The organism is Gardnerella sp. KA01001 (genome assembly GCF_049244025.1).
Lineage (GTDB): Bacteria > Actinomycetota > Actinomycetes > Actinomycetales > Bifidobacteriaceae > Bifidobacterium > Bifidobacterium swidsinskii.
This window is the reverse complement of the sequence record NZ_CP058366.1, coordinates 1,038,083-1,499,455: the sequence shown is the minus strand read 5'-3', so window position 1 is coordinate 1,499,455 and position 461,373 is coordinate 1,038,083. Positions and strand designations below refer to the sequence as shown.

The window sequence follows — 461,373 nt, the reverse complement described above, 5'->3', positions numbered from 1 at the left end:
TGTTAATAATAAAGGCATCAAGAAACAGTTAGAAGTTGATTTCATAGCTAATCTTGGAAGTAAAAGATATTATATTCAATCTGCCTATAGTCTTCCTTCAATCGAAAAGATACATCAAGAAAAAGCGTCCTTGTTATATATTGATGATTCATTTAAGAAAAATAATTATCGTAAAAGATAGAATAAAACCTTTTTTGGATGAGCATGGAATACTTACTATTAGTTTATTCGACTTCCTATTGGATAGGAATAGTTTAGATTTGTAGTGAATAGCTTAACGTATTAGTTATGCTTATATTCCCACACATATTCCCGAGCACGAGCTTTTGAAAACTATTAACTTTTATTCATTTCATATTTGTCTCTCAATCCACGTGGAGACTGTTGTATTGATGTCAAGAGCTGATTAACTGGGCAAATTTTGTCTTTGTGTAGCAGGGGTTTACAGGGTCTATCGTTAAAAGGTTTAATGAGTGGCGGCTGTAAGCTGGCTCGGCGTGCTTTTTGAGTGCAGTTTGGCTGTTTGAGGGAAGATATCAATGCTCTAGGGTCGAGTGCACAGGATGGTAACGGTAAAAAGTACACACGACTTGCTCACAGGCTACAGCGTCAAAGATAGGCAATTTCTTATAATGTAAAATATCTAGTAATATATACAAATATAATGAAATATATCCAAATACAACCAAATACATTGACCTTTTATAAAAAGCAGATATAATGGTAGTTGGGTCTGTAGTGATGAAAATTTAGAGGTGGTATAACACAGATGAAAAATGAAGAAGGCTATATCAGCATTGATGAAGCGGCAGAATACTTGGGGATAAAAACTGTCACTCTGAGAACCTGGATAAGAAAAAAACCAGATATGCCAGTATATAAAATAGGAAAACTTTGGAAATTTAAACGCTCGGAATTAGATAAATGGATTGCCAGTGGAGAAAGTGCAGAGTAGCTGTTAAGTTAGGAGAGTGATTCATATTGTCTAAAATAGAACTTTACAACGATGACTGTATTGTTGCTATGGATAATCTTAGGGCAAAATCAATAGATTTAATTGTTACAGATCCGCCATATAATCTTGGTAGTTTTATGAAAACTAGAGATACTAATCTAAAAAAGATGAGAGACAATTTTTTTGCTGCCGCAGGTTGGGATGACATGGGTTTTGAGGAATGGAAGAAATCCATGGAGTCTTTTTTTGAACTATCTTCTAGAGTCATGAAAAAGGGTGGCTCTATGATTGTGTTTATGGCTATTATAAAAGTTGAAACGATTATAAAGTTAGCTGAGGAATATGGATTTTACTATAAGACAACAGGGATTTGGCATAAAACTAACCCTATGCCCAGAAATATGAATTTACATTTTGTAAATTCTACAGAAGCATGGGTGTATTTCACTTATAAAACAAAGACTGGAACATTTAACAATGGTGGAGCTATGTTTCATGATTTTATAGAAACATCCGTCACTCCGAATAGCGAAAGAAAATATGGAAAACATCCAACGCAAAAGCCAGAAAGTTTGATGCAGCACTTTGTAGAAATACTTTCCAACCCTGGTGATAATATTCTAGATCCATTTATGGGCTCTGGAACAACGGGAGTTGTTTCAAAACGAGCTGGTCGCAATTTTATAGGTATAGAATTAAACTCAGAATACTACAACATTGCTAAATCTAGGATAGAGGGCAAATAAATGCAACCAACGGTAATAGATTTATTTTCAGGCGTAGGAGGATTATCGTTAGGCTTTGAAGAAGAAGGATTCAGTGTTCTTTTAGCTAATGAGTATGATGAATCCATTGCAAACGCTTATATGAAAAATCATAAAACAACAAAAATGGTCGTTGGTGATATTACCTCTCTTGATTTGGATGCTGTTTTTGGAACATATAAAAATAAGATTGACGTCATTATAGGAGGGCCACCTTGCCAAGGCTTTTCGCAAAAAGGTCAGCGGAAAACAATCTACGATAAAAGAAATTTTTTATTTGAATATTATGTAAAGGTAGTTGAGCTTGTAAAACCTAAGTATTTTGTAATGGAGAATGTCCCAAACCTGCTTACTGCTGAAAAAGGTTATTTTTTTAATGAAATTGAGACGCTATTTAATGCTATGGGGTACTTTTTGCAGCATGGAGTACTTAATGCCGCGGATTTTGGAGTACCACAAAATAGAAAAAGAGCAGTTATTATTGGCAAAATGAATGGGGTTGCTCCGTCTTTACCATCCTCGCTGAATGAGAAAGTAACTATATGGGACGCAATTAGCGACTTGGCATTTTTAGAATCAGGAGAAGGTGATGAGGTGCAAGAATACAGATATGCGCCTCAAAGCGAGTATGAAAAAAAATTACGTGGACATGCTAACCTTTTGTATAATCATAAGGCAACAAAACACTCTCCACTTTCATTAAAAAGATTGAGAATGATTCCTCCTAATGCCGGTAAAGAAGTTTTACCAAAAGAGCATCTAACTAAATCCATATATAGTGGTACGTGGACCAGGATGAAAAAAGATGATATATCCGTCACGATAACAACAAGATTTGATACACCTTCTTCAGGCAAATTTACTCATCCTTTTTTAAATCGGGCAATAACAGTAAGAGAAGCGGCCAGGATACAGTCATTCCCAGATGAATTCATATTCATTGGTAGTAAGAGTTCTCAAATGAGACAAGTTGGTAATGCTGTTCCGCCACTATTGGCATCAGCAATCGCTAGAGTAATTAAAAATGATATTATGGAGGGAAACATTGATGAATAGACCAGATAATATGTCCGCTTATAGTGCATTGGATTTAAAGCTTGGTATTAAATCTTCGCTCCCACATGTTAAGAGTGCTGTCGCGCTAATACTTTTGTTTTGGGAGTGCTCTATTAAGTCTGCTGAGCTTCAGTATTCCGTGCAAAGTGAAGACAAAATAGTAATTAATCCAAATTTGAAAACTGCTATTAAAAATAAACTAGCACAAATTTGTAAACAAGATGGTATTAACATTGATACAGTAATAGATGCTATAAATAATAATTCACTATTTAAGTCTCAAATGGAATCGCTAATAGTAGCCTTTGAGCTAATTTGGAAGTTAGCAAAAATCAGCTTTATTGATGAAGATAAAACTACTAGTGCAGAAAGGACAGGTGGAATAAGGTATCCCAAAAAATTAATCTATACGGTTAATGCTGACATTATCGATACTCTAATTGACAATGATTGGGATGCTTATGTACGTATTTTGATTTTGTGGATTGGTGTTGATATTAATTATGATAAGCAGATAGAGACTCGATTGAGTCGCTTGTTAACTGCAATATCTGAAGGCGCAATCTTTAAATTAGTTGATGGTACTAATGATGTTATTTTTAATCAAAACGACGTGTATAAGAAACTAATGCAAACTAAAAATAATGTAGACTTAAATGGAGATGAAGAAGCTAAAGGTTCTTTAAGAATACTTAAATCTCTGCTTTCGGATGGACTGAACCCATACCTTGAGTGCCGTAATGGAGATGTTCAGATATTAAAAGGTCAGTTTAATAATCTAGAGGAATATCAAAAAAGAGTAGAAACCTTTCTGCAGCTATCAACCACAAAATAATAGACTCCGAGGATGTAAATATAGATAAAGAGACCGATAGACAAGATTCGCTTGAAAATAATCGCGTTGTAAGTGGGCGTAATATTCTTCTATATGGTGTTCCGGGTTCTGGTAAGAGTTGGACTATTGAGCATGAATATTGCAAACCTGGAAGTGTTGTAGAAAGACTTGTATTTCATCCTGACTACACTTATTCAGATTTCATTGGACAGATTCTTCCAGCAGTTTCAGATGATGGACAGGTAAGTTATAAGTTTACTCCTGGACCTTTTACGAATATCCTTCGTGAATCATATAACAATCCGAGCAAGGAGTACATCCTTATTATTGAGGAAATTAATCGTGGTAACGCTCCTGCTATCTTCGGAGAAGTGTTCCAGTTGCTTGACCGTAAAGTAGAAATTCGTGATATTGATGACAACGGATATCCCATCGGTACAAGTGAGTACGGTATTACAAATATGAATATTGCTGAGGAGATGTACGGCAAGGATAGAAAAACAGAAAAGGTTCGTATTCCTTCAAACCTTTCCATCATAGGTACGATGAACACATCAGATCAAAATGTTTTCACGTTAGATACAGCTTTTCAGCGCAGATGGGATATGCGTCTTATCGAGAACGATTTTGCCAGTGTTGACAGTTCGCTTGCTGATGCAGAAATCCTTGACACTGGAATAACATGGAAAAATTTCTGTGTTGAAATCAATAAGATTGTTGTTGAGAATAGTGCAAGGATGACTTCTGCGGAGGATAAGAGGCTTGGAGCATACTTTGTTCATGTTCATGACCTTAAATACGATGACACTATGGGAGCTCTGAAAGAATGCGATGCTCTTCGTATGAAAGAAACCAGTGGTTCCCTTACAGATGATGAGAAGTCCAGAATTGCAGTGATTCGTGATGCAATGCGACAAAATAGGAAGTTCCCTGAAAAGGTAATAAAATATCTTTGGGATGATGCATTTAAATTCAACCGTGAAATTATCTTTGATGTTGATAAATATCAAAGTCTTGAACAAGTAATACATGCTTTTATGTATGCCAATGGTACTGAGCGCTTTAAGGTGTTTAAAGATAATGTCAGGGATGCATTTGCTAATGTAGAAGAAGATTAAGGTGGTGATTTATATGGATTTAGACTCAGCATCAAAGTCAATCAAGGAATTTGATATTAAAAAACACTGCCATGTTAACACAAATGAAGATGGTGATCGTTTTGTTGGTATCAAAGCTGATTCTGATAATGCTATGGTCTATTTTCCAATCGGATATGAGTTGCCAAAAACCGATGCTGAAATTAGAACAGACATAAAGCATTTAATACAAGTGTTATCTGAATTTACAACAAAAGATGACAGATTATTGGCAATTAATAAGTTTACAGCACCACAATTAGTAGGCTTCCCTATCAATGCGTATAAAAATGTTATAGAATATTATTTTTCAATTGGTGGCGCCTATTATGTTGAGAAAGAGCAAGTATATACTACTGCTTCAACTGGTAAGCAGGATTGGGCAAGAACTGCACGAAAGCAAATGCCTCTTGTTCAAAGCAGAAATGGTGTGAGTTCTTTTGTGTTTACACAGTTTGAAGTTCGATCTTCAACTCCAAATGACACGAAAGAAATAACGCAGATCAATAGATTCTGTGTGTATGAAGCGTTTAAGAGACTTGGATGGCTGTATGTTCCCTATATGCCAGAGGAATCAGGGTCACATCCGGATATTAAGACGTCAATAAGAATTGTCCAAAACAAGCTTGCTACTACAAATGACGATAGGAAGAAATCCTTATTTCGTAGCATGAATGACATGCTTGAGTATATGTATGAGAAGACTTCAGATAAGCAATTCTACTTTGGTACAGATGACTTTGATCATGTGTGGGAAAAATTAATTGATCGAGCATTTGGAGAGAAGGACAAAAATAAATATTTTCCTCGTTCAAGATGGTTGCTTGATTGCGGCAAATACAAAGAAAAGAAGCCTTTGATTCCGGATACAATCATGATATATAACGATAAATATTACGTTCTTGACGCTAAGTACTATAAATACGGTTTGACTGGGATTCCTGACCATCTGCCTAACGGTTCGTCAATCAATAAGCAAATTACATATGGCGAATATTTGGAAAAGAATAAGAATGTAGATGCGAAATCTCTATTTAATGCTTTCATCATGCCGTACAATATGGCAAAGAACTATTTTAGTCTGACGTCTTTTGTTGGAAACATTGGTGAGGCAATTGGCGACTGGAGATGCAACAAAAAATACTATGAACGAATCCAAGGAATTGTGATTGATACAAGGTACCTAATGTACCATTATTCAGGTAAGCCGATAAAGGAAAAGGCTGCACTTGCGGAATCTATAGAGTCTGTTCGGTGGAGGAAGGAAATAAAATTTACAAAGGAATCATCTCTTCCTAAAACAGTATCTTATGCGCGTAAGCCTACTGATTCTATGGTTGCCGAAGACCGTGGCACGTACGATATAGATTAAATATAAAAAATACTATTGCAGAATCTCTGTTTGTAGTACTACAGACAGAGACTTTATTTTATGATATGTACTCCTTTCACTAGCAGTCCAGAAAAGGGGTACATATCATTGCCCAATATTCATAGCCTTTGCTTCCTTTTACCTTTCTTCAGTATAATCTTCTCCGATTGTTCTAGATCTTGTAAATCTCGGCTTATCTTTCGGTTTAAAAGCAATGTGTTTGCTATACTTAATTTCATAGCCAAGATTAGCCATTTTCTTTAAAAAATCATCCCAATCCTTAAACTGTTTTACCATTCTGTCAATATCAAATTGCAGCCTGCTTTTCCAAGAAGTACCACGCTTTGTCTGTTTATTCTCATACCAAGATTTACCGTTAGTCTTATATTTCTTCTTGTAACTTTCGTAAAACTCATCAATGACAGGTAGGTTGTTTTCTTTGCATAGCTTGTCGCTTTGATACCTGATTTGATGACAGCTTTTCTTATTAGACTGGTGGCATCTACCCGTTATCATATTTACATTGTTGAAGATGATGTGATTGTGGATATGCCCTTATCTACGTAAGTAGATAAGACAAATTCGTACTCGTCTTTAAGTATATTCTTATACAGCTTTATACCAATCTGGTGAGCCATTTCAGGACTTGTTTCTCTCGGTAAAAATGATTGAATGAGATGTCTTGCAAAAAGGGTTTCTTTTGCTCTCGCGTCTTTCGTGTCCTTAAAAACTGAGTGTGGGCAGTTGATTCGTGGCATTTATGAGTGCGTAGTAAAAGTTGCTTGTTGAATATTATGAAGGCAAAGATTTGCAGGTAATTGCTTCGTTTATGAGGGAATATTGTTGGCGACATTAAATGCGCATGATGGTGTTGTCTGCTTTTGCGGTTGTTGCCGCTGCTACTTCTGTGTATGAAAAGTATAGTTTTACTGCTACCTTGTCTTGTGTTGTTTCCAGAACACTAGAAGCGTCACCACAGCACCGGTCAAAATTGTAACGACGGTATTAATCTGTGTTCCAGGACTCCAAGCATAGCTAATAAAGTGCAAATTAGACACATATGGCTACTATCTCCTTACGATCTTAGGTAAAACCATTCATAATTAAGCGGTCAAAACGTGCAAAAAAGACTACTTAAAACCTACGCAAGACATGTGGGCACACAAAGTTCGCTAGAAACGATTCGGCAAGATATACAGTATTACAAGAATAGTACAGTTTGATGTGCGCGAGATTTTTAACAGCTAATCTGATACACTAATGATAGTAATTATGCGAAAAAGGTTGACAAGCCATGAAAAGACTGACAAAATCCTTGACAGACAGACAGACAGACAGACAGACAGACAGACAGACAGACAGACAGACAGACAGACAGACAGACAGACAGTGTAGTTCTGTCTCTTTTCACGTAGAATTTTTTAATTGGCAGAAATATATACCTGATGGATGGGTATGTGTTCCTGCCTATTTTTATGCGATTTTTCAAAACAATAAAAAGAACATTATTAGATTAATAAGGAGGAAAATATGAGAACATTAGTAAAAAAGACAATGGGTCTATTGATGGCAACATTAGTAGCGTTTGGTGTTATGGCTGGAACTACACAGGCCTTTGCGGCTGAGAACAATGTTCCCAGTGAATATGTAAAAGGTGGAAAATTAATTACTGGCACCATTGATCTTTCTAAGACTGTTAATAATGTCGGTAAAGATGTTATTAAAGACGGCAAACTTTACTATGAAGGCGTTGCATCTGGGGTGGTTGAGGCAAGCGATTTGTTTGAAGGTGCATACAATAAGTATATAGCGGATATTAAAGGTCACACTGATGGCGGGAATGAATGGGATCATTTAGTAATGTTTGATAAAGGCCAAAATTTCCCTACTGCAAAATATACTGTTACTTTTTCTAAAAACTTTAAGTTTAACTTAGATGAAATTACCTGTTCAGCAAATACAGCCATGATTAGTGGCGTAGAGAAATCTTACAATGAAGATACCAATTCGGTGACCTTTACTTTTAAACTTGGAAACTGGAACGATTACAAAGAATTCTTCGAATTATACGAAAAAGAAAAAGGAACCACAGGTCATCCTATTTCAGTTAGTATCCCATATTCTGTAGAAATTAAAGATAGTAGCGTAAAGAACTTGGGCGATATAAAAGCTGAAGGTAAATGCGAGCTTTATAAGAAGTTTGTGTTCTGGGAAATCAAAATTGTCGATATTACTGCTAAAGAAATAGGTTTTACTGTAAGTCGCTAATCGGAGCATTATATGAAAAAATTTTTAAGTACAATTTTGGCTATTTTGTTTCTTACGGCATTCTCATCGGGAGTAGCGCATGCTGAAGTGCCTGAAGATTTTAACTCCATGAAATCAGGAAATACTTGGATAGAACTTGAAGAAGCGAATACAGCTATTTTTGGTGATTCAACAATTGTGGCCGTCCCTAAAGGTGTATTGAAGCCTGAAGATACAGCAATTGGCAAAAAATATAAAAATGAGATTAAAGATACTCCTGTCTATTTTAGCTATTCGACAGGTATTTATTCAGATGATGGAAAACCTGCACTTTCCCCATTTCTGAAAATGCTTAAGGAATACAAGCCTGAGAATCCGACAGTTTATGATCATGCTGTTCCGATGACAGACAATCCAATGTTTTACGGAGACCTTTCCTATAATAATGAAACGATATCAAAAGATGTGAAGATTTCTGCCGGGGATAGTCTATCAAGTTTGAAATTAACGCTCTCAAACATGAACTGGCTATCTCAGCCGATTTTCTCGGAACTTTCAGCTCATGATATGTATATACATGAAAAGAACGACGGAACGTTAAGGTTCTTAACAGACTCTCAACTTGTGTATACGATTAAATTCCCTAAAGGATTTGACATATCTAAAGCAACAACCACATCTGATGCATCTCCTGATTTACTAACTCTCTCTACTTCTGTAAGCGGTGACGTTAAAACCGGTATGACACTTATCGTTACACTGAGAAGAAATGGAGCTGGAGAAAAACTCCTAACAGAAGAACAATTTAAGAATGAGCTGGATTCTCTCAACACAATCTCTGTATCTATGAAGGATATAGCTATTACCAAAGATGCTGTTGAGGGTAAGAATGTTGTTACTGGCTCCATTGGCGGATTTCTTGAGTATATGAACATTGGGTATGACAATGCCAATAAAAAAATAAATGCCTATACTTGGACATATGTTCACTATTTTGCAGCCCCTCAAGAAGCTAGCGGTAAAGATAGCAATTTAGCTGCTAACGACAGTCAGTATAAAATCCAATATACATTTAATGTTGTTAAGCCTGCTCAAAGCACTGTTACTTTCAAGGATGGCGATAAGACGCATGCAACAGTAAAGGTAGAAACTGGTAAGGCTATTGATACTGATGCGTTGACTAATGAGTCTATGCCGAAGAAGCCAACGAAGGCTGGTTATACCTTCAAGGAGTGGAATACGAAGGAAGACGGTAAGGGTGAGACGTTTACGGGAGCAAGCATAGTTAATGGCGATATGACTGTGTATGCTATTTACACGAAAGATCCTGTACCAAATCCGGATCCAACTCCGAATCCTCCGGCACCGACGCCAACTCCGTCACCGAATCCAGAGCCTAACCCAACTCCAAATCAACCTGCGTCGGAACTGAAGCTGCAGCCGCAGACACCAGCTCCTCAGCCGCAGCCTGAAAAGCATATTGGCATGATTCCTAAGACAGGCGAATCGGCATCGTTTGCAGGCTTGCTCGCAGTGCTTGGTTTCTCAATTGCTGGACTTGCACTTCTTCTTAAGAAGAAAATGATGAAAAAACAATAAGTAGGCACTGCTTGTTTTAAGTAACCGGCATTGTTTATTAGAAGATGGCTCTAGCGATATGTTAGAGCCATCTTTTTGTATGTTATCTTTTGAGTGTTATTTGAGATAAGCTTTCTTATTTTCAATAATAAATAGTATGATGCTCCAAACTAAGGGTTAAGAGCTCAATGTCAAAATTTCAGGATTCCTATAAATAGTTTCAGAGTACAAGAGTAAGATTTCATTGTGTCAACACGTAATGAAACTAGAAGCGTGTTTTGGTAAAAAGATATTTTTTAACCATAATAAATATAAAAGTTGGATTTCTAGCACAGATGAGTTTTCAGAGAAACGCTCAACAAATTGGATGACATATGTAGATGAACGTCGAATGGAAATAACGTGCGGAGAAGCTCCTTATTTAGTTAGTCGTTATAATGCAACAACTGGCAAAATAATTCCACTTAAGCAACGTATTGGACTTTTAGATCGTAAGCTTAGAGTAGTTAAAGAGAATAGTGATAATGAGACAGATTGTCTCAAATGGTCTAAACGTGCATTTTTTGAATCTATTTATGGTTTTTAATATCAAGGATATAGTCTTCTTCTGGCAAGAGAAAACCTTCTTGCAACTTAACTGGGATAGTACAGAAGAATTACGTCAAGCAATTGATTCTTATAATAACCACAGAGTTAAAAGGGGGCTTAAAAGACAATCGTGCTATTACTGCATAAAATACTTAAGTAATTATCATAAGCCCCTTTTTTGGCCTATAGACCTTCTTTTTTAGTGGATTATATTTAGTCTAATCTTGTTAATCTTTAAAAATTTGTATTAGTTGCAACAGTATATTTTACTTTTTCTCAATGATCGTTTTCTTTTTAACACACCCATTTAGTATAAAATTTTTCATTCATACAATAATTTACTATAAGTCTTTCTTAAAATAATTAATAAAATTTATTATTTGTTACTGTTTTGTATTCATGACTTACAACTGTATTGTATTTTTTTGTAAGAAGTAATAGCATCTCCTATTAAAGTTCTTAAATGAACTTAGAAGGAAATTAAATGAGTTATTATTTTTTATTGAAAGGTGAATATTATGGGACGTACTAGAACTGAACATAGCACTCCACATCTTACTAGTATGAGTGATTTCTTTGTTGGTGAAATACCAGACGATGATGAAAATTGAAATAAACATGCTGGCGGTTTTGTTATTTTGTAATAAAATTGCCAGCATTATTTTGTGAAAAGATATGTTATGGTTAATTTTGTTTCACCTGAACGAGAATTTACATTGATGGATTCTTTGTCATCAATTATTGAGGTATTTGCCTTAAAGAAGTGGCAATGGAGTGTTGAAGTATCGCAATGGAGTGTTGAAGTATCAGCATTAGACACTACTTGTATTTTGGATTCGTGTGTTTATTTAGATGAGGCTGATTGTGCAGATATTGTTTTAGAATCCGCTAGAGGTAAAGGTCTTGGGCTTGAATCTCTAACTAGCGGTTTATATGAATTATTGGAACATATAGTATATTCGAATCAGTCTGTTTTGTATTCTTGTTCATCATCTCTTCGAATAAAAGGAGATGCGATTCTTAATCTTTCTAATTCAGCAAGCAAAAATACTGATTATACTTTTTATAGTATGAGTGATAATGCTATTGCTTCGTTACCACCAGAATACTGCGGTGGAAAGTCTACTGGTGAGTTTTCTTCTATTGATGAAAATTTAATTCGTTGCTACTATACAAATAATGGATGGGCCGCAGGCACTTCTATCCAAGAAGCGACTTTGCATGCGCTTAATGAACTTATTGAACGAGATGCAACATCTAATATTCTTCTTTCTAATATATTTGATGATGTATGCGTAGAGTTTTTAATTCCTAATTGTGAATTATTGAAAGAAATAAAACAGGCTATTGAGAGCGCAACTGGTAACAAGGTGTATATTGTATCGATTCCAGCTTTGTCTGGCTCAGTGGTGCTATCTATATGTTATAAGACAGATAGAGAAGAAATTCCTACTTTTGGATGTGGCGCATCGCAATTTTTAGGATACGCAACATATCGTTCGCTTCTTGAGTTATGGCAAGAGTTATGTGCAGATAAAGATTATTCTAATCCTGAAGAACGTGATAGATCCAAAAGACTAAACCATCTTGTACATTCATATCCAAATATTAAGAAAGCTCTATTCTTAGAAAAAATTAGACAGGATAGTAGGAAATTTTCACAAAAATTAGTGTCATATGATATATGTGACACTTTATCTATTCCTAACATAGGAATTCAGATAAATAATATAGTAAACGATCTTCATAAGTACGGAATAGATATATGGAAACGTGACGCATTCCACTATGAGCGTAAATCGATGAAATGCAATCCTAGTGTTGTGCAAATTGTCGCACCAGGATTGGAACGTTTTCATGTTATTCGTCATGGTTTTCCTGCTGAACTTATAGGTCGTCTAAGAAAACGTAAATCAATAATGTTGATTCGTCAACACAATTAATGTAATTTATAAGGGGCTTATTATGAAGGCTATTGGTAAGCGGAATAATATTTTTATTCGTATGAGATCTATTAGTCCAGCATTGCGATGGGCTTTGGTTGGCTTCTGTTTTTCTATGCTCGGCAATCAGGCGTATGAAGGCTCGGTTTTGCCTTCGATTATTATTGTTGGCTTGCCGGCTTGGGTGATTGGTTTTCGTAAGACTTTTATGACGGTTGCCGATTTTCTTTCGCCATGCTCTGGTTGGATTGTTGATAAGCTTGGCGGTTTTCGCGCTCTTGCTATGACTGAAGGCGTAGAAGGCGTGCTCAGTTTGCTGCCGCTTCTTATGCTTGGCTCTCCAGCTTGGAAGTGGTCGCTTGTAGCTCTTTCTTGCGCATTGTTGATTACCGGGCAAGTGATTGATATCGCTAGCGAAGTTTTCGAGGTTGATGCTGCCGGCGGCGATGACGGCATGATTGTAAACTACAGCGGCATTGTAAGCGTTTTGGCGAGTGTTACAGGAACCTTGCTCGGCTCTCCATTAGGATCGTGGATTGCGAGCTGGTCGATTCCTGCGGTTTTGATTTTCTCGTCCGTGACTTCTTTTGCGGCTTGTGCTACGCGATTTATTATGAAACAAGACATTGCGCAAGCGTCTTGCGCAGAAGAGGAAGCGTTGCAAGATGTAGAGAATGAATCGCAAGCGATTAGTGAAGAAGGAGAAGTATCGCAAGTATCGCAAGTATCGCAAGAAAATGACGTTGCCAATAAATCTGCAGCTAAGCAATCTGCGAATCCGTTACTCAAGAGTAAAATCATGCTTCTTTTGGGTTCTCTTTTGGTTGCTTTTATTCCTGCATGCTCTGTTTCTTATATTCTTCTCGGTCTTGGTAAGCAATATGGTTCTAACTCTTTGACGATATTGTATATTTTTACTGGTGTAGGAAGCGTGCTCGCATCCGTTTTATATGCGCATTCTTCTCAAAAACTCGGTTTAAGAAAAGTTGCGATTTTAGGTATTGCTGTGAGCTTGCTTGCTTATTGCTTTATGTTTATTAATCTTTTGCCAATGATGTGCTTTGCATTCTTCCTTCAAGCGATTGGTGGAATGTTACTAGTAGAGCCGATTATTGTTGCGCGTCAGATTCTGTTTAAAGGTAGTGCGCTCGCTAAGTTTTCTGGTTGGGCGCGCCTTGCGTTTGCGATTGGTGCTACTACTGGTTCTTGGATTGGATTTGCATTCTCATCTACGTGCCAATGGCAGCTTTTGCCTATACTCGCGCTGATTTTTACTGCCGGTTTGATTGTTGTTTTGCCGCAGTTGCCAAATACCAGCTATGCGGCGCTCGCATGATTATTTGTAATATTTAATATTGAATATAGTTGTTACCTTAATCGCATGGTAGTTTTTGCCTATATTACTTGAATTATTACGCGGGGGGGGGTATCCTTTGCTCTATTAACAAGCTCTTTTACAAGATGTGAGTTTACGTCTGCAGAGCGAGTTGAAGAGAAAATATATAAGTGAGGACTGTTAATGGTTAAGAAAACACAAGCTGCTAAAAATGCTTTACATGTGTCTAAGAATTACGCGTATTTGAAGCCGAGTACACTTCGTTCAATGGCGAAAGAGATAAGTGGAACTCGTTTAGAAGCATGTAAGTCGTATGCGGTTTCACGTTTACCGAAAATTGCTGTGACTGCAACATTGGCAAGCTTGCTTGCTTGTGGTGCTGGTTTGCCAACTCATCAAGCTTGGGCTAATGGTTTTAATCTTCCTGATGGTAGCTATAGGTATGCGAATCGCGATTCTTCTACAAAGGCGCAGAGGTATGTGGATATTAAACTAGTGCCATGCGATGAAAAACAAAACGATAATAAGGAAACAGCAGACAGAAAAACTTACGGACAATATTATAAGGTTGAGTACCAGTTTAATTCTCAGGGTGAATGGTGGGGTGGTCGACCATTCTGGTGGGCGAGTGTGCCTAAGGGTGTTGACATTGTAGATAATAAAATTACTTTGTACAAAGATGAACAGTTGACTGGTGATTCGTCTTCTCAACAAACAGGTGCAACATATACAAAGGAGTCTTGGAATCAGTCTGCCAGCCGTTTCTGGTTTGATAATAATAAAGAGCAAGGCACTGAATTTAAGAATAACTGGGAAAGAATGACCGGTGAAGCCGGTGGTTATGACGAATCTGGTAATACTCTCGGTACTTCTAGGGAATATAAGGACGCTACTAGTGCCTTGATTATTAACTGGGAGAGTAGAGGCAATAGAAAGTCTAAGATTAGCTTCGTTATTAAACTGAATGATAAAACGAAGCCTTTGAAATTTGCTGCAGGTGTGTACCAGGTGATGGGCAACTGGCATTACACTGCTGGTAAGGTTGCGCTTGCGCCGACGTTGCCAAAATACTCACAAGAATTGGAACTTACTTATCCTACAGATAAAGTAGAAGTTGATTCTTCGACATATGGAAATAATCTTTCAGAAGATGAGAAAAAGGCTGTTCTTACAAAGCTGTGGAATGCTAATAAGAGTAATACCGATGTGCTGAAAAAGCTTAAAGGTATGGAACAGACTCAAACTGAAGAGGCTTTCAAAAAGGCTGTAAAAGTCAATAACGATGGTAGCGCAACGGTAACATACAAGGATAACTCTACGGATACTATTTCTAAGGAGAATCTGACTAAGCGTTATATTCCTTTTGCTGATAAGGTGAAAATTAACTATCCTACCAATTTAACTCCTGTTAAAAATATTTCTCAATTAAGCAAGGAAGAGAAACAAGCTGTAAAGAATGCTATTTTAGCAGCTAATACTGGTAAGCATATTAAAGATTTGACTGTTGATGCTAGTGGCAATGCGACTATTACTTTCACTGATAAGATTGGCGCTCCTTCAACTAAAAAGCTTGAAGGCAAGTATCTTGTAAAGAAGCAGCGTTCACTTGCGGATAAGTTTACGCCGTACTATCCAGTGCCAATGGCAGTTGGAAATCCACAAGGGTTGACTGTGAATGAGCAGACGGAACTTGTGAAGAAAGTTTATGAAGCAAATAAAAATAAATCTGACTTCATAGATGCAATTGGTAAGCCTAACAATCTAGAAGAAGCTAAGAAATCTATTACAGTAGATAATAAAGGCAACGTAACTATCACTTATAAAGATAATACTGCTGATTTTCCATCTACTGATAAGCTCGATGGCAACAAGCTGGTGTATCAAGCGAAGAAGCTTAATGAGACCACTTACATTACGCTTCCAGCTCGTACAGCTGTAAAAGATGCTAAGGCAATTCAAACCAATGAACAGTCAACTATTAGGCAAGCCATCTTAACAGCCAATAGTGGTCTTCAAAGCAAACTAAAAGGCAGTAATGAAAATACGGCGATTACGTTTGATGATGCTAAGCATACTATGTCTGTTAAGTTTAATGATGATTCAACTTCTACCTTCGACTATTCTGAGTTGGTATACACCAAGGGGAATCCAGAAAAGCCAAAAACTGAAACAAAAAATAGTAATGGGTACAAGTACAACATTACTAAGATTGCTGTTGCTGATAAAAACAAATTAACTCAAGATGATTGGCATAAGTTTGTTAGGAAGTTTATTCAAGATAACTGGAAAGCAAAAGCTGGAAAATCTGAGATAAACGATCAATATATAAATAGTACGAATGGTCTTCTCAATCAACTTCATGCGCCTGACTCCAATACGGGTGGTGGTATGACGTTGTATAAATTCTTTAGCGATTGGGATGTAACGTCTGGATCTACATTAAAACTCGGTGATAATAGAAGTAATAAAGGTATTGTTTCTTTATATCAACATGATGATGAGGTTGAGATAAAAGCATTACAGGGTTGGAATCCGAATACGGTTATTACTCTTACTAAGGACGACTGCTTTGTATCTAATGCTGCCGCTCCTCAGCCTAAAGAACTTAAGAAGGAAGCTGAGAATCTTATTGACAAGATTCTTAAGAAAAATGGCTTGAATGATCAAGAGATTAAGAAGTTCAAGGAAGATCATCAAGGTGAAATCAACAATATTACTAAGCCAGAAGATGTAGACAAGATTATTAAGTCTGCTAATGAGCATGGTCAAGATGAGAAGAAAAAGAAAGATGCTCAGAAGCAGATTAATGATGCTAAGAATGATCTTGGTTTGACTCCTGAGCAAAAGACTGAACTTGATAAGAAGATTGGTACTGAGACTGATCCTGAAAAGATCCGTGAGAAGATAAACGAGTTCCAAAAGGATCAGGATCAAAAGAAGCAAAAGGAAGCTGATCAAAAGCAGCAACAAGCTGATCAGCAGGCTGAGCAGGAGAAGCAACAGCAGCAGCAGAAAGATGATGCGAAGGTTGATGGCGAGGTAACGAAGCAGAATCAACAGGAGCAGCAAGACACAGGCAAGGCTGAAGAAGCTAAGAAGAAAGCTGAACTTGAGAAGCAAAAGCAGGCTGCTATTAATGAAATTAACGGGAATGATAAACTCAAGCCTGAGGAGAAAGAGCAGTTTATTAATAGCATTCAGACTGCAACTGATGAGAATGCTATAAATGCTATAAAGAAACAGGCCGCGGAAAAGGCTACTCAGAATCAAAATGCTGCTGATAACAGTAATAACGATGGTCTTAATGATGCTAAGACTGATGCTAAAAACAAGATTAGCAAGTTGAAGAATCTCAGCGAACAAGATAAGAAGAAGTATCAAGACGAAGTAGGTACTGCAGATAGTCTTGATAAAGTTGCAGAGATTCTCAACAAAGCTGAGTTTGAGGATGCTAAAGCTGCAGCTAAGAAGAAGATTGCTGATCTGAAGAAGCATGGTGATCTTACTGATCAAGAAGCTACGAACTTCAATGCAAAGTTGGATGATAAAAATACCGATTCTATACAAGACATTGATTCTATTCTTCAGGAAGCTGAGCTTGCAAAGACTAGAAAAGATGCGAATACTGCAATAGATAATCTTCAGAATCTTAATAATGCACAGAAGAAGGCTCTTAAGGAAGAAGTTGCAAATCCTGAAACTGACCCTAAGAGTGATTTAGATACTGTTGATAAGGTGAAAACTGCTATCAATAATGTTGTTACTAAGGCTAAAGATCTTGACGGCAAGATGAAGTCACTCAAGAATCTTGTGACTCTTATTAATGACCAGAAGTCTACTCTTACAGCAAAGCCTGATTATAAAGATAATAAGAAGACTTCTTTTGAGAGTGCATTAAAGGCTGCGGAAGATCTTGTTAAGACTGATTCTGCTGAGAACAAGACTACTGATGAAGTTGAAAAGATTAGTAAAGCTCTTGAAAAAGCTGTTAAGGATCTCGGTGGTAATACTATTGACAAGTCAAAGCTTCAGGATGAAATTGAGACAGCTTATGAATTGCAAGGCAAGAATAAGCAGGGTCAGGATGATTCTTCTAAGAAGAAGGATCCAAAGTATGAGAATGCTTCTACAGAAAAGAAGAATGATTTTGATACTGCTCTGTCTGAGGCAAAGAAAGTTTATGACAAAACAGATGCTTCACAGCAGTCTATTAGTGATGCTGAATCTAAGTTAAGCAAAGCGATTGATGCTCTTGATGGTCATGATAAGACTGAGTTAAGCAAAGCTATTAAGAAAGCGAATTCAAAGAAATCTGAAATTGCTTACAAGAATGCTTCGAAAGATAAGCAGTCTGCTTTTGATAGAGCCTTAAACAATGCTGAGACAATTGAAAAGAAGGCTGGCGCATCAGATACTGAGATTAGTGATGCAAAAGACAAGTTGGATAATGCGATTAATGGTCTTGATGGCAAAGTTAAGACTGATGAGCTTCAGACAGCGGTTGATAATGCTAAGAAGTTGACCGGTGTTACTACTCCTAAGTCTCAGGACGCATATAAGTATGAGAATGCTTCTGAAGCAAAGAAGTCTGCGTTTGATAAGGCTTTGCAACAGGCTGAGTCTGCTATTACTGAAGCTAAGAATGCTAAGTCTACTAAGACTCCTGAGCAGAAGCAGCAAGCTGTTAATACTGCGTTGACTGCGCTTACTAAGGCTGTTAATGAACTTGACGGTAACGACAAGTCTCAATTGGTAGCAAAGCTCGCAGAAGCAAAAGGTAAGAAGAATGATGCTTCTTATAAGAATGCTTCTGCTGCTAAGCAAGCTGCTCTTGACAATGCTATAACCTCTGCAGAAAGCATTGTAAAGAAAGCTGGTGCAACAGAGAAAGAAATTTCTGATGCTACTTCTGCGCTTAATAATGCTGTTACTGGTTTGGATGGTCACGATACCTCTGCTTTGCAGGCGGCTGTGACTGCTGCTGAGTCGAAGAAGAAGACTGTTGCTTACATGAATGCTTCTGATACTAAGAAGACTGCGTTTGATAATGCTGTGGCTGCTGCTCAAGCTATTCTTGATTCGCCTAAGGGCAAGACTGAGCAAGAAATCAGCGATGCTAAGACTCAGCTTGAAACTGCTTCTAACGCTCTTGATGGAACTGTAGATACGTCTAAGTTGCAGGTTGAAGTTAACAAAGCTGATTCTTTGAAGAAGTCCGTACAGTATACGAATGCTGTTCAGGATAAGAAATCTGCGTATGATACTGCTCTTACGGCTGCTGAGTCTGCTCTTGCTGATGCGAAGAATGCTCAATCAGCGAATACTCCTGAGCAGAAGCAGATTGCTGTCAATGGTGCGCTGCTTCAACTTCAAACCGCAGCTGCTGCACTAAATGGTGTTGATATTGCTGATTTGCAAGCTGAGATTGCTCTTGAGAATAGTGTGAAAGAATCTGTAAAGTACGTGTATGATACTGCTGAAAAGCAGCAAGCATATAATAAGGCTTTGCAAGATGCGAAGGAGCTTATATCTAAGCTAGCTGATCCTGCTGGTCAGGGTGTGGAAGTTGCTACTAAGTCTCAAGCAGATCGTCAAGCTCTTGTTAATACTGCGTTAAAGAGTCTTAAGAATGCTAAAGATGCTTTGAATGGTGTTAATAAGACGGTATTGCAAGCTGAAGTTGATGATGATTCTCACTTTAGCAAGTCGTTTGCCTACTTGCTTGGTGAAGCTCCTGATTTGGATGTGTATAAGAAGGCATTGGCTGAAGCTAAACGTGTGCTTGCTGATCCGAATGCTACCCAGGCTCAGGTTGATGCTGCGGTTAAGAATCTTTCTGCTGCTCGTAAGGCTTTGGCTGCTGCTAAGGCTCATGCGGCTGATGTTCGTGCTTCTGTGCGCGCTCAGGTGTTGAAGAGTGGTAGTGTTGCTCAGCTTAGTAAGACTGGTAGTGACGTGTCTGTGTTTGGCTTGTTTGCTGCAACTCTTAGTGCTGCTGGTGCTGCGCTTTTCTCGGCTAAGCGTCGTGGTACTTCTCGTCATAGTAATAAGTAGAATATTTGCTAGCTGGTCTGGTTATTGCAGATCAGCTAGTTTTAGAGCTGCTTAATGTTTGCTTAATTGTATTCAGTAAGTTTGCTGAGTATTGGGTTAATTAGCATAATGAAGTTAATGTAAAATGTGCCTCACTTTGCGTCTTTTTTACTCCGCGAAGTGAGGCATTTTGCTATTTTAGTTTGCGATTACACTGGAAGTTATTGTTGCTTACTATATTTTAAGAGTTATCTTGCTTACAAAGCACTTATTGAAGTGTTTAGTCACTGAGTTGCTAAGTTATTGAAATATCGAAACATTAAAGCTTAACGATTTGCATATATATGCATCCTTATGTATAATCTTTAAAAAATAAAATCTTGCAAGTGCTAATACACGTAAAAGAGTATAAAACATTCTGCACAAATTACTATACAGGAGACTCTCATGCACAAGATTGTTCAAAAATGGAATAACATTGACCTTATTTTACGCATTGTAATTGGTCTTTTTCTCGGTGCTGCGCTTGGTATTTTTGTGCCAGCTCACGTCTATGTGCTAGATCTTATGGGAAAACTTTTCGTCAGTGCGCTTAAATCTGTTGCGCCAATTTTGGTATTTTGCCTAGTTATTGGTGCGCTTGCGCAAGCAAAAAGTGTTGGCAATATGAAATTGGTAATAGGGCTGTACGCGCTATCTACGTTTACTGCAAGCCTTGTAGCTGTATGTGCGGCTATGATTTTCCCTGTTGATTTTACTTTTGCTCATGTTGCAGCAGCGTCTTCGCCTTCTCCTCAAGGAATTGGTGAGGTGCTTAATTCACTTGTGCTAAATATTGTTGTTAATCCTGTAGACGCTCTCGTTAAAGGTAACTTTATTGGTATCCTCTTCTGGGCGATTGCTTTCGGCATTGCTCTGCGATTAGCCGAGCCTTCTACAAAAGCATTTTTCGATAACGTTTCATCTGCTATTGGAAAAATTGTCCACTGGATTATTAACGCAGCACCTTTTGGCATTATGGGTCTTGTTTATACAACAGTTGCAAGTAACGGTCTTCGTATTTTTAGCGAGTATGGTTTCGTTATTGCTTTGTTAGTAGGCACTATGGCTGTTACTGCTTTGATTATTAATCCTATTTTGGTTTTCGTACTTACGCGTAAGAATCCGTATCCTCTTGTTTTTAGAACTTTGCGCGATTCGGGTGTTACAGCGTTCTTCATGCGTTCTTCTGCTGCGAACATTCCTGTAAATATGAATTTGTGCGAAAAGCTTGGATTTAACAAAGATAATTACTCTGTTTCAATACCGCTTGGTTCAACTATTAATATGAGCGGAGCTGCTATAACTATTTCTATCATGTCTTTGTGCGCTGCTCACACGCTTGGTATTCGCGTTGATATTCCAACGGCTGTGATTCTTTCTGTGCTTTCTGCAGTTTCTGCTGCAGGCGCATCTGGTGTGGCTGGTGGTTCGCTTTTGCTTATACCTCTCGCATGCTCGTCATTTGGCATTTCAAACGATATCGCTATGCAAGTAGTTGCTATTGGTCTTATTATTGGCGTTATTCAGGATTCTTGCGAAACTGCACTTAACTCTTCCACGGATGTTCTCTTTACTGCGGTTGGCGAATATCGTATGTGGCAGCGTGCAGGTATTCAGTTTAAGATGGGCAAGGATCACGAGACTGTGCAACTTAAAAAGTAGCTGTTCTAGCTGTTGCTAGTTTTTGCTAAGTATTCTTGCTAGTGCGCGTTCTTACGTTTTTACGTTTTATGAGCGCGCACATTTATTATATTTGGATGTTTATTGTAAATGAATCTAACAGATGTTCAAATAAAATAGTAGAAGTGGAATCAGTATTTTTAGCGCGCATTAGACTTTAGGGAAGTGGTAGGTTGTGTTTGCAGGAATGCTGCGGTTGATCCACGCGTTTGCTGCGATTATACTTCCGCTTCCTATTGTGGTTTCTCCGCCAAGAATAGTAGCATTTGCGTAAATTACTACGTTGTTTCCAATATTCGGGTGTCGCTTTCCGCCTTTTATAGGATTTCCGTCCTCGTCTAGCGCAAAACTTTTCGCACCAAGCGTTACTCCTTGGTAAAGCTTAACATGCTCGCCGATTACAGTTGTTTCGCCGATTACAATGCCAGTTCCGTGATCAATGCAAAAATATGCACCAATTTTTGCTCCTGGATGAATGTCAATTCCGGTTTTTCTGTGAGCATATTCGCTCATAAGTCTAGGAATTAGTGGCACGTTAAGCTCATAGAGTGCGTGAGCTGTGCGGTGAATAAGCATTGCGTAAAAACCAGGGTATGCGAGCGTGACTTCTACTTTGCTTGTGCAAGCAGGATCGCCTTCGTATATTGCTTGAATATCTGTTAAAAGTAACTTTTTAATTGCAGGAAGTTTATGTATAAATTGATTGCAAGTTTCTTGAATTTTAATTGAGTTGCTTGTATAGGATTGAAGTTCGTGGAATATAATGCGTTCTATAGTGTCTAACGCGTTTGAAGTAACGGTATTCAAAGTAGCATTGAGTTGCGCAGTATCGTTACTTACATTGCGTGCATGCAACTCAGGCAAAAGTAACACCTGAGTTGCATGTATGAGCGCAATAATATTGTGATAGTTAGGTATGAATGTAGCTTGCCTTATGTCAGAATCATGAATTGAATTGAGTTTGTTTATAAGGTCAAGATGCTCATTCATACATTAATCTCCAGTATTTTTTTGTTTTCTTTATTTTCTCGTTTTAATTACTAATTAATATTTGCACATATTATTTAATCAAAACTTGCGTGTTTATAGTAGTGCTACTAAATACAGTTAGTTTTCAAATAATGCAGTAGACAAGTATCTATCTCCTGAATCTGGAAGTATTGCAACTATGGTTTTTCCCGCATTTTCTTCTCTTTTTGCTTCTTGGATTGCTGTCCAAACCGCAGCTCCGGAAGAAATGCCTACGAGAACGCCTTCTTTTTTGCTTATAAGCTTGCCGCTTTCAATTGCGTTTTCATTTGTTACATGAACAATACGATCGTAAATGTTTTGGTTGAGCACATCTGGCACGAATCCTGCACCGATTCCTTGAATCTTGTGCGCTCCTGGCTTGCCGCCTGCGAGCACAGGGGAGTCGGCTGGTTCTACTGCAATTACTTCAAGCTGCGGATTTTGCTCTTTTAAATATGTTCCTGTACCAGTAATTGTGCCGCCTGTTCCAACGCCAGCGATAAGCATATCCACGTTTTCGTCAGTGTCTTGCCAAATTTCTGGGCCGGTTGTGTTGTAGTGCGCGTGCACATTTGCTTGATTGGTAAACTGTCCTGGAGTCCACGCGTTTGGCGTGTTTTCAACGATTTCCTTCGCTTTGGCAATTGCGCCTTTCATTCCTTCTGCAGCAGGTGTGAGCACGAGTTCTGCCCCGTATGCTTTCATAAGTTTTCGGCGTTCAATAGACATGCTTTCTGGCATCACAATAATGCTTTTGTATCCTTTTGTTTGTGCAATCATTGCAAGACCAATGCCAGTGTTTCCAGAAGTTGGCTCAACAATTACTGAGCCTGGCTTAATTGTGCCTGTGGTTTCTGCTTCTTCAATCATCTGCTTTGCGATGCGGTCTTTTACGGAACCTGCTGGGTTGAAGTATTCGAGTTTTACGAGGATTTTTGCTGCTAGATTGTACTCTTTTTCAATGTGAGTAAGCTCCAGAAGTGGAGTGTGACCTACGAGTTCTTGCACGGACTTGTAGATGTTAGACATAATATTTCCCCTTACTTGTTTGTCTTGTTTAATTTAATTTGTTTAATTTTGTTTATTTTTAATTTTTAAAAAATAATTTTTTATTAATAAAGAGACTGTTGTTTATTAGTTGTTTCTAAAAATGCCATTTATCTGTTTAATATCTAATCCGTATTAAATTGTTATCTTTTCAACGTTTTATATTCGAATTTTGGCATAAAAAAAGAAACAGCGCGCTGTTTCTTAAATCGTAATTTGCTGTGTTCTAACGTAAATGCTTTTTAACACAGGCTAGATGTTATGCACAGTTAGTGCTTGAAAACATCATTTCGATTAAGAAATGCGCAACAGCATACGTTACAACAACAATTTGTCATCATATTTGTATGATACATGTGCACTCCTTTACTCGTCGAAATGGTGATAAGTGGAAACTATAGCGAATGGATTTGCGTTTGTCAAACTTAATTTAAGTTCGCTAATCTTAATTTGTGCTTTATGATCCTATTTTATGTTTGCCAAACTTAATTTTAAGAAATTATATGTTACTTTCATGTATCTTCGTTATTGCTGCTTTTGAGAGTTGGTTGTTTAGCAGATTTGATAGTTTATTTGTGAGTTATCTCATACTGGAATTTGCTAAGTTTGTTTGTTATAATTGGCATGTTAATTCGGTGACGGAAGTTGACAAACTGAGATCATGAAAAATATAATCCTCGACAGACAGACAGACAGACAGACAGACAGACAGACAGACAGACAGACAGACAGACAGACAGACAGACAGACAGACAGACAGACAGACAGACAGACAGACAGCGTGATGCTGTCTTTTTCGTAACATAATTTTTATCGTCTCACCACTTTATACATTGTTTATTTTGTATTGAAATAGGTTAGTGGTTCTGCATATTTACACGTATTTTTGGTTTTGCGTTTTCACTATATCAATTTTCAAAATTAATAAAAATTATTATTACGATAATCATTAGTTTGGTTGGAAATAAAAATGAATAATAAAATAATAAAAAAAGTTATTAATTTGGTAGTTGCTTTTGTAGCTACGATTGGACTTTTTGCTGGAACAGTGACTGCACAGGCTGCTGATAAGGGAACTGCAGAAGTCAAGAAATATCCGCTTTCACTCGATATGGATATCGCTTTGGACCCTGGGTATGGCCACACGCATCCAGGTGGTAAAGGACAGATTGACAAAAACATTGAAAGCATGTGGGAAAATCTTCCGATAACCGTCGAGGATGAAAACGGAAAGAAAATTGATGTTAAGAAGAATCTGCAATCTAACTTTCAGCGGTTTGTTGGCGATTTTGCGATAGGAGAAAAATTAACAATAACGATTGATACTGATAAAATTCCCGTGGGTTATCATCTTTCTCATGATACGGATCGCACATATATTCCAGCAAAAGGCTACTCTAAATTCACCGTTACGTATAAACTCGACGATGGTAAGCCCATACCTCTGCGAATTTCGTTTGGAAAATTGAACGTGAAATTCGATCTTAAGGGCGGAAATATTGAAGGTAAGACGGATCCAATCGTCAATACTGTAAAAACGGATAATACGGTTGATTTCCCAGCTGACCCTGCAAAAAAGAATTTGGTGTTTGGCGGATGGTATACCGAGCTTCCTGATATTGAATATTATCGGGATCATAACATGGCAGGCAAACGCTACTACTGGAATAAGAAGTCACTATTTTCGGATACCAGTTGTGACGTGCCGCAGTGGAATGATGAGAAATTAGATCCTCGGGGCGACTATCAATTTTTACTTCGCGCACAGTGGAATGCTCGCGCAACTTTTAACGCAAATGGAGGAGTGTTCAATAATAAAAATGAGAACACGAAGGACGAAGTAACAACTATAGCTGGTAAAAAAATTACAATTGCCCAAGCTCCTACGCGCGAAGATTATCAGTTCTTAAACTGGGTAGATGCTGCTGGTAAAACTTACAAGCCTGGTGAAGAATATACTTTGAATGCTAATACTGTGTTTACTGCCAAGTGGAAGCAGATTCGAAGCACGGTTACTTTCAAGAACGGCGATAAGACTCAAACGGTAAAGGTGGAAACTGGTAAGGCTATTGATACGGATGCGTTAAAAGATCAGTCAATGCCTAAGAATCCAACTAAAGATGGCTACACGTTTAAAGAGTGGAATACTAAGGCGGATGGTAAAGGTAAAGCATTTACTGGAACAACGCTTGTAAATAGTGATTTGACTGTGTATGCCATTTTTACGAAGAATCTGAAACCAGCACCTACTCCAGATCCAATTTTGCCTGCACCTTTTGAGCCTGAATCAGGGATGGAGAATCCATTGTCAGTTCCTGAATCTCAAACTCCGGAAACTAAACAAGAGCTATCTTCTGCGCCTAAGTCGGAGCATGAACATAATACAGCGCATGAATATGTGAAATCTCCTGTTGTTGAACATAATACGGAAAAGCATGTTCCAGCTATGCCTAAGACTGGTGAGTCAGCTTCGGTTGTTGCGTTGATTTCTGCTTTAGGTTTTGCTATTGCTGGTTTCGCTGTCGTGCGATTGAGGAGAGTGTTTGAAGCAAAATCCGTAAGATAACTAGCGTTTACTTGCGTAAGTTGAAGTTTTACGCGCTTTTATAAGGCTTCGTAAAGTCTTATAAAGTAAATGAGGCGGCCTTGACTAGTTGATAGTTAAGGCCGTTTTGTTTACTGACGCTTGTTTTTGTTTACTTATATGGCTGATAAGTAAACAAATTCGGGGAAGTGCTCTTGTTTTTTTACTTGTGTACCCTCTAAGTAAACAAATTCGGTGAGAAGCTCGCTAGTTAGATCTCTTACGAAACTCACGTTGGAAGTTCACAGTACTTCCAATCCAAGTGAGTTTTTGTATTGAAGGGAATTGAAATCCCAATGGTTTCAATCTCGGTCAAAGCGCTATAGTAGTACACGAATGCACGGGTTGTCTTTGGTGCATTAAAGTCCTATGTTAAAAGAAGAGATAGGCGACTTGATATACTGAGCGATTACGCTAGAAAATTTAGGGTTTCAACGTTGATTGCACAGTATTCGGAGGTGTTATTGTCAATGAATTTAGCAGATGTTCAAATAAAAGAGTATGAAAAGTATAATAGCAAAGATATTTTAAGGTTGTATGATTCCGTTGGTTGGTCTGCGTACACAGATGATTTAGTTGCTTTGGAAAATGGTTTTAACAATTCGCTCAAGGTTTTAGCTGCATATAAAAGTGATGAGCTAGTTGGCATTGTTAGAGCTGTTGGCGACGGATATACGGTTGTTCTTATTCAGGATATCCTTGTTTTGCCTGAGTATCAAAGGCAGGGGATAGGGTCTGCTTTGTTAAAGGCGATTGTGGATTGTTATCCTAATGTTCGTCAAATTCAATTGACTACGGATTGTACTGAAAAAACTATTGCTTTTTATAAGTCAGCTGGCTTTATTGAGTTAGCAGAAATCGATTGCTGCGGTTTTATAAAAGACAGGACATGATGCAGAAAATATGATTCTCTAGTGGCCATTAAGTGCGAATTTGCAGCAATTGACCATTTTGTGATCTTTGCGTATTAATGTGTGTATTTGTATATAGGATTGAATGGCTTGTAGGATGGAGTTGATTATATGACAGAATATAATTTACCAATTTTAGAGTATGATTCCGATAAAAGTGCAGTTTTAATGCCAAAACACGATAATATTTCTGTTCAGCTTCCATCTAAAGCGGTTTTTGCTTTCTTAGGCGATGAAATTGATCAGTATGCTTTAAGTAGGAAAGCTACGATTGTAGCAAATTTTGAATCTGCAACTAAAAAATATCCGATATATGTTTTGGAAGAAAAAGTAGGAGATACAGTAAGAGAAAATACAAACAGCGCAGTAGAAGAAGAAACGCAAAAAATCTGCTTAGTACAGGCCCCGGTTGGCGCTCCGGCCGCTGTTCAGATCTTAGATTGGTTGATTTCTTACGGTGTTAGTGAAGTTGTTAGTGCTGGTTCTTGCGGATCGCTAGTTGATTATGCGGAAAACGTTTTTCTGGTTCCGTATAAAGCTTTAAGGGATGAGGGGACTTCTTATCATTATTTGCCTCCAAGTCGTTATGTTGATGTTTCAGAGCGTTCGAGGCATGCTATTTTGCAAACTTTGCAGGCGCATAATTTGCCTTATCATGAAGTTAAGACGTGGACTACGGATGGATTTTTCCGTGAAACTAAGACGAAAGTTGCTAACCGTAAGCAGGAGGGATGCGCGGTTGTTGAAATGGAGTGTTCTGCTTTAGCAGCTTGTGCGCAAATGCGCGAGATTGTTTGGGGTGAGATTCTTTATACTGCAGATACTTTGCATGATGTTGAAAATTATGATGAGCGCAATTGGGGTGGGGATTCTAAAGCGTATGCTCTTGAGCTTTGTATTGAAGCAGTGTTGCGCATTTGACACGTTTACGCTGATATCACGTATAAAACCATCGTTCTAATTTGATTTTTTTTTAACTCTATGCTTATTATTTCTAACAAGCATTACATGTAAGTGTGTTTAACCATTTATAGGTGTTGTCAAGTAGATAAGCATGAACAATCAGGATAAGTATGATAGTGTAGCTTTCAACGTTTTGTAGCGGGCGAATCGGCAAAACAGAAGCGAAAATGCTAGCTACGAAAATGCTATTAGATAGAAAACAGTAGAAATATCAAAAATAGCTATAAAGGAAGTGAGAGGTAGCGAGAATGAACAAAACTGACAATACAGCAAATCAGCAATCGCCCACGAATCAGCAATCATCCAAACTGCATCCCGACGTAAAAAATTACGTAAAACTATTTTTCAAAGAAAACAAGCTTGTAGCTTTTCTTTCGATGATAGTTTTTATTTCCTTGTCTATGATTTACACTGCTATTTCTTGGATTTTGCAAATTATTTTCGACTATATGGCAGGTAAAGGATCCTACTCTTTAACTACTATTTTGCTGCTTGTCGTTTCCTTTATGCTGGCAATCTCCCTGATTTTCGCGTTGAAGCGCAGTTCGTACCCTCGCTTTCTTGAAAAAGCAATGAATCAGTATAAAGAGTCTGTTATCAAGAAGCTTTTACAGAAGAGTTATAGTGATTTTTCGCTCGCGAATTCCGGCACGTATCTTTCTGTACTTACTAATGATTGCGAGCGTATTCAAGAAAAGTATTTGAAGAAGATTTTTGACTTTGTTCAAGACGTTCTTATGCTGGTAAGTTCGCTAGCTCTTATGATTTACTATAGTCCACTGCTCACTGTTATTGCTCTTATTATTTCCGTGCTTCCTATGGTGTGCTCGATCCTTACAGCTAGCGGAATTGCCGCTCGAGAGGAGCAGGTTTCTAAGTCGAATGAGTCTTACACAGCTTTGACGAAGGATGTTTTGAACGGCGTTTCGGTTATTAAGAGTTTTAAGGCGGAGCAGGAGGTTATTAACCGTTATCAGAATCAGTCGATGGAGCTTGAGCATACTAAGAATCTTCGCGAAAAAACGATGACTACTGTTTCTGCTCTTGGAACGATTTCAAGCCTTGCAACTCAGCTTGGCGTGATGCTTGTTGGTGCTTGGATGGTTAACGCTCATGTTGGTGTTATTACTGCTGGAATGGTGTTAGCTTTCACTAATTTGATGAATGGTGTACTTCAGCCTATTGCAAGTCTTCCGCAAATGCTCGGCGAGATGAAGGGCGCTAAGAAGCTGATTAGCAAGATGGCCGATTATATGAGTAACGTTAAGGAAGATTCTGGCGAGATCATTGACGATTCTGTTAAAAACGTTGTTTTGCGCAATGTTTCGTACGCTTATGATGCGGATCATAAAGTCTTGAAAAATGTAAATCTAACTTTGCAAACTGGAAAATCTTACGCGATAGTAGGACCTTCTGGTGCTGGTAAGAGTAGTTTGATTAATCTGCTTATGGGCTACTACAAGGATTATGAAGGTAGTGTGAAGCTGGATAATCACGAGCTTAGCAATGTGAGCAAGAGTTCGCTTTACGATAAGACGACTCTTATGCAGCAGTCTGTGTTTATGTTTGATGCTTCGATTTTAGATAATATTACGCTTTTTAAGCCATTCCCAGATGTGGAAGTGGATCGTGTGATTCACTTGGCTGGTTTGGATGATTTGATTGCTGCTAAAGGCAAGGATTATCAGTGCGGCGAGAACGGTAGTCATCTTTCTGGCGGCGAAAAGCAGCGTATTGCTATTGCGCGAAGCCTGCTTAAAAGGTCCGAGATTCTGCTGGTTGATGAGGCTACGAGCGCGTTAGATAACGAGACAAGTGCGAACGTAACGCAGTCTATTTTGAATTTGCAAGGAATTCTTCGACTCGTGGTAACTCACCGCTTGGATGCCAATTCGCTTAAGCAATATGATGAGATTCTTGTGATGAAAAGCGGCGAGCTTATTGAGCGCGGAAGCTTTGAGGAGCTTATGAATCAAAAGGCTTACTTCTACTCGCTTTACACTGTGTCTATGTGAGGATGTTGATCTGGCTTGGGCTTGGCTTTCGCTTGGTTTGCGCTGAGCAATTTTAAGCTCAGTAGAGACACTGGTGCAGATTGCGTACTGCGCGATGTCTCTGTTTTGCGCTAGTGGCCATTAGGTGCAAAATTGCGTTGTTTGGCTACTTTGTGATTTGGTTAAATGTGGTTTGGCTATTTGCACTTTACGATTTGCTTGCGCATTCGATACGTTTATGCTGATATAATATATTAAATCAGCGTAAACGTGTCATTAAGTAGGTGGGCAAATGTTAAAAGATCAATTGCGCAATTACATAGAGAAAAAGCAAGTTTTAAGCATTGATAGTGTCATCAAAGAACTTGGAATTAGCCCGTCTAGTGTTTATCGATTTATTAAAGATGAGAGCTTAGAGCGTGTATCAAAAGGCGTTTATGTTAACAGCAGTTTGTGGAATGATGAAATGAATTTATTGTCAAAGCGCACATCTGTTGCTGTTTTTTCACATGAGTCCGCACTTCTTTTACATAATTTGACTGATAGAGAGCCTTCTTCTTTAACAGTGACTGTTCCGTCAACTTATAATGCAAGTAGTCTAATTAAGACTGGTGTTAGAGTGTTTTATATAAGACCAGATTTTTTAGGAATTGGTAAGACGAATCTTATGTCGCTTGAAGGTAATCTTGTGCCTTCTTATGATTTAGAGCGCACAATTTGCGATATTTTGCGTTCTCGTTCTCAAATAGATGCACAGGTGGTATTTGGTGCGTTAAAAGCTTATGTTAAAAGAAAGGATAAGCGACTTGATATACTAAGCGATTACGCTAAAAAATTTAGGATTTCAAAGTTGATTTCACAATATTTGGGGGTGTTGTTATGAGAATGAAGGATGCTAATCAGCTTAAAGCAAAAATAAAGAATGTTGCACTCCAAAAGGGTGTAGATCCTCGCGTGCTAATGCGCGTATATATGATGGAGCGTTTTTTAGATCGTGTTTCCCGCTCGCGGTATAAAGACAATTTTGTTCTAAAAGGTGGAATGCTGATTTCTTATCTTGTTGGCGTAAATCTTCGTACAACAATGGATATTGATACAACTATGCAAAATATTTCTCTTAGTGAAGATGATGTGCGTATTTTTATATCAGATGTAATATCTATCAATATCGATGATGGTGTTAAATTTACGCTACAAACGCTTGATTCTATTATGCAAGAATCTGACTATCCAGGGGTTCGAGCTAGCCTAATTGCAGATTTTGATGGTACAAAAACTCCTGTCAAAATCGATATTTCAACTGGGCATGCTATTACTCCATCTGCTATGGAAGCAGAATTGCCTTTAATGTTCTCAAAATCTATCTCTTTATTGACTTATCCAATTGCAACGATTTTAGCAGAAAAGTTGCAAACAATTCTTGTGAGGGAAGAATTTAACACGAGAATGCGAGATTTTTATGATTTGCATGCTCTTAGAGTGTCTCAAGGAGATAATGTCTTTAAGAAAGAAGAGATTGCTAAAGCTTTTTACGCTACTTCTCAAACGAGAGACACCCTTTATTTACTGAGTAACGTGAATGAAATTTTCGATAGGATTAAAGATAGTGAAGTGATGAGAATAAAGTGGAAGGATTACCAAAGGAAAGCACCTTGGGCTAAAAGTCTTTCTTGGGAAGAAATAATGCAAGATATGAATTTCTTTTTGATGTTATTTCATAATGAGGTTGTAGCTTAAGTTATTTTATTATTTGAATGGCTTTTCTAAATCGTCGGGAATCTTGTCTTAGTGGTCAATCGTTATAAATTTGCAGCGATTGGCTACTTTGCGATTGGCTACTTTGCGATTGGTTGATTGGTATTTAAAAATAAACGCCAGGGAGTTTATTCAACTCGACTGGCGTTTATTAGTCATTTGTGTTATTCGCTAGTTGCGTTTTTACTTGCTGTGTTTGCCAAAATAATCTGCTAAATAAACTGTGATATTACAATGCCGGCAGCCATAAGCGGAATATTGAAAATAAGGAATGTTGGAACGCAAGTATCCCAAATATGACTGTGCTGACCGTCTGCGTTTAAGCCGGAAGTAGGTCCAAGTGTGGTATCGGAAGCAGGGGAGCCTGCGTCTCCAAGAGCTGCAGCAGAAGACATAAGAAGAATCGTTGCAGGAGTGCTGAAACCAATGCTCTGGCACAGTGGCACGAACAAAACCGCAAGAATAGGAACCGTGCCAAACGAAGTACCAATGCCCATAGTCACAAGCAAACCAATAAGCGTAATAACAAATGCAGCAACAAGTTTGTTTTGTCCCATAGAAGCTACACCAAAGTTTACAAGCTCCTCAACTCCGCCTGTCGCTTGGATCACGTTAGCATATCCGCCCGCAATGAGCATCACAAACGCAATAAGACCCATGAGTTTTACGCCGCCAGTAAGCTGATTGTCAATGTCATTCCACTTTATTGCTCCAAAAATAATCATAGTTGCAAGACCTGCAATAGACGAAAGCGAAAGATCCTTACTAATAACTTGCACTACTACAACAACAATAATTGCGAGAATAGTCACATAATGGCGTAAATTAAGAGGTTCGACAACGGCGTCGGCGGCACGAGTGTCAGTTTCTGTAGTTTTGTATTCGCGAGGTTTTCTGTAAAGCACAAACACTGCAAAAAGTAGTGATGCAAACATTGCAAGACCTAAATACCAGTTCACAGCACTAACGTCTGCAACACTAACCTTCATGCCATTTTTAGAAAGATTCGTAGCAATAACAGTTTGGAAAATAAGACCAAAGCCAAATGGAATGGCAATATACGGAACTTCAAGACCAAAAGCAGTGCAGCATGCTGCAGCTCGACGGTCAAGCTTCATCTTATTCATAACTCTCAAAATAGGCGGAATAAGAATAGGAATATAAGCAATATGAACCGGCACAATATTTTGAGACATGCACGCAATTAGAGTTAGTACTGCAAGTAGAGCGTACTTTTTCATGCCAATAATTTTGCTAATTTTTTTAGAAATAATTTGAGCTAAGCCTGTTGCAGTAATTGCTTCCGCAAAAGTTCCAAGCAAAATGTAGGCGAGCGCAGTTTGTGAGTTGGTGGAGAAACCGTCGCAAAGCAAAGCCATAATTGTGTGATTTCCGTCACCAAAAAGAGGAAGATGACCGGCAATGCCACCTGCAATGCAAGCTACTATCATTGATAGCAAAACATTAAGTTTTGCAAGACTAAGTGCGCATAGCACTACAACCGACACAATAACCGGATTAAATATAATATTTAAAATTTGCAAACTTAGCATGCCGTTCACCCCTTTAAATGCTTGAATTTAATATATTGTTTGAAGCAATACGTTTTATTTCGTATTGCTTACGTCTGTATTTTTTGCATACGTATTCTTACATATGTATTTCTTACATTTAGTAATTAAAGACAATATAGCATGGAAGTGTTTACAACTTGTTTCTTGAGTGAATATAAAATATAAACAATTAAATAAAAAAATTAGTGTAACTCAACAATTGTTTGCACAAAAGAGTATTCTAAATGATTAGTGGTGAAGAATTGATAAATCACCAAATGTTCGGTTTTACACCGTTTTATTGCAGTATTGCAACGTGAGTTTACCGCTGAAAAGTGGCGATAAAGCAATGCGAAAATTAAAAATTGTTTTGCTAATTGTGAAGATCTAAAAATAAGCAGTAAACAATAAACAACAAACTGAAAAACTAAAAAACTGAAAATAAGTTATTTAGAGTATTTAGAGTAAGGAGGAATGCCTGGCGCTCTAAGCGAAATTTAGATACTGCGTTGTGTCTAAGCAATAAGCGTCAAACATACAAATTATGCAAGAGGAACAAACGTTTTTAGAAGCTAAAGAATTAGGGTTAAAAAGATTTAGAAGATCGCCATTTTGGGATGTGTCGCTAAAAGTTGCACCTCATCAAATCGTTGCAATTTCAGGCGAACATGGTTCTGGAAAATCAGCTTTGCTGCTTGCATTATCTGGTTATATGAAATTCACTAATGGAATTCTTACTATTGCGGACGTAACTCTTCCTAATGATTTCCAAGAATCTCGACAATACGTTGGTTTGGGATTATTTAGCGGAATTAACGAATTTTATAAAACGCAAACAATAGAAGAAGTTCTTATGAGCGAGTTGAAACTAGCAGCGCGCTCGCCTCTATTTTTGAAGCAATACAAAAATGATGTTAAAAACCGTGAAGCTTTACAGCAGTACGCTTACAACGTGTTAGCTCAATGGAAAGTATTTTCTCCTCACGAAACAGCAATAGGAGAGTTGACTCCGTGCGAGCGCATGCGTTTGGCAATTGCGCTTGCTTTGTTAAAAAAGCCGTGGCTGCTATTTGTTGATGGAATTGAAACGGAGCTTACTAGCGAGCAAAGCGAATGCCTATTTTCCGATATTCGCGCGTATGTTAGTAAAAATTACTGCTCTTGCCTTGTTGGAGTTTTGCAAAGTGAGTTAGAAAAGCAAGCTGATCAAGTCTTAAGACTAAGCCCAAATCATGGGGAATCAGAAAATTCTCATATTGATTCACAGCTTGGTACAAGTGAAGCAAATGGTGGTGAAAACAATGCGCGTTAATACTCTTGCTCTTGCATTTCGAGAGCTTAACAATACGTTGAAAGGAAAAGCTCGAAAGCTTGTTATTGGAACCGTAGCTTTGATTCCACTTTTATACGGATCGCTTTATTTGTGGGCATTTACTAATCCTTATAAGACTTTGAATACTGTGCCTGTAGCTGTTGTTGTTGAAGACAATGGTGCTGTGATTAACGGCAAAATGCGTAACATTGGAAACGAAATCAAAACTCGCTTAAAGAATCAAAAAGATGGTAGTGAGGGATTCCAATGGAATTTTGTAAATAGTTCTGAAGCGAATAAGGGTCTTAAAAATGGCAACTATTTTATGGTAGCAACCATTCCAGCTTCCTTCAGTAAGTGCATTGCTTCTGCGCAATATGAAACTCCTACTAAAGCAAAACTTCACGTAAAGTACGATCAGGCAAGTAATATGCTGGCATCTCAGATTGGCAAAACTGCTTTCCATACTATGCGTAGCGAAATCAGCGAGGCGATTGCTCAAGAGTATTGGGAGAACATGTTTGCGAAAGTTAATTCTGCTTCTGATTCTCTTGGTGATGCAGTAAATGGTGCTGGTGCTTTGCATGAAGGCTCAAAATCTTTGCAAAATGGAGTAAATAAGCTTGCGGATGGATCTAATCAACTTTCACAATCTTTGCGAAAACTTCAAGGCGGATTAAGTGAGCTTCAAAAAGGAGCGAATACTCTTTCTAAAGCAAATACTCGAAGTAAAGCAGGGGCGCAATATCTTGCTCAAAAAACGCAAGATTTAGCAAACGGAGCTCAACAATTAAGCAAAGGAACTCAAAAACTATCGGCAGCAACAAGCGAATTTTACGATGGTGCGCAAAAGCTTGCAGCTTCAAGCAGCGAATTAGAAGAACGTGTTAAGGCTGGAAATGTTGAAACAAAAGCACAAATTATGGGTCTTCTTATGAAAGCGCAAGATCCTAGGGTCACTAAGGAAGACGTGCTCGCTAGCTTGCAAGGTTTAGCTGGAGGATTAAGTGAGAATTCTGATCTTCTAGAAACAAATCTTTCTGCTTTAAGCGCTGGAGCAGACAAGCTTTCTGCTGGAAGTTTGCAAATAAAGGGCGGAGCTGACGCAATATCTCAAGGTGTTGAAGCTGTTAATACTGGCTCAAATAAGCTTGCTGCTGGAGCGAATAGTCTTGCTGAAGGTTTGGCTCAAGTAAGTAACGGTAGCGAGAAACTAAATAATGGTGTGAATGCAGCTGCACAAGGTTCAGCGAAAATAGTGAACGGTTCTGATCAGCTTAATTCCGGAGCTAAGAAGCTATCGGATAATACTCCAAAGCTGGTTGAAGGCGCAAAAAAGTTGCATGACGGGCTTAAGAATTCTCAAAAGTCTGGAAAAATCAACAATATCGTGCAAAAAAGTAAGATGATGAGCGCGCCGGTTTCCTTGGAAGAACACGAGTATTCTCACGTTGAAAATTACGGAACAGGTTTCGCTCCTTACTTTATTTCCATCGGACTTTGGGTCGGTGCTCTTATGGCAACCTTTGTTTTGAGAGTTATGGATAGGCGAGCGATACTAAATGGCATGAATCCGCTTAAGAGTGCGCTTATTAGCTTAACGCCGTTTGTGATTATGGGCGTTGTACAAGCTGTAATTCTTATGGGCGTAGTGCACGTTGTGTTAAAGTTGCAAATTGACAACGTTCTTGCGTTCTATGGTCTTGGAATTATTGCATCCATAATGTTTATGGCAATAATGCAAATGATTATGGTGATTTTCCACATACCAGGGCGAATAGTTGCAATTGTGCTGCTTATGTTGCAAATCACAAGCTCTGCAGGAACATTCCCAGTTCAAATGACGCCGGCATTCTTTAGAGCTGTTCACCCATACTTGCCAATGACGTACTCGATTATGGGGTTGCGTCAAGCAATGGCTGGAAAGAACAGTGGCGAAATAGTTTTCGGCATTGAAATGCTTGTGCTTTTCGGCGTGATTGCGATTGCTATAACAAGCATCGTTGCGCGCATGAAGCGTACTGTAACGATGTTTGATTTGCATCCTGTGATAACGCTTGAGGCGTAAGCGTCGCTTATCTAATACTAACCTGCGTAAGAGTGAATAGCTTTTGCGCAGGCTTTTTATATTTAAGTAACCTAAATTTATGCAGTTTCCAAACATTACAACGTAGTATTAGAATATTTAACTTGCTTGCTTACAATTAGTTAAAGTTTGAGAAGGGGTAGTTATGCCTAATGGAATTGCGGTGAAGCTAAAAAAATTTATTGCATTAGCACTTTCGCTGTTTCTTTTTATGCCATTATGTTCAGGATGCTCAAATCAAAATGGCGCAAATATAGAAGCTGTTAATAGTGCAAAAAAAGTTAATGTTATTAATGCAAAAGTAGCAGCTTTATATAAAAAAGTTTTAGCAAACGCTGATAAATATAACCTTAATGAAGCTGATTCAGAAATTGATACTAGCAAAAGTAAGTATTCTTACGCGTTAGTCAATATGAGCGATAGGGATATTCCGGAGCTTATTCTTCGGAAAAATTATAAATATGTGTCACGTTCGAAGGTTTTTGCTGCAAATAAAGATTACAGTGACGTTGTTTCTTCAAATGATTTAATTTGCGATGGCGTTGGAGACATTGGCGGTTTTAGGGCTTCGTTATCGCAATACGCAGACAGCAATTCATTAAGCTATGTTGAGTGGTCTTCTGGAACAGGGGATACTGAGGCTTACAAGGTTACTATGAATATTGCTGATAGTAATCCTCTTAAAAAAGAAAAATACTGGTCTGGAATAATCACTGATCTTCCTAAACAGAATACAAAAAATATTAATTTTGTCAGTACAGATGACACTACGCTTCTCGATAATTTGGCAAAAACTGAAGATAATACTTATAAGAAAACCGTAAGCAATAAAGGCGGCGACTCTAATTCAGAAGATAAGGATTCTAAGAAGTCTGGCGAGAATGCAAGTAAGAAAGCTGATTCTAAGAAATCCGCTAGTGGCGAATCTTTAGACAGCAAGATTAAAGCTGAAAAAGCAAGCGGAAGGCAAGTAGTTTCCGGAACTGTGAAGGTTTTGTCGTACAACCAGGTTCTTGAAGCGCAAAATATTCAAGATCCTAATCCGGGATCTTCAGATCCTAATCAAACTTTCATGATTCTTATTCTGGATAATAAAACCAGCGTTACTTTGCCTCACAGCGGCGATATGGGCAATCCACCTCATCCTAGCGATGCGACCATGATGGCGTTTGATGATGGTAGTCAAGCTAAACAAATCATGGAAAAGTATGTGAATAAGAAAGTTTATGTAAGTTTTATTGTAAATGATGGATTCTTCCCTTCGGACACTGGATTGCCTTTAGGTGAGCCTCATTTGTGCAATCTAAAAGTTATTGAATAGCTATTGTTCAATTAGAAATAGTTGAAGTAGCTGTGGTAGTTGCACTGGTTGCAATGTTGCTACAAATAAAATAAAGACCCCACATTTATTTGTGGGGTCTTTTGTTATTTTGCTTTTGTTATTTTGTGAAAAACTATTAGAACGTAATTAAAATCAACAAATTCTAGAAAATAAGTTTGCTAAAAATCTGATTTTAGAAAGTAGACGCGTAGACTTCGGCAATTGCAGCTTCGTCCATATGCATATAGGAGTTCTTCAAAAGTCGCTGCTGTTCTTTAACAACGCTTGAAGCCCAGCTTTGAATCATATCCTCGCTCATGCCATACTCGTGAAGCCTATGCTTAGGAAGAATCGTGTTAAGCACTTCGTCGAGCTTGTCTAGTACGTCCGCTTTTTGGCATTCAAGAATATTTGCCATAAAGTCGAAAAGTTTAGAAAGCTCAGTGTTTTCAGCGCTAGTGCTGTTTTTAGTGTCGTGCTTAGCATAATATCTCAAAACGCTGGTAAGAAGAGCTGCATTCGTTTCGCCGTGAGCCACGTGGAAAGTTCCACCAAGCGGATAAGCCATCGCGTGAACGCAACCGCAGCCAGCGTTACCAAACGCAATACCAGCGTAAAGACTTGCCGAAACCAAGTCGCTTACAACTTGGCTTTTTGCGCTGCTGCCTTCTTTAACAACTCGCATATAACTTTGCAAAATAAGCCCGCAAGCCTTGTAACTAAACATTTTTGTAAGCTCGGTTGCAATAGGAGAAAGTGCGGACTCAATCGAATGCGTAAGAGCGTCAATAGAGCTGGTTGCAAAAACGTAATCAGGCAGGCTCTTTAACAATTCTGGAATAAGAACAGCGTCCGTAGCATAGCAAGCATCGTTCGCCAAACCCTTCTTGGTATTGCGCCTAGTAAGCGAGAACACCGCAACGTTCGTAACTTCGGAGCCAGTGCCGCAAGTAGTTGGAACAAGAATAAGATCCGCGCCTTTTTGTGCAGGAATCTTGCCGTCAACCAAGTCTTCAAGCGGGCTTGTTTGCTTCAACGCACAAACCTTCGAAATATCCAAAACAGTGCCGCCGCCAATGCCAATCACGCGCTTTGGAGTTGTGTGAATGTCACTAACGATTGCATCAACCATTGCGTCGCTCGGCTCACCCTTGCCGTATTTCTCTTGGAAAATCACGTCGCAATCAAGATTCAAATCGCCAAAATAAGGCTCCCAAATGTACTGGTTTGTAATAACCAAATCGCCCTTGCTGAGCTTGAATTCTTGCGCGAAGTCGCGTGCGTTCTCGAACTTATGAATAGTTGGTTTAATAGAAAGCTGCTTCATCCTAGACTCCTTTGTTTTAATCTGCATGTCTTATGCTAATAGTGCGCGTTTTGTGCGCTCTTTTGTGCGCGGATGATTAAAAAACCAAGCAACTGCTCCATTATAGAACAGATTGCTTGGTTTAATAAATGCGATTTAAGCTAATCAGAAAAAGTGATTCAGCCTAAGCTAATCAGCAAAGTCTAATCATCCCTTCAACAAAGCCGTGTAAGCAGCCATCGTAATGTAGTTGTACGGCTGGTTGAAGTGAGGCATGAAGAAGATGTCGCACAAAGCAAGCTCTTTAATCGTGACCTTCTTTTGAATAGCCAGCGAGAACAGGTGAATTGCGGCAGACATATCGTAGTTAGAAGCCAACTGGCATCCAACAATAACCTTCGTATCCTTCTTGTAAACGATGCGAATCTTCACCTTTGGATTCTCAACTTCCATAAACGCAGGCTTTTGAGTATCCTCAAAATCAACGTAATCAACGTCCATGCCCTCTTTTTGAGCGGCAGTCAAGCTCAAGCCAGTGCAAACAAGCTTGTAATCGTAAATCATCATTGCGCTAGAGCCTTGCACACCCTCGGTTTCTACAGGAGTTCCGCAAACGTTGTGACCTGCAATCAAGCCGCTTCGAACGGCGTTAGTAGCGAGCGCAATGTAGTTCACGCGGTCTCGAGCGTTGTCGTAGATTGTAGCGCAGTCGCCGATTGCGTACACGTCTGGATCGGAAGTTTGCTGCTTCTTGTCAACAAGGAAAGCGCCGTTAGCATACTGCTTTAAGTGGTCTTTGCCGAGCGCAACGTTTGGGTGGAAGCCAATAGCGCAAATCACCATGTCGGCTTCGTAAGTGCCTTTGCTTGTTTTAACAGCCTTGACTTCAGTGTCTCCAACAATTTCTTCAACAGTTTGACCAAGTTCAAACTTAATGCCTTTATTCTCCATAATTTGCTTCAAATTATTGGAAAACTCTGGGTCAAAGTAGCCGTTAAGAATATGGTCTTCCATGTCAATAAGAGTTACGTTTTTGTTCAAACGTTCAAATGCTTCCGCAAGTTCCACACCAATGTAGCCGCCGCCAAGAACCACAACATTACGGAAATCACGCTCTTGGAGCTTAGCAATAACAGTTTGAGCATTCTGGAAAAGCTTTACCATTTGCACGTTTTCCAAGTCGATGCCTTTAATACGCGGCTTGTTTGGAAGGCTGCCGGTGGCAAGAACCAGCTTGTCGTAAGAATCGTGAATAACAGTGCCGTCTTTAAGCTCGACTGTTACTTCTTTCTTTGCGTAATCAATGTCTAAAACTTTACTTTCAAGATTTACCTTAGCGCCTTTTTTAACAAAATCTTCTGGCTTCTGGTAGAACAGTCCGTCGCTGCTTTGAATTTGCTTGCCAATCCACAAAGCCATGCCGCAGCCAAGGAAGGAAATATTGCTATTCTGATCGTAAATGGTAAGCTCGTTTCCTGGGTAGCTCAAAATTGTGTTAGCGCAGGCAGTGCCGGCATGATTTGCGCCAATCTGAATGATCTTCGTCATCGGTAATCTCTTTTCGTCGTTGAATTCTGTTGAAATTATTGTATGTGCTTCAACTGCTTTGTTTAATTCACACTACTGCGCGAATGCACATCCAATGCACAATACTATTACACGAATGCGAGTCTTACCAATTTTGATTTTGTGCGTGTTGTGGGGGGAGTTGTGTGGTTATTTCACAATCTGACTATCACTAATCTTTTCGCGAACATGAATTACGTAGTAGAATCCTGAAGTTTGTATACAGTTTATATACAGTGACATTCACATATGTACAGTTTTTTTGTGATGCGTTTTAATGTTTTAATAAAGTGATATTCGTGTGAAGGGGTATTGTGATGCGTATTTTGATTACTGGTTTTACGCCATTTGATAATGAGTCTATAAATCCGTCGTGGGAGATTGCGCAATCAGTGCATGCGCCTGAGGGTGTGGAACTTGTTCGTTTACATATCCCTACGGAATTTAACAAGGGTGCGCAAGAAGTTATTGAAAAAATAGAGGAAGTTCACCCTAATGCCGTGCTTTCGTTAGGACAATTTGGTGGTTCTGCTTGTTTTAACGTTGAGTATGTTGGCATTAACTGTAGAGCTGCGCGTATACCAGATAATAGTGGATATAAACCTTGGTATGAGCCTGTTGTGCAGGATGGTGATGTGGCTTATAAAGCGACTTTGCCAGTTGTAAATATAGTTGAGGCTTTGAATAAGGCGAAATTGCCGGCGTCTGTGTCTTTTTCTGCGGGCGCGTACGTGTGCAATGATGTGCTTTACAGTGTTTGTTATTATTGCCATACTAGGAAATTGCCGATTAAGAGCGGTTTTATTCACGTTCCGTATTTGCCTGAGCAAGTTCTTGATAAGCCGAGTACGAGTTCCATGAGTTTAGCTGATATGCTTCGAGGTATTGAAGTTGCATTGCAAGTAATTGCGGATGATTGCTAATAATTACGAGTAATTACTAATGAATAGTGTGAAATTTTGGGGAATAGCTCGAATTGTATTTTCTATGCTCGCTCAAGCACGCGTTCAATAGCGTTATTTTGCGAAAGAAGATACACGCAATACTGGTTCATGCTTATTCCTTCGGCTTGAGATTGCTCAGCCAATTGCCTGTGTAATTCTTTAGGTAGACGCAGTTTGAATTGACCAGAATAGTCATTCAGCTCATGGTAAGACGGCTCTTTTATGTTGATTTTGCTTTCAAGAGCTGCTTCAAACCAAGCATGCTTAGCGTCCTGCGCATTTGCTGCTGCTTCCTGTTCGGAGTCTCCTGAACTTATGCATCCTGGCAAATCAGGGTAGTAGGACACAAATCCACCTTCATCCGGATCTTTTACAATTTCCAGCTTGTATGGGAGTGACATGTAGTAGCTGAGTCTTTTATTTGTTAGTGTTTTGGACTTATTTTTGTGAGAGATATTTTTGCTAGATTTATTTGTTTTAGTCATATTTGATTTTATATTCTGATGATTTTTTGAAAGTTTTATAAGAGTATAAGTGGTGTTACATGTGGTGTCAATGGTTGAGTTATTTTTGCTATACTTTAATTCTCTATACTCTAATTTTAATTAGTGGAATCTTAGTTTATAAGTCAAAGAGTCTATATATCTGAATTTAAGTGGAAGTCAATTGGTGAATTATATCAATGATTTACAAATATTTATGCTTCAGAGCTCTAGAAGAATTAAAAAATTAATTAACAAAAGTGTAGAAGATTATCATCTTATGCTAGATGAGCTTACAGAGAATAAACTATTTAAACAACATATGAGCAAATGAACAGGTGAAGCAACTAAGACATTTAATTGGGAAGTTTATAAGTTTATTCATCTAAATGCAGTAGTGAATTTTAAAGTATTTGGAACTAAAATCGTGCAACAGAAGAAATTAGTTTTATAAATTTAATTTGTTTATCAACCTATAGAAGAAGAATCTTTTTATTTGATAATACAACATAGATAAAATATAAAATCATAGATTATTTATAATACTATAAAAGTAAAAGAAAAATTCGTTGATATAAGAACAGTGTATTGAGTAATAGTGCGAAAATAAATTAAAATGAGATAATCTAATTCTAAAAGTGTAAGATGTGAATTAGATATGCTTGGCAAGATGAATAAACAAATGAATTTTATTAGAGGATAGTATATATGATAGGTTACTATTATTGTTCTTTAAGCACATTTTTGAATATTATTAAGAATAAATCTATTTATCTTTCAGATCCACTAAAAATGAATGATAATTTAGAAATAAAATGGTATATTGATAAACTAAATGATGAAAGAAACAATTCAAATGACGGATTTAAAGCATCAGGATCGCTTTACCATGGGATGACAAATCGTTCGTGTCTAGATTTTACATGCGAAGAATTAATGCAAATACTAGAATCTAAAGGACAGAACAGCGTATATATTTGCTGTTTTTCTGAAGAATCAGATATGTTAAGTCAGTGGAAAGGATATGCCGATGATGGAAAAGGAGTTTCAATAGGATTTAATTTAGAAAAATTGACAAAATTCGATAATTTATTGTTTAAAAAAGTAATTTATACGGATAGTGTGGTTCATGATGATATAGAAAGTGATGTTGAATGTGTAGCAGACACAATAAATACGGTGATTAGTGAGCAAAATATTACAAAGAGAGAAGAAAAAATAGAGGTGTTTTTACATGAATTAATTCCTGAACTTGTGAAATATAAAAATCCTGCTTTTGCTGAAGAAAAAGAAATACGCCTTATTTATTGTGACGATTTGAAATTTGAAAAGATAGTTAACAATCATGATGCTTTTACTGAAAGATTGTCTTTAAAATCATTAGAACATGATTTTAGAATTATTGGGAATGATAACATTACTGAGTTTGTTAAACTAAACTTTACTCCAGATATTATAGAAAAAATATGTATTGGTCCAAAATGTTTATTGAATAAGAGTGATGTTAGAAATATTACTAAGAAATTATTGGGAATAGAAATTAGCACTATAGAATCAAAATGTAGCTACAGATAACAAAATGGGAGGATTTAGTTTGTAGAGCCTGCGTATGCGTTGAACTGCATCTCTGAATTTGAACTAAAAGTACCAATTTGGGAGGTGTAGTTTCATTATGATTAAATACAGCAAGGAGACTCAGCAAAAGTAGCAGAACTACTTGAAAAGGGGTAGGATAATCGGTCGATAATGTTGAAACTTGCCAAACCACCACTTATGTTGAAGGTGTGGTATAAAAGTCTTATGTTTTCTAAACGCGCTATTACCATTTTTGCGGCTGCTGTCGTAACTGCTTTAACGTTGGGTACGTTGAGTGCTTGCGAGCCGCAGGGTAAAGCCGTTGGTAGCACTGGTCGCGCTGGAGACATAATTCACGACGGCATAGATATTAATGACATCCATTTGCTGGTCATTGGTTCAAAATTAGCTGCGCTTGATGACGAAGTTATGAAGCATTGTAAAACGTCAAAATTGAGTGCTTCTTATGTGCCGCTATCAAATGTTGTTAATCCTAACGAAGCTGCTCAGCAAGCTATTCGCGCTGCAAGCGAGCAACCTGTTTCATTAATACTTATAGACGCGCTCGACGTAACAGGCGTTGACGACCTGCATAATGATAATAATCAACCTAATATAAAAGAGAATAACAAGCTTAATAACAGCACTCGCAATAAACAAAACGAAAGCAAAGCATGGATTTCTGCGCTGCAATACGTGCGTTACGCTGGAGTGCCAGTTGCGTTAATAAATCCTGTAAAAGCACCAAAAGACGCAACTTTATACGCAGCTACTTTGTATTTTGATAGCGATGGAAGTGGAATTGGAAAAAATATTCATGAATCTTATTTATCAAAAAATAGCGAATCTTTAAACAATAAAAGCAAGAAATCAAAATTTGAGCGTTCGTCTTTGCTAAGCATCGTTCGAGCAATAATCGACAATACACCGCATAGTAGGGAAGTGATTATAAATGACAAATAACGAACAAAACGCAATGGCATCTACAGAAATCAGCAAAAATAACGCTATTGCGGTGCTTCCTAAAGTAGAAGTTTCTGGTTTGAGCACAGAAGAAGTTGCGCAGGCAGTCTCTTGCGGAGATGTGAATATTACTTCTAAGCAGACTTCTCGCTCTTTAATGGATATTGTGCGCGCGAACGTGTTTACATTGTTTAACGCGATTATTTTCACAGCAATGGTTGTTGTGCTTGCCACTGGTTCGTGGAAGGATGCTGTTTTTGGTGTGGTAATTCTGGTAAATACTGGAATTGGCATTGTGACTGAATTAAAAGCAAAGCGCACTTTGGATAGGCTTTCTATACTTGTGGCGTCTTACGCAATGGTGCGTAGAGGTGGAAAAAATATTGAGATTCCGCACAAAGATATTGTGCTTGGGGATGTTTTGTGGCTTAGAGCTGGCGAGCAGGTTCCAGCGGATGTAGAAGTGTTGGAATCGTGGGGTTTGGAAATGGATGAGTCCATGCTCACGGGCGAGTCTGCTACAGTTCGAAAAGCAAAAGGTGATAACGTTTATTCCGGATCTACTGCAGTTTCTGGAATGGCTTTAACGCGTGTTACTGCCGTAGGAGAGCACAGTTATGCGGCAAAATTGGCGGCGCAAGCGAAAGTTTATACCAAAACAATTTCCGACTTAAGCCGTGGAATTAACACGATTTTGAAGTATATGACGATGGTTGTGGTGCCTTTGTGTGTGCTGCTTGTGTGGTCGCAAATGCACAAGGTTGGCGGATTTGTTGAAGCTTGGCAGACTGGTGCTTGGAGGGGAGCTGTTGTTTCTGCTGTTGCAGGCGTTGTTGGCATGATTCCAGAAGGATTGGTTCTTCTTACTTCGCTTAATTTTGCGGTGGCTGCTATGCGGCTTGCTCGTAAGCAAACGTTAGTTCAGGAGTTGGAATCTGTAGAAACTTTAGCGCGCGTAGACTGCTTGAATCTGGACAAAACTGGCACTATAACCGACGGTGGTATTGCATTCGTTGGCGTGGAAAATCTAGATAATAGTGGTGCCGAAATATCTTTGCAGACCAACTTGCAAACCAATCAAGCTTTATTCGACTTATCAAATGAAGAAAATCCGAACGCAACAGGTGTTGCGATTATGGAAGGGCTTGGCTCTAAAGGAGTTGCAGCTAGCCAGCATGTATCTAACCGTCTTCCATTCTCTTCTGCTAGAAAGTGGAGTGCTGTGCAATATGTACAAAGCAGTGGAGAGCGTGCAACTTGGTATATGGGTGCTCCGGAAGTGTTGCTCAGCGCGATTGATTATGCAAATACTAATGAACTTTTAGCGAAAGTTAATTCTTATGCGGAGCTTGGTGAGCGCGTGCTGCTGCTTGCAAAAGTAAGTAGCGATAGTAGCAGCGTAAGTAGCGTAACAGAAACAGATAAAACTTTTGGTGATTCTCCAACTATTTGCGTAAATGCTCATCCTATTGCTTTAGTTCGCTGCTCTGAGCGTATTCGTGATGATGCTCGCAAAACGCTTAAATGGTTCCGTGAGCAGGGTGTGCGTTGCCGCGTAATTTCGGGAGATAACCCTACAACAGTTGCGGCTGTTGCTGCAAAAGTTGGCTTAACAGGAGATCGCAAGCCTGCTGCAATGGACGCTAGAAAATTGCCAGAAGATATTAACGAATTGGCTAAAGTGCTTGAAAATGTGGATGTGCTTGGGCGCGTGCTTCCTCATCAAAAGAAAGCGATTGTTCAGGCGCTTCACACTCAAGGTCATGTTGTTGCTATGACTGGTGATGGCGTGAACGATACTTTGGCTCTTAAAGAAGCTGATTTGGGCGTTGCTATGGGCAATGCTGCTCCTGCTGCAAAAGCTGTAGCTCAAGTGGTTCTTGTTGATTCACGATTCTCGCATTTGCCGGATGTTGTGGCTCGCGGTAGGCAAGTGATGGCAAATATGGAACGTGTGGCTGGCTTATTCCTTGTAAAAACTGTTTATTCTGCGCTTATTTCTGCAGGAGTTGTGCTTCTAGCGTTGCACTTCCCGTATTTGCCTCGTCACATTACTTATATTGGTTCTTTAACTATTGGTATTCCAGCATTTTTGCTCGCTTTAGCACCTAATACTCGTCGATACATTCCAGGTTTCTTGAAGCGAGTTGTTCGTTTTGCTGTTCCTAGCGGATTTGCTATAGCTGCTTCTGTGCTCGCTACTGCTGTTATAGCTCCGCGAGTTTTGGGATTAAATCTTGACGATGTTGTTGCAAATAATTTGATAGCATCTCGTTTTATTGTCTCAAACGTGCAAGCTTTGGTAACTACTCGCAGTATTTGTTCCGTAATCGTATTTGTTCTCGGCATACTCGTGCTTGCAAGCGTTGCCAAGCCGTTGCGCTCGTGGAGAGGAATTATGGTTGCGCTATTTGCTGCAGCTGGAGTTGCTGGAGCTTTTATACCGTTTACTGCAAAATTCTTCGAAATTCACGTGCCGACTGCAGGAAGCGCGTTTACTGTAATGCTTATAGCTGTTGTTTTAGCTGTAATCTTATGGTTTGTGTGCGTGAGTTTAGCAAACTTGTTATCTAAACAAAGTAAGAAGTGAACAATCTAACATATTTCTCATGTAATTAGTGTGTCGACGTGAGCTTAATGATGCTTACAATAGATACGTGTTTAGTATTTTAGAGATGTTTTCAGTAGGCGTTGGTCCTAGTTCATCACATACAGTAGGTCCTATGCGAGCTGCGTGTTCGTTTGTTTCATCGCTTAAAAAAAGTGGTAGTCTTGCAAACGTTGCGCACGTAAGTGTGACTCTTTACGGATCACTGTCTTTAACAGGTCTTGGTCATGGCACTGATCGCGCTTGCGTTGCAGGTCTTGAAGGAAATCTTCCAGATAATGTAGACACTGATCATATGCTTACTATTCGTCAGGAATGCAAAAAAACTGGCACTTTAACGCTCGCAGGTGAACATACTATTGCTTTTGATTACGATAAGGACGTAATTTTTGAAAAATGGATGCGAATGGTTGTTCATCCTAATGGAATGCGTTTTGTTGCAACTGATTCTGACGGAAATAAAATCGATGAGCAAGTTTGGTATTCAATTGGCGGCGGATTTATTCGTCAAGGGTGTGCAGATGATGCAATGGTTGGCTTGCATGAGCGTGTTACTGAGCAAGATGAAAATAATGCCAATAAGAATGGTGTAAGCGAGAATAATAGCGAAAGTAATAGCGAAAGTAATAACGGAAATAGTAGTGATAATGCTGCAAGCTCCTCAAATCAAACAAAAGATTCCACTGTACCTTATCCTTTTACTTCATGCGACGAGCTTATAAATATTTGCCGAGAAAAGTATATGTCAATAAGCGATGTTGTGTGGCAAAACGAGCTTGCATTGCATGAAGGTGATGCTGACTACGTGCGCAACTATTTGCTGCATGTTTGGAAAGTTATGAGTAAATGTGTAGAAAACGGATGCAACTCAAAGCAACCGATTTTGCCAGGAGGTCTTGATGTGCCTCGCAGAGCTCCTCACATGTATGAGCGTTTGGCTGCAAATTCAGACATGCTTCGTAACAATCGTCGTCGTTCGGATGCTGCTTTAGAAAGTTCAGACTCTGCGTGGGTTAATCTTTTTGCGCTCGCTGTTAGTGAAGAGAATGCTGGTGGTGGGCGTATTGTTACTGCTCCAACGAATGGTTCTGCAGGAATTATTCCTGCAGTATTGCAGTATTATTGGCGATTTGTTGATTCTGCTAATGAAGATGGAGTTGTGCGATTCTTGCTTGCTGCAGGTGCTGTTGGTTACTTATTTAAACGAAATGCTTCAATTTCTGGAGCTGAAGTTGGTTGTCAAGGAGAGGTTGGTTCTGCTTGTTCGATGGCTGCTGCAGGATTGTGCGAAGTGTTGGGAGGGACCCCGGAACAGGTTGAAAATGCTGCAGAAATCGGTATAGAACACCATTTGGGATTAACTTGCGATCCTGTAGGCGGTTTGGTACAAATTCCTTGTATTGAGCGCAATGCTATGGCTGCAAATACAGCAATTAATGCTGTTCGAATGGCAATGCTTGGAGATGGCTCGCACATGGTAAGCCTTGACAAAGCGATTAAGACTATGAAAGAAACTGGTCATGACATGATGTCTAAATATCGCGAAACCTCAAAAGGTGGGCTAGCTGTAAACGTTGTTGAGTGCTAATTTGCTAATATTTTTGCATTAATTCGTTGATGTTTTGAGATTAATTTTTGCTAAGTTATACACAATGCGTATATTTCATGTACATACGTAACGTTTCAGTGCTAATCTAGGACAGGTTAATCTAGGAAGTGTTAGTCTAAACTGCATTTATTCGAATGTGCATTTACTTAAATGTACTATTTAAAATGCGCTGCTTTAGTAATGCAGGATGGTTAAAAGCTGTCTGTGTAGATGTTATACTGTTCAGATTATACTGTTTGGAGTTTGTAAAGGAGGAAATATGGCACAAGATATGCCAGAAGTGATTGCAGAATTTGGCACTACGCCAACGGTGACGTTCCCTGAATCTGAACCGCCAGCAGGCCTTAAAGTTGTTGAATTAGTTGAAGGTAATGGTCCTGTAGTTCGTGCAGGTGACACTGTAACTGTGAATTATCATGGTGTGGTTTGGGGTAGCGACAAGCCATTTGATTCAAGCTTTGCTCGTCATACTCCAGCTAGTTTTGGTATTGGTGTCGGTCAAGTGATTCAGGGCTGGGATCGTACTGTTCCAGGTCATAATGTTGGATCTCGTTTGTTGATTTCTATTCCTCCAGAGTATGGTTATGGCTCTCGTGGCATACCGCAAGCCGGTATTGGCGGCGGAGACACGTTGGTATTTGTTGTTGATATTATTTCAACTCGTTGATAGAAGAGCGTGAATTTTATTTACGAACGCATAGTTTTTATTTTTAGAGATTGTTGTATAAGGAGGTAGCAATGGCTGAAGAAAAAACTATTTTACTTACGCAGGAAGCGTATGACAAACTAAAAGAAGAGTTAGCACATCGTGAAGGTGAGTATCGAGAAGAAATCACTGAGCGTATTGCTGCAGCTCGTGCTGAAGGTGATTTGTCTGAAAATGGTGGTTATCAGGCTGCTCGTGAAGAGCAAGGAAAGAATGAAGGTCGCATTAATGAGCTTATTGTAAAGCTTCGTAATGCGAAGATTCTTGAAGCACCGAAGGATGGCACTGTTGGCAATGGTTCTTTGGTTACTCTTGAGCTTGCAGGTCGAGAAATGACTTATGTTCTTGGTTCTCGCGATATTGCTGTAGCTACGGATTATGACGTTATTAGCCCGGAATCTCCAATTGGGGCAGCTATTATGGGTGCTCATGCTGGTGATACTGTTAGCTATGCAGCTCCAAATGGACGTGAAATTTCAGTGACAATTAAGGATTCGCATCCACTTGCGTAAGTTGCGTAAGTTACATGATTTTCATAATCTGCATAAGTTGATTTTATAAATATTATTCTCCCCACTTAGTCCATATTTTGAAATAAGTGGGGAGAATATTTTTTGAGGGGTTGGTGGGTAAGTTCTATTATATTTTTCGCAAAACTGTAACAACTTTTCCCATAATAGTTGCGTGTGATCCGTCAATAGGAGAGTAAGCCGGATTATGTGGAATAAGCCATACGTGACCGTGGTCATTTCTGAAAGTTTTAACAGTTGCTTCGTTATCTAACAGTGCTGCAACAATGTCTCCATTTACAGCCTCATGCTGCTCTCTAACTACTACATAATCGCCATCGCAAATAGCGGCGTCAATCATCGAATCGCCGTGTACTTCAAGCATAAAAAGATTTCCTGTACCTGTAAGACGTTCTGGCAATCGCATTACATCTTCAATATGCTGTTCTGCTGTTATTGGAGCTCCTGCTGCGATTCTTCCCACTAGAGGAACATCTCTAGAATTTATAACAGAATCAGATTCGTATGCGCTAATATTGGCAACTCTTGAAGAATTTTTATTAATTTTGTTATTTGAATTCTTTTCAACAATTGAATTATCAAGAATTTCAATAGCGCGACCTTTATTTGCATTAATTCGCAAAATCCCTTTATCTTCAAGTGTTCGCAATTGATGTTTCACAGAAGATGGGCTTCTAAGTCCAACTGCTTCTCCGATTTCGCGGAAAGAAGGAGGGAATCCATGAATTTTTATATTGTTTTGGATGGCATTGATAATATTGCGTTGGCGGTCAGTAAGTGACATTGCGCTAATATCGCTAGCATTAATGCCATTGTTATCGTTATTTGTGCCATCGTTATTCATGGTGCTCCTTTCGCTTTTACTATTTTAACGCACTTTCTTAAAAAAATCAAACATCTGTTCGACACGCCGTTGCAACTATCGAACAAATGTGTCATTATTAATACATCTGTTCGATAGAACAAATGTTCAGTCGATTAAGGAAGGAGAAAGGATAATTATGAGTACGTCATTAATTAGAAGTGGCAGGGAAGTTAGAGTAGGTATGCAAGAAAATACTTATTTGATTCGTAAACGCTGCGTTTCTAATAAGCATGCGCGCAAAACTAGAGTTTTTCGTGTAACTGTACTTTTGATGACAGCAATAACATTCTGTACATTGTTTATGCCAAAGACTGCTGTTTCTGCAATACCTGAAAGAGTTGTTACATATACAGTTCGTCCTGGAGATACGTTATGGAATTATGCTGCTACTATTACTCCTAAAAACGGTGATATATCAGATAATGTAGAGCGTTTAATGGCTTTAAATCATCTTTCTTCTGAAGATTTGGTTATCGGACAGTCTATTAATGTTCCATTAAATGATGCTCAATAGTTGATTGAGTGCAAATAGTATGAAAATGGGGGAAATATGAGAAGGGAAAATATTACTATATTTGAAATTGAAACTGATGAGCTAAGTTTTACTGAAAATGATGATGTAATATTCAGTGTGTTTTATGGAGTATTTCGGATTATGGACAATAAAATCGTATAATATTCGGAAATATTTGAATAAAGTGAATAATATTATGTAGTTTTTCGCTATTTTTTAGTATGCTGAATATATGCATTGTCCTTTTTGTAAGAATTCTGATACGAAAGTTATAGATACTCGTATCAGTGAAGATGGTTACTCTATTCGCCGTAGACGTGAATGCCAAGTTTGTGGTAATCGATTTACTACGGTGGAAACAACTCAGTTGCTTGTAATGAAGCGTTCAGGCTCTATTGAACCTTTTGATCGGGCAAAAGTTGTTGCCGGTGTTAGCAAAGCATGTCAAGGACGTCCCATTAATGCTGAAGCGTTAAAGACAATTGGTATGCGAGTAGAAGCTGATTTGCGAGCACGAGGTTTAGCGCAAGTTACATCTGAAGAAGTTGGCAAAGCTATTCTTAAGCCATTGCGTGAATTAGATGAAGTTGCATATCTTCGTTTTGCAAGTGTGTACCAAAACTTCGCAGGTCTTGAAGATTTTGAACATGCCATTGAAGATTTAAAGCGCAGTAAAACAGAAAAATAATAATTTTATCGATTATTGTTACAGAATATCTATTCCCTGCGCTTTTGCATTATTTTGAGTTCTATTTCTCAAAATTTGCGTCATCTGCAGTGCGTATTATATGCAATTTTTGAGTTGGTCTAGTCATTGCAACATATAGATTGGCTGCAGCAGTTAGTCTAGATGCTGCTTCCTGCTCAATTTGAGAAGGTTGCAACACTATGACAGCGTCATATTCAAGACCTTTTACTTCCTCAGCTGTGCAAACGCTGCATTGGCAATCATCGGCATTTTGTTTGTTTAACTGATTCCATAATTTTTCAGGTAATGCATGTTCTAATGCTTGATTTACAACCTTTTTAGCATGGCTAACCATACTGTTAGGAGTAATGATTGCAATACGACCACTACCATCATCAGAGACAAATTTTTCGAATAGTTTTGTACAAGATTCTGCAAGTGCAGTATCGAGTTCATCTTGTGATTCAACCGTTTGTGATACGAGTGAATCAGGTACTGAGCGAACTGCATGAATAGTAGAAATGTATAATCCTGAATCTGTTGCAACTTTGCTTGCTGCTTCAGAAACTTCACTAGGATTTCGATAATTAATTGTTAACTCGTAAAGATCCCAATTTGGTTCTCCAAATAGAGAATTCATATTCTTCTGCCATCTGTGAGTTCCTCCGAGCGCAGAAGTTTGTGCAACATCGCCAACAATAGTAAAGGAGTGTGAAGGACAACGACGAATAAGCATTCTCCAATCCATTGCTGTAAGCTCTTGAGCTTCATCGACAACTACGTGACCATATGTCCACTCGCGGTCAGAAGCTGCTTTACGGGCAAGCATTCCTGCATCGTCGCCTTGCAGATTATCAAGAAGCATATCGGCAGTTACTATGCCATTTCCAATACCAGCTTGTGCTAAAGTGTCAGCTGCAAATTGTTGTTCTTCAAGTTTTTTTGCTTGTGCTGCAGATCTTTGAGCGTCAAGTTTTGGATCAGGACCGAGCAATTCCATAGCTTCATCAAGTAATGGAATATCAGAACGAGTAAGCGGGCTGCCCTTTGGTCTAGTAAGTGAGTTAATGTCTTCGTCGCTTAACCAAGGTGCGTATGTGCGTAATTTGTCAGGTTTAGCAAAAAGTTGGTCAATGAGCCATTCTCCAGTCATAGGTAACCATGCAAGATTTAAAGTAATGCGCAGTTTATCGTCAAGACGAAGTTGAGAAGTTATATCGTTTAATTCAGCTTGATCTGGAACATAATCAAGTTTTTCCAAATAACGATTTTTCAATATGCTGAGCACGGTTTTTATAAAAGTATTTCGTGCCTGGTTATGCGGCTGGTGAGTCCGTTGAGCATCTGATTGAGCTATCTCAATATCTTCTTTTAGAAGAGGAATACTAAATCCTCCAACATGAATTGTTGGAAGATTTTTAGGAACGCGAATACGAGCGGCAATTGCATTCGCAATAACTGTTCGCATACGATACATTCCTTTTAATTTTGCTGCGTATGGAGAATCTTCATCTGTAGCACAAATTCCAGGAATTAAGTCGGAAATAGTTCTACTTACTACACCTGTTTCACCAAGAGAAGGGAGTACTTGATCAATATAACGCAAGAATGCCGAACTTGGACCAACAATAAGAACTCCTGAACGCTCAAGTTTGCGCCTGTGAGTGTATAACAAATAGGCTGCTCTGTGCAAAGCAACAGCTGTTTTTCCTGTGCCAGGACCTCCCTGTACAACAATAGTGTGATCAAGAGGAGCGCGAATAATTCGATCTTGTTCTGCTTGAATAGTGGCAACAATATCAGTCATTTTGCCGGTTCTGCGAGAACCTAAAGATGCGAGCAGTGCTCCTTCACCAGTAAGAGTACCTTGTTGTGAAGCTTTTCCTATTTCATCAGAATGTATGTCAAGTACTTCATCTTCAACACCAATAACGTCTCTGAAACGGAGTGTAATATGACGACGCATAACAATATCGCCATGATGCGAAGGGGTTGCCTCATAAAAAGGTCGTGCAGCTTCAGCGCGCCAATCTGTAAGAATAGGATCATGGTTTTCGCTAAGCAAACCAATGCGACCAATGTATCGCCTAATGCCTTCTGTGTTATCAAGTCTTCCAAAAACAAGACGATCTTCAACAGCTCGTAATTGTGTAAGACGATCTTCGTACATGGTTGCGAATGAGTCGCGCTCTGTGCGCTGTGTTGGTGAACCGTGCGAACCTGACGCGCGCACAGCGTCTAAGCGCGCGCGAATAGTATTACGCAAATCATCTAGACGGCTATAAGCTCGGTCAACAGCTTGTTGTTCTTCGCTAAGTTGTGAGGAATAGGTAGACATACGCTTCCATTCTTCGTAAAATCTGCAGCCAAATCAAAGCCAATTTTTAGGCATTTAAGTGTATCTCGAGGCATAAACCACTGATTTATTTCGTGTTGTAATCTAAATTAAAACAAGCTAAAAGCTTAGCGAATAATTGCGTTTTATTTTGCCGCAAAAATATAATCTAAACATATGTTTATAAGGGTTGATTTTGAATTATAGAGAGATAGAATTCTTGAGTTGTGAAGCATAAAACGATGAGGTTGACGCCTACTAGTTTGTTGCAACTTAGAAATAAACAGAATGGCTTACTGCATCACTGTTGATGTAGCGAGTTTGTAATCAGAAAGGTAGTTCACATGAAGAAGCTTATTCTTGATTTGGATACTGGTGTTGATGATACCTTAGCAATTTCTTATGCTCTTGGTAGCCCTGAGGTTGAGCTGATCGGTATTACTGGTACGTATGGCAACGTTTTAATGGAACAGGGCGTTCGTAATGCTCTTGCTATAACAGATTTATTTGGACATCCAGAAGTTAAAGTGTATCGTGGTTTGCCGCATGCGAGCAAGAAAGATTCGTTTGAAGTTCTGTCTATTTCTGCATTCATTCACGGTGACAATGGTATTGGCGATGTTGTTATTCCAGATTCAAAGCGTGAAGCTGAGTCTGAGCCAGCTGTTGATTTCATAATTGATTCAGTTAAGACTTATGGCAAGGATCTTATTTATGTTCCAACTGGTCCTATGACAAATATTGCTGCTGCATTGCATAAGGCTCCAGAAATCAAAGATGAAATTGGTAAGATTGTTCTTATGGGCGGTGCTCTTACAATTCATGGAAATGTAACTCCTTGGATGGAAGCAAATATTTCCCAAGATCCAGATGCAGCAGACGTCCTATTCCGTTCTGGCGCCCCTGTAACAATGGTCGGTTTGGATGTGACTTTGCAAACCTTGCTTACCTATAAGGAAACGCAACAGTGGCGTGACCTTGGTACAAAGGCTGGCAAGTTCCTTGCAGATATGACCGATTTTTACATTAAGGCATATGAAACAACGGCTCCACACCTTGGTGGCTGCGGTTTGCATGATCCGTTGGCTGTTGCAGTTGCTGTTGACCCAACGCTTGTTACAACTCTACCAATCAACATGCAGGTAGATGTTGAAGGCCCAACTCGTGGACGCACAATTGGTGATGTTACGCGCTTGAATGACCCTGTTAAAACAATGCAAGTTGCTGTTGGTGTTGATGTTCCACGATTCTTGAACGAGTTTATGACGCGCATTTCTGGCTTGGCAAAAATCGCTGGATGAGTGTGGATTTTACGAGTTTTAGCTCCGCTTTTTGTTGTTCGACACGCCGTAAATCGCAACATTTTCCGCAATATACGACGTGCCTTATTTACCAATGTAGAAACTAAAAATATTAATTGATTGGATTATTATGACTGAGATTGCAAAATTTAGCGCGGTAGACCCATACGAGGATCCAAAAACCCGCGACAAAGTGGCGATTTACTCGCTAATTTTACTTCTTATAACCTTTATTCTTGGAACATTGTGTTTGCAAGGATTTAATCTGGTATTCGATCAGATTGGTAAAGCTGTTGGTGCTCCTAATCAAGCTTCTCTTATTACGAGTTTGCCAATTATTGTTTTAGGCATTGTGTGCTTTATTTACGGTTCTTTGGGTGACTTTGTGTCGCTTCGTAGACTCATAACAATCGGACTTGTAACACTGTTTGTTGGATCCTTGTTCGGTTTTATTGCAAACTTCTTCTTCACTCCAAACTTGTGGACTGTTATTATTGCGCGTATTTTACAAACCGCTGGCGAGCAGGTAGCAGGTTCTTCCTTCCTTGTTATTGCAACTAAGTATTTGCGCAACGATCTTAAGGTAATTTTCTTTGGACTCTTTACTGCAGCTTATCAGCTTTCTGCTTCTATTGGCGTTTTTGCTGCTGGTGCTCTTAGCTCTATTGCTTGGCAGTATTTGTTCTTGATTCCTGCAATTACTATTCTGTTCTTGCCAGTTCTTGTTAAGTGCTTGCCTACAAAGAACGGTATTGGTGGGAAGATAGATAAGCTTGGCTTTACAGTGTTTGGTATTGCTGTTGCATTGCTGACTTTGTTCTTCTCGTACAAGGCATGGGGATTGTTGCTTGGATCCATCGTGCTGTTTGTTGTGTTTGCTGGCTATATTATGAAGGCAAAGAACCCGTTTGTAACTCCTGCATTCTTTAAGAATAAGCGTTGGCTTTCGGGCATTGTCTTAATATTCATCTTCTACTTTACTAACTATTGCATGCCTCCAATTTACAATGTGATTGGCGGTGCTTTGTATCATATGAGCACTGAGGCAGTTTCTTCCTACCTTGTATGGGCATTCGTTGTAGCAGCAGTGTTTGGAACATGCTCTGGGACAATTATCGGTTTTATTGGACGTAAAGCTGGCATTATTATAGCTGCTGTTCTTATGATTCTTGGATGGGTTGGAGCTGCTGTATTCATCAATTGCGGATTCCTTGTTCTAACTTTGTGCGCATGCGTTTACTACGCTGGTTGCGGACTTATGTATTCGCCAATCGTTTCAACGGTTCTTAGCGCATTGCCTGTTGAAGAATCGGGTCGTGGATGCGGTATGAATGATTTAGTTATGAATGTTACAGCATCAATCGGTATTTCCATTTTCAGCGGTTTCTTTGGCGGAAACTTGCTAAAAGGATTCTCTTTTGCTGGAATCCAAGGCTTAGGTGCAGGTTATTCTAACTTGCTTATGATGGGCGCTATTGTAGCCTTTATTGGCTTAGTAGTTTACATTGCTCGTAGTCTTATGGTTAAAGAGTAATTATTATTTACTCAATATGTTAGTGGCCACTAGCTTGCAGTCGTGTTGGGCTGATTGGTTAGTGGCCATTTTTGTATTACTTTGCTTGCACGCTATCAAATCTTTTTCATACGCTGAATACTAATCTTTTGATATTGTATTGGTGAAGCTTATTTCTAATGATTATTTAAATTAATTACCGTTATAGCCAAAATCCTCACTTTTTAATACTTCTTTCCACCATGATTCTCTGCCTAAAACAAAATCATCATCAACTTTCGCATTAAAAATTAAATCTGTAATAAGTGAGTCTTTGTTGTTTTTGTTAAATATAGAAGCAGTTAATTTGTAATCTTTAACCAATTGTGCCAAAAATTAGGCATTTAAGTATACCTCGAAGCTTATACACCGAGATTGTATTCCTATATTGATCTAACGAATATTATTTGCGAGGATCTCCGAACCATGCAGAATAAATCAATGAAAAATTGCGATTTCCATATGCTGAGCACGAATTTCCTTCGCCGTATCCAGCTTTTAACGATTCTATATTTGGCTGATAAGGAGTATAGATATAAAGTAATGCAGTAGCCTTATTTTCGATATAAACATTGCTAGATCCGCATGATTTATTTGGCGAATATTGAATTGTGTTAATCGTGTTAGGGTGGTAGTTATATTGATCGTTATGAAGAAGATAATATCTATATCTTCTTGCGGAACCAATTACTTGTTTAAAGAATCCTGCAAAACGTGGGTTGCAATGAGAATCATCTGGACAATCTAATCCCATAGCTGATTTGTATTGGAAATCGCTAGGATCAGTGTCTGTTACAAGATGTTGTTCTTTTTGCAGCATGGTAAGTAATACTCGTTGACTGATATGACATGCTTTTGCTGATTTGTATATTATGTCTGCAGAAGATTCTTTGCTTACACTTTGATACTTTGAGCATAGTGAATCGGCAGGAATAGTGTGAGTATTAAAGTACGCATTTTTTAAGCAATTTTTACCAGTGCATTTTGCTCCTTTTTTGCGTATAAAATTGCGTACTTCGTCTTTACTCATTGCGTTATCGTCAAAAAATTGAGAATCAGAAATAATATTGCCTGGATTAAAATCGAAGCGTGACACAAGTTGTTCTTGTTTGTTGCGAAGATTAGAAACAGTCTGTTCCCAACGTATCCACTGAACAACAGGAATGATAATAGCAATGCCTATGACAGCAATAATAATGTTTCGTAAAATTTTATTGGAGTAAAACTTATGCTTTAATGAACTGTTGTTTTTATTGTGATGAGCACCACTATTATGTCCACTATTTAGGTTGACATGAATAGAATCATGTTTCTTTCTTCTCTGCACCATGTTTCCTCCTACTTAGCTTGTTACATTATAAGTGATATGCGAATCATTTTATTATTGTGATTATTTTTTAAAATTGTTCCTAACTTTTATTGTTGATTGTAACTATCAAACTGTAGAATTATCCGATTGAGTAGCTACGCGCGAAGAATTTGTTGCGATTAACTTTAGATTGTTAGAGCAGATTGATTTATTTGCAGTAGTTTTCTGCATAAATATTTGGAATTATTAGGCTGTTGTAGGGGAGTAAGACGGTGATGATTGGGACTAAACGATTTGATTGTTCTTCTGTGGATCCTTATGATGACCCAGAAAAGCGCGATAAGGTTGCTGTTCGTGCGTTAATACTACTGCTTATTACATTTGTTATTAGCACCTTGTGCTTGCAAGGTTTCAATCTTGTTTATAAACAAGTTGGTATAGATGTGAAAGCTGTTGATCAAGCGCCTCTTATAACTGGTTTACCTGGCATTATTTTAGGAATTGTATGCTTTATTTACGGTTCTTTAGGCGACTTTGTGTCATTAAAAAAGCTAGTAACTATTGGATTAACATCTTTGTTTATAGGCTCAGTTTTTGGATTTGTAGCTAATTCTTGTTTTGAGCCAAATTTGTGGACAGTTATTGCTGCTCGTATTATGCAAACAACTGGTGAACAAGTAGCAGGTTCATCATTCTTAGTAATTGCAACAAAATATTTGCGAAATGATTTGAAAGTTATCTTCTTCGGATTATTTACAGCATCGTACCAGCTTTCTGCATGTATTGGAGTGTTTTCAGCGGGATTGTTAAGCTCTATTGCTTGGCAATATTTATTCTTAATTCCAGCATTAACTATTCTAATATTGCCGGCATTATTGCATTATTTACCAACAAAAAACGGCAATGGTAAAAAAATTGATGTTGTTGGTTTTACAGTCTTTGGATTTGCTGTTGCATCTCTTACATTGTTCATTTCATACAGAAACTTGTTGATGCTTATTTCAGCAATTATATTGTTTATAATTTTTGGTATTTACATTAGTAAAGCTAAAGAGCCGTTTGTTACACCAGCTTTCTTTAAAAATATTCGTTGGCTTTCTGGCATAATTTTGATGGGCATAATATACTTCACAAATTATTGCATAAGCCCACTGTTCAATAGAGTTGGAAAAACTTTGTATAACATGACTACTTCACAAGTAGCTTCTTATTTAGTTTGGGCTTTTATTGTTGCTGCAATATTCGGTTCATGCTCAGGCTTAATAATTAGTCGTATAGGAAGAAAAACAGGTTTATTATTAGCAATATTGTTTATACTTTGCGGATGGATTGGTATTGCAGTATTAATAAATTCTGGATTCTTAGCCATAGCTTTATGTGCATGCGTTTATTATGCAGGTTGTGGAATGGTGTATTCTCCACTGGCCTCAACAATTCTTTCGTCTCTTCCAGTTGAAGAATCTGGAAGAGGGTGCGGAATGAATGATTTAGCTATTAGTGTTTCTGCGTCTGTTGGTGTAGTAATTTTTGACGGAATATTAGATAAAAACATGCTGAGTGGAAATTCTATAACGGGTGCTTCTGGTATTTCGTCTGGATTTGCAAACATATCTCTTATGTGTGCTGCTGTTGCATTATTAGGAATTATCGTATTTACATTCAGAAACTTTATTACTAAAGAAAGCAATGCAATTGAAGTAAACGAAGATCAAGAATAAGACCAAAATAATAGTAAAAGCAAAAGCAATAGAATTATAATTGGCAATAGCTTAGCAACTGTGCAAATAAAGTTTGTTTGCAACGTTATGAGCAATATTGTTTACAACATTGCAAGCGCTAAGAAAAAATATATGCATATATGCGAAACAGCTTTCACCTTCCGTTAATCATCTTTCGCATGCGTTGTATGCTAATCGGATATGCAGTTCCCAATTCTTGCGCCCAAAGAGATACATAGAATTCTTCGCACATCCAACGTAATTTCTCAGCGATTATTTGTGACTCGTCATGTGCTGGTCCTGATGGGATTTTCTGAGCGTCTTCTTGAGCTTTTACTACAAGCTTATGTGCTTCATCTGCCTGCCAAGCCCAACGTACGTCACGGTTTTTGTCTGCCTTAGCTTTAGTAAGACGAATCACGTCTGCATGCAAGTAGCGTTCAATACGAGGCAGAGAATCAGATGGAGTTTTGGCAATAAACCCTTCGTATACAAGACTTGCAGTGTGTTCGCGGATTGATTGCAACACTGAAAGCAAAGGCAAATCTGCTTTGCCAGAAACAGCTTTACTAACTTCCGCATCACGCTTTAATATAGCAATCACATCGTGAGCTACATCGTATACCGTATCCTCGTATATTTCGGAAATGTTGGCAACAGTTTCGCGTAATAAATTGTCGTCAGTAATATTATCTGTGTTCGCAATTAGTCGTTTTACTGCAGCCATTTGCAAGTCTTCTGCTAAAGCGTTAGAAGTTGAATAAGGTGCAGATGCGAGCATTAAAGATTCAGCGCCAAGCCAGCGAGAAGTAATACGCTTATTGTCTAAATGCAACATGTTTAGCGCACCCTGCCATACCATTTGCGCGCGCGAAAGATTTGTAGCGCCTGATTTGTGCAATAAATCAGCTCTTTCTACAACGTTTCCAGCTTGAGCTGCTTTACTTGCTTTACGATTTACAACCGCTCGCGCAGATTCTTGAGCTTCTTTTGCAAAGCGTTGTTGCAATGCAATTAATGACTTATCTGTTCCAAGAATTGTAGGTTTTACGCGATTAGAGTACTTGTTACGACCTGCAGGTTTATTGCGACTTTCGTTAGCTTTTCTCTCTTCAACACTAAACGTCATGCGCAAGTATGGTGAGAGTCTGCTTATTTGCTCGTCGTCGAAAACTTCAGGATGTATTTGCGCTCCAATTACACAAATTGCAGCTTTAGTGAAAACTTCTCTAAAATCTTGCCATTCGCTTTTTATATTGCTTTCTGTTTCTCCAGTCCCAGGAAGCTCGTCGTAATGTTCGTCAATCCAAGAGCGAATTTTTTGAGCAGTATCAGGAGCTGGAACAAACTGTACTCGTAGAGCTTTAGGCAAAGATTTAATCATGCCAATAATAAGCTCATCTAATAAACCTGGAACATTCCAAGTAAATTCTTCAGGAGTTAAGCGCGAAAGTACGTAAAGCGGCACATGTACAGTTACGCCGTCCAAAGGATTAGCTGGATCATACACATAACTTAAACGCAACCTTATAATCTGACCATCTGTACCAACTGTATCCCAATGGTCAGGATAGTCAGCTAAATCAGTACTTTGCGTAGTTTGTAAACGTTCAACTTCATCGGGATTAAAGTCTAACTTGTGTGGATTTTCTTCGCGGTTATCTTTCCACCATTTTGCAAGAGCTGCAATAGTAGTTGCTTCTTGAGGAATGCGAGTGTCGTAAAAAGTAAATAAATCTTCGTCGTTTACAGTTTCGCTTATTTGACGAGTGCGATTTGCTTGATTATCTGCATCTTCAAGCACATTGTGATTATTTAAAATAAACTCATCGTGTGCAAAACGCTGTTGCACATCTGCTTCAACTAAGCCTTGACGAATCATAATCATTCGAGCTTCGTAAGGATTAACTCTAGTCCATTGAACTGTGCGATCTTGAACAATAGGCAATCCGTATAGTAATACTTTAGATTTTGCTACAGCAGCACCTTTAGAAGCACTCCAATGAGCGTCAGAATACGTGATTCTAGTAAGATTTTTAGCAAGAGGCTCAGCCCACGCAGGATCGACTTGTGCGCAATATCTTGCCCAAAGTCTAGATGTTTCAACTAATTGCGTACACATAACCCATGAAGGAGTTGTTTTCGAAATAGATGAAGCTGGGAATATTGCGAATCTTCCTCCGCGTGCGCCTTGATAGTCGTTTTTAGCCATTTTTTGAGCGCGTTTCATAGCTCGAATTTTTGCTGATCCATGCAAATTAGCAAAATCTGAAGCTTTTGGTTCACGCACTACTTGCATTCCCAACATAGAAAGCAATCCTGCAAGCATCGACGAGTGTATTCCTTGCGAATCCCAAGAGCAGCACAAGCTGTGAGCAGCCTGTTGATTATTAGGAAGCTGACGAATTTCCAAAGATACTCTTTTAGATGGAATAGGCTCGCCAACTTTATAATGCAACTCTTTACACAAGTCTTGAAGTTGATTAACTAAATCTTTCCACTGTTTTAAACGCAAAAAGTGGAAGAATTCCGCTTTACAAAGTTTGCGAAGAGCATTATTGCTCATATTTCCGTCTGCTTGGAAAATATAATCCCAAATATTTAAAGCAGTTAAGAAATCGCTTGTTTCATCCGCATAACGATTATGAAGTCTATCCGCTTCTTCACGCTGTTCTTCAGGACGCTCGCGAGGATCTTGCAAACTCAAAAACGCAACAATTACCAGCACAGCTGCAAGAGTATTCGGAGTTGTTTTACGCGCCGCTTCAATAATCATGCGTCCTAAACGAATGTCAATCGGCAATTTAGAAAGCTCGCGGCCAATATGAGTTAAAGTGATGAAACCTGATTTTCTACTTATTGCGCCAAGCTCGTTAAGCTCATTAAAGCCATCGCTTACAGCTTTTATGTCTGGCGGATCAATAAAACCAAAATTAGTAATATCTTCGCCAGTTTTAGCAACACCAACCGAAAGCATATGCAAAACTACTGCACCAAGAGAAGTGCGCAAAATTTCAGGATCGGTAAAACGAGGGCGAGTTTCGTAATCTTCGCGCGAGTAAAGTCTAATAGCAATTCCGTCCGCGATTCGTCCGCATCGCCCAGAACGCTGATTTGCGCTCGCTTGAGAAATTGGCTCTATAGGAAGTCTTTGCACTTTTGCAGACTTAGAATATCTGCTAATTCTCGCAAAACCAGGATCGACAACGTATCGAATACCAGGCACAGTAAGAGAAGTTTCAGCAACATTCGTAGCAATAACAATGCGTTGATGAGAGTGATGTTCAAATACTCGATGCTGATCTTTTGCAGAAAGACGCGCAAAAAGCGGCACTATTTCAATAGCATCAGCTCGCTTCATATCACTTGCTCGAGTGCCAAAATATGAGCGTAATCCTGCTTCAAACTCTCGAATATCGCGCTCGCCAGAAGCGAAAACCATAATGTCGCGCGCGCCTTGCTCGTGGTTTGAATGAATAACTAATTGAGCGCATGCGCGAGTTACTGCAGATGTCATATCTTCATCTGTAATATCGTCTCGATTGCTTTCGTTAGATTGGCTTTCTGCGACAGTTTCCTCATCCATTGTTATGTCTGCAAAGCCGGGGACGTGTTGCATAAGTGAAGGCGCGGAGCCAAGCGGCTCATAAAGCACTCTCACAGGGTACGTGCGTCCAGAAACTTCAATAACAGGAACTTTTATGTGTAAAGCTTGCTCAAAATGTTCACGGAATTTTGCAGAATCTATTGTTGCTGAAGTAATAATCAGCTTCAAATCGCGTCTTTGCGGAAGTAAAGTCGTTAAATATCCTAGCAAAAAGTCAATGTTAAGACTGCGTTCGTGAGCTTCGTCAATAATAATCGTGTCGTATTTAGTAAGAAGAGGATCTCGCTGAATTTGCGCAAGTAAAATACCGTCAGTAACAATTCGAAGCTTTGTTTTAGGTGAACTTTCGTCGGTAAATCGCACTTGATAGCCGATTTCTTCGCCTAGTTTTACTTCCATTTCGTTTGCGATTCGCTCAGCAACAGTGCGTGCAGCTAAACGGCGAGGCTGAGTGTGCACGATTTGCTTACCTCTTCCGCCTCTTCCAAGCTCAAGCACCATTTTTGGGATTTGCGTAGTTTTACCGGAGCCAGTCTGTCCGGAAACAATCACGACTTGTGAAGACTTAATTGCTTCTATTATTTCGTCGTGTGCTGCGCAAATAGGAAGCTCAGCAGGGTAGTCGAATTTCATAGTGTATATTTCTTTTCGTAGATTTTTGCTTTTTAGTACTTCTTTAGTATTAGTACGTTTTATTATTTCGTTTTTATTACTTCTATAATTCGGTATCCTTTAGAACTTGCATATTTTTCAACGCTGTAGTTTTCGCCAAGATTTTCAGCAAGCCAAGGAATAAGTGAGTCTGAGCCAAGATTTTTTTGTACAACTAAGTAAGCTGCTCCTCCTACTTTTAAACGCGGAATCCAAGTCATCAAAATGTCGTGCAATATTTCTTTTCCAACGCGAATTGGGGGATTGGACCATATGAGATCAAAATTATTAAATTCCAAAGTATTATTTTCTTTTAAAGCGTCATCTACTAAAGAAGTGCGAATATGCTTTAAGCCAGCGTTTTTTGCGTTTAGTTCAGTAAGCTCTAGCGCTCGCTCATTTACATCTACAGCTACAATTTCAGCTTCTGGAGATTCTAAGCCCATTGCAATGCTTATAGGACCCCATCCGCATCCAATATCAAGGAATTTGCCATTTTCTGGTGGTTTTGGAGCATGTTTTAGTAGCACAGACGTGCCTAGATCAAGCTTAGAAGCACTAAATACTCCGTTTGAGACTTGTACAACAGTTTCATGATTTCTCAAAGTTACATGTAACGTTCTTCGCTCATCGCAAGATGATGGTGTTGCAGAAAAGTATTGTTCGCCACTGATTTTTTGCGTTTTTTCTGATTTTGGTGATTTGGTTTTATCGTATTGTTTAAATTGTTGATGACTGTCCATAATCTCGCTCAAAAATACCGTATTTCGCCTATAAATTTAGATTTATTAATATACTTTTTTCTATTGTATCTTTATTTACATATCATACATATATGTTGTGTTCATATATTGTCGTCTCAAGTTACCATAATAAGACAAACGTTGTAAAACGCTATTTACAATGAAATAGAGGAGGGACAGTTGGCGGATAGTAATGTGGCATCCGGGCGAGATGATGTGCTTAATTCAAACGATTTTTCCTCCCTCGAAAATGATTCTAATAATATGAATGAGCATAATCTCACCAATAATGCAGTGCTTTATGCTCATTCGGATGTGCTTCTAGACACTACTTCTGACAGTGAAAAGCATGATGAAGTTTGGCAGGAGCGTGAATCTCGTAATGCTTTAAAGCGAGTAGCTGGTCTTGGCGAATTACAAGATGTTACCGAAGTTGAGTATAGAAAGCTTCGTCTTGAGCGCGTTGTGCTGGTAGGAGTGTGGTCTAGCGCAAAAGGAACTCTTGCTCAAGCTGAAGAATCGTTGCGTGAGCTTGCAGCGTTGGCACAGACTGCTGGTGCTGTTGTTTGCGATGGCATGTTGCAACAAAGATATAGGCCGGATGCTGCAACTTATGTTGGTTCAGGTAAAGCGCGTGAGCTTGCAGCAGTAGTTGCTCAGCATGATGCGGATACGATTATTGTTGATGATGATTTACCTCCTAGCCAGCGTAGAGCTTTAGAAGATGCAACCAAAGTTAAGGTTGTCGATCGCACTGCTGTTATTTTGGATATTTTTGCTCAGCACGCTACAAGCCGTGAAGGTAAAGCTCAAGTTGAGCTTGCTCAATTGCAATATATGCTACCTAGGTTAAGAGGCTGGGGTGCTGCTCTTTCTAGGCAGGCTGGTGGTAGAGCTGCAGGAGATGCTGGTATTGGTTCTAGAGGTCCTGGCGAAACTAAAATCGAAATGGATCGTCGAGCTATTCGCAATCGTATTTCTAAACTTCGTCACGATATTGCGAATATGGCACCTGCGCGCGATGTAAAACGTGGTTCTCGTAGACGACAAGATATTCCAACTGTAGCTGTTGTTGGATATACGAATGCTGGCAAGTCGTCTATTATAAATCGCCTTACTGGTTCACAAGAATTAGTAGAAAATGCACTGTTTGCAACTCTTGATACTGCAGTACGTCGTTCTCAAACTCAAGATGGTAGAAGCTATACTTTGGTAGATACTGTTGGTTTTGTTCGCAGACTTCCAACTCAACTAGTTGAAGCATTTAAATCCACTTTGGAAGAAGTTGGACAAGCAGATGTTATTTTGCATGTAGTTGACGGTTCGCATCCAGATCCTATTTCGCAAATTAATGCAGTAAACGAAGTTCTCGCTAATATTTCTGGTGTAGAAGATATACCTCAAATTATGGCATTGAATAAATCAGACATGATGAGTGATGCTGCGAGAGAACGTTTTTCTTCTCTTTATCCTGATACCGTTATTGTTTCTGCATTTAGTGGCGAAAATTTGCAAATATTGCGCAATCGTTTAGAAGAATTGTTACCGTCTCCTCGTGTTCGTGTAGATGTAACTTTGCCGTACGAGTTTGGTGGATTATTATCAAAAGTTCGTGAAAATGGTGTAGTTGAAAAAGCAGAATATGTAGATTCGGGGGTTGAACTTATTGCTTGGGTTGGACCATCGTTAGCTGCAAAACTTATGAAAGTAGCGTTGTAATAATAAATTCCGGTGGTGCGATTAGAGTAAAGGTGTTCATACCAAAAGCTCTTAATGTGAGAGCAGCCCTTAGTAATGCATAAATCGTGGTATTTTGTGTGCTTATAAGGGTGTGATAGGTTGTTGAAAAGAGGTTTTTGCTCATGGTGAGTTCGCAGGTTAAGCCAACTAAGCTTGCAATTATTGGTGCCGGCGCGGTCGGATCTACTCTCGCTTTCGCTGCTGCTCAGCGTGGTGTTGCGCGTGAGATTGTGCTTGAAGATATTGCTAAGGAACGTGTTGAAGCTGAAGTTTTGGATATGCAGCATGGTTCTAGCTTCTATCCTGCAGTTTCTATTGCCGGTTCTGACGATGTGGAAATTTGCCGTGATGCTGACATGGTCGTGATTACTGCTGGTGCTCGCCAGAAGCCAGGTCAGACTCGTTTGGAGCTTGCAGGTGCCACTATCAACATCATGAAGTCAATCATTCCGAACGTTGTGAAGGTTGCTCCTAACGCAATTTACATGTTGATTACTAATCCTGTTGATGTTGTTACGCACGTTTCTATGAAGCTTTCTGGTCTTCCAGCAAACCAAATGTTTGGTTCTGGTACCAACCTTGATTCCGCTCGTCTTCGTTTCTTGATTGCTCAACACACTGGCGTTAATGTTAAGAACGTTCACGCATACATTGCTGGCGAACACGGTGACTCTGAAGTTCCACTGTGGGCTTCTGCAACCATTGGTGGTGTTCCAATGTGCGATTGGAACGCTCTTCCAGGTCATGAGCCACTTGATGCTGCTAAGCGCGAAGAAATCCATCAGGAAGTTGTTAACGCTGCTTACAAGATTATCAACGGTAAGGGTGCAACAAACTATGCTATTGCTATGTCTGGTGTAGATATTGTTGAGGCTGTTCTTCGCGATACTAACCGCATTCTTCCAGTGTCTTCTTTGCTCGATGACTTCCACGGCATTTCTGATGTGTGCATGTCTGTGCCAACATTGCTTAATCGCAATGGTGTAAACTCTCGTCTAAACACTCCAGTTTCTGATCGTGAGTTGGCTGCTTTGAAGCGTTCTGCTGAAACTTTGCGCGAAACTGCTGCTAAGTTTGGTTTCTAGTTTTAAAGAGTAATTTATAAATTATTAAACCGCTTCTTCTTTTAATTGAGGAGGAGCGGCTTTTCTTATTTAAAACAACAACATACCTCACAGAATTTTCTGTGAGTTCGATATATTATTACATTATGGCTGATTTTTCTAACATTCTTGCTACTCGTCCTGATTTTAATGACAGTGATCGTGAGTGGCTTCACCATTTGGTGGTCGATTGGCAGGTTATTGCAGATTTGAGTTTCGCAGATTTGCTGCTGATTATTCAAAATGGTGACGGTGATTATGTTGTTGCTGAACAATGTCGTCCTTCAACAGCTATTACTTTGCGTACTGATGATTTGTTAGGTAAAAAATTAGATGATTCTTTAGTACCTGAGCTTAATGAGGCGATGAAATCTGAGACAAGTTTCCACTCTTCGACCTTACGTTCTATTGGTAGAGCTACTGTATGCTACGTTTATGCTCCAGTTCGTCATAGGGGTAAAACTCTTGGATTGGTTATGCGCGAAACTAATTTGGCAACGCGTGAATCTAATGGTCGTTATGAAACTGAAAGTATTAATGCTGGTAAGACTTTATTTGACATGATTCCTCGTGAACAATTCCCATATCGTGAATCTGTATTAAATCAACGACATAATGCTCGAGTATCCGATGGTTTTATTGTGCTAGAAGACGATGGAATAGTTCGTTATGCTTCCCCTAATGCCATTAGTTGTTTCCGCAGACTTGGCGGATTAAACACTATGCAAGGTGAATATTTAAGCGAATTTGGCACTAGGTTGTTGCATACGAACGATAATGTTCCCGAAAGTTTACCTCTTGTATTAACTGGAAAAGCTGATGTAGATTGTGAACTTGAAGCGAACCATTCTATAGTTTCCATGCGCTCCTTGCCTCTGTGGGGTCCAAATAATCGTGTTGGAGCTGTAGTGTTATGCCGTGATGTTACTGAAGTTTTGCGGCGCGAACAAGAATTGCGTACTAAGAATGCCACTATTTCTGAAATACATCATCGCGTAAAAAACAATTTACAGGCTGTTTCTGCTCTTTTGCGTTTGCAAGCTCGTAAAACAAAATCTATTGAAGTTAGAAAAGAACTTGAGGAAGCTCAACGTCGTGTGCAAACTATAGCACTAGTTCATGAAGGCTTGAGTCAAACTGCTGACGAAATTGTTGATTTTGACAAAGTTATTTCGAGTTTGTTGAAGATGTCAATTGAGTTGGCATCTCAGAATCAAAATATCGATATTGATTTTGTTGGAAAATTTGGCAGATTAGCAGCTCAGGATGCTACACCATTATCTCTTGTTTTAACTGAGCTAGTGACGAATGCAGTTGAACATGGTTTTGAAGGTCGTGAAAAAGGTCATATTCGTATTGCAGTTGGTAGGGGCGGAGACAATCTTAATATTGTCGTTGAAGATGATGGAGATGGTATAGATAGCGAGTCTTCTCATGGAATGGCTAAACCATCTGGCTCTGGCCTTGGAACGCAGATTATAAACACATTTGTCACTAACGATTTTGGTGGTACAGTTCGTTGGTCTCCTCGAAGAGAGGGCGGAACTAGGGTAGTGTTAGACATTAAATTGCGCGTATCTGGTATTGAGTAGCTTTAGTAAAAATTGTTTTCCAACGTGCATTAAATGTTATACATTTAGTGTAAAAAGTACAGGAACAATTAAAATTGCTAATAAAGATGCAAAATACCTTGAAAAAACTTTCTTTTCATGATTTCCTTACATTCAGGGGAACTTCTAAAGCTCACCGTTGTAGGTAAGAAATGAGGATAATAATTCATGAGCAACTCGTTTGATTGGCGCACAACAGCAGCATGTAGTGACAAAGATCCTGAACTGTTCTTTCCTCTTGGAAGTGCTGGTACAGCAGTTCAACAGCTTGAAGAAGCAAAAGCAGTATGTCGCTCATGTGATGTTGCAACAGAGTGTTTAAAATGCGCATTAGAAACTAACCAAGATTACGGTGTGTGGGGAGGATTAAGCGAGGATGAGCGTAGAACTCTAAAGCGTCGAGCAATGCGCGCACGTAAAAATCAAGATGCGTCACTATAGATAATTTTATTCTAGGTGCACTATTTGAGTTAAACTTGCTGATCCTGGAGTGATTAAAACGCATCGTCCTGGAAGTTGATAGTCTTCAATATCAAAACTTTTAGATAAAGCAGAAGGTATTCCAAGCATTGTATCTGTGCCCACATCTCCTGTTGGAAATATTATCCTTACTGGTGCTTGCTCAGGTAAACGTAAGTAGCGAGAAGTGCTAGTGCTCATAATAACTGGGCATTGTTTACTATTTAATCTTTTTTGAAAAGCAATAGCAGTTTGTTTAGTATTTAGCGGATCAAGCAATTCATCTGCATCGTCAATAATGATTGGCGTATTTTCGTTGTAAATGTTATTAATGTTTTGTTCATATAGTGATTTTCCTGAATATATTGGCAGGTTTAAAGTTTTAGAAATTATTTTTAATATTGTTGTTTTGCCTTGTTTCCTACTACCAATAACAGCTATATTTCCAAGGTGAATTGGTAATAGAGCAGGATATAAGTGTATGGTATCGTCTTGCAACCCAATAATAATATGCTTCGTATAAAATTCTTGAGTACGTAAACTTTGAGATATTTTTTGCTCCGAATTTTTGTATTTGTAATTATTTGAATACTCTGCAAGTTGTTTTGCTGAAAGAATCGACGGCAATGGTTTGCTAAATAATTCTGGAGAATGATCATGATGGCAGAATCTACCAGCTAACTGTATTGCTCGTACTAAATGTGCAGGATTGCTGCTTTGAGCACATCGCAAAGCTTCTACTCCTTCTCCAATATTGTAATATGCGGCTCCTGGCGTATTTGGGCTTATTCTAGCTGCATGCGCTGTTCCTAATAATTCTTGCGATTGTATTCCGTCTCTAACTCTCAAGCAAATATTAATAGAAATATTAGCTTTCATATCTGCGCTTACTTGTGCGAGTGGATTTTGAGTTCCAGCAATAATATGCATTCCCAAAGATCTGCCTACTGATGCAATTCGTATAAGACGAGGCATGTAGTTGGGAAGTTGATCTTTTAGAGCATGAAATTCGTCAATAACAATAAGCAATGAAGGTTCAGCTGGGGTTACTTGTGCAATATTATTACATCCATGATGAGCTACTAGTCTTTCTCGTCTATTTAGTTCTAGTTCGAGACCTTTTAGAGCGCGTATTGCGTGTTTAAGATTTAAATCTCCCACATTTCCCATAGCATGTGGGAGTTTAGATAGTATGTCAAAAGTTGCTCCTCCTTTAAAATCCATAAAAACAAACCGTAGCTGCTGCGGACCGTATTGAAAAGCCAAAGCTAAACACCAAGTCGTAAGAAGTACTGATTTACCAGAACCAGTTGTTCCAGCAACTAAAGCATGTGGCCCATTGTTAATTAAATCTAAATAGCAGTAGCCATTATTACTTATTCCAAGTGGAGCTATAAGGTGTTTAGTTTTTGAATTAGGCAAGTAGTTATAAATATTTGTATTTAGATTTTCCTTCATACTATTGGATTTGTTTTTTATGTCGTATGTTCCTGCATTTTTTAACCATGTTTGCAATACTTCTTTCCAGTGATGTTGCGTATTAGAAATTGCATTTCTTCTCATAAGTAATGTTTCTAAACTTACTGGTGTAATAGTATCTGGCAAACTTTCTACAGTTTGTTGATTATAAGTTACGTTATTTGACGATTGCGTAGTGTTTAATAATTGAATTTGCTGATTTTGTTGAACATTTTGAACAGAATTTTTCTCAGATATGTATTGAAAAATTTGTGGAATAAGACTTGCTATGTACATCATAATGCTTGGAATAATCATGGTTAGCATCATCCAATTATCTTGCATCCATGCCATTATAGCCAATGCTACGTGAGCGAATATGGGAACTATACTCGCTGTCATCTGTACATGCATAAGTACTTTAGTTGTAGACATTCCTGTATTAGATTTGTTACTCATAAATGTATGAGACAATATTTTTGATTTTTGTGCAATACTTATGCAAGATTGTGGTTAAAAGATACGAGTTTAGTGCTTTCTAAGTTGTGGTATCTAATTAAAGTGTTGTTTACACAACAATACTTCGAAATTATTGTTGCTCTGCAAGAGTTCCAACTGATCCAGGTTTATGAGTTCCTGATGCAAGTTGGTTGAATAAATCTAAGTTTTTAGCATCATCGAGAAGCACGGATGAACCAACTCCTGGAACTTGATAATCAGGATTCGTCCAATATATTGTTCCAGATATGCCTGACGGCCCAGTTGCTTCTTTGAATGCTTGAGCCATTTCCCATAATGTTCCTGGATTGGTTTTCTCGTCAAAAATAACTGAAGCAAGTCCCGTTTCAGCAAGTTTTTTTACTTTTCCAAAATTCAATAAGGTATTGTGATCTAATGCTTTTTTCATAATAGATGCAATAACCATTCGTTGACGTGCAGCTCGTCCAAAATCAGATTCTGGATCTGCGTATCGCATTCGCGAAAATGCCAACGCTGTATTCCCATCAACGTGATGGCATCCAGAAGTCCAATTTAACCCGCTAAACTTATCACTTACTGTACGGTTGTAGCATAAATCAATGCCATCTATAGCGTTAACAACATTAGTAAGACCGCCAAAACGTATTTCTGCAACATGGTCAATGCGATGACCTGTAATTTTTTCTATTGCTGCTGTTAATGCTTTATCTCCAGCTGCTTGCGCAACGCTATTAATTTTTACTTGTTCGCCATTTAAAGAAACAAGAGAATCTCGAGGAATAGAAATTAGAGAGCTGTGACCATTGCTCGGCTTTGTCAATACAAGAATAGTATCTGTTCTAAATCCTGTTATCTCTTTAGCTTCTTCGCCTTCTCGTTGATCAGAACCAAGAATAAGCCATGCTTTGCCTTGAGTGCTAGGAGTACTAGTAAGCCAAGTAGTGCGGTTAATTCTTGAGTCAACCCAGTTCCATGAATATACCCCAAAACCAGTTACACCTATTGCCAGAACAACAAAAAATGCAATAAATGCATGTAAAATTCTGTGCGGTTTGTGCGGTAGTATTTTTGCTGTACTTCCAACTGCTTTATTTATAGTTGTTGGAATACGCATTTGTGAAATAGAACTTGTGCGCGGTGCTGGTCTTGGTTGCAATTGCGATGTGTAAGAAACAGGTCTAGAAGAACATTGTTCTGGACTTTTTAAGATTCTTGTTCTTTGAGTTGTAGGCGCAAAAGACGGCGCTTGTGATGGAAGCGCATTAGACTCTATTTTGCCTCTTTTTACGCGTTTTGGAGTGAAACTAGGAGGCACGTTCGAGTTAGATGAATCGTTATTATGAGAAGGAGTGAAGATAGGTGGGTTTATATTATCTTCAGAAGGGTCCTCATACAATCTCGAATTCATTCATCCTCCAAAATAAGCATGTATCTTCAATGACTATGAATACATAATATATAAATTTTATGTTCGTACATTATATATTCATAGATTACATCTTGCTTAAGTGTTTATTTTTTTCTAGGCACAGCGCAAAGTACATTGTTTGCATACTTGTCTGCAAAGCCAACGTATTGTCCTGTTTGTGGATTGTGAATAGTTCCATTTTCAGGATTTACAATTCCTCCAGTATTTGGATCAATAAGTTGTCCTTGAGAATTTTTTATTAATCCTGTTTTTGGATCAACACGTCCCATCTTCTTTGGATCTGTAGTTTTATTAAGCTTGTCGTTTTCGTTTATATTGCTATCGTCATCCGTATCTTCATTGTCTTGATTATTCGTATTCTTAGACGAATTATTTGCATTCTTTTTGTTAGTGCCGTTAGTTTTATGATTTAGCGATAGCGGTTTATTTTCACGCATCAAATCCCAAATATTGTTTGCTTCATCAGACCACACAACACGATTTGGATCATAAGGATCTGGAATAACAGGAGTAGTACGAGCATAAATATGTGAAGAATCTAATTTACGCATGCTTAATGCCAAACCGACCAAAGTGGTAGGATTTGCCAAGCCTTCACTTATATTCAATGCTCCCAACGATGCTTTTGCAAGCTGGTAAAGCTCACTTGTCTGAGTAAATAAGTTTTTAGACAGTGCTTGATGTAAAAGCTGTTTAATCAAGTATTGCTGTCTTGTTGTTCGCATTATGTCAGAGCCATCGCTTGCTGTATCGTGACGCATTCTAGCGTATTGAGTAGCAAGTCGACCATTAAGATGCTGCATTCCTTGTTTGAAATTCACGCCCGTATAGGCATCGCGAGTTGCTGTTGGGATGCACACAGATACTCCACCAACTGCATCAATCATATTGCTTAATCCACTGAAATCAGCGACTATAAAATGATGAATATTTAAACCAGTAAGTGAATTAACAGCTTTTAACGAGCATGATGCTGCTGAAGCTAAATCTCCACCTTGCGCATATCCTAAGGCGAAAATTGAATTAAACATCACATGTTTTCTTGCAGGAATATGTCCTTTTGTAGTGTCGCATGCTGGTGCGTTTACCATAGAATCTCGTGGAATAGAAACGATATTCATGTATGATCTATCTGCGCTAATTTGAACTACCATAGTAGTATCTGACTGATGATCACCAGTTTCGCCGTCATGTGTAAAGCTCTGATTATTCCCATCTCGAGAATCTTGACCTAAAACAAGAAAAGTTACTGGTTTGCCTGCGTTAATATCAAGTGTTTGATTAGCTTCTGGATCTTTAGATATAACGTTTATGACTCTGTTACTTACAGCAGAAGAAAAATCTAACCACACTGCAGCTATGATTGTTGAAAAGAATGTAAGTACTGAAATAACAAACATGCACAGTATCTTGCGCGTGCGGTTAATCATTCTATAACCAAGACTATGATGAGGAGTTGAGTTCCAATCTTCGCCTGGTTGGTACCGCATGTCTTCAGGATACCGTGAAGTTGTCATCGTACCTTCTTTCTCAATAATGAGTAACCTTTTAGGTTGTGGCAATATCATTTCTTTTGTCATCAAATAAATCAATATTCAATGGACACATATAGCGTGTAATTATAGCATGCTGCAGTGAGATTTATGACATCTGGTTGTGTTGAATATTATTTGATATTTTAAAGAAAATTTTAATAAGTTTACGCAAATATTCTAATTAAATTTATATGAAGCATACTGGTTAATATGAGCAAAAATAATTAATAAAATATGTATAAATTTATTTAGAATTACGACTTGTGTTTTGGCGGATACATACCCCCTGCGTAAACTGGTAAGTATGGATTCGATAACCGCTCATAATCTTACATTTGAAGACGAAGTTTTACAGGTGCTGTCATCTGCGAAAGATGCGCATCCTCATGATGTGGATTCGTCCATTATGGCAATGATGTGTGTGGAGCGAGATACTCGTTTTTATGCTGATACGTTACATGCAGTACTAAGTCAATCAATTCTTCCTGGAACTTTAGTAATAGTCGATTGTGCTAGTCGAGTAAAGCAGACTATGCAAACGAATTTACAAATAAAAATTAATTCATCTAAGCTTGCGGGAGCAATTAATACTAGGAAATCATTATTGCAGAATGCTAATAATATCGATTCCAATAATGCAATTGATAGCGATTCAAAATATAGACCAAATACTAATCGCGTAAATAATACTCGCGTAAACAATAGTGAAAATAAATCTGTACACATAATTATTATTCCCATTTCTTATGCTCATTCTTTTGGAGATGCAATAGAAAAATCTTTGCGCAAGATTTTGCCTTGTGCAGGAGTTTCTGCATTATGGCTTTTGCATGATGATTCTCGTCCTGCAGACTTCCATTGCTTAGAATATTTGCGTGAAACTTGGCGCAATACTCCGACTGCATCAGTATTGGGAGCTAAACAAGTTGATTGGCAAGGAAATATCTTGCACAACGTTGGAATGTATGCTTGGCGTCACGGTGTTCATACTCTTACTGTTGACGGCGAGCCAGATCAAGAACAGTATGATGGGCGTGGAGATGTGTATGCAGTATCGCTAGCAGGTGCTTTAGTCACATTAACTGCATGGCAGACTTTACGCGGTACGCAACAATGGATGACAACTTTTGGCGAATCAAGAGATTTTTGTCGTAGAGTATGTCTATCTGGAGGTCGTGTTGTTGTAGTTCCTTCAGCTCGTATCGCACACAGGCGTGCAAGGTTAGAAGGTATCCGTACTCGTAACGGTGATGCTAGAAATCATAATAATTCAGGATCTAAGTATGGTGTAGCAGCTTCTCTCGTAGCTAAGCAGCGTTACAAATACACTGATATTAGTATTTTTTTGTGGCCTCTTATATGGATTCTTAGTTTGCCTGCTTGTTTCGTTGGCGCTTTGCATTCGCTGTTTGCTAAACATCCTTATATAGCGTGGATTCGTCTGCTTTTGCCATGGCTTGCTATTATGCAATTACCTAGAGCAGTTTTTGCTCGCAGAAGGGTTGCAAGGAATACTCGTGTTCCATTAAAACGACTTGTTCCTCTTATCGCAGATCGTCATCAAGTTGCACGTTGGCGTGATCGTAGTTCTGCTTTCCAAGCTCAACAGCATTTCGTGCTGTTGAGTCCTCTAGCGAAGCGGCATTTGCATATTCGAGTGTTGCGTAGGTGGAGTGCTGTTATTCTTGCGTCTCTTCTTCTTTTTGCAGTCATATTGAATTTATATGGCTCTCCATGGCGTGAAATTTTAAGTGGCGCTTCTTGGAATGCACAGCAATGGTTACCAACGGGTGCAGATTTCAATCAACTATGGAATTCTGCTATTGGTGCATGGGTTCCTGATGATGGTTTTGGACCTGCAATTCCTCCAGCACCATGGCTAAGTATTTGGGCAATCGCATCAATTGTGGTTGGTGCTAACCCGTTATTGGCTGTCACATTAATGTTCTTCTTAGCTGCTCCAGCTATGTGTTTAAGTTTTTGGGCTCTTGCTGGCGTATTTACGCGCTCGGATACTGTGCGTGTATGCGCTGGTATTTGCTGGACTATGATTGCTATTGCTTTTGGTTTGTTTGCACGCGGTGATTTGCCAATGTTAATGACTATGGCATTTTTGCCTGCAGCATTTGCTTTTGCGTTCCATGCTGTTGGAATGTACGTAACAGAAGATCCTGTGCGTCCTGTTAAATCCACTCAATGTGCAGCATGCGCAGCATTATGCTTTATGGTTCCAGTAGCTGCAGAACCGCAGCTTGTTTTGCCTCTTATTGTTATTTTTATTGCGTCGTTTATTATGGTGCGCTCTCATCGTATTATGTTCGCGCTTATGCCTATACCATCGATAATTGTTTTGCTTCCTACAATAGGAAGTGCTATTAGATATGGCGAATCTGGAATGTGGCGTCAATTGTTCTCTAGTATGGCTTTGCCATTGAGAAGTGTGCAAGGTGCTCCACGCGTAAGCGATTACGCTGATGTTTTGTTGCACGCTTTTAATATGGCTTCTCCTAATGTTGAAATTAATATGCCATTGATGAGCTTAAGAACAATAATAATGGTAATTTTTGCAATTCTAGCTGTTGTTATGGCTGTTACGTCATTAACTTTGCCTTTTGCTTTGCGAGTTTCTCGAATGATGTGGGTTGTGATTATTTCCGGAATGCTGTTATCTCTTATTGCCGCTCGTGTTGTAGTTGCATCCGATATTTCAGGACCTGTTGCTGCAAGCGTTTTGCCTGGAGTCGCATTATCTACTGTCGGCATTTTATCTTGTATGTGCATGGTTGCCGGTCAAGCTGTTCGACGCTTTGAGCCACTACGTACTTCGAAGGAATCTGAGTCTCAAATTTTTGATAACTATAAAACTCGTGCAAGTAGACGTGCTGCAATGCGTCGTTCTGCGGCACAATTGTTGCAGCGCATAATTCGCATAGCACGCGCTGTTCTTGCAAGTAGCATGTTGACTATGGCGGTTCTTTTGGGTCTTTTTGCTGTATTGAGCGGACCTGCTACATCTATTTGCGCAAATAATAATGAGCTCCCTATGGTTGTTTCTGATTATTTGCGAAAAGACGATACTCGGCGAATACTTGCTTTAAGAGCTCAAAGTAGCCATGATTTGTCAATCTCTATTATGCGAACATCTAAGGGAGATGCAATAGACGAATCTCCAGCACTTCGTGTTAGACAAGTAATGTTTGGTGATTCATCAAGCAATAAAGCAATATATCGTGCCTCAGCACAATTGTTATCTCATGCAGATAATGGCGCAATTTCAACGTTAAAGCAACTTGGAATTGGCGGTATTTATATTGTTAATAGTTCAGAAAATAAGCAGGTTTCCCATAAAACTTCTATGTCAATACAACAATTGTTACATCCTTCTGTGCAAACAGTGAGTAATGTTAACAAAGAAGCTACTGAACAATTAATTGCACACGTTAACGCTTCTGACGGTACACAATTGGTTGTTTCATCACCGCAAGGAACTTATTGCAGATTTGATGGTGTGCCTGATTCTAAGTCGTTGTCTTCTACATCTCCGTATTATCGATCTAGGCCTCTTGCGTGGAGAGTTCCTTGGATTATTGTTTCTTCTATGGTATTACTGCTGTACTGTATTGTTGCCGTGCCTCGATTTGGCAGACATGCAATGATAGAACGTTCAGATGACAGGCATGAGGAGGAATTAGATGAACTGGCATAAAAATCCTCATGAGGGCTCTAAGCATGGTGAAGTAAATGCGGATGTAGATATTAATCGCAAGAACAAAATAGTCAGTATTGTCTCACTTGCTATTTTTAGTGCAATAATACTTATTGCTTCTGCATGTGTTGTTGCATTATGCTTACCAATGTCTCACTTTGTAGACAATCCTAATACTCCATCTAGTGGCGTTATAAGTAGTGTTGGTTCTACTCGTTTGCAAACTATTTGTCCTATTCGATTGTCTCTTCCAGATTTGACTCAATATGGTGATAGCGAATATAACGAATCAGAAGGCGATTTACAATCTTCTGCTCGTTATGGTGCTTTTGGAGATGTGTATAGTTCTAGCTTGCGTAACATACGAGATAACAATGATCAATCTATTACGTTGAATTCAAAATCAACTGATGATGATACGTCAGCTTTTATTGCTAACAATAATGTAAATCATGACGCTCAAGTTCTAGAAGGACATTTGTCACGAGTTGGATCTGGCACTGGAATATCTGCTTCCATGGTTTCATGGGCTACTAAAGGTGACGTAAAAGGTTTATCTGCAACTACCTGTTCAATGCCGTCTATGAAACAGACATTCCTAGTTCCAGAATCTGCTGATGGAATTTCTATTCGTTTAGAAGCGTTTAATGCTGCTTCAAAATCCACTGTTGTTCGTGTTAGAGCTTGGTCTGCTGAGCATGGCAGCAATCAGTTAAATCTTTCTACAGGAAGTGCTTCTACTGTTCCTGCTCGTTCTCATGCATATTTTGATCTTGCTGCTGCCTCTCCTAAGACTTCTGGATTATACGTGCAAGTTGAAAGCGAGCAGACACCTATAGCATCATTTGTAAAAGTCGTTCATATGAGTGGCTTATCTGTAAAAGGTGTAGATATTGTTCATGAATTAAGCACTCAATCTAATACAAATATTCTTTCAGGTATTAGTGAAGGCGATCAATCTAAGTTATATGTATGGCCAAATAAAGATGGTAATGTAACGCTTTCATGGATGAATGATACAGGTTCTAAAGAAGTAAAGAATTTGACGTTAAAAGCACACCATTTGCAAGTTGTCGATCTTGGAAAAGTTCCGGAGCATGCTAATGCTTTGAGCGTAAGTGGAGATGTTCCTACTCAAGTAATGATGTCCATTACTAAAGATGGCAAAGATAATCAATCAGATGTAGCTTTTATTACACCATCTAACGTACAAGGTAGTGGCGCAATTGTATCGCCTGTTTCTGCTAATGAAACAGCTCTATACCTTTCTTCTTCAAGTGATAAAGATACTGCTGTGCGTTTGCAAGGATTTGATTTAAATGGTGTATTAGCTGCTACAAAAAACGTAACGATTCCTGCGAATGCATCTTTAAGAATTCCTGTTTCAGAAATTTCGCACGATGCAGTTATGTTTATTGCGAAATCGCATAGCAAAGTTGCTTTGTCTGCCCGTATTCATAAAGATGAAATCGATAAGGCTGGTATAGCAGGTATTTCTTGGCTTTCTGCGCAATCTTTGGAACCGCAAGAAATGAAGGTATACGTTAAAACTGACAATCATATTGTGCAATAATACGAATAAAAATATTGCTATAAGCGACTATAAATTAATTAAAATACTTAATAATTTTAATTAATTTAAAAATTGTTTACAAACCCCAATCTGGATCAATTTCTTCTGGTCTGCGACCGTATAGTTCTGCTAAGCATTGCACAAGCTCATCTCTGATAGCATATTGAAGTTCACTTCTGCTGCTTACATGAGTGCATAGCGGAAGCCTATACAATACAATTCTAGATTGCATACCACGGCTAGCTGGAAAAGCTTGCGAAAGTATTCTGCGGTTTTGCTCCCATAACAGTGGTTGCGAAGGCGGCACATCTTCTACCGCGAATTGAACGTCTTTAGTTAATGCTTGCCAAGCACTGTTAAGGCGTCTAATTTGAGCTGCTACCATGGCATCAAACATTCCGCTAGCAGTTCTATATTGTGGAAGTCGAGTACCAAATATTGGTGCCCTAAGACCTCTACCATGCCTATTTCTATAGTGACGTTCTTCCCAAATTAGACCTGTCATGCTTCCACTTTACGAGAAGGCTAGGGCAATAATATGTAAATAATTAATATGCGGTGTGTGAAATACGCTCACACTATAGAATACTGTATATATGGTTTTAAAAGTCAGGAGGATTTGTAATGCTCAAACCAATAGTGCATGATTGGAATGAGTTTAATCTTGACTTGAGCATTGCTAAATCGTCTCTTATTGCTTTTGATTTAGATAACACACTGGCATGTTCTAAAAAACCTATGCTTAAATCGATGGCTGAATCATTAAGTAAGCTGATTGATATAATTCCTGTTGCTGTAATAACAGGTGGCTGCTTAGAGTTAGTTAAGAAGCAAATTTTAAATATGCTAACTATTGGCACTAATCTTAAAAATATTCACATAATGCCCACTAATGGAACTAGTTATTATCGTGTGAATAATGACATGTCATTGCAATCTGTTTATGAACATACTATCGATTTTAAGCAAGCGCAATGCGTTATTGATGCAATACACAAGTGTGCAAAAAATATAGGCGTTTGGAAAGAACCCGGCGATCCAATGCTGTGGGGAGAACAGATAGAGAACCGCGGTAGTCAAATTACTTTTTCGGCACTAGGACAACTAGCTCCTATTGAATATAAAAAAACTTGGGATCCTAGCGGTTGTTTGAAAGCTCAACTTGCACAAAGCATTTCTCAAGCTTTACCTAATTTTGCTGTACGTGCTGGAGGAGATACTAGCATCGATATATACAGGCGCGGTGACGATAAAGCTCAAGCTTTGCGAATGCTGTCTCAATATTGTGATGTTAATATTGAAAAAATTACTTTTATTGGCGATCGTATGTATCCTGGAGGAAACGATTATCCTACTGCCTTTACAGGAGCTTTAATTATTAAAGTAAGTAATCCTTCGGATACTTTAGAGCTTTGTAATAAGGTACTTAATATTTTAGAAATATAGAATTTTATTAATTTTTCATTTTAAGATACCTTTTATCCACAATAACATTTTTTATTTGCATAGCCAATAAGCTATCGCATATGCTGTCATTATGATTGGGAGACGCAAGGTTATAAACCACCAAAACAAAAAGAAGTATAGAAGCGTGACATCTCATGGGGGATTAGCATGTCACGCATCTATACCTTGTGGTGTATGTGAAAACAAGGATGTTGATTTTATAAATTGGCGTTTTGCTAGTTGGAAGAATGTAGCGATTGCTTTATTTAATTTATTTTTGCCTCGCGCATGTGCAGGCTGTGATACTCCAGATTATATATTGTGTGAAAACTGCAAAAAAGCGTTGCAATGCTGGAAACGTGCACCATTTGCCAGAACAGTATGTGGATATCGCTACGCGTGTGGTTCGTATTCTACGGTTGTTCGCCGCTCAATATTATTGTGGAAGGATCATTTCGATATTGCATGTGACAAAATATTTGGTGAACTTATTGGCGATTTAGTAGTAGAAGTTATATCTAAATTTTTGCGCTCGCATTCTTGTTATATAAGTGAAAAACCTATATTTGTTATACCAGTCCCGTCGTCTAAGCATTCATCAAGGCATCGTGGACGTAAGCATATGTTGCCTGTTGCAAATTGTGTTGCTAAACGATTGTGTAATAGTGGCATTAGAGCATACGTTTTAGATATTGTAAGTATGGATGCTAGAATTACTGCGAAATCAGTGCAAACTTCCGGTTTTCGCGGAAGGTCTAACAGAATTTCTAAGGCGTTTAGCATCGATTTTAAAGAATTGAGAAAGCAAAAGTTTGAAAATCAACGCGAGTACAAAGCTATTGTATTGGATGATATTGTAACTACTGGCTCAACTATGAATAGCTGCGTTTCAACTTTACAGAGTAGTGGAATTACTGTTTTGGCATGCTTTTCTTTAGCATGTGTATGCAATAAGGATGATTGTACAGCAGATTACGAATGTTAGTTTGCTATTGTATTGCTATAGTTTAGCGGAAGCGCAATTTCAAAGTTCGGACCGCGTTTATCGTCTACTACTTTTACAGTTCCATGGTGCAATTGTGCAGCCCAACGAGCAATTGATAATCCTAATCCTGTTCCTCCTGATTCTGTGCCAATTCGCTGATTTCCTTTAACAAATCTTCTGAAAATATCGGCGCGATCTTCTTGAGGAATTTGTTCTCCGAAATTCACAACATTGCATATTACAGAGTTTTGGCTGTGATTAATATGAGCACTTATAAGAACACGAGTTCCATCGTCTGAATGTTTTAGAGCGTTAGAAATAATATTAGTAAAAAGTTGCGAAAGGCGAGCTTGATCTCCTGTTAATTCAATCTCATCATTAATTTGAACTTCAATATTATGATTATGACCTGAATCAGCTATTTCTAGTGGTTCGATAATTTCGTCAATAAAGTCTGTGAAATTAAATGAAGTTATATTAAGGCTTTCCGCGCCTGCTTCAACTCTAGATAAATCAAGAAGGAAAGTAATAAGATCAGCAAGTCTATGAGTTTGGTTTAATATAGCTTCCATATTAGATGGAGTAGGATCAACAACTCCGTCTGCAAGATTTTCAAGCATCGCTTGTAAAGCAGAAACAGGAGTGCGCAGTTCGTGACTTACGTTTGCTATAAGCTCTCTACGCATTTGATCTGCATGTTCAAGTTCTTCTGCCATTTCATTAAATGCAAGAGTTAATTTACCTACTTCGTCACGACGATTTTCTACAGCAACTCGCACAGAATAGTCGCCGTCAGCCATAGCTTCTGCAGCATTTTTCATTTGACGAAGTGGTGCTGTAAGTCCTCTAGAAAAAATGTATGTAATTCCCAGAGCAACAATAAGTGTTAATGGCATTGCAATCCAGCCATTTAGACCAGTTTTAAGTAAAAACCATGCCATTACGAAAGCAATTGCTGTTGCAAAAACAATAATTGCCGAAAGTTCAATTTTTAGAGATGAAAAAAATCCGACAGGTCGATTTGGATAATTATGCTTTACAGAAGAATTCGTAAATCGCATTTTTGACTTATTTTTAAGTTGAGCATTTGAGTTTTTATTTAATAAATTACGTTGTTTAGTATTTTTATATTGCTCAGAATTAGCATTATCTATTTTATTTTCTAATACCATTTACGAATTTTCCGAAGCTAAAGTGTTGTAATTATTTACTATTTATGAAAGTAATAATTATTTATGAAACTTGTGATTGCAGAACTTTGTCGTAATCACTAATAGGTGGCTCGAATGCGTATCCTATTCCGTGTACAGTACGAATCCATTCCGATCCAATTTTATGTCTCAAAGACTTAATGTGTGAATCTACTGTGCGAGTTCCAGAAGCATCCGGCCAATCCCACACCTCTTCAAGTAACTTTTCACGCTTAAATACAGTATGAGGATGACGAGCTAGAGTAGCGAGCAAGTCAAACTCAGTTGGTGTAAAATGTACCTCTTTGTCGTTTAAAGTTACAAGTCTTTGACGAGGTCTAATAATAAGTGACCCAAAATTAATTGTGCGTTCATGTTCCATTGTCTTTGCTATTTGCGATGCGCGTTCTACGCGTCTCAGCAATGCTGCGCAACGAGCAATTAACTCACGTGGCGAAAATGGTTTAGTCATGTAATCATCTGCGCCTGCGCTTAAGCCAACAATTTTATCGGCTTCTGCGTCGCGTGCTGTTAACATGAGGATAGGAACAGGCATTTTGGAGATAATTCGTCGAGTTGCTTCAATCCCATCCATAATAGGAAGCATAATATCCATAATTATGAGATCAGGTTTTAGTTGTTCGGCAGCTCTAACAGCAGACGCTCCATCTGTAGCGACTCTTGCTCTCCAGCCTTGTGCAGTAATGCGTTGTGCAATTGCTGTAGCAAGATCTGGCTCATCCTCAACAACGAGAATTGTACGAGCATTTACGCTAGCTGATGGAGCGTTTAGCATATTTTAAAAAGACCTTTCAGTGTTGTACTGGCTTCAAGAATACCGCACCTAACGCTGGAACAGTGATTCTTGCAGAGTATGGTCGAGAATGATACTCTGCAGCAGTAGCAGTGAATGTGCCGTTGTGAATATTAGATCCGCAATACTTTGCATCATCAGTTGTGAGTATCTCTTCCCACTGTCCGCCTTTTGGTAACGCAACCTGATAGTCTTGCCAAGCTTGACCTGAGAAGTTTACTACTACAACGATTTCTTCTCCGTCGTCGCCAATACGCATGTAGCTTAAAGTATTGTGATCGGAATCGTCGCTTGTAAGCCACTGGAAACCATCAGGAGTAAAGTCTTGACTCCAGAATGCGCGAGAGCTCTTATACAGAGTATTCAAATCTGCAACAAGCTTTTGCACACCTTGATGGAACGGCCATTGCAGCTCATTCCAGTTAAGAGAAGTATTGAAGTTCCATTCGCTGGACTGTCCAATTTCTCCACCCATGAACAGAAGGTTCTTGCCTGGATGAGACCACTGGTATGCAAGCAATGCGCGTAATCCTGCGAACTGTTGCCATTCGTCTCCTGGCATCTTTCCAAGTAACGAACCCTTACCGTACACAACTTCATCGTGGCTTAATGGCAACACATAATGCTCAGAGTATGCATAAACCATTGAGAATGTAATTTCGTTATGATGCCAACGACGATTAATTGGCTCCTCTTTAAGGTATTGCAAAGTGTCGTGCATCCAGCCCATATTCCACTTCAAGCCGAATCCTAAGCCGCCCATATCGGTTGGTGCAGTTACGCCTTGATAAGCAGTGGATTCCTCAGCAATCATCATGATGCCAGGATTATTCTTGTATGCAGTTGCGTTTGCTTCCTTAATGAAGTCAATTGCTTCAAGATTTTCGCGTCCGCCGTAGATATTTGGTCTCCACTGTCCTGCTTCACGGCTGTAATCCAAGTAAAGCATTGAGGATACTGCATCAACGCGCAACGCGTCAACATGGTATTCATCAAGCCAGAAGCAAGCATTAGCAACCAAGAAGTTACGAACTTCATGACGACCAAAGTTGAAGATGTAAGTACCCCAATCAGGATGCTCGCCTCGCATAGGATCAGGATCTTCATATAATGCTGTGCCATCAAAACGACCGAGTGCAAAGTCATCCTTAGGGAAGTGAGCTGGAACCCAATCCATAATGACACCAATGCCTGCTTTGTGGAGTTTATCTACCAAGTACTTAAAGTCATCAGGGGAGCCAAGGCGAGAATCTACTGCATAATAACCCGTTACTTGATATCCCCAAGATCCAGAGAATGGATATTGTGTCAACGGCATAAACTCGACGTGAGTAAAGCCTTCTCTTTGCACATAATCAACTAAATGATCAGCAAGTTCGCGATAATTACCCAAATCGCGATTCCAGCTGTTAGCTTGTACTTCGTAAATGCTTATTGGACCATTGTGGGCATCTGTTTTTGCGCGCTCATCCATCCAATCAGTATCGTGCCACTTAAACTCAGAATCAACAACAACAGATCCTGTGTTTGGTGGAACTTCATGAGAGCGCTCCATTGGATCGGCTTTCATAATCCAATTGCCAGATTGTGTAAGAATTTCGTACTTATATACTTCTCCTGCTGTAACTCCTGGAATAAAAAGTTCCCAAATGCCAGAAGAGCCGAGTGAGCGCATAGCGTGGCGACGACCATTCCAGTAATTAAAGTTACCAACTACGCGTACTGCACGAGCATTTGGTGCCCACACTGAGAAAGCAGTACCAGTAACTTTCTTTACCATCTTTCCAGTTTCAGGAGATATAAGTCCCCATGAATCTGTTATCGTTTTGACGTGTGCGCCTAATGCTTCCCAAAGACGCTCATGACGACCTTCTCCAAATAAGTACATGTCAAGTTCGCCAACTTGAGGCAAATAACGGTAAGGATCATCATCTGTGGACTCAGAACCGTCTATTTCCACAGTGTAAACGCGATAACTAGGAACAGACCAAGACTTTGTTTTTGTATGCTTTACTGCAGGAATAACAGCTGTAAAGATGCCGTTATATTCGTGTTTAGCTTCGTATTCACCGTTCTTAGTAAGAATAACAACTTTCTTTGCCATAGGGCGCAATACGCGGACGGTTACAGTGTCGGCACCTTTGCCAGTTCCAAGGTGACCTCCAAGAACCTCATGTGGATTGTAATATTCTGCATTGCTCACCGCAGCTAATACATCCTGTCGGACTGGAACTGCGACTGCATCTTCATTGATGTTAGTAACTGTACTCATGCTGACTATCATACATGCTTTATTGCTGTAAGTCGCGTGTGTTTCGCGCTATTGTGAAAAAAATATGAAAATTTTTTCAAGTCGTGACCTTATGGGAAACTGTTATGAGTTTTTCTGTGCATACGGAGGGTTCTGTGGAATATCAAGTCGGCGATATGGTCGTCTATCCTCGTCATGGTGCGGCTCGTGTTGAAGAAATTAGTGAGCGCACCGTAAAAGGTGTAACTCGTCAATATTTACGATTGGTAGTGTTATCATCTGATGGTTTAGAAATTAACGTACCTGTCGATAATGTTAAAAAAGTTGGCGTGCGAGACATTGTTGGAGCGCAAGAAGTTGCAAAAGTTTTTGAGATTTTGCGTACTCCAATAGTTGAAAAAGAGATGAATTGGTCTAGACGCTACAAGCTTAATGTAGAGAAGATTGCTACTGGCGATGTTAACAATATTGCTGAAGTAGTTCGTGATTTATCTCAGCGAGATGTTGATGAACATGGTTTATCTGCAGGAGAAAAGCGAATGCTTGCTCGCGCTCGCAGTATTTTAATTTCCGAAATTGCTTTGTCTGAAAAGATTGATGAGATTGAGGCGGAGCGACTTTTAGATGTGAATCTTGGATACAAGGAGCCTCAAGAAGGCGATGAAAATCACCATACTGTAGCTCCAGAAGAGCCTGCATCGCGAACTTTAGCGCTGTTAGAAGAGCGTAGCAAGAAATCTAAGAAAAAATGATTTGCGATATGCAAAATAAATAAATAAATATTAATTGTTCATATTATTTTAAGCCCTTCTAAATGTCGGTATATCGGCGAGTTAGAAGGGCTTTTGCTTATATATTTGCTTACGTATTTATTGTATGTTTTGCTTTTGTTCTTGCTTAAAACAGATAATAAAAAATCCTTGCATTTGTAAAATGCAAGGATTTTTATGTTTATAGATTCACCTAAATTTACTTACCTGGATCTTGCTGACCTTGGTTAGAATTTTTAGGATTAGTATTCTTTGCTACATGTGGCTTCTCAGTGATTGGCTTTTTTTGAGACTCTTTATCATCAATGTCTTTACGCATATCCTTTGTCGCTTTTACAGCATTATGTAGGTCGTCACAAATCTTCATAATCCATTTATCAAGCTGATCTGCGTATTTTGGCATAAGTTCGCTTACTCGTACTGTAGACGTGTAGCTGCGTCCTGCGATTCCGCTTAGCAAGTTCAGAACATCGTTTCCTTGCTGGCTATCGCTAATCAACACATCAATTTTGCGACCTTCAATAAGCTTCTGAAACTCCTCAACGCTTGAATGTTCTGGTTCATTATTGTTATTTACTGCGTCAACATATTCTTTAGGTGAGCTATCTTTCAAATTGGCATCAGACATTAGCCAGAAAAGAATAGGAGATGTAGAAGCATACTTTGCGTTACCATTTTCTTTAGAGAAATCACTTAAGTAGGTGGTTAATTTCTTTTCCTTTTCCTGCCATTGTGCTAGTCGCTTAGAAAAAGCTTGCTTTTTTGATGGCAAAACTTTGGAGAAGGTGTCAGCCATGGCAGATGCCATAGCATCCCTAGCATCGTGAGAAAACCAAAGATATGGATTGTCTCCGTTAAGTGCTCCTACAGTACCTGCTGCACTAAGCACTTCAGCTTTAGCTGGGTGTACTTTGTTTGCCCAATCATCGTAGCCTGCACCATTTGTAACTAATACTTGTGCATTCTGCATATTTTTTAAATCTTTTGAGCTAGGTTTAAACGACGATATGTCTGTATCTGAGCCAGTCATAATTGATTCAACTTTGACGTCAGAGCCACCGATCTCTTGAGCTAAGCTACCCCAGGTGTCAACAGTGGATACAACAGAAATATTTGTTGCAGCTTTTGGTTTTTCTTTTGGTTTTTCCTCAGTTTTTCCACAAGCTGCAAATCCAAGTATTACTGCAGAAGCAATAAGGCATGTTATGGCAGTTTTTCCAAACTTCTTTACTGCACAAAGAACGGTACGCATCACTGTGACTCCTCCCGTGATAATGGTGCGTCGGCGCACGTAAAATTGTTAGTCGACCCATATCTTCTATACTTCACGATAGCCTATCCTTACGAATTGTGCGAGTTGGGAGGAATTTTTTATGACTATTGTGTTAGATGGTAAGGCTTTAGCTAGTAAAATTAAAAAAGATTTGGCAGCGCGCGTTGCTATTTTACATAAAAAAGGCATTAATCCAGGTTTGGGTACGTTGCTTGTAGGTAGTGATCCTGGTTCGTTGAAATATGTTGCTGGTAAGCATCGTGATTGCGAAGAAGTGGGGATTAATTCTATTCGTTGCGATTTACCAGAAGATGCTACTGAAGATGAGATTCTTGCTGCTTTACAGAAATTAAATAATGACCCTCTTTGTACTGGATTTATTGTGCAACTGCCATTGCCAAAAGGTATTGATGCTCAAAAAGTTATTTCTTCTATTGATCCTGCAAAAGATTGTGATGGAATGCATCCATATAATTTGGGTGAACTTGTTACGCATATTTCCGGTAATATTACAACACCTTTGCCGTGCACGCCGCGTGGAATTTTAGCTTTGCTTGATGAGTACGGTATTGAACTTTCTGGTAAGGAAGTTTGTGTGCTTGGTCGTGGCATTACGGTTGGGCGTACTATTGGTCTTCTGTTAACACGCAGGGGAGTAGATGCAACTGTTACGTTGTGCCATACGCATACTCGGAATGTTCAGGAGATTATGCGCCGTTCTGATGTAATAATTGCAGCAATGGGTTGTGCTGGTTTTGTTAAGCCTGAAGATATTAAACCTGGCGTTGTTCTTGTTGATGTTGGTGTATCTCGTGTTTTTGATGAAGAGGCTGGCAGATACCGTGTAAAAGGTGATGTTGATTCAGCTTGTCGAGAAATTGCTGGAGCGTATTCTCCGAATCCTGGTGGAGTAGGTCCGATGACTCGAGCTATGTTGCTGGCGAATGTTGTAGATATGGCTGAGCGAGCAGCTAATTGCAAATAAAATGCGACACGCCCGAAGTAAAACGTAAATTTTGGCTATACCTGTATATAAAATCGACAAAGCGTGTGCATAGTATGCACACGTAACGTAAATACATAATTAAATATCGAGTAATATCCACCCCAAGAAGAAACCACTAATAACTAATGGCAGAGAATAATAACGAAGTCGCCAAGGTTGCGATTAATGATATTGGCACCGAAGAAGACTTCATCAAGGCAGTCGATTCAACCATCAAGAATTTTGATGATGGTGATTTAGTTGAAGGTACAGTCGTAAAGATTGATCACGACGAAGTATTGCTGGACATCGGCTACAAAACTGAAGGTGTAATTCCTTCCCGTGAACTTTCCATCAAAAAAGACGTTGATCCAGATGATGTTGTCGAGGTTGGCGACACCATTGAAGCCCTTGTTGTAACTAAGGAAGACAAGGAAGGACGTCTTATTCTCTCCAAGAAGCGTGCACAGTATGAGCGTGCTTGGGGTGACATCGAGAAGATTAAGGATGCAGACGGCATCGTTGAAGGTACCGTTATTGAAGCTGTTAAGGGCGGCTTGATTGTTGATATCGGTCTTCGCGGCTTCTTGCCAGCTTCCTTGGTTGAGATGCGTCGCGTGCGCGATCTTTCTCCATACATTGGCCAGAAGATTAAGGCTAAGATTCTCGAGCTCGATAAGAACCGCAACAATGTTGTGCTTTCTCGTCGCCAGTTCCTTGAGGAAACCCAGTCCGAAGTTCGCGAAACCTTCCTCTCGCAGCTTAAGAAGGGTCAGATTCGCGAAGGCGTTGTGTCTTCTATCGTAAACTTCGGTGCGTTTGTTGATCTCGGCGGAGTTGACGGTCTCATTCACGTTTCTGAGCTTTCCTGGAAGCACATTGATCATCCATCTGAGGTTGTTAAGGTTGGCGATAAGGTTACCGTTGAAGTTCTCGACGTTGATCTCGATCGCGAACGTATTTCCCTTTCCCTTAAGGCAACTCAGGAAGATCCATGGCAGCGCTTCGCTCGCACTCATGTTCCTGGACAGGTAGTTAAGGGCAAGGTCACAAAGATTGTTCAGTTCGGTGTGTTCATCTCCGTTGAAGATGGCATTGAGGGCTTGGTTCACATTTCTGAGCTTGCAAACCGTCACGTAGAGAACCCAGAAACTGTTGTTAAGGGTGGCGAAGAAGTATTCGTGAAGGTTATCGACGTTGATCTCGATCGTCGTCGCATCTCCCTCTCCTTGAAGCAAGCTACTGAAGCTGTAGATCCAAATTCTGAAGATTTTGATCCAGCTCTCTACGGTATGCCAGCTGAATATGATGCTGAAGGCAACTACAAGTACCCAGAAGGCTTCGATCCAAACACTAACGAATGGATGGTCGGTTACGAGCAGCAGCGCGAAGAGTGGGAAGCTCAGTATGCTGCAGCACACCAGCTTTGGGAAGAGCACAAGGCATTCGCTGCTAAGGAACTTGCGGCTGCAGCTGAATCTGCTGCTGCTGACGGTCAGAGCGAAGAAGCTGAAAAGAAGCCAGCTAAGGAAGAAAAGAAGGAAGAAGTTGCTTCCAACTATTCTTCTGAAGCAACTAGTGAAGGTGCTTTAGCTGATTCCGATCAGCTCGCAGCTTTGCGTGAACAGCTTTTGAACGAAAAGAAGTAGTTTCTACTTTCTACTAGAAGCTTGTAAATAAAACAGTAAGATGCCCTCGGTGATTAATCATCGGGGGCATCTTGCGTATTGTTGTTCATAATGTTTTACGAGTATCTTGAGTATATTTGACAAGTATTTTATAACTCAAGTTTTGTAATTAAATATAGGTACAATCAATTTTCTTTTAATAATCGTGATTATATGATGTAAAACGTCAATCGTATTTACTAATCGTATTTACTAAAAGGATGGTTAAAATATGAACACTTTGGAAAACAACCAGCAAAATGCTCAGTTTCCTTCGTACGATGGAAATAGTGAGGAGAACACTAAAGCAACTTTAGTAAGCTCGCGCAAGAAAATTGTTGCAGGTTTGCTAGCGATTTTCTTAGGCACATTAGGTATTCACAATTTTTATCTTGGTTTTAAAGGAAAGGCGATTGCACAGCTGCTTATTTCTGTTCTTTCCTTTGGGTTCCTGTTGATTATTACTGGAATATGGGCATTGGTTGAGGGCATTTTGATTCTTTGCTCAAAGCCTGGAAGTAAGTGGCACAAAGATGCTGATGGTGCTGAGTTAAAGGATTAAAAATAAATATTTAGTATTAAGATTTATAAGTAATTTTACAAATAAAAGATGCGTTTTAGAATTCAATTTCCAAAACGCATCTTTTTAAAAATAATAAATTATAGTGATTGAGTAAATATAAGCGGAAGTATTTAGAAGAATAATTTTATGAAGAATATTGAAATTAAAAAATTAGATTATTCAGAAGCCGAAAACAATATGAATATAATTTTAGACTTATATCTAAAAGCATTCCCTAAAGAACTGGATCGTATAGATAATGTTCGTGAACGCATATTAGATAGTTTGAAATATAACAGTAGTGCTCTTCTACTTGTTGCTACGATGAATAATCGCATTATCGGTGTTTTATATGGCATAGAATTATTACAAGATAATTGGTATGCGAATCAAATTAAACCATTTTTATCAGAAAATTATGATTGGTTCAATCAAAGCTTAGAATTAAATGAGTTATTTGTAGATCCTGAGTTTCAGCATATAGGCGTTGGCAGTGCGCTTATGAAGAAAGTCGAAGATCTTAAATTATATAAGACAATAATTTTATCTACAGAAAAAGATAACAATGCTATTGCTTTAGATTTTTATAATAAGCTTGGATACAGTTTATTAACTGATAATTGGGAATCTTATTACGGGTCTATTTATTGCGTGCTATATAAGAAGTTTTAGTGAATCAATGAAAACTTACGCTACTGTGCGAAATGTATCGTTTATAATCAAAATATGACAATGATGCGGATTGCGGTAACGGGCGGAATCGCAGCTGGAAAATCTACAGTAGTAAATCATTTGCGTTCGCTTGGCGCGTTTGCTATAGATTACGATGTTTTAGCGCGTGAATGAGGCTTCTACCGAAGGTGCTTTAGCTGATTCCAATCAGCTCGCAGCTTTGCGTGAACAGCTTTTGAACGAAAAGAAGTAGTTTCTACTAAAAGCTTATAAATAAGATGCCCTCGGTGAGTAATCATCGGGGCATCTTTTAATATCTTTAGTAATAACGCTTTGATTTATTAATTTTTTATTATACAGTTTTTAAGAAAATAAATTTCTTACGAGAGAAAGTGTGATTATTGTGAGTGATTTAGATAATCAAACTGGAGATTACTCCGGCTCTGACGGACAGACTCAGTACGGACAACCACAGTACAATGATCAGTCCCAGCAGTATAACCAGGCTCAGCCACAATATAACAACCAATCCCAGTATGGTGCTCAGCATCAGTACAATGCTCAGCCACAGTATGGTCAGACTCAGTATGATCAGAATTCATATGCTCAGCCGCAATACAATGCTCAGCCGCAATATGGTCAGTACTCTCAGTCTACTCCTCAGTACAATCAAGCATCTTCATACTCTAACTATGGGTCTAATTATTCATCAAACACATACAGAAGCTCTCGTAACAAGATTGCTGCAGGTCTGTTAGCCATTTTTTTGGGTGCTTTGGGTGTGCACAATTTCTATCTTGGTTTTAAAGGCAAGGCTGTTGCTCAGCTGCTTATTTCTATTCTTTCTTTCGGCTTGCTGGCTTTTGTTTCTGGAATTTGGGCATTTATTGAAGGAATTTGCATTCTTTGCTCTCAGCCTGGTTCTAAGTGGCATAAGGATGCCGATGGAGCTGAACTTCAAGATTAATTTTACAATTATTATTTAGCGTATAATGCCCTGGTAATTATTTGCCGGGGCGTTATTTATAATTTATATATGACAATGATGCGGATTGCTGTAACGGGCGGAATTGCAGCTGGAAAATCTACTGTAGTAAACCATTTGCGTTCGCTTGGCGCTTTTGTTATAGATTACGATGTTTTATCGCGCGAGGTTGTGAAGCCAGGAGGTTACGTATTTCAGCAAATCGTAAGCATTTTTGGGGAGAATGTCGTTTTGAATGATGGCTCTTTAAATCGCGAGTTTATTGCAAAGCATGTTTTTGGGTACTCCGATGAGAGTTGTGCAAATCGTAAGAAGCTTGAGTTGCTTATTCATCCTGCTATTTATGATTGTGCAAAGCTCTTAGAAAGTAAGTATGAAAGCGAGTATATTAGTAAAATTTCTAAGGAAAATCGCAACGTGTTGGACAGTATAAATTCAGTTATTGTGCACGATATTCCGCTCCTTGCGCAAGTAATCGACAGCATTCCATTTAGTTTTGACCATATTATTACTGTTGAAGCGCCTCAAGAAATTCGCGTTAAACGAATGATAAGCGAGCGAAATATGACTGAGGATCAGGCTTTGGCGCGCATAAATAGTCAGCTTCCTAGTAAAATGCGAAAAAATATCGCAGATTTTGTAGTTGATTCCACTAAACCAATGGAATCGATGCTTAACAGTGTTGACAATACGCTAAAATCATGGTTGTGTGACGCAAACAATAAAAGTGCTGAAATGACGAAACTGGGGAAGTAAAAAACTGGGGAAGTAAATACATGTCGAATAAAATTCAGCGCACGAACAAGCCTTTTGTAGTAAAAGCACCATACAAGCCTTCAGGAGATCAACCGCAAGCAATCGACGAGCTGGCTAATCGCATTGAAAACGGCGAAAACGACGTTGTTTTAATGGGTGCTACAGGAACTGGTAAAACTGCTACAACCGCTTGGCTTATTGAGCGTTTGCAACGACCGACGCTTATTATTGAGCCAAATAAAACTTTGGCAGCTCAGCTTTGCGCAGAGTTTCGTGAGCTTATGCCAGATAATGCTGTGAGCTATTTTGTGTCTTATTACGATTACTATCAGCCAGAAGCGTACATTCCGCAAACAGACACGTATATTGAAAAAGATTCGAATATTAACGACGATGTTGAGCGGCTTCGTCATGCTGCTACAGCGAATTTGCTTACTAGACGCGATTGCGTTGTTGTGGCTACTGTTTCTTGCATTTACGGCCTTGGTACTCCAGAGGAGTATGCCGAGCGAATGCTTATGCTAAGCGTTGGTGATCAGCTTGAGCGAGACGATTTATTACGCCAATTTGTGAGCATGCAATACAAGCGCAACGATATTGCCTTTACGCGCGGAACTTTTAGAGTGCGCGGTGACACGGTTGAGATTATTCCAGTGTACGAAGAATTAGCTGTGCGAATTGAGTTCTTTGGCGACGAAATTGACAGAATTACCATGTTGCATCCGCTTACGGGGGAAGTAATTCGCCAGGAGAGTAGCGTTCATATTTTCCCAGCATCTCACTACATTGCAGGACCGGAGCGCATGGAGCGCGCGTTAGAGGCGATTGAAAAAGAGCGCGACGAGAGAGTAGCTCAGCTTAAAAAGCAGAACAAATTGCTGGAAGCTCAGCGTTTGGAAATGCGAACTACGTACGATTTGGAGATGCTTCGCCAAGTTGGTGTATGCCCAGGAGTGGAGAATTATTCTAGGCATTTTGACGGACGCGATGCAGGCACGCCTCCGCATACTCTGCTTGACTTTTTCCCGGATGACTTTTTGCTAGTTTTAGACGAGTCGCATGTAACAGTGCCGCAAATTGGAGCTATGTATGAAGGCGATGCTTCGCGCAAAAGAACGCTTGTAGAACATGGCTTTAGACTGCCATCGGCAATGGATAATCGACCGTTAAAGTGGAAAGAATTTTTGGAGCACGTTGGTCAAACTGTGTATCTTTCTGCAACGCCTGGAGATTACGAGCTTGGGCTTTCAGATGGTGTAGTTGAGCAAATTATTCGCCCTACCGGCTTGCTTGACCCTAAGATTGAGGTTCGCCCTGTAGAAGGTCAGGTTGACGATTTGCTTGCGGAAATCAAGGAGCGAGTAGCAAAAGATGAGCGCGTGCTTGTTACTACGCTTACAAAGAAAATAGCGGAAGACTTAACTGATTACTTCCTTGAGCTTGGTATTAAAGTTGAGTACTTGCATTCAGATGTTGATACTTTGCGCAGAGTGGAGCTTTTGCGTGAGCTTCGCGAAGGCAAAATTGATGTGATTGTTGGCATCAATTTGCTTCGTGAGGGTTTGGATTTGCCGGAAGTCTCGCTTGTTGCGATTTTGGATGCAGATAAGGAAGGTTTCTTAAGATCCTACCGTTCGCTTATTCAAACGATTGGCCGTGCTGCTCGTAACGTTTCTGGAACTGTTCTTATGTATGCGGATACTGTTACTGATGCTATGAGCAAGGCGATTAGCGAGACAGAGCGCCGTCGCGAAAAGCAAATCGCGTATAACAAGGCTCATGGAATTGATCCTAAGCCTTTGCGAAAGAAGATTAGCGATGTGAACGATATGCTCGCTAAAGAGGATGTTGATACGCAAACTTTGCTAGCAGGCGGTTACAGGAATGCTAATAAGGCTGGGAACTCGCATTATGGCGTGCCAAAAGAGCCGAATCTTGGGCAGCAAAGCAAAGAAAAGCGTATGGCGAATGTTTCTGAGCTTCCGCAAGACGATATTATGTCGCTGATTAAAAATTTGAGTGAGCAGATGCATGTTGCTGCAGAGCAGTTGCAATTCGAGCTTGCAGCGCGTTTGCGCGACGAGATACGCGATCTAAAGAAAGAGTTGCGCCAAATAAGCGATGCTCAAAGTTAGAAAATAACTATTATTCTCAATTATTATTCAACTATTGTTCAAGCATTATCTGAGCGTTATTCAAGTATTATCTGCGATTTTATGTTATTTTCTGTGAGCGTTCACAAAACGCCGAATAAATACAATAAGCGGTCACAATACGTTGATACACTGGAAAGCGGAATTGGGCGTTTTATGGTTTCTATCATTAAATCGCTCATAAAAAATAAACAGAAATAGAAAATAGGTAGGCATTATGCGTAAAGCCAAAATCGTTGATACTATTGGTCCAGCTACCGAATCCTTGGAAGGTATTACCAAGCTTGTTGAAGCCGGTATGGATGTTGCTCGTTTGAACCGTTCTCACGGCACTCCTGAAGATCATTTGCGCGTTTACAACAACGTTCGTGCAGCTTCCAAGTCCACTGGCCGCAATGTTGCTGCTCTTGTTGATTTGCAAGGTCCAAAGATTCGCTGCGGTTGGTTCAAGAAGAACGCTGAAGGCGAAGATAAGGTTTATTTGGAAGAAGGTCAGGAGTTCATCATCACTACTGATGATGTTGAAGGTGACGAGCACCGCACTTCTACAACTTTTAAGGGCTTGCCAGGAGATTGCCACGCAGGCGACCCAATCCTTATCGATGACGGTAAGGTTCGTCTTGAGGTAACCAAGGTAGAAGGCAACGACGTTCACACTAAGGTTATTGTTGCTGGTCCAGTTTCCAGCCACAAGGGCATTAACCTCCCAGGTGTTGCAGTTTCTCTTCCAGCTTTGACTGAAAAGGATGAGGCTGATCTTCGTTGGGCTATTCGCACCGGCGCTGACATTATTGCTATGTCCTTCGTGCGTTTCGCTACCGATATTGATCGCGCTCACGAAATCATGGACGAAGAAGGTCGTCGTATTCCAATCGTCGCCAAGATTGAAAAGCCACAGGCTGTTGAAAACTTGGAAGAGATTGTTAAGACCTTCGATGGCATTATGGTTGCTCGTGGTGATATGGCTGTTGAAATGCCTCTCGAAGAGGTTCCACTGGTCACCAAGCGTTGCATCGAGCTTTCTCGTCGCTATGCAAAGCCAGTTATCGTTGCTACTGAAGTTCTTGGCACAATGGTTAACTCTCCAGTTCCAACTCGTGCAGAAGCTTCTGACTGCGCTAACGCTGTTCTCGACGGTGCTGACGCAACAATGACTTCTAACGAAACTGCTGTTGGTAAGTACCCAGATGTTACCGTAAAGACCATGTCCCGTATTTCTCAGTACGCAACTGAGCACGGCTATGATCGCATTCCTGCTGTTGAGCTTGATATGTCTAGCACCGGTGCTGTTTCTTCTGCAGCTGTTGATTTGGCAGATAAGCTTAATGCTAAGGCTATTGTTGCTTACACTCAGACTGGTCGCACAGTTCATCGTATTTCTCGTGAACGTCCAACCGCTCCAATCTTTGGCTTGACTAACAATGAGCACACTTATCGTTGGTTGGCTTTGAGCTGGGGCACTGAAGGCTTCTTGATTGATGAAGATTACCATGACATGAATCGTCACGATTTGATGATCTTCACCGACAAGGTTCTTCGCGAAGCCGGTAAGGTTTCCGATGGTGATCAGATTGTTATCTTGAGCACTGCTCAGGGTGAACGCCAGGCTGGTCGTACTGACTCCATCTACGTTCACACCGTTGGTGCTTGCGACTAATTATTTGATTCTGCGTTCTTGTACTAATACGCTAGTTCTTCTAGTTTAAGTGCATTTGCGCAGTAGTATAGTTTGCATAATGCGCGCTAGCTGTTTTGCAGTTTGCGCGCATTATGTTATGTATGATCAATATTGTTGATTTGCGACACGCGCAAAATGCTTTAACTATTTGCATGTGGCTTAAAGTGTGCTATAGTCGACAAGTCGCAAAAAAATGCGGAAAATTAAAAATGCCCCTGTATCCCAATTGGTAGAGGAAACAGCCTCAAAATCTGTGCAGTGTGAGTTCGAGTCTCACCGGGGGCACGTGCACGACGTCGCTTAGCTTGCTAGGCGACGTTTTTATTTTGTATTTTAATGTTTTGTACATAAACAATGAGCGTATAATGATAAAAGTATTCTGCACAATGAAAAGTGCTGTACGTATGTGAAAGGAACAACGATGATCCACAGTGCACAATTGCAAGTAAGTGAGCGTAAAAAAAGTAATTATGCTTGCGAATTAATCGATAATTACAAGCGCAATGTAATGTGCTCTTTTACTGCAATTGCTGCTGTAGCAACAGTATTAATGTGTATTTTTGCTATTGTCCCAAACTCTTCGGCATTTGCTTCAACTAAATCAACAGACGGTCTTCCGCCAAAAGGTGTGATTGTTACTGCTTTTCAGCAAAATTGGAAAAGTATTGCAAAAGAGTGTAAGCAAACTTATGGTCCTGAGGGTGTGAGTTATGTACAGGTTTCGCCGCCGCAGGATCATATTAAAGGTACAGCGTGGTGGACTTCTTACCAGCCAGTTAGTTACAATCTAAATTCAAAGCTTGGCACTGAAGACGAGTTTAAAAATATGATTACTACTTGCAAGGCTGCTGGTGTTGGAATTGTTGTTGATGCTGTAATTAATCACACAACCGGCGATGGTAATAAAGATACTGTAGGTGTTGGCGGTAGTAAGTATGATGCGGCAAATCAAAGCTATCCGGATGCTGGTTACACAAAAGATGATTTTCACCAAATAGATAAAGATATTTACACATATAAAAATGCGCAAGTCGTTTGGAATTATCGTTTAGTTGGTTTGCTTGATTTGGATACTTCTAAGCCGCATGTGCAAAAAATTCTTGGTAACTATTTTGCAAAATTGCTAAAAATGGGTGTTGCAGGCTTTAGAGTTGATGCCGCAAAACATATGTGTCCTGAGGATGTGAAAGGCATAAAAGAAGCTGCTGCTAAAGCTGCTGGAACGAAGCCTGAAAACATATGGTGGATGCAAGAAACAATTGGTTTCCCTGAACAAGATCCTAAAATTCAGCCGGATCAATATGTTGGTACAGGCGAAGTAGATGAGTTTGAATACTCGTATCGCTTGCGTAATTATTTCTATGGTTCAATTGAGAATTTGTCTCATATTACAGATCAGCTTATTCCTAATAAGAAAGCCGCTATTTTTGTGACTAACTGGGATACTGAGCGTGACAATTCGACTCGAGTTCTCACTTATAAGGATGGAGCAAAGTACGAGTTAGCTAATGCTTTTATGCTTGCTTATCCTTATGGAACACCAAATATTTATTCTGGATATAAGTTCACGCAGCGCGATGATGGTGCTCCTGGTGCAACTGATACGCACATTCCAGATGTAAAGTGCGGCAAGAATTCAAAGTGGCAATGCGCTCAGCGTTGGACTTCGATTCGTGGAATGATTGGATTCTATAATGCTGTTAAGGGCACGAAAGTGACTCAATGGCAAGATGACAACGATAATAACATTGCTTTTAGTCGCGAAAACAAGGGATTCTTGGCGATTAACAATACTGACAAGCCTAAAAATGTGAGTTATAAAACTGATTTGCCTGATGGTGAGTATTGCAACGTATATGCTTCACGTAAATGCTTTAGCACAGTTACTGTAAATGGTGGGAAAGTAGAGACAACTATTCCAGCTTATTCTGCTATTGCTTTGCATGTTAAGGCTGTAGAGCATTTTGGAAGTACTTCTGTGCTGACTACAGTGTTGATGATTGTAGTTGTTTTCGTTGTTCTGTTGATTGAATTAGTGCTGATTCTGTGCAAGAACAAGGCTGATTCTAATAAAAAGTTAGGTTCTGGTAAAAATTAGATTCTAACAAAAGTTAGATCCTAGTAAAAATTAGATTCTAACAAGTAAGCTGATTTTAATAAATAAGCTGAAAGCAGATACTGATTGTAAATAAATTGGTATTGTAGTGTTTGAATGATACAATTTTCTCCGCTGATTATACACATTATGGGCGATGGTTAGCATCATGGTTGTGCTAGCCATCGCTTGTGTATTAAAGCTATTAATGCATCCAAGGAAGAAGCGCGTTAATACCAATGGAGGAAAGGATACTGATGAGTCATCGTCGACACTTTGCATCGAAGATGGTTGCTGTTGTTGCGTCTGTTGCAATGCTTGTAACTGGTTTTGCTGTTACAATTAGCGCAAACGCTGCGACTAGCGGGGAGTCTGCCAATAGCAAAGAAACTTCTACTAATGTAACTCTTAAAGGTAAGGGAGTTATTGTTACTGCATTCCAGCAGAATTGGAAAAGTATTGCTAAGGAATGTGAGCAAACTTATGGTCCTGAAGGTGTGAAGTATGTGCAGGTGTCTCCGCCGCAGGATCATATTAAAGGTACAGCGTGGTGGACTTCTTACCAGCCTGTGAGCTACAAATTAAATTCTAAACTTGGCACTGAATCTGAGTTTAAGAATATGATTACTACTTGCAGGGCAAAGGGCGTTGGGATTATTGCTGATGCTGTGATTAATCACATGGCTGGCGTTGATAATAAGGATACTGTTGGCGTTGGTGGTAGTAAGTATGATGCTGCTTCGCAGACTTTTGAAGACGCTGGATACACTAAGGATGATTTCCATAAGAGCACTGAAAATATTAAAGATTACACGAATGCTGAAGAAGTTTGGACTCACAGACTTGTTGGTTTGCTTGATTTGGATACTTCTAAGCCGCATGTTCAGCAAGTTTTAGGTAAGTATTTTGCAGATTTGTTGAAGCTTGGTGTTGCTGGTTTCCGTGTTGATGCTGTAAAGCATATTTCGCCAGAAGATATGAGGGGCATTAAAGCTTCTGCTATAAGGCAATACAACGAAAGTGTTGAAGATAGCAAAAAGATTCGTGACATCTGGTGGATGCAGGAAACTATTGGCAATCCTTCAGAAGCTCAACAAATTCAGCCAGCTGCGCATTTGAATGAAGGCGAAGTTAACGAGTTTGGCTACTCTTACCAGCTTATGCAAAGTTTCAAAGGCTCGCTGATGAAGGCAAGTAAGCCTTTGAACAAAGTTCAAGACGGAATGGTTAAGAGCGATAAAGCTGCTATTTTCGTTACGAATTGGGATACAGAGCGCGGTAACAGCGTGCTTACGTATAAGGACGGTCGTCGTTACGCTTTAGCAAACGCTTTCATGCTCGCGTGGCCATACGGCACTCCAAACGTGTATTCCGGATACAAGTTCGATAAGAATGATGATGGTGCTCCTGGTGCAACTGAAACGTCTGTTCCGGAAGTAACTTGTGGTGCTAATTCAAAGTGGCAGTGCACTCAGCGTTGGACTTCGATTCGTGGAATGATTGGATTCTACAATGCTGTTCAAGGTGCGAAAGTCACAAATTGGCAGGATGATGGCGATAACAACATTGCTTTTAGCCGCGAAAAGAAGGGCTTCTTAGCGATCAACAATTCTCTTGACGAAAAAGAAGTTTCTTATAAGACTGATTTGCCTGATGGTGAGTACTGCAATGTGTATGCTGCAGGAGACTGCTCTAAGACTGTTAAAGTTGAAAAAGGTGAAGTTAGAACCAAGATTGGCGCTCGCGAAGCAGTAGCTTTACATGTTAATGCCACAAAGGCTAATCCTCCGGCAGGCTCTGCCGCAGACGCATCTGATCCTCAATATGGTGAAGAAAAGCCTGATGCAGGTATGCCAGAAGATCCTACAACGACCATTTACTTTAAGCCAGATGAAAAGTTTAACGGTAAAAAAGTATATGTTCACTACGGTATAGGCTCAAGCTGGACTCAAGCTCCTGGCGATGAGATGCAAAAGGCTTGCGATAGTTGGTATAAGGAGACAATTAGAACCAATGGCAAAGTTTATGAAGCAGTGTTTAACGATGGCAAAGGTTACTGGTATCACGAAGGAGATAATAATAACTTTAAGATTCCAGCTCACACTGATTCGTATGTAGCTCAAGATCACAAGGGTAGCGTTGGAGTAAATCCTTGCCCAGTAGCATATAATCCAAAGACTACTGTTCGTATCCACTACAAGCCAAAAGCTGGTGATACTCGCGATATTGGCGTTTATTTGTGGGGCAAAGACAAGGATGGTAAAGATTTACCTGGAGCTTGGCATAAATTTAATGGCACTGATAAATTCGGAAAAGTTTTTGAAACTACGGTTGATGGTTCTTTTGAAAACAAGTCACTTTCCTTTATTACTACTACAAAAGATTGGAATAAAGACGGTGGCGATCGTGCTATTGAAAACTGCGCAAGTGGTCTTGCTGAAGCTTGGGTAACAGGCGGATCGGATACTACGCAGTTTGCTGCTCCAGACAACCTTAAGAAGAAGCCAAAAGAGCTAAAGGTAACAGTTCATTATCGCAGGAATGCTGGCGATTATGAAGGCTGGAACATGTGGACTTGGAATGACGGAACCGGTGGTACTGCTCGTTACTTCACTTCGCATGACGATTATGGCAAAGTTGCAACCTTTACTGCTAAGAATGATGCTGGTATTGACAGTGTTGGCTTCAAAGTTAGAAAATCTACGCCAATTAACGCTTGGGATCAACAAGATCCTAGCAATCGCAGTATTCCAAACAATGCGATTAAGCTAGATGCAAATAATCCAAACAAGGGTAGTGCTGAAGTCTGGTTAATGCAAGATGACATGACAGTGTACTTAAACGCTACTATGCCACAACTTACAGCTCACGTGATGTCTGCTGATATTGCTGGCTTAAAGAAGTTAGTTGTAAAAGTGTCTGGTGACGTGTCTTCTGTAAAAGATTCTGACGTAACACTTTTGGATACTAGTGAAAATCCTAGCAAGAAAGTTGAAATTGCTTCTGCTAAAGCTAATGGTTCAGAGATTACTATCGAAACCAAGAATGACCTTAATATTAAGCATAAGTATGAGTTGAGTATTAAAGGATTAGCTACAGGTATTAAGCTTTCTGCTTCCTCAAAAACTGGTGCTAGCGTAATTCGTACCGATGAGTTCGATAAGAAATACGCGTACAATGGTGATGATTTAGGTGCTGTGTATTCTGCTTCTTCAACTACTTTCAAGCTTTGGGCTCCAACAGCAACTGAAGTAAAGCTGATTACTTATAAGTCGACTGCTGAAAAAGCTGAAAAAGACAAAGAAACAGCTATGAAAGCAGAAGATCGTGGCGTATGGTCTGTAAAGCTTGAAGGTGACAAAGCTAATACAGCTTACGCATATGAAGTTCATTTTGCTGATGGCACAGTGAATGTTTCTGCTGATCCTTATGCGAAAGCTGCAGTAGTAAACGGTGAGCGTTCTGTTGTATTAGCAGATAAAGACGCAGGCAGTGCTGGAAATCGTATGCCAAAGTTTACGAATCCAAGTGACGCAACAATTGCAGAAATGGATGTTCGTGACTTTTCGATCAATCCAAACTCTGGTATTAGCGATGCTCATCGTGGCAAGTATCTTGGCGTAGTAGAAGAAGGCACTAAGACTAAAGATAAGCAGAATGTTTCTGGCTTTGATTATTTGAAGTCGCTTGGTGTCACTCACGTACAAATCATGCCAATGTATGATTTTGGTTCTGTGAATGAAACTGGTGACTTGAGCTATGGAAAGCAAGGCGCTCAAAACTGGGGTTATGATCCGCAAAACTACAATGTTCCTGAAGGATCTTACTCTACAAATCCTGCCAATCCAACAACGCGAGTTCAGGAAGCTAAGCAAATGATTGCTGGCCTTCATAAGGCTGGTTTGCGCGTGATTATGGATGTTGTTTACAACCATGTTTACAACGCACAAAATCATTCGTTTAACAAGACAGTTCCTGGATACTACTTCCGCTATAAGGATGGTGCTCTGAATGGTAATTCTGGATGCGGTAACGATACTGCGTCTGAACGTCAAATGATGCGCAAGTATATTTTGGATTCTGTGAAGTATTGGGCTACGCATTACAACCTCGACGGCTTCCGATTTGATTTGATGGGCTTAATTGACCTGAAGACTATGCAAGAAGTGCGTGCTGAGCTTAATAAGATTGATCCTTCAATTATTGTGCTTGGTGAAGGCTGGGATATGAATGAACTGCTTCCTAAGAGCGAGTCTACTATTCAACCAAATGCTTATAAGATTCCAGGAGTAGCGTTCTTTAACGATTCATTCCGCGATTCTGTAAAAGGTTCTGTGTTTGCTGCTAAGGGTACTGGTTTTGTCAATGGCAATACAGATAAAGGTGTTAAGGCTTTGCTTGAGCATAATTTGCTTGGTTGCCAATTTGGCACGAGTAGTACTGTTAAGTGCTGGAATGGTAATGCTGAAACGCACTTTGCTGATGCAGGTCAAATTGTTCAGTATGTTGAAGCTCACGATAACTTGTCGTTGTACGATAAGCTAAAGGTCTCTGCTCCTAACGACACTGAAGACGTACGATTGAAGAGAGTAAAGCTTGCAAATTCAATGATTTTGCTTTCGCGCGGCATGCCGTTTATTCAGCTTGGTCAGGAATTCTTGCGAACTAAGAATGGTAACGATAATAGTTACAATGCTGGCGATAAAGACAATGCTCTTGATTGGAATCGTGCTGCTGACAAGTCTGATTCCGTGAACTATTTCAAGGGATTGTTGAAGCTACGCAAGAGCATTAAATCTCTTCGTGATTTTGATTATGCAACAATTAACAAGAACATGAAGATGATTGATGGCACTCCTGATGGTGTAATTGCTTACACACTTAACGATGCAGATAAGCAATATGTTGTAGTGTTCAATGCTAATAATGCTGAAACTCAAGTAAAGATTCCAGCAGGAAAGTATTCTGCACTTGTTGCTAATGGCAAAGTGAATGATACTGCTCAAGACGCAACTGTTGCTGATGATGGCACATACAAGATTGCTCCTGTTTCTACAGCAGTATTGCTTAGTAAAGATAAGGAATCTAAGCCAATTCCTCCGGATGCAAAGCCTGGTGATGAGCCTGGCAAACAGCCTGAGAATCCGTCTGAGCCTGGTGAAAAGCCTGGTGAAAAGCCAAAGCCTGGTGAGGATCCTAGTAAGAAGCCTGAGAAGCCAAAACCTGATCAGCCTGGCACAAAGCCAGCTCCAGCTCCAAAACCTGGTGAGCATCAGCAAGTTCCTGCTCCTGCTCCGAAGCCGACTCCGTCTGAGTCCAGTGAACAATCAAAGCCGTCTAAGCCTTCTGTTCCGTCGGAAAAGCCAGTTCCGTCGGAAAAAACAGAAAAGCCGGCTCCAGCTGATTCTGCTAAACCAGCTCCAGCTAAGCCAGCAGAATCTACTCCTGTACCTGTTGCTCCGAAAACAGTTCAGCAGCTTAATCCAGAATTAAAGGGAACTCTTAGCGTTGGTAACAATAACGTTGCAACTGCAGGTGTTGTTAACAGTGTGAGAATTAATGTTGTAAACAAAGAGTTCACCGAGCGTTTGCAGCGTGATGGAGTAGTTTATGCTTACGCGTATATCTATTCATCTCCACGCTTGCTTAAGGGTGCTGATGGTTCAAAGTTTGTGACTGTTCGCATGGTTAATGGCAAGCCTCAATTTGATGCTCAGTTCCCAGCTGGATATACCGGAAAGCATACGGTTGTTTTGGTTGACGAAAAAGGTAATCAAGTTGCTTGGACTGAAATAACAGTAGTAAATAATGCTGTTAAGAAGAATGTTCATGCGTTAAGTTCAACAGGCAGTAGTGTAGCGCAAATCGCATTTATTATTGCAATATTGTTGCCTGTTGCAGGTGCTTTCTTGATTAAAGTAAGGCGTTCTAAGCATCTGTCTTGCAATTATTAAAATCCAAAGTGCTTTTCGCATAATTTTGTGTTTTGTGATTAAGTACTGAGGTTTTAATAAAAAATGAGGGTAGTAGCAATTGCTAAGCTATTACCCTCATTTTTTATTTTTGCTTGCGTGTTGCGCTTATTTTTAGAAATTTTTTGCTTTGAATAATTTCGGGCGTTTTTTAAAATTATAGTAGCTGTTTTCCTTATGTAAGAATGGTTTATAGGAGATTTTTAAAAAGTAATGTTTTGCTTATATTTTTGAAAATATGATTATATTTTACGAATCAATATTTGCATTTGTACTTTTGCAGTGTTAGCATCATTTCCAACACAAATAAATATCGAATACTTCGGTTGAGGTTTGTGTGTGAGCCACAGTCAGCTAATGAGCTTAAGGAGGCAGTTATCATGCGTAACATGAACATGAATGCTGAATCTCACAATGCTCTTAACGCTGCTCGTATGTGGTGGTGGCAGTCTTCTCTTTGGTGTGAGTTTACTCTGAAGTTTTAGAAGCTGCGTATAAAAGCTTATAAAAGACCTCCGGGGTAAGCCCGGAGGTCTTTTTGTATATAAGCTTAAATTTTAAAAAATAACCAAATCACAAATCACAAATAACAACAAAATATTCGATAGCTTTGTATTCAAATAATATGAAGCTTAAACAAGGAGAGAAATCATGGCTCAAGAAATTAACGAAACCGTTAAGGAAGCTTACAACAATGGTGCAAACGCAACTACAGATGCTGCAGCTGCAATGATGCAAAATGTGAAAGTTAAGAATCACGCATTAGATATTACTTCACTGGTGTTAGTTGCAGTGCTTTTTGCTGCAGGATGCATTCTTGACTTTACTGTTGCAAAGTCTCTTTCTATTGGAAATATTCAGCCTGAGTTCGTTATTGCTTCATTCTGCTTGTCGATTTTGCTTGTTAGACCGAAGATTTACCAGGGTGCTATTATTGGTGCTTTGGCTGCAACGTTAATTCAATTTAATACTTCGATTCCGTTCCTTGAGTATGCTTGTGATATTCCAGCTGCAATCATTATGACTGCAATATTAATTGGTTATATTCGCGTGTTCCCAAAGGATGCAGCTCGTAAAGTAAGCGTATTCCCATTTATTGCTACTTTCATTACTACAGTAATTTCCGGTTGCATTTTTGCTCTTATTGCAGCTTTCTTTATTCTTCACTCTCCAAATATGGTAATGGTTATGTTGCCAATTATTTTGGGAACTGCAGTATTTAATGCAGTTGTTGTTGAAGTGCTTTACGCTCCAATTCGACTTGTTTTGCACAAGTAAAACAACATTGAAGAATAAGTAAATAAATTAACTTGAATAAACGCAAACAAATATAAACAAACATAAATGAATGTAAGTAAGCATAAATAAATATCAAAAGTCGATAATTAAAATTTGATTATCGCATTATGAAGGAGAAGATTATGAATCAGGAAATTAGCGAACATGCAGATAGCATGATTAATGCTGTAAGCATTAAAAAGCATGCTTTAGATATTACGTCTTTAGTGTTGGTTGCAGTTCTTTTTGCAGCAGGATGTATTCTTGACTTTACTGCTGCAAAAGCACTTTCAATTGGAAACATTAAACCAAACTTTTTAATCGCATCATTCTGTCTTGCAATCTTGCTTGTTCGTCCAAATGTTATTCAGGGCGCGATTATTGGTGCTTTGGCTGCAACTTTGATGCAATTTAACGCATCTATTCCTGGTCTTAATTATGTTTGCGATATTCCGGCAGCGATTGTTATGACTTTGATGATTATGGCTTATGTTCGCGTTTTCCCTAAGGATGCTGCTAGAAAGTTCAGTATTTTCCCACTTATAGCAACTTTTATAACTACAGTTGTTTCTGGTTTAATATTTGCTTCTACTGCATCTTTCTTTGTTCTTCATTCTCCTAAGACGATTTTTGTTATGCTTCCAATCATTTTTGGAACTGCTGTGTTTAATGCTGTTGTTGTTGAAGTGCTTTACGCTCCAATTCGACTCGTTCTGCATAAGTAAGTGTTTGAATTTGTTTTGGATGATTTATTTTAGATGATATGTATTTTGGATAATATGTATTTTGGATAATATGTATTTGATGATTTTGTTGAATAGTTTGTGCTGGATAATATGCAGCAAGTCATATAATCATCAAAGAATATAATCACAGAATAAATATAATCGTAAGATATCATTAGTAATTGTAATTGTTAGGTTTCTAAGAGTTAGGAATTATTGTGCCTTTGCTTGAGTTAAAAGATGTGTCTTTTAAGTATGTGAATCGGAATAAAGATGATTCTTTAGACTCTTCAAAGGCACAAGATTCCACTTTTGCACTAAAAGATGTAAGTCTTAGCGTAGAATCTGGCGAATTTGTGGGAATTATTGGTCCTTCTGGCTCTGGAAAAACAACTCTTGCTTCGCTTTTTTCTGGCGCGATTCCGCATCATTATTCTGGCGAACTTTTAGGAAGCGTTAAGATTGCGGGTCAAGACACTAACAATCTTGCTTTAACTAACATTGCTTGCTTGGTTGGATCTGTTATTCAAGATATTGATGCGCAAATGGTTGCCGCAAATGTTGAAGATGAGATTCTTTTTGGTTTAGAAAATTTTGGCGTTGCGCATAGCGAAATACCAAGTCGAATAGATGAAGCTTTGCAAATTGTTGGCATTAGTGATTTGCGTAACCGTGATTTAGACACTTTGTCTGGAGGTCAAAAGCAGAAGGTTGCAATTGCTGCTATTCTTGCGCTAAAGCCTAAAGTTATGGTGTTAGATGAGCCGACGTGCGCTTTAGATCCTGTTTCTTCTAAAATGATTTTTTCGATTCTTAAAGATTTGAATAAGAATTTTGGAATAACGGTTGTTGTAATTGAGCAAAAAGTTGCGCTTTTAAGTGAGTATTGCAAGCGTTTAGTTGTGCTTTCTAATGGCATTTTGTCGCTTGATTTGCCTTTGCCACAAGCGTTGAAAAACATGGATTTGCTTTATTCTATTGGAATAAATTATCCGCGTACTACGCATTTGGTTAATGATTTACAGTGTGAGAATATTTGCTCTAAAAGCGATTTGCCTGTGTCTGTAGAAGATACAGTAAATACTATTGTTAATACGATTAATAGTGAAAAATCTTTGACTTCACATGTTGATTCACATAGTGAATTTGATAATCGTGAATGCGATTCAAATAAATCAGTGCTTGCTTGCGGCTTTTCACACGAATCGCAAGTCTCTACACAATCTTACGCACAAAATAAATCGAAAAACGATTCACCATGTCTTTCGCTTAAAAACGTCAGTTTTTTGTATCAAAGTGGCGTTAGTGCGCTAAAAAACGTGTCTTTTGAAGCTTACGCTGGAGAGCTCGTAACTCTTGTTGGTAGAAATGGTGCTGGCAAAACAACTATTACCAAAATTATTAATGGTTTATTAAAACCAACAGAAGGCAACGTAACAATTGATGGCGTTGACACTAAGTCTCTTCGTATTAGTCAAATAGCAAAATATGTATCTACCTTATTCCAAAATCCTGACCGACAATTATGCAAAGAAACGGTACTCGAAGAAGTTACTTTAAGCTGTATTTTGATTGGTCAGAATGAGGACGAAGCTAAAGCTCACGCAATGGAAATTATTGATGAGTTGGAGCTGGATCCTGAAGCTAGCCCGTTTATGCTCTCTCGTGGTCAGCGTCAAATGGTTGCTTTAGCTGCAACAGTTGTAACAAATCCTAAGATTCTTCTTCTTGACGAGCCAACTTGCGGCCTTGATTACAAGGAATGCATGAGAATTATGCAAGTTGTAGAGCGTTTAAGAAAAAACGGTTGCTGCGTGATTATGGTTTGTCACGATATGGAAGTTGTGCTTGATTATGCAACTCGACTTATAACAATTAATGATGGAAGGCTTATTATTGATGGTTCAGCGTACGATGTGTTTGAAAAACCGGAAGTGTGCTCTGCTGCAGCATTGTATCCACCATTATTGTGTTCCGTTTCTCAAGGCTTGGTTGCGCATGGATTTAATAAGTGCAATGGCTTGTATGTGCGCGAAGAATTAGTAGAAGCGTTGCGCGGCGAAAAAATCACAAAACAGACTGTACAGAATCAGCAGAATTAACAGAAGCAATAGCAAATAAAAGTAGCAAATAAAAGTAGAAGTAAAGGCGTCTGATATTTATGAAAACGAGATTATTAACTTACCAACCAGGTAACACTTTTCTTCATCGCACTAATCCTATTGCAAAACTAATTCTTGCTACGAGTGTTGTAATAAGCGTGTTTATTGCTAAACAGTATTCCGCGCTTATTGCGCTTGCAGCTATTATTTTTATTGGCATGGCTTTTACTCGTGTTGTTAAAACATTATCTGGTCTTATTAAAGCTATGCTAATAATTTCTTGCGTAATGTTTTTGCTGCAGACTGTTATTGCTCAAAGTGGCAACTATATTTTCTTGTGGTTCACATTGCACGGCATTGATATTGGTGCAAAAGCTGCTTTGAGATTGTTCTGCTTTGCTTTTCCTCTTGTTACCGTACTAACAGTAACTAAATTAAACGATCTTGCAAATGCTGTAGTGCAATATTTGCATGTGCCATACTGCTACGCTTTTACTATTACAACGGCAGTGCGTTTCGTGCCAATTTTTGCTTACGAAATGTCTCAAATCACAGAAGCTCAAATGGCTCGTGGTGTTGAGTATGATACTAAAAATCCGTTTAAAAAATTAAAACTCATGATGCCTCTTATTGTGCCTCTTTTGGTTTCTTCAGTGCGTAAAGCAGATAGTTCTGCGTTAGCAGCGGAAGAGCGCGGTTTTTATTTGCGTACACGCAAGTCTTCGTATTACAAATACCCATTCGGATGGCGTGGATTCTTGGCTTTAGTTATTTCTGCACTTATTATTGCTTTACCAATATGCACTTCAATCTTTTTGCCAAATTTAGTATAAAATATTTGTGTAAATCATAAATAAATAAATAAATCATAAATAATTTATGAGGCTTTTGATGAAAAGTGTAAAAATTTGGCTTAAGGGTGCAAGAATTTACACGCTTCCAATAGGCTTAGTTCCTGTTGTTATGGCGTTTGCGGTTTCATTTAGAATGATACGATTTTCGTATTTTGAAGAACCAGTTATGCATCTAGAGCAATGTTTTATACAATTTTTCTTGTGCTGCATGGTTGCTGCGTTTATACAAATCGCCGTCAATTATGCCAATGATTATTGTGATGGATTAAATGGCTTGGATGAGAATCGTAGTTTGCGTGCTTTAAGTAGCAATAATTCAAAACCTTTGTGCGATGTATCTTGGCGCCTTGCAAATGCTGGAATTTCCGCGAAATCTGTGCTTAAAGCCGTAATAATTTCTGCTTTTATTTCTTGTATTTTTGGTTTGATTATTGTTTTGCGAACTGGAATATATTGGTTTATTTTACTTGGAATTGCGTGCTTAGCTGCAGCATGGTTTTATGCAGGAGGTAAACATCCTTACGGTTATAAAGGTTGGGGAGAAGTAAGTGCGTTTGTATTTTTCGGTCCTGTTCCTTTTATTGGTTCGTTATGCGCAATTACATACGGAATTGGTATTCCAGAAACTAGCATATTTATCAATAACAGGCAAAGGATTTTGGCGTGTGTGCTAATATCTTGCATTCCTGGTGCTTATTCGGCTTGCTTAATGATGGTAAACAATCTTCGAGATATTAAAAGCGATAAAGAGCATGGAAAAATAACTGCTATGGTTAGAATTGGTGAGCGCAATGGTAGGCGTTTATGTGCTGCTATGAGCATTGTTTCTGCTGTTCTTTTGATTGCATATTCTATTTTGATTATTGTGTTACCTTCTGCAGTGCCGTCAATATGGCGATTTTATAGTGTTGAAGTTTTCCTCAGTTTTAGTGCGATTGTATGCAATGCTTCATGGCATTTATTTTTTGCTGCTTTTCAGTGGCTTTTATTGTTAGTCATTGTGATTAAAGCCTATAGGTTTACTAAATGTGTGCTTATAGGTGATTATAAGAATGCTTTTCCTATGTGCGTTGCTCAGGCAATACTTGGTGCGCTGGCTGTATTATTATCTGCGATTATATAAAATAAGCAAAATAGTGCTAACTGTATGTGTTTGTTCGCGCGTCTTGCAATTCTTATGATATTATTAATTGACACGAACATGGTGCGCGTGCGGTATTTTAATGACTTGCAAATTGTGTTATGATGCGCAATTTTCGCTAGTGTTTGTGAGTGTGCCGTTGCGTGAACGCCATGTTAAAGATGCATGGCGATGTTTCCTTGTGAATGTGTGGCAATGAAGTGAGGTTTTGAATATGCCAGGTATGGATGAAAATGAAGGGATAGAGCCGGCAATGCCTGAGGTACTTACTGATGATGAGCTGCGCAAAGCTGCAGATGATGAAGCTGTTCAGCGAGAAGCTAAAGAAAAGAAAGCCAATCATATTCGTACTGTAGTAGTTGCAGAAGATGAATCAGTTAATCGCATGGATTTAGTTGCAATGCTTGAAGATAACGGATATCAAGTTATAGGTCAGGCTGCTAACGGTCAAGAAGCTATTGAGTTGACTCGTGAAAATCATCCAGATGTTGTGTGTATGGATGTTAAGATGCCTGTTATGGATGGCATTACTGCCGCTGCAACAATCTGTGATGAGAATATTGCTCCTGTAGTAATGCTCACTGCTTTTTCACAGTCAGATTTAGTAAAACAAGCAACTGGTGCTGGAGCGATGGCGTACGTTACTAAGCCATATGAAGAATCTAAACTTCTTCCTGCTTTGGAAGTTGCTATGGGTCGCTTTAGCGAGATCAACGATTTATTAGATAGTGTTGAGCGTGCAGAAAACAAGTTACACGATGCTGAAGATCAGTTGAAGAAAACAGAAGAAAAGTTGAAGAAAGCTGAAGATACTTTAGAAGAACGTAAGCTTGTAGATCGTGCTAAGGGTCTTCTTATGGATAAGGCTGGATTCTCTGAACAGGGTGCTTTCCGCTGGATTCAAAAAACTTCTATGGATCAGCGTATCCCTAAGAAGCGTCTTGCAATGGCTATTATTGCAAAGTATAGCGATGATAAAGTAGAATCTTCATCTGAAAATTAGTAGGGTTATATTTATTCATTTTTATATAAGTGCATAGTTATTTATTAGTAATTACGGAACGCAGGTGAGTAGTCAACAGTGAATACCGACATCGTTGAAGAACATTCTTCGGAACTTAAGAATGAGAAAGGAACGTTGTTGGTTGTTGATGGCCATTCTCTTGCGTTCCGTGCTTTTTTTGCAATATCTGCGGATAATTTTTCTACTCGCTCTGGGCAAGCAACAAATTCCATTTGGGGATTTATTACTATGCTTTCACAGGTTGTAAAAAAAGAGAAGCCTGACCGCTTAGCTATTGCTTTTGACGTTAAAGGTGGAACTTTTAGAAATACTATGCTGCCTCAATATAAAGGTACTCGTGATGCTGCTCCACAGGAGCTTCTTTCGCAGCTTCCTATCATTCAACAGATGCTTAAAGCTCTTGGTGTCACTTATATTGAGAAACCCGGTTATGAAGGTGATGATGTTATTGGCACTCTTGCAGTAATGGGTTCGAATGCCGGTTATAGAACTTTAGTACTTTCTGGCGATCGTGATGCATTCCAACTGATAGATGACAATATTACTGTTTTATATCCAGGACAGCATTTTAAAGACTTAAAAGAAATGGATAAGAATGCTGTTTATGAAAAATATCATGTTACGCCTAAGCAATATCCTGATTTAGCAGCGTTAAGAGGAGAAACTGCAGATAATATTCCAGGAGTTCCAGGTGTTGGAGATGGGTACGCTGCTAAATGGATTAATCAATTCGGCAGCCTAGAAAATATTATTGAACATTCGAATGAGATTAGCGGTAAAAAGGGAGAAGCTTTAAGAGAAAATATTGATCAAGTTCGTTTAAACCGTAAAGTTAATGCTTTAGTTTGCGATTTGGATTTAGGCGTAACTGTAGATGATTTGTGCTTTGGTGATGTTGATGCTGCAAAATTAGGAATCTTGCTGTCTCAACTTGAATTTGGCGAATTAAAAAAGAGAAAGATTCTCAAAACTTTTAGCAACGGTATGCAACAATCTATCGAAAATAATATGCGTATAATGTTTTCGTCTACGTATGAAGGTGACGCTAATGACGATAAGCTAGCTCAAAGTGCTCAATCAAATATTGACGCAGAAAATTTTCAAGAAATGCTAGCAGGCATTGACTTACATCATGTTAAAACTGTAGAGGACTTTATTGATTGGGAGAATTCAGTTTCTTCTTTGCTTTATACAAAAATAAAGAAAGATTCAAAAAATACTGAAGATACTTTCGATCAAGTAAGTTCTGAGGAAGAGAATTTTGAAGAATTAAATTCCGAAAAAATTATAAATAATTCTCGTAAATGTGCTGAACCTATACTGAAAAATCAAGAAGTAGTGATATACGCTCATGAGTGCAATAAGAATTCAAAACATCATTTTGAGTTGATTGCAGATTGTTTAATAATTCTTATTGCTAATAAAGCTGCAATATTATATACGACTGATTTGCAATCGTCAGATCAAGCTTTGCTTGAGATGTTGCGAAAGTTCTTGCAAAAAAATTCCTCAATAACAGTATTGCATGACTATAAAAAGCATTTGGGATTGCTAAAATCGCTAAAATTATTCGATTCGAATAATTCATTTGGCACTCCACTTCTTGATACTCGATTGGCATCATATTTATTGGAGCCAGATTTTCGAGCTGAGACTTTAGAAAATATGGCTGAGCATTATTTAGATATTCAGTCAGTTGAAGATAATTTGGGTGAAAATGAAGCTAAGCAAGGTGAGCTTGATCTTCTTATTGACAATGAAGTGTCATCTAGTGAAGAAGAAACTAATGAAAAGCAAACTCAAGCACGTGAAGCAAAATTCTTGAAAACTGCGCTTCTTATTCGTCTTTTGGCTCTTCATTTTGCTTCAACACTTGACGATAGGAAACAAACTGGTTTGATGACTGATTTGGAAATGCCTATTTCGCGAGTTTTGCGTGGCATGGAAGACGTCGGTGCTGCAGTCGATATGCAACGTTTAAGTGGTATGCTTAAGCAATTTTCTGCAGATGCTGAGTTTGCGCAAAATATGGCTTGGAAAGTTGCAGGTAGTTCTGTTAATTTACAAAGCCCTAAGCAGTTGCAGCAAATACTTTTTGAGCATTTTGGTCTTAAACCTACTCGTCGCACAAAGAATGGCTCGTACACGACTAATGCCGAAGCTTTGCAAGCTATGTACGTTAAACTCGATCCCGAAGAGCCTGCAAGTCAATTCTTGGGTGCTTTACTTAAACATCGCGAAACTAATAAATTGAAGCAGATTGTGCAAAGTTTAATTGATGCGGCTCATTATGACGATAGGCGCATCCATACAACTTTTGAGCAGACTATTGCAGCAACTGGTCGTTTAAGTTCTGCTGATCCTAATCTTCAAAATATTCCTAATAGGAATGCTGCTGGTCGTGAAATTCGTGCTGCTTTTATTCCAGGAGAAGAATTTGAATATTTAATGAGTTGTGATTATTCACAAGTTGAGCTTCGTATTATGGCTCATGCATCTCATGATAAAACTCTTATTGAAGCATTCCGTTCCGGCGTAGATTTTCATAAATATGTTGCTAGCTTAGTTTATAAGATTCCTGTTGAACAAGTAACGCCGGATCAACGTTCTCATGTAAAAGCTATGAGCTATGGATTGGCATATGGATTGAGTACTTATGGGCTGGCAAAACAGCTTTCTATTAGTCCGGCTGAAGCTGAAATGTTAAAAAATAAGTATTTTGATACTTTTGGCAATGTTCATGACTATTTGGAATCTCTTGTGTCGAAGGCAAAAGAACTTGGGTACACAGAAACTATGTTTGGTCGACGTAGGTATTTCCCGCAACTTTCTTCCAATAATCGTGCATCTCGTGAAGCTGCTGAGCGCGGAGCTCTTAATGCTCCAATACAAGGTACTGCTGCAGATATTATGAAACTTGCTATGCTTCGTGTTGATTTGGGATTGCGTGAAGCAAAAGTGCGCAGCCGCGTAATATTGCAAATACATGATGAATTGATTCTGGAAATTTCACATGGTGAGCAAGCGCAGGTAGAAAATATTGTGCGTAAAGCTATGGAAAATGCTGTGCATTTAGACGTTCCTCTTAGTGTTTCTACTGGAGTTGGTGTAGATTGGCAACTAGCAGCGCATTAGCACTGCTTAAAGGTAGAAGAAATGATTAGATTAAGCAAAGTAATTGAAGCTATAGAAACATTGTACCCATTAAGCTTTGCTGAAGAGTGGGATGAGCCTGGTCTTATTGTTGGAGACTTGAATTCCCAAATTCAGCGAATCGTATGTGTTAGTGATTCTACGATTAGCGCAGTTGATCGAGCGTTATCAATGGGTGCAAACCTATTAGTGACTCATCATCCGCTATTTTTCAAAGCTGTGCATGGAGTTTCAAACGAAACTGTTCGTGGCGAAATTGTGCAGCGCTTAATTAGTAATAATTGTGCGCTATGGGTTGGTCACACTAATGCGGATGTCGCGTGGCGCGGAGTTGCTCATGCTGCGGCAGAGTATTTTGGTCTTCATAATTTGCGTCCAATTGTTGTTTCTAAACAGATTGATTCTGCTGGACGTAACATTGGCTTAGGCAGAATTGGTGTTTTGGATGTGCCAATATCATTGCGTGATTTTGCGCAAAATGTTTTTAACGTTCTTCCTCATACAAAAGTTGGTGTTCAAGTTGCTGGAAATCTTGATGCGAAAGTTAGTACAGTAGCTGTTTTGCCTGGTTCTGGGGAAAGCTTGTTAGATGAAGTTCGCAGGGAAAAAGTTGACGTATATGTTACAAGCGATTTGCGTCATCATCCTGCACTTGATGCAATTGAGCGAGCTAAATATGAATCGAAACTGCGTCTTTCTTCTGGTGAAGATTACATTCAACACACATATCCTATGATTATTAACACTTCTCATAGTGCTATTGAATCATTGTGGTTTACTTATGCGATTAATGATATTGCTGATTGCATAGAAGAAATGTATGGAGAGCGTCCAGAAGTTGCTTGGTTAGGTGAAGCTTGCGATCCATGGAATTACGTTATTAATTGAGGCTTTCATTTAAATTCAATCTTTTTTTAAATAACGTCAACATGACGTGAAAACTACTCGAATATATGAGATACTTATATTATGCATATACGACCAGGTTCCATGTATCCGCTTGGCGCAAACTATGATGGCGCTGGCGTGAATTTTGCGCTGTTTTCCGAAGTTGCAAAGCGCGTTGAATTATGTTTATTTGATGAGCATGATAACGAAACACGTATTGATATGACTGAGCAGAACTCATACGTGTGGCATAACTATGTTTCAGGCATACAGCCTGGTCAGCGTTATGGTTATCGTGTTCACGGACCTTATGATCCTTCTCATGGTTTATGGTGTAATCCTCATAAGTTGTTGCTTGACCCATATGCCAAGGCGATTGAAGGAAATATAGACGGTGATGAGAGTCTTTTCTCGTATTGGTTTGATAATCCAGATGATATTTCAGCAATGAATACTTTGGATTCTGCAGACCATACGATGAAGGCTGCAGTTATTAACCCGTATTTTGATTGGGGTAATGATCAGCATCCTATGATTCCGTATCATGATTCTGTTATTTACGAAGCTCATGTTCGTGGAATGACTAATCTTGATAAACGTGTTCCTCCAGATATTAGAGGCACTTATGCTGGACTTGCACATCCAAGCGTTATTTCTTATTTAAGGAAGCTTGGTGTTACTGCAATAGAATTGATGCCTATTCATCAGTTTGTAAATGATTCTTTCTTGCAAAATAAAGGATTAAGTAACTACTGGGGATACAATACTATTGGTTTCTTCGCTCCTCAAAATTCTTACTCCAGTTCTGGTCAGCGCGGAGAGCAGGTTAACGAATTTAAATCAATGGTTAAGGCATATCATGCTGCAGGTATGGAAGTTATTCTAGACGTGGTTTACAATCACACTGCTGAAGGCAATGACCGTGGCCCTACTTTGAGTTTCCGTGGTATTGATAATCGCGCATATTATCGCCTTGTAGATAATGACCAGCGTCACTATTTTGATACTACCGGTACTGGTAATTCCTTACTTATGCGTTCTCCGAAAGCATTGCGATTGATCACAGATAGTTTGCGTTATTGGGTAACTGAAATGCATGTTGATGGCTTCCGTTTCGATTTAGCAGCAACTCTTGCGCGTCAGTTCCAAGAAGTAGATAAACTTTCTGCATTCTTTGACATTATTGAGCAGGATCCTATTATTTCAAGTGTAAAACTTATCGCTGAGCCTTGGGATATTGGTGTTGGTGGATATCAAGTTGGTGGATTCCCTCCAAGTTGGTCCGAATGGAATGGAAGATATCGCGATTGTGTCCGCGACTTTTGGCGTTCACAACCATCTACATTACCTGAATTTGCCAGTAGACTTATGGGTAGCTCAGATTTATATGAGCAAAATGGACGAAAGCCTGTAGCTTCCGTGAACTTTATTACAGCTCACGATGGCTTCACTATGAACGATTTAGTTAGCTATAACGAAAAGCATAATGAAGCTAATAAGGAAGGCAATTGCGATGGTGCGAACGACAATCGTTCGTGGAATTGCGGTGTTGAAGGACCTACTAATATTCACGATGTTAATGAATTGCGTGAACGTCAAATACGTAATTTGTTCTCAACTCTTTTGATGAGCCAGGGCATTCCTATGATATGCGCTGGTGATGAAGTCATGCGTACGCAGAAGGGCAATAACAATGCTTATTGTCAAGATAACGCTATTTCGTGGATAAGTTGGGATTATAACGAAACTCAACGAGATATGTTCGATTTCGTTTCCAAGCTTATTCACTTGCGATTAAAGCACCCTGTGTTGCATCGTCGTCGTTTCTTTACGGGTCGTTCTGCTGGAGATGATGTAAGCGATATTCCACAAGTTGAATGGCTTGATCATAACGGTACTGTTATGGATATGGAGGACTGGTCAAATACTCATGCTTTATCTGTGATGATTTATTTGAATGGTTCGGATATTCCAGAAACTGACTGGTATGGAACGAGAATGGTTGATAATGACTTTATTCTTATTTTTAATGCGCATTATGAACCTATTACTTTTACTTTGCCAGATAAACGTTATGGTGAGAAGTGGAAGTTGATTGTGGACACATATAATCCAAAGGGTCCAGAATTGTTATATGAGGCAGGATTTAATATTGTTGCACAATCTCGTAGTTTCTTGCTTCTTATGAGTGAGCATAAACCAGAACATTAAATATTATGTTTTATTTGTAAAGAATTTCGTGACTTGTAAAAAACTAAAAGCAGCGCAGAAATTTAAGTTTCTACGCTGCTTTTGTTAGTTTAATTATCTTTTGTTCTTATTCTATTTGTGCTTTTGAGCTTCTATTTAATACTAAAGCTTGATTTATTTTTGATTGAAGACGATCGCTTTGCATAGCCGCAACTTGTCGTGAAAATACAATAATCCATCCAAGAAATAGCAGACACGATAATGCTTCAACATTTGTAAGAGTATTATTTCCATGTATCCACTGATTTCCTGCCCACGCAGTAAGAATAACCGCTAAATCGGAAGCAATATAGAATGTGCGAGAAAGCTTAGGCGCAAGCCATGGAAGACATACAAGCATTGTGCAAATTAATCCTGTTACTCCTCGAGCACACAAATCATGTAAGAAAGGATGTGGTGTGTATCTAAAAGTTCCTATTCCAATAAACGATATTCCTCCAAGAATCAGCAAAGCTGCCATAACAGTTGTGCGCATCTTGAAGTATTTAATTAGTTTTTGGCTATTGTGTTGCAGCATTTCATGCTGCGTTGCAACGAATTCAGTAATAGCAAAGTAGCTCGTTATAATAATGCAAATTCCTGACAAAACAAGTGTTGCATTAAACATACTAGCTGCAAATGTTGTGCGGTCTCCAAGTTGAGAGAAATTATTGTTATACCAGTACGGATCATCTGTCGTAAGACCTGCAGTTGCAGCTCCAGAAATAACGAATAATGGCAGGAGAGAAGCCACTGTTTTAGCTTCGAGAAGCTCAGCTTGAATAAGAGTTGCGTATCCAACAATTCCAGATAATGCTGAGCATAATACTGGTAAATAACTGTTCATTGCTGCTCTGCCAATAATACTATTAATAATAGATAGCAAAGCAAAAGACATAAGAAACATTGTCGCGCCGTAAATCGTAGAAAGTGCTGTTATTTCAAACGCATGCTTAGCTACTCGAATTAAGTGATGGCTGATAACTTTTTTATTTGTACGCAAGTATCCAACAATAAAAGCGCCTACGCTGCACAAAGACACAATAGTTGAAGCTGTAAGGAATAGTCGCTGACTAATTTGCCAAAACGCTGGCATTGTTACTATATACATTCTCATAATAATCATTCCACAAGCTGCGCAAACTATGAATGATATTAAGCCCATTGCCTCTGTTCGCTGGAAGCGTCCCATACTTAGCCCCTTTTTCTTCAAACTAATTCTATTGTATCGTTTGGTAGCTAGTAATGAGTTTTGCTAGTTGAATTTTGTAATGAAGAAAAAATTTTCATAATACGTGTGTCGTAATTTGCATTTGTCTGCAAAGTGCGCTATTGTAATTGATTGTGCTTGGAACTGGTAATCAGTTCAAAAGTCTCGGGGTGTAGCGCAGTTTGGTAGCGCGCCTGCTTTGGGAGCAGGATGTCGCAGGTTCGAATCCTGTCACCCCGACTTTTTATATCTAATGAAATATGCGTATTTTTGCTTTTTTATTCTTATTTAGCAGTACATGTTAATCGATAGTATTCATAGTATGAGTGATATTAACGATATTGCAGATTGCACTACTCCTTGGAAAGCACCGTATGCTAATCATCAATTAAAAGCTTATATTGAGGTTCCTGGCAGTAAATCTTTGTCGAATCGTTATTTAATTTTGGCAGCTTTGGGCACAAAATCAGTAGTTTTACAAGGATTGTTGCGCTCGCGCGACACGGAGCTTATGATTAACGCTTTATCTACATTTGGCGTTAGATGTGAGTCATTAAATGAAGATGGAACTAAGCTTCGTGTAATTCCTCCAGAAGACGGAGTTTTTAGGGTTTCAGATAATGCTGAAGTGTATTGCGGTTTAGCTGGAACTGTAATGCGTTTCGTTGCAGCTTTAGCTTTATTTGCAAATAAAGCTGTGCGATTTGATGGCGATAAGCAAGCTTATGCTCGTCCTATGAAGCCAGTTCTTGACGGTTTAGAGCAGCTTGGTGCTCGCGTAAAATATCACGAAGAAGAGGGTTTTTTACCTTTTACTATTACGCCACCTTCAGTCGAATTTAAAATAAATAATTTTTCTGAAAAAATCGTGCAAATTGATTCTTCTTCATCATCACAATTTATTTCTGCGCTGCTTCTGATTGGTTCACGTATTCCTGGTGGATTAGAGCTTAAACATATTGGTGACACATTGCCAAGTATGCCACATATTCGCATGACTATGGACGATATTTGCAAAGCGGGTGGGATTGTAAATATGACTAGCAACGCAATGTGGCATGTTAAAGAGAGCAAAATAAATCTAGCTAACGTTGTTACTATAGAGCCTGATCTTTCTAATGCTGCGCCATTTTTAGGAGCATCATTGATTGCTGGAGGAAGTGTCAGTATACCTAATTGGCCGTTTTCTTCAACTCAACCTGGAGGATTGCTTCCTGGAATATTAGAGACAATGTGCGCAAAAGTTAGTTTTGAAAAAACAAGCGATGACGCTGGAATAATGCATGTGGAAAGCGATGGTGCGATTAAAGCAATTCCGTATCTTGATTTGAGCGCAGCAGGGGAGATTGCTCCTAGTATTGCAGCTATTCTTGCTTTTGCGGACGGTCCAAGTGAACTTCATGGTATCGCGCATTTGAGAGGGCATGAAACGAATCGTTTGCAAGCGTTAGTTAATGAATTGAATCGAGTTGGGATTGGCGCTAAAGAGCTCGAAGATGGCATTCGTATTGAGCCAAGTAATCATATGCATGGGGAAGTAATGGAAACTTATGCGGATCACAGAATGGCAACTTTTGCTGCAATGCTTGGATTGCGCATAGAAAATATAAGAATCAAAAATATTTCTACTACTCGCAAAACGATTCCTGATTTTCCAGGCATGTGGCATAAAATGCTTGAATAACAAATAATCCCGAGCCTTTTTGACCCGGGATTATTTATATCTATTTATTTGTTTGTTCTACGCAGTTAAGCGCAAACAATTTAGTGCTTGAACTTGTTGCCGTAGCTATCTTCGCCAGCTTCAGCAATAGCTGCAGCCTTGCGTGCAATAGCCAACTCTTCGTTCGTTGGAATTACAGCAATAATCACAGAGCTGTCTGGAGTGGAAATAACGCGTGGCTCCTTAGAACGAACCAAGTTCTTTTCCTTATCGAGCTTAACGCCGAATGGCTCAAGCTTTTCGCATACGCGAGCGCGCACGATTTCGTCGTTTTCGCCGACACCAGCTGTGAAGGTAATGACGTCAACGCCGCCCATTTGAGCAGTGTAGTTGCCAATGTATCCAACAATGCGGTGCACGTATACGCCGAGAGCGAGCTTAGCGTTTTCATCGCCTTCTGCGATGAGCTTGTGAATATCACGCAAATCGCCGTGACCAGTCATGCCCATCATGCCGGAACGCTTGTTGAAGAGAGTGTCAAGTTCATCCACGTTCATGTGAGCGTTGCGAATAAGGTGGAAGACTACAGCTGGATCAATATCGCCGGTACGGCCACCCATCATTAAGCCTTCGAGTGGGGTTAAGCCCATAGAGGTTTCAACTGGCTTGCCAGAAATCTGTGCAGAAGCAGAAGCACCGTTACCAATGTGCAAAACAATCTGCTTCAAACCTTCTGCAGGCTTTCCAATAACGCTTGGAACTACAGAGCCAATGTATTCGTGAGAAGTGCCGTGCGCGCCGTAGCGACGAATATGATAGCGGTCTGCGATTTCCTTATTCAAAGCATAAGTTGCTGCAACCTGTGGCAAATCGTGGAAGAACGAGGAATCGAATACCATAATTTGTGGAACATCTGGCAAAAGTTCAGTCATGACTTCAGCGCCAACAGCTTCTGGGCCGTTGTGAAGTGGAGCCAAAACTGCCAAATCCTTAACCTTATTGATTGTCTTTTCATTGACTAATGCAGGCTTAGGGAAGGTCAAGCCACCCTGAACAACGCGGTGTCCAACTGCCACAATGCCAGACTCTGAAAGCTTTGGACCATATTCTTCGAAGAAACCGAGTACACGTTTTAAGCCCTGCTCGTGGTCGTGAACTGGCTCGTCGAACTCATGCTTTTCGCCATTGAATACGTGCTTGTAGTGGCCGTCAACTGGCTCGCCAATCTTCTCAACGATGCCGGAAGCGATACCTTCACCGCTTTCCAAGTCAACGAGCTGATACTTAATCGAACTGGAACCAGAATTGATAACAAGAACGGTTTTTGCCATTGGGGCATCCTCCATAAAGTATTGATAAGGCTTGTAAATTGCCACGCTCTAGTTTACCGTTAAGTTCCTACAAACTTAAAGATATTGAGTGCAATGCAATACCTAAAAATCATGTATGCACTGTGGTGCTGTTTTAGGAGCTTTATTATGTTTATTCCGATTGTGCTTCTAAAGCGGTTAAAGCAACAGTATTAATAATATCTTGTACTAAAGCTCCTCTAGATAAGTCGTTTACAGGCTTATTTAGACCTTGTAAAATAGGGCCAACTGCCAGTGCTCCGCTAGAGCGTTGCACGGCTTTATAAGCGATATTTCCTGCGCACAAATCAGGGAATACGAATACATTCACATGACCAGCAATACTATTATTTTTTGCTTTTGCTGCAGCAACTGTAGGAGACCATGCTGCATCAAACTGTATAGATCCAACAATTGCTAAATCAGGTGCTTTTTCTTTCGCAATGCGTGTTGCTTCTTCTACAGTATCAACATCTGGTCCTTTGCCGGAACCAAGCGTTGAGTAGGATAGCATTCCAACTTTAGGGTTGAGTCCGAAAGTCTCAGCAGTGTGTGCAGACTGAATAGCAATATCAGCAAGCTGTTCTGCACTAGGATTTGGGTTGATTGCACAATCTGCAAATACAGATACGTGATCTTTGAAGCACATAAGGAATGCTCCAGAAACCAGCTTAGAACCAGGCTTAGTTTTGATAACTTGAAGAGCAGGACGTACAGTGTTAGCGGTTGAATTAACTGAACCAGAAACAAGACCGTCTGCTTGACCTAGTACTACTAGCATGGTGCCGAAGTAGCTTGCATCTGTTAGTTGTTCACGTGCCTGTTTTTCTGTCATTCCTTTCTTTGCTCTTAATTCGCAAAGTTTTGTAATCATATGGCTTAGCATTGCCTCATCGTGCATAGATTGGAAACTAGCTTTGCAAAGAGAATTGAGGTTTAGTTCTTCTGCTCGAGCAAGAATAGATTCGCGTTCTCCAATGATAATTAGATTTACAATATCACGTTCTAGCAAGTAGTTTGCTGCTTTAAGAATACGATCTTCTTCTCCTTCTGGAAGAACTATAGTTTTCTTATTTTCTTTTGCTTTTCCTAATAAACTGTATTGGAAAGCATAAGGTGTAGTTGGAACTTTAAATGGTTGGTGGAGAGCATTAAGAACATCATTTTCTCGAACGCAATTTACGAATGTTTCTAATGAAGAATTTTTAGTTTCTTCATCTATTGGTGGCAAAACCCATAATGGAGTTTGGCTTACTCGGGATGCTTCGTCGTTTGAGTTTGCATAATTCCTAGAGCTATAGTCACGCATTAACTCAGCTCCAAGTTCTGGATCGCAGTTTGTAACAAATACTCCTAAAACTTGTGTGCATGATTTAAGAACGCAAGCATTTGCAGAATCTATAGTTTGTAAAATTTGTTGTGAGTTTCTGCCTTGAGCTGAAACTGTGAGAAAAACAGGTGATGCCAAGTCAGCTGCAACAGTTGCGTCGAAAGAAAATAGTTCTGGATCATATGCTGGGTTTGCGTCACTAGAAACAATAATAGAAGCTTGAGCAGAGGTGGATTGCAATAATTCGTTATAGCGCGCAACAATATCTCCGCGCACTGTGTCTTTATTTGTTCTGACTATTTCTGGAGTTGTTGCAATAACTTGTTCTAATTTCGTTGAAGTATTTGCGATACCCAAAAGTTGCTTAGTAAAAGTGTCGTTTGGTTGAGCGCATGGACGAAAAACAGTAGTGCTGTAGTTATTAGACAGAATATGTGTTATTCCGAATGCAACAGCATTTCTGCCGTACATATCTTCGTTGCCGATAATTGTTACATTAATATGCGACACGATGCGTTCTCCTTTGATACTTCGTGTTACTGCTAGGTTTATATTGTTAATGTAAGTTTTGTATTTTGCAATATAAACAAACTTTTTCTATTGTACGGCTTATCTATGTTGTACACGCACAAAATAGTAATTATAAATGTAATTTATTTTGCATATAACTAGTTTTATTGCATTGTTTGTTTTAATACACAAAACGGGAGCCAATCTTTCGATTGACTCCCGAAATGTTTTAGCTAACCAGTTTTAACTTTATCAGCTTAAAACTACTCGTTATCGCCTGCGGTTGCAGCGGTAGCGGTGACAGCGCCTGGCTTGTCGGTCTTAACGCCTGGCCATACCCAATCGGTGTAGTCTGGGTGATCAAGACCCTTGTCGACTGCATACTGGAAGGCTTCGAGGCGGAAGTCCTCGAGCTTCTTGATTTCGTCGGCATACTTAGCGGCGTCAACCATGCGCAATGCTTCAGCGGTAAGCTCGTAACGATCCATGTCGTTCACACGAACCATATCGTATGGTGTTGTGGTGGAGCCCTGCTCCTTGTAGCCATGAACGTTGAAGTTATCGTGGTTTGGACGATCATAAATCAAGCCGCGAACGTCATGTGCATAGGAGTGATAAGCGAAGAGGACTGGCTTGTCAGCAGTGAAGAGCTCAGTGAACTCTTCGTCAGTCAAAGCTTCGTTGTTTTCCTTAGCGGACTGCAACTTGAGCAAGTCAACAACGTTAACAACCTTGAACTTAACGCCAAGCTTGTTCAACTTGTCGGCAGCTGCCATCAATTCCTGCTGTGGAACATCGCCAACACCAGCGAGAACAACCTGAACTTCGTCATTGTTCTTAGCGTTGGAAGCCCACTTCCACTCAGCAGCACCCTTCTCGAGCTCTTCGCGAGCTTCGTCGAGAGTCAACCAAGTAGCAGCTGGCTGCTTACCAGCGAAGATAGCATTAATCATGTTGGTGGACTTGTAAGCCTTTTCAGCAACAGCAAGCAACATGTTGGAATCTACTGGGAAGTAAATGCCGATTACGTGATCGTTGTTGAAGGTCTTGTTCAAGAGCACGGAGGTTACGCCTGGATCCTGGTGCGAGAAGCCGTTGTGATCCTGACGCCATACGTGAGAGGACACCAACAAGTTCACAGAGGAGATTGGCTTACGCCATGGGATCTCACGAACGGTAGCCTCAAGCCACTTTGCGTGCTGGTTCAACATGGAGTCGATAACGTGTACGAAGGACTCGTAGGAGCTCCAGATGCCGTGACGACCGGTGAGCAAGTAACCTTCGAGGAAGCCTTCCATCTGATGCTCGGAAAGCTGCTCGGTGACCTGACCGGTAACAGCCATGTGCTCATCGACTAAGCCGGAGAGATAGCCAGCATCCCACTGCTTGTTGGTTACTTCGTAAGCAGCCTGCAAACGGTTGGAAGCAGTCTCATCTGGTCCGAAGATACGGAAGGAATCTGGGTTGTTCTTGATGATGTCACGAGTGTAAACACCAAGACGACGGGTAGCTTCGAGCTGACCCCAGCCGTGACCGAATTCCTTAACTTCCTTGACTTCGTAATCTTCAAGCTTTGGAAGCTTCAAGTCTTCACGAATACGACCACCATTGGCGTTTGGATTTTCGCCAATACGGAGTTCGCCCTTTGGCATGAAGGAAAGAACGTCTTCCTTAACAGCACCCTTTTCATCGAAGAGCTCTTCAGGCTTGTAGGACTTCATCCAGTTCTTCAAAACCTCGAAGTGAGCTTCGGTATCGCGAGCAGATGCCAGTGGCACCTGGTGTGCACGCCAAGAACCTTCGGTCTTCTTGCCATCGATGAACTTCGGGCAGGTCCAACCCTTTGGAGTGCGGAAGATAATCATTGGGTAGTAAGGACGAGTTACATCGTTAGTTTGAGCCTCAGCCTTAATATCGCAAATTTCATCGAAGATAGTTTCGAACATGTCAGCGAAGCGACGGTGGATGGACATATGATCCTCATCGTCGAAGCCAGCAACGAACTCGTATGGTTCGTAACCCATGCCATGGAAGAACTCATGAAGCTCTTCATCGGAAATACGGGAAAGAATTGTTGGGTTAGCGATCTTATAGCCATTCAAGTGCAGGATTGGAAGCACGATACCATCGGTACGTGGGTTCACAAGTTTGTTGGACTGCCAACCGGTAGCCAAAGGACCGGTCTCAGCTTCACCATCGCCAACGATTGCTGGAACGAACAAGCTTGGGTTGTTCATAACAGCGCCGTAAGCGTGGGAGAGTGCATAACCAAGCTCGCCACCTTCGTGGATGGAGCCTGGGGTTTCAGGAGCGAAGTGAGAAGGAATACCGCCTGGGTAAGAGAACTGGCGGAAGAACTTCTGCAAACCAGCTTCGTCCTTTGTAATCTTTGGATAGTACTCAGTGTAAGTACCGTCGAGGTAGGACTGAGCAGTACCAGCTGGGCCGCCGTGGCCTGGACCCATGATAATCACGGTATTCTGCTGGTGGTCAGCAATGAAACGGTTGATGTGGCCAATAAGGAAGTTAAGACCTGGAGTGGTGCCCCAGTGGCCCACCAGACGATGCTTAACATCTTCGCGAGTGAACGGCTCCTTCATTAGAGGGTTGCTGCGAAGATAAATTTGGCCAATTGCAAGATAGTTGGCAACGCGCCAGTACTTGTCTACGCCTTCGATAGCTGCCTCGGAAACTGGAGCGTTGAGCTTCTTCCAAGGTGTGCCAATAACAGGACTCGTCATGTGTACTCCTGTACTCAAGCACTTTTCAGTGCAATTTGATCATTACCATTTGGTTATAGAGACTGGAAAACAAATGTATTACAGCTCTTTTTCCATCCGTTTCAGTATAGTGCCAGCGTCTGACTTTTGTTCGTTTGGTTACTTCTTCGTGCATTTGTGTTGAAAAAATGTGTGATTATGTGCGTAAAAAATGAGCCATTTGTATAGATTATGTTATATTTAATGTTCATTTTATACTTTATAGTTAAGCGTTTCGCACAAAAATCTGTCAACGTTATTTTGCAGTGTTAGACTGTACGTGTAACTTTTGTGTTTAATTTTCGGCGTTTTGTAATTACGTAACGTCGCAAAGTTTCACTATTATAAGTTGAATCGTATTAGAACTTATATATAAGGAGAATCATGGCAAAAGGACCAGTGCTTGTCGTTGATTTTGGCGCTCAATACGCTCAGCTTATTGCTCGTCGAGTGCGCGAAGCAAATGTGTATTCAGAACTTGTTCCTCACTCTATGCCAGTTGACGAAATGCTTGCTAAGGATCCTCAAGCTATTATTCTTTCAGGTGGTCCTGCTTCTGTTTATGAACCAGGTGCTCCTGACATTGATCCAAAGATTTTTGAAGCAGGTGTACCGGTTCTTGGTATTTGCTATGGCTTCCAGGTAATGGCTCATGAGCTTGGTGGCGATGTCGATAAAGCTGCACTTGGTGAGTATGGCAAGACTGCTGCAACTATTGATGATTCTGAAGGTTTACTTTCCGGATCTCCATCTGCGCAGAATACTTGGATGAGTCACGGTGTTGCTGTTAAGCGTGCTCCAGAAGGTTTTACGGTCTTGGCTCACACAGAAGGTGCTCCAGTTGCAGCAATGCAAGACGAAAGTCGCAAACTTTACGGTGTGCAATGGCATCCAGAAGTTAAACACACTCCATTGGGTCAGGAACTTATATCTACATTCTTACATAAGTGTGCAGGATTAGATAATAATTGGAATCCTTCTAACATTATTGAAGATCAGGTTGCTAAGATTCGCGCAGAAGTTGGGAATGCACAAGTTATTTGTGGTCTTTCTGGTGGCGTAGATTCTGCTGTTGCTGCAGCATTGGTGCATAAAGCAATTGGCAATCAGCTTACTTGCGTTTTTGTTGACCACGGTTTGCTTCGTAAAGGCGAAGTTGAGCAGGTTAAGCATGATTTTGTTGAAGCAACAGGCATTAAACTTATTGCAGTTGATGCAGAAGATGACTTTTTGAACGCACTTAAAGGCGTGAGTGAGCCGGAGCGCAAGCGCAAGATTATTGGCGAAAAGTTTATACGCACTTTTGAAAAAGCTCAGCGTCAAGTTATTGAAGAAGCTGGTAAAACTGGAGCTGAAGTTAAGTTCCTTGTGCAAGGCACACTTTACCCGGATGTAGTTGAGTCCGGTGGTGGTGATGGTGCTGCAAATATCAAATCTCATCACAATGTTGGAGGTTTGCCAAAAGATTTGAAGTTTAAGCTTATTGAACCTTTGCGTACTTTGTTTAAGGATGAAGTTCGTGCTATTGGAACTGAGCTTGGACTTCCAGATGAAATTGTTTGGCGTCAGCCATTCCCGGGTCCTGGTTTAGGTATTCGTATTGTGGGTGAGATTACACGCGAACGCTTAGCTGTTCTTCGTGAAGCAGATGCTATTGCGCGCGAAGAGCTCTCTAAAGCTGGATTGGATCGCGATATTTGGCAATGCCCAGTTGTTTTGCTTGCTGATGTTCATTCTGTTGGTGTTCAGGGTGATGAGCGCACATATGGTTCTCCAATTGTTTTGCGTCCTGTGAGCTCTGAGGATGCCATGACAGCTGATTGGTCTCGTGTGCCTTACGATGTATTGGCAAATATTTCTACTCGAATCACGAATGAATGTCGTCAAATTAATCGTGTAGTGCTTGATGTAACTTCTAAGCCGCCTGCCACGATTGAGTGGGAGTGACCGTCAAAGTAAATATGTAATCTGTAACGATTATTTAAGTCTTCTTAAATTAAGATTATATAAATTAATTTGTTTATAACTGAAATAGATTGTCAATGACTTTCAAAAGTAGCATGCTTAATTTTAGAAGTTTTATTTTATGAGTCGCGTTTACTATTACCAGTGTGTTTTTAAAATGACGTGGATATGTGTGCCCCTTTCCTATAAATGTTTAGAAAAGGGGCACATGTAGTATCAGAGTGAGTTGCAGAAAGTATATCTGTTAATGATTTTGTATTGTAACTTTTTCATTTCTTATTTGATGTATCATGATTATAATTAGTTCTGTATTGGTAAAGATCTTGGATAATACGTATCAATTAATAGATATTTATCTATAATCTATAGATTGAATTATTGTTTATATTTGTTGTTTAAATATTATGATTCTTTGTTTGCTGTTTTGCAAAAGTAATATGAAAAGTTTTTTATACTCTTATAAATGGGAGTTTTCAATAAAAGTTGTCTTTTGTCTGGTCCTCATCGAATTTTTTCGCCTATAATCCGAGTTGTGTGCACGGCTCATTAATAGTTGGTGTTTTACTCTAGAGGTTTTTATTTTGCAAAGACATAGGCTATGACAAACTTAGCTATTCCTGTATTGTTTGAAGAGGATCCCTAACGTTGTTGAGTGGTGAAGTTATTTGTAGATATGTTTTAAAAGCTATCATTTTAGTATGAGGAATGTTTATGATGCTGTGTATTCAATAGCTTAGGTGAGTTGCATGTATCAAAAACTAACATGAAGATATATATCTTATGCATAGAACTACATGTACCCTATAGTGGACAAAATATGCATGTTGATGGATAGGCACTTTTATATTTGTGATTATTAAATTGTCCTAAGTAACTAGGAATAGGTGAAGTTCTTCCTAATCTCTATTAACTACATTATTTTATTTGGATACCTCAAAGGAGACGAACATGAAAGATGTACTTGTTGAGATTACAGATGCTGAATTAGATGAAATTCTCGGTGCTGGAGATGGAGTCATGCATACATTGACTCATGAATGCCATATGAACACTTGGCAATTCTTGTTAACCTGCTGTTAAGACCATAAAGAAGTTAGGAAGGATTTCACCTAAAATGGTTACTGATGAAACCAATGAGCTATATCAGTTTAATGGTGTATTCGAAAAAGTTAGAAGTGCTGATATTCGTCTTATAGATACTTCTAATCTGGAGCTGGAGCATGTGCTTGGGCCAACGATAGTACTGTTCCTAGCGAACTATAAAGCCAAGAATGGGAAACCGTCTTTTGCTGATTTCATCAGTCGTTTAGAGCATGATGATACTTTCTTTTCAGAATTCATGCATTTAGCAAGGCATAGGCTAGAAAATGTAGCAAAACTAGAATTAAAAAAGAAAGAATATAAAAAATGGGTTACAGGTTGTTTGCATAGTGATGTTCATCAGATAAACAAGGTTTTCAATTATTCTTTCAATAAGAATAATAAAATATTAACTAAAGTTTGCGGTGATTTACATGAAACACCTCCTTCTTTCCTAGTAGAATCAAAAGACTTTAAGTTGTATTTGAAGCGTGGCTCAAATGGTAATTTACAAGTATTGGAAGTTCTATGGAGCTTAATATCTGAAGATGAGAAAATATTGGATTTGGTTTGGCCAAAAAGTTTAAATTTGGGGGATCATTCTTGGTATGAATCTATTGATCGCAAACCATTATCATCAAAAGAACAGGCTTCAAGATACTACCGGAGATTTGGACAAATTATGTGTTTGGCTTATGCGTTGCGTATGAGCGATTTGCATTATGAAAATATTATTGCTCATGGAGAATATCCTGTAATTATTGATTATGAGACACTAGGTGCGTTAAATATAAATGAAAGTTATCGCAAGAATGATGTTAGTTTTAATTATAAACTATTGAAGCGGATAAATAACAGTGTTCTTATGACAGGAATGCTTCCACTAGCTGCAAATCAATCTGAGCGTGATGATGTTGGTGCTATATCTTCAAAGAGAATACTTAGATCTGTTAAGGAACTGGTTGATATAGGAACTTTAGATATGAGGTTTGAGAGAAAAGATAGAATAGTCTCTACTAACACTGCCTCTCCCTTCTTAAGTAAATATGATGGTGAAGAAAATTTGGCATGGGAAGATTATTACGATGATATATTAGATGGTTTTCATTATACGTATACAGCTATTCTTAAAGTGCGTAAGGAGTTGATTGCTAAGTTAGAAAGTGTTGCTACATCTATAGAAAGTAGAATTTTATTACGTAATACCCGAGAATATGCTGCTGTTATAGAGGCGTTGAAATCATATCGTTTTCAAGAACGTAAGGAATATATTTGGAAGATTTTTTGCGAAAAGAAGTATGGTATTTTATCTTCAAATTTAGTTGACTACGAGCGTTCGGTTCTAGAAGTTGGACTTATTCCGTCTTTTTACTGTAGAGCAAATTCAAAAGATCTTTATGGTGGGAATAAACAGCTACTATGTGAGCTTTCTTTGACTCCTATGACTTTAATGAAACAACAACTTGAAAGGCTGAATACAAAAGATCTTAAATTTCAAGTTGATGTGATTGAGTTTTCTCTTAAAGGTGTAGCTACAGTGCAAAACACGCAATGGATAACCTATTGTGAGACTTGCAAAAAAAATAGTTTAATTGCGCTAAAGTCACAAACACAGATAGCTTCCGATTTATCTTTTAGTATTGAAGAATTCTTTACAAAGTATGCTGTAATTGATAAACATAATTCGAAGAATAGATATTGGTTTGGAGCCAATGTTGATGATCGGGACAATCTAGTTATTGATGTTGTTTCCAGTAATTTATATTCTGGAAGAGACGGTATTGAGACTGTTCTTAAAAATAGTCTTCCCGATGATAAGAATGGTCAATTTACATCTAGTTCAGTTTATTTGAGTTATATGTCTCGTTTGATTGTTGGTGAAGATCGTAATCGATTTTTATCGTGCAATATTAATGAAATCTTGAATTGTGTTCGAAAAGATAGTGTTCATGATGTTCTTGGAGGGAACGCGGGTTTTATTTTTTCTTTGGCTGATATGCACACTGATTATACGCATGTTCTTATTCAAGAAGCTGCATACAGTTTAAAGAAAAAAATGATCTGTGAAGAAGGGATTTTGCGATGGCCTATCGGAAATGAAGTAAGAAAAGCTAATGCCAGCTTTGCGCATGGTAATGCTGGCATAGGATTGTCGCTTCTTAAGGCTGGAATAGTTCTCCATAACGAAGAATACGTCGATCTTGGATTAAAAGCTATAAAGACAGATGATTCATTTATAAATGCAAGTGGTTTATGGGTGGATACGCGTCATATTCCATCAATTCCAACTGCTAACTGGTGTAATGGAACAACTGGTATGGTTCTTAGCCGATATTTATTATTGGAATTGGATAAAACAGTAGGATTTCTAGATTATTTTGAACGTCAAAAAGCTCGTGAAGAAATTCATTTAGGGATTCAACATATTCTTTCTAGCTTTTATTCATTAACAAGTTTTTCTATGTGCCATGGCATTTCAGGTAACCTTAAGTTGCTAATATTTCTTGATAAGCAAGGTCTTTTATCTGTAAATCAAAGTGTTGAATTGAGTCGTCAGATTAAACTATTCCTACGTTATATTGTTGATTTTGGATGTGGGTTCGGTAATAATCGTTTTCAATCTTTAGGACTTATGACAGGACTAGCAGGGATTAAATTGTTCCTCGATGAACTCTCTAATGACAAAGCAACTTTGTTTCCTCTTATTCCAGTAAGGAGTGATGCAAATGAAAATGATTAAACAACAGTCAGAAAAAGATTGTTTACTCGCATGTTTTGCCATGGTTTTGTCTGTTTATGGGATTAGCAGAGATCCATATTCGATTAATCCTGAACACTACCTATTTGAGTCTGATGGATTACGAGCATCTAGTTTGCGATCTTTATGTGAAAAATATGGTCTACTGTTAAAAGCATATCGTATTAATTCTTTAGAGTTGTTGGAATATGCCAAGCAAAGTGATTCAATCTTGATTTTACATTTGATCAACAATCATTATGTTGTGCTATCAAAAGTAAAAAAAGAGTTTTTAGTTATAAACGATCCAGCATACGGTATAAGACGTATTCGTATTGATGAACTTAGTAGAATTTTTTCAGGAACAGTGTTGTCGATTTCTAAAGATTCTTCATCAAAAGTGAAAATCGATAAAAAAGATCCTGTGAAAAAAACTAATGTTTTTTCTTTATTTTCAAAAACTGGTTTTTTGTGGATGCTGCTTTCTTTTATTTGTATTCAAGGTGTTTCATTATTATACGCTGCGTTATTGCGTTGTATAGTTGAGAAAAACAATAGTTTTAACTATTTGTTTATAGCAGTAGGGTGTATAGGGCTAATTACTGTATTGAATTATTTTGTGCAGGTAAAAGCATTAGAAAAAGGGGCTAGAGATTTTGATAGGGCTTATTCAAATCGTCTAATCAAATCAATGACACAACAGCCATTATCTTATTTCGAACGTTCCAGCATAGGTGCTTTAATCGAGAAGTTAGCTTTACGCACTACGGTGCGTGATACGCTACAAAAGGCAATCATTCCTCAACTGTTTTCAGCTATATCTTCTACTGTCCTTCTTGGATTCATAGCCTATTTTACCCCTATTATTTCAGTCGTTCTACTTTTAGGGTTAGCTTTTTTTGCAACCATTAACTATTTCATTGTTAATAGACAAAAAGAATTGACGTTTGATTTTATTCAATCTCAGCAAAACTTATCAACTAGAATTCAACATGATATTGAAGATATTGCTGTTCTTATTTCTACTCGTAAAACCAATTATATTGCAGATAAATGGATTCAATTAAATGATTCACTAACGTCTAGTTATCTATCGCTAACAAAACTAGTTACGTTAGCTCAGTCGTTCTCTTCTTTTTTCACATATGCTTCAAATATTTTTCTGGCCGTTTATCTAGCATTTTGTTTCAAAATGGGCAGTGTTAACCTGGGTGAAATGCTAATGATACAATCATGTGCAGCACTATCTGTATCAGGATTAAAAGATGTGCTTAACTCGTTTACTGGATATGTAACTGTACGACAAAATCTAGATAGGAATAATGACCTTACTGCTACGCAACCTAAACAATTATTTGTCGAAGATTCTTCTAGCTCTGAATTAGTTGCTACAAATTTGAGTGTAACTTTACCAGGAAATAAACATTTAGATTATGGGACTATTCATTTCACTCCTGGAGAGAAGGTATTTCTAATAGGCAGATCTGGTATTGGAAAAACAACCTTTATTAAGACTCTGCTTGGTTTAATACCTCATCAAGGTCTGTTGTATCAGCCGAGTAGTTTTAACGATAAAGTTGGAGTTTCGTTAGCTGATACACCTTTAGGCGGATCCACCATCCGAGAATTTCTTGTGGGTGAATATGATAAAAAAGATGCTAACTTACTTTGGTCGGCACTGGAAATAGTTTCTTTAGATCAACGTATAAAAGAATTTCCTTTAAAATTGGATTCCTTATTGTTGGAAAATGCTTCTAATTTGTCAAGTGGAGAAAAAAAGAGATTAGCTATTGCTCGCGCTCTTGTTTCGGCTCAAAACGGATGGGTTTTTTTGGATGAGCCTTATATTGGGTTAAATCAAGAACTTATAAAAACTATTCATTCGAATCTTAAAAACAACAAACAATTATCAATTATGTTAGTTACGCACAACTTGCGAATGTTGAAACCGCAAGACAAAGTTATATTTTTCAGTGATATTGCATCACCAGAAATTGGTACACATTCGCAGCTATTGAATAGTAGCGAAATGTATCGAAATTATTACAAATCACAAATGAATGGAGATATTAATGTCTAAGTACGCAATTGAAACTTGTAGACTATCAAAAGTCTATGGTGATCAGGCTGTAGTGCGGGATTTGTCTATTCATGTTCCACGTGGAAGCATCTATGGTTTTCTTGGACCAAATGGTGCTGGCAAATCAACAACTATGAAGATGTTGCTTGGTCTTGTTAAACCTTCAAGTGGTCAGATTGTAGAGTTTCGGAATTCTGCAAGTAATGGTAGCTCTAAGAAAGTGTTGCCGGGGTTATTGGTAGGATCGTTGATAGAAGGTCCGGCATTTTATCCTAATTTAAGTGCCTTAGAGAACGTTGATTTGGTTTGCGATTATCTTGGCATTGTTCGTGCTCAAGGTCGAGAAGCACTCGACATGGTTGGGCTTTCAGGTATAACTGGTAAAAAACCAGTGAAAGCGTTTTCTTTAGGAATGAAGCAGCGTCTAGGTATAGCGCTAGCTTTGGCAGCGAATCCACCTGTGTTGATTTTAGATGAGCCAACAAATGGTTTAGATCCTGCTGGTGTAGTAGAAATGCGTCAGCTAATTGTTAATTGGGCGCATAACCGTGGTACGACGGTGATGATTTCATCTCATATACTTTCTGAAATTGAACAGATGGCTGATTATGTGGGGATTATCTCAGCAGGAACTTTACGCTTTGAGGGGCGTATGCAGGATATTTGTTCTGCAGGGTACTTGCAACTACAAGTTTCTGATATGCAATCTGCAGTAGTTCTATTATCTAATTGTGGTATTGATTATAAAGTGGAAGAGGCTAGTAGATCCCTAATATTGCCAATTATATCTAATGAAGTAGTAGCAAATTTGGTTGCACATCTTGTGAATCAAAATGTGAAAGTATATAGGGTACAAATGGTTCGTCAATCTTTGGAAGAAGCATTCTTAGAACTAACAGATCCAATTTACACATCAAAGGTGGTCGCAAAATGAAGCAGTTTATTTTAACGCTAAAAAGTTTGCGTCATCGACAGATTTTGCTGATTACATTATTATTCATTGCTGTTGTTGGCTTATGGTTGGGTGCAGCGCTTGCTAAACGTGCTCGTGGCCCCAAAGAGATTCACCTTTATTTGCTAGCATTGAATGAGGTGATGATGTTAGCTATCTACGTGTTACCGATTATTGCTGCAATTGTCGCCTCTAGGGTGGTAACCACATCGCGTGATGGTGGTATGGATACTAAACTGCGTTCTATGGGAATTTCTGCTAGTCGCCAGTTTGGTGCAAATCTTGTTGTAACTATAATGATTACTACGCTAGTTGCTGTTTTCATTTTGGCATTAGCACTCGTATCATCGTTAATATATGGATTTAATAGACCAAACAACATTACAATAATATCATTATCTGCTTTACTTGCACTGGTAGGAGATGCGATTGCTGTAAGTGCTATACATACATGGGCTGCTACACAATTTTCACAACAAGGTGTGACTCTTGGAATGGCTGTGGTTGCTGCTATAGGTACATCTGCACTTCCATTTGCTGGTTTAAATTATTTATCTTGGATTTTGCCTTGGGGTATTGTTAGTGCTGCGAATCCGGTACTTGGTTCAACTGGTGGCGTGGTTACTATTAGCTCCGAAGCACTACTGTTTGGCGTAGTAGCAGTGATTGTTGGGATTTTCTGGTCTAGTGTGTGCATGTTTTTGATTAAAATTAGAAAGGTGGAACAATGATAAAAAAAACATTTGCTTGGGAATGTAGGAAAAATAACATTACTTGGTATTGGATTGCTTTATTGTGTACGTCTTTTCTTGGATTGCTTATGGGAATTAGTCAATATGAGTCATATGAAGCAGAGTTCAAGGCTCAAGGAGTTACCTATTTAGCAGTATGGGGTCAGTCTGCGTTGTTGCCAACGACATTATTCTTTCCTATATTGCTTGGTGCACTGCAAGCGCAGAAAATGTCTAATGAGCATAATGGCCGTAATATTGCTCGTTTAAAGGCTATTGGAGTTGTTAATAAGTATATTACAACATTGACGCTTCATTCCTTTGTTATTTCTATGTTTTCTGTATTGCTGTTTGGCACTTTACAACTTGTTGCTGGCATATTTCTTCATTTTCATATTTCTGATGTATTTTCTCTAGTTCCTCGTTTATTTGCGATTGCATTAGCGATGACAGCTTGGCAACTGATTGTAGTGGGTATTGGGGTTCGCCTTTCAGGATTTTCTTCAATTGTTACAGTTGTGTTGGTTTCATCACTCATAGGATTTGGAATGGCTATTGTTGCACCCGCATTATCTGTTGTTTATCCACCGGCTCTTCTTGCGTATGCAAGTGCTGTACGTTGTATAGGTGATTTTTATGCGGTAGGTTCGATTGTTATCTCTGTTATGATGAATCTAATGTGGATAATTTTGGGAATGATATTCATAAAGGTTCAATTCAAACGAGCAAGGCTATGAGCACTTATATGCGTGAGAAAGCTTTATTTCATCACGATTATAACGCTAGACGAATATCCTCAAGTAGTTACCGGCTTGGGTTCTTTGACCAAATATATGCAGCTTGGATAAATAACTCTGAGCCGGTATGGATTATTGGAATACTTTCGACTATCTATCAAATAATAATTGGATTACGTAGTGATGCTGATCCGATTATAGTGTGGATGACGGTTGTGCTAACTTCTATTGCAGTATTTGGTAGGCGCCGATATTGGCATATTTCTGTTGCTTTATCTCTTATGGCCGCTAGTATATCTGCCTATTGTGGAGATGTAAATATTGGATTGCTTACCATGTATATTCTGGCTTCTTCAGGTATATGTTTGCTTGATATGCGAAAAATGTTAATAGGTATATTAGCCTTAGGTGCTGGAGTTGTCTTATCAACTCTTTATGGATATGTAGTCTTCGGCAGGAAATTAATTATTCCTGCCATTTCTGTTTTTGTATTTACATCTCTAACTGCTGCTCTAATACGAATGAGAGCAAATCAGGTCAGAGAGAAACAACAAGAACAAGCCATATTATCTGAACTACATGAGAGTGAATCCCAAGCACGAGTTAATGAGAAAGCTACGAGAATGGCAACTGTGCTACACGATTCTGTTGGACATTGTCTTACCGCAATTATTAGCCTAACTGAGGGTCTGCAAGTAGATGATGATTTAGATGTGAAACAGCATGAAATAGTGAAACTTATCAACGAATATGCTAGAAGTGGCTTACGGCAAACGAGAACTCTAGTTAACTCGATATCTGGTGGAGAACAAGATAGTAATAAGGAACATTCTATTACCGATATTGAAGAACTGGTTGCAGGAATCAATAAACTTGGAATACGTGCACAGCTAGAAATAACACCAGTAGTTCCAGAAGTGGGGGTTCAAATTCAATGGGCATACAGGATTATTCGCGAATCTATAACGAATACTTTGAAACATGCTACACATGCTACAGAAATTAGTGTTCAAATCACCATAACGTTGAAAGGAGAACTCGAAGTTGTTGTAATTGATAATGGCAAACAGATGGGTATTCATGAACAGACTCCGTCTACTGGTTATGGTCTTGCTCATATCGCTGCTGATTTAGTCAGTATTGGAGGCTCTATTACTGCAGGGGTCTATGCTAGAGGTGGCTGGAGAGTGCATGCAATTATACCAAAGGAAAATATCTATGATTGATCGCAAAAAAATCCGAGTTATTATTGTCGATGATCAGAAAGCTATCCGTTATGGATTTTCAATGATAATTAACAAATCTGCTACATGTACTGTCATAGGATCTTGTGAAAACGGGCTAGTTGCATTAGATATGCTTGAAAGGTTATCTGCATCGGGTGAGCAGTTGCCGGAAATAATAATTATGGATATTAGGATGCCTGTTATGAATGGGATCATTGCGACAAAACATATTAAAACTAAATACAGAAATATTAAGATTCTTGCACTTACTACTTATGATTATGACGACTATGCATTTAAAATGCTAAGTTCTGGAGCTTCCGGTTTCCTACTAAAGGATGTGCGCGGACCGCAACTTATATCTGCTATTGAAGCTATTAATGCAGGAGATGCTGTGCTAACTCCAAGAATAACAGGAAAGATATTAGCTCGTCATGTTTCTCAAATCAGTGCAAGTCAAGATGTGCAAATAGCTAGAGCTAAATTTGATGCTCTAACAGAACATGAAATTGAAATAGTAAGCCTTGTGTCATGTGGTCTCAATAATGCAGAAATTGCTGAGAAGCTTTTTATTGAACCTGATTCAGCCAAAAAAGCTGTCTCTCGTATTCTTGCAAAACTGGGGATGCGTGATCGCGTGCAACTAGCTATAGAATGGATAAAAACTTCTAATTGAGTAAAAATAAAAGTCATACTCTAATTAGACATATGTAAGACAATTCACATTTACGAAATAAATCGAAAAATTTAATAGTTTTGCACTCAAAAACGATAAAAACAATTATGTGGTATGAACTGTGCTAAAAATTAAAAATATTTTACTCAGCAGTTTTATATGTATTGTATATTTGAAAAAGTGGGAGTGACAGTTTTTGATGAGAATTATTGACCGAAATATAAACATATGTTTATACAGTAAAACATATGTTTATTTTCATTAAAAACTGTAATAATTACTGATTTTATAAAGCACTTCGTGAAAATGGAGTGCTTTTTTCTGTATATTGGTGTGTCGAATTTTCTAAAAACAGGTAAAAATTTCGAATTTTATTGATATTTAATAAATATTTTAGTTATAAATAGTGTTATTTTAATTGTTTATAATGTTTAAACGATATAATGAATTTGACATGAAACAACAGTATGAGCTGTAACAGTAGTTGTTGGCTGGGTATAAAAACTACTGCTCGTAGTAGCTCTTACTACTTTGCTTCATTGCGGAACCGTGAATTTTGTATGTGTAGTTTTACTGTGCTACGAAACTAATCGTGTATTTCGAATAGTTTCGCCTACGGTATCGTTTGCGAAGTTTGTAAGATATTTTTGCCGCCAATAATTGCGTAAGCCGCTCAAACTATATCGATTAATATGGTAAGGAGAGTTACGTGGACGGAATTCTGTCAGTACTGCTCGATATTTTCAGACAGCCATCTGTTATAGTTGCGCTTATTTCTTTTATTGGGCTTGCAGTGCAAAGAAAGAAATTCTCGGATATTTTGCAAGGATCAATCCGTACTCTTGTTGGTTTTCTTGTTTTAGCAGCTGGTTCTGGAGTTATTACTGAAGCGTTGAACCCCTTTGGCAAAATGTTTCAATACGCATTTCATGTGCAAGGCGTAGTGCCGAATAATGAAGCAATTATTGGAACTGTTTTATTGAAGTATGGCTCTGAATCTGCGCTTATTTTCTTCTTTGGAATGATTGTTAATATTATTCTTTCTATTACTTCTCGTTTTAAATTTATCTATTTAACGGGTCACGTAGCTTTCTATATGGCAAGTATGCTTGCAGTTATATTTAATGTTGCAGGATTTAGCATGTGGGAAGTTCTTTTATGGGGTTCAATTGCTCAAGGATTGTTTACGACAATTTCTCCAGCACTGGTGCAGCCGTTTATGAAGAAAGCTTCAGGCAAAGATGATGTTGCTTTAGGACATCCTGCTGGTACTGGTGTTGCTTTAGGTGCGTTAATTGCAAAGCTTACTGCTTCAAAAAAGCGTCCTTCTAAGTCAACTGAGGATATTAAATTCCCAGCAGCATTGGGATTCTTGCGTGATACAACAGTTCTTATCACGCTTTCTATGGCTGTTATTTATATAGTAGTGGCACTTTTTGCTGGATCTTCGTATGTCGAAACACATTTATCTAATGGTCAAAACTTCATTGTTTTCGTTATGTTGAAGGCTGCAACTTTTGCTGCAGGTGTTTATATTATTCTTGCAGGCGTGCAGATTGTTCTTGACGAAATTGTTCCAGCTTTTAAGGGAATATCGGAAAAGCTTGTTAAAAATGCGCGTCCTGCTTTAGATGCACCAATGACTTTTGGCTTTGCTCCTAATGCTGTTCTTATTGGTTTCTTAGCTAGTTTCTTTGGCGGTTTGCTTGGAATGACGCTTATGGCGATTTTGGGAACGACAATTATTATTCCTGGAATTGTTGCGCATTTCATGGCTGGTGGTGCTGCAGGAGTATTCGGTAATGGTCAAGGTGGAATACGTGGTTGCTTGACTGCATCATTTATTAATGGTCTTTTTATTACTTTCCTTCCGTTGTTCCTTTTGCCAGTGCTTGGCGATTTGGGAAGCGCAAATTCTACATATTCTGATGCGGATTATGGTGTATTTGGTGTAATACTTGGTCACGCAAATATTGTCGGTGGTCGTACTGTTTTAATTTCTGTAATACTTATTGCACTAATATTGTTCTATTCTGTTTCGATATTGATGAATAAACGCGATTCTAATAATTTTGAAAAGGTTGAAGAAATAAAATAAGTAAAGAAAATAAAAATACAATTAAATAATTGTATATACATATAAAAATTAAAAATTTTTTTACTCATTTTCTTATTTATTTGTACATTTTATTGTATGACTGGTAGGATAACAGAGTTATTAGTTTTGCATGAGCCGTTGTTACTATGCTGTGTTTTACACAAACTAGTATCAACGGCTTTTTCATATTAGCGTTTAGCTAGGGGAGAGTGATAATGGTCGAAGGTGTGCCTAAATACATTGCTGTGCGAGATAATCTACGCGCTCGCATTGATTCTATGGAAGCGAACGAACAATTACCTCCTGAAATTGAATTGTGCAAACAATACAATGTGAGCCGTATTACTTTGAGGCATGCAGTCGATAACCTTATTACTGAAGGATTACTTGTTCGTGAGCAGGGTAGAGGAACATTTCGAGCTTCTTCAATTATTCCTAGTTATAGTCAAGAAGTAATTTCTGATCGTGCGCAAGGATTTTACGAGCAGACTTATTCTAATGATGCAAAAATTAGAATAAAAGTTATTGAAAACGATGTTATTCATGATGAAGATGCTGCTGCTCGTTTAGGCCTTGATCCAGTAGATGAATTGATATGTTTGAAACGCTTGCGTTATGTTGACGATGTTTTATCGCGTTATAGTGTGCTCTATTTGCCTGCTTCTCGTTTTCCTAAAATTTTGACGAATGAAGTGTCTGTGCATATAGAAAATCTATGTGACAGGCTTGCAGCAGTACTTAACCTTGAAGTTGGAACTCCTGCAATTACAGCTTATTCTACTGTAAAAGATAAGTTTGGTACGATTATTGCTTTTGGTGCATCTGTTTATGCGCCAAATTCTGGTGAGATTCGTTTCCACCTGCATTCAAATGCTGCTTAATTAAACTTTAGGGCTAACTAAGAATGTCTTAGCTAGCCCATTTTTGTGTTAAAAAACAATAAAACCTTGCTGGTTTTCCAGCAAGGTTTTTTCGTGTCCGGAGCGGGAGTTGAACCCGCACGCCTGTAACAAATAGGCACTAGCACCTCAAGCTAGCGCGTCTACCATTCCGCCACCCGGACAGGTGTTTTAGACAACAGATAAGACTATAACATCTTTTTTTCTTCTTCGCTTCGGCGTGTTGAAAAAATTACGAATTTTCAAAATATTTATATATGAAAATAGTAATAATAGTTTTAAATTATGCTATTTTCAGTATAAAAATCTCCTTTACTATCTTGTTTAAAATCAATAATATTCACTGACTTTTTTGCCAAGTTTCCATCAAAGTCAATGAACGAGTGTTGTGGCAATGAAGAAATATCATGTTTTGGATAGTCTCTTCTAAAGAAAGCACCTCTAGATTCATGTCTAGCAAGTGAAGATTGCAATGCTGCTTTTGCAAGTAGTGACATGTTCTTTATTTCCCATATTGCAGTAATTTCTTGGTTAAAAACTAAATTATTGCTATGGATGTGTAATGATTGAATTTTAGGATCTATAAATTCTTGTATGTCATTGAGTGCTTTTTTAATTGATTGTTCGTCACATGATATTGCAACAGCGTTTTCCATGATTTTTCCTAAATCTGCAAATAATTTATAAGGATTATCTTCTTCTATTTGTGAAGACTCGTCGTTATAGCTGTTGTTTGTAAAATCTGTAGCTTGCTTCGCACTTGTTTCCATAAGCTGATTAAGTTCATTATTTCTTTGTTTATATAAGACTTGTAGTGCAGTATTATTTGAGAAAGTTTTATTGGTTTCGTTGGTTTCGTTGGTTTTGTTACTGTTAGTTTCGTCATCCTTGTTTAAGTTTTTCAATTCTTTTGCTATTGTTGCTCCCGCGCGATTTCCAAAAAGGCATGCGTCAAGCAAGGAGTTTCCTCCTAATCGATTAGCTCCGTGCACTCCTACGCATGAGCATTCTCCGGCAGCGTATAAACCATAAACAATAGTTTGGTTGTTATTTTGCCATCTATATACTTTTCCATCCAAAGTTATCGGTATTCCGCCCATTGTGTAGTGAGCTGTAGGACGAATTGGGACTAAATCGCAAGTTGGGTCAAGATGAGCATATTTTTCAATAGTTTCTGTGACTTGTGGCAAGTATTCTAACATATTTTCTCGGCTGATATGTGTCATATCTAGCCAAACGCAATCGTTATGTGAATTGCTTTGTTGCGTAGTTGTTGAATCGTTTACACCTCTGCCTTCGCGAATTTCTTGGGCAATTGCACGAGAAACAACATCTCTTGGAGCTAAATCTGCATGTGCTTCATCGTATTTTTTCATAAAAGCTTCGCCATTTGAGTTCCTAAGCACGCCGCCTTCAGCTCTTGCTGCTTCTGAAAGCAGAATACCAGTATGAGCTAGTCCAGTAGGGTGGAATTGAATGAACTCGCAGTCTTCAAGTTGTAATCCTGCTTTTAAAGCTAAAGCCATGCCATCGCCTGTTAAATCCCACGAATTAGATGTTGTTGCAAATAATCTTCCCGATCCGCCTGTAGCTAAAAGTAGGAATCTAGACTTTATTGCTCGCAAGTCTCCTGCAGATAAATCAAATGCAACAATTCCTTCAACGCTCATAGTTTGATCGTTTATAGCAACATCTGTTACGTAACAATCTTCAGCAAATACAATATTCTCGGAAACACATTGTTGCCATAAGCTATGTAAAATTTGGTGACCAATACGATCTGCAGCAAAAGCTGCACGTTCAATTGGATTCTTTCCAAAATTAGCAGTATGTCCACCAAAACGGCGTTGGTTAATATATCCATTTTGTGTTCGAGAAAATGCTACGCCATCATGTTCAAGCTGAATAACTGTTTTTGGTGCTTCTTTTGCAAGTAGCTTTGCTGCATCTTGATCGCTTAGCCAATCTCCGCCATGAACTGTGTCATAATAATGCCATTGCCATTTGTCGTGCTCTACATTCCCAAGGCTTGCTGCTATACCTCCTTCAGCAGAACCCGTGTGTGAACGCAATGCTGGCACTTTAGAAATCACTAAAATTGATGGTGTTTTTCCTTCTTTTTTCATGCATGCGTATTCTTCGGATTTAATTAATCCTAGTGCTGCAGATAATCCTGCAGCTCCAGCGCCAACAATAATAACATCGTAGTATTCGCTTGATTGCATACTTTTATTTTCTCACATATCTTGTATTGAGCGCGTTATTTTACGCTACTTTTTGCTGTGATAATGTTAAATTTTCTTTATTTTGTACAATAATTCCTTCCAATTCTAGCAATGCAATTTTTCCAGAAATTTCAGCAATAGATGGTATGTAATCTAATTGTTTTTCTTTGTAAGAAGTTTTTATTATTTCGTATATTCTGTCAACATTTGCAAGTTCGTGTTTGCGTTTGCACGTTGTAATTGCGTCGATAATTAGTTTTTGTGTATTGTCATAATTTTTATAGTCTATACTTAATTTTTCTGGTTTAGGTTGAGAATAAGCAAAGTAGTGATGAGATTGAGGAAACAGAATATCTATATCTTGAGTTGAACACAATATTATAGCTTGTGAATCGTGTATTAGCTTGTTGCATCCCGCATTATTAGGCTGATTGATATCTCCTGGTATAGCGTATAGTTCGCGATTTAAATCCGTTGCCCATGTTGCAGTATTTAGCGCTCCGGATTGTAATCTTGCTTGAGCAACTATAATTTTTGATGCTAGAGCTGCAATAATTCTATTTCGCAATAAAAATCTGTGGCCTACTGGTGTTGTATCTGGGCATAGTTCGCTAATACACACTCCGCCTTTTGCAATAATTTGTTCAAAAAGCTGATAATTGCATCTGGGGCCCATATGATTTAATCCTCCTGCAAATACAGCAATGGTTTTTCCTGTAGGCTTATTTTCATCTATATCTTGTGCATCTAATGCGCCCCAATGTGCTGCTGCATCAATTCCGTACGCTCCACCAGAAATAACAGTATGACCTTTCGAAGCGCAATCATAAGCAAATTGATATGCGAGTTCTCTTCCGTAGTCTGTGCAAGAGCGTGAACCAACAATAGCAAGTGGATTATGACATTGTGTTAATGTTTGTGGATTCCCTACGCCCCACAAGCATAAAGGTGGTGAGAAATGACTCTGAAAAGCCAAATCTTGTAATTGTTTCGGCCAATATTTGCTGTGTGGTGCAATAATCCATTGCTTTCCGCCACAAGTGAACCATTGACATAGTGATTCACTATTCCATGTCGGCAAATGCAATAATCGAACGCACCATGTTGAAATAGAATTGTGTAGCACTTCTAAAGATTTAGGCGCATTATTGTTGTGATAACCCCACGCTGTTAAGCCCTTCTTGAAATAATTTTCTAAGAGAGCAAGCTCTTTATGTTTTTTTATGAAACTTAACATTGTAGATACTAATTCTTGATTTTTGTTACGTTTTCTTGAGGTAAAAGTTTTAGAATTGGCATCGTTTTCTTGATCTGCTACTTCACTAATAATTGGAAGTTGCATTTGTTGAGCTGAGTCTGTTGATTGTTGTTTCGTATAATTTTTCACAATTGTTTTTAATAGTGAAACAATTTCTTTAGCGCTTTTAGATCCCAATAGTAGTGTGTACATAATTGCATCCACTCCTTCAAGGCAGAATGTAAGTATTGCACGAGATATTGTTTCTTCGTCTGGTGAAGAAAAATCGCTAGATGCACTAATGGTTTCTTTAGTGTTATCCGTGTTGTTTATGCTCTTAGTGTTCATATTCGTGTCCTTAAACTGATAGCTTGTGCCATGTCTGTCATGTCTGGTGAAGTGTGTCCAGAAAGATCAGCAAGTGTCCACGCGAGTCGCAATGCTCTATCTGCTCCGCGCAAACTCAATTGATGCTTTTCTAATGCACGGTTAATAAGTCCTACAGCTTGCTGTGAAGTGTATTTTCTAAGCCACGTTCCAGATGCTTGTGCGTTGCAATCCCAACCTTGTTTTATAAAACGATCGCGAGCAATTTTACGAGCTTCTATTACGTTACCTCGCATTGTTTTGCTATTCAGATACGTGTTTTTAACTGAGTTTTGTGCATTGTCTTGATGATGGTTTGAAATAATAATTCGTTCTACTGGAGGTACATCCATTTGAATATCAATACGGTCAAGAATTGGACCTGAAAGGCGTGAAAAATATCGTGCTCTTTCGCGCTCTTTGCAAGTGCATCTTTCTCCATTTCCGTATGCGTAGCCGCAAGGACAAGGATTTGCAGCAATAACAAGCTGGAATTTAGCTGGATAAAGAGTTGTACCTTTTGAACGAGAAATAGCAATATGCCCTGATTCCAATGGTTCTCTTAGGGTTTGCAATACTCTAGGAGAAAACTCTGGAGCCTCATCCATAAACAGCACTCCGCAATGTGCTCTAGTAATAATCCCAGGTTTTGCAACTCCTGTTCCTCCTCCAATAAGAGAAGCTGCTGAAGCAGTATGGTGAGGTGCTTCAAATGGTGGAATATTGCTAATTCCGTAGTAGGGAAGTGTGCCACAAAGTGAACGAATTGAAGCAACCTCAAGCTGTTCTTGTTCGTTAAGTGGACACATAATGCTTGGTATTCGTGAAGCTAGCATGGTTTTTCCAGATCCTGGAGGTCCAATCATCATCACGTGATGTCCTCCAGCTGCAGCAACTTGTAGAGCCCATTTTGTATGTTCTTGCCCTATTACTTCAGACATATCTCCAATTTCATATTTTGGTTCAATTTGTAGTGGGGAAGTGCTTTCTTCGTGAATTGACGGATTATAATCTTCTTCTCCATTGTTATAATTTCCATTTCGCTCAAGAACTTGCATATGTTTATACGCAGGGTCTTCTTCAATAAGCTTTAGTGATTCCTCGCTCAAACTGCCATGCAATTGCGTCACTAAATCTAAAATATGGTGTATTCCAATAGATTCAATTCCATCTACAAGTTGTGCTTCGGCAAGATTTTCTTGTGGAATAATCATTCGTTTAAAATGCATCTTTTTTGCGTAAAGTGCAATAGGAAGAATGCCTTGAGTAGGTAATACTGTCCCGTCAAGATTTAGTTCTCCTAGAATAACTGTATTTTCTAATTCTGTAAGTGGAATATACTTTTCTGCGCTTAGTATGCTTGCTGCGATAGCTAAATCGTATGATGCTCCGCTTTTTGGCATTGAAGCAGGTGATAAGTTTACTGTTATCCTTCCTTCAGGCCATTTGCAATGCAACGCAAAATGAGCTGATTTAACGCGCTCTCTTGCTTCGCTTAATGAAGTGTCAGGTAAGCCGATAATAGAAAAGTTTGGCATATTTCCAGATATAAAAGCTTGCAGCTGAATAGTAAAAGCTTTAAGACCAATAAGTCCTATTGATGTTGCGTTTCCAATATGCATTAGAATGCTCCTTGAACATGCTTGAATTGGATTGATGAATTATCTTCAATTTCTTCCAAGGATTGCAATTCATATGCAGAATCTGGATAAGTGTATTTGTTAATAACGAGAATTGATACAGCATCAAATCGAATACGGTAATGAGGTATGTCGCTTCCGCATTCTTCCAGCCATTTCATACCAGTTGTACGTAATTTGCTACATTTTTCTTGAGTAATTGCTTCAAGTGGAGTGCCACAACGTACGCTTCTTCGAGTTTTTACTTCTACGAATACCAATTTTTGTTCTGGAGTAATCATTACCAAATCTAGCTCTCCATTGCGGCAATGCCAGTTTCTGTCAATAACGTGCCACCCTTTTTGCATAAGTCGCAAAGCGGCGTATGTTTCTCCCAGTTTTCCCAACTCTTTACTTTCAAGAGAATCATCTTGAAGCTCGTTGGACACTTGTTCAAGTTTTTCTTGCAAAAATACTTGAGCAGTTTCAGCGTTGTCAATCTCGTCAAGCGAGATAATTTCATCGTCAATAATGTGTTTTTGTGTAATCATGCTGCTATTTTCTGTGCTTATTGAGCAGTAATCCAGATTTTTTAAGCATTGTGGATAAAAGCTGTATACGGCGTGTTGTATTAGAAATTCAGTATATTTTCTGTATTTTTCTAAAACAAATTTCGCTATTTTTTGCAAACTGTTAATTCGTTATAGCTAATTTTGATAACCGCAGGTATGTACGAATGAACCATAGTGGCATATTGTCGTTATCACTTAAATAAATATGTAAACAGAAAACGGAAAAGTAAGCGGATGCGCAAAGTAAACTGAAGCAAACTAATCTACTGTTTAAAAAGTCGCAAAACTGGAGGGGTATTATGAGCGATATTGAAGAAACGCAAGGAAAGTATCATTTTGAGACCTTGCAATTGCATGTAGGTCAAGAGCAGGCGGATCCGGCAACTGATTCTCGTGCAGTTCCTATTTATCAAACAACAAGCTACGTATTCCATGATTTTGACCATGCTGCAGCTCGTTTTGATTTGCGTGACGCTGGAAACATTTATGGTCGTTTAACGAATTCTACTCAAGATGTTTTTGAGCGCAGAATTGCAGCTCTTGAAGGTGGTACTGCAGCTTTGGCTGTTGCTTCTGGCGCGGCCGCTGTCGACTATGCTATTCGTAACATTACGCAGCAGGGCGATCACATCGTGTCTTCAAAGAATGTGTATGGTGGAACTTATAACCTTCTTCGTCACACTCTTCCTCGAGATGGTGTAACAACTACTTTTGTCGATCCTAAGAATCCTCAAAACTTCGAGGATGCTATTCAACCAAATACAAAGCTTGTATACTTTGAAACTTTCGGTAATCCTAACGCAGATTTGCCTGATTTTGAGACTATTTCCGAGATTGCTCATCGCCACAATCTTCCTGTTTTTGTTGACAATACTTTCGCAACTCCATATCTTTTCCGTCCGCTTGAGCATGGTGCAGATATTGTAGTCGAATCTGCTACGAAATTTATTGGCGGTCATGGTACAACTCTTGGTGGCATTATTGTTGAAGGCGGCAATTTTGATTGGGCTAAAGTCCCTGGAAAATTCCCAACTCTTACAGAAGCTGACCCAAGTTACCACGGTTTGAACTTCTATGAAGCTTTAGGACCTGTGGCTTTTGTGACGCGTATTCGTGCGATTATTTTGCGCGATACTGGTGCTTGCATTAGCCCATTTGCAGCATTCTTGCTTTTGCAAGGCACGGAAACCTTGAGCTTGCGTGTTGAGCGTCACGTTGAGAATGCGTTGAAGGTTGTTCAATATTTGCAAACTGTGCCAGAGGTTGAATCTGTAAGTCATCCTTCTATTGAAGGTCGTTCTGATCACGAGCTTTATAAGCGTTACTTCCCGAATGGTGGAGGCTCTATTTTCACGTTTGATATTAAAGGTGGAAGGGATGCAGCTCGCGTATTTATTGACAATTTACAGCTTTTCTCATTGCTTGCAAATGTTGCGGACGTAAAATCATTGGTTATTCATCCTGCATCTACTACGCACTCTCAGGAAACTCCTGAAGAATTGGAAGATCAGGGCATTTATGAGGGAACTATTCGCTTGTCTATTGGAACTGAGCATATTGACGATATTCTTGCCGATTTGCAGCGCGGATTTGACGCTGTTCGTAAAGCAGGTCTTGCTTAAATAGAAAAGAGAAAGTAAAAGTAAAAAATTATTAATTAAAAATATTCCTGAAGATCCATTACCATTTTATTCGGAGCGCATATTGTATTTGTATGCGCTCCGATTTTTTATACATTCTGTAAATTTGTGCATCATACTTTAGGATGAGACGCTAATTTTTTCTCAATAATTTCCGCCTTACGCACGATGGTAATCAGCTGTATTTTTCCGTAAATTTAAGTATTAGCAGTAGATAATTATGCGATTACTACTTTTTAAGAAAAGGAGCAGTTATGAACAGTCCGTACGAAACAAGCTCATACGAGCAAGAAAATGCTTTAGATTTTAGAGCAGATTTTAACCAAAACTTGATTGGTGAAACAGCAGTTGCAGCTTTGCATGTTGTTAAAGATTTTGGCAAGGGTGCAGGCATTGTTCACGCTTTGCGAGATGTAAGCGTAAGTTTTGAACGCGGCAAGTTTACGGCGATTATGGGTCCTTCTGGTTCCGGAAAGTCAACTTTAATGCACTCTTTGGCTGGTCTTGACAGCGTTAATTCTGGAAAAGTTTTGGTAGATGGCCTAGATATTACAGGCATGAGCGATAAGCAGCTTACGCTTATGCGACGCGAAATGGTCGGATTTATTTTCCAAAGTTTTAATCTTCTTCCAATGTTTAGCGCTGAGCAAAATATTCTCATGCCTCTTACTTTGGCGGGCAAAAAGCCAGATAAGCAATGGTTTAATACTTTGGTTTTAACTCTTGGATTGCAAAATCGATTACATCACAGACCTGCTGAGCTTTCAGGCGGTCAGCGTCAACGTGTTGCAATTGCTCGAGCTTTAATCTCTAAGCCTTCCGTAGTTTTTGCAGACGAGCCTACCGGAAATCTTGACTCTGCTTCCAGCTCAGAAGTTTTGCATTTCTTGAAGAAGTCCGTAACGGAGCTTGGTCAAACTGTGATTATGGTTACTCACGACGCTGTTGCAGCCTCTTACGCGGATCGAGCAATCGTGTTTGCAGATGGCCAAATCGTTGAAGATGTGCAAAATCCTACTGCGGAAGGCATGAGCAAGATGCTTATGGAACGCAGCGAGGCTGGTATTAGTAATCAGTCTGCTCAATTGCAATAAAAGGTGGTGAAGTTAGAATGTGGAAAATCGCGCTAAAACTTATGCGTAAAAGCGTGCGCATGCTAATCGCCTCTGGAATTGCAATTCTTATAGGCAGCATGTTTATGAGCGCTACTTTGCTTTTTGTAAACAGTGTTGACGACTTGATGGTTCGCAATGCAACGGAAGAATTCCATAGCGCAAATTATGCAATCTCATCTAAAAGCTCTAACAGTTCTCCGAATAGTGGAATTCATTATAAAGACCTTCATTTAGACGAAATATCGAAGATGCCTGGTGTCAACGGTATTCGTAGTGACGATGCGACTGCGCTTGTAGGAGTAGAAAAAGGTGATAAATCAGTTACAAGTATTGCTTGGTCTAGTGGTTTGTATGGAAATCTTCCTGTGTATAAATCAACAGAAGGTAGAGATCCGCAAAAAATAGGCGAAATTACGCTTATTAAAAGTATTGCTAAATCCATACATGCAAATATTGGCGATACTATAACCTTGGTTAAAGTAGATGAAGCTGGCGGAAATAAAGAAAAATCATACGATGTTCGTGTGGTTGGTCTTGTTGACGATGGAGAACATTCTCAAATACCAATTTCAAATCGCGGCACGTATCTTGGTGGCATAACGAATGATTTTTGTGCAAAACTCAACAATCTTAAAAATTTTGACAATCAAGTTGTGCAAAGCAAAGTGTACATGAGTATTGATGAATCTAAAATAAACGATTTATCTCCTAAGATTAACGCTTTGCTTCCAGAGCAATTTTCTCTTATGTCTAGGCACGAAGTTGGTGTAAGAGCTGTTCGAAGTGTGTCAAACGGCACAAATTTTGTGACTATGTTCTTGCTATCGTTTGGTGTTCTAGCGTTGCTTATTTCTTCGCTTGTTATAGCAAACACATTCCAAGTTTTGGTTGCTCAACGCAGACGCACTCTTGCGCTTTTGCGCGTAATCGGTGCACAATCGCATCAGCTTTATACAGCAGTTTTGCTTGAAGCTGCAATACTTGGAGTTATTTCTGCGGCTATTGGCGTGCTTTGCGCAATAGGATTTATGGGCGCAATTAGTAACTTGAATATTAATTCTGGACCATTATCTAAAATTCCTTTGATTGTTTCACTTCCGGCGATTGTGTGGCCAATAGTAATTGGCGCGATTGTAACAGTTCTTGCATCTATGGGTGCTGCGCAATCTGCTACAAAAGTAACGCCTATGGAAGCGTTGCGACCAATGGATTTGATGAAAGATAAGCGTGCAAGCATTATTCGCGCTGTTTTTGGCGTTCTATTTATTGTTGTAGGTATTTTATTTACGGCTTTAAGTTCTACTTCTTTAGCAAGCATGATTGCTCAGCAGTCACCTAATGCTGGTGCTGACTCTTGGAGGACTTTGATTGGAGCAGTTTTTGGATGCGCGCTTGTGTTTATTGGAATTATTATTACAGCAACATTCTGGATGCCGTTTGCTATGAAGGCAACTGGCGCAGTTATGGCACTTTGTGGGCCTGCTTCTAAAGTTGCTAACGCAAACGTGCAACGAAACCCTAGAAGAGTTGCAGCAACTGGAACAGCTTTGCTTATTGGCGTAACTCTTGTTTCAACAGTAGTAACTGGCGCAATGTGCGGTAAAGCAACTCTTAAAGGTGTTGTTGATGACCGTTACAGTGTTGACATTATTATTCAAGGCAAGAATGTTGATGAATCTTTAGCTGCCGACATTTCAAAGATTAGTGGAATAAAGCATACTGAGTTGCTTCCTGCAGTTCCTATGACTTTTAAGAACGCTAAGGGCAAAACTGAGTACGCTATGGCAGCTGGAGTTGATAATGTAAATCAACTTAGAAATGTAATGCACACTGACCTTGATGGCGTTAATATAAACAAAGATTCTGTGCTTTTGCCTAAGTTTAATGATGAAGGTGGAGAGCCTTTTGATCTTAAAAAAGGAAGTCTTAATCTGCAGGCTTATGTAGAAAAGTACAGTTCTGGTGAAACAGACAGTGATAATATTACGCCATTTACTGGCATGAATACAGACTCTAGTAATAACGATAAGAGCATTACTGTAAAGCAAGTTCAGTTTAAGAAGTATCGAAATGTTGGTGTGTATTCAAATAATACTGCTTTTGTGAGCAAATCCTACTTCAATAACTACCTTAAGCCTACAACGCATATTTTGCTCATTTCGGTAGACTCTAGCAAAGCTAATCTTGTAGATATTGCTAAAAACATTCGAAATGTTACATCTAGTTATGCGGAGGTTGTGTCTACTGGAAGCGTGTTTGAGCGAGCAAAGTGGGAGAGTACTATCGACGCAATGATGATGGCGCTTGTTGGCTTAATAGCAGTAGCTGTTGTGATTGCTTTAATAGGCGTTGCAAACACATTAAGCTTGTCTGTTATTGAGCGAACCAAAGAATCTGCAACTTTGCGCGCAATCGGCATGACAAGGGGACAGGTTAGAAGGTCTCTTGCATTGGAAGCAACGTTGATTTCCTTAACAAGCACTGTTTCAGGCTTGATTGTTGGAACAGCATTTGGTTGGATTGGATCCTACATGGTATTTAGCACAATTGGCAAAGTTCCGTTTGTAGTTGATTGGACTATTTACGCGGTTCTTGCTCTCATCGCTTTGCTTGCAGCTCTTCTTTCCAGCGTGCTTCCAGCTCGTAGAGCAGTGAAGTCTTCGCCAGTAGTTGCGCTCGCGGAGGACTAAATTTCGTAAGAACATATGTGAAAAGATAGTCTGTAGAAGTTAAGTTGCAGAAAAAATAGAGATAGTGCCGGTATGTAAATTTTACTTATCGGCATTATCTTTTTCTTAGGCTTTTTCGACACTCTGAAAAAATTTGTAATATTGTTATTATTTTTTTATTAAAACGTGCGTATAATTATGCGACTAGCATAATATTATGTAAAAAAAAGAGCATTTTTTATTAGTAATATTCAAAAATAATACGATTATTATTCATCATGACAAGTTTTATCGGAAATATTCCGAATAAATGGCATTGAAAATGTATTTATTTCTTTGTTATGCTCAAAATGACTGCTGACATAAGTTAGACATGAAGGCCGCTACGAGCAAGGAGTAACAAATATGGTAACGGTCAAGAAAAAATCTGCCGCAGCAATCGCAGGATTTGTTTTGTTCCTGCAAGGTCCAATGCCAGCATGGGCGCAAGAAGCTGCTGAGGTTGTACAAAATACGCAAGCTCAAACAGAGGTGACTGCAAAAGCATCTACTGAAAATAAATTATTGCAAGTTGAGCATAACATTGAAGAATTAAAGTCTAAAATTGATGAGCAAACTAAAAATCTTGAAGATGTAGTAAATAAGTTAAATAAGACTATAGAGAATATTAATACTTTTACAAAAGGTATTGCTAAAAAAGAAAAAGAACTTGATGGAATAAATAAAGTTATTGGAACTGATTTAGCTCAAGCACAAGCTGTTCTAAAAGATCTTAAGAAGAAAAAGCAGCTAAAAGAAGTAGAACTTAAAAGTCTTGAGATTCAGAAAGAACAGTCTAAAGATAATTATGAAAAATCAAAAAATGAATTAGATTCTCTTATTTCTCTTGAGAGTGAAGAATCTTCTAAGAAAGATTCATACGAGAAAATATATAAAAACTATGAGAATAAGATGCAGAATCTTAATTCAGACATTAAAGTTCTTTCTGAAGAAATAGAAAAGGATAGAGCTGCTCTGCTAAAACTTAGTGCTAAAGTAGATGAAGATGCGAAAGCATTGGAAGATGCAGAGCATCAAGATAATGCAGATTTTGATAAATTGCGTTCTAATCTTGAAAATGCTGACAAAGAGTTTAATTCTTTAAATCAGGAAATTGGTGTAAAGAAACTTAAGCTTAGCGATATGAATTCTTCTTTAACTCAGCTTGAGCCTAAGTTTAATGAAGCTGTAAAGTCGTTCGAAGAACAATCTAAGCAGCTTGAAAGTATTAAGCAAGATTTAGACATTGCAAAACAAGATACAGAAGATAAGCTTAAAGATTTGAATGATAAGACTAGTTCTATTGAAAACATTAAAGAAGAGCTTTCTACAATAGAAGTAGATATCAACAGTTATGAGCTTTCTAATAATGAATCTGAAAGAAATAAAAAGATTGAAGGTTTGCGAACAAATATTGCTGTACTTAAAGATCTTCTAAAAAATTTCCAAGTTCAAAAAGTAGACAATGAAAAAGCAAAGAAGAATTTAGAAGATGCTTTGAATGATCTTAAGAATCAGCATAGTCTTGCATTAGCTGAACTTGACGCTTTGAAAGCTTCTCAATCGGAAAAGAAGAAGAGCTCTGAAAGTGACTCTACTTCACCTGTTCCTAAAAGAAATAATTCTGATTCTCAAACACAATCTAATGATTCTGAAAGAAGAATTGCTCCTAATAATCCGCAATCTTCTGTAAATTCAAAAGATAATGCTGATTCTTCTATGCATCCTAAAGTTTCTACTCCTTCTGATGTAGAAACTTCGGGAGCGCCTTCTGTAAAGCATTCTGGAACTTCTTCTAAAACTCCTTCTGAAGCGCCTTCAAGTGCGACTAAAGAAACCTCTTCTTCTAGTGAAAGCTATGTTCCTCCGGTAACTGCTGTTGAAGAACAGAAACAGAATGAGAATATTTCTCAGGAGCAGCCTGCAGCTCAGTCTTCTAATCCTGTTCGTACTGTTGCAGTAAAGGATATTGTTTCTGAAGATGCTGCAGATAAGCAGTCAAAGCCTGTTGAAAGCAAGACTGTTGAATCTGCAAAGCCTTCTGCAAAGACTTCTGAATCTAATGTGGCTAAAGAAAACGCTAAAACTGCAGAAAGTACTGAAACTGCCGAAAATGATGATGTTCAGGATCGTCCTGCTAACGAAACTGACGAAAAGATTTCGGATACTGAAAGCGAAAAGCCACAAGCTCAAGCTAGTGCTACAGCCGAGAACAAGTCTTCTGGCAATATGCTTAGCACTATAATGCTGGGTGTTTTGGGTGTGCTAACCATTTCTGGAGCTGCTGCTGCCGGCGTTACTGTTATGCGTCACCGTCGCCTTCCGAGAGCATAAATTAAAAAACTACTCGGTACGTTGATAATCTAAATTTGCGGCTATTTGTGTCTATGCATAAATAGCCGCAGATTTATATGCTTACGGCTTAACTAAGCCATTTTCATAAGCGAAAACTACAGCCTGCACGCGGTCTCGAGCACCGATTTTTCCTAAAATATGCGCAACATGAGTTTTAACTGTTGGCAAACTAATAAATAGTTTGTCAGCAATTTCCTGATTTGAAAGTCCGTGAGCAATTTCAACAAGAACTTCGCGTTCTCTATCAGTAAGTTCTGTAATAGCTGAATTTGTGTACGCGCAGCTTTGTGTTGCTTGCGCAGCCGGATTTGCTTGTACATCGTAACTTTCTTGTGCAGCGTAATTCGCAGTGTAATTCGCAGCACTGTTTTCTGTAGTATTTGTTGCTACTTTGCCTTGCTGAATCATATTTTCAATCAAACGCTTCGTAGCAGTCGGAGCAATAATTGCGTTTCCTTGATACACTGTTCGTATTGAATTAAGCAAAGTTTCAGGTTCAGTATCTTTCAAAAGGAACCCGGAAGCACCAGCATGAATTGCAGCCATAACATATTCGTCTAAATCAAAAGTTGTTAGAATAATAATTTTAGTATTTTCGTTAGTTTTTTGCTGCAGAATTTTGCGAGTTGCTTCCAATCCGTCCATTACAGGCATGCGAACGTCCATAAGAATAATGTCTGGATTCTGGCTTTTAGAAAGCTCTACAATTTGTGATCCGTTAGAAGCCTGATATACAACGTGCATATCTTGCTGCGAATTTATTACCATCGCAAATCCTGCTCGCACAAGCTCCTGATCGTCTGCTATTGCAACGCGAATTACTTCATTGTTTTCCATATTTTCCATAGTATCAACTTACTCTTGCTTATTTAATGCACTGTGTTGAATTTGCTCATCGAGCGAAGGAGCAGGGCGAACTGCAATTTCAGTTACATTCGCAGCATTATTCGTTGAATTAACGCTGGAGCCGGTTTCTCGTAAGATTCCAAGCAGCTTTCGCATGTATTTAAGTGCTGAACGACCTTCGTCGCTAATATTTTTGAAAGATTCTCTAATTGCTTCACTTTGTTCAAGTGCTTGCTCTGGTTTTACGCAGTTTTGATTTTCTATATTATTTCTTGCTTCTTCGTATTCGTTGAGCATATCGATACCGCTATTTGCGGCATCAATTACTTTGTGTAGTGTAACGGCAACTTTTTGCTGAATATTTGCGCTAAGTCGTTGCCTTTCTGCGTTTGCTGCAAGAATTGCTAGCTGTTTTTGTTCTTTCTCAAGTTCCGTTCTGCGCGATTTTAGAAGCAGTAAATTATTGTCATCATTTCTTCGGGAATAAGCAAACGCAATAACTGTAAAACAAATTATTGCAACTATGAAACCAAAAACTAATCCAACGGACGCCATTTGCATAATGTCATAAAAATTGGTTGTGACAATATTCGATGTAAAGAATCGTATTGGAGTTTCATTTTGTGGAATATTTCTTGTAACAATACCAATTTTTACTGCGAAAATAGCAGATTCGGCAAGCACTACTGCGCTAACCCATTGCCATGCGCGTTTTTTGCCGTAGAGAACCGCAGCGTAAATAATATTTGGTATGAAAAAATTAGCGAATAAAATGTTAGGCAGGAATATAAGCTGTATTGCAGAAAATACTGCTGCAACAATTGCGCACGTAGTTGGAGATTTTCTACGTAACATGAATGGAATCATGGTTGTAAGAGTAAATACTCTATAAAGTATTTGTGATGAAAGCGAGCTTGAATATTGTGAAGTCATTCCAGTTCCAACAGTAAAATCGTAAGTTGGTATAAAAAGCATCATAACAACCCAAGGTGATGCATAAATAATGTCTCCAATAAGCCAATGTTGTTCAAACCATTGAGATACTTTCTCAATCCTATTTTGTGAAGCATTTGTTTCTGGTAAAACTTTTGGCAAAACTTTTGATGAGGTTGGAACATTTACATCTGCTGGTTTCACATTTGCCGGTTCTGCTTGCGCCGCCGATTCATTATTAACTTTTAGATTTTTATGAGTAACGTTAGGAATACTATTTAATACAGAAGCAGTAGTGTTTGATTGGTCTGTGCTGTAAGAATATGGAATAAAAGCAACAATACTAAACGTTCCATCATTGAGTTTCCCATAATCAAGCGTTCCGTGAAGATTTTCAAGTCGCTCTTTCATACCAATTAAGCCATAACCGTTTTTATGTTGCGCATTGCTATTTTGCGTTTGGTTAGCTTCGGTTTTGTGTATTTCATTCGTGATTTTTAGTGTTAAGCCTTGGTTCTTCCACTGTTCGTGAATGTTTATTTTAATGCCATCTCCTGCATGCTTTCGAATATTAGTAAGAGACTCCTGAACAACGCGGTATGCAACGGTTTGTGCGTCCGCGTTAAGCCTATTTTGAGAATTTATGCCATCAACAGTGTGCCAAAAAATATTTTTAGGAGATGCAATTTTTGCTTGCTCAATAAGCGAAGGTATGTGATTGAAATCCAACTGACCCGATGGAGCGTCTGTTAAAGCTTCTAGAAGTCGGCGCATGTCATGAACGGCGCGCTCGGCTTCGTTTTTAATAATATACATTGTTTTTTTAGCAAGAGAAATATCTTTGGTTGCTGCATAACGACCACCATCTGCTTGAACAATAATAATAGAAAGCGTGTGGGCAACAATATCGTGCATATCTCTTGCAATTCTTGCGCGCTCTGCAGTAACAGCAATGTGTTGAGCTTTTCGGCGGTACGCGCGAATAGCATTATTGTGATCTTGCAAAAGTTGAATAGTATGCACGTGAGTGCGCTGCCAGTAGCCAATAATAACCGTAATAGTAGTAATAATAATCGCAAAAATTATTGAAGGAATTGCAAAATTAAGTATATTTGAAACGCAATTTTTTATGTTACTACTATTTATATTTTGTACACTACAAGTATAACTAGCTTTTGAATGATTGTTGCCATATATTGGCCCCATTACGATATTCCACGATATTATTGCGCAAGATAATACTGTTGTTACGTAAGCTGCAATAACAAAAGCTTTTGAATGTTCTGGATTTCCGCGCGCAATAGCATTAACAAGTAGCACGAAACCAAAGAAATCAGCGAAAAGTTGAGTAGAGCCAAATGCTACTTGCACAATGCAAATAACAATAAAAATAGTAGCCGATTGTTCAGGCCATAGTTTTCGGACTGAAAGTAGTAATGCAACAACAATATTGATAAGCGTTACTGTAATAAGCGAACCTTGAGTCAAAAAGCCATCAACGTTGCTTATAACGTAGCGATCGCTTGAAAGCATAAAAAGAATAAACGGAATAATACCCCATAATATGTCGTTTAATGAGAGCTCTTTTCGTAAGCGCTGTATAACACTTTGAAACATATTAGGTACTTTCATAATTACTAGGCTAGTGCATAGTACTTTATAGAACAATCAAACTTGAGTATGATTTATAAATAGAGTGTGTAATTGATAGTTGCAATGTAGCACGAAAATAAAGAAAGGGATGGCAAGATGGCATTGCTTACAAGCTATTATGTTCCGGGATTGCATATTGAAGAACGAGCGATTGATGTGCCGCTTGATTGGGAGGGTAACACTCCGGGTGGTGCTATCAAAGGTGAGACTATTCGCTTATTCTGCAGAGTAGTTTGCGCTCCTGAGCATGTGCATGACGATTTGCCGCTGCTTGTGTTCTTGCAAGGAGGCCCAGGCGGGCAGTGCCCACGTCCGCTTTCACCTTCTAGCGATGGTTGGATTCAAGAGGCTATTAAGCATTTTCGCGTAGTTTTGCCGGATCAGCGCGGTGTTGGACGTTCCTCAAGGGTAGATGCTTCAACCATGAAGCGTATGTTGGATGACGGCGTTAGTGTTGAGCGTCAAGCATGGTATTTGAAGCGTTTCTTAGCTGATTCAATTATTCGCGATTTTGAGCATTTGCGACTTACTGAGTTTGATGCGAAGCCGTGGGTGTCTTTGGGACAAAGCTACGGCGGTTTCCTTACGCTTACATATTTGTCACTGTTCCCGCAAGGATTAATTGCAAGCTTCACAACCGGCGGTATTCCTCATGTTCCGGCGAATGCGCGTGAAGTTTACGAACACACGTTCCCGCGTATGGCTCGCAAAACAGAGCAATTCTATGAGCGTTATCCGCAGGATGTGGCTCGCGCCGCTGCTATTGCAGACCGTATTGCTCAAGGAGACGTTATGCTTCCAAATGGCGAAAAACTTACGGTTGAACGATTCCAAATGTTGGGCTCTTCCTTTGGTATGAAACCAAGTTTTGAGCGAGTGCACTGGCTTCTTGATTCCGCTTTTTCTGACGGTGACGGTTCGCTTAAAGCTTTCAAACACGCTGGCGGTTCTGTTGCTGGTAGTTTAAGCGACGAGTTTGTTTACGGTGTAATGGATGCTACTGCTTCGAGCCCGCTGTACTGGCCGTTGCAAGAGTTTATTTATGCTGATGGCGAATTAGAGCATCCAATTTTGTGGGCTGCCCAGCAGGTTAGGGAAACAATGCCAGAGTTTTCTGGTTCTGCTCGTCCTCTTCTTTTCACTGGCGAAGCAATGTTTCCTTGGATGTATGATCAAGAGCTTGCTTTGCAACCATTCCTTCCAGCTGTTGACTGCTTGATGAAAGATAAGCAGTTTGGCAAAATTTACGATCAAGATCAACTTGCTAATAACGAAGTTCCATTGCAATCTGCAGTTTACTTTGATGACATGTACGTAGATTCTGGTCTTCAGCTTGACACTCTTTCTCATATTGCCAACTCTCACTATTGGACGACGAACGAGTTTGAGCATGATGGTTTACATGGAGATATTGTTTTCCGTCATTTGTTTGATGAGGCGTTGAATCGCGGCGATTTAGAGGGAATTTACAAGAGATAAGCCGTATACAAAGGTAATAATTTTAATATGCGCAATGATTATAGTGCACTCTTTGCTATGCTATACATCTGTTTGCTTAGTAATGAGTGCACTACTGTTTTATCAATGCGCTAAAGGGAGTCATGTATGGGTACTTGTGTATCTGGAACTGTTGGTTTTATAGGCTATGGCAATATGGCACAAGCAATCGCTAAAGGTGCGCTGAATGCAGGAGTATTGCAAGGTGAAAATATTGTTGCGTGCGCGCATAATTTTGAAAAACTCGAGCGTAATACTTCACTAATTGGCGCTCGCGCTATGCGTACTGCTCAAGAAGTGTGTGAAGCAAGTGATGTGATTATTATTGCTGTAAAGCCGTATCAGGTTGCTGAAGTGCTTAAGCCAATTTGTGAAGTTATTAATGAACGAGGTATTGCTGTTATTTCCGTTGCAGCCGGTTGGACGCTTGAGCGTTACATGGAACTGCTTGGCAAGAATGCTCATGTTCAGTGCATTATTCCGAATACTCCTATTGCGGTCTGCCAAGGCGTGACTTTAGCTGAAACTACTCATACGCTTAGTGATAGTCAACTTTCAATGTTTAGTGCTTTATTTGAGCCAATTTCTTTGGTAGAGCGAGTGAATAGTGATCATATGAATATTGCAATGTGTATTTCTAGCTGTGCTCCAGCTTTTACAGCAATGTATATGGAAGCATTGGGCGATGCTGGTGTGAAATATGGTTTGCAACGTGATTGTGCTTACCGTTTGGCTGCAAAAATGATTGAAGGAGTAGGTGCGTTATATATGGATTCGCGCACTCATCCAGGGATTATGAAAGATGCAGTGTGCTCTCCTGGAGGAACAACTATTCGTGGCGTTGCTGAGCTAGAATCTCGCGGATTTAGGGGAGATGTGATTGCTGCAGTTGATGCTATTGAAAATAAATAGTAAATAAAATCAAGTTGTGTCGGCTTTCCCGGCGCTGGTCTAAACTAGGTAAATATGTCTTTAACTATTGGAATTGTTGGATTGCCAAACGTTGGTAAGTCCACTATGTTTAATGCTTTAACCCGCAACAACGTTTTGGCGGAGAATTATCCGTTTGCAACTATTGAGCCTAATACTGGTATTGTTCCGCTTCCGGATCATCGTCTTCCAGTTTTAGCTAAATTAGTTAATACTGAAAAAATTGTTCCAGCAACAGTTACTTTCGTTGATATTGCAGGAATTGTTAAGGGTGCCTCCGAGGGTGAAGGCTTGGGCAATAAGTTCCTTGCTAATATTCGCGAAGCAGACGCTATTTGCGAAGTTGTTCGCGCGTTTAATGACGACGATATTGTGCATGTTAACGGAAAAGTAGATCCTGCTGACGATATTGACACGATTAATACTGAGCTAATTCTTGCCGATATGCAAACTATTGATAATGCTTTGCCAAAGCTTGAAAAAGATTTGCGCGGTAAGAAAGTTACGCAAGAATACGTAGACGCTGTAAATAAAGCTAAGGAAATTCTTGAATCTGGCAAAACTATTGACCAGGCTCATAACGAAAAGCTTATTGATAAAAACGACGTGTATGATTTGCACTTGCTAACTGCTAAGCCATTTATTTACGTGTTTAACGTGGATGATTCGGAGTTGGCTGATGAAGATTTAAAGTCTAAACTTTCTGCATCTGTCGCTCCTGCAAAAGCAATATTCCTTAATGCTCAATTTGAGTCCGAACTTACTGAGCTCGACGAAGCAGATGCTCGTGAAATGCTTGAAGATGCTGGTTTGAAGGAATCTGGTTTGGATCAACTTGCTCGCGTAGGATTCGATATTTTAGGTCTTCAAACCTATTTAACTGCCGGTGTTAAGGAAGTTCACGCCTGGCAGATTCATAAAGGCTGGACTGCTCCACAAGCTGCTGGTGTGATTCACACTGATTTTGAGCGTGGATTTATTAAGGCAGAAATTGTGTCATATGATGATTTTGTTGCTGCTGACGGTTCTATGGCAAAAATTAAGGAAGAAGGAAAGCTTCGTCTTGAAGGTCGCGACTATGTGATGCAAGACGGCGATATTGTTGAATTTAAGTTCAACGTATGAGATTGTTTGCGAAAATAAAAGCAGTATGATTCATATTTAATATTGCTGAATTAATAAGTGAAAAATATTGCTTTTTGCGCGTTGCATCTAATAATTTCCTGCTAAACTATTGGATGCAACGCTTTTGCATTTATATAGGAGACATAATGCAGTTTATTCGTAACATAATGAATGACATTAAAAAGTGCATTCGCATTGCTGCGAAAATGCGCAACTGGTGGAGGAGAAGCTCTAAAGCTGCTCGTATTACGTCTTCTGTTTTATTAGCTTCTTTGCTGATTGCATGGTTGTGCTTTATTATTTTCGAAACTGTTAATATGGTTTCTTACTCGTCTAGATACAGCGCAAAATTGCAGAATTCTGTATTAATTCAGCGCGAAAAAAATGCTTATAGTAACAATCTTGGTAATAAAAACAATGAGGTTGCTGATAATAAGTCGTTTGAAAAATATTTCGATAAATATTGCAAACAAAAGTTAGATAAATCAACGGTTAATCATGTTTTTTGGAAACATCCTACTGGTGGTGAATATCCAAATCTTTCAGGGGCTAAAGTTTCTGACTTAAAAGTTAATGTGGACTTAAAAAAGCAACGAGTGCATATTCTTGCCAATGGTAAAACTGTATATACAATGATTATGAGTTCTGGAATGGATGATTCCACTCCTCATGGTGATTATCACATTAATATGCGCGGAAAACATTTCTTTAATCATGAGGAAAAAGTTGGTGCTGATTATTGGGTTGGTTTTATTGGTGGAGAATACTTATTCCATTCGGTTCCAACGCGCTACAACTTTGGTGAATATATTCCGTCGGAGGGCATGAAACTTGGTAAGCCTGCTTCGCATGGTTGTGTGCGTTTAAGTGTTGCGGATGCCAAATGGTTTTATAAAAATATTCCTGATGGAACGGCTGTGCATATTAGATAGATTTTTCAAGAATACGCGAAAATAAATTATCGAGAATATAAAATGAGGATCTTCAAACGAAGACCCTCATTTGTTAAGCAAAACTATTCTGTAATGTTTTATTTAGAAGAACAGTACTGCAGCTGCATAAGCCAAAGCAACTAAAACAATAGAAGCTAGGAAGCTTGCTGCAAATGCTGCGCGACCTTGCTTGAAAATAGCTCGGAAGTTTACGTTAATTCCAAGTGCAGCCATAGCCATGCCAAGGAAAACGTATCCTGCTTCTACAAGAGTTGATGCGTGTGCCGCTACGAAAGGAACGTAAGTTCCAATAACAGATGCTGCAATAAAGCCAAGCATAAACCATGGGAAGCTAATCTTATGCTTTCCGCCATTTTCAACTTTGCTATGACGAGCATTCCACCAAATTGCAATAAAGATGGAGGCTGGAACGAGCATAAGAACTCGCGAGAGCTTCATGATTGTTGCAACATCGATACTATTGAACGCTCCGCCAGCTGCAACAGCATGTGCAATTTCGTGAAGTGATGCACCTGCTGTAATGCCAAGCTGCTGCTTAGTCATGCCAAAGTTAGGCAGGATGAAGATTTCAGCAAGAGCGTAAATAGTGCCCATAATTGCAACTGTTGCAACAGCCATAACTTCGTTCTGTTCTTTCTCATCTTCCTCTTCTGGAAGAACTGGCATTGAGCCAGAAAGACCCATAACTGCAGCAGCTCCACAAATACTTGTGCCTCCTGCTGTAAGCATTGCAAGCTGAGGATTTACTTTCAAGAGTTTAGCAATGTTATAAGTTACGCAAACCATTATTGCAACTAACACAGCTGCAATAGGCAAGCATTTAATGCCCTTGGTAAACAAATCATGCAAATTCAGCTTAAATCCGAGGAGAATAATACCTAGGCGAAGAAGTTTGTTTGCAATCAAACCAGCAGCGCTTTTAACGCCTGCTCGCCTTGAATCATTATTCATTTTGTACACGTGCAATGGCAGCTGCAGAGCCATGCCAACAAGCAACGCAATAATAAGAGCACCAAGTAATTGGAAACCTGGGTACTGCTTAAGCCAGCTGCCAATAAAGGAAGCTAGAAGTGTCAATACAGCAATAAGAGCCATATCGATGGTGCAGATTTTCTTTTTCCATGTATCAAAGAAATTAACCATTTAGCCAAGTATTCTCCCATAATCGGACAAAAACGAACATAAATTAAAAAAATTAAGCAAATTTTATATAATTTTGCTGCAAATAAACGCGACACGCCGACATAAAATCACATAATCGAACATAATAACTCAATTTATATCGCAGATATCTTTTGCTAGTAAATAATTCCTTGAAAAAATAAATAAAGCTGCGATTATGGTAAACGTATAAAGGAGATTTTATGAACAAGTGCACTGTGAAGATTAAGCGTGTGTATGAAACGATTAGTAAAGATGATGGTGTGAGAGTCTTGGTTGATAGACTTTGGCCGCGTGGTATAAGCAAAGAATATGCTCATATTGATAAATGGCTTAAAGATATTGCTCCTACTTCGCAGTTACGCAAGTGGTTTAATCATGACCCGGAGCATTTTGAAGAATTTTCACATCGTTATGTTGAAGAACTTGATTCAAATCATGAAGCTGTTGGTGTGATTATGGATTTGTTTAATAAGTATCAAACTATAACTTTGTTGTATGCTGCAAAAAATCCAAAAGTAAATCACGCATTAGTTTTGCAAGAATATTTACAAAAATTACTTGCTTGAGTATGTGTTTACTAATTTTGCGATTATTTAACTTTGCCTAACTTTAATTATTTTATAAACATAAGTTAGTAAGTATCAACTTTAGTTGGTGTTCATTGCATTCTTTTCAACACGCCGACCTTGCTTGATATTCCAACAAAAATAAAAAACAAAACTGTAATTTTTTTCTTATGCTCGACACTTTCGTTTTGCGACATTAGAATGTCCCTTTGGCATATGGGTCGGTGGTGCAATGGACCTCCCAGAAGCTGCCATCCCAGCGCTCAATGAGTGCTTGTTTTTTAGCGACACTTGTTTTACACAACATTTTGCATAGCTTGTTTTTGCAAGGAGAAGAAATGAATTCATTATTCACGTGGCAGCTTCACGGTAATGGCAAAACGTTAAAGCCTGGTGAAGTTGTAGAGCCAGACGAGCGTTTGACTTGGACTCGTACTGCTGGAATTGGTGCTCAGCATGTTATTGCAATGTTTGGTGCTACGTTCTTGGTGCCTATTCTTACGGGCTTTGATCCATCAACAACATTGATGTTCACTGCTATTTCTACAGCACTGTTCTTACTTATTAACGCAAATAAGCTTCCTAGTTATCTGGGAAGCTCTTTTGGTCTTATAGCACCTGTTATGGCTGTAACAACAGCTCATAAAGGTATTGCAGTTGCAAGCTTTGGCATTATGTGCACAGGTTTGCTTCTTGCTCTTATAGGTGTGCTTGTACATTTTGCAGGAGCTAAGTGGATTGACATTATTATGCCACCTGTTGTAAACGGTGCAATCGTTGCAATTATTGGTTTTAATTTAGGACCTGCAGTTTGGACTAACTTCCAGAAAGCTCCAGATACAGCTCTTGTGACATTAGTTGCTGTAATGCTTATTGCTGTAGTATTTCGCGGTCTTCTTGGTCGTTTAAATATTCTTTTAGGTGTTCTCGTTGGTTACGCTTATGCATGCTTCCAAGGTCAAGTCGATTTTAAAAAGATTGAAGAAGCTTCTTGGATTGGTTTTCCTAAATTCCACACGCCACAAGTTGATTTCTCTGTTCTACTTATGTTCTTGCCGGTAGTACTTGTTCTCATTGCAGAAAATGTTGGTCACGTAAAGTCTGTAGCTCAAATGACTGGTCGCGACTATGACTCTAAGATTGGAACTGCATTATTCGCAGATGGTTTTGGTACAGCTATTGCTGGTTTATTTGGCGGCTGTGGTACCACCACGTACGGTGAAAATATCGGTGTTATGGCTGCAACAAAGGTTTATTCTACTGCAGCTTATTGGTGTGCTGCAGCTTTTGCTTTTATATTGAGCCTTTGCCCAAAGTTTGGCGCTGTTGTAAATTCAATCCCAGCTGGTGTTCTTGGTGGCGTGACCACTTTGCTTTACGGCATGATTGGCATGATTGGCGTAAGAATCTGGGTAGAAAACAAAGTTAACTTCGATAAGCCAGTGAATATTATGATTGCTGCAATCGTTATGATTATTGGTATTGCTAACTTCCAGTTTGCTATTTCTGGAATTCAGTTCAACGGTATTGCAATCGGAACCGTTGTGGTGTTGGTTGTATACCACTTACTGAAGGCTATTGGAAAGCTTACTGGTACGATTGCTAAAGATGATCCTGATGTTGCCTAGCTTAAATACTCCAATTTGATTTAATTTAATCGCTTTAAGCGCGTTCGCATTAACTTGCGGGTGCGCTTTTTGTAATTAATTTTGATTACATAATATATAGATTGGGAATAATTAGTATAGTATCATTAACCTTATGTTGAAGCTCATCATAGAAGTAATTATTGGCATTATGTGGGTTGTTGCTGGTGCATATATGGCTAAAAATAATAAAAATAGTAAGAGCAGTGCGAGCAATAAAAGTAACAAAAATGTACAGACTATATTCTCAATGATGATGAGAAAGATAACAACAATAAGCTTAAGAATGAAAGAAATTGTTCTATGAAAGTTAATCTGAATTTTGCAAAATTTACTTATACTGCAAAAAAGTGGAGGTGGATTCTTGCGATAGTAGTGTTAATTGTCGCGTTTGCTGTAGCTGCAATATTTGCTCTCGCAAGGTTCATAACTGATTGCATGTGGTATTCGCAGCTTGGATTTGAAAGTGTTATTTGGATTCAGCTTGTAGCAAAAGTGGGCGTTTGGGTGCTTTATGCAATATTAATGTCTGCTTTTGGATACTTGTCTGCAGCTTTGGCAATAAAAGCGCGTCCAAGCAATGCAGATGGAACTTATATTCGAATTAAAGGCAATGTTATTGATTTAAAGCAGGGAATTAGTTCAAAGCTTGCTTTGCATGTTGCAGGAATTTTTTCATTGATTGTAGGCGCAGTATTTGGATTTAAATTCTACAATCATTGGGCGCAAATTTTGTTAATGTTTAACGCCCAACCTTTTGGCATTAAAGATCCGCAATTTGGAATTGACAATGGCTTCTATGTATTTGTGCTTCCAGGATTAAGGTTATTTATAAGCGCATTTGTGCTTTTATTGGTAATATCTCTTGTTTTCTCTATTATTACGCACATTCTTATGGGAGCAATTCGTTTTAGTATGCCTATCGATGGTAAAGGCATATTAAGTATTACAAAACGAGCACGTAGACAAATTTCTGTATGGTTTATGCTTGTGATTTTGACATGGGCACTTCAACAGATTTTAGACATGTTCGCTTTAGTAACTCTTGATGGATCTCGAATTACAGGCGGCTCATACACTGACATGAATGCTGGTGTTCCTGGAAGCATAGCAATGGCAGTGATAACAGTGTTAGTTGGTTCTGTTATTGCATTTTGGTTTATGAAATCTCATGCTTTATCTGTAGAAGCACCAATTTCAGTGCGTTTTAAAACAGCAATTAAGGCATGGAAAACACCAATTATTGCTTTAGCTTTTATGATTGTTTGCTCAATTGTTATATCTTTCGCTTGGCCGGCACTTGTGCAGCGATTTAAAGTTGCTCCTAATGCTCAGGAATTGGAAGCTACTTATATTCAGCGTAATATCGATGCAACAAAGTTTGCTTACGGGCTAAATAACGTAAAGAAAGAATCGTATAACGCTACTTCTAAAGGTAAATCAGGTGCATTATCAAAAGAAGCAGAGTCAACTGCGCAAATTCGTTTGTTAGATCCACAAGTTACGTCTCCAACGTTCCGTCAATTGCAGCAATCGAAGCAATATTACACTTTCGCAGATACGCTTTCAGTTGATAAATACGATATTGACGGTGTAAGTCAAGATACGGTTATTGCTGCGCGCGAGCTTGATTTAGCTGGCAACGATAATCGAAACTGGGTTAATGATCATACAGTTTATACGCATGGCTATGGAATTGTTGCAGCTTACGGAAATAAAGTAACAACAGATGGACAGCCACAATTTATGGAGTATGGTATTCCTGCTCAAGGCAAACTTACTAAGTCACAAAAGTATGAACCGCGTATTTACTTCTCACCAAATGCTCCTGAGTATTCTATCGTTGGTTCTCCAAAAGGGACATCTCCATGGGAGTTTGATTATCCGACTGGCTCTCAAGGTGCTTTAACTACTTTCAAAGGCAATGGTGGTCCAAGTTTAGGAAACTTCTTCTCTAAACTTTTGCATGCAATTAGATTTGAGTCTGATCAGATTCTTTTTTCTGACCGTGTGACTTCTGAATCTCAAATTTTGTATGATCGTGATCCTAAGACACGCGTGTCTAAGGTTGCTCCTTACTTAACTTTGGATGGTCGAGTTTATCCTGCAGTAGTAGATGGTCGCGTTAAGTGGATTGTTGATGGCTATACTACTTCTGATTCTTACCCTTATTCTCAAATGACTGATTTTGGTAAGGTAACTCAAGATTCCACAACAACAACTTCTCATTCTATTAAAGGGTTGACAAATCAGCGCGCAAACTACATTCGTAATTCTGTGAAAGCTACAGTTGATGCTTATGATGGATCTGTTGATTTGTATGTGTGGGATACGAAAGACCCTGTGATTAAAGCATGGCGTTCAATTTTCCCAGGTCATTATCATGACATTTCTAAGATTTCTGGCGATTTGATGAAGCATTTGCGTTACCCAGAAAGCTTGTTTAAAGTTCAACGTCACTTATTAGCAAAGTATCACGTCGATACAGCAAGCCAATTCTTCTCTGGAGAAGACTTCTGGCAGATTCCTGTTGATCCAACTGAATCTCAAAAAGCACAAAAAGAAGATATTTTGCAACCTCCATACTATTTGACTTTGCAAACTGGAGACGCAAAGAAACCAGTATTTTCGCTTGTTTCTACTTATATTCCGGCAGGTAAAAGTACTCGTGAAATATTAACTGGTTTCTTGTCTGTTGATTCAGATGCGGGGGATACTCCTGGAAAGATTGGTCCAAATTACGGTAAGATTCGTTTGCAAGAATTACCTAAGATATCTAATGTTCCAGGACCTGGTCAAGCTCAGAATAATTTCAACGCTAATGCAAATGTTTCTAAAGAATTGAATTTGCTTGAATCCGGTTCTACTAAAGTTAAGCGCGGCAATTTGATTACATTGCCTCTTGGCGGTGGGCTGGTTTATGTAGAGCCTGTTTATGTGCAATCTAGCGGTTCTACTAGCTATCCTTTGCTTAAGAAGGTGTTAGTTGCTTTTGGAGATCAAGTTGGATTTGCAGATACGTTAGATGAAGCACTTAATCAAGTATTTGGCGGAAACTCAGGCGCTTTGGCTGGAGATGCTTCTAATAATTCTTCTTCAAACAATGCTGCTGAAAATAATGAATCTAAGGATGCTGATTCTAAAGAAGGTACCTCTAAGGAAAATGAGTCTAAGAATTCAGAAAAATCTCATTCTATGAGTCAAAAAGCTAAAGAAGCACTTAAACGTGCAGCTCAAGCGTTAAAAGATTCTGATTCTGCTATGCGATCCGGAAACTGGGAAGCTTACGGAAAGGCGCAAAAAGAGCTGAGCGATGCTATTAATGAAGCAATGAAAGAAGAATCAGGTAAGTAAGTAGGTTTTCGTTAATATATCAGTTTGTGAGTTACAAGAGTAGCGAATGTTACGTTATTTTCGTTACTTTTGTAGCTCACATGCGCTGTTTTAATGCATTTCACAATTGGTTATCTGGATCCTCATCTTCGTCTGCTGAGCCAAGCAGAATTCTTTCACAAACGTTAACGATGCACATAAGAAGCGCAGTAAGAATTATTATTACTATTGTTGCAGAAAAAATAAGTGGTGTTCTAAATGAGTTATAAGCGAATTGAAGCCAAATTCCTAGCCCATCTTTGGCTCCCAAATATTCTGCAGTTGAAGCAGTTCCAAAAACATAAGCTGCACTAATGCGTATGCCACCAAAAATTTGGCGAGCTGCAACTCTTAATTTAACATGCCACAAAGTCCAAGTTCTGCTTGCTCCACAAGTTAAAGCAACATCTGTATAAAAACTTGGAACAGCGTCAAGACCTCGTATAGTTTGCACAGCAATAGGGAACATGCTGAAAACCATTACTATTACAATTTTTCCAGATATTTCAAAACCAAACCAAATCAAAAAAATTGGCGCAATAGAAATTAATGGCATAGTTTGCGCTGCGCATAAAAGCGGGAATAAAGCAGATTTAACAAGCTTACAAACATGGAAAATAACACCTAAAAGAATTCCAACTACTATTGCAATAGAAAAACCGATAACTGTTTCTTGTGTTGTAATTAATGCTGCAGGTAATAGAGTTGGCAAAGAGTCAGCTGTTGATTGAGCAATTGAAGATGGTGTTGGAATCAAATTTTCCGAAATTTTATAATATTCGCATGCGTACTGCCAAAAAACAAGTAAAACTATTACAGAAAATACAGTTGGCAGATATTTAATTAGCATACGTTTAAAACGCGATTGCGTCATGAAAACTCGATTCCTTTCTGTAAATGACTTCGATTGCTGCCCCAACCGAATTATTTAAGACTACAAATAGCATGTACATTCTATTAGAAGCGCACAACTTCTGTGAATTTAATAGTGTACATGATTTTTATTTGTCTCTTTAACCGTGCATAATCTAAATGTTTTGTGAGTCAATGTGTGGCAAACTGTAGCAGGTTGAATCTGCGCAGGGGCATTGAACGGCGCGAGCTAGGCCCTTTGTTACCGTTTTCTGCCGAGTTCGTGTCACTTTCCCAGAAGAACGGTACAAGAAACAAAGTAGGGAACTCATGAATATGCGTATTGTAAAGCGTACTCTTGCGTTTGTTCTTTCTGCGTGCTGCGTATTTTCTTTCTCGGCATGTGGATTTGCAAGTAGTAGTAAGAATGCAAATCTTCGTAAAGTGTCGTTTATGCTATTTTGGGCACCGGATACTAATCATATTGGTATTTATGTTGCTAAGCATAAAGGATGGTTTAAAGATGCTGGATTAGATGTCAATATACTTGCTGTTGCTCAGACTGGTTCGGAACACGCAGTTGATAGTGGTGTTGCTGATTTTGCTCTTAGTACTTTGACAAATGCTGCTGATTTTTCAACAAAGGGAGCAAATCTTGAGCAAGTTATGCAAGTTCAGCAAAAGCCAAGTGCTATTTGGTGTTCACTTGCTTCGAACAATAAAATTCATTCTCCAAAAGATTTTGATGGTCGTACTTTTGCAACTTTTGGTTCAGCTGAAGGTGATGCTGTAATTCGTAGGATGATTCAACACGATGGTGGTCAAGGTAAGTTCGACAAAGTGACTGTTGGAACTTCAACTTTTAGAACTCTTGAATCTGGCAAAGCTGATTTTGGTGGTTTCTACGGCACTTGGGAAGGTGTACAGTCTGAAATGTTTGGGCCAAAGCTTCGCTGCTTCATGGAGGGCGACTACGGTGTACCAGGTCAGCCAGATACTATTGGAATAATCGCAAATAAGCGTACTGTAGCTAAAGACCCTAAGCTTGTTCGAGCATTTGTTAAAGCTGCAAAGCGCGGATATGAGTATGCTTATGAACATCCTGATGAGGCTTCTGAAATTCTTGTGAAAGAAGCGAAAGATGCTAATCTCGACATAAAGTTTGTTCAGCGTAGCATGAAGATGATTGTTGACGGTCAATATTGGGGCAATCGCGCGGATATTAAGAGCGGAAAATTTGTGTTCGGAACCACTGATGTTAAAGGCGCTCAAGCTTACTTTAACTTCTTAAGTAAGGAAGGTGCTTACACTGATTCTAAAGGCAAAGTAACTCATAAAACTCCGCAAGCAAAAGAATTGTCTACTGACGAATTTTTGAAATAAATAACATAATGACTTGAGTCTTGATAGAATAGGCTGAAGTATATAAGGGCGTATCGAGTAGTTGTAATTTTACGTTCAGCTACAATCGATGCGCCCGTTTTGTTGTTTTGCTAAATATTTGAATGGGGAGTGGTCTGCCATGGCATCGGATTTTTGGCTTATTGCTGGCTTGGGAAATCCTGGTACAAAATATGAGGGTACTAGACACAACATGGGTTTTATGGTTGCAGACGTTTTGGCACAACGTTGGTCAGTATCTCTTTCGGATCACAAAGGTTTAGCTAAACTTGGCAAAGGTGTTATGAATCTTGATGGTCGCGTAGCAAAGTTTTTCCTTGCTAAACCGTTGACTTTTATGAATGATTCTGGTGCTGCAGTATCTTCTATAAGCTCCTATTATCAAATAGAACCGGATCATATTGTGATAATTCACGATGATATGGATTTAGATTTTGGACGCATTAAAGTAAAAGCAGGAGGTTCTGCTGGAGGACATAACGGTATTCGTTCTATCGATCGCTCTCTTGGCACTCCTCAATATTCTCGAGTGAGAATGGGTGTTGGTCATGCGCAGCGTGGTGCTCACGCGCACGATAATACTGTCAATTGGGTTCTTGGAGGTTTTGCTGCAGCTCAAAAATCTGATCTTCCAAACTTTTTAGCAGATGGTGCTGATGCTGCAGAAAGTATTATTTTCCATGGATTAGCAGCAACGCAGGAGAAGTTTAATGGCCGCTGATAGCAGGTCTAATATCAAAAACAACAAGAATGATAAGACTGATGATATTTCAGTAATAAGCTTGAGAGATATTCTTAATGATTTATCAACTAAGGATTCACTTTTTAAAGCTTTATCTGAATATGATCTTGATGCGATATCTGATTATTGTTGCGAAAGTGCAAATAAAAATCGTAAAGATTTAGATTCAATAAGTGGAGATTTAACAATTTCTTCTCCTATTGGCATTCGTTCTGCTATTGTTGCTGCATTAGCTAAAAAAAAGCCGGTTGTTGTTATTGTTCCATCGAGTAGAGATGCTGAAGATTTTATTGCATCTGTACGTGATTGGTACGATGGTGATGCTCAAGACGTTGCTAAATTAGAAGCGTGGGAAACGTTACCTCATGAAAGGCTTTCGCCTAGAGCAGATACTGTTGCTAGCAGGATTGCAGTGTTTCGTAGGCTTTGCCATCCTGAAAATAACACATCACTTTTTGGTCCGATTCGCGTGTTGGTTATGCCTGTGCGATCGCTTATTCAGCCTGTAGTTGAAGGCATTGGTGATATAGATCCTCTGTTATTTGAGTGCGGAAAAGAATTAACTCTTGAATATGCTGTGAAACGTTTGGTAGAAAACGCATATACTCGTGTTGATTTGGTGATGGAACGCGGAGAGTTTGCTGTTCGCGGTGGAATTATTGACGTTTTTGCGCCAACGATGACACATCCTGTGAGAATTGAATTTTTTGGTGATGAAATTGATACTATAAAGCAATTTCATGCTTCTGATCAGCGCACTTATGGCAATAATATTGCAAGTATTTGGGCTACGCCTTGTCGTGAGCTTCAGATTACAGAAAAAATTTGCAAGCGCGCGCGTTCTCTTATTGGAGCAATTCCAAATGCTGACGATATGCTTGAATCAATCGCAAATTCTATACCTGTAGAAGGTATGGAGTCTTTGTTGCCTGCACTAGTGGATCGCATGGAATCAGTGCAAAATATGCTTCCAAAGGAATCTGTTATTATTCTATCTGATCCCGAAAAATGCCGTAGAGCTGCAGATGACGTAACTGCTACAGCTAACGAATTCTTAGCAGCTAGTTGGCATGTTGCTGCTTCTGGTCACGGTTCTGGAGCTCCAATAACATTCGATCAAGCTAATTTCTTGGATTTTGATGAAACGATTTTATCGTTAGAATTGTCTAATCATGACGTATGGAAATTAACATCTTTTGGTGTTGACAATCAAATTTATGGAAATATTGCTTTGCCAGCATCGGCGCCACAAGAGTTTCGAGGAGATGAATCGAAAGTTTCTGGCGGCATCACTTCTCTTGTTGACAATGGTTTTGCTGTAACTATTACTGCAGCGGCTTCTGGTACTCTTGCACGCTTGAGGCGCGCTATATATGCGACTGCTGTACATGAATTTACTACAGTGCGCTCAAGTATTTCGGATGGCTTCATTGATAATGTTGCGCGTATCGCGATTCTTACAGAGCGTGATCTGACAGGTAAATCTTCTGCATCAGCTCAACTAAAAACTCCAAAACGCAGGCGCAAAGCAATCGACTTAATGGAACTAAAGCCTGGTGATTTCGTTGTGCACGAGCAGCATGGTATTGGACGTTTTGTTGGCATGAAACAACGTAATATTGCTGTTTCGGGTGGTAGTGCAACTCGCGAATATTTAGTCATTGAATATGCTCCTAGCAAACGTAACGCTCCTAACGATAAGCTTTTTATTCCAACTGATCAGCTTGATTTAGTGAGTAAATATATAGGTGCAGAAATACCAAAGCTTAACAAGCTCGGAGGTTCCGACTGGGCTCAAACTAAAGCAAAGGCTAAAAAGCATGTTCATGAAATTGCTGAAAATCTTATTAAACTTTATTCAGCAAGGCAGCAATCTCGCGGATTTGCATTTAGTAAAGATACTCCTTGGCAAAAAGAGTTGGAAGACGCATTTCCTTATCAAGAAACTGCTGATCAGCTTACAACTATTGATGAAGTAAAAGCAGATATGGAAAACCCAATCCCAATGGATCGCTTAATTTGTGGAGATGTTGGTTTTGGTAAAACTGAAATTGCGTTACGTGCAGCTTTCAAAGCTGTGCAAGATTCTAAGCAAGTTGTTGTTTTAGTTCCAACGACCTTGCTTGTTCAACAGCATTACGAGACTTTTACAAATCGTTTTGAAGGATTCCCTGTAAAAGTTGCTGCAATGAGTAGATTCCAAACTTCTAAAGAGATTGAAGAAACTTTAGCTGGATTGCAAGATGGAAGCATTGACGTTGTTATTGGAACGCATAAGCTTTTGAATCCTAGTATAAAGTTCAAAGATTTAGGTTTGGTTATTATTGACGAAGAGCAGCGTTTTGGTGTGGAACATAAGGAAACGCTTAAAGCTTTGCGCACAAACGTTGACGTATTAAGTCTTTCGGCAACGCCAATTCCTAGAACTCTTGAAATGGCTGTAACTGGTATTCGTGAAATGTCTACTCTTGCAACTCCTCCAGAAGATAGGCTTCCAGTGCTTACATACGTTGGTGCGTATGATAATTCTCAAGTTGCTGCATGCATTAAGCGTGAATTGTTGCGTGGGGGTCAGGTTTTTTACGTCCATAATCGCGTTGAAGATATTAGTTCTGTTGCAAGTAAGATTCAGGAGCTTGTGCCAGATGTTCGTGTTGCTATTGCTCATGGAAAAATGGGTGAGAAGCAGCTCGATGCTGTTATTCGTGATTTTTGGCATAGAGATATTGATGTGCTTGTTTGTACAACGATTATTGAAACAGGTCTTGATATTTCTAATGCGAATACACTTATTGTCGATCACGCAGATAGATTCGGTTTAAGCCAGTTGCATCAGCTTCGTGGTCGAGTAGGTAGAGGTCATGAGCGTGCTTACGCTTACTTTTTGTATGATCCGTCTAAGCCTATGACACAACAATCTCACGATAGGCTCTCAACAATTGCTCAGCATACTGCGCTTGGTTCTGGTTTTGATGTTGCGATGAAAGATTTGGAATTGCGCGGAACTGGAAATTTGCTTGGAGATGAGCAAAGTGGACACATTGAGGGTGTTGGATTTGATTTGTATGTTCGTATGGTTTCTGAAGCTGTTGAAAAATATAAGGAACCTGAAAGAGTTGAGCCTGTTTGCGTAACTATTGATCTTCCTGTTGAAGCTTCTCTTCCAGTTGATTATATTGCCTCTGACAAGCTTCGTTTGGAAGCGTACAGGAAGCTTGCTGCTGCTAAGGATAATAGTGATTTGCAAGAACTTCACGATGAGCTTCTTGATCGCTTTGGTAATCCACCTGAAGAGTTTGAGTCTTTGTGTGATGTTGCTCGTTTGCGTTTTAAAGCACGCGAGATTGGTATTACGCAAATCAGCTCTCAAGGAAAATCAGTGCGAGTTGTTGGCATCGATCCAAAAGAGTCTGTGATGATGCGTTTGAAGCGTATTTATAAAGGATTGCAGTATCGTCCTCTTACTCATATGCTTATTGTTCCAGCTCCTTTTGAATCTTCACTCGGTGCTGGTTCAATGAGTGAATCAGATATTCTTAAGTGGTCTAAGCAATTACTTGAAGACTTAGCGTGGTGATTTGTAATATCTGTTGCAATATAAGTGTTAAAAATATTTATTGCAATGCCATGCGTAGTTCATCTTCTATTTCAACGTGATTATTTGGACGCTTTTGTGCATCAAGTTGGCTTCGATCAATATTCCAGTTTTTCTCGATGATTCCGTCTTTAATCATAAGAATTCTGTCAGAAAGTCTTACTGCTTCGGAAATATCGTGCGTGACCATTATCGTGGTCCAGCCATGTTTTTGCCTTAGATTATCAAGCAAATCTTGCATGTCTAAACGAGTTAAAGCGTCTAATGCTCCGAAAGGCTCGTCTAAAAGTAGTAATTCAGGATTATGAACTAAAGCTCTAGCTAATGAGACTCGTTGGGCTTGACCACCTGAAAGTTCTGATGGCCATTTCGAACCATAATTATTAAGTTGCATATCGTTAAGAGCTTTTTCTGCAATAGATTTTAGTTCTGATTTGTTTCCTTGCATGCCGAAAACTACGTTCTTACTTACTGTTAGCCATGGTATTAATCTTGCATCTTGGAAACCTATTGCTTGATGTTGTGTGACGTTTATTGTTCCAGAATCAGGTTTGATTAATCCTGAAATAACTTTAAGAAGAGTGGTTTTTCCGCATCCTGAGCGTCCTATTAGAGATACGAATTCGCCTTTTTTAATATTTAGATTTATATCTCGTAATATTTTAGCGTTATTTTTAAAAGTCACGCCAATATGTTCTAGAGTAACGCAGTAAGAGTTATCTTTAGTCTCATAGTTTTCTTCTATTTGAGTGTTCATATTTACTCCTACTGCGTTGCTCTAAATCATGTTTATATAATCTTGTTATATAACTTTGTTTTAATTTTGATTAATCAGTTATTTATTATTTTATTTTGATATTTAATTTTGTTTTTTATGAATATGTGTTTTATGGATAAATGATAAATGAATTAATTTACTTTGTGCAATCCATTACAGAATCTTTCAAATTCTTTGGAGCTTGCTTAATTAAACCATATTTCACGTATTCTTTAGCCTGAGTTTCCATCATTTTCAAACCTTTTTCATCGATTGGACGAATAGTTGGATTGTCAAACTTTTCAATTTGCTTAATAATAGTTTCGCTTGCTCCGAGCTGCTTGTATGCGTTTCCAATAACATTGTTTTCTTTATGAGACTTTTCTGCTTCGCGAACAAGAGCCTTGTACATCTTCTTAACAAGATCTGGATGCTTTTTGGCAAAGCTCTTAGAAACAATGTGAATAGTAACGTTCATATTGCCGTACTTTTTAGCATTTACAAGCAATTTTGCGCCTGGAGTTGTCATTGCTGCAGCAAGATTCTGATCGAATGAGGAAATTGCGTCAATCTGTCCAGAAGTAAATGCTGCCTGGAAGTTCTTAGGGCTCATCTCAACTTTGTTAACTTTAGAAACGTCTAAACCGCTTTTATCAAATGCGCGGTGAAGCATGTAATCGCCAGTGTCACCGTTGTGAATAATAGCAACTTTCTTACCATATAAGTCTTTTAGTGTTTTCACTCCGCTTTTTGCGGATGCAACGATTCCTTGAGAATCACCATTGTAATATTCGAGCGCAAAAGCTACCCATGGCTGTCCTTCAGCAATCAAATCAATGAAGCGTCCAGTTCCAGTAGTTGTAGCATCTGCATTTCCGCTCATCACAGCAGTAAGACCGTCAACTGGAGTGTAAGGACCAGTGTAAGTTACTTTAGATTTTCCAAATTCTTCTTGAAGGAATTTCTCATTTTTCAAAGTAGTTAGATAATTTGCTGTAGAAAGATAAGCAACTCTCATAGTTCCAGCATCTTCTTTTGAAGAAGCGTTTGATGATTTTTGTGAGCTTCCGCAAGCTGCAAGAGATACAGTTGCACAAGCAGCGCAGATTAATGCAATAATGCTCTTTTTAGAAAATCGCATTTTTAAATTGGCCATGATATACAGCTCCTTTTGTTTGTTGTTTTGTTTGTTGTTTTGTTTATCTGTTGTTTGTTTGGTTGTTGTTATTTGGTTGTTGAATCTAAATATTGACTAATTCTTAAAAAGCAATTTAATGCATTTTAAAAAGTAGTTAACTTTAGAAAAATGTTGATATTACTAGATTATTGGCGTGATTTTTTATTTAATCTGCGTTCAGGTATAAGAAGATACTCTAATATGTTTGCAGTAAGCTCAGATCCAAGACCTGCAATTGCGTACATAATAACGCATGCCATCATTTGATCTGGTCTAAAGAATTCTTGTGCTCTTGAAAGAATGTATCCAATTCCAATAGAAGAATTAACTGTTTCGCAAGTCACTAATGCAACCCATGCTACAGATATTGCAAATCGCAAACCTGTCATAAAACTTGGAAGTGTGCCGCGAAGCAAAATAGATATAAAAATAGTAGATTTTTTAACGTGATAAACCTGCGCTAATTCAAGAAGTTTTGAATCAATATTACGAACTCCGTCGCGAATATTAACGTACATAGGTCCAAAAACACCGACAGCTATAAGTGCTATTTTCATCGTTTCATCTATTCCGAGGAAAATTATTAATATTGGAGCTAAAGCCGGGAATGGGATTGACCTCAACATGTGGCTTGGTTTATCAACTACAATATTGCCAAGCTTACTGCCTCCTGCAAGTATTCCTGCTGGAACAGCAAAAATAATTCCTAACAAAAGTCCTAAAAGAACTCGTAAAATACTTATTCCTAAGGATTTTAATAATATGTCTTCGTTGTTTAAATCAATAAAAGCTTGTATTACTTCATATGGGGATGGCAAAGAACGGTCTTCGGTTGGAGAAAGAGTTGTGAAAAACCACAAAACCAAAATGAGGATAGTTGAAATCCACACTTTACATGAAGATACCGCTTTAAATGCAATCTTCAATATGTTCTTCGCTTTATTAGGCGAACTGTAAGTCATGCGACAATCCCTTCGATAGTTTTAGCTATATCAGGTTCAACGAGTGTATTCTCAGCGCAACACTATATGTATTGTTGTTTGGCACGATGTAGTTGCGCACCCCGTGTCTGAGGTCATTATCACTTAAGGGTATGGACAAGTATATTTTAAATCGATATTTATAAACAATATTGCTTAAAAATATACAATTGGCTCATATGACTCGAGTTGAATCAAAATATTGTGAACGTTCACGGCATAAATACGCTGGTACTCAATATAACGTCCATAAAACGCACTAGTCTTAAAAGAGTCATCACAACCCATAGGTATAAAGGAGTAGTTGTGGCAGCTATTGAAAGCGTATATGCACGCGAAATTTTGGATTCTCGTGGAAATCCTACTGTTCAGGTTTATTTGGAGACCGAAGATGGCGCTCAGGGTATTGGTTTAGTGCCTTCTGGTGCTTCTACTGGTGAAGCAGAAGCTTGGGAGCGTCGCGATGGCGACAAGTCCCGTTATCAGGGCAAGGGCACGTTGGAAGCTGTTAAGGCTGTCAACGAAGTAATCGCTCCTAAGGTTATTGGCATGGATGCCACCGATCAGCGCGCTCTTGATGAGACGATGATCGAGCTTGATGGCACGCCAAACAAGGGCAAGCTTGGTGCTAACGCAATTCTCGGCGTTTCCCTCGCTGCTCTCTACGCCGCTGCTGAGTCTGCTCAGCTTCCGTTGTACCGCTACATTGGCGGCACCAATGGTCACATTCTTCCAGTTCCAAACATGAACATCATGAACGGTGGTGCTCACGCTGATTTTGCAACCGATATTCAGGAATACATGATTTCTCCATACGGTTTCGCAACCTACAGCGATGCTTTGCGCGCTGGTGTTGAGGTTTATCACACCTTGAAGAATGTTTTGAAGAAGGAAGGCTTGGCTACTGGTCTTGGCGACGAAGGTGGCTTCGCTCCAAAGATGAAGTCCAATGAGGATTCCTTGAAGTACATCATGGATGCAATCGCAGCCGCTGGCTACGAGCCAGGCAAGCAGATTGGTATTTCTCTTGACGTTGCTTCCTCTGAGTTCTACAACAAGGAAACTGGTAAGTATCGTTTCGATGGCGAAGAGCGCGAATCTGCTTACATGCTTGATTACTACGAGAAGCTCATCAACGAGTATCCAATCGTTTCCATTGAAGATCCATTCCAGGAAGAAGGATGGGATGATTGGGCAGAAATCACCAAGCGTCTTGGTGATCGTTTGCAGTTCGTTGGCGATGACTTGCTTGTCACCAATCCAAAGCGTTTGGCTAAGGGTATTGAGCTTGGTGCAGCTAACTCCTTGCTCGTGAAGTTGAACCAGATTGGTTCCGTCACCGAAACCCTCGACGCTATTGAGCTTGCAACTAAGAACGGCTTCACTTCTATGGTTTCCCATCGTTCTGGCGAGACTCCAGATACCACCATTTCTGATCTTGCTGTTGCTAAGAACACTGGCCAAATCAAGACTGGTGCTCCTGCTCGTGGCGAGCGTATTGCTAAGTACAACCGCTTGCTTGAGATTGAGGAAGAGCTTGGTTCTACCGCTCAGTATGCTGGTTACAGCGCATTCAAGGCTTGCAAGAAGTATATGAAGTAACTTTTAGTTTTAAGTAACTTAGTGGCTTCTTGAGTCTTTGAGTTTTAACGGTCAGTCGTGTTTACGGCTGACCGTTTTTCGTATATTTTAGCGATTTTTTGAAAAAATATATAAATTTTTCTAACATTACTTTTATTCTCATCAAAATAGTGCTATTTTTTATGGAAAACTAAAAACGGAAGGAGATGTTTCATATGAGAAAAGTAGCAGTTATAGGCATGGGAAACGTTGGTGCAGCAGTAGCGCATCAACTTGTTGTTGGCGGTCACGCTGATGATTTGTATCTTTATGATACTAATGAGGCAAAGGTGAATGCCGACGCATTGGATTTTGAAGATTCAATGGATAATGTGCCTTTTAACGTTAATATTACGGTTAATGATTATGAAGCATTAAAAGACGTAGAGGTAATCGTAAGCGCCTTGGGTCATATAAAGCTTTTAGACGTTCCTCATCCAGATCGTTTTGCAGAGCTTAAGTATAATCGTAAGGAAGTTGCAGAAGTTGGTGCAAAGATTAAGGCTTCTGGATTCCACGGTGTTTTAATCGACATAACAAATCCTTGCGACGCTATTTGCCAGCTTTACAAGGAAGCTACTGGTCTTCCTTACGAAAAGATTATTGGAACTGGCACTTTGCTTGATTCTGCGCGCTTGCATCGTGCAGTAGGCAAGTTCTTTGGCGTGCATCCAAAGGCTGTTAAGGGATATAGCTTAGGAGAGCACGGTGATTCGCAATTCGTTGCGTGGTCTACTGTTAAGGTCTTTGAGCAGCCTATAACAGAGCTTATTAAAGAAAAGAACATGGATTTAGACGTTATTGATGAGGAAACTCGCGAAGGCGGTTTTACTGTGTTCTACGGAAAGAAGTACACAAACTACGGTATTGCTGCTGCTGCAGTTCGTTTAGTGGATGCAGTTCTTTCGGATTCTAAAGAGCAAATGCCTGTTTCAAACTATCGCGAAGAATACCATTCTTATCTTTCTTACCCAGCAATTGTTGGTAGAGAAGGAATTGTTAAGCAATGCCAGCTTGATTTGACTCAAGAAGAGTTGCAAAAATTGCAACATTCTGCAGATACAATTTTGAGTAAAGCTCAAGCAAAATAGATAAGTCAAAAATAAAATAACTAAAAAATACTACTTTTGAATCTAAAATATTTTACAGATTTTAGATAAAAGCGTATTGAAAAATGTCGTTGTAGGTTTGATTGCTCTTCAAGAGTATTGAATTTACAGCGACATTTTTGTTATAAAAATTTTTGATATTAGCTTATTTATTATTTGAATTTATAAAGTTGGCTAGTCCTAACTGTTCATGATATATACTTTTAACTATAAATTGAATTATTTTTTTTGGGGGAAATATGATTTCTAGTGCATACATAAGTGTTGGAAGTAATATAGGTGATAGATTACTTAATTTGCGTCAAGCTGTTTCGCTATTGAAGCAAAATTCGCATATAAGCAATATTATCGTTTCTTCAGTGTATGAAACTGAACCAGTTGGTGACGTAGTGCAAGACAGTTTTTATAACATTGCTTTACGCTTGGACACTGATTTAACAGCTTTTGAATTGCTTGATTTTATTCATGATATTGAACAGCGTCTTCACAGAAAGCGCATAGTTCGTTGGGGTCCTCGAACAATCGATTTAGATATTATTGATTTTGGTGGTCAAACTATAAAAAGTGAAAATCTTACGATTCCGCACAAAGAAAGAGATAATCGCAGATTCGTATTAGTTCCTTTGCTTGAAATAAGCGCAGACGATGCTAATTATCATGAGCTCATCCAAGATAAGCTTAATGAAACTAGCGACACTAATTGGATTAATATTATTGAAAGTAGCGAAGTTTTTAATTAGTTTGGAATATAAATTTAGTTTTAAATATGAGGTTTTAGAAAGAAAGAATACAAATGCGAATTATTGAAAGCGATTTGGAGAATGCGTCTTCTAAAAGTATTGCAGATATAGCGTTGCTGCAGGATCTTTGTGTAAATCAAAAAATTTTATGCACGTGGGAAAATATTAGCGAAAACGATTTAAGCAAAGTAGCTGATTTTCTCGATCATTTTGATACAGCTATCAAAGTTTCCGAGTCTTCTATTGACTTCATTTTGCCGCTTATTGCTCTTAAACCTTTTATGCAAGAGTGCGAAAAAGCATGGTACGAAGATCAAGAATTACTTGCAAGTTTGCGCTCGCTATTAAAGCAAAAAGCAATTGTGTGGAATGCAGGGCGATTCTGCTTTGATACACTTGACAAGCCGATAGTTTACGCGATTTTGAATATTACTCCTGACTCATTCTATGATGGCGGCAAGTACCAAAGTGAAGACGAAGTAAATAGCCATATTAAAGAAATAGTTGAAGCTGGTGCTGATGTTATAGAAGTAGGCGGTCAAACTACAAAACCTGGCGGTTATTTAGAAATTACTCCAGAAGAGGAAATAAGTCGCGTTATGCCTGCTATTAAGTATATTCACAAAAATTATCCTCAAATTGCTGTAGCAGTAGACACTTACAAGTTACCTGTAATGGAAGCTGCAATTGAAGCTGGCGTAGATATTATAAATGATGTTCGTGCGTTTGATTCTCCAGAAAAAGTAAAGCTTATGGCAGATTCTAACGTTGGATTAGTAACAATGCATAGCAATAGAGATACAGAATATGACAATTTAACAAAGGTTATGTGTCAATTCTTTAGCGATAATTTAAAAATGCTTGTTGATGGAGGAGTTGACTTAAATAGGATTATTCTTGATCAAGGAATTGGCTATGCAAAGGTTGCTGATGGTGAACAAGATTATGCAATGATGCGCAATATTAATCAATTGCATCGTTTTGGTCGACCAATACTGGTTGCGATTTCTAGAAAAGGCTTTGGTAAGAAGCTTTTTAATTTAGATAAAGAAGATCGTTTGCCTGTCACTTTAGTTGCAGAAACAGCGATGTTTATGGCTGGTGGACGTGTAATACGTGCTCATGATATTGCAGAAACAAAGCAATTAGTTGAAATGATCGATGTTATTAATAGAAATTACTGGTTTAAGTAGAAAAATTTGAATATTTTTTTGCAGTTTTGTTCGTCAGTTTTTTTAATTTTAATAACGAATAAATGTGAGTTACTGTAAATGTAGCGTGACTGTAAATGTGGCACAACAGCATTTTGCATCTAAAAGCGCGTAAGATACTAGCGGAATGTATGATGTTTTCACGTCGAATACATCAAGTAATTTAGAGAGTATGGTTATGAAAAAGCGTCGTAAAACAGCATTAGGTGAAGATGTAGCACCATTGCAACAGCGTCGACTACTTTCAGGACCACTTGTGTTTTTATTTATGGTTTTTGTAGTTACTGTTGGTTCAATTGAGTGCATTTCAACAGTTAGAAATTATGCGTTAAGCTTATCTGAGCTTCATGCACTTCAGCGTGAAGAAAGTGATTTACGTGAACAAAAACGTACGTTGGATAATAATATTGACCGATGGAAAGACAAAGCATACGTTACCGCTCAAGCTAGAGATCGTCTCGGTTTTATTTTTCCCGGTGAGCAGGCTGTTCGCGTAGAGCATCCTGAAGCAGTAACTGGAAAAGTTCCGAATGAATTTGCTCAAGAAAATAGCGAAACTAAGACTCATTCAGTCTTGCCTTGGTATAGTGACTTAATGTATGCAATACATAAAGCAGACAAACCAGATACTGTGCCATCCTTATAACATATAAACTGATAAAGTAAAAGATTATTTATTTGTAAAACAGCTTTAACAGGAGTAGAAACGCATGGCTAGCAGCCAAGAAAGTTCAGATAAAATGCAGAACAGTAATAAGAAATATATTCCAGAAGAAGCTATGAAACGTTTATTTACTACACCTGCAAGTGATGCTGAGCGTACAATTGTTGAAAAGCAACTTGGAAGATTCCCTAGAGGAATGGTAGCTGTTGGTGCGCGTTGCGTTTGTGGTAGACCTCTTGCTGTTATTACTAGACCATGTTTAGAAGATGGCACACCATTCCCAACTACATGCTACCTTACCTGTCCTGAAGCTGTAAAAGCGGTGTCTCGCGTAGAAGCAGACGGTATTATGCGAGAATATAACGAGCTATTGCAATCGGACGAAGATCTGAAGAAACAATATGAGCGTGCGCATAAGTATTATTTGGAATTCCGTCATGAATTAGCTGTGTCTTTGGGGGATAGTGAAGAGCATATTAGTCAGATGAGCGCTGGTGGAATGCCAGTTCGTGTTAAATGCTTGCATGCTTTGCTTGCGCAAACATTGGTAATGGGCAAAGGTGTAAATCCTATTGGTGATATGGTGTTAGAGCGCATTAAAGATGAGTTTGATCCTAGCGTGTGCCGCTGTACTACTCCGTGGAGCGATGATGCATATGCTACTGAAACGGAAGTTGTTGTGGAAGACGAAACGATTGCAAAAGATAAAACTGCAGAGGGCGAAGCTGTGAAAAGTGACACGACTACTTGTGCAGAAAAAACAGTACAGGTTGCCGCAATTGACTGTGGTACGAATTCTATTCGACTAAAAATTGCGCAAGTTTCTGAGCATGGAATGAAAGATATTGTGCCTCGTATGCTTCGCGTCGTTAGACTAGGTCAGGGAATTGACGAAACTCATCGTTTCGCAGATGACGCTTTGGAACGAGTGAGGGAGGCTGCGCACGAATTTGCGCAAGTTTTGAAAGAACATCCAGTTGATGCGATTCGTTTTGTGGCAACTTCAGCTACACGAGATGCTGAAAATCGTGAGATTTTTGAACAAATGATGATTGATGAGCTTGGTGTTCGTCCTGAAGTTATTAGTGGTACTGAAGAGGCAGCTCTTAGCTTCCTTGGTGCAACAAGCGTTGTGTCTCGCGATGAGTTGCAGCCACCGTATCTCGTAGTTGATTTAGGTGGAGGTTCTACTGAGTTAGTGCTTGGAGGGGATGGGGACTGCTTGCCAACGCACAAGGTTTCTGCGGCGTACTCCATGAATGTTGGTTCCGTTAGAATGACGGAAAGGCATTTGCATACTGATCCTCCTACTGAAGAGGAAATTCAAGCTGCGATTGAAGATATTGACAAGCATATTGATGACGCTTTCAAAGTTGTCCCTGCAGGGCGAGCTCGTACTATTATTGGCGTTTCTGGAACTGTGACAACTATGGCTGCTTTGACTATGGGATTGCAGCATTATGATCATACTGCTGTCGATGGTGTGCGTATTGGGTTAGAGCAGGCCTACGCTGTTAATAATCGATTTTTGCGTATGCCTAAGGACTGCAGGCGCACGTATGCGACGATTCACCCAGGGCGTGTGGATGTTGTTGGCGGTGGAGCAGTTATTTGGAGTCGCGTGTTGGAGAGATTAGCAAAAGCTGCGTATGAGGATCACGGTGGGGTTTTGGATACGTTTGTTGCAAGTGAGCATGGTTTGCTTGACGGAATTACGATTGATTTGGGAAGAAAGTTACTCGCCACACGCTGAGCTTGTTCTTTGCTTAGATATATGGCATAATAAGTGATTGCTGCCTCTGTGGCGGAATTGGCATACGCATCAGACTTAAAATCTGACGCCCTTACGGGCTTGTGGGTCCGAGTCCCACCGGAGGCACAAACAAAGCGCTGCACAGTTTTTAGCTGTGTGGCGCTTTTTGCTTTTTGAGTTTTTGGGTAGTCTATGCTTGGGTTGTGTTAAAATTCCACTGTGGTTTGTTAGCGCAAATCCATATAATACATTGATATTTATTAGGATTTATAATGATTCGTGATAATAATTGTGCACTAGGGAAGTGCAGTAATGTTCTTCATTCTAAATATAGAAAGTTTCGTCGCTTAAGCTCACTTGCATTCATAGTACTAATTTCTTTTTCTATGGTTTGTTTTAGTGGATGTGCGGATTCAAATGCAGAATTTAAATCATTACAGAAAACTTGCGAGAATTTGAAAGTTAAAGTGAATGCTGCGAGTAAGGCTCTAGAAGATGCATTAAATGATGCAAAAAATAAAACTGGTCAAATTTCTTCTGATGATGTAGAAGATTCGTCAGTATTGGATAACTTAAATTCTGTATTGGATGAAGCTAAGAATGTAGATTTCCCTACTATTTCATGCTTAGCAGATAATAAAGATGACATTAAGAAATCAAATAAAGAACTTAATGATCAGCTAAAAGTGTACAAAGATAAAATAAAAGAACTAGAACAGGCTTCTAATGATGTTCAGGATTCATATAGAAAACATGTTTTTAGTGAAGCGAAAAAAATTGCGGATGATGCAGTAGGTAAAGTTAAAGATCCTAAAGTGATTGATGACCTTAATGCAGCAATAGACAATGGTGATATTGATGCAATTCCTGATGCTGTAAAAGCTGTTAATGAAAGCATCGAGGCAAAAAATAAGGAAGATGAGGAAGCTCGTAATGCAGCTCAACAAAAACGTCCTCCGGTTGTCAAGCATAAGCAGCCTGTAAATAATAACGTTCCTCAGCAGTCTCAGGATGATCAACCTTCGGCATCTCAAAATTATGTACATCCTGGATCTTTCTGTTCAGAAGAAGGAGCTACTGGTATAACAACTAAGGGAACTCCAATGGTATGTAGAAGCCGTGATGGCGATAGACCTCGTTGGGGTAGACAATAGATTTGCTCTAAGAATATTTGAATATTAATTTTTTGAAGGACAGTAGTCTTTGCTGCTGTCCTTCAAAATTATTTATAGATTATTTTTTTTTAAAACTCTGCTTTTGTAGATAAAAAGAAAGTATTTAGAGTTAAAATTATTCCAATTGAGTTGTTACCAACGTTGCTTGTGAGGTAAAGAGCAGATGGAAGCCAAACAATTAATTGAGTTATCTAAGCGTATAGATAAGTGGGCAGAACAATTATTGGATACTGGCAAGCGAAATAATCTTGTAAGTTTTAAAGATCGTAAATTATCTACTTTAGAAATATTGAAACCAAGTGCCGAAGAGATTTTCCAAGAATTTTCTTCAGATAATCCAAATCCTTTTACAATATTTGATCCAGCGCAGATTCTTGACGATGAGAATAATGATTATGACGATTCTTTTGTGTCAGATACAAATTCAGATAGTAGAGAAAATAAACGTATTTATAACAAAAACGATTTTCTTAATAGATTCTCTAATGAAATAAGTTCCTCACAAGTTCTTGCGTATAGCACTTACGGTAAGCCTGTAGCTGCTGCAAGAAATATTATGAAAACTTCCAATGAAATTATGAAAGAAACCGGTATAAATGTTGCGTATATAGCATTTGGATTTATTCATTGGAAAGATACTAATTACGCTGATACTGTCCGTTATGCTCCTATACTTTTAATTCCTATACAGATAACAAATAAATCTCTTACTGATCCGTACATAATATCTGTACTTGATGATGAAATTCTCATAAATGAAACATTTTCGCTCAAAGTCAATAACGAGTATGGCATAACTCTTCCGGAATATAAAAATGGAACAACTCTAGAAGAATATTTTGAAAGTGTTCAAGATTTAGTTTCTAAATTAGGTTGGGAAATAAGTAAAGAATGTAAGATCGGACTTTTTTCTTTCGCAAAAATAAATATGTATATGGATCTTAAGAATAATAAAGATAAGATTCTTAATAATTTAATTGTCAATAAGCTTTTAGGTGGTTCTGCAGATTCTTATGATGAATCTGATGAAGATATAGATGAGTCTGAGGCTGGTAAGGATTCAATAATTGATTTATGCAATGTTGTTGACGCTGATTCTAGCCAAATTGATGCTATAGAAATGGCTAAATCTGGTAAAAGCTTTGTTTTGCAAGGCCCTCCAGGAACTGGTAAAAGTCAAACAATAACAAATATCATTGCTGAATGTCTTAATGATGGCAAAAAAGTATTATTCGTTTCAGAAAAACTTGCTGCGCTAAAAGTTGTATATAACAAAATGCAGCAGACAGGTATTGCTGACTTCTGCCTTCAACTTCATTCAAATAAAGCCAATAAGAAAGATGTTATTAAAGATATATGTAATAACTTCGATATTCAAAAGAATGAAATTAATCAACTAAAAGTTGATGAGGAAATAAATGTTAAAGTAAAAGCAAAAGAGAAATTGGATTCTTATGATTACAATCTCCACAAAATAAATCCTGTAATTAATAAGAGTTTATATGATTTATATGAGCGTCTTGCAAAATTTGATGAAAATGCTGATATTATATGTGAGGTTCAAGATATATCTAAATTAGGAACAGATTATCTAGATACTGCTACTAATCTTTTAACAGAATATGTGGATTATCTTCCTACTATAGGGTATGACTACCGTGATAACCCTTGGTACGGATATATAAATCAGAACATTTCTTTGCAAGAAGAGATGCGAATAAAAAGTAGTATTTCTTCTTTAGTTGACGCACTGCGAGAATTGATTACTGTAACAGGTGTTATGTCTGAAAGATATAACATTAGCTGTAAAAGCTTTAAGGATTCTGTTTTTTGGGGTTATTTCTTTAAATTCATTGGTGAATCGTTATTGATTACTCCTGCTCTTTTAAACAGGCAGAATTTTAATATTGCCTATGATTCTTTGCAAAAATTGAAGGCGCTAAGTGATGAGATACATGTTTCGTTGCAAAAGATGTCTGATTACAATGATGGCATTTATAAGTTAGATGGTTTAAAAAATCTCAACGATTTGAAACATCTTAATAGTGCAATATCTAGAATTTTTAACTCTGATTATAAAAAGATTGTTTCTGATGTACGACTATGCAAAAAAATAGGCAAAAAGATTAAATATGATGAGTTAGTTCTTTTAATGGAAACTCTATCAAATTATCAGAAAGCAGTTAGTGAGTACTATTATATCGAAGCTTCTGTTAAATCAATGTTTGGTTCAGCGTATAACGGTATTGAAACTAACTGGGATTATGTAAGCGAACAAATGAATACGCTTGCAAATATGCTTTCTAATGAACACTCATTTGAACCGTTAGAAAAGTATTTAAGCTTCTTGTCTGAGAGTAAAACGTTCATTGAATATTCTAATCAAATTTTCAATATACTAAATGAAAGTAATGTTCAAAATTTCGATTATATTTTCAATAATTTTGATAGGGGAATTGTTGATTTTCAGTCTATTTCGCTTGATGATGCTAAATCTAAACTTGAGGATTGTCTTTCATCATTTGATCAATTGCGCCAATGGTGTGGATTTAGAGAATTACTTAATAAAATTAAGAAATTTGGAATGCTAAAGTTTATTAACGATATTATAGAGAATAATGTTAATAAAGACAGTATTGTTGGAACTTTTAAGAAGCAGTTCTATTTGCAATGGATTGACTTACTTATTAGGCAGAATAGTTCTTTGTCGCAATTTAGTAGGCTTTCTCAAGATAGGGCAGTAAAAGAATTTGCAGAGAAGGACATTGAGCAGTTTAAAATAAATCGAATAAAGTTGCGTGAGAAGCTTTCATCTGCATGCCCTGAGTCTAATTACGCTGCATCTGGAAGTCCTTTAAGTATACTGTTGCGCGAAAATAAGAAATCAAGAAGCAAAAAGAATATACGCGAACTTATTAAAGAAGCTGGAGAGCTTGTTCAGAAAGTTAAGCCATGTTTTATGATGTCACCGCTGAGCGTTAGCACGTATCTTGACTATGACTCTATGAAATTTGATATTGTAATATTTGACGAAGCTTCACAGATGTTTCCTTGGGATGCGATTTGCGCAATAAGTCGTGCCAAGCAAGCTATTATTGTTGGTGATTCTAAGCAAATGCCACCTACTAATTTCTTTAGCACTGTTATAAATAATAGTGAAGATGATGACGAAGATGATGACGATATAAGAAGCTTTGATTCTATATTAGACTTAGCTTCTGTTGTTTTGCCGCAGGTCAGATTAATCTGGCATTATCGTAGTCGCTGTGAGCAGCTTATTGCATTTTCTAACAAGAATTTTTATGATAATAAGCTTATAAGTTTTCCATCTGCTCAGTCTGATTCTGAGGGTCTAGGAATTGATTATTACTATGCCAATGGAGAATTTGATCGTTCTTCTCATAACAATAGGAAAGAAGCTGAGTACGTTGTTGATTTGATTTATAAGAACATTGATAAATATCCTAATAGAAGTTTGGGTGTTGTTGCATTTAGTCAAAGTCAGCAAAATCTTATTGACAAATTGTTGTTTAGGAGGCGTCAATCTACTCCAGAAAAAGAGTTTTTCTTTGATGAGAACAAAGAGGATGCGTTCTTCATAAAGAATCTTGAAACTGTTCAAGGTGATGAGCGTGACACTATTATATTCAGCATTGGCTATGGTCCTGATTCTAAAGGTATACTTTCGCTTAATTTTGGACCTTTAAATAAAGAAGGTGGCGAAAGACGCTTGAATGTTGCTGTTACAAGAGCAAAATATAATATTCAAGTTGCTTCTTCTATGCATGCTACTGATATAGATCTAAGCCGCACGAAATCAGAAGGTGTTAGACTTCTGAGAGAGTATCTTGATTTTGCTGAAAATGGTGAGATCGCTTTAGAGCGCAATGAGAGTGTAGGAAACATAGATCAGTTTGATTCAGACTTTGAATTTGAAGTGTGTGAATTCTTACGAAATCATGGGTTCTCTGTAGACACACAGGTAGGATGCTCTGGATTCAGGATTGATCTTGGATTAAAGATTCGCAATAGTTCCGACTATGTTTTGGCGATTGAGTGTGATGGTGCTACATATCATTCGTCCAAGAATGCTCGTGATCGCGATAGGCTTCGACAGACTATTTTGGAAAATATGGGTTGGAAATTCTATAGAATTTGGTCGACTGAGTGGTTTAGAAATAAACTAGTTGAGCAAGAGAAGCTTCTGCATGTTGCTAATGATGCTGTAAAAATTCAGTATATTCATGAATTTAATTCTGATGATAGTAACTTGGAGCTATCTAATGAAGGTAAGGTTTCATCTAATCCCAGCTCTGATGACATGCACGTTCGAGATTCCGTTCATGGTAAGCATGTTACGCATGCAGATTTTTCTAATAAATACGAAGAAAATATGAGCAGTTTAAAAGAAAAGTCTGCAAAAAATCTTTATGATATTACGCAACCTGTTGTTAATAATCATTTTTCTTTTGAAAAATATAAGATGGCTAGCAGTACTAAAGATTGTAAAGATATTTTTGACAAGCATAAGAGCATAGGTTTCAAAGAAATTGTTAAGGATATTCTAGAAGTTGAAGCTCCTCTTTCAGAAAACCTTCTTTTGCAGAGAATTGTTTGGTATTTCCAGCGTGAAAAAGTTCCTTCAGCTGTGCAAAAAAGTTTTGACATAAAAATGCGAGGCTGTGAAGATTTTGGCATCATTCGTCGTAATGGTTTTATGTATTTAAAGGATGCCCATATTGCTTTCAGATTGCCTGGTGATATTCTCCGCGATTTTAAGCAAATTGCACCTGAAGAGATTGGCGAAGGAATGCTTGAGATTATTAGCAAAAATGTTAGTGTGGCAAAGGATGGTTTATATCGCTTTATGATTGGGCAATATGGAAAGAAGCGGTTAGGAAGATCTGATACTGAAGCTTTAGATAATGCTTTGGATATGTTGCTGAAATCTGGCAAAATCGTAGACGATGATGGTCAAATAAGATTGAGTTAATATGTGAGAGACCATATCGCAGCATGCAATCTGCGCGAGTGTCTCAAAACCAACGAAATGAGACATTGGTGCAGAAACGGTACTGCGTTACTGTCGGAAAGCAGGCAGATCAGACGAGCGTGGGCAACTTGTTATACGCTGTAGGTTTGGGGGAATGACCAGATTCCGCTTACAGTTTCAGTTTGTCAGTTTTCGCTTACACGCTTATGTTGACGGTGTGTGATTACATAGTTGTAGATATGACTGTTTAGCAATTTGAACCCCGGCTTAGGCTGGGGTTCATTACGTATAAGGCAAAATGCGAATGATATTGAGAAACAATATCGTCCAAATATTTTAATATTTTAGGAGGCTGGAAAGTGCATAATCATAACGATGTAATTCGAACTAGTGACACTGATTCACACTCAAGCAGTGCGAATGCAAATGCCAACTCTTTCGATACTAATTACAACAATGCCAACGCAGCTTCCCAAGCAGAAGCAATTCACGCAAGTCATGCGCATCAGCATCGTTTGCTTCTTACGCTTTCTCTTACTGCAACTGTGTTTTTTGCTGAGGTAATTGGTTCTTTCATAACCAATTCTTTGTCGCTGCTTATAGACGCAGGTCATATGCTTACAGACATTTCCGTTCTTGCAGCTTCAACAGTTACTGCAATTCTTATGCGTCGTCGTCCAAATAGTAAGCGCACGTGGGGTTGGGCGCGTCTTGAAGTTATTACAGCTGCTGCGGGAGCTCTTATTTTACTGCTTGTAGGAGTGTATGCTCTTGTTGAAGCTGGAATGCGTCTTTTTGGTAGTGGACATCAAGGCATTCGCGATGTAAATCAGCTGCTATTCTTTGGTGTCCTTGGTTTAGCTGCGAATTTAGGTTCTCTTGTAATTCTTATGTCTCAATCGCAAGACAATATGAATATGCGTGCTGCTTTTCTTGAGGTTATGAACGATGCTCTTGGATCTGTTGCAGTTGTAGTCTCAGCTATTGTAATGATGAGTACAGGTTGGGTAGGTTTTGATGCTTTAGCTGGCGGTATTATTGCGCTTCTTATGATTCCTCGTGCGTTAAAGCTTCTTAAGAATGCTGTTAAGGTTCTTCTTGAGCAGACTCCTGAAGGTCTTGATTTAAACAAAGTTCGTGAACATCTAGAGCATGTTCCTCATGTTCTTGCAGTTCATGATTTGCACGCTAGTACTGTCTCTACTGGTATGCCGATTTTTATGGCACATGTTGTTGTGGATCCTAATATGACAATGTTTCAATGCTCTCAAGTGCTTTCCCAGCTTCAGGACTGCTTGCGCGAGCATTTTCCTGTTTCTGTCTCTCACACTACTTTCCAACTTGAGCCTAAGGGTTATACCACTTCTAGTGCTTCAGAGCATCATGAATAGAGTTTCTAAGGTTTTGCTTATAAGTCTTGTTGCAAAGAACGTGACAAGTTTGCATAAATACGTGAATGCGTATTTCCTGTGTCGTAATTGTTTTTGAAGTAAAGTTATATTTATGCCGTTAAAAGAACTAATTGATAATGCTCACAGTGAGCGCGTGCGCAGACTCGTTTCTTTAGGTCGCGCAAAGTCGCATGATTTGCAGCGTTTTTTAGTTGAAGGTCCGCAAAGTGTGCGTGAGGCTGTTCGCTACGCTTCAGATTCAATAAGTGATATTTACGTCACTAAAGATGCCTGTATAAATAATGAAGAAGAAACTAACCAATCTTCTTCTTTGAAAGCAATTATTAAAGAAGCGTTATCTAAAGATTTATATGTTCATCCTGTTGAATCAAGTATTATGCAAAAAATTAGTGCTGATTCACAGGGAATTGTTGCGGTTGCTAATTCGAAATCTTTGGACGATATTTATTTTAGTGAGTTTAAAAATTTACAGCAATCAGCACAAGTAAAAGTAAAAAACGATTTTAAGCCTCTTCGTATTGCAGCTTGCTGGCAGGTAAGAGATCCTGGCAACGCTGGTGCTATTATTCGTGTTGCAGATGTTGCTGGATGCGATGCTGTTGTTTTTGTTGATGATTGCGTAAGTCGTTGGAATGCTAAGCTTGTGCGTTCGACTGCTGGCTCACTATTTCATCTTCCTGTAGTGCAATTAAGCGTTCAAGACTGGTTCGAATGCGCTGCAAAAGCAAATATTCGAGTTATTGCAGCTGATATTTACGGAACTGACAAGATTAAACCTGTGCCATTTCCAAAAATTTTAGTCAATTCCGAGGTTATTAGCAGTTCTTTGGCTATTTTATTTGGTAATGAAGCTAGAGGCTTACCTAAAGAAGTATTACAGCAGGTTGACGATATTTCAATAATTCCAATATATGGAAAAGCGGAATCAATGAACCTTGCAACAAGTGCAGCAGTAATGCTTATGGGCTTGGCTATGTCGAGTCATGAGCGAAAAATATAGCTTTGGGCAATATTTTGCAATAGCGTATATAAACAATGAATATACGTATAACACAGATAGGAAAGGTGCTGTGACCGATAATAAGCCATTCGATATTAAAGCTGTAAGTAAAGCAGTAAAAGAAGGTATTGCTAGCGTTACAGCTGCTCAAACTATGGAAGAGCTGAAGGCTGTTAAAACTAAGTATGCTGGCGCGCAGTCAGTGATGACTGTTGCAAGTAAAGCAATTGGTTCTTTGCCTGCGGATCAAAAGAAGGAAGTTGGCAAGGTGATGTCAACTTTGCGAGCTGATTTTGGTCGAGCTTTTGCAGAAGCTACAGAGCGAATTAAAGCTGTTGAAGAGGCTAACATGCTTTCTGCAGAAACTGTAGATATGACTCTTCCAATTAATCGTAAGCCTTTAGGTGCTCGTCATCCTATTGCTCGTATTATTGAGGATTTTGAAGACTTCTTTGTGTCTATGGGTTGGCAGATTTCTGCAGGTCCAGAAGTTGAAACTGAATGGTTTGATTTTGATGCATTGAACTTTGGTCCGGATCATCCTGCGCGTCAAATGCAAGATACTTTCTACGTTCAGGGTAATCAAGCTAAGGATGCTGCAGGCTTTGTCGGTTCAAATATGGTTTTGCGCACGCAAACTTCTTCTGATCAAGTACGTGCGTTAATTGAGCGTGGAGTTCCTCTGTATATTGCTTCTCCTGGTAGAGTGTTCCGCACTGATGAACTGGATGCAACACATACTCCAGTTTTCCATCAATGTGAAGCTTTGGCTGTAGATAAGCATTTAACAATGGCTGATTTAAAGGGTGTTCTCGATCGTTTAGCTGTTGCGATGTTTGGTCCAGATGCAAAGAGCCGCTTGCGACCAAGCTACTTCCCATTTACTGAGCCTAGTGCTGAGCTGGATCTTTGGTTCCCAGATAAAAAGGGCGGTCCAGGCTGGATTGAATGGGGCGGTTGCGGAATGGTTAACCCTAATGTGTTGAAGTCTGCAGGTTTAGATCCACAAGTGTATACCGGTTTTGCTTTTGGTGTCGGCTTGGAGAGGACTCTGCTTCTTCGCCACGATATTAACGATATGCATGATTTGGTTGAAGGCGATAAGCGCTTCAGTGAACAGTTTGTAATGGGGGAGTAAAACTCATGCCAATGGTAGATATTGACTGGCTCAAAGATCATGTTGAAGTGCCAGAAGGTTTAACTTACGAACAGCTTGCTAAAGATTTAGTTCGTGTTGGTCTAGAGGAAGAAGAAATTCATACTTCTCAAGTTACCGGTCCAATTGTTGTCGGTTACGTAGTTGACGCTACTCCTGAACCGCAGAAAAATGGCAAAACTATTAATTGGTGCCATGTTGATGTTGGAGATAAATACAACGATGTTGACGAGAACGGCAAGAAAGTTCCTCGTGGCATTGTTTGCGGTGCTCCTAATATGGCTGCCGGTGAAAAGGTTGTTGTAACTCTTCCTGGTGCTGTTCTGCCTGGAGATTTTAAGATTGAGCCGCGTAAGACTTACGGTCATATTTCTGACGGTATGTGTGCTTCAGAGCGTGAGCTTGGTTTGGGAGATAGCCACAATGGCATTATTTTGTTGCGTGAATATGGCTTCTCTAAGGCTGAATATGATGAGTTGAAGCCTGGCGACGACGTAATGGAGTTGTTGCATCTTAATAAGCCGATTTTGGAGATTAACATAACGCCTGATCGTGGATATGCTTTCTCTTATCGTGGTGTTGCTCGCGAATATCATCATTCAACTGGTGCTGTTTATACGGATCCTGTTTCAAAGTTGAATGAGCAGGTATCGCAAATTAACGATGAAGGTCACAAGACTTCAGATATTGACGTGAGTATTGAAGATACTAATCCAATTCATGGTGTACCTGGTTGTGATCGATATTATGCGCGTGCTGTACACGGTTTTGACTCCACTTGTGCAAGCCCACGTTGGATGCAGCGTCGTTTAACGCGTGCAGGTATGCGCAGTATCTCTCTTGCTGTTGATATCACTAATTATGTCATGCTTGATTTGGGTCAACCTCTTCATGCTTATGATTTAGACAAAATTGAAGGTCCAATTGTAGTTCGTCGTGCACATGAGGGCGAACATCTTACGACTTTGGATGGCAAAGATCATGAATTGCATGTTGAGGATTTAGTTATTTGCGATTCTCCTCGTGGAAACCATGGTTCACGCGTGCTTGGCTTAGCAGGTGTTATGGGCGGCATGTATGGCGAAGTTACGAGTGAAACGAAAAATATTTTGATTGAGGCAGCGCACTTTGATCCCGTTTCAATTGCTCGTACTGCTCGTCGACATAAGATTCCTTCTGAGGCTTCTCGTCGTTTTGAGCGTGGCGTTGATACCCAATTGCAGCCAGCAGCTGCACAAATGGCTGCAAATCTTTTGGAACAGTTTGGTGGAGCTAAGCCATCTACATCGCCGTGTGATGTCAATAATACTCAGTCGCGAAATGTGATTGTGTTTAAAGCTAATGAAGTGCAGCGAGTTGCTGGTTTGGATGTTGATTTGAATCGCATTAGCGATATTCTTACCGATATTGGTTGCTCTGTTGCTGGTGGTGGCAATGGATCCTTCTCCGTTCTTCCTCCAACTTGGCGTCCTGATTTGAATGAGCCTTGCGATCTAGTAGAGGAAATTGCTCGACTTGTTGGATATGATGAGATTCCTGTTAAGGTTCCTGCTGTTCCTGTTACTGGTCGAACTGGCTTAACTGCGCAACAGCAAACTAGACGAGCTATTGCTTATGAGTTAGCGGAAACTGGTTTTGTTGAATCTTTAAGCTATCCATTTGTTGGTGAGGAAGATATTAAAGCTTTCCGTCAAAATGTGGATGAAGTTGCTGAAGTAAGTGTTCGTATTGCTAATCCTTTAGCTGGAGACAGGCCTTGGCTTCGTCGTTCTGTTTTGATGACTTTGGCTGGTACTGTTCGACGCAATCTTCATCGTGGTTTAACAGATATTTCCATGTATGAGCTTGGTCATGTGTACTTTAGCGATCCAAATGCTCCTGCAATTCCTGCATTACCTGGTTCTGTTAGACCTTCTAATGCTGAGCTTGCTGCGTTGGATGCTGGATTACCGGAACAACCTTTGCATGTTGCTGCTTTGCTAACTGGTCATGCTGAAGAAACTGGTTGGCTTGGTACTCATAGAGATGTTGATTGGAGCGATGCTGTTGAAGCACTCCAGCGAGTTGGTAAGAGAATTGGTGTTAAGTTCATTCTCGAACAGTTTAAAGCTCAAGATGCTCCATCTTCTTGGCATCCTGGTCGTAGTGCTCAAGTTTGTGTTCTTGCTGAAGATGGTTCAAGCGTCAATCTCGGTGTTGTTGGCGAATTGCATCCACATGTTTGTGAAGCATTAGATTTACCTAAGCATTCTGCAGCATTCGAGCTTGATTTAACTGAATTGTTTAAGAATATGCTTATGAAGCCTGTTCAAGCTAAACCAATTTCGACTTTCCCTCCTGTAAAGCAAGATTTCGCTTTCACTGCACCAATTGAGTTGAAAGCAAATGAATTGCAGTCTGCTATTGAAAAGTCTGCTGGAGATTTGCTTGAATCTGTTGAGTTGTTCGATGTGTATGAGGGTGAGCAGCTTGGAGAAGGTTTGCGTTCTCTTGCTTATTCCGTAACGTTCCGAGCAAATGATAGAACACTTTCTGGCGAAGAGATGGAAGAAGTTCGTAAGAAGATTACGGATGCTGCTGAAGTCTTGCACGCAACTTTGCGAGTGTAAAATATAATATATTTTAGTTAATGCGATTGTGCATACGTTCTAATAATAGTATGCATAATCGCATTTATTGTATTATTAACTCTTTTTCTTTTTATGTAAAGTAACATCTATTTTTTAAATAAAATATAGCATTTTTCGTGCATAATAGATATGTGTGACGAAGAACACATAAATAATTTTTTTATGCATGTAGATATGTATACACATATTCGTATATATTTAATTGAAAATATGTTTATGAAAGGTTTTGATAAAATTATGATGAATCCAGAAACGGATGCAGAATCAAATAACGAAGTGTCAATAAAACAGCAACGTCCTGCAACAAAAGCAGCGCGTTTAAACGCTATTGAACAAGCGTTACTGGCAGAAGTGATTACTTCTCAATCTCAACTCGCTAAAGTGTTGGCGCGTCATGGTTTTAATGTTACTCAAGCTACTTTGAGCCGAGATTTAGATGAGTTAAATGCCGTTAAAATTCGATTGACGGATGGCAGGATTGCGTATGTGCTTGGCGATGGTACTGGCAATCGTCATGCTATGGATACTGTGCGAATTGATCAGCAAGTTGCTCGCACTTTAGCAGGTCTTGTCACTGAAGTTGGACACGCAAATAATATTGTTGTTATTCATACTCCATCAGGTGCAGCACAATACGTTGCAAGTGTTATAGATCGTCAGCCTTTGAAAGGTATTTTAGGATCAGTTGCTGGAGATGATACAGTTATTATGGTTTGCGTTTCAAATGAAGAAGCTGAAAATCGAGCAAATTGGATGCTTTCAGTAGCTTCTCGTTAAACAATTTATTAAAAAATATTGTGGCTATTTAATTAAATATTGTATTAAAAAAATAATTTTGCAGTAACGAAAAGATTTATACGCGTGCAGTGCATTGTTGAGCTGCGCGCGTTTTTATATGTATAACTATAATTGATATATTTTTTATATTTTATAATAACCCTTCGAAGATGGTAAAAATATAATAATTTTTTGGCGCATCTGTTGATTTTATTTTAGATGTATAATATGCTCTTTATTGTTTATTTATTCAATACATGACCTGGGAGGTCACAATGACTAATAAAAAACGTATTGTCTTGGCGTATTCAGGTGGCCTCGATACTTCGGTAGCAATTCCATACCTTAAAGAGCAAACAGGTCAAGACGTTGTAGCTGTGTCGCTAAACGTTGGTCAAGGCGGTGAAGCACTTGAAGTAATTAAGAATCGTGCTTTGGCTTGTGGTGCAGTTGAGGCATATGTTGTCGATGCTCGCGAAGAATTCGCAGATAATTATTGCATGCTTGCATTAAAAGCTAACGCAATGTATGAAGACGTGTATCCATTGGTTTCTGCTCTTTCTAGGCCTTTGATTACTCGCCACTTAGTGAATGCAGCTCATCAATTTGATGCAGACACAATTGCGCATGGTTGCACCGGCAAAGGAAACGATCAGGTTCGTTTTGAAGTTGCAATCCAATCTTTGGATCCAGAATTAAAAGCTATTAGCCCAATTCGAGACTTGTCACTTACTCGTGATGTTGAAATAGAATTCGCTAATGAGCACAAGCTTCCAATTGAACAAAGCAAGAAAAGCCCATATTCGATTGACCAAAACGTGTGGGGTCGTGCAATTGAAACCGGTTTCCTAGAAGATCCATGGAATGCTCCGACTGAAGAGTGCTATTCTTATACGCAAAATCCTCTTGAATCTCAAGAACCGGATGAAGTTACAATTACTTTTGAAAAAGGTATTCCAGTCGCAATTGACGGTCATAGCGTAACGCCTTTGCAAGCAATTGAAGAAATGAATGCAAGAGCTGGAGCGCAAGGAATTGGACGAATCGATATTATTGAAGATCGTCTTGTAGGAATTAAATCTCGTGAATTGTACGAAGTTCCAGGTGCTCAAGCTTTAATTGTTGCACACCAAGAGCTTGAAAATTGCTGCCTGGAGCGTGAGCAGCATAGGTTAAAGCGTGCTCTTGATAAAAAGTGGGCTGAATTTGTCTATGATGGTCAGTGGTTCTCTCCAGTTGTGCGTTCTCTTAACGCATTTATTAATGAAACTCAAGAGCATGTTTCTGGAGAGATTCGAATGACTATGTATGCTGGCAAAGCTGTAGTTACTGGACGTCGTTCTGAGGAATCATTGTATGACTTTAATTTAGCAACGTATGATTCTTCAGATACATTTGATCAGCGTGCTTCCAATGGATTCATTGAAATCTACGGATTGTCTAGCAAGGTTGCAGCAGCAAGAGATATGCGCGTTGCAGACAACAACTAATACGATATATAAAAAAGATATAAAGGTAATAAACTATGCACGATGCAACAAAAGCAGCAGCCGCAGAACTAGAAAATAATGAAAGTAATAATACTAATCACCCTATTGCATTGTGGGGTGGACGATTTAGTTCAGGTCCTTCAGCAGAGCTGACGAAACTAAGCAAGTCCACACAATTTGATTGGCGATTAGCGGATGATGATATTGCTGGTTCTAGAGCTCATGCGCATGCGTTGCATCGTGCAGGTCTTCTTAACGAAAAAGAGTATGCTGATTTATCTTGTGCATTAGATGAATTGCAAAAGCATGTAGATGACGGAACTTTCGCACCCATTGAGGAAGATGAAGATGAAGCTACAGCATTAGAGCGCGGTTTACTTGAAATTGCTGGAAATGAGCTTGGCGGAAAGCTTCGTGCAGGTCGCTCTAGAAATGATCAAATTGCAGCTTTAATACGTATGTTTTTGCGTAGGCATGCGCGCATTATTGCATCATTATTGTTGTCAGTTTGCCAAGCGTTGCTGAATCAATCAAAAAATGCAAAAGACGCGGTGATGCCGGGGCGCACTCACATGCAACATGCTCAACCAATTTTGCTTGCGCATCAGTTAATGGCACATGTTTGGCCGCTTTTACGAGATGTAAATCGCTTCATAGATTGGGATTTGCGTGCAGATGAAAGCCCTTATGGAGCAGGCGCTTTGGCAGGCAATACTCTTGGTCTTAATCCAGAAGAAGTAGCTAAAGAGCTTGGTTTTTCTAAAGTTTGCGTTAATTCTATAGACGCAACTGCAAGTAGAGACTTAGTCGCAGAATTTTCATTCATCGCAGCAATGATTGGCGTTGATATATCACGATTAAGTGAAGAAATTATTATTTGGAATACTCAAGAATTTGCATTTGTTCGTTTAGATGATGCTTATTCAACTGGCTCATCGATTATGCCTCAAAAAAAGAATCCAGATATTGCTGAACTTGCTCGCGGTAAAGCTGGTAGATTAATAGGCGATTTAACTGGTTTAATGGCAACTCTTAAAGGTCTTCCTACTGCTTATGCTCGCGATTTGCAAGAAGATAAAGAAGCTGTTTTTGATCAAATTGACACTTTAGAAGTGCTTCTTCCAGCCTTTGCTGGAATGGTAGAAACTATGAAATTTGATCTAAATAGACTTTATGAACAGTCTTCTACTGGTTTCGCTCTTGCTACAGATATTGCAGAATGGCTTGTAAAAAAGGGTGTTCCATTCCGTAATGCTCATACTTTGTCTGGTTTGTGTGTAAAGCGAGCTGAGGAAATTGGGGGAGATCTTGCTGATTTAAGCGATGATGATTTTTCAAATATTCTAAGCGGTTTTGTTGATAGCGCAGAAATTGCGAATATCAGAACAATATTGACTAGTGCTGGATCTGTGTCTGCCAGATGCGGTCGTGGCGGTACAGCCTTCGCGCGAGTTAAAGAGCAAATTGTAGAGGCTGAAAATGCAATGGATAATTATTATAAATTTGCAAATTCAAAAAGCGATGGTTCTGCTTATATCTCGCCTATAAAATAATTTTAAAATTAGATTATTAGCTGTCACGTTATAGTGCCAAATATTGTACTTTATAATATTTGGCACTTTTTTATTATGCGTGTCGCCATGTGCTGCAAAAATTGAAAGGCTTGTGGACGCGCAAAGCGCCCGATATTTATCGGTATTCTGTATTAAGGAGATACGAATGGCTCAGGTCAGGAACTACAAGGAAGCAGGTTTTGCTTCTTTGTTTGAAGAGCTTAAGTGGCGTGGATTAATTTCACAATCTACTGATGAGCAGCAGCTTGCTCAAGCGCTTGACGGAGAACCATTAACGTATTATTGCGGTTACGATCCTACTGCTGCTTCATTGCATATTGGTAATCTTGTGCAGCTTATTAATATGCGTCACTTGCAGGCTGCAGGTCATCATCCTATTGCTTTAGTTGGTGGTGCTACTGGTTTGATTGGTGACCCTCGTCAAAGCGGAGAACGCACTCTTAATTCTAAGGATATTGTGGCTGGCTGGGCTGAACGCTTGCGTAAGCAGATTGGTCGAATTTTGCCTCTTGATGGTGAAAATCCTGTTCGTTTTGTCAGCAATTACGACTGGGTTTCTAAGATGTCTGCTATCGACTTTTTGCGCGATGTTGGTAAGAACTTCCGAGTTGGAACAATGCTTTCTAAGGATATTGTGGCTCGTCGCTTAAATTCCGATGAAGGTATTTCTTTTGCTGAGTTTAGTTATCAAGTTTTGCAAGGTAACGACTTCTTGTACTTGTTTGATAATTACGACGTAACTTTGCAACTTGGCGGTTCGGATCAGTGGGGTAATCTCACTTCCGGCATGGATTTGATTCGTAAGGTTCGTGGCGCATCCGTAAACGTGTTTACTAGCCCAATTATTACAGATAATCAAGGTCGTAAGTTTGGTAAGTCAGAAGGTAATGCCATGTGGCTTGATCCTTCTATGCTTAGCCCTTATCGCTTCTACCAGTTCTGGTTCAATCAGCCTGATGATGAAGTTGTTAAGTTGCTTAAGGTGTTTACTTTCTTGCCAAAAGATGAAATTGATCGTTTAGCTCAACAAATTCAGGATGATCCTGGAAGTCGTGAAGCTCAGCGAGTGCTTGCGTGGGAAGTTACAAGTTTCGTTCACGGTGAAGATTTAACGAGCCAGGCTATTGAAGCTTCTTCCGCTTTGTTTGGACGTGGTGATCTTTGCAATATTGATGAGCAGACTCTTGAAGCTGCTTTAGATGGCGTTAAGGTTAAGGCTGAAGACGGTAGTCTAGATTTCGCTAAAGCTAAAGTTGGAGACCGTGTTGTTGAGGCTGCAGTTGCCGCTGGTCTGTTACGTACTGTTTCCGAAGCTCGTCGTGCTATTGAAGCAGGCGGTTTGTATCTGAATAATGAACGTGTAAGTGGTGTCGACGATGTGTTAAGTGAGGGCTCTTTCTTGCACGGTCGTTTCGTTTTGCTTCGCCGTGGCAAGAAAGCTATCGGTGCCGTAGAGCGCGCTTAATAAATGTTTGTGATGTATTAAAAAATACATCTGTTGTAAGCTTGCTGCTTGATGTATGCTATAGCTTGCTTCAGCAGATGTTTAGTTGTTTTATGAATATAATTAAAATGTGATTTTGTAATAAAATTGCACATAGATGAGAGGTATGCCAGAATGGGCGAAGAACGCGAACACTCGCGGAGTGGTAAGAAATCTTTTGGTGAACGTGGTGGATTTGGTCATCGCAATGGTGGTAAAAGTAGCGAGCGTCGCGGTGGTTTCCATAAGGATGGTTTCCATAAAGGCGGTTTTAAGAAGGGTGGTTTCCGCCGTAATGATGATGACCGTGAAGAGAGCTTCCACTCTGGCGTAAAGCGTGAGGGTGATCGTCGTTTTAACCGTCATGACGATCGTAAAGATGACCGTCGCGGTGGTTTTAAGAAGAATAGTTTTAAGAAGGACGGATTCCGCTCAGAGAATCGCGATAATGATCGTCGCTTTGATCGTAACCGTCATTTTGATCGTATAGATGACCGTCGCGATGACCGCCGCTCTAGAGATTTTGAACATTCTGGTGAAGAAGGTGGCAACCCACGCTACAAGAAGTTTGATGGTGAACATCGTTTTGATCGTCGTGACGATCGCAGGGATAGTCGTCGTGAGAACCATCGCAATGGCGATTTCCATAAAGATTTCCATAAAGGCTCTAAGGGCGGCTTCCGTGATGACCGCAGAGACGATCGTCGCGATGAGCGCAGAGATAATGAGCGTCGTTTTGATCGTCGTGACGATCGCAGAGATGATCGTCACGCAAATTCGCGTAGTAACTTCCGCTTTGAAGATGGTCCACGCCGCAATTCTGACGGAACTGTTTCTTATCCATCTCAAAATCCTTATACAGCACGTCGCCCTGGTGAACCTAAGATGCCAAAAGGTTTGGAATGGGCAATGCTTTCTAAAGAAGATCGCGAGCGTTTGCGCGGTCTTTCAAAGGAACACGCTGAAAATATTGGTCTTCATATTCTTGCAGCTTATACTTTGCAAGAAGAAAATCCTGAACTTGCATTAGAACATGCAAAGTGGGCTGCTAAGCAAGCTTCTCGTATTGATTTTGCTCGCGAAACTTTAGCTTTTGTGGCCTATCGTCAGGGCGATTACAAGCTTGCTTCTAAGGAATTCCGCACTGCAATGCGAATGAATGGCTACCTTGATTATTTGCCATTTATTGCCGATTGCGAGCGCGGTATGGGAAATCTAGATAAGGCTTTAGAAATTTGCATGTCAGATGAAGCAAAAACCTTAAGGGGAGAAGTAAAAGCCGAAATGTTCCTCGTTTATGCAGGTGTTTTGGCTGATACTGGTCATGCTGATAAGGCTATTGAATTGGTTCATGCAATGGGTCGTTCAAAGGGTCTTCCTGGGGAGTATCGTATGCGTGCAGTTCAAGCAGAACAATACTTCTTGGAAGAAGCCGGGCGTAGTGACGAAGCAATTGAATTAGAGTCTTTGCTTGATAAGCTTGAGCAACAGTATGCTGATGTTGATGACGAAGATATAAATCCTGATGATATTGTTATCGACTATGATTTAGAGCATTTGAATGATGACATGATGGATGAAATTGGCATGAGTGAAGATGATGCTCAATTTGCTCCTGATGAAGAATCTGATGAAGAATCTGAAGTAACTGAAGATTCTGAAGATTTAGAAAACTCAGAAGACTCAGAAGAGACAAGTAACTCTGAGAATGCGGATAATACGGATACAATCGAGATGAGTGCTGTTCACGCTGACGAAGAGTAGTTCGTAACATTTGAATATTTGCGTCCGGCTGCTTTTAAGTAAGCCGGGCACTTGCTGCTTTGAGAGTTGATATTTATAAAATATATTTGAAAAATTTGAATCTAAATTAAGTGCAGTGTTTAGCAAACTTAAATGAGGTATAGTATGCAAGTTGAAACGAAAAAGAATTTTTCTTCATGTAATCGTCCGTTAAGCGATGCATTTCGTCTAGCACTGCTTGATTTAGATGGTGTTGTATATCGTGGTGGAAATGCTGTTGAATATGCGTCTGATTCCATTTTGTTTGCGCAAAAAAATGGAATGGCAATTGAATACACAACTAATAATTCTTCGCGTTTCCAATCTGTTGTTGCAAAACAACTGGAAAGTTTTGGCTTAAAAGTAGAACCATGGCAGATTATAACGTCTTCTGTTGTTGCAGCAAGGATGGTAGCTCGCAATGTTGAGAAAGGATCCAAAGTTCTTGTTCTCGGCGCTGAACATTTGCGTCAAGAAGTGCAACGCGTAGGATTACAACTCGTAGATTCGTGCGAAGATAATCCTAAAGCTGTTATTCAAGGCTGGTATCCTCAAATGACTTGGCAAGAAATGGCGGAAGTTTCTTTCGCTGTTGAGCATGGTGCAAAATATTTCGTTACTAACCGCGACTTAACTATTCCAAGAGAGCATGGTATTGCTCCTGGATGCGGTTCCATGATTCAAGCTGTTATTAATGCTACGGGTGTAGAGCCTATTTCGTCTGCTGGAAAACCAGAATCTGCAATGTATGATGAAGCAAGGTTTTTGGTTGCTGCTAATGCTAAGCATGATGATTCTGAATGTGAAGAATACACTGAAAAAGACGAGTATGGGAATCCTGTAATTAGTATTGAGTATTCATTAGCAGTTGGAGATCGTTTAGATACTGATATTGAGGCTGGAACAAGAGGAGGCTATGCTTCTCTACTTGTTCTTACTGGAGTTACAGATCCTCGCATGCTTATGCTTGCGCCAAAACATTTGCGTCCAAGTTTTGTTTCTAAAGACTTGCGAGGATTAAACGAATCTCACAACGCTCCTGAACGAGTTAACGGTAGTACTTTTACTTGTGAAGATGCTATAGCAAGAGTTGTGAATAATAATATTATTGAAGTTAACAACACTAACGATTGCAATGCTTTAAGAGCTGCTTGTGCGCTGGCATGGAGCTTGCAAGATTGCGGTGAAAATATGGAAAATTATACTCTTCCGGAGTTTTCCTTATGACTGTGAATGAGGATTTAAGTAAACTTTCAAATAGCAATATTTCACAACGCTTAGATTGCGCTTTGGTTAGTCGTGGTTTAGCAGAAAGTAGGACAACTGCTCAGCGTTTAATTCATGCTGGCGTAGTGAGTGTTGACAATCGAAATATTACGAAATCCTCATTTTTAGTAAACAATTCACATACAATAACAATCGACGAATCAAAAAATACGCAATTTTGTATTAGATACGTTTCTCGTGGAGCACTTAAGTTAGAAGGTGCTTTCGAAGCGTTTTCTAAAAATGGTTTAACTACTTCCAAATCAACTAAAGCTCTAGATATAGGTGCATCAACGGGCGGTTTTTGCGACGTTCTTTTGCAAAGAGGTGTTCATTCTGTAATAGCTTTAGATGTTGGTCATGGTCAATTGCATCCAAAAATAGCTAACAATTCACATGTAATTGAAATGAGTGGCGTAAATATTCGAGATGTGTACGAAGAGAACTTGCCATATAAACCAAATCTTATAGTTTCGGACGTTTCTTTTATTTCTCTAACGCTTGTTATTCCAGTAATTTCTAGAATAGCTCAATTGCATGCAGATATTGTGCTTTTAGTTAAGCCGCAATTTGAAGTAGGAAAAGGAAACCTTGGAAAAGGTGGAATAGTAACTGACGAGACTTTAAGAATTAAAGCTTTAGAAACAATAAAAAGTTGTGCAAATCAAAACGGTCTAAAGGTTATCTCCTCTTGCGAATCTCCTATTGAAGGAACGCATGGCAATACGGAGTATCTTCTTTATGCGCGTTACGAGAAGTAAGTTAATTATTGAATGTTTAGCATTTTTCAATATGTATCCTAACAATTACAATAGTAGTAGTTGTGTTTAAACAGTACGAAGGGGCTGTATATGCAGGAACATTTCGATACTAATTCCGCTTCGTCGGCTCGTCGTGCTCTTGTAGTTACTCACGCTAGAATCGATGTTCATAGTGATGTGGTAAATCAAGTCAAGACTCAACTTATTAAAGCTGGATTCGTTGTTGACGTATTCAACAGTGCTTCTGTGTCTGATTTTGCTAAAAAAACTACTCGTATAGTTGATGAAAATACGGAAATAGTTGTGGTGCTTGGGGGAGATGGCACCATGCTTCAGGCTGCTGAGTTAGTGCATTGTACTACTGTTCCAATTATCGGCATAAATCTTGGTCATGTTGGTTTTTTGGCAGAATTTGAAAGTTTTCAAATTAATGATGCTATTCGTAGGATTGCAAACAAGGATTACACTATTGACAGGAGAATGGAAGCTCATGTAGATGTGTGGCTTCCTGGCGAAAGTGAGCCTTTAAGTGATTGGGCGTTGAACGATATAACTCTTGATCGCGAAGACAGAGGTCGAATGGTAGAACTTTCAATACGAGTAGACGATGTTGAAATGTCATCTTTTGGTTGCGATGGTGTAATAGTTTCAACTCCTACTGGTTCCACAGCTTACGCATTTTCAGCAGGTGGATCAATCATGTGGCCAAATGTAGAGGCATTGCAATTAGTGCCATTAGCTGCTCATGCTCTTTTTGCGCGTCCTCTAATTATTGGTGCCGGTTCTACTTTTACTATTGACATTCTTAATGAATCGTCTTCTGGAGGTTGGATTTGTTGCGACGGTAGAAGACAGCGCGCTCTTCCTCAAGGATCAAGGATTCAAGTTCGTCAATCAAAAGATGAGCTATTATTAGCTAGACTTTCTGGTGCTCCTTTTACGAAGCGTTTAGTTACAAAATTTGATTTGCCAATAGTTGGGTGGCGTGAGCACAATAATAATTCTTTAAACTGAATTATTTAAGTAGAAAATAATATTAAATATAGCATTTATAAAACGAGGTACAGCGTGCTTGAAGAGTTAGAAATACGTAATCTTGGGCCAATTTCACATGCGCTTATTACTCCTTCGTCTCACATGACAGCTATTACGGGCGAAACAGGCGCTGGAAAGTCAATGCTTTTAAGTGCTATCAAGCTTATTTCTGGATCCAAAGCAGAAGTTGCAAGGATTTCTCCAAATGCTAAAGAAGCATGGGTTCAAGGCATATTTAGTATCCCTAAAACAAGTGAATTGATAGATGCTGTTGGAAAATCCGGTATTGAATTAGAGCCTTCAGAAAATGACGAAAATAAATCAGATATGTATGTTTCTAGAACAGTACCACAAGAAGGTCGTTCAAGAGCAACAATTTCTGGTTTCGCAGTACCAAAAACAGTTCTTGAACAAGTATGCTCACGATTGATAGTTATTCATGGACAAAGTGACCAATTACGTATAGCAACAAATTCAAAACAACGCGAATTGCTTGATACTGTATCTAAAAATAGTGAATTACTTAAGCAATACGCATGTGCGTATCAAGCGTGGAAAGATGCTAAAGAAACATGTAATCGACTAGAAAATCAAGCGTCTTCTTCGCGACAACGTGCAGATTACCTTAGAGAATCGTTAGCGAGAATACGAGATGTGAATCCGCTGCCTAATGAAGATAAGGAATTGCGTGCAAAAAGAGAAAGAATTGAGAATTCTGCTCAAATTGTTAAAGCAGTGAGCATTGCGCTCGCATCCCTTGATTCCAGTCAAATAGATTATGGTGCTTCAGAATCATCTGAAGATGCTTGTTTTCTTGTAGATAAAGCTTCTCAAGCATTACGAAATATTCGTGTAGATGATTCTTTCAATTCTATTGCAAATCAACTTGACGATATTCATGCTCAACTTGACGATATTGTAATGCAGCTTGCTCAACAGTTGGATATCGATGTAAGTGAAAAAGATTTAGATGATTTAAATTCTCGTATTCATGATCTTACTGATTTAACTCGTAGGTGGGGTCCAACATTAGATGACGTACTTGATTGGTCCGAAAAAGCTCAGTTTGAACTTGAAGATTTAGATGATTCTCCTGAAGCTATTGCCAAAGCGCGTGCTAAGTGTGCTCAACGATATGATGATGCTCTTAAACTTGCTGAAGAATTATATAAAACTCGTTTAAATGCAGCTCATGATTTTGGCACTTTAGTTAGTGAAGAATTACATTCTTTGGCTATGCCAGGTGCTCAATTAATTATCAGTGTAAATAGGCGTTGCGAAGATTTATCTGGTTCTATTCCGCTTGATTCTAACGGATGTGATGATGTAGAGTTTTTGTTCCGACCATTTCCTGCTTCTTCAGATTTGCCGATGAGCAAAAGTGCTTCTGGTGGTGAATTAAGTAGGCTTATGCTTGCAATTGAGCTTGTTGTTGCGAAGTTGACAGATTGCGACGAAGAAAATATGACATTTGTTTTCGACGAAGTAGATTCTGGTGTTGGTGGTGTTGCGGCAGTAGAACTCGGTAAACGTTTGGCTCAACTTTCTCAACATGCTCAAGTTATTGTTGTTACTCATTTAGCTCAGGTTGCTTCTTTTGCAGATGCACAATTTGCAGTACAAAAAAATCTTGTTGAGAATAGTGAGAATAGTTCTTCTGCTATAGTTGCGGATACTTCTGTTATTGAGCTTAATGATTTGATGCGTGAGCAAGAGATTGCTAGGATGCTTGATGGAAGTGAATCAAAAACTTCATTAGAACATGCTCGTGAGCTATTGAGTGCAAGTAGGAAGATCATTGATGGATTTACAAAATAATTCGTCTATTGTTGCAGCGATTTTTGATTTTGACGGCACATTACTTGATTCTTTAAGCGTTTGGGATGATATTGATCGAGTAAGTTTTGCGAAACGTGGTATGAACGTTCCTTCAATCTTTGCGAATACGACTGCAACAATGAATCCTAGACAAATTGCAGAATATGTTATTAAAAATTACGGATTTACTGATGCTCCTGAAGATTTGATGAAGGAGTGGTCAGATATGGCTTTTGACGCTTATGCTAATCATCTTCCGCTAAGAAAAGGCGCGTATGAATATGTGTATTATTTGCGTTCTAATGGTATAAAGCTTTTTCTTGTTACAACTCTTTCTAAACGCTTGTGTATTCCAGCTTTAAAAAGAGTTGGCATTTTTAATTGTTTTGATTTTATTCATTTTGGAGAAGATTTATCTGAAAAAGGTAAGCATAGTCCTAAAACGTATATCGATATTGCTAATCAACTTAAAGTAGATCCAGCTAAATGTGTAGTTTTTGAAGATTCTGCTACAGCTTTATGTTCAGCTCAGCAAGCTGGTATGCAAACATGTGGGGTAGTTGATAATTCAAACGTAAAAATTGATTTAGATTCGTCGTTTAATAAATGCTTAGCAGTATTTTCTGATTTTTCTTTCGCTCCAAGAATCAGCGATATAAGTTGAAAATATGCTATTGGTTGAGTTGATGAGGTTTCACATACCCCGGGTTTTGTCGCATACACAAGTGCATGCGGATGGCCATCCATCTCGATTTGACGTTACCGCCAAACTCTAGCAGTCTACCCGAAGACTTGAGCGAGCAGCTCTAAAGCGTCTTCTGCTTGACCTTGCTCCCAATGAGGCTTGCCATGCGGCTTACTGTTACCAGAAGTCCGGTGGTCTCTTACACCGCCGTTTCACCCTTACCCGAACGAAACGTTCAGGCGGTCTATTCTCTGTTGCGCTATCTCTCAGGTCGCCCTGGGCGGACGTTATCCGCCATTGTGCTCTGTGGAGCCCGGAAGTTCCTCAGCCACTCCGAATGAACATTGTGACCGCGGCCATCGTGAAACCTCAACCTTCCCAATTATAGCAGATGATATTAATATCGTAAAAAATTCGTTATTTTATAAGAAATTCCGTAATAAACGTTAATTTTTTTATTTTAATTTAATAAATCGCTAGGTTTGTATGGATTTAGCAGATATAATAGAAGAACCGACGGCATCGTGGCAGTCGGGTTGTACAAATCGAGCTTAAGGTTCGAGTCTATATGGGGAGGTTTCGCATGGAAATCGTCATTACTGGTCGTCATACGCAGATTAATCAAAGGTTCCGTGACGTTGTAGAAAGTAAGATGAATCGTGTGACCGCCATTGCGCCTGATGCGCAGCGCGTGCAAATCGTGTTGACTCATGAAGGCAATCCAAGGCAGGCTGACACAGCAAAGCGAGTTGAAATTACTGTTGTTGCAGGAAGCACAGTGATTCGCGCAGAAGCTTCTAGCACTGATCAATTTAGTGCATTAGATATGGCGCTTGATAAGTTGACGCTTCGTTTGCGTCGCACTCGCGATCGTCGTAAGGATCATCGTCGTGGATATACGGAAATGACTCCTGTAGACATGGGTGCTGTAGAGCCTGAGATTGAGACTACTGTTGAAGAGCCAGAAGAAAATGAGGTTAATAGCGCAGATGCTGCTGTTGCTTCCGATTTAGGTCCTGGTGAATCTGTGGAAGTAAGTGTTGGCGACACTCCTATTGTGATTCGTCGTAAGTTACATATTGCAGAGCCTATGAGCATAGATGAGGCTTTGTATGAGATGGAGCTTATCGGGCATGATTTCTTCTTGTTCGTAAACAAAGAAACTATGAGACCATCTGTAGTATATCGCAGACATGGTTGGAGCTATGGCGTATTTGAAATTGATACACCTGAAAATGTTGCTAAGCAAAAGTAATAATTAAAACACATCTAAAATGCGCGAATAAGTGCGCATGCCCGTCTAGCACAATGTTGGGCGGGCATTTTTATGTAGTAATCAGACTCGCTAACTTATAAAAATCGTAGCCGTCGCGTAATATAGGCACAGTTTACGTCTATGTTGGCTAGGCCGTCGTCATAGACATGACCTAAGGGAGCAAAACGTGGTAGATATCGTCGATAAAGCCTTGCGTATGGGTGAAGGCCATCAATTGAAGCGCCTTGAGAACGTAGCAAAGGCTGTGAATGCGTTGGAAGATGAAATTTCCGCGCTTTCCGATGAAGAATTGAAGGGTCAAACTGCTAAATTCAAGCAGCGTTTAGACAATGGTGCAAAGCTTGATGATTTGATGCCTGAAGCCTTCGCTACTGTGCGAGAGGTTTCAAAGCGTACGCTTGGCCAGCGTCATTTTGATGTGCAGCTTATGGGTGGCGCTGCATTGCATTGGGGCAATATTGCAGAAATGAAAACTGGTGAAGGTAAAACATTGGTTGCTACTTTGCCAAGCTATCTGAATGCTTTGGAAGGCAAAGGTGTGCACGTTGTCACAGTCAACGATTACCTTGCTAGCTACCAGAGCGAGCTTATGGGTCGTATTTATAGATTCCTTGGCATGAGTGTTGGATGCATTATTACAGACCAGCAGCCGCCAGAGCGTCGTAAGCAATACAATGCTGATATTACTTACGGTACAAATAATGAGTTTGGCTTCGATTACTTGCGTGATAACATGGCGTGGGAAAAGAGCGAGCTTGTGCAGCGCGGTCATCACTATGCAATTGTCGATGAGGTCGATTCCATTCTTATCGATGAGGCTCGTACGCCACTTATTATTTCAGGTCCTGCTGAAGGTGATGTAACTCATTGGTATCGTGAATTTGCAAAGCTTGTTTTGAAGCTTACTCGCGATGTTGATTACGAGATTGATGAAAAGAAGAAAACCGCAGGTATTCTTGATCCTGGCATCGCAAAAATTGAAGATTACTTGGGCATCGATAACCTTTATGAGCCAAGCAATACAGCTCTTATTGGTTATTTGAATAACGCTTTGAAAGCTAAGGAGCTTTTCCTTCTAGATCGTGACTATGTTGTTACAAACGGCGAAGTTTTGATTGTCGATGAGCATACTGGTCGTGTTCTTCCAGGTCGTCGTTATAGCGAGGGCTTGCATCAAGCAATTGAAGCTAAGGAAAACGTGGAAGTCAAGGCAGAAAATCAGACTTTTGCTACTATTACTTTGCAAAACTACTTCCGCATGTACGACAAGCTTGCTGGTATGACTGGTACTGCTGAGACTGAAGCTGCAGAGTTCATGGGAACTTACAAGCTTGGTGTTCTTCCAATCCCTTCCAACCGTCCAGTAATTCGTAAAGATAAGGACGATTTGATCTTCCGCACAAAGAAAGAAAAGCTTACTGCTATTGTGCGAGATGTTGCTGAGCGCCATGCAAAGGGTCAGCCTGTGTTGCTTGGTACAGCTTCTGTTGAATCTTCTGAGATTCTTTCTTCGCTTCTTGACGTTGCTCGCATTCCTCACCAGGTTTTGAATGCTAAGCAGAATGCTAAGGAAGCTGCTGTTGTTGCTGTTGCAGGTCGTAAGGGTGCTGTAACTGTTGCTACTAACATGGCAGGTCGTGGTACCGATATTATGCTTGGCGGCAATGTTGAGTTCCTTGCAGATGCTAAGTTGAAGGCTGAAGGATATTCTCCAGACGATACTCCTGAAGAGTATGAGAAGCGTTGGCCAGGCGTTTTAGCTGAAGTTAAAGAGCAAGTTAAGGACGAGCATGAAGAAGTTAAGAATCTTGGTGGCTTGTATGTGCTTGGTACTGAGCGTCACGAATCTCGTCGTATTGATAACCAGCTTCGAGGTCGTTCTGGTCGTCAGGGTGATCCTGGCGAGTCCCGCTTCTACTTAAGCTTGGAAGATGATTTGATGCGCCTGTTCAACACTCAGCTTGTTGCTCGTGTTATGGCTAAGGGATTGCCAGAAGGCGAACCAATTGAGTCTAAGTACGTTTCTAACGGTGTGCGCACGGCACAGAAGACTGTTGAAGCTCGTAACTTTGAAATGCGTAAGAACGTTTTGAAGTATGACGATGTTATGAATAAGCAGCGTACTGTGATTTATGCAGAGCGTCAGATGGTTCTTAAGGGTGAAGATATTCACGAGGACATCTTGAAGTTCATCAGTGACACCGTAGAAAGTTATGTGCGTGGCGCAATGAACGGTTCTGATAAGCCAAAGAATTGGGATTTGGACGGCTTAAAAGATGCTCTTAACTCTGTAATGCCTGTACTTCTTGATTGGGATCAGGTGCGTGAAACGATTATCAATCTTAAGGGCGAAAAAGCTGTTTCTGCTTTGCGTGATTTGATTGTCGACAGTGTAGTAAAGGTTTACTCTCTCATCGAAGATCGTCTCGGCGCTGATCCACTTCGTCAAATTGAACGTCGCGTTGTTCTTTCTGTTCTCGATCGCAAGTGGCGTGAACATCTTTATGAGATGGATTATTTGAAGGATGGTATTGGTCTGCGTGGTATGGGTCAGCGTGATCCGCTCGTTGAATATCAGCGTGAAGGCTACCAGATGTACAATTCGATGATTGAGGCAATTAAGGAAGAAAGCATTCAGCTTCTATTCCACATTGATATCAATCAGATTGCTTCTACTGAAGATATTTCTTCTGACGATGAGCTTGATGAAGATGTTGCACAAGCTTCGTCTGAGGTAGATGCTGAAGATCAGGCTGCTGGTATTGTTGGTCCTGCACCTTTGAGTCATGCTGAGGGAGATGTTCCGTTGAGCATGCGACCAAAGAATGAAGAATGGAAGACTCCATGGTCTGATGGTCGTACATTCCCAGGAACAAATAAGAATGAAGAGTGCCCATGTGGTTCTGGTCGTAAGTACAAGCTTTGCCATGGTCAAAACGAATCTGAAAATGAAGCTGAGTAACTTGAAAGCTGCTAAGTAAAATAAATAAAAGGCGGTGTGATTATAATCATGCCGCCTTTTATTATATTCGATTGATTATTAGCTATACTCGAGCACCATCTCCATAATCGCTGTAATCTTCTTTATACGGATCAGGTTTTTTGCGATTCATAAGTAATCCTGCTCCACTAAGTAGCATTAATAGGCCGCATATAATACCAACAATGTTTGCTATAGCAGGAATAAAAGCACTTACAATAACACCGAAGATACCTATAACAAATAGAATCCACAAAACTACATTAACTAAAGATACGTTATAAAATTGTGGATTTGGGGGCACAAAATCATCTCCATAGTCTTCCATAGTCTTATCTAAATCAAGCCAACTTGTGCGTGCGTTATCACGAGGACCTTTAGCAGTTATAATCGTGTGAGGGTCTTGCATTCTAGTAGGAATAATATAGGATTTATGGCTGCTTAGATTTTTTAAGCTAAATTTATTTTTTATAGCATTTTTTTGATTTTTAGAATTATTATCGCTTGCTATACTGTTGCGTTCTTTCTTTTTTTCTTCTTTCTGAGCGTGCTTTTCAAAGCTTTTTGCGCTACGTGAATTAGCAATATCATTCATATCGTCAGAATGCTCTGCAATAAAAGATGACCAATCATCATCAAAATTTCTATTGTTTTGTTTTTGATTATTCTTTAATGATTCTGACGTTAACTCGTCATCACGGCGAGGGTCGTTGGTATTCTTAGAAGAAGTCATGAACTATACTGTAGCAAGTCTTCCTGATTCTATGCTTAAAATGTTCGAAATTGGACTTGCAAGAAAGGATATGGTATGTTGTACTGGTTCTTCGTGAAGGGACTTGGGGGTATTGCCTGCATGAGGATTCATCCATCAGCGCAAGGTGTTAAAAATGTACCTAAAAAGGGTGGAGCTATTATTGCTGCAAATCATCTTGCTGTTATTGATGACGCGCTTCTGCCATTGACTTGTCCTCGTATGATTCACTTTATGGGTAAAGCAGAATATTTTGAAGGCAAAGGTTTAAAGGGTCGTTTCAAGAAGTGGTGGTTTACTTCTGTTGGCGTTTTTCCTGTAGATCGTTCTGGAGGCGCAAAATCGCTTGGCGCCTTGAATCATGCTCGTGAAATATTAGAAAAAGGTCAGCTTTTTGGTATTCATATTGAAGGTACAAGAAGTCCAGACGGTCGTTTATATCGCGGTCATACTGGTGCTGCACGTCTTGCTCTTGAAACAGGTTGCCCGATTATACCAGTTGCAATTATTGGAACTAGAGAATTGCAAGTGCATGGTCAAGTTATTCCTGCAAAAGGTAAAACTAAGGCAATTTATGGCGAGCCTATTCAAGTAGAGCGTGTTTGTGACGAAAGCGAGATTACCCACGAGCGTTTACGTGAAATTACAGATAAAGTAACTAAGTCTATTCAGCAAATGAGTGGTCAAGAATACGTTGATGAATATGCTCAAACTGTAAAAGAACGTATGCGTAAAAAACGTGAAGAAAGTAATGAAAATAAATAATATAATTCTAATGCTATTAGGCTAGCGTTATTAGATATTTAAATTTTATTTATATTCAAATATTTAAGCGGCGAAAGTTATTTAGCTTCCGCCGCTTTTATAATACTTAAAACACGCTTATATTACTGTAAGAGTGATAATAGAAGGATTTCCATTAGAATCCTTCAATGGTACTTCACTTCCAGCTCCAGGGGATTGGAAGCGCACTACGTGCATTAAATCACCAAGTGGAGCAGAAATACGAACTTTCAGTCCTAGATTTTCAATAATCCTTTTAGCTTCATCACTGTTCTTTCCGCAAACGTTTGGCAATGTAACAGTTTTTGGACCTTTAGAAACAACAACTTTAACACTATCGCCCCAATGTAAGTCAGAACCAGCTTCAACGGAAGCGCGGATAATCTTACCCTTTGCTACAGTATCGCTATTTTCTTCTTCGTACTTTACATCCAGCTTAGCGTCAGTTAAAGCTGAGTCAGCTTCACTCTTTGTTTTCCCAACAATATCTGGCATTTGCACAGGCTTAGGTCCCTTGGAAAGTAAAACACTTACTTCTTCGTTATGGTTCATGCGTGTGCCAGGTTTAGGGTTAATATCAATTAAGCTGCCAGCTGGTATGTCTATAGAATACGTGTCTCCTGACTTATCGTGAACAATGTTAGTAAATCCTGCTTTACGCAATGTTTTCAAAGGATTTTTGCCATTGTAAGTCTTTGGATCTGTAATATCGTCCGGGATTGTAGCCTTACGAATTCCACGCGAAATCACAACATTAAGAGTGCTATTATTGTGCTTTTGAATATGGCTGCCGACGACATCAGGATTTGTTGAAACTACTTTTCCTTCTGGCACATCGTCACTATAATCTTTTGAAACTTTGTAAGGAATTCCAGCAATTTTAAGCGTGTGCTCATATTGTTGCCAATTGACATCAGTTATTTTGCAAGATGCATAATTTTTGCATTGAAGGTCGTCGGGCTTAGGCAGCGTCCAATAACTGCCAGGACCTAAGAAATACCAAAAACCACCAATAGCAGCAATTGCTAATACTCCAGCTGTGCTTAAACCTGCAATAAGGAAAACACGCTTTTTAGAAGAACGATTAGGCTTGTTTCCTAAGTTTTTTTCCTTATCTGACATGCCAAACGGTTTTGCTGCATTTAAGTTGTTGTTAAAATTGCGAGAGCTAATAGCAATTGTTGGCATATTGCTATCGTCAAATTCTTCTAAAGAATTATCTTGCGAATTGTATGACACATCTTTTGCATTAGCAGCACTCCATTGCATAGCTTGTGTTTTTTGAAGATTATTCGCATCGAAAGCACTGTCGGACTTCGCTAGTGAATTGTCTATTGCTACATTATTGACTTCAGGATTATGTAAATCATTATTTTTGTGTGAATCGAGTTCACTTACAGAATTATTTCTAGGTATTGCAACAGTTTCGTCTGTAGCATTTTGCAATAAAGAGTTGGAATTAGCAGAAAAATTAGAGCCTGAAGTATTTATTGCTCGTGTAGCATCTGAGTCATTATTAGGATTCAATTTGTCCGAATAATTTGCTTCAGGGGAAACAAGCAAATTATTAATAGGAGAAAAGTCTGTTTCTTCTGAAAACTCTTGTGGTTCTTCTGCTTTGTATTGCCAATCTTCAGAGTTTAATTGTGTAGAAAGTGCACGTAATTTTGCTAATGCTTCACTTGCATCTTTAGGTCGTTCGTTCATGTCGCGAGCAGTGAGGTTTGCTATGAATTGTGCAACTTTTTCGCTAATTCCAGGGCAAGCTGTAGCAATTGAAGGAGTGTTTTCATGCACATGCTTGAAAACAAGCGTAACAGGATTATCTGCAGTAAAAGGCACTCTTCCTGCAAGCATTTCCCAAGCCATCATGCCTGCTGAATACAAATCACCTTGAGGAGTTGCAAGATTATGCTCAATAAGTTCAGGAGCAAGATAAGCTGCTGTGCCAAGAAGTAATCCTGTAGAAGATAGTGTTGCTTGCGAAATTGCTCTAGCTAAACCGAAATCAGTAATTTGAACATGACCTCGATCGTTAATTAAAATATTTTCCGGCTTAATATCTCTATGTACAACTCCAGCATTATGTGCAGAAGCGAGACCATCCAAAGTTTCTGCAAGTAGACGCAGCGTATCTCGCACACTGAATGTGCCTTGCATATTCATTTCATAACGCAAATTAACGCCATGAACATATTCCATTACGAGATAATCGAGCCCGTCATATTCGCCTGTATCATAAACTTGTACAATATGTGGATTTGCAATTGCTGCAGCAGAAGTTGCTTCTCTGCGGAATCTAGCAATAAATTGCTGGCGATGCACCCCTTGAGCAAGTTGAGTGTGCATGATTTTAATTGCTACAGGTCTATCAAGGCGTTCATCTTCTGCTTGATACACAGTAGCCATGCCACCCTGAGCTATTTTGCGCACAATGCGATAGCGATTTTCAATGCGCATACCTGGCTGCGCCTGCGTAGCTTCATCCATTGTCACAATCCTTATACGCGTAAAACCATTTTTACTACTTACGAGTGTACAAGCAAGATAGTAAAGAAAGCTAATTTCGAGCGTTATTTGCTAGATATTATTGTACATTACGCCATGCTTCAGGTATAAATCGTTTGCTAATTTCATGCAAAATAGCTTTTCCACTGTCGCTCAATGTACTTGATTCGATTGCTTGTTGTGAATCATTCCACAGATTCTCAATTCGCTTTTTTGATTTTTCAATAGCACCAGAAGTATGGTAAATCTGTATTATTTTATTTACATCATCTTCGCTTCGAGTACTACTCGTGTAAGCTTTTAATAGTATTTCTCTTTCGTTATCGTTTCCGTATTGCAAAGCATCTGCAAGAAGAACCGCACGCTTACCTTCTCTAATATCACCGCCAATAGGCTTACCTGTAATCTTGCTATCTGAAACAATATCAAGCAAATCATCAGCAATTTGGAAAGCAACACCTAACGAATTGCCAATAGAATTAGCAAGATTGTATGCTTCAGTTGGTTGCATATTTGCTGCAAGAAAGCCGAGAGTTAATGGAGCAACAGTAGTGTAACTGGCTGTTTTCCATCTAAAAACATTCAAAGATGATTCCGCAAGTTGTATTGGATTATCTAGTTGCATCATTTCTATTGACAAATCCAATACTTGACCAATACCAACATTTCTTTGCATAGACGCAAATGCTGCTAACAATTCCTCGCCATAAGTAAAATTCTTCGCACGATTTCTTGCAATATCGAAACTTTCTGTGGCAAGTAGATCTCCCAGCATTAAACCTAAGCCTGTGCCAATATGCTTATTATTGCAAACTTTACTTAATGCACAATACGCACTAGGCTTTCCACGTCTTAAATAAGATTCGTCAATAATATCATCATGAATTAATGCAGCTGTTTGAAATACTTCTAGAGCACAAGCTATGTCAAATACAGACTGTTCATGGATTTTTTGAATATTGGTTTCTTTTGATGCAGCGCAAAATGCTGAAATCGTAAGAAGAGCTCTAAGACGTTTTCCGCCTTCGCTTGAAACAATAGCTTGCTTTATTACTTGCTGTAGTATTTGCGCACATGTGGATGAAAGATTATTTTCTAATCCCGTATTAAATTGCTGAGAAATTAAAAAAGTAATTCTAGATTCAATATCGTTAAGACTGTAATTGTTGCCTATAAATGTGCTCATATTATGAAAGTTATCCACAGGGCTGAACATTACAAAACGCAGTTATTATTATGGTTTAATAAGCTTTTCACCGCGGAAATAGTTTTTTATTGAATGCTGACTCATATCTTGAGAAACTTCAATATATCAAAAATGCTATTGCATAGTTTGATTATCAAAATAAAAAATCATGTAAAAAATGAGGGGGAGTATGCATGGAAATTGTAGAGGATGATTTGAAAACGAAGATATCGCATAATTGTATTGATGACTTTGATATGCAAAGTCTTATGCAAATTTATGGTGAAAGTGCTAATTCTTTTAATGGTTGTTTAGATTTTGCAGGTTCAGAAGATTTTGAAAGTTTTGCTGGAAGAGAAATTTCAGATATTAATGGGACTATATATCCTTCCAAAGAGTGCAGCTTTTTTATGACTTTTTCTAAGGAATATATTTACAACAACTGTAGTGATAGTGCGCAATGGATTAAAGGATTAGAATATTGGGTTCCGGCAGTTTCGGAAGCTTTTATAGAAAATGTTGATCAAAATGGCAAGCAATATGCTATTAGAGATATTGCAAGCAGAGCACTTATGCGATGGTACAACATGTTTGCTTACGATGAAAAAATGTTTGGATATGATTTAGTAAATCTGCCAATAGCAATGTTGCATAATATTAATGTTCGTGATGCAATGCTTATTTCTATTCTGGATGAAAATCAAGAATGGTATGACGAAAAAACTTTGTCGGAATTTGCTTGGTGCCCTCATACACCTGAAGTATCTCGTAATTTGCGGCATTGTTTAGAAGCAAAATTCACTCAAACAAATAATAAGCCTGATATAAAGAGAGCTATTTTCGCGTGCAAAATTTTAAAATCTATGGCTATTATTAGTAGAAGCATTCCAAAATTATCTGTGCAAGTTTACGCTTTGTTAGCTTATATCAGCTGGTGGTTTAGGCTCGGAGAAGTAAAATATTATTGTGATTGTGCATTGCGCATTGATCCTGATTGTTCTATGGCAAAAATAGTGTGTGGAGCATTCGAAAATGGTCTTGAGCCAGCATGGATTGAATAATTCGCCACGCCGCAAAAATTAGTTGTGGAATAATCGTCTTGCTTAAATGGTTTACTACTTAAGGTAAAACTTGCCCTTGCATGAACTATGCCTATATGCGTTACAAGGGGATAATACAGGAGGAACAGTTTGACGAGTGAAGTTGGATTAACGGTCGACAGCGACGAAATGCAAGATGATACTAAGCCTGTAAAAACTCGCAAGGCTAGCGCTGCGCGTAAAACCAGTACTCGAACTTCGTCAGCTGATAGCAAGACGCGCAGTTCTCGCTCAAAGAAAACTGAAGACAACAAGATTGATACTGAATCAGTATCGGTTGGTGCTGAACATGACGAAACTGAAGATAGCGTAGACATTGAATCTCAAGATCAATTATCTATTGACGATCCTTTAGATGACGATTCACATCTTGATGTTGGTGATGAACATTTGAATCTTGATGATTTGGACGATATTCAGCCAGAAGATATATCTGATGTTGACGATTTAAGCGATATTGACGTTGCAGATGATCTTGATGATGAAGAGTCTGAAGATCTTGATGAAATTGATGATCACGACGAAATTAAGCATGATGCTCCGCAAGTGCCACAAGCAAAAGGCGCATTTGTTGTACGTGATGATGACGATGACGATAATCTAACTCCATCTGGTAATCCTAAGCGTCGTGTAATTGCTACAGGTGCTACTGCGGATCCTGTTAAGGATTATCTAAAGCAGATAGGTAGAGTTAGCTTGCTTAATGCTGAGCAAGAAGTTGATTTGTCAGAGCGTATTGAAGCTGGATTGTATGCTCAGCATTTGCTTGATACTCAAATTGATCAAATGGAGTTTAAGCGTAAACGTGAGCTTAAGTGGGCTGCAGCAGATGGCAAGAAAGCTAAAGATCATCTTCTTGAAGCAAACTTGCGTCTTGTTGTTTCTCTTGCTAAGCGTTATACCGGTCGAGGCATGCTTTTCCTTGATTTAATTCAGGAAGGTAACCTTGGTTTGATTCGTGCAGTTGAAAAGTTCGACTGGAAGAAGGGCTTTAAGTTCTCAACCTACGCAACTTGGTGGATTCGCCAGGCTATTACGCGTGCTATGGCAGATCAGGCTCGTACTATTCGAGTTCCAGTGCATATGGTTGAGGTTATTAATAAGCTTTCTAGGGTTCAGCGTCAAATGCTTCAAGATTTAGGTCGTGAACCTACGCCGGATGAGCTTGCTCGCGAACTAGATATGCCAGTAGAAAAGGTTCAGGAAGTACAAAAATACGGTCGTGAGCCAATTTCTTTGCACACTCCTCTGGGCGAGGACGGCGATTCCGAGTTCGGTGATTTGATTGAAGATACTGACGCAATCGCACCGTCTGATGCTGTTGCGTTCTCGCTCCTTCAAGAACAGTTCAGGCAAGTTTTGGAAACTTTGGCTCCTAGGGAGGCTGGAGTTATTAAGATGCGCTACGGCTTGGAAGATGGTCAGCCAAAAACTTTAGACGATATTGGTCGCGTTTATGGTGTTACTCGTGAACGTATCCGTCAAATTGAGTCTAAAACAATGTCTAAGCTGCGTCATCCTTCTAGATCGCAAACTTTGCGTGACTTCTTAGATCAGTGATTGTGTGAAGTTATATTACAAAGTGTCGTATTGTTGCTTTTGCGATAGTACGACACTTATTGCTTAAAATAATCGGTTGTACGTTTAATAAGTGCAAGGGGTAGAAGTGGTCTCTCATAAAGAGCAGTATGATGCCGACAGTTTGACAGTGCTAGAAGGCTTGGATGCTGTAAGAAAGCGTCCAGGCATGTATATTGGCACTACAGACAGCCAAGGCTTAATGCATTGCCTTTGGGAGATTATTGATAATGCGGTTGACGAGGCTTTGGCGGGTGCTTGTGACCATATTATTGTTACTCTTCACGACGATGGATCTATTGAAGTTGCAGATAACGGTCGTGGTATTCCAGTAGATGTTGAGCCAAAAACAAAGCTCACTGGCGTTGAAGTTGTTCTAACTAAGCTTCACGCTGGAGCAAAGTTTGGTAACGCTTCTTATAATGCTGCAGGCGGTTTGCATGGTGTTGGATCCTCTGTTGTAAACGCTTTAAGCTTGCGTTTAGATGTTGAAGTCGATAGAGACGGTAAAACGCATCATATGGCGTTCCATCAAGGGCATCCTGGTGTGTATAGCGATGCTGACCCAGAGCATCCATCTCCAGTCTCTCCATTTAAGCGTACGCGTAAGAACAAGCCTACTGAGCTTGAAATTATCGGCACTGTTTCGCCAAAAACTACCGGAACTCGTGTACGCTACTGGGCGGATCCAGAAATTTTTAACTCAACTGCGCATTTCAGCTATGAGCAGCTTATTGCTCGCGTGCGTCAAACAAGTTTCCTGGTTCCAGGCTTAAAAATTACTGTTATTGACGAGCACGTTCCTGAAGGTGAATCTGCAAATATTGAAGAAATTGATTCTACTAAAGATGATGTTGCAGAAAATAATATTGCGGAAAATAATCTTCTTGAAAATCAGCCTGATAATATCGATGACTCTGTGTCTGAATTTGAAGAATTAGAATCTGAAACAACATTAGAAGATGAAGGTGATTCTGAAGATAAGACTGAAAATATCGCGAATGAAGATGAGACTGAAGATGCTGAATCTGAAGAATCAGTTGCACAATCTGTTGCAAATGCTCAGTCTGCTAACTCAATGCAAAATAAGCATCATCCTCGAGTAGTTGAATTTTTGCACAACGGTGGTGTTAAAGATTTCGTTGATTTTCTTTCAAAAGGTGAAGCAGTATCGGATATTTGGCGTATTTCTGGCGAAGATACTTATATAGAAGAAACGCAAGCCGTTGACTCTTCTGGTGAATTACACGCGCAGCAAGTAACTCGAAAATGCGGTGTTGATATTGCAATGCGCTGGGTAAACGGATACGATTCAACGATTATTAGTTTCGTAAACGTTGTTGAAACTCCTGGCGGAGGCATGCACGTTGACGGCTTTATGCAGGGATTAACTAAGCAAATTCGTAAAGCCGTGGAAGATAATGCTAGAAAGCTTAAAGTAAATCTTAAAGACGCCAACACAAAAATTGAGCGTGATGACATTATGGCAGGCTTGGTAGCAGTCGTAACTGTTCGTATTGCCGAGCCTCAATTCCAAGGTCAAACTAAGGATGTTCTTGGAACTGCTCAAGTTAAGCCAATCGTTACCAAAATGACTGACGCTCAATTCGGTGAGATGATTACCGGTTCTAAGAGAGGATTCAAAGAGCAGTCTTCTAGAGTTTTGGAAAAAATAGTTTCCGAAATGCATGCGCGTATTCAAGCGCGTAAAACTAAGGAAGTTACCCGCAGAAAGAACGCTCTTGAGTCTGCTTCAATGCCGCCGAAACTTTCTGACTGCCAGCCTGGAAACGACGATGTTGCAGAACTTTTCATCGTCGAGGGCGATTCTGCACTTGGCACTGCAAAAGCTGCTCGAAATTCTGCTTTCCAAGCTCTTCTTCCAATTCGCGGTAAGATTTTGAACGTGCAAAAAGCAAGTCTTGCACAAATGCTTTCCAACAAAGAGTGTGCTGCAATTATTCAGGTTGTTGGAGCAGGATCGGGCGCAAGTTTTGATATTTCACAAGCACGTTATAACAAGATTGTTATGATGACAGATGCTGATGTTGACGGCGCGCACATTCGTATTTTGCTGCTGACGCTGTTCTATCGTTATATGCGTCCGCTTATTGAGCACGGTCATGTTTATGCTGCAGTGCCACCTCTTCACAGAATTGCGCTCGCTGGAAAGCGCAAGGGCGAGTATATTTACACGTATTCCGACGATGAATTGGCTGGAAAGCTTGATGATTTGCAAGCTAAAGGCATTGATTTTAACAGCGATATTCAGCGTTACAAGGGCTTGGGCGAGATGGATGCAGATCAGCTTGCAGACACAACCATGGATCCTAGAACTCGCATGCTTCGAAGGATTCGTATGGAAGATGCTCAGCAAGCGAGTGAAGTATTTGATTTGCTAATGGGCGATGATGTTCCTCCTCGCAAGCAGTTTATTGTTGATAACGCAGACGACTTCGATCGTTCCAAAATCGATACCTGATATCGGTATGCCGCTCGCGTCGCTTTATGTCGCCTTGTATATTTGTATTCCTTTATATTGCTTTATAAAGTCGCGTTGGCATTACAAATATGAAGTACTAGTGTTGGGGAATTTTTATGGTTAACCTTCTTCTTGCTGTTATTTATCTTGCTTTTATAAGCTTGGGTTTGCCGGATGCTCTTCTTGGAGCTGCGTGGCCTACGATGAGTCATGATATTGGTGCGTAAATTTCTTGGGCTGGTGGAATATCAATGGTTATTTCTGCAGGAACAATTGTTTCTGCGCTGCTATCTAATAGGTTTACGCATAAGTTTGGCCCTGGGAAGGTTACGCTTATTTCAGTTGCTTTAACAGCTTTAGCGTTACTAGGTTTTTCTTTTGCTCCGAATTATCTTGTGCTTATTTTTCTAGCTATACCATACGGTTTAGGTGCTGGAGGAGTGGATGCGGCTCTTAATAATTACGTTGCAATTCACTATGAAAGCTGGCACATGAGCTGGCTTCACTGCATGTGGGGAATTGGTGCTTCCGCAGGTCCTTATGTTATGGGTTTCGCACTTTCTCACGGTCAGCGCTGGCCTGCAGGCTACCAGTATATTGCTGTTATACAAATTGCTCTCACTCTTGTGTTATTCATAAGTTTGCCGCTGTGGAAAAATAATAATAAAAAGGCAGAGACGCATAATCTTACTGAGGTAAAGAAACAATCTTCTGGGATGCTATCTTACGCAGAAGTTTTGCGCATTCCAGGAGCTAAGAATATTCTTATTATGTTCTTTTGCTATTGTGCGTTGGAGCAAACTGCAGGATTGTGGGCTAGTAGTTACATGGTTTTGCATGGAGGAGTTAGCCGCATTGTTGCGGCAGGTTGGGCAAGCTTGTTTTATGTTGGCATTACAGTTGGTCGTTTTGTAAGCGGATTTCTTACTATGCGTTTTAACGATGCAACGATGATTCGTATTGGGCAGTGCGTAATGCTTATGGGCATTCTGGTATTGTTGCTGCCTTTGCCGAATCATATTGAGCTTATTGCAGGATTTGTAATTATTGGACTAGGCTGCGCTCCAGTTTACCCATGCATTATTCATTCCACGCCGCATTATTTTGGTGCAGATAAGTCTCAAGCTATTGTTGGCATGCAAATGGCAAGCGCATATATTGGGTCTATGGTAATGCCTGCGATTTTTGGACTAATTGCGCAGAATGTTTCTATGGTGCTTCTTCCGGCTTATTTGCTTATTCTTCTCGCTGTAATGACTTTTATGCACGTGCGCTTGCTTCGAACTTGCGTAACTCGAGTCTGAAAGCATTTGTGTGCGCGATTGCTTATATTTTTTTGATGTAGACTTGTGTTAGATGTGTTATGTGTGCTAGGTGTGTTAGAACTTGTTGTATACGCATTATCTAGTAGATGTATTTCTAATAATGTTTTTACAAAAGGAGGGGTTATGAATGATATTAAGCAAGAAGTCTTTGACAAAGATAAGCTTGATTTTGCAATATTTTGTATTGAAAATGTTGCTAAGAAGCTTAATCAAAACCCTCGCGATACGTATGATGCTTTGACTAAGAAGAGTAATATTCTTATGTCTTATATTGTTCCATCTTATGACGTTTTGCACACTCAAGGCAAAGAGTATATTACAAACGATATTATTTCCTTCATGCGCGAAAAAGGTGTAAAAGTATGATTGTTTATCACGGTTCTTTTATGCCTGTTGAATTTCCAGATGTATTGCATTCGCGTAAAGATGTTGATTTTGGCGCAGGATTCTACGTTACATCAATACGTAGTCAGGCTGATAATTGGGCGAAGAAATTTATTCGCAAGGACAAAGATGCTTTTGTTTCTTCTTATAATTTTGACAATAATGTTCTTAATGAATTATCTGTTCTTAAGTTTGATTCATATTCTGAAGAATGGCTTAATTTCATACTTAATGCTCGTTCTGGAAATGATGCAAGCAGTTTTGATGTAGTAATTGGCGGTGTAGCAAACGATAAGGTTTATAACACACTTGAATTGTTTTTTGATGATTTAATTACTAAGTCTGAAGCTTTAGGCAGACTAAAATATGAAAAACCTAATAATCAAATATGTTTTAGAAGTCAAAAAGCTATTGATTTGTGTCTTACATACATAAAAAGCGAGTGTGTAAATAGTAAGTTTTTAGGGGAGTGATGGATTTTGAAGGCGAATCCTATTTTGTTGCAAAAGAAGTATGCTAGGGTTGTAAGTCTTCTGGCTGAGCGTGCTGGGTTGAGTTATGAGCAGGCGCTTGACGTGTTTTACCATTCTGTTACTTACGATTTGATGCGTAATGGTATTTCGGATATGCATTGTATGAGCGACGGATATTTGGTTCAAGATTTGCTTGATGAGATGCATAATTCTAAAATGTGTGTTAATGCATGACTTTTGTAATAAATTAAACGATTGTGTGATATACCATGCTTGCATTTGTATTTCGACTATAAAGCGTACAATGTGTATACGTTTTTACATTATCTCGTTATCTATTTTTTAAGAGGGTAAATGAATAAGAGAACTGGTCTTATGTTGACTGCCACTATGATGGGTATTGCTACTGCTGCTTGTGCTTTCTGCATGGGGCAAAGTGCGAATGCTGCCGAAACTTCAGCTTCTTCTGGTGTTAATACGACTGTAAATTCTTCTACAAATAATTCTTTTACCACAGCTTCTAATACAGAAACTTCCTCTACAGAAGGTTCTTCTTCCGTAACTTCTTATAACGCAGCTTCTAATACGCCCAATGGGGGGGGGGCTGCTTTAGATAGCACTTCCGCAAAACCTTCTGGAAATACTGTACCTTCCAAGTCTAGCGAAACTGCAAAAACTGCCGAAACCACAAAATCTACTAAATCTTCTAAAGCTTCTGAATCTGTAACTGATGCTGAAAATTCTGAAAATGCTAGACTTACACAAACTCTTATAGATGTAAGCAATACTAATCTTCAAACAAATAATCGTGAAGATAGAAGCGTACACGCATCTGCAGAATCTAAAGCAGCATCAACTGATTCGGGTACTACAGATGATGCATCTTTAACTTGGACGAAGGACGACTTTAACATTTCTGACGATGGTAAAACTATTGGAGGTAGGAAAAATGTTTATTATCCGGAGACCGGTCAAACGGTAAATGAGTATGTGGACGGACTTAGTGCCAAAGGCAAGGAGAAACTTAAGAAAAATCATCATGTTGTGATTCCTGAGGGTATTGAGGTAATTCATGAATGTGCTTTTACCGGTCAGGCTGACAAAGTCGGGAATAAGCATAAACACGTTGACGGCGAGACTTATATTGAGGGTGTCACTCTTCCGCAATCTCTTAGAATAATAGAATATGGAGCTTTTGGTTGGAATAAAATTAAAGGAACCGTTGTTATTCCAAAAAATGTGGTTTCAGTAAGCGATGCAGCCTTTGTTGCTAATGAAATTGAAAAAGTTGTGTTTGAAGGCGTGCTTGATGATAAGGGAAAAGAGCACGATACAGATACTAATCCGTATTATCTTGCTGGAGTTGGTAGTGTTGCTTTCCAAGGTAATAAAATTTCTGAAATTGTCGTAAAAGGTAATTTAGGACAATATAAGTTTCGCTCAGGGGAAAATGATTCACCGTTTGACAATCAAAATCCTGGACCTTTCACTATTGAAGTGGGAGAGGAATACAAAAGTCCTATCAAAATTACGCAAGAAAGCGCTGGTCATACAATCAGTGTTATGGAGGGTTTTGAGGAGAATGGAAATCCTGTAACGATTGACCTCTCACCATATTTTAAGAAAAATGCTGATGGCAAATATGTAGCTGTAAAAACTGGCACACTTGAAGGTCAGTGCATTTTTTATGACTTTGTTCAGCGTGTGCCTAGGATGATTGGTAGATCGCGTTTTACATACAACATTGTTCCTAAAGCTACGATTTACACAGTTACTTTTGTAAATGGCGCTAATTCTCATTATGCTTCTGTGCAAGTTAAGGAAGGCAAGAGCATAAACGATAAGAGTGTTGATAGTCAGTCTATGCCTAAAGATCCTACGAAGATTGGGTACACTTTTGAAGGGTGGAATGAAGATCAAGACGGTACTGGTGCAGTGTTCCTTGCCAGCACTAGTGTAAACAAAAATTTGAAAGTTTACTCTATTTTTAAGAATTACTTACCAGTTATTACAGTTCAGAATAAGACTATTACTGAGGGTGATTCACTCGATTTGAATAGTCTTGTTGTGTCTGTTAGTGATATTGAGGATAATTCTATAGCAACTAAGGTTAAGCGTATTAGTGACGGTGGTTTTAATAACAATGTTCCAGGTGTTTACACTATCACGTTTAGCGTAACGGACAATGGCGGTGCTACTGCAACAGCAGTTGCAACAGTAACTGTTAATAAGAAGCCAACGCCTCTAATTCCACCAGCTCCTGCGCCGGAACCGGAGCTAACTCCAACTCCTGTTCCACTTCCTGAGTCGTCGGCCCCTGTCGCTCCAGGTCCGATTCTGACACCCTCTGAGTCTGAGACAGAACCTGAGTCAGCTCCAGCTCTTTCGCAACCCGAGCAACCGGAAGCTAAGCGCGTTGTTAAGCATCTTCCTAAAACTGGCTCTTCAGTAGCTATGGTAATAAATTATTTGTTTGCATCTGTGACTGCAGGAATTTTTGCACTTGTAGAAGCTAGAAAATCACTTCGCAGATATTCCAAGCATGCTCGCAAAAACTAGCTTTAAAAAGTGTAAAACTAGCAAGCAAAAACATTACTACCCAATGTGCGCAATTGGGGAAACGAGTTCAGTTCCAGAAGCATCCCTACGCATATCTGGCTTAGGTAACTCAACATTGCTTCCGCCTTCTGTAACGGCTTGCAATGGATAGTATCCAACGTACGCGTGTATCAACGTATCTTGACCTTTAAGGAATCTTTGCGAGCGCACGCCACCAGTTGCGCGACCTTTTGTTGGGTACATGTCAAATGGAGTAATCTTTGCAGAACCGTTTTCGGTTCCAGGAAGAGCTTCACTGTCTCCAGCAACGGTGAATACAACTGTTCCAGAAGCGGAGAATAAACCATTTTCACCTTCTTCGTAATGCCACTCTATTGATTTTTCTGGCACTACTGCGAAGGTTGCAACTTTAGCACCTTCTGCTAAACGAATGCCTGCCATTCCGCCTGCTGTGCGCCCTTGAGGTCTAACTTGTTTAGCGTCAAAGGTAAGTAATGAAGAATCACTACTAATGAACACGAGTCTGTCGTTGTCTTTTGCTGGAGCTGCGGCAATAACGGTGTCGTCGTCTTTTAAGTCAATTATGCTCCATGAATCCATGGTAGTTGGAGCTTCAAAATTCCATCTTTTAACTACACCGTTTCGTGTTCCAATTGCAAGTGGAGTAGCGTTTTGTGAGGCATCAAATGCTATTGCTGAAACTACGCGTTCTCCTCTTACTGGATCCGTGCTTTGCGTGGAAGTTAGCAGTTCTTGTGCTTTTACTCCGTGGTTGAGCAGCGCAGGTTTTCCTTCTTCATAGTTAAGTTGTGGCAAATCTGCAACATGAGCTAGAACTAGTCGACCAGATGAAGTAACAAGAGCACAAGTTGAACGCGTTGTTGTTGCAAACATTGTTTTACAAGGAGTGTTAAATACGTTGTTGTTGTGCGAATTCCAATGTTCTAACACTGCAATGCTTGTTCTGGCAATTAACCCTGAAGTGCTTAATGCTACTGCGCAAGGTTCGTCACTTAATTGCATTGCAACAGAAGATGCGTCAGCTTCTCCAGTTTTACGAGCTGCATTAGCTGCTGCAGCCAAATCTGCTTGAGTTGAAGTAATTTTATTTGCTGATTGCACAGCTTTAATCGCAATATCCTCACTGTTTTTATTTATGCTGGAGGCTACTGGAGTAAAACTACCATCTTCATTTTCGTCAAGCAAAATTGTTCTGCGTGGAGTATCCCATTGTTTAACTGCAGAATCCATATCTGCTATTACGACGTTGTCGAGTTTAGCTTCAGAACTTAATATTTGATTTAGCTCTTCAATTTTTTTGAGCAAATCGTCGCGTTCAGCTTCGAGCTCTATTCGGCTCATTTTAGTAAGTCTGCGAAGACGTAAGTCAAGAATATACTGTGCTTGAATTTCATCAAGATCGAATACTTTAATTAACTTAGTTTTTGCACTATCTGCATCTTCAGATGAACGAATGACCTGAATTACTTCATCAATATCAAGAAGTGCAAGAAGCAAGCCATCAACCAAATGTAAGCGTTCTTGAGCTTTTTTGCGCCTAAATTCGCTGCGTCTGCGTACCACGGTTCTGCGGTGAGAAATCCAAACGTCTAATAGCTCTCGCAAGCCCATTGTGTGAGGTCTACCGTCAACAAGTGCAACATTGTTAATAGTAAAGCTCTCTTGCAAAGGAGTGTGCTTAAAAAGTTGAGCAAGCACAGCGTTAGGATCAAAACCTGTCTTAATCTCAATAACAATACGAGTTCCGTTATGTCGATCTGTTAAATCAATAGCACCTGAAATACCGTCTAATTTTCTTGATTTAACTCCTTGAGAAATTCTTTCCAAAACGCGCTCTGGGCCAACCATAAACGGAAGTTCTGTAACAATAATAGCTTTTTTGCGAGCAGTAATATTTTCGATATGTGTTGTAGATCTTGTAGTGAATGCTCCGCGACCTGTTGCGTAAGCTTCGCGAATGCCACTTCGACCAATGATAATTCCTCCGCTAGGCCAGTCAGGTCCTGGAACTAGTTTCATAAGATCATCTAGGGTTGCATCAGGATGTTTCATAACATATTTTGCTGCAGCAACTACTTCGCCTAGATTATGCGTTGCCATATTTGTTGCCATGCCTACAGCAATTCCAGAAGCGCCATTTACTAAAAGATTTGGAATAGCTGCAGGAAGCACAGTAGGTTCTTTTAGTTTATTGTCGTAATTTGGTACAAAATCAACTGTGTCTTCGTTGATATCCGCGTTCATACCTAGTGATGCAGGAGCTAAACGCGCTTCGGTGTATCGAGAAGCTGCTGGACCGTCGTCAAGAGAGCCAAAATTACCGTGTCCGTCAACAAGTGGCAAGCGTAGGGAAAATGGTTGAGCTAGACGAACCATTGCCTCATAGATTGCAGAATCACCGTGAGGATGAAGTTTACCCATTACTTCACCAACAACACGCGCTGATTTCATATAAGCATGATCAGGACTCAAATTCATATTGCCCATTTGATACACAATGCGTCGCTGCACTGGTTTCATTCCGTCTCGTGCGTCCGGTAAAGCTCGAGCATAAATAACTGAATAAGCATATTCCAAGAAGGATTTGCTCATTTCTTCGTTTAATGGTGTTTCAACAATATGCTCTTTAACTTTTCTTGGGTCGAAAGCTTGCTGTGTTGAGTGATGGCGTGAGGGCATATTTAGAACTCCTTGAATGACATTACGGCTATCAATCTTACCAATTTATATGCACAAACAGCATGTTTTTGCTGAATTTTTCAGCAATTTGACTAGTTATTTATATAAATATTTGTTATTCGCGTTTTGTTCAATGCAATATAAGTGGTTCAATAGTAAGTATGAGTGCTGAAATACCGTCTGAAAATGATCTTTTGCAATTTGTTGGTAATGTTAAGTACGGTGATTTTTCTAATTCCGCAGTTAATGAAAATTTTTCTTACGATTTTAATGAAAAAAATCTTGGTGGAGCGTTACATATATCTTCGGTTCTTCCAGCTTTAAGTGATGCAATAGATGCTCCTGTTAAAACAGCTATTCATAACGATCCACACGCTTTGCGAGAAAGTCTTGGTTTCCCTAAATCTAATTCTGCAATTGTAGTGTTAATAGATGGTTTAGGATACTGGAATATTCTTATGCGCAAAGGTCACGCTCCTTATTTACGATCCTTGCTTAACGAATCAATAAATCAACGACCAATTAGCACGTGCGTTCCAAGCACAACTGTTGCTGCAATGGCTACTTTTGGAACAGGCACATGTCCTGGTCTTACTTGCATGACCGGTTACACGCAAAAGAATTCTCAAACTGGTAAACTTGCGCAGCTTATTCAATTTAATGATGCGCCTGATCCGCTAGTTTTGCAGCAAGAGCCGACTATATTTGAAAGTTTAGTTTCTAATGGAGTCCGTGCAGATAGCGTGGGATTACCAAAGTTTGAAAATACTCCTCTTACCAAAGCTGCTTTTCGTGGAGCAAATTATATTACTGCTGGAACTCCTAGAGCTCGCATTCTTAAGGCTGCTAATAACAGTAAAACTCCAGGTTTAACTTATATGTATTTACGTGACGCTGATAAAACCGGTCATAATTATGGTTGGGATTCTCAGCAGTGGGTTTCTGTTTTTGAGCAAATTGACGAGCAGTTGCGTCTTTTGCGAGCAAATTGTGCTCCTGGAACATTAATTGTTATTACTGCAGATCATGGGATGATTAAATCCGATCCCAATAAGCGAATTGATATTGCTAAACATGATGAGCTGATAAAAGGCGTATCGATGGTTGGCGGTGAACCTCGTTCTGTAATGTTGTATGCTAACAGTGACGCAAATCCTGAAGATATTATTTACCGTTGGCGTGAATATTTTGGAACTAATGCAATTGTACGCAGTAAAAAACAAGCCATTGACGATGGTATTTTTGGTTTAGTAAACAACAGGGCAGAGGATGTTATTGGCGATGTTATTGTGCAAGCTTGTGGAGCTTACACAATTGTTGATTCTCGCATTCAATCTGATAAAGCTATGAGTTTACCTAGCGTTCATGGATCGATGACTCATATGGAAATGGATATTCCGTGCCTCATAGATTTAGTGTAAGCGATTTTTGCTTCTATTATTGAAAATATTTTATAAATCGTAACTTAGCAAATAAAATGTGTGACACTCAAATTTTACTAAGAGTGTCACACATATTGTTAATAAGCGAAAAATTTATTTTTAAACTTCTTATTTAGCTTTCGCCAAATAATATTTCATCCCAGCTTGGTACTGCTGCTCTTCCAGCTTTACGTTTATTGTGCTCAGAAGATGATTTTTCTTGGCCATTAGTATTAATTTCTTGATTATTTTTAGCAGAATTTTGATTACTTTCAGCAGCATTTTTTTGCAAATTCGTACTAACAATATCTGCTTTTTCAGCATTTTGAACTTTCGCAGCCAATGATTTTTGTGCTTCATTAGACGCATTGACGATTTTGCTATTCGTTTCGTTTCTATTAATAAATTCAGCATCTGGTTGTATTAGCGAAGTCTGCTGAGGATTATCTTCTTTAATAAATTGCGTATTTGTTTCAGTAGAACGCTTAGAATAGCCTTTTTCTAATACTTGCTGTATGTCAGAATTATTGTCCTGATTTTCGAAGGAAGATTGGGCTTGTGCATCTGCAAGTTTGTCACTGTTTCTAAGTTCCCATTGAGAAACAGCTCGTTCGATTCTGGCAGAACGAATAGAATTTCCTGGAAGCTCTTCAGTGTTGAATGGGAAATTAATGCTTACAGTGTCTCTATAAGCTCCACCATATGGAGATTGTTTAGAAGTATCCGCTGCATTAACATCTTCACCAAGCAATAATCTAGACGAAGGGTTCGCGCATGTAACAGAGTTGTCATGCATGTTCCATGTCCACTCAGCTTTAATAGTGCGAGTAGCAGTTTTGAAAGTAGCAGTAATTCGCCATGGCTCTAATCCTCTGCGCGTTGCTTTCCATTGCACTGTTTCCATGCCAATATGTGCTTTAGCTAATGTTCTTTCAATTAAATCTGCAATAGTGCGCATATTGCTTTGTTTAGGAGCAGGTACTAGAAGGAACTGCTCAATTGCATACTGCTTTTCGGTTTCAACGCCTGCAGAAAAACGCCTAACTTGTGCTTCACTAACGTTGTATCTTTGCGCCACATGTGAAGGTGCAACTCCTGCGCGAATCAATGCCTGAATTTGCGAAATAGGCAATGTTGCATTAGATTGTATAGAATTTGTGCCAGCATCTGCTGAGTTATGTTCATCGCTGTTTTTACTCGTAATTTTATGTGAACCAGCGATGGCGCGTTCCAGCGTGTCGTCCACTTGAATACGTAACGGCGTGTTTTCACAAATGAAAATCAAATTACCGTCTGCGTCAATATGGTCGAAACTCGCCTCTTTTGGCGGATTTTCAAGCATTATGCACCACTTTCTTCGCTTTTAACAATACTATTTATATACTTTAGTCCATACACTGCATTCTTTACCATTTTATTTAAAATAAAAAATGTGTAATATACGGGGTAGCATTCGTGTATGCTATGCGCGTAAGTAGCTTTAAAAACGAAAGGACCATAATGGCACAGGATTATGATTCTCCTCGTAGCAAAGATGAGGACGAAGAGTCGTTGGAAGCTTTGAGTAAAGGTTCTCAAAATTCAAACAGCGATATTGACGATGATGAAAATGCTATTGCTGAAGACTACGAGTTGCCAGGTGCTGATTTAAGTAACGAAGATGCATCCGTAACTGTTATCCCTATGCAAGGCGATGAATTTATTTGTTCTGAATGCTTCTTAGTTAAGCATCGCAGCCAGTTAGCTGAAACTAATGCTGATGGTCAGCCTGTTTGTAAGGAGTGCGCAGCTTAAATGGCATATGACGAGACCTATACTGGCCCCGAACAGGTTGAGGTATTAATTAAGTATCTCGATGATGAAACATCTACATTACAGCCGCTTTGCTACGCGCATGCAGGTGATGCAGGTGCCGATTTAAGAACTACCCAAGATTTTACTTTGCGTCCTTTCCAGAGAGCGCTTGTTCCTACTGGAGTTGCTATAGCTTTACCTGCAGGTTACGTTGCTTTAGTGCATCCTCGTTCTGGTTTAGCAGCAAAACAGGGTGTGACTGTGCTAAATGCACCTGGAACAGTTGATGCCGGGTATCGTGGTGAAATTAAGGTTCCTCTTATTAATTTAGATCCTGAGAACACAGTGCAATTCCATAAAGGTGATCGTATCGCTCAAATGGTTATACAACGTTATGTAGAAGCACAATTTATTCCCGCATCTAAATTACCTGAATCTGATCGCTCTGATAAAGGTTTTGGCTCCACTGGCGTACAATAATCTTTTTATAAATATCCGACCGGTTTTTAAAACTGAGTCGGATTTATTGTATGTATTTTTTGTTTTGGTAGTGTATTGAGCGAATTGCAGGTAGGATAGTAAAAAGTACCAGGAGGTGCCAAATGGGTGAACTTCAAGAGGATGTAAAAGGATCCAATAGGCTCGGATGTGAAATCAGCGAAGATTCTCAAAATCCATTATTGCCAATATTGAGCATGTGCAAATGGCATCATCCTAATGAGGATATGAGCATTCTTCATAGAGCTTATGATCGTGCTGTAAAGCAGCATACAGGTCAAAGACGCAAATCTGGTGAGCCATACATTATTCATCCTCTTGCTGTAGCTCAAATTCTTGCAGATCTTGGAATGGGACCAATTGTTGTTGCTTCAGGATTATTACACGACACTGTAGAAGATACAGATTACACGCTAGAAGAATGTCGAGCTGAATTTGGCGATACTGTAGCAGGTCTTGTAGATGGTGTTACAAAAATATCCAACATGGAATATGGCGAAAGTGCTCAAGCAGAAACTATTCGTAAGATGGTTGTTGCAATGAGCCGCGATGTGCGAGTGCTTGTAGTAAAGCTTGCGGATCGTTTGCATAATGCTCGTACTTGGAGGTATGTTAAGCCATCAAGTTCACATAAAAAAGCAAGAGAAACTCTTGACGTATATGCGCCTCTTGCTAACCGTTTAGGCATGAATGCAATTAAAACTGAACTTGAAGAGCTGAGTTTTAAAGTATTGTATCCAAAAATTTATAATGAAATTGTTGTTTTAGTTGCTCGTAGAGCAGGTCAGCGTGAAGTTTATTTACGACAAATTCTTGAAGAAATTAATGCAGATCTTGCAGAACAACATGTTAAAGCATCGGTAAAAGGTCGACCAAAAGATTATTTCTCTATTTACCAAAAGATGATCGTTCGAGGTCATGATTTTGCTAATATTTACGATTTAGTTGGTGTGAGAATAATAGTCGATTCTATTCGTGACTGTTATGCAGCATTAGGTGCAGTGCATGCTCGATGGAGCCCTGTTCCAGGACGTTTTAAGGATTACATTGCAACTCCAAAGTTGAATATGTATCAAAGCTTGCATACTACAGTTGTAGGCCCTGGTGGAAAGCCAGTAGAGATTCAAATACGCACATGGGATATGCATAGGCGTGCTGAATTCGGCATCGCAGCTCATTGGAAGTACAAAGCTAATGGTCAGGCTGGTCGCGCTTTAAGTAAGCCTGATAATGATGATTTAAAACGCGAAAATAATATTGATGACAAAAAAGAGCTTAGCGAAGCAGATAATCTTAAGTGGATTCAACAGCTTGCTGATTGGACTAGTGAGACTCCAGATTCAGATGAATTCTTAGGTTCATTAAAACAAGATCTTGGTGCTTCTGAAGTTTATGTTTTTACTCCAAAGGGGAGTATTGTTGCGCTTCCGCAGGATGCAACTCCTGTTGATTTTGCATATTCTGTGCATACTGAAGTTGGTCACCGCATGATGGGTGCGCGTGTAAATGGACGCTTGGTTCCTCTTGATACGAAACTTTCAAACGGTGACACTGTAGAGGTGCTTACTTCAAAGTCGGATACAGCTGGACCATCTCGCGATTGGCTGAGTTTTGTAAAATCTCCTCGTGCTCGAAATAAAATACGTCAATGGTTTAGCAAGGAACGCCGCTCTGAGGCGATTGAAGAGGGCAAGGATGAGCTAACTCGCGCTATGCGTAAACGTAACTTGCCTTTAACTACTTTGATGACGCAGCAGGCATTAATTGGCGTTGCTGATGAATTGAATTTGCCTACTAATGTTGAGTCTTTATATGCGGCTATTGGCGAAGGTCAAGTTTCTACACAGAATGTTATTTCGCGTTTAGTAAAAGATGCGGGCGCTGATGAAGTTGCAGAAGAAGTAGAACAAGAAGCATTGCCTTTACGCCATGTTGAGCGCAGCCATAAGTCTAACGGTGCTTTGGGAGTATCAGTTAAGGGTGTTGGAGACGTTTGGGTCAAGCTTGCAAAATGTTGCATGCCAGTTCCAGGAGATATGATTATTGGTTTTATAACACGAAACCAAGGTGTGTCTGTGCATAGGACTGACTGCCAGAACATGCTCGATTTGCAAAAAACTCAATCAGAGCGCGTTATTCCTGTTCAATGGACTAGCGATAAAGGCTTGTTCTTGGTTAAGGTCCAAGTTGAAGCATTGGATCGACAACATCTTCTTTCGGATGTTACTCGCGTTCTTTCAGATCATGGAGTAAATATTCTTTCCGGAACTATTGCTACAGGCGATGACCGTGTTGCAACAAGTCAATTTACCTTTGAAATGGCAGATCCTCAGCACTTAGCAACTCTACTTGCTGCTATCCGTAAAATTGAAGGCGTTTTTGACGTTTACCGCATTACGGGAGCAAAAGATAGCGCAGAGCCGCGTTTGCGAAAAATGGAACGAGGAAATCTATAAAAGATGGGCACCCCAGCTTTGGAGTGCCCATCTTTGTTTTTGCGCAAATAGTATTTGTTTAATGTAATAAATACGAAAAACGCTTAATTTCAGGCAGTAACAGCCTTCTTCAACAAGGAGCCAGCGGAAATACGTACACCGTAAGAAGCTGGAATCTTGATGGTTTCACCGGTACGCGGGTTGCGGCCAGTGCGCTCAGCACGCTTTACGCGTTCTGCGGAGAACAGACCAGTAAGCTTCAAACCTTCACCGGACTGTAAAGCCTCAACGAACACATCCTGGAATGCGTTGACGGCGGCTTCGGCCTGTGCCTTGGTCAGGTTGGACTTCTGTGCGATCTTAGAAACGAGATCAGACTTGTTGTATGCCATGCAGCATCCTTTGTGTCAGGGGACCTTCTCTTCAAAGGTCACGTTCATACTAGATATTAGTACATTTTCCCTACAAATGTAGCCATTTTTGCAATTTTCTTAATATTTTTTATTTATTTTTTGCTATTTTTTATTTAAAACGTACTTGCATTGAAACAGATACGATATTTGCTAATAAAAATACACAAATGTTTGTAAATCTCACTTATATAAGCTCATTATTGCTGAGCCACTTCATTGCAAACGCGCCTAACGGAATTCTCAACCAGTAGAACATAAGCCTATACAGAAGAGTGGCAGACAAAGCAACTGTTGGAGGAACACCTACAGATGTAAATGCGAAAGTAAGAGAAGCTTCAACAGCACCCAAGCCGCCTGGCGTAGGCACTGCCGATCCAGCAGCGTTAGCAAGTAAGAATAGTAAGATTGTTTCCCAAGGATTTGCGTAATATCCAAATGCAAGCAAAGAAATCCAATAACCCAATCCAATGCATGAAACAAGCACAATAGCACCAAAAGAGCCTGCAATAAGTTGCATAGGATGTGAAATAAGTTCCTTAATTTGATGGCCGTAATCAGATAATATTGGCAAATAATGCTTTCGAATTGCTTTACGAGCGGACGGAATAACCATTAAAACACAAACTATAAGTGTGATTATTCCAATGAAAGTAATGAGCATATGAGTAGGAATCATTCCAGAAAGCACATTTTTACCAGTGAAAACGCCTATAGAAAGTAATACTAAAGTTGTCATTAATGCTTGAATAAGCCATACTGCACTAGTAATTGCTGTAGCTTGAGCTGAAGTGTACCCGCTTTTCTTTAATAATTGCATATTTACAAATGCAGGACCAACACCAGCAGGCATAGAAACTGCTGTGAAACCAGTAGCTGCTTGAGATGCAAACAAAACATGTGCAGAAGGTTTTTGATCATCCATGAATGAGCCGAGAGTAATTGCAGATCCAATCCAAGCAAACATGCTGCAAGCAAAGCACATAAATACCATTACATTATCTGCGTGACGCAAGGCAGCAAATACTTCCTGAGGATGCCACTGTGTAGCAATAACAGCGACAGCAACAATCGAAAGAACCAAGCTAACAAAGAAACGTATATTGAAGCGCGCTAAACGCACAGTATCATAATCTTCTTCATCTGTGTGTAAAGCAACTATTTGACTTAACTTATTGCAAAGATTTTGGAAAACTTTTTTATTCCAAGATGGCAAAGATCTCGTGGAAGCAGGAATAGCAGCTTTCTGCATAAAAGGCAATAGTGCAGATAACTTTTCTGCACCCCATGTGTTAATAGCAGCTTTAAGAGCAGTGTCAATATCTGTGCAAGATGCAATAAGCGTTAAAAGCTGAACTTTATCAAGTGCAATATTTGTATCATCGCTGGCAACGTCGCCGTTTTGCCAACCTGCAATAACTGGTGTTCCGTCTTCAAGCCTAGCAATAGTTTCAGGAGTGATGCGTCTATGCGTAATACCGCGAGTGTTAGCAGCATCTACATAACGCATTAATTTTGCTGCATCATCAATAGTTAAAGTGTTCAAATTGCAAGGCAGTAGAGCGTTAGAAGCGTGAAAAACCATTATTGAAGATTTATCACTGTCGCTTACTCCATAAACATTCGCTGTTGGCAAATGCATATTTCGTAAAACAAGAAGCATAGAAAGGTGGTGATGAACAGAATGTCTAGCAGAACGATCTCTACGAGTTGGTATATCTACTAAACGCACCCACTGCCATAATTGATTTAAATAACCTGGTAAATGAACTTGATTATCTAATACTGAAATTACATAACGTATGCCGTGGATGTCTGTTGCATCATACAATCTTGAATTTTCAATTAAATCGTCATCAAGACTTGAACGAAGAACTCCAGTATGATCAGCTTGCTGAGTTCTACGAGTTAATTGAGTAAGATTATCTATGCCAATATTTTTTAAAGCAAGAACAATATCGTCACCCCAAGCACCCTTACTGCGTGTGCCTTTTGCGAAACGAATAAGCGTACCAATTGCTCTTCCTAAGCAACATGATACAAGAATAGCAGAGTAGGAATCCCAAGATGAAAATAGAAGTATTGCTGTAACAATGAATAAAGCATTCCAGCCCCACGTTACATGCTTATATTCGCGTCTAGGACCACTAACTGTAAGAAAAGCAACCAGAACAGCATACATGTCTGGAAGCAAATCAGCCCAAGTGTTATTAGACCGCATTTGTAAAGATTCAATCAAAGCTATATTGTGTGTAGAAAATATCGCAATAGATAACAGCCATACTGAACCATAACTTATAAACAGCGTAATAACAGAAATAGCGGTATCAATCCAACGCCTGTCAGAAACCATGTGTGCAATAACTTCTGCAACAACAATAAGAGTAAGACCTTGCTGTATCAGAACAAATGAAAGATTATTAAAAGATAATCCTATAATTTGAGTAGCACTTCGTGCATCAATCTTCATAGCATCAGCCGTTGCTGATAAACACATTGACGACAACAAAGTAAAAACGCCAATTACAACTGATGATATTGCATACAACAAATCAGCCCAACTACGTACTAAGCTAGGCTGAGTATCTTCAATAACAAGATTTGGATTTATGCTAGATTGCATGGCTTTACCGTCTACTTAATCAATAAAGTCCACCAATTGTGAAGCAAATCCAGTGTAAGATTCTGGTGTCATTGCTTGCAAACGAGCTGCAGTATTGGCATCAAAGTTACGAGATTTAATGAATTCTTCTACGTCACTTTGTGAAATATGGTGACCGCGCATTAATTCTTTTACTTGCTCATATGGTCGTTCCATACCAGGTACGCCAGCAATTTCTTCAGCACGCATTGCTGTTTGAATTGGCTCTCCAAGAACTTCCCAATTTTCGTCTAATTCTTTTGCCATAAATTCTTTATTAGGATGAATAGACTTCAAACCGCCTAAAAGATTATTCAAAGCAAGAAGAGCATAGCCGAAAGCTGAGCCAACATTCCTTTGAGTAGTAGAGTCTGTAAGATCACGCTGCCAGCGGCTTTCAGTAAGAGTTGCACATAATGTGTCAAACAGTGAGCAAGAAATCTCAAGATTAGCTTCAGCGTTCTCAAAACGAATAGGGTTAACCTTATGAGGCATAGTAGAAGATCCTGTAGCTCCCTTTACAGGAACTTGCACAAAAATACCTCTGGAAATATACATCCATACGTCAACTGCAAGATTATGCAGAATATGGTTTATGTGACTTACAGTGCTATAAAGTTCAGCCTGCCAATCGTGGCTTTCAATTTGAGTTGTTAATGGATTCCATTGGAGACCCATTCTATTTTCAACAAACTCTTGAGATACGCTAATCCAATCAACTTCTGGGAAAGCAGCTAAATGAGCTCCAAAAGTTCCTGTAGCACCATTCAACTTTCCTAAATACTCTTGAGTATCAAGATGACGAAGTTGACGACGCAAACGATATGCAAACACTGCCAATTCCTTACCTAAAGTAGTTGGAGTAGCAGGCTGGCCATGAGTTAACGAAAGCATAGATAAATCTCTATATTCGTTAGCATTCTTAACTAAATAATCAACTATCGCTTCTAAATTCGGACGATAAACGTTTAAAACAGCTTGCTTTACGCAACGCGCAATAGAAAGATTATTAATATCTTCACTTGTGCATGAAAAATGTACTAAAGTTTTTAAATTTGAAAGCTCAGTAGCATGACCAAGCTTATTTTCTGCTTCGTCTAACGCATCGTCAATGTAGTATTCAACAGCTTTAACATCGTGATGAGTAATAGCCTCATGCGCAGCATGACGAGCAATTCCTTCAGCATCAAAATTTTCAGGAATAGAACGTAAATATGAGCATTCTTCATCAGTTAAAGGATTAACACCCTTAACAATTGGCTGGAATTGATTAGCTTCATAACCATTTGCGAGAAGAATCATCCACTCAACTTCTACACGCATGCGCTCGCGATTTAACGCAGGTTCGCTTAAATATTCAACGAGTGTGGATGTTTGATTATGATAACGTCCATCGAGAGGAGTCAGAGCTATTGCAGGAGAAATATCGGTAAGCTTCATAGTTTTAAGGTTACATCATGCTGCGAATTAGCTTAATTTTGCTCAATAAGAATTTAATTATTTTATTTTTTCATTACTCCTTGCCACAATGTAGTACTTTGCAATTTGCCATTAATAGTATTCTGAAAATGTCGATCTTGCTCGCGCACACTTTTAGATCCGAGTTGAAGAGCATCTTCATAAGCTGCAGTATGGTAATGCAAATCATGAGTTAAAGTTCTTTCTTCTGGAACGTCATTAACGAATATTCCGTCATTATTGAATTTTTTAGTCGAATATTGTTTGCCAGAAAAACGCGTGACTCCAGGAGGTAAAGAACGCTTAGATTCTTTAACATGAATTGCATGTCCATGAATAGTCACCCAATTATTTCTACGAGGATTCTCTTTGCCATCTAAAGAAGGCACAATCTCATCGTCCATCTCAATACTAGTAACCCAAGTTTTCTTAGGAATTGGATGATTTGCAATAGGAGATCCAGCAGTAACAACATGCTGTATGTTGTACTGTTTAGAGTAATCGCTTGCAATGCTTGCTGCAACAATGCCTCCCTGAGAATGTCCTACTAAAGCAACAGGCTCGTTAGGTTTAATTCCAGAACGTTTCATAGCTTCTACAACCATTCGAGTGCTATCAGCTTGTTTTCTAACTAAAGAACTATGACTCATTACTTCTGTGTTTTGTGCCCAACCAAAAGGAGAGTGTGCTTTACCGTCAGTGCCTGGAATTATTACTAACCATGACGAACTGCCATCGCTGCGCTTAAAACGTTGAATTGCAATAGTAGCAGCATCTGGATTAACAAGTGGTGGTCTAACGCCCAAATTTTCGCTTCCAAGTTCCGTTAAATTTTCTAAAGTTTCAAGCAGATTACGTCCAGGTCTAGCAAGAACAGATCCAGGTTTTCTCCACGTCTCATTTACTTTAGTGAGAAGTAAATTATTACCTTGCTTTCGATCATTAATAGGCGCGCTTACGAAGCTAAGAGCACTAGAAATAAATGGAATAGCTTGTGATAAATATTTTTGAGCATTGGATAAAAAGTTTAGTGAGGTTTCACGCTCTTTTTTATTTATGGGGCCTTTCGCATTTCCGGCAATAAATATTGGCAAACTTGTAATAGGATTTAAAATAAGGTGCTGCGATAAACCTCGAATAATTCCTTGTTGTATATTCTTAGTTGCGTAGGACCATCTAGCAAGATTTTGGAAACCTGAATGATTTTTATTATCTTGATTAACGGCGAAACCTGCGGACAATAAAACATGTAAAGCAAAAATAGGGTTTGCAAGAGCCAAGAAAGAAATTTTATTGTCTAACTCGTCTTTTGCACGAAATTCTGCATCTTCATACAAATTATTTGCTCTTGCAATAAGAAAAGCAAGATTTTCTAAATTTTGAGACATTAAATAACATTTATGAGCATATTCATGACATATGCTTTCAGTTAAAAATGATTGCGAAGAATCATGAATATATGCTCCTGATTCTTTTTGTATACCATAATTTTGACCGGCAATAACCATCGCTGCATTAAGCCATAAATTTTTTAGCGTAAGTAATTCTTTAGCAATATTATTGAGTTTTCTGGAAAAACTAATATACGCTTCTCTATCAGCAACGCTAAGCGTCATTCCACCTACAACAGAGGACTTAACTTTCCAAGACATACTATATTCCTCCGCGAATGTTATATAACGCATACGCTTGTGCAGAAATATTTTTCATACTATGACGAAAATGTTCGGCTGCAAGCCCTTGCCAATCTTCTAATTCAGTCGCTGCGGATTCTGCCATAACGCAGCGAGCGCACTCTTGAGTGCGTTGTATAAGCCATTGCCATTCGTAATATGTGTGCATAATCGTTATTACACACGTTTATTAATGAAAAGTCACTAAAAAATATTCAATGTGGTTAAAAGGTTATTAATACTTATTGCTTCGCTTATAGATAATCGTTGAAGATTTAATTACCAAGGCTTATTGCTGCTTTCATCAGTTTTAGTACGTTTTTCTGTCTTTTCTAAACCTTGCTGGTCTTCTTGATTCTGTGAAGATTGAGAATCCACATGATCGTTCTGTTTTAGCAAGTTTTCAACTTTATTGCGCTGAGCATTGCTCAATTGAGGGTTAGACGAATCTGACTGCTTTTTATCTTTAGAAGAATTGTTAGAATTATCGTTTTTAAAATGATTGTTATGCTTTTTCGGTTTCTGTTGCTTATTAGTATTGTTTTGATTCTGCTTTAATTTTTCTGTTAACTTTCGTGATAATTCAGCATTTTTGTCAATACTATTTCGAAGTTGAGGAAGCAGTATCATTTCTTGAGATTTAGCATCATCAAATTGCGCATCAGTTTGCTGTTGCTGAGTTAAAAGCACATTCTTGTCGCTATCGATACTCTTAGCAGATTTTATGTTAGAAATAAGGCTATCCGTGGCAGTATTATACGCGTATTGTGCTCTCCAATTTACGATAGCAAAATACGCTACGAATATCGCAATAATCAAGAACAAAAATGTAACAATGCGAATAATTGTGCGACTAGACATGTGCTTCATACTAATTTCCTTGAAGTTATAAACCACGACATTAATTCCCAAATTAAAAGTATCGACGCAAATATTGCAAACGGCCAAATAATTGGTTCAGGTCTCAAACGAGGTTTTGCTGTCTCGTTCATTCTCCATTGGTGTGAGAGAATTGGTTTTGCTTCGTCTCCAAATGTTACGTTTAAAGATGAGTGCATATACTTGCCGCTAAGTTCATCGGCAATATTTCGTAAGTTCTTTTCATCGAGCTTTGAAATGCCAGGATTTCCTGTAGCCGGATCAATAACCCATTGATTAGAGGTATTGTCTTCGCTGTAGTCGTCAAGTTGCAGCTGTGTTTTTTCCAAAGGTATTTTAGCTCCTTTAGATGAGCCTATTCCAATAACAAATGCGTTAGTAATATAAGCTCTGAGCGATGAAAATGTGCGGCGTTTTCGTTGAGTAGTTTCCTCACCGTCACTTAAAATATACAAAACTGTTGTATCATCTGGATGAGCATCATGTATAGTTTTTGCAGTAAGCAAAGTTTGATCTATAGGAGCGTCAAGACTAGTTCCAGTAGCTACGCTAGTTGGCTCAGTTCGTAGAGTATTTATCCAATTGTCAACTGCTCTAGCATCAGGCGTTAATGGGACATCAACAGACGTAGAAGCACCAAAAGAAATAGCAGCAAAACTTGAGTTAGCATAGGATTTTGTTATTTGATGAATAATATTCCTTGCTGCTTCAATACGCTCAATCTTACTATTTTTTGCATAATCAGCGTCTTTTGCTCTCATTGAACCTGTTATGTCTAGAGCAATAATCACATTTGTTGCATTTACTGCTCTTTGCAAAGTTGAACGCATAATACTTGGAGATAGCACGCAAATTATTAGCATTATACATATGCCAATACGTCTTAATCTCATGCAAAAAGTTTCATCACTTGATCCAGGTTTCCTACGTATAGGCACAATTTCAAAAAACATTGCTGCCAACAAAACCAATATTGCAATAATCGCAATAATCCAACCATATGACGGAGAAAAAACCAACTGACCTGCTTGAGAAGTGTCAGAAGCTTCAGTTTTAGCGTGTGCAAACAGTAGGGTAGTAGCAGAAAATAGTGTTGTTGTCATCGCTTCATCCTCTTTGCAATAGCTAACCAAATCACAACGCTAAACACAGTAAGCAAAACCCAAAGACCAGGATCGTCGCTAAATGCAGACTGAGCAGTGCCTTGAGGAATTGCAGTATGTCTTTTTTCAATTTCTTTTACTAAATTAATAACAGAATCAGAATTGCGTTGAGAAAGGAAAATTCCACCATGAGATTCAATAAGCTGTTTCATTTCTAACGTAGTGTCATCATTCTCATTCTGTTTTGCGCCAGAATATAATCCGTCGACAGTAATTTTAGCTTGCTTTGTTAAATCTAAAGCTTGCTTTAATGAGTAAGTTTGTTTTCCAGAAACAACATTATCTGTAGCAAGAACAATGGAAGCACTTCTATTAAAACGGCTTTGTATTTTATGGTTATTATGAGCAGAACCATAAATAAAACCTGGAAGCATTGCTGCACAACTAACTAAACCGTCTCCAATAAGCGATGTTGCGTTTTTGCGATTTTGAGTTCCTTCAAGCCAGTCAGAAATTTCCTGATATTGGCGTTGTTGTAAACGATTAATACGACTTTGCGATTGAACTCCGCCAAGCAAATTTGCAGCATACTGCAATTGTTTTTTAGCTAGTCGATAATCGTCAGTCAGTGGAAAAACTGTCCTAGATGTGGAGTTAAAAATGCTCAATCCAATGCGTTCACCCTGAAAATGCTCAATAAAATTAAGATACGCTTGAATCACTTCGCGATCATATGGTAGAGCAGAACCTGAAACGTCTAAGCATAAAACAATGTCTCTAGAACTAACTTGCTCGTTCGCATTAAACACTCGTGCTGGCCTGGAAGCAACAGCAAGCGCACTGCACAAAGATACTACCAATGCAGCCGTAGCAAACCTTCTAAACATTCGCCACATATACCATGAATGACTAGTAGTAGTTCCTTGTAGATCATTGTCAAAAGTAAAAGTATAGAATTTTCGCGTAATATTACTAGTTTGACTCTTATACTTCTTTTTTAAAATATTGCTACGAATGGAATCTAAAATTAGTAAGACAGCAAAAATTGATGCAGAAACAACAACGCCTGCAACAAAAAGCAATGGCCATTGCCATCTCCATGGCCATATGTATTCCCAAACATTATTACTCATCAACGTTTGTCCTTCGTTTGCCAGCCTTCAAGCAATACTAAAACCCATTCAGCAGCCTGCTCAACAGTAGTATTTCGCGCTTGCTCGTTTGCTTTGCGATCAGCAAATTCTGGAGGATACAAAGCAGATATTGTTTGGCGTAACATATCAGCACCTTTTTTATTGCGCCATTTCAAACGTAAAGAAGCCAATTCTCCCAAAGTGTGAGTTTGAATATCTTCACCGCTCATCTTCGAAATATAAGATCTAGCAATAGACGCCAATTTTGCACAAGCCTGATCTTTAGTAAGTTCATTGTTATGATACTTCTCAACAATCGCATCAATATCTTTACGCCAAGCTTGTTTGTTTACATTATGAACGTGAACTGCTTCTGTAGAATTGCTACTTTCAGTTAATTTTTTTGGCTTTTTAAAAGAAAAATATAAAACTGCAAAAGCAATAAAGATAACAACAAGCGATGCAGAAAGTAGTATTAAAAAAAGCGTTTCATCATGTAAAGGCTTTTGAATATCTTCCAGGCTCATTCTATTCAACCTCCTTGTTAAATGAGTCAGCAAGATAATTTGTACGGCTCACTTTTTGTGCAGAAATATGGAACACTTCTTCACTTGAAGAACCATGAATTATTGAAGATTGAACACCAAGCAGCATATCGTATAAAGCGTTTATTCTAATATTTCTACGAGCTTCGACTTCATTTTTATTTGATTCTTTTTTCAAAAACACTGGTACTTTACGTAAAGTAATTCCATCAAATATTTGCAAATCAATTGCAGCATCAAAAGGATTAATAGGAGAGACAACAATAACTACAAGCTTATGATTTTGCGTAATTTTACGCAAAGATTCAGAGTTATGAGCTTGTAATGCATACTCATCAGTTATTAAAACTACCAGACCATTATTGTCAATATTTTTTAGTAACGAAGTAAGCAACGCATCAATGTCTCTGGTATTCCTACGAGTATTAAGCAACGTATAATCTAGATTTCGCTCAAAATCAGAAAGATTACTAGCAGAATGAACATTGATAACGTTTTTTCCATCTGCACACAACAAAGAAACAGCATCATGACGTTTTAAACTCAAAGATGCAAAAAAGCATGCAGAGTTAGACGCAACTTCATACAGAGATTCTCCAGAAACACAAGCTCCATTCATATTGATGCTTGTATCTAAAGCAATCCAAGTATGAGAAGACGAAGTACGCTCTCTAGAAGACACCATAGGTTGTCCAGTTCGAGCACTCGCAGACCAATTCATCATGCGAGCTTCATCTCCTGGCTGCCACGCGTGTATGTCAATAACATCACCTGTGCCAAAACGTCTGTGCGAAGGATGGTCTCCCTCTAATAAGCCTAAAGCTTTACGCGCAATAGGCAAATCAATTCGCTGATCCAAAAGCTCAATTTTGCGACGCACGGCTTTAGCAGGTTCAGATAATACTAACCGCTTCGTACGCATCATGGCACAGGAACCGTCTTAACTAATGCATCAATTACTTGATCTGTAGTAATAGAATCAGCTAAAGCTTCAAAAGTTAAAAGTATGCGATGCCTTAACACTTCATGCGCAAACAATTTAATATCTTCAGGTATCACATAATCGCGTCCAGAAAGTAAAGCGTGAGCTTGAGCAATACGAATAAGTGCAATTGATGCACGAGGGCTAGCTCCCATACGAACCAATGAATTAATCGTAGGAAGTGGATGCGTACCTTCACCGCGAGAAGTGGCAACAAGATCAACTACATACTTCATAACTGCTTCAGAAACGTGTATGTGACGCGCTGCAGTACGCATAAAAACAACATCTTGCAAACTTATGCGTTGAGTATTTAGCTTTGAAGGATCAACGACATCCAATCCGCGTTGAGTAAGTAATTGCAGCATACGAACTTCCTCTTCAGGATTAGGGTAAGTCATAACTGCTTTTACCATAAAACGATCCATCTGGGCTTCTGGAAGATTAAATGTTCCTTCTTCCTCAATTGGATTTTGCGTAGCAATAACCATAAATGGTTGAGGCAGAGGAATTCTTTCGCCTCCAATAGTTGTTGCTCCTTCTGCCATAGCTTCAAGCATTGCAGATTGAGTTTTTGCGTTTGAACGATTAATCTCATCCAACAAAATAACATTTGCATGGATAGGACCAATTTGCGTAGTAAAATGTTGGGAAGCAAAATCAAAAACTTGAGTACCAACTAAATCTGCTGGCATTAAATCCGGAGTACACTGCACACGACGGAAACTACCTGACATAGCTGTTGCAAGAGTTTGAGCAGCAGTAGTTTTTGCGAGACCTGGTACTGATTCAATAAGAATGTGTCCGCCTGCAATAAGAGTAAGAATAAGAGACTCTCGTAAAGCGTCTTGACCGACTAAGGTTTGTGCAAAACGTGCGCGCAAAATATTTGCAATTTGTTGGCAACGACGTATGTCATCACTCGAAATAGTTGCAGTGACTTGCGCACTTGTATTAGAAACAGCAGACGGCTGAGGTACAGCTGATCCAATGCCAAGCTTAGAAGCAATTGAAGTTTTATCGGTTAACGGTTTCTTCTGTGGTTGCGGTGGGAATAATGCCATAAGAGACATTTTAACCGATATGCAGTACTGACATGTTCAAAAATGGCATTTTTATTGTCTTTATAAGATAATTTGCAATATTTAAGACAATTAGATTTCTTGAGAATCTAGGGACCAATTAATTGGCGAAACTCCCATATTAATTAAGGCCTGATTAGCTCTTGAAAATGGATGCGATCCAAAGAATCCTCGCATTGCAGAAAGAGGGCTTGGGTGCGCTGATGTAATAAGAGTTGCATTCGTCAGCAAAGGAGCCAAACTTTGCGCATTACGACCCCATAAAATAGCTACAAGCGGCAATGGATTACCATTGCAATCAGTTCTATTGTTTAATGCTCGAATAGCTGCATCGGTTACAGGCTCCCAACCTTTTCCTTGGTGGCTATTTGCCTTACCGGCCTCAACAGTTAAACATCTGTTAAGAAGCATCACACCCTGCCTGGTCCACGGTGTTAGATCTCCACTTTTTGGAGTTTCTACACCTAAATCGTTTACTAATTCTTTATAAATGTTTATGAGACTTTTTGGCAGTGGGCGCACTTTTGCAGCTGTGCAAAAACTTAAGCCTACTGGATGGCCCGGCGTTGGATATGGATCCTGGCCAACAATTAAAACTTTAATGCTTTTTAGTGGAATAGAAAAAGCACGCAAAATGTTGTGGCTAGCAGGAAGAATATGATGTCCGCTTTCTATCTGCTCTCGCAAAAATACTCCCATTGCGCGTATTTGTGGCTCAACTGGCTTTAATGCTTCAGCCCAATCAGGATCCATTAGCTCGTTTAAGGGTTTAATATTTTGAGGATTCATATTGCTACTGTATGTCAAGGCATACCATAAAAGGAAATCAATCAAATTTTCTAAATTTGTGCTTTGTGCTAAGCATTAGATAGTATAGATTCATTATTGTTTAAATGATTTTATAAGGAGTGCAATTATGGCGCGAAATAATCAGAACGTGTCGTATACGCCTGATGCTTTTGATGAGCCACCAGAGGGACCGATTGGAGTTCATCGTGGAAATCCTGCGTGGTATGCCGTAATACTTCCTTATTTTGTTGCATTAATTGTTGCAGCGGTTGTTGGTGTTTTGGTTTGGGCTATCGCTTCTGGCGAAATCTCACATCTTCCGTTGCCTTGGAATCATCAGCAACAATCATCTCAATCAGCATCGCCTTCTAAGACTTCTGAAAACAAAAAGTCGGTTAAAAGCGACGAAGATAAATCTTCTGAAGGCGGAGATGACGACGATAATAAATCTGAAGAAAATAAATCAGATAGGAAAGATGCTGGTGACTCTAAGGATAATTCAGCAAATGATTCTAAGACGCAAACTTCACTAGATAAATCAGTTGCTGTGAAAGTTCTTAACGCAACCAAGATAAGCGGTCATGCTGCTGCTGGAGCAGATAAGTTAAAGCAAGCGGGATACGCAAATGTGACAGCTGGGAATCCAACTGGTAAAGTCCCAGGCGAGTCTGTTGTTTGGTATAAAGACGATTCACAAAAAGCTGCAGCTGAAGATATTGCAAAGACTTTAGGTATTAGTGCTGTCGAAAATGAAAAACAAATCGTTTCTCCGATTGTAGTTGTGCTTTGCAAGTAATATTTTTAGCATAAAAATAACCGGTTAGAATTATTTTCTAACCGGTTTTTATGTATAAACGCCAAAAAAGTTGGCACTCGGGTACATAGAGTGCTAATCTTCAAATTAGCACTCAAGCCTTGAGAGTGATAATAAGCAGCTGACGGCTTATTACTCAAGATTGCAGTGAAAAGTTCATAAATAACGTATGTGGAGGAACTATGGCAAAGATTATTGCCTACCAGGAAGACGCCCGTCAGGGTATGCTCGCCGGTTTGGATAAGCTTGCAGACACTGTTAAAGTTACACTTGGTCCAAAGGGTCGCAACGTTGTATTAGATAAGACTTACGGTGCACCAACTATCACAAATGATGGCGTTTCTATCGCTAAGGAAATCGATCTTGAAGATCCATACGAGCGTATTGGCGCCGAACTTGTTAAGGAAGTAGCTAAGAAGACTGATGATGTTGCAGGCGACGGTACTACAACTGCTACTGTTTTGGCACAGTCTTTGGTGCATGAAGGTTTGAAGAATGTTGTTGCAGGAAGCAACCCAATCGCTCTTCGCCGCGGCATCGAAAAGGCTGCTGAAGCAATCGTCAAGGAATTGCTTGCTTCTGCAAAGGATGTTGAGACCAAGGAACAGATTGCTGCTACTGCTACGATTTCTGCAGCTGATCCTGAAGTTGGCGAAAAGATCGCTGAAGCTTTGGATAAGGTCGGTCAGGATGGTGTTGTCACAGTTGAAGACAACAACAAGTTTGGTCTTGACTTGGACTTCACTGAAGGTATGCGCTTTGATAAGGGCTATATTTCCCCTTACTTCGTCACTAACGCTGACGATCAAACTGCTGTTCTTGAAGATCCATACATTTTGCTCACTTCTGGCAAGGTTTCAAGCCAGCAGGATATCGTCCACATCGCTGAGCTTGTTATGAAGTCTGGCAAGCCATTGCTTATTATTGCTGAAGATGTTGATGGTGAAGCATTGCCAACACTTGTTTTGAACAAGATTCGTGGCACTTTCAACACTGTTGCTGTTAAGGCTCCAGGATTCGGCGATCGTCGTAAGGCTATGCTCCAAGATATGGCTATTTTGACCGGTGCACAGGTTGTTTCTGACGACCTTGGCTTAAAGCTCGATTCTATCGACGCTTCTGTGTTTGGTCACGCAGCTAAGGTTATTGTTTCTAAGGATGAAACAACTATCGTTTCTGGTGCTGGATCTAAGGAAGATGTTGATGCTCGCGTGGCTCAGATTCGCGCAGAAATCGAGAACACTGATTCCGATTACGATCGCGAAAAGCTTCAGGAGCGTCTTGCTAAGCTTGCTGGCGGCGTTGCTGTTATTAAGGTTGGCGCTGCTACTGAAGTTGAAGCTAAGGAGCGTAAGCATCGTATTGAAGATGCAGTTCGTAACGCTAAGGCTGCTATTGAGGAAGGTTTGCTTCCAGGCGGTGGCGTAGCTTTGGTTCAGGCTGCTGCAAAGATTGAAAAGTCTCAAGCAATCACAGAGCTTAAGGGTGAAGAAGCGACGGGTGCTGCAATCGTGTTCCGCGCTGTAGAAGCTCCAATCAAGCAGATTGCTCAGAACTCTGGCGTTTCTGGAGATGTTGTGCTCAACAAGGTGCGTGAGCTTCCAGAAGGCGAAGGCTTCAACGCTTCAACCAACACTTACGAAGATTTGATGGCTGCTGGCGTTACTGACCCAGTTAAGGTAACTCGTTCTGCTCTACAGAACGCTGCTTCTATTGCAGGTTTGTTCTTAACCACTGAAGCTGTGGTTGCTAACAAGCCAGAAAAACCAGCTGCAGCACCACAAGCTGGTGCCGACATGGGCTACTAAATTAAAAGTTGTAAAAATTTTATAGCTGAATAGCTCATAGACTGAATAGCTCATAGTAAATGGCGGTATGCTCGCAAATGAAGTATACCGCCATTTATATTTCATTAGATTATTCAGACTATTCAGCCCATTCCAAATAGGGAAGTAGCTTGAGCTTCCGCATCAAGATACACTCCTGACGCATGTTGCATAGCTTGCTGAATTGCTTCTAATGATTGCTCCATTTGTTGTTGCGCCGCTCGCCACTGCTGAGCGGTCGACGCAAATTGTGTAGCCGCCGATCCAGTCCACACGCTCTGCAATTGCTGTAAATTGGTATACATCCCGTTGACTGCATCTCTAATTGCACTAACCGAGGTTCCAACGGCTGCCGCAGCCTGCTGAATTTGCTCTGAATCAACTCGAAATTGTGCCATATTTCCCCTCCATTTGTTTTGCGTCTAAATAAACGCTTTTTTATAAATTATTTTGCGAAACATTCCAAATAAATTAAGCAAAGATTTTTATAATGCTACTTTTACTTGTGTGATGTCACGCTATTATGAATATATGCCATCAAAAAACTACGAAAAAGATTTATGCACCAATGTGGTTAAAAGCTTAGCTTGCACGCGTATTGCAAATTTTAACTACCAGCATTCTCATTCAAAACTATTTTTAGCTAAACGCGTATTGCTTTTATTAATGGCATTTTTATTTAGTTTTTCTTTTATTCTTCCAACTCTTCCAATAAATTCGCTCATATTTTTACCTTTAAATAGAGTAAATACAATTAATGCATATGCTGAAAGCAATGAGCAAAATTCTGGAATAGTTGCAACAGACTCAATAACAGACACAGAAAATTTGCTTGGGGATTCTGTCAGTAAAGTTGCTGACATGATTGAGACAACAAAAAAGCGTACAGGAGTAAATGTTAGGCTCTTATATTTGTCTACTTTTGGAAATACAAAAAATTCATCAAAATGGGCTAGTGATTTGTTGATTAGTACGCTTCCAGCTAAAAATACTGTGCTGCTTGCAGTAGCAACTCATGATGGAAGATTAGTTGTAGCTGTTTCGCCTAATTCCGATGAATGGCTCAAAAATAAAAATACTGTAGACTTGTTATCCGATGCAGCTTATAAGCCATTAGTAAGCACAACTGGAACGCATTGGGATCAATCTGCAATAATGATGATGAAACAAATAATGCGTGCAAAACGTACGTCAACAACTTCTTCTGCAAGTCTTATTTCTACAATTATTATGCTATTAATATTGTTGGCATTATTCTCAATAGTCGCGATTATTCTGTTTAGAAAGAATCGCATACAACGTCAAATACTTGCTGGTGTTAGAAAAGCTCGTAGAAGGCACGCTCGTCACAGGTAGACAAAAATATTCGATAACTTGTTTTATTTTCAGCAATTATTCAGGAAACATTCAGCTTGATAAGTGATGCTAATCAATATGAGTAAGAACGTTGAAGCATCTATTGTCGTGGTCGATGACGAGCCATCAATCCGTGAACTTTTGGTAGCATCTTTGCATTTTGCTGGGTTTGAAGTAGAAACTGCTGCATCCGGCTCAGAAGCTGTTGAAGTAATTGAACGAGTAAATCCAAATCTTATCGTTATGGATGTTATGCTCCCAGATATTGATGGTTTTACTGTTACGAGGCGTATTCGTCAAAATGGAATTAAAGTTCCTGTATTGTTCCTAACTGCAAGAGACGATACACAAGATAAAATTATGGGTCTAACCGTTGGTGGAGATGACTACGTTACAAAGCCATTCAGCTTGGAAGAAGTAGTGGCAAGAATACGAGCAATTCTTCGCAGAACACAAGAACCTGATGAAGAAACTCATATTATAAAAGTTGCGGATCTTGAGATTAACGAGGATTCTCATGACGTAACTCGATGTGGCGTGCCAATCGAACTTAGCCCAACTGAATACAAACTACTTCATTATCTTATGGACAATGAAGGTCGAGTTCTGTCAAAAAGCCAGATTTTGAATCACGTATGGCAGTACGATTGGGGCGGAGACGCAGCAATCGTTGAATCTTATATTTCTTATTTAAGAAAGAAGATTGATGGCATTGAAATTACTGATGATTCAGGAAAACAGCAAAAAGTAGTTCCTCTTATTGAAACTAAACGTGGCATCGGTTATATGATTCGAGAGCCTAAGGCAGGTCAAGCCTGATCATGCAATCTAGTAATAATAACTACAATAACGCTGAATCAACTATTAGCAACAGCACAAATAATAACTCTAAAGATGATTCAGATGTTAGAACTGCTGGAAAAAGTGTTGCGATAGAGCTAAGTGAAAATAACAAAAAAAACAAAAAGCCTCGTAAAACCTGCTGGCTACGTCGTCGCATAAATGCAATACCACTGAGTACGCGTTTAGTTGCATGTACTCTTGCTATTTTAACTGTAGCCGCTTTTTGCATATCACTATCAATTCAGCAGCTCGTAGGAAATTATTTGCTAGAAAAAACTGATGTACAATTAGCAAGTCAAGCGCAATTTGTTTATGACAATGTTGATTCATTGCGCATGAAAAACTCAAATCAATCTTCAGTAGGTCCAAATAATTACTTTATGCAAGTTAGAGATACGCATAATAAAATTATTTCTACTCCATTAATACCAATTAAAGGATCGGTTGTTTCGGTTCCTAAACTTCCTGCAGACGGTTTTGATAGTAAAAAAATTGTTACCCACAAGCCTTACACAGCACCTGCAATCGTCAAGGGGAATACTAATAAAGTCGATGCAATCACTAAAAAGGCTGCAACAGCTCCATGGAGAGTTTTAGTATTAACGTGGGGTCAAAAAAATAGCTATAATTCAGAGTTAAGTGTTAGCGGTTATGTCTATATTGCTTTATCTCTTAGCGATCAAATTGATACCGTTAGCACACTTACTCGTTACTGTATAATGGTGAGTATTGCAGTTATTTTGTTTGGAGCAGTATTTTCAGCAATTATTATTCAATCAGCTTTAAGACCGTTAAAACGAATTGAAAAAACAGCTTCAAAAATTGCTTCTGGAGATTTAAGCAAACGAGTTCCATCTGCTCCTGAAAATACTGAGGTTGGATCTTTAGCAGCTTCTCTTAATTCTATGCTTGCTCGTATTGAAAGAGGATTTAATGAGCAAGAAGATATGACAGAAAAAATGAAGCGATTCGTTTCAGATGCAAGTCATGAATTACGTACTCCATTAGCTGCAATTCATGGATATGCTGAGTTATATACAATGTGGCGCAACATGCCAGGAGAGCAGGAGAGAGCAGATGACTCTATTGCCCACATTAAGGCTTCTAGCGAGAGAATGACTGAACTAGTAGAAGATTTGCTTTCTTTGGCGCGTTTTGATGAGGGTCGTGGAATTAATATTTCACAGCAAGTTAGCTTATCTCCAATACTTTCTGACGCGGCTAATGATCTACATGCTCTTGATCCTGCTAGATCCGTTCAACAAGGCTATTTAACTATTTCGGATGAGTGGAAGCTTATGAGTTGCACAAATTGCGATTTTGAGCGTAAGCTCCAATTCCATGTTGGTACACTTCCAACTGTTACGCTACTCGGTGATGGTGCTAGATTACGCCAAGTAATGACAAATATCGTAGGAAATATTCATAGATACACCCCTGTTGATTCTCCTGTAGAAATTGCAGTAGGAGTTATGAAGGCGTCTATAACTCCAAATGAATTATCTAAATTACCTTCTGTAAAAGAATCACTGAAGGAGTTTTTGGAAGCAGCGGAAGTCAGCCAATCTACTGATACGGGTCATAAGTATGCTGTAATTCGAGTTGTTGACCATGGCCCTGGAGTTCCAGAAGAATCATTGTCTAGAATTTTCGAGCGTTTCTATATTGCTGACCCATCAAGAGCTAGAGAAAAAGGTGGAACTGGCTTGGGTATGGCAATTGCGCAATCTGTAGTAAAAGCACATCATGGTTTTATTTGCGCAACTATATCTTCTCCATTAGAAGCATCGACCAATTCTAAAACTAATCTTGATGACACTATGGATGGGTCTGAGCAAATAGATGTTAAAGCTCATGGCCTAACTCTTACTGTAGTTCTGCCAGTTAATGAAATCGATGAGCCTTCTAAAATTGTTAGCGATTAAAATATTGGCATTAGCAACACTTGCGCAGGTTAAAAAAATTTTATTGCCCGCGTGTATGCGCTACAATGTAATAAGGAAACAAGTAATAACAATATTTGGTACACTATCTATAAACCTATCGCATATGCTGATACTTTATGCCTTGTGCACTTCAGCGTGCGAAATGAGAATTATTTGGAGTGAGGTGTGTTATGCCCAATGGGCGCGTGCGTTGGTACGATACGCAGAAGGGGTACGGCTTTATTGTTGGAGATGATGGTAAGGATGTTTTCTTGCCAGCAGCAGCATTGCCAGTTACTGTAAAAGCTTTACACAAGGGTACACGAGTTGAGTTTTCTTTAATTGAAGGTCGCAAAGGACCACAGGCTATGGGCTTGAATGTTATTGCAACAGCACCATCGCTTGTAAAGGCCACTCGTCCTAAAGCCGAAGATATGGCAGCTATTGTAGAAGATCTTATTAAGCTTCTTGATTCTGCTGGTAATGGTTTGCGTCGACGTCATTACCCATCAACTGTTGAAAGCAAAAAACTTGCTACATTGTTGCGTGCAGTGGCAGATAATTTTGACGTTCAGGAATAGTGTCTGGAATATTATTTATGACTGATGAAGTGATGGATCCACAAGAACTAGCTAGAAGTATAGCTGTGGAAACTTCAGAACGTACTGATGCAGTAGGAGATTTTGTATCTTCTATAGAGCTTGGCGACGGAGTTACAGACTTTCGTTTCGTAAGCAATTTAGTTGGGTATGAAGGCTGGCAGTGGTCAGTTACGTTGTATCATGATGAAGAAACGCAACGTTGGACCGTGAACGAATCAACGCTTGTTCCTACTGAAAATTCTTTGCTTTCACCACCATGGATTCCGTGGAAAGACCGCTTGAAACCAAGTGATCTTTCTGTAATGGACTCTATTGGCACATCTGAAGACGATTCTCGACTAGAAGATGGCTTCCGTCAAGTAAATAATATTGATGATAATAATTCTGAAAAGAATATAGAATCAGCAAATTCAGATGATTATTCTGAGTCTAAAACTGAAGATGACGCTAAAGCTAATACTAGCGAAGAAGATGCAGACACAAACGCAAACGCAGAAAAAGATATTAATCAAAATCAAGAATCTTGCGATGCAAATAATGATTTTGACGAAGATCTTGAAGAAGCTGTTTCAACGCTAAGACTGTCTCGCAGACGAGTAATGACTGCGGAAGCAATTTCGCAAACAGCTAAACGCTGGTACGCAGGTCAACATGGCCCAAAGTCGTTATCTACAAAAATTGCCGATGGCAAAGCATGTTCATCATGCGGATTCCTCATTCCTCTAGCTGGAAGTTTAGGCTCTATGTTTGGCGTATGCGCAAACATGTGGAGCCCAGACGATGGGCGAGTTGTATCGCTTGATCATGCTTGTGGTGAGCATTCTGACATTGAACCACCTGAGCCATCGCAGCTTTGGATTCAATCTGAACCTGCATACGACGATTATCATATTGACATTTTGCAACAAGCTCCACGAGATGAGCGAGCAGACGTTGAGCTTATTGAGGAAGCAATCGAAGACAGTAAGATGCATCGTCGTAAGCGCAGAAAATTAGATTCAAAATTGCGCAACAAAAAAGAAGCCTCAACAGACAAAGATGAACAAAATAATTTATCTGAATCTGATTTAATAGACAATTCAACTATTGACGAAAAATCATATGAAAATAATGATGACAAAAATCGCGAAATTGAAGTTGAAAATCAAACTGAAAAAATTGAAGAGACTGTAGCTAATGAATCTGAAAAATTTGAAAAATCCCAAAAAGATACAGATTATCCTGATTCTTCAGAAGTAAACTTAGTAGACGAAAATTCTGTTACAGAAGAAATACCGTTAACAGGAAAAGTGGAAGAGTCACAAGAATCTGAAGACACTTCAAAAACTACAGCATCCACATCAATGCGATTATATAAAAGAAAATCTCGCAGACAACATAAGTAATTATGCAAGAAACGAGAATATGAATATTTAGGTTCATCATTCATGATTATTGTGATGCTATGGAATGCTGTACGAATGAATAAATATATACGACGCTTCGCGTCATGGCGACTCGTTACCATGGAATGAAAGAAAAGAACGGAAGGTAGTTATGTTTGAACGGTTCACTGATCGCGCACGACGCGTGATTGTGCTAGCTCAGGAAGAGGCTCGCTCACTTCAGCACAATTATATTGGTACTGAGCATATTTTGCTCGGGCTTATTCGCGAAGGTGAGGGCATTGCCGCGAAAGCGTTAAGCTCAAAAGGCGTAGGCCTAGAAGGCACTCGCAAACAGGTTGAAGAGATGATCGGCAAAGGCACTGTTTCGCCTGCTGGTCATATTCCTTTTACGCCTCACGCTAAGCAAGTGCTTGAACTGAGTTTGCGCGAAGCTCTTCAGCTTGGTCACAGTTATATTGGTACTGAGCATATTTTGCTCGGGCTTATACGCGAAGGCGAAGGTGTGGGCACGCAAGTACTTATAAAGATGGAAGTTGATCTTGGAGACTTGCGAAGCACTACTGTTGATTTAATTCGTGGAGATAATGCTCCTAATGGTAGCGAGAAGGGCGAGTTAGCTAATGCTGGAAGTGTGCAAGATAAGCGAAATCAATCCGGCTCTGCTCTTCTTGATCAATTTGGACGCAATTTAACATTTGAAGCTCAAGAAGGAAAGCTTGATCCTGTTATAGGTCGTTCTGAAGAAATTGAACGCGTTATGGTTGTACTTAGCCGACGCACGAAGAATAATCCTGTGCTTATTGGAGAGCCTGGAGTTGGTAAGACTGCAGTTGTAGAAGGTCTCGCACAGAAAATCGTTGAAGGCGATGTGCCGGAAACGTTAAAAAATAAGCAAGTTTATTCTCTAGACTTAGGTTCAATGATTGCAGGATCTCGCTACCGTGGCGATTTCGAAGAGCGCTTGAAAAAAGTGCTTAAAGAAATTAAAACACGCGGCGATATTGTGCTTTTTATTGATGAGATTCACACTATTGTTGGAGCAGGTTCTGCTGATGGAGCTCTTGGTGCATCCGATATGCTTAAACCAATGCTTGCGCGTGGAGAGCTACAGACAATTGGTGCTACTACTACTGACGAGTATCGCAAGTATATTGAAAAAGATGCTGCTTTGGAGCGTCGTTTCCAGCCGATTCAAGTTCCAGAACCTACAATTGCTGAAACAATCGAGATTCTTAAAGGATTGCGTTCTCGCTACGAAAATCACCATCATGTAACTATTACCGATGGAGCTTTACAGTCTTCTGCTGAGCTTTCTGATCGTTACATTCAAGATCGTCACCTTCCAGATAAGGCTATTGATCTTATTGATGAAGCTGGTGCGCGCTTGCGTATTAAGCGCTTGACTCAGCCGCCTGAGCTCAAAGAATTAAACCATAAGATTGCTAAGATTTCTGAAAAGAAAGATGAAGCAATCAAGCAGCAAGATTTTGAAGAAGCTGCCAATCTTCGCGACGATCAAGAAAAGCTTGAGAATGAAGCTGCAGAGAAGGAAAAGGCTTGGCGCGAAGGCGAGTCTAATGTCAAGATGGTTGTTGATGAAGACATGATTGCTTCCGTTGTTTCAAGCACTACAGGCATTCCTGTAGTAAAGCTTACTCAAGCGGAATCACAGAAGCTTCTTCAAATGGAATCTGAACTTCACAAGCGTATTGTTGGTCAAGATGAAGCTGTGTCTGCTTTAGCTCGCTCGATTCGTCGTGCTCGAGTTGGTTTGAAGGATCCTAAACGTCCTTCTGGATCGTTTATTTTTGCTGGTCCTACTGGAGTTGGTAAAACTGAGCTTGCCAAGGCGCTTGCAAACTTCTTGTTTGATGACGATAATGCCTTAATCAGAGTTGACATGTCAGAGTTTGCAGAAAAGTATGCTGCGTCTAGGCTTTTCGGTGCTCCTCCTGGATATGTTGGATATGAAGAAGGTGGCGAGCTTACTGAAAAAGTTCGCAGAAAGCCATTCTCTGTGGTGCTTTTCGACGAGATTGAAAAAGCTCATCCAGATATTTTCAACACGCTTTTGCAAGTACTCGATGACGGTCACTTAACAGACGGTCAGGGTAGAAAAGTGGACTTTAAGAATACGATTATTATTCTTACCACCAATCTTGGTACTCGCGATATTGCGAAGGCTGCAAATACTGGCTTTACACTTGGAAATAACGCTGATTCCACGTATCAGCGCATGAAAGATCAGGTTAATTCTGAGCTTAAGCGTCATTTCCGTCCAGAGTTCTTAAACCGTTTGGACGACACTATTGTGTTCCGTCAGCTTACGGAGCCAGAAGTTCGTCAAATTGTTGACATGGACGTGAAGTTGCTTAACGACAGGCTGTTTGATCGTCACATGTCTCTAGAAATTACGGATGCCGCTAAGAATTTGCTTGCACAGAAAGGCTTCGATCCTTTGCTTGGTGCACGTCCGTTGCGTCGCGTAATTCAGCGAGATATTGAGGATACTATTTCTGAAAAGATTTTGCTTGGTGAACTTTCTGACGGCGAACACATTAAGGTGGATGCTGAAGGCGAAGGATTGCTGGGGGAGTTCACAATTAAAGGCGAAAAGTTTGAGACAATAGACACAACTGCTGCTGTTGCTACTGAAGAAAATAAGTCTGAAGAAAATAAATCTGAGGATAATAAGTCTGAAGATAGCGAAAAAGAAGATAGCAATAAGAATAAGTAAAGTTACACAATAACTAACTGAATACACTAAAAGCCCGGCGCGTAAACTCGTCGGGCTTTTTGTTTGAATAAATTTTATAAAAACGTATAAATTACTTAGCAGTTGTGTCAGACGCAGTGCACATTACATTAGCAGAAGTTCCAGTTGCGTTCTTATGAGACACTTCTTTGCCATCAACAGTAATTGAACATTCAACTTTGTAATTGTCTGGCGTTGGATTATCAACGTCTATTTTTGGCGATGCCATGATTGTCCAATCCTTTTGAGCATCCTTGCCAGTAAAGACTTTCTCCCAAACACCATTATTTGTGCTTTCATTGCTGTTAGAACCAGAAACTAATAAGTTAATATCAGTTGGAGCAGTGCCCTTAACTTGAATCTTCATCTCTTTAGCATTCTCATTGGCAATACCTTTTGCCATATTGTCTAGCTTTTTACTTGCTTTATCTAAGCCAGACTTAGCTTTATCTATAGAAGCACTAAAACTTGCTTGCATAGATAAAGTAATTACTATTGAAAGGATACCTAGAACAAGACCAGCGATTACCATTCCATGACCACGCTTGTGTCCTTTTTTACCAGTTGATTTCCAAGAGCATCCAGCAAAAATTATAGCAAGAATTCCAAGCACAAAGCACATATTATTAATAATTGAAACTACAGAAAATACAATGCTAATAATACCCAATACAAGCGCAGATACTCCAAGCCCACTCAAATGCTTGTTATTGTTATCATTATTCACTGGAGACATTTCCATATTCTCCCCATTCATCTTTCTTCCTTTCTTAATTCGATTTGAAAATTATGCAAAATTAGAGTCAGCCCCAAAATTTGCATACAACACAATAAAGTTTATTCACTTAAAAAAAAAGCAATATTTTTTTCGAACTATGTGGATAAAAGGTTCAGTTACGAGTTTCACAATTCAACTGCGTATTGTTTCAGAAGAATGAATATGCTAGAAGGTCACACAAAACTTGTGACCCTCTGCTAACAGCAATCAACACTTCTTAATATAAATCCTGACTTGTAGAAACTACAGATTGGTTTTTCGTTTTATAGGTTTGCTTATATTAAATTCATTCCTTAGTCATGCGAATATAGGATTTGAAGAGAATTTCTAGGCGCTCGTCGTTATTAGAGCAAGGCTTTGTAGCACCAAAAGCAACATCTACTATTTTATCTAGCTCGTCATGAGCTTTGCGCAAATCTGTTGGCATGTATGTTTGGTCAGTTTCTTAACTCTTGTGTGCAATGAAACTTTTCCTTCTGAACTCTGAAACTATTGCTTTCTGTGTTATATATCCCAACACTCACCACGTTGAGACTGTCGTATTGATGTCTAGGGCTTAATAGGTGGGTGCAAATTTGCCCTTATGTAGCAAGGCTTAGCGAGGGTTATCGTTAAAAGGTTTAATGCGAAGCGGCTTCAAGCTGATTCCTTGCGGTTTTTGAGCGCAGTTTGGCTGTTTGAGGGAAGATATCAACGCTCTGGGGTCGAGTGCACAGGATGGATAACGTTAAAAAGTGCACCCACTTTGCACCCAGCTGGTGAAGTGGGAAATTGAAGTCATAAAACAAAAATAAGGTAAGATTTCACATATAAGGTGTGGTCGTACCTTATTTTTTGGTCTATAACCCGATAATTGAGAAAAATGAGCAATCGTAATAGAGGATAGTCTGCATATTTTCATGTGAATTTTATTTTCAAAATCATACATAATTCGCGATAATTACATTAATGCCAGGATGAAAGTTGGTGGAAATATCTGGTATATATGTGTTATAACATTTTCGTTGCAGTGTATTGACAAGACATCATAAATGATTTATAACTATGGTGAGAGTTGAGAATGCAACATTCGTCTATGATGTTGCGGATTTAGCTCTATAGGAGGTTTTTACTTGAAAGAGAGGAGATGATTATTATGAAGAAGCTAACACTAGAAGAATCTCGCTCGATTAGAGCTGGATGGATGTGCGTTGTCTGGGGTTTCATCTGCTGGGGATGATTCTCTAGTTCTGCATATGATTATATTACCAGATTTCATTACAACAGTAGATTAGGTTAGTCTCATTGTAGTGTTCTAACTGTAATCTATTTGCGTAATTTAGTATTTGAGAAAATTGATTTGATTGTATGATGCTTTTTAACATTTGTGATTAAATCTGTAGCGTGGAGGCTATGATAGCCTCCACGCCTTGAAACTTTGAGGAGCTCAATAGATGGTGGCTTATCCTCATAATATGCAAAATTTGACTTCAGATTGCGGTATTGCAGTTATCAAATCATTGCTAGAAAATTATCATAGATTTAATGAAAGAAGTTTTAAATCGGTTGTTTCTAGTTTAGATATTGAGCAAGGTTTATCTTTGTTTAATATTGAAGAGGTTTTGAAACAATTCGGAGTTTACGGTTCTAGTTATGAAGTTGAAGATTTTCATCTTCTTGATTTTACTAAGCCTATGATATTACTGGTTGATAGCAATGGCGAAAATCATTATATTCTATCGTATGGTGTTAAAGACGGTAAAGCGATTGTATCTGATCCTTCGCATGTAGTTCTAGAACAGGTTAATTTAAACGAGTTAAAAGGGGTATTTAAAGGGTATGTTTTCATAATTGAAAATGTTGTGGAGCGTACTCATCAGGAAAAGTTACTGCAAAAACATAGTCATGTAAAAAAGAATCTTAAATTACATGTTGATCTTTTATATTTAACAGTGTTGTTATGCATAATTCCAATTATAATTATTTTCTCAATTCAATATTTTTTGATTTATCAATTGCGGAATCTAGTTATATGGCAAGTATTGGTAATCTTTATTTTTGAGACATTGCTCACGTGTATTTATGTAAAATTAAAGACGGAATATAATGGAATTGTATCAAATGAAGATTCTCTAAAGCAAGAAGCGTTGGCTTTTTCTTTTTTGGAAGATATAGACCAGTTAAGTGAAAAAGATGAGAATATCTATAATAGGCTGATAAAGTTTTGGAATAATTTTAATGCGTCGGACTGGCAGTTAAAGAGGTATCTTTCATATTTCGAATTAGTTTGTGTAGTTCTTATTTTTAGTGCGACTTTTGCTTTTAGTAGAGGGATAGCTTTGTTGTCGATCGTATGCATGCTTACCTACGTCATTATCTTCAAAAAAGGCATCGTGACAAGAAAAAATTATAATAGGAATTATTTCAATAATATGGGAGAGCTTTCTGTTTTCATTGAGGAATCGATTCATAATAAGCTGGATAGATCCATATTCTCAAGTAAAGAGGAAGTATCTACTTATCTGAAAAGCATATTGCTCAAAGTGAAAGATTCATTTGCTAAACAGCGAGAAAGCACAGCTCATATTTTGACACTTTATGATGGGGTTATGTATCTGAATTTAAGTTTGATTTTTGTTTATGTAATGCTTATGTATTCCATCAAAATGGATATGAAAGTTGTCAGCGTTTTTATCAGCTTTGTAATCGTTTATATGGTTTATAGTCTTGGCAAGCCCGCTATACAAAAATTTTTAGATTTGGAGAGATATTCTTCGCTTGATTCCCATTATCGTAAACCACCTGCTATTGATAGAAACAATGCAGCAGATTTTACTATTACTGGAATATCTTTAGAAAATGTTTCAGTTTCGTACAGTCAAGACACTTCAGTCTCAGTCCTTTCTGGAATATCAAAGCAATTTCGTAGTCATAGCTTGATTTTGGTTAAAGGGAAGAATGGAATAGGCAAATCGACTTTAATGTATGTTATTATGGGCGTAGTACCAGTGTCTGCTGGAAGTGTGCATTATTATGACTCTGATAGGGATTTGTATGGTTATCCAATAGAAATGATTCAGAGTAGAATAAGTTGTTATCAGCAAAATCAATTTTTAAACTATGCTTCTATTGGTAAGAATGTTGCATATGATATTTATAAGAATGCAAGACAGCCAGTAGATAATATTTTTAAACTTGATTTAGATAAGATAATTTTTTATAACGGTGTGAATTTATCGCAAGGGGAACGACAGAAGGTTTTATTGTCTAGAAGTTTGAATAAAGAAGCAGATGTGTATATTTTTGATGAGCCTACTTCAAACTTGGATGATTCTTCTAAGAAGATTTTTATAGACAAAGTCTTGGAGTTAAAAAAGACTGCGATGATTTTTATTGTTACTCATGATGCAATGTTCGATAAAATTGCTGATGAAATAATAGATTTGGATGTGATTAAGAAATGAAAAGCAAAAAATGGATATTTGCAGCTACCATAGTAATCCTCGGTCTTATCAGTCTGCTGTATGTAGGGTATAAGACAAATAATGTTCGTTTTGGTATAATTCGTGATGATTTGCCAACACTAGTTTCAGGAGATTATAAAAATAACGATAACTTATCGTTAAAGCCAGGAGTGTATGCTATTTATGCAAAGAGAGGCAAAGGAGAGATACGCTTTGCTGGAAAGCTGTACAAGCTTGATGATGCTCTTTTTGTGCGTGCTCAGAAACAGCCAGGAAATGTTAAAAATGCTGTTATCTACGAAGAGAGTCCTAAAATTTTTATTGGTGAAGATAGTAAGATTTCTGTAAAAGGAGATCGGAAATTTTTAGTTTCATTTGTTAAGAGGTAATCTTATGAAGATATCTCATTTGAAAAAATCATATGGGGGAAAAGTCGTTTTAGATGACATTTCTTTGGAAAGCAGTGCTGGGCAAATTATTGCGTTAGTAGGCAATAATGGTTCAGGAAAAACCACGTTAATGAAGTGCATTGCAAATTTGATAGTTGATTATCAAGGCAATATTGAATTGGACGGTTCACTTTCATTTGCTATTGAGAATCCATCTTTTTATGACGAATTTTCTGTACAGGATAATCTTAGAGTGTTTGCTGCTTTGATGGGGAGAAAAGACTTTAATTGTGATAAATTATTGCATCAGGTGAGTCTCGACGAAGCAAAAAATAAAAAGTTTAAACAATTGTCGCTAGGTATGAAGCAAAAATTAAATATTGCTAGAATATTGCTCTCAAATAGTGAAATTATTCTTCTTGATGAACCTTTCAATGGATTAGATGTTCTTACTATAAAGCAGTTAAAAGACACTATCTTGTCATTGCGCTCACAAGGTAAAAGCCTTGTAATTTCAAGTCATATATTAGATGAGTTAGGTGAAATTGCTGATATTGTATGGTATTTAAAAAAAGGGAAAATTCAAAAAATTGTTAATTTTAACGATAATCTAAGAATTTATAATGTGATTGTTGTAAATGATGTGGATATTAGTAAATTGCTTTCTAACAGATATGAGGTTTTTTGTCGTAGCAAAGATAACAAAGAATCAACTTTTAGAATTAAATTGCCTAGAGAGGATATTGCCAAGGTTCTTAAATTGCTGATTGAGCATGGGGTACAAATCGTGGAATACAGTGATATTACACATGATATTAAAGATTTTATGTTGGAGGAAGATGATAATGAAGTACTATATAAAATCAGAAATTATTAAGTTTAGTCATCAGAAGCTTTTCTTATTGTCTTTTGTTTTGTATTTGGCATGTTGCGTGTTTATAGTATTTCAAGCTAAAAGAGGTGCATTTTTATCACAATATAAATTCTTTTCAACGATAACTATACTATTTTTAAGCCTATATCAGATATTATCAATTGGTGAATGGCAAGAGAAGAAAATTATTCATCATTATCTAGAGTATATTCCTAATAGGATTAAATTATTGTGTTTTATATATGGTGAATACGTAAGCATTTATCTAGTCGTAAATTTGGTATTTTTGTCACTAAATTACTCGTCTCTAGGGATAGTTATGCATCAACTGCTCGTATATCCGATAATTTTCCTTTTGTATATTGCTATAAATATGAATCTGTTGATATATTTTGAAAAAGTTGGTGTTACGATGATTCTTTCCTTTATATTATTATGGATATTGCCGAATTTGATAAACATAATATTGTCTCAAACATCCGTGTATTCTTTTCAGATATTTTATTATTTATCACCAGACTCGTTCACCGCTCTTACGTCTGCAACTTGTATTATTGCTCTAATGTATATTGTTATGTTTTTCCTATTGTCGTTATTACAATTTATGAAAAAGGAGTACTGAGTTATGAAAAGTGTAATATCTCGTATACTTCCAGCTATTGTCATAATGTTATTCGTTGGTTTTATTGCATATATTCATTTGAGTGGCTTAAGACCCTCATTTTCAGTATTACAGGAGAATAATATCTCAAATCTTAAAACTGGAGAAGTGCTCTATTTTGGTAGTTCAGGCTGTGGAGCATGTCAGGAATTCAATAAAGTTCTAAAAGAATATCAAGATGAAACGCATGCTAAAATTTATTATTGGGATGCCACAGACATGAAGATTGTGAGAAAGGCAGCTGAAATAAAGATTTACAATACTCCAACTATTGTAATGAGGAAGCGTGGGAAACTGGTAATTTCTCAAGGATATAAGAATTTGAAAGAGTTAGAGACTTTTGTAGAAAGCTAGTAGCGATGAAGAAGATTATTTTATACATTGTTTTAGTATTCAGTTTAATTGCAAATGCTTATTTTATTGTTGGACAAACTTACGAAAAGGATATGACGCATCCTACATTGACTATGTATGATAAATTAAATAGCCTGTTGGAAAAAAATTTTGTGTTGCGCAATAATGATGGAAAGAAGCTTATAGTTTATTTTGGAAGGCCGGGTTGTGGTGATTGTAATAAATTTGATCAAATATTGGGGGAAATGATCGACAAATATAAAATTAGTGATAGATTATATTATGTCAATGTTGAGAGGATTCACGAAAATAAATCTGAATGGCTTCAGTTTAAGAAGAAGTATAACATTAAAGGTACTCCGACGTTGGCTATATATAATCATAGAAAATTGTTAACAAAACTAGATTTTGAGGAGCATGGCGGATTCTCTCTTAAAGAACTAGAGATGTGGATTAGTAGAAATCTTGTTTCAGAATAACTAATAATGCAAATGCTTGATTTTTATGGTTATTTCCTAGAAAGTGTGCATAGAATTGGTGTGTCGTTACCATATTCTCATATTCATGCCAACCCTTTTCGTATAAACAAGTATGAATCCTCCCATGGTTTGTACGGGATTAATCGCGTTACCGTACCCTGTTATTTCTTCTTTTCCTCGTGAGGAGTATTTATAGTTTCTTGTTTAAAAAAACTTAACAGTCGTTTCATGACCAATTGTAACGGTTTTTGACGTGTTATATATTGACGATGTTGCTTTGAATAAGCGCCACATGTTTTGCATCTCCATCGTGTTTTCTTTGCACCGGTTTTACCATTCCTAACCATCTTGTTGCTACATACACTACCAATGGGATTATTGCAAGAGTTCATCATTTAATTACAACAGTAGATTAGGTTAGTTTCATTAGAGTATTCTAATTGTAGTCTATTTGCATAATTTAGTATTTTGGGGAATAACCCTATTTCTATTTGTTACAAGTAAAACTTAGAACACCTTATACATTTTATGTGTTATCAAAAATAGCAACAACAATTGTATGGCAAAAAATTATTGGATAGAATGAGTATTAAACCCAATGATAGGTCTTTTATATATTGTAATTACAAAGGAGAATTTCTATGAAATGTCATATTTTTAAGTCTATTGCTGTAGTTGTTGCAGCATTATCAACCTGTGTTTCTCTGGTATCAACTGCTCAAGCTAATGAGATAGTGGATAACGGACCAAGTGTTGTAGAAAGCAATGTCGGTGATGCGAATATAGATAATTATGCTAAGCGTCTTGAAATTATTTTTTCAAAGTATCTCAAGTTTGATGAAATTAATAAAAAATGGACTGTAACACAAGCAGGGGAGTTTTCTCATGTTCCGAAAGAAGTGCTTGAGAATTTAATTCATAAGCTCAATGCAAATGCATCTGTTGGTGAGATTTCGTCTAATGATAATCATGCAGTGCGTTCGAAGGATTATGTTAAATGTATAATTAAGACTACTGGTCTAATCGGTATTACTGGAGTATTTACTGCTACTTTCAAAAAGTTACTTGAAAAGCATCTTTGGAAGCAAGCTGCTATGTATATTTTAAAGGCAGTTGGTTCATCCGCATTTAGAGGTGGAGTTATGGGTCTAGCTACAAGTTTAGCAGCTTCTGCTATTTGGTGTTCGACTCCGTTTAGTGAGTGAGGAGGATATTCTCATGTACAAGGTTCTTATGTTCGTGCTGAAGTTGGTTATGTTTACAGCTGTGAATTTTATGTTCCTTTACTTGTCGATGGTGGTATTCGGCCATGATTTTGGTGTGATGTTCAAAACGTATGGGAATGCGCTCGGTCCGTTTACGTTCATGCTTGCTTTGATGACAACGATGTCGTTGCCTAATGAAGGAACTATTTTTGAGGATAAGCGGCAAAAAAGTGTGTCTAAAAACCCGAGTTATCGTTGAAATACCAAGGAAAACTTGCTGTAGTTAAGCTGAAAAGCTTAACATTTAGTATTACTTGACATTGAAAACAAAGGGGGCTTAGGACAATTTTTAGACATTTTGTGCAATCATAGCACGATGTTCCATAATTGTCTTTTAAGCCCCATTTTAATTCTGTGATTGTTGTAAAAATCAATATAAGTATGAATAGCTTGACGTAATTCTTCTGTACTATCCCAGTTATGTTGCAAGAAGGTTTTCTCTTGCCAGAAGCAGGCTATCTTCTTGATATTAAAAACCATAAATAGATTCAAAAATGCATGTTTAGACCATTTGAGCCAGTCTGTTTCATTATAATTATTCTCTTTAACTACTCTAATCTTGCGCTCTAAAAGTCCAATACGTTGCTTAAGTGGAATTATTTTGCCAGTTGTTGCATTAGAGAAAATACTGAAGCATATAAAAGTTTACTTAATAATTTAATAGCTCTTACTGTTGTTATTACTGATGGGAACGCTGGCGCGTTGAGCGCTATTAAACAAGTTTGGCCAGAGACTCGAGTACAACGCTGTTTAGTACATATTAAACGTAATATACGCGTATTAACTACAAGCAAGCCTAGGCTGCAATCACATAAGGCTTTGTGGGGTTTAGCTAAAAAGTTAGTTAAAATCAGAACGTTGAAAGAATCTGATTTATGGGTTAATTTACTACAGAAATCTTATAACCAGTGGAAAGATTGGCTTAATCAAAAAACGTTCCGTAGGAATGTTTCTGAAGAAAATATTCCTTCTTGGGTAAGAAGTAATCAACAATGGTGGTATACGCACCAGACAGCAAGAAAAGCTTATAATCTGCTTGCTATACAAGTTAAAAATGGTACACACTATTTACCTTTCTTGATCCTTTACTATTAGAGAAAACGAGCGTTCCTATTCCTAGTACTACTAATGCTTTAGAAGGTGGTATAAATTCACAGATAGATAAATTGGTAAGTGTTCATAAAGGATTATCTGAAGATCACATGCGTAGAGCTATAGAATGGTGGTGTTACTTCAGTCGTGAAAATCCTTCAAATCCTAAACAATTTATAACTTCTGAATGTTTTAAACCAAAAAATAAAAAAATTATTATTGATGATAATCCAATCGGACCAGCTCATTTAGACACTGGGTTTAACTTATGTAAAGCTGACTATCATCCAGATATTGCAATCAGAAAAGGGACTATGTGTTAAAGACACGCCGACTAATAGACACACTTTTTGCCGCTTACCCTTAGTTTCCCCCTACACGCACGACAGAATAAATCGGGCTTGACACTGCAAAATCATTCACAAGCATCAAGCCCAATACGTCAATTTCCGATCATTGCAACCATTTTGGATTCACAGCTGGAATTCCCGGATATAAATTCGTATTTTTCTGAGCTGTCAAATAGAGAAAATCTTTATTAACTTTTATTTTTTTCAATAATTTTCCAGTCTTCCTATCAAATCGTTCGATAACAAAATCTTTCAAATCAGAGGTATCGATAATCGATGGTATACGAACTATTTCATGGTTTCCTACCAGCAAACGATAGTTGACGCCCGCTGACGACTCTTGACGCGTAGTTTTATCTAACAATCGGCGAAGAACACCTGTTTGCGTATCAAGAGTAAACACTCGTCCATTCTCGGTATCAACAATATGAAGAAGCTTTTCATCGTATGCCTGTGCGTTTATGTAGCCAGCAATCTCATAAGAGACCGTGGTCGGACCATACAACACTTGACCTTTGCTGTTCTTCAATGGAATTGTTGTTATTTTACCAGTTTTCACATCCCATCGCACAAGAAAATGTTCCTGAATAGCTTTAACATCATCAGCAGAATCGCTGTGTTCTACTGCCATATCCTTTGTGCGAGCAGACGATGGACCATACGAATATAAGAAAGTAATCACACCATTGTTGCATCGTGGGCTATAAGCAGCATCAATTACTCCTGTAGATTCATTTTCTCCTTGATATAATTGCTCACCCACCATGTCTTTTTCATGGTGCCGCGATACCTCATTTAGGCCAACATTTGCTTCATTGACCATGCGATACAACACAACTTCATGCTTGTCTGTTTGAGCAATTGCATACGCTTGATTGCCACAGGTAGAACAAGTTTTAATAAATAGGTTCTCTGAAAATTGTATTGTTTGCTGCTTACTCTCACCTTTAGAAGTCGTAGAAAGAATCTTATATGTTGTTTTACCTCTATGCTTCATCATGCTTTCGTCATACAGATCAACAAAACCGCCATTAGCAAGAGAAAATGCAAAATTCTGACGTTGCACCTTTTCTATAGAGTTTACCGTAGGTTTTCCAGCGTTCACTGGTATGAAATAACTATCACGGGAATCTGTATAGTGAAGCGCCTCAGTATTCCAAATTGGCGTTTGGCCTTCTATATTGCTCACCTTATGCAGCTTAAAACTGCCATCTTCATAAACAATTGACATAAATGCGCTGCCATTGGGAATAAGAGATGTCTGAGGGTTATGCAGCGGGATTGCAACAACCGCATGCTGCAACCGAAGATTTTCAAATTTCTCCGAATGAGCAGATACTGTATATTCTGTCGATAAAACCCAATGAAAGGCACCTACAGTAACGGCTGCAATTACAGCAATTATACCTATAACCCCGAAAATCCAGACTACTACTCTATGAGTTTTATTCCCAGTTGTGAATGAAGATTGAGGTGCAGCATTACGCACATAATCATCATTCACTCTCTTGTGAGCTTCAGATTCATGAATAAATTTTTTCCACATAATGACCGCACCTCAACTACTGAACATATTGATATTCCCTAACATATCCAGAATTTTTAATATCATATGGCCACACATATTCACCACTACCAGTATCCAAATCAATACCAGCACCATAATAATATGCAGCCCACACTAATTGAGAACAGTTAAGACCTCCCCAATCATTTCTATTAGTATCAGTAATATCTGCATTGTAACCCCTACCAATATAACCAATTGCCCGACGCGCCGCTTTATCGCGGTTTCCCTGGGAAGTTTTTACTTCAAGAATAGAGGCACCGCCGGCTGCGACACTATTTTTCCTTGATACTCGATGAGCATTCTGGAACATCCCTACTGCTTCGACAATATCATCACGATTAACATAAATTCCAGTATGCCCATGCTTCCAAACGAAAAATGATGAATTATTAGAAACAAAAATATCTCCTGTATGACGAGCTCTTGGTAACTGTGTATTCCCACTTCTTACAGAGAACCTCGCAGTATCTAACACTGAATCACGAACCGATTTCTCCACCCTACTAGCAATCGAGTCAGGGCTCTCACCAGTGCGACGCGAGGTCTCCTTTATCTGCTCATCAATTTCTTTTTCACTGAGTGTGTGATTCAGATAAGTTGATATATCCCCCAGTCTTTGCTGATAATTCTCATTATTATCTTGTCCAAATGCCAATGGGGAAAAAGTAAATAAACAAGCAGCAGAAACAACTACAGATAGACTTCGCATTATCATATTTTTCATAATATCTCTTTCTCGATAAGAAGGCATACTATGCATCTTTACAATAGTAAAACACCTTGCTCTTATTGTACGCTTCTATGAAAAAATATGCAATACTCTTTCCCTGCAATCTCGTGTATGCAACCCCGTATATGTGCGTATTTGTCAGGTTTTTGAAGAGCCTCTTTAGCATAGTAATAACTTTAACGTTTTATCTGAAGTGTTTTAATCAGAAGCTCTAACGGTAACACTAAAAGTAGTTAGGCCTATAACACTTTTTGCGGAGTGAGGATTTCTGATATTAATACGGTTGGGATTATATTAGATTTGTTGGGATTGTATTAAATACAGTTGGACTTTATTAGCTACGGTTGGGACTCTATTAGAGCGTGGCTAATGCTCGTTTTGTTTTCTAAAACGAGTGTTGTTTAACGAGAAGGGGGGTGAAAACATTGTTAACGCTTAAACCTCAAAGCACGTAGCTTTCAAGGCAAGTGTGGTTTTTACATGTCAAGCTGTTATAAAAACGAGATTATTCCACTCTTTTTTACACTCATGATACGGGTTTTAAGAAAGAGCGGGTAAATGTTATAAGAATTTTTGGAACAATTAACAAGATTGTGGTTAATGATTAATCAATAAGACACTACTAATAAACAGTTAAAGCCTGATTAGCTATAGGGCGATGAGATACGTCAATAGGATCCTCATGGTTTTTTCATGACTCCTATGAAGTACCTCTATTCTACTATGGCTGTTTTTCAGGTATTAGAGTCGGTACTTCATAAAGTATCGGCTCTTTTTTGTATGTGTCTTCACCCTACCGCTGCAGGCGGGAAGGGTGAGCATGAGGACTCGTAAAACTAATAGCAACGATCGAGCAACATATAAGTATACAAGTTGTGTTCGTAATGAAGATGGTAGTTATAGTGAAGAAACTATCGAAATCAAGCCGGGCGAAAATGGTGTCACTCAAGCGGATATTAAAATGCTTCACTCAATGGATGATAGCGAGGTTTATTACAACAATAAGAACCTGCGTCCAACTAGAACTGCTGAAGAAAAAGCTGAGATTAAGGCGTGGAAAGAAGAATATATCCGGCATTTTAATCTTAAGCACGGTTATGAGCCTAACAAGGGTGACGTGGAGTATGCTGCTGAAGAGCATTTTCCACGTAACTATAATCTTTCGCTTGACTTTGATGCAGATGGTGAGCTTGAAGTAGATAAAAGTCATCTTGCTGAAGCTCTTAGTACTACTGATGATTATGGTTTTATTACCAACGATTATGGTTTTGAAATGTCAGAGAGAACAGAATCTATGCTTTCAGTGCTGACAGATAAGCAGAGTCAAGTAGTAAAACTGATGTTTTTTGGAGGATACACTCAGTCAGAGATTGCGAGCATGCTTGGTATTTCGTCTGCTGGCGTGAAAAAGCATTTGGATAAGGCTCTCGAAAAGCTTAGAAAAACGCGTTAAAAAATTCTAGAAATTTTTTAGGAGGAGGTTAAAAACTCCTCCTTTTTCTTTGCCTGTGATGTGTAAGGAAGAAACCCCTTACAGAAAGGAGGCAAAACTCGTGAAACACAAGATCGTTATTAACGTCACCGGTGAAAACGGTGAGAAGAAACAGGTTCTACGTGGAGCTGTGATGCGATTACCTCAACGGTTTATCCGCTGGTTATTTGGTGATTACTCGCAAGTCTACCTATTAGATCCCGGAAAGAGTGTTCAGTCAGTTGATGTCAAAGAAGTTTAAGGAGGAAAACCGTGAACAAGGAAATATTGAGAGAAGTCATCAAAGACTTGGAAAACTTAACAGCTCATCTTAAAAAACTATTTGATGATGCCGGTGCTTCTGGTGCTGGTTGTAAAGAAACAGCTTCTAATAATAAGGAGTCTGTTAAAAAGGTGAGTTTAGAGGATGTGCGAGCGGTTTTAGCAAAACTTAGCCAACATGGTAAAACCGCGGAAGTAAAAGCGCTTATCGTCAAGTTCGGAGCTAACAGGCTTTCAGAACTTGATGAAAGTAAGTACGCTGAGCTTCTTGAAGAGGCGAAAGGTATGACAAGTGACTAAGCATGCTTTACTTTCCCCATCTTCTGCTCACAGGTGGATTAAGTGTACTCCGAGTGCTGTTTTAGAAGAAAAGTTTGAAAACACCACTTCTGTGGCAGCCGAGGAAGGAACAGCGGCACACGCGTGGTGTGAGTACAAGCTGAATAAGCTTCTTAACCGTCCGTGTGAAAAACCGTCAACAGAGTATGACTCAAACGAGATGCAGGAATGCTCGGATGCTTACGTGGATTTCGTAATGGAAAAATACGAGCAGGCAAAACTTAACTGTCAAGATCCTATTATTCTCATAGAGCAAAAAGTTGATTTTTCAACTTACGTGCCTGACGGTTTTGGTACAGCGGATTGCATTATTGTAGGCGATAAAACGCTGCAGGTTATCGACTTTAAGTATGGTCAAGGCGTGCTGGTTGATGCTTATGAGAATCCTCAGATGAAATGCTACGCTCTTGGAGCTTTAACGCTTTTCGACAGCTTGTACGAGATTCAAACTGTTGAGATGAGTATTTTTCAGCCGCGTCGTGACAACGTATCCACTTTCACACTACCTGTTGCGGAGCTTATCTGTTGGGCTGAAAGCGTGCTTAAACCTAAAGCGGAGCTTGCTATTAAAGGCGAAGGCGAATTTGAAGCCGGTGACTGGTGCAGGTTTTGCAGGGCAAAAGCCACGTGCCGTAAACGGGCGGAAGAAAACCTTAAACTTGCAGAATTTGAGTTCAAACCGCCTTCTGTTTTAACGGATAGTGAGATTGAGGAGGTTCTTAAAACTATTCCAACTCTTACGAAGTGGGCTGATGATGTTTTAGCGTACGCCACAGATTCCGCTATTAACCATGGTAAAGAGTGGTCTGGTTTCAAGCTCGTAGAAGGCAGATCAGTTCGCAAGTTTAAGGATGAGACAGCTGTTATTGAGAAAGCAAAAGCCGCAGGCTTTACTGACATTTTCAAAACTAGTCTTATTGGTTTAACGGAAATGCAAAAGCTGATGGGCAAGAAGAAATTTGAGGATATTCTGGGCGACCTCATTATCAAACCGTCCGGGAAACTTACGCTCGTACCAGACTCTGATAAGCGGGCAAAAGTCAATGTTTCAAACGCAAATAACGAATTCAAAAAGGAGAATTAGTACTATGTCTAAATTAAATAACACGAAGGTTATCACTGGTAAGAACACGCGTCTTTCCTATTTTAACGGTTGGGAGCCAAAGTCTATTAACGGCGGTCCTGAAAAATATAGTGTTTCACTGCTTATCCCTAAAAGTGATGTTGAAACAGTAAACGCTATTGAGAAAGCTATTGATGCTGCTATTGAGGAAGGTGTCGGCAAGTTCGGTGGTAAAAAACCAAACAAGGCTGCTCTTAAAACACCGCTCAGGGACGGGGATATTGAGCGTGATGATGAAGCGTATAAAGGACATTATTTTATTAATGCGAACTCAACCACGGCTCCGCAGATTGTAGACAAGCAGGTAAAACCAATCATGGACCGTAGTGAAGTGTATTCAGGCTGCTATGCGAGGGTTTCTATCAACTTTTACGCGTTTAACTCTAACGGTAATAAGGGTGTTGCTTGTGGTCTTGGCAATATTCAAAAGATCCGAGACGGTGAGCCACTCGGCGGACGTAGTCTCGCAACCGATGATTTTACGACTTTAGAAGATGATGATTTTCTAGCATAAGGAGCGTGAGTTAATTATGGAAATTGTTATAGCGGTTTTTATTTCAGTGTTTATAGGAGTATTACTTCTTGATTTCACGGTAAAGAAACTCGTGAGTCTTTACGTTGATATTAAACACATTCTAAATAGGAATTAGAAGATTCCTGAAAAACAGGATTTAGAAGATTCTATAAGTGGGGTGGCAGGTTTTCTGTCACCTCTTTTATAAGCTTGGAGGTGATGTAATTTGGAAAATTTGAGTATAGATTTGGAAACGTTTTCGAGTGTAAATCTTGGTAAATGTGGGGTTTACAAGTACGCAGAATCAGAGGATTTTGAGATACTGCTCTTTGGCTACAGTGTGGACGGTAGTGAAGTTAAAGTCGTTGACTTAGCGCAAGGTGAAACCATACCCGAGGTTGTGCTTTCCGCCTTAACAGATGAAACAGTAACCAAGTGGGCGTTTAACGCTCAGTTTGAAAGAATCTGCTTATCACGCTACCTGCGAGATAAAGGCATCAATGTTAACCCTGGTCAGACAGTGAAAAGTGAAGGCCTATTTTTAAATCCCTGCTCGTGGCATTGCACAATGATCTGGTCAGCCACACTGGGACTTCCCATGTCTTTGGAAAACGTGGGAACAGTACTGGGGCTTGATAAGCAGAAACTCACTGAGGGTAAGAATCTTATTAAATATTTCTGCCTGCCGTGTAATCCTACGAAAGTAAACGGTGGAAGAACAAGAAACAAGTATTTTCACGATAAGGAAAAGTGGGAGCAGTTTAAATCGTATAACAAGCGTGATGTTGAAGTTGAAATGAGTATTCAAGAAAAGCTCTCACGCTTTCCCGTACCAGACTTTTTATGGCAGGAGTTTTATCTCGACCAAGAGATAAACGACCGTGGGATAGAAATAGATCCTCTTTTCGTTGAATCAGCCATAAAACTCGACCAGGAGGTGAAAACACATCTCATGAGTGAGCTTAAGCATATTACAGGTTTAGAAAACCCGAACTCCGTGTTACAAATGCGCTCTTGGCTTAAAAAGCATGGGCTTGAAATGGAGTCGCTTGGTAAAAAAGAAGTCGCTAAAGAACTTAAAACAGTGGGTAAAGAGTTGGCGGAAGTTTTACGGCTTCGCCAGCAGCTTGCTAAATCCTCGGTGAAAAAGTATACGGCGATGAAAAACGCTGCCTGCATGGATGATCGAGAGCGTGGCATGTTTCGCTTCTATGGCGCAAACCGAACCGGAAGATTCGCAGGAAGACTCGTGCAATTACAAAACCTGCCACAGAACCATCTGCCTGATCTAGCTGAGGCTAGAAGTCTTGTTAAACAAGGAAACGTTGAAGCGTTGGAAATGCTTTATGAGGATATTCCGGATACCTTATCCCAGCTTATACGCACTGCTTTTATTCCACGCACGGGATTTAAGTTTATTGTCGCAGACTTTTCAGCAATCGAAGCGAGAGTCTTGGCTTGGCTTGCGGGTGAAAAATGGCGTATGCAAGTATTCGCGGAAGGCAAAGACATCTACTGCTCGTCAGCATCTCAAATGTTTAGCGTACCTGTTGAAAAGCACGGAGTAAACGGGCACCTGCGGCAGAAAGGTAAGATTGCGGAACTCGCTCTTGGATATGGCGGATCTGTTGGAGCGTTAAAAGCTATGGGAGCACTCGACATGGGTCTTAGAGAGGATGAGCTTCAGCCTCTTGTTGATGCGTGGAGATCATCTAATCCGATGGTGACTACACTGTGGTGGGATGTGGACAGAGCGGTAAAACAGTGTGTACACGAACACGTATCTGTGCGAACACACAATATTGTGTTCACTTACAAGAGTGGGTTTCTTATCATCAAACTGCCTTCGAAAAGATGCCTTTACTATGTGAAGCCACGTGTGGAAGAAAACAAGTACGGTGGTGAATCAGTCACCTATGAGGGTGTGGGATCTACTAAAAAATGGGAGCGGCTGGAAAGTTATGGTCCTAAATTCGTGGAAAACATTACGCAAGCTATAGCTCGTGACATTCTACTTTACGCAATGCAAACACTGAAAGAATATCGCATTGTTGCTCACGTGCATGATGAAGCCATTATCGAAGCCGATAAAAGCGTGAGTGTTCAAAGCGTGTGTGAGCTAATGGGAAGAACGCCACCTTGGGCAGAAGGGCTTGTTTTACGAGCTGACGGCTACGAGTGCGAGTTTTACAAAAAAGATTAAAAAATTTTAGGAGCAGGGTTAAAAACCTGCTCTTTTTCTTTGCCTGTGATTTAGAAGGCAATACCGCCTTCAGAAAGAACGTAAAAGGATACGCGAATGACTATTAAAAACAATATTAGTAAGCAAAAACGTGGTGTTAAAGGAGACTAAAAGTGAGTAAGACTTATAAAAAACATTTAGAAACAACACCGAATTTTAAGCCTATCGTCTACATTTGTGCTCCCTACCGTGGAGATAAAGAAAGAAACGTTAAGCATGCTATCCGGTGTGCGGCTTACGCGTATTCACGCGGAGCAATACCAGTAACACCACACCTGCTTTTCCCGTTTATGGATGATGAGAATCAAAAGCATAGAGGAGACGCGATGTTTATGGACATTATCCTCTTAGGCAAATGCAACGAGCTGTGGGTGTTCGGAGAAAAAATCACAGGCGGCATGCAAGTAGAAATCGATCTGGCAGAAAAACGCAGGCAGCCGATTAAGTATTTTACGGATAAGGATTTGGAGGTGAATGTTGATGCGTAGTTTAGCTATCGCTTACGGTAACAACAGGCAGGCAAAGACATGGGTGAATAAGACCATCACCTATGATGAGCTGAAAGACCGTCTTAAAGTGACAATTCGCACCTCAGAGTCAGCGGAAGAGTATGCGAAAATGAAAAAAGCAGACCGTGATCTTGCAAAAGACCACGGTGGTTTCGTTGCAGGAGCGTTGGCTTATGGTAGACGAAAAGTCGACAGTGTTGAATTTCGCTCCATGCTCGCTTTAGACGGGGATCATGTTGCTAAAGACTTTATCGCACTCTACGAGAGTGTCGCTCCATACACGTCTTTTCTGTACACGACACACAGCCACACGCCTGATAATCCGAGGGTGAGAATTGTTTTTCCTTTAACGAGGAATGTAACGCCTGACGAGTTTGTAGCAGTATCAAGGTATTTGGCTGACATGCTGGGTATTGACCAGTTTGATGAGTGCTCTTACTTGCCTAACCAGCTCATGTACTGGCCGTCCACGCCACGAAACGGCGTGTATGAGTATAAAGAGGTTGAAAAAGACTGGCTTAATCCTGATGATATTTTATCCGCTCACCCAGAGTGGGTGGATCCAACCAGGCTTCCGACCTCGTCTCGTGAGAGTAAAGCGAATCAGGTGCAAAAGCAGAAAGTGCAAGATCCACTCGCGAAAAATGGTGTGGTTGGATTGTTTAACCGAGTATTCTATCCGATAACTCTTGCTTTGGAAAAGTTTTTAAGCGACGTGTATGAGCCGACTGATAATGAAAACCGCTGGCATCTTATAGCCTCACACAGTATGGCAGGAGTTGAGATTATCGAAGACAAGTTCGTTTACTCTCATCATGCTAAAGACCCAGCGTATTTGAAACTGTGTAATGCTTTTGATATTGTTCGCACGCACAAATTCGCTAGCTTAGACGAGAAAGAGTCGTTTAAGAAAATGAGCGAGTTTGCGATGAGTCTTGATGAAGTAAAACTTCAAGCGGCAAACGAGAGACTCTCGGAAGCAAAAGATGATTTTGTTGACAGTGAGGATTGGAAGAAAAAACTACGCTACACGTCTAAAGGCGCGGTTTTAGAAAACTCGCTTTATAATGCGAAACTCATTATTAAACATGATCCTTTGCTTAAAGGAATCGTTTTTAACCAGCTGGCTGATGGTCTTGAAATTAAAGGCGATGTGCCTTGGCAGCATCCTGCGAAGTTTTGGAGGGACGCGGACGACGCGCAGCTTATCTGCTACGTTGACGACCATTATGGTTCGTTTTCTCAAAGAAACTATGATATTGCTGTCACGAAAGTATCAGATGATAGAAGTTATCATCCGATAAGACGCTATTTTGAGAGTCTTCCTCAATGGGATGGTGTGAAACGTGTAGACACGCTTTTTATTGACTATCTTGGTGCTGAAGACAACGCGTATATTCGTGCAGTGTGTAGAAAAACACTGTGTGCAGCATACATGCGTATCTACCATCCCGGTATTAAATTTGACTACCTTCCTGTTTTTAACGGTGCGCAAGGTATCGGCAAGTCAACGTTTATAGCAAACCTTGGCATGGAATGGTTTTCAGACAGTCTCACGCTTTCAGACATGAATGATAAGACGGCGGCTGAAAAACTCCAAGGATATTGGATTCATGAAATCAGCGAGCTTGCGGGCATGAAAAAAGCTGACCTTGATAAGGTAAAAGCTTTTGTTTCAAGACGTGACGATAAGTATCGTGCTTCTTTTGGGAAACGTGTAGCGCCACACCCGAGGCAGTGCGTGTTCTTCGGTACAACGAATAGTGAAAACGGTTATTTAAGGGATGTTACTGGTAACCGGCGTTTTTGGAATGTGAAAGTGTCGGGAAACGGTAAGTATAAGCCTTGGGAAATGACACGAGAACTGGTTGACCAAATATGGGCGGAAACCATGGTTATTTCCAAGGCGGGTGAAGAACTATTCCTTGACAAGAGCTTGGAGGCTTTCGCTCAAGAAGAACAGCGTGAAGCCATGCAGCAAGATGACCGTGAAGGCATTGTCAGAGAGTATCTTAACATGCTTCTACCTGATACTTGGGGTGAAATGGATATTTACAGGCGGCGAGATTACTTCCGTGACATGGAGGATCCGACACGACCTAAAGGCACGATTAAACGCATGGAAGTATCCAACATTGAAATATGGTGCGAATGCTTCGGAAAAGCCAAAGAAGATATTAAGCCTGTCGACAGTTACGCAATATCGGCGATTATGAAACGTTTGAAAGACTGGCAAAGATCTGACAATCGTAGAACCATACCAATCTATGGAAGGCAAAGAATTTATACCAGAATTTGAGTGGACAAGCGGAGAAAACAGGACAATTGAATGTAGCTTGTCCTGACTTTGTCACTTGTCCCACTAATAACAACAGGCTTTGGACGAACAGGGACGGACAACACATGAAAATCTATATTAAATAAAATCTTTATTTATTACTTATAGCGTACACGTAACACGTGTATTCGCGCGTAAAGGGATTTTTAGTCATTTGTCCGTCCTTGTCCCGATAGAAAGGATAAAAATTATGAGAAGTAAACAAGCAAGAACAATGGAGAGATATATGAAAGCAGGAGCTGAAATGAGACTGCTTAAGAGCCTTAGCGCAAGGCTTATCACAGATACAGGCTCTATTCTCTTAAAAACAGAACAGGATAAATTGATGAGAGCTATGGATAAAGTCAGTCAGCTATGTTCGCTAGCAGAAGAAAACATGTTTAAAGACTATCCCGATTTAAGCAAAGACTATATTGACGTGTTTTACGGCGATGTTGCTAATGAGCCGAGAAACGAAGTTGATAAGAAAATAATTGAGATGGCAAAAGAGGTATCTGATGGGCTTTTTACGAGAAAAGGAAACTGAGCGAAAACTCGTCCGTGATGTTAAAGCTGCGGGAGGACTTTGTTTAAAGCTTACGAGTCCTTCTGTTGACGGGCTTCCAGACAGGCTGGTTTTACTAAACAGTGGGAAGATTGGTTTTGTTGAGCTTAAAGCACCAGGTAAAAAGCCTAGAGTTTTACAGGTGAAACGGATGAAGGATTTACAGGCTTTAGGTTTTAAGGTTTTCGTGGTTGATGAGAAGAGTCAGATTGGAGGTGTTGTTGATGCGATACGAGCCACATGAGTATCAAAAGTATGCTACTGATTTTATTATCAATCGTCCTATTTCAGCGGTTTTGCTTGAAATGGGACTTGGTAAGAGTGTTATAAGTCTTACAGCGATTAACGACCTGATGCTTGACTTTTTTGATGTTTCCAGGACTCTTGTTATCGCTCCTCTTAGGGTTGCGAACACTACGTGGCCTTTAGAGTTAGAAAAGTGGGAGCATTTAAAACACTTGACTTATTCTATTGTGACGGGTAGTGAGAAGGAGCGGATTCAAGCACTAAAAACGCCTGCTCACGTTTATATTATTAACCGTGAAAACGTGGAGTGGCTGATAATGAAAAGCGGCCTGCCGTTTAATTTCGACATGGTTGTGATAGATGAGCTTTCAAGTTTTAAATCGTATCAGGCGAAACGTTTTAAAGCATTACTGAAGGCTAGGCCGAAAGTTAGAAGGATTGTTGGTCTTACAGGAACTCCTTCTTCTAACGGGCTTATGGATTTGTGGGCTGAGTTTAGGCTGCTTGATATGGGTCAAAGGTTAGGCCGCTATATTACGTATTATCGGCAGAACTTTTTTAATCCTGATAAGCGTAACCAGCACATGATTTTTTCCTATAAGCCTAAAGATGGTGCTGAGAGTTTAATCTATAAGCAGATAGCTGATATTACGATTTCGATGAAGTCGAAAGACTATTTGAAAATGCCTGCGTGTGTGATAAACGAGGTGAAAGTAGAGTTATCCGGTAAGGAGCGAAAACTCTATGATGAGCTGAAACAGGATATGGTGGTGTCGTTGGAGGGTAAAGAGATTGATGCGATTAACGCAGCGTCTCTTTCAAATAAGCTTCTTCAAATGGCATGCGGCGCGGTTTATAACGAGAAAAAAGAAAGCGTTCATATTCACGATCGTAAGCTGGACGTGTTAGAGGATTTAATCGAGGCTGCTAACGGTAAACCGGTGCTTGTAGCTTACTGGTTTAAGCATGATCTTGAGCGGATTAAGAATCGTTTTAACGTGCGTGAGATTAAAACGAGTGCTGATATTGCTGACTGGAATGCCGGCATGATTCCTGTAGCGCTAATTCACCCGGCTTCCGCAGGTCATGGTCTTAACCTACAGGCTGGCGGTTCTACTCTTATCTGGTTTTCCCTGACTTGGAGTTTAGAACTTTACCAACAAACAAACGCCAGGCTTAACCGTCAGGGTCAAACCAGCACGGTTGTAATCCATCACATCATCACTAAGAACACGATTGATGAGGATGTGATGAGGGCTTTAAGCATGAAGGCTAAAGTGCAGGATGCTTTAATCGAGTCGGTTAAAGCAAGACTATCAATTAACGAAGTGAGGGAAAGGGGTTCTAGAGAGAACTTACCTCAAAATGGAGGTAAGAATGAACAAAAAAGAATACTTACGGCAAGCCTATCTTCTTGATAAGCGGATTAAGGCTGACATGGATGAGATGGTAAGACTGCGTGAGCTTGCTACAAGTGTTTCTTCATTAAGATACGACAGAGAGTATGTGCAGACGACTCGAAGTATAGAAGCTCCGTTTGTGAAAGCTCTTATAAGGGTTATGGATTTAGAAGCCAAGATTAACACGGAGATTACGATGCTTATCAGTTTGAAAGAGCAGATTTTGGATGTGATTTCTAAACTTGAAAGCGTGGATGAGCAGATGATTTTACGCTACCGTTACATGAATAACATGACGTGGGAGGATATTGGTAAAGAACTCCATGCTAGCAGAATGACGATTATAAGATGGCATGGGAAAGCATTAGAGCACATGGTTTTACCAGATAATCTAATCCAAATCTAAAAAATGGTACGGTTTGGTACGCTCTGATACGAGATGACACTGCCTTCTATATGGTATTATAAACTTAGCAAAAATTATAAATACTAAGCCTTGGAAGAGTAATCTTTCAGGGCTTTTTTCATGCCTAAAAGGAGGGCACAACATGGATCAGATGGTATTACTAACACAGCAATGGTTAAACAAAACCTATGGTGATAAGCCTGGGTTTGGTTCAGTTATTACTGATGGGAATACTGGTTGGGATACAATTAATGGGCTTATTCGTGCTTTGCAGATTGAGCTTGGTATAACAGAAACGGCAAATAATTTTGGGAAAGGTACTCAGTCACGATTTAAGAAGCGCTGGCCAAATGGTATTGATCAGACAGATGAAAGTAATAATATTCATGGAATTATTCAGGGTGCTCTTTGGTGCAAAGGGTATGAGGCTGAATATGGAGGCATAACAGAAGAATTTACATATAATGTAGCAAACTCTATTTCTGATCTTAAAAGTGATATTGGTCTTTCAGATATTTCATCTACTGTGGATCTAGAACTAATGATGGTTCTTTTATCAATGAAACAATTCAAATTGTTATCGTTGTATGGAGGCAAAGAAGACATTCGTGTAACACAGCAGGCTGTTAACAGTAAATATAAGAATTATACTGGAATTATTCCAACAGACGGTCTGTATGGTCGTGAGATGAATACAGCATTGATTCAAGTGTTACAAGCTGTTGAAGGGTTTACTCCAGCTGAGGCTACTGGCAATTTTGGTAATGGCACACGATTACGTTTAAAGACAATTAGTGAGGGAACGAGTGAGTGGGTTTGGTTGGCAAGCGTAGCGCTCACATGTAATGGGTATTCGCTTACGCCAACTTCAACATGGAATAATGCAATAGTGTCGGCATTGTATAAGTTCCAAGCAGAGCATGTTATTCCTGTTACAGGTAAGGTTGATCCAACAACATGGATGAGCCTGTTAACTTCGAAAGGTGATCCTAATCGTTCTTGTGTAGCGTGTGATACACGTTTTGAGATTACTGACGAGTTTGCTGAGTGTTTGAAGGCTGATGGTTATAGGATTGTTGGTCGTTATTTGAGTGAACCTGATCAAAAAAACACTGCTGAAAAGGACTATTTTAAGGCATTGCGTACTGGAGAATTGGAAAGAATTGTGAGCCACGGTCTTCAATATTTCCCTATTTTTCAAGAGTATTCAACTGAATTACGTCATTTTACAGCAGAAAATGGAGCTCGTCATGCAAAAGAAGCGGTTGCTTCAGCTAAACGTCTTGGAGTTCCGCCAACAGTAATCTATTTTGCGGTTGATTATGATGCAACGAATCCGGAAATTAGTAGCAATATTTTGCCGTACTTCAAAGCTGTTAAAGAAAATATGCATGGTGGTTATCGGATTGGAATTTATGCATCTAGAAATATTTGTACTCGTGTTAGTAAAGCAGGATATGCGGTAGCATCATTTGTGTCTGATATGTCTACAGGTTTTAGTGGAAATCTAGGCTTTTCTATTCCAAGTAATTGGGCGTTTGATCAGTTCCATGAAATCCCTGGCTATAAAGGTAAATGGGATCTTGACAGAGTAGCATATTCTGGACGTTTTGGAGCGGTTGGAAGTGTAAATCATTCAACTGGCAATCCACAATCAAAGATTACTTATGTCGCTCCACCTAATCCAGATACGTCTCGTTTAACAAAAATTGAAAAAGTGATAGACCTCATTCAACAATTAGAAAGCGTGTATGATAAATGGCGAAAAGTATATCAAAAGTATGCGGTGGTTCTAGAGTATCATCCTTTAAGCGTGACTCAAGGTGTGATTAATTATCTAGCTAAGGCATATATGACGAATTGGAAATTTGCTATTGCTGGCGCGTTTGCAGATCCATTTTTCATAATATTCATGGAAAAAGAATATCCTGCATTAAAAGATAAGCTGGATACTTATATTGGTAATAAGCGTGACGAAGTTGCTGATATAAGTGGTGGTAAAAACGATATAGCACACTTTGCTTATACGCTTTATTGTTATGCTTATTCTAATTTAGCTCCAGATCATTGGACTGGTTGGGCAGGAGATCTTGCAACAGGCATGGATGACTTACATAAGTACCTGCAAAAGTATCCATCTCTTGATCGTATGAAAGCAGCATATGCTCTTATTGGTTCAGACAGTAGTGCACAGTCAGAGTATTTTAAAGCAAATCATGTCAGTAATAAACTTGGTATTCGCTGCAATTTTACAGATTTTTGTGATGATGCAGACGCTATCTATTTAGGAATGAATCTACGTAATGCTAGTGATGAAAATTTGCATACTTTAAGCGATATGATGACAACTTATTATAGTAGTATTACTGCTCAAAAGAGATATACTGCTTATGCTCAAGATGGGTTAGATTTCAGTTCATTTAAAGCACTGGAAAATTCTATTAAAGCAAAAATGTATGGATGTCTGGAACAAATTATAGGACTTGGATTGCTATCACGGCTTGCTGGCGAATCAACTGATGAAGAACGAGATGCATGCTGTATTGCTATGGCTCATTATTTGCTGGCAAAATCAAAATAATCATAGAGTTAAATTATTGAGATAACAGGTCACGGAGGTGATTGAGGGTGTCTTTATTCTCAATCACCTTTGTGCTTTTGGTTTCTTCTTCGTAAAAACTCTTTAACAATGATTGGAATTATAGTTGGAATACATTCAAGAGTAACAAAAAATGTAATGTACAGATAAGTCCATCTACTACCCAATTGTTGAGGAGACTCTTGTAATATCAATAAATCAATGGATGGTGCGATAAGCGCTATGGCAATGGTTTTACAAACTCCTAAGTTTTCGAGTGTTTTTTGATTGACGATGATTGAGTAAAGTACAAGTCTTGTTAAACCAAATACGTGAGCTATAACAATGAGTAAAAAGGGTGAGTCATAAACAATTTCCCAACTGAGTGATTTAAGAGAGTTAATAATAAGACCTAAAAGAGGTAATAATAATGAAAAAAGGAATAATCGTATAGCTTGATACACAGATTTTTTCATACTAGCCTCCTTAAATTTATATAGCCAAGCAGATGACTACTTTCATAGCCGGACTATTTTTCACTCATTTTACGTTAATTTATCTTACTTGGAAAGGGAGGATGAGTCTTGCCAAGAAAACCTAAAAGACCGTGTTCTTATCAAGGCTGTCCGAACCTAACTGACGGCAGGTTTTGTGAGAAACACTTAAAACAAGAGAACAGGCGCTACGAAAAATACGAGCGTCCTTATGATGCTCACAAGCGTTACGGCAGAGCATGGCAGAAAGTCAGGGACTCTTATGTGAAAGAGCATCCTTTCTGTGAGCTTTGCTTTAAGAATCGTGTGCTTGTGCCTGTTGAGCAGGTTCATCATATTAAACCGATTGCTGAAGGCGGAACGCATGAGAGGAATAATCTTATTTCTCTATGCAAATCCTGTCACTCTAAAATTCACGCTAAGCGTGGAGATCGCTGGCATAACAAATAACCCACCCCCTAGGGGGGTTTAAATCTCTACGAGCCTACCCCATGGGGAACGGGCGCAGGGTATTTTGCGTAAAAACAGCGAATTCAAAAGGGTAATAGGCAAAATCAGACACAAAAATTTTTTAATAGTTAAAACTCACGTGGGAAGGAGGCGAAAAGTTTGCCTACAAAATCAAATAATATCGGCGGTCGTGGCGGCAGACGCGTGGGTGCCGGGCGTAAAAAGAAAGCGGTTGTTGAAAAAGCGAGTGAAGGAAACCCTGGTGGCAGGCCTTTAAGCGTGCTTGATATTCCGGAGCTTGAAGGTGCTGAAATGCCTGTTCCTCACGAGTTTTTATCCGCCACGCAAAAAGACGGTACTCAGCTTCAGGCTAAAGAAATTTTCGCTGAAACATGGAAGTGGCTAAAAGACATTGGTGTTAGCAGTAAAGTCCCGTCTCCTCTTATTGAACGGTATGCGATGAGCTGTGCTCGTTGGATTCAATGCGAGGAAGTAACCAGTAAACTCGGGTTTCTTTCCAAGCATCCGACCACGGGTAAACCGATACCTTCGCCTTTTATCAACATTGGTATTAACTACATGAATCAGGCGGTCAGGCTTTGGAATGAGATTTTCCAGATTGTGAAAGAAAACTGTTCGACTGAGTTTGATGGTGTTTCACCTCAAAACGATTTAATGGAACGCCTGCTTTTAACACGTAAAAACATTTAGGAGAAAAAATGTGGAAGTATGGAAAGATATTCCTGAATATGAAGGTCATTACCAAGCTTCTAATTTAGGGAAAATTAGAAGCATAAAACGTAGCACTCAAATTCTTAAAGGTGATTATCAGCGTAATGGTTATAAAAGGGTGTATTTATGGAAGAACGGAAACAAGAGAAACCTACTTGTTCATAGACTTGTGGCATTAACTTTTCTACCTAATCCTAATGATTATTCTGACATAAACCATATTGACGAAGATAAAAGTAACAACAGAATCGATAATTTGGAATGGTGTAGCAGAAGATACAACATGAATTATGGTCAGGTTAAAGAAAAGATTTCTATAGCCAATAGAGGAAGAAAGCCACATAAGAATCAGTTGATAAAGCTGAGTAATAGCTCAAAAAACAGAAAATGGATAAGCAAAGGGAATGTAGAGAAATTTATCAAAATTTCGAACATTCCTTTTTTTATTGCAGCTGGTTGGAAAATCGGAAGGAAGGAAAAGAACCATGATTGAAAAAGTAAACCCGTCACATGTCGACAAGATTGCGGATCGTATTGCTGGAGCAATTGTTGATCTGGCTTACAAGCTGGATGAGAATCCAAAGATCGCTGTTGAAGTGATGCTCGGGCATGGTAAGTGTGCCGTGTGTATTGAAAGCACGGTGATGTTTAAGTTTAAGGATATTAAAAATATTATCCACCGTTTAAGCCCTGGGAAAGTAAAGATTGATATTACGGTCGTGCCACAGGATAAGCATTTAAGCCGAAACCAGGATGGTATGGTTCGCTGTGGCGATAACGGGATTTTTAAAGGCGTACCACTAACAGGCGAGCAGAAGAAACTTTCTACTATTGCTCGAAAGGTTTATGAAAAGTATCCGTATGACGGCAAGTATGTTCTTGATGGTGAAAAGCTTATCATCTGCCAGTCTCACGCTAAACGAGAAGACTTATTGAAAGAGTATCCGAATGCGTTTGTTAATCCTTTAGGCGACTGGACGGGTGGTATCAGCGTGGATACGGGAGCGGTTAATCGAAAACTCGGGTCAGACATGGCTGATTCTGTTACAGGCGGCGGCCTTCATGGTAAAGATCTTACGAAAGCTGACGTGTCGGTTAACATTTACGCGTTTTTGAAAGCACAGGAAACCGGCCGGGTGGTTGAGTTTTCTTGTGCTATCGGGGATGAAATGGTTGATGGTAAACCGTATGCGCAGATTGTGAAAATTGCGAAAGATTATATTGACTCGGTGGGTGGTTTTGAAAAGCTGGCTTGCTGGGGTCTTTTCTAACGGGAGGAAAGCTTATGGAAAAAGAAATGCAGTATTATTTGGCTGACGTAAGTGAGCTTATCCCGTATGTGAGAAACGCTCGCACGCACTCTGAGGCGCAAGTAGCTCAGATAGCGGCAAGTATTCGCGAGTTTGGTTTTCTATCCCCAATTCTAGTGGCTGAGGATAATACGATTCTCGCGGGCCATGGCAGGCTTGCCGCGGCATTAAAACTGGGTCTTAAAAAAGTTCCGTGCGTGAAAGAAAATCATTTAACTGAAACACAAAAGCGTGCTTATATTATTGCGGATAATAAGCTTTCACTTAACGCCGGCTGGGACAGTGAGCTTTTAGCTGTTGAATTGTCGGAGCTTGAAGGCGCTGATTTTAATCTTGATCTTCTCGGGTTTGACGAGGCGGAGCTTTCCAGTATTTTTGATGCTGATAAAGACGTGATTGATGATGATTTTGATGTTGAAAAAGAATTGGAAGAACCGTGTTTTTCTAAAACAGGTGACATGTGGATGCTTGGTAAGCATCGTGTTATTTGCGGTGATGCTACTAAGTTAGAAACATTTAAGACGCTTCTTGAGGATACTAAAGTGAATCTGGTGGTTACTGATCCGCCTTATAACGTGAACTATGAGGGTTCTGCTGGGAAAATTAAAAACGATAATATGGAGGATGATAAGTTTTACCAGTTTCTTTTCAACTCGTTCGTGAACATGGAGCAGGCGATGGCAGATGATGCGTCTATCTACGTGTTTCATGCTGACACGGAGGGGTTGAATTTTAGAAAAGCATTCCAGGACGCGGGGTTTTATCTTTCAGGTTGTTGTATTTGGAAGAAACCGTCGCTGGTGTTGGGTAGAAGCCCTTACCAGTGGCAGCATGAGCCGTGTTTGTATGGGTGGAAGAAAAAAGGTAAACACAAGTGGTATGCGGGTAGGAAAGAAACTTCAGTTTGGGAGTTTGAAAAGTCTAAGAAAAACGCTGATCATCCAACCATGAAACCAATAGCTCTTTTAGCGTATCCGATTAAAAACTCGAGTATGACGAACTCGCTTGTGTTAGATCCGTTTGCTGGAAGTGGTAGCACGCTTATAGCCTGCGAGCAGACGGGTAGAGTCTGCTACGCTATCGAGCTTGACGAGAAATATTGTGACGTGATTGTGAAACGTTATATTGAGCAGGTTGGAAATGATAAGAGTGTGAAAGTTTTAAGAGGCGGTAAAGAATACTCGTTTACTGAAGTATGTACTAACGAGTAAGACTCGTATTTTATATGAAAAATAGTTTGCAAACGCTTGCTATAAACCTTCTTTAGAGTGATTTATATATGTACCCGAAAAAATCTAAAGGAGGAAAAATGGAATTAAAATACGGGTTAAAAGGAAAAGATAGGCAGCCGCTTATTAAAGCTATAGAGGATTCTACGGGAGTAAAGGCTGTTTACTTAAAAACTCCGAGTATGTCTTACAGGATAGGTGTTTTCAACATTAGTAAAGATGGTACGGTCACGTGTAGTAGTGAAGAGAACTTAGATGATTTGAAAAACATGTTAGATGCTGACTATGGTATAAGTCTTCCAGTCTGCGCGTGTGATGGTACGCAATGTTTTAGTGTTGAGTTTCCTAAAGATAAGGCTGATGTGGTAAAGCTTAGGAAAATTCTTGATAATAAGGGTGATCTTATTAAAAAAGCGTTAGGAGTGAACAGTCTTAATATTAAGGAAGAAGATGATAAGCTTATTTTTCCTTGGTTTGAGCAGGCTAACCAACCAGGCTTGGCATCCTATGCGAAGTTTATAAACAGTCTTTGTAAAATGAGCGTGGAAATTAAACGCGTAAATAATAGTAAGCATGAGCCGGTTAACGATAAGTATGCTTTCAGATGTTTTCTTCTTAGACTCGGGTTTATAGGAGACGAGTTTAAACAAGACAGGAAAATTATGCTTTCCCGTTTAGAAGGCTCCTGTGCTTTTAGAAACGGGGGTGAGCGTAATGCTGTATGCGAGTGAAGACCAGGCGTACGTGTTGAGTGAAGACTGTCCTACAGGTTCTTTGGTTGAAGAAATTTTTGCGAATTTAGAGCAAGAGAACGAGGTTTTTGTAAAAGCGTGTTTGATTGTGGTAGATGATTTTTTGGTGATGATTATTTCAGCATGATTTTAGAAACGTTTAACGGTTTTTAAGAGTAAAAAAATTAGCGAAAACTGGTGGGGGAAAAACGTGTAAATACCTGATGTTTCTTGGCTTAAAAGCTTGCTATTGCGCGCTTTTAGAGTGATATATAGTACTAGCAAAAAGCACAGAAACAAAGGAGAAACCTGTGAAAAAAGAAATTTTACAAAACCTCGCAAACGAAGTTAAAACATGCAGACGCTACGCGCTAAACGCAATCAAAAAAGCTGAAGAAGGGAAAATTAGTTCGGCTATCAGCATGCTCGACATTGCGCAAACAGCAAAAACCTGTGCTATGCAAGCTCACGAGGAGCTTTGGAAGGTAAGCGGAGGAAAACTCAACGATACGGAGTTTGAACTGTTTGCGGATGCTGAAACCTTGGACAAGGATATTCAAAAAGCTTATCAAGCGATTCAACAAGAAAGAAGCTAAAAGAAAGGGGGGATAGTCAGCCATAGGGTTGGAAGGCTGGAGAAAAATCGTGGAATTATCCGCGATTTTTTCTCGTTTACGGCTTGCTATTATGTGCTTTTAGAGTGATATATAGTACTAACAAAAAACACAGAAAAAGGAGAAAAATCATGTGGGAACAAGATACGCTTAAAGTAGAAAATCAGGTTGTAAGCTACAGTATGAAGGTTTTTGAAGAGCCAAGCGAATATGGGATTAACCAGGGAAGAATTTCCAAGCTTACTTTGAAAAACAATAACAAGGTTATCGCAAACTACGATAGAGGCTGGGATATTATGCCAACAGGCAAGCTTGCGAACGGGGCTTTAGAAATGATCCTTGACGCAAGAAACTAAAAACTTTAAGTTTAGTTAAAAGTAGCAGGGCTTTTAGGCCCTGTTTCTCGTTAAGAAAAACTAAGAAATGATGTGGGCGCTGAAAGCGTCTTTTTTTTATGCCTAAAGAAAGGAGGAGCTTAAGTTGCAAGCATACGAGGTTACTAAGTTTAAAAAAGAAGATTCAACGTATAGTAAGGATTTAGCGGATTATGCTGTAAGTTTTATCGAATGTTTAACACACACGAAAGGAACGTGGGCTGGTAAGCCTTTTAAGCTCCTTGACTGGCAGGAGCAGATTATTAGGGACTTGTTTGGCGTGGTGAAACCGAATGGTTACCGTCAGTTTAATACTGCTTATATTGAGATACCTAAGAAGATGGGTAAGAGTGAGCTTGCTGCTGCAGTGGCACTGCTTTTATGCTGTGGGGATAATGAGGAGCGAGCGGAAGTTTATGGTTGTGCGGCGGACCGTCAGCAGGCAACGATCGTGTTTGATGTGGCGGCGGACATGGTTAGAATGTGTCCGGCTCTTAATCGTAGGGTTAAAATTTTAGCTTCGCAAAAACGTATTATTTTCCTACCAACTAACAGTTTCTACCAGGTCTTGTCGGCTGAAGCGTACTCTAAACACGGTTTTAACATTCACGGTGTCGTGTTTGATGAGCTTCACACGCAGCCTAACCGTAAACTGTTTGACGTGATGACTAAAGGCTCCGGGGATGCTCGCATGCAGCCACTGTATTTTCTGATTACCACGGCTGGTACGGATACGCATTCTATCTGCTATGAGACGCATCAGAAAGCAGTGGATATTCTCGAGGGTAGGAAAATTGATCCAACTTTTTACCCAGTGATTTATGGTGCAAAAGATTCGGATGATTGGACGGATCCTAAGGTGTGGAAGAAAGCTAATCCTTCTCTTGGGGTGACGGTTCAAATGGAGAAAGTTAAGGCTGCTTTCGAGTCAGCTCGGCAAAATCCTGGTGAAGAGAATGCTTTCCGTCAGCTTCGTCTTAACCAGTGGGTGAAACAGTCTATTCGTTGGATGCCGATGGAAAAGTGGGATGCTTGCGGTTTTCAGGTGAACGAGGAAGAACTCGAGGGCAGGGTCTGCTATGGGGGTCTTGACCTTTCAAGCACTACCGATCTTACGGCTTTTTCGCTTGTGTTTCCGCCTTTAGATGAGTCGGATAAGTTTCGTATCCTACCTTATTTTTGGGTGCCTGAAGAAACCTTGAGTTTGCGCGTGAAACGAGATCACGTGCCGTATGACGTGTGGGAAAAACAAGGTTTCATTAAGACTACGGAAGGAAACGTTGTTCACTACGGGTTTATTGAAAAATTCATCGAAACTTTAGGTGAACGTTTCAATATTCGTGAGATTGCTTTCGACCGTTGGGGCGCGGTGCAAATGGTGCAAAACCTTGAAAACATGGGGTTTACCGTGGTTCCGTTCGGACAAGGGTTCAAGGATATGAGTCCGCCTACCAAGGAGCTTATGAAGCTTGTGCTCGAGCAGAAAATCGCACACGCAGGGCATCCGGTGCTTCGCTGGAATATGGATAACATTTTCATCCGCACTGATCCTGCAGGAAACATTAAATGCGATAAGGAAAAATCAACCGAGAAAATCGATGGTGCTATAGCCACCATTATGGCGCTTGACCGTGCTATAAGATGCGGTAACGCGAACACTCAAAGCGTGTATGACAATCGCGGGATTTTGTTTATGTAGGAGGTGACAATGAACATTTTTAGCAGACTATTTAAATCAAGAGATAAGCCTGAAAACAGGATGTTAGGCGGTGGTTATCGTTTCTTAATGGGTACGTCCTCGTCGGGTAAGAGGGTGAATGAGCGTTCGGCGATGCAGATGACGGCAGTTTACTCGTGTGTGCGTATCCTGTCTGAAGCGGTGGCGAGTCTGCCGCTTCACGTGTATGAGCGGACGAGTACGGGTACGGCTAAAGCGGTTAAACATCCTTTGTATAAGGTGCTTCATGATGAGCCGAATCTTGAAATGACAAGCTTTGTGTTTAGAGAAACATTGATGACGCATCTATTGTTATGGGGTAATGCTTACGCGCAGATTATTCGAAACGGTAAAGGCGAGGTTTTAGGCTTATACCCTTTAATGCCTGATCGTATGAGAGTTGACCGGGATGAGAGTGGTCAAATTTTTTACGAGTATACGTTAAATGATAGTGATGTTTTAGCGGGTAAAGAAACGAGTGTGAAACTTAAACCTTTTGACGTGCTTCATATTCCCGGTCTTGGTTTTGACGGTCTTGTTGGCTATTCGCCTATTGCGATGGCAAAAACGCTATCGGTATGGCGATAGCTACGGAAGAGTATGGTGCATCGTTTTTCGCTAACGGTGCTACACCAAGTGGAATCTTGGAATACCCCGGTACAGTGAAAGATCCTCAAAGTATGAGGGATAGTTGGAATAAGGGGTTCTCGGGTTCTAACTCGCATAAGATAGCGATTTTAGAGGAAGGCATGAAGTATACGCCTATTTCTATTTCGCCTAACGAAGCACAGTTTCTTGAAACTCGTAAGTTTCAGATTAACGAGATTGCTCGTATTTTTAGAGTCCCACCACACATGGTTGGTGATTTAGAAAAGTCGAGTTTTTCTAATATTGAGCAGCAGTCGTTGGAGTTTGTGAAATACACGCTGGATCCTTGGGTGGCGCGTTTTGAACAGTCTATTACGAGGCGGCTTTTTACTGATAAGGAGAAAGAAACTTATTATGTGAAGTTTAACGTGGATGGTCTTCTTCGAGGAGACTATCAGAGTCGTATGAATGGTTATGCTACCGCTCGTCAAAACGGTTGGATGAGCGCGAACGATATTAGACAGTTAGAAAACTTGGATAAGATTCCCGCCTGTGAGGGTGGTGACTTGTATTTGATTAACGGTAACATGCTCCCGCTTAACCGTGCTGGAGCGTTCACTGTAATTGGTAGAAATAAGTTAGGTGATTAAGATGAATTTGTGTCTTGATAATATTAATATAACATGTTATATTAATATTATTATAGTATAACTGTTTAGACAGTGGATGAATCATTTAGGCAACGAAGACATAACGAATTATCTTAACGTTAAGCGAAAAATAGAATTTAATCTCTATGGATACTTAGCTAAGATAATATCCTACACTATGAGAGTATACAACAAATTAATAATAGCAGAAAGGATGGAATAATTTATGTGACATTATAAAAAAATCATAAAATGTACAAGAATAGTGATCATTCGAGATAAAATCTGATTAATCTCAATCTTAGTTAAAGATGTTGTTTTTAAGGAGGTGCTTACAAATGATTAGAAAAAGAAAGATGTTATCAGCAATAACCACTTATGTAATGGTTGTTGGAATGTTGTTTTTCACATCCAATTCTGTTGCTTATGCGTATACTTTATCTCAACCAAAATCGTTTTATGATAGTATTTCATGGACATGGTTTTATAGCGATAAGGCTACGCCAGCATATAATTGTCTAGGATTTGCAACTGGTAGTATGACGTACGAATGGCCTAGTGACTTTGGTGATGATGGTGCTACTAAAGCGCAATTGGATAATTATCTGGCAAAGAAAGGTTATAGACCTTATAAATATGATCCATTTATTCTAGCGTATGGTCATTCTCCTGATAAAATTGTTCATTTTGCAAAGGTTACTGGTCTTAAGTGGTGCCGTGCTAAATGGGGACAATTGGAGCTGTTTAACCATGGTAGTCATGATCCTTATTACCCTAATTCTGTTTATGGTTCTTTGCAACACAAATACACTGCGAATTAGAATTCTAGGAGGTGTAATACTATGTCTAAGAAAAAAATGTATATTTCGCTAGGAACTTTACTTTTATTGGTTCTATTTGTATTTACTGGAATTTTTATTATTGGAAATAATCCAGCATCAAAGAATAGTGGGAATATAGCTCATAAATTGATGCCAGTAAACGTAGCTTATGCTGAAACGTTAGATGATATAAAGGGATCCATGAATAAGTTGATGGTGGAATTAGAAACTGAGACGAAGACTAATCCACAAGTGGCTATGCAGGCACATCCAGGAAAGTTTATTAGGAATTCTAAAAACTATCAAAGAATATTGAAACTGGGACTGAAGGCAATTAAACCTCTTTACGATGCTATTTATGATAGTAGAGATGCTGGATGCTATGAATATATTCTAGCTATGGCTATTGAAGACATAACTGGCGAAAAGTTTGTTTACAATTCTGACTATGGTTGGAAAAATTCGTTAGAGTTTAGGATGGCTTATGACGAAAAAGTAAACAATACAAGGTTTAATGTTGAAAGAATCAGTAATAATGAAACTTTGAATGATCATGACCGAACTCAGAAATTTAAGGAATTAGGGATTTTTGCAGTTTCTGATTTAATTAAAGAGTATAGGAAAAGTGATTCCAAAGTTTCTAAACCATCGATATTAGAAGCTGTTAAGGGAATTACTAGTAAGTATAAAGAACTTGCAATAACGGAAAGAACTCCAACTGAGAGTATTCTAGATGAAACACAATTATTTGATTCTCTAGTTTCCTTAAATGGAAGAGCATACAAGTAAGGTGGATTATTTAACTGTAAAGCTAGTTCTTTAGGTATTATATGAGTGTTATACGAACATGAAGCGACCAAGAAAATCTTGGTCGCTTCTTTATATAAGAGAGGAGGAAAAAGGTAATGAGGAAGTTTTGGCAGTGGAAAAACCAAAAGGAAAACAATGAGACTAATGAGAATAATGAGATTTTTGAGAGAACGCTGTTTCTTAACGGTACGATTGCTGAAGAATCATGGTTTGATGATGATATTACACCACAACTTTTTAAAGACGAGTTAAACGCTGGTAGTGGGAATATTACCGTGTGGATTAACTCGCCTGGCGGCGATTGTGTGGCTGCGGCACAAATCTATAACATGCTCATGGATTACAAGGGTTGTGTGACGGTCAAGATTGATGGTATAGCAGCAAGTGCTGCCTCGGTTATTGCGATGGCTGGCACAAAGGTTTATATGAGCCCGGTGTCAATGCTTATGATTCATAATCCTATGACTGTTGCTTTTGGAAACAGAAGCGAAATGGAAAAAGCAATATCAATGCTTGATGAGGTAAAAGAGTCCATTATTAACGCTTACGAGATTAAAACAGGGCTTAACCGTGTGAAACTGTCGCATTTAATGGATTCGGAAACATGGATGGGTGCTAACAAGGCGGTAGAACTCGGGTTCGCGGACGGTGTTTTAACTAGAGGTGAAACCGCTGATATTGGCATACCACAGGTTTCAACATTGTATTCAAAATTAAGCGTGCAAAACACGTTATTGGAAAAAATATGTAAAGCCTGCCGGATAAGCGGTAAGGAAACAAACAATATTAGTGCAGACGATCTTATGGATCGTCTTTTTTTAATCAAAAATTGGAGGTAAATATGATGAACACTATTTCAAACATGGTTGAGAAACGTAATAAGGCTTGGCAGGGTGCGAAAGCTTTCCTTGAGTCTAAACGTGACAAGGACGGGCTTATTTCAGAAGAAGACGCGAAAACCTATGATGAGATGGAAGCGAAAGTGAAAGCTTACAGTACGGAAATTGATCGTTTAGAGCAGATGGAAGTAATGGATAAGGAGCTTTCAAAACCAACATCTGAGGCGATTGTTGCAAAACCTATGAAAACAGGCGTGAACCTTGAAAAACAAGGTCGTGCGCGTGACGAGTATAAGCAGGCGATGCTTAGTGCTCTTAGAAGTAATTTTAAACGAGTTGATAACGTGTTGCAGGAAGGCGTGGACGCTGATGGTGGGTATCTTGTGCCGGAAGAGTATGATAATCGTCTGATTGAAACGTTGAAAGAAGAAAACATTATTCGCTCTCTTGCTACCACGATTACTACTAGTGGCGAGCATAAGATTAATGTTGCGATGAGTGATCCTGCGGCGGCTTGGATTGAAGAAGGCGCAAGCCTTAACTTTGGGGATTCCAAGTTTGCTCAAATCCTGCTTGACGCTCATAAGCTTCACGTTGCGGTAAAAGTTACTGAAGAACTCTTGCATGATAATGCGTTTAACCTCGAGAATCATCTTCTCACATCCTTCGGCATGGCGTTGGCTAACGCTGAGGAAGACGCTTTTCTTAACGGGGATGGCGTGGGAAAACCGACTGGTATTTTCAACAAGAAAGACGGCGGCACGTTCCTTAAAGAAACTACCAGTATTAAAACTGATGATCTGATTGATCTTATTCACGCTTTGAGGCGACCATACCGTAAAAACGCGAGTTTTATTATGAACGATAAAACAGTCGCGAGCATACGAAAACTTAAAGACAATAACGGCGCATACGTTTGGCAGCCTTCATACCAGGATGATGAGCCGAACAGGATTCTCGGATACCCGGTATACACGTCTGCTTACGCGCCTGAAAACATGGTGGCTTTTGGCGACTACTCGTACTACAACATTGGCGACCGTGGTTCACGCTCGTTTAAAGAGCTTACCGAACTTTTCGCTGGAAACGGCATGATAGGTTTCGTCGCTAAAGAGCGTGTAGACGGCAAACTCGTGCTTAAAGAAGCAGTACAGATTCTACCTGTTAAAACAAGCGTAGCAGCCTAAAAAGATGGTTTAAGGAGGGGTGTTGATGATAGTTACAGTTGAGGAAGCAAAAAACTATCTTAGGGTGGATAGTAAAGAAGATGATGAGCTTATCAACACCCTTATTCATTCTGCTGAAAAACTCTGCCAGGGAGTAGCTCGTAAAAACGATACTAGTTTGATTAGTGAAAACTTTGATGAGTATAGGCTCGCAGTCTTATACGCTACAGGCTACTTGTATGAGCATCGGGAAGAAGCAGACCATCACGCGCTAACTATCACTTTACGTTCGATGCTTTTTACTGTTAGAAAAACGGGGTTTTAAATGAGAATAGGTTTATTAAACGAGCGTATTATGCTGCTTAAAAACAGTGTTGAAGTTGATGATGTTGGTAATCATAAGATTAAGTGGAGTAAATATTACGAGTGTTACGCTACGGTGAGTGCTGAAAGTCCAATGGAGCAGACTTCGGCAGGAAACGTGTGGGATGAGTCAAAAATAGATTTTACTATCCGCTATTCGAAAGAAACAGCTGCAATATCATCCACCAGGTATCGTGTTATTTTTCATGATACGGTTTATGAGATTTTAGGTGTTGACCACATGAATTATAAGAAGAAAAGCCTGAAACTTCACTGTAAGAGGTGTAAAAAGTGAGCAAAGTAAGTATTGGCGGCCTCTCTAAAGAAGTTATTAGAGAGCTTAAAACTTACGCGAAAGTTACAACCGGGAAAGTAAAAGAAGCAGTAAAAAACGCTGGTAAAACAGCAAAAGAAGAAATTAACATGACAGCTCCTAAACGAACTGGAGCGTATGCGAAAAGTTGGGCGGTTAAAACATTAAGCGAAACAGGCAGCAGGCTAGTTCTCGTAGTGCATTCTAGAAACAAGTATCAGCTTACGCACTTGTTAGAGTACGGTCATGCTAAACGAGGCGGCGGACGCGTGGAAGCTAGAGCACACATTGCTGAGGCTGAAAGTAAAGCAGTACGAAGTTTTGAAAAAGAAATAGAGGAGGCGGTTAAAAATGGGTAATCTTTTAAACATTATGAGGGAGATAGGTTTTCCTTTTGCTTACCATCATTTTGCTGAAGGAGAATCACCTAATCCGCCTTTCCTCCTGTTCTTAACGCCTGCGAGCAGTAATTTTGCGGCAGACGGGAAAACGTATTTTAAAGCAAACGAAGTCCATATTGAACTATACACGGACTATAAGAACCCCGTGCTGGAAGAACAAGTTGAGGCCGTGCTTGATAGGCACGGCATTTTTTATAACAAAACAGAAGCGTTCATAGAGTCGGAACAGCTTTATGAGACACTCTACATTTTTGAAATGGAGGTAACAATAAATGGGAAACAAGGTTAAATACAATCTGAAAAACGTGTACGCGGCAAAACTTAAAAAAGATTCGAGTGGTTTCTCCTACGATGAGCCTAAGCCTATTCCGGGGGCGGTGAGTATAAGCCTTGAGGCTGAGGGTGAATCCTCACCGTTTTACGCTGACGGGATTGTTTACTTCAGGTCGACTGCTAACAACGGTTACAGTGGCGACTTGGAAATTGCTCTTATACCTGAATGGTTTAGGACGGAAATACTGAGAGAAGAACTAGATAAAAACGGTGTGCTGGTTGAAAACGCGAAGATTAGTGAAACAGAAAAATTCGCGCTCCTGTTTGAGTTTGATGGTGACGTGAACGCGATCAGACACGTTTTATATAACTGTTCAGCAACACGACCGTCTATCGAGTCAGAAACTAAGGAAGACACTATAGAACCGGGTACGGAAACTTTGTCGCTTACGGCTGATCCTAGAGAAGATGGTTTAGTGAAATCTAGGAGTGGTGACACTACTTCAAAAGAAACCTATGAGAACTGGTATAAGAGCGTGTATGTTCCGCAAGTTAACGCGGAAAACAAATAAGTTTTAAAGGGGGTAAACGTGTTAGAAAAAACAGTAAAAGTAAATGGTAAAGACGTGAAGTTTCGTTCTTCAGCCACTATTCCAAGATTGTATCGTATTAAATTCAAGCGTGATATTTTCAAAGACCTGTCAAAATTAGAGCAGTCTTTCAAAATCAACGAGGGTGTTTTTGAAATAGCAGATCTTGAAATTTTTGAAAACGTGGCTTATATCATGGCTTATCACGCGGATAATAGTATTCCAGCGAGTATTGATGAGTGGCTTGACGAGTTTGAAATGTTTTCTATCTACGAGATTCTTCCTGAAATTCTAGAACTTTGGGGAGCAAACTTGGAAACTGAAGTGAAATCTAAAAAAAATTTAAAACAACAACACGGCAAATGACAACCGCGTTGTTTCTTCTTAGATGCACAGAAATCGGTATTAGTATTTGCGAACTGGATCTTTTAACTATCGGCATGGTTTTAGACATGTGGACGGAGAAAGCAAACGATAGTGTGAAATACGATAAGCTCGCAAGCCAAGCAGAGTTTGATAAGTTCTAATTTAAAGACTTGAGTATTTTTGGTATGATAATGATAAATATAGTAATAAGCACAAAAAATGGGAAAATATATTTACATTAATATCAGATTGATGTAAAATGAAAAGATTTACGAAAGGAGTATGAATATGATTTATTCAAATGAAAGAAAACTATATTTAAGTGGTTGGCTAAAGAATAATGACAATACATCATATGAGACCCCTTTAAAGTTGCAAAAATTTTTGCTGTTTTATGAAGCCTTTACGAAAGTATCTGGAGAAACACCTGATTTTAGTCATTTAAGAGGGTATAAAAAAGGTCCGGTATTTAGTAATGTTTGGGGAGATTATACTAAGGAAAGAGCAAGCTTTAATGTGGCGGCTCAGAATGCGTATGATAAAAATGTTGAAGCTATTAATGTTAAAAGGGCTGAAAAATGCGCTTTTATAGTTGGTACTATGACGGAAAAGGAATTATCTGATCTTACACATCAGATGAATCTTTGGAAATCAAAAGAAAATCGCATTGTGTCTGGTGAGTATCAAGTAGATTTAGATGAATCGGACTTCAATTATAATGATAAAAAACTGATCGATGCATTAGATGCAATGTATTCAACAAATATGGTAGAAAACTCAAAAATTATAAATTTAGATAAAAAATACTTTGTATTTTCAAAATCTGATTCGGAATTACTTACGGAGAAACATTTCGATATGATGCTTACTCTTGCGGAAAATGAAGAACTCCATAATCCAGTATTCGTCGATATTGACGAAGAAGGGAGGCTTCTGATTGATTAACGAAAAAGATGTTGTGAGGATGAAAGTGCCTTATCCGTCTATATCGGATGGGATGGCTGTGGCTTCACATATGTATATTTGTAATAAACATTCGGGTACAGTGTATGAGTATATTAAATGTCAAACACTAAAACCTTATATGCTTATTAGAAACCCAATGGTTCATTATCATGATGAGCAGCCAGATATATCTAGGAATCCATTTACGCGACCAACTAGAATAGATTGTGATAAGTTATTTCTGACAACTACAGTACATTATGATGATCGATTAAAAACATTAAATCGTCCAGATGTATGTGAGGATTTATTTAGATCTGTACGAGTAGAATTATTGAAAGACGGCTATACGAACATAAATATAAATGAAATAGAACTAAAGAACTTGAATAGATTGATTTACTGATAAATTAATCATGGAAGATTATTTCTAGCACTTACTAAATAGTAGGTGCTTTTTTCATACCTATTTTTAGGAAGGAGGTGATGTTATGGCAAACAGGATTAAAGGTATTACCGTTGAAATCGGTGGAGATACTACGGGCTTGGATAAAGCGTTAAAAGACGTGAATACGACTATTAGATCCACGCAAGCTCAGCTTCGTGACGTAAACAGGCTGTTAAAACTCGATCCGTCCAACGCTAAACTTTTATCGCAAAAACAGCAGTTGTTGCAGCAGGAAATCTCTGAAACCAGTGAAAAGCTCAATGCCTTAAAACAGGCGGATAAGCAGGCTAAAGTACAGTTGGAAAACGGGGAGCTTGGTAAAGACAAGTATGATGCATTACAGCGTGAGATTGTTGAGACAGAAAATAATCTTGATAGTTTAAAAGAAAAATTAAAACAGGTAGGTAGTGTTAGTTTAACCAAGCTTAGTAGCCAGTTTGATAGTACGAGTAAAAAGATAAAGAAACTAGGAGATGGTATGTCATCTCTTGGTCAAAGTTTAAGCACGAAAGTTACGCTGCCGATTGCTGCTATTGGTACTGCTGGTTTTACTGCTGCAGCAGACTTACAGGATGCTATGGGGGCTACAGAGCAGATTTACGGTAAGTCTGCTAACAAGATGCTTAAATGGTCAGGAAGTTTGAAATCCTATTATGGTATTGCTCAAGGTCAAGCTTTAGAGTATGCGAATACTATGGGCGCGATGTTGAAAAATATTGGTGGGAAAAGTGATGCTGAAGCAGCCGAGATGAGTCAGAAGCTGGTTGCTCTTGCAGGCGACTTGTCTGCTATGTTTGGTGGCACAACCGAGTCTGCTGTTCTTGCTTTAACAGGCGCGCTTAAAGGTAATAATGCGATGCTTGACAATTATGGTATGGGTGTTAACGAGGCGACTATTAAAGCTAAAGCTCTTGCCATGGGTTTGCATGATGGTAGAGGCGCGATGAGCTTGCAAGCGAAACAGGCTGCTACTTTGGCTCTTATTATGGAGCAGACTGCTGACGCTCAAGGGCAGGCTGGGCGTGAAGCTGCGGGCGCTTCGGGTTCTATGAAGATTCTAAAAACAGAGTTGCAGAATATTGCTGCGACTATTGGTAATGTTTTACTTCCCGTCATAACACCTTTAATGCAGAAAATATCAGCATGGCTTTCTAAATTTAAACAGCTTTCTCCAGAAAGCCAAAAACTTATAGTGACACTTGGGCTGATTGCTGCGGCAGTCGGCCCTTTTTTAGTGGTTCTTGGAACGTGTATTTCTAAAATAGGTGTTGCTATACAAGGGTTTTCTAAACTAGCTTTGTTTATAGGTAAAATGTTCGCAAGTTTTACTTCCGGCTCTAGTATTCTTGAAGGGTTAGGCGCTGTTTTAGGTGGAGTATCCGCGCCAATACTCGCGGTTGTTGCGGTTATTGGTGTTCTGGTAGCAGCTTTTGTAACCTTATGGAACACTAACGAAGAGTTTAGAAACAGTGTTATTGCTGTTTGGGAGAAAATTAAGGAAACTTTCACCGGTTTTGTTAATGGTGTTAAAGAAAAACTGTCAAGCCTTGGTATTGATTTTACGAGTATTGTTGAAGGGCTTAAAACAGTGTGGAATGGTTTGTGTGCTATTCTAGCTCCACTGTTTGAAGGCGCTTTAAATTTAAGTTTTACTAGTTTCAAAACCGTTCTTGATTTAATCACAGGCGTTTTAGACGTTTTTATAGGCTTGTTTACCGGTAACTGGTCTCAGCTTTGGGATGGTGTAAAAGTAATTTTTACTGCTGTTTGGAACGCGGTTAAAAACACGTTCATAACGGTATTTAACACGTTAAAAAACGTTTTTAACGTGTTTTTGTCTTTCTTTGGCACTAGTTGGAACAAACTGTGGTCGAGTGTGAAAAACTTTTTCATGAATGTTTGGAATAGTATCGTATCGTTTTTCACTAACGTTTTAAACGGTATTAAAAACACGGCAACAAGTGTTTGGAATGGTATTAAAACTGCGATCATGAGCGTGGTAAACGGTATTAAAACAAGCATTTCAACAGTGTTTAATTCAGTAGCAAACATGGTTAAGTCTGTGTTTAACGGTATTAAAAACACGGTTGTGTCAGTTTGGAATGGTATTAAAACTGCGATCATTACTCCGATTGAAGCTGCGAAAAACAAGGTTAAAGCAGTAATCGACGCTATAACAGGGTTTTTCTCTGGCATAAAACTTAGTCTTCCTCATATTAAACTGCCGCATTTTAGTATTAAAGGACAATTCTCTCTTACGCCACCGTCTGTACCGTATCTTGCTATCGACTGGTATAAGAAAGCAATGAATAAGCCGATGCTGTTAAACGGGGCGACTATTTTCGGTGAGAAAAACGGGCGTATGCTTGGCGGCGGTGAGAAAGGTCCGGAAGTGATTATGGGGTTGAATAGTTTAGAAAACATGACCGTTGGAGCGAACACGCAAATGCTTAGTGTTATGAACCAGATTCTAGCGATTATGGACGCGTATTTCCCACAGTTTTCTAACCAGAGTATTGTGCTCGACACTGGTGAACTAGTGGGTGGTATCGCGCACAGGATGGACAGTGAGCTTTTCAAGCTTCAAACAAGAAAAGCAAGGGGGTGGTAAAAGTGTATGGGATGCTAATAAACGGGTTGCATAGTTTTAACGATCTAGGGCTGGTTGCTACAAGCCGTCCGCTCGTTCAACTTCCAGAACCTAAATTAGAGTATTTGCAAATACCAGGCAGACAGGAAAGTATTGATATTAGTGAAAGTCTTGCTGGTGAAGTGTTATACGAGATGCGTGAAGGCTGTTTTGAATTCATTGTTGCAAACAAAAACAAGTGGAGTGAAACATGCCATAGTGTTAAAACGTTAATCCACGGTAAGAGTGTGAAACTGTCTCTTGATGATGAACCATTGTTCTACTATCAGGGTCGAGTGTGGGTTAGTGGTTTTAAATCGGATAAAAACTATTCAACTCTCACACTCAACTATAAGCTGCAACCATATAAGTATAGTGTAGATGATTCGGATGGGGTTCACACAATATGGGGTGTGCAAGTAGATGATAAGCGGGAAATAACACTCGTTCACGATTTTGACATGACACTGATTCCAGAATTTAACAACCTGTCATCTAACAGTATTCTACTGGATTCTAATGGTAAAAAGTATGAGATTAAAACAGGCGTTAACCGTTTCCCACAGCTTCGTTCAAAAATAAACATGAGTTTAACATTCGTTGGAAACGGGATGGTAAATATTTCCTATAAAAGGGGGTGGTTGTGAGTGTACAGGATCATACTTGATAATAATACGATTTACTATCCAAATGATGACAAAGCGGTACTTGATGATATTACGTTAAACTTGGAGCTTAACACTGCAGGAACGTTAACGTTTACTTGCCCGAGTCAAAACCCTTGCTATGAGCTTATTAAAAACCGGAAATCAATAGTAAGCGTGTGGCGTGACGATGAGGAGATTTTCTTCGGCGAGGTTAGAGAACAAGTAAAAGACTTGTATGGTAGTAAGAAAGTAACTTGCGTAGGGTTGTTAACTTACTTAGCGGATAGTATTCAACCTCAGAAAGAATATCATGATCAGAGTTCCTACCAGCTTTTAGAAAAACTTTTACAAGCTCATAACAGTCAGGTAGATGATTATAAGAAAATAAGAATTGGTTTCGTCACCGTATCTGACTCGAATGATTCACTCTACAGGTTTACTAATTTTGAAACCACGCTTGAAGCGATCATGAGTAAAATGGTTGAAAAACTTGGCGGATATTTGCGTCTTAGAAAAGAAGACGGGAAACTTTATTTAGACTACCTACGTTTAGAAGAAATAGGTAAAGCTACAAGCCAGCATATTAGTTTCGGTTTAAACCTGCTTGAATACGCTGAAAACCTTTCAGCAGAGGATGTTACTACAGCGGTTATTCCTCTCGGCAAAGAGTTGGAAAACGAGAATAGTGAAAACGAGGTTCTTAAAAAGCATGTTGATATTACTTCAATAAACAATGGGAAAAACTATATAGTATCTCGTGAAGCGCAAAAAACATTCGGCTGGGTTTGTAAAGTTATTAATTTTAATAATGTGACAGTCCCAACTAATCTTATGCGTAAAGCTGTTAAATGGTTACAGGATAACCAGTTTGAGCATGTAGAAATAAGCCTTAGCGCGGTTGACTTATCCGAGTTAGGTTTATATTATGCGACGATTAAGTGTGGGGATAGGGTTCGTTGTCTCGCTCCACAATTTGGCATGGATCGCGTGTTTCCTGTAGTAAAACAGACTATACCGATTCAAAAACCAGGCGAAGTTAGAATCGTGCTTGCGAGCAGGATTTCTAAAGGGTATGTGCAAAACGTGTCGCATGCTGTTCAAACGTTAAAAGAAGAAGCGGTTGAAACTAGAAAAATTGATAACGAGCGTGTTAAAGCTGCGATAGATAATATTAAAGCGCAAATGGGTAATTCTCAAAGCGGCTATAAGATAAGCGAATACGATAGTAAAGGCATGTGGGTTCGTGACCTTTACATGGATACGCCTGATAAGAACACTGCTACAAAAGTTTTACAGGTTAACATGAATGGTATTGCTGGAAGCCATAACGGTTTTTTAGGTCCTTACAGTACTGCGATGACTCTTGACGGCATGGTGTATGGTGACAGGATTATCGGGCATTCGATTGACGCGGAAAAACTTTCAGTTTCTTACACTTCGCAGGTAGAAAAGCAGATTAGTAAAGCAAAAAACGAGGCTATAAAAGACACTGGTAGGAGGCTTGAAAACTATTACACGATAAGTGAAATCAACACGAAACTAAATGTTACAGACGGTAAGATTGAGGCTGGTGTTGAAAGCGTTAACCATAGTCTTAAACAGAAAAACGGTAACTATTACGGCTCGTATACTCCAAGCCAGTTTAACGCTCCTATGAGCTTGTGGCTGACTGATAGTGAAAAAATGCAGCATGTTGGTGATTTTTTCTACGACACGTCAACCGGCTACGCTTACAGGCTTATTGTTAAGCAGGAAAGTTTAGCCGTAAAATTTAATGAGAAGTCGCACACGGAATCAGCTTTTGACGATTTTGTAGACATTTTTTACAAGTATGAGGATAAAATTTACGCTATACCTGGTTTAACTGGTGAAAAAATTTCTGGCGCAACAGTGTTTGTTCCATCAAACGAGTTTTGGCTACATTTTAGAACTAACTGGTCTCCGTTTGACAATTATGGTTTTAAGATTGATAGCATTAAAAAAGAGTATTCAGGAGAAATTTCAGGATACGTGTCTAAACTGCCTGAAGATATTAACATTATTGAGGTTAAAGGTGAAAATTATCCTGAGTCTGAACACCCGTATAAAGGTGGAACAAGCAAACTATGGCATTACGTTTCCGCTGACAGTATAAGTAGTTTTAGAACGTTCGATTGGCTGAGAGTTAAAGATAAAGACATTGAGGCTGCTAAATCCACGGCTGATAAGGCTATTTCTAAACTAACCATAGTAGAAGATTCCATATCTTCAATGGTTAAAAAAGGTGATTTTGGTAGTTTCATGCAGCAAAACTATAACAGTTTCCTTCTCGGGTTTAACCATTCGAGTAAATACGTGCAAATAACACCCGGGCAGATAGAACTTTACGATGGTGAAGTTGATGAGGATCATAAAAGAGCTGTTTTTGATAAAAACGGAAACAACTTCTACCGTAACGGCGTGTATATTGGCTATGTTGGAACCGGCGAGTGGGAAGAAGATAATTCTCACAAGGGTCTAGTTTTTCATCTTACTAACGACGGAAAGTATATGGCTTTCGCGCAGCGTAAATCAGCTGATGAAGAAACATACGCTACTATGCTGTGTTTTTCACGTTCGCAAAGCATTTATAAAGAGTATGGTATTCACGCTGGATGCAACTTTTACATGCATGGTAACAAGATTATAGATCCTGTTTGGCAAGACGGTGCAGGAGTAGACGCGGATATTAACTATGTGCAGATTATTGAAATGAACCAGGATGGGAAAGCTTCAAAATGGGGTTCTAACGCTCACATGGTGTTTAAAAACGGGATACTCATGAAAGTTAAATACTATTAAAAAGCGCGGGTGGAAGCGTTAAGTGAAAGTAGAGGAGAATTTGTTATGGAGAAACTAATTATTCACACAAACAAAATAGTGGCTAATAAAGGCACGCGCTTAAAAGACGTGACAGAAAGTATTACGACACCTGTAGTTGATAATACGAAAATTTTATGCGAAATCAGCCACAAGCTGGATATTATTCTAAAAAGATTGGAGGAGAGTAGTGGTAAAACCGACAATTAGCTACGCGGTAGCTGTGCAAAAATATAAGGCTGAGTTAAACGAAAAAATAGTCGAGTTGAATAAGCAAATACCAATACCTACTTACATGATAGAAGGCATTGTTGCAAGCGTACTATCTGATATGCGTTCGGCAGTGATCGCGGAAAACTCGATGGAATATGAAGCGTATGTGAAACAGTTAGAAGACTATTTTAACTCTAGAGAACGCGAACTTAACGACGAGATTTTGAAAATAAAAGCCGAAAAAGACGAAAAAACTGAAAAAGGTGAAACGGCTGGGAAAGGTGTAAAAGGTGGAATGGTTGGGAAAAGTGTAAAAGGTGGTAAGGAGTAGTCATGTGTTGAAAAATAATATCAGTTGAAATGCTGAAATGTTGAAATGTTGAAATGCTAGGGCAGGTGTGGGTTAAACCATGCCTGCCATTTTTTATTACTTTTACTTTTTGTTTTTATAAGAGTACTGGCAAATGTTAGGAAAACTTGTAAGGAGAATTATGAGAGGATTTTGGAATAGTACTCAACTGGCTTTCACACTGGTAGGCGGCTGGCTGGGATACTTTTTAGGCGGATGCGACGGGCTGATCCTCGCACTCGTTTTATTTGTGGTAACGGATTATATTACAGGCGTGATGTGTGCGGTCACGGATAAGAAACTGTCTAGCAGCATTGGTTTTAAGGGCATCTTTAGAAAGGTGCTCATTTTTATGCTTGTTGGCATAGCAAACATTATAGATTTTCATGTTTTGAAACAAGGAAGCGTGATGAGAACCGCAGTAATTTTCTTCTACCTATCTAACGAAGGATTATCTTTAACCGAAAACGCGGCTCACCTGGGGCTTCCCGTGCCTGAGAAATTAAAAAACGTTTTAGAACAATTACACGACAAGAACAGAAAGGACAATACTCATGAGTAAAAAAGGAATAGACGTATCAGAGTGGCAGGGTGACATTGATTTCAACGCGGTAAAAGCATCCGGCGTTGAGTTTGTGATCATTCGAGCAGGATACGGTATCGGATGCAAAGACAAGTGGTTTGAACAGAACTATCGTAAAGCAAAAACAGCCGGTCTTGACGTGGGAGCCTACTGGTATTCGTACGCAAACTCTGCTTCTGAGGCAGCTGAAGAAGCTCAAAGCTGTGCGAACATGCTTTCAGGTAAAAGTTTTGAGTACCCAGTTTACTTTGATTTAGAAGAAAAAAGCCAGCTTAACCGTGGGCGAGCTTTCTGCGATTCGCTGATTACCGGTTTTTGCAGCAAACTGGAAACTTACGGGTATTATGCAGGCTTTTACACCTCGCTTTCAACCGCTAATAATCTTGTGTCATCTCATGTTAGAAACCGTTACGCTTTGTGGATCGCACAGTGGAACACGCACTGCAGTTATCAAGGCTCGTATGGTCTTTGGCAATACTCGTCAAACGGCAGCGTGCCTGGAGTAGCCGGCAGAGTTGACATGGATTATGCTTACAAGGATTATCCAAGCATTATTAAAAACGCTGGATTAAACGGATGTAAAAACGGCGAGTCTCACCAAGCTACGCGCACCACAAGTATTGATGAGGTGGCGCGAGAAGTTATTAACGGCACGTGGGGTAACGGAAATGAGCGTAAACAGCGTTTAACTCAAGCCGGATACGATTATACGAGCGTGCAAAATAAAGTTAATAAGCTTCTTGGTGTTAAGACTCGTAGAAAGTCAGTTGATGAGCTTGCACGTGAAGTAATCCGAGGCACGTGGGGTAACGGAAATGAGCGTAAACAGCGTCTAACTCAAGCCGGATACGATTATGATACGGTACAAAAACGAGTAAACGAACTCTTGTAAAACAGTTTGAAACTTGTAAAGCCCGAGGCTTGTTCCTACATTGGAGCAATCCTCGGGCTTTTTTTATTTTTAAGGTTAAATTATCAAGCCAAGAGGTTAAAAAACACTGTTTTTTCTTTGCCTGTGATGTAAGGAGGCACAGGCAAATGAATGTGGAAGAAAAAAGTAAGATTGGAAAACTAAGAAACATGGGGTTTGGCTATACGAAAATAGCTAAACAGTTAAATCTTTCAGTTGATACGGTTAAAAGCTACTGTAAGCGCAACAATCTTGGCGGCGTAAATGTTGGCAATAGCGTTCAATTATGTGATTTATGCGCTAAGCCTGTTAAACAGAATGCTGGTCGTAAAGTTAAACGTTTCTGCTCTGACGCGTGTAGAAACACGTGGTGGAGTAAGCATACACAGTTGGTAAAAAGACAGGCAAACTATGAGTGTGTCTGTTGTAACTGTGGTGAAAGTTTTACATCCTACGGTAATAAGACTCGAAAATACTGCTGCCACGCCTGCTATATAGAGCATCGTTTTGGAGGTGAGCATCATGCAAATAAGTAATGATGTTCACGGGCTAACGGATGTTAAAGCGAGGGCTTGGACAAAAGAGAGTATGCAGGCGGATTTTCGTTTTGAAATAGCCGAAAAACTTACCGTTTCACTCTTTAAAAAAGGGCTTATCAGCGAGCAAGAAAAAGAAAAAATAAGCCGTCTTAACAGGGAAAAATTTCACCCGTTTTACAAGGAATTATTGGGTTAAAAGCTTGATAAACACTGCTTTTAGAGTGATGAATAGTATTAGCTGAAAGTGAGGGAAATAGTGAAAGAAATAATAAAAATAGACTCTACAATGCGAAAAACTGGTTTTAAGAAAAAGACGCGGGTTGCAGCGTATGCGAGAGTTTCTAGTGATAGTGATGAGCAGCTTCTCAGCTTAGAAGTGCAGAAGGAGCATTACGAAAACTATATTAAGTCTAATCCATGCTGGGAGTATGCGGGGCTTTACTTTGACGAGGGTATTAGCGGCACGAAAATCGGTAAGCGTGAAAGTCTTAAACAACTGCTTAAAGACTGTCAGAGCGGTCAGATAGACAGGATTGTTACAAAGTCTATTAGTAGGCTTGCAAGAAACACGGTTGACTGTCTTGAAATAGTTAGAAAACTTACCGGTCTTGGTATTTATTTGTATTTTGAGAAAGAAAACATTGATACCGAGCATATGAGTTCGGAGCTTATGCTTTCTATCCTGAGTTCTATTGCGCAAAGCGAGTCAAGATCTATCTCGGAAAACAGCATGTGGTCAATTCAGAAACGGTTTGAAAACGGAAGCTATATCATTTCTTGCCCTGCGTATGGGTATAAAAACGAGAATAAGAAAATGATTATAGTTCCAGAGCAAGCCAGGGTAGTAAAAGAAATTTTCAACATGGCTCTTTCCGGCATGGGCGGAAAAGCAATAGCACGAGTATTGACCGATAAAAAGATTCCAACTAAAAAGGGCGGGAACTGGACTTCAAGTACCGTGAATGCTATTTTGACTAATAAAACATACACAGGGGATGTGATTTTTCAGAAAACATACACGGATGATAGTTTTAACCGCCATAAAAACTGTGGTGAGAAACAACAGTATGTTATTGAAAACCATCATGAGGCTATCATCAGTCATGAAACTTTTAATCTTGTAAAAGAGATTATCGCGTGGAGAAGAAGTGAAAATAACATAGTATGTGGTAGTGGTAAGTACAATAAGCTTTATGCGTTTTCAGGTAAAATTCGTTGTGGTGAGTGTGGAAGCAAGTGTAAAAGACGAATAATTTATCAACATAATAAGGCGTATGGCATATGGGTTTGTATAACGCATCTTGAAGATATTCATGCTTGTTCACAAAAGTCTGTTATGGAAAGTTATCTTAAAATTTCTTTCCTGCAAATGTTAAACAAGTTAAAAGCAGGATACGTTCAAATGTTGACTCCTCTCGTAGAAAGTTTGAGAGGTGTGAATAATAAAGACGGTTTGAACAAGGTTATCGAACTCGAAGAAAAAATAGCTAAATTGCAAGAACAAGAGCAAGTACTCAGTAAGCTTTTCGCCGGTGGATACATTGAGATGGATTCCTACTATCTAGAAAGCAATCAGCTTAAAACGGAAATAGATACTTGTCTTAAGGAAAAACTTAAGCTTTCCAACAGTTTAAACGGTAACTTAACGCACTTAAACGAGGCACAAAAACTTCAACGGTTCGTAAGCGTCACAGAAGTATTTAGCGAGTTTAAGGACGAGGATTTTCTGGATTTTGTAGACGATGTCGTAGTTAAAAGCAGAACAGAATTTATTTTTCATTTGAAATGCGGATTGGAATTAGAAGAAGAGGTGAAAGAAACATGGCACGCATCCCATATGGTTACAGAATAGTAGACGGTAAAGCGGTTATAGATGAAGTAAAAGCTCAAGAAGTAAGAGAGTTTTTTCGTTTCTATCTTGAATTTAAAAATATTTCTCAAGCTGCTAAAAAATCAGGTATAAAAAGGGATTGGCCAGTCACGGGCAAAATTCTTAGCAAGAAATTGTATTTAGGAACAGAGTTTTATCCTCAGATTATCGATGAGGATATGTTTAGACAAGTGCAACAAATAAGGCATGAGAATGCTATCAGGAATCATCGTTATAAAGAGCCTAAGCCAATAAAGGAAATTCGGCTTATTACAAGCTACCAGTTAGAAAAGGTAGAAAAGAAATACGATGATCCTTATCGGCAAGCAGTATACGCGTACAGTCAAATCAAGGAGGTGTAAAATGAATGCCAACGTTACAATTATTCCACCAAGAAAAATAGCGGGGAATACGGTAGATAAGCATGAAGATAAGCCGAGGTTAAGAGTAGTAGCGTATTGTCGTGTTAGTACTGACAGTGAAGAACAGGCAACAAGTTATGACACGCAAGTTCAGCATTATACGGATTATATTTCAAGAAATCCTCTCTGGGAGTTTGCTGGCATTTACGCTGATGACGGTATTTCAGGAACTAGCACGAAAAAACGTGTCGGTTTCAACGACATGATCCACGATTGCATGAGTGGCAAAGTAGACATGGTTATCACTAAGTCGATTAGCCGTTTTGCGAGAAACACTATCGACTGTTTAAAATTTGTTAGGCAGTTGAAAGACAAAAACATCCCGATCATTTTTGAAAAAGAAAACATCAACACCATGGAAGCAAGCGGAGAACTATTGCTTACTATCATGGCTTCTTTAGCTCAACAGGAATCCGCGTCGCTTTCTCAGAATGTGAAGCTTGGACTTAAGTTCCGCTACCAGGAAGGCAAAGTGCAAATCAACCATAACTGGTTTTTAGGATACACAAAAGACGATGAAGGGAATCTTGTAATTCTTGAACAGGAAGCAAAAGTCGTAAGAAGAATTTATAGAGAATATTTAGAAGGAGCAAGTCTTAGAGATATAGCGGAGGGTCTTGAAAAAGACGGTGTTAAAAACGGTGCCGGGCATTTAAAATGGAATTTATCTAATATTAAAGGCATCTTGCAAAACGAAAAATATATTGGTGATGCTCTTTTACAAAAAACTATTACGACAGATTTTATTAACCATGTTCGTATAAAAAATGATGGAACAGAACCACAGTATTATGTAAAAGATAGCCACGCGTCTATTATTCCAAGAGATATTTTCTTTAAAGTTCAAGAAGAAATGGTAAGACGAGCCAACATGTTTAGTGGTGAGGAGAATAAAAAAAGGAGAGTTTATTCCAGTAAGTACGCTTTATCCAGCCTGTGTGTTTGTTCTAAATGTGGGGATGTTTACAGAAGAATTGCTTGGAACAATCGAGGAGTGCATTCTGTTGTTTGGCGTTGTTGTACTAGATGGGAAAATGGTCCTAGTGCTTGCGATGCTCCGACAGTAAAAGAGGAAGAACTGCAGGCTGCTACAGTGAAAGCCATAAACAAGGTGTTTAGTGTACCGGATGAAGTATTGGATACGTTGAATAACAATATTAGAGAAATTATCGCGGGCAACAACTTAAGTGAGATTGAAACGGTTGATAAAAAAATCGCAGACAAACAAGCGACACTACTAACCTTGCTTAAAGCTAAAAAAGACTACACGAAAATAGCTGATGAGATTGATGAGCTTAAAGTGAAGAAACAAAAGCTTCTTATAGAAAAAGCAGGTCAAGAAGATGCTAAAAGACGAATCAGAGAAATGGAAGATTTTCTGAAAAGTGAGCGTCACGAGCTTAGTGAGTATGATGAGAAGCTGGTAAGAAAGTACATCAAGAAAATAAAAGTTTACGAGGACAGGTTCAGTATAACTTTTAAATCAGAGATTAGTGTTGATGTTGAAAGGGCATCGTAAAAGTCAAAAGACTGTGAGTATTTGAAATGTTACAAAAGTCAGCCTAGGGGAATCATCTCTAGGCTGTTTTTTTGTTTTTATGCTCAAAAACCAAGTTATTAAGCCAATCTTAAACTTTTTAACGATAGCTTTTCCTATCGTTAAAAAGTGCACCCAGTATCCATAGTGTGCACTCAAAAAAGTGTAGCTATACTAGGAGTTCTCTCAATCCATGTTGAGACAATCGTGTTGCTTTCCAAACTAGATTCAAAGAAATATATTAGTGTAGAACTTCCGATGGATGATATGGACTTAACAAGTGCCGAAAGTAAAGCAACCTATAAATAAATTCAAAACTATGTTTTTAAGAAGCTTGGATTTAAGGTATCTAATTTATATATAGCACAAGTAAAAGAAAAATGTGGAATTAAAGAAAGAGAAAATTATAATAAACCTAAAAGAGAAGACTTAAAACAACCAATTTGTCCAATAGAAAAAGAAGAGGCAATAAAAGATGCGTTTAGATATTTTCAGATGATCTAATAGATGTTTGCTAAAGCTAAAATTTCAAAATTAGTATTTGAAAATGTTTAAGTTTAGTATCCTATTAATAATTAAATATTGAATAGAGTAAGTCTATTTTAGCAATAGGTGAGCACTATTATATAAATATAAATTATCAGAATATGAAATTGATTTTTCGAAGAAAAGATTAAGCCTATGGAATAATGTTAGAGTTAAAAAAAATAGTGAAAGGATGGCTAAAATGCGATTATCGAAGATAAAGATTAAAAACTACAGATTGCTTATTGATGCCGAATTGGATGTCGATGCAAAAACAACCCTTATTGTTGGCAGGAATAATACGGCCAAGACCTCCTGCAGTAACTGTATCAACACCGTGCTACAAGGAAACGATTTTTCATATAATGATTATCCTATATCAAAGCGAGAAAACCTCTACAACCTGTTTTTTCAGTTCATGGAGAAAAAATTGAGTTATGAAGATCTCTGCAGAGGAATAGAACCTATTTCTATAGAGTTTGTAGTTGATTATTCATTGGATGATCAAGATACAAAATTGGGGGCATTATCACCTTTCATTATTGACGTTGATGTGGATACCACTACAGCGTTAATTCGTGCGGAGTATCAGTTGAAAACTGACGAAAGCAAACTGCGGGAACTGTTTAAGGATAGTTGCTATAGTAATGATAAATTTGCGCCCAAAGCAGAGGAAATGCACGCTATGCTTGCAACCAATTTTTCGAGGTTGTTTGGCTTAATTATCTATGCGGTTAATCCAAAGAATTTAGAAGATTGGCAAGTTAAAAGTCATAGAGAACTTAAAGACCTTTTCCCTTATTATCCGATTCCTGCAGAACGCATACTTGGAGAAGATGGTACTCAAAAGAACGAGTCCCTTAGTTCGTTGATTGCGGACTATTTCAGCTTGAACGAGGAAGATTTGACACCTGATATAGCAGAGAAAGTCAAGGAACTCCGTGCAGTAGTTGATGGTGCAAACAAAAATGTGCAAAAAGAAAGCGATCGAATACTCAGTGACTTGGTCAGCAAGGCAGTTGGTTTTGGATATCCTAATGTTGAAGAATTGCAGCTTGGTGTTACTACTGAGTTAAAAATTGACGATCAAATAAAAAACCAGACACGGCTTTCATATAGCTCTGGCGCCGGTGACGAAAGCCTGCCCAGCTCCCATAACGGATTGGGGTACAAGAATTTGATTAAAATGGAATTTCTCTTGGCTGCGTTTGCACAAGATGTTGAGAAAAAGGGAGACGCCTGCATTCCATTGTTGTTCATTGAAGAACCTGAGTCACATATGCATCCTCAAATGCAGCATGCGTTTGCGGAGCATTTAGAAAAATTCCTCGATAAAATTACAACTGTTCATATTCAGACGTTTTTAACTACTCACTCTGCACATATAGCGAATACTATGGATTTCTCTAAAATCCGGTATGCGAAAAAGTCTAAATCTGGAGTTGTTTATAAGAACCTTGATATTTTTGCGAGAGAAAATGCTGACAACATGGATTTCATCAAGAAATACCTTACCCTTAGCAGATGCGATTTGTTCTTTGCAGATAAGATCATTTTTGTTGAGGGTGCTTCGGAGCGGTTGCTGCTACCGGACATGATAGAGAAATGCGAGAAAGAAAAACTGTTTGATTCAGAAAAATATAAACTGCCCGCACAGTATTATGCTTTGATCGAAATTGGAGGAGCATACGCATACAAATTCATACCTTTTGCAGACTTCCTTGGACTCCCTTGCTTAATCCTTACGGATATAGATTCTATGATAGATGGCAGAACAAAGGCTGTTGTCAGCAAAGGTAAGACTACCTCCAATGCAACAATAAAATGGTGGATGCGCAAAATTAAGGGTATTCCGCAGAATAGTAAAGATAAGATTTACCTTGCGGATATCACCGCTGCAACAGATGCAGAAAAGACTTTGGGGAAATGTCATATTGAATATCAAACTTCGGAAAATGGGATATGTGGCAGATCTTTGGAAGAAGCCATCATGAATGTGAATCGTAGTCATTATGGGTTCACAGAACCTGTTGCCGAAGAAGATTTGGAGTTTACTGAGAAAAGAAAGACGGACTTTGCACTCAATCTGATTTGCAACAATCCTAATTATTCTATTCCTCAATATATTAAAAATGGTTTAATATGGCTTAATCGGCAGCGAGTTCTTGAATGAGGAGGTATTGAGAATTGTCTAAGAATTATGAGTATTTAAATTATAACATAGCTAAGGCGGAAGCAGATAAAGTCGACGAACAAATAATTTCTGCACTCAAGGCTGGGCGTAGCTTCCGCGTGGAGGCAGGCGCTGGTTCTGGAAAAACCTACTCACTAAACCGTGTAATCGAATGGATTCAAGCAAATAAGTGGAATGATTATCGCCGAAAAAAGCAGAATGTAATATGTATTACATATACAAATGCAGCTGTTGATGTGATTTCGCAGCGCTTATCCCAAGATTCATTTATTCTTCCGTCAACAATCCATTCATTTGCTTGGAATGCAATCAAGCAGTATCAAAGTACCCTTATTAGCATTATCGAGAATGATGCGTCATTAACAACGACGGAAACGGACTTCAGCAAGGTGTTAGAGATTCGTTATACTTTAGGACACCGTTATGTATCCCAAGGAGTTCATTACTTGCACCATAATGATGTTTTGAAACTTTTTTGTACTATGCTGAATAATGCAAAATTTCGCCGTGTTTTCTCTGACAATTATCCGTTGATTTTAATTGATGAATACCAAGATTCCTACAAACCGATTATCACACGTTTTATAAACTTTTTTATTGCAGAAGGAATAGGCCCACAATTTGGCTTTTTCGGAGATGCATGGCAAACTATTTACCAAACCAACAACGCTTGCGGTGCGATAGAGCACAGCAAGCTTCAGGAAATTAAAAAGGGTTCAAACTTTAGATCAGCTCCCAGAATTGTGAAGGTTTTAAATGATATTCGCCCAGATTTACCACAACAATCTGCAATAGATAATTTTGAAGGTGAAGTAGTTGTTGTGACTTGCGATGATTTTTCTGGAGAACGTCGAACAGAACGGACATTCAAAGACGATCTCCCCGCAGAAGAACTGAAATCCAGACTGTTCCAGCTTTCAGAACACATCAAGAAAAACGTGTCAAAGGATGAAAATATCAAAATTTTGATGATTACTCATAAGGTTCTTGCCACACAGCAAGGATATGAGCGTCTATTAGCCATTATTGATGATGGACTCCGAGATAAACAAGATCCATTTTTGCTATTCTTCATGAATACCGTTGAACCGATATATGAAGCACTCAGCACATCAAATATGCAACTTCTGTTTGATACGCTTGGAATCATACGATATCCTATCACGAAAAAAGCTGATAAGATGAAATGGAAAGAGTTTGAGTCGCAGCTAAAGAAAGCTCGTAATGGCAGAGCCATTGATGTTATCAACACTATCGTAGAGACAAAGTTAGTGCCTATTCCATCATTGGTTGATGGATACTACCATCTATATTTTGATGCCCCTGATACAATCTATGGATTGGATGCAACAATCCAGGATGTTTTAGATTTAGATTACAGTCAATTTAAGGCGGCCATTGAATTTCTGTACCCTGAATCAGAGTTTTCGACAGAACATGGTGTTAAGGGCGAAGAATACGATAATGTTGTCTTCGTTATCAGTAAGGGATGGAACCAATATCAATTTGAGACTTATGCACCTATGATAACTGGGAAAGTTCCAATACCAGTAGGTAAAGAGGCATCATATGAACGAAATAGAAATTTGTTTTATGTATGCTGCTCAAGACCAAAGAAAAGATTATTTTTATTTGTTTCAATACCTCTTAATTCCACTTTTAGAAATTTTCTAATCGATATAGTTGGATTAGAAAATATTTATACATTTAATGAATATTTAGATAATAAAGCCAAATAAAATGTTGGTTTGAACAAATCTGAAAAGAAAGTTGTTTCTTTACTTATTGAAGATTCAGCTTCCACTTCAGATGAGCGAGCAATTTAAATTGGTTTAACAAAAAGAACCATAGAGCGAACATTTATTTCTTACAAAATGAAAAAGTCATCGAAAGAATCGGAACAAAACGTGATAGAAGATGGTTTGCAATAAAATAGGAAAATAATCCTCATAGATATATTTTATGTTGATATTTACATGTGGGAGTTTGGACAAAAGTTCGTATGTCGAGAGTGTCGTATTGATGTCTAGGGCTGATTAGGTGGGTGCAAGTTTGCCCTTGTGTAGCAAGGCTTAGCGAGGGCTATCGTTAAAAGGTTTAATGCGAAGCGGCTTTAAGCTTACTTCTCGCGGTTTTTGAGACCAGTTTTGCTGTTTGAGGGAAGATATCAACGTTCTAGGGTCGAGTGCACAGGATGTTAACGTACTTCGCTTGCGTTGAAAGCACACTGTGCTTTCAACTTTGAGCAAGCTCAGCGAATCGAAGTGCATTCGCGAATTATATTTAATCGCTCATGCAAGTCGATTCGCCACTTTGCACCCAGCTGGTGAAGTGGGAAAATAAGGTTTAGGCTAATTATCGTGGAGAAGAAATCTAAGTTTCGTTAGTCTAAAAATAAGGAGAGATGGCTATGGATAAGATAGATGAGCTAAATAGTGATGTGATAGTCATCAAACCTAAGCGGGTTGTTAAGGATTATGCTGTGGGTATTTATGCTCGTGTGAGTACGAATCGTAAAGAGCAGCTGGATAGTCTTTCGACTCAAGTGTCTGGTCTTACTCGTCTTGCTGCTTCTCACATGACTTGGTTTGTTGCTGATATTTTTCTTGATGTTGCTTCAGCTAAGGTTGGATCTTCAAGAAACGAGTTTAATCGAATGATTGAAGAATGCGAGAAAGGTAATCTTGATATTATTCTTACTAAAAGTGTGAGCCGTTTTGGTCGTGATACGAAAGAAGGATTAGAGGCTATTAGAAAGATTCGATCATGTGGTACAAGGATTATTTTTGAGACCGATAAGATTGATACGGAAACTGTCGATGATGAACTTTTAATCAGTGTGGTTCAAGCTTGTAGTCAGGCTGAAAATGATTGGCGAAGTGAAAATATACGCTTTGGCTTAAAACATAGAGCAGAAGATGGCACATCAGGTCTTTATAGTAGGGCTTGTTATGGTTATAAAAAAGATAAGCATGGAATGCTTATTATTGATGAAGAGCAAGCGAAGGTAGTGAGAGCTATCTTTGATTGGTATCTGGAAGGTTTAAGCGTTGGTAGAATTATTGAAAGATTAAAAAGTAAAGGTGTTAAGTCTCCAAAGGGAAAAGACAGTTGGAGTAAACGGGCTGTTGAGAGCACTTTGACTAGGCGTAAATATACAGGCGATGTGGCTATAGCTGATTCAGGCGGTTCTGACAGGCAATATTTGTATTCGGATCATCATTCCGGAATTATTTCTAAAGAGAAGTTTGAAGCCGTTGAGCTTGAGATGGCGGCTCGGAGTAATGTAGAGGTTTTAGAAGACGGAACTATTATTAGAAAGAAGAAAAAATATAGCTCAAAGAGAGGTACTAAATTATGATGGGAAACTTAAAAGACAAATTATGGTATCTATTTGTTGTATGTTTAAGAAAATTTATGGAAGCTTTATTTTTTGCTTATGAAATTATAAGGCATCCGATAAAAAATATTTCAATATGGTTAGTAGGATTGTTGGCGCTACTGATTTATGGAAATCTATCTATAGGAATAAAAGGAAAAGATATGTTTGTTATGTCTGCTGGATTGGTATCAATAATTACATTCATATCGAACTTTTTAGAGAAGCAGACGATAGATATTGATAATAAAGATAATTTCTACTTAGGATATAATATAAAAAAATTGAAATTTCATAAAAATTTTTGGCTTAAAAAATTTAATGAACTTCCAGTTAAACTTCTGTTTTGGGCGATTGCTATTATTCCAATTATCACAATTTTTGTTGAGTTAAAATACAAATCTAAAGTATTAAATGAGATGGTTGAAATAATAGTTGCACATATTAAATATATAGATTCAATATGGCTTGCTACATTCATAGTTAGCTCATTTTATTGCACCGCAATTTTGATAGAGTCAGTGAATTTATCAAGAAAAAATTTCTCTCAAAGTTATTTATATAATATAACTAATAACTTTGAAAGGCGCATAATTAAAATTGAGATAGAGCGGTATTTTAAAGAAATGTTTAATAATATTTTCAATATTAAAAGCAGATTAGGATTAGAAAATAATTTTTATAGCAATGTTGAAAGCGTCATTAATTGCATTGTTAATACTGGGGATGCAGTTAGTGCAAGTGATTCTGAAATTATAGAATTTTATAACATTGCATTTGAATGTGAAGGGAATAAGATAGACGATGTACTAAGTAAAGTGTATAAATACGCAGAATGTAAAAAAGATAAAAAAATAAAATTTTTTATTTATACTCATATGCTTAGCAAAATTTTGGAACTACTTAAATTGTACTATCACACAAAATGGAATATGATAACTAAATTACATGTGTTACCGTCAAGGATTATAAATATTGCAATTCAAGATTTAAAGAGATTGTTGAAAATAGAGACAAAGTTGCATGGAAATAAAGAATATGAAAATATATTTTGGGAAATTTACACAAGGAATGAGAATTATTTTAGAGAAGATAAAAAAAGTAACTTCTGCATTTCAAAAATATGTGAAATTTTAGAAAAAAAGTTTAGAGATATTAAATTCCTAGATTGTATTAATAATATGGATACAATGATGAATTTGTTTGATGTCTTAAATAAGATAGATAGTCAAATTGAAGAGGATAGATATTTTTCGCCAATATTTAGTACCATATTTAAACATACTATTGATAATAAAAATGAAGACAATGAGTTTGTTCAATTATTTTATGATGAGATGGAAAAACAGGGTTTACCAGAATATCTTATTAGCAAAAGAAATGAGGTTACTAAGAATATATTATTGAGTGGGTACTTGATATCAAATGATATTCTCGAGTATCTTCTAGGCTTTATTCAATTAGAAGATGCTATCGTAGTATTGATTTTTAGACTTGCTTATTCGAAACGTTCTGGTAGAGGAATAATGACAGTTGATGAATTTAAAGTTTGGAAAAGTGCATTCAATAAACTTACAGTAAGAAAAGATATTGATGAGTTAAAAGAATCAAAATTTATAGATGAAATATGTAGAGAAATTTCAAAGTCAGATGTTTCTCATTTTATATTTTGTCAATTTATTAAATGGATGTGGTCTTCATTATTTGAAAAATTTGATGAAAAGAAATATGAGGAATTCATAAGGCTTGGTAAAGAAGGAATTAGAAGAAATTTTAGTCTAGATAGTTATATTATTGTGAGATTGCTATTATGTAATTATTACTATAGGTCGTTAAGTGTTTATGAGTTTAAAAAGAAAGCTAATAAAAAGCAAATAAAAATTGAAGTAAATAGTATTAAAGATATATTAAATTTAAATAAAGAATGCGTATATATTTAGTGTCTTCAAATTGCCTAATCGAGATAGAAAATAACAGGTGTAAGCCAACCGATGATCATGCCTATAAATAGGCGAAAAGTATGGAATTAAGACATGATTTCAAAAACGCCTAACAACCTCACGTCGAGAGTGTTGTATTGATGTCAAAGGCTGATTAGGTGGGTGCAAATTTGCCCTTGTGTAGCAGGGGTTAGCGAGGGTTATCGTTAAAAGGTTTAGCGTATGGCGGCTTTAAGCTGGGTTCTCGCGGTTTTTGAGCGTGATTTTGCTGTTTGAGGAAACATATCAACGCTCTAGGGTCGAGTGCACAGGATGGATAACGTTAAAAAGTGCACCCACTTTGCACCCACCCTGCACCCACCTTGTGGAGTGGGAAAATAAGGTTTAGGCTAATTATCGAAGTGGTTCAATTACGATAATTATGCAAAACTATAGATCTGTTCTATCAGTCCACAGCTCACACTGAGTCATTACTGTTTGAACAGCATCTTCCATACCTTCAGGAGGATAGTGGTGCTCCTTAAGAAACATAAATAACCGACGGAGGGCATGGATGACGCTGTTGCTACTGTAATGCTTCAGTGTGACCTCTGGACGGACAACAATGATATGGAGCATCGGGTAGTTAACTATAGTGAGGTACTGAAAGAGAGTAATAATCAGGAATTGATTATGGTTGCCGAAGACAGAGGAGCTTATGACAATAATAAGTGCTGATACAGCTGATATAACGAAAAGAAGATGTTGTGGTTTCTGGCGGCTTTCGAATAGAGTTTCCTGATAATCAAAAGGCAAAAATGAAATGGAGAAATAATTATGAGTTCAAACGTAATAAGACATGATAACATTATCCCTTTAGTAACGCGTCAAAGCATAGCAAGCAGATATCATACGGTTACGAAAGCTATAAATCAAGAGTTTTGGAATTCAACGAGTGAAACCACACATAGTCTCTATGTTGGTTCTTATGGAAGAAACACAGCAATAAATACAAGCGACATAGATATACTTGTTGAAATTCCGGAAGCTGAATATAATCGGTACTCATATTCTAAATGGAATGGGCAATCTCGACTTTTACAGGCTGTGAAGAACGCGATTGAAACTTCCTATTCAAGAAGCGATATTAGGGCAGATGGTCAGGTTGTTAAAATTGCCTTTTCTGATGGGATGAAATTTGAAGTGTTACCAGCGTTTCCGCAGACAAGTTTGGGTGGTAGTGTTTCATACAAATATCCAGATACGAATATGGGAGGAAACTGGAGAACAACAGATCCTAAGTCTGAGCAAAAAGCAATAAAGGGAAAGAACAGCTCATCTAATGGGTTATTGTGTGCTACTTGTAAGCACATAAGAACGATCAGAGATGATTCTTATTCGAGCTATCATCTGTCAGGAATTTTAATTGATTCCTTTGTATATGTTGCGATGGGAGAATGGCATTTTACGGATGGAGATAGCAATTCCTCAAGCCAACCAATATCGTATGAACAGGCATTACTTAATTATTATAATCATATTCCATGCAACGGAATATCTGCGTCAAGTCTATATGCTCCCGGAAGTGGAATGTCGATTGATACTACAAAGGGATGGGATGTCCTCGGCAAGATCCTAAATAAAATGGTATCGGAGTAAAATGGAAAGTGATAAAAGCTATAGGGCACGATTAAAAAATCAAATAAAGGATGCTTGTGGAAAAGTTATATACACATATACTGCGCATCACAAATTAGCTGATCGACTTGAGAAAGAAAATAAGTATGTGAAGAATGCACAGATTATATTGACCACACTTTCTTCTTGCGGATTTTTTGCCAGCATTATAACAAACAAGGTCATATCGACATGGGTAGGTGGAATTACTGCTGTATTGTCTTTGTGCCTAAATCTATATGCCAAGGAATATAAGATTCAAAATGAAGTAAGCCAGCATCGAAATGCAGCAAATGTGTTGTGGGGTATTCGAGAAGAGTATGTTTCCTTATTAGTTGATTTTGAAGTGCTTGACGATAGTGAGATACAAAAAAAGAGAGATGCTCTTTGTAATAAAGTTTCAGAAGTCAATAATAATTATCCTGCAACTGATGAGAGAAGCTACAGGGCTGCGCAGAAGGCTTTGCAAAAGGAAGAAGAACAGACTTTTAAGGAGAACGAGGTTGATTCCATTTTGCCTAATGGAATTGATAAGTGAATAATCGAAAGGGGTGAGTTATATGATACTCCCTGAAAATTTGATGAATTTGATTCGTCAGGGCGAGGGGCTGACAGTCGAATTCAAAAAATCAACAACAGATATTACGAAGGATGTCTATGATACCGTTTGTTCTTTTTCTAATCGGGATGGCGGTCATATTTTCTTTGGTGTGAAGGATAACGGGACGATTCTCGGTGTTGATAAAGACTGCGTTGAGCAGATGAAGAAAAATTTTGTTACTACGATTAACAATGAGAGAAAAATGTATCCGCCACTCTATTAGACTACAGAGGAATATGAGATCGATGGGCGTATTGTTCTTTATGTCTATGTCCCGGTTGGAAAAACCGTTTACCGCAATGCGGGCAGAATATTTGATCGCAATAATGAGTCGGACATCGATATTACAGATAATGCGGACATGGTTTTCAACCTTTATGCTCGTAAGCAAAGTACCTATTTTGTGAATAAGGTCTACCCTGCCATCCCGGTTTCAAGCCTTCGCCATGATCTTATGAATCGGGCAAGGAGAATGACGAGAGTGAATACTGAGCACCATCCGTGGGTTGACATGACGGATGAGGAGATGCTCAGAAGCTGTGGGCTTATACTTGAGGATCCGGAAACGAACAAAGAAGGTATAACACTTGCGGCAGTCTTGCTCTTTGGTACGGATAACCGTATCATGTCCGTGTTACCTCAGCATAAGACAGACGCTATTTTCAGAGTGTTCAATGTTGATCGTTATGATGACAGGGACGTGGTGATTACAAACCTGATTGAAAGTTATGATCGTTTGATGGAATTTGGAAAGAAGCATCTGAATGATGTTTTTACATTGGATGGTGTCCAGCGGATAAGCGCCAGAGATAAAATCCTGCGTGAGATTATCTCCAATTTGTTGATGCACCGTGATTTTTCCAGTGGATATGTACCGAAGCTTGTCATTGAACGGGATAAGATTACAACAGAGAATGCGAACCTTGCGCATGGGCACGGAAACTTGAATCTGAAAACATTCAGGCCATTTGCAAAGAATCCGCCGATAGCAAAAGTGTTTCGTGAGATAGGTCTTGCTGACGAACTGGGAAGCGGTATGCGCAACAGCTATAAATACACGAAGATGTATTCTGGTGGAGAGCCTGTCTTTACAGAGGCAGATGTTTTTACGACAGTGATTCCTCTTTCTGAGGCGGCAACGGCTACAGTCGGGCCGACCGAAGAACTTGATCCAAGGGAACAAGATAGGGAACAAGATAGGGAGCAAGTAAAGGAGCAAGTTACGATACAAGCTCTCCTTCAATTTTGTATCGTTCCTCGTAGTCGGAAAGAAATGCAAGAATTTATGGGTCTGACCGGTAGAAGAAACTTTTCTGAAAAATATATCAAGCCTTTGCTTAGTGCAGGAAAAATAGAAATGACGATACCAGATAAGCCAAACAGCAGGAACCAGAAATATAAAAAAGTAAACATTGAAGATTAAAAAGCGACCATTGGAGACAGAAACCATATATCGAATAGAGGAAAACGGACATTCAATGTATAGTTTTGGTTTCACAAATAGGTATGCCGAGACGATGGGATTTCGGACTTATTTCCTCAGAGCGAAGTCTTGAGGCGGTTGGTAAATCTGTGCGTTTGCATATTATTAGGCAGGAACATGGTCTTTGACCTGTTTCCGAGAACGTATGAGGGCAAAAATCAGTGTGTTTCCGGGCAAAAATGCGCTTTGACCAATTCCAGCTAATGAGCACGAATCTGGCTACACACTCGACACCAAGATGAAGCAGTCGAGTCATACAGAAAATCAGTAGCGCTTCTTTGCAAATCTCACTGAATCGCAATAGCGTTTTGATGATTTCTACTGTGCCTGCAGCCTGTTGTAGCGTTTTCGTTCTGACATTTATTTGTGTTCATAAAGGTGAGTGTAAGACTAAATAATCTTGTTAGAAAGAAAAATTTGTTTTAGTTTGCAATATTTAATAAAATACTCTCATTGGTGTAGCATACGCAAATAACAGTACCCGACGCGCATCTTAACAATGCGGATCAATTCGGGTTTTCTGATTTTTGAGGAGAGAGAATGATGCGTAAAGCAATGAAAATGTTATCTGTACCGATTGTTAGTGTCTCACTAGTATTGTGTTCAGCTGAAGTGTCTTCCGCTAACACATTGACAGAGCGCGGTAACTTCACATATGCTGCTGGTAGCCTATCTTCTACTACAACTATGACAGATGCAGACTTGGATGCGTTGATCCGTGCATTTGAATCAGTGCCTGCTGATTTGCAGTATGCTAATCCACGTACAACTTCAAATTATGAAGCACGCTTAAATGCAGCATTGCATGGCTTAACGTTTAAGTCACTGATGCGTAGGAATAGGGTTTCTATGTTTGGACATTACGCACCGATGGTTAATTGGGTCGGATGTGCATTAGCGATAGCTTCATTTGTATTTCAATATGGTGTGCCTATTGCTAAGGCACTTGGTTGGCTGAAGCGAGCGAAGCAAATATATAGAACTGTGTCGGCTATCTGGAAAGCGCGAGGAGAGCTTAAAGCTCATCTTGGTTCTGATGGAGCTAAGTTTTTGGAAATGATTCTCGGTATCGAGCCAATTACTCGTAATTGCCTTTCCTAGGGTTAGATGATGGGTGAGACGAATGTAAGGCCAGTGCTTTTCAAGCATGCTTTTTGGGATAATGTGATTATAGAAACTGTTGCTGGCATTTGCACTCTTATTATTTCGCTTCTTGTACAACAGTTCGTAGGGCACCGCGTACTAGGTTGGGAAACTGTGGTCATACTCGCGTTGAGTGTTGTGGTGTTTTCGCTGCTAAGTACAGCGTATCTGCAGTGGGACAGGCATCGTAGACCAGATGACAGGTCTGGTGATTTGCTCATCGGAATCATCGATTTTGTGCTCAGGCTGCTGGTGACCTCTGGTATTGCTTCATTGCTTGTTTCCAATACTACGCTGCTAAGCATTATTATTGGCGCAGCGATTACTAGTGTGTTGCTGTTTGTTTTTGAAAAGCCTTGGCAGCCAGGTATGACGGATGCGCAATTACAGGAAGCTTCAAAGAAATCGGTTGAGCTTGGCGTTCAAATGCTTGAAGAAGAGCGCGTAAAGCGCGCCGAGGCGAGAAACATGATTGCATTACAGCATGCGAGCGCAGGTAAAACAGGCACTCCTAGAAGTACGTCTTTAACATTCTCCTCGTTAATCGTTGCGAATATGCTGATGGAAGCAGTATGCGATGTTGTCACATTTTTGCTTGCATTGATACTGCAATGGTGGATGCTTTGTACTATCGATGGCTGGCGCACGCTACTCGTCATATTCTTGGGCAATATGCTATTTTCTTGCGCGGCGGCTGCGGTTATGGTTCTGATGGGCGCATTGAAGGCTGATCAACAGAAATGCCTAACAAAAAGTTGGCCTTTCTTGGTTATTGTTGTACTGCTTCGACTGCTGATCTTTGGTGTTCTCGCTTGGCTTCTTACGCCGAGTTTGGCATGGGTAAGCGTAGTTGTTGGTATTGTGCTTACCGATATTGTTCTCGTTATCAAGTAGCACCCATGGAGAAGAACTGCAGTAGACGCATAAGATTTTATAAGACTGTTTTCTTCTCTTTTGAGCAAAAAACTCTACGCACGTCAAAAGCGTTGTATTGATGTCAAGGTCTGATTAGGTGGGTGCAAATTTGCCTTTGTGTAGCAGGGCTTAGCGAGAGTTATCGTTAAAGGGTTTAGCCTGTGGTGGATTTAAGCTGGCTTTGCTCGGTTTTTGAACGTATTTTGGCTGTTTGAGGGAAGATATCAACGTTCTAGGGTCGAGTGCACAGGATGTTAACGTTAAAAAGTGCACCCAGGGTGGTTTATGCAGAAGTAACTATAAAAGTAATTACAATAGAAGTCCAAAAAAGTCCTAGTTTTTGCTGTAAGAATTCCCGTGAAAGGGACAGCATATGAACGTTACTAATTAATTCTATATATTTAGTAGATATTTATGCAGATGAAGGTATTTCTGGGACTAACATGAAGAATCGGCGAGAGTTTAATCGAATGATTGAAGAGTGTAAAGCAAGGTATATAAATCTAGTGATTACTAAATCTATTTCACGCTTGGCCAGAAATACTTTAGATTGCTTACAATACGCTCGTGAGCTAAAGGCTAAACAAGTTGCTATTTACTTTGAAAAGGAAAACATCAATACGATGGATGCTAGTTGATGAAGTACGAGCAAAAGATGCTAGTTTAGAGTTAAAGCTGAAAACAGGGCAAGTTATCAATATTAAAAAGTAAGAGAGTCATAGACCTATGTAGGATTGCCTTCTTACATAGTTCTGTGTATCTCTTTTTTGTATAGTATAAGTGATGAGCATGTATAATATATAACAAATTAAAAGTTGGTCGGGGGGTACAAATATTGACTAATTATTTTTTGAATAATGTGATACAAATAAAAAAATATGAGGATTATTATAAACATAATTTTGATATCGATAAAATTAAGCAGGATATTTGCACAAACAAAATAGATATGAATTTAGTAGATTTATTCAGATTTCGAATTTTTTTAGATTCTTGTGTGATGTTGTTTAACAAAGAAAAATTAGAAAAAGATTATTTAAAAGATACTTTTGATCCTAAAAATTATATTGCTAGTATTAAGAATAAATATGGAGAAACGATTAAAGAAATTGAAGACAGATTTAAAATAACTGTTGATGACACGTTTTATTATGAGTTTAATGAATCAGAATTAAAATATAAACCTAAGTCATTATGGGATAGTAGAAAAATTTTAAGAAATTCATTTGCACATATGCAGTACGGATGTTTTATGAGTTATGGAGAGAACGGCCCAATTCCATATTATTTTGCATTCAATAAAGATAAGGGGATTTTAAAAAGCAAGGGATTGGTTATAGAACCACTTTGTCATGAATTAATAGGAAAACTATACTTAAATCAAATGACAAAATCTATTGCCTACAAACATACCTATATTAAATTAAGTGAAGAACTTTCATATTTTATGGAAGTTAAATATAAAGGAAAGCGAAAATATACTCTTGATAATCAGCTACATCCTATGAATAATAAGGTCTTTTCGAGTGGAGAATTTCAAGCTTTAAAAGAATTTTTAGTTAATAATGAGGATTGCTTTGAAATTACTAAAACGGAAATTACAAAAAAAGAATTAACGAAGTATTGTGAAATGTTACATAAATATCTAGGTAAAGATATTACAAAGAATGAGCTAGGATATTTTGTCAAAAGCATCTATGATATAGAAACCGAATTTTCAAATTTTTTAACTCACCTAATTCAGTTGAATGATAGAATCATAGATTATAAAATTGCTATAGATTCAAAAAAAGCTAAGATGATCGATCGAATATTGAAAAGTATTGATGAATTAAAAGAAGACAGTGATTCATGGATAGAATTCCGATGGTTCTTTAAAATTATATATATTATTAATTTTTCATTGAGGTTGGAAGATACTGACCTAGAATCGATAAAATATTCTGTTTTAAACGTAGATGACTTTGAATATGATAGTTCACAAATGGCATTGTTTGTTAAAAAGAAAATATCAGATGGTACTATTAGAAGTAGGGATGAAAAGTTTGGAAACACTATATATATTCTACATAAGATAAGAAATGCAATAGCACATGGTAGAATAAAATTAGAAGTTATTGATAATAAAGTATATTATGTATTTGAAGATTGTTATTATAAAAGAACTGAATTAATAAAAATTGCTGTGGAAAACATGAATCAATTTATAAATAATGTGAATGCGTTAATAAAATAGCAACATGTTTAAGTTGTGTAAATGATGAGTTTAAATGTAGAAAAATAGTATCAGTAATTTGTGGCATCTAAACCACCTACACAACATATCAAATTCAATCCATAGTTATAACCCGACACACGTGGAGTGTGTTTGCCTAATGTCCAAGGCGTAATGTCGAGACGCGTGGAGAGTGTAGTATTGATGTCAAAGGCTAGTATCGAAACGAGTTTGAGTGTACAAGATTGATGTAAAAAATGCACCCCCTTTGCACCTGGCTTTGTATGTGGATTTTACGCAGAAGGAAAGAGAGTTTATTATGGGTAACAATAGTTCGAACGAAGAGTTAAATACTGAAATAAAAAATGCTGGAAAAGCATATTCTGAGATAGAAACATTGAATAAGTATTTAAGTAAATTTAAAACAATTCAAAATCAAATTAACATGCCTACTAGAGGTAGAGGTAAATTCAAAAATTTATATTGGTGGGCAATAAATCTAGAAAATGAAGTGGATATTTACAGTAAATATAACAAAATTTTTTTAATGCCATATACTTTTGGACTTACAGAAGATGATTTAAATACAAATACAAGTACGGATATAATAGATTTGAAAAATTATGAAGAAAATGATGAGTTGGTTGATGAAGAAGGTAATAATTTATTTGATTGCATAAGTAAACAAAAAAATTATAAAAAAGCTAAAATACATTCTAACAATTATAACGTAGATATAACTACAGGTAATTTTCACCCACATGATGCTTTGAAGGGAGTAATAAAAGAAACAGAAATTAAACAAATCATGCTAGTAAGAAATACCTTAAGTAAAAATCAAACTCACTACGGAGTTTTATGCGAAAAAAACAATTGCACTGAAGGCGAAGAAAAAAATTTCATAGTTTTAAGAGATGAAGCCAATAAATTCTACTACATTCCTAAAAAATGCATAAAACTAGTAAAAGAAAACGAAGAACTTGGAAAAACACTTATTGATTTTTTAAATTCCATAGGAGTTGAATAAATAATATTATTTAGAACTAAGAAATAGTTATCAGATGTAAATGTGATGTGCCCCCCCAAAAAAAGTTAGACTTTTGTGTTTGAAAAAATAGGGGGGGGTATTTTTCATATTCGTGTATAACACGTTTTATAAGAGCGTCTTTGCCAGGGCCTGGTTCAATCATTGATAAGAAATGACGGGATGAAATTGTGGCTAGCAGATCAATTAGATATCGCACGCTTTCATCAGGTCCAAGAATAGTATCTTCTTTACCAATATGTTTAAGGATGTAATGCTTGTAGTATTTAGCCGTACTATTAGGTTTCCAACCATTTTCTTTTAGTTCATTGTATAATTTGTCAAGATCTAAAGTAATGGTGACCTTCGTAGGTAAATTAATGTTTTCATTTTTATCCATGAATTTGTACCTCCTATTGCTGATAACATACTTCAATGTAGAAACAAAGGCAACAAGTAGGTATGTGGAAGGCGCGAGTGGATGGGAAAATGATTGAGGGGTTGCTAAAATGTTGGAAGTATTAAAGGTATATGATATAACATTCACAATTCACAATTCACAAAGATTATTAAGTAGGTGCAATCATTATGGAATTATATGACGGTAAAAAAGAATTTATCTCATTGTATATAAAAAATAGATTCAATAAAGAAGAGCTTGAAAAGTCTTCGAGTTTATTATGGGCAGCTTATTGTAAAACTAATAAAGAAAAGAATAACATAATAGATGTAGATGTATCGAAGTGGGCTATCGATCAATATTTGGAAAAATATTCTTATTTAAAAAATGGTAAGTGTAAAAAACAATATGAAGGTAAGAGTAAACACAAATTTGAAATAGTAAAAGATGGCATAGTGTATCACGGGGATACAATGACTTCATTTGGTAATTTTATAAGAAAGTATTTTGTGTTAACTGAAGGACTTAAAGGTATGCGTAGTGTTGGCAAGATTAGATGCGCGGACAAAATCATTGCGGGTTCAAAATTGCCAAAAAGGATGGAGGATTTTTCAAAGTTAGCACATTCGAAGGGCAATTTAATTCCAGTTCCTTTGTATTTTAATAGAGAGAGGAGTGGAGAATATGCCGATTCTGATTATTGGGATATAGTCATGTATTGTATTTTTAAATGGTGTCATTCATATGATGACAAATATCTTTTTGAATTGCTTAACAGATATAATGGAAATGATCATATGGCTGAGTCTGTATTTAGATTCAAGAAATGGATGGATAATTTTAACAATAATTGGAAGGAATTTGTTCGTTTAAATTACTTAGGTGCATTTGTTGATCAACAAAGTAATTCTTGGTATCCAAAAGAATTTTGGACAAATCATTTTGCGTTTAATAGAAAAATTGATGAATTATCATCTGATGAGTTTTATAAAGCTGTAGATTTAATTTGCAATTGTATTGAAGATCGTAACAAGAATCTATCTATTTGATGAGAAAAGTTTATAGAAACGGTTTTTGAGGTTTATTTTCTTAAGGTAGATTGTTTTATAAGACCTTGAGTGATGCGAACTTAAGGTGAGTTGAATGATTAACTGGAAAATGGTATTACCGAGGTTTCTGATAAGAATAAAGTAAATCTTGGTTGCATAATATTGTGTGCAAAACAGATGGATGTGCTCACTGCGTTGTGCACTGTTCAATGTGTAGAATTATGTGATAAAAAACACTAAAATATGTATAATTATGTGATTAAATGCACCAAAACATGTGATACACGATAAAAGATAACGCAAAATATAACAGAACAGCAGTGAAACTAAGCGTAGAAACAGCCGAGCGTTAATACGGCTGCAATATCTAATAGTGTAATGCAAGATGAAAGGTGAGTAATCATGAAAAGGCTGATTATACAGATAAACTTATAGAACTTGCGCTGAAGGAGAATAATTGAGAAAGAAAGATAATCTACAAGGGGGAAGAGAGAAAGAGAAAGAAAAGCAGGAACATACTCCCACAGATGAGAAAAATCCTCTATATTGTGAATCACATGAGCAAATATGTGAAAACCTTCGCAGTGCAAATAAGGAATTATCCAAGTATAAGGTTTTGCAGCCGAGTGCGGAAATCTTTTCCATCTTAATGATTATTGGAACTGTTTTTATGGCATCCAATAAGCTACAGCTTTTTGGATGGATCACCTATTGTTTTGCAATTCTGCTTCTTGTTGTAGTTTCTCTTATTTGGGTTATTGGTGTTATTTGGCAGCGCAATCTACACAGCCGTTTTAGTAGTGCAAATGTAGAGCGTAATAAATCTTTTCTTAGCTATGGCAAGCAACGGTGGAAGGGTAGAATCTCGCTAATTCTTTGTTGCTTTTTTGTGTTAAGTGGTATTCTAACTGCATTCTTTGGAATAACTGCGGTACGTCTTCCAAATCAGTGGCTTTTGCAGACTTGGGTATATGTTATATGCGCGGCAATGCCAGTTGTTTGGATGATTACGATTGCTCTTGTATGTGTCTTCTATAATCTCTATCTTATTTCGCGTGTACGGAAGATAGGTATAAGAATTATACTTCGTTGTCTACATGTTCTGCTTTGTGTATTGATTATCTTAGGTCTTGGATTTTTTGACGTTTTGTTTATTGTTGGCAGATATTCTGTGAAACAAAATGATAATGGTACATACACAGAGCACGTGGACGATATGTATGCTCCTTTTGAGTATTATCTTTATAAGTCTGAAGGCCCGTTTTTCCTTAAGTATCTTCGACCAATGAAAGATTCAACTGATACTGATCCAAAAATAAGTGAATCTGAGTGGTATAGCAGAATTGATCGTAATAACAGGAAAGATACAAGATTAAAAGATACAAGATTAAAGGTTGAAGAGCCAGATAAAAATTACGATTTGCATGATTCCGCTGAGCATGATTTAGAATCAAAGAAGGAAAGAAATGCAGCGCTTAAGATATTTGATAAGTATTTTGCGGCGAAAGGCTTTGCGTTCAAGGAGAACTATACCGCCAAGGGAGATATGTACTTTGTTCTGAGTGAAAGCCGTTCGGACATTACTTATCTGCAGTATAACAGGGACTCTCAGGATGGAAAATGTGGTCTTTATATTCTGTTTAAGGCTTCAAAATCTTCAAATGGAAGCTGGTCGCCGAGTGATGCTCATATGCAGAGCACCTACACGTATGAATATAGCACTGGAGTAATTGCAGAGAGCAGTAGGGCATATTGGTAGTGGGGCAGAGTGGTTATATGTAGGAATATAAGACTATCGGAAGATTGCCAGATAGTAGCATCCATAGTTGTGTACTCTAGTTGCTTATGTTTTGGAGAACAAAACGGTGTAAAAATTGTAAAAAAGTTCTCTACATTATTTGATTTCTCATGGCAGGGGCTTGTTGGTTATTCCAGAAAATAAGGTTCCTGAGTTTAAGAAGTTGCTTGTTGAGTATTATGAGTGTGAAGATTTGCATGTGATTGCTTCGTTTATGAGGGAATGTTGTTGGAGGCGTTAAACGCGCGCGATGATATTGGTTCTTCTGTTTCTGTAAATCTTGCTGTTTATGAAAGAGTATAGTTTGCTAGTGAATGAAGAGATTAGCGTTGATAATAGTTTTAGTATTGCTTGTAAGTATGTTAAAAGTTTAGGCTTGCAGTCTGTGACGAATGCGTTTGCTTGCGTTCGTGAAGATGATTGGAAAGCACGGTATGTGAAATACATGTTATCGAGTCATAAAGGGCAAGATATTTAGTGCGTGTGAAGTAATTTTTGCTGCGTGTTTTTACGTGTTTTTATGCTCAGCATTGCTCAATGCGTATAATTATGTGATAAAAAACACTAAAATACGTATAATAATGTGATTAAATGCGCCAAAACGTATATAATAATGTGATATACGATAAAAGATACCGCAAAATATAACAGAACAACAGTGCAACTCGCGTAGAAATAGTCAAGCGTTAATACGGTTGCAATATTTAATAGCGTAGCGTCAAGTGAAAGGTGAGTAGTCATGAAAAGGCTGATTATGAGTAAACTTTTAGCATGGAAGAACTCACCGTATCGTAAACCATTGATATTAAAAGGCGTGCGTCAAGTTGGTAAAACTTGGATACTAAAAGAATTTGGTAAGCTTTACTACAAAAATATTGCTTATTTTAACTTCGATGAAAACAAAGAATATAAGCAATTCTTTGAAACCACTAAAAACGTGGAGCGAATTTTACAAAATCTAATGCTTGCAAGTGGTCAAAAAATCGAAGCAGAAAACACGTTGATTATATTTGATGAGGTTCAGGATTGCCCAGAAGTAATAAACTCGATGAAATATTTTTGTGAAAACGCTCCGCAATATCATGTTGCTTGCGCTGGATCGTTGCTTGGAATAACACTTGCAAAACCATCTTCATTCCCAGTTGGAAAAGTTAATTTTATGCAAATAAACCCAATGAATTTCACTGAGTTTTTACTTGCTAATGGAGATGAAAATCTAGCGAAGTATATTAAACAAATCGATAAAATAGAGCAGATTCCAGACGCATTTTTTAACCCTCTATGCGAGAAATTAAAAATGTATTATGTTACAGGGGGAATGCCTGAGTCAGTTTTAATGTGGGCTAAAGCGCGAGATGTAAACGCAATGCAAGAAACGTTGTTTGAGATCATAACAGCTTATGAACGAGATTTTGCGAAACATCCTAGTGTTAGTGAGTTTCCTAAAATATCAATGATTTGGAATTCTATTCCGTCTCAACTTGCGCGTGAAAACAAAAAATTCTTGTATAAAGTTGTTAAAAATGGTGCGCGAGCAAGAGAATATGAAGATGCTTTGCAATGGTTGGTGTCAGCACAATTGGTGTATAAAATTTATAGAAATACTGCGTCGAGTTTACCTATTGCTGCTTATGATGATGTATCTGCTTTTAAGATTTATTTGGCAGATGTTGGTTTGTTAAGGCGATTATCTCAACTTGCTCCGACTGCGTTTGCGGAAGGCAATAGACTGTTTACTGAGTTTAAGGGTGCTTTAACAGAAAATTATGTTTTGCAAGCGCTGCTTACTCAATTTGAAGTGATGCCTAGATACTGGTCTCAAACGAATCCGCCGTATGAAGTGGATTTTCTTATTCAACGAGAAAATGATATTTTCCCTATTGAAGTTAAATCTGAAGCAAATATTAATAGTAGAAGTTTGAAAAAGTTTAAAGAATTATTCCCTAATCAAACGAAATTACGTATACGATTCTCGCTGAATAATCTCAAACTAGACGATGATATGTTGAATATTCCGTTATTTATGGCTGATTACACGGATAAGCTTATAGAACTTGCTCTGAAAGAGAACGATTGATAAAGAAAGATAATTAAAAAAAGGAACGATTAGAAGACATAGAAATAAACTAGTGCAAAAGTTAAAAGAGTGTCAAATCCCACGAAACGTTGCAACCAGCCTAGGGGAGCTTCTAGGCTGTTTTTATGCTCAAGAATCAAGTTATCAAGCCAATCTTAAACCTTTTTGCGATATTTTCCTATCGTTAAAAGGTGCACCCAATATCCATAGTGTGCACTCAAAAAAGTGTGAATACGTTGCCAGTACTTTTCTATCCCAAATCGCGCATTAATTGTTTGAGTCGTTAACAATGTTTTCAATATTTCTGCCTGAGTAGAAGATACGAATAACTGTTACAGTCATTTGGTTTTCGTCTACTTGGTAAAAAACTGTGTAGTTATCGACTGAAACTCTGCGTATTCCCACAGAATGCCAGGGTTCCCACGCTACAGGAGGATATCGCATAGGCATAGTCTCAAGAGAACGTATAGCATACTTAATGCGGTTGACTTGTTTTTCAGCTGTTTTTGGAACTTGTAATGTAAAGCGAATGTATTCGTATAGTTCTGTAAGATCAAGGAACGCTTGCGGAGAATAGATGATGTTATAAGTTGTACTCATGCACCATATTCCTTTGCAAAGAACTGATCTACTTCATCTACACTATATTGTTTGCCAGTCGAAATAGAGTCGATACCCTTTTGCAATTCCTTATCCAACTCATCTCTTGTTAAGCTGCCTAAAGCAGTAGGCTTATTAGTTGGCAAGCGGAGTTCGAATGGCATGCCTTTTTGTAAAACAATCTGGCTGTAAAGCATTTGAATCGCAGAAGACGGTGTTATGCCAAGCTGGTTCAATATGCTTTCAGCGTTTTCTTTAAGATTTGTATCGATTCTTGCATATACAGCATTCGTATTTGACATTGTGTTCGCGTCCTTTCTATGCTTATTTTACAAAATAGTTGCAAGCATACGCAAGCAGATGAAAGCAAAAGTTTAATCACCTGTTCTCGTGTTAAATACTTCATTTGGCAAGTTCCTCATAGACTTTATTGGAGATTCGGAGATAAGGAATTTATGAGGTTGGTCAGCCTTGTAATAAGTAGTAAATGGGCAGGTCTAGTTTCTTAACTCTTGTATGCAATGAAACTTTTCCTTTTGTACTCTGAAACTGTTGCTTTTATACTTTGAAACTGTTTGCTTTCTGTGTTATATGTTTCGCAAGCATCACGCTACTTGAGCCTTTTGTTAACACGTTAAAAATTGCAGTGGGTTAGACAAAAGGATTACATATCAGTTTTTTGTCTCAATGAATTTGTTCGTACGCTGATTCTATTAAATACGTAAGCTGATTCTATTAAAATAGTTTCATAATCTTTACGCACTTTTAATGAGGAGAGTGTTTAGTTATGGGATATTCAGTTACACAACGCATTAAAAACATTAAACAACCTTATGGTGGATATTTGCCACGAAAAGAATTTGTTGAAGAATCATTAGGCGAAGGAATAGAAGACTTATACGATAAAGAGAACATTCACCCAATTTTAGTTGGTATAGTAGTTGACTACATGACTCGTTTAATGTCTGGATCGAGTGCAATAGACGCGTTTAAAATTTCCTTATTGGGCGCAATGATTATAAACGAACACGATAATGCATCGAAACTTATGTCTGGCATTAAAGGACTTGGCGATGAAGATATAGTTAACGCCGTCAAACTTGTTGGATTCGACGTATGCTTTAGATATGGTCCTATTGGCTACAGGCCTTTTGACGAAATCAATCCCGATGAGCACACAATCCAGAACATCAGAGTTATGGTTCAGCGCTCACTTCATTTTCTTGAGTGTTATGGTCCGAAGGTGCTTGACGGTTTTACGCTAGAGGGCGGTTACACTAATACGGTAAGTGCTGGCGATGGTGATTTTATAACAGCTGATACTTTGTGGGATTTTAAAGTTTCTAAAGAAAAGTTGGATAAGGATCAGACTCTTCAACTGCTTATGTATTGGCGTATGGGTTTGCATTCTATTCATCCAGAGTTTCAGAATATTAAGTACTTGGGTATTTATAATCCGCGCATGAATAAGGTTTATCGAATTGCTGTTGAAAACATATCCGAGGATGTTATACGCGAAGTTGAGAAAGATGTGATTGGATATTCGGATTAGAAGGTTTTGCGTACTTTAAGCTGTTTTGCGTACTTAGTGAAGGCTATCGCTAAAAGGTTTAATGCGCTGCGGCTTTAAGCTGGTTGATTCAGAAAGCAGTATGTAGCAATCGTTAGACACCGTTATTTTCTCAGTTCGTTGACCGAGTTAGTAACGGTGTTTAGATCTTGGATTATGCCCCAATGATATTCACCAGATTGGTTTTACACACTTTTTGGCCTATAACCCAAAAAGAACCCCCTGATTTGAGCACTGTTAGTAGGCTTAGGGGGCTGTTGTTACCAGTGAGTTTATCACTATTTCTAGATATTCGCTATTACTATTCAACGACTCAAAATAAAAGAGGGAGCCGAAACTATGTCAGCTCCCACAGGTGTGTGTCCGCAAACGCACACCGCAATTACATTTTCGTTATACCTTATAGTGTTTAAAAAGCTAATTAATAAGTTCTTAGTAGAAATGCAACAGCAATCAACACTTCCTATAGTGAAGTGAGCTTGTTGTACGTATGAGTATGTACAAATTTTGATGTTTTTACAAATTTTATGACTGTGTTGCTGCAGTCATAATTGTTAAATATAATAATAGTAGATTTATCTGATTATTCTTCTCATACTGAGTAGGGATATGTGATGCTTATATGTGTTTATAGGGGAAGAATGAGAATTATAAGCAGATTATATAAATGCACTTTAATAAGTATAAGTGATATATAACTTAAGAAGAAAGTCATTGCGGCAGTAATTTGATTACTAAGTTTAGAGGGAAAAAGAGTTTGATTATATGAATATATCAACAAAATTATTTGCTTCATTTGACTAAAAAATTGAAGACTGATTGAAATAGTGGCTAATTTTAAGGAAATGAGTAAATGAGTAAATGAGTAAATCAATTCTTGATTATACTTTTGAGCAAAATGTTGATGAACAAACATTCTATGAGAAATATCCTAAGGTTTTCTCCACTTTATTGTTAGATCATACAACAAAACGCAATATTTGCTGGGCAACGAATGATTATAAAAATTATGGTCATATTCATCAAGCGCATTCCGAAATAACCATTGCTTCAATTACTGGTAAATATGCAGGATTGATTGCACCTAGAACATCAAAATCTCGTGAATTGCAAATATCTCGAACTAAAAATAAGGCTGAGGTATTTACTCCATCTTGGATTTGCAATGAACAAAATAATTTGGTTGATGAGGCATGGTTTGGCAGATCTAATGTTTTTAATCGTACTAATGACAAAAGTTGGATTTCTACCACAGAAAAAATTGAGTTTTCAGATAATCACTCAAAAAATTGGATGGCGTATGTAGATGAACGTCGAATGGAAATAACATGTGGAGAGGCTCCATATTTAGTTAGCAGATATGATGCAACAACTGGCGAAATAATTCCACTTAAGCAACGTATCGGACTTTTGGATCGTAAGCTTAGAGTAGTTAAAGAGAATACTAGTAATGAAATAGATTGGCTCAAGTGGTCTAAACGTGCATTTGAATCTATATATGGTTTTGAATATCAAGGAGATAGTTTGCTTCTAGCAAGAGAAAACCTTCTTGCAACATATGTTGATTATATGCGTGATTCGCTTAATAGAAAACCTACAGAATCAGAGCTTTTAGGCATAGCAACTATTATTTCTTGGAACATCTGGCAAATGGATGGACTTACAGGGTATCCGCCTTATTGTAGTGAGATACATGCAAATACTCAGCCAACCTTATTTGATTTTGAAGAATTTGAAGAATTTGAAGAGAATGTAGATTCACAAACTTCAACATCCTGCCAAATAAAAGATTGGCGCACTAATAAAACCAACACATTTAATGACTTACTTTTACAGGAGAAAAACGATGGAACAAGTAGACAATCTTGAATTGCTAGATAATCTTATTTTTGGTAGAGTTACACCTCACATTTATGCTTTCCGAACAGGCACAATACCAAACTATCTCAAAGTTGGTGATACTTATCGGCCAGTCAGTGTTCGTTTAAAGGAATGGGAACAAAAGTTCCCTGACCTAATCAAAAAATATGAGCATAAAGCAACAGTTTCGGATAATGTATATTTTCGCGATTATGCTGTACATGATTATTTAGAAAATTCGCTTGGCAAAAAACACCTTGAACCAGAAGATTTATCTACAAATAATGTTTACTATAGTAGGGAATTTTTTAAAGATGTTAATACTTCTGAACTAGATGAAGCTATTAACGATATATGCGAGCAATATAAATTAAAAAACTCTACATATGCCTACTATGACTCCAATAAACGACTGCCTGTTACGATACATTATGAGCGCGGCACAAAGTGGACACTACGCCCAAATCAACGAGAAGCAGTTGACAATTTTATAAATGCAGTGAACTTGGGGCGCACAAATCTTTTGATGTATGCTGTTATGCGATTTGGCAAATCGTTCACGTCGCTTGCATGCGCCAAAGCCATAAACGCAAAGACTGTGCTTATTGTTTCTGCTAAAGCAGACGTTCGTGAAGAATGGAAGAAGAACGTAGAACAGCCAGGTAATTTTGAAGGCTATAACTTTTTAAGTTCAAAAGAATTATTAGAGAACGATAACGCAATTTTAGATATTCATGCCAAAAATGAAACGGCAGTCATTTTCCTAACACTACAAGACTTACAAGGCACTGAAATTAAAGCAAAGCATGCACAAGTCTTTGAGAATAAAATTGACTTATTAATTGTTGATGAAACACATTTTGGCGCTCGTGCTCAAAGTTATGGCGAGATTTTGCGTAATATGCAAACAGACGAGAAAAAAGACCTAAAAGAAAATATTAAGTTTCTTGATAAACAGGAAGATGATCAAATAGATCTTGAAGATGCAGATAAACAAATCAAGGAATTAAAAGCTAAAGTTCGATTACATCTCTCTGGTACTCCTTATCGAATATTAATGGGCTCAGAATTTGAACCGGAAGATATTATTTCTTTTGTTCAATTTACTGATATTGCTCGAGAACAGGCAGCTTGGGATGCTGAAAACTTAGATAAAGATGATGTTGAGGAATGGGATAACCCTTATTTTGGTTTTCCTCAGATGATTCGTTTTGCGTTCCACCCAAGCAAGCGAGCTATAGAAAAAATGAACGAACTGAAAAAGCATGGAGTTAGTCTTGCTTTATCTGCTCTTTTTAAGCCTCAATCCATTAAGAAAGACACAAAAACAAATAGGCATCAAAAATTTGAACATGAGGAGGAAATTTTTGACCTTCTAAAAATTATCGATGGTACTTCTAGTGACTCAAAACTTTTAGGATTTTTAGACTACGATAAAATTAAGCAAGGTCAAATGTGCAGGCATATTGTAATGGTTTTGCCATATTGTGCTTCTTGCGATGCAATGGAAAAGATTATTAAAGATCGTGCTTTAGAATTTAAGAATCTTGGTGAGTATGAGATTTTAAATATTTCAGGCGTAGATGCACAACATCACTTCCATACGCCAACAGATATTAAAAATCGTATTGCAAAACTTGAATCAGAAGGTAAAAAGACACTCACTTTAACAGTAAATAGAATGCTTACGGGCTCAACTGTTGAGCAATGGGATACGATGATTTATCTGAAAGATACAGCGAGTCCGCAAGAATACGATCAAGCGATATTTCGCTTACAAAATCAATATGTCCGTGAACTAAGTGACGGCACAAAAGTTATCAAAGAGTGCCTAAAACCGCAAACGCTACTCGTAGATTTTGATCCACATCGTCTTTTTACTATGCAGGAGCAAAAATCTTTAATTTACAATGCTAACACTGAAAAGAATGGTAATTCATTGCTTGACAAGCGTATTGCTGACGAGCTTCGTATATCGCCAGTTATTACAATGAATCATAACCGCCTAGAACAGGTGCAAGCTACTGATATCTTAAAAGAGGTTAGTCATTACAACAATTCTCGTTCAATTAGCGACGAGGTAATAGATTTACCGATAGATTTATCAATCCTAAATAACGAACATATGCGGTCTGTAATTGAAGCACAAAATCCATTTGGATCTAAGACAGGCTTAACTCTGGAAGCCCATGCAAGTGAAACAGATGGCCAGGATTTTGATGTTAATGATGATACAGATGAAACATTGGATGATCATAATGAGGACATAGAGCCACATAAACAACCATCTTTCACAGCTATAACTGATGATAAAGAAATCAAAGATTTAGAAAACAGGATACGCACATATTATCAGCGTATCCTCTTCTTCTCATTCCTTTGTCCAGAATCAGTAAAGTCATTAGATGACATTTTAGAAACATTGCATAACGGTAAAAATGATCGACTCGCTAAAAACCTAGGTATCAATACGGATGATATCGAGGTTTTGCGAAATTCACTCAATGCTTTTAAGCTCAGTGCTTTAGATTATAAAATCCAAAATATATCTACACTTGCCACTGACGAAAACTTAAAGCCCCTTGAGCGTGCAGTAACTTCACTTGCTAAATTTAGTCGTATGTCTACTTCTGAAATCATAACTCCGATAAAAGTAGCTGATGAAATGGTGGCGATGCTTTCCGAAGACCAATTGCGCAATATCATTAAATCAGGTGAAAAATTACTTGATATTGCATCAAAGGCAGGCGAATATACAGTAGCGCTCGTAAAACGTCTACAGGCATTAGGTTTTTCGCTTGACGAAATAAGAAACAGTATCTACGCTATTCCTACTTCAAGCGTTGCTTATGAGTTCACAAGACATTTCTACGAAATACTTGGACTAAATACCGCTTGTATTGCTAAGAACTTTACAAGTTACAAACTTCTCGATATTAAAAACGATAAAGAGGAGGTGGACTATAATCGAATAACTGAACTTCTCAGTCAGAAGAAAGATTTTGATAAAATTACGCTGACAGATAAAATTCAAGGGGGTGAAAAAGTGAAATTCGGAGCAATCGTAGGAAATCCGCCGTATCAGGCTTCAGCGCAAGGTACAAGCTCAAGCGATGATCCAATATATCATATGTTTCTAGAAATATCGCATCATATTGGGAAAATAGTTATTTTAATTACTCCAGCAAGATTTTTGTTTAATGCAGGAAAAACTCCATCAGAATGGAATAAAAAAATGTTAAACGATACGCATTTGAGGGTTCCATTTTTCGAAAATGACAGTACAAAAATATTTAAGGATATACTTATCCCTGGCGGAATTGCTATAACTTATAGAGATTCAAGAGTGGAATTTGGTAAAATAGGTAAATTTGTTAGCTATCCTAAGTTAAATATAATTCGAAACAAAGTTTGGGAAAAAGAGCATGATAGCATAAGGTCTATAATTTATAGCCAAAATAGATTTAATTTAGATTTATTATATCGTGATTACCCCGAATATGCGTCAATTATTGGCAGCAATGGCAGGGATAAGAGATTTAGACAGATAATAATGGAAAGGTTGGATGTTTTTACGAAAGAAAAAACTGAAGATAGCGATATTAGGGTATTAGGTTTAATAAAACGATCTAGAGAATATAGATATATTTCAAAGAAATATGTAGAAGATGAGATTTGGATTGATAAATATAAAATATTTGTTCCATTTTCTAATGGAGCTTCTGGAACTCTAGGAGATAAGCCTGCAAGAATGATTAGTAAGCCTGTACTTGGACTTCCTGGAGATGGGATAACTCAAACATTTATAGGTTTTGGCGCATTTGATAGTCAATTTGAGGCAGAATCATTACTTAAATATATAAAGACTAAGTTTTGTAGAATTTTATTAGCAATATTAAAAGTAACTCAGGGTAATAAATCTGAAACATGGGAATATGTACCAATGCAAGACTTCACATGCGCATCCGACATCGACTGGTCAAAATCCATCGATGATATCGATCAACAACTTTACCGCAAGTATGGTCTTAATGATGAAGAAATTGCCTTTATAGAAGAAAAAGTACAGCGTATGGAATAGTGCGAGGCATGTTATGGAAGATAAAATTAAACTAATTCATTTACTTGATGCTAGGGCGGATCGTCTTTTATATACTTATCGCACACAAGAAAAAGCTGCTGATAGATGTGAAGCTTGGGAAAGATGGCGCAAAAGATTCTCAATTGGCTTAACTGTCGTAACTACAGGCACACTGATTACAAGTGTTGCTGGTATTATGTTAAACGAAATTTGGGGGAATTTTGCAGTAGCACTTATAGCGACTTTAGCAACAGGTGCTTCTTTTTCGGGTGAATTCTTTGATTTTAAGGTAAAAATAGCAGAACATCAAAAGTCCGCTGTTGAAATCCGCTATCTATTTGAAAGATATGAATCATTAATTTCTGATCTTGAAGTTTCAGCCATTTCAAATGAGGACGCACGTAAAATTCGAGATGAGCTAGAACTTAAAGAACACGACGTACTATCAACAGCACCTAGAACAACATCCAGAGATTATAACAAGGCTAATGCTGCTATAAACGGTAACGAAAAACCCCAATCATCACAAGAAGAAATTGATAACAGAACCCCAGGAAGAATAGAATAAGGAAGAAATATCAGTTACATGAGTGCATTAGACATTTTTGATAAAATCTTCGACAATATTCAAATTTCTAATAAAGAAGAAATTCGAAAGCTTAGAGATGAAATTACAAAAGCTCTCAATAAAGAATTTAGAAATTCATATTCAAAATCAGACAATTGGTTAATGGTAGGTTCATGGGGACGTCATACTGCCATAGATGGTGTTTCTGACTTGGATTTACTTTATATTCTGCCTTCTAGCTTATGGGATGATTATCATACAATTGATGGCACAAAAAAGGTTTTGTCCAAAGTAAAACAAGCTATAGTTACCCATTATTCACGAACTGATATTCGAGTAGATCGACTAGTTGTTGTAGTTAATTTCAAAAATTATAAATTTGAAGTACAACCTGTCTTTGAACAAGATGATGGTTCATTTTTGTATCCAGATACGTATTCCGATTCTTGGAAAACAACCAAACCTCGAGATGAGATCAAAGCTATATCCAATCTCGACGAAACATCTATGGGGAATGCTAGAAAAATTTGTAAGTTAGCCCGCGCATGGAAAAATAAACATAGCGTTCTTATAGGTGGTCTTCTCATAGATACTATGGCATGGAGATTTCTCAATGATAACGATGAATATTTTAACACTGCAAATCATCCTGATTATATGATTAGGGATTTCTTCGAATATATAAGCAATTTACCAAAGCAAGAATCATGGAATGCTCTAGGTAGCAATCAAAGAGTAAAGGTCAAGAAAAATTTTCAAGAAAAGGCTGCAGAAGCTTATAATCTATGTCGTGCTGCTATTGATGAAGTAGATGAAGATAAGTCATACATGAAATGGCGGGAGGTCTTTGGAAGATTTGTTCCATTAAGTGACTACGAACAAGTAGCCAAGGATCTTTTTACGTCGTATGATGACACGGAACAGTTTATCGAAAATTTTTATCCTATTGATTTACAATATGAGCTTAATCTTGAGTGCAAAGTAACACAAGATGGATTTAGACCAGCTAGTTTAAGAGATATGATAAGAAATCATATTTGGCTTAAACCAAACAAAAAACTAGAATTTTATATAACAAATACAGATCTCTCAACACCATATAGTCTCAAATGGAAAGTATGCAACTGTGGAGAAGAAGCTAAAAAACGAAATTGTATAAGAGGGCAAATTATTGATGGTACAACCTCTAACACCAGAGAAGAACATACGGTTTTTCGAGGGGAACACTATGTTGAATGCTACGCTATACACTACGGCGTGGTAATAACAAGAGGTAAAATCTCTGTACCAATCACTACAGACTAGGCTTATGAAACCTAAAATTTCTAAAATCAAAACTTACTAAAGATTCAATATATTTGGATAACCTTGATATAGAACATAAATTAAACGGCTTAGATATTATTTATACGTTTGTGCTAAGTCGTATATGATATTTATATGAAAATTTAAACAATAATCAATAAAGAGGGAATGAGCTTATGAGAAGAAATATGGATTTGGTTCGCGAAATTTTAATTGAAGTTTCTAAAAGTGATAAAGAAGTTAGAGCAAGCGAAATTGCCGAGAAAAGTAGTAAATACTCTCTTGAAGAAATTATTTACAACATGAAAATAATGGAAGAAGGTAATTTAATTAATGTATGTATCGGCGAACGAGAAGTTGGTGTTGTAGATGTTATCGTTCTAGATATAACTTGGTGTGGTAATGACTTTCTTGATTCTATAAGCTCTAACGAAATATGGGAAAAGATAAAAAATAATTTTTCGGATAAAATTATTAATATTCCTTTTGATATACTCGTTAGTTTGGCTAAATTGTACCTAAAAAGTAAATTAGGCTTATCTTAATTATTTGTTATTCTATTCATCATTTTATCTTGCATAAAATTAATATTTATGCAAGATAAAATGATTCAGTATGCGTGTTTTTATATAGATGTTTCATTGTATTTAAATATGTTCAAATTAAGTCTTTTAAGCATTGTTGGTAACTCAACTCCAAGCTGCTTGCCAATCCATAATCTAATAATATTTATAAAGCAAACATTAATTCTGTACATTTTTTCATAATCTTTCGGAGTTTTTTCCATATTTTCGTTAGCATCATCATGTTTATTTTTCTTATAAATATCATTCATCTCTTTTAACCAATCAAAATCTTTGATATCTATTGGAAAATATTTGCCAAATTCGTCTTTTATTGCGCATAATGCACACATAAAACATGCCAATCCACCGTTTTTGTTCATTCTATTTTTCTGGCCTTTGCTTTTTATTATTTCCCACCCAATATCTTCTAGCGCAACACCTAAGCTTATATTCACAGATTCAACTGGAAGATTATTTTGTTCTTTTGCTATGTGCGATATTATTCCCATTGCTCTTCCATATCTTTGCAATAATTCAAACCATTTTTCTATTCCACAAATATTAATATCGTCAAAATCAAACAAGAATTGTTTATTGTGCTTTTTATAAATGTTTTGTGTGCCAGCATTTAAATGATGAAGAACAGGGAACCATCTTACTGTTGTACCATTGCAAGTATTATTGTTTTCCACGCCTACTTCCATTTTTGAAAATTCGCATCGCTCTAATTTAGATATAGAGATAAGATTTAAAATCCAATTATGAATTGAAATATGCTTTTCCCAATTCAATTCATCTTCACTATGAGTCTCAATAAATGCTTCTTCTTCAAAACTAACAATACTGCCATTTTTTGATAGTTTTCTTAACTCCTGATTAATAGCAAGCGACAGACTGATGAATGATTTATTGCTTTCATTTTGCATTGGATTTATTTTGCATAGCTCTTTGCTACTAGATTTTTTAATATCAATTTTTATACTTTCACCATCATCAGAAAGCTTATTAACGTTAATTCCTCCCGATGTGAACCAATCATATAGGTTTGAACAACTCGTTCTCAAATTAGTTATTTTTTCGAATTGTTTTTCATTAGAACCAACGATTATATAATCGCATGTAATTGTTCCAATTCCAATTTGACGCATTACATTCGTAGATGATTTTACATATCTACATCCAACTAACGTATATGTTTTACTTGGTGATAAAACTTGCAGAATATTAGGTACGGGCAATCTGTTTATTGTTTTATATTTTGCATCAGAGTTTACATATATAACGTTATTTCCTAAAAACCACCTAAAAATTTGGCCACTAAGTTCTTTAAATAATACAGACAGTTCAAATTTCAGTCCGTTATCATGTAACATAACTACAGTTTCAGAAGAATCATTATTCTCTGTTTTTAAAAAACCAAGAACTGGTGTAGTTAAATCAAGACTTTTATCTTCCATAATCTCTTAATCTCCAACTAACTTGTTGCTTTTAATGAGAATATTTTAGTATACAAATATAAATATCCACAATTTACCGTTTGCAATTTTAGAGATATAAACCAATCCAGCAATCGATAATTTCTTTTGAGAATACCGAACTTCACGTATCAAAACTGTTTCCTTAACGCAACAATTTTGATACATCTTCACACTAACTTTGTAAATTAGATTTGATATACAAACAATATCAATGTTGTGCAATAATGCAATATTTACTAATATCCTTTATAGGAGTCTTCCTGCGTTGAAAGTCGGCTCCATGCCGTCGGTTGATTTACTCACCTTAGGCGTTGTGTGGGCTCCTTTATTTTTTTGATTTTCAACCATCAATACTCTGTATGCCAGTTTGTATTTTATGTAATAGTATTTTCAAATTTTGTGTTTATAATCTTATAACTCAATTTTTTAGAATACCTAACATTGTAAGGATTAGCCAAAGAATAATTTGCATAAATGATTAGAATATAAATTATTATACGAAATACTGCAATTGCAAAAGTAGGGAGAAAGCATATGAGCTACGTTGCGGATAAACCTATTGAAAAAGCTGATGAAGATTTGTTGGGAAGATCTGATTTTGCGAAACAATTTGGAAAATCTATTTGTGGATATGATAGCAAAGATGGTCTTGTAATCGGCTTGTATGGAAAGTGGGGAAGCGGCAAGACATCTATTATAAATATGGCAATATCTGAGATTCCAGTAGACGAAAACGAATCCCAAAAAGTAGAAAAAGAAAGATGGTATTCAAGAGTATACAAAAGAATCAAAAAAATTTTTACTTCACAAAAAACTAAAGAAGAAGATCAATGTCATTATCCAATAGTTATTAAATTCTCACCATGGAATTATTCCGACAAGAACAATTTAATCAGTTTGTTCTTTTATGAATTGAAGAATAAATTAGGTGTTGCTAGGGGAGAAGAGAATAAAGGAAAAATCGGAAAGGCTATAGGTCAGTATTCCGATATTATTGACGTTTTATCATTTATTCCAGTAGCTGGGCCTGCAATTGCTCCTATATTGAAAACTATTTCCAAATCAAAAGGAGCTAAATTGATGCAAGCTCCTAGTTTGTATGAAGCTAAAGAGAAACTGTGTGAGGCACTAGAAGATTTTAACCACAAAATAATTGTTTTTATTGATGATATAGATAGATTAACTACTCCTCAGATTAAAGACATTTTCCAATTGGTTAAGCAAGTAGGCGATTTTCCAAACATAATTTATGTTCTTACAATGGATAGGGAAATTGTTTGCAATGCTTTGTCTGAATATCACAATATTGACGGGGATGAATATTTAAAGAAAATTGTTCAAGTTTCTTTTGAAATTCCTGAAATTGATAAATCACTATTGCCTGAAATATTAAAAAGTAGACTCAATAAAATTGTATACAAAAATGATTGCGAAGAAGAATTTGAAAACAATGATTATTTTGAAAAAGTGCTTGAAAATTGCGTGAATCCATATATCAAAAATATAAGAGATACTAATAGGTTGCTAAATTCTTTCCAATTCAAATATACCGCTTTATGGAAAGAAACATCATTTGTTGATTTATTAGCTATTACTGCAATAGAAATCTTCGAGCCGAAGTTATATGAATGGATTATTAATAATGCAATCTATGTATATGGGCCACAATCATATAACGATTTAAATAAATATGAAGAAAGAACTTATGAATACTATAAAAATGAATTTAAACAGCTGGGTTTAAATCCAGAATCATCTATGCAGATTATTATATTAATGTTTCCTACATTTGCTAGATTGATTCATTACAATGGTGAATATTCTCATTCAAGCAATCTGCAACTTTTAAGATATAATCGCATCGCGTCTGTTGAAAAATTTAGTTTATATTTTATGTTCGATATAGGTAGAATTAAGGTTTCAAGAGAGAAAATTTATGATTGCTTGTATAAATATGACAAAGATCTTTTAATTAGTACTGTTAAAAATATTAATTCACAAGGCAACCTTGACTATTTTTTAAGAAGCATGGAGTCATTGTTTGATAAAGAACATTATGAGCGTTTTAAGTTCGTTGTATTTACGCTTATAAATTTGTATGGAGAATTTGTAAATAAAGCAACAGAAATAAATAATATAAATAATATTTCTGATTCAGTATCTGAATTTGTACTCTATTTTATTCAAACATTAGACTCTGAATATGAACGTTATGAAATAATTTATTCTATTCTTAAAAATTCCAATAAATCTAATCTTGGACTTATTGCAGATATTCTTAGTCGAGAAGAAATGGCATTCGGAAGATTTAATAAAACCGAGCGTAAGGATTTGCATTTAGTTAGCTTAAAGCATTTAGAATCTCTCGAAAAAATTTATATTGATAAAATTAAACTCATTGCAAAATCTGAAAATATGATAAATATGCGAGTATTTAACATAGTATTTCATTTGTGGGAAGATCTTGATAAAGAAGGATCTGAAAATTATGTTAAAAAAACTATTTAACGATAAAGTGAGTAAACTTAAATTTATATGCACTAAAGCATATTTCTTCCGTGGTTTGAATGATTATGGATGGAATTTTAATTTAAAAAGTTACTCAAAGTATATTTCTAGAAAAGATCTTTACAATGAAATTAAAGATTTTGACAAAAATCATTTAGACGAATTCACTAAGGAAGAACAAATAATATTAGCGTCATTTGTACTAAATTATGAAAATAATAATGACGACTTTAACCATGTATCTGAGAATGAAGTACTGCAACTCGTAGAAAAGTGGAAATCTGAAAGCAACATAGCAAAGCAATAAATCATATTGGGCACTAGAGCACTGCAGTTGGTGCCCAATATTTTTTTGTCGCTATAATCTAACCGCAAAGTATTTAAAACCGCTCGCACCCGCGTATCAAAACTGTTTCCTTAACGCAACAATTTTGATACACTTGCGTTATATCTATTTTTGTGAATGATACTTTTCTTACGCATTAAACATCTACATCTGCTTTACTTTTGTAAGAGTTATACCACTTTGAACAATTTTAAATTTATACTACAAACGGATTAACTGAAGGCGTACAAGATCTAGATTCAAGGAATCACAATAACAATGTTGTTTGATGTATAATCGCTTTTGATAGTCTTTCCTGCATGCGCGGGGGTGATCCTTCTATGTTTTGCGATATATAGTTTTTCCCGCATAAGCGGGGTACAATGGTTGAGCTTCAGATTGCATTGTGTATTTGAAGCTCAACTAATTTTTAGTAAATAAATTTTCAACACAATCTTCCTTAAAGCTCTTATTGAGAGTATATTTGCCATTATTTAATAATCATTGTGGATTAAGAGGATGGTAGGTATGAGTTGTAATCACGTTGTTAATCCTGCATTATGGGGTAAAAAGAGAGAAGCTAATGGAGTAATGCAATGGCTTCCTCTTGCTCAACATCTTGAGGATACTAGAAATGTTATTGGCCAATTATGGGATCATTGGCTTAGTGATGGTCAGCGAAAATTGATTGAATCCTCATTAAGTAAACATGTTGATGCAAAAAAATTATCTCAATTTTTAGGATGCATACATGATATTGGTAAAGCTACTCCCGTTTTTCAGTTTCGCAAATCGGCTTCACCTTCAGAAGATTTAGATATTGCGTTAAAAAATAAGTTAGCTACTGTTGGTTTTACAAATATTGATTATTTTATTAAAAATGCAAAGGGTCGCTCGAGTAGCCATCACACTATAACTGGTCAAGCTATTCTTTCTAATGCTGGAGTTCCTGAAGGAATTTGTGCAATCGTTGGAGCTCATCATGGTAAACCTTTAGATAATGATTCTGTTTGTAAAAGTAACGAATCTGCGTATCCTGACCATTATTATCAAAGTGAAACTGAGAGTGAAAATAGTAAATTATGGAAAAAATTGCAGAATGATATTTTGGATTGGGCTTTAGAAAGAAATGATTTTTCTAATGTAGATGATCTTCCTGAAATAAGTGAGACAGCACAAGTTTTATTGTGCGGATTAGTAATTATGGCTGATTGGATTGCTAGTAATGAACACTATTTTCCTCTTATTCCAATAGAGAAAGATTTGATTGAAAATCAGGAAGAAAGATATAGAAAAGGTTGGGAAAAGTGGTTGCAACATGGTTCTAAAGACGTATGGGAATCATTAAATTGTTGTAGTAATGTTTCGCAAGTATACAAACATCGTTTTGGTTTTTTGCCAAATAATATTCAGATAGCGTTGTGCGATGCTATTTCTCAGTCTAAAGAGCCTGGAATTTTTATTCTTGAATCTGCAATGGGATCGGGGAAAACAGAAGCTTCTTTAATTGCTGCTGAGCAATTAGCAAATCTAACCGGAAGAAGCGGAGTATTCTTCGGTCTTCCTACTCAAGCAACTTCTAATGGAATGTTTAGGCGAGTTGAGGATTGGCTTAAAAGCGTGAACTGTGATTTTCAGGGTGAAATTGGTTTACGTTTAGTTCATGGTAAAGCTGAATTGAATGCAGATTATGCGCATTTGCCGCATGGAATGCAAAATATGAATGATGGTTGTGAAAGTACTTCTAATAGTAATGATGTAAATAATAATGGAGTAATACTTAATGATTGGTTTACTGGGCGAAAAACCGCAATGTTGGATGACTTTGTGGTTGGTACAGTAGACCAATTTTTGTTAGCTTCGTTAAAGCAAAAACATCTTATGCTTCGTCATTTGGGATTAAGTAAAAAAGTTGTAATTATTGACGAAGTGCACGCTTATGACGCTTATATGAATAAGTATCTTGAAGAATCTCTTATTTGGATGGCAGCATACGGTGTTCCTGTTGTGTTACTTTCTGCTACTTTACCTGCTAGGCGTAGAAAAGCACTTATAAAAGCCTATATGTGTGGATTGTTTGGGTTTAATTGGAGAGAATGTGATAAATCTAATGTCGATTTTGAAACAAATAATTATCCTTTAATTACGTACAGTGATAAAAACTGTGTAAAACAAAAATTTATTGAAAATGATACTAGTGAGAATAAATCTATTTCTGTAAGAAAAATAACAGACGATAACTTACATGAATCACTTGTTAATGAGCTTAAATCTTTGTTGAATAATGGTGGTATTGCTGGAATTATAGTAAACACCGTTAAAAGAGCTCAGGAAATTTATAATGTATGCGTTGGTGAGTTTACTGACGAAGAAGTTATAGTTATTCATTCGCAATTTATTGCTACAGATAGAGTTAGAAAAGAACAACAAATTTGCAATATGATAGGCAAGAATGCTCATAGACCTGCTCGTGCAATAATTATCGGTACGCAAGTATTAGAGCAGTCGCTTGATATTGATTTTGATGTTTTGTTTACTGATCTTGCTCCTATAGATTTATTACTTCAGCGTGCTGGTAGATTACACAGGCATACGATAGAACGCCCGGATGTTCTTAAAAAACCAATTTTATATGTGTTGGGAACCAGTGAGTGTTATGAATTTGATAAAGGTTCAGAGTCTATTTACAGCAAATATTTACTTATGAGAACTCAATACTATTTGCCAGATGTTATAAATATGCCTCAAGATATTTCTCGATTAGTGCAAATAGTTTATGGAGATAATCCTTTAGAGTTACAAGAAGATTTGAGATATGTGTATGTTTCTGCAAAAAGGGAACATGATTCATTAAGAAATAGTAATGAAGCTAAAGCTAAAAAGTATCGCGTTGAAAATCCTGTGACAAGAGTTGGTGAAAAGTCTATTGTTGGATTATTGTATAGTTCAATTACAAATGAATCTGATGAATTTGCATGTGCCCAAGTTCGCAATAGCGGTGAATCTATAGAAGTTATTGCTGTGAAAAAAGTTGGATCTGGTTATGGAACTTTCCATGATTGTGAAGATATATCGCAAAATATTGATGATTCAGAAGTTGCAATGAGACTTGCTCAAGAAACAGTAAGACTGCCTTGGATGTTTGTGTCGAGCAGTAATCGCGTTGAAGAAACAATTAAAGAGTTAGAAAAAATACGCAAGCAAGAACAGTTCCAAAACTGGGATAATCATCCTTGGTTGCGAGGTTCTTTAGTACTTCTGTTTGATGAAAATAATAGTTGCATGATATCAAAATATAGAGTTCTATATTCTGAAAAAAGTGGTATTGTATGTATTAAGAGTTCGGAAGAAGATAGAAAGGAATCAAAAGGTGAGCAGATTTAATTTATTAGATGAGCCTTGGATTTCAGTCATTGTAGGCAAAAAAGGCCACAATAAACTCGTATCAATTACAGATGTGTTTAAGCATGCATCTGAATATAAGGCTCTTGCAGGAGATATGAAAACACAGGATTTTGCATTGCTCCGCATTTTGCTTGCTGTCCTTCATACTGTTTTTTCTAGGTACGATATTCAGGGAAATTCTCGTGAATTTGATTCAGCTGAAGATAATGAATACGATTTCAATAAAGAAACAATGAATATTTGGCGCGAAGTTTGGAATTCAAAAAAGTTTCCAGACGCAGTTTTCAAATATTTAGAACAATGGCATGATCGTTTCTATCTTTTTGATGACAAGTATCCATTTTTCCAAGTACTTAAACAGGATATTTATAGCAAAAAGCTTAGTCATAAAAATCCTACTGAATTATTGGGCAAAAATATTAATCGCTTAATTTCTGAAAGTAAAAATAAAATAGCTATATTTTCTCCAAAATGCGGTGAAAATAAATCTATTCTTAATGAATCACAATTAGCTAGATGGCTTATCGCTTTTCAAGCATATTCCAGTGTTCCAGATAAAACTCAATTTGGTAGTGAAAAATATGATTCTTCTAAAGGATGGCTTTTTAATCTTGGTGGTATTTACATAGAAGGGGAAAATCTATTTGAAACTCTTATGCTCAACTGCGTGCTTGTTGGTGAAATGCAATCTCCTGAGAAGAGGCAAAAACCGTGTTGGGAGTATTCTGGAGCGGAAAATATTGAAAATTCGTTTTATGACACATTTATTGACAATATTTCTCAGCTTTACACTCGTTGGAGTAGAGCAATATATATAAATCCTAGTATTAGGATGGATAAAGGAATATCTATTTATACGGTAATTCTTCTAAAGCTAAATAATGAAGATGCATTTATTGAGCCAATGACAGTTTGGTTGCACAACAAAAAAAATAAAGTCGATGATACATATATACCAAGGAAGCATAGTGCAGAAGAATCTATGTGGAGGTCGTTCGGGTTACTTACATCGCAAGAATCAGATGATGAAAGCGTAAAAAATCACAAACCAGGAATTATGGAATGGTTAAACAAAATTAGTAAAAATATTTCGGGTTCTTTTATTTCATTACACGCTATAAGCATGAAAGGTGATAGTAGTTCATCTGATATTCCTATTGATGAAATATATGATAATTTGTATTTTAATGAGGTAGTTTTTACTGATAATACCAACGACGGTTGGGTGCACAGAATTAATAAAGAAGTTGAGTATACAAGATCTGCCATAGAATTTATTTACAGGCAATTTCTTCTTGACATATGTGAAATACGCAATAGAAATAAAGATGATGCAACTACATATGCTGCTAAGTATGTTAATCATGCTTATTTCTTAGTTGATCAACCGTTTAGGCAATGGTTAGCAAATATTAGGCCAAAAGATTCAATGAATGAACGATGTACTCAATGGAGAAATACTTTGTATAACATACTCATAAATGAGGCAGAAGTCATGTTAAAAAATGCTACGTTACGTGATTTTACAGGTCTTGTTGGTGAAAAAAGTAAAAAAAGTCCTGCAAAAAATATAGTTATAGCCTACAACATTTTTATTAGTCGATTAAAAAAATTATCAGAAAAATAAAATACATGAGAAAGGGGGCTATTATGGCTGAAAATCAAAGCAAATCTGTTGAAGTATCAAATGCTGTTAGCAAAATCATAAATCAATTTTTGAATGGCTCAAATATTGCATCAAGACGAGCTATGCTTGCTCAACTGCGTCACACAATTGGTAAGCCATTAAGTCAGTCAGTAGAAATATGGCCATGGATATTAAGCAATGTGCCAGAAAGCTTCATCAATAAATATGGTGAAGTTAGCTACCAATTGCGATCTGTTATAAACACTTTGCAAATATATGCATTGTATGAACAAGGTGTTGTAGAAAAATCAAGTTATAAGTATTTGAACAAATCTGAAGATTCAGAAAATGAAAAATCTTATAACAATATGGGAACAGCTTTAAGAGCACTAAGAAGCGATGAAGGCGTACGCGGAGCCATGGATAGACGCTTTAGTGTTATGATTACTGCAAGCGATTACGAAAGTTTTTACTATTACCTTCGTCAACTAGTTCGACTACTAAAAAGCAGAACGAAAGAAAATCAACAATCGATTGATTATTCTAAACTAGCTCGCGATTTATATTTACTTCAGTTTGAAGATTCAGAAAAAGTAAGACTTTCTTGGGCACAAGAATATTATCGCTTAAGCAAGCAGAAATAACTTTTTATCAACATCACATATTTTGAAATTACATATTTCAAAAACAACGTTATTAAACAATTAAATAAAATTTAGAAAGGTTAAAACAATGAACTCTCGTTTATTCTTAGATATTCAAGCAATCCAAAGTGTTCCTCCATGCAATATTAATCGTGATGATGCAGGTAGTCCAAAAACTGCTCAATATGGTGGTGTAACTAGAGCTAGAGTAAGCTCTCAATGTTGGAAGCATTCAATGCGTAAATATTTCAAAGAGCACAGCGGAGATTCTAATGTTGGAATACGAAGCAAAAACATTGTTAAGTACGTTGCAGATAAAGTTATTGCATTAAAACCAGAATTATCTGAGCAAGAAGCATTAGATTTAGCAAATAAAACGTTAAATAATGCTGGTATTAAAACTAAAACAGATAAGGGTAAAATAACTCCTGTAGTAAATGTTCTATTTTTCTTAGGTGAAAATCAAGCGAATTCTCTAGCGCAAGCAGCAGTCAACAATATTAAGGACAAGAAGCAGTTGGAAGAAATTTTGAAAGATAATCCACCTATTGATATTGCGCTATTCGGTCGCATGCTTGCAGACAATCAATCTCTTAATGAAGATGCTTCTTCTCAAGTTGCTCACGCAATTTCCACTCATGCTATTCGAACTGAATTTGATTACTATACTGCTGTTGATGACTTATCTACTGAGGATAATTCTGGAGCTGGAATGCTGGGCACAATAGAATATAATTCTTCAACGCTGTATCGTTATGCAAATGTTGCAATACATGAATTTAGTCATCAGTTGAGTGATAACAAAGAATCTACAATTAATGCTCTTAAACTTTTTATTGAAGCTTTCGCTAATGCTATGCCTACTGGAAAAGCAAATACTTTTGCGAATCAAACTTTGCCGCAAATGCTGGTGGTAACTTTAAGAGATGACAGACCAGTGAATTTAGTGAGCGCATTTGAAGATCCAGTAAAAGCAAAAGACGGATATGTTTCAAAATCTATTGAGAAACTATCTAAAGAATACGAAAAAGTTCAAAAATTCGTCAATAAGCCACTTGCATCATTCTATGTAACAATGGATTCCTCAAATGAGGAGATTAAATTAGGCGTAGAAGAGCAAAGTATGCAGCAATTATTGGATGATTTTTCTTCCAAAGTCTCCGAATTGCTTCAGTAAATTTCTTAATAAAAACACTTATTGGTTGATGTTTAGTGTTTAACAGTTAGGAAGCTTATGAAAAGTTTATTACTGAAGTTTGCTGGACCTTTGCAATCATGGGGTACAGATTCTCATTTTGAAACTCGTCACACAGATTACTATCCATCTAAAAGTGCGGTAATAGGTATGATTTCTGCAGCTTTTGGGTATAGAAGAACTACAGATTGTGATGAAGAGATTGCAAAGCTTAATGATTTAGATTTTGCAGTACGAATAGATCAGCAAGGAAATCTACTTAGAGACTATCATATTGCTGCAAAATACAAGCCTAACGGTGATTTTGAAAAAAATTACGTTACAAATCGTTACTATCTAGAAGATGCTATATTCCTAGTTGCAATAGGATCCAACAATGAGCAACTTATTTACAGTATTAACGATGCGTTGCGCTCGCCATATTTTCAATCTAGTTTAGGCAGAAGGTCATTGCCTCCTACTGCTGACTTCATCCTAGGAGTAGAAGATTGTGGAGTAATTCAGGCTCTATTAACGCATGAGTGGCTTGCAAACAAGTGGTCTAAAAAAAGATTTAATACTTCTAAACTATCTGAAGCATCAGAGTCTTCTAATGAATCATGCAATGAAGTATTTATATCCTTATACGCTGATTCTGTTTTAGTAGATAAAGCTGCATCAGAATTAGTTAAAGACGATAATACTACTTATAAAATTCAGGAATCAGTTCGTAGATTGCGCAAAGATTTCGTTAATTCTTTCTCTAACAAGGAAAGAAAATTCGGATTCCGTTACGAGTCAAAAATGGAGATACCTATTAAGAGAATTCTTCACAATAATTCGGATTTGGAAGGTATTTCATCAGATAGTAAGCATGTGAAATCTACTGGAGATTTTATTGCTGAGCATGATGCTTTTTCTGGATTGGAGGCTTAAATGTCTTATTTGAGTAGAGTTGAAATTGATTATAAAAAACCTAAATCGCAGCTAGATCTTAAATCTGTAGGAGCTTTTCATAACTGGGTTGAACAAAGTTTTCCTGACGAATGGGAAAATCATGAAAGAAGCCGAAAACTATGGAGAGTTGATGTTCTGCATGGAAAGCATTACCTGCTTATCGTAAGTGATTCTGAACCAGATTTGCAACGTCTAGAGATGTATGGTGTTATAGGGACGGCGTCAAGTAAGAATTATGATAAGTTCTTAGGCTCACTGATGAATGGCATGAGAATGCAATTTCGTGTGACGCTTAACCCTGTTGTTTCTATTTCTGATACTGCTGAAACTCGCACTACTAGAGGTAGGGTAGTACCACATGTTACTTATGATCAGCAGATGAATTTTTTGCTTAGTCGCGCACAAAAATTAGGTTTTTCGTTGAACGAAAATGAATTCGCTATTGTTGAACGCGGATATAGCTTATTTACAAAGTCAGAAAAACCTATTCGATTAAGTAAAGCTGTTTACCAAGGTATTTTAACAATTAGTGATGCAGACATCATGCGTAAAACACTGCTAGAAGGAATTGGTAAAAAGAAAGCATATGGCTTTGGAATGATGACAGTAATTCCTTTAAACAATTAAATGAATTACGCTATTTTTATTAAAGGCTGTAACAGTATGAAAAAGAAATTCGGTGCCAAAAAAGCTGAAATACCAGAGCTTCCACGTATAAGCGACAGAGTGAGTTTTATATATGTAGAGCATGCGAAAATTAATCGTCTTGATAGTGCTGTTACAGTCTTTGATGCAAATGGAACTATAAGAGTTCCTGCTGCAATGATTGGCGTTTTACTTTTAGGTCCTGGCACTGAGATTACTCACAGAGCTATGGAATTACTTGGAGATGTTGACGCAAGCATAGTTTGGGTTGGCGAGCATGGTGTTCGCAATTACGCTCATGGTAGAGCATTGTCAAGAAGCTCAAGATTATTGGAAAAACAAGCAAAACTTGTTACTAATAGTAGATCAAGATTGAACGTTGCGAGAAAAATGTATCAAATGCGTTTCCCTAATGAAAATATATCGTCATATACTATGCAACAATTAAGAGGTAGAGAAGGAGCTCGCGTAAGAAGCATATATAGGGAGATGTCTAATAAATACAATGTCCAATGGAATGGTCGCGATTATAAAGTCGATGATTTTGAAAGTGGCACTGTCGTTAATCAAGCATTGTCTGTAGGTAATGTATGCCTTTACGGTTTAGTACATAGCATAATATCTGCTTTAGGTTTAGCACCTGGATTAGGTTTCGTGCATACCGGACATGATCTTTCTCTTGTATACGATATTGCAGACTTATATAAAGCTGAATTAACTATTCCTGCATCTTTTGAAATTGCTGCTCGGTGTGAATCCGACGATGACATTGAACAGTTAATGCGTTTGAAGATGCGCGATTGCTTCGCAAATTGCAACATAATGTCTCGTATCGTTAATGATATACAAAATCTTCTTGAAATCCCGATTGACAACCAAATTACTGTTGATGTAATACATCTTTGGGACGATAAGGAACATCTAGTAGCTTCTGGCGTAAATTACAGTGAGGTGAATTGATATGCCGTTAACTGTGATTACGATGACGAACTGTCCACTATCTTTAAGAGGTGATTTAACTAAGTGGATGCAAGAAATAGCATCAGGAGTTTACGTCGGCAATTTTAATAGTCGAGTTCGAGAAGAATTATGGAAGCGCATAGAAGACTGTGTTGGCAATGGTGCTGTAACAATGAGCTTTTCTTCTAGAAATGAAATTGGCTACGATTTTAAGACTATACATTCGCATCGTGAGGTGGTTTATTCGGATGGATTACCTCTGGTACGTATTCCAACAGTTGATACATTAGAAAACGATATTAAACATGGATTTAGCGATGCAGCACATTTTCATAATGCAAAGAAATTTTCAAATATAAGGCGTAAAAATATTAATACTCCTTCTAGCACAATTGAAAATAATTTTGCTAATGAAAATATTAGTTATCTAAGTTATGATAATGCTTCTCAAACTGCAAAATTTACTACGGATGATGAAGAGATAACTTGTACCGATTACTGGAAGGATTTTATAGATAAAATAGATAAAAATTTTGTTGTAATAGATTGCGAAACTACAGGTTTAAATAGCAAAGTTGATAAAATTATCGAAATTGGAGCCGTTAAGTTCATTGATGGGAAAATTGAAGAATTCCAGAAATTAATAAATATTAATTGCGATAGCGTTAGTAATTTTAACAAAAATAATTTTATTCTTAATGAAATTATTGAGCTAACTGGTATTACATCCAGCATGCTTGAATCTTATGGTGTCAGATTAGATTTAGCATTAAAAGAATTTATTGATTTTGTCGAAAAATTACCTGTACTTGGATATAACGTACAATTTGATATGTCATTTTTAAATTCTGCTTTATCTTCATTAGATGAAAGATTTGATCATTCTCTTTCAATTAACAAAATTTTTGATATTTCTCGTTTTGTAAAGAAAGAAAAGAAATTTTTAAAAAACTACCAATTAAAAACAGTGCTGCACGAATACAACATTGCTGAATCTGTTCCACATAGAGCTCTTCTGGATGCTAGACTAACAGCGCATCTTGTTTTTAATTTGAAAGGATTGCTAAAATTTATTTCATAAAAATAAAATACTGATGTACTACTCTCTGTGATAGGTTGAATTTGAAAAGTAAATGGAATTTGACTATTGCTGTTATAAAAATGGCCATTTTATTGGGATTTTTAAGCGTCTTTCCCGCATACGCGGGGGTGATCCCGTAGCTTATCATCCCAACAACAAGCAATACTAGTCTTTCCCGCATACGCGGGGGTGATCCTCATATTAAACCGGTGCTTGGTAGTGTTGCGCTGTCTTTCCCGCATACGCGGGGGTGATCCCGATAAGTACAAGGGTATAGAAGAGCAGTTAGCGTCTTTCCCGCATACGCGGGGGTGATCCCCAAACAAGAACAAGCTTGAGAGCAGAATCGTTGTCTTTCCCGCATACGCGGGGGTGATCCCTCTGGAATTACAACCGTACGATATGAAACCTTGTCTTTCCCGCATACGCGGGGGTGATCCTATGAAGATTGACGTCGCATACGCGGGGGTGATCCTTGAAAGCGTACCAACTCCAACAGATGAAGAAAGTCTTTCCCGCATACGCGGGGCTCTGCGACCTGCCTGAGCGCTTAAAGCGTAGCGCGCGAAGGCAGGTCGTCGCACTGCGCTAGTAACGATAAATCGCAATTATTCGTTATTAACGCAGATTAGCTACTGCACCAGTAACATATGACCGTTATTTTCTCAGTCAAGTATCTGAGAAAGTAACGCTAATAAGCAAAACACTGTTAAAAACTCAGTCAAGTATCTGAGAAAGTAACGCAAATAAGCAAAACATCGTTAAAAACTCAGCTAACCAACTGAGAAAGTAACACTTGCGCTCGCAAATGCTCCAATCCATACGCATAACAAACATCCAACCAACACACGCAAACACCACCAAACGACACGCCAAATAGGCGAGGGCTTGCATTTGAGAATATTTCGGGTATAGTAGTTACTCGTGCTTCGGCGCTGACATTGTTCAGTAAAGTTGCATTGCGGACATAGCTTAGTTGGTAAAGCGCAACCTTGCCAAGGTTGAGACCGCGGGTTCGAGTCCCGTTGTCCGCTCTAGGTCCGATGAGTTATTCGACCTTACGGTGGGTTAGCCAAGCGGTTAGGCAGCGGCCTGCAAAGCCGTATAGATGAGTTCGACTCTCGTACCCACCTCGATTAAGCTTCAAGCTTAATAAACAACCTGGGCGGTTGGCGCAGTGGTAGCGCACTTCCCTGACACGGAAGGGGTCACAAGTTCGAACCTTGTATCGCCCACTCGAAAGGATTGCCTTTCACGCATAATTAAAAAAATTTTGGGTGATTGGCGCAGCGGCTAGCGCACTTCCTTCACACGGAAGGGGTCATAGGTTCGATTCCTATATCACCCACAATATGTTCGCAGTGTAGAAGCACTGCGTTTTTTGTTATCTGGCTATTTTTTGTTTCCTAACTTACATATGAAAATTTTTGGCAGCCGAACATACATGCAACCACAAATGGAAGCAATATCTCATATCAACCAGCCAACCAGTCAACCAAGCAAGCAACCAATCATTTCTTCACAGAAACACACATGCAAATGTTCATTTTGAGTTCATTTAATATCGTGCTATACTCATCCGAGTACAAGTGAAAATTGCAGGGGTACTGGAAACAGTTGAGAAACACCCTTTGAACCTGTTTTGTTAAGACATGCGTAGGGAGCAATTACAGTAAGTGATTTCTTTCTATCACGATTTTCGTGATATCTTGCGTTGCCACAAAGTAGTAGCAGTTACACGAGTATCAACTAAACAATTAAAAAGTTTTTTAAAAAAACAACTAAAAAACTAAAAACCAAACACCAAAACCAAAAAATATCCGCCTGAATGTCACTTTTGGGAAAACTTGCACAAGTGAGGAGGAATACTGCACATGATTAATAGCAGCATAAGTGCTGAAACTATAGAATCAGCCATAAGCTGGCTTGCAGGATTCACAGAAAAACCAGGAGAACAAGGAGTTACTCGACCTCTTTACACAAAATCTTGGAAACAGGCTCTTTTTGCTCTTCGTCAACGATTTGAAAAACTCGGTATGACTGTAGAATTCGACCAAGTTGGAAACCTAATTGCAACTGTTGAAGGATGCGAAAAGCCAGAAAGCATAATAGCTTGTGGATCGCATATTGACACAGTTTCAAGAGGAGGTCGTTTTGACGGTCAACTTGGAATAGTTGCAGCCTATTTAGCAATTAAGAATTTACTTACTAGATATGGAAAGCCAAAGAAAAGTCTTCGCATTATCTGCTTAGCAGAAGAGGAAGGCTCACGTTTCCCATACGTATTCTGGGGTTCAAAGAATTTCTTCGGACTAGCCAAAAAAGAGGACGTAGAAAATATTTGCGACAGTGAAGGTGTTCCTTTCGAAACAGCAATGCGTGAAGCTGGGTTCAATTATCAAACAACTCAACCTAAGTTCGCAAATCTTGAAGCCTGGATTGAGCTACACATTGAGCAGGGACCAACGCTTTACAGCAATCACGAAGATTTAGGTATTATCACTAGCATTGCTGGTCAGCATCGTTGGGATATTCATCTTAAAGGCGTACAAAATCACGCTGGCACAACAATGATGTCCTACAGGCACGATGCAGTAGATTGCATGTCTCATATAATCGCCAAGAATCTTGACAAAGCTAAGCAAGCAGGCGACCCACTGGTACTTACTTTCGGTAGAATCAGCGTAGTTCCAAATCAAGTAAATATTGTTCCTGGAGAAGTTACTTTTTCAATGAACTGCCGTCATACAGATAAAGCTTTTCTTGATAAATTCTTGCAGGAACTCGACGAGGACATTCACGAAACTGCCAAGTCTTATGGCATTACAGCGCAGATTGATAAGTGGATGTCTGACGATCCTACACCACTTAGCGACGATATTATTAATCTTTTGAAAGATCAAGCTAATAAGCAAGGTTATGCATACAGGGTCATGCATTCAGGTGCTGGTCAAGATACGCAAATTTTTGCTCCGTTTGTAAAATCCGGAATGATTTTCGTTCCTTCGAAAGATGGTATTAGTCACGCTCCAGAAGAGTACACAGATCCACAAGACGCTGTTCACGGGGTAAAGCTTTTACGAGATGCTCTGCATAGTTTGGCTTATGAGGACTAACGAAAACCAACTAAAAGATAACGAAAACCAAACGAAAACCAAAAAGAAATGGAAATTTAGGAAGGACGCAAAAGGCATATACTATGCAAACTTCACTGCTTAGTTAACCGCAGCGAAGAAAAGTGAATATCGAATGAGAGTACAACGCTTATTCACGAATAAGAGGCTGATACGAAGGGGCGCACCACCACGGGTACGACATCCTTTCGTATCTTTTTTATTTTTGAGCAAAGTTGCGATTATTACTTTCAAAAAACTCAAAACACAAAACACAAAAAAGAATCAAATTTACAAACAAGAAAAGTAAGGAGGTGCGCATGCAAATTAGTAAACTGCTAAAAGATGAGCCAGTAGCTAGTAAAAACTTGGAATGTTACCGCGAGCGCGGCTACACTAATGAAGATTTACTGCCAAAGCCGCAAGAAAAACGCACAATGAGTGCTCTTAATTTTTGCACTTTGTGGATGCAGTCTGTACACAATATTCCTAATTATGCTGCAGTTGGCGCGTTCCTTTTGATGGGATACTCTCCAATTTACGTAATGATTGGTATCATGCTTGGCGCAATTCTTACAGCAATTGTCATGGTTGCTAACGGTGTTGTAGGTTCCAAATACGGCATACCGTTTTCTATGCATTTGCGCGCAACATACGGAAAAGCAGGCGCTCAGCTACCAGGATTCCTTAGGGGAGTAGTTGCTGCAATCTGCTGGTATGGCATTCAAACATATATAGGTGCGAAAGCTTTAGAGGTTCTAGTTGGCAAAATTTGCCCTGAGTTTCTTACGTTTGGAAGCAAAATACCATTTGTTGGTTCGCACATACCTATTATTATTTCCTTCGCAATATTTTGGTTGCTTAATTTGGCGATTGGCTTAGGTGGAGGAAAGACTCTTAATAAGCTAACTGTAGTATTAAGCCCGCTTATTTACGTTGTTTTTGGTTGCATGAGCGTATGGGCTATTAGCTGTGCTGGTGGTTTATCTGCAATCATGCAATATCATGCTACTGTTCAAGCTCCAACTAATTACGGTCTTGGGCTTTTCATGATGATGGCTGTAAATTCTGTGCTGGGTGTTTGGGCTGCTCCTGCCGTTTCTATTGCTGATTTTACGCAAAACGCAAAGTCAACTATGGCTCAACTAAAAGGTCAAATTGCTAGCTTCTTGCTGAGTTACGCGCTTTTTGCTTTTACGAGCGTAGTTATTTTAGTAGGCGGATCGCTTTTTTACCATGAAACCATTACAGATGTTCTTGTTATCATAAACAAGTGGGATAGTCTTCCTGCAATTGCAATAGCTACTGGGTTGCTTCTACTTACTACAGTTTGTACAAATGCTACTGGCAATATTGTTCCTGCAGCATACCAGCTAACTGCTTTAGCTCCGCGATTTGTAAATTATAAGCGTGGCGTAGTTATTGCAGCTCTTGTAAGCACTGTGTTAATGCCGTGGAAGTTTATGGCTAATATTACAGGCTTCTTGAATCTTATTGGTATGCTTTTAGGCCCTATTGCAGGTGTTCTACTTGCTGACTATTACGTAGTAAAGCGCACGCATATTGATCTTGATCAAATTTATTACGATACAAATAGTTCATCAAAATCTGCTTATTCTGGAACTAACTGGATATCTTATACTTCTACGATACTTGGACTTTTATTTGCTCTTTCCGGGCAGATAATTCCTCTACTTTCACCGCTTACTCAAATCTCATGGATTGTGGGATGCGCTGTAGGTTTCGTGTGTCAAATATTACTATCAAAAGTTTTTCAGCCAACAATGGCTAAAGAAAGGAAATAATATGAACTACGATGTAGTAATCACAAATGGTTTGGTTGTATTCGATAATGAAGCAACCAAAGCCGATATAGCAATTAAAGACGGCAAGTTTGCCGCTTTTGGAAGCAACTTTGCAGCAGAAAAAACTATTGACGCAACTGATTTAATAGTTGTTCCTGGAAAAGTTGATTCTCATGTTCATATTAACGCTCCAGGCGGCGGCGTTCGCGACGATTGGGAAGGTTTTGTAACCGCAACTTCTGCCGGTGCAAAAGGCGGTATTACTACAATGCTGCAAATGCCTTGCAATCAAATTCCTGCTACTACTGATGGAAAATCATTTGAGGCAGTTTTAAAAGAGGCTGAAGGAAAACTAAAAGTTGACGTTGGTCAAACTGGTGGTTTGGAGCCACAAAATCTAAACGGTGGAATATGCGAGCAAGATAAGCAAGGTGTTGTTAATTACAAGGCATTCCTTGGAACTACAGGCGACAAGGATTTGCAAGTTGATTTATACAATTGCGACGATTACTCCTTGTATACAGGTATGCAGCAGATTGCTAAAACAGGCAAAATTTTGATTATGCATTGCGAAAACGCTCCTATTACAGATCAGCTTGGAAAGAAAGCTCATCAAATGGGAGCTAGAAAACTTTCTGAGTTCGTAGCAACCAGACCTGTTTTCACTGAAGTTGAAGCTATTGAGCGCGCTTGTCTTTTTGCTAAAGAAACTGGATGCAGAATTCATATTGTTCATGTTTCTTCACCAGAAGGTGCTCAAGCTGTTGCTGACGCTCGTAAGAATGGCGTTGACGTAAGCTGCGAAACTTGCAACCATTACCTGTATTTCGACACTTCTGAGCTTGACGAGATTGGAAATATTGCTAAGTGCACTCCGCCAATTCGTGACAAGGAAAACCAGAATGGCTTGTGGGAAAAGGTTTTTGACGGTTCTATTAACTTCATTGTTTCCGACCATTCGCCAGCTCCTTTGAGTTTGAAGCAAACTGATGATGCTTTCACAGCTTGGGGTGGTATTGGTAGCGTTCAAAACGATGTTGATGTGTTCTTTGATGAAGCTGTGCAAAAGCGCGGAATGTCATTAACTCAATTTGTGGCATTGAATTCTAGCAATTCTGCAAAACGCTTCGATCTGAAAGGAAAAGGAAGCATACGTTTGGGTTATGATGCAGACTTGGCATTCATTAAACCAAATGCTCCTTATGTTCTTAAAGCTAAAGACCTTGAGTATCGCAATAAGTTCAGCCCGTACGTTGGTCGCACTATTGGCTGCCAGGTGGTAAGAACTTTACTTCGCGGTGAAGAAATTTACAGCAAAGAAAACGGCGTTTGCGAAGACTTTAAAGGCAAGTTTATTCTTCATCCAGCTAAGGATTAGGTAAAATCTTTAAACGTAATATTCAAACGTAATATTCAAAACTTAAAGCATATTCTATAGAAAGGAGGTAAGTGTGCTGAAACTTAATCACGATACTGTGGATTATGTTGAGAACGAGAATTTACTTGAACTACTTAAGCGCGAAGGCTACGACAGTACTTTTGTTGCAATAGAAGTTGATGGTGAATTAGTAAAACGCAAAGATTTTGAAACTTTCATAGTTAAAGATAACGCAAAAATTGAAGTATTTAGCATTATGGGAGGAGGATGAATGGAAAGTGACGATATTCGCGCAAAAGTTCTTAAACGTCAGCTAAAGGAAGATAATGATTTGTTTGCTCAACAATCAGTTTCAATACTTGGCTGCGGCGGTTTAGGATCAAATATTGCGTTGATGCTTGCGCGAGCCGGCGTAAAAAAGTTGTACATTTACGATTTTGACAGTATCGAGTATTCGAATTTAAACCGTCAAAATTATACGATTAACGAAATTGGACAACACAAAGTATATGCTACTAAAGCGCGACTTAATGAAACTTTGCCGTACGTTGAAGTAGAAGCTTTTGTGCAAAAAGTTACGCCGGAATCGTTGGATGAGATTGCTGAACGCTCCGACTTGTTTATTGAAGCATTCGACAATCGCGAATCGAAAGCAATGGTTCTTGACTATTTCATGAATCATCCTAACAAATATGTTATTACTGCTTCTGGCTTATCTGGACTAGGAGATATTAGGAACGTAAAAATTAAGCATCTTTCAAACGTGTGCTTAGTGGGTGATTTTAAGTCTTCTCCCGAAGAAGGCTTGTATTTGCCTTATGTTTCGATTATCGCAAGTTTAGAAGCCTTAGAAGCGTTGAAATGGATAAAAAATGGAGGAAATTATGGAGAATGAAGATTATTTAGAATTGGGCGGTAAGAAGTTTACTTCTCGATACATTTTGGGTTCTGGAAAGTATTCTGAGGAGCTTATTGATGCCGCAGTAAATAGTGCTAAAGCTGAAATGATTACTGTAGCAATTCGCTATAGCGAGAAAGCTGCAGGAATTTTAAAGCATATTCCAGAAGGCGTTACCATTCTGCCTAATACTAGCGGATGCGTAACTGTAGAGGAAGCAGTTAACACTGCACATATTGCTCGCGAAATGGGTTGCGGAAACTTCATCAAGCTTGAGATTATTCCTGATCGCAAGTATTTGTTGCCAAACAATGAAGCTACTTTGCAAGCAACAAAGATTTTGGCTGACGAAGGCTTTACTGTTCTTCCTTACATGTATCCAGATTTGTACTTTGCTAAGGCAATGCGCGACGCTGGAGCTGCTGCAATTATGCCTCTCGGCTCTTTGATTGGCTCTAACAAGGGTCTTGAAACTAAGAAGTTTATTCAGCTTATTATCGACGAAATCGATCTTCCTGTTATTGTCGATGCCGGCATTGGCGTTCCAAGCCAGGCTGCTGAAGCAATGGAAATGGGTGCTGCAGCTGTAATGGCAAATACTGGAGTTGCTACTGCAAACGATATTGTGCTTATGGCTAAAGCATTCAAGCTTGGTATTGAAGCAGGCCGCGCAGCTTATCTTGCAGGCCCTGGTCGAGTGCTTGAAAAAGGTGCAACACCATCTTCTCCAAAGCGCGATGACGAAAGCAAGTAAGCAAACAAATAAAATAAGTCTTCAACTTAAAACACTGAAAATCTGAAACAAGTAAGCCTTACAAGTGCAGCCAGTACTTGTAAGGCTTGCGACATACCTAATTTGCACTTTTTATGAAAATGATATAAGGTATTCACTTGTTTGCGGACATAGCTTAGTTGGTAAAGCGCAACCTTGCCAAGGTTGAGACCGCGGGTTCGAGTCCCGTTGTCCGCTCCATTTTTTCTCAATATTCGAAGCCGTCGTATTCTCTTATTAGCAATCTATTGATGAAATAATTTCGATAAATAATGTCGCGCATTTTATAACATGCATAATTTCTTATATACTAAAATAATGTGATTAAACGCCACATTATGTGCGCTAAAAATATAAAACAAAAACTCACATGCCACAAAGCAAAGTGAAAGAATGGGGATTATGACTAACAACATGCAAACTACTGAAAATTCAGAATCTCAGGAAGATAGTATGTTGCAACTACAAGAATCTCTTAACTCGTTGTGGTCAGAAGGCAATCCAATAGATATTTCGTCGCGCGCTAAAAAGTACGTTATTAAAGATTTTCCACAAACAAATACCAACAATCAATTAGGCTGGGTTCAACTTAACAAGAAAAAAGAATACACGTCAATTGGATTATTTAAAGAAGACGGAAGAAAATTCCTTCAACTAGCAGTAGCAGATTCAGAAGGGCGAATATTTCTCGGCAGCAAACTTAGCTACGAAGATATTCAAGACATGAGACCGCAACTTTCATTTGTAGAAAAAAATAATTCTTCACTGAAAGATTTACACCGTTTTTATGGAAAACAATATAAAAAAACAAAAATTACTCTAAAATGTGCATTTTTGGAAGCGTTTGACGAAACGTACACCAAACATACAGACTATGATATGGATAATATCGTAGAATCCTATTTAAATGGCGACGCAACCGTAGAAGATTTTCTCGCTTCTTTAGAAAGCAGTAAGTCTAAAAGCGCATTAAAACCAGAACATCGCTCTAAAACTTTTGCCGGAAAAATAAACCACTTTTCTAAAACTTTTTCAAAAATTAGAAAAGAAAACGTATTTTGCGTATCAAACGGAGACTTAGTTTTACAACTTTCAGAAGATAACGGTTTAATTAAAATCGGATCATGGATCTCACACGGGTTCGGAACTAAAAAAACTTATACTCTCGAAGAGTTACGAACTAAACTTCCAGAAAACTTACGATGCAATCTTACATACAGAAATGCAATAACAATAGCATTCTTTGCAGCATTATTCATTCCAGACATGCACAAGTCTTTAACTGGATTTGGTTACAGCAATGTACTTCGCAGACTAGAACACGAAGCACCTTTAGGAGCAATACGAAGAAGTGTAGAAGACATAAAAATAGCGAAAAAAGAGAATTTAAGAGTTTCAGGTTTAGAAGAATATTTCGAAAAATTAATGCGCTCAACTGGAGCTTTAGAAACAGAACGCAGCCTGGAAGCAGTGCATGGTGCAGAACGCCTACACATGCAAAAATCTCAGCAAACAGAAGCAAACTACTTACTTTGGGATGATGCTTTGGAACCAAATGCTGCACTCAAAGTACTTAAAATAGAAGGCGCTATTAACCGTTTATATTCAATTTATGATTGTCTGCAAATTAACTCCATTATGGGAGGAAAAACTTGCGAAAATACTATAAAAGAAGAGCAGGCATCACAAATCGACATGGCAATGATTAAAGATGTTGCTTTTGCAGCAAGCGGTTCAATAGGTATGCAATTTTTTGGCAATCCTCTGATGGACGACAAAATAAGACCTATTTTGCACATGTGGAGAAGAGCAAAGCAGGTAAAAAATAACGATAAGTATTTCAATAAGATAGATAACGACAGTGAATGGTCCTATAGGCAGCGTCTTTCTAATCTTATTAGAAGTGTATACTTGCCGTTCCGTTTTGACGCGGAATTCCGATCTAATTTAGAAGATGGTAACGTGGCAATAAACCTTACTACAGCTGGAGCTGCACTTATGCCATCTGTAGCTTACGCTAATGAGGATAAATCTTGGAAAAATCTGAACGACGACGATAAAGAAAAACTAGCTACAAACTACAATCTTCAAGTTGGAATGATAATGTCTACTCTAGCTTTTGGAGCAAGCGGTAAAGTAAAAAATGTTTCTATACGCTTAGATTCAATAGGCTTAGAAGAGATGGTTACAGCACAAAACAATGCTATGAACAATCTTGTAAATCGTACTCTTAATGCGCTTAACGTTATGAATAGTGACGCTGCAAATAATGATTCATCCAAGCCAAAAGGAGATCCAAAAGACGGTGACATTCATGGAGACCCGTCTAAATTGCAAGAAATGCAGCAGACTAATATTAGTAACGCAAACAAGACAAACAATAATGTCATATCAATGCATGCGAGCGCAAGCAGCCAAGAATTAAACTCAGAAACAGACACAAACGCAGATTCTAACGAAAATCAACTGTCCGAAAACAGCATGGATAAGTCTAAAGAAGAAAATTCATTTGCAGCTTTTACTACAGCACCATCCATACGAGCTCTAACTACAGTTACGTTTAGCAGAGACAGATTTATAAAACTTATTCACCAAAACGGATTAAATAATCCTATAAAAACATACGAAAAATTTAATGCCAAATTAAACATTGATTCTCATGGAAAATTAAATACCATCGAACCAGATTTTGATGTTCACAGTAGCCGCTTTTCTCCTCATGGATCACAAGAAGAACCTGAATTTTCTGACAAAATTTTTACAGCAGATCAGGAAAGCATACTGGGAACACAATACGCACAAGGGCTTTCTATACAACGTGAAGATCTTCTGCAACAAGCTGTTGCCGACTTCCATCATATTGCTTCAGAACTTATGCCAACAACTGCACAAAAAGCTCACGAAGCTATGAGTATTATTGAAAGCATTGACGATCCTGAACTTAACGCTCAAGCAGATTCAATAACGCGAGCGCTAATTGACGAAACAGATTTACCTAATCTTTCATTTACTACAGCAAAACGTATAAGAGATATTCGTACAAAAGCTCACGAACAGTTTATGAATGGGGACCTTAGCGAGGCTTTAAAAGAGTACGAAAATTCTGTAGCACAATTCGATACTATGTTTACTAGCAGCGAAGCTGTACCAAGATACTTTAATTCCTACGCTGAGAGAGTAATTTATAATCATCTATTTGCAACTAAAGAAGAACGAACAAGACTTATTCCTGACGGTCTTTTCTACGCACATATGGAACTTGCTGATTTACTTTCGCAATTAAACCAACATGACGAAGCTTTACGCCATTTAAATATTATGGTTTCGTACGCTCCTACTTACGCTCTTTCTCATTTAAGATTAGCTGATATACTTGCGCAAAAAGAGGATTGGTCATCTGTTATTGCAGCTTGCATTAACGCTTTGAATGTGTCTCTCGATAGGGATGATGCTGCTTTTGCTTACTATAAGCTCGCTTATGCGGAATGGATGCAGAATAATTTCCTCATTGCTGCATCTTCATATAGAATGGCACAATACTTAGCTCCAGGAAAGATTGAGCCGCTAGAAATGGAACTTGATGAGCTTCTTTCTAGAATGAGATCGCAGTGCAAGCTAATACCGAGCAATATACATGAAGCACAGATGGCTCTTCTTTCTGAAGATGTACCAGCTTGGCCTGATATTGAAGCAGAAGAGATTATTGATAAAGCAGCAAAATTAACTGTGAACGATGGAATGTTTGTAATTGCAAGAACTTTATGTGTTGCAAATATTCGAATGACTTCTAACGAAGATCTAAGTAGCACAGTACAAACACAGTTCTTAAGATCTTTAAACGCTTAAGAAATAGAGCAAGCAGTTTTAAAATTTATTAGCTTAATACTCAATACATCATTGAATAGTTTTTACTGTGCTTATACAGTCTTATTAGATACTGTTTATAGGCATTAGTAAAACGTAGCTGAAGGGAATATTCATGAGTGAAAATAGTATTCGCGAAGAGTCAACAGAGAGCGAACAGTTATCGCTTTTTTACGATTTTGACGAGCAAACTATATCTCATGAAGCGCCAAAAAACGAAACTAATAGCATAAGTACAGTTAAAACAGAGACTGTTACTCAGGCTGATAGCAAAACTGATAACAAAACTGACATGCATGAAGCGAATGAGTGGAACTCTACAATAGACACCGAAAAGTGGATTGTAAACTTGAAACCAACAGACACTGATGCGTTGACTCTCGGAAATTTGCAGCCAGCGACGCTTACTATAGAGCAAGCTGCGAAACTTTGGGCGAAATTGGCAGCTTGGGCACAATCTGATCAAATTGCTTATTATGTAGAAGATTCTCCAACTAGTTCAGACGCAGCATACGATGCAAGAATGCGAGCGCTAAGCTCTTTAGAAGCTGCCTTCCCAACTTTAGATACTCCTCAATCTCCAACACATCGCGTAGGTGGAACTTTTTCTAACGATTTTACTTCTGTAAAACATCCGTCTCGAATGATGAGTTTGGATGACGTATTTTCAATTGAAGAATTACATGATTGGTATAACAGCGTAATTCGCGATTTACAATGGGATGAATCTCAACCTCTTCCTATGACTTGCGAAGTAAAAATTGATGGTCTTGCTTTAAATCTTATTTATCGCAACGGTACTCTTGAACAAGGTCTTACTAGAGGCGATGGCGTAACTGGCGAGGATATTACATTAAACGTAAGAACGATTGAAGCAATACCAACACAGCTTCATTCTGACAATACTGACGATATTCCTGAGTTCGTGGAAATTCGTGGCGAAGTTTTTATGAAATGGGAAGACTTTAGAAAATTAAATGATGAACAAGAAAATGCTGGACGAGTTGCTTTTGCAAACCCTCGTAACGCTGCAGCTGGCTCTTTGCGCCAAAAAGATCCACGAATTACAGCCACGCGTCGATTAAGCTTTTTTGCACACGGGCTAGGTGAGCTTCGTTGGAAAGAAAATACAAGCCATAACAATAGTGAAACAAAATTTAATCAGTCTGACGCATATAAGTTCTACCAACAGTGGGGAATACCTGTTTCTCCATACACGAGAAAAGTCACAAATTTTTCTGAAATAGAAGAAATGATTGACTATTACGGAGAGCATAGAGCAAATATTTTGCACGCTTTAGACGGCATAGTTGTAAAAGTTGATGACAGAGCATTACAGCATCAACTAGGAGCTACTTCTAGAGCTCCACGATGGGCTATTGCATACAAGTATCCTCCTGAAGAAGTTAATACTTATTTGAAGGATATTATTGTCCAGGTTGGAAGAACTGGAAGAGTAACTCCTGTAGCTGTTCTTGAACCTGTTACTGTAGCAGGATCGACAATTTCGCGTACAACTCTTCATAACGCTTACGAAGTTGAACATAAAGGTGTGCTAATTGGCGATACTGTCGTAGTTCGTAAAGCTGGGGATGTTATTCCGGAATTAGTCGGACCGGTACTTAAAGCTAGGGAAGGGCGAGAAAATGAACTTAAAAAGTTTGTTATGCCAGAATACTGCCCATCTTGTGGAACTAAGCTAGCTCCTGCAAAAGAGGGAGATAAAGACATTCGTTGCCCAAATGTAGAAAACTGTCCAGCTCAACTTACAGAACGAATAATTCACTTGGCTTCCAGACAAGCTTTTGATATTGAAAATTTGGGCGATAACGCTGCGCTAGCTCTCACAAATCCTGAGGATTGCAGGCCTACAACTGCAGAAGTTTACTGCCCAGATATGGATAAAATTATAATTCAGCGAGGCGCAACTCAACAACCATATATACCTTCACCAGATTTAACGCTACCTGAACCACAAACTCCAGTACTTAGAAATGAAGCTGGATTATTTAGTATTACTGCCGACGATTTACAAAATGTAATGGTTTGGAAAGAAATTCCTCTTGTTGAAGAGTGGAAAGAAGTTAGTAAAGACGGTAGCTTTAAAAAGCGTACACGCAAAATAGGCGGATCTGGTCTTTGGCATCAAGTTAGAGCATTTTGGACTCGCACAATCGAAGCAAAGTTATCTACAAATTACGAAGCAGCAGAAACTTCCGAAAAAACTACTTCACTAAACGAACAATGGGATCCTCAATATCCTAAATTCCAGGTTCCAATTGACGCTAAAGTAGTACTTTGGAAAAATAAGCGCATTACTAGAAATGCTAAAACTAGCGACAACGCTAAAGAAACAATAAATGTGCCATGGTATACAAGACCTTCTGAAACTACTCGTAGCATGCTTGAAGAAATAGCTCAAAAAGGCAAAAATGCAGCACTGTGGCGAGTTTTGGTTGCTTTATCTATTCGTAGACTAGGTCCACCAACTGCACGTCTTATAGCGGCAAATTTTGGATCTTTAGACAATATTTCCAAAGCATCTATTGAAGAACTTACACAAATTGATGGAGTTGGTCCTGAAATTGCGCAAGCAGTATACAACTGGTTCCAGCAAGCTAAAGACCCTGCTAATTGGCAATTTGAAGTATTAAAATCGTGGCAAGGAGCAGGTGTAGTAGGAAAAGTTGAAGCATCATCTTTCGCTCAAACATTAGTAGGTAAAACAATAGTTGTTACAGGATCTTTGCAAGGATTTACACGGGACAGCGCAAAAGAAGCTATAGTCTCAAGAGGCGGCAAAGCATCAGGGTCAGTAAGCAAGAACACATATTGCGTTATTCTAGGCGAAAATGCAGGATCCAAGGCAACTAAAGCGCAAGAACTTGGCATTCCTATGCTTAACGAACAACAGTTTAATACTCTTTTAAAAACTGGGAACTTAGAAGAAATACTACAAATTGCAAATAATACTGTGCCAAATCTCATTGCTGAGGAATCATAACGCATGAATACAAGTGAACTCGAAAAACAAGTTTACGATTTACTGGGTAGCGTTATTGATCCAGAATTAGGTCGCTCTGTTACCGAATTAAATATGGTAACCGGAGTGCATGTGATAAAAAAAGCTGAAACCATTGATGCAACAAAGTTTGCTTATGATGTAGAAATAAATCTTGAACTTACTGTGCCAAATTGCCCTCTGGCAGAAGTGATTACAGGACGAGTTCAAGAAGCTATATCTAAATATCCTCAAGCAATACTCATACCGCACGTTAACGCTACTGCAATGAGTAAAACTAAATTAGAAAAGTTAGTTGCAGATTTAAAAGCTGAACGCAAAGAAAATCCATTTAATAAAGCTGGCACTCGCACGAGAATTTTTGCTATAGCTTCTGGGAAAGGCGGAGTGGGAAAATCTTCTATAACTGCTAATTTAGCTGCAACTTTTGCAGCATTAGGTTACGATACTGCAGCTATTGACGCCGATATTTACGGCTTTTCTTTACCGCGAATGTTTGGAGTTAATTCTCAACCAACAAATTTAAACGGAATGCTTATGCCTGTAGTTGCTTGGGGAGTAAAACTTATTTCTATTGGAATGTTTGCTGGAACCGATCGTGCTATTTTGTGGAGAGGGCCACGATTACAACGTTCTTTAGAACAGTTTCTTTCCGATGTTTGGTGGGGCAACCCCGATGTTTTACTTCTTGATTTAGCTCCAGGCACAGGAGATATGGCATTAGCTGTAGCGCAATCCTTACCAAACGTAGAGCTTGTTGTAGTAACAACTCCACAGCCTAGTGCATCAGATGTGGCAGTTAGATCAGGTCTTATGGCTTTGCAAATTCCTGTAAAAGTTCGCGGAGTTGTTGAGAACATGAGCTGGTTTGAAAATAACGGCGAGCGCTTAGAATTGTTTGGTTCAGGGGGAGGAAAGAGAGTAAGCGAACAACTTTGTAACGCTCTTGGCACTAATGTGCCTCTTTTAGCTCAACTTCCTTTAGATCCTGCGCTTAGAGAAACTGGTGAAGCAGGGCGACCTGCTGTTCTAACCGAAAATGGAAAATTGGCAGATTCTAATTTAGCTAATACTTTTATTCATTTAGCTAAATCTTTAATAAAAAACTCTTAAAAGCAAATAAATCTTAAAATACAGCCGAAAAATAAGTATGGGGTCGCTTGATTTTTAAGCAACCCCATACTTTTAATTAGTTATAAAACTAATTTACTTAACAGCGCTAAGCCACTGCTCTTTAGTAGCCTTTTCAGCTTCCAACTTAGCTTTACGCTTATTATCGGTTTCCTTAGCAATAGCAGCGTTAAGCTCTTCGAGTTGCGCTTCCAACTGTAAAGCAAAACTGGACTTACGAGCATTAGCTTCAGGATCAGCCTCACGCCAAGCAGCGTCTTCAACAGCCTTAATCTTTTTATCAACGTCGTTCAAGCGAGACTCAATACGACGCATATCTTCACGAGGAACGAAACCAATAGCATCCCATTCTTCCTGAATCTGAGACAAAGCCTTACGAGCCTTCTTAGCAGCTTCTTCATTTTCTACTGGCAACAAAGCCTCTGCTTTTACGAGCAAAGCTTCCTTCTTAGCAAGATTTTCGTGTTCTCCAGCATTAACCTTTTCACGGTCATTTTGACGAGCATGATAGAAAGCATCAGCAGCTTCGCGGAACTTAGCCCACAAAGCATCATCGTGCTGACGACCAGCATTGCCAGCTTTCTTCCAACGATCCATCAAAGCATTGAACTTCATAGAAGTTTCACGCCAATCTTTTGAATCTTTTAAGCTTTCAGCTTCTGCAATAATAGCTTCCTTAAGCTGCTTAGCAGTATTACGCACGTGCTCACGTTCTTTAACCCAAGAGTTACGAGCCTGAGAGAATGCAGAACGAGCCTTTGAAAAACGCTGCCACAAAGCATCGGCATCAGACTTATTTAAGTGAATAGTAGTACGCTGATGCTCCTGCCATTCGTCAAATAAAGCACGTAACTTATCGTTTAATTCACGCCAGTTTGTAGATTCATTCATTTGTGCTACTAACGATTCTGCACGTTCTACAATATTTGTACGTTCTTTCAAAGCTTTTTCTAGAGCTTCTTTTCGAGCTTTAGAGATTGCTTCCTTCTTTTCATTACCTTTTGCAGCCAATTCGGCGTGTCGCGCACGTAAAGCAGCAATATCGCCTACGGCAGCAGGATTTTCCAATTCAGCTTTCAAAGTATTAAGCGTTTCGTCAATTTCTTTTGCTTTTACATTGGAAGCTTCCAAGCGCTTAGCGAAAAGATCAAGCTTAATCTTCAAATCAAGATAACGATGAATATAGAAAGTCAACGCTTCTTCAGGAGTGCCAGTGGAGTATTGACCAACCTCACGCTCAACACCGTTTTCAGTAACGTAAACAGTGCCATTTTCATCAACACGGCCAAAGGTTTTTGCGGCTTTAATATCCTCTTCACTATAAGAAATGGTTGGTGCTTGAGCAACAACACGAGTCTTATGCGCGAAGCTTGCTGGAGATGGAGCAACTGGCTTTGGCGCGGTAGTAGTTTTAGTAGTTTCTTCAGGTTTAGTCTGTTCGGTCACGGGACGACTCCTTACAGCAGATGCACGGTAACATTGTTACGAATAAGTATGACGGTAAGCCATGATTTTTCCGCAACACCACCTATTATAGTGGACATGGTACAAGGCTCATCAATATCGGGTTTCCCTGAATGGCTTCCTAGTGAACGCGCTGTTGAACAGCAAGTAATTGACACACTAAGAGAAGTGTTTGAACTCAACGGTTTTATTGGAATTGAAACGCGTGCAGTAGAACAGGGTTCAAGCTTATTAAAAAAAGGCGAAACCAGTAAAGAAATTTATTTATTATCGCGTTTACAAGAAGTTGGTCACGAATCCGACACTCCTGTAGAAGAACGCATTGGCTTACATTTCGATTTAACAGTTCCACTCAGCCGTTACGTCGTTGAGCATACTGGCGATTTGACGTTCCCATTTAAGCGCTGGCAAATGCAAAAAGTTTGGCGAGGGGAGCGTCCACAAGAAGGTCGTTTCCGTGAGTTTGTTCAAGCAGATATCGATGTCGTAGGAAATGGCGAATTACCTTCACACTACGAAGTTGAACTTCCACTTGTTATGGTTGAAGCTCTTGAGCGTTTACGTAAGTTTGGTCTTCCTAAGGCAACTGTTCATGCTAATAATCGAAAGCTTTCTGAAGGTTTTTATCGCGGTATTGGATTAAGCGATATCGAGGGAGTTCTTCGAGAAATCGATAAGCTAGACAAAATTGGCGCTGAAGAAGTATCCAAGCTTTTGGTAAAAGAATGCGGCGCTACGGCTTCTCAAGCTGATGCATGCTTAGAATTAGCTGAACTTACTGCCGAAACAGGAGATGAGTTGAAGTCTCGTTTCAACGAATTATGCGATAAGCATAATATTTCTCGAAGTGATGATAACGAGTCTTACGTTTTAGCTTCTCAAGGTGTTGAAACTCTTGCGATGATTGTAGACGAAGCAGCACGTATTCGCCCAGGCGCTGTTGTTGCTGATTTGAAGATTGCTCGTGGACTTGACTACTATACTGGTTCTGTTTACGAAACTTTCCTTGATAATGCAGCATCTCTTGGTTCAATTTGCTCTGGTGGACGTTACGATAATTTAGTTTCACAGGGCAAGAAGAAGTATCCAGGCGTAGGACTTTCAATTGGCATGTCTCGACTGCTTTCTTATATGCTTCACACTGCAGGAGCTACTGTTTCCCGAGTTTCTCCTGCTGCAGTACTTGTTGCAGTGTGGAATGAAGAAGATCGTCCTGCATGCAATGCTATTGCTAAAACTTTACGAGATCGAGGCATTGCAGCAGATGTTGCTCCTAGCGCAGCAAAGCTTGGTAAGCAAATAAAATATGCTGACAAGCTCGGCATTCCTTATGTGTGGTTCCCTGCTGATAGCACTGAATCAGAGTCATCTCACGATGAAGTAAAAAATATTATTACTGGCGAACAGGAAACCGCGGATGCCACGTCTTGGCAACCGGATACTGTTTATGCCCGGCAGACAGTTTCTTGCGCTAAATAATGTCTTGCAAATTTGCTTGAATATTGTGCGCAAAATCATGTCAATAGAAACAAATGAATATATCAATTAGATTGTAGAGGAAGTGGACTTATGAGCCAGACGGCGTATCGCACACATCATGCCGTTGAAGTGACTGAAGAATTAGTCGGGCAAAAAGTAACCATCGCTGGTTGGGTTGATCGTCGCCGCGATCATGGTGGAGTTGCCTTTGTTGATGTCCGTGATAACACAGGCTTAGTGCAAGTTGTTATTTACGATGAAGAAACTGCACGACCATTGCGTAGTGAATTCGTTGTGCAAGTGACCGGCGAAGTTCGCTTGCGTCCAGATGGCAACGAAAACGATCATTTAGCAACCGGTAAAATTGAGATTGTTGCAGAAACTGTTACTATTCTCGCAAAGTCAGACGCTTTGCCATTCCAGGTTTCAACAGCTTTGGAAAACGAGTCCGAGAACAAGCTTCCAAGCGAAGATGTTCGTTTGAAGTATCGTTACCTTGATTTGCGTCGCCCATCTATGCAGCGCAATTTGAAGCTTCGCTCTGATATGGCTAAGGCTGCCCGCCATGCTTTGGAAGACATGAACTTTACTGAAGTTGAAACACCAACTTTCATTAAGTCAACTCCTGAAGGTGCTCGCGACTTCGTTGTTCCAGCACGATTGGTTCCAGGCTCTTGGTACGCACTTCCACAGTCTCCTCAGCTTCTAAAGCAGTTGCTCATGGTTTCTGGCGTCGAGCGCTACTATCAGCTTGCTCGTTGCTATCGCGACGAAGACTTCCGTGCAGATCGTCAGCCTGAGTTCACTCAGCTTGATATGGAAATGAGCTTTGCAAGCCAGGAAGATGTTATGGCTATGGCAGAGCGCGTTATTGCTGCTATTTGGAAGGAAGCTGGTCACGAGATTACTCTTCCTTTGCCTCGTATTACTTGGCAGGAAGCAATGGATAAGTATGGTTCCGATAAGCCTGATTTGCGTTTTGGAAACCCACTTATTGAGTTGACTGACTACTTTAAGAACACTCCATTCCGCGTGTTCCAAGCTTCATACGTTGGCGCTGTGCTCTTTAAGGGCGGTGCTGCAACTCCTCGTCGCCAATTTGACGCTTGGCAGGATTGGGCTAAGCAGCGTGGAGCTAAGGGATTGGCTTACGTTGTGTTTGGTGAAGATGGCGAGTTAAAGGGTCCTGTTGCTAAGAATCTTAGTGAAGAAGAGCGCGCAGGTCTTAAGGAAGCTGTTGGAGCAGAAGATGGCGATGCAGTGTTCTTCGCAGCAGGTTCTCGCGAGTCTTCGCAGCTTTTGCTCGGCGCAGTGCGCGTTGAACTTGCTAGCCGCGCAGGATTGCTTCACCCAGATGAGTTTGCTTTCACTTGGGTTGTTGACTTCCCACTATTTAAGCGCACTGATGATCCAGATGATGACGACGTTGCCGTTGGCCACTCAAAGTGGACTTCTATGCACCATCCGTTTACAATGCCATCTGCTGATTGGATTGATAAGTTTGATAAAGATCCAGAGCACGCTATGAGCGATTCTTACGATATCGTGTGCAACGGTAATGAAATGGGCGGCGGATCCGTTCGTATCCACCGCGACGATATTCAAGATCGTGTGCTTAATGTTCTTGGAATCGATAAGGCTGAAGCTGACGAAAAGTTCGGCTTCTTGCTTGAAGCTTTCAAGTATGGTGCTCCACCTCACGCCGGTATTGCTTTGGGTTGGGATCGTACTGCTGCAATTTTGGCAGGCGCAAGCTCAATCCGCGACGTAATTGCATTCCCTAAGGCTGGCGGCGGTCGAGATCCTCTAACCGGCGCTCCTGCTCCAATTTCTGACGAGCAGCGTGCTGAAACTGGTGTTGATTACGATCCAGAAGAAGACGAGTAAATAAAAATACTTGTAAAAAATGTTATTGACAAGCCGTTGATTGTTGATTTTATGATCACAATCAACGGCTTTTTTGTAACGTAAGAGTTACAAAACGTAACGATAGTGATAAATAGCCGTAACACAGATTAGCTAAACTTCTTGTTATGGATAAGCAAGTATCAATGTCAAATCCAAACGCCGAGGATATGACTAATCGCACTATTTCAGTGCAAAAAGCGGCAAATCCCCTCGTAGAACTAAGTCATGTCGAAAAGCATTATGGAAAACTTCATGTGCTTAAAGACATCAATCTGACCGTTAACAAAGGCGAAGTACTAGTTATTATCGGTCCATCTGGTTCTGGTAAATCGACAATGTGTCGCACAATTAACCGTCTCGAAACTATTGATTCAGGTGACATACGTATTGACGGTGAGCCACTTCCTCAAGAAGGAAAAGAACTTGCAGCTTTGCGAGCAGAAGTTGGTATGGTATTCCAGTCCTTTAATCTTTTCGCTAACAAGACTATTTTGGAAAATGTTACTCTTGCCCCAATGAAAGTGCGCCATATGGATCAGCAAAGTGCTGAATCTCTTGCTATGGAATTGCTCACTCGAGTCGGAGTTGATAATCAAGCAAACAAAATGCCTTCACAACTTTCCGGCGGCCAGCAGCAGCGTGTTGCAATTGCTCGAGCTCTTGCTATGCAGCCAAAAGTTATGCTTTTTGACGAGCCTACATCTGCACTAGATCCGGAAATGGTCAATGAAGTTCTTGATGTCATGGTTGAGCTTGCAAAAGAAGGCATGACTATGATTTGTGTTACCCACGAAATGGGATTTGCACGCAAGGCAGCTGACAGAATTGTATTTATGGCAGATGGTCAAATTCTTGAACAAGGCACTCCTGAAGAATTCTTTGAACATCCAAAAACTGATCGTGCAAAAGATTTCCTTTCCAAGATTCTTACGCATTAATCTGCTTTTTTGTTTTATCTTTCAGTAAAAATTCTGAAACTTTAAAACAGTTCTTACGAAGGGAAAAGATATGAAAATATTACAAAATCGCATTTTTCGTGCGATACTAGCGATGCTTTGTACCGTATGCTGCGTTATGCCGCTTACAGCTTGCGATCGTAGCGATGGTAAAAAAGTCATACGCATTGGTATTAAATTCGATCAGCCTGGTATGGGTTTCAAAAAATCAGGAACTTACGTTGGATTTGACGTTGATGTTGCTAAGTACGTTGCCAAAAAGCTCGGCTATTCAGAAGATCAAATCGTATGGAAAGAATCACCATCTAAACAGCGTGAAACAATGCTTCAAAACGGTGATGTAGATATGATTGTTGCAACATATTCCATTACTGACGCTCGCAAGAAAATGGTTTCGTTTGCAGGACCTTACTTTATTGCCGGTCAGGATTTGCTAATTCGAAAAGATGAGCATAAAGTAAGCGGTCCAAATGATTTGGACGGAAAGCGTTTATGCTCAGTTTCAGGCTCAACATCTGCAATTGCTATTAAGGAGCGTTACTCTTCAAAGGTACAGCTTATGCAACAGCCTGGTTATGCAGAATGTGCAACTGCATTATTCTCAGGAATTGTAGATGCTGTAACTACCGACGACATTATTCTTGCTGGTTTAGCAACCGCTTCTCGAGGTCGTTTAAAGCTTGTAGGCAAGCCATTTACCGCAGAATATTACGGAATTGGTATTAAAAAAGGAAATACAGGCTTAGCTAAGAAAATTAATGCAGCCTTAAAAGACATGATTCGTAACGGATCATGGAAAAGAGCTCTAGACGACAATTTACGAGGCACTGGCTTTAAGCCGAACGCAAAGTATAATCCGCCAATTCCTCAAGAAGGAGAGAAGTAATATGCAAGATTTTATGCAGCTATTTACCTCCTACAATATTCCAGGAGCATTCTTGGTTAATATTGAAATAACTTTATGGAGTGTACTTTTTTCATCAATTATTGGCGTAATTCTTGTTACTATGCGCATTTGCCCTGTTTCATCATTACGCATGATTGCTACAGTTTATGTTGAATTGTTTAAAAACATGCCACTTACCATCATTATGGTTTTCATGGTTTTAGGCGTTTACGCTCAGCTTAAGATAGGATTCTCCTCAATTTTTGAAGTGAATTTCTTCTGGCTGGCAGTTGCCGGATTGTCGCTTTATACTGCAGCATTTGTTTGCGAATCATTGAGATCTGGTCTTAATACCGTGCCTGTTGGTCAAGCAGAAGCTTGCCGCGCCCTTGGATTAAATTTCTTCCAATCTGCAACACAAGTAATTCTTCCACAAACTTTCTGCGGTTCAGTAGCACCATTAGGTAATACATTTATTGCTTTGCTTAAGAATTCTACAGTTGCTGCTGCAGCATCAGTTGCCACTGAGACTTCAACAATGATGAGCGAAATGATTGAGAAACATGCAGATTTGATTGTTCCAATCTTCTTAATTTTCGCTTGCGGATACATTATGCTCATCATTCCTATCGGCATTTTGACTACTTATTTGTCAAATAAACTTGCTGTGAGAAGGTGATAACAATGGCTAAACAACGTGAACAATCATTATTATTCGATGCTCCAGGTCCAAAAGCTCTTAAGAAAATTCGCATAGCTAATATTATTGCCGGTTGCATTTTTGTTATTTGCATTATTGCTATTCTCGTTCGTTTGAGCAATCCTCCAGAGGGAGAAAACCAACTTTCTTGGACGCTTTGGAATCCTGCACTCGAATCTGAAGCCTGGGTTGATTTTTATCTTCCTGGATTATGGATGACACTAAAAGCATCGTTACTTGCAGTAGTTGGTTCTATTGTATTTGGCTTATTCTTCGGACTTTGCCGTTTACTACCTAATTTTATTATTCGTAGTATTTCCGCAATAGTAGTAGAATTTTGCCGCGCAGTACCAGTATTGATGCTTATGATTTTCTTGTGGAGAGCATTCGCACTTTCTGGTATGAAAGAATCATCATACTGGGCTGTTGTTTTGGCACTGATTATGTATAACGGTTCTGTTGTTGCAGAACTTGTTAGATCAGGTGTTGGCAACTTGCCAAACGGTCAAAGAGAAGCTTCACTTGCATTAGGATTGAGCGAGTACCAATCATTGACACAAATTGAAATGCCTCAGGCAATTATTGCTATGATGCCTGCAGCAGTAACTCAGCTTGTAGTTGTTTTGAAGGATACTGCACTTGGTTCAATTATTATGTACACTGATTTGCTTCAGGAATCGCGCAGACTCGGATCAATGTACTTTAATATTTTGCAAACATTAAGCGTTGCAGCAGTAATATATTTCCTTATTTGCTTGGCATTGTCTTGGTTTGCACAATGGTTGCCATCGCACTTGAAGAATCGAACTGCCGCTCCAACAGAACCAGAGCCTGTTGCTCCAATTGCTATTATGGATCCTTCTAATGTGAACCAAATGGCAGTTGCTAGCGAAGTTAAAGAGCTTCCTTATGGCGGTACTCCACGTAAGTATCACGTACATCATCGCGGTACGAACGCTTCTATTCACCATTGGCGCCACACTCGTTACTTGCAAGGCTACGACGAGCATCATCTAAAAACTGGCGATGAACCGGAAGAAAATGATGACAACAATGCAGAAAATAACTAAATTTCATATTTAGTGGTGTTTAGTAGCAAATTTTCTCATAAGCGCAGTCGGTATTTATTATTGGCTGCGCTTATTATTTTCTATCTTGCAATTTCTAACTTTGGTAGAATCATAATAGTATTTCAAAATAACCGTTAAAAGCAATATTTGCGCAGCAACGCACAAATCGCTAAACTATTAAGGTCACATGCATACGAGGAGGCTTTTACATGGATGACGCGTTTGAGTTGTCCGCTGCAAAGATGCGCGAACAAGGCATGAGCGAAATTGCTATTGAACAATTTAAACACTTATATAATGCTTGGAATTTAGATAAATCAGGGGATAAGTCTGCGGAGTTTATTCGCGAGAGCACGGTTGAACCTATTAAAAGCGTTCCAACTTTCCACGAAATTTACGAAACTATTGATCACGACAAAGCTGTTAACGCATTCGCAAAAACTGCTTTTATTAAATTAAATGGCGGTTTGGGAACATCTATGGGCTTGTCTTGCGCAAAATCTTTACTACCAGTTCGTAGGCATAAAGCTCGCCAAATGCGCTTTATTGATATTATTATTGGACAAGTTCTTACAGCTCGTCAGCGATTAGGAGTTAATCTTCCGCTTATTTTCATGAATTCTTTCCGCACGTCTCATGATACTTTGCAAGTACTAAAACGCAATCGCAAGTTTGTGCAAGACAATATTCCTGTAGAAATTATTCAACATCAAGAACCAAAATTAGTAGAGGAAACTGGAGAACCGGTTTCTCACAAGGAAGATCGATCTCTTGAATGGTGTCCTCCAGGTCACGGCGATATTTTTTCAACTCTGTGGGAATCTGATTTATTGCATACTCTTAAAGAAAATGGAATTGAGTATTTGTTTATTTCAAATTCTGACAATTTAGGTGCTAGACCGTCGCGCACTCTTGCTCAACATTTTGAAAATACTGGCGCACCTATCATGATTGAGGTTGCGAAGCGAACTCAAGCAGATCGTAAGGGCGGTCACATTGTTAGGGACGCGAAAACAGGAAGACTAATGCTACGAGAAATGACACAGGTTCATCCTGAGGATCGTAGAAGCGCACAAAGCATTAAAAAACATCCATACTTCAACACAAATAATATTTGGGTTCGTGTAGATGCTCTAGAAAAAAAGTTAAAAGAGCACAAAGGGATTTTGCCTTTGCCTGTTATTTTTAATCACAAAACTGTTGACCCAACTGACGAAAGCAGCACTCCGGTAGTGCAATTGGAAACAGCAATGGGAGCAATAGCTTCACTTTTCGATGACGCAATTTGCGTAGAAGTTGATCGCATGCGTTTCTTGCCTGTTAAAACAACCAATGACTTATTTATTATGCGATCAGATAGATTCCATCTTACTGATTCATATGAAATGGAAGATGGTAACTATATATTTCCTGATATTGATTTGGATCCACGTTATTACAAAAACATCAATGATTTCAACGAAAGATTCCCATATTCTGTTCCAGCTTTAGCTGCTGCAAAATCAGTAACTATTAGGGGAGATTGGACATTTGGAAACCAAGTTTCAATGTTTGCTGACGCTGTTTTAGAAGATACAGGAGAACCAAGTTATGTGCCAAATGGAGAATTCGTGGGACCGCAAGGAATTGAACCAGACTCTTGGGTTTAAAGCAGATTTCTTGCAAATATGCGATTTTTATTGATAGTAAATAAAATTATCTATAAAAAAATTATATGGCGTGTCGCGAAAAAATGGCGTATTTTCAACGTTGTTGATGTTCGTGTGAATAAAAAATATATAATTATTAGAAGTTTTTTAAAAAAATGTCCACACGTACCGCAAAACACCATTAAAATAGAAAAGGTGTGCGCAATATTGCAACACAAGTTTTGCTGCATTTCGTAGTCGCTTGTATGCAAGGCACATAAGTAAATTGATACAAACATGATACGTGAGGACTAATGGTAGAAGGAAGCAACGGAAGGCGACGTTTTTCCGACAAATGGGGCAAACACGAGTTAGATGTACTCGCTGTATTGTCTTCCGCATTCCCGCAATGGCTGACTTCGCGTCAAATTGCACAGCGCGTAAAGGCATATGCAGATTCATACGGTGAGCTTGCAGATCAAGCAGCTAAAGCAGCATTCGCAAAACAGTTCCAGCGAGATCGCGCAAAGCTTGCTGCTATGGGTATTGCAATAGAGTCTAGGCAGCCAGAATATTCTTCGAAGTCCGAAGGTCAAGACTTTGCGTCTTATCGTTTGCAATTAGGCGATGAGCCTCGCGTACGTTTACGTTTCGACCAATCTGAATTACCAGTTTTAGCTGCAGCAAATTATCTTGCTCGTTCAATGTCTATTTCTTCTCTTGATTCAGGTCAACACGAGCAACAGCGCACTTCTCGCACTGCTCCTAGAGTTCCACAAACTCCTATTCCTGGCTTAGGATTAGATTCAATCGCACCTGGTCTTGGAACACAAATGCTACCTGATTCATTGGTAAAAGTTATTGATTCTCGCAGATTTGCCGCAACTGTGGATGTCGATGGTGAACATTTAAACGTTGCTTATACTGATGCTGACGATTTAGCGATGTTTGTACTAGAACATCCTGGATCTAGCGTAGTAAGCCCTCAAGAAGCAGTTGATGCTTTCCATCGCCGTTTGCACGCAGCAGTTAATTTTGCTCAATATGACGAAAATGAGCAAAAAGATGAAGAAGGTGCTATACAAGAAGCGCAAAATATTGAAGAACAAAATAGCAACACTGATAAATCGCATACCAAAAAAGGCTCTTCATTCCAAACTGGAAGTGAAGTAGATCGTAGGCTTCGATTGATGCTTTTCTTGTCTGCTCATCTTGGAGAGGAATTCCCATTAGACGAGCTTGCTGAGCGTTTTATTGGTAGACCAAAAAGCGATGATGAACTTCGTCGATTTGTTACAATTCTTCACAAGGATATAAATACTCTTACTACTGTTTCTGACGATGGGGAAATGGCCGGAAGCCAATTCTTTGATATAGATTGGACTCTTCTTGAGAACGAGGGAATTGTTTCTGCTACTAACTCTTTAGGATTGGAAAGACTTGCTGGAATTTCACAGCAATATTTGAGCATGCTTACTGCGTCTGCTAATTATTTGGCGCATTCCTTGCTTTTGCCTATTGAACAGCGCACACAAGCTGAATCCTTGTATAAGCGTCTTCGCCGTCATGTTCTTCCTGGTCAAACTCCATGGCTGAGTTTAACAGGTTACGAAATTGAGCCTCGAAATTGTTCTATTGTTCGCAGTGCTATTAACTCTGGATCTTTACTAGATATGGAATACACTGACGGGGCAGGACGTATTCGTCGCAAGATTGTTGCACCGTCGAAGATTTACGTTGATGAAGGCGTTTACTATGTTGCAGTATGGACTGATGTAGAGCAGCAAACACCAGAAGATAAACGTGAATTTGTTGCTAAAGATACGACAATTAATAAAGCGAATGGATTGCCTCGCATTTGGCAAGTTCTTCGCGTAGCACGTATTGAACGTGCAGAAGTTGTAGAGCCTGTATCTCAAGTTAAAATTCCAGATGTGCCAGTTAGTGAACTTCGCAAGTGGAGCTTTGATAACGGAACTGAAACTTGCTTCATTACCGATGAAACAGAATTGAACTTTTTGAAGAATCTTTCTGGAGCCACTATGGAAACTTGTGGCAGCGGAGTAAAAGTCCATCTTACTGTTTCTTCTGATTCATGGTTCGTTGCTTTTTGCATTGCTCACGCACGTCATATTACAGCTGTTGCTCCTGAAACATTGCGCAGTATGATTATTGCTCGCGCTCAACGTGAATTAAGCGTTAATCACGCTGATAATGCGAATACAGAGGAATAACAATGCCTTGGTGGATTTGGCTACTCATAACAGTTTTTATGCTGATAATGGTAGCGCTAGGAGTTGTTATTGTCATTTTAAGCGCAATAAAAATAGCTAAGGTCTGTTTTGGTATTTCCGAAGACGTTTCTTCTAGATTTGAACGTTTGCATGAACCAAATAAAGAAGATAATGAAAATCCTCGAGATCCATTATTTACACTTCCTATTAAAGATGCAACGAATCGATATGAGCGAACGCACACAAAAGTTATTGAGCGTCATCAAAAAATTCGCGAAAATCACCGTAAAATATGGCAGCATTGGGATAAAAAATCTCTTCGCGAAGAAGACATTCAGCTATAGCATATAAGAAAGCGACTAATACTTTTTATGTCTCATTTATCACAGAAAAAAGACTGCAAAAATAAATCAGGCAATCCAACTGACTGCAATGAGAATGATGTAGTATTATCTCCTTCACAACGTTTCGCAGCTTTTAAAAATATAATGAAGCACGAGCACTCGATGGCATCTAAATTTGAGCGTTCTTTGTCTTTTGAACTTGATGATTTTCAACTTGAAGCTATTGATGCACTAGAAAATGGCAATAATGTTTTAGTTGCTGCTCCTACTGGAGCTGGTAAAACTGTTGTTGCGGATTTTGCTGTATTTCTTGCGCAAAATCGCAATGTAAAAGCTTTTTACACAACACCTATTAAAGCTTTAAGTAATCAAAAATATCACGATTTCTGCGAACTGTACGGCTCAGACAGAGTAGGGTTATTAACTGGCGATACTTCTGTAAATCCTGAAGCAGACATTGTTGTAATGACTACTGAAGTTTTAAGAAATATGCTTTACGAGCATTCGATTACGTTGCAATCTTTAGGTTTTGTCGTTCTTGACGAAATTCATTATCTTGCAGATAAATTCCGCGGAGCTGTGTGGGAGGAAGTTATTATTCACCTTCCGAAATCGGTGAAAATTATTGGGTTGTCTGCAACTGTTTCAAATGTTGAAGATTTTTCTGCATGGCTAGAATCAGTGCGTGGAGAAACTCATTTGGTTGTCGACGAACACAGACCTGTGCCTTTAGAAAGACATGTTGTTATTCAAGAGGATTCTGCAACTGAGCCTGAGTTACTCGATTTATACGACCATGACAATAATGGAAACGTAACTAAGCGCGTTAACCCTGCATTGACTAGGAAACTTAATGAATTCGAGTACCGAGCTCGTCGCCGTAAAGAATCTTACAGCGATAGCAAATACCGTTACAGAAAAGGTAAGAAACACAGAGTTAACGGGGGAGTTGCACAGTTAGATAAATGCGCGAAACGACATACTCCTCGCCGCTGGGCTGTTATTGACGAATTAGATTACCTAGGAATGCTGCCAGGAATTTATTTTATCTTCTCTCGTTCCGGATGCGATCAAGCTGTTCAACAATGTTTAAACGCAGGATTAATACTTACCTCTGATGAAGAAATGTACGAAATACGTAAAATTGTCGACAGTATGGTTGCAAATCAACTTTCTAAAGAAGATTTACACGCTTTAAGCTTTGAACGTTTTCGTTTTGCTCTCGAACAAGGATTTGCAGCACATCATGCCGGTATGATTGCATTATTCCGTCACATTGTTGAAACACTATTTGAACGCGGACTTATTAAAGTTGTTTTTGCAACAGAAACACTTGCTTTAGGCTTAAATATGCCAGCTCGAAGCGTTGTTGTAGAAAAGCTAGTAAAATTTGACGGCACTGGGCATGTACCTCTTACGCCTGGAGAATTTACGCAACTTACAGGTCGTGCTGGAAGACGTGGAATTGACGATATTGGTTACGCAATTCTTGTAGATCATGCTGATTTCGTCCCTCAACAAGCTGCAGCACTTTCTAGTAAACGCGTATACCCGCTACATTCCAGCTTCGTTCCTACGTTTAATATGGCAGTTAATTTGCTGAACTCAAGCGATGCAGACACTGCTAGAACAACACTAGATTGTTCTTTTGCTCAATGGGAAGCTAATGCTTCTGCTGAACGTTTACATAATCGCATGAACGAACTTGAAACAGCTCTTAAAGGCTATGAAGAAGCATTCCACTGCGAACATGGAGATTTTGCTGAATTCTTACAATTACGCATGAAGCTTAAAGAAGCTCAACACGATCAACGCCGTAAACTTAAACATACTTTATTCCGCACAGATGCAGAACGCACAGCAGCGTTTAAAGCGTTGGATGATGTTATTGCAAATCTTAGAGAAGCTGAGCGAACGCATCCGTGTGCAGGTTGTGCAGATATTCAACAACATTTGCGTTGGGGCTACCATTGGATTAGAGAACATAAGGAACTTGATCAAGTACGTGAACGCTACGAATCTCGTACTGGTTCTGTTGCTAGAACTTTTGACCATATTTGTGACGTATTGTACAGTTTGGATTATTTACAATCTGAAGATTCTTCACAAAACCAAATTTTGCACCTTACTGAGCGCGGTCAATTGTTAAGAAGGTTGTATAACGAACTAGACATTGTATTTGCTGAAGCTATTTGCGAGGGAATTTTTAATGATCTTTCGCCGCTTGAATTATTATCGTGCTTGTCTGCATTAGTTTATGAATCTAGAGGACCTGCAGGGGGAGAACCTAGACGATATCCAGGCGGCAAGGATGGCGCGATATTTAATACAGTATTGCGAATGAAAGAATTATTTATGCGTACTAGCGCATTATGCGCAGACGCTCATTTGCCAGCGTTAAGACCGCTTGAATTTGGTGCTGTAGATATTATGTACGATTGGGCTAATGGTGCTGATCTAGCTGAAATTTTGCGCAATACCGACAGCACTGGAGGAGATTTCGTGCGTCAAACTAAACGTCTTATTGATTTACTTACTCAACTTTTTGCAACAGGAGAATATTTACAAGCTATAGATGGCGTAGATAAAAATCTTGCTTCATGCGCTTATGAAGCTGCAAAACTATTAAACCGTGGAGTTGTAGCATACTCAGATGTATAAGTATGAGCGTATACAAATAAAACGCATGTATTTTGTATATATAAATCGTTTTTATATATATAGTCCGTGCAATTCGGTAATTTTATAAAGTACTACACAAGGAGATACTATGGCAGAACGCAGTTTACGCGGTATGAGCATTGGTGCGAAATCATTGGAATCTGACGATAATGTAGATTTCGCTGCACGAAATGATGTTGTGTATGTGTGCCCAAAGGGGCATCGCACGATTCTTCCTTTTGCTCAAGGCGCAGAAATTCCTGAAGAGTGGGAATGCCGCTGCGGCACGATTGCACATCGCGAAGGCGACGATGATCGCCCAGATGATGATTTCAACAAGCCGTCTAGGACGCATTGGGATATGCTGCTTGAACGTCGTAGTGAAGAAGAATTAAAAACTTTACTAGACAAGCGTCTAAAAATGCATCATGAGGGCTGGATTCCTGACTATGAGTGAATTCTCAGTGCCTTCAGGATGTACTAGTCGTCACATTATTCTGCTTGATCTTGATGGCACATTAACAAAGTCAGATGCTGGTATTATTACTTGCGCAAAGCTTGCATTGAAAGAGTTGAAACAGCCTATTCCGGACGATGCTGAAATGCACCGTTTTATAGGTCCTTCAATTTTAGAATCTCTTCAACGCAATAATGTGCCTGAATCGCTGCTAGCAAAGGGACTTGCTACGTATCGCAAGTATTATTCTGAAGTAGCAACTTTTGATGATCCTAATAATCCTGGTAAAAAAATTTCAGGATGCCTACTCAACAAAGTATACGATGGAATACTTGAGCAACTCACAAAACTTCGTGAAGCTGGATATTATTTAGCAACCGCATCTTGCAAGCCAGAATATCAAGTAAAGCCTATTTGCGATTATTTTGGTTTAACGAAGTATCTTGACGGAATTTATGGCGCGAGTAAAGATATGTCGCGTATTAGCAAAACTCAAGTTATTCGTTATGTTTTTGATGAGATTGATTACAATCCAGAAAAAGGCGACAGAGCTTTGATGGTTGGCGACCGTTGGACTGATGCTGATGGAGCAAAAGATTGCGGCTTGGATTGCTTGGGATGCGCTTGGGGCTATGCTGAGCCTGGCGAGCTTGAAGCACACGGATCTTACAGAATTATTGATAGCGTAAGCGAATTAAGCACTGCAATTTGCGAATATTTCGCTTAATCTAATCAGAATTTTTGTCGTAACAGCTTTTTCTTTACAACGCTGCACAGTTTCTGTCGATTGAGCTTATTATTTGACTATAAAATTTGCTTGATATTTATCCGATAATGTACGTTATGTCAAATTAGAGATAATGATCAAACGCAACCAACAAAGTCTCACACTACTATCAAATAATATCCCTACGATACTTCTTGCTAAATAATCTAAGACTTGCAACTTCGGTACGCACAAAATAGCATTGCAAAAATATTAGCAAAAATAAGCGCGATAATAATCGCATATGACGCAATCAGCGTTGATCTCATTAATAACCAATAATCATCACAAACAAATCCAAAATCGCGAACAATATGCAAAAGCATGTATGCAAGCATTGCGCAAGGAAGCCCACAACAATGCGTAATAACAATACTCCAAGGCATTAAACCAATAGAACTTCTCTTATTACTATTGCTAATACTATTTGATTTCAAATAAGCATTTTTTCGAAATTTTACTAAAAAACGCACGCAAGCAAATAAACTATATAAAAACAATGATACTGAAGCAAACCAGCAAATAACAGCGATAATAACAACTACGAACATGCCATTATCCCCACGTTTCCTGAACAAGACTCCATGAGTTTGAAGATGTATGAGAAGTAGGTTTTGAATAAGATTTGTGAGTAGACTTACTACTTTTTTCTTCAACTTGCGTAGTATCAACAGAATTTTCAGAAGATAAGTCCTCTTCCACTCTAGAAACAATGCGACCAACAGCAATAGCAAATACTGCTAAACCAGAAGCAAGCATACGACGCATATTATCTTGATTCTCATCGCACTCTTGAACAGATTGACCATCACAAATAATAGTCATATTTCTTAAGCGTTCTTCTGAGTATCGATTAAGAAAAATAATAGCCGTAGTAACATTAACTAAATTAACGCCAGCATCAAGCAGCCTTTTAGCTACAGCCATAATCGCAATATCTTTAAAAGAATACAAACGACGAGAACCAGAACCGCTAGATGCATGAATTGAAGGCTCTATAATGCTTTTACGAGCCCAATAATCGAGTTGCCGGTAAGTAATACCGGCAACCTTCATAGCGACACTACCACGGTATCCTGAAGCGTGATCAGCAGACAAGGAAAAGTTAAAAAGCTCCCCCTGTACTGCATTAATCACATTATCGGACTGTGACTGCGTCATGTGCGAAAAATACCAGTCTGAATTTGCCAATCATAATTTCATCGCCATTATGCAGCACTGATTCATCAACACGTTCACGATTTACATACGTACCGTTTAGGCTTCCAGAATCTGAAATGCTAAACACGCCATTATGGCGCTTAAACACTGCATGCGCACGCGAAACGGTAGAATCGTCTAACAAAATATCAGCATGCGAATCACGTCCAACTGTTACTAAATCTTCATCGAGAAGATAGCGAGAACCAGACACTGCTCCCCTAGTTGAAATCAACAACGCAGTACCAGGAAGTAATTTCGCTATAGTATCAAAATCATCCTGCTGCATAGGACGATCTGAAGTTGTATTCATTGGAATATGAATAGCTGGCATACCAATAATAGTGGTTTCGCCAGCTGTAGGAATCGGTTCAGTCATACTTGCTATTCTACCTTGTTACTCGACTGGTTTTGCATATTCGTACTGTTTTGGTTCGCGTGTCGAAGTAATTTCTACTTCATCAGGCACTGAAACCATTACAGAAGAACCAAATTTAATTTTTAAACGCGACCCAACACCGCCTGCAATATTAACAGCATTTTGCAAATTCTGAGGGTCACCAATTGCTTTCACAATATAAGGAGGATCAATTATAATATTGTCGCATATAAGACCATGTTTAGTTTGCGAAATATAGCTTGAAGTAACTATTCTTACATCGTTAATAGACATAACTTCTACGCCAGCATTTCGCAATTCCTCTATTAGCTGAAACATCGTAGCGGCATCAATATTCTCTTTTTCACCTGCAGTAATGTGAACTACAATACCTTTACCTACTGCCGGCAGACGTCCAGAAATAAGACCATTTGCTTGAGCATTCTGCTGAGCAATACGACGAGCTTCATCTTGTTTATCTACTGCTTCACGCAACGAATTAAGCTGACCTGTTAATTCACTTTTTCGGCTTTCCAAACTCTGAATTTGAGAATGAGTTTCTGTAATAAGACGAGTCAATTCTTCTTCGCTCATTGTTTCATACAAAAGTGAGTTGCTACGATTAACTTGAATCATGTACGCAAAACCTAATAAAGCGCAGAGCAACATCATTAAAAAGCCCGTAAATATACGCGCTCGAGTAACGTGACCGCTTAGTGAAGATTTTACTTTACGATGAACTGCTGGGAAAGATCCAGTTTGAGTTTCATCACTTTCACGATCATGCGATTTTTGACGACGCATTTTATGAAGAATATCATCATCTTGTGGAGAATGAGAAAACATTGAAACCATATGCTAACTCCTGAAGATGAAACGACGAATTGCAGAAACGTTAGAGAAAATACGAATTCCTAAAACAACGATAACTGCAGTTTGTAATTGCGCACCTACGCCAAGCTGATTTCCAAGCAAAACAAGCAACGTAGCTGCTATAACGTTTGAGAAGAATGAAATAACAAAAACTTTATCCGAAAAGTTTCTTTCAAAATATGCACGTGCAGCACCAAGCAACGCATCTAGTGCTGCAACGACCATAATAGGTAAATAAGGTTGAATGACAATAGGAATATCTGGATGAACAACAACTCCAATTAATACTCCCAAAATTAATCCAAAAATCGCTGCCATGCTTATCTCCTAATTCTCTCATTGGCAAAACTAATATCGCCTGTGTTTGCTGCATTGAGTCGTATAACTCTCGAAGGTGAAACCTGTGGATTAATGCCTGCATTAACTAAAGATGCATACCATTTCATGCGTTTCATATCATTACATTGTTTAATTAAATCATCAGAATCGCCAATAACTTCAATAACATATGGACTTTGAGTTTGATTAACTCCAATAAGAATAGTTTGACCAGCAACACGAATAGAAGTTTGTGCTCCAAGTCTATGCCCGTTAACAGAAATAGCTTCAGCGCCTGCTTCCCACAATAATGACACAAATTGTTGAATATCACGATCTGTAACTAATCGCATTCTTGCGCCATTACTTTCGCGAGGTAAAGAACCGCTATTCACATCGCTCGAAGCAGAAATAGGATTAGCAATAGTCAAAGTAATCCCAGAACCTTCTACAGCATGAGTGCCATTAACCATATCATCTGATTTACTAACTTCATCCTCTTCAGGCGTAGTAATTTTTTGCGACTCATGATCTACGTTATTTCTCAATGACGTTACTTCTTCTACAAGCTTATCGAAACGAGACGTATAGCCAGACAACTCATTAGCTAATGAAGAACGTATTGCTTTTCTAGGATCAGTGTGCAATTTGCGAACAAACTGGCTCCCAACAGTACCAATAGAAACACACAATAAAAATACTATAGCTCTAGTGAACCACAGATTAAACGGTTTAACAGGTTGTTTACTTAACCTTGCATCCATAAACATTGGATCAACTGGACGATTAGTTAAATCATCAATAAGACGCAAAGCATAATCGTCAATATAACGTCTACGATCATGATTGTGAGCAAAACCACTGGAAGACATTACAACATGATGCGTTGAAATACCAGTAAATGAGTGCGAAAATAATGCCCTACGCCTAGTCAGCGACATCCCATCAGGAGCAGCAAAAGACATTGGCATAGTGCTTTTATGAGACGTATGTTTTACATCTAAATCTTTGATACTATCTTTTAAACTAACAAATTCATCTTGCTTAGTCATATGTGCGTACACGCCTTATTTAGTTTTTGTTGACTTAGCAAGTAACAAATAAGCTTGCATATAGTAAAGCAGACCAGCATACCAATATAGAGCAATACCCCACACTCCACATGCAAGTGCAGCAGCATAAAGTACGAGCATAGACTCAGTAGGTACAGCATAAACAATCATTAAAGAAACAATTGAAAGCATAAGAAGTGCTGTGCCAGCTTTACCTACAAAGTTAACAGGCAAAGGACCATAATCTCTTTGCGCAAGTACTATTACAAGTACAGCCATAATAGCATCACGCAATACTACTAATAAAAGTGCCCACCAAGGGATAATCATTGCAACAGCTAAAGCTAACGTACTGCAAAAAATTAATAGACGATCAGCTATAGGATCAAGAATTTGACCCAACTTACTAACTTGATTCAAAGTACGAGCAATATAACCATCAAGACAATCAGAAAACGCAGATATTGCTAAAACAATAAGAGCAAAAGTCATCTGTTGCTGTGTAATAAGCCAAGCAATATAGGGAATTGAACATATGCGCAAAAAACTGATTAGATTAGGTATTGTCAAAACTCGATTCATTGCTTCAGGACTATATTCCTGATTAATAACGAACTTAGTCATAATATCTTCCTCATACGAAATCACACAATTAATCAGCATATATTCGCATCAAAAAAAAACTCGCTTGTTGTGCAATACTTAATATGTTGGGGACATATTTCATGCCCCCAACATACATCTAATATTTATTCACGCCAAGCAGCTTTTGCAGTATTGCGAATAGCTTCAATCGCTTCTTTAGGACTTTCTGCTCCATAAATTGCAGAACCTGCAACAAGCACATCAGCACCAGCTTCAGCAACTATTGCTGCAGTTGAAGGGCTAACTCCTCCATCAACCTGAATATGAGTATTGAGACCACGACGAGTAATTTCGTCACGTAAACGGCGAACCTTATTCATTTGATTAGCTAAGAACTTCTGTCCACCGAAACCAGGCTCAACAGTCATAATAAGAACCATATCGAATTCATCAAGAATATCGAAAATAGGTTCAACTGGTTCCGCAGGGCGCACAGCAAAGCAAGCTTTACAACCCATATCGCGAAGCTGACGAGCTAATCTCACTGGAGCATGAGTAGCACCCATATGAAAACTCACAGAAGCAGCTCCAAGTCTAGCATATTCTGGAGCCCAACGATCTGGATCCTCAATCATCAAATGTACGTCAACTGGAAGTTTAGTAACCTCACAAATTCGCTTAACAATTGGTTCACCCAAAGTCAAGTTAGGTACAAAGTGATGATCCATTACATCGACATGAACAAGATCCGCATTAGATATTGCATCGAGGTCACGCTCAAGATTGCAAAAATCTGCGGAAAGAATGCTAGGTGCTATTTGTATATTCATGTGTACTATTCTAGAAAATGCAAGCGACTAGTTTTATAAAAACAAGATTTTTAAAATTGCTTTTTCAAATACTTGAATCTTACTTACTAGAAGTGTTCTGAGACTCACGTTCTCTTTCGTCTGAAGTTATATCTATAAGTCGTTCAACAAGAGACTCACGAGTACTAGTACTCTTTTGCAGCAAAGCAAAAACAATAGTTGCACACATGAATACGATAATAGAAACCCAAACATTAATGCGCACACCTAAGAAAACATGTGAAAAATCAATTCGCAATGCCTCAATCCACACGCGTCCAATTGTGTACCACATAACATAAAGTGCGAATACGGAACCGGCTTTTAACTTCTTAGCTATAACTTTGCCAAAATAAATAAGCAATGCAGCACCGATGAAATTCCAAATCATCTCATATAAAAATGTTGGATGAAATAATGTGCCTTCTGGGCACGTTAACCCATCATAACATCTTTCACTATGACCTATTGCTTGAGTAGTATCATAATTTAACTTCAAACCCCACGGCAAGTTAGTAGGAGCTCCGTAAAGTTCTTGATTAAACCAATTCCCCAATCTTCCTATACCTTGAGCAATAAGCACAGCAGGAGCTGCACAATCAGCTAGTAATCCAATAGGATATTTACGATACTTGCATAATACACAAGCAGCCAATGCGCCTAAGAATATACCGCCCCAAATTCCTAGACCACCATTCCAAATTCTAAAAATTTCTAAAAAATCACCATTAGAGCCAAAAAACTTTTCTGGAGTTGTAATAACGTGATACAAACGCGCGCCAATTATTCCAGCAGGAAGACTGACTAAAACAAGATCAAGTATCTGGTTAAAATCTCCTCCAAGACGCTTCCATCGACGCGTAGTAATCCACATTGCAATCAAAATACCGGCAAGAATACTAAGAGCGTAAAACTTTATGTTTACAAAGCCAAGAGAAAATTGCGAAATACTTGGCGACGGAATAAAACAGACTGTCATGGCGTCGATATTAGTCTAAGCCCACGATTGCGACAGATAAATTCAGAAATGAGCAAGTTGCAAAAGCACAAGCAGCACAGGACCGCACAGCAAAATAGAATCTACTCGGTCAAGAACACCACCATGACCTTTTAGCAAATGTCCCATGTCTTTAATACCAATATCTCTTTTAAGCATAGAAGCACACAAGTCACCGAATGTGCCAATAATTCCAGAAGAAATACCCATGACTAATGGCATCCACCAGAAATTGAACCAAGAGGAACCATAAAAACCTGCAATAATTGCATATGCTCCTATAATTGCAAAAAGCATTGAGCCTATTAAGCCTTCTACAGACTTCTTAGGAGAGATTCGCGGAGAAAGCTTATGTTTGCCCAACCATGCACCAGCAAATAATCCGCCAGTGTCACTTAATGCAGGTAAAAATACCAAAAGCATAGCGTGAGCAACTGCGTATTTTGTATTTGTAAGAGCTAATACGATGCAAGAAGCTAAAAGTGGAATGTACAACACCACGAATAGCGAAACAGACGTATTCGTAAATAAAGTATGTTCGTATGATGAGCGGTTAGAACCATCGAGCTTTTTTTCTACAGCTTGCATCGTTCTATCTGAAATAGTACTGCTAAGAGTCGCACAAATTACTGTAAGAAGCAAAGATGCAGTAATTCCACTAGCCATAGCAACAGCATGCCATTTTGCATAGTATGTTGCAAAAATAGTTACAAGCGAACATATTGATAACGTCACGAAAGGAATACGCAAACCGAGAGTTGCAAAATCAACATGTAATTCCCACAATGCCAGAACCATAAAAATGGCCATAAGCACGATAAAGACATCAATGCTAATAATTAAGCAAGAAACAATTGCAACAACTAGTATTGCGGCGGTAGCAACTGCCTGAGGCATATTCCTGCCTGTGCGACGATTAATATCACTTAAAGTTTCATGGGTGCCATGTGTAGCAGTATCTGCTTTGTCAGAAGACAATCCTACTTCTGATGCAGTTTTTTCAGCATTTGCTTTACTGACTTCATTGACAAAATTATGCTGTTTTATTTGACTCATACGGCACCCATTCAGTTTGAAACTACAAAAATCTCAGACTTCCATAATTTCTTTTTGCTTACCTTCAAGCAAAACGTCTAAAGAATCAGTAACTTGCTTAGTTACTTTATCAAGCTCTTTTTGTAAACGATCACCTTCATCTTCGCCAAGTTCACCATCTTTAACAGACTTGTCAATAGATTCCTTAGCTTTGCGACGAATATTGCGAACTGCAACTTTGCCTTCTTCTGCTTTATTCTTAGCAAGCTTGACGTATTCCTTGCGACGCTCTTCCGTGAGCTCTGGCATAGTAACACGAATAACATTGCCATCACGATTAGGGCTTACACCTAAATCAGAATCGCGAATAGCCTTTTCAACAGCATTCGCTTGAGAAGCGTCAAAAGGCGTAACTGAAAGAGTTCTAGGCTCTGGAACACCAATAGATGCAACAGCTTTAATTGGAGTTGGAGCACCATAATAATCAACCATAATTCCGTTTAGCAAAGCAGGATTAGCACGACCGGTGCGAATACCCATAAAATTCTCTTTAGTAGCTTCAACAGACTTATTCATCTGTTCACGGGCTTGATCAATTATTGCTGACATGTGTTCTCCTTTATAATATTTAAGCAAATGTTGGCTCTGCATTAGACACTAATGTGCCAATAGATTCTCCAACAAGAGCACTAGTTACGTTACCTTCGCCCTCAAGACCAAACACACGAATTTTTTGATTATTATCGCGAGCCATAGAAAGCGCAGACGCATCCATAACAGCTAAACCATCAACGATAGCGCGCTTGTAGTTTAATGTTAGGAACTTACGAGCAGTAGAATCTTTACGAGGATCAGCACTATATACGCCATCCACACCATTCTTGCCCATAAGAACTTCATCGCAATGAATTTCCAATGAACGTTGAATAGAAACAGTATCAGTAGAAAAATATGGCATTCCGGCACCAGCACCAAAAATAACCACACGACCCTTTTCAAGGTGACGAATTGCTTTCAACGGAATATAAGGTTCTGCAACCTGACCCATTGTAATAGCAGTTTGTACGCGAGTTGCTTGCCCTGCTTGCTCAAGAAAATCCTGAAGAGCCAAGCAGTTCATTACAGTGCCCAACATACCCATATAATCACCACGGCTACGATCAATACCTGCTTGCTGCAGTTCTGCTCCCCTAAAGAAGTTACCGCCGCCGACAACAATAGCAACCTGAACGCCTTGATTCACTGCAGCTACTATTTCGCCAGCAATCCTACGAATGACATGAGTATCAATACCAACAGCACCACCACCGAATGCTTCTCCAGAAAGCTTTAATAAAACCCTACGGGACTTTCCTTCATCCGTTTGTGCAATAGCCATACAGATTCCTCCAGTCATAACGGCGAATGAGGTATATCTTTGTCAGTTTATCTATCAATAACGACACTCAAAACGCACGTTAAGCTGGACAATGAATATAAAAATGGGTTGCGCACAACTTGTGCACGCAACCCTATATACAAGAACAAAAATAAATTCTTATATAATTAGTGCTTATTCAGCAGCACCTTTGCCAACCTCAACGCGAGCAAAGGCAAGAGCGGTGCCGCCAACTTCCTTGAACAAGTCACCAACGCTCTTGGATGGATCCTTAACGTATGCCTGCTCGAGAAGTACAGTTTCCTTGAAGAAGGCGTTCATACGTCCTTCAACAATCTTTGGAACAATCTTCTCTGGCTTGCCTTCAGCTAAGGACTTCTCGGTTGCAACGCGACGCTCAGATTCCAAAACTTCTTCTGGAACATCTTCACGGCGAAGCCACTGCGCACCCATAGCGGAAATCTGCAAAGCAGCTTCGTGAGCAACCTTTGCACCAGCTTCGTCAGTAGCAATCATGGAAACGATGCTTGGAGGCAATTCCACAGACTTCTTGTGAGCGTAAATCTCAACGTGTGGACCGCTTACCTTAGCAACCTGACCAACCTTGACATGCTCGCCGAACAAAGCTGCTGCTTCTTCAACCGATTCCTTAACAGTTGCACCATCAGCTGGGGCTGCAAGTACTTCTTCAGCAGTAGAAGCATTAGCTTCAACAGCATGGTCAAGAACAGTGTTTGAGAATTCCACAAACTTTGGTGTCTTTGCCACAAAGTCAGTTTCAGAATTCAACTCAACTGCGTAACCAGTTTCGCCTTCAGCAGACTTAACAACCTTAGAAGCGACGGTACCTTCCTGAGCCTTACGACCTTCACGCTTACCAGCTGCCTGAATACCCTTAGCACGGATGATTTCCTTAGCGCGGGCAACGTCGCCTTCAGCTTCAGTAAGAGCCTTTTTAACGTCCATCATGCCGGCGCCAGTTTCTTCGCGCACCTGCTTAATCAACGCTGCAGTAATTGCTGCCATTTTGTTCTCCTCGTATCAATATGATTCTTAAAAGCTGCAAAAAGCAAAATCAATTGGATTTTGCAGCTTCTAAATAAGAATCTGGTTGCAAATTAGCTTATCAGGCGTTTGCCTCAGTATTTTCTTCCTTGGCAGGCTTAGCTTCAGCTTCGCCTTCCTTGGTGAGCAATTCCTTCTCCCAAGCTGCCATTGGCTGAGCATCATTACCTTCAGACTTAGCGCCCTTACCGGCATGCTCAAGCAAACCTTCAGCTACAGCATCAGCCATCAAGCTAGTCAATAACTCAATGCCACGAATAGCATCGTCGTTGGCAGGAATTGGATACTCAACAGCCTCAGGATCAGTGTTGGTATCAACAATTGCTACAACTGGGATACCAAGCTTATGAGCTTCTTCAACAGCCAAAGCTTCCTTGTTAATATCAACAACGAACATGGCGGATGGAGTGCGGTTCATGTTGCGAATACCACCGAGCTGCTTGGAAAGCTTGTCCTTCTCGCGCTCGAGAAGCAAAAGTTCCTTCTTAGTCAAGCCGGATCCACGAACATCGCTAAAGTCCATTTCCTCAAGTTCCTTCAAGCGCTTTACGCGAGTAGAAACAGTCTGGAAATTAGTCAACATACCACCAAGCCAACGCTCGCAAACATAAGGCATGTTTACGCGAGTTGCCTGATTCTGTACAGCTTCCTGAGCCTGCTTCTTAGTACCCACGAAGAGAACAGTGCCGTTGTGAGCAACAGTCTGCTTGATGAAGTCATAAGCCTTGTCGATCATGTCGAGAGACTTGAACAAATTGATGATATGAATACCATTGCGCTGGGTAAGAATGAACTGCTTCATCTTTGGGTTCCAGCGACGAGTCTGATGACCGAAGTGCAAACCAGCCTTCAGCATTTCGCTCATGGTAATCTGTGCCATATCTATATACCTTTCTTGTCGGTTATTTCCTGGCCATGTCTGTTCGCATGCAACTTGGTTAACACATGTCTAAATCCAAGCCGACCGACACGAACGGACGCGTACATGGCGCGTATTTGCGAATCCGTGTAGACAATAAAAAGCGAGCAATCATACAACGCGGCAATACTCATGCTCAAAATGGACACGCAAAGAGCGATTATATCAGATGCTCAATACTAAAAATCGGCATTCTTGTAGTGATAAAAGCAACAAAAACGCCGATAATTTTTAAAAAATTATTTACGCATAAAGCATAAAAACTAAAACTTAGTTACGCATATTATTGCGCAACTCACGCAACGCTTGACGGCGCACGTCCTTTTCAAGCCTATCTAAATAAATATGACCATCTAAATGATCACACTCATGCTGAATCATTCTAGCCATAAGACCTTCACCTTCAAGCACTACAGTCTTACCATCTAAATCAATTCCACAAGCTCTAGCATAATTTGCACGCCTAGTTTTGTACCATAATCCAGGAACAGAAAGGCAACCCTCGTCGTCGTACTGTTCACCTTTTAGCTCTTCAATTACGGGATTTAAAATATAGCCGATTCGACCATTTATATTGTAAGAAAAAGCTCTAAAACTTACACCAATCTGATTAGCAGACAATCCAGCTCTACCTGGGTCATTTACCGTTTCCAATAAATCATCAACTAAATGTTTCACAGCTGGCGTAATTTCACGAATCTCATCACAAGGAGTTCGCAATACGGGATCCGGAACAATACGAATTTTTCTAATAGACACTCGATTACTCTTTCTTTTATGTAAGTAGAAATAACGAAAACAACTACAAATATGTAAGCTTTTTACTCGACATGTTCATTATGATCACTATGCGATGTCGAAGAGGAATCTGATGAAGATTCTTCACCAAAACGCTTCAAATGATTCGCAGCTTGATCGATAGCTTGACGTACTCGAGGAGTTACAGCTTCCTGAGCTTGCTTAACAGTCTCCTGTGCTTGCTTAACAGTCTCAGTAGTTTTATCGAGAATCTTTACAGTTGCTGGCAAAGGACGAGTATTAGGCTTTGGAGCATACAATTGCGTTTCGATAATATCAGCATAGCGAGCAAGAATCTTCGGACGAACAATCTTCATACTTGGAGTCAAGGTTCCAGCATCTTGAGTAAATTCATCTTGCAAAATAACAAACTTACGAACAGACTCAGCGCGAGAAACAGTACTATTAGCTTGGTCAATAAATTGCTGAATTACTGAACGCACTGCTTCGTTAGTAGCAATCTCACTCATAGTAAGGTTAACATCCATACCCTTATTCTTTAGCCAAGAACGAACCATATCTGGATCAAGCTCAATTAAAGCAGAAACGAATGGCTTACCATCGCCCACTACTACAGCATGAGAAACTAATGGGCATTGAGCAATAATACCTTCCATAGGAGCAGGACTTATATTCTTGCCACCGGCAGTAATAATAATATCTTTTTTGCGACCAGTAATAGACAAGAATCCTTCATCATCTATTGAGCCAAGATCGCCTGAATGCAACCATCCATCTTCGTCAATAACTTCTGCAGTAAGCTCAGGCTTATTGAAATATCCCATAAATACGTTAGGACCTTTAATAAGCACTTCATCGTCGTCAGCAAGACGGATAGCTATACCAGGACCAGGTCGACCTACAGATCCAACTTGATTTGCATGCTCAAAATTAACTACACAAGGAGCGGCAGTTTCAGTCATTCCATAGCCTTGAATAAAAGTAATGCCATCAAGACCATTAAAGAAATGAGCTAAATCAGCATCCATTGGAGCTCCACCGCAGGCCAACCATGAAAGATTAGGGCCTAAAGCTGAGCGAATAGACGAGCCAACTGTTTTCATATACATCGCATGATTCATGCGTGCAGCAAGAGAATGAGTTTTACCTTCAACATTGTCGCGAGACCATTGAATGAAATGTTTTACAGCTTTAGCAAAGATACGACCCTTTATACCAGCACCAGCTTTTTGTGACGCAGCATTATAAACTTTTTCAAAAACTCTAGGCACGCCAAGTAAATACGTAGGCTTAAAACTACGCAAATCAGCCAAAAGATGCTTAGCATTAGGCACATATCCAATAACACCGTGAGCACCAATAGCAACATATTGAATGTACCGAGCAAAACAATGCGCCAATGGAAGGAATAAAAGCAAACGATTTGGCTTGCATAACATATCGTTAAGAACATCATAACCAGCAAAAACAATATGCGTAAAATTACGATTTGAAAGCATTGCGCCTTTAGGTCTACCAGTCGAACCAGAAGTGTAAACAATAGTAGCTAAATCATCTGCCTTAACAGCATCAACAGCTTTATTAAGCTCATCATCAGTAGTAGATTTACCAAAATCAACAACGGCTTCCAAGCCACCAGCTTTGAAATTAAATACGGTTTTCAAAGTTATATGTTTATGATCCTGACGAACACGCTCTAAGCATTGAGCATGCGCATCGTCTCCAGCAAAAGCAATAACTGGCTTAACTTCATCGATAATGTCAGCTGCCTGCAATGCTGAATCTGTTTCATAAATAGGAATGCTTACAGCACCAATACATGCACAAGCAAAATCGACAACACCCCACTCATAGCATGTAGCAGAGTAAATAACAACTTTGGAGCCATGCTGAACTCCGAGCGCTATTAAGCCTCGAGCTACTGCACGAACTTTCGCGAGCATTTCAGATGAAGTAACATCATGCCAACGACGAGTTTCATCGTCTTGCCATTGAGCAACCAAGTCTTGTGGGCTACGCATAGCACGATTGGCGAGTAAGGAATAAATGGTATCACCGTCTTGAGTTGGGTGAATGGCTTCTACAGCAAATTCTCGGAGCATATTATTTATTGTACTTGATAACAGAATCGACACGACTGCACGAAGTACAAAAAATAATACTTAATATTGTCATTTACAAACAAACACTGGGAAAAAACTTAGATTCTACAAGTCGTACAAGTTAGAATGTTTAATCTTACAAAAGTGAACCCCTTTATTGCTAAAATTGTTGAAAAATCAGCAAATCAAGCAATAAGGGGCTCATATTTATTTGAATATATGTACATAAGTCTTCAAACGCATTATCATAGATGTCTTATTTCAGCTACCTACTATAAGCGACGATTTTATCCTAGATCTGCATACGTGCAAATCCAACGATTATTTTTCAATTCCAAAGATAACGACGCCCAGTATTTCACAGGTCCTGCACAAATGCGCACAACACCTTCAAAATGATTCGGGCTGACTAACATTCCATTAAACAAACTCGGAACTGCAGGAAAACTACGCACAGCAGAGCGAGTTTCCGAATCGTTATTATCAGTGAAATACTCATCCATCAGTTTCCACATGTTAGTTAATTTAGTAATACAACTTTTTGTTAGAAGCTGCGACATTGCTGGAGAAATAGGCCTACCTCTCGAAATATCTGCAGCTATACAAGCAATTTGACAAGTTTTTAAAGCTAAATTAACAAAAGCCTGCTCATCTCTACTGTCGAAATAACACATTCCAACATGGTATTTCAAGCATTCACGAGAAAAACCAACACTAACTTCACCCTCATATACAGGCAAGCTAATACGAGGTCTACAGAAAACATGTGGAGGATCCTCGTCATTGTTTTTCTTAGTCTTTGAGGACTTATCTTTCAGCTCATCATCACTGTAATCGTTATCATCCATGCCATAGGCATCAGCAAAATCTATCTTCATATTTCTCTCCTGTTTTAACAATTATTTAAAACTGTTGTTATTTAAAACTTGTTAAGTTTATATTTCTACAAACTAAACGAGTTTAGATAAAAGCTTACAACGTAATTTTTCTCTAACTGCGTAATTAATAAAAATGTGGATAAATTACAAAATATTCGTCGTTTTCATTGAAAATAAACGATTTTATGCGTGTTGAATTATACACATTACGGTTTAAAAGAATAGCAAATATAGTTAAAAATCATATTTATACATGAATCAATAGAATGTTCATATAGATATATGCATTTTGAAAACAAAAATAGCGGTTCAGAACAAATTACTGAACCGCTATATTTTATGCAATAAGCATCATACTTAACACTAACGAATATCTTGATGGAATGGATTAAATACTACACTACAACGCTGGAAGCTCTTAACATCAACATAACCTGTAGAAGCCATTGTTCTGCGCAATGCACCAACAAAGTTTGTAGTACCATCTGCTTCATGACTTGGGCCAAAAAGAATATTTTCTAACGGAGCTACAGTGCCAACATTTGAGCGCATCCCACGAGGAAGTGATGAATGACGAGCCTCAGCGCCCCAATGAGTGCCATGACCAGGAGCCTCAGTTGCGCGAGCTAATGGAGTACCAAGCATAACTGCGTCAGCTCCAACTGCAAGAGCCTTAATAAAGCTGCCGGAATTACCCATTCCGCCATCAGCAATAATTTGCACGTAACGGCCGCCGGATTCATCCATATAATCCCTACGAGCTTCAGCAACATCCGCAATAGCAGTAGCCATAGGTGCTTGCACCCCTAAAGTATTCATGGTTGCGGATACTGCTCCGCCGCCAAATCCAACTAAAATACCTGCAGCTCCAGTTCTCATCAAATGAAGAGCAGAAGTATAATCCGCGCAACCTCCAACAATAACAGGGACATCGAGATCGTAAATAAACTTCTTTAAATCAAGAGGTTCATGATCTTTAGAGACATGTTCCGCAGATACTGCTGTTCCGCGAATCACGAATAAATCAACACCAGCTTCTAGCACAGTGTTATATAATTCTTGCGTGCGTTGTGGAGAAAGAGCTCCTGCTACTGTCACTCCAGCATCTCTGATTGTATGCAAACGCTTTGCAATCAATTCTGGTTTGATCGGCTCAGTATAAATCTCCTGAATGCGGCGGGTTGCAATGTTTGACGGCAACTCAGCTATTTCTTTTAACAAAGGTTCTGGATTCTCATATCGAGTCCATAAACCTTCTAGATCAAGAACTCCAAGACCACCCATTTGACCAATTGCAATCGCAGTATCCGGGCTAGTAACCGAATCCATCGGAGCAGCAATAATTGGGATATCAAACGTATAAGCATCTACTTGCCATGCAGTAGATACAGCTTGAGGATCACGCGAGCGACGCGAAGGAACAATAGCAATATCGTCAAGCGAATATGCAACTCGGGCTTTTTTGCCCAAACCAATTTCAATTTCCTGAGACATACTTCTTAGGCTAGTGCCCTATGCTGACGAGTTGCGACTCATAGTAATTCATCATTATTTTTACGCAAAGCACTGTATATAGCTTTTGCTTTATTCTCACCAATTCCAGGCACTTTTTGCAAATCTTCTAATGAAGCATTTTTCAAAGATTTTATTGAACCAAAAAATGCAAGCAAACGTTTACGATACACTGATCCAATTCCAGGAATAGCATCAAAAGTAGAATGCAATGAACCTTTTCTTCGCAATTTACGATGATACGAAATAGCAAAACGATGAGACTCATCTCTAGCGCGCTGCAATAAATACAATCCTTCTGAGCTTCTCTTAAAAATGATTGGATAATCTTCGTCAGGAAGCCACACTTCTTCAAGCTTCTTAGCTAAACCACAAACAGTAATATCACTTACGCCAGCATCTTCCATAGCTCTTTTAGCAGCTTTTGCTTGTTCTTTTCCTCCATCGACAATAATTAATTGAGGCTTATAAGCAAAATGCCGCGCACTAGTCAACGAATTACCTGAAAAATGCTTATTAGAAATACTGTTGGAATCACAAATATTAATGTCAGATGAGTCAGATGTATCTGATGCATCTAATGTATCAAGCTTATCTTCTGCATAAACATCTTTATGCTTAAACCTTCGCAATAATGTTTCATAAACAGCACTTAAATCATCTGTTTTACCATCACCGTGTTCACCTCGAACCGCAAAATGACGGTACTCACTAGGACGAGCAACACCATCTTCAAAAACAACCATAGAAGCAACTTGATAACTGCCATCAACTGTATTTGAGATATCATAACATTCAATTCGCAAAGGAGATTTACTCATTCCAAGCGCTTTTGCTATTTCATTCATAGCTTCTGTTCTCATATCTATGCTGTTAATACGGCTAGATTTTATGCGTTTCAATTCCTGACTAGCATTATCGTTTGCACGATCCATAAGAGCACGTTTTTCTCCGCGCTCTGCAACTCTAATACTTACTTGAGAACCACGAATATTGCTAAGCCACAATTCAAGCTCTTGCTTACGTTCTTCAGAAATTTTAATTGGAACTATAATCTCACGAGGAACAGGCGAAATAGGAGCAAGTAAATCCTCACGACCTGTTCTCTCTTGACGTTCACGACGAGTTTTAGTAGCTTGTGCTCGCAATATTACATCAGTTGCAGTAGCTTGTTGCGTAGAGCTAACAGCGTCGCGAACTTTCTTAATGCTAATAGTATCTTCATGGTTTTGTGTGTAATTTTGCTCATATTCTGCGTATACGCGAGTTAATAAATCAGCTATAAGATCACTGTCACTGATATGCTCATTTCGTTCTACTGACCAATTTTTCTCTCCACGAATCATTCCAGCTCTGACAAAAAATACATGAATTGACGCTTCAAGCTCATCTCCGCAGAATCCAAAAACATCTGCTTCTACATCATTGTCAAACACAACTGCATTTTGTTGCAAAATAGTGTTCAAAACAGCAATCTCGTCACGCAATTTAGCTGCACGCTCAAATTCTAGCTCTTCACTTGCTTCTTTCATCTCGTTCTTAATTTGTGAAATATAAGACTCTCCAACACTGCCTGTAAGTATGCCAACTACATGTTCTACCATCTTGCGATGTTCGCTAGGATCTATGTTTCCTATACAAGGAGCTGAACATTTACCAATCGAAGCAAATAAGCAAGGCCTACCAGTCCTATGAGCTTTGTTAAAAACAGAGGATGAGCATGTGCGAATAGGAAAAGTTTTAAGTAAAGAATCTAAACTATGACGAAGAGGCCACACTTTTGCATACGGACCAAAATATCTAGCATGCCGCGCACTACGATTTCTAGTAATCCATACTCTTGGAAAAGTTTCTTCTAGCGAAACTGCAACATAAGGATATGTTTTATCGTCACGAAAAACTACATTAAACCTAGGATTAAAAGCTTTAATCCAAGTATATTCAAGTGTAAGAGCCTCAAATTCAGTGCTTACAACAGTCCATTCCAAACTGCGAGCTGTAAGAACCATAGATTGAGTTCTGGGATGAAGTTGGTAAAGAGGTTGAAAATAATTCGCTAAACGATTGCGTAAATTTTTTGCTTTTCCAACGTAAATAACTCGCCCCTCGCCATCACGCCACTTGTATACTCCAGGTTGCGCTGGAATATCACGAGAAGCTGGACGGAATAAATCACGAGTATCACCAAGCAATGGAGCTCCTAATGCATTTACTCTTTCATTATCAAATGATGAATCTTTCGAAAACTGTTCATCTATCATTTCTTGCGTTTTACGCCATTTTTCACTATCTCTCATCCTATTTTCTTCTTGCAAATCATATGGTTTATAAGAATTTTTATTAAGATCATTATCTTTCATTTTCACCTCCTTTCCTAAACAAGATTTATGCAACTATTCATAAGATTTGTCGAATAAATTTCTAAGTTCGCAAATTACAAATCGGTAACTTTTTTGAACGCTTAATGTAACATTTGCTTAAGGAATTTACCTGTCCAACTCTCGCCATTACGCGCTACGCTCTCAGGACTACCTTCTGCAACTAAGGTTCCGCCTTTATCTCCTCCTTCTGGACCTAAATCAATAATCCAATCTGCAGATTTGACAACATCAAGATTATGTTCAATTACAATAACACTGTTGCCTTTATCTACAAGAGATTGCAAAACCGCTAGAAGTTTCCTAACATCTTCAAAATGCAGTCCAGTAGTAGGTTCATCAAGAATATAAACTGTTTTACCAGTAGATCTTCTCTGCAGCTCTGTAGCAAGCTTTACTCGTTGAGACTCACCGCCAGAAAGCGTTGTTGCGCTTTGACCAAGACGAATATAGCCCAAGCCAACTTTTACTAAAGTATCTAAATACCGAGAAATAGAAGGATATGCTTTGAAAAATATTGCAGCTTCACAAATAGGCATATTAAGAACATCTGCAACAGACTTTCCATTATATGTAACTTCCAAAGTTTCACGGTTATAACGTTTACCATGACAAACTTCGCACTCTACGTATACGTCAGGCAAAAAGTTCATTTCTATTTTTAAAGTACCGTCGCCATGGCATGCTTCGCATCTGCCTCCTTTAACATTAAACGAGAAGCGACCAGAACCATAACCACGAACTTTTGCTTCTGGAGTCTGAGCAAACAATGAACGTATTTTATCCCAAACACCAGTGTAAGTTGCTGGATTAGAACGAGGAGTTCTTCCTATAGGATTCTGATCGACATGCACTACTTTGTCACAAAGCTCAATACCATCAATACGTTTGTGTTTTCCTGGCACAATTCGAGCACCATTTAGTTTGTCTGCAAGAACTGGATACAAAATTGAGTTTATAAGTGTTGATTTACCAGATCCAGATACACCCGTTATGCATGTGAATACTCCCAAAGGTATGCTTATATCAATATTTTTTAAATTATGCTCATGGGCATTAATTATATGAAGCATACGATTTTCGTCTACACTACGACGTTGTTCTGGCACATCTATTGAGCGTCTGTGAGCAATATAATCTCCAGTAATTGAACGCTGAGCTTTAATAATTCCATCAGACGGACCTGAATATACTACTTCTCCTCCATGCTCACCAGCTTCTGGACCAATATCAACAAGCCAATCAGACTGACGAATAGTATCTTCATCATGCTCAACAACAATAAGCGTATTACCAAGATTTCGCAGATGATGCAATGTTGCAATCAAACGCTCATTATCTCTTTGATGCAATCCAATAGACGGCTCATCAAGCACGTACATAACACCAACTAAACCTGATCCAATTTGAGTAGCTAAACGAATACGTTGAGCCTCTCCACCAGACAAAGTTTTTGCAGCTCTTGAAAGAGTAAGATAGCTTAAACCCACATCGTTCAAAAAACCAAGTCGAGCACGAATCTCTTTTAATATTTCTGTTGCAATTACTGCTTGAGAACCATCCAAATGCAAAGCATTTACCCATGCTAGACTTCGCTCTACTGGCATATCGCAAACTTCAGCTATGGAAGTATTAGATACTGTAACCGCAAGAACTTCTGGGCGTAAACGCTTTCCATTACATTTTTGGCATGGAACTTCACGCATATACGACTCATAATATTGACGCATTTGATCAGAATCAGTTTCGTCATGTTTGCGCATAAGCGTACGAACTACACCTTCAAAGCCAGTAGAATATTCACGCTGACGCCCCCACCTATTTGTGTAGGAAACTTGAACCGTGAAATCATGACCATACATGATGTCATGTTTAACGTCTTCCGCTAGATCCTTCCACGGAGTATTCATATCAAAATGCAAATCTTTAGCAAGTCCTGAAAGTATGTGCTGATAATACATTCCAGCTGACTTATTCATTGCCCACGGCTCAATAGCTCCTTGCGCAAGAGATTTGTCTGGATCCGGGATAACAAGTTCAGGATCAATTTCGAGATTGTATCCAATGCCAGAACATTCAGAGCAAGCACCATAAGGAGCATTGAATGAAAATGTTCTAGGCTCGATCTCATCAAGCTCTAATTGATGATTATTTGGACATGCACGATGTTCCGAAAATGATTTACGACGCGTTTGCGAGTCTTCTGGTTCGTCAACAAAATCAGCAATTACTACTCCTTTAGATAGTTTTAATGCTGTTTCAATCGAATCAGTTAATCGAACACGAATGCCATCTTTAATAACTAAACGGTCTACTACTACTTCAATTGTATGTTTCTTCTGTTTAGTAAGAGTAATATCTTCAGAAAGCTCATGCATTTGCCCGTCAATAATCGCACGAGCATAACCATCTGAGCGTAAAAGCTCAAGCGTGTCTTTAAATTCTCCTTTACGACCACGAACTACTGGAGCAAGAATTTGCAATCTCGTACGTTCTGGCATAGCAAGCAATGAATCTGTCATTTGCTGAGGAGTTTGAGAACTTACTATTTGACCACATTCAGGACAGTGAGGCACACCAATCCTTGCAAACAATAATCGCAAATAATCATATATTTCTGTAATAGTTCCAACAGTAGAACGAGGATTGCGATTCGTAGTTTTTTGATCAATAGAAACAGCAGGACTTAGACCCTCAATAAAATCAACATCAGGCTTATCCATACGCCCTAAAAATTGGCGAGCATAAGCACTAAGCGACTCAACATAGCGTCGCTGACCTTCTGCAAAAAGCGTATCAAACGCAAGCGAGGACTTACCAGATCCAGAAAGACCAGTAAAAACAACCATACGATTCCTAGGAATCGACAAACTTACATTTTTTAGATTGTGCTCTCTAGCACCCTGGATAGTTATTTTCCATTCAGAAGGAATATTAGATAAATCAGCTATAAAAGTACCGTTGTTAGCGCACATAGGAGCATTATCAAGCAATTCTTGTAACGAGTCGTTTTGTTCATTCGCCTGTTCTGACACAATTACCTCCACACTTCCCCATAATCACTTGAATATTCCCAACCAATACCCAATTTTATCACTGACAAGAAAATTATAGAACAAGTGTTCGAAAAAGTAAAGTATTTGACTATCAACCACTTGCTGTATTCGTTACCAGTAAGCAGTATAATAGTGAGTTTGCTTATGACTTTTATAAGTAATAAATAATAGCAGCCTAATTTTGGGGAACGGAACAGACATTATGCCTATTGACGCACAAGCTTTAACCATTCAGATTGGTGCGCGAACGCTGTTAAATCCTACCGATTTTCACGTCACAAAGGGAGATAAGATCGGTTTAGTCGGCAGAAACGGCGCAGGCAAAACTACGCTTACTCGCGTTATTACAGGAGACATGCTGCCAGCAGGAGGCTCGGTTAGAGTTAGTGGAGGTTTAGGCTACTTACCTCAAGACACACACGCAGCAGACCCAGAACAAAGCGTTATAGATCGCATTATGAGTGCTCGAGATATTGCTTCTATCGTTTCGCGTATTCGCAAAGCGGAAAAAGAAATGACAGATCCAGATCCAGACATAATGACTAAAGCTATGAACCGCTACGACAAAGCAATGCAAGATTTTGAAAAAGCAGGCGGTTATTCAGTGCAATCTGAAGCAATATCGATGGCAACAAGCTTGGGACTTCCACAAGAAGTTATGCAACAAGCTTTAGGCACACTTTCAGGTGGTCAACGTCGCCGCATAGAACTTGCTAGAATTCTGTTTTCTGACGCAGACACATTAATTCTCGATGAGCCTACAAACCACTTAGACGCAGACTCAATAATATGGCTTCGCAATTATCTTAAACGATTTGAAGGTGGTTTCCTAGTAATTTCTCACTCCACAGAATTACTAGACGAAGTAGTAAACAAAGTATGGCATTTAGATGCTCAACTTGCAAAAATAGACATGTACTCAATGGGCTGGAAAGCATACTTGCATCAGCGCGTAGTGGACGAAGAAAGACGTCGTCGCGAACGAGAAGTTGCAGAAAAGAAAGCTGAACGCCTTATGAAACAAGGCATTCGCTTGCACGCAAAAGCTACAAAAGCAGTTGCTGCTCAAAACATGATGCGAAGAGCTGAACGCTTATTAAGCGAAACAAGTGAAGCTCAAAAACAAGAAAAAGTTGCAGATATTCGTTTTCCAGAACCAGCTGCATGCGGAAAAACTCCAATTATGGCAAAAGATATTTCCAAAGCGTATGGTTCTAATATTGTTTTCGCTGGAATTAATCTTGCTATAGACAAAGGTTCACGTGTTGTCATTCTAGGCTATAACGGTGCTGGAAAAACAACAACATTACGAATTTTGGCAGGAGAAGAAACAGCAGATACTGGTGAAGTTCAATACGGACACGGATGCAAAATCGGTTATTTTGCACAGGAACACGATACATTAGACTTGGATTCTACAGTTTTGGAAAACCTTCAGCATGTTGCACCAAACCTGGATGACACACAAGCACGTTCTATGCTTGGCAGCTTCCTGTTTTCTGGCGACGACGCAATGAAGCCTGCCAGAGTGCTTTCAGGTGGCGAAAAAACACGTCTGGCACTTGCAACACTAGTAACTTCCAAAGCCAATGTGCTACTGCTGGACGAACCTACTAACAACTTGGACCCAGCATCTCGAGATGAAATACTTAAAGCTATTGCAAAATATGAGGGAGCAATCGTTCTTGTTACACACGATGAAGGTGCAGTTCAAGCCTTACAACCTGAGCGAGTGCTACTCATGCCTGATGGCGACGAAGACTTGTGGAATGACGAATATCTCGATTTAGTTGCCGAAGAGTAAAATGTTGAACTGAATTACTTGAATTGTACAATAGAATGGTTAAGCAGTGATTTCAACATACGCGTCTAAGACTTTGCCAAATACGACGAATAGTGCCAACAGCCGTATAAGCAATCAAATTGACAATCATTGCATAAAACGTGCGCTACATTTTTTGCGAATACCATTCATCGTAATAATTCTTATAACCTTATTTGAATGTTCTATTGGAAATCTGCCATTTTGGAGCAGTGTTACAGGAAGCACAGATAGCATTTCTGCGCACAACGATATAGGTTCTGGAATTAGACGCTTAGATTCTGGCGGCATTCTTATAACGGATCCTTCAGAAGCATATTTAGAAGTAACATCCGACGGAAGTTCGCCTTATATTCGCTTAGAGCCTGCAATTATTAAAAAGAAAAGCAAAAATAATAATCTTATTTCAAACATCAATGTTTTAGTTGAAGCAAACAAATACTTAAGCAAACCTCAAAGCACAAACACTGCTTCTTTAGACCCATCTTTGCTTAAACTTCCAAAACAAGCAGTAGGAAAATCTTGCATTGTAAGAGTATGGCTGCAACATCCAATAGGATCAATATTAAATATTGAAGACTCAAGAGCAAACGTTCGAGTGCCTTTTAGGTGGTCATGGGGTCGCGTATTAATACTTGCTCTTTTTGCATTTCTTGTTACGCTTTGGAATCCTTGGTCCAAGCTTTGGAAAATTAAACTCAACACTCATAGTCTTATTCAACGTTGCTGCTTTGCTGCTTCTCTTCTTCCATTTATTGCTGTTGGTTTAATAACTATTTTTTGGAATTTACGAAACGCAACTCCTATGCATTTTTACACAAACGGTAATTATGCATATGATTTTGATCAATATGCCCACACTGCAGACGCATTGTTAAAAGGTCAAGTGCATTTAAATCTTCCTGTTCCTAATGAGTTAGAACACTTGCAAAATCCTTACGACCCTACGGCTAGAAATAATTTGTTAAACCACTCAGTACAGCATATGTATTGGGATTACGCATACTACAAAGGTCACTGGTACTCCTACTTTGGAGTTCTTCCAGCAATATTGCTATTTTTGCCTTATCGCATTATTTCAAGACTATGGACTCCTGAAGGCTCTATGCTTCCAACAACAGTAGCTACGATAATATTCTTAATTGGTTTTCTTATCGCAGGCTCCCTATTGGTTATTCGAATTATTGAGCAGACTTCAAAAAAAGTATCTTTAGGAACGACATCTATTGTTCTTACTTTATTCTTCATTACTTCAAATACAGTGTATTTGTGGTTTAGAACGTCATTTTATTCCGTACCTATGGCAGCCTCACTTTTCTTCACATCTCTTGGATTGTGGTGCTACCTAGGTTTTAATAGAACACACTCTTTGCTAAATATTGTTTTAGGTTCTTTCTTTATTGCATTAAATTTAGGATGCAGACCTACTTTTTCTATAGCTGTTCTTTTTGCACTTCCTGCAATTTATTCACACATAGAAAAAGATTTACCAAATATTTTGCGCAACTGGAAACAAGTTTCTTCATGGTATAAGCCTTTTAAATATTTTGCAGCTTGGATACTACCATGCATAATTACTGCAATTCCATTTGGTATTTATAATCTTTTGCGCTTTGGCTCACCGTTAAATTTTGGCAATGAGTATCAAATAACTATTACTGACATGACGACTATGCGCTTGCCGTCACAAAATATTTTGCCGTCTATTTTTAGCTATATTGCGCTACCTTTGCGTTTTATTCCAACTTTTCCTTGGATTGGTATTCAGCCTATCGCATTTGACCGTTGGCAATATGCAGAGCCTATGATTGGCGGAATGCTTACACTTTCACCATTAGCATTGGTTGGTATAGTATGCGTATTTATTATGAAAAAACACTGCCGTACGCATATTGCTTGGCGCACAAGCGTAATAGCTATAATAGTTGGGCTTGTTCTTATTGTTTTTGACAGTTTAAAAGCTGGTATCGGATGGAGATATATTGCTGATTTTGCATGGGCTTTTGCCATAGCTGCCGCAATTGGAATTAGCTTGCTTTTAGAGTATGCGTCCACCTTGCAATCAGAAAATTCTTTACATAAAAAAACTATTGCTTACACAATACGCTTACTTGTAGCAGTATTGCTATTTGCTTCTATTGCTATTGCTGTACTCAGTTGGTTTGTTACAGGACGTGAAGACAGCACGCTTCGTTTTAATCCAAACTTATGGTTCGCGTTTAGAAGTTGGATGACATTGTTTTAAATAATTATTTATATAATTACTATTCTTCTAACAATGCATCTACAGTTCGAAGAAGCGCATGTAATCCGCTAATAAACTGTTGCGGCTCTGGCAATAATGACAATGCTAAATACCCATTAACTGGCATATCGAAATAATATCCAGGTTGAGAAACTAGATTATAATCTTTCATCAATCTCAAAGCTAATACATCATCGTCAATGCAAGATGGTACACGCAATAAAATATTCCATCCGCCTTCTGCACGCAACGCGCTAACACAGCATTTAGGCGTGGATACCAATGTTTCTCGAAGCGTATGCAGATTATTAATAACACGATTCCGTACAATAGCGCTTTGAGAAGATGCATATTGCAATAATTCTGGTATTCGCTCAGAAACAGTATTACCAATAGGCAAAAAATCATCCGCTATAACGTCAAGCCTTTTTTGTGCTTCATAAACATCATCTTTAGGACCTGAAACTTCAATCCAACCAACTTTGGCGTGAGGAGCAGCAAGCATTTTGGAGAATCCATCAAGCGCAAAAACTAAAGTAGAAGATTCTCCAGCAAAACGAGCATTGCCAGCAAAAGATTCAAGCGAATATTCATAAAATACTTCGTCTGCAATAATCGCAACACCATTATCACGACATAATTGCAATAGTATTTCACGTTCTTCAGGCTTAACATATGAGCCTGTAGGATTATTTGGATTAATAAGCACAAGAGCTTTAATACGCAAAGACGCATCTTCTAAAAGTTCTCTAACACGCGCAATATCAATAGTCCAAGAACCATCATAGTGCAAAGGATACGGTATTGCATTCACGCATTGCAAGCGTGCAATAGACTCTATAAGAGGATATCCAGGAGTTGGTCCCATAACAGCATCCCCTGCATCGCATAAAAGCATCATAAGCCATGCGTAAGCTTGAGAAGTTGAAGAAAGCACATAAAGCTGATCTGGATTAAGCTTTGGTGGAACAGACTTTTCAGTGCGGTTATCTCGCTTATTGATGAAGTTTGAAAGAATATCGCGAATTTCCTTAGGACCTCTAGGGTCTGCTGTGTAACATCCGCTTAAACATTGAGGAGCTAAGCCGTGAGACGTTGGATTGGAATCGTTTAATTTAGTAAGCTTTACGCCATTAAAAATAGCTTTTCGCTGAGCTAAAATAATAGGATTTGGCTCACTCACATCTACTCTAGAAGAAAATCGCACGAAACTACCCTAACACTTGGCATAACAAAAGCTGGGCTGCAGCATAAACTGCTCACCCAGCTCAATAGATAACAAATAATATTTAGTTATTTTTTAGTTTTGCTGCATTTTTTGCATTGCATAGTAAGCTGCACCAATAATTCCAGCCTCATTATGCAATGTTGCAACAACAATAGGAGTTTTAATATCGATATGCGGCAAGAACTTTTCGCTTACGCGGCTAACACCACCACCGACAACAAACAAATCTGGGTTGAAATACTTTTCCATCAAGCCGTAGTACTTAGTCAAACGCTTAGCCCACTTCTTATAGCCCATATCCAACTTTTCACGAACAGAAGAAGCAGCGTACTTTTCAGCATCGCCTTTACCTTTTTCAAGCTGAATATGACCAAGCTCAGTGTTTGGAATAAGCACACCGTTGTAAATCAAAGCCGTGCCAATACCAGTGCCCAGAGTAGTAGCAATAACCAAGCCATCCTTGTCTTTTGCTGCACCAAAACGCTGCTCAGCTAAACCAGCAGCATCGGCATCGTTAACTACTGTTACAGGACGACCACAAGCCTCGCTAAAGACTTCAGTAACATCAACACCAATCCAAGACTGGTCAAGATTTGCCATAAAATCAAGCTTCTTACCAGGCTTAATTGGAGCAGGGAACGCAATTCCAACAGGAACATCTGCAGGTACTTCAAAATGTTCAAGCTGCTGACGAACAATATCTGCAACTGCTTGAGGCGTAGAAACCGCAGGAGTGAGAATTTTGTATCGAGGTTCTGCGAACTCTCCCTTTTCCAAATTTACTGGAGCAGCCTTAATACCGGATCCACCAATATCGACGCCAAATGCTTGTGCAGTGTCAATCATTTCACTAACACTCCCCTCTGAATGTGTGCTGTATGGACAATTACCAGTATTCTATCGTATATCTGATACGACACGCTTACTGTTTACTAACTTCTACTTCAACGAAGGCATAGGTTTCCAGTCTTGATCGTGCAAAATTTTTCGAGAATCAATCCAACCGGTAAACAATTTACCAATACCCGAAATAATATGCTCACGATCGACAGCAATCAAACGAATAATCTCTTTAGCAGCTGTTAAAGCAGTTCCAAGCGCAAACATAAACGGACGAAAATCACCATAAACCATAAAGTAGCGAGCCATAAAGCCTCTATTTCGCATAATATGATAACGATTCATGTCCGATGTTGAATTTAGCTGACGCACTCCTGCAATATCCCAATTAGGAATATCACGAGTGCGACGAAGAATAATATCCGGAACAACAATAGGGTTCGTAACCTTACTCGCAAGATACCCGTAAGTAGTATCATCCCAGTAAATAAAGTAGCGCGAATCCGGGAAGCCGATTTTTTCAACTATATCTCGACGAATCAAGCCGCCCTCAAAACACATCGTATTCATAACTTTGTATCCAGCTCTGCCGAAAGCAGCAGGAGCAATAGGATTTGGAATACCAAGCGGAACCAAAAAATCATACTGCCAGTAGAAATTACCGCCGTCGTAATCTAAACGACTTCCTTGAACAACAGCGTGACGCTTAGTCCAAGGAGCAAGACGCTCAATAGATTCAGGCACTGTTTCAACATCGTCATCCATAACCCAGAACCACTTAGCTCCAAGTTCATAAGCTTTTTTAACACCAGCACTAAAACCGCCAGCACCACCAAGATTTTCATCTTGCGGAGCATACACAACATGAAGTTCATTGCCTTCACAATCTTTTTGAGCTTTACCCCAACGATTAGTTAAAGAAGCTTCAAGACGAGCAACCATTTCGCCGGTTTTGTCACTGCACTCATTGTCAACAACGACAATACGCCAAGGGCATTCTTTTAAACATTCAAACGAATGGAATAAATTCTCCAAAAGCTCTTGACGCTTATAAGTGACAACAACAATAGCTAATTTATCAATGCTAGTTGCGTTATTAGTACTAATTTTTTTTGATGCACTCGTATTGCTCATACTTGTATTCTCGCACCTACCCTCGCCACACAATTATCACAACAATGTTCTTAGCATGAGATACAAAAGAATAGTTAGTTTCAGGGAAGGTGAAAATCCTTACTGGCGGTAACAAAATACGTGTTTCATGCGTTTTTGAAGCCCGCGAGCAGCTTACAAGCTGCTGATTCGGTTAAATTCCGAAGCCAACGGTTACAGTCCGGATGAAAGAAACGGAGACCCATCATGGGCATTTCTAATACAAATAATCACCAAACTTATGCAAAGAATTCTAACTGGTCTAGTGAAAAAATAGCAAAATACGCTCTATTCGTGGCGCTTTCAATGGCGGTAAGTTTCATAGAATTCCCGCTTATTCCAGACCTCAGCTATCTTAAATACGATCCTTCTGGAATCGTGTGTCTCGTAGCAGGATTCGCGTATGGTCCTGCAGCTGCAGCAATCGTAAGCATACTCGGCTTTGCACCACACTTATTTACCAATCCACTCGGCACAGTTATGGCAGTGCTAGTATCTTTAGGAGCTAGCGTTACAGCAGCAATCGTATACAAAAAAATGCATACCAAAAAAGGCGCAATCATTGCACTTTTGGCAGGCTCGATTGTTGCTATTGCTCTTGCAATAGGTGGAAATCTTGTTATTACTCCTCTTTACGCTCACATAACTGTTTCGCAGGTTGCGGCTCTTATTCTTCCAGCATTACTGCCATTTAATATTATTAAACTTGCTTTGCACGTAGTAGTAACTATGCTTATTTACAAACCAATTTCTAACCTGCTACACGAAAATAAATAATTATCCCAAACGGAATAGTTATGCATAATATCAGCACAAGTAATAGCATGAACGAAGCTAAGAAGCACATGATTGAAAACAATTCGCAAGTAGTGTTGCGAAATATTTGCTTTAGCTACGATGATGGAAAAACTTGGACGCTTAATAATTTAAGTCTTACAATTAATCCTGGCGAACGCGTGGCAATTGTGGGATTAAACGGTTCTGGTAAATCAACCTTAGCAAAAATTATTGCAGGTTTAACAGCTCCAGATAGCGGTTATGTTACATTGTGCGGCGAAAAAGTTTTTGAAAATACTACTGCTTGTGCTGAATCATATAAAAATGCACGAAAATATATTGGTGCACTTTTCCAAAGTCCTGAAGACCAGATTATTACCACAATTACTGAAGAAGATGTTGCTTTTGGACTAGAAAATTTGCAATTCCCTCAAAAAGCAATGTATAAGCGTATCAGTGAAGCTTTAAAAACTGTTCATATGGAAGATAAACGTTATGCTGACCCTAGCACTATGAGCGGCGGACAGCAGCAACGAGTAGCTTTAGCAAGTGCTATTGCTATGAATTCTAAACTGCTTGTTCTTGACGAACCTACTTCTATGCTCGACTCGTTCGCACGTAAAGACGTTGATGCTTTATTTGATAATTTGCACAAAAATGGCACTACTATCGTTCAAATTACACATAATTTTGAGGAATGCAAACGCGCAAATCGCATACTTTTACTAGAAAATGGTAACCTGAAAGAAATAAGCTTTAATGGTTTAAAAACTTACTTTTCTAATATTGAATCAGCAAATAATCATGTAACTAAAATTAGCGAGAACAAGAACTTAACAGATAGCAGATTCAAAGAAAATAAGTCAGATATCGCTGTAGAAATTTCCGGACTAACTGTTCAATATGATAAAACTTCTCCAGCTGTTATTGACGATTATTCACTAACTGTTAAAAGCGGCGAAACAGTTGCAATAATGGGCGAAAACGGCTGCGGTAAATCAACTCTTGCTAAAACAATGTGTGGATTGTTAGAAGCCAATTCAGGAAATATAACAGTACATGGCATATCTGTTAAAGGTAAAACATCTAGAATAATACGACAAAAACTACATCAAACAATTGGCTACGTTATGCAACTGCCAGAACAACAGCTTTTTGCTGATACAGTACGGAACGATGTCGCTTATGGGCCAAAAAATTTTGGGCTAAAAGACAGTGCTCTTAAAGAACGTGTGGATGAAACACTACGCTTACTGAACCTTGAGAATTTGGCCGAAAAATCACCTTTTGCGCTTTCTGGAGGTCAGCAGCGTCTTGTTGCAATAGCTGGCGTTTTAGCTTGCAAGCCACGCGTACTCGTACTGGATGAGCCAACAGCTGGATTAGATTTTGAAGCTGCGTTACGTATCCGAAAAATTCTTGGAATGCTACATAATCAAGGCGTAACCATAATACTTATTACGCATAATCTTCAAGAAGCAGAAAATTTAGGCGCAAGACTAGTAACATTAAAAACAAGGAATAAAGCAAGCAATAAAGAATGCAGCACAGCAAAAAATATTGAAAATACCAAAAACAAAGAAAGTTCCACAAAAGCAAAAACAACTTCACTACTTAAATCTTTTGACCCACGCGCGACGCTTCTATCATGCTTTATTCTTATGCTAAGTGCTTTTAGTATTACTAACTACATACAGTTAGCTATTCTTGCTTTTGTAACATTTACTCTAACTGTTGCTGCAAAAATACCATTCGTTAAACTTATTGCTTCGCTGCACATGATTATTGCAATATTTGTTTTCTCCGGACTACTTAACATTCTCGCAGTGCGAACCGGCACAGTGCTAGCAAATATTGCAACTATTCCTATTACAACCAATGGAATTAACTATGCAATACTTTTTGCAACACGATTCTCGCTTGTTATTATCATTGGAGCAGTTCTAGTATTAACAATGAGTCAGACAACACTTAACGAATCTTGCACACGATTACTATCACCACTTCGACATATTGGAATACCAACGCAAGAAATAGCACTTATTATGAGCCTAGCGCTACGGTTCTTACCAACACTTAGTGCAGAAGCGCACTCTGTGGCACTAGCGCAAATCGCTCGAGGAAGTAGCATTCGAGATGGTTCTTTTAAACAACGAGTACACGCCATAACAGCTTTAATTGTGCCAGGTTTTGCAGGAGTAATTCGCCATGCTGACATTCTTGCGCTCGCATTAGATGCACGCTGCTACGCGCCTGGAGCTGAAAGAACTCACTTGCACTCATGGAAAATGCGTATAAAAGATGTACTGCTATTAGTAGTTACTCTTTGTGTTGTAAGCGCGATTATTGTGTGCAAAATGCTACCTTTGTAATAAAAAATTTTGAAAATATTTCACCTTTTGCAGCAAGCGCAATAAATACGGAATAACTACGGAATAAATGCGCAATAAATAAATTTGTATTATCACATGCAACAATTCGCAATATACTGTATAATCCGTTAAGCACTATGTAATTTATGTAATATTTGCGTTATAAAACTTGCATTTGAAAGGACTCCTTATGGCATTGACAAAGAAGCAGATTAAGCAGCTTCGCGCGCTCGCTAATACGCTTAGCCCACTTTTATACGTTGGCAAGAACGATATTACTGATGCAGCTGTGAAGCAAGCAGACGAAACCATGCAGTACCACGAGCTCATGAAGTGTGCTGTGCAAGATGGTTCCGGATTAAGCGCCAAAGAAGCTGCTGATGCACTTGCTCAAAAGCTCGGTGCCGAAGTCGTGCAAGTAATCGGCAATCGTTTTGTTTTGTTCCGCGTATCCCCATTAGACAGCGTTGAACACATTATGCTTGTGCGTGAATAAATGAATAAAACATTTACGAATTAGTTTTATTATTTTTATTTTCAGAATTGTGAAGAATGGCACGGATTTGAGATAAGCGTTGAGTAAGCTCATGCTCGTAGCCACGATTCGACGGCTGATAGTATTCGCGACCAACTAGCTCATCTGGCATATACTGTTGCGATGCCACAGCACCCGGATAATCGTGAGCATACTTGTACCCGTCATGGTTTCCCCAACTTTTCATCAAAGCAGTCGGGGCGTTGCGTAAATGAAGAGGCACTTGACCAATATTTCCAGCATCAACGTCTTGCAAAGCCTTATTAATAGCGTTATAGCTTGCGTTTGATTTAGGAGCAGTTGCTACAGCAATCACAGCTTCAGAAAGAATAATGCGCGCTTCCGGCATGCCGATTAAAGCAACAGCTTGAGCTGCAGCAACAGTTACTTGCAAAATTTGCGGAGCTGCCATACCAACTTCTTCTGCAGCAGCAATCATAATTCGCCTGGCAATAAAACGCGGGTCTTCCCCAGCTCTAAGCATTCGCGCTAAGTAATGCAAAGAAGCGTCAACATCACTTCCACGCATCGATTTAATAAAAGCAGAAATCACATCGTAATGATCGTCGCCATCTTTGTCGTAACGAACTGTAGTAGTATCCATTACGTTAGAAACAATATCAGCAGTAATTACAGGCTTCTTTTTGCCGTGCTGTAACGCAACATCTCCTGTTACTGCCCCTGCAGCCGCCTCTAAAATGGTGAGAGTTTTACGAGCATCTCCCCCACTTAAACGAATAATAGAATCAATAGCGTCATCGTTGATTTTAAGCTGATTATTAAGACCGTTTTCGCTAGTTAGCGCACGTTCAATAAGCGTATGCAAATCTTCAACGCTAAGCGACGCAAGTTTAACAACTACTGATCTGCTAAGTAACGGCTTAATGATTGAAAAGCTTGGGTTTTCGGTAGTAGCACCAATAAAAGTTACGTCGCGATTTTCAACGCTTGGAAGCAAAGCATCCTGCTGAGATTTAGAAAAACGGTGAACTTCGTCAATAAATAAAACTGTTTCTTGACCATTACTCACTAAACGCTCATGCGCTCGATCAAGTACCGCACGAACGTCTTTAACTCCGGACGTTACAGCAGAAAGCTCTTCAAACACTCGACCAGACTGACGAGCAACAATATAAGCGAGCGTAGTCTTACCGACTCCCGGAGGACCAAACAACACAACAGAACTTGGAGCAGTAAGAGAACCTTTAGATTGCGGATTTGCAAGCCTACGCAAAGGCGAACCTTCTTTTAGAGCATGCGACTGCCCTAGCACGTCTTCAATACTGCTCGGGCGCATACGCACTGCCAGCGGACGAGTTACATCACTCGGCACGCTACTTGCTGCAAATAAATCCTGCTCCATAAATACCAGCTTACACTACATATAGAACAAACGTTCGATTGCATTTTGCGTCTTGCATTTCGCATTCTGTTAGCACATTTTTAAAAATCACACGTGCGAAACTTGGTAATCGAAGAACACAACTTCACCTTCATCTTGCGTTGTATCTAAATCGACAACGCCAGTAATAGCCCAATTATGATCCCCGTCTGAATCGTCAATAATTTGCCGAACTTTCCAAGAATGCTCACTTTTTTCTAGAGAATCATCCAAAATAAACAAGTCGCCACTACGAGCTTTAGCATCTATACCAACATACTCGTGCTCATCATAATAGTCGTCAAGCACATCATTCCACTCATGAACGCCGTAACCCCAAGCTTTGTCAAGCTCTCCTAAAGTATCCGCATCTTCCAAATCCATAAGCTGCACGCGGCGGAACATTGCGTTTCTAATCAACACAATAAGTCCACGACGATCCTCAACAACAGACTCAGCAGTTGAAGGTGCAGCCGTAGTTACTGCACTAGCTTCAGCGTCAGACCCTCCTGCGCTCTCCCACTCGTCAACAAGACTTGAATCAATAGAGCGCACAACAAGACGAAGCCACGAAATAATGTCACGCAATTCTTCGTTAAACATATCTTCTGGCACAGTGCGAGCAAGCGAACGGTAAGCGTCCGAAAGATAGCGAAGAAGCGTTCCCTCACTTCTAGCAATGCCATAGCGCGAAATATATCCAGTAAAATCGGAAGCAGTTTCAACCATGTCTCGAAGCACAGATTTAGGCTTAATCCAGTAGTCGTTTGCCCAAGGAACATCCTTGCGATATTGTGCAAAAGCAGGCTCAAGCAAATCTCCAAGAGGCTTAGGGTAACTGACTTCCGCCAAGCGTTCCATGCGCTCCTCGTAGTCAACGCCATCATCTTTCATGCCAGCCATTGCAGCGTCGCGAGCTTTGCGCTCTTGAGCACGAAGCACAGGCTTAGGGTCATCCAAAGTTGCTTCAACCATAGAAATTACGTCAAGCGCGTAGCTTTGAGATTCTGGGTCAAGAAGTTCCAAAGCTGCGAGCAAGAACGGAGAAAGCGGCTGATCTAGAGCAAAACCCTCTGGCATAGCAACATCAAGATCATAATCGCAAGAACCATCCGAAAACTCTCTGCATTCAATCACTTGAGTATCGAGCAGAGTTTGGAAAATATCGTTGCAACGCTCAAGCAATTTCTCTTTATCTTGCGGCTTTTGTGCACTATCTTCAATAAGTTTTTCAACGCGTGCTCTAGCGTCTCCGCCTTGCGTAACTTCGTTCAAAATCATTGAATGCGTTACAACCATATGCGGATTCAAAGTTTCTGGAGCACTTTCAATAAGCTTAGTAAACGTTGGCTCGCCCCAAACTACAAATCCTTCTGGAGCCTTCTTACGCTTAACTTTTTTAAGCTTTTTAGGGTCATTGCCAGCTTTTGCAACAGCGCGCGCGTTTTCAATCTCGAACTCTGGAGCCTCTGCAACTACTAAGCCCTCTGTATCAAACCCCATTCTGCCTGCACGACCTGCAATTTGATGAAACTCGCGAGCGCGAAGCTTGCGACTACGATTCCCATCAAACTTTGTTAGCGCTGTAAGCACAACAGAGTGAATTGGCACATTAATGCCAACGCCGAGAGTGTCTGTGCCGCAAATAACTGGTAGCAGTCCTTGCTGAGCCAGCTGTTCGACAAGTCTGCGGTAGCGCGGAAGCATGCCAGCATGATGCACTCCAACGCCGGTTCTAAGTATTCTTTGCAAAATTTTGCCGAAACCTGTAGTAAATTTAGTACCTTTAATGGCTTGAGCAATTTTGTCTCGCTGCTCTTTGCTTGAAACTCCCGTACTTGCGAGCGCTTGCGCTGTTTCAAGAGCTGCATCTTGCGAAAAATGAACTACGTAAATTGGCGTTAAACCCTTGTTAAATAAGAGTTCTACAGTTGTTGCAAGCGGCTTATCTGTGTACTCGTATTCGAGCGGGATTGGTCTTGGAGCGTCTGCAATAATATCTACGTTTCTTTTTGTTGATTTTTCTAAGCGTTCCGCAATATCCGTTACGTCTCCAAGAGTTGCACTCATAAGTAAGAATTGCGTATTTGGAAGTGTAAGCAGCGGAACTTGCCAAGCCCATCCACGCTCTGGATCACCATAGTAGTGGAATTCGTCCATTGCAACGCAATCAACTTCAGCATTTACGCCTTCACGTAAAGCTTGATTTGCTAAGATTTCCGCCGTGCAGCAGATTATTGGAGCATCCGCATTAATATGCGAGTCGCCTGTAATCATACCAACGTTGTCACGCCCAAAAATAGCTACTAAATCGAAGAATTTTTCGGATACGAGAGCTTTAATTGGCGCAGTATAGTAGGAGCGTCTGCCGGTGGCGAGTGCTGTGAAATGCATGCCGAGTGCTACTAGAGATTTTCCAGAACCTGTTGGAGTGTTTAAAATAACGTGGTCTCCTGCAAGCAAATCCATGATGGATTCTTCTTGATGCGGCCACAAATCTACATGTTTGTTATCTTTAACCCAATCAACAAATGCTTGAAAAATCTCATCTTCGCTAGCATGATGCAAATCGAAAGCTAACTCGCTCAAACCAGCCATATACGCTCCTACTTTACTTAACACCAACTTACTTGTGACTTAATCGCGCTTTATTTGCGCTTCTTCTTATCTCGTACTTTTACGGAGATTTGAATAGGAGTTCCCTCGAATCCAAATTCTTCTCGAAGTGATCGCTCAATAAAGCGACGGTATCCGTGCTCTAAGAAGCCGGTTGTGAATATTACGAAACGCGGAGGACGCGTAGAAGCTTGCGTAGCAAATAAGATTCGCGCTTGCTTTCCACCTCGCAAAGGATGCGGATGAGCAGACTGAATACGACCTAAGAAAGCGTTGAGCTTGCCTGTAGGAATACGCTTATCCCAGCTGTCTAAAGCTGTTCGCATAGCGCGCGCAAGACGATTCGTATGCCATCCTGTTTTTGCGGAAAGATTTACGCGCTCAGCCCAAGTTACGCGCTCAAACTCAGTTTTCCACAAGCGTTCCATACGTTGTCTGGAAAATTCGTCCATCAAGTCCCACTTGTTAAACACAAGTACGATTGCGCGACCCGCGTCTACAGCCTGGCTCATAACTTTCAAATCCTGCTCTGCAATAGGCTGGGAAGAATCGAAAAGAATCAAAGCAAGTTCCGAGCGTTCAATCGCAGCTTGCGTACGAAGTGAAGAATAGTATTCAGCACCCGTAAGCTTGTGCTGCCTGCGCTTAATACCAGCAGTGTCAATAAACAGCCAATCCTCGCCGTCAACTCGCACAACCTCATCAACAGGGTCACGAGTAGTTCCAGCCAAATCGTTTACAACAGATCGCTCTTCATGAGCTAAATGATTCAAAAGCGAAGACTTACCAACGTTTGGACGACCTACTAAAGCAACTCTGCGAAGTCCTTCTGGAGTTAAGAATCCTGAAGTTTTATTCGCTTTCTTCAAAGAATTGAGAGCTGCATCAAGCAAATCTCCAACGCCTCTGCCGTGCATTGCAGAAATTCCGTAAGGCTCACCCATTCCGAGCTTCCAAAACTCTGCAGTCAAATACTCGCTTCTAGCATCGTCAACCTTGTTAACTGCCAGAGTAATAGGCTTACCTGCAGCGCGAAGCATTGAAACAATACGCTCGTCTGTAGCTGTTAAACCAACTTGACCATCTACTAGGAAAATCACAGCATCGCTTAAACGCACTGCTACTTGCGCTTGTTGAGCAATAGAAGAATCGATGCCTTCAACATCTGCTTCCCAGCCGCCAGTGTCAACCAGCTTGAAGTTGGTTCCAGCCCACTCAGCGTCGTAGCTTACGCGATCTCTCGTAACACCTGGAGTATCTTCTACAACAGCTACACGATGACCCAAAATACGATTTACAAGCGTTGATTTTCCAACGTTTGGTCGACCTATAATGGCGATTACTCCAACAGCTTTAGAGTCTTTTGCATCGTCTTGACTTACTTCGCCGCCTCGAAGAAGCGCACGGTCTTCATCGTCAAGATCGTAGCCTTCAAGATTAGCAGCATAGCGGTCGTACTCATCTTGCTCGATAGCAGCGTCAACCATTTCAACAAGAGCATCGAGAGTCTGCTCAAAAGTCAAATCAGAATTATCTAGCGTTGTAACACCGTCTGCTGCTTGAAGAAAATGCGTAACTTTAGCATCTTTAGCGTCACGAGCGCGAATATCGTCTTCTTCAGATTCATTATTTTTAGATTCATTATTTTGCAAATTTTCTTGCGCAATATTCTGCTTGTTTCTGCGAGCTTGACGCACTTCTTCGCGTGCAGTAAGAAGCACTCGAACTTGAGCATTAGGAGCAACAACAGTAGTAATATCGCGTCCTTCTGCAACTATTCCCTCTCCGCCTGAGAAAGAATCTTCATCTGACTCTGAAGCAATATACGCTCGCTGAGCAGCAATAAGCATACGGCGAACTACAGGAATCGAAGATACAGTAGACACATGCGAAGAAACTTCGCTGGAACGCAATTCTTCGCTAATATCCTCACCTTCGACAGTCACTACAGGATTCTTAGGATCAACACTAAAGTCAGCGTCACTTTCAGTAAATAAGGCTCCAACAGCTTCAATGATTTGATTAAAACGTTCAGTATCCGCTGGATTTACAGGATTTCCTTCTTCATCCAATTCAAGCTTCGTGCTTAAGTCAATACCTTGTTTCAAGCACCACCAAGCAGCAGCTCTATACATTGCACCCGTATCTAAATACGCAAAACCGTAGTATTGTGCTAAAGCACGAGAAGTAGAAGACTTACCTACTCCTGCTGGTCCATCAATTGCTACACAAATCACAGGCCAACCTCCTTAGAAAGCGAACGCACTTCTGTTTGAGAAAGCACGCGATACGATCCAGCTTTTAAGTCACCCAATTTAATAGGGCCAATTTGCGTACGAACAAGACGCTTTACAGGGTATCCTACGGCTCCAAAAATCCTGCGAACAATACGATTTTTGCCAGAATGCAACACAACTTTTACCATGGTTGTGTCGTGATTCTGGTCGATTATTGCGCAGCGGTCGAGCTTAATCCAACCATCTTCAAGATTCACGCCTTGCGAAACCAAGCGGCGGCAAACCATACCGTTGATTTTGCCTTCAACAGTTGCAATATAAGTTTTCTCAACCTCATACTTTGGGTGCATTACGTGCTGGCTTAGCTCGCCATCGTTGGTCATTAAAATAAGACCTTCAGAATCGTAATCCAAGCGTCCCATGTGGAAAATTCGCTCGTACTTGTCTCCAACAATATCTCTTAAAGTAAAGCGACCTTTTGGATCGTCCATTGCGCTAAGAACTCGCTTAGGCTTATGCAATGCGAGCGTTACTAGCTTTGTGTTGAACTTTACGCGAGATCCATCAACGCGCACTTTTTGACGTTTTGGATCTACTCGAGTACCAAGTGTTGTAACCAATTCGTCGTCTACTTCAACACGCCCGTCAAGAATAATCTCTTCACACTTGCGTCTTGAACCAAATCCCGCTTCAGCAAGCAGCTTCTGCAGTCGAATGGCGTTGTTGTCATCTGAATGCGCCTGATTGGCGCGGGAATATGCGTTTGGCATCGTTCTCCCAACGTGACCTAAAGAATTACATACATACTTGCGCCAGAATTTACTCAAGAATACGCAGTATAAGCAATTCATTACTCATTAACTTACTAATGCATGTGGCAATTTATTAAATTTTCAATAAATCAAAAAACACCACGTCTTTCTATGTTACCGTATGGCATAGCCGTGATAATATAGCCTAGGTTTCATTGTGTTGCAATCATTAACAAAGCGGCACAACTAAAATTAAGGAAAGTTATGATTAAAACTACAGATACACCGTGCAGCACAACTAAAACTGCTGCGCCACTTATTGTTCGTATTGGTACTGAATTTATTGCTACAGCTTTAGCGATGTTCGTTGTTTACACTTTTTATTCTCTTACTACTGTAATGTACGGAATCAACGTTTTAATGATTGCCGCCGGCACTGGTATCGCTTATGCTGCAGCGACATATATTGCATCTAAAGTTTCTGGAGGCCACCTTAACCCTGCAGTAACAGTTGCTTCGATGCTTACTGGACGCACTTCATACACTGCAGGATTATGCTACATTGTTGCCCAAGTTCTTGGTGCTATTGCAGCTGCAGGATTGTTTATTCTTATTATTCCTCAGCAGAATTCAAGCATTAATCCATCACAAGTTGGCCAAGGCTCAGGTTTTGACAAAAAGTATTGGTTTGTTTCAATAGTAAACGGATTCGAAAAGGCATCTCTTTCTGCACGTCAACTAAAAGAAATAAACTTGTCTTTCGGAATAGTATCTGCGTTATTAGTTGAAGTTATTGCTGTTATTTTGATTGTTGCCACTGCATTGCGCAGCACAGACCATGAAGGTAATACTAAATGCGGTTATGCAACACACATCGGTATTGCATACGCAGCTGGTGCTTTCATTACATATCAAATTACAGGAGCTGGTTTGAATCCTGCTCGTTCTACCGGCATTGCATTATTCGCAAACTCTCATGATTTGGAAGTTAAACCACTAAGTCAATTGTGGGTATTCTGGATTGCTCCAATTTTTGCTGCAGCGCTTGTTAGCCTAGTTTTGCTATTAACAAAGCTTCTTTCAAACTCAGCACAAAAACCTGCTGTATCAAATGAAACAAATCCTGCACCAATACAAAACTTTGCAGACACAAAAGCAGATGCTCCTGTAGCACCAGATATGGGCTATGAATACGTTCAAAACGTATCTGACAATAACGTTGCGAACAATCTTTAAGAATAAAATTATAGCAAAAATATAATTGAAGCGTATGTTATAAGCAAACCTATGCCGAGCGTAATACTGATGAAAGAATCAAAGCCAACTGAGCGAACTTTCCAAGGGCTACGCTGACGCATAATTAAGCGCATAACTCCTAGAAGTACAGCCGTCACAGAAATAACAACTGTGGCGGCTTTTACATATCCTATAAATGCCAATAATGCGCAAAGTCCAATAATAATTGCTACAATCCATTCAGCATAAGGTTTACCCTCACGTTTTTCCGACACGTACGGATGTTCCGTTTTAGTGCTTCTAGTCTGATGCTCACTATCTGTCATACTTGTATCATACCTGCTCCGCGATAAGAAAACATGAGTTGTTTTAGGTACCAACACAAAGATGCAGCGCTTGAAGTACACAAACGCTGCATCCATAATATTGATTAATTTATTTGTCTATGAATCTTAGCTAAAGCAATTTTAGTGGAAGAAGTGACGAGTACCGGTAGTGTACATCGTTACACCAGCTTTGCGCGCAGCTTCGAACACTTCTTCGTCGCGAATAGAGCCACCAGGCTGCACGATTGCGCGAACGCCAGCTTCAATCAAAATTTGCGGACCGTCAGCGAATGGGAAGAAAGCATCCGAAGCCGCAACAGCTCCACGAGCACGTTCAGCACCATCAGCCAAAGTATTCGCACGTTCAACAGCCAAATGGCACGAATCCACGCGATTAACCTGCCCCATACCAATGCCAACAGTAGCATTATCATGCGCAAGTAGGATTGCGTTAGACTTTACACAACGAAGCGAACGCCAGGCAAATTGCAAATCGCGCAAAGTACCAGCATCAGCAGGATCTCCAGAAACAAGCGTCCAGTTTTCAGGATTATCACCAACTGCATCAATCTTATCTGCAGACTGAACTAAAGCACCGCCGTCAATAGGATGAACTTGCAAACCTAAAACTGGCGGAGTTGCAACCTTCAAAATGCGGAGGTTCTTTTTTTTAGTGCGAAGCAATTCCAAAGCTTCAGGCTCATAGTCTGGAGCCACAATAACCTCTGTGAAAATTGGACGCACACTTTCTGCCATTTCTAAAGTGACTGTAGTATTTGAAGCAATCACACCACCGTAAGCACTTACAGGATCGCAAGCGTGAGCTTTCTTGTGAGCTTCAGCTGCATTAGCTCCAATAGCTAAACCGCATGGATTATTATGCTTGCAAACAGCAACTGCAATTTGTGGAGCAAAATCCCAAACCGCACGCCAAGCAGCATCCGCATCCACATAATTGTTGTAGCTCATAGGTTTTCCGCCAAGAAGCTCAGCTTGAGCTAAACCGCCCTTATGCAGAGGATCTAAATACAATCCTGCTTGCTGATGAGGGTTCTCGCCATATCGAAGCGTATGCTCTAAGCTCCAAGTGCGCGTGTAGTTTGCAGGAAGCTTCACAGATTCAGCATTTTTACTATCTTCTTCATCATTTGTGTTCAAACTTTCAGGCTTCTGCCATGCTTTACTTGTCCACTCAGATATAGAAGCATCGTAAGCTGCTGTATGAGCAAATGCTTTACCAGCCAAATATTCGCGCTCTTGCAAATTAAAGCCTTCACCTGAAACGATTCTATTAGCTAAAAGCTGGTAATCTGCAGGATCTGTAATAACGGCAACAGACTTATGATTCTTTGCTGCAGCACGAATCATAGAAGGTCCACCAATATCAATTTTCTCAATAATTGCGTCACTATCAGCACCGCTCATTACAGTGTCTACGAACGGATACAAATTAACTACTACAGCATCAAACGGCTTTATGTTTAGCTTTTCAAGTTGCTTTACATGATCAGCATTACTCATATCTGCAAGAATTCCAGCGTGAATATGCGGATCTAAAGTCTTCACTCTTCCATCAAGACTTTCTGGGAAACCAGTAATGTCAGAAACTTCAGTAACATGAACGCCAAGTTCCGCCAATTTAGCAGCAGTAGAGCCGGTTGAAACTACTTCAGTATCAGCCTTTCTAAATGCTTCAGCTAATATTTCAAGTCCTTCTTTATGAAAAACTGAAACAAGAACTCTACGAATTTGCTTTTCACCTGTGGTTATCAGCACATTTGCGTTTGATTCTTTGCTCTGTGTCTGTTGCACGGCGGCCTTCCTTCCCAAAATAGTAGTGAGGAATTATTTTCTTTTAGCCTTCGATGAAACCGTCCTAGGAGCGGCTTTTTTCAAAGGCAAAGGTTGATTATTTTTATTACTAGCCTTATTTTCGATTAATTCTGCAAATTTTACAGGTTTATTCGACTTACTAGCAGCAATAAGATTTAAGCAATATCTCGCACCACAAATAAGTAGAATACTAAAAATTGAAATAACCAATGCTACAGCAGAAGCGTATAGAGTAAGATGACCAACAGCTCTAGTACTTTCAATAATGTCAACTCCAATATAAGAAAGTCGACATTCCCCTAATGAACCATTTGCTATTGAAAAAACAACAGTCCACATAATTGTAATTAAAGCGGATACGCCAACACTATCAGTTGCAGCTTCTATAGCGTTCAACATAAAAGACTCCCGCTCAGTTTTATCAATAATATTTTTTAGGCGCAAGCCACAGCCGCTTTTATGCAATAAAGTTACAAGCATTACAATAAAGCATAAAGTTGGAACTATAGAGTAAAAAACAGTGCGATGCACAACGTCAATAACAGCATCAGGAAATATTCCAAAAACCGGAATAGGCGGCAAAGATTTACGTTGAGAAACTGTTAAAGTAAATTGTGCAACAGATCCAATATTAAATCCAGATCCACAAATCCAAGATAATGCCCAAATAGCAACATTAGGCAACCAAACTAAGCAAGCAATAGTTGTAAGAATACGCGAACCATTTTGCATGCCTAGTTTATTGAAATATGAATTAACATAACCAAAATTTGTACAAGCCCAAACCACAACAGTTATTAGTGCAACAAAAGCATATAAACCAAACAAAATTACCGCAGTTCGCTTAGTAATACGAATATTTTTTTGAATATACTCAGGACATATTTGCTTATAACGCTGCTTAGCAGATACAAACAGTGAGCTGCTTGGAAAAACCGCTATAAGTAACGAAATTAAATAAACACAAGAAGATTTACAAGCAACAATAAAAGTAGAATCAAGTAAAGTAACATGCGTATTTTGAGAAAGTATCGCATTAATAGCAGCCCAGACTACAAGCCCAGTAAAATATGCTATATTCCCACCTTTAATACGACGAATTAAGCATACAAGCGTTGAAATAAGTAGAAAAGTAAGGCCTAAAGGAATAATCGTAAGAACGCAATTTCCAAAAGTAAGACCCACGCCTTGAGCAAACATAAACACAGCCCAAGTCATAGACATTGCAGATTCAGAAAGATTACCTGTTCCTTCTTCGATAGAAACCACAAGAAGTGTGAGAGATAAGAAAAGACCTATCGTAAGAGAAAAAATAAGAATAACAATAACAGGAGTTATTACACCTTTAGACATGTTTATTAAGGATGACTTAAGCTTTTCAACCATGCCTTTTCCTTTCAATTCTTTTAGGTGCAAAACCAATATATTGTTTTAAATAGGATATTACTTTAATAATAAGCGATAATAATAAACTTTTAAGCTGGCATAGTAATTAAACTGCTGCAAGGATAATCGCATAATTCACTCATTCCACTAATACCAGTAAGTTCAATAACAAAACTAAAACCTGCAACTATTCCTTGAGCGCGCTTGACAATATTTGCAGCAGCTTTTGCAGTGCCTCCAGTTGCAATAAGATCGTCAACAATAAGCACACGTTGACCTGGCTTAATAGCGTCGCTTTCAATTTCAATACTTGCCTGACCATACTCAAGCATGTATGACTCAGTAATAACTGGAGGAGGTAGCTTACCAGCTTTACGAATAGCAAGAAAACCTTTGCCTAACCGAGATGCCAATAATGGTCCAAAAAGAAAGCCTCGAGCTTCAAGCCCAGCAATCAAATCAATTGAATCAGCTGGCACAGGCAAGGCATCAATCAAAGAATCAATAAGAATTCGCGAAGAGCGCGCATTTGAAAATATAGGAAGAAAATCACGGAATATAATACTAGGATTGGGGAATCCTGGAACGGTACGAATCAAAGAAGCAAGATAAGCGGCATCATCGTTGCTTACTGTTTTCAACGTTTTCACTGTAATATCCGTTGCTGTCATAATCCTAACGTTCTTTTCTTCACAAGACTTGTTATTGGAATATGGAAAGAATGTCACATATTCGCGTGATGCGTGAGACATGTGCTGACTCACACATCACGACTTAAGTATTAAATTATAAATTTATGAGATAAAAGTTATTACTTTTCAGAAGCTGCAGATTCTGATACTGGCTCGTTATCTTCGTTTACAGATTTATTTGCATCATCTTGCTTAGCTTCTTCAGCTTGTGCAGCTTCTTCTGCTTCTTCATCGCTAATAAATGCTGGACGCACATACAATCTGTTCACAGCGCGGAAAGATACTCGCATCAAGCTACCTTCTGAATCGATAACAATCTCTTCATATTGAGTATCTACGCTTACAATCTTGCCGATAATGCCGCCGATTGTAATAATTTCAGTACCTGGTTCCAAAGATTCATGGAAGGAACGCATTTCAGCTTGACGCTTCTTAGCATTGCGAGTCTGGAACATCATCATGCAAACCATTGCTACAACGAGAATAATAAGCATGCCATACTGCTGGAAAAATTGAGGCAAAGTAAACTCCTTAAGTATCCAACCCTAAGACGGTCGAAATGCCGTCCAAGTTAATTATTTTAAGCTAGCTCACTGACATTACTAGGCTCTTTAAAGCCCAAATGTTTCCAAGCTTTACTAGTTGCAACACGACCTTTAGGAGTGCGAATTAAGAATCCTTCACGCACTAAATATGGTTCACATACTGTTTCAACAGTTTCAGCTTCTTCACCAACCATTGCAGCTAGATTATTAAGACCAACCGGTCCACCGTTAAACTGACAAACCATAGCCTTCAAAACTGCAATATCAAGTCGATCAAGACCTTGTGTATCAATCTGGTATAAAGCTAACGCTTCAACAACAGCTTCATGATTTACTTCTGACAAATCATGCACAATAGCCCAATCTCTGACACGTCTCAACAAGCGATTCGCTATACGAGGAGTGCCACGAGAGCGTAACGATAGCTCTTTAGCAGCTTGATCTATAAGGCGAATTCCTAAGACTTTAGCAGATCGCTCAATAAGTTTTTCAAGCTCTTCGTGAGGATAAAAATCAAGGTGAGCAGTAAAACCAAAACGAGCGCGCAATGGAGAAGGCAACATTCCTTCCCTAGTGGTAGCTCCAACTACAGTAAAACGAGGAAGAGTTAGCGGTATTGATGAGGCACCAGGACCTTTACCAACCATAACGTCAACGCGAAAATCTTCCATAGCAATATAAAGCAACTCTTCTGCAGCACGAGGCAAACGATGGATTTCGTCAATAAACAACACCTCACCTGCGTCAAGCGCACTTAGTATAGAAGCTAAATCTCCAGCATGCTGGATGGCAGGACCTGAAGTAATTCGAATAGGAACTTGCAATTCATTAGCAACAATCATTGCTAATGTAGTTTTTCCCAATCCAGGAGGGCCAGCCAATAACATATGGTCAGGCGCAACATCACGCTTTTTAGCAGCATCTAAAAACAGTTGCAATTGCGCTTTTAAAACTGGTTGACCAATAAAACCTTCTAATGCGCGAGGACGAAGTTCCTCATCACTGAGTTGCTCATTTCCTAAAGGCGTTGAAGAAACCATGCGTAAGGATTCTTCAGCAACACCAGTATTTAGCGCAGAAGTATACTCTTCACTCACTTCAACTCCCCCAATACTAGATTCTTTACAAACATGATTACCTACCCCTATCAAGTGAAGCTAATGCCATTCGTAAAACATTAGGCAAATCTGCATCAGATATAGGAGTAGAAATATTATTATCTGCACAAACTTGCTCAACTGCTCTTTGAGCGTCAACTTGTCTCCAACCCAATGAAACAAGACCCTCTATTACGCATTGCACGCTAGAATCAACAATCTGCTTATTAGATTGAGTAGAATCATTAGAACTATCTGCCAGTATTGAAGAATCAAGAGAACCCTTCAATTCCAAAATAATCTTCTGCGCACCCTTTTTCCCTAAACCAGGAGCAGAAGAAAGAGAAGTTACATCTCCCTCAGAAATAGCTTGTAAAAGACGATCAACATTCAAAGTTGAAAGCATAGAAAGAGCAACTTTAGGACCAATTCCACTAACTTTTTGCACTTGCAAAAACATTCGTTTAGCAGCTTGAGTTGTAAAACCATAAAGAGTTAAAGCATCTTGCGAAACTTGAAGCGACGTATAAACGCGAGCTTCCTGGCCTTCATGCAAAGAAGACAAATCTTGAGAAGGCATATAAGTCTCATAGCCAACTCCAGAAACAACAATAAGAGCAGAACGAGCATCAATTGACGCAACTTGTCCAACAAGCATTCCAATCATAAACTCACTCCCACTTAACAAAAACTCATAGCTTAAAGCACATAAAGTCAAATACAATTATAATAGAACATCTGTTCTATTAATATCCTACATGCCTCGAACGACAGAAGAAGATTTACGCGCCTGAGCTTGAGCTAAAGCCCACTGTTTCTGCGCAGCAGTTAGATGCTGCTCGCGCTCGCCACCTTGTAAAGCACCAGAAGGACGAAGAGCATGACAAATAGCTTGAGCTAAAGCGTCGGCAGCATCAGCAGGAGTAGGCAAAACATTAAGTCCAAGTAGTCGCGCGACCATGCGCTCTACTTGAGGTTTTTGAGCTTTTCCGTTTCCAGCTACAGCAAGTTTAACTTCAGTAGGAGTGTGTAAAGCAACAGGAATATTGCGCTGAGCTGCAGCAAGCATTGCAATACCTGCAACCTGTGCAGTGCCAAGAACAGTATTTCGATTTTCTTGCGCAAAAACACGTTCAATAGACACAGTATCAGGCGAAAAACGCTCAATTTTTTCAACTAATCCATTATAAATCTTTAAAAGTCGCAAATCTTGCGAAAGATCAGGCTCAGACCTCAACACATCGACGTGAATAAAAGAAAGCCGACGCGAGACGCCGGCTTCAATCACGCCGACCCCGCAGCGAGTAAGCCCGGGGTCAACGCCCAAAATCATCATAGGAGACTATTCATCTTCCTCAAGCTGAGCCATAACTTCATCTGAAGCGGTCCAGTTGCTGTAAATATTCTGAACATCGTCCAAGTCATCGAGATTATCGATTAAGCGAGAAACCTTTTGAGCATCTTCGAAGCTCAATTCAACCTCATTATTTGGATGCATAATGATATCTGCAGAATCATAGTCGAAACCAGCTTCCTGCAAAGCCTTACGCACAGTTACCAAATCACTGGAATTGGTGTAAACAGAATAAACATCGCCATCATCAGCAACATCTTCAGCTCCAGCTTCAGCTGCAACTTCGAAAAGCTTATCGTAGTCAACACCTTCGGATGGAACTTCAATCAAACCTTTACGTTCGAAGTTGAAGCTCACGGAACCGCTTGTTGCCAAAGAACCGTTGCCCTTAGTAAGAGTTGAACGCACATCAGCAGCAGCACGATTACGGTTATCAGTAAGGCATTCAATAATCAATCCAACACCTGCAGGAGCGTAACCTTCGTAAACAATCTCTTCATAGTTTGCGCCGCCAGCTTCTTCACCAGAACCACGCTTTACAGCGCGCTTGATGTTGTCAGCAGGCATGGAAGCCTTTTTAGCTTTAACGATGGCATCGTACAGCGTAGGGTTACCATCAGGATCGCCACCACCCAAACGTGCAGCAATTTCAATGTTCTTAATAAGCTTGGCAAAAAGCTTGCCACGCTTTGCGTCGATAGCGGCCTTCTTGTGCTTTGTAGTCGCCCACTTGGAATGACCTGACATGATACTCCTAAAACGTACAGTTAATCAAACGAAACGATTTTATTGCGCTTTCGCGACAAATTTTATTTATCTTTTATATCAAGCCCATGCTTTACTTCAAAAATACGCTGGAAAACTGTAATAATACCGCCAATAGCAAGCAGAATCATAGCAAAACTTAACCAAAAAAGTTGATTTGTAAGACCAACAAGCCCCATAGCAACAAGAATCACAGCAACTCTATCTGCACGAGTTATTAAACCTTTTTTAGGATCTACATTTATTGACTGACCGCGAGCGCGAGTGTATGAAGTTACGAAAGCTGCCATAAGAGCAACCAAACAGCTTAATAATCCTACACACTTTATTGCATTGCCATTCAAAGTTGAAATCCAAGTGCACATATCTTTTTCGTGAGCTTCATACAAACAAATGCATACAGAGGAAAATAATGACCAGTCTGCAATGCGATCGAGAGTTGAGTCAAGAAATGCACCAAATTTTGTGCCGCCTGTTGTCAAAGCAGCAACAGAACCATCTAAACTGTCCGCAAGCACAAAAATAGTTAAAAATATAGTGCCAACAACAAACTGTTTAGTAAAAGCAGTAACAAAAGCAATAATAACTACAGCTATTGTTCCGACAATTGTTACACAGTTAGCACTTATGCCTAATCGGACTAGCAATTTTGCAATTGGAGAAATAGTGCGCTTAAACCCGCTGCGTAATGATTCCAACATTGAATGCAACCTTCCTAGCGTAATCAAGCAAATAAAACTTGGGTTCAATAAACAATCTCATATTAGTCAATCGGCTGTAATACACACAAAAGCCCACACAACGTTAAGAAGTGTGGACTTTTGCTTATTTCGTTTATTTATTGCAATTTAGTTTTCAAGCGAAACTGTGCTGCTTAAGTAACGTTATTTAAATTACATAACTTAAATAGCTTATGCTACTTAGTGTAGCGCTCGAAATCTTCTGCAGTATTGACCTGAACGCGCTGCTTAATGATGGACAAAATCCACTCTTTAGCTTGCGAAACAGGAACGCCATTCAATTGGCTGCCATCGCGGAAGCGGAAGCTCACAGCATTGTTGTTCACATCCTCTTCGCCAGCAATCAAAGTGAATGGCACCTTAGACTTAGAAGCGTTACGAATCTTCTTGCCGAAGCGATCGTCAGAGTTGTCCATTTCGCAACGAACCATATTCTCTTCCAAATCGCTAATCAATTTTTGCAAGTGTGGAGCGAACTCGTCTGCAACAGGAACGCCAGTTACCTGAACTGGAGCCAACCATGCTGGGAACGCGCCCGCGTAATGCTCGAGCAAAATAGCGAAGAAACGCTCAATAGAGCCAAAGAGTGCGCGGTGAATCATCACAGGACGCTGGTGGCTACCGTCAGCCGCAATGTACTCCAACTTAAAGCGCTCAGGCAAGTTGAAGTCGAGCTGAATAGTAGAAACCTGCCAAGTGCGACCGATTGCGTCTCGAGCTTGCACGGAAATCTTCGGGCCGTAGAATGCAGCTCCACCTGGATCGTCCACGAGTTCCAAACCAGACTCTTTAGCAACCTCTGCCAAAGTATTAGTTGCTTCTTCCCAAATCTCGTCGGAACCGACGAACTTATGCTCATCCTTAGTGGAAAGCTCCAAGTAGAAGTCGTTCAAACCGAAGTCTTTAAGAAGACCAAGCACAAAGTTAAGCAAGCTCTTCAACTCATCGCGCATCTGCTCGCGAGTGCAATAAATGTGCGAATCATCCTGAGTCAATCCACGAACACGAGTTAAACCATGCACAACGCCAGACTTTTCGTAGCGATACACAGTACCAAACTCAAACAAGCGCAAAGGAAGCTCGCGATAAGAACGCTGGCGAGACTTGAAGATCAAGTTATGCATTGGGCAGTTCATTGGCTTCAAGTAGTAGTCAGCACCTTGGCGAGTTACGTTACCGTTTTCGTCGCGCTCTTCGTCAAGCTTCATTGGAGGATACATGCCATCCTTGTACCACTGCAAGTGGCCGGAAGTCTCATATAAGCCACCCTTAGTAATGTGCGGAGTTTGTACGAAGCTGTAGTGATGCTTTCTGTGCTGCTCGCGCGAATAATCTTCCATTGCGTTAATAATTGCAGCACCCTTTGGATGGAATACGGCTAAGCCTGGGCCAATCTCGTCTGGGAAGGAGAACAAATCCATCTCTTGACCAAGCTTGCGGTGATCGCGCTTAGCAGCTTCTTCCATGCGAGTTGTGTAAGCTTTAAGCTCTTCCTTGCTAGGCCAAGCAGTGCCGTAAATGCGCTGAAGCATAGGATTCTGCTCCGAGCCACGCCAGTAAGCTGCAGCCACACGCTCAAGCTTAAAAGCCTTAATGTAACGCGTGTTTGGAAGGTGAGGTCCGCGGCACAAATCGCTCCAAACCTTGTTTCCTTCGCGATCTACATTGTCGTACATGCTAAGCTCATGCTTGCTGATTTCGCCAGAGGCAGCAGGATCAAGAGCTGCTTCCTTATCCCCAATCAACTCCAACTTATAAGGTTGATTTGCTTCTTCTTCGCGCGCTTCGTCCTCTGTTACAACGCGACGACGGAAGCTTTGAGACTCTTTAATAATGTGCTGCATATGCTTTTCGATTTGCTTCAAATCGTCTGGCGTAAATGGAGTATCAACATCGAAATCGTAGTAGAAGCCGTCTTTAATTACAGGACCTACGCCCAACTTTGCGTCTGGTCGAATTTCTTGAACAGCTTGAGCCATCACGTGAGTAGCGGAATGACGCATGATTGCGATGCCATCTTCACTATCAAGGGCCACTGATTCCACGGTATCGCCGTCATGAAGAGACGTGTACAAATCACGCAACTCGCCATTTAAACGCACAGCAATAATATTCTTATCTTCCGCGAAAAGTTGGGCGCCAGTGAAGCTTGCATCCACCTCCTTGCGTTCCTCGTTTACGGTGATGGAGATGGTATTTTCAGCCATAATTGTCCTTTTCTATCGGGGTCTTGCGTTACTAATGTGCAGACCTGGACTTGTGTGGCGTCGATAAACTTACGCGATTAAACAATCAACAAAACGCGCAAAAACGACGTCAATCGCGCGCATTTTTCACGCGCAATTCGTTGACATTCTAGGACAACAGAGCGACTTTTAAAACTCTTTTGCTAAATAGCGTTTTCGGCTACTTTTTCTCGCCTTGCATGCAATCTTGATGAAAAATCATTAATTTTTATAAAAATGCTTTCGCCAATCTTGACTATTAAGAAGAAAGCTCCAGCGCAAATAGCAATAGTGCCACCGGCAGAAAGCTTCAGTATTACAGCTAAAGCTAGTCCAATTAAAGCAATTGAAACAGCAGTAATTACGCATGCAAGTACGAATTTATTTATAGAAGCAATTCTTCCCTTTAATGCTGCAGCAGGAGCAGCAATAAGAGATACTGAAACAACTGTACCAACTGCTGGAATAATAACGGAAACAGTAATAATAATCAAAGCAAGAACCATGCCCTGTATAAAACCTGATCTTCCGCCTGCAGCACGGTAATTAATAGGGTCAAACGAGCAATGCACAAGATTAGCAGAATTAAAAATCCATAATCCCAAAACAAGCAAGAAAGCAACAGAGGCTGAAATTACGTCTGCAGGAGTGCAATTAAGCAATGATCCAGTTAAAAATCCCTCAATACGCAATGGCAATGGAGCAAACCACTTATTTAAAAAGTATCCACTAGCAAAGCCAACAGTTAAAGTAATACCAGCTGCAGCTTGCGAAGAAATGCCTTTAAGATGCGAAAGTGCATACATTACTAAAGAAAGTACAACACACGCAACAGCAGCACCGACAAAAAGCCCAAGCGACAAAATATTTTGATCTATTGTATAAGCAGAAGTTAAAACTACACCTAATACTGCTCCAGGAAAAGCAGCATGAGTAATAGATTCAGTAAAGAATATTCGCTGATTAAGAAGCGCGAGAGAGCCAACAAAACCACATAGAGCACCTACAACAATTGCTTCAACTATAGGTAGAGCAATAATTTGCCAAATACTTACCATCTATTCCCTACCTTTACAAGATTTTGCTAAAACATGCATATCGGTACCGCTTGTATGAGTTTTATGCGCAAAAACTATAGATGAAATAACTTGGAATAGCCAGCGTACAATAAGCACAACTACGAACATTGCACACATGCTTAATGCAATTGCAGCTTGAGGAGAAATAGGATGATCAAGCTCCAAATTCATAACGTACATACCAAGAACAACTCCAGCAATACCAACAAAGATACCAACTGCAACCATGCGCCCAACTGTTCTAGACACTAAACGAGCACTAGCTCCTGGAATAATAAGGTACCCGATCACAAGAAGAACACCAACAGCTGAAGATGCAGAAACAACAACCGCAGCAATACCAACGTTAAGAACAATATCGACAAAAAGAGTATGCACTCCCATTAATGGAGCACTAGCTCGATCGAAAGCAACAATAATCTGCTGTTTCCAAGTTGCCAAAAGCACAATAATTGCAAACAAGCAAATCCACATTGCTTGAGTCATTCGCTCATCAGTGACATCGAGCAGCCTACCAAACATCAATGCCTCGAGCTGACCTGACATATCACCTTTTTTTAGTGAAATTACTACACCAAGAGCAAAGAAAGTAGTTAAAACAGTTGCGATAATTGATTCATTTATGCGAGTTGAACGAGAAGCCCACACTAATGCAGCAACTAAAAATACTGAACAAATTGCAGCACCAGGAATAATTTGATCTATGCCACCGTATAAAGCGCCTACAACAATTCCAGGAAATATGCCATGCACAATAGCTTCCGCATTAAATTCAGCACATCTCAAGTTCACAAATACACCAACGATTCCGCTAGCTATAGATAGAACTATAAGTAAGCAGAACGGGCGAAAAATATAAGGAGCAGAAGCAATAAAATCAAAACCAGGAATTGGTTCCAGAACTTTTCTTAATGACTCAACTAATTGGGCAAGCATTGAAAATCAGCCTTCCGCAATTTCCGAAAAAGTAAGACCTGCAGAAGCAGCAGGCATGCTTCCACCATATGCACGAGTAATATTTTCTTTAGTCATTACTTCTTTAAGCGCGCCAAAAGCAATCTGCTTGCCAGCTAAAAGTAGCGCTTTTTCACAAATAGCATCTGCAATAACTAAATCGTGCGTAGATACAACAAAAGCAATACCTTCTTGCTTTGCTGATTTCATAATATTAAGAAGTTCTCGGCGATTCGGTTCATCAAGACCATTAAAAGGTTCGTCGAGCAAAATAAGCGTTGGCTTTGCAACAATCGCGCGCGCAAGAAGAATGCGCTGGCGCTGACCGCCAGAAAGGTCACCAAATCGCACATCTGCGCGATTGAATAAACCAACATGATTAAGAGCATCCTCAACAGCTTTTTTCTGATCTTTTTTAAGCAATCCAAGAAAACCTGTCTGTCTACTTAAGCCCATTGCAACAACTTGCCGTGCAGTAATCGGGAACGTTAAATCCAAATCAACCTGCTGTGGAACATATCCAATAGACAAAGCCTTAGGCATTTTCAGTTCACCGCGACTTACGCGCACGATACCAATAATAGCCTGCAAAAACGTTGTTTTCCCAGAACCATTTGGACCTATTAAAGCCAAAGCTTCCCCGGCTTGCACACTGCCATTAATACCAGTCACTACAGTTTTATAACCGTATGCCAGGTCGCAATTTTTCATTGCAAGGACGCTCTTATTCACTATATTTCCAGTCTTTTCAGTTTATTAATAAGTATTCGTAACAGTAACTTCTTGCTTTCGCTATTAAACTTTCGCTATTAAAGTTACTGTTACGATACTATTATTTTTACTGTTATTTATATGTTACTTCTTCAATGCAGTCTTAACTGAATCTGGAAGTTCAGGAACATTACCATTCCAAGCTTTCACCAATGTTTCAACATTGTGAACAATGGAACCGATGTAAGTTTCGCCTGCAGATCCGACTGGTCCAAGCGAATCTCCATAAAGTGCGTCGTCGCCAATAACAGCCTTTACTCCTGCTGCTGCAGCAACAGCCTTGATAGACTTGGAATTGTTAGAATTCTCAGCAAAAATCGCAACAGCTCCGGACTTCTTGACATCTTCTGCAGCTTTCTGAATATGATCTGCAGTAGCATCCTGCTGGCTGTTGAAATCAGAAAGTGCTGCACCAATGAACTTCACATTGTAGTCACGAGAGAAGTAACCGAATGCATCGTGAGAAGTGAAGAGAACACGATGCTTTTGTGGCACACTATTCAAAGCTTTAGTTGCCCAAGCATCCAAATCAGTCAAAGACTTAACGAACTTTTCAACATGCTCATCGAAAATAGATTTGCTCTTAGGAAGAGCTTTTCCGAGGAAATAACCGATATTCTTAACCTGAATCATCGTGTTCTTCGTGCTGGTCCAAATATGTGGATCGTACTGGAATTCAGGCTCCTTCTCGCCTTCTTCTGGAGGGAATGGCCACTTTTCAGCATGCACCTTAGCGATACCGCGATCAACCTTGTATGGAAGATCCTTTTCCTTAGCAGTCTCAGCCTTTGGATTCTTGATTTCGTCAGCAGTGAGAATACCGGAAGTTACACCCATAGTGCCCTTAAAACCGGTAGCTTTCACAGCTTGATCCAAGAAGTGCTCGAGATCTACACCAGAAACAAGCATCAAATCAGCCTTAGAAAGAGCTTTAGATTGAGCTGGAGTCATTTCATGCTCATGAGCAGAAGCGTTTGGCGCAAGCAAGCAGGTCAAATTAATTGTTGACTTTGCTTTGTCTTGAGGAGCTCCGATTACAGACTTCTTGCCCTGAGAATCAGTCTTATTGAGGCTCAATCCAGATTTTGCGTCAGCAGTTGAAGCGATTTGAGTTACGTAATCGCAAATTTGAGTTGTAGTTGCCACTACATTTACTTGATTGCCCTTCGCCTTATTTTCGGCATTTTTTGCGGAGCCGCAAGCACCCATAGAAGTTGCTAATAATGCAACCGCAGCTGCAGTTGCGAAAATTCGTGAAGTTTTCACACTCGTTCCTTTCGGGAATCTTTAACTGTTATTGCATGGGTTGATTGTGAGAGGTACTCATGAAAGCTATTCATGAAAAAAATAATCATTCGCAATAACGCTTATAGCATAAGAAAAATATACGTGACGGTCAATAAAAAATGTGAAAAAATATAATTATTTTTGCAAAAATGCGTTTCGTGAATTTTTCATCTGCTATAATGCAAAATTTCAAAAAAGACCATGCTGCTTTCTGCTTTATCTTGCATTAAAAAACGTTAATATACCAACGAAAAAATAAATGTGATTATAACATTTGGACAAATTTATTAATCAGGCATTTTTGTTTATTTTTTACGCAAAACTAGTAGCGACACGCCATAATATTCACGACACGCAGAATAACAAAAAAATTACAAATATTTTCAAAATGTTTACAAATTGTAACAATACATAAGTTTAGACAGTAATACACATGTTTAGCCAACTCTGCATGTGCTTAATGACGATTACACTTAATACTATGTTTGGCAATACAGATGGTATGAATTACATTGCAAAACCTGACAGTTCGCACACTGACGCTAAAAATTCTGCAAATAATGAAATATCAGTAGATATTCATCTTGCTTCCACACCATTGCGCACGCCTCATGCAAGCGATAATAAATATTCAAGAGGCGTTCTAGGCGTAATTACCGGTTCAAACGACTATCCCGGAGCAGCAGTGTTAAGCACAAGCGCTGCAATACATGCAAATATTGGAATGGTCCGTTATTCAGGTCCTCTTCGTGCACAAAATTTAGTATTGCAAGCATCCCCTGAAGTAGTAGCATACGAACAATTAAACGGAAAAATCGACGCAATAACAGTTGGATGCGGCATACCAGACGAAAGCCATTGCAACGACGAAACGGCTTTATCTCAAAGAAAATACATTGCTAGCATACTTGCAAAATACTCCAACGAAAACGAAAACGACAACAAAAACGACAACAAAAACGACAACGCTGAAACGCAATTAAATAACAATCTTCCGCCAATATGCGTAGATGCTGGAGCATTAGACTTACTACCAAAACAAGTTTGCGAAAAAGTAGTTCTCACACCTCACGCAGGAGAATTAAGCTCGCTTTTTACTAGATACGATTTAGAAGTAAGCGCACAACAAATAGCCAGCAACCCAACACACTACGCTCAAAAAGCAGCCGATCTTACTGGAGCAACTGTGTTAGTTAAAGGCGCAACAACAGCAGTTGCATCACCATCAAAATTGCACTCTCCTATTTATATTGCACAATACGCTCCATCCTGGCTAGCAACTGCAGGCTCAGGAGATGTGCTAGCAGGAATTTTAGGAGCATTGCTGGCTCAGCACGAAAAAGATAACGAAAACAACGCGAACAACAACGAGAAAAACAATGCGAACAACAAAAATTACGCACTTATTGCAGCGAGCGCAGCTGTGATTCATGGAGTTTGCGCAGTATTTGCGTCACGCAGTAGCGGAGGAAACAATTACACTCAACTAGTGCAAGACATAGTGAAATCAAAGCGTGCTTTAACTTTGGAACATCCAATTGTGGCAAGCGACATTATAAATGCATTACCGCATGTTCTTGGGATTCTTATTAATATAAAGTAGCGCGCGGAATAATATCAGCAGTGTACAAAATTAACGCATGAAACAAAATACGCGAATGTAAAATAACGTATGAAACAAAATAGAAGGAGTAGAAATAAATGACTAACGCACAAAATATTGAGATCCATGACGTCATGTTTGATTATTGCAAAGTTCTACTCGAATGGAATTGCCGAAACTGTTTGCAAAACCAGTTCCCGAATTTAGCTGATACTATTTGCCCTAATGGAAGCTTTGGAAAGAACGATTTAGCCGGGTTCTATGAATTTGAGGACCGCATGGATGGCGGCGAGCTTTTGAAAGATCTTATGCCTGAATACGAACGTCGCTTTGGAAGCGAACTTGCTGAAGCTTTCCGTTGGTATTGCGCTCATTATGACCAAGTTTTGACACGAATGATGCCTGGAATGGTTGATTTATTGCATGATTTACGTAAAGCTGGATACGGCGTATGGGGCTTAACAAATTGGTCTAAAGAAACTTTCCCACTTGCGTTACGCAAATTCCCAGAACTTTCTACTCTTTTGCAAGGAACCATTATTTCCGGTGTTGAGCATTTGCATAAGCCAGAACCGGAAATTTTTGAACTTGCTATAAGTAGATTTGGATTAAATCCGCAAACAACTGTTTTCTTCGACGATAAGCCAGCAAATATTGATGGAGCTCATAGAGTTGGCATGCATGGATTTGTTTTTACAACTGCAGAGCAAGCGCGTAAGGATTTAGCTTCAGTAGGAGTAAATCTTTAATAATTGCTTAAATATTTAGCTTATACTACTAAGATTATATATAAAACTATGGTTATGTGGAACTATGGTTATGACAACTAAGAATTAGGTTATGCCTATACCTTTTGCTAGATTCGTTAGCGGCTCATTTATGTGATTTTTGATGATTATCGTAACTTTTAGCTCACGAAAGAAGCTCGTATGACTTTGCTACAACTGAAGTATATTGTAAAAATCGTTGACTGCGGTTCAATGAATGAAGCAGCACGAGCACTATATATTTCACAACCAGCATTGAGCTCTTCTGTAAAAGAGCTTGAAAGAGAACTTAACATTGAAATTTTCACTAGATCCACTCAAGGAATTGCATTAACAGCTGATGGAGCTGAGTTTTTGACGTACGCTCGACAAGTAATTGAGCAGGCGGATCTTCTTGAAGAACGATACAAAAGTACGAAGCCTCGCCCACAATTATGCAGCGTTGCAACACAACACTACATGTTTGCTGTTGAAGCATTCGTCGATATGATTCGCAGTATTCATTCTAACGAATACGAGTTTTCAATTCGCGAGACGCGCACAAAAAATATCATTAAGCAAGTAAGCGATATGCGCGCAGACCTTGGAATTCTTTATCTTTCTGACTACAACAAGGATGTAATCGGCAAGCTGCTTCGTGAAAAACATTTGGAATTCCACCCGCTTTTCCGAGCAAAATTGCATGTTTTTCTTTCTAGAAATAATCCGCTTGCAGTGCGAAAAAGCTTGAGTTTGGAAGATTTGAAACCGTATCCTTTTATTCAATACGAACAGGGAGAAGAAGGAAGTTTCTTCTTCGCAGAAGAAGCGGTTTGGCCTACTCGCCCACCGAAAAAGATCAACGTTTCTGACCGCGCTACCATTTTAAACTTTATTATTGGGTTGAATGGTTACACTGTTTGCACTGGAATAGATAACGGCGATTTAAACAATGAAAAAATTGTCACTATTCCGCTTGAATGTGATGACACTATGCTTGTTGGCTGGATTACCAACGAGCGCACGAAGCTTTCAAGAGCTTCACTCGCTTATCTTACGCAACTTAAATCTGTGCTTGTAAGACATGGTTACGCGCTTATAGATTCACGAAATTAGTTTATTAACTTACTCGCTTATTAACTTATTGCATGTTGAACTATTAAATGATTAGTTCGCAAAACAACAATCAAATAAGTTGAACTTGCAAAATAACACAAACTAAAAAATAACTCATAATACAAGTTGTCCACATTTCTTTAATCGAATTGACGCTCACTTTTTCCATTCATAAAATCGCTATTAATTTGTTGCAAAGAAAAAGGAGATGCGTGATGGGCATTATTAATGTAGCGGCAAAAATATTGGAAATTATGGGACCAATGACAACTATGAAGCTGCAGAA

The 461,373-nt window shown here is 38.9% G+C and carries 353 protein-coding genes, 9 tRNA genes, 1 other RNA gene, 9 pseudogenes, 1 CRISPR repeat array and 3 riboswitches (1 of these 376 running past the window's edge); of the genes and pseudogenes, 262 read left to right on the top strand and 110 right to left on the bottom strand.

The window, feature by feature from the left end:
* Positions 1 to 769 precede the first annotated feature (769 nt).
* From HXT59_RS06030 to HXT59_RS06005, 6 genes are read left to right on the top strand one after another with little or no spacing between them, the layout of a single operon-like run.
* Positions 770 to 955, top strand: a complete 186-nt coding sequence (locus tag HXT59_RS06030) for a helix-turn-helix domain-containing protein (RefSeq protein WP_012914000.1) — start codon at positions 770 to 772, stop codon at positions 953 to 955.
* Between the two features lie 26 nt (positions 956 to 981).
* On the top strand, positions 982 to 1,701 hold the full coding sequence (locus HXT59_RS06025) for a DNA-methyltransferase (protein WP_004110918.1): 720 nt from the start codon (positions 982 to 984) through the stop codon (positions 1,699 to 1,701).
* Positions 1,702 to 2,775 (top strand): DNA cytosine methyltransferase, encoded by a 1,074-nt coding sequence (locus tag HXT59_RS06020; RefSeq protein WP_012914001.1) that lies wholly within the window; start codon positions 1,702 to 1,704, stop codon positions 2,773 to 2,775.
* A complete protein-coding gene (locus tag HXT59_RS06015; RefSeq protein ID WP_421784279.1) occupies positions 2,768 to 3,610 on the top strand; it encodes a hypothetical protein in 843 nt (280 codons plus the stop codon). The genes HXT59_RS06020 and HXT59_RS06015 overlap by 8 nt, the downstream gene beginning before the upstream one ends.
* A complete protein-coding gene (locus HXT59_RS06010; protein ID WP_421784339.1) occupies positions 3,562 to 4,728 on the top strand; it encodes an AAA family ATPase in 1,167 nt (388 codons plus the stop codon). Before HXT59_RS06015 ends, HXT59_RS06010 begins: the two co-directional genes overlap by 49 nt.
* Positions 4,729 to 4,741: 13 nt before the next feature.
* The gene (locus HXT59_RS06005) at positions 4,742 to 6,118 is read left to right on the top strand and encodes an LlaJI family restriction endonuclease (RefSeq protein WP_012914003.1); all 1,377 of its coding nucleotides are present in this window, start codon (positions 4,742 to 4,744) and stop codon (positions 6,116 to 6,118) included.
* A 141-nt stretch (positions 6,119 to 6,259) separates the two neighbouring features.
* Here the strand turns inward: HXT59_RS06005 and HXT59_RS06000 are convergent.
* Positions 6,260 to 6,905: pseudogene (locus tag HXT59_RS06000) on the bottom strand (relaxase/mobilization nuclease domain-containing protein); the annotation flags it as partial.
* A gap of 743 nt (positions 6,906 to 7,648) precedes the next feature.
* Between HXT59_RS06000 and HXT59_RS05995 the strand changes: the two are divergent.
* The 7 genes from HXT59_RS05995 to sstT all read left to right on the top strand — a co-directional run bounded on the left by HXT59_RS05995 (position 7,649) and on the right by sstT (position 21,547).
* Positions 7,649 to 8,386 (top strand): hypothetical protein, encoded by a 738-nt coding sequence (locus HXT59_RS05995; protein ID WP_012914005.1) that lies wholly within the window; start codon positions 7,649 to 7,651, stop codon positions 8,384 to 8,386.
* A gap of 12 nt (positions 8,387 to 8,398) precedes the next feature.
* Complete coding sequence (locus tag HXT59_RS05990; RefSeq protein ID WP_012914006.1) at positions 8,399 to 9,964, top strand: InlB B-repeat-containing protein; 1,566 nt, start codon at positions 8,399 to 8,401, stop codon at positions 9,962 to 9,964.
* Positions 9,965 to 10,202: 238 nt separating this feature from the next.
* Positions 10,203 to 10,529: a hypothetical protein gene (locus HXT59_RS05985; RefSeq protein WP_244261715.1), complete on the top strand. Its 327-nt coding sequence runs from the start codon at positions 10,203 to 10,205 to the stop codon at positions 10,527 to 10,529.
* A 682-nt stretch (positions 10,530 to 11,211) separates the two neighbouring features.
* Positions 11,212 to 12,474 carry a YcaO-like family protein gene (locus tag HXT59_RS05980; RefSeq protein WP_012914007.1) on the top strand — a complete coding sequence of 421 codons (1,263 nt, stop codon included), beginning with the start codon at positions 11,212 to 11,214 and terminating at the stop codon, positions 12,472 to 12,474.
* Between the two features lie 22 nt (positions 12,475 to 12,496).
* Positions 12,497 to 13,810: an MFS transporter gene (locus HXT59_RS05975; protein WP_012914008.1), complete on the top strand. Its 1,314-nt coding sequence runs from the start codon at positions 12,497 to 12,499 to the stop codon at positions 13,808 to 13,810.
* Positions 13,811 to 13,993: 183 nt separating this feature from the next.
* Complete coding sequence (locus HXT59_RS05970; RefSeq protein ID WP_421784278.1) at positions 13,994 to 19,864, top strand: GA module; 5,871 nt, start codon at positions 13,994 to 13,996, stop codon at positions 19,862 to 19,864.
* 426 nt (positions 19,865 to 20,290) lie between these two features.
* Positions 20,291 to 21,547 carry a serine/threonine transporter SstT gene (gene sstT, locus HXT59_RS05965; protein WP_421784277.1) on the top strand — a complete coding sequence of 419 codons (1,257 nt, stop codon included), beginning with the start codon at positions 20,291 to 20,293 and terminating at the stop codon, positions 21,545 to 21,547.
* Positions 21,548 to 21,715: 168 nt separating this feature from the next.
* Here the strand turns inward: sstT and epsC are convergent, their stop codons facing one another.
* Positions 21,716 to 22,555, bottom strand: coding sequence for a serine O-acetyltransferase EpsC (gene epsC / locus HXT59_RS05960; RefSeq protein ID WP_421784276.1), 840 nt, complete (start codon positions 22,553 to 22,555; stop codon positions 21,716 to 21,718).
* Positions 22,556 to 22,672: 117 nt separating this feature from the next.
* Positions 22,673 to 23,605 carry a cysteine synthase A gene (gene cysK / locus HXT59_RS05955; RefSeq protein WP_174143395.1) on the bottom strand — a complete coding sequence of 311 codons (933 nt, stop codon included), beginning with the start codon at positions 23,603 to 23,605 and terminating at the stop codon, positions 22,673 to 22,675.
* A 988-nt stretch (positions 23,606 to 24,593) separates the two neighbouring features.
* Here cysK and HXT59_RS05950 point away from each other — a divergent pair.
* The 6 genes from HXT59_RS05950 (at position 24,594) to HXT59_RS05925 (ending at position 31,812) form a co-directional block, all read left to right on the top strand.
* Positions 24,594 to 26,189, top strand: coding sequence for an InlB B-repeat-containing protein (locus HXT59_RS05950; protein ID WP_421784275.1), 1,596 nt, complete (start codon positions 24,594 to 24,596; stop codon positions 26,187 to 26,189).
* Positions 26,190 to 26,677: 488 nt separating this feature from the next.
* The gene (locus HXT59_RS05945) at positions 26,678 to 27,100 is read left to right on the top strand and encodes a GNAT family N-acetyltransferase (RefSeq protein WP_064340420.1); all 423 of its coding nucleotides are present in this window, start codon (positions 26,678 to 26,680) and stop codon (positions 27,098 to 27,100) included.
* 129 nt (positions 27,101 to 27,229) lie between these two features.
* A complete protein-coding gene (locus HXT59_RS05940; protein ID WP_004107172.1) occupies positions 27,230 to 28,039 on the top strand; it encodes a nucleoside phosphorylase in 810 nt (269 codons plus the stop codon).
* A gap of 290 nt (positions 28,040 to 28,329) precedes the next feature.
* Complete coding sequence (locus HXT59_RS05935; protein WP_421784274.1) at positions 28,330 to 30,096, top strand: ABC transporter ATP-binding protein; 1,767 nt, start codon at positions 28,330 to 28,332, stop codon at positions 30,094 to 30,096.
* Positions 30,097 to 30,367: 271 nt separating this feature from the next.
* A complete protein-coding gene (locus HXT59_RS05930) occupies positions 30,368 to 30,958 on the top strand; it encodes a type IV toxin-antitoxin system AbiEi family antitoxin domain-containing protein (protein ID WP_012914017.1) in 591 nt (196 codons plus the stop codon).
* On the top strand, positions 30,955 to 31,812 hold the full coding sequence (locus HXT59_RS05925) for a nucleotidyl transferase AbiEii/AbiGii toxin family protein (protein ID WP_102155281.1): 858 nt from the start codon (positions 30,955 to 30,957) through the stop codon (positions 31,810 to 31,812). Before HXT59_RS05930 ends, HXT59_RS05925 begins: the two co-directional genes overlap by 4 nt.
* A gap of 230 nt (positions 31,813 to 32,042) precedes the next feature.
* Here the strand turns inward: HXT59_RS05925 and HXT59_RS05920 are convergent, their stop codons facing one another.
* On the bottom strand, positions 32,043 to 33,383 hold the full coding sequence (locus HXT59_RS05920) for a Na+/H+ antiporter family protein (protein ID WP_421784273.1): 1,341 nt from the start codon (positions 33,381 to 33,383) through the stop codon (positions 32,043 to 32,045).
* A gap of 544 nt (positions 33,384 to 33,927) precedes the next feature.
* On the opposite strand from HXT59_RS05920, the gene HXT59_RS05915 reads away from it, so the two are divergent.
* The 3 genes from HXT59_RS05915 (at position 33,928) to HXT59_RS05905 (ending at position 38,102) form a co-directional block, all read left to right on the top strand.
* Entirely contained in the window at positions 33,928 to 34,695 is a 768-nt protein-coding gene (locus HXT59_RS05915) for an ATP-binding cassette domain-containing protein (RefSeq protein ID WP_032842527.1), read from the top strand.
* On the top strand, positions 34,685 to 36,763 hold the full coding sequence (locus tag HXT59_RS05910; protein WP_004107160.1) for a YhgE/Pip domain-containing protein: 2,079 nt from the start codon (positions 34,685 to 34,687) through the stop codon (positions 36,761 to 36,763). Before HXT59_RS05915 ends, HXT59_RS05910 begins: the two co-directional genes overlap by 11 nt.
* A 163-nt stretch (positions 36,764 to 36,926) precedes the next feature.
* On the top strand, positions 36,927 to 38,102 hold the full coding sequence (locus HXT59_RS05905; RefSeq protein WP_421784272.1) for a hypothetical protein: 1,176 nt from the start codon (positions 36,927 to 36,929) through the stop codon (positions 38,100 to 38,102).
* A 193-nt stretch (positions 38,103 to 38,295) separates the two neighbouring features.
* On the opposite strand, the gene HXT59_RS05900 is transcribed toward HXT59_RS05905, so the two are convergent.
* Together HXT59_RS05900 and nox are read right to left on the bottom strand one after the other, a co-directional pair.
* Entirely contained in the window at positions 38,296 to 39,429 is a 1,134-nt protein-coding gene (locus HXT59_RS05900; protein WP_421784271.1) for a 4-hydroxybutyrate dehydrogenase, read from the bottom strand.
* Between the two features lie 186 nt (positions 39,430 to 39,615).
* Positions 39,616 to 40,956 (bottom strand): H2O-forming NADH oxidase, encoded by a 1,341-nt coding sequence (gene nox / locus HXT59_RS05895; protein ID WP_012914022.1) that lies wholly within the window; start codon positions 40,954 to 40,956, stop codon positions 39,616 to 39,618.
* A gap of 335 nt (positions 40,957 to 41,291) precedes the next feature.
* On the opposite strand from nox, the gene HXT59_RS05890 reads away from it, so the two are divergent.
* On the top strand, positions 41,292 to 41,897 hold the full coding sequence (locus HXT59_RS05890; RefSeq protein ID WP_116440581.1) for a pyroglutamyl-peptidase I: 606 nt from the start codon (positions 41,292 to 41,294) through the stop codon (positions 41,895 to 41,897).
* A gap of 62 nt (positions 41,898 to 41,959) precedes the next feature.
* Here the strand turns inward: HXT59_RS05890 and HXT59_RS05885 are convergent, their stop codons facing one another.
* Positions 41,960 to 42,403, bottom strand: a complete 444-nt coding sequence (locus HXT59_RS05885) for a toxin-antitoxin system HicB family antitoxin (protein ID WP_012914024.1) — start codon at positions 42,401 to 42,403, stop codon at positions 41,960 to 41,962.
* A gap of 705 nt (positions 42,404 to 43,108) precedes the next feature.
* Here HXT59_RS05885 and HXT59_RS05880 point away from each other — a divergent pair.
* The 6 genes from HXT59_RS05880 (at position 43,109) to HXT59_RS05855 (ending at position 50,373) form a co-directional block, all read left to right on the top strand.
* Positions 43,109 to 43,975 carry a DUF2971 domain-containing protein gene (locus HXT59_RS05880; protein ID WP_012914025.1) on the top strand — a complete coding sequence of 289 codons (867 nt, stop codon included), beginning with the start codon at positions 43,109 to 43,111 and terminating at the stop codon, positions 43,973 to 43,975.
* Between the two features lie 225 nt (positions 43,976 to 44,200).
* Positions 44,201 to 44,938, top strand: coding sequence for a hypothetical protein (locus HXT59_RS05875; protein ID WP_041160566.1), 738 nt, complete (start codon positions 44,201 to 44,203; stop codon positions 44,936 to 44,938).
* On the top strand, positions 44,928 to 47,528 hold the full coding sequence (locus tag HXT59_RS05870; RefSeq protein ID WP_012914027.1) for an HAD-IC family P-type ATPase: 2,601 nt from the start codon (positions 44,928 to 44,930) through the stop codon (positions 47,526 to 47,528). The genes HXT59_RS05875 and HXT59_RS05870 overlap by 11 nt, the downstream gene beginning before the upstream one ends.
* Positions 47,529 to 47,613: 85 nt before the next feature.
* Positions 47,614 to 49,134 (top strand): L-serine ammonia-lyase, encoded by a 1,521-nt coding sequence (locus tag HXT59_RS05865; RefSeq protein WP_041160567.1) that lies wholly within the window; start codon positions 47,614 to 47,616, stop codon positions 49,132 to 49,134.
* Between the two features lie 280 nt (positions 49,135 to 49,414).
* A complete protein-coding gene (locus tag HXT59_RS05860) occupies positions 49,415 to 49,822 on the top strand; it encodes an FKBP-type peptidyl-prolyl cis-trans isomerase (RefSeq protein WP_004107148.1) in 408 nt (135 codons plus the stop codon).
* 71 nt (positions 49,823 to 49,893) lie between these two features.
* Positions 49,894 to 50,373, top strand: coding sequence for a GreA/GreB family elongation factor (locus HXT59_RS05855; protein WP_004110818.1), 480 nt, complete (start codon positions 49,894 to 49,896; stop codon positions 50,371 to 50,373).
* Positions 50,374 to 50,500: 127 nt separating this feature from the next.
* Here HXT59_RS05855 and lexA read toward each other — a convergent pair whose 3' ends face one another.
* Positions 50,501 to 51,175: a transcriptional repressor LexA gene (gene lexA / locus HXT59_RS05850; protein ID WP_102155756.1), complete on the bottom strand. Its 675-nt coding sequence runs from the start codon at positions 51,173 to 51,175 to the stop codon at positions 50,501 to 50,503.
* 217 nt (positions 51,176 to 51,392) lie between these two features.
* Here lexA and HXT59_RS05845 point away from each other — a divergent pair, with 217 nt between their 5' ends.
* Both HXT59_RS05845 and nrdR read left to right on the top strand, forming a co-directional pair.
* The gene (locus HXT59_RS05845) at positions 51,393 to 51,770 is read left to right on the top strand and encodes a LysM peptidoglycan-binding domain-containing protein (RefSeq protein ID WP_012914030.1); all 378 of its coding nucleotides are present in this window, start codon (positions 51,393 to 51,395) and stop codon (positions 51,768 to 51,770) included.
* A gap of 232 nt (positions 51,771 to 52,002) precedes the next feature.
* Positions 52,003 to 52,458 (top strand): transcriptional regulator NrdR, encoded by a 456-nt coding sequence (gene nrdR, locus HXT59_RS05840; protein ID WP_012914031.1) that lies wholly within the window; start codon positions 52,003 to 52,005, stop codon positions 52,456 to 52,458.
* Between the two features lie 61 nt (positions 52,459 to 52,519).
* On the opposite strand, the gene HXT59_RS05835 is transcribed toward nrdR, so the two are convergent.
* Positions 52,520 to 54,796, bottom strand: a complete 2,277-nt coding sequence (locus HXT59_RS05835; protein ID WP_421784270.1) for a HelD family protein — start codon at positions 54,794 to 54,796, stop codon at positions 52,520 to 52,522.
* Positions 54,797 to 55,137: 341 nt separating this feature from the next.
* Between HXT59_RS05835 and HXT59_RS05830 the strand changes: the two genes are divergently transcribed.
* Positions 55,138 to 56,094 carry a nucleoside hydrolase gene (locus tag HXT59_RS05830; protein WP_012914033.1) on the top strand — a complete coding sequence of 319 codons (957 nt, stop codon included), beginning with the start codon at positions 55,138 to 55,140 and terminating at the stop codon, positions 56,092 to 56,094.
* Positions 56,095 to 56,224: 130 nt separating this feature from the next.
* The gene (locus HXT59_RS05825; protein ID WP_012914034.1) at positions 56,225 to 57,628 is read left to right on the top strand and encodes an MFS transporter; all 1,404 of its coding nucleotides are present in this window, start codon (positions 56,225 to 56,227) and stop codon (positions 57,626 to 57,628) included.
* A gap of 171 nt (positions 57,629 to 57,799) precedes the next feature.
* On the opposite strand, the gene HXT59_RS05820 is transcribed toward HXT59_RS05825, so the two are convergent.
* Both HXT59_RS05820 and HXT59_RS05815 read right to left on the bottom strand, forming a co-directional pair.
* Positions 57,800 to 57,979, bottom strand: a complete 180-nt coding sequence (locus tag HXT59_RS05820; protein WP_041160484.1) for a hypothetical protein — start codon at positions 57,977 to 57,979, stop codon at positions 57,800 to 57,802.
* A 70-nt stretch (positions 57,980 to 58,049) separates the two neighbouring features.
* Positions 58,050 to 58,976, bottom strand: coding sequence for a hypothetical protein (locus tag HXT59_RS05815; protein WP_012914035.1), 927 nt, complete (start codon positions 58,974 to 58,976; stop codon positions 58,050 to 58,052).
* A 254-nt stretch (positions 58,977 to 59,230) separates the two neighbouring features.
* Here HXT59_RS05815 and HXT59_RS05810 point away from each other — a divergent pair, with 254 nt between their 5' ends.
* Positions 59,231 to 60,673: an MFS transporter gene (locus HXT59_RS05810; protein WP_174182805.1), complete on the top strand. Its 1,443-nt coding sequence runs from the start codon at positions 59,231 to 59,233 to the stop codon at positions 60,671 to 60,673.
* 154 nt (positions 60,674 to 60,827) lie between these two features.
* Here HXT59_RS05810 and hrpA read toward each other — a convergent pair whose 3' ends face one another.
* Together hrpA and HXT59_RS05800 are read right to left on the bottom strand one after the other, a co-directional pair.
* The gene (hrpA, locus tag HXT59_RS05805; RefSeq protein WP_421784269.1) at positions 60,828 to 64,913 is read right to left on the bottom strand and encodes an ATP-dependent RNA helicase HrpA; all 4,086 of its coding nucleotides are present in this window, start codon (positions 64,911 to 64,913) and stop codon (positions 60,828 to 60,830) included.
* Between the two features lie 62 nt (positions 64,914 to 64,975).
* Positions 64,976 to 65,674, bottom strand: coding sequence for a class I SAM-dependent methyltransferase (locus tag HXT59_RS05800; protein ID WP_076002779.1), 699 nt, complete (start codon positions 65,672 to 65,674; stop codon positions 64,976 to 64,978).
* Between the two features lie 264 nt (positions 65,675 to 65,938).
* Here HXT59_RS05800 and hflX point away from each other — a divergent pair, with 264 nt between their 5' ends.
* The 4 genes from hflX to HXT59_RS05780 all read left to right on the top strand — a co-directional run bounded on the left by hflX (position 65,939) and on the right by HXT59_RS05780 (position 70,568).
* A complete protein-coding gene (hflX, locus tag HXT59_RS05795) occupies positions 65,939 to 67,393 on the top strand; it encodes a GTPase HflX (protein WP_102155754.1) in 1,455 nt (484 codons plus the stop codon).
* Between the two features lie 143 nt (positions 67,394 to 67,536).
* Positions 67,537 to 68,499: an L-lactate dehydrogenase gene (locus HXT59_RS05790; protein WP_004107125.1), complete on the top strand. Its 963-nt coding sequence runs from the start codon at positions 67,537 to 67,539 to the stop codon at positions 68,497 to 68,499.
* A 125-nt stretch (positions 68,500 to 68,624) separates the two neighbouring features.
* The gene (locus tag HXT59_RS05785; protein WP_004110792.1) at positions 68,625 to 70,109 is read left to right on the top strand and encodes a sensor histidine kinase; all 1,485 of its coding nucleotides are present in this window, start codon (positions 68,625 to 68,627) and stop codon (positions 70,107 to 70,109) included.
* 186 nt (positions 70,110 to 70,295) lie between these two features.
* Entirely contained in the window at positions 70,296 to 70,568 is a 273-nt protein-coding gene (locus HXT59_RS05780) for a WhiB family transcriptional regulator (RefSeq protein ID WP_004110789.1), read from the top strand.
* A gap of 6 nt (positions 70,569 to 70,574) precedes the next feature.
* On the opposite strand, the gene HXT59_RS05775 is transcribed toward HXT59_RS05780, so the two are convergent.
* From HXT59_RS05775 to HXT59_RS05765, 3 genes are all read right to left on the bottom strand, one after another.
* A complete protein-coding gene (locus HXT59_RS05775; RefSeq protein WP_421783118.1) occupies positions 70,575 to 72,398 on the bottom strand; it encodes an FtsK/SpoIIIE domain-containing protein in 1,824 nt (607 codons plus the stop codon).
* Positions 72,399 to 72,633: 235 nt separating this feature from the next.
* Positions 72,634 to 73,932 (bottom strand): LCP family protein, encoded by a 1,299-nt coding sequence (locus HXT59_RS05770; protein WP_421783120.1) that lies wholly within the window; start codon positions 73,930 to 73,932, stop codon positions 72,634 to 72,636.
* A gap of 104 nt (positions 73,933 to 74,036) precedes the next feature.
* Positions 74,037 to 75,470: an LCP family protein gene (locus tag HXT59_RS05765; protein ID WP_421784268.1), complete on the bottom strand. Its 1,434-nt coding sequence runs from the start codon at positions 75,468 to 75,470 to the stop codon at positions 74,037 to 74,039.
* A gap of 322 nt (positions 75,471 to 75,792) precedes the next feature.
* Here HXT59_RS05765 and HXT59_RS05760 point away from each other — a divergent pair, with 322 nt between their 5' ends.
* Positions 75,793 to 79,194 (top strand): glycosyltransferase family 2 protein, encoded by a 3,402-nt coding sequence (locus tag HXT59_RS05760; RefSeq protein ID WP_076002781.1) that lies wholly within the window; start codon positions 75,793 to 75,795, stop codon positions 79,192 to 79,194.
* Positions 79,181 to 80,767, top strand: coding sequence for a DUF5719 family protein (locus tag HXT59_RS05755; RefSeq protein ID WP_012914043.1), 1,587 nt, complete (start codon positions 79,181 to 79,183; stop codon positions 80,765 to 80,767). The genes HXT59_RS05760 and HXT59_RS05755 overlap by 14 nt, the downstream gene beginning before the upstream one ends.
* A 76-nt stretch (positions 80,768 to 80,843) precedes the next feature.
* On the opposite strand, the gene HXT59_RS05750 is transcribed toward HXT59_RS05755, so the two are convergent.
* Positions 80,844 to 81,272 carry a metallopeptidase family protein gene (locus tag HXT59_RS05750; RefSeq protein WP_012914044.1) on the bottom strand — a complete coding sequence of 143 codons (429 nt, stop codon included), beginning with the start codon at positions 81,270 to 81,272 and terminating at the stop codon, positions 80,844 to 80,846.
* 119 nt (positions 81,273 to 81,391) lie between these two features.
* Here HXT59_RS05750 and HXT59_RS05745 point away from each other — a divergent pair, with 119 nt between their 5' ends.
* Both HXT59_RS05745 and HXT59_RS05740 read left to right on the top strand, forming a co-directional pair.
* Positions 81,392 to 82,213 carry an HAD-IIB family hydrolase gene (locus tag HXT59_RS05745; RefSeq protein WP_012914045.1) on the top strand — a complete coding sequence of 274 codons (822 nt, stop codon included), beginning with the start codon at positions 81,392 to 81,394 and terminating at the stop codon, positions 82,211 to 82,213.
* 91 nt (positions 82,214 to 82,304) lie between these two features.
* On the top strand, positions 82,305 to 83,198 hold the full coding sequence (locus HXT59_RS05740) for a ComF family protein (RefSeq protein WP_102703019.1): 894 nt from the start codon (positions 82,305 to 82,307) through the stop codon (positions 83,196 to 83,198).
* Here HXT59_RS05740 and HXT59_RS05735 read toward each other — a convergent pair.
* The 3 genes from HXT59_RS05735 to glgB form a co-directional block, all read right to left on the bottom strand.
* Complete coding sequence (locus HXT59_RS05735; protein WP_004110763.1) at positions 83,195 to 84,370, bottom strand: sensor histidine kinase; 1,176 nt, start codon at positions 84,368 to 84,370, stop codon at positions 83,195 to 83,197. The genes HXT59_RS05740 and HXT59_RS05735 overlap by 4 nt on opposite strands.
* A gap of 61 nt (positions 84,371 to 84,431) precedes the next feature.
* A complete protein-coding gene (locus HXT59_RS05730; RefSeq protein ID WP_004110759.1) occupies positions 84,432 to 85,184 on the bottom strand; it encodes a response regulator transcription factor in 753 nt (250 codons plus the stop codon).
* A gap of 16 nt (positions 85,185 to 85,200) precedes the next feature.
* Positions 85,201 to 87,474: a 1,4-alpha-glucan branching protein GlgB gene (glgB, locus tag HXT59_RS05725; RefSeq protein ID WP_162863125.1), complete on the bottom strand. Its 2,274-nt coding sequence runs from the start codon at positions 87,472 to 87,474 to the stop codon at positions 85,201 to 85,203.
* Positions 87,475 to 87,608: 134 nt separating this feature from the next.
* Here glgB and HXT59_RS05720 point away from each other — a divergent pair, with 134 nt between their 5' ends.
* Entirely contained in the window at positions 87,609 to 88,205 is a 597-nt protein-coding gene (locus HXT59_RS05720) for a CarD family transcriptional regulator (RefSeq protein WP_012914048.1), read from the top strand.
* A 217-nt stretch (positions 88,206 to 88,422) separates the two neighbouring features.
* On the opposite strand, the gene HXT59_RS05715 is transcribed toward HXT59_RS05720, so the two are convergent.
* Positions 88,423 to 89,475, bottom strand: a complete 1,053-nt coding sequence (locus HXT59_RS05715) for a metal ABC transporter solute-binding protein, Zn/Mn family (protein WP_415685256.1) — start codon at positions 89,473 to 89,475, stop codon at positions 88,423 to 88,425.
* A gap of 121 nt (positions 89,476 to 89,596) precedes the next feature.
* Between HXT59_RS05715 and HXT59_RS05710 the strand changes: the two genes are divergently transcribed.
* The 21 genes and pseudogenes from HXT59_RS05710 (at position 89,597) to glgX (ending at position 120,397) form a co-directional block, all read left to right on the top strand.
* A complete protein-coding gene (locus HXT59_RS05710; protein WP_012914050.1) occupies positions 89,597 to 90,481 on the top strand; it encodes a bifunctional methylenetetrahydrofolate dehydrogenase/methenyltetrahydrofolate cyclohydrolase in 885 nt (294 codons plus the stop codon).
* Positions 90,482 to 90,627: 146 nt separating this feature from the next.
* Entirely contained in the window at positions 90,628 to 92,130 is a 1,503-nt protein-coding gene (rpsA, locus tag HXT59_RS05705; protein WP_012914051.1) for a 30S ribosomal protein S1, read from the top strand.
* 250 nt (positions 92,131 to 92,380) lie between these two features.
* Positions 92,381 to 92,710 carry a TM2 domain-containing protein gene (locus HXT59_RS05700; RefSeq protein ID WP_012914052.1) on the top strand — a complete coding sequence of 110 codons (330 nt, stop codon included), beginning with the start codon at positions 92,381 to 92,383 and terminating at the stop codon, positions 92,708 to 92,710.
* Between the two features lie 147 nt (positions 92,711 to 92,857).
* Positions 92,858 to 93,382: a GNAT family N-acetyltransferase gene (locus HXT59_RS05695; protein WP_102155261.1), complete on the top strand. Its 525-nt coding sequence runs from the start codon at positions 92,858 to 92,860 to the stop codon at positions 93,380 to 93,382.
* Between the two features lie 54 nt (positions 93,383 to 93,436).
* Positions 93,437 to 93,553, top strand: a pseudogene (locus HXT59_RS05690) (dephospho-CoA kinase); the annotation flags it as partial.
* Between the two features lie 223 nt (positions 93,554 to 93,776).
* Complete coding sequence (locus tag HXT59_RS05685; RefSeq protein WP_012914053.1) at positions 93,777 to 94,349, top strand: TM2 domain-containing protein; 573 nt, start codon at positions 93,777 to 93,779, stop codon at positions 94,347 to 94,349.
* Between the two features lie 69 nt (positions 94,350 to 94,418).
* The gene (coaE, locus tag HXT59_RS05680; RefSeq protein WP_012914054.1) at positions 94,419 to 95,123 is read left to right on the top strand and encodes a dephospho-CoA kinase; all 705 of its coding nucleotides are present in this window, start codon (positions 94,419 to 94,421) and stop codon (positions 95,121 to 95,123) included.
* A 20-nt stretch (positions 95,124 to 95,143) separates the two neighbouring features.
* A complete protein-coding gene (uvrB, locus tag HXT59_RS05675; protein ID WP_421784267.1) occupies positions 95,144 to 97,258 on the top strand; it encodes an excinuclease ABC subunit UvrB in 2,115 nt (704 codons plus the stop codon).
* A gap of 235 nt (positions 97,259 to 97,493) precedes the next feature.
* Entirely contained in the window at positions 97,494 to 98,933 is a 1,440-nt protein-coding gene (gene pyk, locus HXT59_RS05670) for a pyruvate kinase (RefSeq protein ID WP_004111304.1), read from the top strand.
* 232 nt (positions 98,934 to 99,165) lie between these two features.
* A tRNA-Leu gene (locus HXT59_RS05665) sits at positions 99,166 to 99,239 on the top strand.
* Between the two features lie 223 nt (positions 99,240 to 99,462).
* Positions 99,463 to 101,052 carry an alpha-amylase gene (locus HXT59_RS05660; RefSeq protein ID WP_415685257.1) on the top strand — a complete coding sequence of 530 codons (1,590 nt, stop codon included), beginning with the start codon at positions 99,463 to 99,465 and terminating at the stop codon, positions 101,050 to 101,052.
* Positions 101,053 to 101,336: 284 nt separating this feature from the next.
* Positions 101,337 to 107,003 (top strand): type I pullulanase, encoded by a 5,667-nt coding sequence (pulA, locus tag HXT59_RS05655; protein ID WP_415685258.1) that lies wholly within the window; start codon positions 101,337 to 101,339, stop codon positions 107,001 to 107,003.
* Positions 107,004 to 107,672: 669 nt separating this feature from the next.
* Complete coding sequence (locus HXT59_RS05650; protein WP_004111317.1) at positions 107,673 to 108,299, top strand: hypothetical protein; 627 nt, start codon at positions 107,673 to 107,675, stop codon at positions 108,297 to 108,299.
* Positions 108,300 to 108,442: 143 nt separating this feature from the next.
* Positions 108,443 to 109,024, top strand: coding sequence for a tryptophan transporter (locus tag HXT59_RS05645; RefSeq protein WP_415685226.1), 582 nt, complete (start codon positions 108,443 to 108,445; stop codon positions 109,022 to 109,024).
* Positions 109,025 to 109,242: 218 nt separating this feature from the next.
* Complete coding sequence (locus tag HXT59_RS05640; RefSeq protein WP_415685227.1) at positions 109,243 to 111,126, top strand: ABC transporter ATP-binding protein; 1,884 nt, start codon at positions 109,243 to 109,245, stop codon at positions 111,124 to 111,126.
* Positions 111,127 to 111,185: 59 nt separating this feature from the next.
* Complete coding sequence (locus tag HXT59_RS05635) at positions 111,186 to 111,959, top strand: energy-coupling factor transporter transmembrane component T family protein (protein WP_116431772.1); 774 nt, start codon at positions 111,186 to 111,188, stop codon at positions 111,957 to 111,959.
* Positions 111,960 to 112,017: 58 nt separating this feature from the next.
* Positions 112,018 to 113,103 carry a 1,4-dihydroxy-2-naphthoate octaprenyltransferase gene (menA, locus tag HXT59_RS05630; RefSeq protein ID WP_012914061.1) on the top strand — a complete coding sequence of 362 codons (1,086 nt, stop codon included), beginning with the start codon at positions 112,018 to 112,020 and terminating at the stop codon, positions 113,101 to 113,103.
* Positions 113,104 to 113,335: 232 nt separating this feature from the next.
* Positions 113,336 to 114,124: an ANTAR domain-containing response regulator gene (locus HXT59_RS05625; protein ID WP_049762317.1), complete on the top strand. Its 789-nt coding sequence runs from the start codon at positions 113,336 to 113,338 to the stop codon at positions 114,122 to 114,124.
* Positions 114,125 to 114,202: 78 nt separating this feature from the next.
* Positions 114,203 to 117,280 (top strand): DNA polymerase I, encoded by a 3,078-nt coding sequence (polA, locus tag HXT59_RS05620; RefSeq protein ID WP_012914063.1) that lies wholly within the window; start codon positions 114,203 to 114,205, stop codon positions 117,278 to 117,280.
* A 21-nt stretch (positions 117,281 to 117,301) separates the two neighbouring features.
* Positions 117,302 to 118,186: a Nif3-like dinuclear metal center hexameric protein gene (locus HXT59_RS05615; RefSeq protein ID WP_012914064.1), complete on the top strand. Its 885-nt coding sequence runs from the start codon at positions 117,302 to 117,304 to the stop codon at positions 118,184 to 118,186.
* 81 nt (positions 118,187 to 118,267) lie between these two features.
* Entirely contained in the window at positions 118,268 to 120,397 is a 2,130-nt protein-coding gene (gene glgX, locus HXT59_RS05610; RefSeq protein WP_012914065.1) for a glycogen debranching protein GlgX, read from the top strand.
* A gap of 106 nt (positions 120,398 to 120,503) precedes the next feature.
* Here the strand turns inward: glgX and HXT59_RS05605 are convergent, their stop codons facing one another.
* Positions 120,504 to 121,607, bottom strand: a complete 1,104-nt coding sequence (locus tag HXT59_RS05605) for a hypothetical protein (protein WP_064621525.1) — start codon at positions 121,605 to 121,607, stop codon at positions 120,504 to 120,506.
* A 184-nt stretch (positions 121,608 to 121,791) separates the two neighbouring features.
* On the opposite strand from HXT59_RS05605, the gene HXT59_RS05600 reads away from it, so the two are divergent.
* Positions 121,792 to 121,865 (top strand) — tRNA-Pro (locus HXT59_RS05600).
* Between the two features lie 82 nt (positions 121,866 to 121,947).
* Positions 121,948 to 123,309, top strand: coding sequence for a 3-phosphoshikimate 1-carboxyvinyltransferase (aroA, locus tag HXT59_RS05595; RefSeq protein WP_421784266.1), 1,362 nt, complete (start codon positions 121,948 to 121,950; stop codon positions 123,307 to 123,309).
* 80 nt (positions 123,310 to 123,389) lie between these two features.
* Here aroA and HXT59_RS05590 read toward each other — a convergent pair whose 3' ends face one another.
* The 3 genes from HXT59_RS05590 to HXT59_RS05580 form a co-directional block, all read right to left on the bottom strand.
* Entirely contained in the window at positions 123,390 to 124,619 is a 1,230-nt protein-coding gene (locus HXT59_RS05590; RefSeq protein ID WP_012914068.1) for an acetate/propionate family kinase, read from the bottom strand.
* 151 nt (positions 124,620 to 124,770) lie between these two features.
* Entirely contained in the window at positions 124,771 to 126,477 is a 1,707-nt protein-coding gene (gene pta, locus HXT59_RS05585) for a phosphate acetyltransferase (protein WP_416091050.1), read from the bottom strand.
* A gap of 263 nt (positions 126,478 to 126,740) precedes the next feature.
* The gene (locus HXT59_RS05580; RefSeq protein ID WP_004111342.1) at positions 126,741 to 129,218 is read right to left on the bottom strand and encodes a phosphoketolase; all 2,478 of its coding nucleotides are present in this window, start codon (positions 129,216 to 129,218) and stop codon (positions 126,741 to 126,743) included.
* Positions 129,219 to 129,620: 402 nt separating this feature from the next.
* On the opposite strand from HXT59_RS05580, the gene guaA reads away from it, so the two are divergent.
* From guaA to HXT59_RS05525, 11 genes are all read left to right on the top strand, one after another.
* Positions 129,621 to 131,183 (top strand): glutamine-hydrolyzing GMP synthase, encoded by a 1,563-nt coding sequence (gene guaA / locus HXT59_RS05575; RefSeq protein ID WP_064621521.1) that lies wholly within the window; start codon positions 129,621 to 129,623, stop codon positions 131,181 to 131,183.
* 966 nt (positions 131,184 to 132,149) lie between these two features.
* Positions 132,150 to 132,281: a lacticin 481 family lantibiotic gene (locus HXT59_RS05570; protein WP_004111352.1), complete on the top strand. Its 132-nt coding sequence runs from the start codon at positions 132,150 to 132,152 to the stop codon at positions 132,279 to 132,281.
* A 34-nt stretch (positions 132,282 to 132,315) separates the two neighbouring features.
* Entirely contained in the window at positions 132,316 to 135,021 is a 2,706-nt protein-coding gene (locus HXT59_RS05565; protein WP_116440595.1) for a DUF4135 domain-containing protein, read from the top strand.
* Positions 135,008 to 137,098: a cysteine peptidase family C39 domain-containing protein gene (locus HXT59_RS05560; RefSeq protein WP_004111355.1), complete on the top strand. Its 2,091-nt coding sequence runs from the start codon at positions 135,008 to 135,010 to the stop codon at positions 137,096 to 137,098. The genes HXT59_RS05565 and HXT59_RS05560 overlap by 14 nt, the downstream gene beginning before the upstream one ends.
* Entirely contained in the window at positions 137,091 to 138,032 is a 942-nt protein-coding gene (locus HXT59_RS05555) for an ABC transporter ATP-binding protein (protein ID WP_004111357.1), read from the top strand. Before HXT59_RS05560 ends, HXT59_RS05555 begins: the two co-directional genes overlap by 8 nt.
* Positions 138,029 to 138,781, top strand: coding sequence for an ABC transporter permease (locus tag HXT59_RS05550; protein WP_004111358.1), 753 nt, complete (start codon positions 138,029 to 138,031; stop codon positions 138,779 to 138,781). The genes HXT59_RS05555 and HXT59_RS05550 overlap by 4 nt, the downstream gene beginning before the upstream one ends.
* On the top strand, positions 138,778 to 139,518 hold the full coding sequence (locus HXT59_RS05545; RefSeq protein WP_004111359.1) for a hypothetical protein: 741 nt from the start codon (positions 138,778 to 138,780) through the stop codon (positions 139,516 to 139,518). Before HXT59_RS05550 ends, HXT59_RS05545 begins: the two co-directional genes overlap by 4 nt.
* Positions 139,515 to 140,744 (top strand): sensor histidine kinase, encoded by a 1,230-nt coding sequence (locus HXT59_RS05540; protein ID WP_004111360.1) that lies wholly within the window; start codon positions 139,515 to 139,517, stop codon positions 140,742 to 140,744. The genes HXT59_RS05545 and HXT59_RS05540 overlap by 4 nt, the downstream gene beginning before the upstream one ends.
* Entirely contained in the window at positions 140,737 to 141,420 is a 684-nt protein-coding gene (locus tag HXT59_RS05535; RefSeq protein WP_004111361.1) for a response regulator, read from the top strand. Before HXT59_RS05540 ends, HXT59_RS05535 begins: the two co-directional genes overlap by 8 nt.
* Positions 141,421 to 142,129: 709 nt before the next feature.
* Complete coding sequence (locus tag HXT59_RS05530; RefSeq protein ID WP_116440596.1) at positions 142,130 to 143,518, top strand: PTS ascorbate transporter subunit IIC; 1,389 nt, start codon at positions 142,130 to 142,132, stop codon at positions 143,516 to 143,518.
* 215 nt (positions 143,519 to 143,733) lie between these two features.
* Positions 143,734 to 144,399, top strand: coding sequence for a GntR family transcriptional regulator (locus HXT59_RS05525; RefSeq protein ID WP_421784265.1), 666 nt, complete (start codon positions 143,734 to 143,736; stop codon positions 144,397 to 144,399).
* A gap of 94 nt (positions 144,400 to 144,493) precedes the next feature.
* On the opposite strand, the gene HXT59_RS05520 is transcribed toward HXT59_RS05525, so the two are convergent.
* The 5 genes from HXT59_RS05520 to HXT59_RS05500 all read right to left on the bottom strand — a co-directional run bounded on the left by HXT59_RS05520 (position 144,494) and on the right by HXT59_RS05500 (position 150,415).
* Positions 144,494 to 144,581, bottom strand: a tRNA-Leu gene (locus HXT59_RS05520).
* A gap of 114 nt (positions 144,582 to 144,695) precedes the next feature.
* Positions 144,696 to 146,642 carry an FAD-binding protein gene (locus HXT59_RS05515; RefSeq protein ID WP_012914075.1) on the bottom strand — a complete coding sequence of 649 codons (1,947 nt, stop codon included), beginning with the start codon at positions 146,640 to 146,642 and terminating at the stop codon, positions 144,696 to 144,698.
* Positions 146,643 to 146,682: 40 nt separating this feature from the next.
* Entirely contained in the window at positions 146,683 to 148,227 is a 1,545-nt protein-coding gene (gene dprA, locus HXT59_RS05510) for a DNA-processing protein DprA (RefSeq protein WP_421784264.1), read from the bottom strand.
* A complete protein-coding gene (locus HXT59_RS05505; RefSeq protein ID WP_421784263.1) occupies positions 148,224 to 149,867 on the bottom strand; it encodes a YifB family Mg chelatase-like AAA ATPase in 1,644 nt (547 codons plus the stop codon). The genes dprA and HXT59_RS05505 overlap by 4 nt, the downstream gene beginning before the upstream one ends.
* Entirely contained in the window at positions 149,867 to 150,415 is a 549-nt protein-coding gene (locus HXT59_RS05500; protein ID WP_033888751.1) for a YraN family protein, read from the bottom strand. Before HXT59_RS05500 ends, HXT59_RS05505 begins: the two co-directional genes overlap by 1 nt.
* Positions 150,416 to 150,735: 320 nt before the next feature.
* Between HXT59_RS05500 and HXT59_RS05495 the strand changes: the two genes are divergently transcribed.
* The 4 genes from HXT59_RS05495 to HXT59_RS05480 all read left to right on the top strand — a co-directional run bounded on the left by HXT59_RS05495 (position 150,736) and on the right by HXT59_RS05480 (position 158,233).
* Positions 150,736 to 152,058, top strand: a complete 1,323-nt coding sequence (locus tag HXT59_RS05495; RefSeq protein ID WP_004111368.1) for an O-acetylhomoserine aminocarboxypropyltransferase/cysteine synthase family protein — start codon at positions 150,736 to 150,738, stop codon at positions 152,056 to 152,058.
* 272 nt (positions 152,059 to 152,330) lie between these two features.
* Positions 152,331 to 153,170: an ABC transporter ATP-binding protein gene (locus tag HXT59_RS05490; protein ID WP_004111369.1), complete on the top strand. Its 840-nt coding sequence runs from the start codon at positions 152,331 to 152,333 to the stop codon at positions 153,168 to 153,170.
* 17 nt (positions 153,171 to 153,187) lie between these two features.
* A complete protein-coding gene (locus HXT59_RS05485) occupies positions 153,188 to 155,881 on the top strand; it encodes an ABC transporter permease (RefSeq protein ID WP_421784262.1) in 2,694 nt (897 codons plus the stop codon).
* Between the two features lie 384 nt (positions 155,882 to 156,265).
* Entirely contained in the window at positions 156,266 to 158,233 is a 1,968-nt protein-coding gene (locus HXT59_RS05480; protein ID WP_421784261.1) for an ATPase, read from the top strand.
* Between the two features lie 81 nt (positions 158,234 to 158,314).
* On the opposite strand, the gene HXT59_RS05475 is transcribed toward HXT59_RS05480, so the two are convergent.
* Entirely contained in the window at positions 158,315 to 159,100 is a 786-nt protein-coding gene (locus tag HXT59_RS05475) for a response regulator (protein ID WP_421784260.1), read from the bottom strand.
* Between the two features lie 9 nt (positions 159,101 to 159,109).
* The gene (locus HXT59_RS05470; protein ID WP_421784259.1) at positions 159,110 to 161,665 is read right to left on the bottom strand and encodes a sensor histidine kinase; all 2,556 of its coding nucleotides are present in this window, start codon (positions 161,663 to 161,665) and stop codon (positions 159,110 to 159,112) included.
* A gap of 117 nt (positions 161,666 to 161,782) precedes the next feature.
* Here HXT59_RS05470 and HXT59_RS05465 point away from each other — a divergent pair, with 117 nt between their 5' ends.
* The 4 genes from HXT59_RS05465 to HXT59_RS05450 all read left to right on the top strand — a co-directional run bounded on the left by HXT59_RS05465 (position 161,783) and on the right by HXT59_RS05450 (position 166,170).
* A complete protein-coding gene (locus tag HXT59_RS05465) occupies positions 161,783 to 163,165 on the top strand; it encodes an alpha/beta fold hydrolase (protein ID WP_102703038.1) in 1,383 nt (460 codons plus the stop codon).
* A gap of 126 nt (positions 163,166 to 163,291) precedes the next feature.
* Positions 163,292 to 164,095 carry a pyrroline-5-carboxylate reductase gene (gene proC, locus HXT59_RS05460; RefSeq protein ID WP_064621611.1) on the top strand — a complete coding sequence of 268 codons (804 nt, stop codon included), beginning with the start codon at positions 163,292 to 163,294 and terminating at the stop codon, positions 164,093 to 164,095.
* A 54-nt stretch (positions 164,096 to 164,149) separates the two neighbouring features.
* The gene (ychF, locus tag HXT59_RS05455; RefSeq protein ID WP_012914083.1) at positions 164,150 to 165,238 is read left to right on the top strand and encodes a redox-regulated ATPase YchF; all 1,089 of its coding nucleotides are present in this window, start codon (positions 164,150 to 164,152) and stop codon (positions 165,236 to 165,238) included.
* Positions 165,239 to 165,384: 146 nt separating this feature from the next.
* The gene (locus HXT59_RS05450) at positions 165,385 to 166,170 is read left to right on the top strand and encodes a L,D-transpeptidase (RefSeq protein WP_012914084.1); all 786 of its coding nucleotides are present in this window, start codon (positions 165,385 to 165,387) and stop codon (positions 166,168 to 166,170) included.
* 102 nt (positions 166,171 to 166,272) lie between these two features.
* Here HXT59_RS05450 and HXT59_RS05445 read toward each other — a convergent pair whose 3' ends face one another.
* On the bottom strand, positions 166,273 to 167,334 hold the full coding sequence (locus HXT59_RS05445; protein ID WP_033888753.1) for a YeiH family protein: 1,062 nt from the start codon (positions 167,332 to 167,334) through the stop codon (positions 166,273 to 166,275).
* A 221-nt stretch (positions 167,335 to 167,555) separates the two neighbouring features.
* On the opposite strand from HXT59_RS05445, the gene HXT59_RS05440 reads away from it, so the two are divergent.
* From HXT59_RS05440 to HXT59_RS05430, 3 genes are all read left to right on the top strand, one after another.
* Positions 167,556 to 167,921 carry a DUF488 domain-containing protein gene (locus HXT59_RS05440; RefSeq protein WP_116431753.1) on the top strand — a complete coding sequence of 122 codons (366 nt, stop codon included), beginning with the start codon at positions 167,556 to 167,558 and terminating at the stop codon, positions 167,919 to 167,921.
* 338 nt (positions 167,922 to 168,259) lie between these two features.
* Positions 168,260 to 169,549, top strand: coding sequence for a uracil-xanthine permease family protein (locus HXT59_RS05435; protein WP_004119362.1), 1,290 nt, complete (start codon positions 168,260 to 168,262; stop codon positions 169,547 to 169,549).
* 321 nt (positions 169,550 to 169,870) lie between these two features.
* Entirely contained in the window at positions 169,871 to 172,921 is a 3,051-nt protein-coding gene (locus tag HXT59_RS05430; protein ID WP_421784258.1) for a UPF0182 family protein, read from the top strand.
* Positions 172,922 to 173,021: 100 nt separating this feature from the next.
* Here the strand turns inward: HXT59_RS05430 and HXT59_RS05425 are convergent, their stop codons facing one another.
* The gene (locus tag HXT59_RS05425; protein WP_064621639.1) at positions 173,022 to 173,813 is read right to left on the bottom strand and encodes an ABC transporter permease; all 792 of its coding nucleotides are present in this window, start codon (positions 173,811 to 173,813) and stop codon (positions 173,022 to 173,024) included.
* A gap of 308 nt (positions 173,814 to 174,121) precedes the next feature.
* Here HXT59_RS05425 and HXT59_RS05420 point away from each other — a divergent pair, with 308 nt between their 5' ends.
* From HXT59_RS05420 to mfd, 3 genes are all read left to right on the top strand, one after another.
* Positions 174,122 to 175,174, top strand: coding sequence for an ABC transporter substrate-binding protein (locus tag HXT59_RS05420; protein ID WP_116773759.1), 1,053 nt, complete (start codon positions 174,122 to 174,124; stop codon positions 175,172 to 175,174).
* 139 nt (positions 175,175 to 175,313) lie between these two features.
* On the top strand, positions 175,314 to 175,913 hold the full coding sequence (pth, locus tag HXT59_RS05415; protein ID WP_004111397.1) for an aminoacyl-tRNA hydrolase: 600 nt from the start codon (positions 175,314 to 175,316) through the stop codon (positions 175,911 to 175,913).
* Entirely contained in the window at positions 175,903 to 179,511 is a 3,609-nt protein-coding gene (gene mfd, locus HXT59_RS05410; RefSeq protein WP_116773758.1) for a transcription-repair coupling factor, read from the top strand. The genes pth and mfd overlap by 11 nt, the downstream gene beginning before the upstream one ends.
* A gap of 37 nt (positions 179,512 to 179,548) precedes the next feature.
* Here the strand turns inward: mfd and HXT59_RS05405 are convergent, their stop codons facing one another.
* The 3 genes from HXT59_RS05405 to HXT59_RS05395 all read right to left on the bottom strand — a co-directional run bounded on the left by HXT59_RS05405 (position 179,549) and on the right by HXT59_RS05395 (position 182,425).
* On the bottom strand, positions 179,549 to 180,286 hold the full coding sequence (locus tag HXT59_RS05405) for an ABC transporter ATP-binding protein (RefSeq protein ID WP_012914090.1): 738 nt from the start codon (positions 180,284 to 180,286) through the stop codon (positions 179,549 to 179,551).
* Between the two features lie 157 nt (positions 180,287 to 180,443).
* Positions 180,444 to 181,442: an ABC transporter substrate-binding protein gene (locus HXT59_RS05400; RefSeq protein WP_103013993.1), complete on the bottom strand. Its 999-nt coding sequence runs from the start codon at positions 181,440 to 181,442 to the stop codon at positions 180,444 to 180,446.
* Between the two features lie 167 nt (positions 181,443 to 181,609).
* The gene (locus HXT59_RS05395; protein WP_103013994.1) at positions 181,610 to 182,425 is read right to left on the bottom strand and encodes an ABC transporter permease; all 816 of its coding nucleotides are present in this window, start codon (positions 182,423 to 182,425) and stop codon (positions 181,610 to 181,612) included.
* Positions 182,415 to 182,539: riboswitch (TPP riboswitch) on the bottom strand. (Overlaps the previous gene by 11 nt.)
* A 210-nt stretch (positions 182,540 to 182,749) precedes the next feature.
* On the opposite strand from HXT59_RS05395, the gene eno reads away from it, so the two are divergent.
* The 23 genes from eno (at position 182,750) to HXT59_RS05280 (ending at position 214,556) form a co-directional block, all read left to right on the top strand.
* Entirely contained in the window at positions 182,750 to 184,045 is a 1,296-nt protein-coding gene (gene eno / locus HXT59_RS05390; protein WP_004111411.1) for a phosphopyruvate hydratase, read from the top strand.
* Between the two features lie 194 nt (positions 184,046 to 184,239).
* Entirely contained in the window at positions 184,240 to 185,154 is a 915-nt protein-coding gene (locus HXT59_RS05385; protein WP_248893293.1) for an L-lactate dehydrogenase, read from the top strand.
* Between the two features lie 257 nt (positions 185,155 to 185,411).
* Complete coding sequence (gene folK, locus HXT59_RS05380) at positions 185,412 to 185,912, top strand: 2-amino-4-hydroxy-6-hydroxymethyldihydropteridine diphosphokinase (RefSeq protein ID WP_421784257.1); 501 nt, start codon at positions 185,412 to 185,414, stop codon at positions 185,910 to 185,912.
* Between the two features lie 53 nt (positions 185,913 to 185,965).
* Positions 185,966 to 187,105, top strand: coding sequence for a dihydropteroate synthase (gene folP, locus HXT59_RS05375; protein WP_248893295.1), 1,140 nt, complete (start codon positions 185,966 to 185,968; stop codon positions 187,103 to 187,105).
* 190 nt (positions 187,106 to 187,295) lie between these two features.
* Positions 187,296 to 187,769 carry an FtsB family cell division protein gene (locus HXT59_RS05370; RefSeq protein WP_012914095.1) on the top strand — a complete coding sequence of 158 codons (474 nt, stop codon included), beginning with the start codon at positions 187,296 to 187,298 and terminating at the stop codon, positions 187,767 to 187,769.
* A 94-nt stretch (positions 187,770 to 187,863) separates the two neighbouring features.
* Positions 187,864 to 189,540, top strand: a complete 1,677-nt coding sequence (locus HXT59_RS05365; RefSeq protein WP_421784338.1) for a DUF501 domain-containing protein — start codon at positions 187,864 to 187,866, stop codon at positions 189,538 to 189,540.
* A gap of 42 nt (positions 189,541 to 189,582) precedes the next feature.
* Positions 189,583 to 189,666: transfer RNA gene (locus HXT59_RS05360), tRNA-Leu, on the top strand.
* A gap of 329 nt (positions 189,667 to 189,995) precedes the next feature.
* Positions 189,996 to 190,694: a hypothetical protein gene (locus HXT59_RS05355; RefSeq protein WP_421784256.1), complete on the top strand. Its 699-nt coding sequence runs from the start codon at positions 189,996 to 189,998 to the stop codon at positions 190,692 to 190,694.
* A 184-nt stretch (positions 190,695 to 190,878) separates the two neighbouring features.
* Complete coding sequence (locus HXT59_RS05350) at positions 190,879 to 195,708, top strand: DUF4011 domain-containing protein (RefSeq protein ID WP_421784255.1); 4,830 nt, start codon at positions 190,879 to 190,881, stop codon at positions 195,706 to 195,708.
* 359 nt (positions 195,709 to 196,067) lie between these two features.
* Positions 196,068 to 197,099 (top strand): cation diffusion facilitator family transporter, encoded by a 1,032-nt coding sequence (locus HXT59_RS05345; RefSeq protein ID WP_421784254.1) that lies wholly within the window; start codon positions 196,068 to 196,070, stop codon positions 197,097 to 197,099.
* Between the two features lie 112 nt (positions 197,100 to 197,211).
* Entirely contained in the window at positions 197,212 to 198,120 is a 909-nt protein-coding gene (locus tag HXT59_RS05340) for a TrmH family RNA methyltransferase (protein WP_102703049.1), read from the top strand.
* Between the two features lie 70 nt (positions 198,121 to 198,190).
* Positions 198,191 to 199,258, top strand: a complete 1,068-nt coding sequence (gene pheS / locus HXT59_RS05335; protein WP_033888768.1) for a phenylalanine--tRNA ligase subunit alpha — start codon at positions 198,191 to 198,193, stop codon at positions 199,256 to 199,258.
* 5 nt (positions 199,259 to 199,263) lie between these two features.
* Positions 199,264 to 201,885, top strand: a complete 2,622-nt coding sequence (gene pheT, locus HXT59_RS05330; RefSeq protein WP_103014001.1) for a phenylalanine--tRNA ligase subunit beta — start codon at positions 199,264 to 199,266, stop codon at positions 201,883 to 201,885.
* A 258-nt stretch (positions 201,886 to 202,143) separates the two neighbouring features.
* A complete protein-coding gene (locus tag HXT59_RS05325) occupies positions 202,144 to 202,683 on the top strand; it encodes an arginine repressor (RefSeq protein WP_032842537.1) in 540 nt (179 codons plus the stop codon).
* A gap of 275 nt (positions 202,684 to 202,958) precedes the next feature.
* Positions 202,959 to 204,173 carry an argininosuccinate synthase gene (locus HXT59_RS05320; protein WP_103014002.1) on the top strand — a complete coding sequence of 405 codons (1,215 nt, stop codon included), beginning with the start codon at positions 202,959 to 202,961 and terminating at the stop codon, positions 204,171 to 204,173.
* A gap of 35 nt (positions 204,174 to 204,208) precedes the next feature.
* Entirely contained in the window at positions 204,209 to 205,726 is a 1,518-nt protein-coding gene (gene argH / locus HXT59_RS05315) for an argininosuccinate lyase (protein ID WP_415693749.1), read from the top strand.
* A gap of 166 nt (positions 205,727 to 205,892) precedes the next feature.
* On the top strand, positions 205,893 to 207,212 hold the full coding sequence (tyrS, locus tag HXT59_RS05310) for a tyrosine--tRNA ligase (protein WP_116773756.1): 1,320 nt from the start codon (positions 205,893 to 205,895) through the stop codon (positions 207,210 to 207,212).
* A gap of 153 nt (positions 207,213 to 207,365) precedes the next feature.
* Positions 207,366 to 208,994 (top strand): hypothetical protein, encoded by a 1,629-nt coding sequence (locus HXT59_RS05305; protein WP_421784253.1) that lies wholly within the window; start codon positions 207,366 to 207,368, stop codon positions 208,992 to 208,994.
* A gap of 144 nt (positions 208,995 to 209,138) precedes the next feature.
* Positions 209,139 to 210,239, top strand: coding sequence for an HAD-IIA family hydrolase (locus tag HXT59_RS05300; RefSeq protein WP_102703054.1), 1,101 nt, complete (start codon positions 209,139 to 209,141; stop codon positions 210,237 to 210,239).
* Positions 210,236 to 211,039 (top strand): TlyA family RNA methyltransferase, encoded by an 804-nt coding sequence (locus tag HXT59_RS05295; protein ID WP_102703055.1) that lies wholly within the window; start codon positions 210,236 to 210,238, stop codon positions 211,037 to 211,039. The genes HXT59_RS05300 and HXT59_RS05295 overlap by 4 nt, the downstream gene beginning before the upstream one ends.
* Before the next feature lie 90 nt (positions 211,040 to 211,129).
* Positions 211,130 to 212,053: an NAD kinase gene (locus HXT59_RS05290; protein ID WP_004111445.1), complete on the top strand. Its 924-nt coding sequence runs from the start codon at positions 211,130 to 211,132 to the stop codon at positions 212,051 to 212,053.
* A gap of 54 nt (positions 212,054 to 212,107) precedes the next feature.
* On the top strand, positions 212,108 to 213,892 hold the full coding sequence (gene recN / locus HXT59_RS05285) for a DNA repair protein RecN (RefSeq protein WP_004111446.1): 1,785 nt from the start codon (positions 212,108 to 212,110) through the stop codon (positions 213,890 to 213,892).
* Positions 213,876 to 214,556: an HAD family hydrolase gene (locus tag HXT59_RS05280; RefSeq protein ID WP_004111448.1), complete on the top strand. Its 681-nt coding sequence runs from the start codon at positions 213,876 to 213,878 to the stop codon at positions 214,554 to 214,556. The genes recN and HXT59_RS05280 overlap by 17 nt, the downstream gene beginning before the upstream one ends.
* 19 nt (positions 214,557 to 214,575) lie before the next feature.
* Here HXT59_RS05280 and rnpB read toward each other — a convergent pair.
* Positions 214,576 to 214,949, bottom strand: an RNA gene (gene rnpB, locus HXT59_RS05275) — RNase P RNA component class A.
* A 211-nt stretch (positions 214,950 to 215,160) separates the two neighbouring features.
* Between rnpB and hpf the strand changes: the two genes are divergently transcribed.
* The gene (hpf, locus tag HXT59_RS05270) at positions 215,161 to 215,832 is read left to right on the top strand and encodes a ribosome hibernation-promoting factor, HPF/YfiA family (protein WP_004106803.1); all 672 of its coding nucleotides are present in this window, start codon (positions 215,161 to 215,163) and stop codon (positions 215,830 to 215,832) included.
* A 187-nt stretch (positions 215,833 to 216,019) separates the two neighbouring features.
* A complete protein-coding gene (secA, locus tag HXT59_RS05265; RefSeq protein ID WP_102703059.1) occupies positions 216,020 to 218,815 on the top strand; it encodes a preprotein translocase subunit SecA in 2,796 nt (931 codons plus the stop codon).
* Positions 218,816 to 218,897: 82 nt separating this feature from the next.
* Here secA and HXT59_RS05260 read toward each other — a convergent pair whose 3' ends face one another.
* On the bottom strand, positions 218,898 to 219,566 hold the full coding sequence (locus tag HXT59_RS05260) for a hypothetical protein (protein WP_421784252.1): 669 nt from the start codon (positions 219,564 to 219,566) through the stop codon (positions 218,898 to 218,900).
* Between the two features lie 75 nt (positions 219,567 to 219,641).
* Between HXT59_RS05260 and HXT59_RS05255 the strand changes: the two genes are divergently transcribed.
* A complete protein-coding gene (locus HXT59_RS05255; RefSeq protein WP_012914113.1) occupies positions 219,642 to 220,349 on the top strand; it encodes a lysophospholipid acyltransferase family protein in 708 nt (235 codons plus the stop codon).
* 117 nt (positions 220,350 to 220,466) lie between these two features.
* Here the strand turns inward: HXT59_RS05255 and HXT59_RS05250 are convergent, their stop codons facing one another.
* Together HXT59_RS05250 and HXT59_RS05245 are read right to left on the bottom strand one after the other, a co-directional pair.
* Entirely contained in the window at positions 220,467 to 222,857 is a 2,391-nt protein-coding gene (locus HXT59_RS05250; protein ID WP_012914114.1) for a Stk1 family PASTA domain-containing Ser/Thr kinase, read from the bottom strand.
* A gap of 97 nt (positions 222,858 to 222,954) precedes the next feature.
* Positions 222,955 to 224,061: a polyprenyl synthetase family protein gene (locus tag HXT59_RS05245; RefSeq protein WP_421784251.1), complete on the bottom strand. Its 1,107-nt coding sequence runs from the start codon at positions 224,059 to 224,061 to the stop codon at positions 222,955 to 222,957.
* Positions 224,062 to 224,255: 194 nt separating this feature from the next.
* Between HXT59_RS05245 and HXT59_RS05240 the strand changes: the two genes are divergently transcribed.
* The 8 genes and pseudogenes from HXT59_RS05240 (at position 224,256) to HXT59_RS05205 (ending at position 233,962) form a co-directional block, all read left to right on the top strand.
* Positions 224,256 to 225,122 carry a hypothetical protein gene (locus HXT59_RS05240; protein WP_421784250.1) on the top strand — a complete coding sequence of 289 codons (867 nt, stop codon included), beginning with the start codon at positions 224,256 to 224,258 and terminating at the stop codon, positions 225,120 to 225,122.
* Between the two features lie 129 nt (positions 225,123 to 225,251).
* Complete coding sequence (locus HXT59_RS05235) at positions 225,252 to 226,721, top strand: RNA polymerase sigma factor (protein ID WP_421784249.1); 1,470 nt, start codon at positions 225,252 to 225,254, stop codon at positions 226,719 to 226,721.
* Between the two features lie 106 nt (positions 226,722 to 226,827).
* Positions 226,828 to 229,221 (top strand): DNA gyrase/topoisomerase IV subunit B, encoded by a 2,394-nt coding sequence (locus HXT59_RS05230; protein WP_076002816.1) that lies wholly within the window; start codon positions 226,828 to 226,830, stop codon positions 229,219 to 229,221.
* A 116-nt stretch (positions 229,222 to 229,337) separates the two neighbouring features.
* Positions 229,338 to 230,525, top strand: a pseudogene (locus tag HXT59_RS05225) (MFS transporter).
* Between the two features lie 144 nt (positions 230,526 to 230,669).
* Positions 230,670 to 230,912: a DUF3791 domain-containing protein gene (locus HXT59_RS05220; protein WP_012914119.1), complete on the top strand. Its 243-nt coding sequence runs from the start codon at positions 230,670 to 230,672 to the stop codon at positions 230,910 to 230,912.
* Positions 230,909 to 231,403: a DUF3990 domain-containing protein gene (locus HXT59_RS05215; protein WP_004111474.1), complete on the top strand. Its 495-nt coding sequence runs from the start codon at positions 230,909 to 230,911 to the stop codon at positions 231,401 to 231,403. The genes HXT59_RS05220 and HXT59_RS05215 overlap by 4 nt, the downstream gene beginning before the upstream one ends.
* A 6-nt stretch (positions 231,404 to 231,409) precedes the next feature.
* Positions 231,410 to 231,637: a DUF3791 domain-containing protein gene (locus tag HXT59_RS05210; RefSeq protein ID WP_004111475.1), complete on the top strand. Its 228-nt coding sequence runs from the start codon at positions 231,410 to 231,412 to the stop codon at positions 231,635 to 231,637.
* Between the two features lie 120 nt (positions 231,638 to 231,757).
* Positions 231,758 to 233,962: an InlB B-repeat-containing protein gene (locus tag HXT59_RS05205; RefSeq protein WP_415690048.1), complete on the top strand. Its 2,205-nt coding sequence runs from the start codon at positions 231,758 to 231,760 to the stop codon at positions 233,960 to 233,962.
* A 36-nt stretch (positions 233,963 to 233,998) separates the two neighbouring features.
* Here the strand turns inward: HXT59_RS05205 and HXT59_RS05200 are convergent, their stop codons facing one another.
* Positions 233,999 to 236,662 carry a DNA gyrase/topoisomerase IV subunit A gene (locus tag HXT59_RS05200; RefSeq protein WP_004111478.1) on the bottom strand — a complete coding sequence of 888 codons (2,664 nt, stop codon included), beginning with the start codon at positions 236,660 to 236,662 and terminating at the stop codon, positions 233,999 to 234,001.
* A 161-nt stretch (positions 236,663 to 236,823) separates the two neighbouring features.
* On the opposite strand from HXT59_RS05200, the gene HXT59_RS05195 reads away from it, so the two are divergent.
* Complete coding sequence (locus HXT59_RS05195; protein WP_004111479.1) at positions 236,824 to 238,083, top strand: alkaline phosphatase family protein; 1,260 nt, start codon at positions 236,824 to 236,826, stop codon at positions 238,081 to 238,083.
* A 133-nt stretch (positions 238,084 to 238,216) separates the two neighbouring features.
* Here the strand turns inward: HXT59_RS05195 and sepH are convergent, their stop codons facing one another.
* Entirely contained in the window at positions 238,217 to 239,425 is a 1,209-nt protein-coding gene (sepH, locus tag HXT59_RS05190) for a septation protein SepH (protein WP_004111481.1), read from the bottom strand.
* Positions 239,426 to 239,583: 158 nt separating this feature from the next.
* On the opposite strand from sepH, the gene HXT59_RS05185 reads away from it, so the two are divergent.
* From HXT59_RS05185 to HXT59_RS05175, 3 genes are all read left to right on the top strand, one after another.
* Positions 239,584 to 239,877 (top strand): DUF4193 domain-containing protein, encoded by a 294-nt coding sequence (locus HXT59_RS05185; RefSeq protein ID WP_004111484.1) that lies wholly within the window; start codon positions 239,584 to 239,586, stop codon positions 239,875 to 239,877.
* Positions 239,878 to 240,357, top strand: a complete 480-nt coding sequence (gene dut / locus HXT59_RS05180; RefSeq protein ID WP_004106773.1) for a dUTP diphosphatase — start codon at positions 239,878 to 239,880, stop codon at positions 240,355 to 240,357.
* A 122-nt stretch (positions 240,358 to 240,479) separates the two neighbouring features.
* A complete protein-coding gene (locus tag HXT59_RS05175) occupies positions 240,480 to 242,831 on the top strand; it encodes a RelA/SpoT family protein (protein ID WP_012914125.1) in 2,352 nt (783 codons plus the stop codon).
* 89 nt (positions 242,832 to 242,920) lie between these two features.
* On the opposite strand, the gene HXT59_RS05170 is transcribed toward HXT59_RS05175, so the two are convergent.
* The 12 genes from HXT59_RS05170 to HXT59_RS05115 form a co-directional block, all read right to left on the bottom strand.
* On the bottom strand, positions 242,921 to 243,202 hold the full coding sequence (locus HXT59_RS05170; protein ID WP_004119480.1) for an HU family DNA-binding protein: 282 nt from the start codon (positions 243,200 to 243,202) through the stop codon (positions 242,921 to 242,923).
* A 205-nt stretch (positions 243,203 to 243,407) separates the two neighbouring features.
* A complete protein-coding gene (locus HXT59_RS05165; RefSeq protein ID WP_421784248.1) occupies positions 243,408 to 245,843 on the bottom strand; it encodes a lysylphosphatidylglycerol synthase transmembrane domain-containing protein in 2,436 nt (811 codons plus the stop codon).
* Between the two features lie 15 nt (positions 245,844 to 245,858).
* The gene (purB, locus tag HXT59_RS05160; RefSeq protein WP_012914127.1) at positions 245,859 to 247,301 is read right to left on the bottom strand and encodes an adenylosuccinate lyase; all 1,443 of its coding nucleotides are present in this window, start codon (positions 247,299 to 247,301) and stop codon (positions 245,859 to 245,861) included.
* Positions 247,302 to 247,363: 62 nt separating this feature from the next.
* A complete protein-coding gene (locus HXT59_RS05155; RefSeq protein WP_288231265.1) occupies positions 247,364 to 248,971 on the bottom strand; it encodes an alpha/beta hydrolase in 1,608 nt (535 codons plus the stop codon).
* A 1-nt stretch (position 248,972) separates the two neighbouring features.
* Entirely contained in the window at positions 248,973 to 249,161 is a 189-nt protein-coding gene (locus HXT59_RS05150) for a hypothetical protein (protein ID WP_041160494.1), read from the bottom strand.
* Positions 249,162 to 249,271: 110 nt separating this feature from the next.
* On the bottom strand, positions 249,272 to 249,862 hold the full coding sequence (locus HXT59_RS05145; RefSeq protein ID WP_012914129.1) for a DUF6466 family protein: 591 nt from the start codon (positions 249,860 to 249,862) through the stop codon (positions 249,272 to 249,274).
* Positions 249,859 to 250,974, bottom strand: a complete 1,116-nt coding sequence (locus HXT59_RS05140; RefSeq protein WP_012914130.1) for a vWA domain-containing protein — start codon at positions 250,972 to 250,974, stop codon at positions 249,859 to 249,861. The genes HXT59_RS05145 and HXT59_RS05140 overlap by 4 nt, the downstream gene beginning before the upstream one ends.
* Positions 250,971 to 252,107, bottom strand: coding sequence for a vWA domain-containing protein (locus HXT59_RS05135; protein ID WP_288231268.1), 1,137 nt, complete (start codon positions 252,105 to 252,107; stop codon positions 250,971 to 250,973). Before HXT59_RS05135 ends, HXT59_RS05140 begins: the two co-directional genes overlap by 4 nt.
* Positions 252,107 to 252,634, bottom strand: a complete 528-nt coding sequence (locus tag HXT59_RS05130; RefSeq protein WP_012914132.1) for a hypothetical protein — start codon at positions 252,632 to 252,634, stop codon at positions 252,107 to 252,109. The genes HXT59_RS05135 and HXT59_RS05130 overlap by 1 nt, the downstream gene beginning before the upstream one ends.
* Before the next feature lies 1 nt (position 252,635).
* The gene (locus tag HXT59_RS05125; protein WP_012914133.1) at positions 252,636 to 253,577 is read right to left on the bottom strand and encodes a DUF58 domain-containing protein; all 942 of its coding nucleotides are present in this window, start codon (positions 253,575 to 253,577) and stop codon (positions 252,636 to 252,638) included.
* Complete coding sequence (locus HXT59_RS05120; RefSeq protein WP_415685250.1) at positions 253,574 to 254,698, bottom strand: AAA family ATPase; 1,125 nt, start codon at positions 254,696 to 254,698, stop codon at positions 253,574 to 253,576. The genes HXT59_RS05125 and HXT59_RS05120 overlap by 4 nt, the downstream gene beginning before the upstream one ends.
* 90 nt (positions 254,699 to 254,788) lie before the next feature.
* Positions 254,789 to 255,505, bottom strand: a complete 717-nt coding sequence (locus HXT59_RS05115) for a uracil-DNA glycosylase (RefSeq protein WP_004106746.1) — start codon at positions 255,503 to 255,505, stop codon at positions 254,789 to 254,791.
* 127 nt (positions 255,506 to 255,632) lie between these two features.
* On the opposite strand from HXT59_RS05115, the gene HXT59_RS05110 reads away from it, so the two are divergent.
* On the top strand, positions 255,633 to 256,301 hold the full coding sequence (locus tag HXT59_RS05110) for a LytR C-terminal domain-containing protein (protein WP_012914135.1): 669 nt from the start codon (positions 255,633 to 255,635) through the stop codon (positions 256,299 to 256,301).
* Positions 256,302 to 256,501: 200 nt separating this feature from the next.
* Complete coding sequence (gene groL, locus HXT59_RS05105; RefSeq protein WP_421784247.1) at positions 256,502 to 258,127, top strand: chaperonin GroEL; 1,626 nt, start codon at positions 256,502 to 256,504, stop codon at positions 258,125 to 258,127.
* 122 nt (positions 258,128 to 258,249) lie between these two features.
* Here the strand turns inward: groL and HXT59_RS05100 are convergent, their stop codons facing one another.
* Entirely contained in the window at positions 258,250 to 258,543 is a 294-nt protein-coding gene (locus tag HXT59_RS05100) for a WXG100 family type VII secretion target (protein ID WP_004111519.1), read from the bottom strand.
* A 52-nt stretch (positions 258,544 to 258,595) separates the two neighbouring features.
* On the opposite strand from HXT59_RS05100, the gene HXT59_RS05095 reads away from it, so the two are divergent.
* The 6 genes from HXT59_RS05095 to HXT59_RS05070 all read left to right on the top strand — a co-directional run bounded on the left by HXT59_RS05095 (position 258,596) and on the right by HXT59_RS05070 (position 266,996).
* Complete coding sequence (locus HXT59_RS05095) at positions 258,596 to 259,501, top strand: hypothetical protein (RefSeq protein ID WP_012914137.1); 906 nt, start codon at positions 258,596 to 258,598, stop codon at positions 259,499 to 259,501.
* Between the two features lie 78 nt (positions 259,502 to 259,579).
* The gene (locus HXT59_RS05090) at positions 259,580 to 260,320 is read left to right on the top strand and encodes a response regulator transcription factor (protein WP_004111521.1); all 741 of its coding nucleotides are present in this window, start codon (positions 259,580 to 259,582) and stop codon (positions 260,318 to 260,320) included.
* A 2-nt stretch (positions 260,321 to 260,322) separates the two neighbouring features.
* Positions 260,323 to 262,269, top strand: a complete 1,947-nt coding sequence (locus tag HXT59_RS05085) for a sensor histidine kinase (protein WP_012914138.1) — start codon at positions 260,323 to 260,325, stop codon at positions 262,267 to 262,269.
* Positions 262,270 to 262,460: 191 nt separating this feature from the next.
* Positions 262,461 to 262,850 carry a cold-shock protein gene (locus tag HXT59_RS05080; protein WP_421784246.1) on the top strand — a complete coding sequence of 130 codons (390 nt, stop codon included), beginning with the start codon at positions 262,461 to 262,463 and terminating at the stop codon, positions 262,848 to 262,850.
* Positions 262,851 to 262,867: 17 nt separating this feature from the next.
* Entirely contained in the window at positions 262,868 to 264,256 is a 1,389-nt protein-coding gene (locus HXT59_RS05075; protein WP_102155201.1) for a DUF3027 domain-containing protein, read from the top strand.
* 151 nt (positions 264,257 to 264,407) lie between these two features.
* The gene (locus HXT59_RS05070; RefSeq protein ID WP_012914140.1) at positions 264,408 to 266,996 is read left to right on the top strand and encodes an ATP-dependent Clp protease ATP-binding subunit; all 2,589 of its coding nucleotides are present in this window, start codon (positions 264,408 to 264,410) and stop codon (positions 266,994 to 266,996) included.
* A gap of 91 nt (positions 266,997 to 267,087) precedes the next feature.
* Here the strand turns inward: HXT59_RS05070 and HXT59_RS05065 are convergent, their stop codons facing one another.
* Together HXT59_RS05065 and HXT59_RS05060 are read right to left on the bottom strand one after the other, a co-directional pair.
* A complete protein-coding gene (locus HXT59_RS05065) occupies positions 267,088 to 267,771 on the bottom strand; it encodes a DUF4190 domain-containing protein (RefSeq protein WP_421783192.1) in 684 nt (227 codons plus the stop codon).
* Positions 267,772 to 268,078: 307 nt separating this feature from the next.
* On the bottom strand, positions 268,079 to 268,219 hold the full coding sequence (locus HXT59_RS05060) for a type IIL restriction-modification enzyme MmeI (RefSeq protein WP_012914143.1): 141 nt from the start codon (positions 268,217 to 268,219) through the stop codon (positions 268,079 to 268,081).
* Between the two features lie 1,006 nt (positions 268,220 to 269,225).
* On the opposite strand from HXT59_RS05060, the gene HXT59_RS05055 reads away from it, so the two are divergent.
* Genes HXT59_RS05055 through HXT59_RS05030 form a run of 6 tightly spaced genes read left to right on the top strand, consistent with a single transcriptional unit; the run spans position 269,226 to position 273,992 of the window.
* Positions 269,226 to 271,235, top strand: a complete 2,010-nt coding sequence (locus HXT59_RS05055) for an ATP-binding cassette domain-containing protein (protein ID WP_014554440.1) — start codon at positions 269,226 to 269,228, stop codon at positions 271,233 to 271,235.
* A complete protein-coding gene (locus HXT59_RS05050; RefSeq protein WP_004114689.1) occupies positions 271,232 to 271,624 on the top strand; it encodes a hypothetical protein in 393 nt (130 codons plus the stop codon). Before HXT59_RS05055 ends, HXT59_RS05050 begins: the two co-directional genes overlap by 4 nt.
* A 4-nt stretch (positions 271,625 to 271,628) precedes the next feature.
* On the top strand, positions 271,629 to 272,501 hold the full coding sequence (locus HXT59_RS05045; protein WP_016798451.1) for an ABC transporter ATP-binding protein: 873 nt from the start codon (positions 271,629 to 271,631) through the stop codon (positions 272,499 to 272,501).
* On the top strand, positions 272,470 to 273,120 hold the full coding sequence (locus HXT59_RS05040) for a hypothetical protein (protein WP_004125684.1): 651 nt from the start codon (positions 272,470 to 272,472) through the stop codon (positions 273,118 to 273,120). Before HXT59_RS05045 ends, HXT59_RS05040 begins: the two co-directional genes overlap by 32 nt.
* Before the next feature lie 3 nt (positions 273,121 to 273,123).
* Positions 273,124 to 273,513: a thioredoxin family protein gene (locus tag HXT59_RS05035; RefSeq protein ID WP_004125685.1), complete on the top strand. Its 390-nt coding sequence runs from the start codon at positions 273,124 to 273,126 to the stop codon at positions 273,511 to 273,513.
* 5 nt (positions 273,514 to 273,518) lie between these two features.
* Positions 273,519 to 273,992, top strand: coding sequence for a thioredoxin family protein (locus tag HXT59_RS05030; RefSeq protein ID WP_004125686.1), 474 nt, complete (start codon positions 273,519 to 273,521; stop codon positions 273,990 to 273,992).
* A 161-nt stretch (positions 273,993 to 274,153) separates the two neighbouring features.
* Here HXT59_RS05030 and HXT59_RS05025 read toward each other — a convergent pair whose 3' ends face one another.
* Positions 274,154 to 274,384, bottom strand: coding sequence for a transposase-like zinc-binding domain-containing protein (locus HXT59_RS05025; RefSeq protein ID WP_421784337.1), 231 nt, complete (start codon positions 274,382 to 274,384; stop codon positions 274,154 to 274,156).
* Between the two features lie 249 nt (positions 274,385 to 274,633).
* Between HXT59_RS05025 and HXT59_RS05020 the strand changes: the two genes are divergently transcribed.
* A complete protein-coding gene (locus tag HXT59_RS05020; protein ID WP_004125687.1) occupies positions 274,634 to 275,197 on the top strand; it encodes a hypothetical protein in 564 nt (187 codons plus the stop codon).
* Positions 275,198 to 275,210: 13 nt separating this feature from the next.
* A complete protein-coding gene (locus tag HXT59_RS05015; protein WP_421784245.1) occupies positions 275,211 to 275,456 on the top strand; it encodes a hypothetical protein in 246 nt (81 codons plus the stop codon).
* Positions 275,457 to 275,563: 107 nt separating this feature from the next.
* Here the strand turns inward: HXT59_RS05015 and HXT59_RS05010 are convergent, their stop codons facing one another.
* Positions 275,564 to 275,737 (bottom strand): IS3 family transposase, encoded by a 174-nt coding sequence (locus HXT59_RS05010; protein ID WP_076002745.1) that lies wholly within the window; start codon positions 275,735 to 275,737, stop codon positions 275,564 to 275,566.
* Positions 275,738 to 275,869: 132 nt separating this feature from the next.
* Between HXT59_RS05010 and HXT59_RS05005 the strand changes: the two are divergent.
* Positions 275,870 to 276,672, top strand: a pseudogene (locus tag HXT59_RS05005) (transposase); the annotation flags it as partial.
* A gap of 130 nt (positions 276,673 to 276,802) precedes the next feature.
* On the opposite strand, the gene HXT59_RS05000 reads toward HXT59_RS05005, so the two are convergent.
* Both HXT59_RS05000 and HXT59_RS04995 read right to left on the bottom strand, forming a co-directional pair.
* Positions 276,803 to 278,245 carry a hypothetical protein gene (locus HXT59_RS05000; protein ID WP_004125695.1) on the bottom strand — a complete coding sequence of 481 codons (1,443 nt, stop codon included), beginning with the start codon at positions 278,243 to 278,245 and terminating at the stop codon, positions 276,803 to 276,805.
* A gap of 16 nt (positions 278,246 to 278,261) precedes the next feature.
* Entirely contained in the window at positions 278,262 to 278,993 is a 732-nt protein-coding gene (locus HXT59_RS04995; protein WP_421784244.1) for a hypothetical protein, read from the bottom strand.
* Positions 278,994 to 279,819: 826 nt separating this feature from the next.
* On the opposite strand from HXT59_RS04995, the gene HXT59_RS04990 reads away from it, so the two are divergent.
* The 13 genes from HXT59_RS04990 (at position 279,820) to HXT59_RS04930 (ending at position 292,994) form a co-directional block, all read left to right on the top strand.
* Positions 279,820 to 280,452, top strand: coding sequence for a sigma-70 family RNA polymerase sigma factor (locus HXT59_RS04990; RefSeq protein ID WP_421784243.1), 633 nt, complete (start codon positions 279,820 to 279,822; stop codon positions 280,450 to 280,452).
* Positions 280,453 to 280,510: 58 nt separating this feature from the next.
* Positions 280,511 to 280,732 carry a hypothetical protein gene (locus HXT59_RS04985; protein ID WP_016815920.1) on the top strand — a complete coding sequence of 74 codons (222 nt, stop codon included), beginning with the start codon at positions 280,511 to 280,513 and terminating at the stop codon, positions 280,730 to 280,732.
* Between the two features lie 11 nt (positions 280,733 to 280,743).
* Positions 280,744 to 281,052: a hypothetical protein gene (locus HXT59_RS04980; RefSeq protein ID WP_421784242.1), complete on the top strand. Its 309-nt coding sequence runs from the start codon at positions 280,744 to 280,746 to the stop codon at positions 281,050 to 281,052.
* Positions 281,045 to 282,175 carry a DUF2800 domain-containing protein gene (locus HXT59_RS04975; protein WP_421784241.1) on the top strand — a complete coding sequence of 377 codons (1,131 nt, stop codon included), beginning with the start codon at positions 281,045 to 281,047 and terminating at the stop codon, positions 282,173 to 282,175. Before HXT59_RS04980 ends, HXT59_RS04975 begins: the two co-directional genes overlap by 8 nt.
* 4 nt (positions 282,176 to 282,179) lie before the next feature.
* Complete coding sequence (locus tag HXT59_RS04970; RefSeq protein WP_004105030.1) at positions 282,180 to 282,728, top strand: DUF2815 family protein; 549 nt, start codon at positions 282,180 to 282,182, stop codon at positions 282,726 to 282,728.
* Between the two features lie 226 nt (positions 282,729 to 282,954).
* On the top strand, positions 282,955 to 284,931 hold the full coding sequence (locus HXT59_RS04965; RefSeq protein WP_421784240.1) for a DNA polymerase: 1,977 nt from the start codon (positions 282,955 to 282,957) through the stop codon (positions 284,929 to 284,931).
* A gap of 152 nt (positions 284,932 to 285,083) precedes the next feature.
* The gene (locus tag HXT59_RS04960; RefSeq protein WP_421784239.1) at positions 285,084 to 285,458 is read left to right on the top strand and encodes a hypothetical protein; all 375 of its coding nucleotides are present in this window, start codon (positions 285,084 to 285,086) and stop codon (positions 285,456 to 285,458) included.
* Positions 285,445 to 287,778, top strand: coding sequence for a VapE domain-containing protein (locus HXT59_RS04955; protein WP_421784238.1), 2,334 nt, complete (start codon positions 285,445 to 285,447; stop codon positions 287,776 to 287,778). The genes HXT59_RS04960 and HXT59_RS04955 overlap by 14 nt, the downstream gene beginning before the upstream one ends.
* Positions 287,779 to 288,007: 229 nt before the next feature.
* Positions 288,008 to 288,343: a hypothetical protein gene (locus HXT59_RS04950; RefSeq protein WP_421784237.1), complete on the top strand. Its 336-nt coding sequence runs from the start codon at positions 288,008 to 288,010 to the stop codon at positions 288,341 to 288,343.
* Entirely contained in the window at positions 288,315 to 288,605 is a 291-nt protein-coding gene (locus HXT59_RS04945) for a VRR-NUC domain-containing protein (protein ID WP_421784236.1), read from the top strand. Before HXT59_RS04950 ends, HXT59_RS04945 begins: the two co-directional genes overlap by 29 nt.
* The gene (locus HXT59_RS04940; RefSeq protein WP_421784235.1) at positions 288,586 to 290,025 is read left to right on the top strand and encodes an SNF2-related protein; all 1,440 of its coding nucleotides are present in this window, start codon (positions 288,586 to 288,588) and stop codon (positions 290,023 to 290,025) included. Before HXT59_RS04945 ends, HXT59_RS04940 begins: the two co-directional genes overlap by 20 nt.
* Positions 289,985 to 290,413: a sigma factor-like helix-turn-helix DNA-binding protein gene (locus HXT59_RS04935; RefSeq protein ID WP_410314802.1), complete on the top strand. Its 429-nt coding sequence runs from the start codon at positions 289,985 to 289,987 to the stop codon at positions 290,411 to 290,413. Before HXT59_RS04940 ends, HXT59_RS04935 begins: the two co-directional genes overlap by 41 nt.
* 142 nt (positions 290,414 to 290,555) lie before the next feature.
* Positions 290,556 to 292,994 carry a glycoside hydrolase domain-containing protein gene (locus HXT59_RS04930; RefSeq protein ID WP_020757790.1) on the top strand — a complete coding sequence of 813 codons (2,439 nt, stop codon included), beginning with the start codon at positions 290,556 to 290,558 and terminating at the stop codon, positions 292,992 to 292,994.
* A gap of 59 nt (positions 292,995 to 293,053) precedes the next feature.
* Here the strand turns inward: HXT59_RS04930 and HXT59_RS04925 are convergent, their stop codons facing one another.
* Positions 293,054 to 293,467 (bottom strand): hypothetical protein, encoded by a 414-nt coding sequence (locus HXT59_RS04925; protein ID WP_421784234.1) that lies wholly within the window; start codon positions 293,465 to 293,467, stop codon positions 293,054 to 293,056.
* A 108-nt stretch (positions 293,468 to 293,575) separates the two neighbouring features.
* Between HXT59_RS04925 and HXT59_RS04920 the strand changes: the two genes are divergently transcribed.
* From HXT59_RS04920 to HXT59_RS04730, 39 genes and pseudogenes are all read left to right on the top strand, one after another.
* Positions 293,576 to 293,935 (top strand): HNH endonuclease, encoded by a 360-nt coding sequence (locus HXT59_RS04920; RefSeq protein WP_020757788.1) that lies wholly within the window; start codon positions 293,576 to 293,578, stop codon positions 293,933 to 293,935.
* Between the two features lie 159 nt (positions 293,936 to 294,094).
* A complete protein-coding gene (locus tag HXT59_RS04915; RefSeq protein WP_032819291.1) occupies positions 294,095 to 294,646 on the top strand; it encodes a P27 family phage terminase small subunit in 552 nt (183 codons plus the stop codon).
* 10 nt (positions 294,647 to 294,656) lie between these two features.
* The gene (locus HXT59_RS04910; RefSeq protein WP_004125754.1) at positions 294,657 to 295,160 is read left to right on the top strand and encodes an NUMOD4 domain-containing protein; all 504 of its coding nucleotides are present in this window, start codon (positions 294,657 to 294,659) and stop codon (positions 295,158 to 295,160) included.
* Complete coding sequence (locus HXT59_RS04905; protein WP_421784233.1) at positions 295,153 to 295,938, top strand: S-adenosylmethionine synthetase N-terminal domain-containing protein; 786 nt, start codon at positions 295,153 to 295,155, stop codon at positions 295,936 to 295,938. Before HXT59_RS04910 ends, HXT59_RS04905 begins: the two co-directional genes overlap by 8 nt.
* Before the next feature lie 14 nt (positions 295,939 to 295,952).
* Complete coding sequence (locus tag HXT59_RS04900) at positions 295,953 to 297,188, top strand: site-specific DNA-methyltransferase (RefSeq protein WP_421784232.1); 1,236 nt, start codon at positions 295,953 to 295,955, stop codon at positions 297,186 to 297,188.
* 98 nt (positions 297,189 to 297,286) lie between these two features.
* A complete protein-coding gene (locus HXT59_RS04895) occupies positions 297,287 to 297,937 on the top strand; it encodes a virulence protein (RefSeq protein ID WP_410310520.1) in 651 nt (216 codons plus the stop codon).
* Positions 297,921 to 298,085 carry a hypothetical protein gene (locus HXT59_RS04890; RefSeq protein ID WP_421784231.1) on the top strand — a complete coding sequence of 55 codons (165 nt, stop codon included), beginning with the start codon at positions 297,921 to 297,923 and terminating at the stop codon, positions 298,083 to 298,085. Before HXT59_RS04895 ends, HXT59_RS04890 begins: the two co-directional genes overlap by 17 nt.
* Positions 298,086 to 298,248: 163 nt before the next feature.
* Positions 298,249 to 298,533 (top strand): transcriptional regulator, encoded by a 285-nt coding sequence (locus HXT59_RS04885; RefSeq protein WP_421784230.1) that lies wholly within the window; start codon positions 298,249 to 298,251, stop codon positions 298,531 to 298,533.
* 149 nt (positions 298,534 to 298,682) lie between these two features.
* Positions 298,683 to 298,907 (top strand): DUF7678 domain-containing protein, encoded by a 225-nt coding sequence (locus HXT59_RS04880; protein ID WP_421784229.1) that lies wholly within the window; start codon positions 298,683 to 298,685, stop codon positions 298,905 to 298,907.
* 124 nt (positions 298,908 to 299,031) lie between these two features.
* Positions 299,032 to 300,624, top strand: coding sequence for a terminase large subunit (locus HXT59_RS04875; protein WP_421784228.1), 1,593 nt, complete (start codon positions 299,032 to 299,034; stop codon positions 300,622 to 300,624).
* Between the two features lie 9 nt (positions 300,625 to 300,633).
* Positions 300,634 to 301,880: pseudogene (locus HXT59_RS04870) on the top strand (phage portal protein).
* A gap of 338 nt (positions 301,881 to 302,218) precedes the next feature.
* Positions 302,219 to 302,701, top strand: coding sequence for a DUF7689 domain-containing protein (locus HXT59_RS04865; RefSeq protein WP_016815963.1), 483 nt, complete (start codon positions 302,219 to 302,221; stop codon positions 302,699 to 302,701).
* A gap of 21 nt (positions 302,702 to 302,722) precedes the next feature.
* Complete coding sequence (locus HXT59_RS04860) at positions 302,723 to 303,490, top strand: hypothetical protein (protein WP_004104990.1); 768 nt, start codon at positions 302,723 to 302,725, stop codon at positions 303,488 to 303,490.
* A gap of 116 nt (positions 303,491 to 303,606) precedes the next feature.
* The gene (locus HXT59_RS04855) at positions 303,607 to 304,350 is read left to right on the top strand and encodes a head maturation protease, ClpP-related (RefSeq protein ID WP_421784227.1); all 744 of its coding nucleotides are present in this window, start codon (positions 303,607 to 303,609) and stop codon (positions 304,348 to 304,350) included.
* A 2-nt stretch (positions 304,351 to 304,352) separates the two neighbouring features.
* On the top strand, positions 304,353 to 305,537 hold the full coding sequence (locus HXT59_RS04850) for a phage major capsid protein (RefSeq protein ID WP_421784226.1): 1,185 nt from the start codon (positions 304,353 to 304,355) through the stop codon (positions 305,535 to 305,537).
* A gap of 25 nt (positions 305,538 to 305,562) precedes the next feature.
* The gene (locus HXT59_RS04845) at positions 305,563 to 305,841 is read left to right on the top strand and encodes a head-tail connector protein (protein ID WP_421784225.1); all 279 of its coding nucleotides are present in this window, start codon (positions 305,563 to 305,565) and stop codon (positions 305,839 to 305,841) included.
* Positions 305,842 to 306,174 (top strand): phage head closure protein, encoded by a 333-nt coding sequence (locus HXT59_RS04840; RefSeq protein WP_421784224.1) that lies wholly within the window; start codon positions 305,842 to 305,844, stop codon positions 306,172 to 306,174.
* Complete coding sequence (locus tag HXT59_RS04835; protein WP_410312566.1) at positions 306,171 to 306,551, top strand: HK97 gp10 family phage protein; 381 nt, start codon at positions 306,171 to 306,173, stop codon at positions 306,549 to 306,551. Before HXT59_RS04840 ends, HXT59_RS04835 begins: the two co-directional genes overlap by 4 nt.
* Positions 306,544 to 306,882, top strand: coding sequence for a hypothetical protein (locus tag HXT59_RS04830; protein WP_421778250.1), 339 nt, complete (start codon positions 306,544 to 306,546; stop codon positions 306,880 to 306,882). The genes HXT59_RS04835 and HXT59_RS04830 overlap by 8 nt, the downstream gene beginning before the upstream one ends.
* Positions 306,866 to 307,438 carry a major tail protein gene (locus HXT59_RS04825; protein ID WP_020760690.1) on the top strand — a complete coding sequence of 191 codons (573 nt, stop codon included), beginning with the start codon at positions 306,866 to 306,868 and terminating at the stop codon, positions 307,436 to 307,438. Before HXT59_RS04830 ends, HXT59_RS04825 begins: the two co-directional genes overlap by 17 nt.
* Before the next feature lie 18 nt (positions 307,439 to 307,456).
* The gene (locus HXT59_RS04820) at positions 307,457 to 307,822 is read left to right on the top strand and encodes a hypothetical protein (RefSeq protein WP_014554474.1); all 366 of its coding nucleotides are present in this window, start codon (positions 307,457 to 307,459) and stop codon (positions 307,820 to 307,822) included.
* 288 nt (positions 307,823 to 308,110) lie between these two features.
* Positions 308,111 to 308,767, top strand: a complete 657-nt coding sequence (locus tag HXT59_RS04815; RefSeq protein ID WP_032812428.1) for a hypothetical protein — start codon at positions 308,111 to 308,113, stop codon at positions 308,765 to 308,767.
* Complete coding sequence (locus tag HXT59_RS04810) at positions 308,760 to 309,173, top strand: hypothetical protein (protein ID WP_016815980.1); 414 nt, start codon at positions 308,760 to 308,762, stop codon at positions 309,171 to 309,173. The genes HXT59_RS04815 and HXT59_RS04810 overlap by 8 nt, the downstream gene beginning before the upstream one ends.
* An 85-nt stretch (positions 309,174 to 309,258) precedes the next feature.
* Positions 309,259 to 311,826, top strand: a complete 2,568-nt coding sequence (locus tag HXT59_RS04805) for a hypothetical protein (protein ID WP_421784223.1) — start codon at positions 309,259 to 309,261, stop codon at positions 311,824 to 311,826.
* Between the two features lie 11 nt (positions 311,827 to 311,837).
* Positions 311,838 to 312,491 carry a hypothetical protein gene (locus tag HXT59_RS04800; RefSeq protein WP_421784221.1) on the top strand — a complete coding sequence of 218 codons (654 nt, stop codon included), beginning with the start codon at positions 311,838 to 311,840 and terminating at the stop codon, positions 312,489 to 312,491.
* Positions 312,492 to 315,311: a phage tail spike protein gene (locus tag HXT59_RS04795; RefSeq protein WP_421784220.1), complete on the top strand. Its 2,820-nt coding sequence runs from the start codon at positions 312,492 to 312,494 to the stop codon at positions 315,309 to 315,311.
* Positions 315,312 to 315,356: 45 nt separating this feature from the next.
* On the top strand, positions 315,357 to 315,539 hold the full coding sequence (locus HXT59_RS04790; RefSeq protein ID WP_076002854.1) for a hypothetical protein: 183 nt from the start codon (positions 315,357 to 315,359) through the stop codon (positions 315,537 to 315,539).
* Positions 315,520 to 315,873: a toxin gene (locus HXT59_RS04785; protein WP_421784218.1), complete on the top strand. Its 354-nt coding sequence runs from the start codon at positions 315,520 to 315,522 to the stop codon at positions 315,871 to 315,873. Before HXT59_RS04790 ends, HXT59_RS04785 begins: the two co-directional genes overlap by 20 nt.
* Positions 315,874 to 316,033: 160 nt before the next feature.
* A complete protein-coding gene (locus HXT59_RS04780; protein ID WP_421776690.1) occupies positions 316,034 to 316,453 on the top strand; it encodes a phage holin family protein in 420 nt (139 codons plus the stop codon).
* Positions 316,446 to 317,366 carry a GH25 family lysozyme gene (locus HXT59_RS04775; RefSeq protein WP_421784216.1) on the top strand — a complete coding sequence of 307 codons (921 nt, stop codon included), beginning with the start codon at positions 316,446 to 316,448 and terminating at the stop codon, positions 317,364 to 317,366. Before HXT59_RS04780 ends, HXT59_RS04775 begins: the two co-directional genes overlap by 8 nt.
* 146 nt (positions 317,367 to 317,512) lie before the next feature.
* Positions 317,513 to 317,920, top strand: coding sequence for an RNA polymerase subunit sigma-70 (locus HXT59_RS04770; protein WP_421784214.1), 408 nt, complete (start codon positions 317,513 to 317,515; stop codon positions 317,918 to 317,920).
* Positions 317,907 to 318,119, top strand: a complete 213-nt coding sequence (locus HXT59_RS04765) for an SHOCT domain-containing protein (protein WP_415697667.1) — start codon at positions 317,907 to 317,909, stop codon at positions 318,117 to 318,119. The genes HXT59_RS04770 and HXT59_RS04765 overlap by 14 nt, the downstream gene beginning before the upstream one ends.
* Before the next feature lie 60 nt (positions 318,120 to 318,179).
* Positions 318,180 to 319,775: a recombinase family protein gene (locus HXT59_RS04760; protein ID WP_421784211.1), complete on the top strand. Its 1,596-nt coding sequence runs from the start codon at positions 318,180 to 318,182 to the stop codon at positions 319,773 to 319,775.
* A complete protein-coding gene (locus tag HXT59_RS04755) occupies positions 319,745 to 320,155 on the top strand; it encodes a hypothetical protein (protein WP_004125819.1) in 411 nt (136 codons plus the stop codon). The genes HXT59_RS04760 and HXT59_RS04755 overlap by 31 nt, the downstream gene beginning before the upstream one ends.
* A 1-nt stretch (position 320,156) precedes the next feature.
* Positions 320,157 to 321,734: a recombinase family protein gene (locus tag HXT59_RS04750; RefSeq protein WP_421784209.1), complete on the top strand. Its 1,578-nt coding sequence runs from the start codon at positions 320,157 to 320,159 to the stop codon at positions 321,732 to 321,734.
* A gap of 736 nt (positions 321,735 to 322,470) precedes the next feature.
* The gene (locus HXT59_RS04745; protein ID WP_421784207.1) at positions 322,471 to 324,450 is read left to right on the top strand and encodes an ATP-dependent nuclease; all 1,980 of its coding nucleotides are present in this window, start codon (positions 322,471 to 322,473) and stop codon (positions 324,448 to 324,450) included.
* 14 nt (positions 324,451 to 324,464) lie between these two features.
* Positions 324,465 to 326,210, top strand: coding sequence for a UvrD-helicase domain-containing protein (locus HXT59_RS04740; RefSeq protein WP_421784205.1), 1,746 nt, complete (start codon positions 324,465 to 324,467; stop codon positions 326,208 to 326,210).
* Positions 326,211 to 326,875: 665 nt separating this feature from the next.
* Positions 326,876 to 327,832, top strand: coding sequence for a recombinase family protein (locus HXT59_RS04735; protein ID WP_421784203.1), 957 nt, complete (start codon positions 326,876 to 326,878; stop codon positions 327,830 to 327,832).
* Entirely contained in the window at positions 327,829 to 329,790 is a 1,962-nt protein-coding gene (locus tag HXT59_RS04730; RefSeq protein ID WP_421784201.1) for a hypothetical protein, read from the top strand. The genes HXT59_RS04735 and HXT59_RS04730 overlap by 4 nt, the downstream gene beginning before the upstream one ends.
* Positions 329,791 to 330,219: 429 nt before the next feature.
* Here HXT59_RS04730 and HXT59_RS04725 read toward each other — a convergent pair.
* A pseudogene (locus tag HXT59_RS04725) lies at positions 330,220 to 330,315 on the bottom strand (type I restriction endonuclease subunit R); the annotation flags it as partial.
* 291 nt (positions 330,316 to 330,606) lie between these two features.
* Here HXT59_RS04725 and HXT59_RS04720 point away from each other — a divergent pair.
* From HXT59_RS04720 to HXT59_RS04685, 8 genes and pseudogenes are all read left to right on the top strand, one after another.
* Entirely contained in the window at positions 330,607 to 331,428 is an 822-nt protein-coding gene (locus HXT59_RS04720) for an SMODS domain-containing nucleotidyltransferase (protein ID WP_421782530.1), read from the top strand.
* A 1-nt stretch (position 331,429) separates the two neighbouring features.
* Complete coding sequence (locus tag HXT59_RS04715) at positions 331,430 to 331,984, top strand: SLATT domain-containing protein (protein WP_421782532.1); 555 nt, start codon at positions 331,430 to 331,432, stop codon at positions 331,982 to 331,984.
* Positions 331,985 to 332,006: 22 nt separating this feature from the next.
* A pseudogene (locus tag HXT59_RS04710) lies at positions 332,007 to 333,470 on the top strand (RNA-binding domain-containing protein).
* Positions 333,471 to 334,070: 600 nt separating this feature from the next.
* Positions 334,071 to 334,631, top strand: a complete 561-nt coding sequence (locus HXT59_RS04705) for a hypothetical protein (protein ID WP_012914150.1) — start codon at positions 334,071 to 334,073, stop codon at positions 334,629 to 334,631.
* 9 nt (positions 334,632 to 334,640) lie between these two features.
* Positions 334,641 to 335,567, top strand: coding sequence for a hypothetical protein (locus HXT59_RS04700; protein ID WP_174182812.1), 927 nt, complete (start codon positions 334,641 to 334,643; stop codon positions 335,565 to 335,567).
* Positions 335,568 to 335,998: 431 nt separating this feature from the next.
* Positions 335,999 to 336,220 (top strand): annotated as a pseudogene (locus HXT59_RS04695) (recombinase family protein); the annotation flags it as partial.
* Between the two features lie 203 nt (positions 336,221 to 336,423).
* Positions 336,424 to 337,824, top strand: coding sequence for a hypothetical protein (locus tag HXT59_RS04690; protein ID WP_102155182.1), 1,401 nt, complete (start codon positions 336,424 to 336,426; stop codon positions 337,822 to 337,824).
* 214 nt (positions 337,825 to 338,038) lie between these two features.
* Positions 338,039 to 338,830, top strand: coding sequence for a hypothetical protein (locus HXT59_RS04685; protein WP_219705372.1), 792 nt, complete (start codon positions 338,039 to 338,041; stop codon positions 338,828 to 338,830).
* Between the two features lie 100 nt (positions 338,831 to 338,930).
* Here the strand turns inward: HXT59_RS04685 and HXT59_RS04680 are convergent.
* A pseudogene (locus HXT59_RS04680) lies at positions 338,931 to 339,227 on the bottom strand (hypothetical protein); the annotation flags it as partial.
* 188 nt (positions 339,228 to 339,415) lie between these two features.
* Here HXT59_RS04680 and HXT59_RS04675 point away from each other — a divergent pair.
* The 4 genes from HXT59_RS04675 to HXT59_RS04660 all read left to right on the top strand — a co-directional run bounded on the left by HXT59_RS04675 (position 339,416) and on the right by HXT59_RS04660 (position 344,151).
* Positions 339,416 to 340,276: a hypothetical protein gene (locus HXT59_RS04675; protein ID WP_012914156.1), complete on the top strand. Its 861-nt coding sequence runs from the start codon at positions 339,416 to 339,418 to the stop codon at positions 340,274 to 340,276.
* A gap of 457 nt (positions 340,277 to 340,733) precedes the next feature.
* Entirely contained in the window at positions 340,734 to 342,035 is a 1,302-nt protein-coding gene (locus HXT59_RS04670; protein ID WP_421782538.1) for a YcxB family protein, read from the top strand.
* A gap of 343 nt (positions 342,036 to 342,378) precedes the next feature.
* The gene (locus HXT59_RS04665) at positions 342,379 to 342,552 is read left to right on the top strand and encodes a hypothetical protein (protein WP_231130937.1); all 174 of its coding nucleotides are present in this window, start codon (positions 342,379 to 342,381) and stop codon (positions 342,550 to 342,552) included.
* Between the two features lie 261 nt (positions 342,553 to 342,813).
* The gene (locus HXT59_RS04660; RefSeq protein WP_102155180.1) at positions 342,814 to 344,151 is read left to right on the top strand and encodes an ATP-binding protein; all 1,338 of its coding nucleotides are present in this window, start codon (positions 342,814 to 342,816) and stop codon (positions 344,149 to 344,151) included.
* A 267-nt stretch (positions 344,152 to 344,418) separates the two neighbouring features.
* Here HXT59_RS04660 and HXT59_RS04655 read toward each other — a convergent pair whose 3' ends face one another.
* Together HXT59_RS04655 and HXT59_RS04650 are read right to left on the bottom strand one after the other, a co-directional pair.
* Positions 344,419 to 344,751 (bottom strand): type II toxin-antitoxin system RelE/ParE family toxin, encoded by a 333-nt coding sequence (locus tag HXT59_RS04655; RefSeq protein ID WP_033888429.1) that lies wholly within the window; start codon positions 344,749 to 344,751, stop codon positions 344,419 to 344,421.
* Positions 344,748 to 345,053 (bottom strand): type II toxin-antitoxin system RelB/DinJ family antitoxin, encoded by a 306-nt coding sequence (locus tag HXT59_RS04650; protein WP_004109047.1) that lies wholly within the window; start codon positions 345,051 to 345,053, stop codon positions 344,748 to 344,750. Before HXT59_RS04650 ends, HXT59_RS04655 begins: the two co-directional genes overlap by 4 nt.
* Positions 345,054 to 345,538: 485 nt before the next feature.
* On the opposite strand from HXT59_RS04650, the gene HXT59_RS04645 reads away from it, so the two are divergent.
* From HXT59_RS04645 to HXT59_RS04620, 6 genes are all read left to right on the top strand, one after another.
* Positions 345,539 to 346,303 carry a hypothetical protein gene (locus HXT59_RS04645; protein ID WP_421784198.1) on the top strand — a complete coding sequence of 255 codons (765 nt, stop codon included), beginning with the start codon at positions 345,539 to 345,541 and terminating at the stop codon, positions 346,301 to 346,303.
* An 879-nt stretch (positions 346,304 to 347,182) separates the two neighbouring features.
* Positions 347,183 to 348,190 (top strand): hypothetical protein, encoded by a 1,008-nt coding sequence (locus tag HXT59_RS04640; RefSeq protein WP_012914163.1) that lies wholly within the window; start codon positions 347,183 to 347,185, stop codon positions 348,188 to 348,190.
* Positions 348,168 to 352,262, top strand: a complete 4,095-nt coding sequence (locus HXT59_RS04635; protein WP_012914164.1) for an Eco57I restriction-modification methylase domain-containing protein — start codon at positions 348,168 to 348,170, stop codon at positions 352,260 to 352,262. The genes HXT59_RS04640 and HXT59_RS04635 overlap by 23 nt, the downstream gene beginning before the upstream one ends.
* A gap of 13 nt (positions 352,263 to 352,275) precedes the next feature.
* Positions 352,276 to 352,830, top strand: coding sequence for an SLATT domain-containing protein (locus tag HXT59_RS04630; protein WP_285089546.1), 555 nt, complete (start codon positions 352,276 to 352,278; stop codon positions 352,828 to 352,830).
* 18 nt (positions 352,831 to 352,848) lie between these two features.
* Entirely contained in the window at positions 352,849 to 354,135 is a 1,287-nt protein-coding gene (locus tag HXT59_RS04625; protein WP_012914166.1) for a nucleotide-binding domain-containing protein, read from the top strand.
* Positions 354,136 to 354,311: 176 nt separating this feature from the next.
* Positions 354,312 to 354,680, top strand: coding sequence for a DUF2513 domain-containing protein (locus tag HXT59_RS04620; RefSeq protein ID WP_012914167.1), 369 nt, complete (start codon positions 354,312 to 354,314; stop codon positions 354,678 to 354,680).
* Between the two features lie 80 nt (positions 354,681 to 354,760).
* Here the strand turns inward: HXT59_RS04620 and HXT59_RS04615 are convergent, their stop codons facing one another.
* Entirely contained in the window at positions 354,761 to 356,158 is a 1,398-nt protein-coding gene (locus HXT59_RS04615) for a hypothetical protein (RefSeq protein WP_041160497.1), read from the bottom strand.
* A 555-nt stretch (positions 356,159 to 356,713) separates the two neighbouring features.
* Here HXT59_RS04615 and HXT59_RS04610 point away from each other — a divergent pair.
* The 24 genes from HXT59_RS04610 (at position 356,714) to HXT59_RS04495 (ending at position 385,470) form a co-directional block, all read left to right on the top strand.
* Positions 356,714 to 358,687, top strand: a complete 1,974-nt coding sequence (locus HXT59_RS04610; protein ID WP_421784194.1) for a KAP family P-loop NTPase fold protein — start codon at positions 356,714 to 356,716, stop codon at positions 358,685 to 358,687.
* Positions 358,668 to 358,994: a hypothetical protein gene (locus HXT59_RS04605; protein ID WP_421784192.1), complete on the top strand. Its 327-nt coding sequence runs from the start codon at positions 358,668 to 358,670 to the stop codon at positions 358,992 to 358,994. Before HXT59_RS04610 ends, HXT59_RS04605 begins: the two co-directional genes overlap by 20 nt.
* 546 nt (positions 358,995 to 359,540) lie before the next feature.
* Positions 359,541 to 362,396, top strand: coding sequence for a CRISPR-associated helicase/endonuclease Cas3 (locus HXT59_RS04600; RefSeq protein ID WP_033888432.1), 2,856 nt, complete (start codon positions 359,541 to 359,543; stop codon positions 362,394 to 362,396).
* A complete protein-coding gene (locus HXT59_RS04595; protein WP_004109011.1) occupies positions 362,383 to 364,044 on the top strand; it encodes a type I-E CRISPR-associated protein Cse1/CasA in 1,662 nt (553 codons plus the stop codon). Before HXT59_RS04600 ends, HXT59_RS04595 begins: the two co-directional genes overlap by 14 nt.
* Positions 364,045 to 364,067: 23 nt before the next feature.
* Positions 364,068 to 364,688: a type I-E CRISPR-associated protein Cse2/CasB gene (gene casB, locus HXT59_RS04590; protein WP_004109007.1), complete on the top strand. Its 621-nt coding sequence runs from the start codon at positions 364,068 to 364,070 to the stop codon at positions 364,686 to 364,688.
* 88 nt (positions 364,689 to 364,776) lie between these two features.
* Positions 364,777 to 365,865 carry a type I-E CRISPR-associated protein Cas7/Cse4/CasC gene (cas7e, locus tag HXT59_RS04585; protein ID WP_004109003.1) on the top strand — a complete coding sequence of 363 codons (1,089 nt, stop codon included), beginning with the start codon at positions 364,777 to 364,779 and terminating at the stop codon, positions 365,863 to 365,865.
* A gap of 57 nt (positions 365,866 to 365,922) precedes the next feature.
* A complete protein-coding gene (gene cas5e, locus HXT59_RS04580; protein ID WP_004109000.1) occupies positions 365,923 to 366,798 on the top strand; it encodes a type I-E CRISPR-associated protein Cas5/CasD in 876 nt (291 codons plus the stop codon).
* Positions 366,799 to 367,446: a type I-E CRISPR-associated protein Cas6/Cse3/CasE gene (cas6e, locus tag HXT59_RS04575; protein WP_004108997.1), complete on the top strand. Its 648-nt coding sequence runs from the start codon at positions 366,799 to 366,801 to the stop codon at positions 367,444 to 367,446. It abuts the gene before it with no gap.
* 36 nt (positions 367,447 to 367,482) lie between these two features.
* Entirely contained in the window at positions 367,483 to 368,424 is a 942-nt protein-coding gene (gene cas1e / locus HXT59_RS04570) for a type I-E CRISPR-associated endonuclease Cas1e (RefSeq protein WP_421784188.1), read from the top strand.
* 1 nt (position 368,425) lies between these two features.
* Complete coding sequence (cas2e, locus tag HXT59_RS04565) at positions 368,426 to 369,505, top strand: type I-E CRISPR-associated endoribonuclease Cas2e (RefSeq protein WP_033888433.1); 1,080 nt, start codon at positions 368,426 to 368,428, stop codon at positions 369,503 to 369,505.
* Between the two features lie 107 nt (positions 369,506 to 369,612).
* Positions 369,613 to 370,041: direct repeats of the CRISPR family, unit length 28 nt; unit sequence GTCTTTCCCGCATACGCGGGGGTGATCC.
* Between the two features lie 425 nt (positions 370,042 to 370,466).
* Positions 370,467 to 370,539 (top strand) — tRNA-Gly (locus HXT59_RS04560).
* Positions 370,540 to 370,567: 28 nt separating this feature from the next.
* Positions 370,568 to 370,638 (top strand) — tRNA-Cys (locus tag HXT59_RS04555).
* 30 nt (positions 370,639 to 370,668) lie between these two features.
* Positions 370,669 to 370,740, top strand: a tRNA-Val gene (locus HXT59_RS04550).
* Between the two features lie 40 nt (positions 370,741 to 370,780).
* Positions 370,781 to 370,853, top strand: a tRNA-Val gene (locus HXT59_RS04545).
* Between the two features lie 242 nt (positions 370,854 to 371,095).
* Positions 371,096 to 371,185: riboswitch (TPP riboswitch) on the top strand.
* Positions 371,186 to 371,379: 194 nt separating this feature from the next.
* Positions 371,380 to 372,621 (top strand): hydantoinase/carbamoylase family amidase, encoded by a 1,242-nt coding sequence (locus tag HXT59_RS04540; RefSeq protein ID WP_004108971.1) that lies wholly within the window; start codon positions 371,380 to 371,382, stop codon positions 372,619 to 372,621.
* A 317-nt stretch (positions 372,622 to 372,938) separates the two neighbouring features.
* Positions 372,939 to 374,423, top strand: coding sequence for an allantoin permease (gene allW, locus HXT59_RS04535; protein WP_421784185.1), 1,485 nt, complete (start codon positions 372,939 to 372,941; stop codon positions 374,421 to 374,423).
* A gap of 1 nt (position 374,424) precedes the next feature.
* The gene (gene allB, locus HXT59_RS04530; protein ID WP_421784183.1) at positions 374,425 to 375,801 is read left to right on the top strand and encodes an allantoinase AllB; all 1,377 of its coding nucleotides are present in this window, start codon (positions 374,425 to 374,427) and stop codon (positions 375,799 to 375,801) included.
* Between the two features lie 73 nt (positions 375,802 to 375,874).
* Complete coding sequence (thiS, locus tag HXT59_RS04525) at positions 375,875 to 376,072, top strand: sulfur carrier protein ThiS (protein WP_004106666.1); 198 nt, start codon at positions 375,875 to 375,877, stop codon at positions 376,070 to 376,072.
* On the top strand, positions 376,073 to 376,696 hold the full coding sequence (gene thiF, locus HXT59_RS04520) for a sulfur carrier protein ThiS adenylyltransferase ThiF (protein ID WP_004108962.1): 624 nt from the start codon (positions 376,073 to 376,075) through the stop codon (positions 376,694 to 376,696).
* Positions 376,686 to 377,453, top strand: a complete 768-nt coding sequence (locus tag HXT59_RS04515; RefSeq protein ID WP_004108959.1) for a thiazole synthase — start codon at positions 376,686 to 376,688, stop codon at positions 377,451 to 377,453. Before thiF ends, HXT59_RS04515 begins: the two co-directional genes overlap by 11 nt.
* A gap of 143 nt (positions 377,454 to 377,596) precedes the next feature.
* A tRNA-Gly gene (locus HXT59_RS04510) sits at positions 377,597 to 377,672 on the top strand.
* 201 nt (positions 377,673 to 377,873) lie between these two features.
* Entirely contained in the window at positions 377,874 to 381,317 is a 3,444-nt protein-coding gene (locus tag HXT59_RS04505) for a tetratricopeptide repeat protein (protein ID WP_041160578.1), read from the top strand.
* Positions 381,318 to 381,450: 133 nt separating this feature from the next.
* The gene (ligA, locus tag HXT59_RS04500) at positions 381,451 to 384,339 is read left to right on the top strand and encodes an NAD-dependent DNA ligase LigA (RefSeq protein WP_421784180.1); all 2,889 of its coding nucleotides are present in this window, start codon (positions 381,451 to 381,453) and stop codon (positions 384,337 to 384,339) included.
* Between the two features lie 3 nt (positions 384,340 to 384,342).
* Positions 384,343 to 385,470: an Mrp/NBP35 family ATP-binding protein gene (locus HXT59_RS04495; protein WP_012914185.1), complete on the top strand. Its 1,128-nt coding sequence runs from the start codon at positions 384,343 to 384,345 to the stop codon at positions 385,468 to 385,470.
* Positions 385,471 to 385,563: 93 nt separating this feature from the next.
* Here HXT59_RS04495 and HXT59_RS04490 read toward each other — a convergent pair whose 3' ends face one another.
* On the bottom strand, positions 385,564 to 386,934 hold the full coding sequence (locus HXT59_RS04490; protein WP_421784178.1) for a DUF349 domain-containing protein: 1,371 nt from the start codon (positions 386,932 to 386,934) through the stop codon (positions 385,564 to 385,566).
* Positions 386,935 to 387,030: 96 nt separating this feature from the next.
* Here HXT59_RS04490 and hisS point away from each other — a divergent pair, with 96 nt between their 5' ends.
* From hisS to HXT59_RS04430, 12 genes are all read left to right on the top strand, one after another.
* Positions 387,031 to 388,431, top strand: a complete 1,401-nt coding sequence (hisS, locus tag HXT59_RS04485; RefSeq protein WP_041160579.1) for a histidine--tRNA ligase — start codon at positions 387,031 to 387,033, stop codon at positions 388,429 to 388,431.
* A 90-nt stretch (positions 388,432 to 388,521) separates the two neighbouring features.
* Positions 388,522 to 390,318 carry an aspartate--tRNA ligase gene (aspS, locus tag HXT59_RS04480; protein WP_012914188.1) on the top strand — a complete coding sequence of 599 codons (1,797 nt, stop codon included), beginning with the start codon at positions 388,522 to 388,524 and terminating at the stop codon, positions 390,316 to 390,318.
* 188 nt (positions 390,319 to 390,506) lie between these two features.
* Positions 390,507 to 391,277 carry an amino acid ABC transporter ATP-binding protein gene (locus HXT59_RS04475; protein WP_033888502.1) on the top strand — a complete coding sequence of 257 codons (771 nt, stop codon included), beginning with the start codon at positions 390,507 to 390,509 and terminating at the stop codon, positions 391,275 to 391,277.
* A 70-nt stretch (positions 391,278 to 391,347) separates the two neighbouring features.
* On the top strand, positions 391,348 to 392,181 hold the full coding sequence (locus tag HXT59_RS04470) for a glutamate ABC transporter substrate-binding protein (protein ID WP_033888434.1): 834 nt from the start codon (positions 391,348 to 391,350) through the stop codon (positions 392,179 to 392,181).
* 1 nt (position 392,182) lies between these two features.
* Entirely contained in the window at positions 392,183 to 392,860 is a 678-nt protein-coding gene (locus tag HXT59_RS04465) for an ABC transporter permease subunit (protein ID WP_004108938.1), read from the top strand.
* A gap of 5 nt (positions 392,861 to 392,865) precedes the next feature.
* Positions 392,866 to 393,951: an amino acid ABC transporter permease gene (locus HXT59_RS04460; RefSeq protein ID WP_004108936.1), complete on the top strand. Its 1,086-nt coding sequence runs from the start codon at positions 392,866 to 392,868 to the stop codon at positions 393,949 to 393,951.
* A gap of 209 nt (positions 393,952 to 394,160) precedes the next feature.
* On the top strand, positions 394,161 to 395,600 hold the full coding sequence (locus HXT59_RS04455) for a UTP--glucose-1-phosphate uridylyltransferase (RefSeq protein WP_004108932.1): 1,440 nt from the start codon (positions 394,161 to 394,163) through the stop codon (positions 395,598 to 395,600).
* Positions 395,601 to 395,893: 293 nt separating this feature from the next.
* Positions 395,894 to 397,813 carry a helix-turn-helix transcriptional regulator gene (locus tag HXT59_RS04450; protein WP_004108930.1) on the top strand — a complete coding sequence of 640 codons (1,920 nt, stop codon included), beginning with the start codon at positions 395,894 to 395,896 and terminating at the stop codon, positions 397,811 to 397,813.
* A 2-nt stretch (positions 397,814 to 397,815) separates the two neighbouring features.
* Positions 397,816 to 398,157, top strand: coding sequence for a hypothetical protein (locus HXT59_RS04445; RefSeq protein WP_064622067.1), 342 nt, complete (start codon positions 397,816 to 397,818; stop codon positions 398,155 to 398,157).
* A 27-nt stretch (positions 398,158 to 398,184) separates the two neighbouring features.
* Positions 398,185 to 400,818 (top strand): DEAD/DEAH box helicase, encoded by a 2,634-nt coding sequence (locus HXT59_RS04440; protein ID WP_285089210.1) that lies wholly within the window; start codon positions 398,185 to 398,187, stop codon positions 400,816 to 400,818.
* A 109-nt stretch (positions 400,819 to 400,927) separates the two neighbouring features.
* A complete protein-coding gene (locus HXT59_RS04435; RefSeq protein ID WP_004106625.1) occupies positions 400,928 to 401,275 on the top strand; it encodes an RNA polymerase-binding protein RbpA in 348 nt (115 codons plus the stop codon).
* Positions 401,268 to 402,002, top strand: a complete 735-nt coding sequence (locus tag HXT59_RS04430; RefSeq protein ID WP_116431669.1) for an HAD hydrolase-like protein — start codon at positions 401,268 to 401,270, stop codon at positions 402,000 to 402,002. The genes HXT59_RS04435 and HXT59_RS04430 overlap by 8 nt, the downstream gene beginning before the upstream one ends.
* A 594-nt stretch (positions 402,003 to 402,596) precedes the next feature.
* Here the strand turns inward: HXT59_RS04430 and HXT59_RS04425 are convergent.
* The 19 genes from HXT59_RS04425 to uvrA form a co-directional block, all read right to left on the bottom strand.
* Positions 402,597 to 403,202 carry a MerR family transcriptional regulator gene (locus tag HXT59_RS04425; RefSeq protein ID WP_421784175.1) on the bottom strand — a complete coding sequence of 202 codons (606 nt, stop codon included), beginning with the start codon at positions 403,200 to 403,202 and terminating at the stop codon, positions 402,597 to 402,599.
* Positions 403,180 to 403,620, bottom strand: coding sequence for an FHA domain-containing protein (locus HXT59_RS04420; protein ID WP_004108920.1), 441 nt, complete (start codon positions 403,618 to 403,620; stop codon positions 403,180 to 403,182). Before HXT59_RS04420 ends, HXT59_RS04425 begins: the two co-directional genes overlap by 23 nt.
* A gap of 18 nt (positions 403,621 to 403,638) precedes the next feature.
* Positions 403,639 to 404,475, bottom strand: coding sequence for a DUF881 domain-containing protein (locus HXT59_RS04415; protein ID WP_004108919.1), 837 nt, complete (start codon positions 404,473 to 404,475; stop codon positions 403,639 to 403,641).
* Between the two features lie 3 nt (positions 404,476 to 404,478).
* Positions 404,479 to 404,811, bottom strand: a complete 333-nt coding sequence (locus HXT59_RS04410) for a small basic family protein (RefSeq protein WP_004106615.1) — start codon at positions 404,809 to 404,811, stop codon at positions 404,479 to 404,481.
* A gap of 2 nt (positions 404,812 to 404,813) precedes the next feature.
* Positions 404,814 to 405,863: a DUF881 domain-containing protein gene (locus HXT59_RS04405; protein ID WP_421784173.1), complete on the bottom strand. Its 1,050-nt coding sequence runs from the start codon at positions 405,861 to 405,863 to the stop codon at positions 404,814 to 404,816.
* Positions 405,864 to 405,878: 15 nt separating this feature from the next.
* Positions 405,879 to 406,487, bottom strand: coding sequence for a CDP-alcohol phosphatidyltransferase family protein (locus HXT59_RS04400; protein ID WP_064621630.1), 609 nt, complete (start codon positions 406,485 to 406,487; stop codon positions 405,879 to 405,881).
* A 125-nt stretch (positions 406,488 to 406,612) separates the two neighbouring features.
* Entirely contained in the window at positions 406,613 to 407,278 is a 666-nt protein-coding gene (rpe, locus tag HXT59_RS04395) for a ribulose-phosphate 3-epimerase (protein ID WP_415693735.1), read from the bottom strand.
* A gap of 79 nt (positions 407,279 to 407,357) precedes the next feature.
* The gene (lgt, locus tag HXT59_RS04390) at positions 407,358 to 408,275 is read right to left on the bottom strand and encodes a prolipoprotein diacylglyceryl transferase (RefSeq protein WP_174182579.1); all 918 of its coding nucleotides are present in this window, start codon (positions 408,273 to 408,275) and stop codon (positions 407,358 to 407,360) included.
* A 42-nt stretch (positions 408,276 to 408,317) separates the two neighbouring features.
* Positions 408,318 to 409,349 carry a phosphatidate cytidylyltransferase gene (locus HXT59_RS04385; protein ID WP_004108908.1) on the bottom strand — a complete coding sequence of 344 codons (1,032 nt, stop codon included), beginning with the start codon at positions 409,347 to 409,349 and terminating at the stop codon, positions 408,318 to 408,320.
* A 33-nt stretch (positions 409,350 to 409,382) separates the two neighbouring features.
* A complete protein-coding gene (gene frr / locus HXT59_RS04380) occupies positions 409,383 to 409,937 on the bottom strand; it encodes a ribosome recycling factor (protein ID WP_004106603.1) in 555 nt (184 codons plus the stop codon).
* A 19-nt stretch (positions 409,938 to 409,956) separates the two neighbouring features.
* The gene (gene pyrH / locus HXT59_RS04375; RefSeq protein ID WP_004108906.1) at positions 409,957 to 410,706 is read right to left on the bottom strand and encodes a UMP kinase; all 750 of its coding nucleotides are present in this window, start codon (positions 410,704 to 410,706) and stop codon (positions 409,957 to 409,959) included.
* 174 nt (positions 410,707 to 410,880) lie between these two features.
* Positions 410,881 to 411,732 carry a translation elongation factor Ts gene (gene tsf, locus HXT59_RS04370; RefSeq protein ID WP_076002884.1) on the bottom strand — a complete coding sequence of 284 codons (852 nt, stop codon included), beginning with the start codon at positions 411,730 to 411,732 and terminating at the stop codon, positions 410,881 to 410,883.
* A 100-nt stretch (positions 411,733 to 411,832) separates the two neighbouring features.
* The gene (gene rpsB, locus HXT59_RS04365) at positions 411,833 to 412,651 is read right to left on the bottom strand and encodes a 30S ribosomal protein S2 (RefSeq protein WP_032842488.1); all 819 of its coding nucleotides are present in this window, start codon (positions 412,649 to 412,651) and stop codon (positions 411,833 to 411,835) included.
* Between the two features lie 309 nt (positions 412,652 to 412,960).
* Positions 412,961 to 413,449 (bottom strand): peptide deformylase, encoded by a 489-nt coding sequence (locus HXT59_RS04360; RefSeq protein ID WP_004108893.1) that lies wholly within the window; start codon positions 413,447 to 413,449, stop codon positions 412,961 to 412,963.
* A gap of 62 nt (positions 413,450 to 413,511) precedes the next feature.
* Entirely contained in the window at positions 413,512 to 415,551 is a 2,040-nt protein-coding gene (locus HXT59_RS04355; RefSeq protein ID WP_076002885.1) for an AMP-dependent synthetase/ligase, read from the bottom strand.
* A 287-nt stretch (positions 415,552 to 415,838) separates the two neighbouring features.
* Positions 415,839 to 416,429, bottom strand: a complete 591-nt coding sequence (locus HXT59_RS04350; protein ID WP_004108888.1) for a hypothetical protein — start codon at positions 416,427 to 416,429, stop codon at positions 415,839 to 415,841.
* A 363-nt stretch (positions 416,430 to 416,792) separates the two neighbouring features.
* Entirely contained in the window at positions 416,793 to 417,923 is a 1,131-nt protein-coding gene (locus HXT59_RS04345; protein ID WP_064622111.1) for a GuaB3 family IMP dehydrogenase-related protein, read from the bottom strand.
* A 38-nt stretch (positions 417,924 to 417,961) separates the two neighbouring features.
* On the bottom strand, positions 417,962 to 420,301 hold the full coding sequence (gene uvrC / locus HXT59_RS04340; RefSeq protein ID WP_421782567.1) for an excinuclease ABC subunit UvrC: 2,340 nt from the start codon (positions 420,299 to 420,301) through the stop codon (positions 417,962 to 417,964).
* 101 nt (positions 420,302 to 420,402) lie between these two features.
* Positions 420,403 to 423,294, bottom strand: coding sequence for an excinuclease ABC subunit UvrA (gene uvrA, locus HXT59_RS04335; protein ID WP_415707588.1), 2,892 nt, complete (start codon positions 423,292 to 423,294; stop codon positions 420,403 to 420,405).
* 283 nt (positions 423,295 to 423,577) lie between these two features.
* Between uvrA and HXT59_RS04330 the strand changes: the two genes are divergently transcribed.
* Both HXT59_RS04330 and HXT59_RS04325 read left to right on the top strand, forming a co-directional pair.
* Complete coding sequence (locus tag HXT59_RS04330; RefSeq protein WP_012914200.1) at positions 423,578 to 425,179, top strand: ABC-F family ATP-binding cassette domain-containing protein; 1,602 nt, start codon at positions 423,578 to 423,580, stop codon at positions 425,177 to 425,179.
* 46 nt (positions 425,180 to 425,225) lie between these two features.
* A complete protein-coding gene (locus HXT59_RS04325) occupies positions 425,226 to 427,442 on the top strand; it encodes a hypothetical protein (protein WP_050770711.1) in 2,217 nt (738 codons plus the stop codon).
* 19 nt (positions 427,443 to 427,461) lie between these two features.
* Here the strand turns inward: HXT59_RS04325 and HXT59_RS04320 are convergent, their stop codons facing one another.
* The 3 genes from HXT59_RS04320 to HXT59_RS04310 all read right to left on the bottom strand — a co-directional run bounded on the left by HXT59_RS04320 (position 427,462) and on the right by HXT59_RS04310 (position 430,644).
* Complete coding sequence (locus tag HXT59_RS04320; RefSeq protein WP_004108878.1) at positions 427,462 to 428,649, bottom strand: pyridoxal phosphate-dependent aminotransferase; 1,188 nt, start codon at positions 428,647 to 428,649, stop codon at positions 427,462 to 427,464.
* 93 nt (positions 428,650 to 428,742) lie between these two features.
* Entirely contained in the window at positions 428,743 to 429,516 is a 774-nt protein-coding gene (ppgK, locus tag HXT59_RS04315) for a polyphosphate--glucose phosphotransferase (RefSeq protein ID WP_004108876.1), read from the bottom strand.
* 93 nt (positions 429,517 to 429,609) lie between these two features.
* Positions 429,610 to 430,644 (bottom strand): glycosyltransferase, encoded by a 1,035-nt coding sequence (locus tag HXT59_RS04310; protein ID WP_004108875.1) that lies wholly within the window; start codon positions 430,642 to 430,644, stop codon positions 429,610 to 429,612.
* 72 nt (positions 430,645 to 430,716) lie between these two features.
* A riboswitch (FMN riboswitch) is annotated at positions 430,717 to 430,863 on the top strand.
* Positions 430,864 to 430,869: 6 nt separating this feature from the next.
* Between HXT59_RS04310 and HXT59_RS04305 the strand changes: the two genes are divergently transcribed.
* The 3 genes from HXT59_RS04305 to HXT59_RS04295 all read left to right on the top strand — a co-directional run bounded on the left by HXT59_RS04305 (position 430,870) and on the right by HXT59_RS04295 (position 434,307).
* The gene (locus HXT59_RS04305) at positions 430,870 to 431,439 is read left to right on the top strand and encodes an ECF transporter S component (protein ID WP_004108872.1); all 570 of its coding nucleotides are present in this window, start codon (positions 430,870 to 430,872) and stop codon (positions 431,437 to 431,439) included.
* A gap of 47 nt (positions 431,440 to 431,486) precedes the next feature.
* Complete coding sequence (locus HXT59_RS04300) at positions 431,487 to 433,811, top strand: energy-coupling factor transporter ATPase (protein WP_004108869.1); 2,325 nt, start codon at positions 431,487 to 431,489, stop codon at positions 433,809 to 433,811.
* A gap of 190 nt (positions 433,812 to 434,001) precedes the next feature.
* Positions 434,002 to 434,307 carry a YhbY family RNA-binding protein gene (locus HXT59_RS04295; RefSeq protein WP_004108863.1) on the top strand — a complete coding sequence of 102 codons (306 nt, stop codon included), beginning with the start codon at positions 434,002 to 434,004 and terminating at the stop codon, positions 434,305 to 434,307.
* Between the two features lie 13 nt (positions 434,308 to 434,320).
* On the opposite strand, the gene HXT59_RS04290 is transcribed toward HXT59_RS04295, so the two are convergent.
* The 4 genes from HXT59_RS04290 to HXT59_RS04275 all read right to left on the bottom strand — a co-directional run bounded on the left by HXT59_RS04290 (position 434,321) and on the right by HXT59_RS04275 (position 441,350).
* On the bottom strand, positions 434,321 to 435,709 hold the full coding sequence (locus HXT59_RS04290) for a replication-associated recombination protein A (RefSeq protein ID WP_004108860.1): 1,389 nt from the start codon (positions 435,707 to 435,709) through the stop codon (positions 434,321 to 434,323).
* 87 nt (positions 435,710 to 435,796) lie between these two features.
* Positions 435,797 to 438,325 (bottom strand): DEAD/DEAH box helicase, encoded by a 2,529-nt coding sequence (locus HXT59_RS04285; RefSeq protein ID WP_004108857.1) that lies wholly within the window; start codon positions 438,323 to 438,325, stop codon positions 435,797 to 435,799.
* A 50-nt stretch (positions 438,326 to 438,375) separates the two neighbouring features.
* On the bottom strand, positions 438,376 to 440,580 hold the full coding sequence (der, locus tag HXT59_RS04280; protein WP_116431662.1) for a bifunctional cytidylate kinase/GTPase Der: 2,205 nt from the start codon (positions 440,578 to 440,580) through the stop codon (positions 438,376 to 438,378).
* Positions 440,577 to 441,350: a pseudouridine synthase gene (locus tag HXT59_RS04275; protein WP_004106562.1), complete on the bottom strand. Its 774-nt coding sequence runs from the start codon at positions 441,348 to 441,350 to the stop codon at positions 440,577 to 440,579. Before HXT59_RS04275 ends, der begins: the two co-directional genes overlap by 4 nt.
* 246 nt (positions 441,351 to 441,596) lie before the next feature.
* On the opposite strand from HXT59_RS04275, the gene HXT59_RS04270 reads away from it, so the two are divergent.
* Positions 441,597 to 442,568, top strand: a complete 972-nt coding sequence (locus HXT59_RS04270; protein WP_421784169.1) for an MIP/aquaporin family protein — start codon at positions 441,597 to 441,599, stop codon at positions 442,566 to 442,568.
* 8 nt (positions 442,569 to 442,576) lie between these two features.
* Here HXT59_RS04270 and HXT59_RS04265 read toward each other — a convergent pair whose 3' ends face one another.
* The 15 genes from HXT59_RS04265 to HXT59_RS04195 all read right to left on the bottom strand — a co-directional run bounded on the left by HXT59_RS04265 (position 442,577) and on the right by HXT59_RS04195 (position 457,601).
* Entirely contained in the window at positions 442,577 to 442,894 is a 318-nt protein-coding gene (locus HXT59_RS04265) for a hypothetical protein (protein WP_012914210.1), read from the bottom strand.
* 141 nt (positions 442,895 to 443,035) lie between these two features.
* The gene (gene purH / locus HXT59_RS04260; protein WP_415690037.1) at positions 443,036 to 444,706 is read right to left on the bottom strand and encodes a bifunctional phosphoribosylaminoimidazolecarboxamide formyltransferase/IMP cyclohydrolase; all 1,671 of its coding nucleotides are present in this window, start codon (positions 444,704 to 444,706) and stop codon (positions 443,036 to 443,038) included.
* 33 nt (positions 444,707 to 444,739) lie between these two features.
* Complete coding sequence (locus tag HXT59_RS04255; RefSeq protein ID WP_421784167.1) at positions 444,740 to 446,113, bottom strand: DUF6350 family protein; 1,374 nt, start codon at positions 446,111 to 446,113, stop codon at positions 444,740 to 444,742.
* Between the two features lie 89 nt (positions 446,114 to 446,202).
* Positions 446,203 to 446,784, bottom strand: a complete 582-nt coding sequence (locus HXT59_RS04250) for an adenine phosphoribosyltransferase (protein ID WP_012914213.1) — start codon at positions 446,782 to 446,784, stop codon at positions 446,203 to 446,205.
* A 140-nt stretch (positions 446,785 to 446,924) separates the two neighbouring features.
* The gene (gene yajC / locus HXT59_RS04245; RefSeq protein WP_004108823.1) at positions 446,925 to 447,326 is read right to left on the bottom strand and encodes a preprotein translocase subunit YajC; all 402 of its coding nucleotides are present in this window, start codon (positions 447,324 to 447,326) and stop codon (positions 446,925 to 446,927) included.
* A gap of 59 nt (positions 447,327 to 447,385) precedes the next feature.
* Positions 447,386 to 448,390, bottom strand: coding sequence for a Holliday junction branch migration DNA helicase RuvB (gene ruvB / locus HXT59_RS04240; protein WP_217431467.1), 1,005 nt, complete (start codon positions 448,388 to 448,390; stop codon positions 447,386 to 447,388).
* Positions 448,391 to 448,484: 94 nt separating this feature from the next.
* Positions 448,485 to 449,114 carry a Holliday junction branch migration protein RuvA gene (gene ruvA, locus HXT59_RS04235; RefSeq protein WP_064621376.1) on the bottom strand — a complete coding sequence of 210 codons (630 nt, stop codon included), beginning with the start codon at positions 449,112 to 449,114 and terminating at the stop codon, positions 448,485 to 448,487.
* Between the two features lie 87 nt (positions 449,115 to 449,201).
* Positions 449,202 to 449,783 (bottom strand): crossover junction endodeoxyribonuclease RuvC, encoded by a 582-nt coding sequence (ruvC, locus tag HXT59_RS04230; RefSeq protein WP_012914216.1) that lies wholly within the window; start codon positions 449,781 to 449,783, stop codon positions 449,202 to 449,204.
* 6 nt (positions 449,784 to 449,789) lie between these two features.
* Complete coding sequence (locus HXT59_RS04225) at positions 449,790 to 450,548, bottom strand: YebC/PmpR family DNA-binding transcriptional regulator (protein ID WP_004106544.1); 759 nt, start codon at positions 450,546 to 450,548, stop codon at positions 449,790 to 449,792.
* Between the two features lie 62 nt (positions 450,549 to 450,610).
* Positions 450,611 to 451,267: a CDP-alcohol phosphatidyltransferase family protein gene (locus HXT59_RS04220; RefSeq protein WP_004108811.1), complete on the bottom strand. Its 657-nt coding sequence runs from the start codon at positions 451,265 to 451,267 to the stop codon at positions 450,611 to 450,613.
* A 215-nt stretch (positions 451,268 to 451,482) separates the two neighbouring features.
* Entirely contained in the window at positions 451,483 to 453,513 is a 2,031-nt protein-coding gene (gene thrS, locus HXT59_RS04215; protein ID WP_012914217.1) for a threonine--tRNA ligase, read from the bottom strand.
* A 182-nt stretch (positions 453,514 to 453,695) separates the two neighbouring features.
* On the bottom strand, positions 453,696 to 454,589 hold the full coding sequence (locus HXT59_RS04210) for a metal ABC transporter permease (RefSeq protein ID WP_004108805.1): 894 nt from the start codon (positions 454,587 to 454,589) through the stop codon (positions 453,696 to 453,698).
* Positions 454,590 to 455,546 (bottom strand): metal ABC transporter permease, encoded by a 957-nt coding sequence (locus tag HXT59_RS04205; RefSeq protein WP_012914218.1) that lies wholly within the window; start codon positions 455,544 to 455,546, stop codon positions 454,590 to 454,592.
* A 6-nt stretch (positions 455,547 to 455,552) separates the two neighbouring features.
* Positions 455,553 to 456,275: a metal ABC transporter ATP-binding protein gene (locus tag HXT59_RS04200; protein ID WP_041160582.1), complete on the bottom strand. Its 723-nt coding sequence runs from the start codon at positions 456,273 to 456,275 to the stop codon at positions 455,553 to 455,555.
* Positions 456,276 to 456,419: 144 nt separating this feature from the next.
* The gene (locus HXT59_RS04195) at positions 456,420 to 457,601 is read right to left on the bottom strand and encodes a metal ABC transporter substrate-binding protein (RefSeq protein WP_421784164.1); all 1,182 of its coding nucleotides are present in this window, start codon (positions 457,599 to 457,601) and stop codon (positions 456,420 to 456,422) included.
* 472 nt (positions 457,602 to 458,073) lie between these two features.
* Here HXT59_RS04195 and HXT59_RS04190 point away from each other — a divergent pair, with 472 nt between their 5' ends.
* The 4 genes from HXT59_RS04190 to HXT59_RS04175 all read left to right on the top strand — a co-directional run.
* The gene (locus HXT59_RS04190) at positions 458,074 to 459,225 is read left to right on the top strand and encodes an ADP-dependent NAD(P)H-hydrate dehydratase (RefSeq protein ID WP_012914221.1); all 1,152 of its coding nucleotides are present in this window, start codon (positions 458,074 to 458,076) and stop codon (positions 459,223 to 459,225) included.
* Between the two features lie 98 nt (positions 459,226 to 459,323).
* Positions 459,324 to 459,974, top strand: coding sequence for an HAD family hydrolase (locus HXT59_RS04185; protein WP_248893383.1), 651 nt, complete (start codon positions 459,324 to 459,326; stop codon positions 459,972 to 459,974).
* Positions 459,975 to 460,154: 180 nt separating this feature from the next.
* Positions 460,155 to 461,087, top strand: coding sequence for a LysR family transcriptional regulator (locus HXT59_RS04180; RefSeq protein WP_012914223.1), 933 nt, complete (start codon positions 460,155 to 460,157; stop codon positions 461,085 to 461,087).
* A 215-nt stretch (positions 461,088 to 461,302) separates the two neighbouring features.
* Positions 461,303 to 461,373 carry the 5' end (the start) of a Panacea domain-containing protein gene (locus HXT59_RS04175; protein ID WP_064340324.1) on the top strand. 379 nt of this gene lie beyond the right edge of the window, so 71 of the gene's 450 nt are visible here — the first part of the coding sequence; the start codon lies at positions 461,303 to 461,305; its stop codon lies off the right edge, out of view.

What these genes read in the sequence shown, in the direction of transcription:
- HXT59_RS06030 (WP_012914000.1), top strand. Translation starts at nt 770, where the DNA reads ATGAAAAATGAAGAAGGCTATATCAGCATTGATGAAGCGGCAGAATAC.
- HXT59_RS06020 (WP_012914001.1), top strand. Translation starts at nt 1,702, where the DNA reads ATGCAACCAACGGTAATAGATTTATTTTCAGGCGTAGGAGGATTATCG.
- HXT59_RS06015 (WP_421784279.1), top strand. Translation starts at nt 2,768, where the DNA reads ATGAATAGACCAGATAATATGTCCGCTTATAGTGCATTGGATTTAAAG.
- HXT59_RS06005 (WP_012914003.1), top strand. Translation starts at nt 4,742, where the DNA reads ATGGATTTAGACTCAGCATCAAAGTCAATCAAGGAATTTGATATTAAA.
- HXT59_RS05995 (WP_012914005.1), top strand. Translation starts at nt 7,649, where the DNA reads ATGAGAACATTAGTAAAAAAGACAATGGGTCTATTGATGGCAACATTA.
- HXT59_RS05990 (WP_012914006.1), top strand. Translation starts at nt 8,399, where the DNA reads ATGAAAAAATTTTTAAGTACAATTTTGGCTATTTTGTTTCTTACGGCA.
- HXT59_RS05985 (WP_244261715.1), top strand. Translation starts at nt 10,203, where the DNA reads ATGAAACTAGAAGCGTGTTTTGGTAAAAAGATATTTTTTAACCATAAT.
- HXT59_RS05980 (WP_012914007.1), top strand. Translation starts at nt 11,212, where the DNA reads ATGGTTAATTTTGTTTCACCTGAACGAGAATTTACATTGATGGATTCT.
- HXT59_RS05975 (WP_012914008.1), top strand. Translation starts at nt 12,497, where the DNA reads ATGAAGGCTATTGGTAAGCGGAATAATATTTTTATTCGTATGAGATCT.
- HXT59_RS05970 (WP_421784278.1), top strand. Translation starts at nt 13,994, where the DNA reads ATGGTTAAGAAAACACAAGCTGCTAAAAATGCTTTACATGTGTCTAAG.
- sstT (WP_421784277.1), top strand. Translation starts at nt 20,291, where the DNA reads ATGCACAAGATTGTTCAAAAATGGAATAACATTGACCTTATTTTACGC.
- epsC (WP_421784276.1), bottom strand. Translation starts at nt 22,555, where the DNA reads ATGAATGAGCATCTTGACCTTATAAACAAACTCAATTCAATTCATGAT.
- cysK (WP_174143395.1), bottom strand. Translation starts at nt 23,605, where the DNA reads ATGTCTAACATCTACAAGTCCGTGCAAGAACTCGTAGGTCACACTCCA.
- HXT59_RS05950 (WP_421784275.1), top strand. Translation starts at nt 24,594, where the DNA reads ATGAATAATAAAATAATAAAAAAAGTTATTAATTTGGTAGTTGCTTTT.
- HXT59_RS05945 (WP_064340420.1), top strand. Translation starts at nt 26,678, where the DNA reads ATGAATTTAGCAGATGTTCAAATAAAAGAGTATGAAAAGTATAATAGC.
- HXT59_RS05940 (WP_004107172.1), top strand. Translation starts at nt 27,230, where the DNA reads ATGACAGAATATAATTTACCAATTTTAGAGTATGATTCCGATAAAAGT.
- HXT59_RS05935 (WP_421784274.1), top strand. Translation starts at nt 28,330, where the DNA reads ATGAACAAAACTGACAATACAGCAAATCAGCAATCGCCCACGAATCAG.
- HXT59_RS05930 (WP_012914017.1), top strand. Translation starts at nt 30,368, where the DNA reads ATGTTAAAAGATCAATTGCGCAATTACATAGAGAAAAAGCAAGTTTTA.
- HXT59_RS05925 (WP_102155281.1), top strand. Translation starts at nt 30,955, where the DNA reads ATGAGAATGAAGGATGCTAATCAGCTTAAAGCAAAAATAAAGAATGTT.
- HXT59_RS05920 (WP_421784273.1), bottom strand. Translation starts at nt 33,383, where the DNA reads ATGCTAAGTTTGCAAATTTTAAATATTATATTTAATCCGGTTATTGTG.
- HXT59_RS05915 (WP_032842527.1), top strand. Translation starts at nt 33,928, where the DNA reads ATGCAAGAGGAACAAACGTTTTTAGAAGCTAAAGAATTAGGGTTAAAA.
- HXT59_RS05910 (WP_004107160.1), top strand. Translation starts at nt 34,685, where the DNA reads ATGCGCGTTAATACTCTTGCTCTTGCATTTCGAGAGCTTAACAATACG.
- HXT59_RS05905 (WP_421784272.1), top strand. Translation starts at nt 36,927, where the DNA reads ATGCCTAATGGAATTGCGGTGAAGCTAAAAAAATTTATTGCATTAGCA.
- HXT59_RS05900 (WP_421784271.1), bottom strand. Translation starts at nt 39,429, where the DNA reads ATGAAGCAGCTTTCTATTAAACCAACTATTCATAAGTTCGAGAACGCA.
- nox (WP_012914022.1), bottom strand. Translation starts at nt 40,956, where the DNA reads ATGACGAAGATCATTCAGATTGGCGCAAATCATGCCGGCACTGCCTGC.
- HXT59_RS05890 (WP_116440581.1), top strand. Translation starts at nt 41,292, where the DNA reads ATGCGTATTTTGATTACTGGTTTTACGCCATTTGATAATGAGTCTATA.
- HXT59_RS05885 (WP_012914024.1), bottom strand. Translation starts at nt 42,403, where the DNA reads ATGACTAAAACAAATAAATCTAGCAAAAATATCTCTCACAAAAATAAG.
- HXT59_RS05880 (WP_012914025.1), top strand. Translation starts at nt 43,109, where the DNA reads ATGATAGGTTACTATTATTGTTCTTTAAGCACATTTTTGAATATTATT.
- HXT59_RS05875 (WP_041160566.1), top strand. Translation starts at nt 44,201, where the DNA reads ATGTTTTCTAAACGCGCTATTACCATTTTTGCGGCTGCTGTCGTAACT.
- HXT59_RS05870 (WP_012914027.1), top strand. Translation starts at nt 44,928, where the DNA reads ATGACAAATAACGAACAAAACGCAATGGCATCTACAGAAATCAGCAAA.
- HXT59_RS05865 (WP_041160567.1), top strand. Translation starts at nt 47,614, where the DNA reads ATGTTTTCAGTAGGCGTTGGTCCTAGTTCATCACATACAGTAGGTCCT.
- HXT59_RS05860 (WP_004107148.1), top strand. Translation starts at nt 49,415, where the DNA reads ATGGCACAAGATATGCCAGAAGTGATTGCAGAATTTGGCACTACGCCA.
- HXT59_RS05855 (WP_004110818.1), top strand. Translation starts at nt 49,894, where the DNA reads ATGGCTGAAGAAAAAACTATTTTACTTACGCAGGAAGCGTATGACAAA.
- lexA (WP_102155756.1), bottom strand. Translation starts at nt 51,175, where the DNA reads ATGTCACTTACTGACCGCCAACGCAATATTATCAATGCCATCCAAAAC.
- HXT59_RS05845 (WP_012914030.1), top strand. Translation starts at nt 51,393, where the DNA reads ATGAGTACGTCATTAATTAGAAGTGGCAGGGAAGTTAGAGTAGGTATG.
- nrdR (WP_012914031.1), top strand. Translation starts at nt 52,003, where the DNA reads ATGCATTGTCCTTTTTGTAAGAATTCTGATACGAAAGTTATAGATACT.
- HXT59_RS05835 (WP_421784270.1), bottom strand. Translation starts at nt 54,796, where the DNA reads ATGTCTACCTATTCCTCACAACTTAGCGAAGAACAACAAGCTGTTGAC.
- HXT59_RS05830 (WP_012914033.1), top strand. Translation starts at nt 55,138, where the DNA reads ATGAAGAAGCTTATTCTTGATTTGGATACTGGTGTTGATGATACCTTA.
- HXT59_RS05825 (WP_012914034.1), top strand. Translation starts at nt 56,225, where the DNA reads ATGACTGAGATTGCAAAATTTAGCGCGGTAGACCCATACGAGGATCCA.
- HXT59_RS05815 (WP_012914035.1), bottom strand. Translation starts at nt 58,976, where the DNA reads ATGGTGCAGAGAAGAAAGAAACATGATTCTATTCATGTCAACCTAAAT.
- HXT59_RS05810 (WP_174182805.1), top strand. Translation starts at nt 59,231, where the DNA reads ATGATTGGGACTAAACGATTTGATTGTTCTTCTGTGGATCCTTATGAT.
- hrpA (WP_421784269.1), bottom strand. Translation starts at nt 64,913, where the DNA reads ATGAAATTCGACTACCCTGCTGAGCTTCCTATTTGCGCAGCACACGAC.
- HXT59_RS05800 (WP_076002779.1), bottom strand. Translation starts at nt 65,674, where the DNA reads ATGGACAGTCATCAACAATTTAAACAATACGATAAAACCAAATCACCA.
- hflX (WP_102155754.1), top strand. Translation starts at nt 65,939, where the DNA reads ATGAATGAGCATAATCTCACCAATAATGCAGTGCTTTATGCTCATTCG.
- HXT59_RS05790 (WP_004107125.1), top strand. Translation starts at nt 67,537, where the DNA reads ATGGTGAGTTCGCAGGTTAAGCCAACTAAGCTTGCAATTATTGGTGCC.
- HXT59_RS05785 (WP_004110792.1), top strand. Translation starts at nt 68,625, where the DNA reads ATGGCTGATTTTTCTAACATTCTTGCTACTCGTCCTGATTTTAATGAC.
- HXT59_RS05780 (WP_004110789.1), top strand. Translation starts at nt 70,296, where the DNA reads ATGAGCAACTCGTTTGATTGGCGCACAACAGCAGCATGTAGTGACAAA.
- HXT59_RS05775 (WP_421783118.1), bottom strand. Translation starts at nt 72,398, where the DNA reads ATGGCATGGATGCAAGATAATTGGATGATGCTAACCATGATTATTCCA.
- HXT59_RS05770 (WP_421783120.1), bottom strand. Translation starts at nt 73,932, where the DNA reads ATGAATTCGAGATTGTATGAGGACCCTTCTGAAGATAATATAAACCCA.
- HXT59_RS05765 (WP_421784268.1), bottom strand. Translation starts at nt 75,470, where the DNA reads ATGACAACTTCACGGTATCCTGAAGACATGCGGTACCAACCAGGCGAA.
- HXT59_RS05760 (WP_076002781.1), top strand. Translation starts at nt 75,793, where the DNA reads ATGGATTCGATAACCGCTCATAATCTTACATTTGAAGACGAAGTTTTA.
- HXT59_RS05755 (WP_012914043.1), top strand. Translation starts at nt 79,181, where the DNA reads ATGAACTGGCATAAAAATCCTCATGAGGGCTCTAAGCATGGTGAAGTA.
- HXT59_RS05750 (WP_012914044.1), bottom strand. Translation starts at nt 81,272, where the DNA reads ATGACAGGTCTAATTTGGGAAGAACGTCACTATAGAAATAGGCATGGT.
- HXT59_RS05745 (WP_012914045.1), top strand. Translation starts at nt 81,392, where the DNA reads ATGCTCAAACCAATAGTGCATGATTGGAATGAGTTTAATCTTGACTTG.
- HXT59_RS05740 (WP_102703019.1), top strand. Translation starts at nt 82,305, where the DNA reads ATGATTGGGAGACGCAAGGTTATAAACCACCAAAACAAAAAGAAGTAT.
- HXT59_RS05735 (WP_004110763.1), bottom strand. Translation starts at nt 84,370, where the DNA reads ATGGTATTAGAAAATAAAATAGATAATGCTAATTCTGAGCAATATAAA.
- HXT59_RS05730 (WP_004110759.1), bottom strand. Translation starts at nt 85,184, where the DNA reads ATGCTAAACGCTCCATCAGCTAGCGTAAATGCTCGTACAATTCTCGTT.
- glgB (WP_162863125.1), bottom strand. Translation starts at nt 87,474, where the DNA reads ATGAGTACAGTTACTAACATCAATGAAGATGCAGTCGCAGTTCCAGTC.
- HXT59_RS05715 (WP_415685256.1), bottom strand. Translation starts at nt 89,475, where the DNA reads ATGCGTACCGTTCTTTGTGCAGTAAAGAAGTTTGGAAAAACTGCCATA.
- HXT59_RS05710 (WP_012914050.1), top strand. Translation starts at nt 89,597, where the DNA reads ATGACTATTGTGTTAGATGGTAAGGCTTTAGCTAGTAAAATTAAAAAA.
- rpsA (WP_012914051.1), top strand. Translation starts at nt 90,628, where the DNA reads ATGGCAGAGAATAATAACGAAGTCGCCAAGGTTGCGATTAATGATATT.
- HXT59_RS05700 (WP_012914052.1), top strand. Translation starts at nt 92,381, where the DNA reads ATGAACACTTTGGAAAACAACCAGCAAAATGCTCAGTTTCCTTCGTAC.
- HXT59_RS05695 (WP_102155261.1), top strand. Translation starts at nt 92,858, where the DNA reads ATGAAGAATATTGAAATTAAAAAATTAGATTATTCAGAAGCCGAAAAC.
- coaE (WP_012914054.1), top strand. Translation starts at nt 94,419, where the DNA reads ATGACAATGATGCGGATTGCTGTAACGGGCGGAATTGCAGCTGGAAAA.
- uvrB (WP_421784267.1), top strand. Translation starts at nt 95,144, where the DNA reads ATGTCGAATAAAATTCAGCGCACGAACAAGCCTTTTGTAGTAAAAGCA.
- pyk (WP_004111304.1), top strand. Translation starts at nt 97,494, where the DNA reads ATGCGTAAAGCCAAAATCGTTGATACTATTGGTCCAGCTACCGAATCC.
- HXT59_RS05660 (WP_415685257.1), top strand. Translation starts at nt 99,463, where the DNA reads ATGTGCTCTTTTACTGCAATTGCTGCTGTAGCAACAGTATTAATGTGT.
- pulA (WP_415685258.1), top strand. Translation starts at nt 101,337, where the DNA reads ATGGTTGCTGTTGTTGCGTCTGTTGCAATGCTTGTAACTGGTTTTGCT.
- HXT59_RS05650 (WP_004111317.1), top strand. Translation starts at nt 107,673, where the DNA reads ATGGCTCAAGAAATTAACGAAACCGTTAAGGAAGCTTACAACAATGGT.
- HXT59_RS05645 (WP_415685226.1), top strand. Translation starts at nt 108,443, where the DNA reads ATGAATCAGGAAATTAGCGAACATGCAGATAGCATGATTAATGCTGTA.
- HXT59_RS05635 (WP_116431772.1), top strand. Translation starts at nt 111,186, where the DNA reads ATGAAAACGAGATTATTAACTTACCAACCAGGTAACACTTTTCTTCAT.
- menA (WP_012914061.1), top strand. Translation starts at nt 112,018, where the DNA reads ATGAAAAGTGTAAAAATTTGGCTTAAGGGTGCAAGAATTTACACGCTT.
- HXT59_RS05625 (WP_049762317.1), top strand. Translation starts at nt 113,336, where the DNA reads ATGCCAGGTATGGATGAAAATGAAGGGATAGAGCCGGCAATGCCTGAG.
- HXT59_RS05615 (WP_012914064.1), top strand. Translation starts at nt 117,302, where the DNA reads ATGATTAGATTAAGCAAAGTAATTGAAGCTATAGAAACATTGTACCCA.
- glgX (WP_012914065.1), top strand. Translation starts at nt 118,268, where the DNA reads ATGCATATACGACCAGGTTCCATGTATCCGCTTGGCGCAAACTATGAT.
- HXT59_RS05605 (WP_064621525.1), bottom strand. Translation starts at nt 121,607, where the DNA reads ATGGGACGCTTCCAGCGAACAGAGGCAATGGGCTTAATATCATTCATA.
- aroA (WP_421784266.1), top strand. Translation starts at nt 121,948, where the DNA reads ATGAGTGATATTAACGATATTGCAGATTGCACTACTCCTTGGAAAGCA.
- HXT59_RS05590 (WP_012914068.1), bottom strand. Translation starts at nt 124,619, where the DNA reads ATGGCAAAAACCGTTCTTGTTATCAATTCTGGTTCCAGTTCGATTAAG.
- HXT59_RS05580 (WP_004111342.1), bottom strand. Translation starts at nt 129,218, where the DNA reads ATGACGAGTCCTGTTATTGGCACACCTTGGAAGAAGCTCAACGCTCCA.
- guaA (WP_064621521.1), top strand. Translation starts at nt 129,621, where the DNA reads ATGGCAAAAGGACCAGTGCTTGTCGTTGATTTTGGCGCTCAATACGCT.
- HXT59_RS05570 (WP_004111352.1), top strand. Translation starts at nt 132,150, where the DNA reads ATGAAAGATGTACTTGTTGAGATTACAGATGCTGAATTAGATGAAATT.
- HXT59_RS05565 (WP_116440595.1), top strand. Translation starts at nt 132,316, where the DNA reads ATGGTTACTGATGAAACCAATGAGCTATATCAGTTTAATGGTGTATTC.
- HXT59_RS05560 (WP_004111355.1), top strand. Translation starts at nt 135,008, where the DNA reads ATGAAAATGATTAAACAACAGTCAGAAAAAGATTGTTTACTCGCATGT.
- HXT59_RS05555 (WP_004111357.1), top strand. Translation starts at nt 137,091, where the DNA reads ATGTCTAAGTACGCAATTGAAACTTGTAGACTATCAAAAGTCTATGGT.
- HXT59_RS05550 (WP_004111358.1), top strand. Translation starts at nt 138,029, where the DNA reads ATGAAGCAGTTTATTTTAACGCTAAAAAGTTTGCGTCATCGACAGATT.
- HXT59_RS05545 (WP_004111359.1), top strand. Translation starts at nt 138,778, where the DNA reads ATGATAAAAAAAACATTTGCTTGGGAATGTAGGAAAAATAACATTACT.
- HXT59_RS05540 (WP_004111360.1), top strand. Translation starts at nt 139,515, where the DNA reads ATGAGCACTTATATGCGTGAGAAAGCTTTATTTCATCACGATTATAAC.
- HXT59_RS05535 (WP_004111361.1), top strand. Translation starts at nt 140,737, where the DNA reads ATGATTGATCGCAAAAAAATCCGAGTTATTATTGTCGATGATCAGAAA.
- HXT59_RS05525 (WP_421784265.1), top strand. Translation starts at nt 143,734, where the DNA reads ATGGTCGAAGGTGTGCCTAAATACATTGCTGTGCGAGATAATCTACGC.
- HXT59_RS05515 (WP_012914075.1), bottom strand. Translation starts at nt 146,642, where the DNA reads ATGCAATCAAGCGAATACTACGATGTTATTATTGTTGGCGCTGGAGCT.
- dprA (WP_421784264.1), bottom strand. Translation starts at nt 148,227, where the DNA reads ATGAACACTAAGAGCATAAACAACACGGATAACACTAAAGAAACCATT.
- HXT59_RS05505 (WP_421784263.1), bottom strand. Translation starts at nt 149,867, where the DNA reads ATGCATATTGGAAACGCAACATCAATAGGACTTATTGGTCTTAAAGCT.
- HXT59_RS05500 (WP_033888751.1), bottom strand. Translation starts at nt 150,415, where the DNA reads ATGATTACACAAAAACACATTATTGACGATGAAATTATCTCGCTTGAC.
- HXT59_RS05495 (WP_004111368.1), top strand. Translation starts at nt 150,736, where the DNA reads ATGAGCGATATTGAAGAAACGCAAGGAAAGTATCATTTTGAGACCTTG.
- HXT59_RS05490 (WP_004111369.1), top strand. Translation starts at nt 152,331, where the DNA reads ATGAACAGTCCGTACGAAACAAGCTCATACGAGCAAGAAAATGCTTTA.
- HXT59_RS05485 (WP_421784262.1), top strand. Translation starts at nt 153,188, where the DNA reads ATGTGGAAAATCGCGCTAAAACTTATGCGTAAAAGCGTGCGCATGCTA.
- HXT59_RS05480 (WP_421784261.1), top strand. Translation starts at nt 156,266, where the DNA reads ATGGTAACGGTCAAGAAAAAATCTGCCGCAGCAATCGCAGGATTTGTT.
- HXT59_RS05475 (WP_421784260.1), bottom strand. Translation starts at nt 159,100, where the DNA reads ATGGAAAATATGGAAAACAATGAAGTAATTCGCGTTGCAATAGCAGAC.
- HXT59_RS05470 (WP_421784259.1), bottom strand. Translation starts at nt 161,665, where the DNA reads ATGAAAGTACCTAATATGTTTCAAAGTGTTATACAGCGCTTACGAAAA.
- HXT59_RS05465 (WP_102703038.1), top strand. Translation starts at nt 161,783, where the DNA reads ATGGCATTGCTTACAAGCTATTATGTTCCGGGATTGCATATTGAAGAA.
- proC (WP_064621611.1), top strand. Translation starts at nt 163,292, where the DNA reads ATGGGTACTTGTGTATCTGGAACTGTTGGTTTTATAGGCTATGGCAAT.
- ychF (WP_012914083.1), top strand. Translation starts at nt 164,150, where the DNA reads ATGTCTTTAACTATTGGAATTGTTGGATTGCCAAACGTTGGTAAGTCC.
- HXT59_RS05450 (WP_012914084.1), top strand. Translation starts at nt 165,385, where the DNA reads ATGCAGTTTATTCGTAACATAATGAATGACATTAAAAAGTGCATTCGC.
- HXT59_RS05445 (WP_033888753.1), bottom strand. Translation starts at nt 167,334, where the DNA reads ATGGTTAATTTCTTTGATACATGGAAAAAGAAAATCTGCACCATCGAT.
- HXT59_RS05440 (WP_116431753.1), top strand. Translation starts at nt 167,556, where the DNA reads ATGAACAAGTGCACTGTGAAGATTAAGCGTGTGTATGAAACGATTAGT.
- HXT59_RS05435 (WP_004119362.1), top strand. Translation starts at nt 168,260, where the DNA reads ATGAATTCATTATTCACGTGGCAGCTTCACGGTAATGGCAAAACGTTA.
- HXT59_RS05430 (WP_421784258.1), top strand. Translation starts at nt 169,871, where the DNA reads ATGAAAGTTAATCTGAATTTTGCAAAATTTACTTATACTGCAAAAAAG.
- HXT59_RS05425 (WP_064621639.1), bottom strand. Translation starts at nt 173,813, where the DNA reads ATGACGCAATCGCGTTTTAAACGTATGCTAATTAAATATCTGCCAACT.
- HXT59_RS05420 (WP_116773759.1), top strand. Translation starts at nt 174,122, where the DNA reads ATGAATATGCGTATTGTAAAGCGTACTCTTGCGTTTGTTCTTTCTGCG.
- pth (WP_004111397.1), top strand. Translation starts at nt 175,314, where the DNA reads ATGGCATCGGATTTTTGGCTTATTGCTGGCTTGGGAAATCCTGGTACA.
- mfd (WP_116773758.1), top strand. Translation starts at nt 175,903, where the DNA reads ATGGCCGCTGATAGCAGGTCTAATATCAAAAACAACAAGAATGATAAG.
- HXT59_RS05405 (WP_012914090.1), bottom strand. Translation starts at nt 180,286, where the DNA reads ATGAACACTCAAATAGAAGAAAACTATGAGACTAAAGATAACTCTTAC.
- HXT59_RS05400 (WP_103013993.1), bottom strand. Translation starts at nt 181,442, where the DNA reads ATGGCCAATTTAAAAATGCGATTTTCTAAAAAGAGCATTATTGCATTA.
- HXT59_RS05395 (WP_103013994.1), bottom strand. Translation starts at nt 182,425, where the DNA reads ATGACTTACAGTTCGCCTAATAAAGCGAAGAACATATTGAAGATTGCA.
- HXT59_RS05385 (WP_248893293.1), top strand. Translation starts at nt 184,240, where the DNA reads ATGAGAAAAGTAGCAGTTATAGGCATGGGAAACGTTGGTGCAGCAGTA.
- folK (WP_421784257.1), top strand. Translation starts at nt 185,412, where the DNA reads ATGATTTCTAGTGCATACATAAGTGTTGGAAGTAATATAGGTGATAGA.
- folP (WP_248893295.1), top strand. Translation starts at nt 185,966, where the DNA reads ATGCGAATTATTGAAAGCGATTTGGAGAATGCGTCTTCTAAAAGTATT.
- HXT59_RS05370 (WP_012914095.1), top strand. Translation starts at nt 187,296, where the DNA reads ATGGTTATGAAAAAGCGTCGTAAAACAGCATTAGGTGAAGATGTAGCA.
- HXT59_RS05365 (WP_421784338.1), top strand. Translation starts at nt 187,864, where the DNA reads ATGCAGAACAGTAATAAGAAATATATTCCAGAAGAAGCTATGAAACGT.
- HXT59_RS05350 (WP_421784255.1), top strand. Translation starts at nt 190,879, where the DNA reads ATGGAAGCCAAACAATTAATTGAGTTATCTAAGCGTATAGATAAGTGG.
- HXT59_RS05340 (WP_102703049.1), top strand. Translation starts at nt 197,212, where the DNA reads ATGCCGTTAAAAGAACTAATTGATAATGCTCACAGTGAGCGCGTGCGC.
- pheT (WP_103014001.1), top strand. Translation starts at nt 199,264, where the DNA reads ATGCCAATGGTAGATATTGACTGGCTCAAAGATCATGTTGAAGTGCCA.
- HXT59_RS05325 (WP_032842537.1), top strand. Translation starts at nt 202,144, where the DNA reads ATGATGAATCCAGAAACGGATGCAGAATCAAATAACGAAGTGTCAATA.
- HXT59_RS05320 (WP_103014002.1), top strand. Translation starts at nt 202,959, where the DNA reads ATGACTAATAAAAAACGTATTGTCTTGGCGTATTCAGGTGGCCTCGAT.
- argH (WP_415693749.1), top strand. Translation starts at nt 204,209, where the DNA reads ATGCACGATGCAACAAAAGCAGCAGCCGCAGAACTAGAAAATAATGAA.
- tyrS (WP_116773756.1), top strand. Translation starts at nt 205,893, where the DNA reads ATGGCTCAGGTCAGGAACTACAAGGAAGCAGGTTTTGCTTCTTTGTTT.
- HXT59_RS05305 (WP_421784253.1), top strand. Translation starts at nt 207,366, where the DNA reads ATGGGCGAAGAACGCGAACACTCGCGGAGTGGTAAGAAATCTTTTGGT.
- HXT59_RS05300 (WP_102703054.1), top strand. Translation starts at nt 209,139, where the DNA reads ATGCAAGTTGAAACGAAAAAGAATTTTTCTTCATGTAATCGTCCGTTA.
- HXT59_RS05295 (WP_102703055.1), top strand. Translation starts at nt 210,236, where the DNA reads ATGACTGTGAATGAGGATTTAAGTAAACTTTCAAATAGCAATATTTCA.
- HXT59_RS05290 (WP_004111445.1), top strand. Translation starts at nt 211,130, where the DNA reads ATGCAGGAACATTTCGATACTAATTCCGCTTCGTCGGCTCGTCGTGCT.
- HXT59_RS05280 (WP_004111448.1), top strand. Translation starts at nt 213,876, where the DNA reads ATGGATTTACAAAATAATTCGTCTATTGTTGCAGCGATTTTTGATTTT.
- hpf (WP_004106803.1), top strand. Translation starts at nt 215,161, where the DNA reads ATGGAAATCGTCATTACTGGTCGTCATACGCAGATTAATCAAAGGTTC.
- HXT59_RS05260 (WP_421784252.1), bottom strand. Translation starts at nt 219,566, where the DNA reads ATGACTTCTTCTAAGAATACCAACGACCCTCGCCGTGATGACGAGTTA.
- HXT59_RS05255 (WP_012914113.1), top strand. Translation starts at nt 219,642, where the DNA reads ATGTTGTACTGGTTCTTCGTGAAGGGACTTGGGGGTATTGCCTGCATG.
- HXT59_RS05250 (WP_012914114.1), bottom strand. Translation starts at nt 222,857, where the DNA reads ATGGATGAAGCTACGCAGGCGCAGCCAGGTATGCGCATTGAAAATCGC.
- HXT59_RS05245 (WP_421784251.1), bottom strand. Translation starts at nt 224,061, where the DNA reads ATGAGCACATTTATAGGCAACAATTACAGTCTTAACGATATTGAATCT.
- HXT59_RS05240 (WP_421784250.1), top strand. Translation starts at nt 224,256, where the DNA reads ATGGAAATTGTAGAGGATGATTTGAAAACGAAGATATCGCATAATTGT.
- HXT59_RS05220 (WP_012914119.1), top strand. Translation starts at nt 230,670, where the DNA reads ATGAATGATATTAAGCAAGAAGTCTTTGACAAAGATAAGCTTGATTTT.
- HXT59_RS05215 (WP_004111474.1), top strand. Translation starts at nt 230,909, where the DNA reads ATGATTGTTTATCACGGTTCTTTTATGCCTGTTGAATTTCCAGATGTA.
- HXT59_RS05205 (WP_415690048.1), top strand. Translation starts at nt 231,758, where the DNA reads ATGAATAAGAGAACTGGTCTTATGTTGACTGCCACTATGATGGGTATT.
- HXT59_RS05200 (WP_004111478.1), bottom strand. Translation starts at nt 236,662, where the DNA reads ATGCCCTCACGCCATCACTCAACACAGCAAGCTTTCGACCCAAGAAAA.
- HXT59_RS05195 (WP_004111479.1), top strand. Translation starts at nt 236,824, where the DNA reads ATGAGTGCTGAAATACCGTCTGAAAATGATCTTTTGCAATTTGTTGGT.
- sepH (WP_004111481.1), bottom strand. Translation starts at nt 239,425, where the DNA reads ATGCTTGAAAATCCGCCAAAAGAGGCGAGTTTCGACCATATTGACGCA.
- HXT59_RS05185 (WP_004111484.1), top strand. Translation starts at nt 239,584, where the DNA reads ATGGCACAGGATTATGATTCTCCTCGTAGCAAAGATGAGGACGAAGAG.
- dut (WP_004106773.1), top strand. Translation starts at nt 239,878, where the DNA reads ATGGCATATGACGAGACCTATACTGGCCCCGAACAGGTTGAGGTATTA.
- HXT59_RS05175 (WP_012914125.1), top strand. Translation starts at nt 240,480, where the DNA reads ATGGGTGAACTTCAAGAGGATGTAAAAGGATCCAATAGGCTCGGATGT.
- HXT59_RS05170 (WP_004119480.1), bottom strand. Translation starts at nt 243,202, where the DNA reads ATGGCATACAACAAGTCTGATCTCGTTTCTAAGATCGCACAGAAGTCC.
- HXT59_RS05165 (WP_421784248.1), bottom strand. Translation starts at nt 245,843, where the DNA reads ATGCAATCTAGCATAAATCCAAATCTTGTTATTGAAGATACTCAGCCT.
- purB (WP_012914127.1), bottom strand. Translation starts at nt 247,301, where the DNA reads ATGAAGCTTACCGATATTTCTCCTGCAATAGCTCTGACTCCTCTCGAT.
- HXT59_RS05155 (WP_288231265.1), bottom strand. Translation starts at nt 248,971, where the DNA reads ATGTCTTGGAAAGTTAAGTCCTCTGTTGTAGGTGGAATGACGCTTAGC.
- HXT59_RS05150 (WP_041160494.1), bottom strand. Translation starts at nt 249,161, where the DNA reads ATGCACACATATTACGAATGGCAATGGCTTATACAACGCACTCAAGAG.
- HXT59_RS05145 (WP_012914129.1), bottom strand. Translation starts at nt 249,862, where the DNA reads ATGAAGCACATGTCTAGTCGCACAATTATTCGCATTGTTACATTTTTG.
- HXT59_RS05140 (WP_012914130.1), bottom strand. Translation starts at nt 250,974, where the DNA reads ATGACAACAACACTATTTTCTGCTACTACCCTACTGTTTGCACACGCT.
- HXT59_RS05135 (WP_288231268.1), bottom strand. Translation starts at nt 252,107, where the DNA reads ATGAGTAATAATGTTTGGGAATACATATGGCCATGGAGATGGCAATGG.
- HXT59_RS05130 (WP_012914132.1), bottom strand. Translation starts at nt 252,634, where the DNA reads ATGAGCCTGGAAGATATTCAAAAGCCTTTACATGATGAAACGCTTTTT.
- HXT59_RS05125 (WP_012914133.1), bottom strand. Translation starts at nt 253,577, where the DNA reads ATGATGCGTACGAAGCGGTTAGTATTATCTGAACCTGCTAAAGCCGTG.
- HXT59_RS05120 (WP_415685250.1), bottom strand. Translation starts at nt 254,698, where the DNA reads ATGGCATTATTCCCACCGCAACCACAGAAGAAACCGTTAACCGATAAA.
- HXT59_RS05115 (WP_004106746.1), bottom strand. Translation starts at nt 255,505, where the DNA reads ATGAATCCTCAAAATATTAAACCCTTAAACGAGCTAATGGATCCTGAT.
- HXT59_RS05110 (WP_012914135.1), top strand. Translation starts at nt 255,633, where the DNA reads ATGGCGCGAAATAATCAGAACGTGTCGTATACGCCTGATGCTTTTGAT.
- groL (WP_421784247.1), top strand. Translation starts at nt 256,502, where the DNA reads ATGGCAAAGATTATTGCCTACCAGGAAGACGCCCGTCAGGGTATGCTC.
- HXT59_RS05100 (WP_004111519.1), bottom strand. Translation starts at nt 258,543, where the DNA reads ATGGCACAATTTCGAGTTGATTCAGAGCAAATTCAGCAGGCTGCGGCA.
- HXT59_RS05090 (WP_004111521.1), top strand. Translation starts at nt 259,580, where the DNA reads ATGAGTAAGAACGTTGAAGCATCTATTGTCGTGGTCGATGACGAGCCA.
- HXT59_RS05085 (WP_012914138.1), top strand. Translation starts at nt 260,323, where the DNA reads ATGCAATCTAGTAATAATAACTACAATAACGCTGAATCAACTATTAGC.
- HXT59_RS05080 (WP_421784246.1), top strand. Translation starts at nt 262,461, where the DNA reads ATGCCCAATGGGCGCGTGCGTTGGTACGATACGCAGAAGGGGTACGGC.
- HXT59_RS05075 (WP_102155201.1), top strand. Translation starts at nt 262,868, where the DNA reads ATGACTGATGAAGTGATGGATCCACAAGAACTAGCTAGAAGTATAGCT.
- HXT59_RS05070 (WP_012914140.1), top strand. Translation starts at nt 264,408, where the DNA reads ATGTTTGAACGGTTCACTGATCGCGCACGACGCGTGATTGTGCTAGCT.
- HXT59_RS05065 (WP_421783192.1), bottom strand. Translation starts at nt 267,771, where the DNA reads ATGAATGGGGAGAATATGGAAATGTCTCCAGTGAATAATGATAACAAT.
- HXT59_RS05060 (WP_012914143.1), bottom strand. Translation starts at nt 268,219, where the DNA reads ATGCCAACAGATTTGCGCAAAGCTCATGACGAGCTAGATAAAATAGTA.
- HXT59_RS05055 (WP_014554440.1), top strand. Translation starts at nt 269,226, where the DNA reads ATGGTGGCTTATCCTCATAATATGCAAAATTTGACTTCAGATTGCGGT.
- HXT59_RS05050 (WP_004114689.1), top strand. Translation starts at nt 271,232, where the DNA reads ATGAAAAGCAAAAAATGGATATTTGCAGCTACCATAGTAATCCTCGGT.
- HXT59_RS05045 (WP_016798451.1), top strand. Translation starts at nt 271,629, where the DNA reads ATGAAGATATCTCATTTGAAAAAATCATATGGGGGAAAAGTCGTTTTA.
- HXT59_RS05040 (WP_004125684.1), top strand. Translation starts at nt 272,470, where the DNA reads ATGAAGTACTATATAAAATCAGAAATTATTAAGTTTAGTCATCAGAAG.
- HXT59_RS05035 (WP_004125685.1), top strand. Translation starts at nt 273,124, where the DNA reads ATGAAAAGTGTAATATCTCGTATACTTCCAGCTATTGTCATAATGTTA.
- HXT59_RS05030 (WP_004125686.1), top strand. Translation starts at nt 273,519, where the DNA reads ATGAAGAAGATTATTTTATACATTGTTTTAGTATTCAGTTTAATTGCA.
- HXT59_RS05025 (WP_421784337.1), bottom strand. Translation starts at nt 274,384, where the DNA reads ATGAACTCTTGCAATAATCCCATTGGTAGTGTATGTAGCAACAAGATG.
- HXT59_RS05020 (WP_004125687.1), top strand. Translation starts at nt 274,634, where the DNA reads ATGAAATGTCATATTTTTAAGTCTATTGCTGTAGTTGTTGCAGCATTA.
- HXT59_RS05015 (WP_421784245.1), top strand. Translation starts at nt 275,211, where the DNA reads ATGTACAAGGTTCTTATGTTCGTGCTGAAGTTGGTTATGTTTACAGCT.
- HXT59_RS05010 (WP_076002745.1), bottom strand. Translation starts at nt 275,737, where the DNA reads ATGGTTTTTAATATCAAGAAGATAGCCTGCTTCTGGCAAGAGAAAACC.
- HXT59_RS05000 (WP_004125695.1), bottom strand. Translation starts at nt 278,245, where the DNA reads ATGTGGAAAAAATTTATTCATGAATCTGAAGCTCACAAGAGAGTGAAT.
- HXT59_RS04995 (WP_421784244.1), bottom strand. Translation starts at nt 278,993, where the DNA reads ATGAAAAATATGATAATGCGAAGTCTATCTGTAGTTGTTTCTGCTGCT.
- HXT59_RS04990 (WP_421784243.1), top strand. Translation starts at nt 279,820, where the DNA reads ATGAGGACTCGTAAAACTAATAGCAACGATCGAGCAACATATAAGTAT.
- HXT59_RS04985 (WP_016815920.1), top strand. Translation starts at nt 280,511, where the DNA reads ATGTGTAAGGAAGAAACCCCTTACAGAAAGGAGGCAAAACTCGTGAAA.
- HXT59_RS04970 (WP_004105030.1), top strand. Translation starts at nt 282,180, where the DNA reads ATGTCTAAATTAAATAACACGAAGGTTATCACTGGTAAGAACACGCGT.
- HXT59_RS04955 (WP_421784238.1), top strand. Translation starts at nt 285,445, where the DNA reads ATGTTGATGCGTAGTTTAGCTATCGCTTACGGTAACAACAGGCAGGCA.
- HXT59_RS04950 (WP_421784237.1), top strand. Translation starts at nt 288,008, where the DNA reads ATGAGAAGTAAACAAGCAAGAACAATGGAGAGATATATGAAAGCAGGA.
- HXT59_RS04945 (WP_421784236.1), top strand. Translation starts at nt 288,315, where the DNA reads ATGGGCTTTTTACGAGAAAAGGAAACTGAGCGAAAACTCGTCCGTGAT.
- HXT59_RS04940 (WP_421784235.1), top strand. Translation starts at nt 288,586, where the DNA reads ATGCGATACGAGCCACATGAGTATCAAAAGTATGCTACTGATTTTATT.
- HXT59_RS04935 (WP_410314802.1), top strand. Translation starts at nt 289,985, where the DNA reads ATGAACAAAAAAGAATACTTACGGCAAGCCTATCTTCTTGATAAGCGG.
- HXT59_RS04930 (WP_020757790.1), top strand. Translation starts at nt 290,556, where the DNA reads ATGGATCAGATGGTATTACTAACACAGCAATGGTTAAACAAAACCTAT.
- HXT59_RS04925 (WP_421784234.1), bottom strand. Translation starts at nt 293,467, where the DNA reads ATGAAAAAATCTGTGTATCAAGCTATACGATTATTCCTTTTTTCATTA.
- HXT59_RS04905 (WP_421784233.1), top strand. Translation starts at nt 295,153, where the DNA reads ATGATTGAAAAAGTAAACCCGTCACATGTCGACAAGATTGCGGATCGT.
- HXT59_RS04900 (WP_421784232.1), top strand. Translation starts at nt 295,953, where the DNA reads ATGGAAAAAGAAATGCAGTATTATTTGGCTGACGTAAGTGAGCTTATC.
- HXT59_RS04895 (WP_410310520.1), top strand. Translation starts at nt 297,287, where the DNA reads ATGGAATTAAAATACGGGTTAAAAGGAAAAGATAGGCAGCCGCTTATT.
- HXT59_RS04890 (WP_421784231.1), top strand. Translation starts at nt 297,921, where the DNA reads ATGCTGTATGCGAGTGAAGACCAGGCGTACGTGTTGAGTGAAGACTGT.
- HXT59_RS04880 (WP_421784229.1), top strand. Translation starts at nt 298,683, where the DNA reads ATGTGGGAACAAGATACGCTTAAAGTAGAAAATCAGGTTGTAAGCTAC.
- HXT59_RS04865 (WP_016815963.1), top strand. Translation starts at nt 302,219, where the DNA reads ATGATTAGAAAAAGAAAGATGTTATCAGCAATAACCACTTATGTAATG.
- HXT59_RS04860 (WP_004104990.1), top strand. Translation starts at nt 302,723, where the DNA reads ATGTCTAAGAAAAAAATGTATATTTCGCTAGGAACTTTACTTTTATTG.
- HXT59_RS04855 (WP_421784227.1), top strand. Translation starts at nt 303,607, where the DNA reads ATGAGGAAGTTTTGGCAGTGGAAAAACCAAAAGGAAAACAATGAGACT.
- HXT59_RS04850 (WP_421784226.1), top strand. Translation starts at nt 304,353, where the DNA reads ATGATGAACACTATTTCAAACATGGTTGAGAAACGTAATAAGGCTTGG.
- HXT59_RS04845 (WP_421784225.1), top strand. Translation starts at nt 305,563, where the DNA reads ATGATAGTTACAGTTGAGGAAGCAAAAAACTATCTTAGGGTGGATAGT.
- HXT59_RS04840 (WP_421784224.1), top strand. Translation starts at nt 305,842, where the DNA reads ATGAGAATAGGTTTATTAAACGAGCGTATTATGCTGCTTAAAAACAGT.
- HXT59_RS04830 (WP_421778250.1), top strand. Translation starts at nt 306,544, where the DNA reads ATGGGTAATCTTTTAAACATTATGAGGGAGATAGGTTTTCCTTTTGCT.
- HXT59_RS04825 (WP_020760690.1), top strand. Translation starts at nt 306,866, where the DNA reads ATGGGAAACAAGGTTAAATACAATCTGAAAAACGTGTACGCGGCAAAA.
- HXT59_RS04815 (WP_032812428.1), top strand. Translation starts at nt 308,111, where the DNA reads ATGATTTATTCAAATGAAAGAAAACTATATTTAAGTGGTTGGCTAAAG.
- HXT59_RS04805 (WP_421784223.1), top strand. Translation starts at nt 309,259, where the DNA reads ATGGCAAACAGGATTAAAGGTATTACCGTTGAAATCGGTGGAGATACT.
- HXT59_RS04800 (WP_421784221.1), top strand. Translation starts at nt 311,838, where the DNA reads ATGCTAATAAACGGGTTGCATAGTTTTAACGATCTAGGGCTGGTTGCT.
- HXT59_RS04790 (WP_076002854.1), top strand. Translation starts at nt 315,357, where the DNA reads ATGGAGAAACTAATTATTCACACAAACAAAATAGTGGCTAATAAAGGC.
- HXT59_RS04780 (WP_421776690.1), top strand. Translation starts at nt 316,034, where the DNA reads ATGAGAGGATTTTGGAATAGTACTCAACTGGCTTTCACACTGGTAGGC.
- HXT59_RS04775 (WP_421784216.1), top strand. Translation starts at nt 316,446, where the DNA reads ATGAGTAAAAAAGGAATAGACGTATCAGAGTGGCAGGGTGACATTGAT.
- HXT59_RS04770 (WP_421784214.1), top strand. Translation starts at nt 317,513, where the DNA reads ATGAATGTGGAAGAAAAAAGTAAGATTGGAAAACTAAGAAACATGGGG.
- HXT59_RS04765 (WP_415697667.1), top strand. Translation starts at nt 317,907, where the DNA reads ATGCAAATAAGTAATGATGTTCACGGGCTAACGGATGTTAAAGCGAGG.
- HXT59_RS04755 (WP_004125819.1), top strand. Translation starts at nt 319,745, where the DNA reads ATGGCACGCATCCCATATGGTTACAGAATAGTAGACGGTAAAGCGGTT.
- HXT59_RS04750 (WP_421784209.1), top strand. Translation starts at nt 320,157, where the DNA reads ATGAATGCCAACGTTACAATTATTCCACCAAGAAAAATAGCGGGGAAT.
- HXT59_RS04745 (WP_421784207.1), top strand. Translation starts at nt 322,471, where the DNA reads ATGGCTAAAATGCGATTATCGAAGATAAAGATTAAAAACTACAGATTG.
- HXT59_RS04735 (WP_421784203.1), top strand. Translation starts at nt 326,876, where the DNA reads ATGGCTATGGATAAGATAGATGAGCTAAATAGTGATGTGATAGTCATC.
- HXT59_RS04730 (WP_421784201.1), top strand. Translation starts at nt 327,829, where the DNA reads ATGATGGGAAACTTAAAAGACAAATTATGGTATCTATTTGTTGTATGT.
- HXT59_RS04720 (WP_421782530.1), top strand. Translation starts at nt 330,607, where the DNA reads ATGAGTTCAAACGTAATAAGACATGATAACATTATCCCTTTAGTAACG.
- HXT59_RS04715 (WP_421782532.1), top strand. Translation starts at nt 331,430, where the DNA reads ATGGAAAGTGATAAAAGCTATAGGGCACGATTAAAAAATCAAATAAAG.
- HXT59_RS04705 (WP_012914150.1), top strand. Translation starts at nt 334,071, where the DNA reads ATGATGCGTAAAGCAATGAAAATGTTATCTGTACCGATTGTTAGTGTC.
- HXT59_RS04700 (WP_174182812.1), top strand. Translation starts at nt 334,641, where the DNA reads ATGGGTGAGACGAATGTAAGGCCAGTGCTTTTCAAGCATGCTTTTTGG.
- HXT59_RS04675 (WP_012914156.1), top strand. Translation starts at nt 339,416, where the DNA reads ATGGAATTATATGACGGTAAAAAAGAATTTATCTCATTGTATATAAAA.
- HXT59_RS04660 (WP_102155180.1), top strand. Translation starts at nt 342,814, where the DNA reads ATGAAAAGGCTGATTATGAGTAAACTTTTAGCATGGAAGAACTCACCG.
- HXT59_RS04655 (WP_033888429.1), bottom strand. Translation starts at nt 344,751, where the DNA reads ATGAGTACAACTTATAACATCATCTATTCTCCGCAAGCGTTCCTTGAT.
- HXT59_RS04650 (WP_004109047.1), bottom strand. Translation starts at nt 345,053, where the DNA reads ATGTCAAATACGAATGCTGTATATGCAAGAATCGATACAAATCTTAAA.
- HXT59_RS04645 (WP_421784198.1), top strand. Translation starts at nt 345,539, where the DNA reads ATGGGATATTCAGTTACACAACGCATTAAAAACATTAAACAACCTTAT.
- HXT59_RS04640 (WP_012914163.1), top strand. Translation starts at nt 347,183, where the DNA reads ATGAGTAAATCAATTCTTGATTATACTTTTGAGCAAAATGTTGATGAA.
- HXT59_RS04635 (WP_012914164.1), top strand. Translation starts at nt 348,168, where the DNA reads ATGGAACAAGTAGACAATCTTGAATTGCTAGATAATCTTATTTTTGGT.
- HXT59_RS04630 (WP_285089546.1), top strand. Translation starts at nt 352,276, where the DNA reads ATGGAAGATAAAATTAAACTAATTCATTTACTTGATGCTAGGGCGGAT.
- HXT59_RS04625 (WP_012914166.1), top strand. Translation starts at nt 352,849, where the DNA reads ATGAGTGCATTAGACATTTTTGATAAAATCTTCGACAATATTCAAATT.
- HXT59_RS04620 (WP_012914167.1), top strand. Translation starts at nt 354,312, where the DNA reads ATGAGAAGAAATATGGATTTGGTTCGCGAAATTTTAATTGAAGTTTCT.
- HXT59_RS04615 (WP_041160497.1), bottom strand. Translation starts at nt 356,158, where the DNA reads ATGGAAGATAAAAGTCTTGATTTAACTACACCAGTTCTTGGTTTTTTA.
- HXT59_RS04610 (WP_421784194.1), top strand. Translation starts at nt 356,714, where the DNA reads ATGAGCTACGTTGCGGATAAACCTATTGAAAAAGCTGATGAAGATTTG.
- HXT59_RS04605 (WP_421784192.1), top strand. Translation starts at nt 358,668, where the DNA reads ATGTTAAAAAAACTATTTAACGATAAAGTGAGTAAACTTAAATTTATA.
- HXT59_RS04600 (WP_033888432.1), top strand. Translation starts at nt 359,541, where the DNA reads ATGAGTTGTAATCACGTTGTTAATCCTGCATTATGGGGTAAAAAGAGA.
- casB (WP_004109007.1), top strand. Translation starts at nt 364,068, where the DNA reads ATGGCTGAAAATCAAAGCAAATCTGTTGAAGTATCAAATGCTGTTAGC.
- cas7e (WP_004109003.1), top strand. Translation starts at nt 364,777, where the DNA reads ATGAACTCTCGTTTATTCTTAGATATTCAAGCAATCCAAAGTGTTCCT.
- cas5e (WP_004109000.1), top strand. Translation starts at nt 365,923, where the DNA reads ATGAAAAGTTTATTACTGAAGTTTGCTGGACCTTTGCAATCATGGGGT.
- cas6e (WP_004108997.1), top strand. Translation starts at nt 366,799, where the DNA reads ATGTCTTATTTGAGTAGAGTTGAAATTGATTATAAAAAACCTAAATCG.
- cas1e (WP_421784188.1), top strand. Translation starts at nt 367,483, where the DNA reads ATGAAAAAGAAATTCGGTGCCAAAAAAGCTGAAATACCAGAGCTTCCA.
- cas2e (WP_033888433.1), top strand. Translation starts at nt 368,426, where the DNA reads ATGCCGTTAACTGTGATTACGATGACGAACTGTCCACTATCTTTAAGA.
- HXT59_RS04540 (WP_004108971.1), top strand. Translation starts at nt 371,380, where the DNA reads ATGATTAATAGCAGCATAAGTGCTGAAACTATAGAATCAGCCATAAGC.
- allW (WP_421784185.1), top strand. Translation starts at nt 372,939, where the DNA reads ATGCAAATTAGTAAACTGCTAAAAGATGAGCCAGTAGCTAGTAAAAAC.
- allB (WP_421784183.1), top strand. Translation starts at nt 374,425, where the DNA reads ATGAACTACGATGTAGTAATCACAAATGGTTTGGTTGTATTCGATAAT.
- thiF (WP_004108962.1), top strand. Translation starts at nt 376,073, where the DNA reads ATGGAAAGTGACGATATTCGCGCAAAAGTTCTTAAACGTCAGCTAAAG.
- HXT59_RS04515 (WP_004108959.1), top strand. Translation starts at nt 376,686, where the DNA reads ATGGAGAATGAAGATTATTTAGAATTGGGCGGTAAGAAGTTTACTTCT.
- HXT59_RS04505 (WP_041160578.1), top strand. Translation starts at nt 377,874, where the DNA reads ATGACTAACAACATGCAAACTACTGAAAATTCAGAATCTCAGGAAGAT.
- ligA (WP_421784180.1), top strand. Translation starts at nt 381,451, where the DNA reads ATGAGTGAAAATAGTATTCGCGAAGAGTCAACAGAGAGCGAACAGTTA.
- HXT59_RS04495 (WP_012914185.1), top strand. Translation starts at nt 384,343, where the DNA reads ATGAATACAAGTGAACTCGAAAAACAAGTTTACGATTTACTGGGTAGC.
- hisS (WP_041160579.1), top strand. Translation starts at nt 387,031, where the DNA reads ATGGTACAAGGCTCATCAATATCGGGTTTCCCTGAATGGCTTCCTAGT.
- aspS (WP_012914188.1), top strand. Translation starts at nt 388,522, where the DNA reads ATGAGCCAGACGGCGTATCGCACACATCATGCCGTTGAAGTGACTGAA.
- HXT59_RS04475 (WP_033888502.1), top strand. Translation starts at nt 390,507, where the DNA reads ATGACTAATCGCACTATTTCAGTGCAAAAAGCGGCAAATCCCCTCGTA.
- HXT59_RS04470 (WP_033888434.1), top strand. Translation starts at nt 391,348, where the DNA reads ATGAAAATATTACAAAATCGCATTTTTCGTGCGATACTAGCGATGCTT.
- HXT59_RS04465 (WP_004108938.1), top strand. Translation starts at nt 392,183, where the DNA reads ATGCAAGATTTTATGCAGCTATTTACCTCCTACAATATTCCAGGAGCA.
- HXT59_RS04460 (WP_004108936.1), top strand. Translation starts at nt 392,866, where the DNA reads ATGGCTAAACAACGTGAACAATCATTATTATTCGATGCTCCAGGTCCA.
- HXT59_RS04455 (WP_004108932.1), top strand. Translation starts at nt 394,161, where the DNA reads ATGGATGACGCGTTTGAGTTGTCCGCTGCAAAGATGCGCGAACAAGGC.
- HXT59_RS04450 (WP_004108930.1), top strand. Translation starts at nt 395,894, where the DNA reads ATGGTAGAAGGAAGCAACGGAAGGCGACGTTTTTCCGACAAATGGGGC.
- HXT59_RS04445 (WP_064622067.1), top strand. Translation starts at nt 397,816, where the DNA reads ATGCCTTGGTGGATTTGGCTACTCATAACAGTTTTTATGCTGATAATG.
- HXT59_RS04440 (WP_285089210.1), top strand. Translation starts at nt 398,185, where the DNA reads ATGTCTCATTTATCACAGAAAAAAGACTGCAAAAATAAATCAGGCAAT.
- HXT59_RS04435 (WP_004106625.1), top strand. Translation starts at nt 400,928, where the DNA reads ATGGCAGAACGCAGTTTACGCGGTATGAGCATTGGTGCGAAATCATTG.
- HXT59_RS04430 (WP_116431669.1), top strand. Translation starts at nt 401,268, where the DNA reads ATGAGTGAATTCTCAGTGCCTTCAGGATGTACTAGTCGTCACATTATT.
- HXT59_RS04425 (WP_421784175.1), bottom strand. Translation starts at nt 403,202, where the DNA reads ATGACGCAGTCACAGTCCGATAATGTGATTAATGCAGTACAGGGGGAG.
- HXT59_RS04420 (WP_004108920.1), bottom strand. Translation starts at nt 403,620, where the DNA reads ATGACTGAACCGATTCCTACAGCTGGCGAAACCACTATTATTGGTATG.
- HXT59_RS04415 (WP_004108919.1), bottom strand. Translation starts at nt 404,475, where the DNA reads ATGGTTTCAATGTTTTCTCATTCTCCACAAGATGATGATATTCTTCAT.
- HXT59_RS04410 (WP_004106615.1), bottom strand. Translation starts at nt 404,811, where the DNA reads ATGGCAGCGATTTTTGGATTAATTTTGGGAGTATTAATTGGAGTTGTT.
- HXT59_RS04405 (WP_421784173.1), bottom strand. Translation starts at nt 405,863, where the DNA reads ATGACTAAGCAAGATGAATTTGTTAGTTTAAAAGATAGTATCAAAGAT.
- HXT59_RS04400 (WP_064621630.1), bottom strand. Translation starts at nt 406,487, where the DNA reads ATGACTAAGTTCGTTATTAATCAGGAATATAGTCCTGAAGCAATGAAT.
- rpe (WP_415693735.1), bottom strand. Translation starts at nt 407,278, where the DNA reads ATGAATATACAAATAGCACCTAGCATTCTTTCCGCAGATTTTTGCAAT.
- lgt (WP_174182579.1), bottom strand. Translation starts at nt 408,275, where the DNA reads ATGACAGTCTGTTTTATTCCGTCGCCAAGTATTTCGCAATTTTCTCTT.
- HXT59_RS04385 (WP_004108908.1), bottom strand. Translation starts at nt 409,349, where the DNA reads ATGAGTCAAATAAAACAGCATAATTTTGTCAATGAAGTCAGTAAAGCA.
- frr (WP_004106603.1), bottom strand. Translation starts at nt 409,937, where the DNA reads ATGTCAGCAATAATTGATCAAGCCCGTGAACAGATGAATAAGTCTGTT.
- pyrH (WP_004108906.1), bottom strand. Translation starts at nt 410,706, where the DNA reads ATGGCTATTGCACAAACGGATGAAGGAAAGTCCCGTAGGGTTTTATTA.
- tsf (WP_076002884.1), bottom strand. Translation starts at nt 411,732, where the DNA reads ATGGCAGCAATTACTGCAGCGTTGATTAAGCAGGTGCGCGAAGAAACT.
- rpsB (WP_032842488.1), bottom strand. Translation starts at nt 412,651, where the DNA reads ATGGCACAGATTACCATGAGCGAAATGCTGAAGGCTGGTTTGCACTTC.
- HXT59_RS04355 (WP_076002885.1), bottom strand. Translation starts at nt 415,551, where the DNA reads ATGCTCCGAGAATTTGCTGTAGAAGCCATTCACCCAACTCAAGACGGT.
- HXT59_RS04350 (WP_004108888.1), bottom strand. Translation starts at nt 416,429, where the DNA reads ATGAAGATAGATTTTGCTGATGCCTATGGCATGGATGATAACGATTAC.
- HXT59_RS04345 (WP_064622111.1), bottom strand. Translation starts at nt 417,923, where the DNA reads ATGTCTCAGGAAATTGAAATTGGTTTGGGCAAAAAAGCCCGAGTTGCA.
- uvrC (WP_421782567.1), bottom strand. Translation starts at nt 420,301, where the DNA reads ATGAAAGATAATGATCTTAATAAAAATTCTTATAAACCATATGATTTG.
- uvrA (WP_415707588.1), bottom strand. Translation starts at nt 423,294, where the DNA reads ATGTGCGCTAACAACGGTACTTTTATAGCTGATTTATCTAATATTCCT.
- HXT59_RS04330 (WP_012914200.1), top strand. Translation starts at nt 423,578, where the DNA reads ATGCCTATTGACGCACAAGCTTTAACCATTCAGATTGGTGCGCGAACG.
- ppgK (WP_004108876.1), bottom strand. Translation starts at nt 429,516, where the DNA reads ATGATTGACACTGCACAAGCATTTGGCGTCGATATTGGTGGATCCGGT.
- HXT59_RS04310 (WP_004108875.1), bottom strand. Translation starts at nt 430,644, where the DNA reads ATGAGCAATACGAGTGCATCAAAAAAAATTAGTACTAATAACGCAACT.
- HXT59_RS04305 (WP_004108872.1), top strand. Translation starts at nt 430,870, where the DNA reads ATGGGCATTTCTAATACAAATAATCACCAAACTTATGCAAAGAATTCT.
- HXT59_RS04300 (WP_004108869.1), top strand. Translation starts at nt 431,487, where the DNA reads ATGAACGAAGCTAAGAAGCACATGATTGAAAACAATTCGCAAGTAGTG.
- HXT59_RS04295 (WP_004108863.1), top strand. Translation starts at nt 434,002, where the DNA reads ATGGCATTGACAAAGAAGCAGATTAAGCAGCTTCGCGCGCTCGCTAAT.
- HXT59_RS04290 (WP_004108860.1), bottom strand. Translation starts at nt 435,709, where the DNA reads ATGGAGCAGGATTTATTTGCAGCAAGTAGCGTGCCGAGTGATGTAACT.
- HXT59_RS04285 (WP_004108857.1), bottom strand. Translation starts at nt 438,325, where the DNA reads ATGGCTGGTTTGAGCGAGTTAGCTTTCGATTTGCATCATGCTAGCGAA.
- HXT59_RS04275 (WP_004106562.1), bottom strand. Translation starts at nt 441,350, where the DNA reads ATGCCAAACGCATATTCCCGCGCCAATCAGGCGCATTCAGATGACAAC.
- HXT59_RS04270 (WP_421784169.1), top strand. Translation starts at nt 441,597, where the DNA reads ATGATTAAAACTACAGATACACCGTGCAGCACAACTAAAACTGCTGCG.
- HXT59_RS04265 (WP_012914210.1), bottom strand. Translation starts at nt 442,894, where the DNA reads ATGACAGATAGTGAGCATCAGACTAGAAGCACTAAAACGGAACATCCG.
- HXT59_RS04255 (WP_421784167.1), bottom strand. Translation starts at nt 446,113, where the DNA reads ATGGTTGAAAAGCTTAAGTCATCCTTAATAAACATGTCTAAAGGTGTA.
- HXT59_RS04250 (WP_012914213.1), bottom strand. Translation starts at nt 446,784, where the DNA reads ATGACAGCAACGGATATTACAGTGAAAACGTTGAAAACAGTAAGCAAC.
- ruvB (WP_217431467.1), bottom strand. Translation starts at nt 448,390, where the DNA reads ATGGTTTCTTCAACGCCTTTAGGAAATGAGCAACTCAGTGATGAGGAA.
- ruvA (WP_064621376.1), bottom strand. Translation starts at nt 449,114, where the DNA reads ATGATTGGAATGCTTGTTGGACAAGTTGCGTCAATTGATGCTCGTTCT.
- ruvC (WP_012914216.1), bottom strand. Translation starts at nt 449,783, where the DNA reads ATGATGATTTTGGGCGTTGACCCCGGGCTTACTCGCTGCGGGGTCGGC.
- HXT59_RS04225 (WP_004106544.1), bottom strand. Translation starts at nt 450,548, where the DNA reads ATGTCAGGTCATTCCAAGTGGGCGACTACAAAGCACAAGAAGGCCGCT.
- HXT59_RS04220 (WP_004108811.1), bottom strand. Translation starts at nt 451,267, where the DNA reads ATGTTGGAATCATTACGCAGCGGGTTTAAGCGCACTATTTCTCCAATT.
- thrS (WP_012914217.1), bottom strand. Translation starts at nt 453,513, where the DNA reads ATGGCTGAAAATACCATCTCCATCACCGTAAACGAGGAACGCAAGGAG.
- HXT59_RS04210 (WP_004108805.1), bottom strand. Translation starts at nt 454,589, where the DNA reads ATGGTAAGTATTTGGCAAATTATTGCTCTACCTATAGTTGAAGCAATT.
- HXT59_RS04205 (WP_012914218.1), bottom strand. Translation starts at nt 455,546, where the DNA reads ATGCTTGCCCAATTAGTTGAGTCATTAAGAAAAGTTCTGGAACCAATT.
- HXT59_RS04200 (WP_041160582.1), bottom strand. Translation starts at nt 456,275, where the DNA reads ATGAAAAATTGCGACCTGGCATACGGTTATAAAACTGTAGTGACTGGT.
- HXT59_RS04190 (WP_012914221.1), top strand. Translation starts at nt 458,074, where the DNA reads ATGTGCTTAATGACGATTACACTTAATACTATGTTTGGCAATACAGAT.
- HXT59_RS04185 (WP_248893383.1), top strand. Translation starts at nt 459,324, where the DNA reads ATGACTAACGCACAAAATATTGAGATCCATGACGTCATGTTTGATTAT.
- HXT59_RS04180 (WP_012914223.1), top strand. Translation starts at nt 460,155, where the DNA reads ATGACTTTGCTACAACTGAAGTATATTGTAAAAATCGTTGACTGCGGT.